This is a genomic window from Paraliobacillus ryukyuensis (genome assembly GCF_003315295.1).
GTDB lineage: Bacteria > Bacillota > Bacilli > Bacillales > Amphibacillaceae > Paraliobacillus > Paraliobacillus ryukyuensis.
The window spans coordinates 173015-603978 of sequence record NZ_QNRI01000002.1 but is presented as its reverse complement, the minus strand read 5'-3'; the positions used below and the strand labels follow the sequence as shown (position 1 = coordinate 603978).

Sequence of the window (430964 nt, the reverse complement as noted above, 5' to 3'; positions counted from 1 at the left end):
TTTGTCCGCTAGTTGCTTCAACGCGTCATGTCGGTCTTCTATCATTTCTTTTTCGTCTTCTATGTAACCAGTCTCAATTACCGCGTGAGGATCTGTATCAATTTCTTCTTGAAAATCACGGACATGTTTGGTTATGTTAGCTTCTAATTGACTGAACACTCCTTGGAATGCTGGCAATAAGTTTCGGTGCATTACCTCGAAATACGCTTTGGCATCGTCTGCTGCTTGGCCTTGGAAGGAATCCATCTGTTTGATTTGATCAATCGATGCTTTTACATCACCAATCTGTTCATCCAGCACCGCCACCAGCTGTTTTGTCTCTTGCTCGAAAGCAAGTATCTCCGCCATATCTACTTTGTAATTCGGCATGTGTCACCTCCAAAAATCTGATATGTCAAACACCTGTCTATAAATGGTAGTAATTACTAAATAGTTTACCCCAGTTTAACACCAACTTCAATTACTTAAATAGACAATAATTCCCATTAACTATAATAGTCCTGAATATATTTAACTAATCATACCAACAGTTTCCTCCTTATTTCCTAACATACAAACACGCAGCCTTATCTTGAATTTATATTCTAGAAATTGTATTTAATTTTATATGTAATGCTTATTTTCCTTAATAGCTCTTATTAGGAATTAAAAATGCTGATGATAATCTCATTATCATCAGCATTTTTAATTCCTAATTCCAACTAGATCAATTCATTCTAGATCGCAAATAAGCATCAATAAATGAATCAATTTCACCGTCCATGACAGCTTGGGTATTTCCTGTTTCCTTATTCGTTCGATGATCTTTTACCATGGAATACGGGTGGAACACGTAAGAACGAATTTGGCTACCCCATCCAATTTCTTTTTGTTCTCCTCGGATCTCGTCCAATTGCTCTTGTTGCTTTTGTATTTCTAATTGGTACAATTTAGATTTCAACATTTTCATTGCTTGTTCACGATTTTTTATTTGGGAACGTTCAGATTGACACGTTACTACTGTATTGGTTGGCAAGTGAGTGATACGAACAGCAGAATCCGTCGTATTCACGTGCTGGCCTCCCGCCCCACTTGAACGATACGTATCAATCTTTAAATCCTCCGTGTTTATATCTACATCAATGTCATCATCTAATTCTGGCATAACTTCACAAGAAACAAATGATGTGTGTCGACGACCAGATGAATCAAACGGTGAGATTCGGACTAAGCGGTGCACGCCTTTTTCGGCTTTTAAGTAACCGTAAGCGTTATGCCCTTTAATCATTAAAGTGACACTCTTCACCCCTGCTTCATCTCCAGGTAAGTAATCTAGTGTTTCTACTTTAAAATTCTTTGCTTCGGCCCAACGCGTATACATTCGTAACAACATGCTCGCCCAATCTTGTGACTCTGTTCCACCAGCACCAGGATGCAACTCTAGTATCACATTATTTTTATCATATGGTTCATTAAGTAAAATAAATAACTCGAATTGATTGAGTGCTTCCGTTAAAGATTGCACTTCAGGCTCCAGTTCTGCGCGGAGTTCTGAATCATTTTCTTCTTTGACCAATTCATAAGAAACTTCAAGGTTTTCTAATGTATCTTCGTGTTTATCAAAGGTATGAACTAGATCTTTCAAACCATTGACTTCACTAATCACCTTTTGTGCTGTGTCTTGATCATCCCAAAAAGTAGGGATGGCCATTTCTTCTTCTAATTCGGCGATTCTTCTACGCTTCTCTTCTAAGTCAAAGAGACCCCCTAAAGTCCGCTAATCGATTAGCCATTTTTTCTAATTCTTGTTTAATCTCTACTAATTCCATTTCACATTCACCTCTAGCTCATTTTCTACTGCTTAGAATAGACAAGACACTTCCGAAATTGGAAGTGTCTTTATCATTTTATCTTCCGTGACAATGTTTATATTTCTTTCCACTGCCACAAGGGCAAGGATCATTTCGTCCAACGTTGTCCGCACGTACAATTGGTTGTTTTTTCTTTTGTTTTTTACCATCATCACCTGATACTGCAGTTGCGTTTTTAGCTACTTCTTGACGCTGTAGGTTCTCACGCACTTGTGCTTTCATGATATATCTGGCTACTTCTTCGTTAATTGAATCGACCATAGCTTCAAACATGGAGAACCCTTCCATCTGATATTCACGTAATGGATCATTTTGGCCATACGCACGTAAATGAATTCCTTGACGAAGCTGATCCATCTGATCAATATGATCCATCCATTTCGTATCCACTGTACGAAGTAAGATAACCTTTTCGAATTCACGCATTTGTTCTAGCGTTAATTCTTGTTCTTTTTGATCATATTTTTCACGTACTTTTGCCATAATGAACTCAATCATTTCCTCAGGCTCTTTTTCTTTTAAATCAGATTCTACTAAATAGTTTTCTTCTACTAAATTAGCATGGACATACTCAATAATTGCTCCTGTATCCCATTTTTCAAGATCATCATCTTGTGTATGTGCTTGAACCGTTTGTTCTACCACCGTTTGAATCATTTGCTCGATGATTTCACGAAGATTATCTGATTCAATAACATCAAACCGTTGTTTATAGATAATTTCACGTTGTTGACGTAACACATCATCATAAGAAAGTACAGTTTTACGTGCATCAAAGTTATTCCCTTCCACACGTTTTTGGGCAGATTCTACTGCACGAGATACGATTTTACTTTCAATTGGCTGCGAATCATCCATTTTAAAACGGTCCATCATCGCACGCATATTGTCTGAACCAAAGCGACGCATTAATTCGTCTTCCATCGATAGATAAAATTGGGTGACACCGGGGTCCCCTTGACGACCAGAACGTCCACGAAGTTGGTTATCAATACGACGTGATTCGTGACGCTCTGTACCAATAACAGCTAGACCGCCTAACGCTTTGACACCTTCGCCAAGCTTAATATCTGTACCACGCCCAGCCATGTTCGTTGCAATCGTAACGGCGCCTGGCAGACCAGCGTTTTCAATAATTTCGGCTTCACGATAGTGGTTTTTCGCGTTTAAGACATTATGCTTCACGCCAGCTTTTTTCAACATTTTTGAGATTAACTCTGACGTTTCAACGGCCACCGTACCAACAAGTACTGGTTGACCTGCTTCATGTCGCTGCTTAATATCTTCAACTACTGCTTGAAATTTACCATTCATCGATTTAAAAATTAAATCTGCTTTATCCTCACGAACAATCGGACGATTGGTTGGAATAGCGATAACATCCATGTTATAAATATTACGAAATTCTTCTTCCTCTGTTTTAGCTGTACCAGTCATACCGGCTAACTTATCATACATACGGAAAAAGTTTTGGAACGTGATTGAAGCTAGCGTCATGCTCTCATTCTGGATTTGCAAGCCTTCTTTTGCTTCAATCGCTTGATGGAGCCCATCACTATATCTTCTACCCTTCATCAAACGTCCAGTAAATTGGTCAACAATAACGACTTGTCCTTCTTCAACGACATAATCGGTATCACGGTGCATGGATACATGTGCCTTTAATGCTTGATTGATATGGTGCGTTAATGTCACATGATTTAAATCAAATAGGTTCTCAATATTGAAAAAGCGTTCAGCTTTATTGATCCCTTCTTCAGTCAATTGAACCCCTTTTGTTTTTTCATCATACGTATAATCAGCTTCATTTTTCAGAGTTCGAACAAATGAATTTGCTTGCTGGTAAAGTGTAGCAGATTTTCTTGCTGAACCAGAGATAATTAAAGGTGTACGTGCTTCATCAATTAAAATCGAGTCTACCTCGTCAATAATCGCAAATGGAAGTGGTCGTTGTACCATTTGTTCTTTATACAACACCATATTATCACGCAAGTAATCAAATCCAAATTCATTATTCGTACCATACGTAATGTCTGCATAATAAGCAGCCCGCTTATCTTCTTTGGTTAGATCATTTTTATTTAAGCCCACTGTTAAACCTAAAAATTCATATAATTGTCCCATTTCTTCTGCATCACGACTTGCCAAGTATTCATTGACCGTAATAATGTGGACACCTTTTCCTGATAGTGCATTTAAATATGCAGGCATCGTGGAAGCTAAAGTTTTACCTTCCCCTGTCTTCATTTCGGCAATATTACCATCATGTAAGGCAACCGCACCTAATAATTGCACAGGATATGCACGCAAATTTAGTACACGTTTAGCTGCTTCACGCACGACAGCATAAGCTTCGACTAACAGGTCATCTAAGCTTTCGCCATCTTGAAAACGTTGTTTGAATTCTTCGGTTTTGGCTTTTAATGCCTCGTCAGATAACGTTTCTATATCACTTTCTAATGCTTCTATTTTATCAACGTTTTTTTGAAGATTGTTAATTTGGCGTTGATTCCCATCAAAAACTTTCTTTAATAATCCACGCATCCTATACGCTCCTTATTGATAAACTGCAACTTTCATCAAAGGGGGGTTATTCCAATCTCATGAATGAAAGTTAACTAAATTTAATGCTTTGTATTAGCTTAAAATTTAACATCTTACTACTAATTAATGTATAAACGTACTATAAATTTAATCATAACACTAGCATTTGGTAAAGACAAGAAGAGAAGCTTTCAATTGAACACAAGAAAAACGAAGACTCTATCCATTTTTTATGGGTAAAGTCTTCGTTTTTGAATCTTTAGACCTTTACTTCTTCAATTCTGTCAAAAAGGACGTAATAGCTTCTTGATTCCTTGAGGTAGCTGGAACAACAGCATAGGTATCCTGTAATTCGGGATAATCAGATAAGAAAGATAGTTGTTTTACATCGATACCATACAATTTTTCTGATTGTTCTTTGTATGCATCAATTTGATACAGTTGTAATTGATCACTTGCTACAATCTCGTCCCAAGGTAATAATAATTCTTCATCTATTAACTGTTTTATTAACGGCGCTTCGGTAATTAGTATGTCTACTTGACCGACCGATATACTTGACGCTAATTTTTTCAGCTGCTGATAACCATTCTCTATAACTTTTCCTCCACTGTGCTGAATGTTCTCTACATATACTGTGAGGTCTAGCGTATTAGTATTTTCTAAATCTTTGGTGACTTGTTCAACTGTTGCTAAATCAGCTTCACTAACCATCATAATTTCAAATGTCTTAGCATCTTTCGCTAGTAAACCATCAAACATAAACCAACCGAAAGCTACAAAACTGAGCAAACCTATAATCGGAAGTTTATAATACTCCCATACATAATCTACTCTTTCTTTCCATGTCATCGTATTGAGCAAATGCATTAATTTTTTCATCTTTTTATCTCCTTAACGAACATTAGAGAGATGTTTTTCCAAACGATAATCACAATATATTTTATAGATCAATTGTGAGTTGACGAATACCTTTATCTAGGGAGATGATTATACCATGACCACTTTGTGTGACACGACCAGCTGTAACAGCGTTAATCGTTTGATAACCCATCAACTCGATTTGGTATGGACCATTGGTCACGTCAGTTTTTATGTCCAATTGCTGATTTTGTCGGGAAATAACCATTGAACCTTTGTATACACCTTCAGCATCTACTATTCGCTGTTCAATCGTATTTCCGTCTGCTATGGAATAAACTCGGTAAGTAAGATGGTCAACATATTGATAAACTGGTTGTTGGTCGTTTACCCCTATTGGTAGAATCGTATTTTCTCGAACAAATAATGGCAAACTAAAATAATCATACTTTTGTTTGATCCAAGTACCGCCCTGTATTACGTCACCTGTTAACAGATGGGTCCATGTTCCATTTGGTAAATAAAATGATCCTAGACCTTCTTGGTTAAAAATCGGGGCAACCAAGATAGACGCACCTAGCATATATTGGTGATCTAATGCGTCACATAGTGGATCGTTCGGAAACTCCAGATGCATCGCTCGCATCAAAGGGATACCAGTTTCATTATTTTCCACTGCATGTGCATATAGGTACGGCATTAAGCGATTTTTTAATTTGGTAAACTGTTGGGCAACTTGTACAGCTTCTTCATCAAACATCCATGGCACACGATAGGAAGTACTACCATGAAAACGACTATGACTAGACAGTAGACCAAAAGCAGTCCATCGTTTAAATACATCCGGTGTGGCTGTATTCTCAAATCCACCAATATCATGACTCCAATAACCAAATCCAGACGTAGTTAAGGACAACCCACCACGTAAGCTTTCAGCCATTGCCTCATAAGTGGAATCACAATCGCCTCCCCAATGTACTGGGAACTGTTGACTACCTACGGTTGCTGACCGCGAAAATACAACGGCTTCCTTTTCACCTTTTACTTGATTAATTAAATCAAACACAACTTTATTGTATAAATAAGCATAATAGTTATGCATTTTTTGCGGATTTGAACCATCATAATAAACGACGTCAGTTGGAATACGTTCACCAAAGTCTGTTTTAAAAGAATCAACACCCATGTCCAATAATACTTTTAGCTTCGCTTGAAACCACGTAACTGCATCTGGATTGGTAAAGTCTACAATTCCCATGCCTGCTTGCCAACGATCCCATTGCCACACATTACCATTTGGTTTTTTTACTAAATAATCTTTGGCAGCTGCTTCATCAAACAGAATTGATTTTTGAGCAATGTACGGATTAATCCATACACAAATATGAAGTCCTTTTTCCTTTAACCGTGCTAGCATCCCTTCCGGATCAGGGAAATTCCGACGATCCCAAATAAAGTTACTCCATTCAAACTCCTTCATCCAAAAACAATCAAAATGGAAAACACTTAATGGAATTCCATGCTCCGCCATACCATCAACAAAATGATTAACTGTTTCTTCATTATAATCTGTGGTAAATGAAGTAGATAACCACAAACCAAACGACCAAGCAGGTGGCAAGGCGGGTCTTCCTGTCAATGCTGTGTAACGACGAATCACTTCTTTAGGGGCAGGTCCATGAATAAAATAGTAATCTAAATATTCTCCCTCCACACTATATTGCATGCGAGAAACCAGCTCCGATCCTAGTTCAAAACTTACTTTTTCTGGATGATTTACAAATACCCCATACCCCTTGTTACTTAAATAAAAAGGAATATTTTTATAGGATTGTTCTGAGCTTGTACCGCCATCTTCATTCCAACTATCAACCGATTGACCATTCTTCACAAATGGTGTGAATCGCTCGCCTAGCCCATACAATTGTTCTCCCACACTTAATTTAAGTTGCCCTCGCATAAATGTTTGTTCTCCTGGACCCTCTATCCAAGCTAGACCTTTATTATCTAATTCAGTTAGCAGTTTTCCATCACCATCTGTGAACATAACACCAAAATCGTTTTTATTAACAGTTACGTTTAAGTCCCCACTAGTAAATGAAAGCGTGCTATCCTTGGTGGAACAAGTTATGGGTTGGGCTTGATTGTTGATAGTGAAATGCGGAAACTTCTCTTTTCCCCCTTTAAAATGCCATGTTTGCACACGTATTATGCCTTCCATCGGTGCTGTTACTTTAATGGTCAAAAGTGGACCATCTAACGTATCGCCACGATGAGTAATGTATTTACAAGGCGCATACAACGTTATATTTTCATCTTCTGCTACTACTTCATGTACTATTTTAGGAAAATGAATGTCATACCCTTCCCTAACTAGCCAGTTTCCGTCTGTGAATTTCATCGTTTTCTCTCCCTCTTTACTTAGCTTAGAATGAGTACATCATGACCTTGGATTTCTGATTCCCCAGTATATTGTATCCCTGATAGCTGATCTATTAGTTCTCGTTCACCTAAATCAAATGTTGCGTTTCCAGCATTATGGTTGAGGATGAAAAATATTTTCTTCCCATCTTTTTCTCTAGCAATAATCTCCACACCTGTTTCCGCATTTGCTGCTACCTCAAGTGCAAGCTTTTTACGTAATGTATCCACAAAATCTAGCATGAAGGATTGATCAGGACTAGAAGCAATATAATATGCTTGACCTTTACCAAATTTATTTTTCGTTACCACAGGTATACCTTGATAAAAGTCATCGCCATACGTGGCTAACACTTCAGCAGTTTCCGAATGAATTAGATCAAATAGTAGATTGCAATTATAGTGCCCTTTCAATGAACCAAAAGTTTTATGAAACATGATTTCATTGTAATGAGTAGGCTCAAGGGCATCGATTTCTTCCGACCATATCCCCATCAAATCTCGAAATTCTCCTGGATATCCGCCGAGCGCCACTAAATCATTTTCATTAACAATCCCACTAAAAAATGTCGTGACGAACGTACCGCCATCTTTCACAAATTGCTTGAGTCGTTCAGCATGCCCTTGTTTCACCATGTACAGCACCGGGGCAATAACTAAATCATATTGACTTAAATCCTCATCTACACCGATCATATCAACAGGGATATTTTTTTGATAAAAAGCGTCATAATATTTATGGACTTCTTCTACATAATCAAGTGCCACTGAAGGACCACTGGAGAGTTGAATAGCCCATCGATTTTCCCAATCAAACACAATGGCTACCTTTGCTTGAATACGCGCATCAACGATTTGATCAGATAATGTATTTAACTCTTTACCAAGGTGAGCTGTTTCTTTAAATACACGAGTATGTTCATGCCCGACATGTTCAATAACCGCACCATGGTATTTTTCTGTTGCTCCTCTTGACCTGCGTAATTGAAAAAACATAACGGTATCCGCACCACGAGCCACCGCTTGATAACTCCATAAACGCATAACACCTGGACGTTTCAACGCATTAAATGGTTGCCAGTTTTGTTGGCTAGGTGTTTGTTCCATTAACATAAATGGCTCACCGCTTTTTAAACCACGCATTAAATCATGTGTCATTGCTGTTAAACTTACCGGTGTATTAATCGAAGGATAATTATCCCATGAAATGACATCCATTTCTTTTGCCCATTTAAAATAATCTAATTCTGGGTGAAGTCCCATTAAATTTGTTGTCACAGGTGTAGTTGAAGTGTATTTTTTAATTTGATCTCGTTCTAACTTATATGTTTCTAGTAAACTGTCTGATTGAAAACGCCTATAATCCAGTGACATCCCTTGAAAGTTGGTATTATTTCCATTTTCCCACTCTTCACTCAATCCACTAGGAACGACAATTTCATCCCAATCATAAAACGTATGGCCCCAAAAATTTGTATTCCATGCCTGATTAACTGCTTCGATTGTATGGTAACGATCTTTTAGCCAAACACGAAATTGCTTTTGACAGTTTTCACAATAACAATACCCACCATATTCATTAGAAACATGCCAAACCAAAATCGCTGGATGATTGTGATATCTTTCGGCAAGTTTATCTGCCATACGTGCAGCATATTTTTGATAGGTAAGACTATTAGGACAAGAATTGTGCCTACCGCCAAATGCTCGTTTTCTACCATTAAAGTCGACACGTCGAATATCTGGATATCGTTTTGCCATCCATGCCGGATGTGCTGCTGTACTCGTTGCTAAACAAATATAAATACCGTTTTGATACAAACGATCAATTGTCTGGTCGAGCCACGAAAAATCATACGTATTTTCGCTTGGTTGATTCAATGCCCAAGCAAACACATTGATTGTTGCTATATCAATTCCAGCTAATTTAAACATACGAATATCTTCCGACCAGGTTGCTTCATCCCACTGTTCTGGATTATAGTCACCGCCATACCATATTTTTGGTAGTGCTTTGTTCATCATAAATTCAATTCCTCCTTATTTGTATTTACGGGTTTTCCATAGCGACATACAAAGCCCCTAGTAACCCAGCATTATTATGATGTTTGCAAGGCTCAATTGGCACTTTTATCGCTTGCCACAAATCAATTTGATTTAAGTGTTGATGGATCGCTTCAAATAAGTCATCACGAATACTAATTGCTCCACCAATTAATAGTTTTTCTGGATTTAACGTAGAAATTAAATTAAATATGCCTGCACTGAGATGCTGATACCATTGATCAATTTCCTTTTGTAATTCGGTGTTGTCTTTGGTAGCTTGAAACACTTCTTCTCCTTCTACTATTGTTAATTGATCGATCCTCATTACTTCTTTGTAGCGTTGAATCAGTGCACTAGTTGATGCTATCTGATGCATATTTTGATAACCGTGTTCCAATCCATTGACAATCATCATACCGAATTCACCAGCGCGAAAACTGTGGCCACGGACCAGCTGATTATTAATAAAAATTCCACCTCCGATCCCTGTACCAACTGTCATACAAATAAAGTCATCACATGTGACTGCATTTCCATTTAGCTTTTCAGCTAATGCCGCACAATTCGCATCATTCTCTATCACTACCGGGAAATCAATGTTTTGTTCAATTAATGCTTTAATATTTTGTCCATCTAGTACTTCAATCGCTCCAGCATGATGAGCGAAACCCGTATACGGATCAATAAAACCTGGAAAACTAACCGCTACCATTTCAAAGGTATATGTTGCAGAAAGATCATTAATACATTGCACCATGTCACTAATAAATAGATCAGCATCATGTTTGTTCGTTGGGAAACTTGCTTGCATGGTAATCGTTCCGTTTGACTGCAACACACCATATTTCACATTGGTACCACCAACATCAAAGCATAAATAACTTTTTGACATCCGTTATCACAACTTTCTTCTATGTATCAAGCCTGCATCCACTGGTATTGAAGACAGGCTTAATACAACCATTTAGTTTGTTCCCCAAAGTTCTTTCTTATCCTTAACCATCTTTGTCATTGCTTGATTCGCCGTTTCAATATCCATATCTTTTAACTCGCTGAGCATCTTATCCCAAACCGAGTCAAATGAAGCAGGTTTTGCAAGAATAGCTTCGGTGATACGTTGTTGGATTAGGTCATCCGCTTTTTGTTGAATCACTTGCAAATCACTATCAGATGGAATAGTAAAGTTAGCAACTGAACCATGCTTGGATACACCTAACTCCTCAGTTGGAGGGAACCAATCAATCCAATTCTCCATGTCGTATTCAGCAAGTACTTCTTTTTCCGCACTGTTGAAGTTATCGATAATATCTTGTTCTGAATCTGGTGTAATGGATTGACCATTCGAATCAACCGCAGCGGTTCCCCATTGAGGGAATGGGTAAACGTAAAAGCCTACACCAGTTTCTTTTCCATAATCTGCATCGTTATTCATGCGTTGACGGTCCTCTTCTTTCATGACACGTTTACCGTCAACGATGTCATAATTAACACCTTCAATTCCCCAATTAGTTAAAATCTGTGCTTCTTCTGATGCCATCCAATCTAAAAATTCAAATGCTTTCTCTTGATGTTCACTTGTAGAAGAAATGGCTATTCCCCAACCACCAGCAAATCCATAATCTTTTAATCCCTTAGACTGGTAATCTTCAGTTAAGGTAACCGGAAGCGGTGCATAGGTTCTTTCTTCTTTTCCGTCTTGGACAAGTGCTTTATCTGCATCCGCTATATCCCAATCTTGATCGGCTACACTGAGTACACGACCAGAAGAGACTTTTGAAATATAGGTATCATAGGTATGGGTAAACGATTCAGGGTCTAAAAGTCCTTTATCATTCAATCCATTCAACCATTTAAAGTACTCTTTCAATTCTGGTAATAGAAACTTATACGTCGCTTCTCCAGTTTCATCATTAACAGCCCATTGACCATCATCTTCTAACCCAGCTGCAAAACCTGCTGGGTTACCAACTGTTATTAACCAGCGCCAATCACTGCCTAGTAAAGAAAGCGGAATTGTTTTTTGGCCATCAATTTCAGGATATTTTTCATAGTATTCCGTAATCGCTGCCTCAAAATCTTCTAATGTATTTATTTCTGGATAGCCTAACTCACGTAATACATCTAATTGAATTTGGAATGTTCCACTTGTTTCCCAATAAGCATTATTCACACCGTAGGTACCAACTGTATAAATACTCGGATCGTCTATTGAATTACGAAGTCGATCGAGTTGATCGCCATACATCGCCTTTAAGTTGTCCCCTTTTTCTTCAATCAAGTCGTCTAATTTAATTACACCACCAGCATCAATCAATTTTCCGATATCACCTTTTGCAAAAATTAAATCAGGATAGTCACCACTGGCGATCATTAATGGAATTGCTTCATCGTTACCTCCCACTGGATAATCCAATTCCAATTCAACGCCCGTTTCTTCTGTGATTTTCTGGGCGACAGGATCATTGAATTCTTTTTCTACACCATCGGAACTAAAAAATGTTAATGTTACTGGTTCATCTGATGATCCACTACTAGAATCGTCAGTTGTAGCGGTATCATCTTGACAAGCTGATAGAAGCAACACCCCAACCAGCAATAGTATTCCAAACCAAAAATGCTTTTTCACCATATTTCCCCTCCATTTAATAAGTGTTTTATATTAATTTGCATTAATACCAATACATTAACTTTTCACTGCACCTAATGTTAAACCGGTTACAAAATATTTTTGTAAAAATGGATAAACCAATAAAATTGGTACGGTTGCAATAATAGTAATAGCCATTTTAATTGATTGTGGACTTGTTTGACCCGCTACAATTTCGGCATTTCCTTGCGTAATATCACCAGAGGAAATATTTGCGTTATCTAAGATTTTCATTAATTCAAATTGTAAGGTTGTTAAGTTCTCATTTGCTCTCGCATATAAATACGTATCAAACCACATATTCCACTGACTAACAGCTAAGAACAGTGCAATTGTTGCAATAACTGGTAAACTAAGTGGAATTACAATTTTCCAAAAAATCGTGAAGTCATTCGCTCCATCCATTTTTGCGGATTCCATAAGTGCAATTGGAATGTTATCCATAAACGACCGAATGATGATGACATTAAATGCTGTAATCAACAACGGTAAGATGTACACCATAAAATTATTAATTAACCCAAGTTCTCGAATTAACATGTAATCTGGAATTAGACCGCCACTAATGAACATCGTTAATACAAGAATGAAACCTACTTGTCTGTTAAACACAAAATCGCGTCTTGTTAACGTATAAGCCAACATTGTACTTGCAATAATTCCTGTTATTGTGCCAACAACAGTGCGTAATATGGACATTAAAAATGCTTGTAAAAGTCGATCGTTGCTACCAAAGATTTCAATATAGTTAGCAAAGGTAAAATCTCTTGGCCAAATATGAATTCCACCGCGTGCTGTATCGATCGCATTGTTTAATGAAATTGCTAGAATGTTTAAAAACGGATAAAGTGTTAGTATCACTACGCCAATCATCACCAACAATAAGACAATATCAAATATCGTATATTTTTTTCTGTTCATGATGGTTCTCCCTTCCTTTTACTAAAATACACGGCCTTCACCAACTCGCTTAGCAAATCCATTGGCGATTAAAATTAAAACAATGCTAACGACAGATTTGAATATGCCAATCGCGGTACCAAAAGAATATCGAAACATCCCGATCCCATAATTTAGTGCGTATAAATCAATAACCAAGGCTTTGTCCGCAACAATATTGTTTCCTAAGAGCATCTGTTTTTCGAAGCCAATGTTAATTAGATTACCAATATTTAAGATAAGTAGTACAATAATGACTGGTCGAATACTAGGAAGTGTAATATGCCACATTTGACGCCATCGACTTGCTCCATCTACCTTAGCAGCTTCGTATAATTGTGGATCTACCCCAGCCATTGCAGCAAAATAGATGATGGCATTCCAACCAGTTTCTTTCCATACATCCGATACGGTAACGATACCCCAAAACATGTCAGGATTAGACATAAATCCAATGGGATTATCAATAATGCCCATTCCCATCAATAAGGTGTTGATGGGCCCTTCTTGCGATAGCATGGTAGTTACAATGTTTGCTACAATTACCCAAGAAACAAAATGGGGTAAATACGAGATAGTTTGGGTCATTTTTTTAAACCAGACAAATCGCATTTCATTTAATAAAAGTGCAAAGGTAATCGCAGACAAAGTCCCAAATACAATCCCCAAAATCCCCATACCAAGCGTATTCTCTAAAGCTCGGTAAAACATCGGTTCATGAAATAATTCTTTAAAATGATCCAAGAATACCCATTCTTGATTAAAAAAACCATTCTGTGGTTTATAATTTTGAAAAGCCATTACCCAACCCGCAATTGGAATATATTTAAAAACCAATAACCAGATCACGAATGGTAAAGCCATTAAGATGAGCGCTTTTTGACTTTTCACTCGTTTCCAAAAGCTTTTTTTCTTTAGTTTTCGGTTTGGTTTTTTATCCAAACCGATTGGTGCCCCACCTGCTGGTACAACGGGCTCTCCTTCACCTAAATGGATTTGTTTGCTCATTTTATCGCTCTCCTTATGGTTACGAAATAGCTTCTGTTCTTACTTTAATTATAATAGTAAACGCTTTCATAAAAAATAGCGGAATAGCGACATATAATCCTGTCAAAAGGAGAGATTTAAGACTAACTTGGTGTTGGTTTAGTGAAAAGTTGAAGAAACTATCCAAAAAACCTATTATTTGAGAGCTCGTAAAGCTGTAATCATTTGGTCTAGCTCGTCTTTTCTTACCACAAAATCACCAACACCATCAACATAAATAGCGTAATGCGCATCATTATAAGCGAATAGTTCAATCTTTACTTGTTTTTCCTGATGACCTGCAACTTGCACATCATATTGTATTGTTATTTTAGGTTCCCCTTTTACAGGTTCTTTAATTAATCCAGCAGCTTTTAAACCAGCAACGCGTTGATATGCCTCACGAAATGTTTTATCATTGATCGCATTATCGTTCATAACGAATTTAGAGGTCATCTCTCCCTCATTATTACGCCGGTGGGAAATATCTACTGTAAATGTTTCATCTGTTGTCTTCACCACCAATTGATTTAGCGTGTCGAGAGCAAGCATTTTAATATAGCCATCATGCATTTGTTTGGCAGGATAACTAAACAAATTTAGTAATTCTGTATTTATCGTAAAAACACTCGGTTTATCAGCTAATTTAGCATAGTAATTCCCCTCTGCGGCTGGATTACCAATTTTAATAGTTTCTGTTTTATTCCCTGCTTTAAAAGCGATAGTGAAATCAGTATCAGCTAAACCATATTTTTCTAGATCTGTTGGATTCTTTTCAATTAACGCCGTCATCTGTAACTGGTCGATCCCATATAATATAGCAGACATTTTGGTATACGCCGTTTGATAGTACCCTTGATATGGAGCATGAATAAACCAGCCTGTCACACTCGCCTTAGTTTCTTCTTCAGTAAAAGGAGGTTTCGCAGTCAATTCAATTGTTTCCGTACCATTGTTAATATTAATTTGTTCTATACGATCAGCAGCTAACGATAAAATGGCGTTTTCTAGATAACTTTGTGGATTATACGGAAACGTTTCCATTAATGAACGCTCAACGAGATAAATCGCTTGATTCGTTCGATCCTCTACATAATACTTTGTTTTATCTTTAGTCAGATCACCAATTGTTAATTCAAGTGCCTCTTTGCCAAGAGACTTAAGTTTCAACATGATTTTCGGGAAATCTAAACCTACATCTTTCTTTTCAACGTCTATAGGTTTTCCTTCTAATGCCGTAATTGCTTGTAAAGCTGTTGTAATTACTTCTTGGTCAACAGCGAATTCACTATCTGACGTCATCCATTTTTGTTGCTCTTTCTTCAAGGTAAATGATTGGCTCGTTTGGATCGTCATTTCGTCAATTTCATGATCATTGGTGATTAATTTAACAGTAGCAGCTTTCAATTCATGGGAAGGCGTTGTGTGATTCGTTAAAAAAAAATAGAAAACCAACCATTGTCATACCAATGAGAACTACTAAACTCGCTTTAATTAATTTGTTCATGGTTATCCCTCGCTAACTGGTTATCGTTATAAGATAGTTGTTGTTCCATTTGCCCAAAAGTAGTTTGTAAATTAAACATAATAAAAAAACAAGTCACACTTGTAATAAATAGCGTCGCAACACCTGGAAGCACGTAGAATATTACACCAAAAGCAGCCACTGTCGTTAAATTCAACAATGTCTTTTTAAAATAATGAAAATTGGCATAAAACGAAACAAAGAACAGATTTTTTAGTTTAACTTCAAACTTAGTCAAAATAGGAAATGCGTATAACATAATGAAGCCACTTACAATTAAAAAGATGAAAAACAAGGGTGCAAGAAAAGAGATAAATAGCTGTGCATAATAAATGTCTATAATTAAAATTAGAAAAATAGTAGCTTGGATCAGCCAGTATTTCATGGCTATTTTGAAGTTTTTTCGGTAATAGTACCAATAATCTTTGGTAGGTTGTGTGACTTTATCACGAACTAGTTTACCCATAACACCGAATAAAGCCGCGATCGCTGGCCCAAATGGTAGTAAAGCAACATAATACAGTAAGATATTTTGAATCGTAAAATCCGCTAAGAAGAAAACAATAATAAATAAACTGTTAGCTAGTAAAAAATAAAAATTCGTTGTTAGAAAGGCATAAATATAATTCACGATAGTATAAATTGGACGATCGATGATTGATTTACTCATTTTTCTATCCCCTCACAGCATTTTTGTGTGTTGAATGCATCATTTTCTTGAAGTTTATACTTTTTTTGGTATGTTTTCGGACTCATCCCAACATATTTCTTGAATTTTTTATAAAAGTAATCCATATTACTATAGCCAATGCGTTCAGATATCTCATATACTTTATATTCTTTCGTCTGTAACAGTTGTTTTGCCTGTTCAATTCGTACTTGATCTAAATAGGTATGAAAGTAATACCCTGTATGTTTCTTGAATTTTTTTCCTAAATACGAGCTATTATAATTAAATAAATTGGCTAATACTTTTAAATTAATTTCTTGATTATAATAGTGATGAATATAATGAATGATTTTATCCATATTGTTATCTGCATTAAGTAAGAACCCATCCATATGTTTCGCTATATGCCAAAGCTTTAATTCTATTCTCTCGATGATCGCTTGTAAATTACTTGATCGATAGATAGATTCAATCACTTCATTTTTATCCATAACAGTTACATCTGGATAGGCATGTTTGATCGCACGATTTAACTGAATGAAAAAATCTACTAATTCTGCTTGAATAACAGTTTGATCCATTGCTTGTGCTTGAAAATAACGAATAAGCGTCTTCCACTGTGATTGTAGTAATGCAATATCTTGAAATTCTAATGCTTTCAATATCGGTTCAATTAATGTGTCAATATCTAGCTCGATCCAACCTTTGTTTTCTAATTGTTTCTGTAAAATAAAAGTCTTGTTGCCATAAACAAAAGCAAGTTGTTGTAATTGCTCCATTTGATGAATTGCTTCAGGTAGTAAATCAAGCGCTTGAAAGTCATGTGATAAATAAACATTTGGTTGGTTTTTCAATTTAATAAAAAGCTTTTGTAAATAACGAATTATTTCATCTTCTTGAAAATCCATAAACAGAAAAAACCACCGATTAGAATCCGATAATAATTTAACATTTGGATTCGTTATTTCGTTAAAAAAAGATGGTGAAATAGCGTTGTTGGATAAATCGCGCTTTAACATCATGACCAATTGATAATTTGTATGGTTCCTAATATGTGCTGGTAAATCAGATGTTGCCTTTCCTATCATTTTACCTTCCAATAACATGTGCCACGTTTGTTCTTCTGATAACTGTTTATATTGCTTCAATTGGTGATTAATATTTCTCTCTTTTTCAAACGTTTGTTTAATACCGATTAATAAGTTGATTAACTCTTCTTCATCAATTGGTTTTAATAAATAAGATGTAATGCCTAACTTAATCAATTGTTGTGCATAGGAAAAACTTGAATAACCAGATAAAATAATAAATTTGGTTTGATACCCTTCTTGGATTGCTTGTTGAATCATTTCAATTCCAGATAATCCTGGCATACGAATATCGACTAAGGCTAGATCTGGCTGATGTGTGCGGATTTTTTGTAACCCATCGCGTCCATCTATCGCATCACAGCATATGGAAAAACCATATTCATTCCAATCAATAATATGCTTTAACCCTTCACGAATCATCGGTTCATTATCAATTAACAATACCTCATACATTTTGCACACTCCTTCTTAGGAATTAATCAAAGCTTTTGAGTAAGTTGTTCTGCTGGTAATTTGATAATAACTATTGTTCCTTGTGATACGTCGCTATATATCTGCATTCCATAACTTGCACCGTAATACAGTTGGATACGTTGATGCACATTTTTCACACCGATGCGTTTCCCTTCGTTCTTCTCATCTTCTTGTGATAGCCAATTGAGGACAGTTCTAAGTCTTTCTTTTGACATACCAACGCCATTGTCTGATACTTCAATTTGTAGTAACTGATCGCTAGTCGTGATGGAAACCTTAATTTCAGCTGTGCCTTCTTTCGGTTCGATCCCATGAATAATGGCATTTTCTACTATTGGTTGAAGGAGTAATGGAAAAATAAACAACCGATCCAACTCTACATCCGTATTGATTTGATAACGTAAATGATCACCAAAACGCAGGGATTGGATCTCCAAATACGTTCTAATTAATTCTACTTCTTCTTTAAGGGGGATCTGATGATTAGTACTTTTCAATGCAGTACGCATCATCTTGCTTAGTTTTTGAATAATGGCAGCTACTTCTCGATCTTTATTCATTATTGCTTTCATCCGAATCATTTCTAACGTGTTGTATAGAAAATGGGGATTAATTTGACTAGCAAGCATTTTAAAGTCTGATTCCTTTTGTTTTCTTCGCCAGCGCTCTTCTTTAATTTTGTGCACATAAACCTCTTCAATCAATTGTTGAATGCTTTGCGTAGTTTGATACAATTCATCATAAACTTCACCAATCTCATCTTTACCCACCATTTGTTTTCCGATATTAAACCTTCCTTTGGCGACTTTAAACATCGCTTGTTTTAACGTAACAATTCTTTTATTGAAGGAACGAATAAAGAATCGATAAGCAACAATAGAAACAATTAATGCCCCTAATGTGACAGCAAACCCTCGGATAAAGATCTGATTTGGTTTTTTCATTAATGTTTCAACTGGGACAATACTGGCAATTTGAATATGGTTATACAAGGCTTTCGTTGGTTTAAATTGATGAACAGTAACCTTTACTTCTTGCCCTTGATAGGTCTTATCGAGTACATAGTTTGATTGAACTACTTTAGGCATCCCATTCTCCCTTGTTAACTTGGAAGCTAGTTGACCAATAATTGCATCATTTTGATGATAGATTACTGTTTTATTGTCAATTGTGATAATCACATCGTGCAACTCTCCACTTGAGATTTCTTTTAATTTATCGGAAGAAACATAGATACAAAGTACACCTAAAAAGTTATTTTGATTATCATAAACCGCTCGAGTTAATGTCAAGGTTCGGTTATTTGTCCATTCTTCTTCTTTATAGATCCAAGCTATTTTTCCACGATTGTCCTGTGCTTGTAAATACCATGAACTTTCTGCTATTTCTTCATTAGCATGGATGAAATGAGAGTCTGTAATCATATCCTTAGTCATATAAAACTGAATATTATCGATTTCATCATAATAAGTTAAGTAATTATCAAAAACAGGATAACGGTTATAAGCATGGTAGACTTGTAGACTTGATTTGTATTCACTTTTTAGTAATGTGTACATATCACGATCTAAATAAATGGAATCAGAAATACTTGTCACGCGCGATAACATGGTATGGAGCCTTGTTTCAATTTTATCGATATTCGATTCCGCTTCATCTAATGCATTTTCTATAACTACTGTCCGAATCGCATAGTTTAAATATAAACCAGCCAATAGCACAGGAATAACTGTAGCAAGGAGATAGATAATTAACAGCTTATTCTTTATCTTTAAATTCAATAGAGTCAAACTTATTTTTTGGTAGAATGCACCCATGTCTCATATCTCCTCGTTTATAAAAAATAAAACGCTTACACAACATTCGTCTTTGCTTTACAATATTTTTCCATTCGATTCAATTACTTTTTTATACCAATAGAAACTCTTTTTCGGAATACGTGCTAATTGTTTTTCTGATTGATCGTCTCGATCAATGTAGACAAAGCCATAACGTTTTTTATAACCGTTTAACCAGCTTAATAAATCGGTAAATGACCAAGCACAATAACCAATGACATCTACACCATCTGTAATCGCTTGTTGAATTTCATGTATATGTGATTGTAAATAGTTTATACGATAATCATCTTCAATCGTGCCTTGATTGGTCTTTTCGTCCAATGCGCCTAGTCCGTTTTCGGTAATCAACATTGGTAAGTCATAGCGATTCTGAAGTCGGCGTAGTGCAATTCGTAGCCCAACAGGATCAATCTCCCATCCCCATTTTGTCTTTTCTAAATAAGGATTAGCTACGCTAGTGAACATTGTTTTTTCTGGATTTTGTGCCTGTTCATCTTTTGGTTGCATTAAATAGGGATCGGTTGCTTCAAATGATTTGTCTATAGTTGAAACATTAGTTGTCGAAGAAGTGTTAAAGTCATTCACTCGAACGGTACCACCATGGTAATAGTTCACCCCAAGAAAATCTGGTTTCACGGATTGTAACAATTCCATGTCACTTGGCTCGATGGTCGGCGCAATACCTAAGCGCTCTAAATGTCTAAATGTCACTTTTGGATATTTGCCATGCACATAGACATCTAACCACCAATGGTTCTGAAACTCTTCTCCATTTAAGGCAGCTAACACATTGTTTGGTTGACAATCATAGCTGTAAATTGGTCCGTAGCCAAAACTTGGTCCAATCTTTCCATTTGGAACAATGCTACGGAATTCCTTGATGGCAGTGGCATTCGCCAAATTAATCACATGATTTGCTTGAAACATCCGTTTCACATCTGCCACATTCGGTGGATGGGACTGCCAACGGTATCCCATTGCGGTAAAGACATTTTGTTCATTAAAGGTTACCCAATAAGTTACTTTATCTTTAAAGCGGTGAAATAGTACTTGGCAATATTGGGAGAAGTCCTCGATTGCTTGCCTAGATTCCCATCCTTGGTAGCTATCTTGTAATGACTTGGGAATATCCCAATGATATAGTGTTAACACTGGTTCAATCTGATTCGCCAACAAGGCATCGATCAAATCTTCATAAAATTGGAGTCCCTTTTCGTTTACTTTTCCACTTCCATCTGGAAATATCCTACTCCAAGCAACAGAAAAACGATAGGTCTTTAACCCCATCTCGGCCATTAAACGCACGTCTTCTTGATAGCGGTGATAATGGTCAACTGCTACATCTCCGTTTGTTCCTTGATATGTTTTCCCTGGGATTTTAGTGAATTCATCCCAAATGGAAGCTCCTTTACCATCTGTATTCCAACCTCCTTCAATCTGATAAGCAGCAGATGCTGCCCCCCATAAAAAACCAGGTGGAAATGAATCTAATTTATCATGATACATCGACGTTTCCACTCTCTCCTAGATTTACTTTTATCGTTACTACTTGATCTTTCTCCAATAACATGTTCGTATCGCTTAACAAACATATTGGCTTTGGTTCAAGTATGCTTGCTTGTGGATAAAGCGGAAATTGTAAGGCAAGTTTCTGTGTTACACCACTCTTAAGCGTTACTTCTACTGCACCTTGAACAAAGTCCCACGTTAAATCTTTTACTTGAATTTGATTTACTAAGCGCGTGCCTTTCAACGTTCCTTTAGCATATTGTTCAGGAAGAGAACCTAGTAGAAATAACGTCTTATGATGACAATCAACTAAAGATTCATGAATGACTTGCGGAAAAGCACCATTGCCATCTACATTAAAAACTTCATGACGATCATAATGACTCATCATTAATGATGGGTAGAAACAATCTTTTTCAACTAATAAAGTCAATATCTCGCTAATTAACTTCGGCATATGAAACTGTGTTGCACACAAAGCCGCATGCATTCGCCCATGTGTTGAAGTCGTGTCGCCTTCTTCATTCTTTAACCAAGCTTCTAACCTTTTATCAAACGCAGTGCGACTAGCTTGCCATAAGGTGGGATTTGTTTGCGACGTAAACTCTCTACTTTGAAAAATTGGATACAAATGAGAAAAATGACGGTGGTTATAATTTTCTGCCTTCTCAAGAGTTAGCCATTCTTTCAGTGCACCATCTTGATTAATTTGATAGTCTGGTAATTTTTTTAGCATCGTTTCCCATTTCACTATTTGATTGTTTGGATCTGGTAATCCCAATAACTGATAACTTTTTATTAAGTTACCTAACAATTCTTTTGCTACAGCTACATCTTGTGTTGCATTATCCGCACATCCATTTTCTGCTGAATAGGATGGACTAAATCGATAGGTTCCCTCATCGTCTTCTGTCAAAAAGTCTTCATAGAAAAGCGCTACTTGTTCGAGATACGGTACGGCTGTTTCACGTAAAAATGTTTTATCTCCCGTAAATGCATAATAATTATAAAACCAATGACCAAGCCACCCCGCGCCACACGTCCAAAAATGCAGTGGCCAGTCCTGATTCCAATGCACATGTTTGCCAGTGGTACTTGCGTGAGCTGGTAACATAATTCCTCTTGCCCCATAATATTTTTGTGCATTCTCTTTAAAATCAGGCAATAGTTCATGAATTAAGCGAAAAAATCCATGTAAACCTTCCATTAGATTGCTAGTTAAAGCAGAAGCAATGGATAATTGCACATTTGTATCAAAAGTAAAATCCCCACTCCAAGCAGGTTGAAATGTTCCCGTCCAGATTCCTTGTAAATTTGGTGTTAATTCTCCTGCACTGCAAAGATACATATAACGACCAGCATCATATATTTTTTCTAGTAAAACAGGTGACATTTGTTGTTGTTGCTTTGCTTCAGCTATTAAACTTTCCACACTACGGTAACGTTCTTGATCCGAAGTCATATCAAGTTGGACTCGATCAAACATCGCTTGATGGATTGTTTGATGTCTAGAAAATAATTGGACATAATTCATGGTCAACAATTTCGTTGGTAACGTATGATGTTCGGTTACATTTGGCTCAATTTGCAAGAGCATTAATACTTGATCGGTCTGTGTCACTTGCATACTATCTGAATCGGAATGTACAGTTGCCCCATTTGCTTTCACATGACAGGTTACTTGATAACCATTTGAACCATGCAAATAGGTATAACAAGCATACAAGGTATCATTTTCTATCGAAAGATTACGCCGCAACCCTTTCTCTTGAAAGGGTTCGATACTGATATTGCAATTTAAGACCGGCTGATCTGCTTGGAGCTGATAAACGATAATATTATCACTCTTGGAAACAAACGATTTACTCTGAAATTGGATGCCATCTTGTTGAAAATGAACCGTAATCTCACCTGTTTGGTAATTAATTGTTTTGTAGTAATGATGATAGTTTGTTATACCAGTAGCGATAGTAAGAAAAAATGCAGGATGATACGGATCACTCATCGTTAACCCTTGATATCCTTTTTGTTTGGCAAGTAGTTCGTACACTTCTAACGCGGCTGCATAGCCATCTTGTTTAATCAGCTCGCGTATACGTGGTAAATCCTCCGCCATATCTGGTAACGTAAAATCATTACCTTGAGGTAGATATAAGCGACAGTGATTGCCGATCAGCTTTTCTTTTGTTGGGTTACCAAATTGCATTAAGCCTTGGATACCATTCCCGGCAACATAGGCTTCTTCCCAACGAGTAGCGGGAGACTCATTCCAAACGCCTTTTCTTGGAACACGTTTCGTTTTCAACATCCTAATCTCCTCCTTCTACTAGTTGGACGGTTGTAACATGCACTGGGCCCTTAAAGACCAAATATAAATCGTGTACTGCTTTATCAGTTGGAATAGTCATGACTTGTGTTTTCCATTGCTGTGGGTAATCTACCTCAATGGTTTGACGGGTAACTGGTTTACCTCTACGTTGATCAAGAAAACACTGCACTTCTCCTCGTGCACCATCAGTTGTGACGCGATAATGCAGTTGCTGTGCTTCTTTAAACATGACATTTTTAAAGCAAATCCAACCTTCTTTTTGACTCATCACTGCATTTTCTTCGTGTTCTCCCTTTCCGATCTTCACATATGCATAATCATTATAATTTTCTGCTTTTGTTGGTTGTTCTAATGAACGCGGTGGTTGCTTATCGGTTGTTAAAATGATTGGTTCCGTAATTATATTGGTCGCTTGACTAGACGATCCAATATGAAAACAACAGCTTCCTGTATCTAAACGATAGGATTCTTGTGCCACATCATAATATTGAAGATTTGCTTTCTTAACTACTAGCCTAATGGTTTTCTGCTCATTAGGAGCTAAAGGTACTTTCTGGAACGCAACAAGTAGACGGTTTGGACGTTTCAATGTTGCTTGCAAAAATTGTGCATAGATTTGAATGACTTCTTGAAATGCCTGCTTGCTTTGGTTGGTTACGGTCACAGCAATAGTTAACTGATTATTGGTAACCTCCACTATATTCGCTTGTTGATAAGTAACCTTTCCGTAATGTAATCCATATCCAAAGGGATAGAGAATATTGTTTTCGGCAAACATGTATGTCCGATTTCCTTTAATAATGTCATAATCAAAGATTGATGGTAGCTCTTTTGCATGCTTATACCATGTCATGCTTAGTTTTCCAGATGGGGACACATCGCCAAACATCACACTACTTAATGCATTGCCCAATTCTTGTGAACCATGTGCGCTATAGAGAATTGCTGGAATATGCTCCTGTTCCCAATTAAGTGAAAATGGGTAACTTCCAATAACAACAACAATGGTACGTGGATTGGCTTGATGCACCGCTTGAATTAATTTTTGTTGATGAAGTGGTAACCCTAATCCTGGTCGATCTTCTGTTTCTCTACCATTAATCATCGGGTGGTTCCCAACACAGACGATCGCAACATCACTTGCTTTTGCTTGTTCTACTGCTTGCTCAATACCAGAATAAATGATAGTTTTTTCAAATGAATCTGCCTGCTTACCAGTTTGGATGGTTGCATCGTTTGCTACCTCGAGAGGTTCTTCCTGCCATGATGATAGGTGATATTGAGTTGGATCATTCAGATTAGAATGGAAGCCAATTTTTTCTCGAACAAACCAATCAAACACTTCTGCTTTTGTTGCTTGTAACTTCAGATCATCTTCAGGTAGTGTCAAATACTTATTATCAAGTGCGCTTTTTACTAAATGCCAATTCCAACCCCAATCCTCATCGATCCATTGAGCATCTTTATTGATTTTTTTTGCATTGACGTATACTTTTGAATTAGTTGCTCTTGTAACATATAGATTTGATTGTTGATGCTTCAACGCAATTGTGTCATGTCCTGAGACGTACTGTACATCTGCTGATGGCCCGCGATTTTTAATTCCTTGATAAGGGGTACATACATAAGGTGGGTGACCAGTATACCAATCACGAAATACACAATTTGCTGTAGGTCCTATAACTGCTATTTTTTTCAGTTTTTTTTCATTTAAAGGGAGTAGCTCTTCATGATTTTTCAGTAAAACGATTGATTCTTCCGTTACTTTCCTTGCCAAAGCAGCATGTTTTTCATTTGCTAATACATCTTTAGTGATCTTGGCATAAGGATGATGATTCGAATCTGCATCAAAATGTCCTAAGCGAAAACGAACTTTTAAGATATTGCGAATAGCTATGGTTAAATCAGCTTCCGAGATTAAGTTTTGATCTAATGCTTGCTGTGCAGTCTTTTCTACTTTATCCTTTTCATCAACAAAACAATCAACCCCTTTTTTCAATGCATCTGCTAACGACTCCGCATAGGTTGAATAGTAACCGTATTCTTCAACATTTAACGAAAGTGCACCTCCGTCACTGACAATAAAGCCATCCATTTTCCATTGATCGCGAACGACTTGTTGCAGTTCTTTTAGCTGCATTGCCGGAATACCATTCACACCATTGTAAGCTGTCATCATCGACAACGCATTTGCTTCTGTAAAAGCAGGTTCAAAAGCTTTTAAGTAATACTCATATCGATTTCGTGGATCAATGCTATTGGACATATGTCCACGACCGTGCTCATTGTTGTTACTAAAAAAGTGTTTTGGAGCAGGAACCATTTTGACGTAAAACGGATCATTCCCCTGCATACCTTTTATCAAAGCAGTCGATAATCTACCTGTTAAATAGGGATCTTCCCCGTAAGCCTCTTCTGTTCTACCCCAACGTGGATCCCGTTCCATATCAATCGTTGGCGCCCATAAAGTTAACCCTGTACGTTGCTGATATTTATCATAAAATCCCCTTGCTTCATCACCAATGACTGAACCAACTTCTTGTATAAGTGAAGGGTTCCAAGTACTCGACAATCCAATTGGTTGTGGAAAAACAGTCGTTTTTCCACCTTTCCGATCCACTACACCATGTGCAGCTTCTCCTCCTATCTCGTATGCTTTAATTCCAAGTCGTTGAATGGCACTTTGCGAAGTAGATAATAAAGAAATCTTTTCTTGTAATGTGAGCCGTTTGATTAGATCATCAACCCGCTCTGTTAAAGGTAGCGCTTGGTTTTGAAACGTATAATCCATTACTTCTCCCCCTTTTTGATACTGGAGATATCGCTTTTCTTCTATTAAATAGTAAACGCTTTCACTTTTAAAGATAATAAACAAGATACAAAATCATGTCAAAACTAGAGGTGGTTAGTTGCGAAAGCGGTGGTTCGCTATGGTTGCTTATCTAACAATTGTTACGGAGATTGTCGGCGTCGGTGTGGAAGTTTTTGCGTAGTACATTTATTAAATGGGAATTTCTTGTGATTAAAGATAACATATCTTTGTCACATTTCGATTAAATGGAGATTATAAAGCAGTGTATCCGTTTTTTATATAAAATCAACCACTAATTTATTGGACACACTGCCTTATAACCTACGATCGAAATGTCATTAATGATTGATTAAGTGGCGCAGTTTGGTGATAGACTTGCTTATATAACGAAAATAATTCGTGATAAGCTACTACATTTTCTGGGATAGGGTGGTAGGTTTCAGCCTCTTGTAAAAAGTGATTGGCACATGCGTTAAGTGAATCGAACCATCCTGATCCGTACGCCGCTAACATGGCAGCCCCCATTCCTGGTCCTTGTTCACTCGTTAATTTTACAATTGTGGCATTAAAAATATCCGCTTGCATCTGGAGCCAAACTTTATTGTTAGCACCACCACCAATCGCATAGATGCGGTCAATCTCTTTTCCGCTTGCTCTAAATATTTCAATTGATTCATTTAATGAAAAAGTAATACCTTCTAAAACCGACCGCGTAAAATCAGCTAATCGATGGGAGCTATCCATTCCGATAAAACTTCCTCGTATTGTTGCGTCTGCATGTGGCGTTCGCTCACCAACAATGTATGGTGTAAACAGTAAACCGTGTGATCCAACTGGAACAGATCCAACATCTTTCAATAAATCATCAAAATCTAATTCAGCTGCAAAAGTCTGTTTGAACCATTGCAGACTATACCCTGCTGCCAAAGTTACTCCCATTGTGTAATACGCATCTTGTTTACCATGATTAAAATAGTGTACTTTCCCTTGATAATTTTTTTCACCAGTTGGCTCATAAGACAAGACAACACCCGATGTACCAATACTGACGAACGTTTTTCCTTCCGAAAGAATTCCTGAACCAATCGCGCCACAGGCATTGTCTGCTCCGCCAGCAAATACATTTGTTGTACGATCAAGTCCAGTCGATTGAGCCACTTCTTCTGTAAGCATTCCTACATTATCCGCCGAATCGAGCAGTGGCGGACAAAGAGATAATGGAACCTCTACTGCATTTGCAATTTCTTCACTCCATGTCTGTTCAACAACGTTAAGTAAGCTGGTTCCGGCAGCATCAGAATAATCTATTCCAAGCTCGCCTGTTAACCGATACCGTAAATAGTCTTTCGGTAAAACAAAGGTAGTCGCTCGAGCAAAAATCGCTGGTTCATGCTCTTTAACCCAAAGGATTTTAGGTAAAGTAAATCCTTCTAGCGCTAAGTTTTTAGTAATAGCGATAAAACGCTCTTTTCCAACTTTTTCGTAAATTTCCTGACATTGTTTTGTTGTGCGGGTGTCGTTCCACAGTATCGCTGGACGTAACACGTGCTTCTCTTCATTTAACAGGACTAATCCGTGCATCTGTCCAGAAAAACTAATACCTTTAATTGTTGTCACATCTGCAGTAAAACGATTAGTTAGTACGGTTAAGGCATCCACAGTCTGCGTAACCCAGTCTTCTGGATTCTGTTCACTATACCCCGCTTGTGGACGCAGCAAGTCAAATGATCGAGATACCTCATCACAAACCTTGCCATCTTGATCTATCAATAAAACTTTAACTGCACTTGTTCCCAAATCGATACCAATCACATATTTCATCTGTTCTCCCCTCTCGAAAGAAGAAGCAGGGATAGCCCCCTGCTTGTATTATTTTGCTGCTGTCACTTGTAGTAAATATTGATTAATCGTTGCTTTAATGACTTCTAACCGTCCTGATTTGAGTTTGATGTCCTTTAAATCTAAAACATGCTCCTCTAATTGTTTAAAATTAGTTTTATCATTTACAATTGCTAAACCAATCCCTTTACTGAAAGTGCTATAACGATCTGTTAAAATCCGCTCAAATACTTGATCCTCCGCTATCTTCGCTGCAGCTTTGTATCCAATAGTAAAACTATCCATCCCTGCAATATGGGCATGGAACAAATCCACCGGTTCGAATGAGCCACGACGAACTTTGGCATCAAAGTTTAGACCACCTTTACCTAATCCACCGTTTTTAATAATTTCGTACATTGCTAGGGTAGTAGAATATAGGTCAGTTGGAAACTCATCGGTATCCCAGCCCAATAAAGGATCCCCTTGGTTCGCATCCACAGATCCCAATATGCCATTAATTCGTGCGTAGCGTAATTCATGCTCAAATGTATGTCCTGCTAAAGTTGCATGATTTGCTTCAATGTTTAATTTAAACTGGTCTTGTAAACCATAGTTTAATAGAAATGCATGCGCTGATTGGCTGTCAAAATCATATTGATGGGTAGTCGGTTCTTTTGGCTTTGGTTCAATTAAAAATTGTGCATCAAAATTAATTTCTTTAGCATAGTTTACAGCCATTTGGAAAAAGCGCGCTAAATTATCTTGTTCTAATTTTAGGTCTGTGTTTAACAGTGTTTCATAGCCTTCCCGACCACCCCAAAACACATAATTTTCTCCCCCCAACTCTTTTCCAATTTCTAAACCTTTTTTTACTTTTGCAGCTGCATATGCAAATACATCTGCATGACTGGAAGAAGCTGCGCCATGGACAAAACGGGGATGTGTGAAATTATTCGCAGTGTTCCAAAGCAATTGCACATCAGAATCTTTCATGTAATCTTTTATCATTGCTACAATATCATCTAAATTTTTATTCGTTTCTCTTAATGTAGCTCCTTCGGGTGCAATATCAACATCATGAAAACAAAAATACTTTACCCCTAATTTTTCAAAAAACTCAAAAGCCGCTTCTACTCGTGCTTTTGCTTGATCCATTCCTGTGAATTTGTCCCACGGTCTAATCGCTGTCCCCGCCCCAAACGGATCTGATAAATCTTGGGTAAATGTATGCCAATAGGCAACACCAAACCGAAGAAATTCCTCCATTGTTTTTCCATTGATTTTCTCTTTCGGATTGTAAAATTTAAATGCAAGTGGATTAGTCGATGTTGCTCCTTCATAACCAATTTTGTTAACGTTTTCAAAATACACCATTACACACACCCACCTTTATATTTTTGGCTAACTTTAGGTAAAGTATAGCAATACTAACTTAGTTTGTCTAGTCAATAAACAAAGTTTTTGGTAAACTATTATGTAGCATGCTACGATATAATCAAACGTGAAGAAAGTAGGAGAACACATGCATCAAACGTGGAATCAACATATTATAAAAAAAGAAAATAAAACCATTGTATTAGAAACGATTATTAATCGTACCCCCATTTCGCGCGCTGCAATAGCGCAACAAACTGGGTTAAATAAAAGTACCGTATCATCTTTAGTCCAGGAATTATTGGGTGAAAAAATCATTGAAGAATCAGGACCCGGTGAATCAAGTGGTGGACGTCGACCGGTTATGCTGTTATTTAACCAAAGTGCTGGTTTTTCAATCGCGATAGATTTAAGGGTACACGACATCCTAGGCGTGCTTACGGATTTAGAAGGAAACATCGTGCATGAGCAACGCGTTCTGATCGAGACAACCAATTTTAATCAAGTCATGAAGAGATTAATGGAAGTCATTGATACCTTAATTAAAGCTGCGCCAACTAGTCCCTATGGTATTGTCGGCATTGGAATCGGGGTGCCAGGTGTGATAAGTAACGAAGGAGAAATCTTACTTGCGCCCAATCTGGGGTGGAAGCGCATTGACCTCAAAGCACACATGGAACAGCACTACCATCTCCCAGTAGTCATTGAAAATGAAGCAAATGCTGGTGCGTATGGGGAAAAAGTATTTGGCTTTGAAGAAGCGGTGGACCACATGATTTATGCTAGTATTGGTGCTGGAATTGGAGTTGGATTAATTTTGGATAACAAGCTATACAAAGGTATGCAAGGTTTTTCTGGTGAATTAGGCCACATGACAATTGAAAAGGACGGGATCCCCTGCCGTTGTGGGAATAAAGGATGTTGGGAGCGCTACGCTTCTGAACAAGCATTAATAAAGCAAGCTTACGAAGCTAAACTTATTGACCAAAATACGAATGATCCGCTCCATGTTTTAATTGATTTAGCAAACAGCGGAGACGAAACAGCTATCGCTTTATTTAATACCATTGGTACCTATATCGGAATTGGCTTGACTAATTGTATCAATATTTTCAATCCACGTATGATTGTCATTGGAAATCAAATGGCCAAAGCCGAAAAATGGATTCGTCCAGCCATGGAACATATGATAGAAGAACATGCGATTGGTTTTCATCAAGAACAACTAAACGTGCAATTTTCAAGCTTAAATATGTATTCAACTGTGTATGGAATGTCAGCTTTTACAATGGAACAATTCTTGCAAGAAAGACCATTACTAGAATAAATTATAAAAAATAAACGAACTATAATTTGCATAGCACTTTTTAAATGCATTATAGTTCGTCATATTTGATATGGTTGTTGCGATCTTATAGTTAAACATGTTAGATGCTAGGCATTCTTTTTTGAACGCTTTGGTTCCGCTTGTTTTGGCTTCGTTGTCTTACGTTTTTTCGGCTTCGGTTTTGTTCCTTTCGCTCGATCAAGTGATGCTTCAAGTGCATCCATCAAATTAGTTACATTATCCGGCATTTGTTTGGAGGGTTGTTGTTGTACAGAGGTGATTTCCCCTTGATTTTTTTTCTCTTCAATTAAATCCAATAATACGGTGCGATAGTTATCTTTATAATTCTCTGGTTCAAACGCAACGGTTAATTGATCGATTAACATTTTTGCAGTATCCAATTCTTTTTTAGGAATTTCAATCGCTTCAGGTATATTTGGCACATCCGCTACATTTCTAACCTCATCAGGATAATGAATTGTCTCGACTACAAGCGTGTTTTCATATACCCGTATCACCGCTAGTTGCTCTTTGGAGCGAATCATCATTTTTGCTACCCCAATTTTATTAGAATCAGCTAATGCTTGCCTCAATAATGTATATGCTTTTCCCCCGCCATCATTTGGTGAAAGATAATAACTTTTTTCAAAATAGATTGGATCAATCTCTTCTAATTGAACAAAATCAACGATCTGTACCGATTTATCTGCATTTGCCTCTTGAATCTCTGCTAACTCTTCATCCGTGAGTACGACAAATTTATTGGTCGTGTATTCATATCCTTTCACAATGTCTTCATTTTTCACTTCCTTATTACATACAGGACATATCTTTTCATATTTGATCGGCGTTTGACACTCTTTGTGCAATTGCCTGAGTTTCACATCTTTATTTTCTGTTGCTGCATGTAATTTTACTGGAATATTGACCAGACCAAAACTGATTGTTCCTTTCCACATTGTGTGCATGTGCTGAACGCCTCCTTTCTCCATAGTTTGTGAGTTGTTGTATTTTTTATGAATGAATTATTGTGGAATAAACACTTCCTGATCGCTCATGCTAACCAAGAGGTGAATGGCATGAAATTAATGCAACCAATTTATGCGGAAACACTACCCGATGATAGTGATTGGTGTTATGAAATAAAATATGACGGGTTTCGAGCTATACTATTTTGGAGTGAAAAACAAATTACATTGACTAGCCGGAACGGAACAGACTTAACGAAGCAATTTCCGGAAATTATTGCTTGGTGTGAACAAAAACGAGACTTAATTGCTGTCGATTTACCTTTGCAGTTAGATGGAGAACTTGTGATTTTGAGTACAGATATTCAAGCTAATTTTTCATTATTACAACAACGCGGGCGGTTGCATGTAACAGATAGTATTAACCAGCGAACTATGCTTAGACCTGCACATTATCTGTGTTTCGATTTTCTCCGTGTTGCTGGCAAATCATTACATGAACTTCCCTATTTAGAACGAAAAAATAAGTTGGCTACTTTAATGAAAAAGTTGGATTTTGATGCAACACGCTGGATTAAGTGGCAAGAACGACTCGGATATGTCGACAGTTATCATGATGCCCACAAGTTATATGATTTGGTCCGCGCTGGTTTCGGGGAAGGAATTATTGCAAAACGACGTGACAGTCTTTACCAAGTCGGGAAACAACATCACGATTGGTTTAAAGTAAAAAATTGGCGAACCATTACCGGCATTATTACCTCCTATGACGGAAGTAATGGCTATTTTTCATTAGCTGTATATAAAAAGAATCAGCTAATGGCGATTGGAAAATGGAAACATGGATTAACAGGGGAACGATTAGCTACGATAGTACAATTCATCAAAGACAATGGACAAAAAAATGGGGACAGACTTGACATTTCACCTACCGTCTGTGTAGCAATCAACTGTTTAAGTGTGGACAATAATGACATACGTGAACCACGTTTTCAGGCGTTTCGATTCGATTTAGATCCTACTGCTTGTACTTATGAAAAAATGCAACACGATCTAGCTATGTTCCCAGACACCGTATCGATCACAAATGAAGAAAAAGTTTTTTGGCCAGCACAGAAGGTAACAAAAGGGGAACTACTTCGATACCTTCGTATTATTTCACCCTATATGCTTCCTTTTTTATCCGGTCGAGCACTGACCATTATTCGATGTCCAGATGGCATTGAGGGAGAAAGTTTTTTTCAAAAAAATGTACCAGATTATGCACCAACTTCCGTGGCAGGTCAAGATGGGAAAATGTTATGTGAGACAGTGGAAGGACTAATCTGGCTTGCTAATCACGGTGCAATCGAATATCACATCCCTTTTCAATATGTTTCCACTGCTGTGCCAAATGAAATCGTATTTGATCTCGATCCAGCAAGCCACGCAGATTTTTCAAAAGCCGTATTTGCTGCACAGTTATTGAAAACTATGTTTGATCAATTAAAGTTAGTATCTTTTGTCAAAACCTCCGGTAGTAAAGGCCTACAAGTACATATTCCAATTACGACCGGTGCGCTTACTTATGAAGAGACGGGTAAATTCACACAGATGATTGCCTTTTTGTTAGAAAAAAAACATCCTGATTTGTTTACCACAGAACGCTTGAAGAAAAATCGGAAAGGAAGATTATATATCGACTACGTGCAACATGGCCAAAACAAAACACTAATTGCGCCATATTCCCTACGCAAAACAGCCAATGCCAACGTCGCTTGTCCCCTATTTTGGGATGAATTAACTGCGAACATATCACCCGATTTATTTACCATCGACAATGTAGTCGAACGAGTGTTGAAGAAAGGTTGTCCTTTTCGCTCATATGATGAAGTAAGGGATGGCCAGCCAATTACTCAGATCAAGCAATTAATTGCAGATTATTTGTAATAATTATCCATAAATCGAACTATAGTTCGATTTATGGATAAACTTGTTAATGGTGTTGTTTACTTAAAGAGATTCAAGTAAACTAGACCTAACATATTATTTAAGAGATGAGGTTGATCAATGCACGTATTCCGTCCCGCTAGCAAATCTTCAAAATTACTTCAGTTGCAAGCGCTTCTTCCACGACTTCATGAAAAATCTCCAAATTTTGACCACTTACATGATCTATTAGGCAAAGAATTAGCAGGTTATTACGGTGAAACCAGTTTACAGTATTATTTTCAACTTCTCCATTTACCTACATCAATACTCTTGTATGGCTTACGATTGCCAGGAGAGCATAACGCATTTCAGATTGATGCCCTGCTTTTAACCCCAACTGTAATTTTCATTATAGAAGCCAAAAATATAAAAGGAATTGTAACTTTTAATGAGGCAGGTCAACTGATTCGAAGCTTGGATGGCATCAAAGAAACATACGCTCATCCTCTGTTGCAAGCGAATGAACAACGTTTGCATCTTAAGAAATTTCTCGTTAGTCATAATTTTAACGACATAGCTGTACATCCTATCGTTTGTTTTACCCACTCGAATGTAATCCTCGATTTTGAGCATCAACAGACAGACGTTCTCACCAGTGAACAATTACCTAATCGCATAAGAGAGTTAACCAATCAGTATAAAATGAAAAAACTTGATAGGAGGCAACTTCAAACTGTCGCCCGAGTTTTACAAACACATCACACTGATTTTCGTGGAAACGTTATTGAGAAATATAACATTCCAAAAAGGCACATCCGCAAAGGAGTTTGGTGTCCTTCCTGTAAAAGGGATATGATGCAGCGTTATAAACGAACTTGGATTTGTCCTTCTTGTGGCAGTAGGGATAGTTATGCGCATAGGCAGGCCCTCACAGAATATGGTTTGTTGTTTAAAACTTCAATTAAAAATAGTGAAGCCAGGGAATTTCTTGCGGTGGAGTCATCTAGTGTTGTTAAACGAATGCTGACTGGGATGGAACTTAATTATAGTGGAGAAAAATACAAACGAACTTACTATTTAAATGAATTACTAAAATAAAAATAATACTTGAGCGCCGATGATGACTGCTTGAGCGCCGATGATGACTGCTTGAGCGCCGATGATGACTGCTTGAGCGCCGATGATGACTGCTTGAGCGCCGATGATGACTGCTTGAGCGCCGATGATGACTGCTTGAGCGCCGATGATGACTGCTTGAGCGCCGATGATGACTGCTTGAGCGCCGATGATGACTGCTTGAGCGCGCGATCATCTCCAAAACCAGTCGATAATCGCATTTTTGGACAAAAAGGGGGAGCTCTCCACACCTTCTGATTACATAATTTTCCACTAATTCAATTAAAAAAGGATCCGCCAAAAGCGGAACCCCTCTACTCATTTTATTTTTTATTAACTTGGTTCGATTAAGCCGTATTTTCCGTCGCGGCGACGATATACTACATTGGTATCGCCCGATTCTGCGTTAGTGAATACGTAAAATGCATGTCCTAGCATATCCATTTGTAGGACTGCTTCTTCTGAATCCATTGGTTTTAAATTAAATCGTTTGGTACGAACAATCTCGATATCGTCACTCTCATCTTGTTGATTTTCAACGGTTGCTTCTTTTTCCATTTCCGCAAAAATGTGTTTTGGTGCCCCTTGTTGGCGCGTTTTGCGGTTCACTTTTGTTTTATATTTCCGAATTTGTCGTTCCAATTTATTTACTACTAAATCAATTGATGCATATAAATCTGTGTGTTGTTCTTCTGCACGAAGTAGTAAATTTGTCATTGGAATGGTAACTTCAATTTGTTGCTCATCATTATAGACACTTAAATTGACATTTACATCTGATGTTGGGGTAGTATCAAAATAACGTTCAAGCTTGCCAATCTTTTTCTCAATGTATTCCTTTATTGCCCCTGTGACCTCAACATTTTCACCTCTAATGTTATACTTCATATAAGTGTCCTCCTTTTTATATCTATACTTCTATATTACCACCTTTCCCTCCTGTGTAAACACAGAAAAATTTAAAAAAGCACGGTAGATTTTTTTACACGCTAAGAAAAACCTTGCTACACCAACCTTGATAAAGCGTTTTCAAATATTAAAAAATATTAATGCAATGTTAAGTAATTTACAATCGCAACGTGGTTTTATTCCACTCCCTTTTATTTAAACAAAAAAACCAAGCATCGGCTTGGTTTCCTTATTTCATTATACGGTTTGTTGTTCAGCTGCTAGGGAACGCTTCATGTATTTTTTCACTAAAGTAGCTGCTTTGACTTTGAGATATAAATCATCCGCAAGCTTCACTTGATAATCCCCTTCTCGAATAGCCGCTTTTAATTCCGTCACTGTACGAAAATCACGACCCACTTCATTCATAATCGCACCATACTGCAAGAATTGGTGCGTGTCACTGCCACCGACGATTGGAAGTCCGATTTCTTCTGCAAACTGGTTTAACCGCGCTTGATAATCTTCAATCCCATATGCATATAAATCTTTCCCATTCATATCAAAGGCATCTAAACGTTGCAATTGTTCTTTTGGCAAATGCGTGAGTGGTGTGCTTTCTCGAAATGGATGCGCACCGATTTTCAATAATTCGTAGTGCTCGGCTATGTCCATTAATTGCGCAAATGGAATAAAGTGCCTTTTTTCTGTATACGGTTCTAACGCTGCCCGAACTTCTAAAATAGCATTACGATCCCCGATTAATAGAATGTGACCAACTTCTTGCACATCGACTTCTATCCCAGGAAATACGCGTACACCATGTACAAAATAATAGCCATCTACATAGGTAAAATTCGCATCAATATAATCATAGATATCTAGAAAACGTCTCGTATTAAAATGTTCTGTCATCGCAATCGAAGCTAAACCGTTTTGTTTTGCCTCACGAATCATCTCTTCAAAATAGTCCGGCATAAAGTCCGATTTTTTTGAGATTTTCACGTGGCTGTGTAAATCAATTGTGATCATGTTGAATTTCCCCTTTTTATAATAAAATTTCCACTAAGCATACTGCCACCATGTAAACAACAGAAAAAGTTAAAAAATAAACATCTCTCTTTCTCAATTTCAAATGTGCCAGCTTTAATTTTTTTACTTGTGGGTGATTAAACCCGTAAAATGATCCCTTTGTTTCTAGTGCCTCTACTGTGGTTCTAGCGCGCTTGGTCATACTTAATAACAATGGATAAAAAGATAAAATCGCTATTTTACAAAAGTACACAATCGCCCGCCAGTACAAAAATCCACGTTTACTAGGTGCTTTACCGCGTAAACGAAAGGATAAAAATACATGGTGATACTCTTCCAATAAAGTCGGCAGCATGCGATACCCGTAGGCGATACTAAATGACACTTGACCAGGCACACCAATTTTTAATAAGCCATCACTTAACTTTTCTGGTGTCATCGAACAAAAGACCACGATACTTGCTAATGAAATGACCGATAATTTCAAGGTTAACGTTAAGAGCGGTAAAATGACAGCGGCATCGCCACCAAAGAATAAGGAGACAATTAATAAATATCCTCCCTGGCCTAACAGTCCCATACAAAGAATAAATACAATCAAAGGACTGACCTTTGCAAAATAGGTAAGCACGACCATAAAAGCAAACATACCAATCAAAATCGGCTCTTGGTGGATAAACCAAGGGGTAATCCCGAAAAACAAATACCAAATAAACAAGGTGCGAGGATCTAATTTTGCTAAAAGCGTATCCCCATTGCCATAAGCGGTATTCAATAGTTCTATTTTCATCTGTTCTACGGATAGCTTATCGGTAAATTTACGCGTATACTCCATGTTTGCTCCCCTCCTTATTCCAAGCTTCCACAAAAGCATCTACCGTAAATATGGGTGGATTTAGCCCTAAAGCGCGACTTAACTCTAAAATTTGTGGGGCTTTTAACCCTGCTCGTGCTAATAATGCTGCATTACCAAACACAGAATAACGATCGCCATCATGAATGACTTTTCCATTATGTACAACAACAATTCGATTCGCCCATTCAGCAACAAGTTGCATGTCATGTGTAGCAATAACAACTGCTTCCACCTGTTCTTTCAATTTTGTCATTAATGCGGAAATATGCTTTCTTGTCGCAATGTCTAAGTTGGCTGTTGGTTCATCCAACAACATCAGCTTTGGATTCATCGCCATTCCGATCGCAAGTGACGCACGTCGTTGTTGTCCCCCACTCATTAGCCGGCTGTCTCGCTCTTGCAAATCTACTAGATCAAATTGTTCTAACACTTGATCAACAATCGTTTCATAGTTTGGTACTTTTCGAGACTTTAAGAAAAACGAGATATCTTTGCGTACACTATCATCAATAAACATTTGTTCCGGATTTTGATACACATAAGTGACAAAATCCGCTAGTGTTTCTGGTGGGACTTCTTTTGTATTTGTGCCATTTACCAAGACGTTTCCTTGCCCAGGTTTAACTAATCCAGTTATTAGACGCATTAAGGAAGATTTCCCTGCTCCATTGTTACCGACAAGTGCGATGTGATCCCCTTCATAGACAGTAAGATCAATCCCCTTAAGCACTTGATTTCGCGACCGCGTAATCGTTTTATAAGAAAAATGGACATCTTCTAATTGCGCGATTGCTTTTTTTTCATGCTCTACTGGAATCATTTCCGTTTCAAGATTCAACCGAAAGCTTGCTTCTTGTTGATTAAAATAAGGAATTGCTTGTGCTAACGTGACGGGCAACTTGGCTTGTTCTGCTTGATTTAAACGGAAACCCGCTTGCGTTACTTGTGGTGGATAGATTTGGTGTTGCATCAGTTCATCCACTTTTTGTAAAGCTTCGACCACAGGTAATTGCCAGATCAATTTTCCTTGATCTAACATAATCACTTCACGACAAAACGACGCAATAAATTCGGTATGGTGTTCAATCACAATAATTGTTTTGCCATATTCCTCATGTAATTTTTTTAAAATATGATAAATTTCTTCCGCATGCTGGGGATCGAGCTGCGCCACTGGTTCATCAATAATTAAAATATCTGGATCAAGCGCTAACGCACCAGCCAAGGCAAGTAAGTGCTTCTGTCCACCACTAAGTTGCCAAATAAATTCATCAGCATAATCGGTTAAACCAACCAAAGATAAGGCACGTTCGCCACGTTCTCGGTAGTCTTCATAACCAAAATGAAGCGGTGCAAAGCAAGCATCTTCCAATACATGTGGACTAACCAGTTGGTTTTCAAAGTCTTGATAAACATAGCCAACATGTTCGGAAAGTTTCGCTACTTTTTCATCGGTAGTTACTAACCCATTCACAGTTACTTCCCCGCTAAAATCACCGACATAATAATGTGGAATCAATCCATTTAATAACTTACATAAAGTGGATTTCCCACTACCATTGCCACCAATAATAGCAGTAAAGGTGCCTTTTTCAATTGTAAGTGAAACATCACGAAGTACAGGATCTTCCGCACCAGGGTATTGGAAAGTTACCTGATCGAGCTTGATTTGTTCAATCATTTACGAAACCCTTTCTTGTTGCCCTTGATCATTTTTTCTTTTTCTCATCCAAATTACTGTGAATAAAGCAGTGATTGCTGCCACAGCAATGCTAACCCAAATAAAATTATCACCAAACATGGCAAGGAAATCTGCTTCCCATTCCCAGTTAAAACCACTTTCAGATAAATATTCAAAGAAGAATGCCGCAATTGCGAGCACGATTCCACCAGCAACAAGACGTGGTCCAACGATCGCTCCAATCGAATAAGACATCTTATTATCGCGCGGCTTCATGCCAAGTAATGGTTCGATTTTTCCATATAAACGTGGTACTAAATATAGTGTTGGAAGTAAGGCAAATAAAATACCAGAAAACAAAACATCATTTAAGAAAGAAAAACCTTCCACAGCCAACACACTTTCTGCAAGACCAGGTACAGCTTCAAATTCTTCAACCCCAACCCAGACTTTCATCATATCAACCATCGCACTAATCGCTTGATGAATAATAACCCCTGTCATTGCTGCAACACCAACTTGTCCCTTGCTTTTCGGATTACGAACAAGAATACCAGCGATATACATCGCTAAGGAAAATGCGATGAACTTTTCTAATTCACCAAATCCACCGAATTGACCCAGCATTAATTCACCAAAAATAATTTCACCAAGCGATGCGCCGATCGCAGCATACAATGGATGGAACAAGATACAAAGCGTTAAAGGAATAAAAGCAAAATATTCAATGGAAAGTTCAATGGGACCAAACTGAAATTCTGGCACCAATTCGGTTATCATATTCGACAACCCATACAAAGACATTGATAAGATAAAGACCATCATTTTTTGAGACTGTGTTAGTGTGTATCTTTCTTTGCGTATGGACATTCTTATTCCTCCTCTTAATTAAGTTACTTACAGTGTAACGATTGGATATTAACCTGTTATATTGCTACCGTTAAGAAGATGTAAATTTATTAACTTTTTTATCATTGTGTAAATTTTCTTTCATAATCGGTTTTGAGCTACTACGATATGCTATCCTTCTAACCAAGGAGGAGTTTCACGATGATTGAATTAAACTGGGAAACAACCCATCTGTCCCCTACACAAGTAAAAATCGCAAACTATTTACAAAAACATACCCAAAAAGCACTTGTTTCGACTGAAGCTGAAATCGCCAAATCCGTTAACGTTAGTATTGCTTCTGTTTCTCGATTTTGGCGGACAGTCGGTTACACCAATATCAAAGATTTCAAACACCAAGTCCATCAAGCAGTTGAGGTTTCGCCTGCAGGTAAAATGAAAGATTTAATTCAACAGGTTGAAAAGCAATCTTCCCTGCAATACCATACACTTGAAACAGCGGTACATCAGCTACACGAAACGATGGAGTATGTTTCCAATCAAGCATTTCAAAAAGCTGCCCAGTTCATCACGCAAGCACAAAAAATTTATATTTATTGCCCAGGTCCATCTGTTGGCCTAGCAGATCTACTAACCTATCGTTTACGTCGTTTTGGCTATGAGATTAGTGTGATCGAACAAGGTGGTAGTGAAAGCTTAGAAACGATCATGCATTTTAACAAACAAGATGTAATTATCCTATTTAGTTTTTCTCGCTTACTTCCTGAAGCTAGAGTGATTCTCGATTATGCCAAAGAAGTTCGCTATCGCACCATTATTATTACCGATCAGTTAATCACTGACTTTGCTAATAGAGCCGATGCTGTGCTATTTGCTAGCCGTGGGGAAGAATATGCCTTTCATTCGATGATTGCGCCAACCTTTTTAATAGAAAACTTAATTTTGTCGGTAGGATTGCGCCATAAAGAAGCAAATCTGAAGCGATTGGAGAAATTGAGTAAGTTAAGGGAATCTTATCATGGAGAATTACCGAGATAAGATCCTTTAGGGTTACACTTGGATCGGAAAAAATAGTAAATGACTATTCAATAGCTATGCTGTAGAATGTAATCAACAGATAACATTCGACCCCACACGCCAAATAATTTGCAATGAAAGGAGTAGAAAAATGGAAAATAAGGAAGTGAACATGATCCTTCAAGCAATTCGAGAGTTGTCTGATAAAGTTGACCAGAACCAGGCTTCGATTCAGCAACTAACTCAAAAAGTCGACCAGAACCACGCCGAATTAACTAAACGGATGGATCGAATGGAAGATAAGATGGACTTTATCCAACATAGAGTAGGAGAACATGATGAAGAGATTTATAAACTTAAACGAAAATTTTGGAACAGTTACTAATTTAACCAACACAAATACCCTTTCCACGAAGAATACCCTTACTACTTACTAATACAACAAGTATATAAACCATTTTTGGTTATATTTACCTATTATCATAAAAAAATACCTAATGACTACCCGTCATTAGGTACTTCTACGATTGTTTACCGGAAGACAATACCACCATCAGTAACAATCGTCTGTCCGGTGATATAATCTGCATCATCCGATGCTAAGAAGGAAACGAGATTAGCAACATCTTCTGGTTCTTGTGATCTGCCTAGTGAAATGCCATCAACGAATTCTTTGTATTTATCTCCTGGTTGTAAATCATCATAGTATTTCACCATTTCTTCATCAATACGATCCCACATTGCCGTTCCAGCTACACCAGGACAATAAGCATTAACACGAATATTGTTGCTAGCTAACTCTTTCGCTGCTACGTGGGTAAATGATTTAACCGCATGTTTGGTCGCAGAATAGGTGCCTAACATTTCAAAGGATTCATGTCCTGCAATACTGCACGCATTAATCACTTTTCCTTTCGTTCCTTGTTCGATAAATTGATTCGCTGCTGCTTGTGTACCAAAAACGACTCCGTGTACATTGACAGAGAATGCTTTATTTAATTGATCTGCATCAATTTCCATGAAAGGACTAACGACATCAATCCCAGCATTATTAACAAACACATCAAGCTGACCAAACTCTTTTACAGCTTGCTTGACAAGATTGAATTGATCCTCTCGTTTCGAAACATCGCCCTTAACCGCGATCGCTTTCAGTCCTTCGTTTTTGAATTCTTCTAAGGTAGCATTCACTGCTTCTTGATTAATATCATTTAACACAACATTAAAACCATCTTTCCCTAAGCGATGGGCAATCCCTTTTCCTAGTCCATTACCTGAACCTGTAACAACTGCTACTTTTGCCATGTTTATCTCTCCCTTTCCTTTATAATGGATTAATTTTTCTCATCATTGTTTTCCCGTTTTCAGTAAAAAAAAACGATTTTTTTCTAGATATCAGCAAAATTCATCAATTTCTCTAATAAAAATTATGGACTTTTGAAGGATAAACAGGTAAATAGAAAAATGGTATACTAGCAATGATTATTTTAAAAAGGAAGGATAGAAGTTATGGAAGAACAAAGTTATCATATTGAACAACAGCAAACAAGTAAAAAGGCAACAACCTCATTGGTTTTAGGGATTTTGGCATGTGTTATTCCGCTTGTCGGATTTATATTAGGAATTATTGCTGTTGTCTTTTCCAAAAAAGCAAACAATGAAATTACTAATCAAAAATTAGATGGACATGGGTTAGCAGTTGCTGGAATGGTCACTGGTATTGTAGGAATTGTGTTAAATGCACTTTATTTTATCTTTTTGATTATCGCAATAGTTACTGCTATTCTAGCACCAGCCCCTACTTACCCTGCATACTACTAAGTTATACCGATCCACCAGCTTTAAACTGGTGGATTACTTTTTTTCTATGATATTAGTATGCAGAACAATAATTTAATAAAGAAATACTTCAATTACTTGCTAAATTATTGTAAAATCAAATCAGCTGCCATTAGATATGTTATACTGTGTACTTTTTAAATAAAGGAGGTTAAACAAGAATGGAAGAACAAAATTATTATGCAACACCCCCACAAACGAGCGGGAAAGCAATAGCCTCTATGGTTTTAGGGATTTTATCTATCATCATCCCTTATCTTGGCTTTATTTTAGGAATTATCGCAATTGTATTCGCTAAAAAAGGAATGAATGAGACCGCAGAACAAAAGCAAGGTGGCCGTGGAATGGCAATTGCTGGTTTGACTACTGGGATTATTGGTACTGTGCTTTATGGTATTTTAGATGTATTTCTTATAATAGTAATATTTTTTACCGTTAGTACTCCCCCTACCATTTAATCATCTGCTACGCTCAAGCAAGAACAAAATTAAGAAAGGTTGTTGTGTATTAGATGGAAGAACAAAATTATTATGCAACACCCCCACAAGCGAGTGGGAAAGCAATCGCTGCGATGGTTTTGGGAATCTTATCAATCATTTTTATCTTTTTCCCGTTCCTAGGTTTCACTTTGGGGACCATTGGCATTATATTAGCAACTAAAGCATTTAAACAGATTAAGGACCAGAAATTAGGCGGACGTGGGTTGGCTATCGCTGGACTAATCACAGGTATCATTGGTACTTTCTTTACTGGCATTTTAACTGTAGTTATGATCCTTCCTATTTTCATTTTCAATAGTTAACAAACAAAAAGCTCCAACTACAAGTTTATTGTAGTAGAGCTTTTTGTTCTAACGTTGCAACTATACGCTATACCAAAGAAGGTTTAGCGCCGTTAGTCACACGCTCCAACGTTTGGAAGAATAACTCTTTTGTAAAATCGGGAAATAATTCATCCACAAAACATAACTCAGTGGTAGAAGCTTGCCACATCAAAAAGTTACTGATACGTTTCTCCCCACCAGTTCGTATCAATATATCAGGATCTGGTAGATTCTTGGTATACAAATAGTTGGCGAATAATTGTTCATCTAATTGTTCGATTGAAATTTTCTTTTCTTTGACATCTGCTATAATATGCGCCATCGCATGCACAATTTCACTTCGACTACTATAGTTCAGGGCAAAATTAACGATCAGACCCGTATTATTGGCTGTTTGCTTACTTGCTTTTATCACAACTTTTCTCGTTTCTTCGGGTAGATTATCGATATCACCAGAAATCACAATCTTGATATTTCGTTTCATAAACGCTGGCAGCTTTTGTTTAAAAAATTTAATCGGTAACTTCATTAAATAGTTTACTTCCTCTTTCGGACGCTTCCAATTCTCTGTTGAGAACGCATAAAGGGTTAAAATTTTAACTCCAATTTCTGCACTTGCGTCAATCAGCTCTTCCATCGTTTGCGAACCTGCGTAGTGCCCCTCACTACGGCTCCGACCGTGAAGTTTTCCCCATCTTCCATTCCCATCCATAATAATCGCAACATGTGTTGGAATTGTATTCATACGGCTCACTCACTTTCTTAGTCTAATTCTAATTCCTTCAGTCTATTGATCACCTGTTGTTTCTTAAAGTTAAATGATTGCCACGTCTCCAAATCAAGCTGCTCAATCGATTCTTTTCGATCCTTTAATACACTTTGTAATTCTGGATAATCTGGAGCAGTTTCATACAAGGTAATTAATCCATCAATTCCTGAATAAGATAATGCATTTAAATAATGAATGTCGATTTTCTCTGTTTGTTGATAACGTTCCAAATTATTTTCCACAATTATTTGCTCTGGATTGATGGCATTTAGAGCTGCATAGAAAATTAAACCAGCGATAAAATAGAAATGCACAACAGAAATACCATCTAACCACACACGTATTAACGTATAAGCAAAAATAACAATCAAGAACAGCATGAATGCATGGGCAAGAATACGATCCATGGTAAATCCATACGCATTTTCATACATACTTAACCTGATATATGCTGATATTAGCATCACACCACTTGCCATAATTAATAATGAATACATACTTTTCATAAAGTAACCACTGAACTGTTTTTTGATAGGAACAAATTTCAAACAGATTAACAACATCGACCAGTTAATGACCGTTACGACAACCAATTCAAAAAATCCCCTTCGCGCATACTCCGCATAAGTAAAATCTGCTTGAATTGCCTGCCCAAAGAAATACTTAAATTGAATAACGACAAATAAGACATAGATGCTGTTAAGCAACACGATAATAGTTCCAGCAATAACGCCATCCCAGCTAGCCTGTTGCTTCGTTTGCATGGTTTTACCCAGTGGAAGCACATAGCGCTTGCGCAACGTTTTGAAAGCGGAGAAGAATAAAATAGTGAGCAGAATAACAGCAACTGTTCGGAATAATCCTTCTAATACATTCAACCCGATGATAAATGAGGGAACTTCCATAACAATCGATTCAAAGTTAGCATCAGCGGACACCAAGAGAGAAAGAATCACTCCCAGTAATGGCACGCCTAATAATAGCCCTATCACAACTCGTTTTACAAGCTGGGTTGTTGCTTGATTCATTTGCCGAAATATCGTTCGCTTCAAAACAAATTTGATCCATCTTTTTCCATAGTTGAATGTCTGGGTAAACTTTTGCAGGACCTGATTCGCAAAAATAGCCGATAACCAATCAATATGATTCGGTGTCGTAATTAACACAATATGAAGAAACACCAATACTGGTATCACCAGACTATTTAATTGATAAAAAAGCGCATTATCATAAAACAAATACGAGGCAGCCAACACCCAGATCAACACCATAACTAGCAAGCCAATACGACGATGCGAAAAATGTACCCCCTGTTGTAAAAACAGCACCGCATAAAATGCTGCGATAAATAACACATAGGACACACCGATCACACCATGAAAGAAACTAAGTTCAGCTAGGAGACCAAGCCCTAAACATAAGATTAGAAACAAGTAACTTTTTTTCCGTTGGTTCATTTATTTCACCACCATTTCGTTATTCTATATACATAGTTTTTCTAGGTATATAAGTAAAAAAATACATTCTCAAGAGGACAAGATGTTAAATCGAGGTTTTTCTTCCCCAGCGATACCCCATCCAGCTAATCGGATACAAAAAGATAGTTAAGAAGATACAGACAACTATAAAAGAACCATTCAAAAGCGGCTGAAACCATTCATGCGGAATCCATTTAAATATGATTAAATACATTAAGATTAGGTTTGGGATAATCGCATATGTAAACGTTCTTCGAAGTATTTTCAATCCACCGCTACCAAATTGCTTGCCAATTTCATAACCAAGCAAACCCCAGAAGCCGATATACACAATGATAATAATCGAAGGCAGAGCAGTGAGCCACTTCCACACAACTTCCATCCACTCAAACTGATAGACATTATAAACAATCGTAAGCGTGATGCCAACAAGAAAAAGAAGAATATTTAAAACAACAAACAACAACTGCATCTTTTTGGGTGTCACTGTCGCCGCTTCTTTCCATATCGCAGCAATAGCTTCGGGCGTACCTAATTTCTGGACAATTTCTTGATAGTCCAACTCTCTCCCCTCTTCTTGTTGCATCTCATAAATATGGGAACGATATTCAGCGATAATTTGCTGCTTTTCCGCATGTTTTCCAAGTGCTTGATCAAGCGCCTGGAAAAAGCGTTGATCGCCTGTGGTCACGATTCACTTCTCCCAATTAAGTTGTTCATCACCTGAACATAACGATGCCATTCTTTCGTTTTGGTCTCCAATATATTCTTGCCTTCTGCCGTAATACAGTAATATTTTCGTGCTGGACCCTTTTCTTGATTTTTCCAATAAAAAGTAATGTACTCTTGTTTCTCTAACTTATGAAGTGCAGGATATAAAGTTCCTTCCTTTAGCTGCAGATGCGAATCACTACGGCGATCCATTTCCTTCACAAGTTCATAGCCATACATATCTCGCTCAAGTAATAACTGAAGCACAAGAAGCGATGTACTTCCTTTAACTAATTCACGATCAAACATATTATCACCTACCTAGATTTATTAGGTACTTATACTATATAGAATTTCGAGGTATATGTAAAGGGGATTCGGAAGAATTTATTTTAAAGAGTATATTAAGAAATTTAACAGCAATAGATGACTTATGATGGGCACCACAAAAATCTCTAATTATATAATTCATCTACGTAAATATACTCTTTAAATCTAGTTAATGGTCATACCTACCCTAAATTTATTTACAAGTAACAGACTTGAAATACATTTATCACTTGTAAAATGAAATATATAGAAATAATAAAAGCTTAAATTAAATCTATATGTTAAAGTGAGTAACTTTATTTTATAAAATATAAATTTATATACAAAAGTGGAAAAAATTTAAACATTTGGTAGAGTAATTTGCTATAATGATAGTGAGTTAAATTTTTACAAGGGAGAGATTATAATGAAAAAGTATTTTGTTTCACTGATTGTAGTTCTTGCACTTTCGCTATTAAGTTCTTTAAGTTCTGTTCATGCAAATGAGACAGCAGAATACTCCAAAGTAAAAGTTGAAGATTCTTTAGAAAAAAATACTATGCAAGATTTTGAAGTGCCAACGGATCGTATTAAGATGTCTCAAGGTACTAATCAGCCAATTTTAAAGAATAAACTTGGCATTAAACAACATAGAATGATAACTTCTAGCGTTACCTCACAAGCGACAAATGATTCTCCTAACACCCCAGCTATTATTGAAATAGGACAGGTATATACTGATAAGATAACGGAAGAGGGACAACAAAAATGGTATCGCTTTGAACATAATAACTCTGGTAAATTAACAGTGATTATGCAAACCGTTCAATCCGCTTCTGTTGATTATGATTTACATCTCTTTAAGTTAAATGAAGAAACCATGACTTTAGAAGAAGAGGTTATCTCAAGTTATGATTCTGAAAAAAATGAGCAATTGAGCAAAATCAGCGAAGGCGGTATCTATTATATTGCTGTTAATTCTGTGACTGGTTCAGAACCAAATCTTCCCTTTACCTTTTTAGTGCAACAATCTACTTCGTATGATCAAAAGGAGCCAGATGATAATATTTATCAAGCCCCAGCATATTTGAATCATATCTATCAAAGTCAAACAATAGATAACAGTTATGATCTAGACTGGTTCATCCTTCAAGTCGATCAAGAAAAGACACTTACTGTGAATTTGGACAACCCTTCATCTGCAGACTATCAGCTTGATATATTTGATCTTGAATTAAATGGTCTTGCTGGTCTTGAAGATAATGAAAAATATTCAATTAGTTTTCCTCCAGGAACATATTTATTAAGAGTTCAATCGACATCTCTGGATTACGATGCTAATCAATCCTATACGTTAGACATTAAGGAGCAGGCTGGAGAAGCTACCTCTGCTGAGATTTTAAACATTAATACAGATGGCAATGTAGAGGGATATATGAACTATGGATATGGGTATAAATGGCGAATTGATGGTTTTATGGAAGTCGAAGGTAAAGCTGTTGACGAAAATGGCACACCCGTACCAAACACAAATATTGAGGTTCGTATTATTACTGTACTTAATAATCGTGCCTACATTGAACCTGGTCTGACGGACAGGAATGGTAACTTTAAAATTAAAATTCCTAAAATTCAAGAGGCTGTAGGGAATTACAGTTACACAACATATTCAAGTTATCACTATTTCGATATTATACCGTTCGACATCATGTCTAATGGTAAGGTTTTAGATTCCAAAGAAAATTCACTTTACCATTTTGCCTATTCTACGTATAGGCCTCATTAATAGTAATAAATAGAAAAGTTCTTTACAATAGCGAAAGTAAAGAATGAATGTCATAAAGAAAATAAATTTATTAAGCCATGATCCGATCAGTTAATCTCTGGTGGAACATGGTTTTTTCTATTTCTAACATCGCTGTAATCACAGTTTATAAAATGGTATTAAAAAAACGTTAACTACAGAAAAAATGTAATTAACGCTTTCTAATTATTTCTTTTTATCAAGATAAGAACCATCAAAATGAGCAAGGGATTGATATGGATTAATATATTTTTGGTTTGAACTTTTTTGTTTTTTAACATTCTTCATATCGGATTTCAAATTGTTAAATAACAAGGTAAGGCGTTGCTGAATTTTTTGTTCTAATGGTATTAATTCAGCTCCAACTCTTTTCTCTTCATCAGTGTATGGTGGCTTTATTTGAGATAATAGTATTTCTCTTTTTTCCAGCGACTCCGTTACTTTTTGAATTGTTTGCTCGCGTTCCGTTAAGTTTTTACTAACACTTTTATCTAATAGAAAAAACAAATTTTTAGTCAGATCATACAATTGATTCATTCTTTCAGTCATTAGACACGAGCTCCATCACCATATTTTTGCTGACGAGTTTGTTTTAACACTTCTTTCCAAGTATCACGAAATTCTTGGACTAAACTATAAGCTTCCTTTAATTTTTCTGCATCATTTTTAATATTTGCTTCTATTAATGCTTGATTAATATAATCATATAAAGGTAACATTTGTTTACCAATTTCTGTTTGCTGATCTAAAGTTATCATTAACTCGTTAATAATATTTTGAGCCTTTTGGATATTTACATTTTTCCATTCAAAATTAGATTCATCTAATCCCTTTTTTGCTTGTTTTAAAAATTTTAAACATCCATTGTATAGCATAAGTGTCAATTCACCTGGAGAGGCTGTATTTACTGAATTATTTTTGTAAGCCTCATATGGTTGATAGGTCATCACTTAAGTAACACTCCTTTTTTCTTACATACCACCAAACTGTTGAGACAGGTACGCAGATTGTTGATTCATACGTTGTATCGCTTTCTCCATAGCCGTAAATTGTTTCCAATAACGATTTTCTGTATTACTAAGTTTGTCTTCAAAAGCATCTATTCTCTCTTGCATGTCGGCTAATTGTTTACCTAATGTGTACTGCTCTGCTGTCCAAGTCTTTTTCCCTGCTCGATTGTTAATCGTTTCCATGGTATTATCAACTGTTGTTTTTAAACGGTTGACAAGACCTTGATTGTTTTCATCTTTATTATAGAATAATTTATAAACTGCATCTGAATCTTCTTGTAGTGCCGAACGTAGTTTTTCTTCATCAATTACTAGCTTTCCATTATCGGCATACGAAGTAGAAGTTGTGATGCCAATTGCACTTAAATGATTGATGTCAGCATTTCCTGTATCAACAGTTTGATACCAGTCTTGACGCATGTCTGTTAATGCAGAGCTAAGCATTGAATCACTTCTAAGCATCCCGCTTTTTGCTTTTTCTTCCCAAAGCTCGATTTCACTTTCAGACATATCTTCTTTCTGCTGTGAAGTTAACGGTTTATAATCTCTATTTCGTTTTTCAGATACCTTGCCATTCACACTTTCAATTAATTCATTATATTTATTGACAAATTTAGTGATAGAATCTACCGCACTATCGATATCATTCGTTACTGAAATTCTTGCTTCACCACTTGTTACATCATTAAACGTTAAATTCAATCCGTTAACACTCGTCGTATTTGTTTTTGAAGTTAATTCAATACCACCATTGTACATGAATTTAGCGTCTTGTCCACCTGCTTCTTTTGTTGGATCCATATTTAATACATTAGTAAAGAAACCACTGCTATCTGCACTAAAATCAATTTCATTCCCACCAGTATTATACTCACCTGAATATTTTGTTTCCATCACAACTTTGTCAGTGGCAACGTCGTAAAAGGCATTAACGCCAGTTCCGTCAGACATCTTAGTTAAGACATCATTAAGGGAGTCCGTTGAAGAAATTTCAATTGTATGTTCTTCACCTGCTGGATCGTTTTTATATGTTTTAAACGTGAATGAATCTGGAACACTGCCACCTAATTGACCTTTAAGAGGTGCCAACGGATCAATTTTTGTTCCACCTGAGATACCAGTTTGACTAACATTTATAGCATTTTTCGCCAGCTGTGTTACTTCAATACTATATGAACCTGGTGAAACATTAGAAGAAGATGTTGCAGTGATTGCATCTGCTTGTGTTGATGTAGCAGTTTTCACCTTGTACGTACTCGCTCTATTCATTTTAGTGAACATATTTTCAAACTCAGAAAACTTCGTATTCACTTCACGATATGCATCACGCGTCCACTCCGTCCAAATTTGGTCTTGCTCCATCTTTTGAAGTGGCATACGCTCTGCTTTCATTAAATCTGCAACAATACTATCAATATCCATTCCTGATGCAAGTCCACCAATTCGCATAGAGTTACTATTAATTCCGTCTACCATTTAAATACACCATCCTTTAGATTTTTTCATCAACAATGAATCCCATGAACTCAGCCATAGCCGCATAAACATCCAATAGTTTTTTGGGAGGAATTTCTTTTATTAGTTCATCCGTATCAGAGTCAACAACTGTTACATAGTACTTATCAAGTTTATCATGTACTTTAAACTTAATAGAGGTATGCGTTGGCTCCAAAAATTCATTTAACGCTTCGACCATTCCTTCGACTTGTTTTTTATCTCTAAATTTAATATCATTACTTTGAATGATCGATGTGGTTGTTTCTTCCTCACTATTTTTAAAATTAACGTTTGATCTTTCGCTTGCAGATGTCGATAACTCGTTGTATTGTGTCTGTTGCAAAAGCTGGGATCCTGAAAGTATTTTCCCCACACCCATGACTTAAGACAACTCCCTTTGATTTTGTTACTATTTATATCGACTATAACTGGCTTTTGTTAAATTTTTATCTATTGATTTTTATAAAATGCTACTATAGACTCATTGTTGTGTTTATAACTTTATGTAAATAACAAGTATGAAGGAAAAAAGCATTACCACCAACATGTGATAATGCTTTACTTTCACTTAATAGAAGTTATGCTTTAACGTCGATAGAACCACCTAAATGTGGTTGCACAGATTGTTCCATCATTTTAATTAGTCCTTCACTAGCTACTTCTGATTGTTCCATTGCTTTATTGGTTACACTTAAGGAAACTTGTTGCTGTAAGCTAGCTTGACTCATTGCAGTGGATAAAGCTGCGATATCCATATTATCCCTCCTTTTAAGTTTAAATGTTTTTGCACATCCCATTATGTGTAATTATATTAGCTAAGTTATTTAAATTATAAATTAAATGAACAATGATCTGAATTACCAAGCACTCAATCCACCATCAACGATTAAATTTTGTCCGGTAACATACGATGAAGCATTGGAGGCTAAGTAAACAATAGCACCTACCATATCCTCAGCCTTTGCCATTCTACCTAGCGGTACACGGTTACTGTAATTTTTAATGAACTGTTCATTTTGTCCACTTTCAACCCCACCGGGAGTAATTGAATTTACACGAATTCCCTTATCAGCCCAATAAGTTGCTAAATATTTAGTTAACCCAATCACTCCTGCTTTTGCAGTAGAATAAATTGCTGGCGTATTAATTTGTCTTCCTAAATAATTCGAACCTTCGTAAATTCGATTATCAGGAGCCATAATTCCATAAATAGATGAAGTTTGTATTATTGATCCTCCCGTTGATTGTTGGGACATAACGTTGCCAACCTCTCGCGCTACTAAGAACATACTAGTAATATCGGTATTCATTATTTCATTCCACTGATCTAATGAATATTTTTCAAACTTTTCAAAAAAAGCATTTAAATCATTCGATTTTCCAGCAGCATTGTTATGTAGTATGTCAATTTTTTTAAATTTTTTTACTATTATATTTACCATGCTTTTTATTGAGTCTTCATCTGTAATATCTACTTTAATTGGATGTAAAGTAGTTTCATTCAACTGCTCATTTATTTTATTTGCTAAATCGGTTGCTCTTTTCAAATCTATATCTGCAACTATTACTGTTGCACCATTATAAGCTAATCCTTCTACCACAGCACTGCCTATAATACCTGCTCCTCCAGTTACAAGAGCAACTTCGCCTTTTAAACTGAATAAGTTTTTTAAATCCAAGTTTATCACTCCAAATTAATACAGTAACTTACAAAATTTCACTATATTCATTGATATATACTTCTCGATTTTCTACGCGGGATTTCTCACCTGCCATTAATATAATATTAGACAATACTATTTCTGACGAAGAAAAGTACATTTTATTATCTTGAACTAGTTCATTAAACCTCCACAGCATTCTTCTGAACATAGTAAAATTATCCTCAATTTCCACAGATTTATTCCATTTTTCAGTTAATACTTGAATACTAAAAGTCTTTGATGCATTTTTTCCCAAGACATTAATAGTCCATATTAAGTCATTCTGAAAACGTACTATATACATGTCGTGTTTGCCTTTTTTGAACTCTACGGAATATGGTGGGATTTTACAAAAACTAAGTATGGCATCAATCATATGTATTCCATATTTGTTCCAATCATTGAGTACAGATGTTTGAATTGTAATAATTTCGTTTAAATTATTAGTATCCGCTCTTAGACCATCTAGTTCTCTTGCATATCTCATACTAGAAGTTGAGAATAACAAATTATTTGTAAGATAAGGTCTAAAGAACTTAAGTTCGTCTAAACGCAATGTCAGTGGTTTATCAATAAAGACTTTTATCCCCTTTTCTAAGAATGGGGTAGCAATTGAAAGGTGGCTTTCGTAATCATCTCGTGCAATTATTACTGCATCCACTTTATCTAACATTTCCTCAAAATGATCCACAACATGATTAATATTACAAGATTTTGCAATTTGCTCACTTATTAGTTTATCTTGAGTCCACACGTGAGAGACCTTGCAATTTCTCAAACCAAATTCCGATATATCTCTAATTTTTAAATAATCATAAATAACAGACCATCCTGAATTTATTAATTCATCTTTGTTGTACCCATTAATAATAGAACTAAACGAATAGGGATGGCCATTTTCGTTTGAATAGCCTATTATACCAAAGTTTTTCACCAAATTCCCCATCCCCCATCAACACATATATTTTGTCCTGTCATATATGATGATGCATTAGTGCATAACAAAGCGACGACTCCTTTTAATTCATCAGGATAACCAATTCTATTCAATGGATTTTTGGAACCCAACCTTTCCATGAATTCATGATCTTGTTGTGTTTCTTTATGTGGAAATGCTCCAGGACTTATACAGTTAACACGAATTCCTTCCGGTGCTAAAAAACTAGCCAAATACTTTGTAAATTGAATCACACCAGCTTTTGCTGCACCATAACTAGGTGGATTAACGTAGTTATCATTATTATATAGTCTATAGTCAGGTGCTATATGCCCATACATAGAGGAGACATTTAATATTACTCCCTTATTCTTTTTTAAAAGCGGCTTTGCATGTTTAATCATTTTAAAAACTGAATTAAGACTCAAATTAATATCGTATTCCCAATCGTCATTACTTATTGATTCAAAGGAGTTTTTTTTACCTGACCAAGCATTATTTATTAAAATATCTAAACTATTGATATTATGAAATAAATTTTTAATCGAAGTATCATCTAATAAATCTAATTGAAGTGAATGTACTTCTATATCAGGAAATTTAATCTTAAGCTTTTCCCTTGCAGTCTCTACTTTATCTAGATTTCGACTTGCAATAATAATATTAGAGCCAAGTTCAGCTAAAACTTCACACATAGCCATACCTAAGTATCCAGCTCCTCCTGTTACTAAGGCAGTTTTACCATTTAGGTTTTGTAATTCATTTAATGAGTGACTCATGTTTATTCTCCTTTTATTTGAAATTTTTCCTCTACACCATTCTCTTCTAAGATAATTCTTGCCAATTTTAAATCATATTTATCGTCGACATCTATACTTCTATCTTTGGGCATTATAATAGCCCCACCTTCACCACCAAAAATTTCCATTTCGCTTTTTCTTATAAAGTCTATAGTAGTAGTATAAACTGCACCGTTTAACATGTATGCTTTAGGTAACTTTTGTCTGGGTAGCCAAGGATTTGCTTTGTCTATAAATGAGTTAGCAGTGGTTTGTTTTATTTCCCAAGCTCTCCAAGGGTTAAGACTTGCTTCAGTAAAAGTTGCTACTGAATCGTATTTGTATTCGTCTATTAATTCAATACAATTCTTTATATCATCTACATTACGCAATGGTGAAGTAGGTTCTAATAAGACAAAATAGTCAAACTCCTCTCCATTTTTTTGTAAAGTGTCTATAACATAATCAATAGTATCTTTTATCAATGAATCATCTCTGGAGAGTTCAGGCGGTCGATTTTGAATAAATACCCCTTTTTGACTAGCGACTTTACCAATTTCAGCATTATCGGTTGATACAACAATTTTGTCTATATAGCTTGTTTGTAACGCAGAATCTATGGTCCATTGTATAAGTGGTTTTCCACCAAAATCAATAATATTTTTTAGAGGTAATGATTTACTCCCCCCTCTGGCAGGGATAAGTGCTAGAACCTTTTTATTATTTATCAATTAGATCTCTCTCCTCAATTTAGCTGCAGTAAACTAACTTGGAATTTTTATAATTGCGTTGAGTTTTTAATAATAAAGTGTTAAAAATATAGTTAAGTTAAATAGATTTTGCCTTTTAAATGATCAAACACATATGTTAAATAAAATTATCGAAATAATCACTATTTGCTCTTTTTAAATCATCGTGTCTCCCAATATCTAACCAGTACTCTCTAAGTGGAAAAGCTGAAGTTTTCATATTATGCTTTATCAAATCTTGAAAGAGTGTAGGCATGTCATAAAACTCATTATATGGAATAAGATCTACTACTTTTGGATTTAACACGTATATTCCTGCATTGACAAATTCTTTATGTGTTGGCTTTTCTTGAATTTCGATTAGACGATCATCACTTGTCTTTATCACCCCAAACGGAATTTGAAATTCATATTCTCTTACACACATTGTAGCTGTAGCATCGTGTTCTTGATGAAATTTTAATAACTGTGCAAAGTTGACCGTTGTTAATAAATCGCCATTCATAACAAAAAAAGGTTCATTTATCTGTTCTTTAAGTAAAGATATTGCCCCTGCAGTACCTAAACGCCTTGTTTCGTCTAAATACTTAATATTAACACCTAGTTGCTTCCCATCTTGAAAGTACTCTTGAATAGCTTCGCTCTTATAATTGACAGATAGATAAATATCCGTAAACCCATATTTCTTAAAACCATCAATTATTGTATGCAAAATTGGTTTGTCTCCTACTTTAAGTAATGGTTTGGGAATCTCGTTGGTTAGAGGTCTTAACCTTGTTCCAAGGCCTCCTGCCATTAGTAATACTTTATTTGGTTTTTCAATGGCTCGATCTATTTCATCCCAAAAAAGTATATCAATCAATTCTCTTTTTGCATTAACCACTGGTAATTGTCTTACTTTATTTCTAATCAAAATATCTCTTTTGTTACTAATTTCCTCATCATCACTTACGTAAATAGGATTTTTGTTCATTATTTTTTGAACTTCATCCTCAATTCCAATCCCTTTTAATAAACCTCTCCTAACATCACCGTCTGTAACAGTTCCACATAAGACGCCCTTTTCTATAACTGCTGCAAATTGTGTTGCTTCTTTATCAATGACCTTCATGGTTTCCATTATTGAGCTTGACTTGTCAACTACTATATCTAACCAATTATTCATTGTCTCACTTCCTTTACTGGTATACCGTAGTAGTTTTTTCCATCTAAAGTGTTTTTATTTACAAAGGAATTTGCTCCAATGGTGTTTAGATTTCCTATCGTAATATTCTGTTTTACTGTGGAATTCGCACCAATAAAAGTCTGACAACCGACATTTACACCACCACATAAAACTGCTCCTGGAGCGACGTGACAATGGTTACTAATATGACATTCATGTTCTACAATTGTGCCCGTATTAATGATAGAGTTTTCACCAACAAAACTGAAAGGTTGTACAATTGCTCCAGCCATTATTTGAACTCCAACAGACAAATCAGCAAAGTCTGATACTTTAGCTGAAGGGTGAATGAGCGATAGAAAGTTATAGTCTTTCTCACTAAATTCGATATATTTTTTTGTTCTTAATACTAAATCCGAAGCTGAACCTATAGCGTTGACCAAGTAAATTTCTTGTGGTGAATAATTAATAATAACATCATCATTACCTAAATATTTGAATTGATAAACATTATCTTCATTGCGAGGGTTTGTAAAACCAAGTACATGATAATCATTTAAAATCAACAATTCTCCAATCGCCGTAGCATGACCACCATTCCCTAAAATAATTACTGGTTTTTGTTTCAAATCAAGTCATCCTTTTGGTAATCTTTTTGAGCCTGTGTTCCAATGTAATCCCAATAAAATTCAGGTGATATCCCGTCCCCTGGTCGCTTAACAACTAGATTTCCCTCTGTAAACAACTCACCTTTACTTATATTTCTATTTGCAATTAAACTTTTTCTAACCAAATTAATATTGTCTTTTTCACTAACAGTTAGTTTTTTCCCGAAGTTACCCTGTGCTTTTTCAACTTTACGTATTGCTTCAATCATTTCTTTTAATTGGATTGGTTCCAAAGAAGCCTTATGATCTGGACCTGGCATCGTTTTGTCTAATGTGAAGTGTTTTTCGATGACACAAGCCCCCATTGCTACGGCTGTAGCTGGTATTAACGTACTATCTGTGTGATCCGAGAAACCTACTGGTAAAGCTAATTCCTGTTGTAAAAATTTAATAGACTGTAAATTAACTTCTTCCAAGGGGGTTGGATAAGAAGTAGTACACTGCAATACTGTTACGTGTTGTTTTAATTTTTCTTTTGCGACACTTAATTGATAGAATTCCAACACATCACTTTTATTATTTATCTCTTTTCCAGCAAGGCCATAAGCTATGAACGCTAATGCCTTATGTATTTCATCAATTGTTGACATCCCAGTTGAAATAATTATTTGATCACTTTTTTTTGCTACTTCATATAAGTATGGATAATTATTTAAGTCACCAGAAGAGATCTTAATGGTGCTTAACTCTAGTTTATCTACTAAGAAATCCAAACTATCTCTATCAAATGGAGTTGATAAAAAATCTATTCCTTTCGTCTCACTAAAAGCATTCAATTCCATAAATTCATTGTCCGTTAATTCTAGTTGCTGCAGCATTTCTAATTGGGATTTTTTTTGACCAGTATTTTTCTGTTGGTATTTTGTTTGTTTAGCATTTACCGTTACCAGTGTTGATGCATGGAAAGTTTGAAATTTGATTGCGTCAGCTCCGCAATTAGATGCTGTTTCAATAAGTTTTTTTGCAATTTGTATATCTCCATTATGATTCACTCCAGCCTCTGCTATGATATACGTTTTTTCCATTTTAAACATCCTCACGTTTCAATAGTTACATCATAAAACTTTTTATTACTTTCTACTTTATCGATTTTTTTTAATTCATGGTATATCTTGGTTGACGCATTTCCACTTCCAAACAAAGAGTTTGTTTTTATTAATTTCTTTTGAAACTCTATTGTTATAGCTTTGCTTATTGCGTGAATGATATCATTTTTTTCACATTTACAATCTATAATAGATTTTGCTTTTTGTCTCCCTGTTTGTCTATCGCCAATATTGACAGTAGGCTTTTTAAAATAAGGAACTTCTATGATACCACTAGAAGAATTTCCAATTACTACATCTATTTTGGATAAAGTACTTAAATATTTTAATTGCCCTAGATTATCAAATATTTTCACTCTATCAACATTTTGTCTAGCGAACTCTAAGAATTTTTGATTAATAATTCTTCCACCGGCATCAGCATTAGCTTTAGTTATTATAGTCGTAGCGTATGGAAAGGCTTTTAGTGCTTCAATTAATTCATCAATCTGTTTTTCCGGGTTAATCGCATTATTAGTTTCTGGATGATAAGTAACCAGAAAAGATAGTGAATTAATTTTTAATTCCAGTTCCTTTTCTAGTTGTTGCTTTGATAATAAATTTACTTTTTTTATTTGATCAATACCAAGTGCTCCAACTAAAGTTACATTTTCTGGCATCTCTCCTAGTTGAATAACTCTTCTGCGATATTCTTCCGTCGCCACAAAATGATAATGTGCCATTTTTGTTATAGCATGTCTAATAGGATCATCAATCGCACCTTCTGTTATTTCTCCCCCATGTATATGAGCAATTGGAATACGTGCTACCATCGCAGCTTGTGCAGCAGCAAATATTTCATACCGATCACCTAAAACAACCAAAATATCTGGGTCTAAACGGTTTAAAGCATCCGCAAAACCTATCACACCTAATCCTATTGACTTACTAACCCCGACTGGTGTATCACTGGATAGAACCATTTCAACTTTTTCGTTTATCAAAAAGCCATCTTCTTCAATTTGTCTAAATGTAAGACCAAATTCAGGAGAAAGGTGCATCCCAGTTGCAATTAACTGCAATTCAATGTCATCATCCTCCTGTAACTCTTTTAACAACCAATAAAGTAGTCCATATTCCGCTCTTGTTCCAGTTACTACACATATTTTTTGTTTCATGTCTATTTACTCCCAAACATTACTAGGTAGATTTATTATTCTTTCATTAAGATCCTTAGATACACTTAAGTCCATTCTCGGACAGTTTTGATACATTACCAATTCATTAAGTGGCTTCCAAATTGGTCTTACTAGTATCTTTTCTTTATGCAATCTTTGAATAATTTCATTTCTTAAATTAATATCCGGATCATCCAATAAAATGGCATTTAACCAATAATTTGAATGGTTATGCTCTTTCTCAGTAAAAAATTCTATTCCTTCTATCGACTTAATAACTTTATTATATTGATACGCTAAGTTTCTTTTTTTTTCTAAAAACAGTGGTATTTGCTCTAATTGTGCACACCCCAATGCAGCATTTATATTCGGCATTCGATAATTAAATCCAATTTCATCATGAATATATTCCCACTGATGTGGTACCTTTGCCACAGTAGATAAATGTTTTGCTCTATCTGCTAATGTTTCATCATTCGTTAATACTGCGCCACCACCACCAGTAGTTATCACTTTGTTACCGTTAAAACTTAGGGCGGCGGTGTCCCCAAAAGAACCTACATGTTTTCCTTTGTAAAATGAACCTAGTCCTTCAGCAGCATCTTCTACTACTTTCAAGTCAAACTGTTTCGCTAATTCTAATAGTTCATCCATGTCAACCGGATGACCAAAGGTATGCATTGGTACAATAGTACTAATTCGATTGTTTGTATGTTTATTATAAAGCTGACCTTGTTTAACAAAAGTATTCGTTTCTAAATAAGCAAACAGCTTCTTAACATTTATCCCTAAAGTTTTTTGATCGCAATCTACAAAATGCGGTGTTGCTTGGCAATAAGTTACAGCATTCGCGGTGGCGACAAATGATAAAGAAGGAATTAAGACCTCATCCCCCGGCTGTACTCCAGTAACGATCAACGATAAATGAAGGGCAGCAGTACCATTTGTTACTGCTATAGCTCTTTTCACACCAGTATAAGCTGCTAATTCCTTCTCAAATTGATCAACATATTTTCCCACGGACGAAACCCACGTCGAATCAATGCAATCTTTCATATACTTCCATTCATTTCCTTGAAATTTAGGTGTGTGTAATGGATAAACTTCTTGATCTGTTGGCATAACACTTTTTATAGCATTGGTAATCTGATCTATCAATTGTTTGTTCATATATTATACCGACTTACTTTATATCTCTTTAAGTTATTTTTATTGGTAAACCATTCAGCCGTCTCAGCTAATCCTTTTTTAAATCCATCTATCCCACTAAATTCAGGATGCCAATTGAGTAATTTTTTCGCCTTTTCATTGTCTGCCCACAGTCTTTCTACTTCACTTTTCTCTGGTCGAATACGCTGATCATCTGTTTCAATAGTTACATTACTTCCCATAACTTTAGCAATTAGCTCAACCGTCTCTCCAATTGAAACCTCGTAGTTACTGCCGATGTTAATTACCTCACCAATTGCTTTATCACTTTCAAGTATAGATATAAAACCAGCTACCGTATCTTTGACATAATTGAAATCTCTGGTAGGATGGATGGCGCCTAATTTAATGGTTTCCTTACCACTAGCTATTTGTGTAATTATTGTTGGAATAACCGCTCTTGCAGATTGCCTTGGTCCATAAGTATTAAACGGGCGAATAATTGCAACTGGTGTATTAAATGATGAATAAAATGACATTGCCAGTTGATCTGCTCCAATTTTTGAAGCCGAATAAGGTGATTGACCTTGCAATGGATGACTCTCATCAATCGGGACATACCTGGCAGTACCATATACTTCACTTGTTGATGTATGAACAACTTTTTTAACGTTAAGTTCCTTGGCAGCTTGCAAGACATTTAAAGTACCTTTAACATTCGTGTCAATATACGTATCTGGTGAATGATAAGAATAAGGAATAGCTATTAGCGATGCTAAATGAAGGACGCCTTCGCAATCGTTCATCGCTGTTTTCACTCCATATGGATCTCGAATGTCTCCACTAAAAATTTCTACATGATCTAATAGTTCTTTAGGAGATTGATCCAACCACCCCCAAGTATTAAACGAATTATATTGTACAAAGGCTTTTACCTGATATCCCTGCTTTACTAACGCCTCTGTTAAATGCGAACCGATAAAACCATCAGCACCTGTTATCAATACCTTTTTCAAATTAATCACCATCCTTATTTAATGCTTCGATTAGTTCTTCTACGTATGGTTCTGTAAATGTTAGGTGATTTTCTATTTCAGTTAGATATTCTCCAAAATAGGTATCTATCTTTTCGACTTTATTCTTAATGTCTGTTTCAGCTTTTATTTTTTTAGATTGTTTCGCCAACTGTTCCGTTTGAAATCTAATCATAGGTCTAATTATAGTTGTATAATAGTTATTAACCCTTATTTTTTTAAATATTTTATCAAATTGAACTAATTTTTTTTCTATTGTTTGGAGTTGAATGGTTTCTTTACACGTGTTAATTAAACCCTGAACATCTCTTAATAATAATTTTAATTGATCTTTTGCCTTATATAAATTTAATGTCTTTTTATAAACTTCTTCTTTACTATAGTTATTATTCTGAGAGAGCCATTCTACTTCTATCGAATCTTTTTTTAAACAATCATGTATTACCTGTTCTAACGGTATAAACGGTGCACCATCTATTCTAGCACCACCTTTTGAGGTGTTATAAACTGTTACATTATTTGCAATAGCAATATAATGCTCAAAATGTTCTTTCATACGATTAAATCCATCATCAGTGAAAACTTCTTCTCCTTCCACATTCTCAATTTTAAGTAATTTTTTATTAATTGTTTCAGGTGCGTAACTTATTCCACTAGCGTACATTTTTTCTTTCTCATAGGCCAAATTCTGACCAACTAGGACAATTCTTTTAAACCCTAATTTAACTAGTAATTGAAAAGTAACAACTGCAATTGATGGTGCATCTACAACCAAATCTAAATCTTTACTCTCGCTTAATAGAATTGGGGCTACCGAGTCTTGGCTAGTGATCATATGAAGCATATTGCCAGGGTAGTTTTCCAACGTTTCATAACCCACTGTACTACCAAAAATTAAAGGAATGTCACTTATTCCTTTTTCTTTTATTTTCTCAAAAACAATTTTATTTTTTTCTGTGGGATCATAGGTACATGCTGCATCTGGATAAATACTATGTTCAATTAATGAATTAATTGCGGAACCAACTGAAAAGATGTACGCTTGTTTATTTTCTTTAATAAATCTTAGGTGTTCATACTCAGAATCTAAACTAGGTCCTGCAGATACTAGGATTGCGGTCTTCCCCTTAAAAAAATCTTTATCTATATCATTTAAAATGTTTGGTGTTTGCATTATTTTGGGTATATTTTTAATGGCATTAATCGTCCATCTTTTTTGGAAGGATAAATTAGTTGCCAAACGATGCTTTTCATTTTTTAATGATTTGGCGAGCGTTTCATATAAATGAAATAATTCATTACTATAATGCGTTTGGTAAAATGGATGTGCGTAAATTTGAATTTTAAGAGAGTAAACTGTTTTTAATTTATTTATTTCTTGTTCAAGATTATCTCTATGCATAAAGGATAATATATTTACACCAATCTGTTCCTCTAATGAAACAGTATCTAACATAGCAGCTAAAATATTCATATCTGGTTCATAAACAGTAAAAGAAACGTTAGGGTATTTATTTGTTAATGCTTTAAGATGATAGCCTAACCCAAAACCAAAGACAAGAATATGATCCTTCTCCTCGTCTAATTTGAAATCCTCTGTTATTCGAGTAGCTTCTGAATTGGGATCATATTTACTATGAATATAATTGTATTGAGAACCTACTTTTATTTTCATTGTAGGTATTCCTTTTTTTGAATTCTCCACAATAATTTTTTCTTTATTTACAGAGATGCTATTGCATTTCTCTAACAATTGCCTGTCGTTTCTTCGAAGATAATCTCTGTTTTCAATTCGCATTCTTTCGTTCTCCTTCCAAATCAATTGATTTGGTCAGTGCTTGTTTTAATGCTTCCAATCCAGGTACTATTTCATAATTTAGTATATCTGCAATCAATGTACTATCTTTTGCTTTGATACCGTCTTCTAACTGCGGAAGCTCATTTCGTATGGTAGTAATTGCAACTACGTATTCTTCCCAATTACTTGGTTTATGGTCTAGCTTATCAATCGAGTCAACTAATTGATTCACCCAATTCAAGGCTATTAGAATCTGCTCCATATTCGTCCATGCCATTTCCGTGCTACCTTGATAGAATAAATCAAAAGTCTTTCTAATTTCTGGTAAAGCTCTCTTCAAATAGGATTCTCCAGTATGATAGAGATCATTCAACAATTCATTTAAGGTTACAAATACTACCTCAAGGACTTCTAAGTTACTCAATCGTTCAATGATAACCTCTTCAAAATCTTCATAAATTTCTTCACCATCGAATTCCATGTGACTGAATTTTTTTTCTGTTTCATCTAAATGATTCTTTATGTGCATGAATATTTCACTAACAGATGTTAGTTGATTTTGCAGGTTTATTACCTTTTCATCGAGAATTAGCTTCATAATTAATTACCCCATTTTTATTTTCATCTTTCTTCTATTATATCGACAAATTTGTTGATAATTCAATGCTATTCAATTAGCAAAAACTTATGTAATTAATTTTTGAGTACTATATACTAGTTAGAATGATCCATGTTTAATTGATATAGGTATATTAACTAGTAATCGAAAAACAAAAAAGGCCATCTATAAATAGATGACCTTTTACTGTTATCAATTATTGTAATAATTGAAGTACACCTTGTGGTTGTTGGTTAGCTTGTGCCAACATAGATTGAGAAGCTTGTGTAAGAATATTATTCTTAGTGAAAGCCATCATTTCTTTCGCCATGTCTACGTCACGGATACGAGATTCCGCAGCTGTTAGGTTTTCTTGTGAAGCACCTAAGTTGTTAATAGTGTGCTCTAGACGATTTTGAGTTGCACCTAATTTAGAACGTTCAGCTGAAACTGAAGCAATTGCATCATCTACAAGTCCAAGAGCAGTATCAAATGCTGCACCTGAGTCACCAGCAAAGCTAGTTACATCAATAGCAGAGCCACCACTTGCATTTCCAACTGTTAATGCTTCAGCACTCATATCTTCGATGTTAATTGTTAATTGTTCACCTTGATTAGCACCGATTTGGAATGTTAATGAACCACTACCACCACTTGTAGCATATGTTCCATCCAATAATGTTTTACCGTTAAATGCTGTACGATCAGAAATACCATCGATTTCTTTTGTTAATTCATTAATTTCATCTTGAATTGCTTGTAAATCTTCACTCTCTTGAGTACCTTCGTTTCCAGCTTGTACAGTCAATTCACGCATACGTTGTAGGATTGCATGAGTTTCAGTTAAAGCACCTTCAGCTGTTTGAATTAAAGAAATACCATCTTGAGAGTTTTTAGAAGCCATTTCAAGACCACGGATTTGACCACGCATTTTTTCAGAGATTGCAAGACCTGCTGCGTCATCTCCTGCTTTGTTAATACGAAGACCTGAAGATAATTTTTCTAATGAACCTTGTACTGCACTGTTGTTACCTGTTAGTTGGCGGTGTGTGTTTAACGCCGCAATATTGTGATTAATTCTCACTTGTAATTCCTCCTTGAGTGTTTAATTATATTCCACATCCTTGTGGGTTAACCGAGTGAACTAAAGCGGCCGCTTTTTAGTTCAACCAGCTGTACATTAATAATATCGGTATAGTATTTAAAATGTTTAAGTATTTTTTAATCTTTTTTTAAAATTTTTAATAGATCATTTGAAACAGATGCTGCACGACTATTTTCTTCTTGAATAGCAAGGTAGATCTCTTTTCGATGAATTTCTATATGTTTAGGTGCCGAAATACCTAATTTGATTTGATCGCCATCGATATCAACAACTTTTATCTCAATATCTTCACCGATTTGAATCGTTTCATTTAACTTCCTTGTTAACACAAGCATTACTCTTCACTCCTTTGCTTCAAAGGCTGAAGTGGTGCTTTGATAAAATGATTCTTATCGTTTGTTACATATTGTTTTGCACAAAGATTTACTTGATTTATTACAAGAGGTGCTTGTAAATTAAGCGTGCTTTTTTCAAAAGGATCTTCTACTGAAACAATCGCCAATACTTTAACCTGCTCTGGTGATGTTATTTCCAAATTTTCTACTGTTTGATCATCTAAATCAAAAGCATAATCACTATAGACATGGTACGGATCAATTACTATAAAACCAAGATCTTTTGTTTTGATTGATTGCAACACTTGAAATAAGCTGTTTTCTTGTAAATCAAGTAAGATAAATTTATCCTCATCAGAAAATCCTGGAATCCCCTTAAAAAAATTGATAACTTCATCATTGGTTATCTCTATCTCTCCATGATATTTCGTTTGTATCTTCATAAACATTACCTCCCTTTAGATAAACATTTCATAGTTTATACCGTGAAATTTAAGGTTTTCAAAATCAATCTGTAAATCTGCCTCTTGCCGGATTCCAGTCTCTACTGCACCACGTTGATATTGGAAAACAGGTTTATTAGGTGTATGATTTATGATTGGTTGGTTAACTTGTACACTTATATCTATCTCTGCAGGACGATAGTCTGTTGAGACGGAAAATACAGATGGGATCCATCCTATATTAAAACTTTTTTGTTTTCGATGCCCGTTTTCAATAGCTTGGTTTGGGATCGGTTTACTATTGTTCTCAATTTTCATCAATTGCTCCCCTTGACGTGTTCTACGAGCAATCCCTTGCATGACCTTTTGATAGCCTTCTCTTGCAGCCTCTTCTTGTGCAACAATGGCACTTTTTAGCCCCATGTCATTCCATGCCTGCGTCTGATCTATCGTTAATTTAGATGGTGTCTTTTCGATTTGAACATCCGCTTTGGGTTGACTAATTTGTTGTGTTGCTTTTGGTTGTTGAATGCTTTGTTGGGCATTATTTGTCTGAATTGAGATAAGTGCTGGTTGTGAATTTATTCTTATTTGCGGTAAATCCATCAATCTAATCCTCCTTATCCTTCCGTAATAAAAAGGCTTGTCACATAATTGCGACAAGTCTTTTATGTTTATCTCAAGAAATCTAATAGAGTTGGTTGAATCACTCGAGAACCAGAACTAAGAGCTGCTCTATGAATACTCTCCTGGGTTGTCAGATTAATAATCACTTCTTCGATATCTGCATCCTCATTATCTGACATCATACTTTTGGCTGAAACCCTTTGATTGCTTAATCGGTCTTCAATTAATTCCACACGATTCATTTTAGCCCCTATATTTGCTCGTTCATTAATAACCTGTTCAGCATGTGACTCGATTACCCCGATATGAGCACTCAGTTGATCATCTGGAACACCAGAACGTAAAGCATTAGAAAATGACTCGATATCTTCAAATAGTTCTCGAGTGAAGACATCGTTCGGATTCGAGTTAACCTGTATCTTTGTTCCTTTTGATACCTCAATATATACATCATTCATGTCTGCAAGATTGTTTGTTACTTCAGCTAAATCTACATTTCCAGCACCATCAACTATGACAGGCGGAGTCATTTCTCCAGCTCGCTCGGTGCCTGTTGTTTTCGTTCCATTAAAAAGATATTTATTATTCACTTGCGTATTCGCTACTTCCACTAGTTGTGCTTTTAGTTGATCAATTTCTTCAGCAATATTAGTTCGTTGTCCTTCTTCATAAGTTCCATTACTTGCTTGGACAGCTAATTCTCTCATTCGTTGCAATACTTTATTTGCTTCACTTAGTGCAGCATCGGTATTATCCGTCCAATTATTCACTTCACTCATATTACGCTCAAATTGTTCAATGTCAGCTACTTGTGTACGGTAATTGACGCCTTTCATCGCCACGACAGGATCTTGTGATGGACGAGTGATTTTTTTGCCAGTCGAAAGTTGCTCCATGTATTTATCAAGATTACTATAACTATTACTCAAATTTCGAAGCATATTATTAGAAAGCATATTTTGCGTAACTCGCATTATTAATTACCTCCCTACTAATCCCATATTGTTAATAATTCGATCGAGCGTTTCATCTATTGTTGTCATACTCCGAGCTGCTGCGTTATATGCATGCTGAAATTTGATCATATTCGTCATTTCTTCATCAAGAGAAACAGCACTTACGGATTGTCGATTTTCTTCTACTTGTTGTCTAAGTGTCATTGCGTTTGTAACCATTCGATTTGCTTCTTGTGTCACTACACCCAGATCACCAATCATAGATTCATAAAAACCTCTAGTTGATTTGTCACCTAGTCCGCCAAGTTCTTCATCAAAAACATGAGATAAATCGACCGCGTTTCCGTTATCACCAGCATCGCCATTTTGACTGGCTGCGATTAGATTAGGATCGTCTATAATTGTTTGATTCACCGTAAGTGTTCCTGCAGGGGAAGTCGGGTCAAATTGAAAAAAATCAATTCCAGCATCACCATTCAAATCTGTACCGCCTTGATGAACTGTATTAAATGCAGTGGCAAATTCTTGTGCCATTGTATCGATATCACTAATGATCTGGTTGAAATAGCCTACTGTATCTCCTCCACCATCAACATATCCATTCATTTCGATTAAACCTTTCATCTCTCCTTGAGATTCAAAGTCATTGGCAGCTATATTTGTGATAGTTCCATCTTCTGAGTTCGTGAATTGAAGGTTATTCACGTTATTATCCCCATCATATTGTACTTCTAACAGGTTTACAGAACCGTCTTGTCCATTAACCAGTGTTACCGGTGTACCAGCATCTTTTAATGTTACTGTTGCAATCCCCTCTGCTATCGAACTAGGATTACCGTCACTGTCTTGATAACTAACATCTATATCTGCCATGGAAGATAACTCATCTAATAATCGGTCACGCTCATCATATAAATCATTTGGTACATGTCCATGTGGTTCTAGCCCTTTAATTTCTTTATTCACATCATTAATTTGCTTAATAACAGAATTCATATCTTTTTGCATGACATCTGTTTGATACTTTAGATCATCGCGAACTTTATTTAAAGACGTGTTTAAATAATTCAATGCATCTGCCACACCTAAACCTCGTTGGGCTACCACAGATCGTGCACCATCATCTTCTGGATTCGTCGCTAAGTCCTGCAATGAACCGTAGAATTGGTCCATAACCTTTGCTAGTCCTTCATCAGATGGTTCATTTAAGAGATCTTCCACTTGTTTAAGTGCATCCGCTCGCTGTTCGTAATAACCAAGCTTTCCGTTCTCTGCTCGGAACTGCTTGTCAATAAAGCGATCACGAATTCGTTGGATTGACCCTTCTTCTACTCCACTACCAATCTCAGATTTAACACCTTCCGTATAACGTGAAGTTGTTAATGTTGAAATCTGTTCAAAGTTAACACGCTGTCTGGTATACCCTTCTGTATTAGCATTTGAAATATTATGAGATGTCGTATATAGAGCAGTCTGTTGTGCACTTAATGCTCGTCTGGCAACTTCTAATCCATGAAATGTTGAAGTCATGCGTTTTCCTCCCTATGCCTTTGAATCAAAAACTGATCGCTTATTGGTTTGTTGTTGTTTCCCATAATTGAAATTTTCAATCGTTGGCGAAATCATATCTAATGACAATTGAACAAATTGTAACGATTGTTGTGTTAGTTGTTGGTTTAATGCTTCTTGTTGCTTTAATTCTAGCAAATGATTAGCTAATGCAGTTGTTAGCTCTTCTAACGTATTTTTCGTTTCTGTATCTTGCATATGTTTTAACATATCTGTTGCTGTCGCTTCTTCTGGATCTAAGCCTTGTGCTTTTGCCCAGTCTTTTGTGGCATCAATTCGAGCTTGTTCAACTTGATTAATAGCTTTTACATACTTTCTTTCTTGTTTCAGCAATGCTTGTAATCCGTCGATATCGCCTTTTTTCAGGACATCTGTTTTATCCTTTGAAATAGCTAACAAATTCTGATGAAGTTGTTGTAATTGTTTCAATGAATCAATTACATGCTCAATTGCCATGAACAATATTCCTCCTCTAAACCAATAGGGAGACCATGATATAGCCTCCCTTGACTGTTAGACTTACTTCCAAAATTGAAGTAGTTTCTCTGCTGTTTGTTTTGGTGCTATCTCGTATGTTCCATTTTCAACCGCTTGCTTAATTTCATTTACACGAGCTTCACGTTGAGGTTGTACTTTGTCACTCTCTTGCATTTTCATTGCTTGCTCGGAGATCTGAAGTTTATCTGACTGAACTCGTTTCGATGTATCTATCTCTGATTGCTTGTTCATTTGTTTTTGATAGGGGTTGAAATTAGTATGATTCGGTCCATAAATTTTCATTAACCATCACCCTCTTTCACTTAAATCTGCCAATTCACTGTTTTTTTATCTCTTTAACTATATCGTCACCCAAACAAAAAAGTTTAATTCTTTTTGTTTTGTCCTTTTACTGAGTAATATGTTTGTGTTCTGTCACGCTCCATTTGTTTATTACGTTCTTCCACTTGATCAATTTGGTCTTGATAGGCTAGTGCATCAGACAGCTCTTTCGAACACTCCTCACAAAGCTTACCTTCTTGTATATCTTTCCCGCATTTTTCACATGGATAACTTAAGTTTGGAAATTGTGACGCTCGCAATCGCTTTTCCCGAACAAATTTAATAATCAAATCTTCTTCGACACCAGTTGCTTCAGTAATTTCTGGTATGGTTGCTTCACGATTGACACGTTTTCGCATAAATTCATATACAATTTGAAATTTCTTTTCTTCTTCTTTTCGACATTCTGGACATACTTCATTTGCGGTAGTTCGTACAAATAATTTTCCACAGCTTTTGCAATTATCTAGTTGGCCCATAAGGACGCCCACCCTTTATCTAAATTATTATATCATATATATCGGTGGGATTTTCGAATTATAAATAGGCAGTTTGTAGGAAATTATTATCTAGCTAAGGTGAAAGTGAAAATATCGTGATGTCTCGCTTGATTTAATAGGCTAGCCGCATGATGTAATGTTGCGCCAGTCGTATAAACATCATCAACTAACAGGATAGTCGCTTGTGATTGTTCTGCTGCGACTAGCTGGAATGGATTGGGACTAGCGATACGTGCTTTTCTGGATTTTTTCGATTGCTTTTCGCCATGCCTGCGCGCTAGCAAATGTCTACTTGGAAAAGGTAGTAACTTTGCAATGGCTTCCGCTTGATTAAATGCTCGTTCGTGTAACCGTTCTCGGCTAAGCGGAATAGGAACAAGGATATAATTCTTCCTCAATTTTGCATAATGAACTGAGAACTGTTGCCGAATTTGTTCTTGGAATGCTTCGATTAGGCAATAGTCTCCCCGATATTTCCACTGTGCAATCATCGCTTGCATCGTTTCATTGTACGGATAAACCGAACGATTTTGCAAAAGACTTGCACGTTGTTGCTGCCATCGTTCACAATCGCGACATAACGAATTGGCATTTGTTACTGATTCACCCGGTCTGCCACAACTGGTACAAGCTATTTTCGAAATAGGTTGTAAGTTTGCTCGACATGTTGTGCAGAGTGGATCAGGTTTATCTGGAATGAAAAAGTTTTTCCATGTCACATTTGGTTCATTTGCTTTGTTACACCATAGACAATTAGTCAATTGTTCTCCCCCTTTGATTCATTTGTTGGATCATTCGTTTTGCTTCGAGCATTGCTTCTGTTTTACCATCATGTAAAAAAATCACTTCTCCGGTTGGATCATCTGGACTTCGACCTGCTCTTCCCGCCATTTGAATCAGTGCTGCTTGATCAAACACAGCATGTCCTGCATCAATAATTGCTACATCAACAGAAGGGAAAGTAACGCCTCTTTCTAAGATTGTCGTTGTTAGTAAAAGCGTAATTTGTTTGGCACGAAAGTGTTGAATTTTTTCTTCGCGATCGTTGTCATTGGCGTGAACCGCTTCAATCGTGTGGTTTGGAAGTTGTTTTTTTAATGAAGGTAGTAATTGGGTGGTTTGTGCAATCGTTGGAATGAACAGTAAAAGTTGTCTGGCTGGATGGGTTCGTTTCTGATACCAAGACCAAAAACCTTGTGGAAGTTGGTTCCTGGCTAATGCTTTGTGTAGTGTGAATGATAAAACGAGTTGTGGCTCTGGTAGTGGATGACCATGGAAACGCAGTGGGACAAAAACAGTTGGCAACGATTTGCTTTTGATTCGTCGTTGTAAGTCTTTTCGAGGTGTGGCTGTTAAATAGATGAAAGTTGCTTGTAGTTTGGCTGCTCTAGTGGTTACAAACGAAAGCTTTGGATCGGCATGATACGGAAACGCATCTATTTCATCGATGATAATCACATCAAACGCACGGGCATATCGCAGTAATTGATGCGTGGTTGCAATCACAAAAGGAGCTGGTGTTTGTTTGTCTTCAGATCCACCATACAATCCTGTAATCGTTGTCTGCGGAAAGGCTTTTTGGAGGCGAGGTAATAGTTCGCGGACAACATCGGCTCGAGGCGTTGCTAAACAAATGTGTTTTCCTTGAGCCAAGGCTTTCGTGATGCCTTGAAATAACATCTCCGTTTTTCCAGCGCCACATACTGCCCAACATAGTAATTCCGTGTTGCTTTGCTCCATTGCTTCTGTTATTCGCTGGGCTGCTTGTGCTTGTGCCGGTGTCAGTTTTCCATCCCAAGCACAAATCTGCTTTGGAATTGGAAACTCTGGTGGCGGACCTGTCCAACAATAGAGCGGTGTGCATTCCATTACGCGCCCCATTTGAATACAGTTTCTACAATAGAAGTGTGTCTTATTGCATCGCGCGCAAGGAATTTTTCCAAATAAAGAAGCATCTTGGTTACCGCACCTTCTACATTGTAGTGGTTTGGTTGTGATTGACGGAATCGTTTCGATGAGATTTTTTTCTAAAAGGGCGTTTAGTTGGTTAGCTTCAAGAGGAAGTTCTTCCCGAAGTAGTAATTTGCCGGCTAATTGCTTGGCTAGCGATTCGATGTTGGGATAATCTGTGTTGACTGACTCACCTTGTGGTAAATAGGAAAAATCAGTAGAAGGTCGCTTTTGACGAAGGTCTTTAAAATGGTTGAACAATAGACATATCACTCCTTTTAATCTCTATTTTACTCGTTCTCTAGTAATATTAATAGCACTTGTTTAATTGTTGGAACTAATTAAATGAAATTACCGTTTTATCGATTAAATCTCTTCGCTTTTTCCTTGCGTTTTTTGCTATATCCGCTTTTATCGTATAAATCCCGTCACTCTTTCCTTGCGTTTTGTTCCATATCCGCTTTTATCGATTAAATCTCTTCGTTGTCTCCTTGCCTTTTGTACCATATCTATTTTTATCGAATAAATCTCGTTCCTGTTTCCTTGCGTTTTGTACCATATCTGCTTTTATCGTATAAATCTCGTCACTCTTTCCTTGCCTTTTGTTCCATATCTGCTTTTATCGCATAAATCCCGTCACTGTCTCCTTGCGTTTTGTACCATATCTGCTTTTATCGCATAAATCCCGTCACTCTTTACTTGCGTTTTGTACCATATCTGCTTTTATCGTATAAATCTCGTCACTCTTTACTTGCCTTTTGTTCCATATCTGCTTTTATCGCATAAATCCCTTCGCTGTTTCCTTGCGTTTTTTGCTATATCCGCTTTTATCGTATAAATCTCGTCACTCTTTCCTTGCGTTTTGTACCATATCTGCTTTTATCGTATAAATCTCATACGTCACCGAATGCCATTTCTATAAAAAAACATCCACATGTGAGCGTTAGGTCTTACAACCTGTAGTTACACACGCGGATGTTAGATGGAAAGTGCTATTTAACAATTTCGTCTAACGTTTGGATGGATTTTTCAAACGTTGCTTAGTCTTGCACGATTTCATTCACTTTCAATTTGCTTTTCTATGTTTACTGATGTTTGTTCTTTAATTGAATATTTTTGAACTAGGCTTTTCGCACACAGAAATGGTCATGTTTTTTCCTTATGATGCACACTCGTGATGCTGTCTAAAAGATAAAACTCTATATAATTAAGATTTATTCTGAAAATTAAACCCAACTAACGCAATAATTGTATTGCGTTAGTTGGGTTTTTCGTTTCACTGTTATTTATAGGCTTCTTTTTTTATAAATGCGATATAATTAATTAATATAAACTATTATTTCAAATACCAAGCTAATCCAAGCGATCCTTCGCCAAGGTGAGTGCCAATAACTGCTCCAAAATAACTTATCGAAATCTCGACATTAGCATATTGTTTCTCAATATCGTTTTTCAACATTTTAGCATCTTCTGGTCGATTGGCATGAATAACGACTGCTTTCACTGGTTTTCCAGTGGCTGCGTCTTCATCAAATAAAGAGAGAATTCGTTTAATCGCTTTTTTCTGAGTGCGGATTTTTTCAAACGGTACAATTTTAGTATCAACAAAATGCAATAAAGGTTTAACTTGTAACATACTACCTAGAAGTGCTTGCGCGCCATTTAACCGCCCGCCACGGTGTAAGTGAGATAAATCGTCGACCATAAAATAAGCACGCATCGACTGTTTCATCTCATTTAATCGATTCATAATTGTCTCTGCATCTTTTCCGTCGTGTGCCATTTGAGCTGCTTCCAAGGCGTAAAAGCCTTGTGCCATACAACTGATTTCTGAATCAAATGCATATACATCAATGCCCTCAACCATATTTCCAGCAGTGATAACGGATTGATGGGTACCACTTATACCACTAGAAAGATGAATCGACACTACTGCATCATAATCGACTGCTAATTTTTCTAACGTTTCGGTGATATAGCCAATGGAAGGTTGTGAGGTCTTTGGTAATTCTTTTGCTTGTCTCACGAGAGGGTAGAACTGATCGGCTTGCAAGTCAACTTCTTCTTGATATGAAACATCATCAATGAAAACATTTAGTGGAAGCATTTCAATGTTCCATTGCTGTCGCAAGTGGGCAGGTATATATGCCGTACTATCTGTCATTACAGCTACTCTCATAATTATTATCTTACCTTTCTTTAACATCTTCTATCAATAAACATATAAAACTATCATAGCATATTCCAGATTATTTTACCTAAAAAGTTAAAAAGACTAGTGCAAAAAATAGAAGATAATAGTTATGACAACAGCTAATGAAAGAGGTCCCTAGTGTGCACAAGCTTTCCTAAAAAACTTATGCACACTGAACTTCTATGCTTATTGCACTTCCACCCATCCATTTCGAATAGCAGCTACAACTGCTTGGGTACGGTCATTGACATTCATTTTTTGTAAAATATTACTAACGTGGTTTTTGACCGTTTTTTCACTGATAAACAGAGATTCCGACACACCGCGATTACTTTTTCCATCAGCAAGTAATTGCAGTACTTCACACTCTCTGCGAGTTAACAGGTGTAGTGGTTTACGATATTCTATTGGACTAAGTTGCCCTGCTTGAGCCTCACTTAATCGACGGAATTCTTTTACTAGATTATGTGTGACTTTTGGATGAAGGTAGGATCCTCCTTCACTTACAATTTTAATTGCTTCAATTAAAGCATCTGAGTCCATCTCTTTTAATAAATAGCCTTGCGCTCCTGATTTTAATGCGTGCGTTACATAATTTTCATCATCGTGAATCGATAAAATAATTACCTTCACCTCTGGAAATTTATCAATCAGCTGTTTGGTAGCTTGTACACCATCGATATGTGGCATATTAATATCCATTAAGATGACATCCGGTTGATAATCTTCAACAATTTTCATTGCTTCATCGCCATCGTTACCTTCTGCGACTACTTTAAAATCTTCCTCAAATTCTAGTATTCTTCTAACGCCTTCCCGAAATAACATATGGTCATCGATCAATACGATATTTTTAGTCATATATGTTTCCTCCTGTGTTTTAGTAACTCCTATTATATCTGTCCTGCTTCTATCTATGATGTAGTTAAGTAGTTGTGTTTATAAATGAATAATAACAAATAATATTCAGCCAGACTTATATATCTAAACAAACTATAGGTCTATTATACATTATTTTTTGTTATTAGTAGTACAACAGATTATTCTAATAATGGTACTTGTATTTCAATTCTAGTCCCTTGTCCTACTTTCGAGTGAATATCGATACTTCCATTTAACATTTCCAGTCTTTCTTTCATACCAATTAATCCAAATGAATTCTCTTTTCGTTGCTTCACATCGAACCCTTTTCCATCATCTTTTATGATTACTAATATGGTGTTGCTTGATTTCTCTAGTTTCACATCAATTTTTGAGGCTTCTGCATGTTTAATCGCATTTTGTACCGCTTCTTGAATTAAGCGAAATAAGGCTACTTCATATTTTGCATCTAGTCGATCCCATAAAGATAACGGAGTGAATGTAATATTCATTTGATTGTATTCAGCCATGTTTTCTACATATTTTTTTATCGTAGGAACTAAACCAAGGTCATCTAATGCCATTGGTCGTAGATCATAAATAATTCGTCTGACTTCATAAAGGGAAGAGCGCACCATGGAGCGGACACTTTTCATTTCGATCAATGCTTCTTCACGACCACGTTGTTTAAAAGTTTTATCAATCAATTCGGATCGAAGCAAGATATTGGCTAGCATTTGCGCTGGTCCATCATGAATTTCTCTTGAAAGACGACGCCGCTCTTCTTCTTGCGCTTCAATTATTTTTAACCCAAATGCTTGTTTTTCATTTGCATCTTGAATTAGTTCCCCAATTTGACGGAAATCTTCATTAAGATAGTTCAATACAACAGAGACTTTACTGACTAAACTGCTCGCTTTCTCGATGGTCTTTTCCAATGATTTTAAGCGCCGTTCAATATCGTCTCGTTTTTGTCGTAATATTTTTTCTCTTTGATGTAACATTTTCAGTTCACTTTGTAACTTATGGGTTTGTTCATAAACTTCTTTAATTTGTTCTTCAGTAAATTTATTAAAATTATTACTAACTTCGGCAAGACGCTGTCTCGATAGTTTCTCTTTTACTTCTAACTGTTCGGAGCTCTCAATATTATCTGTTACTTCTTGTTTTAGATATTTTAATTGTTCGGAGAGGTTTTGATATTCTTCTCTTGCGCTTTCACTGATGGAATATATTTCGTCTTTACTATTTTCGACAGTATCGACCATTTCATTAATAATTTTATCTAAATTTTTATCTTCAAGCATAGATACCCCACCCATTAATACCATTCGATTTATTTATGTTATTTTTTGTCGGTTAATACAAAAAATATATTTTAAGAACTATCTAATCATAGCATATTTTCCTGACAATTGCCGTTTCTAACTGCAATCGATTATAATGAATCAATGACAGGAGGGTTACATATGTTAGATTCCTATTATACTGTACAACCGAGCGGAGAAGGGGAACAAATTATCCAGAAATCACGTTTTATCGGATACGCGCGCCGGGTAGAAACGGAGGATGAAGCACAAGCCTTTATTCAGGAAATAAAGAAAAAGCATCATGCTGCAACACATAATTGTTCTGCTTACCTCATCGGGGAACAGAATCATATACAAAAAGCAAACGATGATGGTGAACCAAGTGGAACGGCTGGTGTACCTATTTTAGAAGTATTAAAAAAAAGAAATATAAAAGATACCGCCGTTGTCGTGACAAGGTATTTTGGCGGAATCAAGCTTGGAGCTGGCGGATTAATTCGAGCTTATTCCAGTACAACGTCCATTGCTTTAGAAGCGACAGGAGTTGTTGAGCGAAGAAGAATGCAACAAATTAGTATTTCCGTTGATTACGGTCTACTTGGTAAAATTGAAAATGAATTACGCAATGCCAACTATATTATTAGTCATATTGATTATTTAGAAAACGTCACGTTTCATGTGCTTGTGGCCATGGAAAAAGTCGCTGAATTTCAAACTTGGATAGTCGATTTAACCAGTGATCAAGCACGAATCGTTTTACAAGCAACTGAATATATTGAAATACCAGTACAATCAAAGGAAAATAAGGACTAAGGACTGTATATCTTTGCTATTAGGATTCCATTATTTATGTTATTCTAGCTATATATTTTCGTTTGATACGGATATCGCTTTAATAAAGAAACTATACATTTCTACTATATTAACCCTTTGGAGGATTGGTATGAAAAAAATTGCTGTATTACTTATGCTCGTTGGTGTTGCCTTTCTAGCTGTTGGTGGGTATAAATTCTATAAAACGCAAGCTGCAGAAAAAGAGAGTTTAAAAGAAGCACATGCATTACTAGAAAAAAACGACGATAAACAAAAGATAGACCCAACAGCATTCAAACCAAAGACAAATGAAACGGTTGGTCTTTTAGAAATACCTAGTATTGATGCATCACTTGCGATTGTAGAAGGTACTGATCCAGATGATTTAGAAAAAGGGGTAGGGCACTATGCTGGATCTGCTTACCCTGCACAAAATGATCAAGTAGTTTTATCCGGTCATCGTGATACCGTATTTCGACGACTAGGTGATGTCAGCATTGGTGATACATTTACCATTAAACTTCCTCACGGTGATTTTGATTACGAAATGATAGATTCAAAAATTGTGGATGCAGATGATACCTCAATTATCAAATCAACTGCGCCAAATGAAGAATTAGTGATTACGACTTGTTATCCTTTTTCTTATGTAGGAAATGCACCGGAACGATATATTATCTATGCCCAACCAGTTAAATGATTTTAGTAGGAGGACGATAGTTTGAAACGCTTGATGATGATTGCTAGTATTTCTTTAGCATTTATTGGACTTGTTGCTTGTTCCAATGATGAAGAAACAGCAGAAGAAAGACTACAAACATATGTGAATAATTGGGAGAAAGAAAATTTTTCTGACATGTACCAAATGATTGCGAATCAAGAAGCATACGAGACGGAAGCGTTTGTCGATCGTTATGAAAAAATTTATAACGATGTCGAAGTAACAGATTTATCCGTTGATTTTCAAGTACCAGAAACAGAAGAAGATGAGCCACCAAGTACTTTTCCGCTTGAAGTGAGTATGAACACCATTGCCGGTCAAGTGCAGTTTGAACAAGACATTTCCTTAACTCAAACAGAGAACGAAGAAGGCGAAACAAACTGGTATGTCCAATGGGATCCTGGATTCATATTCCCTGCATTAGCAAATGGTGGAGATGTTGGGATTGAAACAACGTCCCCAACACGAGGCGAAATTTATGATCGAAATGAAAATGGGCTTGCCGTAAATGCCAAAATTTATTCCGTTGGGGTTCAGCCTTCCCTGTTTGAAAATGAAGAGGAAGAAAAACAGAAAATTGCTGACATGCTTGATATTGCAGTCGAATCGATTGATGAGGCGTTAGCTGCTGATTGGGTGGGCGAAAATACTTTTGTTCCGTTAAAAGATATTCCAACTACTGATGAGGCATTTATCGAAGAATTATTTGCGATACCTTCTGTAGTCAAGCAAGATAAAACCGGGCGTTCCTATCCGTATGGAAAAGCGACCGCTCATTTGGTCGGTTATATCGGTCAAATTACTGCCGAAGAACTTGAGGAAAAAGAAGATGCCAGCTATACACAAAACGATATGATTGGTAAGCGCGGCTTAGAGCAATTATTTGAAGCGCAACTAAAAGGTGAGCGTGGAGTTAAGATCGTTGCTGAAGATGAATCGGAGTCGGAAGCACAAGTTATTGCGGAAAAACCGGCTCAAGACGGTGAAAATATTACTGTTACGATTGACGCGAAATTACAACAAACCGTTTATAACAGTTTTGGAGAAGATGCTGGCACTGCATCTGTCCTTAATCCAAAAACAGGTGAAACTTTAGCATTGGTTTCTAGTCCTGCTTTTGATCCGAATGAACTGACATATGGTATCAGTCAATCCAAATGGAAAGAGCTACAAAATGATGAACAAAGTCCCTTAACCAATCGGTTTGCAGCTACCTTCTCCCCAGGTTCATCTATTAAACCGATTACAAGCGCAATTGGTTTATCAAATGGCACAATTAAGCCTGATGAAAGTATTGAAATTAATGGGTTAACATGGTCGAAAGATGGTTGGGGAAATTACGCGGTGCGGCGTGTCTCACCATCTTCTGGACCAGTCGATCTGACGGATGCACTCGTTCGGTCAGATAATATATACTTTGCTCAAAAAGCAGTCGAAATGGGTAGTAAAGCTTTGGTTAGCGGACTGCAAAACTTCGGATTTGGAGAAGACTTCCCTTACACCTATCCAATTGAAACAAGTACTATTTCGTCTTCAGGAACAATTGATGAAGAAATACTGCTAGCTGATTCTGGCTACGGACAAGGTCAAATGCAAGTTAGTTCGCTTCATTTAGCAACTGCTTATACCACCTTTTTGAATCAAGGTAACATCATGCAGCCAACGCTCAAGCTTGATGAAAAAGATAGTGTAGTGTGGAAAGAATCTCTCTTGTCAAGTGAGCATGCTGATTTGATGAAAGGCATACTTCGTCAAATTGTTACAGATGCTAATGGTACTGCAAATCAAGCGGATATTGATGCAGTTAACTTATCTGGTAAAACTGGTACCGCTGAATTAAAAGCCTCACAAGACGAAACCGGTGGCCAAGAAAATGGTTGGTTTGTCGCTTATCCGGATGACGAATCGATGTTGATATCCATGATGGTTGAACATGTGGAAGACAGAGGTGGCAGTCACTATACGGTGGAAAAAGTGGCCGATATTTTTAATCAGTTATATTAAAGGAAAGTGTCAGGTTTGATATCCTGACACTTTTTGTATTTATAGCGCAGTACGGGAAACGTTAAGTATGGTTTGCGGTCACTTACAAGTATACTCCGGGCACTCCGACGCCTCCCACGGTCACTTCGCCACAAAAACCACACACTTTCGCAGTAGAATGGCATTGTCAACCCTTATCAATATTAGCTATACTAGTACTTAGGGCAAAAAAATGTTACAACGAAGGTGACGAAATTGGAAAAAACACATAAGAAACTAATCGGTAGTCGAGTGATCAAAACAGGTCTCGCTGTTTTTCTTACCTCTTTTATCTGTCAATGGTTGGATTGGCCGGCGGTTTTTGCCGTCATTACAGCGATTGTAACAATTGAACCAACAGTCAATGACTCGATTAAAAAAGGAGTCATCCGTTTACCCGCTTCTGCAATCGGATCGGCATACGCAGTTCTTTTTATTTCGCTATTTGGTAATTCCCCACTGACTTATACAGCAGCAGCTTTTTTTACCATTATTACTTGTTTTCGACTAAATCTACATGTGGGGCTACTTGTAGCAACATTGACTTCTGTTGCGATGATTGAAGTTATTCATTCGCATTACATTATCGCTTTCTTTATCCGTTTAGGAACTACTTCGATTGGTTTGCTCGTATCAACAGCAGTCAATATGTTTGTATTGCCTCCAAATTATTCGAAGCGCATTTTAGCAAATATCGATTCTGTGATGCAAACCACTGGTGAAGAATTAAATGTAATTGCGAAAGATTTGCTTTTTGAAACAAAAGATTGTAAACAAAAAGCCCGATCAAAAGAAACGTTTGCAAACTTACGAAAAAAAATTGATATCACTGACAAATTATTAAAATTTCAACAAGCTGAGGCAAAGTATCATCGACTTTCCAAAACGAAAAAACAAGAATTGCAAGATGAATTAGATAAGCTCACGACATTACGCTTAATTCATTATCATATTGGTAATTTAATGAATACTCCTTTAGAAAGTATTACTTGGACAAAAAAACAATCGGATCATATTGTCTTAACCATGCAGGCATTAGCTGAAACGATGGAAAATCCAGATCAATTCCGTATGCAACAACATCGGACGCACATTAAAGAACTAATGAATCAATTTTGGCAGTCAAAAAAAGAGAATCAATTAATTGAACAACCAAATGGAGCGACGTTTTTTAATTCTGAAATCATCATTTTATATGAATTATTGTCTATTTATCATTTAGTAGAACAGTTGTTGCAAGACAAAACTTTTCGTTAACTAGTTAACGAAAAGTTCACCAACTTCTAGCTACATAAAAACGCCCCCAAAAGTTTGGGGGCGTAATCATTTACCGTAAGTACTCTATCCTTAAATCATTTTCTCAATTTCGGCTTCGTCGCGTAATGCTTGAATTCTTTCATTTAACTTTGTCTGTATCTGACTATTTTTTAATTGCGTTTTAATCGTCTCTTTTACATCTTCTAAAGCAGGTAATTTATCACTATTTCCCTGCTCCGTTAACGTATCATAATACGCTTGAACGTCTTCTTCTGTCACTTCAACATTACTAAATTCTTGTTGTACGTATGCGTCTTGTTCTAGTTGCATTGACACTTGTTCTCGAAAAGACTCCAATGTGTAATTTAGGTTGTCCAATTGCGTTTGGAATGCTTTTTCAGAATCAAATTGTGCTTTTGCCTCTTCAATATAAGCATCTACATCGGATGCAGTGACTTCAATTCCTTTAGCCGCTGCATCTTGAGAAAGTACCTTTTGACTAACTAATGCATTAAGTGCTTGTTCTTTTACCATTTCTTGATCTTTTACATCTTGGCCTTGTTCTTGTAATAAGGTTTTCGTTTGAGTATAAACCGTATTATAGTCATTACCAAGTAATTCTTCCCCATTAACGACTGCTACGACGGCATCTGATTCCATCTTCTCTTCATCGGAAATATCAACTTGCGTTTGATTGGCAGAATCACTTGTTGCTTTATCTGTTGATCCTTCTGATTCCCCTTCTTGATTATTACCGCAGGCTACTAAACCGACAGTTAATAATAATAGGAAAACGAAGCTAGTAATTTTTTTAAACATGTTGAAAAACACTCCAATTCAGTATTTGTCTCCTATTGAAACATTTTTTTCCTAACAGCGCAACCATATGGGCTACCTTAACCAAAATGCGCCATACAATAAAGCTGCTAAGATGACGAAGGCAGGATGGATTTTCCACCGTTCCATGAGCAAAAAACTAGCCAAGCCAATTCCAATCATTTGTATGCCACCAATATCACCATAAGAGGTTTGAAAAAATCCAAAAGCCATCACACCCAATAAAACAGCGATCGTTGGTCGAATGAGTATGGTCATGCGTTTTACTTTAGGCGAATCTTTATATCTCATTAATACACCGAGTAATACGATCATTAATAGTAAGGACGGCGCCACTGTAGCGAATATACTAACTGCTGCGCCAAGTACGCCAGCTTGTTGAAAACCAATAAAACCGGCCATTTTCGTTGCAATCGGACCTGGCAAGGCATTCGCCATTGCTAACATATCACTAAAATCGTTGACAGACATCCAGTGAAACCGGCCGACTACTTCATTTTCAACTAATGGAATCGAAGCAGGTCCGCCGCCATAACCAACAATACCGGGAATAAAAAAAGCGATGAATAATTGCCAATAGATACTCATGAGGACCGCTCCTGTTTATCGGGTTTTACAATAGCAAAGAGTAACAAGGCCGCAATAATGATTGCTGGATGCACACCAAAAAATTGCGTGAGTACAAGCGAAAAAGCTGTTAATAAAATCATCCATCGCCATCCTAATCCACTATATGCACGTTTTAGAAAGTTATAGGTTAATACCGCTAACATTACACCAACCACCGGAACGACTGCTTTTGTCATACCAGATACCCAAGCCTGATCACTAGCAGTTGCTAAGAACGTTAACAATACGATCATGAGACATATGGTAGGAACAATACTGGCAAGGACGGCATTGAGCATCCCCATGATACCTGCAACGCGATAGCCAATATACCCTGCCATTTTCGTTGCAATTGGTCCTGGTAACGCATTTGCTAAAGCCAGTATATTCCCAAATTCCTCCTGATCCATCCACCTATATTTCTCAACAACTTCTTTTTGCACAAGCGGGATGGAAGACGGACCGCCACCATAACCAAGCATACCTACACGAAGAAAAGCTAAAAATAAATGCCAATGTGTCATTCTATCTCCCCTATTACAAGAACATAATATATTTAATTTATAACATGCTTATTTTTTAATCTTTACAGTTGATACTATACATATAAACTTATAAACTGATTATACATTTTTCAGCAATACAATCCAAAAAAATAGAGTTTCCATGCTGGCGCCAGCAAGGAAACTCTATTTTAATTTATATCATGTTGTCAACTTAATTTAGGTAATACTCTAGTTTCTTTAATCATTGAAGATTTACAAAGTGGACAAGTCGGTTCCGTTTCAAAGGAATAATCTTCTCTCATCCAACCTGAACAATCATCATTCGTACAAGACCAAACCGAAGTTTCGATCTCTTCCACCGGTTCTTTCTTATTATTGTAGTAGGCCACAGGGTCATCCCCTTTCGTTATATTACTACTTATTATACCCTTCTTTTAACAAAAAAACAAAGTGCCAGTCCTTGCATCTCCCTAACTGAGGTATTTATTAAAGTAAAACAATGAACACCCTTCGATGTATAAGACGTCCAACCTTTCTTTTTGGTCACGTTATTGGTAAAATAATTTTATATTACTTTTTTTGGAGGAACATCAATGGAAAATCATCTCAATTACATGAAACAGGCTATTTCTTTAGCTGTCGATAACGTCCATCAACAGGGCGGCCCATTTGGAGCAATCATTGTCAATGCGAAGGGAGAAATTGTCGGTAAAGGACAAAATCGCGTAACAGACAAACACGACCCTACCGCACACGCCGAAGTGGAAGCAATTCGCCAAGCTTGTCAAGCATTAGGAACATTCCAATTAGATGATTGCATTTTATACACGAGTTGTGAACCTTGCCCCATGTGCTTAGGTGCGATTTATTGGGCTCGATTAAAAAAAGTCTATTATGCTGCTGATCAAGCTCTAGCTGCAACAGGTGGATTTGATGATGCTTTTATTTATCAAGAAATTAATAAACCCTATGAAGAAAGAAAAATCCCCTTCTATGAATTAGATGTAGCAGAAAAGAATGCACCATTTGAAACATGGAAATCAATAGATGCAAAGATCGAGTATTGATGGACTTCATGTAAAATCGACAAAAATAGGACTTTAGTCTGATTAAAGATTTGACTTAATGTTATACAATGTAATCGGTTACAATTTTGAGTTATAATTTCTTATCATCTCATATTTGATAAGGAAGTATTTACTGATTGTCCCCCTTTGCATCCATTTTAAAATGGGTGCATTTTTTTATTCTCTAAAAAATGGGTAAGATAGAAGATGAAGTGAGATTTATAACTCCATTAATCTTTAGTTTAACTTGAATTATAGGTTTTTGATGTGATAAACATGATGTAGAGGTGATTGTAGATGAAGTACAGAAAAATAGGTAATACAGCTTTGGATGTCTCTGCCATCGGGCTAGGAACATGGCAATTCGGTGGTGAATGGGGAAAAGATTTTAGTCAAAAAGACGTAGACGCCATTCTAGATGAGGCTGCTGCACAAGGTATTAACTTTCTGGATACCGCTGAATGTTATGGAGACCATTTATCTGAACAATTAATTGGAGACTATTTAAAACGGCATAACAGAGATAATTGGATTGTCGCAACTAAATTTGGTCATCATTTTCACGGGCCGTTTGAACGCACAAGACACTGGGATCCTGATGCTGTTTTAAAACAGCTAGATCAATCGTTAAAAGCGTTAAATACCGACTATATCGATCTATATCAAGCGCATTCTTGCACGGATGAAGAATTCAATAATGATGCTCTTTGGACCATGCTTGATAAACAAAAACAAGCTGGTAAAATACGCCACCTTGGCATCTCATTAAAAGCAAACAATGATGCCTATCAAGCTAAAAAAGCGTGTGAAGTTGGTGCCACTGCCCTTCAAGTCGTCTATAATCGCTTAGATCAAGCACCGGAAGAAGAAATCTTCCCTATAGCAGAAAAAGATCAGCTCGGGGTGCTAGCTAGAGTTCCTTTAGCAAGTGGTTACTTATCCGGAAAGTACAAGCCAGGTGCTACATTTGAAAGATCAGATGTACGTTCACGCCATGACAAAGAAGCCACAATGAAGAAATTAGCTTTAGTGGAACAAATAAAGCAATCAGAAGTGCCAGAAAATACTACAATGGCAACATGGGCGCTTGCATGGTGTTTACAACATCCCGCCGTTACCACGGTTATTCCTGGTTGTAAAAATCCAGAACAAGTTATCAGCAATGCCTCAGCAAGTGAATTGGCAATGGTATCCGACTCCCACCCACAACAGGTGAAAAAATAGCACCATAGTAGAAAGCGCAGCATGGAGAAGATCAACGCTGCGCTTTCTTAAATACTTATTTGTTTAACTTGGACCAATCAAACGGAATTGTACTATTTTTATTGGCATAACGTAATAATTCCGTTGCACTTGCAGTTTGTTTTTTTGCCCTATGCTGAGCACCATCTTCTATCCTTCTTCTAGCCACTTTACACCCTCCTTTTCGCTTTTAGCTTATGCAACATAAGAAAAAAGCATACAGCAACAAGATGTGGTGCATATGTAGAACACTAGAATAAATAAAAAATACCTGTATGCGCTTTATATTTAGCGTTTAAAAGCTAAATGATAAAAAACATACAGGCGATGTACTTGCGAAGGGATGCAGCTCGCTTGCTACACTTCTAAGTGTACAACAAAATGTAAACGTTATCAATACTGTTTTTATATTTTTTTCGTATCGTGAATGAATGTCATCATTCAATGTTTGATTATGATTTCAAACTAAATGTAATGTTCGTGGTTTAAGTGTAGCTGTAATTATAAAATTGATTCACTGTAAAAAAATTCACAACTATCCATCTTACTAATAACACTTTTGGCTGAAACTCTACCGTTCGTAACGTATATCCGGCATCAGAATAGCATATCTCTTTTATAATCACAAGAATTTTGGTAAACTATCTTACAATAAGATTATTTTATTCAGAAAAGGCTATTTTCAATCTGTTTCTAATATGATAGCGTTTATATTTAGGTGAAAATACAAACTTTTCTGTTATTTTGATCAAAAAAACATGTTATGATAGACACATGTCTTTCAAGTAAAAACACACATTAACACCTCACAGTTGGCGCTAACTGTTCCCGCAGGTAAAAGTTACTATTGTTTAAAAAAGGAAGAAACGAAAGGAAGTGAATGTATGGAAGTAAAAACAGATGAGAAAAGTACAATATCATTGCGACGTGATGTCGAATATTTGAACAAGATATTAGACAAAGTCTTGTATCATGAAGGTGGCGAAGAATTACTAGAGAAGGTAAACAAAATTCGGTCTTTGACAACTTCACTTCGAGATGCACAGGATCCAAGTATCTATATGCAAATCAAAGAAGAAATCGATCAGCTGCAACCCCCATTACGTGAGAATGTCATTCGCGCTTTTTCAGTCAATCTGCATTTGTTTAATATTGCAGAACAAAATTACCGTGTGCGACGTCGTCGTGAATATCAAGCACAAGATGATACCATCATTCAGCCTGGCTCCTTAGAAGATGGTGCGAAACGTTTATTTGAAAATAACGTTTCCCCAGAGCAAATTGGTGAATTGTTGGAGCAATTATCGTTAGAACTTGTTATCACAGCACACCCAACCGAAGCAACAAGAAGAACCATGCTTCGTATCCATCAACGCGTGGCTAGCTTATTAAAAGCTTGGGATCACTCCTATACACGTTATGCGAAAAAAGTGATTCAAGAGACAATTGAAAATGAAATTACAATATTATGGCAATCATCAGAAATACGTGAAAAGAAACCATCTGTTATGAAAGAAGTATCCAATGGTTTATATTTCTTTGATAAAGTTTTATTTGATGTACTCCCTCGCCTCCATCAAGACCTTGAAGATTTATTATATGAAAAATATAATCAACAATGGCATGTACCATCGTTTCTACGTTTTGGTTCATGGATTGGTGGCGACCGTGACGGTAACCCGAACGTTACAGCAAATACAACGCTTCAAACATTGAAAGAGCATCGCGCTCTTGTGCTCTCCAAATATAAAGACTCGTTAGATCGATTGAAAGAATTACTTAGTCAATCGACTAAGAAAGTAGCAGTTAGTGAAGAAATTGAAGATTCTATTCAACAAGAACGTAAAACCTTAAACTATAATGGTTGGCACAAAGAAGATGAAGTGTACCGAATTAAACTTGGTTTAATGTTAAGAAAATTAGAGTACACGGAACAGGAGCATGAGCTCGGCTATCAAAATGCAGAAGCATTGCTTAATGATTTATATATGATCCAAAACAGTTTAGAACAACATCATCCAAATAAAACACCAATTAAACTATTGCGTAAAGTCATTCGTCAAGTCAATGTGTTTGGTTTCCATCTAGCTACATTAGATATTCGAAACCACAGTGGCGAGCATGAAACTGCTTTAGCAGAAATATTACGAGACGTTAACATAGCACCTGATTATAAAGCACTTGATGAAGAAGGAAAATTAGATGTCTTGATTAAAGTGCTGGAAGATCCTCGGCCACTCATATCCATCTATGATGAGTTTTCTGCGGAGACTCAAGAAATGATCAATACCTTCCGTATGATCAAGGAAGTAAAAGATACCTTTGGTGAGCGAGCAATCGAAGTATACTTAATTAGTATGACAGCATCCGTTAGTGACTTGTTAGAAGTACTTGTTTTCGCAAAAGAAGTTGGACTTTATCGTGTGTATCCAGACGGGCATGTAAAAAGTAGATTGCATGTGGCACCATTACTAGAAACCATTGACGACTTGAAACATGGTCCTGATATGATTAAACATTTATTTAGTATTCCTTTATATCGGAGACACCTACAAGCTCGTGGCGATTTACAAGAAATTATGCTAGGCTACTCAGATAGTAGTAAAGATGGTGGAACCTTAACTGCTAATTGGGAATTATACCAAGCACAGGAAGAGATTCACTCGATCGCATCCTCTTTCAATGTGAAATTAAAATATTTCCATGGACGAGGAGGTTCATTAGGGCGTGGGGGTGGTCCACTCAATACCAGTCTACTATCTCAACCACCAATCACACTAGGCGATGGTGTGAAAATAACGGAGCAAGGCGAGGTGCTTTCTTCTCGCTATCTATTGACCGATATTGCTTATCGTAGTTTAGAACAAGCAACAACTACGATGATGACTGCCATAGCTGGATTAAATGATGCAACGAAACAAGTCGATATTCCATCGCAAACGGAAAGACAAGCAATGGGTAAAATCTCTGACTATGCTTTAGAGAAGTATCAATCATTAGTATTCCAAGATGATGGATTTTTAAAATACTTTAACCAAGCAACGCCATTAAATGAGCTAGGTGCTTTAAATATCGGTTCCCGTCCAATGAAACGTAAAGGTAGTGACCGTTTTGAAGATTTACGCGCAATTCCTTGGGTATTTGCTTGGACACAAAGTAGACAACTGTTACCAGCATGGTTTGCAGCAGGTACTGGCTTTTATAAATTTATTGAAGAAACTGGCGATTTAGCCTTACTTCAAGAACTCTATCAAAAATGGCCATTTTTCCAATCTACCATTAATAATTTACAAATGGCACTAACAAAAGCTGACTTAACAACTGCCAAAGAGTACACTAAAATGGTAGAAGATACTGCAATTCAAACGCGTATATATGATCAAATTGTAGAAGAATACAATTTAACAAAAGCAATGGTACTAAAAATTGCACAACAAGAGGAATTAATGGAACATAAACCGAATATTAAAGAATCTGTTCGACTACGTAATCCATTAGTAGACCCACTAAACCTGATTCAAGTCAATTTGATCTCGCAACTTCGCAAAGAAAATGAAAACGGTAGTGACCATGAAGTATTAAATAGTCTATTAACCGAAGTATTATTAACCATAAATGGTGTAGCCGCAGGGTTGCGTAATACCGGTTGATTAGTGAAAAGATCTCCATTATTATGGGGATCTTTTTTTCAATAAACCTCCCCTTTTTTATTCTACGTCTCAAAAACATACATAATCACTTAAAAATCTAATAACACTATCAATTTTACATTATTCGACAAAAAAACATTTTTTCCTATATTTACAATCTTTTTGATTCAAGATACACTAGTACTACACGTGTGAACTTGAATGTATAGGTGGTGAAAATTATCCAATTAATCCAAGAGCATCAAACATTGTATCAAACGAATAAGGAACATATAGATAGAAAACTAGAAGAGATAGAAAAGTTACGCTCACAAATGTATCAGTATTATCACAAAGAAGATAACCAACAAGAATTGATTCGGATTTCACAAGAGCTTGATAAACTACTTTATGAGTATATTGCTTCCACCCATAAACAAAAAAACTACTCAAATTAAGCCATCTCTTCTAAAGCATTCTCTTCAAACAATCCACCGATCAACTTTCATTAAAATTCAAATAAGCAAGTATAGTAGAAACGATGAGACGAGCATCTATCGCGCTTGCTAAAAATCAATTACATTTAACTTTTAAATAAAAATAGTTATAATCAAACGATCGGATTATGATAAATACCATCAATTGGATGTACTTTGTGGAGTGAAATAATTGGAAAGGCGTTATTATGTGCATTTGACATAATAACGCCTTTTTTTATTGCTACCAGTATGCAGCTTCTCACCTAATACTCCCTCGAAAAATATGATTATCCACCCCCTTCTATTTTTCAGCTTAATTAATAGTCCTATTCATAAAGTTAGAAACCATATTCATGCACCAGAATGATTAATTTTTAATCTTTTTGAATTTTAATGATTATTTTTGAAAGAAAATGATTGATTTTTGCAAACGTTTTTTATATAATGATGACAAGAGGTTGATACAATTAGATGCTTGCATTAAATGTAAGCGGTTGATTTACAATTAGCACTTCTCAAGATTTTATATTTTAGTATGAATCGCATCTTTTAACCTCATCCTATACAAAGGAAGAAACGGAGGGTTTCAACAATGAAAATTACAGATTTATTACGAGCTGACACGATTGAAGTAAATCTTCAATCAAATTCCAAAACAGCTGTTATCGACGAACTCGTTAACACGTTAGATCAAGCTGGAAGATTAGCGGATAAAGAAGCCTATAAACAAGCGATCTTAGAAAGAGAAGAACATACAACGACTGGTATTGGCGATGGTGTCGCAATTCCACATGCAAAGTCTAGTGCAGTAAAAACACCAGCCATTGCATTTGGTCGTTCCACAGAGGGCATTGACTATGAATCATTAGATGGTCAGCCAAGTCATTTATTCTTTATGATTGCAGCTTCTGAAGGTGCTAACAATGAACACTTGGAAACTTTATCACGATTATCTAGTATGTTAATTGATGAAAATTTCCGTCAAACACTATTAAATGCACCGTCAAAAGAAGATATTCTTGATGCAATTAACCAAAAAGAACAAGAGAAGCTTGCAGATGAAGAACCTACGCAGGATGATTCTACCGGTTCGAAAAAGAAAATACTAGCAGTTACAGCTTGTCCAACAGGGATTGCACACACTTTTATGGCGGCTGATGCCATTCGTGATAAAGCAAAAGAACTGGGCTATGATGTGAAAGTAGAAACACGTGGCTCTGGAGGAGCAAAAAACGTTCTAACAAGTGAAGACATTGCGCAAGCAGATGGCATTATTGTTGCAGCAGACACCAAAGTAGAAATGGATCGTTTCCAAGGAAAACCGGTGGTAGAAGTTCCTGTAACTGATGGTATTCGTCGTCCTCAAGAATTAATTGAACAAGTAGTAAGTGGAAATGTAGGTCCTTACAAAGGAACAGGCTCATCAAAATCCGATGACGCTGAAGAAAAAGGAAAGTCGACGCAAAACGCATTCTATAAACACTTAATGAACGGTGTATCGCACATGCTACCTTTCGTCGTAGGTGGCGGTATCTTAGTAGCTTTAGGATTCTTATTTGGAATTGAATCTCACATACCTGGTGAACCAGGTTACAACAAGTTTGCTGAAGCATTAAACACCATTGGTGGCGGCAGTGCATTAGGACTAATGATACCTGTTTTAGCAGGATTCATTGCGATGAGTATTGCCGATCGGCCAGGACTTGCGCCAGGTATGATTGGTGGGTTTATGGCAGCACAGGGTAACTCAGGGTTCCTCGGTGGACTAATTGCCGGATTTTTAGCCGGTTATATTGTAGTTCTACTTAAAAAAGCATTGGTTGTTGTTCCACAGTCCTTAGAAGGTATTAAGACGATACTACTTTATCCTGTTTTAAGTATTTTCTTCACAGGTATGATCATGTTCTTTGTAGTTGAAACACCTGTTGGTTGGTTTAACACCGCACTTGGTGATTGGTTACAAAGCATGGGTACGGCAAATGCGATTGTGCTTGGTTTAATTCTAGGCGGTATGATGGCAGTTGATATGGGTGGCCCAATCAATAAAGCCGCTTACACATTTGGACTCGCTATGATTGCTGACGGTGTTTATATGCCACATGCGGCAATTATGGCTGGTGGTATGGTTCCACCGCTAGGAATTGCCGTTGCAACCTTCTTGTTCAAGCGGAAATTCACTAAACAAGAACGTAGTGCAGGACCAACAAACCTTATAATGGGAGCTTCCTTCATTACAGAAGGTGCTATTCCATTTGCAGCTGCAGACCCTGGTCGTGTTATTCCAGCTGCGGTAGCCGGTTCTGCTGTAGCAGGTGCTCTATCCATGACTTTCCAAATTGGAACACAAGCACCACACGGAGGTCTCTTTGTACTCTTCCTAATGGAAGGTAATCCATTACTATACTTGATAGCAATTGCTGCAGGAACGATTGTTACGGCATTGTTACTGGGTATGTTGAAAAAAAATAAAGAATAATGAATAGAAAACAAACGACCTGTTTTGCTGATTGTGCAAAACAGGTCGTTTGTTTTATTTTTGGCTCTATACTAAATGTGGTGTTATCCCTTGATTTATCAAAGGTTCCACCGAAGCAAAAAAAACACAGTCAATCCCCTCTCTTTTGTTCCCCTAAAGCAGAGGTAATATGCGAGACTCCTGCGGGAACAGCATATGTTTTCGATCGGACGAGTAATCGCAGTCCCACGAGCCGAAGATCCACTTGGTTAAGCGGCTAGAAGTTAGACGAAAACCGTCACGTCCTGTGACAACGTCTAACTGACCCACGTCCTGTGTGCCCGACGCCGTGCCCGAGGGAAGCGAGTATATTTCCCCTGCGGTTCAGGTACAAGTATGATTAATAATGTAAGTGTAATAAAAGAGATGGTGGAGTGAAAATGACACCACCACATTTGACAGAGAACCTTATTTTTCAATCATATCATGGAATTTTTGAATTTCTTCGTCTGGAATAATCACATAACTAGCTCCATTAATCATTTGCGTGTGGCCATCTAACATATAAGTAGAAATGTTTTTTCGTGTGTTTCGATAATTTAAAAATAGGTTTTTCATATCATTAAATTTCATATTTGTTTCTACATTGGAGCCTAGTACATCTAATACATCACTTATTTTGGTAACCGATCCTACAGATGCACCTTTTTGAATAATTGCTTCAATAACTTTTCGCTGTCTTTTGGTACGACCAAAGTCTCCTTCTGGATCTTGCTTACGCATACGAACATAACCTAGTGCTTGAGCACCATTTAAGTCAATCTCACCTAATTCATAATCATAACCCTTTTTGTAATAACCAGAATCCGTCCACGCTATTTCATTGTCTACAGTGATGCCACCGACAGCATTAACGAGCTCTTCTAACCCTTGCATATTCACTTTGACATAATAGTCTAACTCAATGTCGAGAAAATTTTCTACTGTATTAACCGACATATCTGCGCCACCATAAGCATAGGCGTGATTAATCTTTTCTGTCGTCCCGTGACCGACTATCTCCGCTCTTGTATCTCTTGGAATACTCACTAACTGAACACTTTCATTAGAGGGGTTAATCGACGCAACGACTAATGCATCAGATCTTCCTGAATCATTTTTACGTTCATCTACACCTAAAAGTAATATATTTAACGGTTGTTGGTTTCTTACCTTTTCTTTTGTTACCTCAGTATCAATGCTATCAATTCCTTGATGAATCTCATTATTCACCGTTTGTCTAGCATCCATTAAAACGGAAACAGCAAATGCAACAATACCAAGAATTATGATACCAATTATGAGCAGCGTTATTTTTAATCCTTTTCTTTTTTTCTTCTTTCGCTTGGCCGTTCTTCTCTCTTCTACCATAAAAGCACCTCTTCCCTTCGACCTATTTTATCACTAACTTAGTATAATACAAACATTATTTACTTCTAATACAAAGTAGTGCGAGAAAATAATCCTGCTAAAATTTGACGATGAAACAAAGAAAAAGGTTTCACCATTATTCTACTTAACAAACTTTCTCAATTCAAATGATTAATGAATTTAGTAGTTGGGTATAGGTTAATCGGAGGTGAAACCATGGAAATTAATAAACAAGAAACGCACGCTTATGAATTAGATTTTCCTATTGGTAATCATGAAATTGTAATCTATCGTCGATATGAATTCTTTTATATTCTAAACGATGTGTTTATTGGGATTTTGTTTGTCGTTGGAAGTATCTTATTCTTGTGGGAAGCAACCACACTCACTGGAATATGGCTCTTCATTATTGGTAGTGCTTTGTTTCTCGTGCGTCCAACACTTCAATTCAGTAAAAAGATCCATCTAAAGCAAATAAATCAAAAAAAATCAGATTAATTCTCTAAAAATAATCAAATGTTTTGACATTCTTTTTCTATCCTGTTATTTTAACCGAGAATGTTGACAAAAATAATCGGAAAAGGTGGAAAAACATTGACAAAACAAAAGAAAAAATTTTCTTTCCGGATTTTAGATGGCATTGAATGGTTAGGCAATAAACTTCCTTCTCCATTTTTGTTATTTGCAATCTTGTCACTACTCGTTATTATTTTATCAGGTATTTTTGCAGGGGTAACGGTCGAAAATCCATCGACAGGAGAAACAACCAGTGTCACTAACTTGTTTAGCATCAGTGGACTCCAATACATATTTCAACATGCAGTAGACAACTTTGTTGGCTTTGCTCCATTGGGCGCTGTGCTTGTTACGATGCTAGGGATAGGTTTGGCTGAAAAAACAGGCTTAGTGAATGCCGCATTAAAAGCAACTGTTTTTTCTTTCCCGAAACGCCTGCTAACAGCTGCACTAGTCTTTGCAGGTATTATGTCCAGTATTGCTGTTAACGCTGGGTATGTGGTATTACCACCATTGGGTGCTGTCTTGTTCCTTGGATTAGGACGACACCCCCTTGCAGGATTAGCTGCTGCATTTGCTGGTGTATCTGGAGGTTTTGGAGCGAATTTATTTCTAACTTCCACCGATGCTATTTTACAGGAGTTAACAGCTGAAGCAGCTTCAACAATAGATCCTGCTTATGCGGAAACTATTGCCGTTTCAATGAACTGGTATTTCGCAGCATTTTCTGTTCTACTCATCACAGCGCTTGGCACTTGGGTAACAGATAAGATTGTTGAACCGCGTTTAGGTAAGTATCAAGGGGAAGCAGATGAATCAATTGACTATTTAACGGCTACCGAGAAAAAAGCCCTAAAATATGCCGGAATTAGTTTTCTCATTACACTTATTGTGATGGCCTACCTTTCAATTGGACCTTTGCGTGGGGATGGATCCTATTTAGATTCACCATTTTTTGCTTCGCTTGTATTTGTTATTTTTATTCTTTTCTTCATTCCAGGTCTTGTCTATGGGATTACAGTGAAGAAAATTACCAATGATAAAGATTTAACTTCGTTATTGGGCGATACAATGGCAAGTATGAGTGGATATATTGCGTTAGCCTTTACGGCAGGACAATTCATCGCTTACTTCCGTGAAACAAATCTAGGTACTATTATCGCTTATAAAGGTGCTGACTTTTTACAAAGTACCGGATTTGATGGTTTTGGTTTAATTCTTGTCTTTATTTTATTAACCATGCTCATTAATTTCTTTATTGGGAGTTCTTCTGCAAAGTGGACAATTTTAGCACCAGTGTTTGTACCCATTATGATGAACTTAGATTATTCACCTGAGTTTACTACGTTGGTTTACCGAATTGCTGATTCCGTGACCAATATGGTAACACCATTGTTACTCTATTTCCCTGTTATTGTTGCGTTTGCCCAACGCTACGAGAAGAAACTAGGAATTGGAACATTAATATCTATGATGATCCCTTATTCTATCGCCTTTTTAATCGGCTGGATTATTATCCTATTTATTTGGATGGCAATCGGAATTCCGGTTGGACCAGGTGCACCAATCATGTATCACCAATAAATTTAATGTAAAAAAGGAGCTGCCTTCGCGCAGCTTCTTTTCTTTTGCATTAAATAAGAGTAGTTTAAATTTTTCTGATTTGGACTTATCTCTAGTAACTGAGGTATTATTATGATAAAACTAAAGTATTCTACTATAAAATAGAAATGAGGTAGTTCTATTGTCCTGCAATCATTGTGCAATCACAGAACTAACAGTTGAACTGACTTTGAAGCAGCAGAATGCAGCTGAACTCGTTCAAATAATACACGACTTTTTAAGCAGACACGATATCCCTGTTCGTATCGAAAACAGCAATATATTTACCAATGAAAATGGTGCAACAAGTATTTATGATTTTAGTGTCGATCATATTCAAATAGACGACATTTTCTTTCGTATTCACGATGATGAATGGCGCCCATTATTAGAATTTAAAGAGGTAGTTGAAGCACAATGGATTGATAAAGTAATTCAAAAACGGCAAATTCATTGTCACTATCAACCTATTCTCAACGCAGATAAGAGCGTTTATGCTTATGAATTACTTGCTCGCTTTACAGATGAAGAAGGTTCGATTATTTACCCTAATGTTATTTTTGATGCCGCTAGAAAACGCGGACGATTATATGCTTTAGATCGTTTGTGTCGACTAACCGCTGTTCGCCATGCCATACACATCCCAAAAGGTATTAAAGCGTTTATAAATTTTATTCCTACTTCCATTTATTCTCCTGAATTTTGTTTACGCTCGACGACAGCACTCGCTGAGCACCTTGCGTTAGCAACAGAAAAACTGGTATTTGAAGTAGTAGAGACAGATAAAGTCGACGATGTAAATCATTTAAAAACCATCTTACATTATTATCAAGACCGTGGATTTAACTATGCTTTAGATGACGTTGGAACTGGACATAGCACTATTAATTTATTAGCAGACCTACAGCCTCATGTCATGAAATTAGATATGAAGTTCGTGCAAGGAGTCGCCCATAACAAGCAGCTACAAGTCGTAGCAGAACAATTTTTACAAAAAGCAAATGAAATTGGTTCGATTCCGCTGGCAGAAGGAATCGAAACGGAAGAAGATTTTGATTGGTTAAAACAAAGAGGGTATTAACTTTTTCAAGGCTATCTGTTTGGTAAACCTTCTCCTAACTTACTGTCCATATAGATGGATAGCCAGATCGACTTCTCTTTGATAATATCTTAAATGGTAATCAATATGACTAAGTAAGTTTTATCCTAATTCATCAGGGCTAATATAGGAGAATTTTTGTTGTTAATAGGTTTAGACCAAATCACTGGCCACTTTTGCAGAGAGTTCGTATTATATTGTGCTATTACACCCTACTACATCCAAGCCAACATAAACAGGTGCCTCTTGCTTTTCGCAAGAGGCACCTTTTTTGTTCTATTATTTTGTTAACTGATGGACGCGATCCATTATTTCTGTTTCTAAATTCAGTAATTTCTCTTTTGTTCCTGCAAATGTATCGCCGTTTACTGCAAAATAGAATTTGATCTTCGGTTCTGTACCTGAAGGACGTAAACAGAACCAAGAACCATCCGCTAATTTATATTTCAATACATTTGATTTAGGTAAAGTGATCGTTTCATGTTGATCGTTATCTACTAGAGTACGTTCACTTGATTGATAATCTTCTATCACAGCTACGTCTGATCCAATCACTACTTTTGGTGGATCGTTTCGAAAGGCTTTAAGTAGTGCTTGAATCTGTTCTGCACCATCTTTTCCTTTTAGCGTTAATGATTGTAGGGATTCAAAATAGTAGCCGTATTCTTCAAAAATCTCAAGGAGACCTTGGTATAACGTCTTGCCTTTTGTTTTATAGTAAGCTGCGACTTCTGCAATCATCATACAAGACTGTACTGCATCTTTATCTCTTACGAAGTCACCGATTAGATATCCATAGCTTTCTTCATAACCAAACAAGAAGCTATTTGCATCTGTTTCTTCATATTCTTTAATTTTTTCACCGATAAATTTAAAGCCAGTTAATGTATCTACTGTTTCTAATCCATGTTTACTAGCAATATCTCTTCCTATTTCAGAGGTAACAATCGTTTTTAATACGGTTGCATTATCTGCTAGTGTTCCTTGATTTTTCTTCTCGTTAATTAGGTAATTTAGTAAGAGCGCACCAACTTGGTTTCCAGTTAACACTTGATACTTACCGTCTTCATTTTTAACGGCAACACCCACGCGATCAGTGTCAGGATCTGTTCCTAATAAAATATCTGCATTTGTTTTTTCTCCTTGTTGCATCGCTAGCTCAAATGCAGCATGTTCTTCTGGATTTGGTGATTTAACGGTTGAGAAATTTGGATCTGGTAATTCTTGCTCTGGAACTACTTCCACGTGTTTAAAGCCCATATCTTTTAGGCCTTCGCGCACTGGCAAGTTACCAGTTCCGTGTAATGGTGTATAGACAATTTTAAAGTCATCTGCTATTTCTTTAATCATAGTTGGGTTAACAATAATTGTTTGCAATTGTTGATAATAGGCTTGATCCACTTTTTCACCAATGATTTGCAAGTTACCATTAGCCTTTAATTCTGCTTCGTCTGCTACTGGAATGGTTAATTCATTTTCAACTTCATTTACCTTTGCTACGATCTTCTCGGCTGGTCCAGGAGGAAGTTGACCTCCATCATGACCATATACTTTAAAACCGTTATATTCAGGTGGATTATGACTAGCTGTTATAACAACTCCACTATAAGCATGTAGATATCTTACAGCAAAAGAAAGCTCTGGTGTTGGTCGTAATGCATCAAATACGTATGTTTGTATTCCATGGTAACCAAGTGTCTTAGCTGCTTCCATCGCAAACAAAGGTGATTTATAGCGTGAATCATATGCGATGACGACCCCTCTAGATTTAGCAACTGTTCCTTGTTCTTCTATGTAGCGCGCCATTCCTTCAGCCGCTTTACGTACGGTATATATATTCATACGGTTTGAGCCAGGTCCTAACTCTCCACGCATACCACCTGTACCGAATTCTAACTCTTTATAAAAACTATCTTCTAATATTTTTTCATCCTCTGCTAAAGCTTCCAATTGATTACGAAGTTCTGTATCTAATTGATCAAATGTATTCCATTTCTGATAGACTTCTTTCCAACTCATATCTATTTCCTCCTATTTGATCTTTATTTGTCCTCAAATCCATTTGGATGTGTTTGATGCCAATTCCATGCATGTTGTACGATTGTTTCAAGGTCAACATATCGTGGTTCCCATCCCAATTCTGTTCGAGCTTTATCTGAGGAAGCTACCAATGTCGCCGGATCGCCAGCTCGACGGGGAGAAATTTTTGCAGGAATTGCATGTCCTGTTACTTTTCTGCAAGTATCAATAACTTGTTTTACCGAAAAGCCTTGTCCATTTCCAAGATTGTAAACAGCACTCTGTTGCGTTTGCTTTAATTTCTGCACAGCTAAATAATGTGCTTGAGCTAAGTCTACAACATGAATATAGTCTCTAACACAACTTCCATCCTCTGTTGGGTAATCATCGCCAAAGATAGAAACACTGCTACGCTGGTCAAGTGCAACCTGCAACACGATTGGAATTAGATGCGTCTCAGGCTCGTGATCTTCGCCAATCTTACTCTTTGGATCTGCTCCCGCTGCATTAAAGTAGCGTAAGCAAACTGATTTCAAACCATAAGCTTGATCACACCATTTTAACATTTTCTCAATCGCCAATTTTGTTTCACCATATGGATTTGTTGGTATCGTGGGATCATTCTCTACTATTGGAATTGAATTCGGCTCCCCATAAATTGCTGCTGTTGAAGAGAATACAATATGTTTCACATCATGTGCTACCATTTTTTTCACTAATGTATGGGTACCAATGACATTGTTTTCATAATACGTCAATGGATCTTTCACACTCTCACCGACTAATGAATCCGCAGCAAAATGGATAATAGCTGTTATAGCGTGCGTATCAAAAATTGTATCTAATAATATTTCATCTTTAAGTTCTCCTTGATAAAAGGGAACAGCAGCCATTGCTTTTCGATGACCTTTTTGCAAATTATCTAGAACAACGACATCTTGTCCTTGTTCTTTTAAAAAATGTACGGTATGGCTACCAATATAGCCAGCTCCACCTGTTACAAGGATGGTCATTCTGACACGTCCTTTCCCATCAAAACTTGTAATATATGTATATCGTCACTAAATAAACATTATATCAGAAATCGCTTTATCCGTCGCTTACGTTTTATAAAATATGTGTAAAATTATATTTCCTAATTAATCGATCAACCATAACTGGCATTCTTTCCTCTTTTGTTTTACAATTGAAAGAGATATGTTTAGAAAAAAGGAGCGAAGCTTGTGTCAATTAATAAGTTAGAAGAACTTAAAATATTTTCTCTTAGTTCAAACCCTGCTCTAGCAGAAAAAATAGCAAAACATACTGGTGTTTCGTTAGGAGATTGTTCCGTTAAAACCTTTAGTGATGGCGAAGTACAGATCAATATTGAAGAAAGTGTTCGTGGTTGTGATACATATGTGATTCAATCTACTTGTGATCCAGCAGATCAACATATTATGGAATTATTAATCATGTTAGATGCTTTAAAACGGGCTTCCGCCAAAACGATCAATGTTGTTATTCCTTATTATGGTTATGCGCGTCAAGATCGTAAAACAAATGCTCGTGAACCGATTACAGCAAAATTAATTGCTGATTTAATTGAAAAAGCAGGTGCTTCTCGTCTTCTAGCACTTGATATCCATGCTACACAAACACAAGGATTTTTTGATGTACCTGTGGACCCATTAGCTGGGATTCCAATATTAGCTTCTTATTTTCTAGAAAAACAATTAGAAAACGTTGTCGTCGTTGCCCCAGATCATGGTAGTGTGAAGCGTGCTCGACAGTTCGCTGATAGATTAGATACTCCAATTGCAATTCTGGATCGACGTGGCCCTAAAGATGTCGATACCTCTGAATTAAAAATTGTTGGAGATATCGATGGAAAAACAGCGATTCTGATTGATGATATTGTCGATACTGGTAGACGTGTAACAACTGGAGCTAAAGCACTCATCGATAATGGGGCAAAAGAGGTATACGCAACTGCTACCCATCCAGTTCTTTCTGGAATTGCGACACAGAAGATCAATGAATCTTCCATTAAAGAATTAGTGGTAACAGATACCATTCCAATTCCAGAAGAAAAATGGAGTGATAAGATCACACAACTTAGCGCAGCGGCCCTATTTAGTGATGCGATTCTGCGTGTATATCGCCAAGAATCAGTTAGTCCTTTATTTGAAGCGTAATTATTGAAGGGAAAACATAAAAAAACGAACGATGCATGATTCGGATAAATAGTCTATCGAATGGACATTTATTTTAAATCATCTATCGTTCGTTTTTTCATTATAATAATCCGATTAGCGACGGGATTAACAATTTCCCCCATACAATTGTAATCGTTGCAGCAAGAATCATTGCTAAAGTCGAGAAAGTTGTTGCTTCTTCTCCGTATTCCATCGCTTTATTCGTTCCAACACCGTGTGCACTCATGCCAAGCGCAAGTCCTTTGGCAATAGGAGTTTTTATCGCAAATCGCTTAATTACAGACGGCCCGATCATTCCCCCAACAATGCCGGTAATAATAACGAAAACAGTTGTTAGTGTAGGCAATCCCCCAATATCTTTGGATACCTCCATTGCGATTGGTGTCGTAATAGAACGAGGTAATACGCTAACAGAAAAGCTTCGATCTAAATGAAGTAGCATCGATAAACCAAAAGAGGAAAAAACAGCAATTAACGAACCTGACGTAATGCTAATTAAAATTAAACCAAGATATTTTTTTAGAACAGGTAGATGCTTGTAAATAGGAACCGCGAATGCAATCGTTGCTGGGCCCAACATATGGGTAAGCAATTTTGCGCCATCTAAATACGTATTGGCTGATAAATGTGTCGCGAATATGATGATGATAATGAGTACTGGTGTGAACAACAGTGGATGAAATAATGGAATTTTACTGTTTTTATTTAGTTGTTTAGCAAAGCGGTATAAAACATATGTCATGATTGTTACCAATACTATGATCATCCAACCTTCTCTCCTTTCTTTGTTACAATCCAATCAGCAATAAATGCCGTTAAGCTCATGACAATAAATGTGCTTATGCCAATAATAAAAACCATCTCAACACCTTGCCAACTTGCAATTTCATTATAATTTACAATACCGACTGCTGAAGGAACAAAAAATAACAGTAACTCAGCCATTAACCAGTTCGCACCTTGTTCTACCCATTCTAATTTAATTATTTTTAGTACGAGTGCTAAAAATAACAGAACTAAACCGATCATTGATGCAGGTAATGGAATGGAAAGTAACTGTTTTAACCCAATAGCTAATAATAAAAAAATATGAATCAGCAAAATTTGAATAATAATGGTACCTATTTTCATATAAAACACTCCTAACTCCAGCATGCCTTGTATTTAGCATATCGAAGTCAGGAGTATTCGTAAAATACATATATTTTATGTTATACATAACTAAAAGTTATAACTTCATTAGCGAATAAATTGAATAAAGGTGCGTCCTGCAAAAGACAAGTACTTATCTTTCTTTTTAATAACTGCTAGATTCCACGGGATATCAGGCGTTAAATCTATTGCTTTCACTGCACTGTTTTGCACACGTTCACAAATAGATTTGGGCAAAATAGTTATCCCTAAATTTGCTGCCACCATTGCCGACATGAGATCCCATTGGGAGCTTTTAAATAAAATTTTCGGCTCATATCCGACTTCTAAAAACTTGTTCCACATCATATCATGTAAAGCGAAGTCTTCATGGTAGAAAATAAATTCCTCTTGTTCTAACTCACTTAAATCTACTGTGCTTCGAGAGGCTAGTGGATGTTGATGATGTACCATTAATTGCATATTTTCTTCTACAATAGGATACGCATCGAATAAAGTATGATCAATTGGTAGTACTGTTACCGCTAAATCTAGTTCTCCCTCAGCTACACTTTTCACTACTTTGGCACCACCATACTCGGTAATTACTATGTTGATATTCGGGTATGTCTTATGAAATTCTGCTAGGATATGAGGAAAAAATAGACCACCAATAAGTGGCGGAAGACCGAAATGAATTTCTCCACGTTTTAATTCTGTTAGGTCATGTAAAATGGTCATCATATCCTCCATATCACGACTAATTTTTTTGGCGTATTCGAACACTACCATCCCTGCATCTGTTAATTCACTTGCTTTATTGGTACGCAATAATAAGGTCATACCAAGTTCTGTTTCAAGATTTTTAATCGTTTTACTTAGAGCAGGTTGCGACACATGTAATGCTTGTGCTGCCTTAGAAATACTTTGTTGTTTGGCCACTTCATAAAAATAATTTAATTGCCTTAATTCCATGGTTAACTCCTTTTTTCACCTCTACAAACAGGTAAAGTTATATTTGTAGCATAAAACTAGCAAACTTTTCGATATAATAATTATATAGTATTTTTAAGGAGCGATCAGTAATGACATTACGACAATTTTTACAAAGCCAATTAAAAGCAACCTATAATCAAAACACATGGTTCGTTTCACTAAAAAGTGCCCTTCATGGTTTATCAGAGAAAGAAGCGATGTGTAAGAAACAAAATCAACCGCATTCGATAACTGAAATTGTTCAGCATTTGATTTTTTATAATCAATTGGAATTAGACCAATTCAATCACAAAAAAACATATAGAGATTTACCCCGTACGGAGCAGACGTTTACCTATCATCACCAGGAAAGTTGGTTACAAAAAACGGTCATGCTTGATGCAATTTTTAACGCTTGGGATAAAGCAATAGCCGAGGCAAGTGAGGAAAAACTTAACAAATGGCAAGAAAATTTATCGTACCTCACCCTACATAATGCTTATCATATTGGACAAATAGTGCTAATTCGAAAAGAGATCGACGCATGGAATGACAAATATGGGGTGAATTATAATTTCTAAATGCAAAAAAGCAAGTGTACCTTTAAATGATATACTTGCTTTTTTCAATCAATCTATTATGATTGTAATTCTTTTTTTAATAGTTCAATACCTTCAGGGCTTAGAATAATTTTCCCATTAAAGAATGATTGATTATCGTCTCTTACCTCTCCAGTAATCATGCATGCATTTTGAGAGTTGTATTTTCGTAATACAATTCGATCGTTATCTGTAAAAATTTCTAATGGATCTTTATTTGCAATTTCTAAAGATCTACGTAACTCTTTTGGTAAAACGATCCTCCCTAAATGATCGGTTTTTCTAACAATGCCTGTGCTTTTCATAGTATGAATCCCCCTAGTTGAAATTTTTTCTATACAATACCATATTTAGGTTATTTTTAAAATGTGAAAACATGAGAATATTACTAGCTACCAAACAAATAATAAGGACTTTATAACTATGTAACATGATAATAAAATGGCGGAGGAGGTGGGATTCGAACCCACGCGACAGTTGCCCGTCCTAATGCATTTCGAGTGCATCCCCTTCAGCCGAACTTGGGTACTCCTCCAATAGAGAGAATAAATACGACAATAAATATTTTATAAGAAAACAAAAGAGCATGCAAGAATAATATGCTCAAAATTATTAAAAGAAAGAATCCTCCCTTAGAACATCTTACTAATGGGAGGATCAATAGCTTCTTTCAACCTTTATTTAAAATTATATTTCGTCACAATTGGTTCTCTAGCTTGCTTTTTATCATTTACGTATTCAAATAACGAAATCCCTAAAAAAGAGCCAGATATATTATAAACATGTTCATATCCCACATTGCCTAACGAAGCAACTGCATTATAACTACGTTGTCCAGAACGACAGTGCACGTATACCGGTTGATCGGTTGGTATTTCATCTAACCGTTCTCTAAATTCGCTTAATGGAATATTTTTTGCGTTCTTTACATGACCTGCTTCATACTCCTTTTTTTCTCTTACATCAATAATAAATGCATTACTTTCAACAAGTTCTCGGACCTCAGACACTTTTACTTGTTTTATTGCGCCATTTAATATATTCAACGCTACCAATGCCGCTTGATTAACAACATCTTTGGCTGTTCCGAAAATTGGAGAATAAACAAGCTCTAATTCTTTTAAATCTTCTACTGTACCATTCATCATAATCATGGTTGCAATAACATCGATTCGTTTATCGACATTACCTTTACCGATCGCTTGAGCACCTAAAATTCGTCCAGTTGGAATTTCAAATAGTAATTTAAAATGCACTACATTACTTTCTGGCATAATACCTACTTTATCAGTAGGAATAATATAAACAAAATCGTAATCAATATTTGCAGCTTTTGCCTGCTTCTCATTTATCCCAGTCGACGCAGCGTTTAAATCAAAGATTTTTATTCCAGAAGACCCGATCACCCCGGTATTACGATGTGGAATGTGATACATATGATCAGCTGCTGCTCTTGCTTGTCGTTGCGCTGGGCCTGCTAAAGCAAGACGAGTTTTTGCACCAGTTATTTTATGATGTACTTCAATCGCATCTCCGACAGCGTAGATAGCAGGGTCTGTGGTTCGATAATTATGGTCTACTTTGATACCACCTGTTTTCCCTATTGCTAAATCAGCTTCTTTTGCTAGGTTTGTTTCTGGACGCACACCAATTGCCATCACCACAGCATCCGCTGCTACTTTAGTTCCTGAAGCTAAGACAATTTGACTTTCTTCTACTTGGGTAATGCCATCATTTAAGACAAGGTTAATTCCTTTGTCAATCAGCTCTTTATGCAAAATCTGAACCATGTCAGAATCAAATGGAGCCATTACTTGATTTTGTGCCTCTACCAAAGAAATGTTTTTCCCAGCGTATGCCAAGTTCTCAGCCACTTCTAACCCGATAAAACCACCACCAATCACCGCAATGTTCTTAATATGTTGTTGCTGTACAAATTGATTTAGTTTGTCTATATCAACGACATTTCTTACGGTAAAAACATGTTGACTGTCCACACCTTTAAGTGGAGGAACAATTGGGCTCGCACCTGGAGAGAGTACTAAATAGTCATACCCTTCTTCATAAGTTTCTTCTGTTTGTACGTTTTTTACTGTGATTGTTTTTTTCGTACGATTAATGGTCATAACTTCACTATTTGTTCTTGCTTCTATATGATACCTTTTATCAAATTTCGCAGGATTCATTAATATTAATTTATTACTATCTTCAATTTCACCACTTAAGTGATATGGCAGAGCACAATTTGAAAAAGAGACATGGGGACCTTTTTCAAACATTATAATCTCTGCTTCTTCATCTAAGCGACGTACCCTTGCAGCAACCGAAGCACCACCAGCTACACCACCAACAATCAATATACGTTTACCCATTCCAAAACCTCCAGTATTACCTTTATTTATAAACCTATAATACCATTAGGGGTATATAATAACAACAAAACAACGTACATTATCATAAAATGTTCACAATTTCACTTGTTACATGAACATTTTATATGCTCCAATGATGGATGAGATTGTCAACATCATAATCTGTTAAAGTAGAAATATCTATAAGAATATTATCAATCTTTTTAGAACTGCTAGATAAAGGAGTTCTAATTAGTTTTCCGCCTTCCTTTACTGTGTTCACTTTGATTAGTATTTTCAATGAAACTACTCCTTTCTTAAAACCTTGCTGTTATAGCAAAAAGACGCTGTCATCCTAACACCAGCGCCTTGCGATCAATTATCATTCTTTACCATTTGTATCAATGACAGTTTGATACCTACCTCATGTATTAAGGTAGTCGTTACTTTCTCGCTTGATGAACTTTTAATTGCTTGCCTTTGATTGTTTTATTTTTCATTTCTTTTAGCACAAGCGGACCTTTTCCATTTAAAATATCAACATAGGAGTGACTATGTTCAATGGAAATAATACCAATATCATTAGCTGAAACTCCATTAATACTAGTAAGTGTCCCAACAAAATCGATCGCTCGAATTTTTTTCTTTTTTCCACCATTAAAATAAAGCTTCATTATTTGCTGATCCAGTTGATCATTTTTCACTTTTCTAGGTTTCGGTTTGGAGTTGATTGTTTGGGTAAAAGTTGTTTTATGCGCTTTAATTTCCAATTGAGCGGGAGCTTGGCCAATCGGTATTTCTTCGTTAATATACGTTTCTATCTGTTTCACGTACACGTCTTCCTGCTCCGTTACAAAAGTAATGGCTTTCCCAGTCTTTCCTGCTCGTCCCGTTCTACCAACTCGATGAACATACGTTTCTTTTTCCAGTGGCATATCATAATTAATAATCAACGGTATATCAGCTACATCTATTCCTCGCGCAGCAATATCGGTAGCAACCAAATAGCGAAACTCAGCTTGTTTAAATTGGCCCATTACGCTAAAACGATCTTCTTGCGTCATTCCTCCATGAAGTTTCTCGCATGGATAGTTCAATCGTTTTAGTTGTTTTGAAACGCGATCTACTTCTGCTTGAGTACGGCAAAAAACAATACTACTATCAGGATTCTCCGTTATTAACACTCCTTGTAATAAGTCAAATTTCTCATCAGGATCGATCGGAATGATAAACTGCTTAATATTAGTGGTTTGTTTATCCGCCTTTACTTTAATGGTTAACGGTTGCTTCATATATTTGTGACAAAGTTCTTCTAACTCCGATGAAATGGTTGCAGAAAACAAAGCTGTCACACGGTTTTTAGGGAATTTTTCGATGATCGCTTGCACCTGATCAATAAATCCCATATTGAGCATTTCATCCGCTTCATCAATAATTAAATAGTTGATTGCTTCTAAGGAGAGTGTACCTTTTTCTAAATGGTCCAACACCCTTCCTGGTGCGCCAACCACCAGATGATTCTTTTGTTTCAACGCTAATTTTTGCTTTTCAAACGATTGCTTGCCGATAAGAGTAATCGCTTTCACCCGTTTATATCTACCAATATGTTCCACATCTTGTTGTACTTGAGCCGCTAGCTCTCTTGTAGGTGTTAAAATTACTGCTTGGGGTTTATTCTCGTTCCAATCAATTTTTTCGCAAAGCGGGATACCATAGGCAGCAGTTTTTCCACTCCCTGTTTTTGATTGCACAACAAGGTCCTCGCCTCTTAATAAGTGGGGAATTACTTTCTGTTGTACATTTGTGGGCTTGGTGAAATGTAAGTTGTGTAAGGCATCTACAATCGTAGTGCTTAATCCGAACTGTTCAAATGATTGCTCCATGATCATTGCTCCAATCTGTCTTGTTGATTTTTTCTTTTTATATATGCTATCATGCACGGCTCTGTATGCTTGTATCTGTCCACAATGACTTACTTCTTATTATCAACCAGAAGATTTCTTTATACAAGAAAAAGGTTGATTCTATAGGAGAATCAACCGATAATAAACCAAACAACCTGTATATATAATTGCACAATAAAATAAAAAATTACCGCGAAGCCCCAATTAAAGCCAATCCCATTTTTCATAATACTTAAGCGGTTCGTTGTGCTTAAGATAATAACTGGCAGTACAACTGGAGAAAGCATTACCGAAATAACACTGCCAGATGTCATTGCGAGTACGACTAATTCAGGTGGAAATGGTAAGGCAACACTTTCTAGAATACCTGCTACCAGGACAATAACTGTAAGTGGTCCTAGTCCTAGAAACCCTAAGACAATAGCCATAAATGGAATGACTGCTAGAAAATTCATAAACGGTATCACATCGACAAGATAAAACAAACCATCTATCATGTATTCACCAACACCCGATTGCGTAACTGAATAAATTAAGATACCTGCTGCTAGTAATACGCTAAATTGTTGTGCTTTCTGTTGAATATGGACCGTGATGTATGTGTTTGTGTGCAATACCAACTGTTTTGACCGTTTTTTTGATAAGAAATAACCGATGGTCCACATCATAATAATCGGTGGAATAACAGCGAGTAAACGCAAACCTACCACAAAATGAATAAGCAGAATGGTACTGAACATGGAAACAAACAATGCAACAAACTCAGTCACTAACCTTTTTGCTTCATGTGGCTTCATACTATTGTGAAGTCTGGTATGCATTTCTTCTTGTATTCCAGCAGTAAAGTTCATTTGATATGTTTTTTCTTTTTGTACAAGGAAGAATAAAGCGAGTGCGATACCAAGCATAGAGATAAAGAAACCTTGTAAAATCGACCAGCCAAGTGATGCACCTAAATGATCGACTGCAAAAGCGAAACTTGGAATACTAACGACCCATAGCGTTGTTAAAGCAAATGACCGTAACAATGCGGTACCTTTAAAATATTCCCACGCCTCCCCAGTTTTGGATGGCAGAAAGTCATTCACAAATTGATACATCATCGGAATACAACCAAATAACAAGAAATAAGCAATGATCTGATTGATGAGCATCATTCCTGCGTAAAATTTCTTACTCGTATCAAACAATTGCTTGCCTACTTGTACAATCGCTTCAATGTAGGGCTCTTCTTGAAAAATCCAACTGATTGCCGGGACAATTAAGAGCAAAGTTATTAAATTAGACATTTCAATGGAACCTTCAATAATCATACTGACAAGGGAATGGCCTGTCATGACTTGAATAACAAATGCAATCAGAAATAAAAATAGCGGAACTGTTATCGTGCGCATGGATAACAGGAGGACGCCTGAAACAAATACGATTATTCCAGTTAAGCCAAGTAATGTTGATGCGGTAGTTAACTGGAATAATACATCAATATAGTGTAAAATTGCATAAATAATGATCGCTATGGTAAATAGTTTCGCTATACCTTTTCTGATCGAAACCATTAACGCTTGCTCGCTTGAAATACTTTATAGATAGCTGATAAATCTTCTCTGCCAAGCCCGTGTTGTTTTGCTAGACTATACAATTCTTTCGTAGAACTAGCAATTGGCAAAGAAGCACCACTATCATAAGCAGCCTCACTAACTAAATGTAAATCTTTGTACATATGTTCTAACGGAAAATGTTCACTGAAGTCCTCGTTTAACATTTTGTCTCGTTTCGCTTGCATAATAGGTGCAGTGGTTGGACTATTTAATAATGTATCCATTAAGGTTTGTTTATCTAATCCAATGGATTGACCAAATGCTAGTGCTTCGGAAAAAGCCGCCGTTGCCTGAGCTAACATTAAATTAATGACTAATTTCATTGCAGACCCTTTGCCATGGTTACCATGATGTTGAATATCTTTTCCCATAACTTCAAGCATCGGACGTACTTGTTCTAAATCCTCTTCCTTACCTCCGACAAGAAAAATTAGCTCTCCTTTTTGCGCTGGGATTTTTGATCCAGACACTGGTGCATCTAGAAATCGAACCGCTTGTGTAGAAGCCTGTTCAGCAAATCGTTCACTTGCTTTTGGACCAACCGTACTGCAATCGACCCACAATTTACCTTCAAATTCATTTATAAAGCCATCCTCTCCGAAAGCAAACGTTTCTACTACTTCTTCATTTGTTAGCATGGTAAAAATCACATCAACTTGTTTAGCAAGTTCCTTCGGTGTATCTGCCCATTGTGCACCTTTTTCTAATAAGTTGGTTGCTTTTGATTTGGTACGATTATGCACCACAACATCATACCCTTGCTCAATCAAATTTTCAGCCATATGATTTCCCATAATTCCTAAACCGATAAACCCGATCATGCGATTACCTCCCTATTTTTCACTACTATTATTATTCCATTAATTGCTCTATTTTTTCAATTGGTTTGATTGCTAACTCTAGGATGGTATGCTTACTCTTTCCTAAAAAAAGAGATAAGAGCCATCTTGTAATAAACTATTTTCATTTTATAACCATTCGCTATTCGCATTACTAAAGAAATGCGATTGACGATAATTGTAGATAATCTTTGAAAAATCAAACAGTTTTCCATTTCTAAGAAGGCTGTTTCTAACAGATGGTTATTTTTAATTAAAATTCCTGACTTCTATCATTTTCTGTTAAAATAAGGCCACACCAAGAATTATAATGAGAAGAGAACGGGTTGGAATATGTTGAAATTATTATTAACCTGAGTCAATTTCATAATTTATTTCTATTTAATAAAACGCGAACATTGCATCTTATTTTCTTTAATTTATATGTTTTTTTAATAAGTGAAGGAAGCAAATGGGGGAGACTCCTGAAGGAAAAGCATCAGCCGAAGATCCACTTTCGGAGATGAAGGAATGTTAGACTGAAACCGTCACGTCGTGTGACAACGTCTAACTGACCCACGTCTTGTGGGCCCGAGGCGATGCCTTCGGAAAGCGACCTCATTTGCTGACTGCACGGAGCTAATATGCTACATATAATTATATTATTCGTGTTTGTCAAACAAATAATGAAGGTTGTCATCCATTAGACGGTGAACCATTCACCATCTAACGGAGGATTTACTTGTTGCATCAAATCAAGATGCAATAAAACAAGCTGGATATAGTTTTCCAACTCTAATTGGCGTCACAAATCCAGATGATTATCAAGAAGGAATCACCCAGGGGAAAACCGACAACAACTTAGAAGGCAATATATGAACTGTGGTTCAATAGGAGGAAGAAAAATGACCAAAATGCCAAATAATTTTTTATGGGGCGGTGCTTTAGCCGCTCACCAATTTGAAGGAGGATGGAACCAAGCTGGTAAAGGGCCGAGTGTTGTTGATGTGATGACAGCAGGTGCTAACGGAGTGCCCAGAGAAATTACCGAAACGGTTGAACCGGATAAATTTCATCCAAATCATAAGGCAATCGATTTTTATCATCATTACAAAGATGATATTGCCATGTTTGCTGAGATGGGCTTAAAATGTCTACGAACGTCGATCGCTTGGAGCAGAATTTTTCCAACAGGCGTTGAAGAGGAGCCTAACGAAGCAGGACTGCAATTTTATGATAATGTATTTGATGAGTTGCTTAAACATGGCATTCAACCTGTAATCACATTATCACACTTTGAAATGCCCCTACATCTAGCTCGTGAATATGGTGGTTTTCGCAATCGAAAAGTAATTGATTTCTTTGTTAAATTTGCTGAGGTTTGTTTCAATCGCTACAAAGATAAAGTGAACTATTGGCTTACCTTTAATGAGATTAATAACAAAATGGATGTATATAACCCGATATTTTTATGGACTAATTCCGGAGTAGTCGTGCATGAAGGAGAAAATCCTCGTGAAGTGATGTTTCAAGCTGGTCACCATGAATTAGTTGCAAGTGCTTTAGCGGTAGCCAAAGGAAAAGCAATTAATGCCGATTTTCAAATCGGAGCGATGGTTTCCCACGTCCCAATCTATCCGTATTCCTCTAATCCTGAGGACGTCATGTTTGCAGAAGCAGAAATGCGTGAACGCTACTTCTTTCCTGATGTGCATGTACGTGGATACTATCCAAACTACGTTTTAAAAGAATTTGAACGAGAAGGATACCATATTGTTTTTGAAGACGGTGATAAGGAAATCTTACGCAATGGGAAAGTTGATTATCTCGGATTTAGTTACTACATGTCTACCACTGTAAAAAGTGATGCTCAAGAGAAAAACGACGGTACCGTTGTAAACGGGGGAATGGCTAAAAGTGTAGAGAATCCATACATTCAATCAACCGACTGGGGTTGGGCAATTGATCCAACTGGATTACGCTACACATTAAATCGACTATATGATCGTTATCAAATTCCTTTATTTATCGTCGAAAATGGTTTTGGCGCGATTGATACCGTTGAAGCAGATGGGTCTATCAATGATAATCATCGTATCGAGTATTTAGAGGCACACATGCAAGCTGTCAAAAAAGCTGTAAACTATGATGGCGTGGATGTGATTGGTTATACCCTTTGGGGGATAATTGACATCGTTTCCTTTACTACAGGAGAAATGAAAAAACGTTATGGTATGATCTACGTAGATCGCGATAATAAAGGAAACGGCACCATGAAACGATCAAAAAAGGATTCTTTCTTTTGGTACAAAAATATCATTGAAACAAATGGAAAAGAGTTATAACATTATTTAGGCAGAGGGGGTATTCTCCTCTGCTTTTTTGATTGATTAATAAAGAAATGGTAAGTTTTTTTTGCTATTTTTTTATCGAATACTAAGGAAAAATCAGCTATACTAGTACCATGTGCAAAAGGAGTTGAACATAGATGGAAGCAGAAGTAGAAGCAAGATTTAACCGCCTAGAAGATATACTTGGACAACTAATGAATATGTTTTCGGAGATGCGATTAGAACTTACGGATATGAAAGAGCAACAACGTATCTTAAGAGATGATCAAGTTGCTATGCGCGAAGATTTAACTAGTTTACGGCAGGAACAGACGCTCATGCGCGAGGATTTAACTAGTTTACGGCAGGAACAGACGCTCATGCGTGAAGATTTAACTAGCTTACGGCAAGAACAGACGCTCATGCGCGAGGATTTAACTAATTTACGGCAAGAACAAGCTGTTATACAGAATAATCAATCTACCATGCAAAAAGATCTCAACCAACTGAACAAAACCCAACAACACATACCACAAGAAAATGCAACAAGTCATCAAGAAATTATGAAAAAATTCGCCACTATTGATGCAGATCGTGATTTAATTTGGGAAAAATCGATCCGAAATGAGCGAGAAATCGCACAACTGAAACCTCACATATACCCACAAAACGGCTGATAAATTCTCAACATTCATGTGCCAAATTAGGTCATGAAGCACTAATCTGGCAACTACTTTATCATAATTCCTTACTTTTTTACCAGACAGATCTATTTTTGAACACAAAAAAGGCAGTGATTGCTCACTACCTATCTATTAAACAATTTGAAAGCTTACCCATGTTTCTAATGAATCTTTTGGTTCTACCATAATTAATTCTTCTTTTCGATTCAGTTCCCCTGTTGTGGCTGTCCACGGTTCAATACAAACAAACTCTTTATCTTGTTCAGTCCAAAGCACAGTATAACGAAAGTCAGTTGCGGTTTCAATACGTAAATCGATATCCTCATCGTATTGTGCTTCTAATTTTTGATGCTCTGTTTCAAGTACAACCGCTTCTTTTAAGCCTTCCAAATTAATCTCTTTATTGAATGATTTCTCTTGGTTATCATTATAGTCAAAATAAGTGTCCACTTCAGTATTTAAACTCAACACTTTCGATTTTGATTTAAAGTATGGATGTAAGCCAGGATAAATCGGCATTTTTTTACTATCTAAATTGCGATAGGATTGATGAATAAACAATTGATTTTGTTTTAGTGTGTACGTAAATACAACTTCAAAATCAAATGGAAAAGTTCCTTTTGTTCCGATACTGCTTTCAAACAGAATAGAGATCGAAGCTTTTTCATCATCACAATTCGTATCTATCACTTCCCAAGGATGGATACGAGCAAGTCCATGATTCGGCATTTCATACGATTTACCGTCCCAATTATATGTTTTATTCTCTAATTGTCCAGAGATAGGGAATAAAATTGGAATACCGCCCCGAATATTTTTCTTACGATCATAGAGTGTTTCTTTGTTTAGGTATAGATATTCTCTTCCATCTACCCCGTAACCAATAATAATACCACCACGTTCCGGACAGACAGTAATCCATGACGTGTCATCTTCATTGCTTAATTGATACATAGCAAACGACTGCTCTTCATATGTTTCAATTTTGTACATTATCGATAGCCCCTTAACCATAATAATGATTGATTATATATCTATAACTTCACACCTCTATCATTATACTAAAAAAGGACTAAGAAACATATGATAAATGTAACATTTGTGAAAATAGTTTTTTTATGTCGAATGTTGATATCTTATAAATCTTGATTCCAGCGTGTTTAGTATGATTTTTCTTATTTAAATCCTATCTGGAGATGATATTCTATTGTAATAGACGCTATTTTTTCGTACTTATTTGATATCTTCCTTCACCTATTTTAAACGTGTGATCTAATAGCTGTAATCCATGTAACTTAAACGCTAACTTCCTTAATTGATTAGTAGGGCCTTTTTTAAATAAAAATATTTTATCTCCTATTAGTAACTTTGCTTCATCAGTTGTTATGTTAAGAATGTCTATTCCAAAAATATCATGCCAATGTTCGACAACATCTCTTGGATTTTCTACTTCAAAGATTGCTTGATTTATAGCTATATTTCCAATGGGGTGCTTACCAATTGCACCTATATCTTGTAGTTGTTTTCTCCTTACGTCTTCTGCACATTTCCATTGGATTATAAATGGATAGGGTAATGCGTGAAAATCTCCAGGAATAGTCATCATATACCATTCGATTAAATTCCCTTGCGCATCTGTTCGTTTTCCATCCATTATCGGTGAGTGGCTTATGTTTTTGGCATCTAGTCGATTCGCAATCGCCTCGATATCATCTGTTCGTAATGCGACGCGGCTGAAGATTTCTCGTTCAGGTAGCAGCTTAACTGCATCTTTCACAACATCATTCGGATCTAAGATCGATCTCGCCAAATTTCGATCTTCAATACTTAAAAACTCGATATAACATAAATCAAAATAACTTAGGGCGTTGCAAGTTCCCCATTTTTTATGTGAACCTCCATGAAAGGCAATTAAGCCATTAGCAAGGAAAGTTTTCATCGCAGTGTTTAACTGTTTAACATAATGCACGGTATGATCCCATTCAAGTTTTGCCAATATATGATGCTCCTTTCTATTCTTTTCCCAATGCGGTTGTTCTGTCTATAGCTGCTAACACACTTCTTTGCAACCCTGCTGCAAAGTCAGAGTTGTTTAGCTCATATAAAGCATGTATACCAACACCACCTGCCGAATTATTAATATCTAGTAATTGTCGTGGATGTTTACCCGATGTTTTTAACATTTCTACTGCACCTGTCACATTTTCCAATGCGATATTCCATGCCTGATGTCGCGACAAACCCGCTAACACGCCTGCATCTGCTAATGATTCAATAAAGTAATAAACATAATTAGGCCCTGCCACACCAAATCCTGTAAAACTATCAATCAAAGATTCCACTACATACATGACTTTTCCAAAACCATGCAGCAAAAAATCAACCTGTTCTTTTTTTGCTTGAGCGTTTAATGCAACACCACTATAGCCTAGCCCAGTATCTGTTAAAGTATTTGGAATAACACGTACAATGGATCGATCTTTTCCTAATAAAGATTCAAACTTTTCTAGTGACACACCAGCAACAATCGATACTACCGTCGTTTCAGCTTTACTATAAGAACGTATTGCATTACTAATGGTAGCTAAATCGTCTTGTGGCCTAACCGCGATGACGATGATATCAGCATGAGATAACAGAGGAGCTTGTGAATCACTTGTTGTAACACCATACTTTTCAGTCAAATACGCATTTCGCTCTGCGATAACATCAGTCACAGTAATATCTCCTATGCTTACGGTACGATTGGCCAATATAGCACGAATAATTGCTTCACTCATTTGTCCGCCACCAATAAAATGAATTCGTTTTTTCATGGACAAACACCTCTTCGTTTTAAAATTTCTTTTCCATCAGATGGTGTTAATTGCTTTCCCATGCCTCTGGTAAAATAAAGCCATCAAACTTCCCTTCGGATAAAATATAATCTTCAAATGCTACTGATTCATAGGCTGCTTTTAGATCTTTTGCCCATTCTGTATCTTGATCCTCTGCTAAAACCGACACAATAATACGATGCTCCATTGGTGTATCCTCTACGGCCAAGCCATCACTTATTTTTTGACCTGAATTTGCAATATAATTCCCGTTTACCACGCCATAATCAACATCTTCTAATGAAGCGAGAATCTGTGCTGGATCTAAAATTTCAAATGAAATATCATAATCTCCTGCTGATACGCTATTGATATTAAAATCTGTTGTGCCTGCATCTTTCGCTACTTTAACCCAACCCAAATCCTCAAGAATTCGAACGGCTCGCTCCTGATTAACAGGGTCATTTGGCAAAGCGACGGTTGACCCGTCTTTTACTTCATCTAATGCTTCGTGGTTGACGGAACGAAGGCTTTGAGGAGCACCTGGTACATAATTCAGTCGTACCATGTCGATACCTAATTCGTCGTTAATACCTTCCATGTAAGCGGTACTTTGAAAAACACTCGCTTCAATGGCACCTTCAGCCATTGCCGGATTCACTTGCATATTTTGTGAAAATACTTTAATTTCAACATTGTATCCTTGTTCTTCTAATAACGGTAAGATACCATTCCGAAACTGTTCTTCATATGTTCCTACTCCAAAACCAATAATAATATCTTTTTTTTCATCACTTGCTTCTTTATCGCCACAAGCTGCTAAACTAAACATCGTTAAGACTAATAAAATCAATAACTTTTTCATTCGTTATCCCCCATTTTCACTCATAATACATTTTGTTTCATTATGAATAAACACTTTGTCGCAATGTATGCAGCGCATCTTCTGTAGCATCCACCGAAACAGCACAGTTAGGTGCTAGCAGCAAAGGTTGCTTTTTTATTTGTTGTAATGCTTCTTTTGCTTGCTGAGCAATTAACTCTTCCTGATTGCCAGCAAAGATATGATAATCGACACCGGCTACCTTTGTTTTGGTTAATGATACAGTAAGATCAGGGTTTCCCGCTGCTTTGGTATCCCAGCTAATTCCTTCGATAGGATAATCATCGAATCGTTCTGGATGGGCATTAGGCCCACAAGTATGCAAAATACGTTGTCCTTTTTCCATTGCATGTAAAACAATCAAATCATATGGTCGCGATAATTCATTAAACGTCGCTTCATCAAACAAGTCTGGATTTGCCGTCCCTGTGACAGCATAAAATACCCCGTCTACACCAATAGTTTCTAATTCCTGTACATACGCCGCCATGGTAAGCGCAATTTCATGAAGTGCCTGATGCACACTGGATCTATTTGAATAGATAAGCTTATCTATTGCTAAAGGTGTATCACTTCCATGCATCTTCTGATCAACGTAAGATGAATTTCCTGATAAAAACAGCAATATCGTGAGTGGTGAAAATAACGTTTGAACGATTGGTGTGCCTGGAAGACCGGTTCGAATCAATTTAACCGCTTTTAGTTGTTCTTGCAGCGGAGCAGATTCGGTTATAGCTACTTTGTTTATCAAACGCAGATCTTCTGACTTTTGCACAACCGCATGTGTCTGTCTCGGGAAGACCGAGGCGTAATCGGTAAAATCATAGCGATTACCAAAAGCCTCAGCCAAGTAGGTTGCTCTTGGGTTGACTTTTATCCAGTCCCAATTATATTTTTTCGCAAACATAATGGTTGCTTTTGCTAAGTCTTCTGCAGTTTGTTCGTATTCAAGAAAATGATGCCAGCAACTAACAATTGGTCGATCGGTAAATTCTCCTTGTAATAATGCTTGAAAACGATCATGTTTCGTCCATCCTGTCACTAGGTACTCCTCCCTATTTAATTCCTTCTAATCAAACGTGCTAACGCATTACCAATAGATTGAATGACTTGCACAAAAGTAATTAAGATGATAACAGTAGAAACCATTGCAAACGTATCAAAACGTTGATAACCATAAACAATTGCCAAATCACCGACACCACCCCCGCCTACGGTTCCAGCCATGGCTGTTGCCCCGATTAAGGAGATCGTTGCGGTCGTTAATGAGAGAATGAGTGAACCAAATGCTTCGGGTAAGACAAAATACCAAATAACTTGGAATGGGGTTGCTCCCATTGCTTCTGCAGCCTCAATAATTCCCGGATTTACTTCAAGTAATGAGTTTTCTACTAATCGGGCAATAAACGGAGAAATAAAAATAATTAATGGAACAATTGCAGCAGTAGTTCCGATAGATGTCCCAACAATTCCTCGTGTGAATGGGATAATAGCTACTAATAAAATAATGAATGGTACCGAGCGAACAATATTTATAATTGGGTTTAAAATGCCGTAAATCCATTTCATTTCAACTACACCACTTGGTCGAGTAACGACAATGAGTATCCCTAGTATCAAACCAATAATAGTCCCTACTAATAATGACATCCCAACCATATACAAAGTATCTATAATCGCTTGAATGAATTGACCGAAAGTAATACTTGTATCGAACATTAGATAGTAATCTCCTCTACATTAACTTGGTTTTCTACTAAAAATGACCAAGCTTGTTGTTTGTTACGTTCTTCTCCCTCGACTTGGATATACCATACTGCAAGAACGCTATCTTGAATCTCTGTCATATTGGTGAATACAACAGTCACTTGCAACTGGAAGGTATGAAAGAGATAATAAAAAATAGATTCCATCGTATGATCACCAATCATATCTAATCGATAAAGTTTCTGCTGTTGGTTCTTTTTTAACTTTGTCTTAATGCTAAACGGTAACTCGTTTTTAACTACTGTTTGCACAAAACCTTTGGTGGTAGGGTGTTTCGGCTTGCCAAAAACAGATACTACTGATCCTTTTTCAATAATATTTCCTTCCTCCATCACAGCTACTTTGTTACAAATCTGTTGTATTACGGCCATTTCATGTGTAATTAACAAGATTGTAATGCCATATTCTTCATTTACTTTTTTCAATAAATCCAAAATTGATTGTGTCGTTTGTGGGTCTAAAGCAGATGTCGCCTCATCACAGAGTAGAATTTTTGGTTTAGAAGCAAGTGCTCGAGCTATCCCCACTCGCTGCTTTTGTCCACCAGATAATTCACTTGGATAACTAGCTGCTTTATCAGCCAAACCAACAAACGCTAATAACTCTGTAACCCTTTCCTGTATAACTTGCTTATTTGTTTTTGCAAGGATTAGTGGCATGGCAACATTCTGAAAAATTGTTTTTGACTCTAGCAGATTAAATTGCTGAAAAATCATGCCAATTTCTTTTTTGATTTCTCTTAAGTTATGTGGATTTAATTCTGCTAAATGCTTGCCATCCACAGTGATTTCTCCACTTGTCGGACGTTCCAAATAATTCACCAATCGTACGAGTGTGCTTTTGCCTGCACCACTGTAGCCTATCACGCCAAAAATATCCCCTTTTTCTATCTGCAAATTGATTTTTTTTAGAGCTTCTGTGCTAATCTTTTTACGGTGATACGTTTTTGACACATCCCGCAACGTAATCATTAATTTCCCCCCCTTACTTATATTTTTCTTTTCTAATTCTTATGCTTTTAGTCGGAATAATATATATATATAATTTAAAATAATAATTTATTTCAGAAGACAAGGAATTTTCCTTATCCACATAAAAAAACCACGACTTAGATAGCCGTGGTTTTATGGAGAAGTACTAGTTATTCATTATTGATTTTTACATGCACTTTTTCAATGCGCTTCTCAGATACTTCTTCTACCGTGAACGTAACTTTTTTATAGGTGATCGACGGATTTTCCCCTGGATCAGGAATATAGCCAATTTTCCCAACAAGAAAGCCATTTAGTGTTTCATAATCTTCTACAGGAAGATCTAAGCTTAGTTGATATTCAATATCATACAGGTGGGTATAACCAGCAATGTAGTATTCATATGTTGATATTTTCGTTATCTCATGGTTTTCTTGATCAGACACACCATGCTCACTAGAAATTTCCCCGACAATCTCTTCGATAATATCTTCTATGGTAATTAATCCATCCGTGCCACCATACTCATCAACAATAATCGCGATATGGACATTATTTTTTTGCATATCTTTAAAGATAGCATCAATCCGTTGCGTCTCCATCACAAAGTAAGGCTTCCTTAAAATATCCCGTAGCTGGAAGGAATCATTCACTTTATTAATAAAGGAAATAAGATCTTTTGTGTGTAGGATCCCAATGATATGGTCGACATCACCTTCATAAACCGGAAAGCGCGTATATCTTTTTTCATTGACCACGTCGACTACTTCCGCTAAAGGTGTGTCAATGTCGATAGTCATCATATCTGTTCGATGCGTCATAATATCCGAAACTTCTTTATCATTAAATTCAAAGATGTTATTAATCATTAATTTTTCATCCGAACGAATCGTTCCTTTTTCTCCGCCAATATCGACCATCATACGTATTTCTTCTTCAGTTGCTTCTTCATTCTCTGCATTGGGATCAACACCGAACAAACGTACAAGTGTGTTGGTGGAAAAGTTTAAGAAAGAAACGACTGGTAAACTGATTTTGAATAATAATGTTAGTGGTTTTACCGCAATATTAGCAATTGCTTCAGCTTTTTGTAAGGCTAACTGTTTTGGAACTAGTTCACCTATCACTAAGGTAAAATAGGATAGTAATATCGTGATCACAATGACAGAAATTGTATTTAAAATGGCTTCGGAGATAGGAACACCCATATCATATAGCGCTGCCGCTAAAGGAGTAGCAAAGGTATCAGCAGCAAACGCACTAGCGAGAAAACCTGCTAATGTAATCCCAATTTGAATCGTAGCTAAAAAACGACCAGGCTCTTTGAGTAATTTATCAAGCATTATCGCTTTTTTATCCCCTCGCTCCGCCTCTCGTTTTACTTTATTATCATTTAAGGAAACTAATGCGATTTCTGATGCTGCAAAGAACGCATTTAATAAAATCAATACAATTAGAATAAGAACCGATACAACCAAATAAAACAACTCCCGTTAGATAAATTATATATATATATATTCTATTCCCTATTATCATACCTATTCTACATTCCATACTCAAATAATTTAAGCACAGCAGTAAATCTTTTTCACATGCATGTTACGTACGATGCACTAGGATTAAAGGATTTTTAGATGTTGTTGTGACTTCTTGCCGTGTTGTTGCAACTTTTCCGATGTTGTTGCAACTTCTTGCCGTGTTGTTGCAACTTTTCCCGATGTTGTTGCAACTTCTCGCATGTTGTTGCGACTTCTTGCCGTGTTGTTGCAACTTCTCGCATGTTGTTGCAACTTTCCCAATATTGTTGCTATCCCCCTCTTTAAACAGCAAAAAGCGAAACGACCAAATGTCGTTTCGCTTCATTCTAAGGATATTATTCGCCCCAAATTTCTTTCGCTGTCTCCACAATAAACTTTAACTTGTTCCACTGATCTTCTTCGGTTAATTTATTTCCGTGATGAGTGGAGGCAAAGCCGCATTGTGGGCTTAGGCATAATTGATTTAGCGGTACATATTTTGTTGCTTCTTCTACTTGTGCTTTAATTACTTCTTTCTCCTCTAGTTCGCCTATTTTTGAGGTAACAAGACCTAAGACAACACGCGCACCCCCTTCAGGAATTTGTCCGAGTGGTTTGAATCCCCCAGAGCGCTCATCATCATATTCTAAGAAAAAGCCATTCACTTTTTCTTTTGCGAATAAGGTTGGTGCAATTAGGTCATAGCTTCCTTCAAACGCCCAGTTTGATCGATAATTTCCCCGGCAAAGATGCGTCGTAACTACTAAATCTTCTGGCTTATCTGCTAATACGCCATTGACCACACGTAGTGCTAAATCAATTAAAAACTCACGACTGAATTCTCCATCTTCAAAAGAAATATCTGGCGAGGAAAGACTAGCAATATAAACGTCATCAAACTGTAAGTAGCGAACACCAGCGTCATAAAATGCTTGAACAGCATCTTGATACGCTTGAATGATATCATTGGCAAAGTCTTCAATGTCTGGATAGATTGATGTATCGCGAATTCCTGGATTAAACAATTGATTAGGACTCGGAATTGTTTGTTTGGCAACAGCGCGCCCATTGACAATGGCATTGAATTCTTTAAAATCTTTAATAAAGAGGTGATCAGGATCGAAAGAAATTTTGCCTATATTACGGACATTATAACGCTCGGTTTCTTCTCCATTAAATTGATACCCTACTTCTGGTACATACCCTTCTACCCCATTTAACAATTCCAAAAAGTCTGTGTGCCAAAAGCGACGACGAAACTCACCATCGGTAACGACATCTAGTCCCGCTTCAATCTGCTTATCAACAATTCGTGCGATTTCTTTCGTCTCAACTTCACGAAGTTCGACGTACGAAATGTTTCCTTCTTGAAAATCTTTTCTTGCTTGCAATAAGTTATCTGGACGTAATAAGCTCCCTACATGATCTGCTCGAAATGGCGCTACACTTGTTTTTGTTGTCAATATAATCTCATTCTTTCTTTTATTATTATTCTTCTAAATGATCTAAACATTGGTGAATATCTGCTATTAAGTCATTCGCGTCTTCAATTCCAACAGAGAAGCGTAACAATCGGTCATCAATTCCTCTGGCAACACGTTCTGTTTCTGGAATATCCGCATGTGTTTGCGTAGCTGGATAGGTAATAAAACTTTCCACCCCTCCTAAGCTCTCCGCAAATGTAATTAAGTTAAGCTGCTCTAAAAACGGCGCTACCCATTCTCCTTTTTGTAATCGAAAGGACAGCATTCCCCCTTTACCAGAATATAGTACATCTGCAATGCGTGGATCATTTCTTAGAAATGCCACCAGTTGCTGCGCATTACTTTGTTGTTGCTTCACGCGTAGAGCTAGTGTTTTTAAACCACGAATTGTTAGCCAAGCATCCATCGCAGAAAGGACTGCTCCTGAAGCATTATGATACTCTGCCAATAGTTTAGAGAGCTTTGAACCTTTCGTCACCACAAGTCCAGCTAGAACATCATTGTGACCACCAATATATTTGGTTGCGCTATGAATCACGATGTCTGCCCCTAGTTTTATGGGCTGTTGTAAAATGGGTGTTAAAAAGGTGTTGTCAACAATAAATAACAACTGATGTTTGTTAGCTAATGCCGCATACGAGGCAATATCAATTTCTTGCATCAATGGATTGGTTGGTGTTTCGATAAAAATTGCTTTCGTATGCGGCGTGATACAGTTTTCTACTTCCGCTATATCGGTAAAGCTTACATACGTGGTGCGAATGTCATAAGCATCTTGGTAATGTTTTAGTAACCGATATGTACCACCATATATATCATCAGGAACAACGATCTCGTCCCGTGATGAAAATAGGGAAAGAACTAATTGAATTGCCGCCATACCAGAACTACAAGCAAATCCTTGCTCGCCTGCTTCTAACGCAGCAATTCCCGCTTCTAAAATGGCTCTCGTCGGATTTTTGGTACGAGTATAATCATATCCAGTCGATTGACCGAGTCCTTTATGCTGGTATGCAGTGGAAAAATAAATTGGTGGATTCACTGCGCCCGTTACTGGATCACTATGATTGCCTAACTGGGCCAACTTTGTTTGTAATGTAAAATCTGTCATATCGATTTCACCTCTTCCCGTATTTTTATCTGTTCATGACTTCCCTTCACGATTTCTGGAAAAACAAAAAAGACCTTATTCGATAAGAAGAAGGTCTTTAACTTGAAAAGTCATTCTTCTTATCTACTAGAACACGTTATGTGTCTAATGGAATTAGCACCGGGCCTTTGATTAGGCTGGTTGCTGAGACATCGTAGGGCCATTCCCTCCGCCTCTCTTGATAAGAACATCGCATATGAATTTTTTGAATATTTTAACTTGTTGTTAGTCTAATACATCACGCATCATAATGCAACCCATTTTTTAAAAAAATTCATTTCAATGACTGAATCGAAATCCCAGCTTGTGTTAACTGGGTGTAAATCGTTTGAGCAAAATCAATTGCTTTCGCACCGTCTCCGTGAATACAAATCGTCTCTGGCTTCATCGTTATTTTTGATTGATCCGTACACGTTACGGTATGATTCTCGACCATTTCCAGCACTTGTTTCATCGCTTGATTAGTATCTGTAATTAAAGCGTTTTGCTCATTTCTTGGTGTTAATGATCCGTCCGTTTGGTAGGTACGATCGGCAAACACTTCGGTTGCAGTAGTCAATTGCCGTTGATGTGCAGCTTCTTGTAGCTCACTATTTGGTAGAACATAGATAACTAACGATGGAGCAACTCGAACAACCGCTTCTACAATTGCCTCTGCTAACTCGCGGTTTTTTCCCGCCATATTGTATAAAGCTCCGTGTGGTTTAACGTGATGGAGCCTTCCTCCTGCAGCATGAACGAAAGCGGATAGTGCCCCAATTTGATAGACAACTAACTGATACGCTTCTTTTGGCGTAATGGCAATTTCCCTACGACCAAAGCCAGCAAGATCAGGTAATCCTGGATGTGCACCGATATTCACTTGATGTTGCAACGCTAACTGAACGGTGCGCTCCATTACAGCTGGGTCCCCTGCATGAAAACCGCAAGCGATATTGGCTGAGGTGATATATGGCATGATGGCTTCATCATTTCCTTTGGTAAAGGTGCCAAAACTTTCTCCCATGTCACAGTTAATATCAATTCGTTTCACATTATCTCTCCTCCCGTTTCCAACGAATAGCAAGTTGCAGTTGCTCTTCTCGCTGGTTTTGGTTTAGTAATGCTTGTTCTGCTTCATTTAAGGAAACGAAGTGAAATCTCAAGAACATTCCGGGCTTTGCTTGCGCAATACGTGGGATATCTGCTGTAATAACCTCTGCAATTTTTGGATACCCTCCTGTTGTTTGTCTATCTTTCATTAAACAAATCGGTTTTCCGTTCGAAGGTACTTGAATTGTTCCTACGGACGTTGCTTCAGATAATAGTTGCTGGTCGCTTTTTAGTTGTAACGCTGCGCCTTGCAAACGATAACCCATTCGATCCGATTCATTAGTTATCTGATAGCGAAGAGAAGTGAACTGTTGCCTACTCGTTTCCGTGAACCAGTCAAATTGCTTGCCTTTTGTTACGCGAACAGTTATATTTTTTCTGTTTATACCATAGTCCCAGACTGGAACAGACCAATTGGCTTGTGAAAAATCCGCATTTGATTGTAACCGATGGATTAATTTCTGTTTTACTAGTAGCTGCTGGTTTGTTTCCTTACCAATGGGAAGCTGATCTGCTTTTCTTAGCGCTCGGCCTTTCCAACCGCCAAGTTTTGCCCGCAAATACGTCGACTTGCTTCCCATTACTCTATCCACCTCAAAACCTCCGGCAATTGCTAAATAAGCACGGCAACCATAATCGGCGTAACCACAGCGTAAAATTGATCCAGCTCGAACATAGACTGGTTTATGTTGATCGATCTTTTTACCAAAGATAGTTGGTTGTATAGAAGCACCGGTTATTGCAATGACAGCGTCTGATTCAAATTCGATGACAGGACCTGATAAAGTCATTTCAAGCGTCGCTTCGTTTGCTTGATTACCAACAATCCAATTCGCAGTTTTATGGGCGATAGCATCCATCGCGCCACAGGCAACAACACCGTCTTTTTGATAACCAAATCTACCTAAATCTTGCACAGTCGTTAAGAGACCTGCTTTTAATACATGAATCACTTTTCCGCCTCCCAACACTGATATTCTAACTCCGTAATCGGATAAAACTGCATTGAATCACCCGGTTGTACGAGAAAAGGACGATCGGATGCTGGATCAAATAAAGCTACAGGTGTACGTCCGAGCAATTGCCAACCACCAGGTGTTGCTAATGGGTAGACCCCCGTTTGATTACCGGCTATCCCTACCGAACCTGCTGAAATTTGTTTCCTTGGGACATCTTTTCTTGGCGTAGCTAATTGCTCTGATAAGCCGCCGAGGTATGGAAATCCTGGAGCAAAACCAATCATATGAACACGATAACTTGCACTTGTATGAATAGAGATGACTTCTTGCTCTGTTAAACCATGATAGTTTGCTACATAGCTAAGATCAGGACCATACATTCCTCCATAGCATACCGGCACAGCGATCGTTTGACCATCTGTTTCAGAAAAAACTTCAATTTGGTTGGTGATTTGTTGCAGCCTATCTACCACGTATGTATACACATTTCTATCATCTTGTTCCACCATTTTGATATAGAATATTTTCATTGGATCATAGAGAACAGTCACATTTATATACCCTGGGATGCATTCAACAATCCAAGATTCATGCGCCTGCTCTAAGACCTGAAGAAGTCCGACTACTTTATGAAATGTCTCGTCTGTTAACGCATCTCCGCAGGTAATGATTACCCCATGATCACCCATCGGTTCAAATCGTAGATCCATCGTGTTCCCTTCTTCCGTATAGTAATTAATTTTCCTATTATTCTAACATTATTACGTTAAGCTTGTCTTTTTAATAGTATTACGCTTTATCCTATTTCACCTATTTTACAAGGTGAAGCAAGATTTTTGGTAGATGAGTTGATTTTTAATATACTAATCTTAGAAAAAGGAATGGAGGGTTTTTAATGAAAGCAATTACCATTAACCGATATGGAGATAAAAATGTATTAGAAGAACAAGACGTCGCTTTTCCAGTGCCAACTCGTGACCAAGTAATCATTGAAGTATATGCAGCATCAGTCAACCCGATTGATTGGAATATCCGCAATGGCCTTTTTAAAGAAATGTTACGATTCTCTTTTCCAATTATACTAGGATGGGATGTGGCAGGGAAAATCGTCGAAGTCGGATCAGATGTAACCAATTTTCAAGTTGGAGATGCCGTGTTTGCCAAGCCAGCTCTCTCCCCTAATGGCAGTTACGCTACTTATACTGCAGTAAATAGCAACTATTTAGCAAAAATCCCTGAAAATTTATCATTTGAAGAAGCTGCCTCGATTCCATTGGCAGGACTTACTGCTTGGGAGAGCTTAGTAAAACTAACAAACTTACAAAAGGGCGAAAAAGTGCTTATCCATGCTGGAGCAGGTGGTGTAGGGAGTCTCGCTATTCAAATCGCCAAATCGATTGGTGCCTATGTCGTTACTACCGCTAGTCAAGCAAATGAGGAATACGTCAAAAACCTTGGCGCAGATCAAGTGATCGATTATCGAACAGAAGATTTTGAACAAGTTCTTCATGATATTGATGTCGTACTAGACACCATCGCTGGGGAAACATTAGAAAAAAGTTGTCGCGTAGTGAAGCCTGGTGGTCGTATTGTGTCCATTCTCGGAAATCCAGATCAAACACTCGCAGATGAATATAATATTAAGGTATCTGGCTATTGGGTATTTTCTAGCGGCTTCGGTGATGATTTAAAGCAAGTAGCCAAATTGCTTGCTAATGGTAAAGTTAAACCTCAAGTTGGACATGTCTTTGATTTCACAGAAGAAAATATTAGAAAAGCACATGAGTTGAGCGAAAGTCATCATGCGAAGGGCAAAATTGTATTGAAAATGAAATAATAAAAACGTTGCCTCACGATGATGACAGAGGCAACCTCTGTTAGGTAAGCCTGTTCGTTATTAGAAACGAGCAGGCTTTTTATGATAGGTCATTTGTAATTAATAATTACCTAGGTCGCTGACTGGTGTTTGAACGATGACAGGATACTTTGAAGGGTTAATCCATTTTAAGATAGATACCATATTTCCTTGTAATCCCCCTGGACACCCTAACGTATGATCGTTAGCGACATGGAAGAAAATTGTACTTCCCTCTTCCCTTATCAGGCATACGACTAATATTGTAAGTAACCACAGATCCATACGTATAAGCGGCTTTGACAAAAAATTAGTACACCATCTATTGCAACGATAAAAACTAAAGAAGAAGCTATTATAATAAATGATTGCTTTGACAAAAAATCACCTTTGCCCTATTCTATTGTCGTTAATTGTACCATCTAACGACAATAAAATGGTTTATAAATTTCCGAAAATATGGAATTAGTCTTATTAGAATTATAGAATAACCAATGTGTTTTGAGTTATGAACCGATGTGCTATCATTAAAGCAAAGCAATTATATGTTTTGTTTGTTAGAAGGAGGATGAACATGAAATTACAACGCCTTGTCTATAGTGTTCTCACCATTACTTTTTTTGTTTCAGTGGGGTTTTCTATCTACTTTTTTTCACAAGCAAGAGCAAGTAATGCCCGTATATTGGAAGCGGATACAAACAACTTACCAATTCCTCGCTATCATTTTGCCTTAATTGGAGAGGAATTAGAGCATGATTATTGGGAGTTAGTAGGCCAAGGTGCAAAAGATACCGAAGAAGAATATGAAATAGCGATTGAATATGAAGGTCCTAGACGATCCAATCCAGAAGAACAGAGGAAATTGCTTGATATGGCAATCAAATCAAAAGTTGATGGGATTATCGTTCAAGCTGTAAACAATTCCTTCCTTCCATTAATTAACAAAGCAGTAGATCAAGGGATTCCCGTTATCACTATTGATACTGATGCAGCAAAAAGTAAGCGTTTTACTTATATTGGAACAGATAATTATGAAGCGGGTCGGTTAGCAGGTGAAGAATTAATTGAACAAACAAACGGTTCAGCAACAGTCGGCATTGTAACTGGAAGTTTTGATAACGCGCATCACCAATTACGTGTACAGGGATTTCAAGATGTTATTGAACAAAAAAGTGATATCAGTATTGTTGCAATTGAAGAATCTTCTATTACTCAAGTGATTGCCGAAGAAAAAGCACAAAATATGTTAACCAAATACCCTGACATAAACGCTCTCTTTGGAACAAGTACACACGATGCAACTGGAATGACGGAAGCAGCAGAATCCTTAGGAAGAAGCAATGATTTATATATTATCGGATTTGATACATTAGAGGAAAATTTGCAACTACTTAAGCAGAATAAAGTTGATGCACTAATTGAACAGGAGCCTTATGCAATGGGGAATCGAAGCATCGATTTAATGATGGATATAATGGAGAATAAAGAAGTAAAAGATGTCTATCATACGGACACTTCAGTTGTAACAAAAGCAGATTTGAGTGTGATCAATGAATAAAATTCGCACAAAACTACTCGTTTATTTTGTTGCCATCTTAGTTTTAATGATTGCCTTATTTTTTATCCAGCATCAAAATTCACAGCGCATCATTGATTTACATAACCAAAGGTTAGATAAGTACTTTCTATTAAATGAAATCACACAACAAACCGATCAAACCTATCAGTCATTGCAAATTTATGTCAATGAAACAACTGAAGAAAACCATCAGTATTTTCAAGAAAATTACCAGGAATTCAAACGTTTACAACACAAGTTTGATTCAACTGCTACCCATTCCGTTGATAATCAGAACTATATGAATCTACTTTCTAGTTTTATAGATTTGATGAATAACACAACAGACGCGGTTGATGCAGAGAATATTGATCAATCTTCTCATTACTACAATGAAGCCGGAACAACCGCCTCCTATATCCATGAAAAAACACTGGAATTAATTAATAATGAGTTAACCGCCTATGAAAAAATTGTGTCACTAGAAAATCAACGTATGCAAAACATTCGAAATATGAGTACAGCTGTATTTTTATCTGTTATTTTACTGAGTATTTTATTTGCTTTGTGGTTCTCAAATGGCATCACTCGGACAATTAATAAACTTACCAATGCCGCAAAGGAAATAGCCACCGGAAACTACCAAATTAATGACATTTTTGTTTCAAGAAAAGATGAGCTTAGGTTGTTAACAGATACGTTTAATCAGATGAAATTTAATGTAGTTGAAGCTATTCGAGAAATGAAAGAAAAAGCACGGCTGAATCAACTTTTGAAAGAGATGGAATTGCAATCCTTACAGAATCAAATGAATCCGCACTTTCTGTTCAACACATTAAATACAATATCGAAAACAGCTTACATCGAAGGCGCGGAACAAACCAATGAATTGATTTCATCCACTTCTAAATTGCTTCGCTATAACATTGGTAATTTAGATAAAGAAACATACTTAAAAGATGAAGTAAATGTAGTTAATGAATATTTTTTTATTCAACAAACCCGATTTGGCGATCGTGTCTCATTTCGTCAATACATTGATCAACAATGTCTCTCTATCCCTATGCCACGATTAACGTTACAGCCCCTTGTGGAAAATGCCTTTATTCATGGGATTGAAAACATGGCGACATCAGGGGAAATTCGATTAAATATTTATCAAAAACAACAAACCATTATGATCGAGATTATTGATAATGGGAAGGGCATGTCACAAGAGAAGGTGAATCGATTGTTAGGCGATGGTCAATCAGCAGATGGAACCCAACAAAAAAGCGGGCACTCCACAGGAATTGGATTACGCAATGTGATCGATTATATTTGTTCGATAGTCGAAGCACCGTTGCGATTGAATCAAGAGTCGGAGTAGGTACAAAAATAACGATTCAATTACCGAGGTGAAAAAAATGATTAAAATTATGCTTGTCGATGATGAAGCAATCGAACGGAAAGGGCTGCAAATGCTTCTGAACAAGCACCGTCCAGATAGTGAGGTTGTAGCAGAAGCAGGAAATGGAAAAGAAGCAATAGATTTAGCAATGATGACAGAACCAGATCTGATTTTTATGGATATAAAGATGCCAGAATACGATGGAATATATGCAGCAGAACAAATTCTAACGTCACGTCCTAAAACAAAAATTATCATGGTTTCTGCTTATGACACGTTTGATTATGCCAAAAAAGCAATGAAATTTGGAGTAAAAGAATATTTACTAAAACCAAACAGTGTAGCTGAAGTTCTTACAGCTTATGACGCCATGGTCCAAGAGGTTGATCAAGAAAATATGTTACAAAGTTGCTTAAAACAAGCGAATGGATTAATCGAAATGGAATTCATCCTCACATTACTGTTAAATCATGTGCACGATTTTGACACTGAATCATGGTCAGAGTGGCTTCATGTTGATGATATGAAGGGTTTTGTCATCGTGCTTTTATTTCAGTCTGAACACCCAAGCGTTACCCATCAAGACAAACAGGGATGGTATGCGAGCTTAAAAAACGTTGTCGCTAAAACACCTTATCAAATCTTATTGGGACCGCTAACAGGTTTTCAAGTGCCTGCGTTTGTAAACTACGACGCCACTAATTTTAACATTTTTGCAAGATCAATCATACACCAGCTACAACGAGAATTGACTAATTTAAAAGTAAAAATCGGAGTCGGGAATGCCATTGATAACTTAGAACAATTCGCCACATCATATGAACACGCCATGCACGCACTGGAACAAGTGCAAGATAGTCAGGCGAACTATGCAGTTTATAATAATCAAGCAGCTACTACGAAAAAGACGCTTGTTCCTTTTGCCGAAGAAAAAAGAATACTTGAAGCGATCAAAAAAGGAGATGAAACTTCGATTGATCAATTATTTGATCGTTATTTTATGTCATTACAGCAAAATGCGAATTACCAGCTTTCTATAATCAAAAAAGCAATGACGAACTTTTTTGTTATTTTACATCGTGTCATCAATGAACTTGGACTTACGCTTGATACAGAGATGGAATTTTCTCAATTTAATACACCTTATCAAATAAAAGAGGCCGCTAAAGCTCATCTTTATTATGTAATGCAACAAATAAAAGATTGGCGTGATTCTGGCGTTCGAGGTTTGTTATTACAAGCAAAGGCTTATATGGAATCCAATTTCGAAAAAAATATCAGCCTTGAACAAGTTGCCACGGATATTGGACTTAGCTCCTATTACTTCAGCAAATTATTTAAAGAATATTTTGAGGTAACGTTTATTGACTATCTTACCCAAATGCGATTAGAGCGTGCCAAGGAATTACTCGTAAATACCAACTATTCGTTGAAAGAAATTGCTCTTTCTACTGGATATAAAGATCCAAATTATTTTAGTCGTGTTTTTAAAAAAGAAATCAATCAAACGCCTAGTGCCTATCGTAAGAATCATAAGTGAACACATGGAATACGTGCTGGATAACAAATAAATCTAGTATTTAGCAAAAAAATGAAGATGATAGCGCTACCAAAAAATTATGTAGATGATAAATTATAAGTAAGTCAAAAGAATTTTCTATGCGGCTCAACTTGATTCAATAATACTATCTACACATAATGGAGGGGTACTATGGAAAAGAAACATTCGTTTTGGTATGTCATCTTGATTGCTGCTGCTGCAGGAATGGGTGGTTTGCTTTATGGTTTTGATACCGCAGTTATATCCGGAGCTATTGGTTACCTACAAGAACTATATAATTTAAGTCCTGCCATGGAAGGTTGGGTCATTTCTTGTGTGATGATCGGTGGTGTTATCGGTGTCGCAGCATCAGGGTTTTTGAGTGATCGCTTCGGTAGAAAAAACATCTTAGTGATTGCAGCAATTTTCTTTATTATTTCTGCATTAGGATCCGCTTTTGCAGTTAGTGTAACGATGCTTGTTTTTGCACGAATTTTAGGTGGATTTGGTATTGGTTTTGCTTCGGCTTTATCCGTTACCTACATTAGTGAGTGTGCACCACCAGCTATTCGTGGACGCTTAGGTTCGATGTATCAATTGTTTACCATTATCGGTATTTGTGCGACGTTTTACATTAACTACGGTGTCGCAAATAGTGGTACCCATGCCTGGGGATTAGAGTTAGGTTGGCGCTGGATGCTTGGATATGGAACTATCCCAGGAATTATCTTCTTGTTCTTGTTATTTTTCATTCCTGAAAGTCCAAGATATTTATATCAAAAAGGACACGATCAAGAAGCATACAAAACTCTAAAACGAATCAATGGCGAAGAGATTGCTAAAAAAGAAGAAAAAGAAATTAAAACTTCAATTGAAATGGAGAAAAGTACTTCTGTTAAAGAATTAGTAAAACCAGGATTGAGAATGGCATTAGGAGTTGGAATATTTTTAGCGTTATTTAATCAAGTAATCGGAATGAATGCGGTAACATATTATGGACCTGATATTTTTCGAAGTATTGGTTTTGAAAATAACACAGAATTCTTAGCAACAAGTATCATTGGTAGTGTCCAAGTAGTCTTTACCATCGTAGGGATCTTTCTAATTGATAGTCTCGGCAGAAAGAAATTGATGGCGATTGGTTCAGCATTAATGGCAATATTTATGGGCTTGATTGGAAGCGTTTTTTTCTTCGACCCAGCTAATGCAGGGATATTATTAATTATCTTTATTGCTGGATTTACAGCTGCATTTTGCGTTTCAATGGGACCAATACCTTGGATTATGATTCCAGAAATTTTTCCAAATCACATTCGCGCAAAAGCGGTTGGAATTGCTACCATCTTTTTATGGGGCGCAAACTGGGCAATTGGACAGTTCACTCCGATACTAATCAATAACATGGGAAGTACCTTTACATTCTGGATGTTCGCGGTAATCAATGTGATCTGCTTTACCTTTGTTATGACGATTGTGCCAGAAACAAAAAACAAAACATTGGAGGAAATTGGACTACTTTGGAAAGAAAAAGGAAAAGATAAAATTACAACAAACCAACAACCAGTAAATGACTCGTTATAAACATTTTGAGTAGGCGATCGTAACCGCCTACTCTTTTTTTACTTTAAACTCAACACTATATTCGATGGTTTTTTCGATGCTACTTAAACAATTTCTTCAATAACTTAAACAGATCGAAGGTGGATTTTTGGTATACCTTATTGGAAGCATATTTTTTGGGATTCCTAATCCAGCCTTTTCCTTTAGGCATTTTTATACCCGTTCGATGTACCACTTGGCGTTTTAAACTTGTTTTAGCAGCAATTCGTTTCTTTAAGCTTGGTTTTCGCATACCAAGCTTCATGTATTGAACCTCCTATCTTTAGTTAGTGTTAGATTGCTTTTTCAGCTGCTAAAAGGATGCTTCCAGTAATTCCAGCATGATCAACTAAACCTGGTGTCACAATATATGAATCCAAATCTGGTATGGCAACGTAATCATTTAATAATGCTTGGAATGATTGACGGATAAGTGGCAGCAAATGCTGTTGTTTCATCACGCCGCCCCCTAAAATTAATTTTTCTGGACGTAGGATTAATGTGTACGTCATTAATGCTTGCGCAATATAATAAGCTTCTTGCTCCCAATATGGATCGTCTTTCGCTACCATGTTACCTTTTTTACCAAGTCGCTGCTCAATAGCCGGTCCTGCAGCGAGTCCTTCCAAGCAGTCGCCGTGATAAGGACAAGTACCTTCAAAAGTATCCGCTGAATGTCTACGTACAAGGATATGTCCCATTTCTGGATGACCAAATCCTTCAACAATTTTCTCATTTAAAATGGCGCCACCACCGATTCCAGTTCCAATCGTAAGGTAAAGACAAGATTTAGCTTGTTGCGCACTGCCACGGCGATATTCCCCGTAAGCAGCAGCATTTACATCCGTTGTCCAAGCAACAGGGATATTGTATTTATCCTTTATTGCACCTACGAAATTATAATTATTCCATCCTTTTTTAGGTGTAGACGTTATGTAGCCATACGTATCCGAATCAAGATTCACATCAATTGGCCCAAAAGAACCAACCCCGATCGCTTGCAGTTGATATTGATCAAAAAAAGCAAAAACCTTTGTCATTGTCACTTCTGGCACAGTAGTGGGAATACTAATTGCTTCAATAATTTCAAAATTTTCATCGCTTACAGCACAGACAAACTTTGTACCGCCAGCCTCAATACCACCATAATACATCACATCAAACCTCCGCTATATTGTTTTTGAAAACGTTATACATATAATGTATCACTCTATTAAAAAAAGATAAAATATTTTTTTATCTCGTTTTAATCATTTAATGATGTTTTGCTAGATTGCGTATCGAAGAAGAACAACCTGGCGCTGCGGTGGATGATCTTCGACTACTGAGCGCCGATGTTCAGCTTCTGAACGCCGATATTTGACGTGCTCATCGAGAAAACGGTCCGATGAGTACTTTTTTGTTTGCAAAAAGGTTGAGATTGCAAATCTAATCTAAGCAGTTCATAATATATAATAGAAAATGAGAGAAGAGGTGAGCACTGAAATGGCAGAAACGCACCGATTTACGAATGACGAGGAACTGGCTAATTCAATTACGCATGGTATCGGCATTCTTATTAGTATTGCCGCATTGGTTTTGTTAATTGTGTTTGCTTCATTACAAGGAAGTGCTTGGCACGTTGTTAGTTTCACATTATTCGGAGCGACGATGGTGCTGCTCTATACGTCATCAACTATTTTGCATAGTCTTCGTGATGGCAAAGCCAAAGATGTATTCGAAATTCTAGATCACTCGTCCATTTACTTTTTCATTGCCGGCACCTATACACCGTTTTTATTTGTTGTTGTGCAAGGTACTGCTGGTTGGACTTTATTTGGTATTGTCTGGGGACTTGCTATTGGTGGAACAATCTTCAAAATATTCTTCGTAAAAAAATTTCTATTTATCTCCACCATTCTTTACATTGTAATGGGTTGGTTAATTGTTTTTACATGGGGACCATTAACAGAAAAAATTGCGCCAAATGGAATCATACTACTTGTGATCGGAGGAATTTTGTATACCGTTGGTGCCATTTTTTATATGTGGCGATGGTTTAAATTCCATCACGCCTTATGGCACTTGTTTGTATTAGCAGGAACGATTCTCCACTTTTTCACGGTCATATTGTATGTGCTCCCAATAAATTAATGGACAAATCAAAGTGTAAACACTTGATTTGTCCATTTTTTCACTTATCAACTAACTTCCCTTTTTGTAAAACTCTCTCTTGGACATCAATAGCTAACGTTTCAGTTAATTGATCTAATTTTTTCAATTCTGCATCTGTTACTAAGGATAGAACCATGCCACCAGTTGATCCGACTCGACCGGTCCTTCCCGCTCGATGTAGATAACTGTCAGCTTCCCTTGGCACATCCATTTGGATTACGCTCGACAAACCTTTTACATCTAATCCACGAGCAGCTACATCTGTAGCTAACAACAGTTGTACCTCTCCTTTAGAGAATAAGCGAATGGCTCTTTCGCGTTGTTGTTTACCTACTTCTCCGTGCAAAGGTTCGACACTTATCCCCATATACGTTAACTTCTCTGCAGTGACATTTAAATCACCTATATTATCAAAAAACACAAGCATCTGTTCTTCTGAATGACGAGCCAAACTACGCAAAACATCAATTTTCTTCCGCTCTTCGCAACGGAGATATTCATAGGACACGTGAGGTGTGCCTGCTTCCTCTTGGTCGATTCGAATGACTTCGGGCTTATCCATAAAACGTTGCGATTCTTCTGCTAATGCTTCATCAATTGTAGCAGAAAACAGGAGTAACTGGCGTTCGTTTGGTGTGGCCTTGATAATACCGAATAAATCATTGCGGTGTTCTGGCACTAACAATTGATCCGCTTCATCTAAAACAATTCCATTCAATTCATGGACTTTAAACTTTTTTTGTTTAATTAGTTCTAGTACTCTTCCCGGTGTACCAACAACAATTTGTGGCTTTTTCTTTAGTTTTTCGATTTGGCGTTTGATATTCGCACCACCAATTAACATGATACTGTTAATGGCTGATCCAACCGTCCATTGTCTAACGACTTGATGAATCTGAGCTGCTAATTCCTGTGAAGATGCCAAAATTAGCACTTGCGCTTGTTTGATGGTAGGATCTATTTTCTCTAATAAAGGAATAAGATAGGCGACAGTTTTCCCACTACCAGTAGGTGATACCGCTACGATATCCCTGCCGTCATAGATAGCGTTAAATGTTTGTTCTTGAATCGGTAATGGTGCAGTAAACTGGGCAGATTTCCATGCTTCTTGTAAAAATGGCTGTAAATTATCAGTAAACATATTGCTCTCCTTTTTCATCATACATCTGACCTTACTTTCCAACTATATCATAAACCATAGCATTCGCGTATGTTATCTTGTTTATCCTACCGTTCCTGGTAGAAGTTTGATATTATTGATAAACTAATTACAATAAAAAATCTAGAAAGGAATTGATAATTGCATGGCGATTACTATTAGTGAAAAAAATATCCCTGAATTGCAACAGGCACTACAAGCAAGAGAAACTACTTCTGTTGAACTTGTAACGTCTTATTTAGAAAGGATTTATACATACGACCAAAGTGGACCTGTGCTGAATTCTATTAGACAAGTGAATCCTGATGCTTTACGAATAGCAGAATACTGTGATGAAAACCGTGGGAAAACCGAACAAAGCCCCCTTTACGGAATACCAATTGTGATCAAAAACAATATCAACACGGAAGAAAAAATGGCTACGACAGCTGGTTCGGTAGCTCTAAAAAATAACTATGCGCCCGAAGATGCCTTTCTTGTTAAGCAACTTCGCGCGGCTGGTGCTATCATTCTCGCCACCACAAATTTAACTGAGTTTGCCAACTTTATGGCTTATGATATGCCGAATGGATATAGTTCGCTTGGCGGTCAAGTATTGAATCCTTATGGACCTGGTCATTTCGATGTGGGTGGTTCAAGTGCTGGCACTGGGTCTGCTATTGCCGCAAATTTCGCCGCAGCTGGTATTGGTACGGAAACATCTGGCTCTATCCTCAGTCCAGCTAGCAGCAATTCGTTAGTAGGTATTAAGCCCACAGTTGGTCTTATTAGTCGAACTGGAATTATCCCTATCTCCCATAGCCAAGATACCGCTGGCCCAATGACCCGTTGTGTGGAAGATGCAGCTATATTACTAACTGCAATTGCTGTAAAAGACCCTGAAGATCCAGCAATGGAAAATTTCCCGGGGAATACGTCAAAAGATTACACAGTTCATTTACATAATCAAGCATTACATGGAGCTAGAATTGGTATCGATCGCGAAGCTTTTTCATCCCTTTCTGAAGCAGAACAACAGGTCATGGAGCAAGCAATTGTCGATATGACAGAGCAAGGTGCAATCATAATTGATTCAATCAACCTTGCGCAACCTGACTTAGATATGGTCGTGATGAAGCATGAATTCAAGCATGATTTAAACGCTTATTTAGCTAATGTATCGGCTGGCGTATCTGCCCATTCCTTAGCAGATATTATCCAGTATAATCAAGCACATAAACATATTGCTTTATTATATAACCAAGCATTACTTAGTGATTCAGAAGCAATGAGTGATGATCCGAATGATCCCGCTTATCTCAAGAGTAGGGAAGCAGACATTTACTACAGTCGTGAAGCAGGGATAGATAAAGTAATGAATGAACTTGCGTTAGATGCCATTTTATCTCCCAATAATTTTGGAGCAGGTCTACCTGCTAAAGCAGGCTATCCTTCTATCACGGTGTCTGCAGGTTATACGCCAGAAGGAAAACCAGTTGGGGTAACTTTCACCTCTTATGCTTATCAAGAACCAACTTTGATCGCGCTTGGTTACAGTTACGAACAAGCCACCTTACACCGCAAACAACCAAATCTTTCATAATGAAAAATAGTTGTTTGCGTCATGTATAAATTAAAGCATAGTCGAAATACTGTCTTTTCCTAACGTGGTATTTTAACTATGCTTCATTCTTATCAACTTAGTTAACTATTGATCATATTGTTGTCGCTTCATCACTCGTTTTATCTTTGGTTTAGCAAATCTTCCCCAATTCTTGACAGCACTTTCCGTAACACCTGCTGCTCTCGCAATCTGTTTGTTTGTCTGTTGGTGAAAAAATTTCCCTTCAAACCAAGTCATCTGATCCTTACTTAATGTTTGCTTAATTGCTTCTAATAAATAGGGATCAAATGGAAGTTCATTATTATAGCTTAACGACTCCGCTTGTACATAGTGCATGTATTGTTGTTGCTTTTCCTTCCGCTTATTTTCTTTTCGTATGATCGTAAAAAAAGCCTTTTGAATGAGGAAATACGCATAAGTTGAAAACTCCCCTTTGGTCGGATCATAGGATTGCTTCGCTCGCCATAATGCGATTACTCCTTCTTGATAAAAATCTTTCTCCCTATCTCGGATATGGTATTTATGCAACAGATGATAAATCATTGGTTCGAATTGTGCTACTAATTGTTCAAAATGCAAATCATCGTTATTCACCAGTTTGTCCTTTTGAGCAAGGTACCTTCTCGCTTTATTCCGTCGGTACTACAAGCATAAAAGACTTTGATTTGAATGGCAGATAGCGTATTTTTTATAAGTGCTGTCAAAATTGAAAAATATAGCGGTATTTGCCTTAATTTATACGTCAAAATTGAAGTTTATGAACAGTTTTGCTAAATTCGATAGAAATAAGCCAAGCCTATTACACCGTTATAAAATAAATAATGGTTCCTAAAATCAAAATCACTGCACTAACGAATAGTAATGCAATCACACGTGAGGTGTTTGCTGCCTTAATTTCTTTCCAATTCACTGGTTTAATGCCCGTCAGCCAAAACACCGCAATCGCAGATAGTAATATCGCATGGATATTTACAAGTAACAAAATTAGCGGTGTCACTGATTCACTCCATTCAGCAGCGCCTAACATCATGCCAAAACAAATAGCAGGCGGTAATAGGGCTACAGAAACCATTACGCCAACCAGTGCCTCTGATACACGTTTGACAAAAGACAACGCTCCTGCCACTCCCGCTGCTAATGCTAAAATGATATCCATTAACTCGATGTGTGTACGTGCTAGAAATTCATCACTATATATCGGTAAATCAAACAGCATGCCAAATGATATTGCAATAAAAATAGGAACAATGAGACCAAATACTGCTGTTGTTGCCGAACGTCGCATTAAGTTATAATCCCCTAACACAGCAGAAAAAGCTAATGCGGTAAACGGACCAATTAACGGCGCGATAACCATTGCCCCAATCACCACAGCTGCACTATTTTTAACAATTCCTGCTGTAGCAACAATGGCAGCTAATACCAACATCCAAGTGAAATTCGTAGTAATCTCACTAGACGAGTCAACTACTTGGTACAATTCGTGTCTACTAGCACGCAATGTTTCTGCCTGCTTTTCTTCTTCAGACACAGACTCCTCTTCTTCCCTTTCAATTCGAGGAACGTAAGTAGAAACATTATACAATAGAGCACGCATCCGTTGATGATAATTCGCTTCTTTCTCTAAGTAATCTAAAATTCGTTCCGCATCTTGTTTTTCAATCAAAAGCTTAAATACTCGCTCTTGATCTGACACCCGTGTTCGCCAATGCGATAAAATGGAAAACTCCTCGATTTTCTTTTCAAAATAATCTGTTTGCTCATTTGGTATGTATACTTCAATAAGTTGTAATTCCATACCCTTACTCCTTCCAACTATCTTCTATGACTAGAAAAGAGATAGGCCATTGACCTATCTCCTTTACCTGCTCCCTTGGAAATGAGGAGTACATTTTTTATTTTATCTCAATTTTATAAGTGGAAGAATCATGCGCATCATCTGACTTAGGCACTTGTAATGTCAACAAGCCATTGTCAAATTGACCTGTAATCTTTTGCTCGTCTACATCGCCAACATAAAAACTACGTTGAAATGAACCATAACTTCTTTCTCTTCGAACGTAATGATCTTGTTCATCTTTTTCTTCCACCGTATCTTCTTTTTTACCTTGAATTGTTAAATAACCATCTTTGTATTCTACTACGATGTCATCTTTTGAAAAACCTGGAGCCTCTGCTACCATTTCATAATGATCACGTTTATCTTTCACATCCACTTTTGGTGTTTCAAAACTAAAAGATGTGTCAAATAACGATGTTCCTTGATCATTTTTTAGAAAAGATGGTAGCCAGTCAAACATGTCATTTCTACGAGGAAATAAATTTGCCATAACTAACACCTCCACTAAAGATTATTTATTTCAGTATATTTTTTACCACGTTTTACGAAGTTTAAACACTAGGATTTAAAATTTTTTAATATTGACATAGAAAAAATATTACGATAAAACAAAGAAAAAGGATTACCAAATTATTGATTAGTGTCACCTTATCAAGGGAAAAGTTATTATAGATAATATGCAAGGAGGAGAAAAATGAGGATAGCTTTTATATCAGACATACACGGGAACGCAACTGCTTTAGAAGCTGTGTTAGCAGACATTAAGGAAAAACAAATTGATCAAATTGTTGTACTTGGTGATATCGCATATCGAGGTCCTGAACCCAAACATTCGATTAAACTGGTTCAAGATTTAGATGCAACAGTTATTAAAGGAAATGCTGACGAATGGATTGTACGTGGTGTCCAACAAGGCGAAGTTCCAGATCAGGCCCTTGAGCTAATGAATCAAGAAAGAGAGTGGGCTGTGTCACAACTCGATCAAGCAGAGATCGATTACTTATCGAACTTACCATCTGACTTATCATTCATAAAAGAAGGTGTCACGATTCACGGTTTTCATGCCACACCATCAAGTTTGTTTGATGTGGTTCTTCCAAGCGCATCCGATGCAGAAATAACTGATAAATTAACGAAAGATACAGAAGCTGATATTTATTTATATGGACACATCCATCAAGCCTATATCCGTCCTGTAGATGGAAAAACCATTGTTAATCTTGGTAGTGTCGGTCTTCCATTTGATGGTGTTACAAAAGCATCTTATGCAGCTATTGAGATCAACAAAAATACTGTTTCAGCATCCATTGAGCGTGTTGACTATGATATTGAGAAAACAATTCAAGCTTATAAAGATAATAATTATCCAAACATTGACATGATGGAACAAATCCTGCGAACAGGTAAAAATGGATAAATAGCAAAAAGCTTCGCAACTGAATATAAACGTTGCGAAGTTTTTTTGCGTTTGCCAATAAGGACTTAACTTATTTTTTTACATCTAATATCTCTATCGAGTCTTCTTTCCCCACAATGACTTTGGCTGCCATATCAATAAATAAACCTGATTCAACAACACCAGGTATATTATGAAGGGTATGACTTAATTCGGATGGATTTTCAATAACTCCCCCATCACAATCCAGAATATAATTTCCATTATCCGTCAGATAAACTTCTTCTTCCTTTCGAAGAGCAGGATGAAGTCCTAAATCGGCAATTTGTTTTTGGGTTCGTTCATAACCAAATGGAATGATCTCAATCGGCAATGGAAACGCACCTAATTTTTGCACTATTTTGGTATAATCCACAATAACAATAAATTCTTTAGCAGCAGATGCTACAATTTTCTCTCGAAGTAACGCGCCACCGCCACCTTTAATTAATTGAAAATTTTCATCAACTTCATCAGCACCATCAATGGCTACATCTAATGTCGTCACATGAGCAAAATCTGTTAAATGGATACCAACCTCTTTCGCCCATTCTGCCGTTTGATTAGAAGTCGGGACACCATAAAATATCTCGCCATTTTTTACACGTTCCCCAAGTGCTTGAATTAACCAATATGCAGTGGAGCCAAAGCCTAAACCAATGGTCATACCACTTTCAACAAACTGAGATGCTTCTTTTCCTACTTTACGCTTAATCATTTCTAAATCAGCCATTATAACGCCGCCCTCTTCCCATTATTATAACGTTTTCTTTATCAGTTAAAAATCCTCTTCTAGCAACAGACAGAGAGTTTACGGTTTATTTCTAAGGGTATCAAACTGTTTTGATACATTTACGCCTTCTTCCATTCCAGATTTATAAGCTGCACCATATAACTTCTTTAAAGCCATCATCATTTGACCTCGATTGGTATCCGTCAATTTCACCTGGTGTTCTTCCCAAACAACCTTTTCAATATCTACTAATACGTCTTTTATGTCCATGTCATATCTCCTCTAGCAATGTGTATAGTTATCCGTTTACATTTACTTTAATTATAAGATAAAACCACTATAAATCATAGAGTATGTTAAGATATTCATACTATTCTAATCCATTTTTATTTAAATTTGCAAAATAATAAGTAAAACATACTACTATTTGTTATAGATCTATAGGAAAAATCACATGATATAAATAGTTTAGCCTCATTATTCATAAAAATATTCGTCATTATTTACGGTAACAGAACAATATTAAACAAATTGTTGTAAAAACATGACTTGTTTTTACCATATAGTCGCAAATTCCGTTATGCTAAACCCTATATGAAAGCGGTAACAAATCAGGGGGGAGGTAGGTACTAGTAGTGTAGGCATGGAATACCTATTAAAACAAAGAGGAGTTAAAATGAAACAAATTTATGGTAACATAATAGTTACTAGTTTGTTACTTCTTGGGGTGATAATAATGATTTCTTTGTTTCCTACTACTAGTTTTGCAAAAGAAAAGGTTAATTATGATATTAATGCATACGTGAAAGAAATGCAGCCCGGATGGAATTTAGGAAACTCGTTTGATGCAGTAGATACCGATGAAACAGCTTGGGGAAACCCACCTGTCACACAATCCTTAATTAATAAAGTTGCTACCGAAGGATATAAGAGCATACGTATCCCTATTACTTTTGATCAGCGCATGGGAAGTGCACCTAATTATCAAATCAAACCGAATTTTCTGCAACGAGTAACAAACACTATTGATTGGGCTCTGGACGCTGATTTAAAAGTCATGATCAATGTTCATCACGACTCTTGGATTTGGTTAGAAAATGGTATGCTACAAGATCACGATGCTTCATTAGCGCGTTATGAAGCGATTTGGAGACAGCTAGCGAATCACTTTAAAAACTACTCCAGTAATTTAATGTTTGAAAGCATTAATGAACCCCGATTTTCCCATTCATCCGTTCAACAAAGCCAAGAATATCTCGATCAATTAAACAGCTCTTTTTACCACATTGTACGTGACAGTGGTGGAAACAACATGACACGTGCGCTCGTATTACCAACACTAGATACTGGGACAGAACAAGAAAAATTAAATGGGCTTTATCAGATGATACAAGAACTAAACGACCCCTATCTAATTTCTACCGTACACTATTACGGCTTTTGGCCATTTAGTGTAAATATTGCCGGCTATACAACATTTGAACAAGATACAAAAAATGATATTATTCAAACTTTTGATCGTGTACACCAGACATTTACTGCAAATGGCATCCCAGCGATCATTGGTGAATTTGGTTTACTAGGATTTGATACAAGTGTAGATGTTATTGAGCAAGGAGAAAAGCTCAAGTATTTTGAATACATGATGCACTATGCACAAGCGAAAAACCTTACCCATATGTTGTGGGATAATGGTCAGCACTTAGGAAGGGAATCGCTGCAATGGGGAGATCCACAATTAAGTAATATGATGAAAGCAAGTTGGGAAACAAGGTCTGCTACTGCCGAAGCTGATTTTATTTATCTTAAAAAAGATGAAAGCATACAGGATGAAAGCCTTGATCTATCTTTGAACGGAAATACATTTCAATCCCTAAGATACAATGATCAAGCGCTTCATGAAGGTACAGATTATACGATTACGAATGATAAACTTGTATTAAAGAAGCACTTACTAGAACAAATTGTTGCTTATGAAATAGGTTTACAAGGTGAAGTGACAGCTACATTTAATCAAGGCGCTAATTGGTATATTCAAATTATCCTGTATGACACACCAATACTTCAGCAAACACAAGGCACGATTAATAACTTTACTATACCAGTTATTTTTAACGGAAATAAATTAGCTACCATGGAAGCTGTCTATGCTTATGGAAGTCCTGCTGGCCCACAAAATTGGACAAGCTACAAGGAATTTGGCTATACCTTTACTCCATCTTATAACGAGAATAAAATTACGATTACCTCCAACTTTTTTAATGAGGTACATGATGGGGAAGTGCACCTAACCTTCCATTTTTGGAGTGGTGACCAAATAAAATACAAAATCTTAAAATCTGGCCAAACAGTTAGTGGATTTACAATGCTGTAAATTTTGCCCGACTTGTTTCCAATCTATTATTTTTAGCTTCTGATGAAAGTAGTTTCATCTCTGGCGCGCAATATCGTATTGATGGCGGTATGGCTGCTCAATAATAAATAAAAAATGCACCTCAATATATATTGAGGTGCATTTTTTATAGTTAAGCATATTGGCGTTTTAATAACCTTGGTGCCGTACCCAATAGTAAGACAAGTAAAATGGAACAAAAAACAAATGCTCCTACCATCGTGATCCCATTTGTGATAAAGGAATATAACACTACATTCATATCTTCAGGTGCATATTCTCCCCAAAAGATAAACCCTGCCACAAAATGCCAGAAATATCTTACCAAACTTCCTACCAAAGTTGCTACAACAACCCAGACTAAACCGCTTGTTTTACGATTTTCTTGAAAACTTTTCTTAATTAGCGGACGAAATAGTCCAGCAACTCCAACACTTGCAAAGGCTATAAAGTATTCAATAAATGCTTGAACTGGTGTTAGTATGTAGGCATCTCCAAGAAATATTTGCAACAGTCCCCATAGAAATCCAGCTGTGATACCAGCTCTCGCTCCCCTACGAAAAGCCAATATAAAAATTGGTACCATCGCGAATGAGATGGATATGGATGGCGAAATACGAATGGATGGGATAAGATCAAAGACAAACGCTAACGCTCCAAGAATTGAAACTTCCATTAATGCTACCAAACTTAGTTTCTTCACAAAAAATTCCCCCTTAAAAGTTTAGAAAACCTCAAGGGAGAACTGATATACACATTTGTATACCTACCTATCCACATCCCTACGCTAGCATTAACTAACAGGTTCAAAGGGTTAGAACAAAAGTTCAATCTCAGCTTTAACAGCTCCCCTTGCGGTTTCCAGTATTTGAATTTAATTCTAATTATAACACATTTTATTGTTATCTTGGGAAAATTAAAACAGTTTTTAATCTCTATCCTTTTTGAGGGGGTAAAAAAGCGCCTTCAATCATTGACAAATAATTGAAGATACTTTATATTATGCGTTCGCATCCGCATATCTTTTTTCTGTCTGCGATACTATAACCGCACAGGCCGCATCTCCTGTAATGTTAACTGCTGTTCGTGTCATGTCAAGAATACGATCAACCCCAATAATAAGGGCAATTCCTTCTACTGGTAAGGACACTTGATTAAGTACCATTGCTAACATAATCAATCCAACACCTGGAACACCAGCTGTACCAATACTAGCCAGCACAGCGGTCAGGACCACCATGACTAATTGAGAAAAGGATAGATCGGTCTGATATACTTGTGCAATAAAAATCGTTGCTACCCCTTGCATAATCGCGGTTCCATCCATATTAATCGTTGCTCCAAGTGGTTGAATAAAACTACTAATCGGCTTAGGTACGTGAAGCTTTTCTTGTGCCACTTTCATCGAGACAGGAAGTGTTGAACTACTACTGGATGTACTAAAGGCTACTGCCATAGCTGGCAAGAAAGCTTTAAAAAATTGGAATGGATTCTGCTTTCCAATTACGGCAACCGCCGTTCCATAGGTAAAAATCGCATGAATACTTAACACGAGTAAAATAACTAACATGTAAGAAAGCATCGCTTTTGCTCCATTCAATCCTAACGATCCCATTGCTGAAGCAAGTAGACCAAAGGCACCATATGGGGCAAATTTCATAATCACATTAACAAGGAAAAGCATCAGGTTATTTCCTTGCTCCAACACTCGGTAGACCGCTTCAACTTTTTCCCCTAAAATTGATAAAGCAAAGCCGATAAAGATCGAAAACGTAATAATTTGCAGCATATTACCTTCTACCATCGCCTGAATTGGATTGGTAGGAATAATACTAGTAAAGGTGTCAACCACAGATGGTGCCTCTTGTGCTTCATAGGAAGCACCAGATGTATCAATGCCTGCATTTCCAGGCTCAAATAAATAGGTGAACCCCATCGCAAGGGTAATCGCAATCGTTGTTGTTACAAGGAAAAACAATAGCGCTTTACCACCAATTCGACCTAATTTCTTTGGATCACCTAACGAAGCAGTACCTAATGTAATTGAGAAAAATACAATTGGAACAACAAGCATTTTGATTAGATTTAGAAAAATGGTTCCCAGCGGACTAAAAAAATACGTATCGACTGGCTCAAATAAAGCTGGTGTATAAAAATGCATTCCTAAGCCAATCACTGCACCTAGAATTAATGCAATAAATATCTTGATTGTTAAATTCATATTATTTTAACCTCCAAAAATCGAAATCAGTCTTCACTTTGTAAATAAACTCATTTTATTAAGTACCAAAATGATTTCTGAATATTTATTTATTTCTTGCTATTTTTTATTAAATGATAAATACTAGGATGTTGTCAATCAGTATAAATTGGTAGTGAATCTCTAGGGTGGCTATTCATCTAATTTTGAAGGGCGTTATTCTTTTATGCTTGAGCGCCGATCCTTCCCGCTTGAGCGCCGATCCTTCCCGCTTGAGCGGATCATCTCCAAAACCAGTCGATGATCCATTTTTACAAAATAAAGGCTTTCAGCACCTAGCATTTACAACATTTTTTCCATATTAACAAATTATAAAACAAGCTCTCTCTACAAAAAAGACACCCAATGGGTGCCTTTTGCCAAAGATGAAATATTATTTTTGTACATGCTCTTTTTCGTTTACTTCCGGTACGCCTGGTTTTTGGTCTCTCGTCCACGTACTCGTTGCTGGAATCTTGTCGTAATCCGCACGTTCACGGAATCGTTTGGCTACTTCACTTACTTCTTGCAGTAATCCTTCGTTTAATGTAGTCGGCTCTAACCCTTTTGATAGAAAGAGATCATTTTTTACATGTAATTCGTTTTCCGCTGCTTCTTTACGTGGGTTTGAGACATAAGCAATTTCGCCACCAGTAATTTCACTTACTAGCTTGGCCAAATCAACAACACGGTGTGTCTCCGTCATCTGATTAAAGATCATGACACGATCGTCTTTCGTTGGTGCATTTTCAATAGCTAATTGAATACAACGTACGGTATCTTGGATATGTATGAATGCCCGCGTCTGTCCACCTGTACCATGAACTGTTATTGGATAACCGACAGATGCTTGCATTAAAAAGCGATTTAATACAGTACCATAATCCCCATCGTAATCAAAGCGATTAAGTAAACGATCGTCTAAATTCGTTTCTTTCGTATTTGTACCCCAAACAATTCCTTGATGTAGATCAGTAATGCGAACACGATCATTTTTATTATAATATTGGAATAATAATTGATCTTGGGATTTAGTCATATGATAAACAGAGCCTGGATTGGTTGGATAAAGCATTTGCTGTTGAACGCGATCACCTTTTTCCGTTGTTACTTCTACATCCAAGTATCCTTCTGGAATCTTCATTCCTGCTGTACCATAACCATACACACCCATTGTACCTAAGTGAACCAAATGAATATCTAATTCAGATTCTACAATAGCGCATAACACATTATGTGTAGCGTTCATGTTATTGTTAACGGTATAGCGTTTATGTTTTGGTGATTTCATAGAATAAGGTGCAGAACGTTGCTCCGCAAAATGAACAATTACATCTGGTTGTTCTTGTTTAATCACTTGCAAAAGTTGGTCATATTCACTTGCAATATTAACATTATGGAAAGTAATTTCTTTTCCACTAATTTCTTTCCATGCGTGCAATCTAGTATGCATCGGTTGAATTGGTGTTAATGATTCAGCCTCTAATTCATTATCAATATTACGTCGGGAAAGATTATCGATAATAACGACATCATGACCGATTTGAGAAAGATGAAGACTTGTTGGCCAGCCACAAAAACCATCTCCCCCAAGCACAATAATTTTTTTCTTTGCTTTATCATTGGTTTGATTTACGCTCAATGTATGTACCACCTTTGATTTTATTTCTCTTATGTCAAGTTTGTCCCTATAACTAAAAGTATAAAGGTTATAACAGAATAAGAACAGGAATCTATCCAAAAAACAAATTTTTTTACGTGTAATATAGCCTAGATATTAAATTTTCAAACCATTCAAACCATTATTCGCCAAAACAATGATAATCTTCGCCAATTCTTTGGGAGGCTTATCCATTCCATTTTTTAACCATTCTTCAATTAAATGAATACTACCACTTACATAAAACAGACTAACGTACTTTGATAAACCCTCTTCTACTTGATTAGCCTTCACCAGATTCGTGACAGTATGATTTAGCGCAATATCCATTACTTTTTGTTGAAAATGGACGTCCCCTCGTTCACTTAGTAACACTTCACAAACTTCTTTGTTTCTAGCGACGTATTCCAGTAATTTTTCAGTCATCAATCGTTCTTCACCGACTTTATTATCTCCATAACCGGCTAACGTGTCGTTCATGTCTGTAATTATTTCTTCTTCAATTTGATGAAGTAAGTCATATTGACTGGAATAATGCGTATAAAATGTTGAGCGATTGATATCTGCTCGTTCACAGATTTCTTTAATGGTAATCGAACCAATTGCTTTTTCTTTTAATAATTCCATCAAGCTATCCTTCAATACCATACGGGTATATTTTTTTCGACGATCTAGTTTTTCATTCATTTTTTACATCCTTATTCAACATTTTGGGGTTATTGTGTTGGAAAACGCACGTTTCTAAATAAACTGTTTGTTGATTATCCAACACGATGTCATTATAATGGTATCCAGATATAGATGCAAGAGGGGGATGATGAAAATAAACCTTGTTACACAGCTAATCAAACATAAAAAGCCAATTGTACTCCTATTTTTTGCTTTAGCCATTATCGGAGCAATGGTACAGTCTCTCGTATCCGTAAACTATGATATGGTTGACTACTTACCTGACGATGCACCATCAGTTGAAGCATTGGACGTTATGGATGAAGCATTTGACGAATCCATTACCAATACCCGTGTCATGATTAATGACGTATCGATTCAAGAGGCACTTCAATATAAAGAAGACCTTTCAGCTATCGATGGGGTCTCTAATGTGATGTGGCTAGATGATTCGGTTGATTTAAAAACACCAATCGAATTGGTCGATGAAGATACAATAGAAACGTATTACAAAGACAACAGTGCACTGTTCTCCTTAACCATTCGCGAAGGTGATGAAGTGGCTGTTACTGACGAAATTTATGCACTTATTGGTGAGGACAACGCCATGGCTGGTGAAGCAGTAGATACTGCTGTTTCACAAAAAATGACAGGTTCTGAATCAATGAACGCTGCGCTTTTACTTGTACCAATTGTGATTATTATTTTGGTTCTCTCAACTACTTCATGGTTAGAGCCAGTCTTTTTCTTAACAGCTATTGGGGTTTCGATCTTAATTAATTTAGGTACGAATATTTTTCTTGGAGAAGTCTCCTTTGTAACACAATCGGTGAGTCCAATTCTTCAGCTAGCTGTATCGCTAGATTATGCGATTTTCCTATTACACAGCTTTCAAGATCACCGAAAAACTGCACCTAATATTGAAGAAGCGATGCGTCGTGCCATTAAACAATCGTTCCCAGCAATTGCTGCTAGTGCAGCAACGACCTTCTTTGGATTTATGGCCCTAACCTTAATGAACTTTCAAATTGGCGCGGATTTAGGCGTGAATTTAGTAAAAGGTATCCTACTAAGCTTTATTAGTGTCATTGTATTTTTACCAGCTTTAACGTTAATGTTCTATAAATGGATTGACCGTACACAACACCGTCCATTCATCCCACCATTTAGAAAAGTTGGTCAATTCGTAATGAAGTTTCGAATTCCTGCTATGTTACTTGTTTTAGTAATCATAGTACCTAGCTTTCTAGCACAAAGCAACACGAACTTCATCTATGGTTCAGGTGAACATCCGCCTGGTTCACGGGCAGGGCAAGACGCAACGGCAATCGAAGATACATTTGGTAAATCAACACCAGTCGTTGTACTTGTACCTAGAGGAGATATGGCGAAGGAAACCGAACTTAGCAATCAATTAAAAAATATGGATCACGTAACAAGTATCGTTTCCTATCCAAATACTGTCGGTTCTGTTATTCCATCTGATTATCTAGATGAATCAATGACAAATCAGTTTTATTCGAAAAACTACAGTCGGATGGTACTTTACACCGATACAGAAAACGAAGGTGACACTGCTTTTTCTTTAGTAGAATCCATTCGAGATACAGTGAATACTTATTATGAGGATGATAGTTATCTTCTAGGTCAAAGTGTAACACTATACGACATTAAAGATATTGTTACCCAAGATAATAAAATTGTTAATATGGTAACTTTGCTAGCAATTGCAGTAGTACTTTTGGTAACATTCCGATCGATTACGGTGCCGATTATTTTGCTCGTAACCATTCAAACTGCTGTGTGGGTCAATCTATCAGTTCCTTATTTTACGGAGGTGCCGTTAGTTTACGTTGGTTACCTAATTGTAAGTACAGTTCAGCTTGCGGCAACAGTAGACTATGCAATTTTGCTATCGGAAAATTATACAGAAAATCGTAAGGAAATGCCCGCATGGTCTGCAATTAAAAAGACACTGGACGAGAAGATTTTCTCTATATCCATTTCTGCCTCGATTTTATCGAGTGTAGGCTTTATCTTAGCTTGGACCTCTTCTAACCCAATTGTATCGTCTATTGGTTTACTACTTGGACGAGGTGCATTGCTAGCATTTATCCTAGTCGTGTTCTTCTTACCAGCGATGCTAGTAACTTTTGATAAAGTGATTCGAAAAACAACTTGGAAAGCAAACTTTTATAAGGAGAAGTGATGATGAGAATAAAAAAACTCTTTAGCGCAAGCTTAATTGTCATGCTAGTTTTTCCTTCTACGCTAGCATATGCAGCATCTAATGGAAAAGTCGCTTCCAAAGAAGAAGTGGTCTATTCCACGCTCAGTCCAGAGGGAACGTTAAAAGATATTTATGTCGTTAATGTACTTGATGTCACCAATGCTGGTGAAGTAACCGATCACGGTTCTTATTCCAGCGTGAAGAATTTGACGGATGTAGCACCAATCAAGCAGTCAAATAATACGATTTCTGTCGAAGCACCTGAAGGAGAATTTTATTATCAAGGAAATATGGACGATCAACAACTTCCATGGACAATTGATATCTCCTACCGATTAGATGGAAAACAAATCACTGCGGAAGAGTTAGCAGGAGCTTCTGGCCATCTGGAAATGAATATTAAAACAAATAATAACGATCATGTCGATAAAAGTTTTTACGAGAACTATCTACTACAAATATCATTAACAGCAGGATCGGATGTCTTTAAGCATATTCAAGCAGGAGATGCCACCGTTGCTAATGCTGGTGGTGATTATAATATTAGCTGGACTGTGATGCCCGAGAAGAAAGGTGACTACACATTAGAAGCAGATGTGACAGATTTTGAAATGTCAGGTTTAGAAATTTCTGCTCTACCGTCTTCCTTACCAATTGAATCACCAGATACAGAGGAGATCACGCAGGATTTTGAAAGTTTAACAGATGCTATTGCAGAAATTAATAATGGCGTTGGTGAATTAAGTAATGGAATAGCAGAATTGAACAACGGTGCAAGAGATTTAGATAATGGCTCGTCACAGTTTAATAATGGATTACAAGAAGCTAGTAATTCTTCTGCTGAATTGATAAATGGCTCAAAATCAATTGATCAAGCATTAGCACAGATTAGTAAAGAGGTTGCGAATAATTCCGATTCGGTTGATCTTAGTCAATTAAAAGAATTACAAAAAGGATTAGATGAACTGGCGAAAGGGTTAAAAGAAATTCCTAAGCAGTTAACTGAATTTAATAAACAATACACACAAGCTTACCAAGCACTTGATAGTGTAATGAAAAAATTACCAAAAGCAAATAAAGATCAGCAAAAAATGCAACAAGAGCTTCAACGTATGCAATCACTAGTGGCGTCTTATGCTGATGATGATCCAAATAAACAATTAGTAAGCAAACTGGTACAAACGTATCAAGCTGCACTTGAGGCAAGAGGAACTTATGATGAGGTGAAAGCTGCATTTGACGGGGTTAGTCCCACCTTAACTGGCGTTAGTGATTCCGTTACAAAAATAGCAAATAATGTATCGACCATGTCTAGTGAACTTGCAAAATCATTGGAATCAATGAATATTTCTGATTCGTTTAATGAATTAGCAAAAGGGTTGAGCCAGTTATCTTCTAGATATGGTGAATTTCATAGTGGATTAGTTCAGTATACAGATGGAGTTGCTCAACTTGCTTCATCGTATAGCGAGCTTAATAGTGGTATTGGTGAACTAGCCAATGGAACAGGCGAACTAGCATCAGGAGCAAATGAATTGCATGAAGGGACCGCCGAGTTAAAAGATTCTACTAGTGATCTACCAGAAGAGCTCCAAAATCAAATAGATCAGATGATTAATCAGTATGATAAGTCAGACTACGAACCTGTTTCATTTGTCTCTTCTGAAAATGAAAATGTGGAACGCGTGCAGTTTGTCATTCGTACGGATAGTATCGAAATAGCAGAACCTGAAGAAGAACAAATTTCTACTGTTGAAGAAGAGACGGAAAACAAAGGGTTTTGGCAAAAATTAATGGATTTGTTTTAATAAAAGACGAAAATTGCAGGTATGGGCACACATACCTGCAATTTTTTATTTACAGGGAAACGAATCTAGTCAATAATCTTGCGCCAAATCTGATAATTAAAAATCTCTTACAATGTTAAATTTTCACCATTAGACTGATATTCTGCTTGTTCTTCTTCATTTGGTTTAGAAACAACTAAGCTCGAAATCGCTATTATAACAAGTAGAATTAATGCAATATATGCTTTTTTATTGTAGCTAAATACCTCACATTATTGTGATATAATTCACAATAAATATTATGGTGACAGAAAAATCTAGCAATAAGCGTAGCCGAATTAAATCTAATATAAACGTAGTAATTAACTTAACAGCTTTAGATATTTATTTTTTGTCTCTGGGTGATAGGTAATAATCTTTCCATTATAAATAACACAAAACGTGCCATAAGGTATAGGTGATTGTTGCTGTGCTGACTCATAGTCATCGAGATGAATAATCTGAACATCAATCCCAAGCTCATCACCAGCTGCTTGGACGTTGTCGACTGCATCTTGGTTAAAAGGACATTGATCAGAAGTGAAAACGGTGACCCCTTCCTGATATTTTTCGGCAGTGTGTTTCCAATTAGATAATCGCGCCTCTACTTTCACACGTTGATCAAAATCCAATACCATTAGTTGAAACGCATCTATCTGGTCTACCATGTGAAATCCTTTTTTCTCAAAATACTGTTTGTTCGGCAACCAGCCTTTTTCGCTTGTTACAATAGCGACACCTCGAAGTCCTTGTGCCAACGCATCTTCAATACATAAATTGAGCAATGTACTTCCGTAGCCTTTTCCTTTATTTTTTCCAACTACCCAAAAACAATGGATGGCCATGTAATCTTTTGCATCAATAGCACGCCACGTGAATGCACCCGGTATGTATTCAATAAATCCTTTTTGCTTGCCATCTACTTGGACAATTTTCAACTTTAATCCATCGTTAAATCTAGCTTGTAACCACAAACGCTTGTTTTGGTGACCTGCATTCTTCGGCTTACTCCTCATGCAAAAAAAGCCGTACCTATCCAAATTCGTCGCATTCACATCAATGAATTCAGTCATCTTACTCCTCCCTCGTTATCAACGATCATTCACTTAGATTGCTTACTGAAAGCTGTAGGTCAATGTAAAGTTACCAATGGTGATAATCAACTGTGCGTACGAACGAAACGCAATACTGGCTAACGATCAATTGATAGCTAATCATTAAAACGTTCCTTAACGCTTATTTATGTTTTTTGTTAACACTGCGCTTATCAATATTTCCTATATTCATGATGGTTATTTTTGGTGAGCACAATACACCGATAAAAAAACCAATTAGTGCACTTAAGCCTATCTGTTTGGTTTTATCCGTCAAAACGACACCCCCCCATTCCAAGTTTTGTTTTTATCACTATTATACGTTACTACTAAATGTTTTTCCCTTATTTGTTGAGAATTTTAAGAAAAATGCTGGATTACTTTCTTAGTAAAAAATTTAAAGGATGCTTGATCACTCAAACATCCTTTAGAATTAAACCTTTTATTTTATTTACGAAATAATAACGTTTCAGCTGTGTCATCATCCGTAACTAAAACATCAATTAGATCGCCTTTAAGCGCTGCTCGAATTGCCTGTTCTTTTTCTTTGCCACTTGCCACTCCAATCACCAAATCAATTTGTTTTAAACTTTCTAAATCAATGTTGATGACGCGTTCATTCCATGGGTGGTTAACTGCTTGGCCGTTTTCATCAATGAAATTATAGCAAATATCTCCAACAATGCCTTGATAATCCACAAATTCGTTTTTATTATTCAAATATGATTTGACCATCGTAGAATGCTGGGGTGTACCACCAATTCCTACAAGTGCAATATTCGCATGATGTGCTGTATCAAAAACTGATTTGATCGTTGATTGATTACGAATAATATCTTTCGCCTCTTTTGAATCGACTAATACTGGTGCGTGGAGTAATTTGAAATGGGCACCTAGATTTTCTGCCAACCTGGCCACAATACTGTTGGAATGAATGTCTACTCGCTCATCTCCCATTCCAGCAACCAATGGTACAAATGATACGTCTGGATAATGTTTATTTACCTGCATTGCAACAGCCACTTGATTTAAGGTAGTACCAGATGATACCCCAATTGACTCGTTTCCATTCAGCATACGCAACAAGTAATTGCTAGCCGCTTCACCAAGTCGACTCTTAATCGAATCATTATCGGTACTCGAGACACAAACCACTTCTTTTAAGTTAAATTGTCTTTCGAGTTTTGCTTCTAATGCCATAAAGGGATGGATATCCTCATCATGAATAATAATTTGCACAATGCCTTGTTCTTTTGCTTTACTCAAGTATTTCGAAATCATCGGTCTACTAACACCAAACGAACGTGCAATGTCAGACTGTTTCACACCTTCTTCATAATACATATGGGCAATTTTTATCATTAATCGTTTATCCTCTAAGATAGACATCGCTCTCATCCATTTCACATCATCCTATTAATTAAATGTAATGACACTTCCTTCTTTAAAAGATGGTACACTACCAGATTCAATTAAAACAGCTCCAGGGAGTAGCCCTTCATCTGGCTCTGAAAAATAAATGGAAATGTGTCCTAAATCTTTCAAATTAGCATTTGCTTGCGAACCGACCGATCGCACAGTATAAGTCTGATCATCGACTTGGAATTGACCACCTTCTTGAATAGGTACATCTGATGTTTCTGATTGTTCGTGAATAACAGAAACTTCTCGAAGTTCATTCGGTGCAGCCGGTCCAAATAATATAACTAGATTCTCCTCTTTGAAACTCTCTACCAATGGTCCAATTTCTTTTACAGTTGATTTATACATGCCTTATTCTCCTTTCCCAAATTAATACATTCCAAAACTAGCAAAGTAAGCGATTACAACAGCAAGAACACCTGTTATTAAACGGCTGTATAAGACTGCAGGAACACCATATTGGACGGTTTCTGGTTCCGCTTCCCCAAGTGATAGTCCAACTGGAACAAAGTCTGCCCCAACCTGCCCATTAATAGCAAATAATGCCGGTAAAGCAAACTCAGGTGGTATGTTACCTGCTCCGATCTGGGTACCAATAAGGACACCAATTACTTGTGCAATAACTGCTCCTGGTCCAAGTATAGGTGATAGAAATGGCAAGGTACAAATGATAACTATGATCATTAATCCCCAGATCGAACTAGCTAAAGGTGATAGCGTATTTGCAATTAAATCACCAAGACCGGTATAATTGATAATCCCAATTAACATACTCACAAATGCCATAAAAGGAATGATGTTTTTGATTAACATATCAATTGAATCACGGCCGGCTTGATAGAATGTACCAGTTACCTGACCAATCCCTTTGGAAAAGCGAATTAAGAAGTTATCATTACTGCTTTTGTGTTCCTTTTTCACTTCTTCATATTCTTCTTTGAATTTTTCTTTGTCACTTGTATCAAATCTGGTCCCTGCATAATCTTCTGTTGTTGCTTCATCCTCTTCAGCATTCTGTTGCTGCTCGGACTGTTCTGATAGACTAACTTGTTTTGGTGTAACCCCTGAAACAAAATTCTCCTCGGTAATGTGTTTCGCTAATGGCCCTGAAGGTGAAGAAGATAGAACATCTACTGTAGGAATCCCCTTCATCGGATATAAACCAATTCTAGCTGTACCACCACAATCAATGACCACACACATCATTTCATCTTCTGGAACAGCGTTGTTAAACCCATCAACTACTTCTGTATTTGCTTCATCTGCAATTTTTTGTGCTACTGGGTGGATTCCTCCCCCTGTAATCGAGACTACTTTTACTTTTTTCCCTTTTGGTTCTAACAAGAGACCGCTTCCCCAACCTCCAGAACCTTTAGCTACAAATACGGAATTATATGCCATTTTCATTACCTCCCTTTTGTATACCTTTACATTCTTTTAGCTAAAATTTTTGTGAGCTGTTCTGTGATAACTCCGCGTAGGAACATAACAACGATACCTACTAAGAAAAACCGAATAGCTAACTCGGAAGTTGCATAACCTGCTTGCGTTAATCCATTTGCCACTCCTAGATATACAAATAACTCACCAGCGTTCGCATAAGGAAATAGTGATGTGACCGGATGTAAAAAGCTTACTAACGAATCAAAAAATGCTGGCTTTTGTTTTTCTTTGACAAATCGTCCAAACGTATACGCCATTGGATTCGTTAATAACAAGATGGACAAAATTGGCATAATCGTGTATCGAAAGATCATAAATTTCGATGTAGCTTGAATCGCTTTGGTAACTCTTTCTTCACCAATAAACTTAATCATTGCGTACGTAAACGTTAGTAAAACAACTAATGTCGGAACAATCCCTGTAAATAAATCCATGAATTGCTTACCACCAGCGTCAAATAAACCGATAAAGTGTTCACCTAACCATTCAATCCATTGCATGTCAACACACCCCTTTGTTTTAATTAATGTCCTGTTGCCATTCCATATTGGCTATAATAAAATGAATTGGACAGCTTCCTTTTTCCTTGGTATATGGTTTGCTCAAAAAAGGAAGCTGTTCAATTACAACATTCATGCAGCTACATACGTTAAGAAGTCTTTTGTTTGCTAGCAATTGATAGCATGGCATTTTCAGCTGCTTGATTTAGTGCTCTTGTTAACGTTGACTTTTTCTGCTTTTTATCCGATTGATACAATTCTTCTAGTAAATGGCCAACGTGTTTTTCCTTGTATCTTGCTTCATCTTTAAAAGGAGATAAACTGGTCATTCCTTTCATCACTTTGCATTCTTTAATGGTATAATCCTGATCTACCACAAGCATGACAATCGCTCCAGCGCCTAATTTTTTTCGTACTTGCGCAGCATAGAGGTAATAGCCATCTTTCCCCTTATACTGTTCCATCAAAGCATTAACTGACTTTCGATAATATCTAACTTGGATAAAAGTCAAAACAGACTGAATGACAAATAACAAACAAGCAATTAAAACCAACTCCATGCCATACACTCCCTGTACTAGCTTATTTTAATTTTCAGGCCTAGTTAAATGTTTGATCTTGTAATGCCCGAAGTTTCCACACAGTTGTGGTTGGATCAAGTTCTGTATTTTCATGCGTAAGGAAATCTCCTTCTTTTATATCTTGCTTTGCAACTACGTTTCCACTGATCAAACCAATCGGAATATGCTTTTGTTCTTTCATATCTTCATGCGTTTCAAGTATGCCTCGGACAGAATAACCACCAATGCCGTCAATTGCTTCCCCAGCTTTAATATCTTTCTTCGCTACTGCAACTGTCTCCGATACAGGTGCACCTAACGGGCGAATCGATGTATCATGCTCAAGAACCGCTTTGGCAATAGTGATTGGTGTTTCCAAACTTGCTAAGTGATACGGGCGGTACAAGGTATAGTGTGGCCCATGATTTTCGTCTACTTTTAATAGATAACGTAATTCTTCATCTACTGGCTCCATTTCACTTTTCACAATGACAAATACACCTGGTGCTAAACCATCTACATATTCCACTACACCCAAATTGTCTAATACGCCACCATTTTCCTTTGTATTAAGGATTTCATTCACATTATCTAAATTGGCTTTCCTGCCATGCATACCAACTTTATCTGGTTTTAAGCCAATAGCGTTACTTAACAAGTTCATCTCAGCCATTGTCTTTGTGCCATCTTGAAATGCCGCAAGCATATGCGCACTCATATTTTTTCGATTCGCTTCTTCCGCGCATGTATCTGGATTAGCAAGTGGTTTCAATGGATTGTTTTTACCTTTACCTGCAACTACCACTTCAAGTCCCATTGATTTAGCAAATTCATACAGTTCTACAATGGCAGCTGGTTCATCTCCTGCCGATCCCGTGTAAACCAGATTTGAACTTTGAAAAAATTGATTCATGATCGAGCCGATAGTTATATCCACTTCAACGTTTAGTAAGACAAGATGTTTCTTGGCTAGTAATGCTTCTAAAGAAATATTAGCGCCTACTTCTGGAACACCAGTTGCATCAACCACAACTTCAACATTTGGCGAGTTAATCACTTCTTTAAAATCATTCGAGATAACGGTTTCATTTTTTCGTTTTTCTTGTGATTGATAGTAGTTTTTGGCTCTGTCAGCATTTTCCTTATTTACATCACATATCCCTCCGACAACCATACCTGGAATTTGTGAGATTTGTGCTATTAGCCCAAAGCCCATCTGACCTGCTCCGATAACCCCAACTTTAATTGGAGTATGTTCTTTTTCTCGATCTAGTAGCTGTTGATAAATGGTCATTTCAATTACTCCCTTCGTCCCTTCAAAATTTCAATAAAGAAAGCGTTTACTTTTTTGTAGAAAAAAACGACGCCATTTTTTCCTACATAGCTTGTGATCAACTAGCTATTTCAGTTTCATAACATATGTTCTAATCTTAAAACAAAGTCATTTTATTTACATATGTTCTAAAATAAAACAAATGTCATGATTTGAGTTCATTATATATTCTGTTATTTCCACTGTCAACGGAACTAAATAAAATAATATTGTTATCTATTTCACAACCTTTAATGAGCGCAACTCACACAATAGATACAGAAGATTAACTTTTTTACTTTTGTTTTAATGTATTAACTTTGTAATGACATTAGATAGAATTTTTTAACCATTACTTGTTTAATCATACATAAAAATAGCTCCCCCTAGGGAGTGAGATTTTTTAAAATCTCACTCCCTAGGTAGGAGCATAGCACATGTACACGTCTTCCCGTTTTATTCTATTTCACTGATTAATTTACTTGCCGTTTGGTCATCAATAACTAAAACATTTACGTAGCCTTCCTTTAAAGCAGCCAAAACACTTTCTACTTTATGTGATCCTGCAACAATTCCAATTACTTCGTCGATCTTTTTAATATCTTCTAATGCCACACCGATATACTCTTTTTCCAATGAATGATGAATCGGTGTCCCATTTCGATCATAAAAACGAAATCCGATTTCTCCTACTACACCAGCTTCTTTTAATTGTTCAACATCTTGTTCTTGCAGATAGCCGACTGATTGTAAAGTAGAGTGTTGATACGGGGTTCCGAGACTAATTAATGCTGTATCAACTTGCTTTCCTTCTTCAATTACGTCATTAATATCCGACATTTGCATTAATCGATCTTTTAATTCTTTCGTCTCCACAATGGCTGGTGCATAAAGATAAGAACAAGTACCATTCATTTTTTTCGCTAATTCATACGCTAACTGATTAGCATGAATATCGGCTCTTTTTCGCCCCATTCCACCTTCCAGTGGTACTACTTGTATATCATCTTTTATTACATAGGGGAATTCTTTTACCAACTCCGCTAACGTATTTCCCCAGGAGATGCCAAGACTATTAATTGATTTTATTTTTTTAGATAGGTAGTGAGCACCCGCACGACCAACAGCATTCGTGACCCTTTCCAGATTAGGCGCAGGTGATGGTACCACTACTGCCTCCCTCAAATGAAAATGTTCTTCTAACTTTCTTTCTAAATTCACTGTATGTACATTTTCATTCTTAATATAGACTTCAACCATGCCTTGATCCTTCGCGCGATGAAGTAATTTCGATACAATTGGACGTGATATGCCAAACTTTTTCGCAATTTGTTCTTGAGTCCAATCTTCATAGTGATACAGCGTTGCAATCTTGACCAACTGTCTTTGTTCTTCCCAATTAACCAATTTGTCATTCCCTTTCCTATTCGCCGTTTGCCTTTAGTTTACAGGAGATAACATATTTTGAAAACAGTAAACCATTTACAAAGATAGCGAAATTAAGGTTAAGTCTAGATGAATAATATAGTTACCTTTGTATAAGAGCCCAGTATTTTTAATTGTAACTATCAGAAATAATTGTTATAATTAGGAATATTAAATTTTCAGAAATTAGCGAAGAATTAGTCAATGAGAGGACGTGTTCAGATGAGTAAAACCGGAATCAATTCAAATGATCTGTTAACATTCAATTTTCTATCTGATCCACAACTATCGCCTGATGGAAAGTCCGTTATTTTTGTGCGACGACATATTACGGATGAGAAAAAATATCGGTCAAAATTATACATACAAACACTAACTGATAAGCAAATGCATCCTTTCACACAAGGTGAAAGTAACGACACCAATCCTAGATGGTCTCCCAACGGAAAAACAATTGCCTTTGTATCCGATCGTTCAGGTAAAAATCAAATCTGGACAATCCCAGCCAAAGGTGGAGAAGCCAAGCAGATTACCTTTTTAAAAAATGGCGCAAGTAACCCTTTATGGTCACCAGATAGTCAGCAGGTACTTGTAACCACTTCGCTTGGAGAAGACGAAACACTAGATTCCGAGGATAAAAAGGAAGAAAAACAATTAGTAGATAAAGTCTATGAAACGGAAAAAGTAAATTATAAAGCAGACGGTGCTGGACTTTTACCAAAAAAACATGCTCACTTAGCGCTAATCAAAAAAGACGGTACCATTGTAAAACAAGTCACTGCAGGACCTTATGATCATAGTGCAGGTAACTTTTCACCAGATGGTAAACAAGTGCTTTGCTATGCTAATCAGTTTGATAATCCAGAAGATGCCTTTTTATCTGATGTATATATCATTGATTTGGACGCAGAGGAACAAACCAAAATAACAAATAGTGATGGACGATACAGTTCGCCCTTATTTTCTCCTGATGGCTCAAAAATTTCATTTCTTGGCCATGATCAAAGCTATAAAAATGCAACGTTAATTGAGGCATATGTCTATGATTTAGCAACAGGGGAAACGATGTGTGTAACGGAAAATTGGGACGTCGTTGCAGCCGACACTGCTATCAATGACATGGGTACAGGTGTACAACCTGCTGGTGCTGTATGGAATAGTGCTAGTTCTAGTTTATATCTGTTAGGAAGTACGCATGGAAAAACCCAACTTTATACTGCGAGCTTAGATAAAGAAATTACCTGCCTCTGTGGTGGTGACCGTCAGATTTATGCGTTTAGCCCCAGTGAAAATGCAGATGCTATTATTCTAGCAATCAGTGATCCAACGACACCAGGTGATTTATTTAGCTTTGACAAGAATACAAAAGAAGAACAAAGATTAACAGCTGCAAATGAAGATTGGCTTGCAGAAAAAACCATTAGCATACCGGAAACCTTTCATTTTCAAGCACATGACCAATCGACCATTCAAGGCTGGATTATGAAGCCAGTTGGTTTTAAAGATGGAGAAAAATATCCACTGGTCGTTGAAATTCACGGTGGCCCACATGCGATGTATAGCTATGGGTTTATGCATGAATTCCAAGTGTTAGCAGAAAAAGGATATGGTGTGCTTTATATTAATCCTCGAGGAAGCTTTGGTTACGGACAGAATTTTGTTAATGCAGTACGCGGTGCATATGGACAAGGAGATTATCAAGATATTCTTGATGCGGTAGATTATGCTCTGGAAACATATGTGTGGATTGATCATGAACGCATAGGTGTAACTGGTGGAAGCTATGGTGGTTTTATGACCAACTGGATTGTGACGCATACCAATCGTTTTAAAGCAGCTGTCACCCAACGATCCATTAGTAACTGGATCAGCTTTTACGGTGTAAGTGACATTGGTTATTTTTTCAATGACTGGCAATTAAAAGCGTCCTTACTAGACAATCCAGATAAACTATGGGAATTCTCGCCACTTCGCTATGTGAAACAAGTGGAAACACCGATCTTAATTTTGCATAGCGAAAATGATCTTCGCTGCCCAATTGAACAAGGTGAACAATTCTATGTGGCGATCAAACAACAAAAGAAAACAGCTAAGCTTGTGCGCTTCCCTGCCTCCGATCACAACTTATCAAGAAATGGCGATCCAAGCTTGCGAATTAAGCGATTGGATGAGATGACGGGTTGGTTTGCAGAATATCTATAATTTATAGGAGTTGTCTCGACGACTAAGTAGTTTCGTTTCGGTAGAGCAAAATAGCACACGCATTCACAGACCAAATCGTATATGAATTGAATTGGTCTGTTATTTTTTTCTTATATTAATGTTATTAGAAATAACGAATTAAATCGATTAAAACAATATGTAAATGAAAGTGTCATTGATGTTAAAGATGCAACAAACGATATATATTGGGACAAGCCAATGTTTTTAAGTGAACAAATTAGTAATTGGTTAATAAATCATTAACATGAACAGCGCTTACTGCACTAACGGTGCTTTAGTGGAACAAAAGTTGTCGATTAGGCAGTCCGTTGCTTATTTAAGTAACGGGCAGGTTAGCGTAAGCAGGAATTTCTTGAAAGACATAGAATTATTTCACTGGTATTGAGATAACCCGACATATTTGTGCATGAAATGTCGGATAAATGAACATCTTTTCTAGTAAATTTAATATGTGGAAGGAGAGGGATAATGGATTGGATAACTAGAATGAATAGCGCTTTGGATTACATTGAAAATAATCTTGAGGAAGATATAAATTATAAAAAAATTGCTCAAATAGCTCACAGTTCCGAGTATCATTTTTCAAGAATGTTTTCATCGATTTCAGGACTACCTCTATCTGAATATATCAGACGGAGACGCTTAACGCTTGCAGCATTTGATATTCAAAAAAGTGACATCCGAATTATAGACGTAGCCTTTAAGTATGGCTATGAGTCGGCTGATTCTTTTTCTCGCGCTTTTCAAAAGTTACATGGAATGAAACCTTCTGAAGCACGTAATCAAGGGGTACAGTTAAAAGCATTTCCAAGAATCTCCTTCCAAATTTCAATAAAAGGGGATACTGAAATGGAGTATCGGATTGAAAGTCTTGATTTTGATTTAAAAGTTATAGGAAAAGGGAAGGTCGTCAAAACAAGTAGAGCCTTTAAAACTATTCCCACGCTTTGGAGCAGTGCTAAAAAAGATGGCTTTATGCAACAATTGATTGATATGTCCTGGGAGAAACCAAAATGCTCTCTTGAAAGTCTTTTAGGCGTTTGCGGAAAAGAAGCAGCTATTATGGACGAAGAATTTACATACTTTATGGGGATAAGGTATGATGGAGAGGTACCAAGTGATATGGAAACGCTACTTATTACCCACCGTACCTGGGCTGTTTTTCCAGGCATAACGAATGCGTGGAAGCGATTATACAGAGAATGGGTTCCAACTTCTGGATATGAACTTGCTGATATTCCTTGTATTGAATGTTATTATCCACCAAAACACAAACCGAGAAACGAACTTTGGGTTCCAGTAATTACAAAATAATTGGATATCATAAAAAAGAATCATAGTATAGTAGTTTATAATGGTAAATTTAACTTATAATAAGGGGGAATTCATGTGAGTTTTTGGACTTGGGTAGCCATAGCTATTGCTTTAGTTAGTGGTATATTTGCAGCTAATTTAGGAAAGAAGAAGACCAAAAATTAACGGGATTAAAATAAAACTAAGATTTGTTTTGAAACGACATCCAATCAATGCTTCTTGTATTAACGGGTGGCTTTAGTGGAACAAAAAGTTTTTGATTAGGCAGCCAGTTGCTTATTTAAGTAACTGGCAAGTTAGTTGAATATCTATAACAGAGAGGTGAGAAAAATATCAAATAATACTAGTGAATATTTTGTTAAAAAAGTTGGATGTGGGGAATCAATAATTTTCCTTCCTGCTGGCGGTTTTTCAGGGAATGAAGGTTTAAATATAGCAGAACATTTGAAAGAAAAGTTTGAAACCCACCTCATTGATTTGCCAGGTTTGGGGAAAAGCAAGAGTATAGATGGTAAGGTAACATCTTTGACATTGGCAAATTGGGTAAAAAAATACTTAGACCAAGCGATATCATTCAACACAGTTTTAAGTGCAGCATAATTCCCGTGAATATCTGTGATAATTGCGATGTTGCTTGTTGTCTCCATAACATTCACCTACTCTGTTCGTATTCAATTAATTGCTAGCCTTACCGCTTTTGTGGTAAGATTTTTCATTATCAATTTAATAATATTCCCAAGCTAACATGAATTTCTAATCTTTTTTTAGAATGATAGAATCAAAGAATTTTTTATGTTTATTATCGTATCTTTAGCAAATTAATGAAATGTGCGCTAGCCCAGCATCCACAGCATTTAGTTGGCTTATATATACCAGAAACCTCACGTAATCCTCCCCACAATTTATATTATTATACCGGTTTATTTGATAAATCGCATACCCTTATTTCTACGAATTCTACTTTATATCGAGTTAACTATGAAATCTCACTTCACGATCACTTCGTTTTCTACTTTATATTGGTTTAACCATCAAATTGTGCTTCACGCCCACTACGTTTTCTACTTTATATTGGTTTAACCATCAAATCGTGCTTCACGCCCACTACGTTTTCTACTTTATATTGGTTTAACCATCAAATCGTACTTCACGTCCACTTCGTTTTCTGCTTTATATTGGTTTAACCATCAAATCGCGCTTCACGCTCACTACGTTTTCTGCTTTATATTGGTTTAACCTTCAAATCGCGCTTCACGTCCACTACGATTTCTGCTTTATATCAATCGATCGAACAAACCCTCCTCGATCGCTCTTATGATTTTTACATTATCTACTTTAACGCGTCACATCACATACTCAAAAGACTCATTCTTTCATCTTCGGATCTAACGCATCTCGCAATCCATCCCCGATTAAATTAAACCCTAGCACAGTTAACATAATGGCGATGCCAGGAAAAAATACGGTCCATGGTGCTTGTTGTAAATAGGTTCGCGAATCAGATAACATTCTGCCCCACTCTGGATCTGGTGCTTGAGCGCCCAGGCCAAGAAATCCTAGGGCAGCCGCTTCCAATATAGCTGTTGCGACACATAAGGTTGCTTGAACGATAATCGGTGCCATGCTATTGGGCAAGATATGATAGATAATGATTCGGCTGTTTTTCATGCCGATCGATCGAGCTGCTTCTACATAATCTTCTTCTTTCAGCCCTAATACCTTGGAGCGAACTATCCGACCAAATGTAGGGACGTTAATAATCGCGATTGCTAACAACGCATTTTGCAAAGAAGGGCCGAGCACTGCCACAATAGCAATGGCTAATAAGATACTAGGAAATGCTAGTAATATATCAAATCCTCTCGAGATAAGGGCATCGATCCATTTACCATAATAACCGGCTATCACACCTACTAGAGTTCCGACAATGACGGAACCGATGACAGCAACAAATCCTACAGTTAATGACAATCGCGCGCCATGTAAAATACGACTAAGAATATCGCGGCCAAAATCATCCGTTCCTAGCCAATATTGACTTGATGGAGGCAACAGTCTTTCACCAGTTTTTTGTTCATTGATTCCTTCTGGTGCAATCAGACCAGCAAATACTGCTAAAATAATAAAAGCTAAGATAATCCCTAAACCGATAACTGCTAACTTATTCTTTTTATAATTATGCCATAGTAATCGTAAGAAAGAAGTTTTTTTCTCTATTTCTATTGGATTAGCAGGCTGTAATGGACTGTGTTCTAATTTTGGCACAAAAATCCCTCCTTAGTGACCAGTTAATATTTAATTCTTGGATCAAATGCGGCATAAAGCAAGTCAACGATCAGATTGATTAAAACAAAGATGGTAGCAATCACTAATATGCCTGCTTGAATGACTGGATAATCCCGATATTGAATTGCTTCATAAATATAACGACCAATCCCTGGCCAACTAAAAATCGTTTCCGTTAAAATCGCTCCACCTAATAGTAAGCCTGTCTGCAAACCAATAACCGTTAAAATCGGAATAAAAGCATTTTTTAAGGCGTGTTTATAGACAATCACAAACATCTTCTGTCCTTTTGCTCGAGCAGTACGAATATAATCTGAACGTAGTACCTCTAACATACTTGAACGCGTCATTCGGGCAAAAATTGCCATAGGAATGGTTCCGAGTGCAATTCCTGGCAAGAATAAATGCTTGATCACTACGACAAATTGGTCAAAATCACCTTGGATTAGCGTATCAATCATATAAATATGGGTGATTGGTGTGATCGGATCTCTAACTGATTCTCTACCGATCGATGGTAGCCAGCCTAACTCTAACGAGAACGCCCATTGTTCCATTAGACCAAGCCAAAAAACCGGCATCGAGATTCCGATTAAAGCAATAATCATTGCCGTATAATCGAAAATGGAATTTTGGAACCAAGCACTTAAAATCCCAGCATTCACTCCAATCACTACTGCAATAATTAAGGCAACGAAAGCAAGCTCAATTGTTGCAGCTAAATACGGCCAAATATCTGCACTAATTGGAGAGCTCGTACGAATCGATGTCCCAAGATCTCCAGTAATTAAGCCTTTCATATAAGAAAAATATTGTATGTAAATTGGATTATTTAAGCCAAGCTGTTCTCGCAAATTTTCTACTGCTTGCTCAGAAGCTTTATCACCAAGGATCGTTTGCGCGGGGTCCCCTGGAATTGCTCGGATGATTAAAAAAACTAGAATCGACATACCAATTAGGACAGGAATAAGCGCGCCTAAACGTCGGAATGTATACTTCAGCACCAGTATTCACCTCTCAAACATTTCTTTGTAAAAAATAAACAGTAAAACGGGAAAGCGAACAAACACTTCCCCACATAAATGGACGATCAATTACTCTGAAAAAGTAACATCTGTAAAATCTTCAGAACCAGTAGGAGCAGGTGTATAGTTTTCCAGTGTGCTAGAACCAGCCATTAACGATTCATAATGCACTAATGGAACGACTGGTGCATCTTTATGAATCAGTACTTGTGCTTGTTTATATAAGTCAGCACGGGCGGCATCATCTGTTGCAGCTTGTGCTTCTAACAAAATCTTATCAACCGCTTCATTGGAATAGAAAGAATAGTTATTTCCGCTACCTGTACCTAGTAACGTGTATAGAAAGTTATCCGCATCTCCATTATCACCGATCCAGCCAATTAAAAATGTTGGCATTTCTCCATTTTTGGCTTTTTCTAAATAGGTCGACCAATCCAAGGTCTGAATATTGGCTATAATACCGACATCCGCTAAATTTTTCTGAATTGATTCAGCAATCTTAGCTGGGGCTGGCATATATGGTCTAGGGTTATCCATGGTCCATAAATCAACTTCTAGTTCACCTGCTTCATAACCAGCTTCCGCTAGCAATTCTTTCGCTTTTTCCACATCATAAGCATATGGCTCAATTTCATCGTTATAGCCATCAATAGTTGGTGGCAACATGTTTTTTGCTGGTTCTGCATTTCCTTCAAAGAAACCTTCAATCAGTGCCTCTTTATCGATCGCATGATTGACTGCTTGACGGACAAGGGGATCATCAAATGGTGCGGTTTCATTGTTCATCGGCATGTAGGCCACATTTAGTGGGGCACGAGAGAATACTTTTAGGTTCTCGTCCGATTCAATAATTGTTTGATCAGATGGATTCACCCCATCCATTAAATCAATTTCACCATTTTGTAATGCGGTTAGACGAGCGGAGTTATCTGGGATAACTTGAAAAATCACGCGATTTAAATATGGTTTACCGTCTTCCCAGTAATCTTCATTTTTAACGAGCGTAATTGTCTCATTTCTAGCCCAATCATCTAACTTAAATGGACCTGTTCCTACTGGATTTTCCGCTAAAGAATCAAATGCTTCTGGACTGGCAATCGCAAAAGGAGACATGGCTAAGTTCTTTAAGAATGGTGCAGATGGACGTTTTAACTGGAAAGTTACTTCTAAATCACTGGTCGCTTCCACACGCTCAATAATATTCGCCTCATCTTCGCCATAGCCACCAAACATTGAACCATAGTAAATAAAGTCTTCCGCACTCATCCATCGTTCAAAATTAGCTACGACCGCTTCTGCATTAAACGGGGTGCCATCTTGGAAGGTAACACCATCACGTAAAGTCAATACAAAGGTTTTTCCATCTTCAGACGCTTCCCATTCCGTAGCAAGTGCAGGCTGTAACTTCGTAGTCCCGTCTTCATAGTCAATTAGTGTATCATAAATTTGTTGGGTAACATAAAATGTTTCACCATCGGTTTCTGTTGCAGGATCTAATGAAGTAGAGTCAGCCCCTCTCCCAAAAACTAGCGTATCCTGTAATTCTGTCGCTTTTTCTGTTTCTCCTGGGTCTTGTGTTTCCCCTTCTCCCTCCGTTGACGAATCCTCTGAACACCCGACAATTAGTAGCATGAAAACCAACAATAATCCAAAACGAATAAATTGCTTTTTCATCTTTTTCCCCCTCCATTAATTAAATTGCCATATCTTCTTTATCGTTGTAGAGATGACATACAACGTAATGGCCGTTCGAGTTTTGCCTAGCTTGTGGTACTTTTGTTTTGCATTTTTCCATGACTAGTGGACATCTGGTATGAAAAGGACAACCAGTAGGTGGATTAGACGGACTAGGAATATCTCCTTTTAATTCCGTTTCTTCTTTCTCAAAGTCAGGAGCAGGTATTGGAACCGAAGATAATAATGCTTTGGTATATGGATGCTTCGGATGATCATATAAATCATCACGATTGGCTAATTCCACAATTCGCCCGAGATACATAACCGCCACACGATTACTAATATGACGAACCACGCTTAAGTCATGGGCAATAAATAGATAGGTTAACTCAAACTTTTTTTGTAAATCATCTAGTAAATTCAGTACTTGTGCTTGAACAGACACATCAAGTGCGGATACGGGTTCGTCGGCAATAATTAACTTTGGCCTTACTGCTAATGCTCGCGCAATCCCAATTCGTTGCCGCTGTCCCCCACTGAATTGATGGGGGTACCTTTTGGCGTAGTCACTACTCAAGCCAACGATTTCTAATAACTCTCGAACCCGTTCTTTTCTCTCAATTTTATTGCCCATTTTATGTACAATCATTGGTTCTTCAATGATCCGCTCAATCGTGTGTCTTGGATTTAATGAAGCATACGGGTCTTGAAAAATCATTTGTACATCTTTTCGCATCGCACGCATCTGCTTAATCGAAAGATCAACCAGATTTTTCCCTTGAAAAACAATCGATCCTTCCGTTGCGTCAATTAAGCGCATCAACATGCGACCGGTTGTTGACTTTCCGCACCCTGATTCCCCGACAATGCCAAGGGTCTCTCCTTTTTTCAACGTAAAAGATACGCCATCAACTGCTTTCACAACATGCTTATGGTTAAAATATTTTTTTAAATTTGTTACTTCTAATATAGTTTCTGTCATCTATTGCTTCCCCTCCTTACTTTTCGTGGTAGAGCCAGCACCTCACCTGTTGGGAGCCTTCAGTGGAGCAAAGCTTGGGCATTTCTTGTCCACAGGTTTCAAATGCATAGGCACATCTCGGTGCAAATACACAACCTGATTTAATTTGGCCTGGTTTTGGTACATTGCCTGGAATGGAATATAACTTGTCTTTTCGTTGTCTTAAATCTGGTACCGATTGAATTAACCCTTTGGTATAAGGATGCTTTGGATCATTGAATATTTCTTTCACGGTTGCTTCTTCGACTATTTTTCCTGCATACATCACAACCACACGATCACACATCTCTGCAACCACACCTAAATCATGCGTGATCAATATAATAGCCGTGTGCATTTCGCTATTTAATTGTTTCATCAAATTCAAGATTTGTTTTTGAATGGTGACATCCAATGCGGTAGTCGGTTCATCTGCAATGAGCACTTTCGGTTCGCAGATAAATGCCATCGCAATCATCACACGTTGCCGCATTCCACCAGATAATTGATGAGGATACTGGCTCATGAGTTCGTCAACCCGAGATAAACCTACTTTTTGAAGCATGTCCATCGCTTGCTCTTTTGCTTGTTTTCTTGATTTGTCAGTATGTATTCGAACCCCTTCGATTAATTGATCGCCAATTTTTATGACCGGATTTAAGGATGTCATTGGTTCTTGAAAAATCATCGCAATTTCATTTCCCCGAATCTTCTGCATTTGCTTTTCTGACGCCTCCGTTAAATCTTTCCCATCAAACAATATTTCGCCACCTGTGATTTTGCCTGGTGGAGAAGGAACTAATCCCATTACAGAAAGAGAAGTAACGCTTTTTCCACAACCAGATTCACCAACAATGCCCAGTACTTCCCCAGGATTCACATAAAAACTTACATCATCAACCGCTGGAACGGTTCCTTCATCCGTAATAAATTGCGTTTGTAATTCCTTTACATGTAAAAGATGACTGTTCACGATATCGCCCCCTCCCATCCATCTTCTGTTTTTTATAATAATAGAGAAATTTAATAGTTCTCCACTTTTTTCTGATTTATCTGATAATTATGCAGCTATTGAAAAAAATAGAAGGACATATAACAACTTAACCATAATTTTTCTTCTTTAAATATTTATGCAGTAAGAATAGTTGATTATTCAATTCATTTTAAAAGAATTAGAATAAACGCCTATCTTAGAACATAAAAAAACTACCTGTTTTTCAAGAACAGATAGCTTTGCTTTATAATTACACTTTCTAACGAATATCCAGATATCATTCATCTTTAACTGATGGTTGATCAGTTTTACAATTTACAAATAGAAGGTAGAATTAGTTACCATAAGACCTACTTCTTTGGATTTCCTCTATATCTTATTCAATCAAGAGATCACTTCTTGATACTTCACAGCTTTGTTTAACAATTTTGTCATCATGCTCGTCTTCTAATTAAACGATATCAATATGAACTAAGATTGCAGCACCGTTTTCAGAAATAATCCCTTCCCCATGCCCAGTTACGAGAATGGCAGCCATTCCACCATTAAGCGAGGGGCAACTTTTTCAACTAATGGTTAAATAGCAACATTACTACTTCTCATTGCAATAGAAGCATATACTTTGCAACTGATTTTGAACAAAGGTTTGATCTCTACTTATAATGAACTCTATTACTCACGTTTTTCATTTTCAGCCACTGTTTTCCTAGTAACTGCAGCATCTTATTGCTTACGTACTGCTTTTGATGATTCTGCGTGAAAACCAAAAATATACGTAAGTACAAAGCCAATAATTAACGAAGCTAAGACTCCAATTAGATAGAATTGCCATGGTGTATTAATTGGAATGGTAAGTATACTACTATTGATGTTGAAGGATAGTGACGTAATCTCAAATAATCCGTTAATAGCTCCACCTATTGCACCAGCAATAACTACGTAGGGGATCGTTCGTTTATAACGAAGTAAAATACCATATAAGATTGGCTCCATAACACCCAACAATCCTGGTACTGCTGTGGAAGCAGCTAACGATTTTAGTTCATTATTTTTTGTTTTCACAAATACACCAAATACAACACCAATTTGCGCAAAAGTTGCTGCTGCCCATAGTGGACCAATGGCATCCCCACCATTTGCTAAGTTTTCCAACATAATAGGAACGATCCACCAATGCAATCCTAGTAAAACAAGGAATGTCATCAACCCACCAACGACAGCACCAGCTAAAACATCATTTGCTTCCATTAAATAGTTAATTCCCGATGCAACTCCATTACCAAAGTAATCATCAAATGCTCCAAATACAATCACGGTAAAAGGTACAATGATCGCTAAAGATAACATAGGAATTAAGAATAATTGCAGGTTTTTATGAATTATTTTTTTCAAAAATCGCTCTAGTAATGCAAATACAGCAATGGCGATGAAAATCGGAAATACAGTCGATGAATAATCCATGGTTACAACCGGAATACCGATAAAAGAACTTCCATCTTCTAAATTTGTAAAATTCGGTTCTAATAACGCAGCCCCAATGGCACCACCAACATAACCATTTGCACCTAATTTTCGTGCACTCGTCACACCCAACATGACTGGTAAGAAATAAAATACTGCATTACCTGCTGCAGAAAGAATTGCGAATGTATCATTCATACCAGCTTCTTCCGTATTTAAAATATGTAAGGAAGCAAAAACAATAACAAGTGCTTTTAACATACCGGCTCCTACTAGTACTGGAACGAGTGGAGTGAAGCTTCCTGCAATAAATTCAAAGATGCGTTCAAAGATGTATAATCCAATATTTCTTTTGGATTTGCCATCTCCTTGTTCTGGAGAATTAGATCCATCAATATTAGCAATCTTTTTTATCTCTGCATATATTTCCGATACATGATTACCGACAGCTATGTAAAACTGCCCATCATCAACAACTACGCTACATATGCCGTCTTTTTTTTCTAACGTCTCTTTGTCAGCTTTCTCATGATCATGCAACGAAAATCGCAGTTTGGTTGCACAACAATACAAGTTATAAATATTCTCTTCCCCACCAACTAAGTCTATAATATCTTTCGCTAAGTCACGATTACTCACTTTATTCACTCCTTATTTATTTCAGCAGTTCTTAAACAAACGAAAAAACCTGAACGGAGACCTTCAAACGAAAAATATACTTTTCTCGCTTCGAACGCATCCATTCAGGTTTTGCCATGTGAAATTACAATTCCATTTCTCTACTTATTACAAGATAAATGTAAATCGCAAAGTAAAAAGAGCTTCATTTGTTAATCCCTTACTACAATGCAAACTGATAGGCTTCTGAGTATTTCTTTCCAGATTTAATTATCAAGTGAATCTTCCTCAAGAACAGATCACCTTGTAAAATCCGATAAGCACAATAATGTAAATGCGTTATAAATCAATTGTCTTTGATAAAACCCTCGGCAGTCTCAATACCATAATGCAATTCTATCATTTGGATAACATCAGGTACCTGCCCTATCCTTCATTTCATCATTTCCCTAGAGTTTTGCCCTAGTGAGCATTGGCAAACTACAAAGCGATGAAACAATCTCATTATCTGTCAGGCAAATGCAACTTTGCGCTTCAATGACCATTAACACACTTGTTTCATTCTCGATATTCTTCCTTATAAAACTATAAAGTTATCTATAACTTCCATAGTATATAAAAAACACCATATAAAAACCATCAATCAAATATACTAATTGTAAATAGTATTTTTTCCTCATATATTTCTATTTAGATAGCTTCTTCCTACTGTCACAACCTACAATAATTAACTCCTATCGTGCATCCATTAACGTTTTCAAGATGTAATCAAAATTCATACAACTACTAAGTATCTACAGAATGATAGACTTCTTCTCGAATCCATGTCACTTCAGCTTGATCTACTCCATAACGTAAGGAATTCGTTACGACTTGCTGATGTAACACTCCTAGTACAAATCTATCCTCTTTCCGAGCAAGATTTATTCCATATACCCTTTTATCACACAAATCTGCCCTCTTTTCGCACGAGATTTATTCTATATAGCCCTTTATCGCACAAATCTCCCCTCTTTTCGCACGAGATTTATTCTATATACTCCTTTATTGCATAAATCTCCACTCTTTCCATCCACGATTTCTTTAAAGAAATGCAATTTTAAAAATCCCCACTACCTAAATAGTGAGGAATCTATCATTTATTTATCAATTTTTACTTTACTATCAATCTGTTGCTCCACTGCAAGTTTACGTGAAACCTGTACTGTCCCCCAAAGCGTCGGGAGCATCAAGATCGACACTGGTACGGCGGTCACGACAATTGCATTTTGAATTGCACTGACACTGTTTTCACCAATCGCCAATAGTACAATCGACAACAAACCAAACATTAAAACCCAGAACACGCGAATCAGTCTGTTAGGTTCATCACTACCAGTTAGTGATACTGCCACGGTATACGATATAGAATCCACTGTTGTCGCAACAAAGATCAACGAGATGAATAAGAAGCCAATGGCTAAATAAAAGCCTAATGGAAGTTGATCCATAATTGCCATTACCGCTGCTGGTTTTCCACCACTATTTAATGGTTCAGAAATAGATCCAGGTGAATCTAGTTCAGCCTTAATTCCTGTCCCGCCAATAACGGAGAACCAAAAATTAGTAACCAATGGCGCGATAATGGACACAGCTACTACTAATTGTCTGATCGTCCGGCCTCGTGATATTCTCGCAATAAAAATTGCCATCATTGGTCCATACCCTAAGAACCAACCCCAGAAGAATACCGTCCAAGCACCTAACCATGCTTGATTACCTTGATATAAAGCCATTGTTAACATGTTTTGCAAATGAAATCCTTCTGCTGAAATAAAATGATTGATAATAAACATCGTCGGACCTAATATCAAGACACATCCTGCTAAAACAACCGTCAATCCTACGTTCACTTTACTTAAGAATTGAATTCCGCGGTCAATACCAGTAGCAACTGAGATCGCAGCAATCACGACTAGTACACTAACCACAATAATATTGGTAACTAGTGTGTTTGGGATATCAAATAGTACATGCATACCGTAACCTACTTGTAAACCTAGAAAACCAATTGGCCCCATCGTACCAGCAGCTACTGCCACAATGGAGATCACATCAGCAAGAATGCCGATAATACTTTTTTTATGAAATATTTTTTCTCCAAAAAGAGGATAGAGCATGCCTCTTGGTTTCATTGGATAGTCTTTATGATAGTGCACATACATTAACACGATGGTAGCTAATGTACCTAAAATCGACCAAGCTAAGAATCCCCAATGTAAGAAGCTCTGTGCTAACGCTGGATCCACGCCCGCTAAGGCCGAGGAGTTATCGTCAAAAAGAGGTGGGTTGGAGATAAAATGCATTAAGGGGCCTGAAGCTGCCCAGAATACACCACCGCTGGCAAGCAATGTACAAAGAATCATTGCAATCCAACGATAAGATCCGTGCTCCGGTTTGCGTAATTTTCCTAAACGGACCTTTCCATATTTTGAAATTGCTAAAACCATACCTATTACAAAATTAGCTAATAATAATAATTCCCAATACGAACCAAAAAATGTTGCTGAAAACTGGAAGGATTGATTAATCCAACCTTCTACCATACTTAAATCAATCATTGCCAATACAACAAATAGGACTAATAAACCTCCACTTATAAAAAGTACCGTCCGATCTGTTGTGTGATTTGGCGTCTTACTGTCATCTTTATCCAATGTTGTCCTCCTGATGTAGATAAGTAAGTTCCTGAGATAATAAAATTTTTATGAAATTGTAACGTTTATTAAGCATTCAAAAAAATGTCCACTATTCTAAAGCAAAATGAAACGATTGAAATATATAAATGTGTACTATCATAGTTAAACTATACTTATAAATTTTTTATACTTCTTCTTCTCCAAAAAGTATAGGAGATTATTATAAGATAGTGTATATGTATAGGTCAAGTGAGAAAGAAAACACCTTTTCATTCGATCAATTCTATCTTACACCATGAAAAAACCAATCAAGATACTATTTCCCGATTGGTTTTTCGTAATACAAATAGGTGATTCAGCATCATTTACATCCCTGTTTTAAAATCAATTCCGGATAAATCTGTTTCTTCTTCCTCTGTTTCTTCATCATTTATCGCTTCGTTTTCATCTTCCTTAGCTGCTGGTTTCCATACCGATAGAATAGTAGCTGTTATAACCGTACCGATTCCTAGACACATTAGGAAATAAAACGGATTAATCATCAAAGGAACAACTAGTAAACCACCATGAGGCACAGTACTACCAACACCCAGAGTCATCGAAAGTCCACCACCGACAGCTGATCCAAGGGAACAAGCTGTTACCACTCGTATGATATCTCTAGCAGCTATCGGGATAACACCTTCCGTAATCATACATATTCCCATTGGAACCGCCGCTTTCAAAGCTTCTCGCTCTATCTTCGTATATTTATATCTCGTAATCAAGAAAGAAAGTCCTATACCAAACGGAGGTACCATTGAACCAATAAACTTAACTGCTTGCGGACCATAAACACCATCAACTAGTAAGCCATCAGCAAAAAGTGACATAGTCTTATTGACGGGACCACCAAAATCAAAACTAGCCATTGCTCCTAGGATAGATCCCATCGCAAAACTAGAACCACCTTCCATTGACTCTAGCATATTTAATAAAAGATTTTGCAATGCAGAGATAGGTTGACCAATAATAGTTATCATCAACAAACCACTGATAACCGTGGCAAGAACAGGGATAATCATGACGGGCATGAGCCCAGCCATACTGTTTGGTACTTTTACATATTTTTTGATTAAAATTACTGTATAACCAACAAGAAAGCCACCAATAATCCCACCTATAAAACCGCTTTCAATTTCATTTGCTATATACCCTATCACAAGTCCAGGTGCTAAACCCGGTCGATCTGCGATTGATAACGCAATAGAGCCCGCAATTAAAGGAACAACTAATTGCATTCCCCATCCACCGATCTGATTTAGATAGTACGGAATCGTCCCTTCAGCTTCTGCAACATCTACGCCACCAAATATTTGTCCAAGTGCTATACAAATACCTGCCGCTACGATCAGAGGAATCATGTACGATATTCCTGTTAGTAAGTGTTTTTTTACAATGATGCCTATCTGTTTCATGATTAATGCTCCTTCCTCAATTAAGTTGTAGCATTCAATTCATCTTCAATTTTTTTCATAAGTGCTTTAGGTGACTTCATTGCAATATGCGTCGGGATTTGAATAACTTTCTTTTCTTTAAAACGATCGCGACCTGAAATGCTGATATCTGCTGCGATAATCACTGCATCCGCTTCTATTATTTCCTGATTTGTTAATTCATCTTCCGTTCCAATCGTTCCTTGTGTTTCTATTTTCACTTGATGTCCAGCTTCTTTTGCAGCATTCAACAGCTTTTCTTTAGCTAGATACGTATGAGCTACTCCAGCAGTACAAGCTGCGACTCCAATAATTTTCATTTTTCTTCCTCCTTTTCTGTCAAACGATTATCATGCTAGTTATCAGCTACCAAGACCCTAGTTACTGACTACCTTCCTGTAACGTTTCGATTACCTTTTTTGGACTATTTGCATGTTTTACCGTATCGCAAACATAATCATTTGCAAGTGAGCCAGCAATCTTAGCTAGTAATTTCAAATGCAGATTATTCTTGTCTTTATCACTTACTGCAAAAAGGATAAATGTACTAATTGGCTCATCATCTAATGTTTCCCACGCTACTGCCGTTTTGGTTCTGCCAATAGCTATGGCAGTTTGACGCACACTATCAGACTTCCCATGTGGTATCGCTATGCCATTACCGATTCCTGTAGCCCCTCCTTGTTCACGTTCATAAACATCTTGGATAAATTGCGCTTTAGATTCAACCATACCTTTTTGTACTAGTAAATCAACTAGCTGTGAAATGACTTCTTCTTTTGTTGTCGCATCCATTTCTAAATCGATTGTTTCTTCCGTCATTAATTCGGATAAATCAATCACTTCTGTTTCCATCTTTTAGCCTCCTCTCTTTCAATCCACTTATTTTGTTAGAGCTGAACCGAGTTCTCCTAATTTATAAAGTGAAGCTTTGTTAGTTGATCCGAAGAGATCCATCTTATATCGTAAAACTTCTTTTGCTGCTTCATTGGCTTTTGGAAATAATACATCGGGTTCAAAATCATCTGGATTTTTAGCTAATGTTTCACGTAATTGATTAAAGAATCCCCTTTTCATATCACTCGATAGATTGATCTTGGAAATCCCGTATTTGGTTGAATTTCGAATATCTTCATCAGGATTATCCGATCCACCATGTAGCACCAGCGGAATACTCACTTGACGATTGATCGCTTCTAAACGATCTAACTGAATTTCAGGTTTTAACGTTTTTGGATAAAAACCATGCGAAGTCCCAATTGCAACAGCTAACGTATCACAATTCGTTCTTTCAACGAACTCTTTCGCTTGTTCAGGATCGGTGTATAATATCTCTGCTGCTCCTCCTTCAGAGCTACCGATATTCTCCCCTATAGTTCCTAACTCTGCTTCAACTGAAACGCCAACTGAATGAGCAATTTTAACCGCTTCTTTAGTCAACTCGATATTCTCTTCAAAAGACAAATGAGAGCCGTCAATCATAACGGAAGTATATCCGTTTCGAATTGCTCGTAATGTACCTTCTATCGTTCCGCAATGATCTTGGTGAATTACTACTGGTACACTTGCCTTTTTCGCAGCTTCTCGAGCATAAGCGACAAAGGCATCTCCTACCAAATCTAGCTCATTTGGGTGGATTTGAATGATGGCAGGTGATTTTTTTTCTTCAGCCGTCTCAATAATCGCTCGTAATAACTCATTATTAGATACATTGTAAGAACCCACCGCAAATTTATTTTTATGTGCCACCGACAACATTTGATTCATTGTTAATAACATGTTCATTCCTCCATTTGTTTAATTTAAAATATCTATAAACTGGTCATAACTATCTGTGCGCATTAACTGTTGAATTTTAAATTCATTTCGCATTAGTTGATATATTTCGCGATAGATATATTCATATCTAAGTTCATCTTTCTCACTAAGAATAAGTAGAAAGACCAATCGGACCGTTCGTTCTCCCCAATTCAGCTTAGCATGATTAATTCCTATATAAATAGAGGACTGTTCTTCCTCTGATGAAAACAAAGGATGCGGTAACGCAATATCGTTTCCAATATCTGTTGAGGAAAGCGATTCACGATCCAGAATACTTTTGTGATACTGCTGTAGATTGAAATGCTCTACCATTTGTTCAAGAAAAGATTCTTTTGACGATTCATTTAAATAGATAAATTGATGTTCATCGACCCTATTTTGAATAATACCAAATGTGATATTTTGTTTAATACGCATCAAGTCGTCTGCATTTAAGAACGTATTCACCGTCATTGTATGTCGAAACTTCATTTCTAATGGAAATGTAGAAACCACTAGAGATACATTTTCGGGAATTTCATGAATTTCAGTTTTGGCATAGGTACCCATTATTTGAATATTAGGAAAGTTTTTCTCAATCTTTTGTTTGCGTAAAGTTACTGTAATATCCTGATATTCACTTACTAAGGCAACCTTGGTCGATAAATCATTCAATCTTTCCAAAGAAGCTTCAATATGCAATGCGATATAGCCGACTTCATTTTCTACCATTGGAACGGCAAATTTTTGACTAATTAATTTTGAAAAAACAATTGCCATCTGATAAGCCTGGATGTATTCCGACTTAATATAAGTCAAATACTTATTTGTTGTATAGATGTGATGCTTTAGTGGACAAATCACTCTTTTTAAATGATTCTCCAATCCATCTACCAGCTTCTGATCATTCAAGAAGTCATAGCCATATCTTTTTCCTAATGTGAATAAAGACTCTTTAACTTCAAAACCCATATCTTGAGCCATTGGTAAATTACTAGCATAAAGCGTTTGAAAAACATTCAACCCAATTAATTGTAAGGCCAAAAATTCAATTTCAGGTAATATTTCAGCTTCATTTGGACTCGATATTTTTTGGATTAATTTAGAAGCAAATACAAATTCTTTACTCGTTTTATTAATCGAACGAACTTGTATTTCATTTGATGGAATGGAAAAGTTAGGTATTCTTTGCTTTTGAATAAGTAGACTCACTAATAAAGAGGACCACTTCTCAGTTTCCATCCTCACTTCAAACTCTGCTATCACGGTGTCGAAATTATAGATAACGCTTTCAATTTCTTCCCGAGTAAAATAGCTACTAAATAAATAACTCAATTCATGCACTAATTCTTCTCTTGTACTGAATTCTTTTTTAACAAAACTAGCCAATAGCTGTCGTTTGTCAATTTCATTGCCGTTAAAACGAATGCCACAAAAAGCTTCTGTTTTCAATGATAAGGAAAGCTGTTGTCTGCCAATAGACTCTGAAATCTTAATTAAATCAGAACTAATTGTCTGTGCAGAAACAAATAATTGATCAGCAATATCTTGGTTGACTTTCCATTCTTGGCTTTTAATCAGTAACTGAATAATAAAAAATGCTCGTTGATTAAATTCAAAATAGACAGTTGAATTAAAATCTTGCATTTTTCCTTCAATACGATAACCCAATCGATTGTTTGAATAAATGTGCGCATCAACCAAATAGTGATTATTTAAATAACTAATATCGTTTCGAACTGTACGCGTACTTACACCTAATTGTTCGCTGAGTATCTTTCCGCTTATATGCTCTCCCCTTTCATTAGTGAATCGTATTAATTGGAGTAACTTGGCATGTCTGTCTTTCATTAACCTCGCCTCCTAAGTTCATTATAGGTTTACTTCCTACTCCTATGCTATAATAAGTGTTTTCCTTTCCAATAAGGAAAGCGCTCACATAAATATTTCGTTATTAATATATAAAGCCATCGTATCATATTGCAAGCACAATTTTCGTTAGATATCTATTAAATAACTTACATCCACAAATGAGTATAACTCGTAAGTTATCAGACCTTCACTTTTTATCTTTTTACCATTCCCTACGCTTATGTATAGGTTAAGTGAGCAATGCCACGACTTAAACTATTTCATCTACACTGGCAATATACAAATATATGGTCATAAATTATTGTAAATGTTTCCTTATATTAACAATATATAAACCCAAAACCTTTTGCATAAAAAACAAAAATGAATTTTTATGCAAAATGACATTGACGAAAACGATTCGTTTCCATTATTATTAATACCATTATAATTATTAGAAAATTAGCAATTTAGAGAAAGAAGGCGAAGGGATGCAAAACTTATTTGAAATATTAGATCAACTATACGAGGAAGCAGTAGAAATTCGGAGATATCTTCATCAATATCCGGAATTATCGTTTGAAGAAGTGGAAACACCAAAATATATTGCCAATTATCATAAACAATTGGGACATGACGTACGCACAGGTGTAGGAGGTAGAGGTGTGGTTGCCAAACTAACAGGCGCGAAACCTGGTCCAACAATTGCGTTACGTGCCGACTTTGATGCCCTACCAATCCAAGAACAAACCGATGTACCTTTTAAATCTAAAAATGATGGGGTCATGCATGCTTGTGGTCATGATGCCCATACCGCGACATTATTAATTTTAGCAAAAGCGCTCAACCAACTACAAGATGAGCTCAGTGGTACGGTTGTTTTTATCCACCAACATGCTGAAGAGTATCAACCTGGTGGCGCGATTGCCATGATTGAAGATGGATGTCTCAATGGGGTAGACGTCATCTTTGGTACCCATGTTTGGGCAACAGGCCCAGTAGGGAGTGTTGGTTATCGCAGTGGTCCAGTCATGGCAGCCGCTGACCGCTTCCACCTGACTGTAAAAGGAAAAGGAGGCCATGGTGCACAACCTCATCTTACCAAAGATGCCGTTGTTATTGGATCGCAAGTGGTTACTAATTTACAGCAAATTGTAAGTAGACGAGTGGACCCACTTGCATCAGCTGTCGTATCCGTCGGTAACTTTGTCGCTCAAAATGCATTTAACGTGATCGCAGACACGGTCCAAATTGATGGAACCGTCCGCACGTTTAAAGAATCCGTTCGTACCAAGGTAGAGCAAGAAATGAAACGCATTGTAGAGGGAACTTGTTTAGCGAGTGATGCGGACTATGATTTTAACTTTGTTCGAGGTTATCCAGCTGTTCACAATACCGAAAAAGAAACCAATTATGTAGCAGAACTGGCGAAAACTATTCCAGGCGTGGATGACGTTTATGAAATTGAACCACAAATGGGCGGAGAAGATTTTGCCTACTATTTAGAGCATGTGAAAGGAACATTTTTCTTCACAGGTGCACAACATCCCGATTGGGAAGAAACCTATCCACATCATCATCCGAAATTTGATATTGATGAACGCTGCATGTTGCATGCCAGTAAAGTATTGGGCAAAGCTGTTTTAAACTATAAATAAAAAATTATTAAGGGGGATACGTATGTCAGTTCATACAAATGTAGAAGGGGCCCCTAGCCCATCACCGAAAAAAAGAGGACTATTTAATCGATTTTTAGATTTCATTGAAAAGTATGGAAATAAATTACCGGATCCAATCATGTTATTTGTTGGTATCACGATTATCATTTTATTAGCTTCTGCTCTCTTTTCCACTTTAGGAACATCTGCAGTAAATCCGGCAACAAATGAAGAAATAGCAGTAGTTAACCTATTAAATGGTGCTGGTTTAATTAAAATCCTACAAAACCTAGTAACCAACTTTACAAGCTTTCCTCCGTTGGGATTAGTACTAGTGGTTATGCTTGGGGTTGGTTTAGCAGAATCCACTGGGTTAATCGCTGCTTTTATGAAGACAACCATTCTTAATGCACCGAAAAAATTAATCCTACCCGTCATTGTACTGGTTGCAATGGTGGGAAATGCAGCCGCAGACGCTGCGATGGTTGTTCTACCACCAATTGTAGCAATGATTTTTGTTGCACTTGGCAGACACCCTATTGCTGGGTTGGCAGCAGCTTATGCTTCTGTAGCTGGTGGATTTAGTGCCAATTTAATTTTAAGTATGCTCGATCCATTGGTGGCTGGTTTTACTCAAACAGGAGCACAAATCATCGATCCAGAGTATGTAGCAAACCCTGCGATGAACTATTATTTCCTTGTGATTTCATGCCTGATATTAGTACCTGTGGCTGTGTTTGTGACAACCAAGATTGTTGAACCACGCTTAGGACACTATGAAGGTGAAGAAATCGAAATGGAAAAAGTAACACCCTCTGAGAAAAAAGGATTACTATGGGCCGGAATTTCGTTAGCTGTATTAGCAATTGCTGTGGCGTTTCTTACCATTCCTAGCGGCGCTTTATTGCGACATCCAGAAACAGGATCATTAACAACTTCCCCATTCATGGATGGAATTGTTCCCTTAATGATGGTATTCTTCTTAGTACCGTCATTGTTTTATGGATTTGCTACAAAGACATTACAATCATCAAAAGACGTTGCCGATCATTTAGGACAAGCTATGGCTAGCATGGGGACTTACATTGTGATTGCCTTTGTTGCAGCACAGATGATTGCATTCTTTAATTGGAGTAACTTAGGTCCAGTAGTTGCAATCAAAGGGGCAGAATTCTTACAAAATATTGGGTTGACTGGTTTACCATTATTGCTTGGATTTGTCATTATTGCCGCACTGATCAACTTAGTTATCGCTTCTTCTTCAGCCAAGTGGGCAATCTTAGCCCCAGTATTTGTGCCAATGTTTATGTTGCTTGGTTATAGCCCAGCATTTACGCAAGCCGCTTATCGTGTTGGGGATTCCATTACGAATCCAATCACACCAATGCTTGCTTATTTCGCTATTGCATTAACCTTTGCCCAGAAATACGATAAAAAAATTGGGATTGGAACGTTTATGTCTTCCTTACTCCCGTACTCTATCGCATTCGCGATTGTCTGGATCATTTTATTCATTGTTTGGTACTTCTTCGGATTACCACTTGGCCCAGGCGAATATATTCATTTAAAACAATAAGATAAAGAAGCATCCCGTTCATGTAATGGGATGCTTTTTTGATGCATGGTCAATAAAATTAAAAATGATGTGAACAAGCAGATAACTTTACTTTTTATTTCATAGCGTAAATAATAATCTGGAGTGGGGTGAAATGATGAAATGTAAAATCAATAGAAATGCAGCAAAAGTACTGAAGCAATGGTTAAACAGTGACGGTGTGGAAGGTAAAATGGTTCGCGTCTACGTTACCGAACACCATGGGAATCATGCACACTACGATGTGATGCTCGATGAACCAACCGAACATGATGAAATTGTCCACACAGATAAAGACATTGATGTACTACTAGATAGTAGAGATGACTTTTTAGATGGTGTTTGGGTGCAGTATTTTTATATTCCAGAGGAAGGCTTTGTTATTTCAAATTCTTCTAAGGGCCATCCGCCACACCACTTACATCACTAAAAAAACTATTGGGAGACGTATCCCGATAGTTTTTTTGTTTTGTGAAAGGAATAGATTGCTATCTATGTTAACCAGCACATAAACTTTTCAGCTGTATTACTTTAACTTGCCTTCTTTAGTTACAAATAGTTGTACCGTGTGCTCCTTCATCCAACTCATTAGTGATCGCCAAATAGCGTTCGCCTTCTGTTCAATTGTTTACATCGGATAGTCAGATAATACTTCCTATCAATGTAAACCTCTGGAACGCCACCAGTATTATTGTTTTGTAATCCAAGTAATTCACCGATAAATTTGTAAAGGATCGAGTCACCTTCTGCGCTTGGTGAACAGTAACATTTCCTAATTCAAACCCAATCATTTCTTCAGGATCAGTCACTACACGATGTTCGTCATATTTGTATATATCATCTACTACGACTATATCTTTTTTTTTTAAAAAAACAGCACTTAAATTACAAAATTATCCATAAAACGAACTATAGTTCGTTCATCTTTTCAATTTCTTTTTGGAAAATCGGGAAGAGGGACTAAAAATGAACGATAAAAGCTTTCAACTTTTTTATGGTAACTATATACGCACACAACGTAACATAAATAATATTTTACAGGAAGAATTGGCTCACAAAATGGGAATTTCAAAAGATGCTTTAAGTAAAATCGAACGAGGTATCAATTTCCCAAGTTTCACTTCCAGTTTACTATTAGAAAAATTACTTCAACTTGATCACAACTACATCCTGAAGGAATATGAAAACTACTACATTGACCCAGATGAACCATTAGAGGAGTAGTAAATGGGACATATAAAACAGAACTATTCTAATACTATATGTAAACACTATATCGTCTCCAATAACACATTAGCAATCGTACCCGTACGTGCGATTAACTTTGATGCGATTGCTTATGAAAAAGAACGAACTATTCAAGTCCGCCAAACACCATTACAGATTATCAAAGCTAGTTGTATCCATCATGGCGCTACCTATGAAGGAAGGCGGCGAGCAAGTTGCCACCTTCTTGGTTTAGTACAAAAAGTACCGATAGTTATGAATGAAAGACCTTTGATTTATTCCTTCCCTAGTCAGTCAGCCCATAATTTTTCTGCTAGTTGGGTATTCGCAAAACATATCTTACATATTACAGCACATCCGAATAAAGCAATCCAACAAACGATCATAACTTTTCACAACAAGCAACAACTCTTCCTAAATGAATCAACGTATGCTCCGACAAATAAAGCTATGTACTTGTAAATTAAATTTTGCAAAGGAGCGTTTATTATGATCAATGAAGAATTAAGTTTATTTCTTGGTGAAGAGATTGCAGATCAAACTTATTATGAAGGTATGCTTATCCACCCCACTCAACAACAACATGGTATCGTGGTATTACGAAGAAATGATGATAATCAAACACTTGAACTCTACCAAATAAAACTCTATCCTCCATTGGAATATCGGATTGAACAACGTTTACTAACAAGAACTTTCCCTAGTGAAAAAAAAGTACAAATATTTCTTGAGACCTTCTCCCAACTTACTGGGAATGAATTTTGGCGCTTTATTGAGGCTTGTGAATCTAAAAAGTAAAAAATGGTTGGTTAAAAAAATTATAATATATAGAACAAAAACGTTTAGCAACTTGATTCAATTCAAGCTATTAAACGTTTTTTATTATTAAAATTCATATAAACCGAGAAGTACATCTAAATCTTGTAAAGTTGCTCCTACTGTAACATCGACACGTTTTCGATTCTTTATGGAGAAGCTACCACCACGATTGGGACAACAAAACCGCTGTACTAGTAAGACAACTTGTTCTTGTATAACGTTATCTTTTTCTTCAATCGTATCCAAATAAGACAATAACCCTTTACCTTTTATAATGAAAACACAAGCATTAAATAAATAGGACTTTACGACTGCTTTTGCTAGTGGATATCGTGTATATGGCAGTAGCGATTTTAATATACTTAATCACGACTAAATAAATCTCTCGAATAGACTTTTTCTGCTATATCTTTCATATCATCGGTCAAACGATTAGCAACAATGACATCCGATATTTGTTTAAATTCATCAAAATCTTTGATTACCCTAGAATTATAAAACTGATCCTCTTCTAAAACTGGCTCAAAGACAACGACTTCAATTCCCTTCGCTTTAATCCGTTTCATCACACCTTGGATTGCTGATTGTCTAAAGTTATCAGAGTTCGTTTTCATTGTTAAGCGATAAATTCCAACAATAGTAGGATGTCGTTCGATAATACTGTTCGCAACATGATCTTTTCGTGTCCGATTGGCATCAACAATAGCTTTCATGATATTATTTGGAACATCTTCATAGTTTGCTAGTAATTGTTTGGTATCTTTCGGCAGGCAATATCCACCATATCCAAAAGAAGGATTGTTATAGTGCGAACCGATGCGCGGATCTAATCCAACTCCTTCAATAATTTGCTTTGTATTTAATCCTCTTATTTCAGCATAGGAATCTAATTCATTGAAAAAGGCTACACGCATGGCTAGATACGTATTGGCAAATAATTTTATCGCTTCAGCTTCCGTTGAATTGGTATAAAGTACAGCAATATCTTCTTTAATTGCACCTTCTATTAATAGATTTCCAAAAGTCTTCGCTCGCTCGGATTGTTCTCCAACAATGATACGTGACGGATAAAGATTATCGTACAAAGCTTTTCCTTCTCGTAAAAACTCTGGAGAAAAAATAATATTATCCGTATCAAATTTTGCCCTTACTTCTTTTGTGTACCCCACAGGGACAGTCGACTTAATAATCATCACTGCTTCTGGGTTAATAGCTAATACATCGTTAATAACATCTTCTACAGTACTAGTATCGAAATAATTTTTATCCGGATCATAATTCGTAGGTGTAGAAATAATGACATACTCAGCATTACGATATGCTACTTGTTTATCAACCGTTGCATACAAGTCTAAATCCCTTGCTTCTAAATAAGATTGTATTTCTTCATCTAAAATTGGGGACTTCTTTTGATTAACCATCTCAACCTTTTTTGGTGAAATATCAAATGCAGTTACCTCATTATTTTGAGCTAACAAAACCGCATTGGACAAACCAACGTAACCTGTACCTGCCACTGTTATTTTCAACGTTTTCACCTCAAAATTAATATCCTTTTTTACAATTTATATTATAAAGATATATTGTTATTCTTGTATTAAGGAAATGTTAATTTTAAGTTTAGTTACATTAGAGATTGAGTTGTTAATCTTTAACTTTTCTATTGGTGCCGAAACTATCTCGAATACAGATAGAATAACAGCATTTTTAGTGTCTATTAAAAAAACAGGTTATGACGTAGCACCAGTATATTTATTATCAAAAATCATATAAAAACCGACCTATTGTTTTTCAAGAAACAGGTCGGTTAATACTACTATTTTATAAAATTAGTCTCACCATTTTTCACGAAAAGTAAAGTGGTGACAAGTGCACCATTACTCGTCTTTCATATAAGATCGGAAAAGTACGATAAATACACCTAATATTAAGCCTAAGACTATACTAATGGCTAGGTTTAGTATTTTGTTAGGGGAGATTGGTTGTGTTGGTACAAAAGGTTCTGCTATTACATCTGTACTCATTTCAGCAATATTCATTGTTTGCACACTACTAACTTCATCATATTGCTTTCGATAAAAATTGTATAAATCCGTCAAATCTTCAATTTCAGTATTAATTTTCTCATATTCCACTTGATCCGTCTTATTTAATTCTCTTAATTCATCTAAAATCTCTTCGTTAACATCCAAAATATATTTTCCCTCGGTTGTGCTTTGTTCCAATAAGACAAGGGCAGGTAATCCTTCTCCAGCTTGCATAGTATTAAACTCATCTACAACTGTAGTAATCTTTTCATTTTCTTCATTCATTTTTTGTTGATATTCTTCTGCTAAAACACCTAATCGCGACTCAATGTCTACGTTCATTTTTTCTCGAGCTTGATTGATAGTTTGATCTATAATTGCGGTAATTTCCTCTCGATCAGTTCCTTCCATTGAAACGGAGATATATGGTGATGTCTCCTCTGTAGGGAGTTCAATATTCAATTTTGATTGTAGACTTCCTACTGTTATATCTAAATCCTGTTCTTCAATAACTTGAGCTAAAACCTCTGAAGACGTCATCTTTGCTGCCAACATATTTGGTTTTGTTACTTCAGTCACTACGGGTTGTATATTTTCTGGCACAGACGAAACACTAGTCACACTAATTTGCGCAGTTCCTTTATAAACTGGATCTGCGATTAAAAAACTATAAATCGAAGTAAATAAAAGAATAATAATAGTTATAATTGCTATTAGCCATTTCCCATCCCACAATTTCTGTAAAATTTCTTTTATATTAATTTCTTCCTCCATACTTGTAAACACCCCTGATTAGCTATTAGTTAGAAAAATGGACATTATTGTCGAACGTTATGATTATATCAGTAATAGATTATTGTGTAAATACAGCAACAAGACATTATTAGGTAAAATGAACGTTTTAATTTGTAATTTCATACAATTTATAAGTGAGTATTAAGTAGAGAAAACTTATTTATTCAAGTTTAGACTACTTAATACAGACTTAATAAGTGAAAATTTAACTTTTCGAATGCAAAAATTGACTTTGCTTAACCCTAAGACAAAAGGAGAAAGAGCCTATTATATTATCAAATCATTAACTTGTTACATGTTCCGAACCTACATCTATTGATTATAATCTTTTTAATTGCTATCCACGCAAAAGACCTACTTCATTCTTCAACACTTCTAGCTAAACACTGAAGAAAACCCTATTGAAAAATTAAATTCCAGTGTACATCTTATTATAGTAGTTTTTATAATCACCTGAAACGATATTCTCCATCCACTCAATGTTTTCAAGGTACCACTTAATTGTTTCTTTTATTCCTTGTTCAAACGTAAATACTGGTTCCCATCCAAGTTCAGTTGTGATCTTTGTATTATCGATCGCATATCTTTTATCATGGCCTGGACGATCTTTCACAAATTTTATCAATTTCTCTGTTTTACCAAGCGTACTGATAATCAACTTAACAATTTCAATATTTGCTTTTTCGTTATTACCTCCAATGTTATAAACTTCTCCACTTCTACCTTTATGAAGAACTACATCCAATGCTGAGCAATGGTCAGAAACATGAAGCCAATCTCTTACTTGCATCCCATCACCGTATAACGGAAGGTCTTGATCTTTTAGACAGTTGTTAATCATTAGTGGGATTAACTTTTCAGGGAACTGATATGGTCCATAGTTATTGCTACATCTAGTAATATTCACAGGCATTGCAAATGTTTCATTATATGCTCTAACAATCATATCCGCACTTGCCTTAGACGCTGAATAAGGGCTATTTGGCATTAATGGCATTTTTTCTACAAACATGCCTGTCTCATCAAGCTCTCCATAAACTTCATCAGTAGAAACCTGAAGGAATTTAACCCCAGACTTATATTCTTTACAATATTTATCTTCAGGGTTTACTTTCCAATATTTTTTGGCTGTATCTAATAACACTTGAGTACCAATAATATTTGTGGTTAAGAACACCTCTGGTTCATCAATGCTTCTATCCACATGAGATTCTGCAGCAAAGTTTATGACAGAAGTGATATCATTGTTCTTAAAAATTTCATCAATCTTCTTTCTATTACGGATGTCAACTTTGATAAACTCATAATTTGGATTATCATCGATATCTTTGAGATTCTCTAGGTTTCCCGCGTATATAAGCGCATCAATATTGATAATTTTATAGTCTGGGTGCTTTTCAAGCATAAATTTCACAAAATTACTACCAATAAAACCTGCACCACCGGTTATTAAAATAGTTTTCAAGTCATTCACCTCTCATTTTTTATTACTTCAAAATACTTAAAATATATTTTCCGTATTCTGTTTTTTCATAAGCTTGTCCTAAGTTCATTAATTGATCATTTGTTATCCATTCATTACGATATGCTATTTCTTCTAAACAAGAAATATAGAGCCCTGTTCGTTTTTGAATAGTCTTTACAAAATCTGAGGCATCAGCAAGTCCATCATACGTGCCTGTATCTAACCATGCGAATCCGCGTCCAAGTAATTCAACTTTTAAGTTCGATTCTTCTAAATATACTCTATTCAAATCTGTTATTTCTATTTCACCTCTACTAGAAGGTTTTAGATTTTTAGCTTTTTCCACTACGGAATTATCGTAATAATATAACCCGGGAATTGCATAATGTGATTTTGGATTATCGGGTTTCTCCTCTAGAGAAATCACATTATTACCTTCATCAAATTCTACCACTCCAAATTCTTTTGGATTATTTACATAATAACCAAAGATTACAGCGCCCTGATTAATTGTTGCGGATTTAACTAATTTAGGTCCAAAACCTTGTCCATAGAATACATTATCACCCAAAATTAAACAAACACTATCATCACCAATAAATTCTTCCCCTACTATAAACGCATCCGCCAAACCTCTTGGATGCTCTTGAATCTTATAGTCAAACCGCATTCCAAACTCAGATCCGTCTCCTAATAATTTTTTATAAAAATCGATATACTCTGGGTTTGAAATTATAAGAACTTCCCTAATTTTTGATAGCATTAAAACGCTCAATGGGTAATAAATCATTGGTTTATCATATACAGGTAATAATTGTTTACTGATACCTTTAGTTATAGGATAAAGTCTTGTTCCACTTCCACCAGCTAGAATAATTCCCTTCATTATTTTCCACCTTTCCTGACTATATTCTTAACTTATCATCAACTCTTTTAATTTCATTGTCCAAAATTCTTAAAACCATTATAAGTAAAATTATATAAGTGACTGCATTTGATATTGAATACAATCCAATCGTTATATATGAATTGAACTCCATCATTTTTGAACTTAAGAAAACACCTACAACTAAACAAAGTCTTACAATATTTAGAACTAATCCAGCACGTTGTCGTTCGAATATCTCTAAAACTCTTCCAATAGGGGTTATAATAAAATGAAAGTATACCATAATTGATAACAATCGAGCATAGACCCCTGCTCCATACCAATCATCCCCAAACACAAAAGAAAAAACTAAGGGACCAAAAAATAATAATAATAATAAGGGTATCATTGCAACTATTGCAATTTTTCTCATTAACTTGATAGATAACTTTTTAATTTCTTTAGGATTTTCATTTCCTAAATAAGCTGATTCAGAATAAAAAACTTGAGAAATTGAATTTCCAATTAAACTTATAGGTAAATAAGTTATACTTTTTGCCAAACCGAAAAAACCAGTTACAGTGCTGTCAAATAATGAAGCCAGTAAAATTATAGGCAAATTATTACTTGCAGTATAAACATAATTACTAGGTGCAGAAAATAAAGGGAACTTCTTATACCTCTTTAATACATATTTTAGTGATTTGAAATTCACAGTATTAATAGCAGATCGATTCTTAAATAGTGGAAATGATAATGATGTAATTCCAGCACTTTGACCTGTTATCGTTCCAATAATTAATCCAATCGGTCCAATGTTCAGTATACCTAATCCAATTTTTATTAAATTGGAGGTGAAACTTTGGCTTATTTTCGTTCTAGTTATTACTCGGTAATTACGTTTTCTAAATCCCCATTGCAAAACAATATTATATAAACCCGCAAATATGACTCCTAATGGTATCAAATATTTGTAAGATGACAGAACCTCACTGTCTAATACCACCAAGAAAAAATCCCCAAAAAAATATAATAGAATTGTTATAAAGGCAACTACTGAAAATAATGAAATTAATGATAAAACAAGGAGATTTACTGCTTTATTATCATCTTCAGCTATTGGTATTGCCTTTTGATAATCTAAAGAAGCGGAGATCACAATTAATCCCAACACAGCGGTATATGCAGTTAGCACTCCATATTGTTCAGGAGGGTATATCCTGGTAATGATTGGAGAAAAAATAATTCCAAGTACTTGTGCAAATGCCGTACCCCCAGCAATTAGAAGAATATTTTTTCGGAATTTACTTTTTTTTATTTTCTTACTCAGTATTGATATTAGATTCAATATATTTTTCTCCTTAGCTTCATTTGACATAGAATCTAAAAATAGTATCAATAATATACTTAGTTTTCTCAGGTTCTAAACCATAATACATAGGTAATCTCACTAACCGTTCACTTTCTTTTGTAGTAAACTCATCTCTTCCATGGAAACGACCATATTTTAATCCAGCTTCTGAACTATGGAGAGGAACATAATGAAATGCTGCATTTATTCCTTCTTCCTTCAAGTAATTGATTAACGATGATCTATCTTCCAAATTTTCGCATTTAATATAAAACATATGCGCATTGTGCGTACAATAGTTTGGTATTACTGGTAATTCAATGAATTTATTGTCTTTTAGTTCTTTTAATCCTTCATAATACAAATTCCAAGTCTTTAGCCTATTATCGTTAATTAGTTTGGCTTCTTCAAGTTGAGCATACAAGTATGCTGCATTTAATTCACTTGGCAAATATGAACTACCTACGTCTACCCATGAGTATTTATCAACCTGTCCTCGTAGGAATTTGCTGCGATTTGTTCCCTTTTCACGAATTATCTCTGCTCGTTCAACATATTCTTTGTTACGAATTAATAATGCTCCACCTTCACCCATTGTATAGTTCTTCGTTTCATGAAAACTATAAGTACCAAAGTCTCCTATTGTCCCCAGAGCTCTTCCTTTATAAGTAGCCATCACTCCTTGTGCAGCATCTTCAATTACAAACAAATTATGTTTTTTAGCTATGTCCATTATTTTATCCATTTCACAAGCCACACCGGCATAATGAACTGGAATGATAGCTTTTGTTTTCTCAGTTATTGCATCTTCAATTAATTTCTCATCAATATTTAGGGTATCTGGTCTTATATCAACAAATACAATTGTTGCTCCTTTAGATACAAATGCATTTACTGTTGAAACAAATGTAAACGAAGGTGCTATTACTTCATCTCCTGGCTTTATCTTAGCTAAAATTGCTGCCAGTTCCAATGCATGGGTGCAAGAAGTAGTTAATAGAACTTTTAATACATCAAAATGTTCTTCCATCCAATTATTGCATTTCTTAGTGAACGGTCCATCTCCACAAAGCTTTTGGTTCGTTCTAATTACCTCTTGGATGTAGTCTTGCTCTCTTCCGATGTAAGGTGGTACATTAAAGTTTATCATTTTGCTCCTCTCCCCCTATTAAATAATACCAATTTTTTATTTCCTCTATATAGAAACCATTTTTAATATATGCGTTTATGGCTCTAATATTTTTTCCCTGAGTCGCAATACATATTTCTATACAATTGTTCTGTAAAGCATGGCTATTAATATAATTAAGAAGATATTGACTAATTTTTCTTCCTTGAAATTTAGAAAAAACTCCAATTAATCCAACTATCAACTTTTGATCAACAATTCTATATGTTATAAAACCAGCTAGTTCCTCCCCAATATAATAACCAAAACATCCGTCATCCAATTCTCCCTTAACACTTTTAAAAACCCATTTATAGTAAAATTGATTCACTTTATTTTTTCCAAAGATTAAAAACCTTGATACTTCACCATATAATTCAAAAAATTCATTCTTATATTTAGCAACCTCGTTAATATTTAGTGACCTTATCACATGATCTGCTAAAACACTCGAAGAATCCTGTACTTTTTTCACTAAGTTAATTTTATTTTCAATAAATCTAAAGCCTAGCGCTTCTAGCTGATTTATATAATCAACCTGCTCAACTGCTACTAACTCTTGAATGATAAAACATGAATTGTCTTGTGGAAATTTCATATTAATCTTATTATTCGATATACTAAAATCTCTTTTTATACCGTAGATATCGACTTCCCAGAATTTTGATTCCCATTCTAATTTTTTAATTTCAAGATTTCGCATTATCGAATATCTCCTTCAAAAATCGTATTCCAGTCTTGCATCAATTTTTTTTCGGAAAACTGAGTTGTAATTTTATTTATATTATTTCGCTTATCAGACATAGACATATGTATAAATATGTCGCCAAGCTCATCATTTGCACTATAAATCTTTAGATCATGATCTATACAAAACTGCCAAGTTGTGATTTCTTTTCTAAGATAAACTTTCTTTCCAAGACCTAGTAAGGTTATTATATTCCCTAACGCCTGCTGTCTGTTATGATTAAAAATTGCTACATCAATTTTCGCAAGTAAATTTCGATATTCATCAAAAGGTTGAAATTCGGTTACTGGTATAAATTTATCACCAAAAAATTTTTTTCCGTATTCTATAACTTGACTAGCATACTCTCTATTTCCATATGATAATGGACATATTAGCTCAATATCTAAATCATTGTATTTTTGCAATTTATCTAAAACTTCAAAGTGGTTATTACTAGGGTCTGCCGAGTTCCCTATTTGAATATACGTCTTGTTGGAATTAATCATTTCATTATTATAAGGAAATTTTTGATATAAATTACTTGGGTATAAACTTGAATAATAATATTCACCTTTTGTTCCATACCATTTTTTCGCTAGTTCATAATCACTCTTAACATGAGTTATTACTCCTCTTACGTTTTTGATTATCTTTTTTCTCATATTTTCATTTATATTCGACTTTATATTTCGATGTCGATAATTATGATAATACAGGTCAGCTCCCCATATCACCCAATAACATTTTTTTAATAACCAAGGTTGAAAAAAAAGAAGAAACATTAACCTTGGAGACATGAGTGAATGCAATATTATTTTATCTGAAGTATATAATCGCTTAACTATTCTAAAATAATTTCTTTTGTTAACGAGTTCAACATTATCAGCAAATTTCGTGTCTTTGTTCTTGTCTGTATATTTTTCTATCATAAAGTAGTGATCGTTATAATTAAAGTTCGCATTTATGAATGAAATAAACGGGTTATAAAACTTCTCATTTGTATTTTTAAAAATATGAAGTATATTCATAGTGAATTTCCTTTATTATTAAGCTTTATTTCTTTGCTTTTATTTGACAAACCTTTTAACTTATATCTTTCATATAAACCAATACCTACTCCCATTAACACCCAAGGAAATAATCCAATTCTAATTTCTCTAAAGAAAAAATATGCCACTGAAAATATCTGATAACCAAACAAGCCAACAAATGATGCAATTATCAATGTTAGAGTTGCTTTATCCTCTACTTTTTTACTTATCTTTTTATAGAAGTACATTAGAAGAAATGCTACTAATGTATAGTGAAATATAAATCCAACAAGACCATAGGTTACAAAAATATTTAAAGGTTCAATTTCAATACCATAGCTTATTAAACTTCTATTTATTATCGGTTTAGAAAGTCCGAAGAAATAATCTGCACTTTCCATCATAGAAAAGAAATACTGGGGCTGTGTGGTTGCTCTTGCACCTCCACCAGTTTCAAAAAGATTTAACCACCTATCATAGGCTAAAACAACATAAGGATTACCGGAATTATACAAGTAATACACTACTAGCGCTAATATAGAAATTAAGGTTAGCATATAAATTGTAGATTTTAATCCTTTTTTTTCATACTTTATATTCACCACATATAGAAGGAATATTGAAAAGATAGCTGCAAGCATACCAGCTCTTGCTTGACTTATAAAAATATTTATAACTGACATCATAATTAGTATTAAACTTAAGATATTGTATTTTTTATAATACTTCTTTACACAATAGCCAAATACAAGTGCGAAACTTGCAATACCCCCATTTCCTGTTGCATGTTGAGCAAATCCATGAATCCTTATTAAATGTAAGGGCCTATCAAGATTTTTTAATTGATCTATTCCATCTTTAAACGGATAGACATTAGTCAAAAATTCTCTACCAATCCAAGGTAACCATTGTAGTATCCCAATACTCATCCCCATAATCAAAACGATTAGAAAATAATTTATAAACTTATCTTTATCAATATATCCCTTATATGCAATAACAATAAATGAAACTAAAAAAACAAATCTAACTACATATTGTGTTATATCCGTTGGGAATACGAAGTATCCTAATTTATTAACGGTTGAATATAAAGTCGTTACTACAATTTGAAATAGAATCATAAACCAAATTACTAATAGTACCTTTACAATCCTAGGTATTTTCACCCGCCCGAACATTATCAACATTAATATACCAATTCCCAAGGGAGTCAATAAGTATATTACAGGGATCCCAAATCCAAAAAAATTCATAATTGGCAAAATCATCGTAGATAGAATGACGAACAATACTAAGTTATTCTTATTTATTTTCAACTGCATTATTAAATTTATCCTCTTCTATAATATTTTTATAAATATTATAATACTCATTAGAAATATTGTTCCAGCTGAACTTATTAACACTATTAGTGGAATTAAACGAAATAGAATCAAAATCTTTTACTTCAGCAATGATCTTATTTGAAATTTCGACTTCGTCAATGCAATTTACACTAAAACCCACTAGGCCTTCTTCAAATTGTCCATCAAACCCCTGACCTTTGGAATAAATAACAGGTAATCCTTGGCTCATAGCTTCAGCATAAACTAATCCAAAACTTTCGTGAATTGATGGCATTACAAAAATATCATTCTGACGATATATTTCCAGTAGTTCTTTTTTGGGTTTAGGTTCTATATAGTCAACATAATCCAGTTTTCTAATCTGATCATATATTGAAGGATCTTCTATTCGTCCAACAATAGTCAGTCTTACCTTAATTTCATTTTTCTGCAACTTCTCAACTGCCTTAGTAGTTGTTATGATATTTTTATTCTTATTTATCACACCTACATATAGTAGTTTTAAATCATTTTTATCTGGATTAGTCCGTTTTTCCATTTTATTAGCTATCCAAAAATCGTCTATACCATTTGGTATAATTGATGTCTTATTAATAATTAATTCTTTCATTTTCTCAGGGATATATTTTCCAATTACTTCATCTCTATAAGATTTAGATAAGAAAATTATACTATTTGCATTTTTCAAGATCTCAATCCCCATTCTTCTAAGATGTATCATTTTCTTAAAAAAGGTATTAACATCTGTATTCCGTACTGCTACAACATATGGGATGCCATACTTTTTTTTTAGTTTCATAGCAATATATCCATTAGAAAACAAAGAGTGGGCATGGATTAATGTGTAATTTTCAATATCATATTTTTTAATAATATCCTTTAAGATTTTAATGTGTTTTAGATGAAAAATGAACCTATCGTATTTTGAATGATTTGTGCTTATAGTTGTATATTCACCGAAACCTTCAATATTTTCTACCGAAGATGCTGTAGGTACAAAAACACTTATATCAAGCCCTTTTTTTTCTTGTTGATCGTATAAATTTTTATAAAATTTGCTTCCACTATAATATGAGTTAATATGAAGAACCTTCATGCCTTACACCTCATTTTATACATTATAATCTCCAATAACTATATCCTTTTTCTATAATCTCATTACGATTTAAAATGCTTTTAACATCAATAAGGACTTTTTCATTATCATCAAAATTTCCATACAAATTATCTATTTCATCCCAACTCATCTGCTTAAAGGCATCATGTGCAACTGCAAGCACAAGACAGTCAGTATCATGCACTTCTTTAATATCAATTAGATCAATATCATATACTTGTTTAGCTTCATCAGCGTCAGCCTCTGGATCGACTACTACTGGATCGATACCATATTCTTTAAGACTTGCTACGATATCTATTATTTTTGAATTCCTTGTGTCTGGAGTGTTTTCCTTAAAAGTTATTCCTAATATCACAACTTTTGCTTGTCTAACTACTTTATTTGCTAAGATAAGCTTCTTAATTATTGCATCCGCAACAAATTTACCCATACCATCATTAATTTTTCTGCCTGATAAAATAATTTGGCTGTGGTATCCCAACTTCTCTGCTTCATAAACAAAATAGTAAGGATCTACTCCAATACAGTGTCCACCAACTAGTCCTGGTGTGAATCCAAGAGCATTCCACTTTGTATTCATAGCCTCAACAACTTCATTTGTGTCAATACCCATGCGATCGAATACCATTGCTAGCTCATTCATAAAGGCAATATTTATATCACGTTGGCTATTTTCTACTACTTTAGCAGCTTCGGCAACCTTAATAGATCCTGCTCTATGAACACCAACTTCTATAACTAATTCATAAACCTTAGCTATTTCATCAAGACTTTCTTCATCCATACCTGATACAATCTTTATTATATTTTCAAGTCTATGCACTTTATCTCCTGGGTTAATTCTTTCTGGTGAGTATCCAATTTTAAAATCGACTCCACATTTTAGTCCTGATTCTTTTTCTAAAATTGGAACACAAATGTCTTCCGTTACTCCTGGATACACTGTTGATTCATAAACCACAATAGAACCTTTAGTCAAATTACGTCCTACAATTTCACTTGCACCTTCTACAGGAGAAAGATCGGGGGTTTTATCTGAATTAATTGGGGTAGGTACAGCTACAATATGAAATTTAGCTTCTTTTAATTTTGTCTCATCAGATGTGAAATCTACAGTAGTTCTCTTAATTTCAGCATCTCCAACTTCATTTGTTTGGTCTATTCCTGACTTATATAATTCAACTTTATTTTCATTAAGATCAAAACCAATGACGTCAATTTTTTTAGCAAAAGCCACAGCTATTGGCATACCAACATACCCTAATCCCACTACAGAAATTTTTTCTTCTTTGTTTATCAACTTGTCGTATAATTTCATGAAAAAATCCACTCCTTATTTATACATTTTCTATAATTTCAATGAGTTCATTAGTTAAATTTCCGAAGTCAAAATCTTGCGCTGCTATTCTTGCATTTTGTCCCATTAGCATAGCTTTTTTATCATCTTTACATGCTTTTAAAATTGTTTTCGCTATTTCTTCAGGACTTTGTTTAACAGCACTAACGCCACAATTATATTTTTCTAAAATGCTATAACCGGTTGTATAAGTTTGTATTATGCATCTACCTGCAGCCATGTATTCGAAAAATTTGTTTTGACTTTGTCCGTATTTATCAAGTGAGGTACTCGAGTTGTGCAAAATATTTGCATAAGATCTTGTTAAAATTGATGGAACTAACTTCTTCTCAACCCTACCTTTAAAAATCACATTATTTATGTTCTCTTTTTTACATCTATTCTCGAGATTTTCTTTTTCATCACCAGATCCATAAATTAAAAACCTTATCTGTTGATCTTTTTCTTGAACTAGTTTTGCTGCATCTAATAAAAGGCCTAAGTTATTTACTTTTCTAATAGAACCTGCATAAACTAAATTTTTGTGATTTTTATTTTCTAAGTCTAAGTCGTTAATCTTATTTTCTTCTGCATTCTTATCAAAAGAATCAATTATAACACCATTACTTATGTGTTTTACTTTATTTAAATCAACCTGTTTATCCCAACCTTGATCAGCGATATATTGACTACCACCTGCCCAAGTCATAACAATTGAATTTGTTTTCTTATAAATCCATTTCTCACCTTGATATAGCAACTTAGCAATCATACTATTTCTCTTTAATGAACCATAAGCTACTATACTTTCAGGCCATAAATCTCTCACTTCACAAATGCAAGGTACTCCTAACTTTTTCGCAACCTTAAGCCCCGCGACAAGCGTTAATGGGTGAACGCTTGAAGCAATAATGATATCAGGCTTACCATTTAACTTTGCATACGCTCTCGCAGTTTTAATAAGACCTTTATAAAAAGAAATCATATTCAAAATTCTTTTTTTTCCATTTCCTTTATACGTAGGTGTGTTAACAAAAACAAAAGGAATATTATTCAAAGAATCCATAGAATACATATCCCCTTGGGTATCAACATGATTATCTGAAAAGTGATTTGTCGATGCACAAAAAATCACAGGCTTGTATCCTTCTTTTATAAGATTTTCAGCAAACCAATAATGTCTTCCAGCTTGATCGAAAAACATATTTGTAGCATAGTGATTCCAAATCCAAACATTCTGTTTCATCTGTAAATTCTCCTAACTGGAACCCCAATATATGTCCCAGGCTCAGTAATATCATTAACCACCACTGCACCTGCACCTATTTTGCAACCACTGCATATCTTTACGTTATTGCTTACAACACTTCCTATTCCTAGCCAAGTTCCATTTCCTACTCTTACGTTTCCTGCAGTCCTTGATCCTGGGGAAATATGCGCGTAATCTTCAATTACATTATCATGATCTATACTAGAACTAGTATTAACAATGCAACCTTTTCCAATTTTTGTAGAGCTATTAATCACAACCCCTGCCATTACTGCAGTTCCAACTCCGATGTCTACATCAGTACCAATTACTACATTTGGATGAATTAAACTGATTACATTTAATCCTTCCTCCATTAGCTTCTCTTGAATTTTTTTTCGAACAGCTTTATTACCTATTCCAACAAAGAAATCAGCTTTATCTTTATGGGCAAAAGCATCACCAGTTTTACCGATAACTTGTAAACCCATACATGCCTTAACAGACTCATCATCATCGAGAAATACAATTCTTTTCCACTTATTCATTTTTATTGCTATGTCAGCAACAACCTTTCCGTGGCCGCTGGCACCAATAACAATCAGTTTGTCTTTCATGAACAGTACGTTCCTCTCTGAAGTAATGAAATTAAAGTTGCAGTAGTTTCAATATCTTAATTGTTAATTTCACTTCCTTTAAACTCCTCTATCGTAACTGATGTATCTGAATTGATACCTTCTTTAACAAATACTTTCTTTACAGTAACCAAGATAATCTTCCAATCACCAAGGAAACTCACATTATCTACGTACTCAACATCAAGATCAAATTTATCTTCCCAACTGATAGCATTACGTCCATTTATTTGAGCATGCCCAGAAAGACCAGGTCTTACTTCGTGTCTTCTCTTTTGATGTGCATTGTAAAGTTTTAAGTACTGAACTAGCAAAGGCCTCGGTCCAACAATACTCATATCACCTTTTAGAATATTGAACAGTTCCGGGAGTTCATCTAATGAAGTAGATCTAAGGATTCTTCCAAACTTAGTGAGTCTAATTGAATCCGAAAGCAGCTCTCCATTCTCATCTTTCTCATCTGTCATTGTTCTGAACTTATACATAGTAAATATCTTCTCATTAAGTCCAGGCCTTTTCTGCTTAAATAGTACCGGACTACCAAGCTTAAATCTAACAAGAATTGCAACAATTATAAGTACAGGGCTTAAAACGAAAATTGCCATAAAAGACAACATCAAATCCATTGACCTTTTGAGAAACCTACTATATATTCCTTTGTTCTGTGTAACTTCTTCTTTAGCATTACTCTGCATAAAATAGCACCCACTTCTCACCATAGTCCCTTTATAATTCCACAAATTCTCTCAAGATCGTCATCAGTCATCTTTGTATCAGATGGCAAGCACACACCGTTTTCAAACAATTCCTCACTCACACCTGAACCTATATAATCATATTCAGCAAAAAACGGTTGCATATGCATGGGCTTCCACACAGGCCTTGATTCAATGTTCTCTTTATCCAAAGTTTCCATCACATCAAGAGGTCTTACCTTACCTTTTAGTGTCATTACACTCAGCCAATAGTTAGGCTCATTCCATTCATTAATCGGCATGAAATCAACGCCCTCTAAATGTCCAAGCTCTTTCTTATAAAACTCAAAGATGTACTTCTTCTTAGCCACTCGCTGGCCTAGCACCTTGAGTTGTCCTCTACCAATTCCAGCAACGACATTACTCATTCGGTAATTATACCCTAATTCGCTATGTTGGTAGTGCCTTGCCACATCTCTAGATTGAGTAGACCAAAATCTAACTTTCTTGATCTTCTCTTCATTATCAGAAACTAGCATTCCTCCACCTGATGTAGTAATGATTTTGTTCCCATTAAACGAGAAAACCCCGAACTCACCGAAAGTTCCGGTATGTTTTCCTTTATAATAAGCACCTAAAGACTCAGCTGCATCTTCAATAACTGTTACGTTATACCTATTACAAATCTCCATAATCTTGCCCATATCAGCAGAAAGCCCATATAAATGTACAACTATCACAGCCTTCACCTTGTCACCATATTTCTTCAAGACCGTTTCTAATACTATAGGATCCATATTCCAGGTTTCGTAATCACTGTCGATAAAAACAGGAGTTGCGTTCTGATAAATGATAGGATTGGCTGTAGCAGAGAACGTTAATGTTGGACAGAGTACGATATCGCCTTGACCAACGCCAACATCTTTAAGAGCTAGATGGATTGCCCCAGTTCCAGAAGTCATAGCTGCAGCATGTTTTGAACCAACTTTAGCCGCTAGTTCTTTTTCAAACTCATTTACATTTGGCCCAAGTGGGGCTATCCAGTTAGTATCAAATGCTTCTTGTACATATTTCATTTCATAACCTTCATCACTCATGTGTGGTGAAGCTAACCATATCTTTTTGTTGTCTACCATTTTCCCATTATCCTTTCTTGTTTAAAGTCTATCTACTGGATAGAATGGCATTTGTGTTGTAGTAGCTTCTTAATCGCGTATATTTTTGTTTTCTATGAAACTATTTTTTAACATTTGACTTATATACACTTTAACCTATCATCATACTTACGTTGGTTCAGTTTCAAATACATAAAAGTTTGTAATTTCAATACCAGATCTCTCTCAAAATATTGATATTAAAGACTTTTCGCGGCGATCAACGGACTGATATTGTATGCGCAAATTAGTTCATCTTTATATTTAGTATCTTAAGAACATACTTAACCACAACATATATTCAATCAATCTTAATTCTTATTGAAAACGTCGTAAAACCTTATCCCTCAGAGTCTCTGGTTCTCAATATTAACAAAAGTATTAGAGGCTGAATAAATCGCCTCCGTATTCGGTCTTATATTATATTTTAATCAATACGTTGTTTTCTTACCTCACGTTCTAATAACAAAGATGTGACTCAAAATAAACCTAATATCAATTTATAATAATAAGGAGCATCACAAAAAAATTTATCTAAATAGAAAAATCCATTTTACAGAAGATAGCTTATATTCAAACTGATTCTTTAAAGACCTTTTGTGGCAACTAACAAATCTCTATCTGCATAAACAATAGCCATTAGCGCGTTTTTCAACTGTACATTATCATATTGTGAGAACTGCTCAATTAATTGATACACTCGATCGAAATCAACTTCAACCGTTCTTCCAACATAGATTTTCTCATAAACAGCATCTGGATGGATCTCATCTTCTCCAAGTAACTCTTCATACATTTTCTCACCCGGACGTATACCTGAAAATTCAATTGGAATATCTTCTTCTGTATAACCTGATAACTTAATTAAATTTTTTGCTAGGTCAACAATTTTCACTGGCTCTCCCATATCGAGCACAAAAATCTCTCCACCTTGTGCTAATGTTCCCGCTTGAATAACTAAACGAGATGCTTCTGGAATTGTCATAAAGTAACGAGTCATTTCTGGATGGGTGACAGTAACCGGTCCGCCTTTTTCAATTTGCTTTTTAAATAAAGGGATTACGCTACCACGACTTCCTAACACATTACCAAAACGAACAGCGACAAATTTCGTTTTACTATGTTTCGCCAAATTTTGCACAACCATCTCTGCTAACCGCTTAGTAGCACCCATTACATTAGTTGGATTAACTGCCTTATCCGTTGATACTAATACGAACCGATGAATGCCATAGTGATCAGCAGCTTCAGCGACATTTTTCGTCCCAATTACGTTGTTCTTAATTGCTTCGTGGGGATTGTGTTCCATCAATGGTACATGCTTGTGTGCAGCTGCATGGTAAATAATCATCGGTTTATATTGTGCTACAATGGAAAAAATACGGGCACGATCCTGAACATCTCCAATAATTGGAATAATTTCCGTAGATCCGTCCTTGAAATGTTGGCGTAATTCCATATCAATTGAGTAAATGCTAAATTCGCCATGTCCTACAAGTAAAATTTTATCTGGCGTAAATCGCATTAATTGTCGGCATATCTCTGCCCCAATGGAACCTCCAGCACCAGTAACCATAACGGTATTCCCTGTGATATATTCTGAAATCATAGTAATATCAAGTTGCACAGGCATTCGACCTAAAACATCCTCAACATCTACATTTCGGAGAGCACTGACGGACACACGGCCACTAGCGATATCCTCAATTTTTGGTAAGATCTGCACTTTAGCAACTGATTGATTACAAAGGTTAACCAATTCCGTTAATTCGCCATTACGGAGAGAAGGGATCGCAATAACAATATGTTCAATTTTTTGCTTTTCAACAATTTTAGGGATGTCCATTGTTTTCCCTAATACAGGGATATTATAAATCTGCATCTTATATTTAGTAAAATCATCGTCTACAAATGCTACTGGGTATAGATCATTGTGCTGCGCCTCATTTTTTAACTGTCGAGCAATCATCGCTCCAGCAGCTCCAGCACCTACGATTAATGTTCGCTTTTTATCATCTGCTTTTATGATAAATCGATCTCGGAAGACACGCCAAACAAACCTAGATCCTCCAATTAAAATGATCTGCATCATCCAAGTAACTGCCAAGGCACGACGATATACTGTAAAGTCATTAATGAGATACTGTATCAATGTCGTTGTAATCGTGCTAAACGTAATAGCTTTAACAATAGCAACGAGTTCGCCCACGCTAGCATACGCCCATACTTTATTATATAACTTATAAATAATGGCAAAAATATGATGGCAGAATAATAAAATCACGGAAGTCATAAGGATAATATCCATCGACCAAACAACGGAAGATGGATATACTACCCATGCAGCCACAATAATTGCTGCCATCACAATAATAGAATCTAATAAAATTAGTAATGTCATTCTTAGACGATAAGACATAGGATTACATCCTTCTTTCTTTAATTCGCAAATCAATTATTTTGATGTGGTTTTCATTTCTTCAACTAAGGACTGCAATAATTGCTTTACTTCTGAGCCAATTTCTTTATTCTGAAGTGCAAATTCTATCGTTGTTTGCACGAAACCTAATTTCTCGCCTACATCGTGGCGTCTACCTTCAAAGTCATAGGCATATACTTTTTGAATTTCATTTAACATTTGAATTGCATCTGTTAATTGAATTTCTCCACCCGCTCCCACTTGTTGACGATCTAAAAATCTGAAAATTTCTGGTGTGAACACATAACGTCCCATAATCGCCAAATTAGATGGAGCCGCTCCTTTTTTAGGCTTTTCCACGAAATTACTGACTTGATACCGACGACCTGCTTGTCCATTAGGATCGACTATACCATAGCGATGTGTTTCCTCTTGTGGAACTTGTTGTACACCAATCACAGAAGATTCTGTTTCCTCATATTGATTAATTAATTGCTTCAGGCATGGCACATCACTTTGTACAATATCATCGCCTAACAGTACAGCAAAGGGTTCATCTCCAATAAACTTACGCGCACACCAAACTGCATGCCCTAACCCTTTTGGTTCTTTTTGACGAATGTAGTGGATATCAGCTAGCTTTGTAGATTCTTCTACTTTACGAAGTAATTCGTTTTTTCCTTTTTCGCGTAAATTTTGTTCTAGCTCTGGGGCAAAATCAAAATGATCTTCAATTGCTCGTTTACCTTTACCTGTTACAATAATAATATCTTCAATGCCAGAAGCAACCGCTTCTTCAACAATATATTGAATTGTGGGTTTATCAACAATCGGCAACATTTCTTTTGGCATAGCCTTTGTTGCTGGTAAAAATCGCGTGCCAAGACCAGCCGCTGGTATAATCGCTTTACGTACCTTTTTCAATTTTTCTTCCTCCCTTTTCCTTCAATAACCACACTGAATATTCTATTTTCATCCTATCTCATTATTGAACTAAAATAAACCTAAAAATTTTTTCCTTTTTACTCTCACCGGTAGGTTCACAATAAGATTTTCATTACTCATCATATATTGTGCATTCTATATAACCATATACAATTCTCAAATATAACTTTTATCAATTACAAAACTTAACGCTATGTTTAAGAAGTACAATTTAACCATTAATGCTATCATTTCACTTAAGTAGACTGTATAAAATTAATTCTTATGATAATGACTATTGAGTTTATTAATCCATAGTAAATAGGCTGTTTATGAAAACCTTATGTTGAAGCGAATTGTTTTATTTAGTAATTTAACAAAGATATTATCAGGAGGTGGAACGTTTTTCTGGTGATACGTCTAAAGTACATTCTCTATATTTGCGGTAAACGGTCTGCTAAAATCTAAAAAGGATGGCTTTTTTCTAACTAGATTATATTTTCGAGTTGTGCATCATAATAACTGGTCATGAAGGTAGAATTTTTTCTTAACATTAACAAAAACATAATAATAAGGATGACTAGCATTCTTTCAAAACTAATTCATCCAAAAACATTATTCATATTATAGCAAGAATTGTCGAGATTTTAAACAGATTATAGGAGAATTGTTTGTAAAAAAATGAAGAATTATTATAACTATTGTCCTAGTTGTTATAAAGTTATTTTATTAATCACAGGAAAAATTAATTTAGTTAACTTACAAACTTAGTATTACTGAAGGAACATTTATTATTTTTCTATCCCATTTAATAAAGAATTTCTTTCAATTAGCAGATACTCAGATACACATTTTATATAACAAATGTCTTGAACCGGTCTAGTATAATTAGAAGAAAGATAATCAACGTTTTCTGAATCGAAAATGTATAATCTTTGATCATCTAAGTAAAATCGCCGTATACTAGAAAAAAGAAGATATTAATGGAGGTATTTTTTATGTCAGTACAAAATAACCGCAAACCAGATTTTTCAATTCATGATCAATTTATTAATCGTTGGTCACCTCGAGCATTTCTTGATAAAGAAATCTCGGAAGAACTATTATATAGTACATTGGAAGCTGCACGTTGGGCACCATCTAGTATGAATAGCCAGCCTTGGCGTTTTATTATTGCTCGAACGAAAGAAGATCGTGAGCGATTCCATTCGTTTATTTTGGACGGCAATCGTACATGGTGTGAGCAAGCACCTGTGTTAATTCTACTAATTTCAGAAAAAGCTGCTGGTGCGCATACATTTGATACCGGCACAGCTTTTGGCTTTTTGACATTACAAGCACTTGAGAATGGTCTAGCAACACATCCAATGGGAGGATTTGATAAGGAAAAAGCCCGCGAAGTTCTAGGTATTCCAAATGAATACGAATTGCACGCTGTTGTTGCACTTGGATATCAAGGGGATAAAACAACGTTAACCCCTACCTTACAGGACCGTGAAGCGCCATCTCCTCGTCGACCTTTAAAAGAGTCTATTTTTGAAGGAACATTTTCTATCGAGTAACCTAATAACTATCCTAACGACAATGACTTTCAGCTCTAAAATTACCAGATCAATTGAATATAAAGTAATATTTTTGTAATTTTTATTGATGTTTTGTCGTTTTTTGGTATACTTTAACATATTGGAAAAAATATATCTGGTTTACCGATAATGGCAAACTTATCGAAAGATGAGGACGCAAAGCTATGGATCTAAGGCAATCAATGAAAAGCGATGCTAAGATAGCCAAGCTACCGAAGTAACAACACTAAAAGGGTGAACCTATCGCTATAGCTATAGGTTCACCCTTTTTTTGTAACAGCATCTGGTAAACGAGGAGTTGTATGTATGTTAATTGATACCTTCATTGAAGATTCACTATCCCACCACCATTTTCAACCAATCATTGCAGTAGAGCACAATAAAAAAATCGGGTACGAGGTATTATTACGTTCTTCCGTTTTTCCAAATCCTGAATGTACATTTATTGAAGCGAAAAAAGCCAACAAGCTCCATGAATTGGACCGTAAGTCAATCACTAAAGCATTGGATACCTATCGTCACCTTTCTGCTAGTGAAGAAAACTTCAATTTATTTTTGAATGTATTTCCATCAACAATTGTTCGACCAGACTTTCAAGATTTTCTTCAGCAACGACTGGAAGAACACCAAATTCATCCAGAACAAATTGTTCTAGAGATTTCTGAATCTGAACTTGTAGAAGATACTGACGATCTAATTGATGTGAGTAACCAATTGAAACAAAAAGGATTTTCCATTGCTCTAGATGATGTTGGCAAAGGTTACGCGAACTTTGATATGATGATCAAATTGGATCTCGACTATATTAAATTAGATCGTCTTTTTTCTACTAAATTAGATCAGTCTACTAAGAAACAACAATTAATCCAATTTTTTCTCCAATATTGTAAAACAAATAATGTACAACTTATTTTAGAAGGGTTGGAAACAGAAGCAGAATTTGAAACCGCACGTGCATTAGGGATATCTTACGCTCAAGGTTTTTTCCTTGGAAGGCCTAAGCCAGTAACCCATTGGTTCGTATAAATTCGCTTTATGAAATTTTATTTTCAAAAAACTATTAAAAACCATGTATTTTTTGGTAGAATAAAAGAAAATGATAACAGAAAGAAGGTATACGAAGTGAAAAAGAAACTAGTAGCATTCACTACTGGTGCTGTCATTGCTTCTTGTTTAGCAGCCAATCCATCAAACGTAGATGCAGCGTCTTACACCGTAAAGTCTGGGGACTCTTTATGGTCTATTGCCCATAAACATCAAACTTCTATTGCTAGTTTAAAATCGCTTAATGATTTAAAAAATGATCTTATCTTTCCAAAACAAGTACTTCAATTAGATGGTTCATCTAGCAAAAAGACAAATGACAAGAAAGTGAACCAAAAAAAAGAAACCACTTCCTCTTCGTCAGCCAACCAAAAAACGTATACCGTGAAAGCTGGCGATTCTCTGAGTAAAATTGCTGTTGCGCATAATATCTCACTAACAGATCTTATGGAATGGAACAAACTAGACACAACATTGATCTACCCAAATGATGTGTTCATAGTGGCAAAGCCTGATTCTAATACAAACGCAACAAAAGAAAAAACTGCTAAAGAAACGAAAGATAAATCGAACCAGTCAGAGAAACGCGCTACGGCTACATATACCGTGAAGTCAGGAGATTCTCTGTGGAAAATTAGTAAGAAATATAGCATGTCCATTACCAAACTAAAGGATATCAACAATCTATCATCAGACCTTATCCGTGTTGGACAAGTCTTGTCAGTTAATAGTTCTGCTGTATCTGAACAAGAAAAAGCTCCTGCGCCTAAAACGAATGTGAATGAAAAACCGACAGAGAAAGACCAAGTTGATTATAATGTAGATAAACTGATTCAAACAGCTAAATCATTCATAGGGACTTCTTATGTATATGGTGGGGAAAATCCTGGTGAAGGTTTTGATTGCAGTGGCTTTATCTATCACGTCTATAATCAAGCAGGTAAAGATATCAACCGCTTATCTAGTAGTGGCTACTATAACCGTTCTTATTATGTGAACACACCCAAAGTTGGCGATCTCGTATTCTTTGAAAACACCTATAAGAAAGGTATTTCACATCTTGGGATTTATGCAGGCAATAATACCTTTATTCATGCCTCTTCCAGCGGAGTCAAACAAACTAGTTTAGATAATCGTTATTGGGCTAAACACTTTGATGGTTATAAACGTCTTTATTGATTTCGTTCATTATAAAAACTGGTATGATCGATGCTAATCGAAGCAACGATTGTACCAGTTTTTATTTAGGTTCATATTCCAATTAATACGATAAGTCTTTTCTTCTTGCTATCCCTCTTCTACTATATGCCTCCTTTCTTTCCTCCTTCTTCCATTCGCTAGAAAACCATACAAACTTCTATAAACTCCTTTATTTTTGTCCTTTAGTTGCCGATAATAACCAAGTCGCATTTGCGGTAAATACAACTAAAGGAAGGATGATGTGTTAATGAATCATTTTTGTAAGGAATGTGGACATGAATTAAAGTCAAAAGCAAATTTTTGTCCAGAATGTGGAACGTCTGTCCAACAAACAACGCAAGTACATAGGGATAATACTATCTCGAAAGAATCAGCGAAACAATCACTGGTCAGTCGAATTAAACGTTTGTCCAGAAAACAGAAAGTTATTGGTAGCAGCGTTATTGCTGCAATCATCTTACTTATCGTTACCTATCAAATCGGTGCAACACTAACTGATAAAGATCGTTTAATTAATCGTTTTGAGCAAGCATTAGCTGATCAAGATGCAAAAGCGATGGCAGATCTGCTTACTGCTGGAGATAAACGGTTAGAAATTACGGAAGAAAACCTTTCGGAATTTATGAAATACACGGAAGAAACGCCTTCTTCTCAACAGTATTTCACCGAAGATTTACGCGCACAAGCTTCGGTTTACGAATCAGGGAATACGCCAGAATCAAGTAGAGTGTTTTCACTTAAACAAGATGGGAAAACAGCACTTATTTATGATCATTATACAATTGAAGTGATGCCGTTTTATTTTGAAGTTCGTACAAATATGAAAGATGTACATCTCATGCTCAATAACGAAGCGTTAGCAGTGAGTGATGCGGAAGCATATACGAAAGAATTCGGTCCGTTCTTGCCAGGAAATTATCAAGTATCCGCTAGCTATGAAAATGATTATGCAGTTTTAGAAAACAATGTTCAACTGCAATTATTAGCACCTTATGATCAACATCAACAACTAGATTTATCCTTATATGGCGAATACGTATCTTTATCATCTGAATATGAAGACATTGCAACATCCACATCTTTTTTTGTTAATGATAAGGCGATTGACCTTTCAGAAGATAACCAATTTGGACCTGTTTCTGTCGATGGCTCGATAGCAGCACATAGTGTACTTACCTTCCCTTGGGGAGAAGCACAATCTCAAAAAACACCAATTGAGTCTAGTTATATGGATTTAGCTGTTCCTTCTCCGTTTTCTGAAGAGATACAAACAGAAATTGTTAATACGATTCATGGCTTTGCTGGCGAATATGTCGACGCAACAAAAGCAAGAGATGTATCCCTTTTTACAACTACAACTGATGCATACAACGAAGATGCTACATCTGAATATGACAATATGAATGATTGGGATAAACGATGGACCGGTTCATATGATAAAACCGTTGTCGATGTAGACAGTTTCTCGCTTTTCGAAGACGATGACACATTTGGTCTAGAAGTTGATGCACAACTACACTTTAGTGATGTGGCCTCTTATTATGCAGACGATGAAGATGTAGAAAAATCAGATGAAGTCGATGACCTATCAATTGAAATGTTGTATAACGAAGAAGATGGCGCTTGGTATGTCAATGATTATTACAGCTTATGGTCATTCGAGCCTGAAAATACAGTTGAACGTAAAGTTAAAACACAGTAATTTTTGACGAAGTGACCGCAAACTATTAAATTATCAAAGGAGCGATTTTATATGTATTGTTCACAATGTAATGCACCCTTGGAGACAGACGCAAAATTTTGTACGAATTGTGGTGCCAAAGTAACCGATGTTCAAACGAAGGCAACTGCTAGCAAGACGGAAGCAACAAATGATTATGTAGTGCAAGGAAAGACAATCGCTAAACAATATTGGAGCTTTATTCCAAATGCTTTAGCACATCCATTTACAACAAGTAAACAAGTTACGGAAAGAGATAAAATCAATGCTATCATTACAATCGTGCTTTTTTCACTATTTTTACCGTTGTACATATACAGTAGTGCACGTGTTGTGATGCATGGGTTTATGAGTCCTTCCTTTGCTGATATAGTAATTAAACCGTTCTTTATCTTAATTATTTTCTTCGCAGTGTTAATTGCAGTGAAATTTGGTGTAGCTAAATTAATGAAGGCAGATGTGAGTTTCATGTACGTCGTGACATCTTTCGGGTCACTAATGGTGTTACCAACGGCCATCGCACTCGCTACATGGGTATTTGCATTAATCGGTAGTATTACATTTAGTAGCATTTTAATGTTATTAGCAATTAGTTTAACTTCTATTGCAAGTATGGCAACGGTCTTCTCATTAAAAACAAAAGCACCTGCAACTAGTAAACTTGATGCCGTCTATGGCGTGGTAATTACCTATGTTGCTATGGGTATTATTCTTTTCATTATTGGTGACAGTCTACTAGGTAATTTACTAAGTGAATTTCAAAATAGTTTTTACGCTCCATTTTAATCTATTGTTAACGAAAGCTATCAAATAGGGAAATCCTATTTGATGGCTTTTTTTGTGTAATTAATTGCAGCATTAAAATTCTATTAAATATAAAAAAATAATAGATTATAGGCACTTGCTATATCAGTTTTTTAAACTTTTATGTCAAAGAACATGTGACATATACCACAGTATTTATCCGTTTCAACATGATAAACTTACATTCAAACACAATATATAGATTTTACATTTAATCAAAACCGCTATATATTGAATCAGGAGTGATTACATGGTACAAGCGCCTATTCATACAGAAAAACCAAAAAATGCTCTACTTGAAGCATTAGATCAAATAGTTGATTCTAGTAATCAAGATTTAATTCAAGAAAATGCTAATGTCGACGGTCAATCGCCGATGGGCCAGATGTCCAAGTTTGCTTCCGAAGCCGCGAAACATTATGCGAAACAATTTATGTTAAGTCCTGCAGTAACCGAGGCAATGGAAAACAATTTCATTCATCCACATGACCTTGATTTTATGCCAACGGGGACAACAACTTGTTGCCAAATCCCATTAGGTGAGATTTTAAAAAATGGCTTCAACACCGGGCATGGCTATATGCGTGAGCCAAATGACATTTTAAGTGCAATGGCATTAGCTTCGATCATTTTTCAATCAAATCAAAACATGCAACATGGCGGTCAAAGTTACCCAATGTTTGATGTTGATTTAGCACCTTACGTACATAAAACATTTGAAAAACATAACAAACGTATTGCGCGTTATACAACGAACTTAACGGATGAGGAAAGAGCAAAAGCTGCATGGCAAGAAACCGATCGTGATGTGTACCAAGCATGTGAAGCTTTTGTGCATAACTGCAATTCGATGCATTCACGTGGCGGTGGGCAGGTTCCTTTTGTTTCGGTTAATTATGGAACAGATACATCTAAAGAAGGTAGATTATTGATTAAGAATCTACTATTGGCAACCAAAGCTGGGTTAGGGAATGGGGAAACACCAATTTTTCCTATTCAAATTTTTAAAATGAAAAAAGGAATTAATTTTGAACCTGGTGAACCAAATCATGATCTCTATCAATTAGCATTAGAGACAACTGCTAAACGCCTCTTCCCGAATTTTAGCTTTATTGATGCGAGCTTTAATGCGCAGTATTACGATGGAACCCCTGCCTCAGAGGTTGCTTATATGGGTTGTCGTACACGAGTGATGCAAAATCGACATGGTGCGGAGAACAGTATCAAACGAGGAAATCTATCGTTTACTTCCATTAACCTTGTTAAAATCGCCTTAACTACCGGTGATGTAGGCACTTTTTTTGAACAACTTGATCATTACATTGATCTTGTGATTCAACAATTAATCGAAAGATATCAATTCCAAATCAAAAAGAAAGCAAAACATTTTTCTTTTTTATACAGTCAAGGCGTATGGAAAGATAGTGAGCAACTGACCGCTGAAGATACACTGGAAGACGCATTAAAGCAAGGCACATTAAGTATTGGCTTTATCGGTTTGGCTGAAGCATTAAAAGCTTTAATCGGGGTGCATCATGGAGAATCTAAGAATGCTTATCTCCTGGGCCAACGAATTGTTTGCCATATGCGTGATCGCGCAGATCAAGCCGCAGCTGAATACGATTTAAATTTTTCCCTTATTGCAACACCAGCGGAAGGATTATCAGGGAAATTTACGAAAATTGATCAACAAACCTTTGGAAAAATACCAGGTGTAACAGAACGAGATTATTATACCAACTCATTCCATATTCCTGTCTATTATCCAATCCGTGCGATCGATAAGATTGAAAGAGAAGGCGCATTTCATCACTTATGTAACGGTGGTCATATTTCGTATATCGAATGTGATGGGGATGTATCAAAAAATACGAAAGCACTCGATACATTGGTGAAAACAATGGCTGCAAATGATTTCGGCTATGGCTCAATTAATCATCCTGTCGACCGCTGCACGGATTGTGGCTACACTGGCATTATTGATCGAGCGTGTCCAAAATGTCACAATGCAGATGAAGCGAAGATAGAGCGTATTCGGCGGATTACCGGTTACCTCGTAGGCGACATGAAAAAATGGAATTCTGCCAAACGTGCAGAAGAAAGTCAACGGGTTAAACACCAAACCAGCTCTTCAAATGCAGATGCACAATTATCTCTATTTTCAGGAGACCGATCATGCGAGTAATGAATATTCTCCATGACTCTGTCGTTGATGGTGAAGGGTTACGTACAGTGATCTTTTTTGCCGGTTGTCCGCATTTCTGCAAAGGATGCCACAATCCTGCGAGTTGGAACATTCGAAACGGTACAGAAATGACGGTGGAAGAAGTCGTTAACGAAGCGGGAAGTAACCCCTTAACCGATATTACGCTATCTGGTGGAGAACCATTTTTCCAAGCAAAGGAAGTTGCACAAGTAGCGAAACGGTTAAAAGAAATAGGGAAACATATCTGGGCTTACACGGGGTTTACGTTGGAACAATTACAGCAATCTGATGACCCTTATCAACGCGAACTGCTTGGTTACTGTGATGTTTTGGTCGATGGTCCTTTCATTTTAGCTGAACGTGATTTGTCGCTAACATTTCGAGGCAGTAGAAATCAACGAGTGATTGATTTAACCCACATGGAAATAATGGTATAAGGCACATGATAGACAAACTACCTTGGTGAACATATATTTACCAAGGTAGTTTTCTATCTAGAAACATAATATGCTTAACACAAATCACATATTTTCCATTTCCTGCAAGATAATCATATTTTATTTTGAATTCGTTTGCAACTGTGCCAACATCTTAGCTATGCTTTGCTTCGACAGCTGTGGTGTTTTCCACGCTTGAATAGTTGTTTCGATTTGCTCATCTAGAACCACGTGTTTGTCTTTAAACTGTGCCTTGTCTAAGTTTAATGTCCCTGCTTTGGTAAACGTGACAATCTGATGGACATGCTTTTCATTTAACGAAATAACTTCTGCTAATGCTTTGGCTTTTTTCTTTGCCTGTATCAACGGGTTAGGAAACTTATTTTGCTGTTTGTTCCGTTTAACCAACCATTGTTCAGCAGCTACATCTCCTTCAATCACGCCCATTCGATGCTCCGGTTGGATAACAAAGATACCGTAAACTGAAAATACTAAACTATGAATTGTAATCTCCTGATTGGTTAGTTTTACATTTTTGAGCACATGATATGCATTGTTATTTTTATGCAACATTTCGAGCTTACGATTTAGATTAGCTAACTTCATTCGTTTTCTAAGTAAGTTATATCCGGCACTCACGCCAACAATAATGCCTAATACCAAAAAAACAAGTAATCCTTCCATTGCTATTTCCTCCTATCTCTATCTTCATACTATCATAATTAGCATTTAAAAAAGTGCTATTTTATTATACGTTTGCAAAGTAGTTGCATTTATGGTTAAATGTGTTATATTTTATAAAAATGTATTATATTTCTATTTTTTACAAATATGATATGTAGTGTGAAAAGGATGGTGAACATGTCTAGAAACTATGCACGTCTGCAATTTTCAGATTTTACACTGACAAAAGCTTCGCTACAAACATTAGATCCGTCTAATACGTTGCAACTAGATAAAGAAATAGCCTTACACAATATAAGTATGAAAGGGCTATGTTTTTCTACTAATCAACCTTTTGAAATCAATGATCAATTTCTCTTGCAACTTCGCCTATTTTCACCTAAAAATTATATTGTGGGCCAAGTAATATGGAAAAAGAAAACAGCAGTAGCTTATACGTACGGGATCTCCATTCTTGCTACCGACTTCGATTACTATCAATATATGAAATTCTACGATAATTATAGAAAAACACAACAGTAAGTCGCTGTGATGCGGCTTACTTTTTTTATCGCCATACAATTGTTTTTTGATGTTAGTATAGGGGTATACTATTTGAAAAAGTGAGGGTTAGCAACGTATGATACATATTATGGCAATTGATAGCCAACATCAATTCATTACTTTCGATTCGATCGAACAGCTTACTCAAAACGACTATCAATGGTGCTGGATCGATTTTGATCAACCAACTGATCAAGAAGTCACCCACTTAGAAAAAACATTACACTACCATCCATTAGCTATTGAAGATTGTTTGCAAACTCTACAACGAGCTAAACTCGATTATTATGATGATTTTAGTTTTTTTATCATGCACGCGATTCATCCTGAGACATTGGATCAGCTCGAGCACGATTTTTTTCTTAGCGAGCGTATGATTGTGACATTTCATTATAATAGATCACCCCAAATTAGCCACGTTTGGCAGCGTGTGATTCAGTTGTTATCAGCTGCGCAATTGGAAAAATGGGATCCTTACCGTGTCTTTTATGAAATTCTAGATAAGATTGTTGATCAATATTTTCCGATTGTCTATACAATTGAAGATGAACTGAACGAAGTCGAAGACAATCCAAATGAAGAAGCGATGCCTGTCTTACTGGATAATTTGTTTGATATTCGCCATCAGCTACTTCAATTACGCCATACAATCAACCCAGTACGTGATTTGTTTTATCGAATGTTGAATTCAAGTCATTTGAGTGGTATTCAAAGCCGACGCGCCTATTTCACAGATATTTATGATCACCTATTGAAACTTGCAGAAATGGTTGCTTCTAATCGTGAAATCGCCAATGATATTCGTGATAATTATCTCTCGTTAAACTCACACCAAACGAATGAAGTGATGAAAGTATTAACAATCATTACTTCTATCTTTGCGCCGCCTACGTTAATTGCAGGAATATATGGTATGAACTTTGCCTATATGCCTGCGTTACAAACAAAACTAGGTTATTTTGTTACACTAGGTGTGATGGTCGTTATTGCTGGGATGATGTTTGCTTGGTTTAAGCGTAAAGGTTGGTTTTAACTGAGGTATTATATCATTTGAGAACAATTTGCAATGATTATATAAATAAGCTCACCTTACGAAACGACGTGGTTAGGAAATGGAATTAACGTTCAATTATTTATTTAAGTAAGTCAATTTCATAATTCAATATTTGATTGACAAACACGAATGATATAATTATATGTAGTGTATTAGCTCCGTTCAGTCAGCAAATGGGGTCGCTTTCCGAAGCTTGGCCTCGGGCCCACAAGAGGTGAGTCAGTTAGACGTTGTCACACGACGTAATAGTTTTAGTCTAACATTCCTTTCTCAACAAAAGTAGCTCTTCGGTTTAGGGGACTGCGATTACTCGTCCCACCAAGACCATCTGCTATTCCTTAAGGATAAGGAAAGCTTCGGCAGCGAATCATCGCACGAAGAAAATAGCTTTTTATTTTCAAGGAGTCTAACCCCATTTGCTTCCTTCACTTTTTAAATAACGAATGAAGTGAATAGAATAATATGTAATGTCCGGATTTTATTAATTGGAAATGAATTATGAAATTGATTTAAGTTACATAGAAAAACACACGAAGCTTCTTATTCGTTAGTTTTTAAATTTATATTACGTTAGAACTTGTTTTTCAATGAGTCGTATTAATATGGGTTAGATAGAAACAAAATTTAAGTGTATATAATTTATTTTATAGTGTTTTTTTAAAAATATGTAAATTGTTATTCACATTAGTTTTTATCTATATTATAATTAAAAGGTTACTTAGAACTTTTTATCAAGTAAAACCATAGAGTCTGTCATAATATATTGGTTAATAGAAAATGTAGAATTTTTACGGAGGCGCTACTTAGAATGAAAAAGGAAAATAATATATCACGAATAAAGAAACGAAAGAAAAAACACAAAAAGAGATATCTTTTTATTTTAATACCGATATTGCTACTCGTAGGTGCAGGTGGAACATACGCTGCTGTAGTTTGGAATCATGCAAAGGAGATCGTTGCTGATTCCTATGAAGAAGATGGAAGAGCAAGTGGGTCTGAATTACGCGACAAAAAAGTTAATCCAACTGTGGATGATGTTTCCATATTATTTGTCGGAGTTGATCAAAGTAAAAAACGTAAAGCAAATAATGAAAGTAATGAACTTTCTGATGCTTTAATTCTTGCCACCTTAAACAAAGAAGAAAATAGTGTGAAAATGGTCTCGATTCCTCGTGACACCTATGTTTATATTCCAGAAGTTGGTTATAAAACTAAAATAAATCATGCGCATGCCTATGGTGGAATGAAAGCTACAATCGAAACAGTGGAAGGACTATTTGACATTCCAGTAGATTACTATGTAAAAATCAATTTTAATGCGTTTATTGATGTAGTTAATGAATTAGATGGAATAACTGTAGACGTTCCCTATGAAATGTATGAACAAGATTCCGAAGATAATGCTCGCGCGATTCATTTATTACCTGGTGAACAGAAATTGAATGGCGAAGAAGCCTTGGCTCTAGCACGTACAAGAAAACAAGATAATGACATTGAACGTGGAAAACGTCAACAAGAAATTATTAAAGCAATGGTTAATAAAGCAGTTTCATTTAATACGTTATTGAACATTTCAGATCTTATGACAGCTGTTGGTGATAATATGTCCACGAGTATGTCATTTAATGAGATTAAAAGCTTTGTTTCGTATGGAAGCAAAGGCAATTTGGAAATAGAAACATTAAGTTTAAAGGGATCTGACGTATGGGCAGACGCGTACTACTATCAATTAGATGAAACTGATTTATCAGAAAAACAAGAAATCTTAAAAGAACATCTTGGGTTAACGACTTATTCAAGTCAATTAGATACCGATGGTACCGATTTAAGCAGTACCACAGCAGGAAACAATAATACAAATAACATAAATTAAAAAAGCTGATGAACATAATTGACTGAACTAGTAATATGAGACAAGAAAAAGCACCTATGCTGCCTTTGCCCTGAATTGAACAGGGGAAAGGCAGTTTAATTTTGAAAACGGTCATATATAGTTGTAATAATACATGTACGATTCTATTTTTTCTAGTACAATAGAATTTGTAAGACGCATCTTTTGATGTGTGTAGAATTCTTCTGACTTTATGGTGGAGTGGAAGGATTCAATGACGGCATTATCAAAGCAATTGCCTTTGCGGGACATGCTTGTGATAATGCCTTTTTCTTCTGCTAAATCTTGAAAAGCATACGATGTATATTGCGCTCCTTGGTCACTGTGAAGCATCAGCCCTTTCGTTTCTCGCCCATTACAAGCTGCTTTCAATGCTTCTAATACGAGTTCTAACGCTTGGCTATGCCCCACTCGATACGCAACAACCCATAATGGTTGATAAATACATCATAGATTCTCCAAAAGGTAAATAAGTAATATCGGTTACCCACTTTTGGTTTGGTTGGTCTGTATTAAAATTCTGTTCAAGTAAATTAAGAACAATACACTTACTCTCTCTAGCCACTTTTGATTTTCTTTTTAGTTTTACTCAACATTGAATATTATATTTTTGCATGATACTTTGAACAGTATTTCTGTTCACGGTGATTTTATGGTCCTCTTTTAGAACCTTTTTAACCATTCGGTCTCCAATTCTGTAATTTAGAGATTTACAGATATCAATTATCTGTTGCTCTAAATCTGTTGTCCCCCACGACTTTAGAGTCCAACGATAATAAGTAGACCTAGGAACCCTAATACAATCACATAGCATTGATACCGCATAAACCCTTCAGTGACTTTACGAATTCTAAAACTACTTTTGGTACCAACTCCCTTCGATTTCCTGGTACTTTTTTAGGTTTTTGATCTCTAAATGTTTGATCTGTCTTTTTAATTGCTCTATTTCGCTTAGTTCTTCAGGACCTTTACCAAAAGAATATTGTTTACCTATTGGCTGTGACAATCGATGCTCGTCTCCTCCACGGTACCACTGCATCCATACCTTGATTTGAGTTACGTTACGGATCCCTAATTCATTCATAATCTATTTATTGGTGTACTTTTTAGACAACTTCATTTCAATGACTTTTCGTTTAAATTCTTCAGAATATACATTTTTCTTTCCCCCCATGAGAAAAGCACCTCCTAAAAGTCGTTAAATCTATATACGACTCAGGGGGTGCTTTTTCCTCTGTCTTATTTAGTTAGGTCTTTCCATAATTTGTTCATCAGCTTTTTAATAACGTTTAATGGCAACTCGAAACATAAAATGAAAGACTTTTAATATACGTTTCCAGCGAAATGGCTGTTGTAATAAACGATATAACCACTCTAAATTTAGTTTAATCCAACCTTTGGGTGCCCGTTTCACTTTACCAGCAATAACATCAAAACTTCCGCCAACACCCATAAACAGCCCTTTATTAAAAGATTCATAATGTTTCACGATCCATTGTTCTTGCCTTGGAGATCCTAAAGCAACGAATACCATATCAGCTTTCGATTGTTTAACATCATCAACGACTTGTTGATCATCTAAATCAAAGAAACCATGATGATAACCACTAATCACTAGATTCGGATGTAATTGCTTAATACGCTTAATAAACTCTTCTAGAACGAGTTCATCAGCACCTAAAAAGTAACATCCTAATTCTTCCTCTTCTGCATAACCGATTAAATGTGTCATTACCTCAAAACCTGGTATACGCTCTTCAATTGGTTGTCTCATAATCTTTGAAGCTAGTACTATACCAGATCCATCAGGAAGAATATAATCAGCTTGATTTACAATCGCTTTATAATTAGGTTGTTCATTAGCCAACATCACGATCTCAGGGTTTGCAGTAACAAAGAATTGTTTTTGTTGTTGTCTTAGTTTTGGATAAATAATTCCATTATATAATACTTCTCTGTCTATGTTTAAAAAAGAAATACCCATGATTTCTGCATGATTATATAACATGACTTTTCAACCTTTCTAATAATCTAGAAAATTTACGTTCAGTTTACATAAAAGATTTAAATTTATTATGACATGTAATGCAGCCGATCGCAATAGTTTCAAATAAAAACCTCGAGTGCTATAAAATGCAACCTATAGAGTAGACATTAATAAAAATCTATCTATAGGGTACTTTTATGTATAATTAAAAAAAATTAGTCAATGTGGAAGATATATGAGAAACAGATTATTTAATGGGAAAGTAAGAAAAGAAATGTCTAAAAACCGTTAGAAGGAACCTTCATAAATTCTGATCAAGGATTCCACTATACAAATCCAGTCTTTTAAAAAATGGTTAAGAAATATGGTTTAGGACAATCCATGTCAAGACGAGGAAACTGTTGGGATAACGCCCCACAAGAATCATTTTTTGGGCATTTCAAAGATGAAGCATATATTAAACCTTGTGAAACACTAGATGAGTTAAAGCGTGAAATTAAGAGTTATATGACTTATTACAACAATTACAGATATCAATGGAATCTAAAAAAGATGACCCCTGTACAATACAGGAATCACCTTTCCAGTGTAGCATAGTCTTTTTTTAAAAAGTCCTTTACAAAGGTTATAGATTACTATTTCGAGGTTTTCATTTAATAACTTATTTGTAAAATTTGAAATCTAACAAAAAGAACATCAAATAAATACGTCATGGTTTTCCAATGCTTCTTTCCGATAAGCTTCTTTTTCAACCTTAGACATTTTTTTAAAATTATCAATAAAAGCTTCATATTTAGGTAAGACTTCTTCCACATTACCAAATTCTTTAACCATCCCATATTCTAGCCACAAAATTTTTTCACAAAATTGTTTCATCTGTCCAATTGAGTGACTAACAAAAATCATCGTTTTTCCTTGCTCTTTAAATTCTTTCATTTTTGCTAAGCTCTTTTCTGCAAAGGCTTTATCGCCAACAGATAGTGCCTCATCAATAATTAAAATGTCAGGATCTACACTTACAGAAATAGCAAACCCCAACCGGGATTTCATTCCACTTGAATATGATTTAACAGGTTGATCAATAAATTGCTCTAATTCAGCAAATTCAATAATATCATCTTCCATTTCTTCAATTTGTTTTTTTGAAAAACCTAACATTAAACATTTCAATTCAATGTTTTGCCTACCAGTTAAATCATTTTTCAAACCAGAAGAGACAGCTATTAGAGCCGCTTGTCCATTAAGCTCTACTGTACCATTAGTCTCTGGAACAATTCCAGCTACAATATTTGATAAAGTAGATTTACCAGAACCGTTAATTCCAATAAAGCCAATAACATCTCCTTTTTCTGCTTGAAAACTCACATCGCGCAGTGCCCAAAATTCCTCACCATAGCTTTTAGGTGTAATTAAATCTAAAATTCGTTCTGATGACTTTTTGTATAGTTTATATTTTTTCGAAATATTTCTTGCGATAATGGATTTATTCATATTACCCCTTCTTTTTAAGTGAAATCTATAAAGTGTCTCCGGAATTTAATATGAAGAACCGAAGCTAATATAAATATCAATAATGTTATACCCCAAAAGTACAGTGTGTATTTCCAGTTGATAATCATGTACCAATCCAGTCCAAAAAAGCTGGACCTATACCCTTCTATCAAATAATATAATGGATTAGCTTTCATTATAAATTGAATATTATCTGGTAAAGCATTTAAATTCCACAATATCGGCGAAAGATACAACACCATTCGCAACGTTGCTTGTAAAAACATCTGAATATCTCGAACAATCGTAGATAATGTAGACATTAATAATGATAGTGAAAAGGTAAATGCTAATAAGGCTATTGTAAAATAAATAAATTGAATATAATAAACATTAATTAGAAACCCGGTAAATTGCATAATTATTATGGTAATCAATAGCATAATTAAATGAACATAATACCTAGAAAATACAATGAAGTTTGGTATAATACTCATTGGAAAATTCATTTTTGATAACATTTTTATTCTCGTATAGATTGATTTTGAGCCCTGTATAATTGACTGATAGAAAAACAACCAAATGATCATTCCACATAGCATCCAATTAATAAATGGAACATCTAGTCCATTTGCTATTGGCATATTCGACCTTTCTCTTATTCCAAAACCAAATACAAACCAATAAATACCGATTTGGAATAATGGATTGATTACTTCCCACGCCATACCCAAATAATTATTGCTGTTATTGTTCTTTAATTCATACATGGAGAGTCTTCTTACTAAGTAAAAATATTTAAACTGTTCCTTTAACACTTTCCAAGCTGATTTCATACAAATATCCTTCCTAGTTTACACTTTCTATAAATACTTTTAAAATTATACTAGGTATTTTTTAAAATGACAACAATACTTATTGTTTAGTTATAGATATAATGTTACTTATTTGTAACCTTAACAAATGAAAAATATGCTACTATTTGATAGTATTCAATATATATATATATATTAAAAAGGAGTAATTGATTATTATGAAAACACCTGTTTTTGTATTTGATTCTTTAAATTTAGTTAGAGGTGGTCTGACTAAAGCTGTTATTACCAGAGCAAATATGCTAACCAATGAGTTTGATGAAGTGATTTTTCTAACATTAAGGTTTCAATCCAATTTTCACGAGATTGTTAATAAACTATATGACAGTGGACAATTAAATAAAAAAATTAAGGTTTTTAATTTATTTGACGATGTCATGACAAATAAATTATTACCAGACAGAAGAATAAAAAAAAGAAAACCGGTCTACCAAGTTCAAGAAAAAGGGTTTGATATCTTTAAAGATAAGAGAGATGTTCCTCCCTCCTATCGTTATTATAAAAATGGATTATACATTAAATATAAACGTTTTAATAACAAAAACAAACTTGTATTTATAGACTATATGACCGAAGGACGAAATAGATACAGACGAGAAGAATTTGACTTATATGGAAACCTTGTAGTAGCAAGACACATGGACACCAGAACAAATAAACCCAGCCTTGAACGATACTTGGATGCTAAAGGAAAATGTTATTTAAGTGTCTGGATAGATTCTGAAGGAAACCCATACCGAACATTATTACTTAATAATAAACAGAACAAAGAATTTAAAAGTTTTTTTAATTTTAAAGCTGATTGGATAAATAAAAAGATGGAAGATATAACTAACCCTGTTTTGATCTCCGATTCAAGAAAAACGGATGAATTAGTAACCAGCATTGAAGGTAAAAAAATAGCTGTTTTACATAATAATCATTACAAGAAACCTTATGATGGCAGTAATGGTTTCAAAGAAACATGGGATTACTTTTTAAACAATATTAATCTATTTAACCAAGTAGTGTTTCTAACTGATGAACAAAGAGAAGACATAAAAAAAGAAATTGGTGAAAAAAGTAATTATATTGTAATACCACATGCAGCTGCACCTGTGTCAAATTATAATACCAATTATGATCCTTTATTAGCCGTTTCTGTCGCTAGATACACTGGACAAAAAAGATTAAATGAAGCAATCAAAGCTTTTAGTTATGTTGTGAAAGAACTTCCTAATGCAGAATATCACATCTATGGATTTGGAGAACAAAAAAATTCTCTGCAAAAACTTATAGGAGAGTTAGGTCTAGAGGATAATGTTAAATTGAAAGGGTTCACTACTAATCCTACTGAGGTATACCAAAAGGCTTGTTGTTCTATCTTGACCTCTGCATATGAAGGATTTGGAATGGTAATAACTGAAAGTCTAGCTGCTGGAACACCTGTCGTTAGTTTCGATGTCAAATACGGACCGAAGGATATTATTAGAGATGGCGTAGATGGTTTTGTCATATCACAAAGAAATAAAGAAATAATGGCAGATAAAATTATTGAATTAATGACAAATCAATCATTAAGGCAGCAGTTAGCTAAAAATTCAAAAGATGTTTTAGAACGCTTTAGCTCTAGCGACTACTCAAAGCACTGGGTTAATATAATTAAAACAGTATAAAATTGGTTATCACTTACAACAAAACTCTTTATTTTCATCCAATCTTCATATTTTGGGGATTGGATACATCTAATTGCGTTGACAAAGGGGTCAAATAAATTGAATGAACTAAAACATAGCATAAAATTAAATTTTTTTCCTTTATTCTATTTAGTACTCTGTTCTCTTCTTCTTTTGAACGTGTTTGAAATAACAGAACCGAAATGGATAAACCATATAGGCGAGCATACTGTTCGCTTATCATTAGTGTTTTTTGCAATTTTTTTTGTTTTTTACTATATATTACAAAGAAGATATACAAAAAATTTAACAAAGCTTTATAGTGGAATTGCAACCTTTTTTATTATTCAACTACTAAGCTCCTATATACATAATACCTATTTTAGCATAGATAATTTGTTTGGACTGTTTGCTATGCTTAGTTTTATTGTTTTAATGGCGCATAGTACATGGAAAACAAAGTATTATAAGTTATTCGGTTATGTGTTTTCTATTTTCATTCTATATATAGCTGCCTATTGGTTGATTTTCAATCCTGTTACAGATGGATTTAGTGCAATTTTCATTAATCCAAATGGTCTGGCAATTATTCTTTTTTGTATGTTCTTTTTTCAGTTACTATCGTTCTTTTATGCCAGTTTAGGTGAGCGCTTTTATTTTGGTGGAATATCAATCTTAAATATATTTTTAATATACTCTACTAGTTCTAGAAATGTATATCTAGCCCTAGCTATTGTATTGTTTAGTTTTATATTATTATCAATATCAAAAAAAATGTTTTCACTCTTATTTTATTTAGCAATTGGTTTTAATGTTGTATTCACTATTTGTTATACTCTACTTGTGAATACACGTGTAGGCGATTATCTAAACACTATTTCAATAAAACTTTTCAACAAAAACTTCTTTAGTGGGCGAAGTGAAATTTGGTTTGATCTTTGGTCTCCAATAATGGACAAACCCTTTTTTGGTCATGGTATCGGTGTTGATGCTCGAGACTTCACTATGAAAACAGCCCATAACCAATATATGCAAACATTATTGGAATCCGGGATAATTGGATTAATTGCTTTCTTTTTTATATTGTTTATTTTATGGAAATTATTACTAAAAAATTTACATAGTTTTGAGGCCAAGCTCTCTGCATGTTTTTTTATCGCCACATTAATTTATGCTAACTTTGAACTTACTTTATTTCAAAATAATTATGCTATCGGGATACTACAGTGGTTACTGATGACTCTTGGTATTTCAATCACAGACAAAGAGTATACAAATAGTAACTTGACGCGATTAAAATGAAGATAGTCTTTAATAATCAAGTATGGGACATATATAAATGAAATGATTAAAAGGGTGGTTTATAATGAAATTAGATAATACCTTGGATAAACCTTTAATAAGAAGCATAATAATACACAACAATGAACTAAAGTGTTTTGGGAGCTACCATAAAGTTGTTGACGTTGCTGTATTAAAACACAGAAAAACAGAAAAATATTTCTCTTTAAAATTAAATTGGAAAGATAATAATAATTGGGAACTATCCATTGACTTTAACCTAATAGATTTAAACAATGGAACGTGGGATTTGTATATGAAAGAACCAAATCACAATGAAAGAATTCATTTACAGACTGACGCACTTGACAATAGCGAATATACACTTTTTTCCACTCGAAATGAGATAACAAGAAAAATAGAAATGTACAAAACAATTTATGGAAATGCTTCTTTAAAAGTAGTAAGTCCCAAAATCCATATTAACGATTATTCATTGGATTTCACATCTGAATCAACAATCTTATTTAACAGCATAGTAGAATTCCCTTCTGAAATTAATATGGATGGTTTTATGAATCATCTATTACTAATAAGAAATAAAGATAATAAAGCAATTGATTGTCCAGTTAACTTGATTGAAACTAATCCCGATAGAAATGAGTATTCTCTATCTTTCTCATTTGATTATAAAAATTTAGTGGAATTTTATAAGAAAACAGGAAGTAAAAAATTCAGTGTCTATCTATTATTTGAAATTAATAATCAAAAATACATAGTCCGATTGTCTACTTCTGATAAATCATTGAAGCAGCTCAGTAGTTACGAACATACATCAAATGGTTTAAAGATAATGTTTCTATACTCTACCATTAAAGACAATTTAGCTATTAATTTGGAAGGTGTGTCTGTCAGTAAAAACATTTCTTTTTATTCATTAAATCATAAAGGTTTAACACTGCATGGGGTATGTAACCTTGATAATATTCCGTTGCAAAACAAACATTTTCTACAACGTTTTCTAATAATAAAAGAACGAGATACTCTGAATGAACTTGAATATGATTTAGGATCTGAAGAGAGTTTTGAGATTACTGTTCCTCTTAAAGAGCTATATAATCTAACTAATAACAGGGAATGCGTTTTAGATATATATGTGCAATTCTCTTATAATGATCATCTTATAAGAAAGAGAATTGGTTGTGAGGAATTTAATTATTCTAAAGATGGAATAATTGATAAAGTTAATTATAAAAAAATGTCAGGGGTAACTTCTTACTATTTAACGTTTACACCTAGAGGGTATCTTAAAATTTTAAAAGCTTCTCACTCTTGGTTAGCTTACCTTTACATGATGTATGGGCAGTATTTAGATTATTATTTTTCCCAAAAAAATATTTGGCTAATTGGAGAAAGAGGAAACACTGCTCAAGACACAGGTTTTCATTTCTTTAACTATTGTAGAGAGCACTATCCAAATAGCCCTATTTATTATGTGATTGATAAAAATTCCAGAGACTTTAAAAATTTAATGTATATGGATAACGTAATTATTAAAGGTAGTTATCAGCATTATAGACTTGCGGCAAAAGCAAATGTTTTTATAGGCTCTCATGATATCGATTATATACTACCGGACAAAGGTATTAATTTCTATTCTTATAAAAAAAGAAACAAAGTATTTTTGCAACACGGGGTTTTAGGTAGAAAAAATGTAGAGTATCATAAAAAATACTATGAGTATCCTTTCAATCTATTCCTAGTAAGCTCTAAATACGAAAAAGATATGGTTCAACAGACATTAGGCTATTCTAAGAAAGAAGTTGCAGTGACTGGTTTATCTCGATTTGATCATCTAAAAATGCAGCATTCTAAAAAACAAACATCTATTATTGTGATACCTACTTGGCGAGATTGGCTAGGTAATGATGATGATTTTAAAAAATCCAATTATTTTAACAAGTATTACGAACTATTAACGAACAACGAATTAAATACTATCATACAAAGAAACAACATAAAACTATATTTCTATCCTCATTATCGGATGCAAGCAATGATTCACCATTTTAAGGACATAGATAATGAAAATATCTCTATTGTAGAACTTGGGCAACGAAATGTACAAGATCTATTAATAGAATCGGACCTAATGATTACAGATTATTCGTCTGTTTCTTTTGACTTTAATTATATGTCGAAGCCAGTTATATTCTATCATTTCGATAGAAATAAGTTTTTCTCTAAAGGTATACTTCGTCCAATCGAGGAAACTTTTTTAGGAGATATTTGTGTAACTCCAGAACAAATTGTAGATAATGTTAAATACTATATTCAATATAATTTTAAAGAGAAGCAAAACTATGTAGATAAGAAACACTTAATCTTTGATCATGTTGATACAAATAACGCCAAACGGATATTTGATGAAATAAATCGGCTATAACAAGTAAATTTGTTATAGCCGATTCTTAACTTTTAGTAATTTGTTCAAAAACTCGTTTTGATGCTTTTCCATCCTCCAAATAACAAAACTCGTTTAAAAAGTTTTCCATCTTATCTTGATAACTAAACTGATCGTTTTCTATATCTTTTATTTGCTCAATTAGTTCTTCAGTAGTTTTAACTAACGGACCTGGAGCCGCTTTCTCAAAATCTAAGTAAAATCCCCTTAAATTATCTCGATAGCTTTCTATATCATATACAAAAAAGAGCATTGGTCGTTGTAAATTTGCAAAATCAAAAAAGACAGATGAGTAATCAGTAATTAGTATATCAGAAATGATGTATAAATCACGTATATCATCATATTTCGAATAATCATAAACAAACGACTCGAAGCCATTCGTATCTATACTTTCGGCTACTAAATAATGCATGCGTAATAATATCACATATTGATCTCCAAACTCCTGATATAATTGTTTTAAATTTAATTCTAGATTAAATTTATACTTACCCTTTGCATAATAGTTATTATCTCTCCATGTAGGCGCATAAAGAATGACTTTCTTATCTAATGGTATCCTAAGTGTTTTTTTTAATATCCTAATTGACTTTTCATTATTATGTTGGTATAAATAATCATTTCTTGGATAACCGGATTCTATAATTTTTTTCTTAAATTGAAAAGCACGTTTAAAAATCGTAGTAGAATATTGGTTGGGGGAGATCAAGTAATCCCATTTATTAGCTTCATATAAAAAATTTAATTTATATTTCTCTGTATTCGTACCTGGCATATGGACTTCCTTCATATCTGCAGCAAGTTTTTTTAACGGAGTTCCATGCCACGTCTGAACATATTTCGTATGTTTTGGCTTAGGTATCCACAGAGGTAACCGACTATTAACAATCCAGTACTGTGCTCTTGGCATTATTAACAACCACTTAATTGAAAAACGAGCCAAGACATTTAATTGATAGCCTTCTATTTTTTTTAGATTTCTAGCATCAATGCTCCAGTACAATTTGTAATTTTCATGATAATTATTTTTTATCATAAACTCGTAAATTGCTCTTGGATTATCACTGTACTGTTTTCCAAGGAAGCTTTCAAAAATAATTACATTTTTTTTAACTGGAAGCGTACCTATTAAAGAGAATAATAAATAATAAAGCTTCGTTACCCATTTCCGTTTCAGTATTTTCATTATTATTTTCTTTAATAGTTGCATGCTTTCCCCTCCATTTAGCTATGAAACACTTGTTTCACTACATTCTCTGACGCACTTCCATTATCCCACTGACAGAATTTATTATAAAACGCTTCATACTTTTCCTGATATTCTTTGTTTAGTTCCTCTATATTATTAATAGCACTTATCACCGATTTAGTCGTCTTTAACAAAGGACCAGGTACTTCTTTTTCAATGTCAAAATAAAGACCACGAATTGTATCGCGATATTTTTCTAAATCATAGGTGTAAAATAGGATTGGTCTACGCAAATGCGCATAATCAAAGAATACAGAAGAATAGTCTGTAATCAAAATATCTGAAACTAAATATAATTCAGCTATATCATCGTGTCTAGACCTATCATATGCAAAATTCTCATATCCTGAAATATCAATTTGATTAGCGATATGATAATGTGTACGGAGAATTACAATGTAATCATCTTTTAATGACTCTTTCATTTTATCCAATTCTAATTTCAGTGTGAATTTATATTTACCACGCTCAAAAAATTCATCATCCCGCCAAGTTGGAGCATATAGAATTATTTTTTTATTTGTAGGTAAATCTAACTTTGCTTTTAAATCATTAATTTTTTCTTTATCATTATGAGTATATAAAATATCGTTTCTAGGATATCCAAACTCTAACATTGTTTTATCATATTTAAATGCTCTTCTGAATATTTCAGATGAATATTTGTTCGGTGATATTAAGTAATCCCATCTTCTAGTTTGAATATAAAAATCTTTTTTAACGTTTGGATTGGCTGAGTAAATATCTTTCAAATCAAATACTAATGTTTTTAAAGGGGTACCGTGCCAAGTTTGCAAATAAACATTTCCTTCCCTTTTCCCAAGAGATTTAGGCATACGGGTATTAGAAACCCAATATTTTGCTTTAGCTAGATAGTAATAATAAGCCAAACTAAATCTTTTTACTTGCTTAGCGTTCCCTGGTATGTTTTTACCAGTTTCGTTAAATACCCAAACATATTTATAATCCATATGGTTATTTAGCATATATTCATATATATATTTTGGATTATCGGAATAATTCTTGCCTAAAAAACTTTCAAACACAACTAATTTATCATTCATTTTAGATTTCACAAAAAAGGATCGATATAATTGTAAGAATAGTGACTTCTTGCTTTTGGTTGCTTTTCTAATATTACGAAGTCGATGATGTTGTCTATTAATACGTTTAAATTTATTTATATTATTCTCTATAATTGGTTTAATCTCTCTTTTAAGCACAGCACTTTTTTTAGAAAGAAAGTTTGAATCTATTTCTTTCATTGCATTAGAAAGAATATAAAATGATATGTCTATATTGTCCTCATTCTTGAAATGAACTGTGATTGTTTTTCGATAGTAATTTAACAACTGTTGATCCAAATAAGTTGAAACATATGGAATATCAGAATACTTATCCTTTGCTTCCATATAGACTTTTGTTAAATTTTTAATTTTATCTGTCCTACTCCTTTGAATTAATGAAGGATTTGTAATAGGATCATTTCTTTTCCTTTTAAAGTAAACGCTTTGCTTGACATATGGAATTTCTTCAATAAGTGCTAAAATATCTGCAATAAACTTTATATCAGAAAATATTTCTACTTGTTCAGGGAAAGCTAGATTATTACTTCTTATAAAGTTCATACTAATCAAACGATTTAATATTGATTTATTTTTAAAGAGATTCTTTCTTTTCTTTTTATAGAGCTTCATGTCAATTTCTTGTGTTTCATTGTGAATTATCTCTTCGCTAAGACCAGTATTTACTAATTTTCCAGAAATAATATCATGATCTCCGATATTGTCCATCAGAAGTTGAAGTGTATCTTTACCAATATAGTCGTCACTGTCAACAAAGTATACATAGTCACCTTCTGCTTGTGATACTCCATAATTCCTTGCCGCACCTACACCCAGTGAACTATTAAAATCAAAAGAGTGAATACGCTTATCTTTTTCAACAAAAACATCTATTATCTCTTTACTTCTATCCGTCGACCCGTTATTAATTACCAATATATCTAAATTATTGTAAGTTTGATTTATTAATGAATTTAAACAATCTTCCAGAAATTCTTCTGTGTTATAAACTGGTACAATTACCGATACCTTTTTCAATATTTTTCCCACCTTATTCATTGTTAATTCGATAATAAATTATATCATGTGCTTTAATTGTTTACAAAATACTTTTTAACTCCCCACTTAAAACATAAATATATTACATTTGTAAAGATACTGCAAAGAACATAAGAGGTTCGAACGTAAATAATGAAAAAACTCAAACAACTTAGTTTGTTCGTATTTGCAAAATTGTTGCTCTTCCAACAAGTGCCTTATAAGGTTTCAGCTGTAATAGATAAAATAAGTACAGAGACTCCTGAATCTATGATCCTATTTGCCATAAGTGGAGAACAAACAACTCCTCTCTATGACGATAAGCAAGAAAATGTACTTGTTAATGTACCAGATGATTCTGCGGTAACATTAGTTGACTCGTTTGACAAAAACTCGACAATGACACATGTTACATACACTGATGAACAGGCTATCAAGGATATGTAGCCACTGCTCAATTATATTCGCTAGAAGCAGCAGATGCTTATCGTCAAGAACGAGAAACAAACACTAGTGAAGAGCCGTCTACCCCTTTACAGTCATTAGATACGCCAACGAAAGAAGCAACTTCGTCAGATGAAGAAACTACTGATGACAGTCAGAAAAAATCCCCTTCTCCTGAAGAACTAGAAATTACCAGTAGTGTAGTAGAACAAAAAATGGTAACTGGTGTCGCTTTAAAAGATACTACTTCAATTTATGCCAGTCAGTCCACAACATCTGAGGTAATCAAGTCTTACAGCAAAGGAGCTATTCTTTTATATAAGACGTTAAATGCTGATTGGTATGAAGCGTTGGTTTATATTAATGGAAAAGCAACTACTGGTTACATTCACAAAACCGATGTCGAAAATACCCAAGATGACCAAGTATTACTAAAAGGGATCGGAAAGAAAGAGCCAACTCACGTGTACGCAAAAGCCTCCAAACATTCTAAAACATTAAAATCTTATAATGAAGGGGATGTTTTATATTATAAAAGTTTTACAAGTAACTGGTACGAAGCATTTGTTTATCTTAATAAAAAAGCAACAACTGGATATATTCACAAAGATAGTGTGTTAAATGACGACGCTAAACAAAAATCTTTAACAGGATCCGCTTTAAACGCAACAACTTATGTTTATCAAGACCTTTCTAAAAATGCAAAAAGCTTAAAGGTTATTCGTAAGTTTATTCTTTTGGTTCCACATTAATTTTTAAAACGTACACAGACAATTGGTTTGAAGCAACAGTATACGTTATATGGTACAGCAAAGACAGGATATATTCATAAAAGTGACGTTAGTGACAAAAAACTAAAAGCGCAGGCAATCGTAAACCCTAAACAAACTTATACGTATACCGAAATGATCCAGAATATTAATAAATTAAAAGAAACTTATCCAGGTTTAATCTCGACAGTTGGATATTCAGTTGAAAGAAGAAGGATACCCTTTGTTTAAATAGGATTCGGTGATACGAAAATTACGATTAATGCTTCCTATCATGCCAGAGAGTGGTTGACTAGCAATCTAGTAATGTATCAAATTGATCAATATAGCCAAGCATTTATTAATCAATCAAGTATCGATGGGTATAATATACAAGATTTACTATCAAAAGTATCTATTTATTATGTACCTATGGTAAATCCAGATGGTGTTACCCTAAACCAACTAGGAGCAGGTGGCTTTAGCAACAAAAATGAACTGATAAAAATGAACAATGGTAGTTCAGACTTTAGTGCATGGAAAGCAAATGCTCGAGGTCTCAACTTAAACCGTCAATATCCTTCTGGTTGGAGAACAATCAATAACAATGTAAGAAGTCCAAGTTACGCCTTTTACAAAGGTGTTCGCCCATTCTCTAAATCAGAGACTAAAGCATTATATGATTTTACGTTAAGTCATGATTTCAAAACATATGTAGCTTATCATTCTTCAGGGGAAATTTATATTGGGCGTATAACTCTGGTACAAAACGCAACACCAATCGTAAAATCGCTAATTTAATTCATAATAAAACTGGTTACAGTCTTGTTTTCCCTTCCAGTAACCCTCTTAGTGGGGTGGACATACTTACTGGGTCATTGATGCTCTAAATAAACCTGGTTTCACTCCAGAAATTCACCTCATGTTGGTGAAAGACCTATACCAATCAGTAACTTTAACCGCATCTAGAGTCAAAACAATTTTATTGGATTACTATTAGCGGAAAAAGCCTATAAAAATAGAAATAATAGATAGCTGATTAATTGACCCTATTTCAAAAGTAGGGTCTTTTTTTCATAAATTTGAAAAATAGTTTTATATAAGCTTAACTTTTTTGTTGTTTTTTGAGATAATACATTCTAGGAAACTATCAAATTTTGTTGAAAAGGAGGGAACACTTAGCTTTCATGCGATCATATACATGATAGTTTTTAATCTCTTTCAAATTAAAATGGCAAAGAGAATAGTATGAAACCCAATTTTAGTGTGGAGGCTTGGACGTAAATAATGAAAACACTTAAACAACTTAGTTTGCTCGTAATTGCGATATTGTTACTCTTTCAACAAGTACCTTATACAGTTTCGGCTGCAACAGATGAAACAAGTACAGAGACGCCTGAATCTATGACCCTATTTGCCGTAAGTGGAGAACAAACAACTCCTCTCTATGATGACAAGCAAGAAAATGTACTTGTTAATGTGCCAGATGATTCTGTAGTAACATTAGTTGACTCGTTTGACAAAAACACGGCAATGACACATGTTACGTACACTGATGAAGAAGCTGTAAAAAGCTATCAAGGATATGTAGCTACCGATCAATTATATTCGCTAGAAGCAGCAGATGATTATCGTCAAGAGCGTGGAGCAACTTCCTCAGATGCAGAAACTACTGATGATAGTCAGGAAACAACTTCTTCTACTGAAGAACCACAAGCTGCAACCTTTTCTATGACTACAAGTAGCGTAGTAGAACAAAAAACGGTAACTGGTGTTGCTTTAAAAGACCCCACACCAATTTATGCCAGTCAATCCACTGGCTCTAAGGTAATCAAGTCTTATAGCAAAGGATCTATTCTTTTATATAAAACGTTAAATGCTGATTGGTATGAAGCAATTGTATACGTTAATGGTTCATCTACAACAGGATTTATTCACAGAAATGATGTAGACACAGCTACAGATAATCCCAAAACATTGACAGGGTATGGGGCGAAGGAACCAACACGCATATATGCCGAGCCTTCTACAAGCTCGAATACACTAAAATCCTATGATAAAGGGACATTCCTTTACTATAAAACCTTTACTTCCGATTGGTATGAAGCATTGGTTTATGTTAATGGCCAAGCAATAACTGGCTATATTCACAAAAGCGATGTCGAACAACCAGTAGAAAATCCAGAAACGTTAACAGGCTATGGGTTGAAGTCACCAACACACATATATGCCGAACCTTCTACTAGTTCGCATACGTTAAAATCCTATGAAAAAGGAAAACTCCTTTACTACAAAACTTTTATTTCTGATTGGTATGAAGCACTGGTTTATATTAATGGCCAAGCAACAACTGGTTATATTCACAAAAGTGATGTCGAACAGCCAGTTGAAAATCAAGAAACATTACAAGGAATTGGGACAAGGAGCTCCACTAAGATTTTTTCGAAAACATCAAGAAATTCCGATATTTTAAAATCGTATAGTGAGGGATCAATTCTTTACTATAAAACCTTTATTTCCGATTGGTATGAAGCGTTGGTTTATGTTAATGGAAAAGCAACTAATGGCTATATTCATAAACGTGACGTCGAAAATTTACTAGATAAGCAAGAATCCTTACAAGGGATTGGCTCTAAAAGTCCAACCAAGATTTATTCGAAAGCTTCTACTAGCTCAAGCTCGCTAAAGTCCTATGACCAAGGCTCTGTGCTTTATTATAAGACTTTTTCATCGAATTGGTACGAAGCCCTAGTATACATTAATGGCAAAGCAACAACAGGCTATATCTACAAAGATGACGTGGAAAATTTACTAGATAAACAACAATCTTTAAAAGGGATTGGCACTAAGCGTCCAACCAAAGTTTATTCGAAAGCTTCTACTAACTCAAGCTCGCTAAAGTCCTATGACCAAGGCTCTGTGCTTTATTACAAAACCTTTTCTGCGGATTGGTATGAAGCGATTGTCTATATCAACGGCAAAGCAACCAATGGCTATATTCATAAAAATGACGTAGAGAATATTACCGACACACCGGAAAGCCTACAAGGTGTTGCGTTAAAAAGCCCAACAAATATATACACCAAAGCTTCAACAAGCTCTAAGATACTAAAGAATTATAACGAAGGAAAAGTGCTACAGTACAAGACCTTTACTTCCGGTTGGTATGAAGCTTTAGTCTACATCAATGGTAAAGCAACAACTGGTTATATAAAGAATGGTGATGTTTCTGAAAGTGTCTATGACATCACAAGGTACAATATTTCTCTTGATAAAGCTTTAGACATACAAATGAGTGCTATGCCTAAAACAACATACAGTACCATGTATGTGCATAAAAATGCTTTGAAAAAAGTTGATGGTCGTTGGAGAGTTGATGGAACTAATTGGAATGTGCGTAGTGGTCCAGGTACAAGCTATGACGTGATTGGAAAAATCGATGAACGCTACGTTAATGACAGGATTACTGTATATGGTACTGAAGGTAATTGGTACAAATTCAACACTTGGATTATCGCTACAGAATCTGCAACTGAGCGATATTTAGATCCAAACAACTTTGAAGATATTAGTTCAACAGAATACTTCCAATTCTTAAAACTATCACAAACTGCTGGACTTAATGCAAAGGAAGTGAATGAAAATATTCTTAAAGGAAATGGAATATTAGCTGGCAAGGCTTCTTCTTTCATTAAAGCCGGACAAGACTATGATATCAATGAAATTTACTTGATTTCACATGCTATGCTTGAAACTGGTAATGGAACCTCTGGTTTAGCAAATGGCGATAAATACAATGGTACGATCGTCTATAATATGTATGGCATTGGAGCTGCCGATGGAGCTTCCTCACCTTATCAAGCAGGTCTTAAATTTGCTTATGAGCAAGGATGGACTTCGCCAGAAAAAGCAATTGTTGGTGGAGCCAAATTTATTGCTGACAGATATATTAACGCTGGGCAAGATACGCTATATAAAATGCGTTGGAACCCAGATGCCATGGATAATTATGGTTATGCTTCTCATCAATATGCCACGGATATTGGCTGGGCAGTAAAACAAACTAGTAGAATTGAAAAATTCTATAATATGTTAGAAAAATATTCGTTAGTATACGATATTCCTTTTTATAAATAAAGCTTTTTTGACTGCTGATTTAACTCAGCAGTCTTTTTTACTATTCTTTCCTCCCTCTCCTTAATTTATACTTGTAACTTTTTAAAAAAACAGCTAAAATGTATAAATAGGTGATGTTAACGTCTTGTAAATTATTTGTTAATCCTACGTAAATATTATTTGTTAAACTATTTGCTAGATATAAAAGTCTAATATACAAAAATATAATAGACATTCATTTGGGGAGGAAAACATAATGAAAAAAGTAATCACTTACGGTACATTCGATTTACTTCATAATGGACATATAAATTTATTACGTCGTGCTAAAGAATTGGGTGATCATTTAACAGTAGCCATTTCTTCAGATGAATTTAATGCAATTAAAGGAAAACAATCATACCATAGCTATGAAAATCGTAAAATGATTTTAGAAGCTATTCGCTACGTGGATGAAGTAATTCCTGAGCATGAATGGGAACAAAAAATAAATGATGTAGTGAACCATAATATTGATGTATTTGTTATGGGAGATGACTGGGAAGGTAAATTCGATTTCTTAAATGATTATTGTGAAGTTATCTATCTGCCAAGAACAGTGGGTATTTCGACTACAAAAATTAAAAATGATATGAAAAAGATAAACAATGCTTAGAGAAATTGCTATAAGCGTTTTCCTTTTCTTTTTCAGGATGATCTTTTCAATCTTTAAGTTCTTGCCACAGCAAAAAAAAACGGTTTTTGTTAGCTCTTTTGGTGACAATATTTATCATGTAGCTCAGGCAACTAATAAACTTTCTGATCATCAACTAATCGTACTGAAAGATAAACGGTGTCGAATGGATTTTTCTACTATAGATAATGTAAAGACACTCTCATTTCAATTAACTCATTTGGTAGATTATGTACGATCGATCTACCACCTTGCCACTTCCAAAGTGATTTTCATTGATAATTACTTTGGATTTTTATCTGTTACAAAGTTTAACGAAAATGTGCAATGTATTCAGCTTTGGCATGCAGCAGGGGCAATTAAACAATTTGGCTTAATGGATCCTTCGAATGCAACAAGAACACCAAGAGCAAATAAACGATTTCAGCAAGTCTATGATCGATTTTCTTACGTGGTGGTTGGTTCGGAAAAAATGAGTAGGATTTTTCGTCAAAGTTTTAATCTATCTGAAAGTCAAATATTACGGACAGGTATTCCACGAACTGACTTTTTCTTTGATAAACAAGCATTACAACAGGCACAATATCATATCAGGAAACTCTTTCCAATGATAGATGGAAAGAAGGTAATTTTATACGCACCTACTTTTCGAAATAACGAATTATCTAATATAAATTTACAATTAGATATAACAAAGTTGCGGGCTGAACTAGGTGAGGAATATATATTGCTATTACGTCTTCATCCAGCAATCGTAGGAACCTATGAAAATATTTATTCTGATTTTGTGATTGACGTTTCTAACTATGAAAATATCAATCATTTATTAGTTTTAGCAGATCTACTAATTACAGATTATTCTTCGGTTCCTTTTGAATTTTCATTACTTGAAAAACCAATGATCTTTTTCACTTATGATTTAGAGGAATATACGAAGAAACAGGGTTTTTGGGAAGAGTATACAACCAATTTGCCGGGCCCAATCGCCTTGTCAACAGAGGATATCATTTCGATCATTAAATCAAATCAATTCGATTTAAATTTAATTAAAGAATATACGAAACAATGGAATCAATATTCACGAGGCAATTCAAGTGAAAATATTGTTCATTATATATATGATGCACAACCCGTAAAACAAGCAAAAGCTTATAACTAAAAGAAACCTTTTCCAAAGCAACAACGCTTGGAAAAGGTTTCTTTATTTTTTCCGATCTAATAACTTTAACAATGGTCGATAATTTTCGCTAATCAATCCAGTTATTTCAACTACAACCTCAATCAAAATTAACATAGCAAATAAGGTTATGGTTGAACCCCACATCGTTGACTTAGTAAAAATAATCGCAGCTAAACTGAATAACGCACTCATACTGTAAATTAATATAACCGTTTGTCGATGACCAAATCCAAGTTTCAATAAACAATGGTGTAGGTGTAATTTATCTGGCGCATAGAATGGTTTTTTATTCACTACACGTCTGACAATGGCGAAAAAGGTATCTAATAAAGGTACACCCAAAATGGTTATCGGTACAATTAATGAGAATAATGTCGCATTTTTAAATCCAAGAATGGATAGTACCCCGATCATATATCCCAAAAATAAAGAACCTGTATCACCCATAAAGATTTTTGCTGGATGAAAATTATAGAATAAAAACCCTACAGTACTACCTAGTAACATAAATCCTATAAAAGCAACAAATGTATCTCCTAAAGAAACTGCTAAGCCTGAAATGGTAAGCAGTGCAATTGAAGAGACACCCGCTGCTAGTCCATCTAAACCATCAACAAAGTTAATGGCATTTGATACTCCCACAATCCATATAATCGTAATCGGAATGCTAAAGTAACCAAAATGCAACGTATCACCAAAAGGTAAGTTAATAAAGGTTACTTGAGCTCCTCCTAAAACAACAATTGTTGCAGCTATGAATTGAACGAAAAATTTCACTTTTGCTGATAGGTTATACAAATCATCTAGGAAACCAGTAGCCGTTATTAAAAATGCACCAATAAAGATTGGCCAAAAATATGGGCTATCCGGATTAAAAATAAGGAAACCTACCATAAAACTTATAAATATCGCTAAACCACCTAAGCGTGGCATTAGTTTTGAATGTATTTTTCGTTGATTGGGTTGATCAACCGCACCTATGCGTATGGCTAATTTCTTTACAAAGGGTGTTAAAACAATTGCTAAAATAAAGCAGATGAGTAGTGCTAAGTACTTCATTAATTTCTTCCTCCCAATCCCTTCAAATCAAAAATAATCAAAATAATTTTATTAAGGGTAAGAAACCTCCAATAACTAGGTTTCATTTTAATTTTGTATATACTAATGACTCTTGCTACTATAGCATATTTTATCAAAAAAATCATTTGTTTTTTCCTGTGACTATAATTAAAAGTTATTTCGATTTATTTTTAGCTTTGACGTTTATCCATGTTTCATACATTCCAATTACTTATGTTGTATAAAGCTATCCAAGATGGAAAATAATTTATTTTTTCCTGATTGAAATGGCTTCGGTTGAAACGTTCTACTTTCTTGTATAACACGGTCCAAACGTTCTGTCTCGTGCCAAACCAGAATATGATTTTTTTGTTCAAATACTTCAGCTAATTGTAGTTGATGATCATCATTATGTTCTCCATATTTTTTTAATCGTGGAGCAGCTATTACTATTTTCCCCTTTTTTAGTCCAGTAAGTACAGATCCTGTTCCAGCATGAGTAATAATAAGATCCGCTTGGTTATAATATTGATCCATTTGATCATATGTCAGAAACTTATGCATTTGCATGTGATTACTGTGATGTTTCGTGTGCCCAATTTGGGCCACCACCTGCTCAGTAATTGTACCTGCCTCAACTAACTGATCAACTGCTTTCAGTAAACGGGTGAACGGTAATTCATGTGTCCCCAAAACAACAAAAATCAATAGATAGACCCCCCGTAAATTGCTTTAGGATAGATTTCTTTCATGGACTCCCATTGCACGATGAATAAATCTGATATGGGATAAACGAGCCTCCCCGAGAGCGTAGGACTAGTTGATTTTGCAAAGCTTTCAATGAATATTACTTTTTTTCTGAATAATTTAGCAATATAACACATAGGCACTGCTGTGTGAGCTCCAGTAGTGATTACCACATCTGGACGGTATCGCAAGAATATACATAGTGACTTCATCGTGTTATAAGAAAATTTAAAAATATATCGAAACGGGTAATTTCGTGCACCATACAATAGTAATGAAACTGGATATTTATTCTTTAACTCTTTGGTGATTGCAGACTTTTCAGTAACGATATGATATTTATAATTCTTAAACATCGTTTCTAACTGTAATAATTGTGTTAAATGGCCACCTATAGAAGAAATAAGAAGTAGTTTTTTCTGTTTCATCCATTCTCGCTCCTATCTGCGATAAATTGTAATAAGTGAATCAATTAACCTCTCTTGATCATTCTCCTGTGCTCGCTTGTCTCCGTAATGGATTAGCATCTGGCTAACGTCTGGGTCTGTCAAAACGTTGGTCATTGCATCTCGAAGTGGCTCAATTTGTTTCGGTGCAACTGTCATTCCTGCATTATCTGCTAATAAGGTTTGTAGGCCTCCGACCGCTGTTCCAACTACTGGTGTATGACATGCCATTGCTTCTAATGCTACTAACCCAAAACCTTCGATATAAGAAGGTAAAACAAAAAGATCTGCAGCTGTCATCCATGTCGCAATTTCATTTTGTTGTTTTGGTTCATGAAACGTAACCCCTTTAATCTTATCTTGTTCAATTGACTGTACTAAGACTTCGTAGAATGCTGGATCTTTTTTTGGGCCGATAAGGCGCAATTCCAAATTTTTTTGTGTAGCTTGCATTTGATGAAAAGCAGCAATTAATTCGCTTAAGCCCTTTGCTTCGATTATATTTCCAACAAATAATATGATCTTATTGGTTGCATGGAGCTGCAGTTCTTTTCTTGCTTGTTCTTTCGGTTTCGGATGAAACACCGTTCGATCTACTCCCATATTCAGCAAGTGTACTTTTTCTTGTTTGATTTGAAACTCCTCTAACACAGCCTGTTTTAATCCTGCTCCAACAACAATCACTTCATCTGCTTGTTCTAAAACACGTTTTGTTTGTTTGTAAATCCATGGATGGAGACGTGCCATCTTGTCAATGTCCCCTCCATGTGCTGTAACGATTAGCTTCGCTTTAAACCAGCGTTTAAACCAAAGACCAATCCAGCCACTTGGAAATAAATAATGGGCATGCACAATTTGATAGCTTCTTCCTTGTTTCAAGAATTTACCGACTGCTTGCAATAATAGCTTGCTATATTTCCTAATAACGTTAACCTTCCCCATTCTAGGGTCTTTTATGGCTAATACATCTACTGGAAACCCTCGATTTCTAACCTGTTCCACTTGATTTTTAATGAAAACTCCAAAGACAGTATGCCGCTTGGTTGGATACATTGTACTAATGACCAACATTTTCTCTTCGATAGATCTCATGATCACCCACCTTTCTTTGATTGATATTTGGATGAGACAAAGTGTACAAATACCCCATTGCTAGTGCTAAATAAATGCTAACTGCAGGAGAAGATAGTACATGTCCTGCAACTAAGGCAGCACCAAATCCGATCCCGATACAAACCGTGATCATAACAACTGGTATCGTTAGTACCCTTTTTTTCTCTTGAAGTACATATGTTATTAGCTTCACTACAAAATATAAAATAGGGATATGTAAAATTAGAAAACCAATAATACCAAATCCAAAAAACCAGTCAATAAAATCCATTTCAATCAACTTTGGTTGTGCAGTATAATTACCTCCATAACCCATTCCTAACCATTTTTGTGCTAATGGAGCATCTTCATACTGTTCTATTGTTTCTGCTAGGAATTCACTTCTACCGCTTAATACACGATTAAATCCAGCTTCCGTTTCTTCTGTTACCTGGTTATCTGCTTCAGTCGATTGCGAACTAGATGACCCTAAGGTAAGATGAAGGTTTTGGCCGATTGGTGAAAATGGTAACCAAATAAGGCAGGCTATTAATAAAATTCCCGATATACTACTAGAAAGGACCTTCTGTTTTTGAAAAAAAGAACTTACGAGACCTACAACTAGGAAGATTAATGCTGCGCCAAAGCTCACCTTTGTTCCAATCGTCATCATTGCCCACGTAAGTATAGCTAGTAATAGACCTAAAAGAAGTTTCCGTTGGATGTTTTTTTGTCTAAAAACGTACAATAATGTCAACCCAAACCCGATTGCCATAATGGCACTTAGTTCATTTGCAGAAAAAAACCAACCTGAATGTCCCGCTTTCGCTAACATGTCATACGATCTTTTCCCGGTATTTGTTAGTTCGGCAAGTACCATGACAAGACTAATGATTGTCATGCTAATTGTTACATTTCTTAAAAGTAAGTTTTGCCAATTCCTTTGCCGACTCAATGAATAAATAACACTAAGATAAACCATAAATAACTCGATGAAAAAAATACTTTTTACAATATGGGTTAGCTCAATTGTTAAAGAAACTGGTTGTTTAAACAGATAGCTCACAAAAAAATGACATCCTATATAGATAAATAAAACAATATGGTATATTATCGTTGCAGATTGAATCCGTTCGTTTGGGTGAAAGGATAAATAAACAACACCAAGAGCAATTGCTAGAATACGTACTAATTCAGAAATCGGCCAATTTAAGAAAGCGAATAAATCGAGTACTGGTTGTATAACAATGAATAAGATGAAAATAGATTCCAACTGTTGTATCGTTTTTGAATGAAATGACCTCATGATTCTTCCTCCAACATACTACGATTATGATCTTGTTTTTTTCGATACTTTAATAAAAAATAAAATAATTGTATTTTCAGTATGTACGAACATAGCGCATATATAACAATCCCGACAAAAATGGCGAAAATAAGATACAAACTGTTTGTAAAGAAGGCGCGAATTTCCCCAACTAGCACTATAGCTCCCGCCATTATCAATACTGCTAAAATCATCTTTCCTATTTCTATTATTGAAGGTTTTGTGAAAATACCCCCTACTTGTTTAGATAAGATTCCATAGCAGCAAATCGCATAGCATAAACCAACTACCGAAGAGGCAAGTGGGATACCGATATATCCTATCCAGCTTGTAAAGAGCCAGTTACATAACAAATTCAGCAAAATGGATCCTAGTCCAATCATCATGAGCATATGTCCTTTTTTTAAGGTATATAAGCCATTGTTCACTATCACCGCTAGACTAAAAAATAGTACAGATCCTGCATAATAATAAGCAACCACAGCTGTTCCATTCGTTGCTTCAGCTGTAAATGCACCTCTTTCAAATAACAAACGAATAATCGATGGCATGAGAACCATCATACCAACGATAGCCGGAAAAATAACATAACTAATAACCATTAACCCTTGTTCCAAATGATTATTGAACTGGACCATTTTCTTTTTTGCATAGCTTTTTGCTAATAAAGGGAAAGTAATTGTTCCGATTGTGACAGCAAAAATAGCTTGCGGAAAGTGGACAAGATTTTTTGCATAATTAACGTAGGTAACTACACCTTCTTTAAAATAACTAGCGAATATATTGTCTACAGCTAAATTAACTTGACCTACCATTACCGTAATGGCAACAGGGATAAAGATAACAAAAAACGCTCTTACCTCTTTCCAATTTACTTTGGTTGCTAGCTGAAACATTTGATGCCGATACACGAGGATTATTTTAAATAATAGCGATACGATCGTGCCAATAAGATAACCAATTGCTAAAGCGTATGGCCCAATTTCAGATGCTAATAAAATTGCTGCACTAATCATGGTCCCTAACACAATTATCTGTGAAATCACAGAAAATATATACTTAGATTCAGCATCTAAGTACGCTTCAAAGACCGCATTTAATCCGACAAACATAATACACCCCATAAAAATCATTGTCGTATGAATTGCAAGTGTCATTGCAGCCCCTTGAAAGTTAGGATAAATAATCGGAATGACTACAGGTGAAAATAATATACCAATGAATGCTAAAACTAAGCTAATCATCCCGGTCGCTTTCCACAATTGATTAAACAGTATAGTTTCCCCCCCTTTTTCTTTTGCTTCTACATAACTTGGTACAAATGCATTTTTCATTCCTGTAGTTAAAAAAAGAAAGATCATATTTGGGATAATAAATGCAGCTAAATAGGCATCTGCTTGATACGTATCGCCAAAATAGTATGCAACTACCATGTCTCGAAGCAATCCAGAAATTTTCAACAATAAGGTAAATAAAATAAACAAAACACTAGTCCAAGCAATCTTTTTGTTCTTAAAAATAGCCCGTCATCTCCTATCTCTATCTAAGGTAACTATAACAAGAAATCAAACCTAAAAGTTGGCTATTCTTTAATCTTTACACACTCTTTAGCTTAGATTTACAATTCAGTTAATTAAGTTTAAAGCCGAAGCTGGTCTATAACGTATAAAAAAACGCATCGTCTATTAGGGATTAGACGATGCTTGACATGAATTAATTCGCAACTAACGTTTGTAACTGTTGGCGTGTTTGATTGGTAATTGCCTCCGGTCCACCAAAATACACATAATTCGGGGTCACCTTCCGTGTTTCTAACCAAGTGGTTACTGAATTGGGCACAGCATCCCGTTTCGTTAATATAATTGGAGCTTGATATTGACTTGCCAAAGCTGCTCCCGATAAGGCATCTACAGTCATATCTCCTCTTGCAAACATAATCGTTTGCAATGACTTGGGATAAAATTGTTTTGCAACAGCTACACTTGTCTCAAATCTATCTTCTCCAGAAATACGATCAACTATACTTACTTGTTGCTCTAATGTTTGTTCTATTTGTGGCGAAATTACATCTGGTCCACCAACAATGGTTACTTTATTTATACCGTTTTCTTTAATAAATGTTTTTACTTGATCTTGCAATCTATCTTTTTTTGTCAAGAGAATCGGGATTGATTGCTTGCTAGCATATGGTGCAATAGATAATGCGTCTGGTGAAGACGCATCACCAGTTGTCAGAAATATTTCTTGGGTTGGGACTTGCTTGATCATATAACTAGCAATTTCATAAGCCGTATCATATCTTGTTTCTCCTGATAACCGTACGATTGAAGCATCTACTAACTGTGTAATTTCTCGCTCTACTTGAGCAGAAACGGCTTCTGCTCCACCCATAATATATATCGTATAGGAAGAGTTCGTATAATGACGGGGTTGTAATCGAACTAACTCTGTTTTAATTTCTGCTGGAAGCTCGGTTTGCTTCGTCAGTAATAGTGGTGCACGATTGTATCCTGCAATCACACTACCCGTTAACGCATCAATAGGTTGATCACCTCGTCCAATGATCACACTTTTTTGATTATTCCAATGCCAACCATAATTCGAAATACTTGCACTTGTTTCATATCTTCGTTCCCCTTCTAAAGCAGTAACTATTTGTTTGGCTTCATTTAGATAACTGGCTGCTACATAACCGGATATACCGTTTGCTGTGACAGGATACCAGGCAAAGTGAGAAATATTTTTATTCAAATAGGATGGGCTTCCTGTAATACGCAATTGATCTCCTTTTTGAAAGGAACCAATCGCTGGACCTGATGGACTTAAACGAACAACTAATTGACTTGCTGTGACATAAACTGACTGGTTTACTTCAAATGCATGTGTTGTGCTAGTCAAGCTAGTAGGTATCTGGATATGGTCTTCCTCAAATGAAAGAATTCCTGACTGATTTGGCGTTAATTGATGCGTTGGAAAAGGAATAATCGATTCTACTAATCCATAGTTTTTGATATGCTGATAAATTCTTTCTTGATAAGCGGTCACTGGATTGTTTAATGGATTGTTTATACTTGATAATCCATTATAAGCCATAATAGCGAAATACCAGTTTTCTAGTTTTGTCCTATCTTGTTCGTTAATCGTTGGAATTAAACCTGCATTAGCATAATTCCATTTTTGCTTAAGAATCTTAATCCCTTCTTGAATGTTATATCGAATATCGGTTGATAATTTTTCAATCTCTGTGGCTTTTTCTGTCTCATTTTCCATAAACCGATAATCAGAGACTTGCATAATCCCAATGCCAATACAGTCATAGCCTAATTTCACATTTGTTCCATCCCAATTTGTACACTTATTTGTGTAGTGGTTAACAGGGGTTTGACCAGGTAGCCAATACTGTTGCCAGCCACTTTCTTGAAAAGCAATAGCCTTCAGAATCTCCGGGGGAACACCTTGTTTTAACGCTTCTTCTGTTAATATTGCACTAATCGTTTGATAACTAGGGTTGGTATATTTTTCATCTACTGAAGTCGAAGCCATTAATCTTATTGTCGATAGAGGGCTATTGTCACTATACTGTTTAATCGATTCAATGCCTTCATTTACTTGGCCATTTTCAATCGTAAAATGTATATCTACTATGTTTGTTGGTTCGGTATTTATATCATTTTCATCAAAGGTTGGATAAGAGATAGCGATATCGGTACCGTCAATTTGAATCGTTCCATGTTGATAAGCTTCGGAAACAAATATTTCTTCCATATGTCCTTCTTTTATATGCAATACACCGAAGTATAACTCTTGGGCAGATCCAAGTACGCGGTACTCTATTACGAGATACTGTTCGTCATTTTCGGTAATGGTTTGCATCCCATTCACCTTTGTTAACACCAATTCCTTATTAAAAAGTACTCGATCGTTTTGTGTAATACTTAGCATTGATTTCAATTGACCATTATTCACTTCTACTTCCAATTCTGGTTCAACAGGTAAAACTTGTTGATCATCATGAAATTCATATTTAATTTCCTCAGCTTCTGTTTGTATTGTACCTATTCCCAAAAAGAAAGTAATGAACAATAGACAGATGTGTAGATATAATTTCTTTATCATCTTCTTCCCCCATGATTTAAATTTGGGCGATATGCCTATACTAAAACTAGATTTCAACAAAATCGCTCATATTTTTAGCTTACAAGGTATAAATAGAAAGTCAATATACAGATATTACCTTTTACAAAAGGGGGAAGTACTTGTTAATTCAAAGCCTTGCAACCTAAAACATTATCCAGACAACTAGTACTTTTTTTACATAAAAATAACAATAAAAACACAATTCACTTTTTTGTAAAATAATTCTTAAAAAACTGTAAATATCCATATTCTTTTATTAATCTTCGTTACAATAAACTGGAACTTTATTTTTGGAGGATACCGTATGCAAATTGCTATTTTAATTCCTTGTTATAATGAAGCACAGACGATTGGACAAGTGATCGATGCCTTTAAACAAGAGTTACCGAAGGCCAGGATCTACGTGTATGATAACAACTCAAAGGATAATACTGCTACTATCGCTAGACAACATGGTGCTATTGTTCATCAAGAAAGACGTCAAGGTAAAGGTTATGTTATCCGTTCGATGTTTCGCGATATTGATGCGGATTGCTACGTCATGGTAGATGGAGATCATACGTATCCTGCTACTTATGTTCATCAATTGATCGCACCTATTCAAAAGAAAGAAGCATGTATGGTGATTGGGGATCGATTATCAAATGGTTCTTACCATCAAGAGAATAAACGGCGATTTCACCGGTTTGGAAATGCAATCGTAAAAAACTGTATTAATTTATTATACAAAAGTGATGTAAAAGACATTATGACTGGTTATAGAGCATTTAATAAATTGTTTGTCAAATCGATTCCAGTAATGAGTCCGGGTTTTGAAATTGAAACGGAAATGACCCTCCATGCGTTAGATAAACGCTTTCCTATTACAGAGGTTCCTATTGATTATCAAGATCGCCCGAATGGTAGTGAATCGAAATTACATACGATTCAAGATGGTTTTAAAGTGTTATCTAAAATTTTTATGTTGTTTAAAGAATATCGTCCCTTTTTATTCTTTGGAATTTTTTCGATCCTTTTTTTCATGACTGGATTAGCTATCGGTCTACCCGTAATTAGTGAATTCTTTCAAACTGGTTTTATCACAAAAATACCTTCTGCGATATTAGCAACAGGGCTAATGATCTTATCTATGCTTGCGTTTGCTAGCGGTTTAATCTTAGATACAGTAATAGCTTCGCATAAGAAAAATTATGAATTAGAACTTAATCGGATTATTCAAGATTGCGAGCGTGATCTATCGTGAAAGGTATTCCTTTTTTACTACTTATTATCGCAAGTGCCTTTAGTACCGTAAGCCTAATCTCTATTCGTCAGTCTTTTACACATACACATGTCTTTGTCATTGTGTTAACAATGCTTGCGTTTATGCTAATCTATCACTATTTGTTTCGTAGTATTCGGAGGAATTCTACATTATTTGTTCCGTTACTACGGCGACCTACCTTTGTTTCTTTTGTCATTGTTCTTTCTTTACTGCTATTGCTTAGTTTAAAAAGTTCTTTAACACACTTATTGGACAATCATTGGTTAATCGGTTTATTTATCATAATCGGTAGTTACGTAACCATTGGTATTTTATTGGCATCCGTGTTACTCGTTCTTTATTCCCAATCCATTACTGTCCGTTATCAACCTATACCAAAATATTATCTATTTTATTATGCTATTCCCTGCGTACTCGTTTGGTCTGTCTTTTTGGTCGCATTTTTCCCAGGTGCTATGACACCAGATTCACTTTCTCATTGGCGTCAAATCCATACATTAGAATTTAGCAATTGGCATCCTGTACTATATACGTGGTTTATGCTTGCCTTAACGAGCATATGGCATTCACCGGCAATTGTTGTCATAGGTCAGAGTACACTGCTGGCGTTGATTTTTGGGTATGGAATGTACAGCTTGAATTGCTATGGAATTTATAAAAAATGGACATGGGCTTTGACCTTGCTGTTTGCACTTTCTCCGATTAATACTGGCTTTGTATTAATGATTTGGAAAGACGTGCTTTATAGTGCTTCACTGTTTTTATTAACCATTATCTTGATCCATATCGTGTTATCTAAAGGGAAATGGTTACAGCATAAACGTCATCTTAGTTTGCTCTTAATTACGCTGTTAAGCGTGATTTTCATTCGAAATAATGGTTTGCCAATCATATTATTATTGCTTATCTTGTTATTACTACAATATCGTTCATTTACAAAACATATCTTGATTACTTCTGGTATTCTCTTCATTATTTATTTTAGTCTAACAGGTCCTATTTTTCGTTATTTGAATGTGACCCCTGCTAACCCGAATGAGGCATTAGCAATACCAACACAACAAATTGCGCGTGTCATTTATGAAGAGGCAGCCATGACCGAAGAACAACTTACGTATTTTGATCAAATTTTGCCTATTGAACAGTGGAAAGCCTATTACAATCCTTATCGAACCGATCCAATTAAATTTGCTCATGATTATAACGGAGAAATGATTTTTAGCGATAATAGAGCATATCTCAACTATTGGTTCGAGGTTGTACTTGAGCATCCCTCCATTGCGATGGAGGCGTTTTTAGCTCAAACATCATTAGTTTGGCAAATTAATCAGCCTGAGAATGGCTATACCGACATTTTCACAACAACAATCTATCAGCCAAATGATTATGATCTAGTATCACATTCAATAAGTCCTTGGTTACAGACACAATTTTCAAGGTGGTATAACTTTAGTCAGACGTATATGAAAGAATGGATATGGCGACCAGCCATTTACACCTTTGCAATTATTTTATTCACTTTCATTAGTGTCTTGAAGCTCGGAAAGCAGATGATCATTGTTGCATTACCTAGCCTACTCAACACAGCCACAATTTTTGCAGGCTTACCTGCGCAAGACTTTCGATATTTATATGCTAATACGTTAGTTATCTTTGTTCTGATTGGTTTGGCCTTGCTAAAGAAGGTGCAGCATGAATAAACTCCTTCACTCCTTAGTAAAAAACAAAGTCGGAATTATATTGATGGCTGCTGCATCATTGTGTACCGCTTTAGGCCAACTAAGTTGGAAATTGTCAGATGGCATGCTAGATCTAGTGTTGTGGATTGGTTTTTTTCTTTATTTTTCTGGGGCATTGTTTATGCTGATTGCTTTTCGATTCGGTGACCTATCTATTCTTCATCCACTACTCAGCCTTGGCTATGTTTTTGCCATTTTTTTTGGATGGTTTTTGTTACAGGAGCAGGTGGATTCGTCTCGGCTAATCGGAACGCTGATTATTATTACAGGCGCTATTTTGATTGGTGGTGGCGACGATTAGCTGGTTACCGTTCATTTTATTATTTACCTTGTTAGGAGCAATTGGAGCATTCTTTTTTAAGCGAGCTTCTAGCCATGGATTACACTGGAGTCGTCATTTGGTATTGTCACTTTTATTTGGTGGGATTTGTTATGGATCGGGTGCATTGTTAAATATTTATGTGTTAAAAAAGGTGGATTATACAGTCGTATTTCCACTAACCTCTATTACATATATTTGGACATTCTTGATTGCAGCCCTTTTTTTGAAGGAACCGATGACGTTACGCAAACTAGTAGGTGTTGTCTGTATCATATTAGGAACTATCTTGATTATTTAGCATTAGGTTATAAAGTGGTTATCAACGACCGGACAACGACGCTCTGTTCGCATAAAAAAACTGCACCGCCAAGGGTGCAGTTTTTTTATTGAACTGCTTTTATCTTACTTATTCCGCTTTCTTAAATAATCCTTTAATTTTTTCCGACAAGTCATCAAAATACGTATAGATTACTGGAATAAGCAATAACGTAAAAATACTAGAAACAGTTAAACCAAAGATAACGGTTATCGCCATTGGTTGCTGCATTTCAGCACCTTCTCCAATACCTAATCCTAATGGAACCATAGCTAAAATCGTTGTTAATGTGGTCATTAAGATTGGTCGCATTCTACTTGTTCCCGCTTCTAAAATCGCTTCATATCGGCTCATGCCACGTTCACGTAAGATATTGATGTAATCAACTAATACAATCGCGTTGTTTACTACAATACCGGCAAGCATGATAATCCCGATAAATGCCGTAATACTTAGTGGTGTATTCGTGATAAATAGACCACCGAAAATTCCCACTACCGTCGCTGGCATGGAGAACATAATAATGAACGGGAATAAGAAATTTTCAAATTGTACTGCCATCACAGCATAAACAAGGAAGATTGATAAAACTAAAGCTAGACCTAAATCAGAGAATGCTTCGACCATATCTTCTGCTTGCCCACCAATACTAGTCGTATAGCCTTCTGGCAAGGTCATACTATCTAATTTTTCTTCAATAGCTGTCTGTACACTACCAAGATCGTTCCCGACAACATCAGAGGTAATGTTGACTTGTTGTTGTTGGTTCTGGCGTGTCAACGTTGCAGGTGCTTGTTCTTGTTTAAAAGTTGCAATCGTTTCTAACGGCACGCTTGTTCCTTGTTGGTTTTGAATCATTAATGTCTTCAAGTCACTAATCGTATCTTTCTTATTATCTGGATACGTTAGACGTACATCAATATCGTCTCCATTTTCACGATATTGCATAACAGTCTGACCCGTAAAATGCGTCTGGACTTGTGACGTTACTTCTGATTCGGTTAAACCATATTGTGCAGCAACATCTTTATCTACTTGAATATTTAGCTGTGGTGTAGTCTCTTCCACCGATGTTGTTGGGTTATAGACACCATCCACATCACTAATTTCGGTAACCACTTGATCTGCCAGTTCACGAAGTACGTCGCTTTCGGGTCCATTTAATTGAATCTGGATTGGATCACCCGTACTTATTGCTGCACCTACTGCACTTACGGTAATTTCCGCACCTGGGATGGATTGTACATCTTGATCAATGGCCTGCATTACTTCTTCGGTTGTTTGTTCACGTTCAGAAGGATCGACTAATTGAATGGTGTAGCTTGCTTGATTTGAGCTTCCACCACCAGTGATACCTGCGGCTGCATCACCACTATTAATAGTCACATAATTGACTTCAATCACGCCATCATAAGCTTGTAACTTTTCGTTTACTTGTTGCGAAATTTCCGTTGTTTTTTCTGCTGTTGTTCCTACTGGCGTTTCGACTGATACTTCTAACTGTCCTTGATCTCCCTGTGGAATAAATTCTGTTCCAATGAACGGGATAAGCGCTAAACTTCCAATAATAATCACAAGACTAGTAAAAATCGTTGTTTTTCTAAATCGTAGTACTTTTTTCAAGACACCTTTATAGCTGTTGTTAAAACGATGTAAGAAGCGATCAAACCAATATCGACGTCCATTATCGCTCATTGCATTGGACAATAATTTAGAAGACAACATTGGAATTAAGGTAATCGCCACTATTAATGAAGCGATTAGCGCAAACGCAACAGTTAAGGCTAATGGTGTAAACAATTCTGATGCGATTCCCTCAACAAAGACGATTGGTAAAAATACAACTAGGGTTGTCGTTGTTGACGCAATAACTGCTGGAGCTAATTCTGAAGCCCCTTGCTTGGCTGCTTCTTTCATGGAGTACCCTTGTTGTCGATAGGCGACGATATTTTCCAAAATAACAATGGAGCTATCCACCATCATACCGAGTCCAAGTGCTAAACCACCCATCGTTAGAACGTTTAACGTCTCTCTGGTAAAGTAAATTAGTGTGAATGTAGCGATAATGGCAATTGGAATCGAAAGACCAACAACCAAAGTTGCACGAATACTTTTTAAAAATAGTAGGAGGATAAGTAATGCAAACAATCCACCGAATAACATATTTTGAATAACAGAAGAAATCGACTGTTTAATAAAGTCTGATGTATCGACCACCACTTGTAAGTTCACATTATCTGGTAGAGATTGATTTAAATCTTCCATACTGTCCATAATATTGTTGGATACATCTACTGTATTTCCATCTGATTGTTTCATGATCGATAAAACAACAGCCTGTTCGCCGTTTACTAGCGTTGTACCAGCATCACTAAACGTATCATTTACAGTTGCAATGTCTTCTACTTTTACAGTTGCCCCTTGAGATGTTTGTAAAAGTGTCTCACGAATATCTTCCACAGAGGTGTATGTGCCATCAATCCGGATATTAAGGTTTTTATCTCCTTTAGCTACACTACCTGCTGATGCCGATTGATTTACTTGGCTTAGTGTCTGCATAATCTGTTGTGTACTTAAACCGTATTCTGTTAATTTGGCTTGATCCAGTTCAAGCTCAATCACACGATCTTGACCACCTTGTACAGAAACAGAGGCTACACCGCCTTCACGTTCAAACTGAGGGACGACTTGATCTTCTGCAATACTTTGTAGTTCTGTTAAATTATCACCAGAAAGACCGACCCACATAATTGGCATTTGATTTGGGTTAAACCTTAGAACACTCGGGTCACCAGCACTTTCTGGAAGCATCCCTTTTACTTGGTCAACACTTTCCCTTACTTCAAGAAGTGCATTATCAAGATTAGTTCCCATGTTAAATTGCATTAAGACTAAAGCGGATCCAGATTGTGATTGGGTCTGGATCGTCTCTACCCCTTCAATTGAACTTAAGGCAGATTCAATTGGTTTGCTAACTTGTTTCTCTACTTCTTCAGGAGCTGCATCAGGATAATTAACTGCAACGACAGCAACCGGTAAATCAATTTCTGGAAGTAGATCGATTGCTAAATTTCGTACAGAGATAACACCGAGTGCAATGATTGCTAACACAATCATAATCACTCCAACTGGACGTTTGACGGATTGATCTACTAGCTTCACGATGCATTATCCTCCCCATCACTTATACTTATTTTAGCTCCATCTGACAATGTGAGTTGACCACTTGTTACAACTTGATCACCTTCAGATAGTTCTCCTTCAATAGCTGTTTTGTTTGTTTGTGACTCAGTAACTGTTATCTCTAATTTTGTAACGTTATCTTCATTAACAACATAGACATACGATGCATCATCTTCGTCTACGATAGCAGTGGTTGGGACAATCAACGTATCCTCTACCGTATTTTCCGGAACCACCACTTCTGCAACGGTTCCAGGTTGCCACTGATTATCTTCATTATCTAGGGTTAATTCAATTGGATAAAGACCAGTATCATTCGGTAATGTACCTATATAATCAACAGTTGCAGTCGTTTCATCTTCTGCGTCAGAGAAATGGACGTCCACTTCTGCATCTTCTTCAAACAAACGTAAATTGTTTGCCGTAACGGTTAGTTCTACTGTTAATTCTGATAGGTCTGCAATGACTGCAATTGCATTTTCTGTTGAAACCATGTCACCTTCTTTTGCTGATAAGCTAGTGATTTCCCCATCATTTGAAGCGGTGATTGTCATTGATCTGCCTGTTTCTGCACCAATGATCGTTAATAAATCATCATCTTCTTTTACATGTTCCCCATTTTCAACGTCCAGACTATCCAATTCACCTGCCATCGGAGCCATCACTGGTGTTGTTTGAACTGGGCTGGTACGTCCATAAAATGATTTATCAATGGTAATATCTCCTTGTGTAACCTCATCTACTTCGACTGTTGTTACACTTTTTTGTGTTTCTTCTTCTGTAGCAGAGTCATCCTCCGTACATGCTGCTAATAACAGTAGCAAAGCAACGAGCAATAAACTTAATTTCTTCATATTTGATCCCCTCTCATTTATTTAAACTCCTAGTTCAGTTGCGATATCAGAACTTAGCTTTTGTAATTCTGGAATACGTTTTAATTGTAATAATATCCCTTGCAACACCACATTATTTGCTTCTGGTTTGTTGCTTTCTTCATTTATCATCTCAGCCGCTTCTTTCAGCTGTTTTTTTTCTTGCTCTGGTAGTTGGAGCAAATCTATCGTAGCAATGGTACGTTCGATAAGTTTTTTAATAACTCGAACATTTTGCGATTGATTTATCGTTGCAAATGTTAATTGATCATAACTAATTTGAGGCTCTACATTGTTGTGCATCATACTACGAAAGGTATCATCTAATCGATCGACAATAAATCGGGCTAGAGAAGTATTATCTACTTGCAGATCGTGCATCACAATTGCTTTACAATATCCATGCAACGCACCGTCTAATTGAATGGATGCATCAACAATATAAGGTGCAATTTGTTCTCCGTATATTTCCGTTAACGCAGTCTTGGACCACTCAAAGGAACGTTGGAGTAGTTTCATAGCGAGATCATTCATATGCTGTCCAATATGTATATTATCTTGTAAGTGCATAACCATGTATTCTTTGTGATTGGTAATTAAGTCTAACATCATTTGCATTTGCTCAACGAGTTTTTGTTTTGCATCAATATTTTTTTGTTGAATCGTTTTGAATTTATCCATCACAAGTGATGTATAGTAATCAAATAATTCTACAATTAACTCTTCTTTGGAAGCAAAATATAAATAAAATGTACCCTTGGAAACATCACTTTTGTTAGCAATTTCTTGAATTGATGTCGCATGAAATCCTTTCTCTGCAAATAACTTCATACTCTCTTCAATCATTCGTTGCTTTTTTTGATTCAACATTCTCACCTACCTTTCGATTATCGTACGCATGAAAAAGACGAAGCGTTTCATTAATTTTTAATAAATGACCGGTCAGTCATTTCGAATTATACTATATCACATATTACTTTTGATCACCAATAAATAGCTTTTCCACTTTTCTCATGGATTAACACTACTATTTTGAAAAATAAAAAAAGAATCCTGATGTTGGACTCTTTACAAAAGGATAACTTAAGGTGACAGATGTATATCATACGTCACCTTAAACTATCCTATTTAAGTAAGGCTTACTTGTGATGAAAAAGTAGACTTTATTCTTCTTTGTTTTCTTGATCGCCTTCCATGGTATCTTCGTTTCCTGTATCGTCACCTTGGTCGGTATCTTGATTCATATCTTTTTCTGCCTCATCTTGATTTTGCTGTTCTTCATTCATGTTTTGTTCCTGTTTGTCTTCTTCTTGCATATCTGTCTGGTCTTGTTGATCTTCTTCCATCATGTCTTCAGTTTCTTCTTGGACATTATCCATTTCTTCTTCCATTTCTTCTGCTGGCGTTTCGTCTTCAGCAGGTTCTTCCTCGTCTTGCGCACATCCAAAGAGTAGACTCATTGCAAATATAGGAACAAACCATTTGCCCATTTTTTCTTTCATAAAAAATCCTCCTTCATTCTATTCCATTTCAAACGTAGTTTTCCCAAAGTTTGCGAAATAATTCCACCAAATAGAATAGAAAAAGGAGATTTTTATAAATTTTTATTTAATGGCAAACATAATTTCTGCTTCACATGCAAGTTCTCCATCAACCGTAGCTGTGGCTTTTCCTTTTCCAACTGGGCCTTTTAAGCGCGTGATTTCCACTTCTAAACGTAATTGGTCACCTGGTTTTACTTGACGTTTAAATCGACATTTATCAATCCCAGCTAAGAAACCAATTTTGCCCTTATTTTCTTCTTTATTAAGGATTGCGACAGCTCCTGTTTGAGCTAACGCTTCTACTATAAGTACACCTGGCATTACTGGATAATCGGGAAAATGTCCTTGAAAAAAAGGTTCATTAATGGTGACATTTTTCTTCCCTACCACACGTTTTTCACCATCTAACTCTGTAATTTCATCAACTAGTAAAAAGGGATAACGATGTGGGATGGTATCTTTAATTTGTTGAATATCTAACATATTCTACACTCCTGTCTTTTGCATTGATTATTTTTATTAAAGTTACACAAATTTCATAATTGAATAGTTGATTAAAAACACGAACGATATTTCAGAATAAATGTAGCGCGCCTACTCCGTTCAGTCAGCAAATGGGGTCGCTTTCCGAAGGCTTGAAAGACATGGGTCAGTTAAACGTTGTCACACGACGTGACGGTTTTTGTCTAAGCTTCCTTCTTCAACAAAAGTGGCTCTTCGGTTGATGTGTTTCCTTCAGGATAAGGAACGCTTCGGCAGCGAATCATCGCACGAAGAAAATAGCTTTTTATTTTCAAGGAGTCTCCCCATTTGCTTTCTTCACTTATTTGTAAAAAACATTTTAAAGTTTGTGTTTTATAAGTGTGAATGCAATGATGAAATTGATACAAGTTAAGTGTTTAATGCGAAAAAAAGTCAACCATTATAAAAATGATTAACTTTCTCCATTAACAATGTCTATAATATGTTGCCACGTCTTTAACTCTAATACGTCCATTGGTTGACCATCACCAAGAATGCTATAACCAACAACCAAACCAATGATTAACGCCAATAAAGCAAGCAAGAGTACAACAATTATGCGAAGCCAAATCGGAAATACCCTTCGAATTGGTTTCTTGTGTTGTTTTTTTTCTTCTTTCAGCTTTTTCCTGCTAGCTTTTTTTTGTTCTTTTGTCATTTTTTCTTGCTGTTGTTTCGTTATATTATTTTGCTTTGTTTCATTTGATTGTGTGGATTGCATGTCTTGGTAACTCCTTATTTGCCTATTTCATTCAAGTGACTTAACGCAATTGGTTAACTAGCCCTCTCATTTGATCATGCATTGAAATCGTTCTAGCATTCAATTGATAAGCACGCTGCGTTTCTAACATACTCGTCATTTGACCGGCTAAATTCACATTTGAGCTTTCTAAAGAACCTGATTTCAAAGCAATATCCCCAGCAGCAACATCTTGAATAATGTCACCTTCATTATAAGCAGCATCCGTAATATCAGGTAAACGAAATTGGTTCTTTCCTGCTGACTCAAGGAATTGTGGTCGCACAGCTTCGACTATATCCAATTGGCCTTCGATAGCAGTTTGTCCATTTCTTGTTACTTGAATTGCTCCGCTATCAGTAATTGAAATGTCTTCCATGCCTTCTGCTAGCCTTATTGGCCCATCTTCACCAATAATTGGAAAACCATCACTGTTTGTTAGCATTAATTGACCATTTTCCATCGGGTTGAGGTACAATGCACCATCACGTGTGAAGCGGCGCTCGGTTACGCCGTTTTCGGTAACATCGACTTGGAATAAATGATTATCTTCTAATAGCGCAACATCTAATCCGCGACCGGTTTGTTTTAATGATCCCATTGATAAATCAACTTTTGTCTGACTAACTTTTGCACCGGAACCTAACCGAATACCATCTGGTGTTACACGACCAACTGCATTTGCTTCCTCATCACTTAGATTATTAATTTGTTGAAATAATAACGAAGAAAAAGATGCAGACCGTGACTTGTAACCTGTTGTATCTAAGTTAGCCATGTTATGACCAACCACATCTAATTTATTTTGCAATTCTCGCATGGTTACTGCAGCTTGCACAGCCATTCGATTCATTACTTACACATCCTTTTTAGTTCGTAGTATTATGTTAAACGAGCAATTTGGTTTACCGCTTTATCCATGCTTTGATCGTATGCTTGTAACACTTTTTGATTCGTTTCAAATAGTCGATACGCTTGCATCATATCTGTCATCGTTTGGACTGTATCTACATTTGAAGTCTCAACATACTTTTGCTGTATGTTAAACGTAACAGCAGCATTTTCACGAGCGTTTTCCAACGCTTGCCCATCTTCACCTAAAGCAAACAATCCTTGTCCCTCTTTTACTAAATCATTCGTGTTGGCACTATATGCCACACCGACAGGAATTGCTTGTGCACCTACTTGTAAAATACCATCATTGTTAACGGTAAAAGTTTGCCCATCTGTTTCGATTGGATTACCAGCTTGATCTAGTACATAAAATCCTTCGCCTGTAGTAAGAAATCCATCACCATTAACTGTGAAATTCCCATTTCTCGTATAACGCACGTCACCAGCATCGTTTTGAACAGTGAAAAATAGTCCACCTGTCTCATCTGGCAGTGTTCCATTAACTAACGCCATATCAGTCGTTAATCCCGTTTCTCTTAAGGAACCTTGCTTAAAGTCAGGTATCGTTTCTTGGACATAGACACCTGTATTAATGGAACCAATTTGCCGTTGTTGCGGTACATTAAAACTACCAGTTGCTGTGTTAATTTCTTGTTTCCCCATGCGTTGGATCAAAAGTTCTGGAAATGCTCTTACAGTTGCTTGATCTTGTTTGTATCCTGGTGTTTGTGCATTAGCAATATTATTAGACAAAGTATCTTGCCTGCGTTGTTGCGCCATCATTCCACTTGCCGCTGTATAAAATCCTCTAAGCACGATGGTTGCTCCCTTCTATTACAACAATGTTGATGTGATATGTTCTTTACGTTGTCTATTAAACAAAAAATGCGAGGAATATGTATAACAATCGTAATTCCTACAATTTTTGCAATAAAGACGTGGTTTTTTGTATAACCGTTTTAAACGATACTTCTTTTTTCTATTTTATCAATATTCTCTAGCATAATGCCAGTACCTTTTGCTACACAATGCATAGGTTCTTCTGCCAAAAATACCGGAACTTTCAATTCTTCTGACAATAATTGGTCAATACCGTGTATTAATGCGCCTCCACCAGTTAGAATGACGCCACGATCAATGATATCAGCAGATAACTCTGGTGGTGTTTGTTCTAATACTGTTTTGGCAGCTTGAACAATTAATCCTACTGATTCACGCAAGGCTTCTTCAATTTCAGCAGAATGAATGGTTATCGTGCGAGGCAGACCCGTTACCATATCACGGCCGCGAATATCAATTGACTCTTCACGAGCGCCTTTAAATACAGTTGCAACGTGCACTTTGATATCCTCTGCTGTGCGTTCTCCAATTAATAATTTGTATTTACGTTTTACAAAGTTTAGAATTTCAACATCGAATTTGTCACCAGCCATTTTAATGGATTGCGCTGTAACAATGTCACCCATAGACAATACTGCAACATCTGTTGTTCCCCCACCAATATCAACTACCATATTTCCGCTTGGTTGAAAAATGTCCATACCTGCGCCAATAGCTGCTACTTTAGGCTCTTCTTCTAAGTAAACTTTTTTGCCACCTGACTTTTCTGCTGCTTCTTTAATTGCCTTTTGCTCTACTTTGGTAATATTTGTTGGACAACAAATTAACATGCGTGGCTTGGAAAAGAAACCTCGCACATTGATTTTGTTAATGAAATATTTCAGCATAGCTTCGGTTACATCAAAATCAGCAATAACTCCGTCTTTTAATGGTCGAATTGCTTCAATATTTCCAGGAGTTCTCCCTACCATTTTTCTGGCTGCGTCCCCTACTTCTAGTACACGTCCATTTGTTCGATCCATCGCAACAACAGATGGTTCATCTAGTACAATACCTTTTCCTTTAACATGTATTAATACATTTGCTGTTCCAAGGTCAATCCCTATATCCCTAGAAAACATACTTTAGATCCTCCCTAATTCATCATCAAATCCTGAATTTTTCCGTAAATATGCATATTACTTCTAATTATATATATTATCACAAATTTGGAAGTTGCGTTAACTATTTTTTAATGTTAGTGACCATTTTATTTATGAATATTGAATTAAAGTGTTTTTACTAACCATTTTAATAGTTGTTCACAAAGGAAGGACCTACTATGTATGTCATGTTTTTAACAGCTGTTCTACTTCTTGCTTGGTTACTTTATATTTCATTTTTGTCGCTTCACCACCTCGTAGATGTCGAATGGCTTTATGATGATCTAGGATTTCTTTTACTTCCACAGCCAATTCAGGATTAATCGTTGGCAACCGTTCAGTAAGATCTTTATGCACGGTGCTTTTTGAGACACCAAATTCTTTCGCAATCACTCGAACGGTTTTCTTCGTTTCCAACGTATATTTTGCAATTCGAAGCGCTCGTTCTCTAATATAATCATGCACGTCACTAGCCTCCTGTTGTCTGTCCAAGGTGTTACGAGACATGAGCATGAATGTTATAAAGTAAAATGGAAAAATCGAACGATGAAAGCTAGTCTAATCAATAAAGAACGTATGGTGTCAAACCTTAGACTTCTTGATTGGGTTTGTATCAGTTTATTAGGGGGACAAGTTGAATATGAACAAAATTACAGAAAACGAAGAATGTTACTTTAAGATAAAAAAAAAGAAGCCCTTATAATAAGGGCTAAACAAAGCTTAGGGTCCACTACCGTGGCCAGGATCATTCATCATAATACTTACTTTTGGTGTGCTCTGATCTTTATTCTCTAAAGAAGTTTGATCTACTGCAGATACAATTGATGTTGAAGTTAATATAACTAGAGTTAGAAATATACCAATGATTTTTTTCCTCAACATTTACCCTCCTCATTAATTTATATTAACTGAGAATTATTTAATACCGTTAACGGAAGGCGAGCAAAAAAGTAATCACTCCGTTTTTCTATAAAATCATTATAGGAGCTAAGTAAGTATTTTCGATCTTGATAAGCTCGTCCTAAATAATATTTCGTAAATGGTGTCACCTCAGTTAATTGTGATAATAACTGTTGAGCCTGTTTAAAATTGTTTCGAGCTAAGTGCAGATGGGCTTGCTCACTAATATCATCTGTCTCTACCTGATCTAGTCGATTAAAGTGTGCACAAATAAATGGATAATTTTGATTTTCAATCATATGAAGTAATTGGTGTTGTTGATAATGTCTAGCTATTTCTCTTGCTTCTATCAAATGATGCAAACTTGATTCAAAATCATCAAAAATATAAGTTAAACTTAAATTAATGTGAATGTTAGCTTTTCTATTCTGTATGTTGACTTTGTTTAGTATTCGAAAACCATACTTTCTAGCGAGCACAACCTCATTTCGCTTCCAGTAAAATAAAAATAATAATTCATCTAAAAATAAATTATAGATAGACACAAGTAGAGGATTATTGACTTGATTAATTATAGACACCAAATCTTCTAGTAAATTCCCAATTTTACCATACATAAATGTATTAAAGTAGAGACTTATTACTTTTATGCCTATTATAGCTTTTAATTCAGGCTCATCATCTTGTAAACGAAGAAGTTTAGCCAGTATCATATGGTGGGGACTTCGAGCAAAAGTTTCATCTAGGATTAATTCAAAAACAGTTACCCATTTTTGATTTGTTTGATCTTGAGTTGCTTTATTTTTTTCAACGAGTACTCCCAAATCTAAATAAAACCCACACTGATACAGAAAGACCATACCAATTCGCATGTCTTCTAGATTCGAAGTCATTAAACAAAAATCTTTTGCTAGTTCAAGTGCTACTTTTTCATCATAATTCACTCTAAGCAAATCTACAAATTCATGTAACCGTAAATGTTGATAGTCCTCCACATTTAGTTTGGGGAAAGAGTTATCACGAATCAAGATATTCCCCTCCTTCCAAAACTATCTATTAAATATATTATTACATATTTTTCTTTTTTTTCAAGAGTTTTTTACTACTTAATCTGCTTTTTTACTATAAATAGTACAAAAGTAATTGTTGAATTAGTAGATTATACTAGAAAAAGAGCACCCACTTGCTTGGGCACTCTTTCTCGGTTTACGTATTAGTTGTCGCTCTAGAAGATTCACGATCTTTAGTTGAAGCATCTTGGTCGCTAGTTTCTTCTGAATTTGAAGTCTGATCATCCGCTTTTTCTGACGGTACTGTAGATGAGTTATCCGTTTGTGTTGACGAGGTGTCTTCTGTTGTTGCTTCGTCATCTGTACTCACTTTTTCATCCTGCTCGTCAGTCACTTTAATATCAGCAACCGACTGGTTAATAAACTTCTCTGGATCAACCGCCTGATCATCTTTGCGAATTTCAAAATGAACATGGATACCACTTGCTTGACTGAATGTGTTCTCACCAGCTAAACCTAATTCTTCTCCTTGGGTAACTTCATCGCCTGCTTTTACTTGTACATCATCCAAGCTTGCATAATGAGTTGTTATTCCATTCTCATGTTTCATTTCAACTACATTACCTAGCATTGGATCTTCTCTAACGTCTGTTACCTCTCCGCTTAATGAAGCCACAACTGGGAATGTTTTATCTGTTGTTGAAGCAATATCTATACCTTTGCTTTGATAATATTTATTGTCGTATAGAACGAGTGCTTGTTCTTGCTCTTCTGCTGAATTATTGTAATCATAGAATTTAGTTGCGATCTCCGTTTGTGCTTCTTCTGTTACAGGTAGTTTAAGAACTTCGGCTTGATTTACGACTGGATCTGAGTCTTGGTCAAAATCTGCTAAGTTGTCACGAGCATTATCTACTTGTGGTCCAGTATCATCTGTTGCTTCAGGAATTTGGTTATTTAGATTTTGATACCATAAAACCCCAGCTAGCATTAGTGCTGCAACGGATAGATAAACAGCAGGGAAAAACCATTTCTTTTCGAAGATACGTTTCCATTTTGGTTTTGAAACGTTACGATTATCTTCTTTCATTTTCACATCACCTCAGCAACCATTCTGATCAAAAGAGGTGAGTTATATACATTCAAAGTGAAAAAATTTATTATTATATGTTATTTTTCATTAATTATTTACGAACGACTAATTTTGGTGTGGTATCTTCAATAGAAGCTACCTTTGTCCCTTGGTAATAATAACTGATGATCTCTTGATAACTTTTTCCTTCTTTCGCCATTCCGTTTGCTCCATATTGACTCATACCAACGCCATGACCGTAACCTTTGGTTGTAAAAATAAGATAATCATTTTTAGCAGTTACTTCGAAATCTGTAGATCGTAGTTCTAGTTTCTCTCGAAGATCTCTACCTGTAAAAGTTTTGCCACCTATTTCAATTGTTTTGACACGATTGCTTTCGGTTTTTGTTACCGGCAGGGTAGCATTTGTGTTTGAAATAGTCACACCTAGTGCCTTTTCCACTTCTTTTAAGGTAATTGTTTTCTGATCTAAAAATTTTGGAGAATCTTCATCCCATGGGCTTGCGACACTTTTTAAATAAGGTAAGGAGTTTTCCCAATAATCTTCAGCATTTTCCGTGTACCCATTACTGGTAGAGAAAAAAGCAGGTGTAATTGGTTGCCCATCATAAGTGATGATTTCTCCGACCGTTTTTGCAACAGCCTGTTTAATTTTTTTTATTTTCCATTGATAATCATTCCCCCACGCCTGCTTTAGCTCTTGTTCATCTTTATATACTTGGTGTTGTACAGTATCTGTTACCTGTTGTTCCTCACCAGCATGAGCTAAATAGTTAACGATATACGTTCTTGCTGCTAGTGCTTGCGCTTTTAATGCTTCTAATTCAAAATCAGCAGGCATTTCCGAAGCTACTACTCTTGTCACATAGTCTTCTAAAGGGACGGTTTCGTTCTGATTGGATGATGTTCGTAAAACTTCTACCGAAAACGCAGAGTCCTTCTCACTTAACGTTGGTGTCGACACTGCTCGTTGCTCTGGTTGGTCAACAGATACTTTTTTTTCTGATGTTTGTAGCGTTTTCGGAGCTACAATAAGTGTAGGTATGACCAAAATCAGTATTAGTAATAGAGAAAACCCCATAAGACTCCCTTTTTTCCAGTTTGCTGTTTGTTTTCTTTTACGGTAAGGATGCATACCGTTCCTCCTTTGCATAAATACAAATAATCTCTACTAAATACTTTATACAAGAGCTCAGAATAGTAGAACGAAAAATATTTTTCTTATGCTTGGAGAAAAGCCATGCTATAGTTTTTATGCATTTGTTTGTGAGATAAACACCAATTGTATAGTGCTGGACGTAAAAAAGAATGCCTTTGTGAACAAAGGCATTCTTTTTTCATAGTGCGGATAATCTTTGATTTTCTATTGTGTCTAGCATTGCTTCGTCTGCATCATCTACACGTTCAATGTCCGCGCCTAATCGTGCAAGTTTTCCAGCGATATCTACATAACCACGATCAATATGATTTAACGCTGTGACTCTAGTATAACCTTCAGCATTTAGACCTGCTAGAATAAGAGCAGCACCTGCGCGTAAATCAGTCGCTGCCACCTCTGCGCCTTGCAAGGTTATTGGGCCTTCAACAATAACACTGCGACCCTCAATTTTAACTTTTGCATTCATTCTACGAAATTCTTCGACATGCATAAATCGATTTTCAAAGACTGTTTCCGTAATCACGCTAGTTCCAACAGCATTTAGCATTAATGCCATCATTTGTGACTGCATATCTGTTGGAAAACCTGGATGCGGTAACGTTTTTAAATCCGTTGGTTTTAATTGTTCTGGGCCAATAACACGAAGCCCATCTTCTTCTTCAAAAAATTGCACACCCATTTCTTCCATTTTTGAGATCAGTGAACGCATATGTTCACTCTCTGCTCCCTTAATTAACACATTTCCACCAGTTATTGCTGCAGCTACCATAAAAGTCCCTGCTTCAATTCGGTCTGGAATAATAGTATGCTCCACACCGTGTAATTGCGGAGCTCCATCAATTTTGATCATTTCTGTGCCTGCACCAATTACTTTCGCACCCATCTTGTTTAAGAAATTTGCTAAGTCAACTATTTCTGGTTCTTTTGCTGCATTCTCAATGACTGTTCTTCCTTCTGCTAATGCGGCTGCCATCATAATATTTTCAGTAGCCCCTACACTAGGAACATCTAAATAAATTTTTGCCCCTTTCAGACGTCCTTCCGAAAATACTTCGACATAACCATTTCCTACATGAACTTTTGCACCCATTGCTTCGAAACCTTTTAAGTGAAGATCAATTGGTCTCGAACCAATTGCACAACCACCAGGCATTGCTACTTTTGCATGACCAAAACGAGACAGCATTGGCCCCAAAACTAACACCGATGCACGCATTTTTCGAACATATTCAAATGGAGCTTCCGTAATTAATGGTTTTACTGCATTAACAGTTATCGTATTGTCTTGAAATTGAACAGATGCATTCATGTTGTGTAGTACTTCTTTCATGGTAACTACATCAGCTAAAGCTGGAACATCATGAAGTACGCTTCTTCCCTTACTTGCCATTATGCTTGCTGCGATAACAGGTAGCACTGCATTTTTTGCACCTTCTACTTTGACTGTGCCTTGCAACTTCCTGCCACCGCTGACGATGATTTTTTCCAAGGTCCATTCTCCTCTAAAGTCCAGTTTCTATATTATTAATATTCAGTCGTTAGGATAGGTGTTCCTATTGTGATCATTGTTTTTTCTTTATCCACTTGACGAGCGGCTAATTGAATATTCATTTGCTCATTTTCCATTGGAATAGATGTATCCCACTTTTTTGTGTAACCAGAAAGCACAGTAAAATCCGATTCTCGTAATTTATGTACTTGTTGAACATTCAAAAAACCTTGTAATCTGTTTAAAAAATAAACACTATTTATTTTATCATCAAGTACTGTCGAAGCACAAGTAAATTTTGTCACTTTATCCGTAAAAATATCTTTTAATAATGCATGCACATTGCTCTCTTCAACCCACTTATCTAATGACGTATCGCCTGTTAATGTGTAGATCACATCTGCTTTAGAACTATTTTTACCCACCACAATAATAATAGATTCGCTTTGGCTTGAAGAATGCTGAGGGTTCCATTTTAATTTTTTTGCTTGATTCGTATATTCTACTTCCATTTCTCTATCAGGAAATAATTGTTTAATAGATTTTATGGTGGAAGTTAATTTCTCAACCTCTACTTGCTCCCGCAATTGTAATTGCCACTGCTGTATAGTATGGTTATTGGCTTGAAACGCTTTTTCTAAATCTTTTAATTCTGCCAAAACTTGATGATGTGCGCTTAATGTTTCTAGATGAAATGTTACAGACGATAATAAAATAAAAGTTATAATGATTACTTTTTGTTTCATAAAAAAATCCCCCTTTGTTTTTATCACCAGTATGCTCGTTTTCTACATGTGATATACAAAGAGAGATTCGTCAAATTCCTACATAATCATCCAATTAAAAAAGATTAGTGATTTGCTGTGACCACCTAAAGAAGTCTAAAACAAAGTTACTCACTGTCGTTCCTATTGCAATAGTAACAAAAATGATCAGCACTTTTGCTTCGAAAGTTCGCATCTTCTTAAATATAGGATCAAGGCGTAGCGATTGAATGACTTGCCAAGTTATAATAATAAAAATAAGATGTGAAATCATGCTTATTAAGGCTTGTTGTCCTATTTCGAGCATGGGATGATCCTCCTTGCGTTTCTATTTGCTATTTCCCGGGAAATAACGACATCAAACGTAATAACCAAAAAACCTTGATTTCAACATTTTACGTTTGATTTCTCCAATTATTCTCTAAGAAAAAAGACTTTAATACCATTACAGCACTAAAGTCTTTTAAGCATTACCATTTTATCATACATGTCTAGTAATTTCTTTAACGTTTTTCAACTATATCAAGTCGATTTAATGCACGTTTGAGTGCATATTCTGCCCTTCTGAAATCAATATCATCTTGTTTAGCTTTTAGACGTCTTTCGGCACGCTCTTTTGCTTTGCGTGCACGCTGAACATCAATATCGCTTGGTGATTCAGCTGATTGCGCCAAAATAGTTACTTGATTATTACTTACTTCGATAAACCCGCCACTAATCGCTACTCGAATTGTTTCGTTATTACGCTTCAAACGCACAGCACTAATAACTAACGGCGCAACCACAGGGATGTGGTTTGGCAAGATACCTAGTTCACCACTTTGCGCTTTACAGCTTACCATTTCATATGAATCTTCCAGAATAGGGCCATCAGGAGTGACAACACTCACCGTTAATGTTTTCAACGTAACCCCTCCTTGGGCCAAAATCAAACATTTCTAATGGCCATTGCCATTGTAAATAGATATTCTTGTTAAATTAAGCCAACTGTTTTGCTTTTTCAACAACTTCTTCAATCGTCCCTACTAATCGGAACGCGTCTTCTGGAAGATCATCGTATTTACCATCTAAAATTTCACGGAAACCGCGCACTGTTTCTTTTACAGGTACATAAGAACCTGGTTGGTCTGTAAATTGCTCAGCCACGTGGAAATTTTGTGATAGGAAGAACTGAATACGACGGGCACGTGCTACAGTTAATTTATCCTCATCAGAAAGTTCATCCATACCTAAAATAGCGATAATATCTTGTAATTCTTTATAACGTTGTAATGTTTGTTGAACATCACGTGCTACATTATAATGTTCTTCCCCAACTACTTCAGGGTCAAGTGCACGTGAAGTAGATGCTAATGGATCCACCGCTGGGTAAATCCCTTGCTCTGATAACTTACGGTCTAAGTTTGTTGTCGCATCCAAGTGCGCAAATGTTGTTGCTGGTGCTGGATCCGTATAGTCATCGGCTGGTACATAAATCGCTTGAATAGATGTAACGGAACCTTTGTCTGTTGATGTAATACGTTCTTGCAATTGACCCATTTCGGTTGCTAATGTTGGTTGATACCCAACGGCTGAAGGCATACGCCCTAGTAAGGCAGATACCTCTGAACCTGCTTGGGTAAAACGGAAAATGTTATCAATAAACAATAACACGTCTTGCCCTTCTTCATCACGGAAATATTCCGCCATGGTTAGTCCAGTCAATGCGACACGCATACGCGCACCTGGTGGCTCATTCATTTGTCCGAACACCATAGCTGTTTTGGTGATAACGCCAGAGTCTTTCATTTCATAATAGAGGTCATTTCCTTCACGCGTACGTTCACCTACACCCGCAAATACAGAAATACCACCATGTTCTTGAGCGATGTTATTAATCAATTCTTGGATAAGTACGGTTTTACCAACACCCGCACCACCAAACAAACCGATTTTACCACCTTTAATATAAGGTGCTAATAAGTCAACTACTTTGATCCCTGTTTCTAGAATTTCTGTTTCTGTTGCTAGATGCTCAAAGTTTGGTGATTCACGATGAATTGGATCACGACGAATATCCTGTGGTAATTTTTCATCTAAATCGATTTCTTCACCTAACACATTAAACACGCGTCCTAATGTTTCATCACCAACCGGAACAGAGATTGCTGCACCTGTATCTTCTACTGTTGCTCCACGTCTAATACCTTCTGTAGATGACATGGCAATGGTTCTAACTGTGTTATCACCTAAGTGTAATGCTACTTCAAGGGTAAATACGGTATCACTTGTATCATCTGGATAAACTAACAACGCATTGTATACTTCTGGAAGGCGATCGTCATCGAATTTAACATCGACAACAGGTCCCATAATTTGTGTTACTCGCCCTTTACTCATCTCATTTCCCTCCTAACATGCTTTTTCTGCTACTCTTGTGCTGCTGCTCCACTAACAATTTCAGTGATTTCTTGTGTGATTTCAGCTTGTCGCGCACGATTATATTGCAACGATAGATCATCAATAAGTTCGTTTGCATTATCAGTTGCATTTTGCATGGCAGTCATACGTGACGCATGCTCACTTGCTTTACTATCCAATAATGCACCATAGATTAAACTTTCGGCGTACTGTGGTAGTAACGTGTGTAATATTTCGGTTTCATTCGGTTCAAATTCATACATACTCTCCAGTTTTTGTTCACCTGGTTGATTAATCTCTGTTAAAGGAAGTAATTTTGTTGAAACAACTTCTTGTGAAATCGCACTAACAAAGTGATTATACACGATATTTAACTCGTCAATTTCTTCATCAATGAACAGTTGAACAGCTTCAGAAGTTAAATCTTGAATATCTGAAAAAGATGGTTGATCCGATAAACCAATAATTTCATTCATAATCGGAATATTACGTTGTCTAAAAAAGTCACGGCCAATTCTACCAATCACGATCACCGTGTATTCATCTGATGATTGGTGATTTTCTTGAATGGTACGGTAAACTTTTCGTAGTATCCCACTGTTAAATGGACCTGCTAGACCACGATCTGATGTAATCACGAAATAAGCTGTTTTCTTTACTTCGCGATGTGTCAGCATAGGATGCGCATTTTCATCCGCTCTACCCGCAATATGGTGCACCATTTCTTGTATTTTTTTACTATATGGTACAAACGAAGTAGCATTATCCTGTGCTTTATTTAATTTGGAAGCAGATACCATTTGCATTGCATTCGTAATTTGTTTTGTTTTCTTCGTAGACGTAATTCTAGTTTGAATGTCTCTTAATGACGCCACAACAAGTCAGCCCCCTTTCCAATAAGGTTCTGGGTCTATTTCAGCAAAAATTTACTTTAAGCTATTGTGAAACTACAAATTGTTGTTTGAAATTCTCAATCGCTTGATTCATTTGTTCTGATTCAGCAAGCTTACCAGTTTCACGGATTTTAGCTAGTATATCTGTATGATTTGCATCTAAGTAATCAAATAGTTCAGCTTCAAAACGAGTAATATCTTCCACTGCAACATCGTCTAAATAACCATTAACAAGCGAATAAATAATCATTACTTGTTTTTCAACGACAATCGGCTTATGCAAACCTTGCTTTAATACTTCAACCGTACGAGCACCTCGGTTCAATTTCGCTTGGGTTGCTTTATCTAAATCAGAACCAAATTGCGCAAATGACTCTAATTCACGATAAGAAGCTAAATCTAAACGCAACGTACCAGCGACTTTTCTCATTGCTTTGATTTGTGCAGATCCACCTACACGGGAAACCGACAGCCCAGGATTGATCGCTGGTCGAACCCCTGAGAAGAAGAGGTCTGATTGTAAGAAAATTTGTCCGTCTGTGATCGAAATTACGTTTGTTGGAATGTATGCAGAAATGTCACCTGCTTGTGTTTCAACAAATGGTAGCGCAGTTAAAGAACCGCCACCTTTCGCATCACTTAATTTCGCTGCACGTTCTAGTAAACGGGAGTGTAAATAGAATACATCCCCTGGGAATGCTTCACGGCCTGGTGGTCGTTTAAGTAACAAGGAAAGTTCACGATAAGCTGTTGCTTGTTTACTCAAGTCATCATAAACCACAAGCACGTGTTTGCCGTTATACATAAACTCTTCACCCATCGATACACCAGCATAAGGAGCTAAGTATTGAAGTGGTGCAGGTTCTGATGCACCAGCACTAACGACAATCGTATAATCTAGCGCGCCATAACGACGGAAAACTTCTGTTGTTGCACGAACAGTTGAATCTTTTTGTCCAATAGCAACATAAATACAGATCATATCTTGATCTTTTTGATTTAAGATGGTATCAACCGCAACGGTTGTTTTACCTGTTTGACGGTCACCAATAATTAACTCACGTTGACCACGACCAATTGGAACTAGTGCGTCAATCGCCTTAATCCCTGTTTGAAGTGGTTCATCAACTGATTTACGATCCATTACACCAGGTGCTGCCGCTTCAATCGGACGTGTTTTCGTTGTTTCCGCTGGACCTTTCCCATCAATCGGTTGACCAAGTGGGTTAACCACGCGGCCTAATAACTCTTCCCCTACAGGTACTTCCATGATTCGTCCGGTACGTTTTACTTGATCTCCTTCACGGATATCCGTATATGGACCTAAAATAACAATACCAACGTTTGTTTCTTCTAAGTTCTGAGCTAAGCCCATCACACCATTAGAAAATTCAACAAGCTCTCCAGACATTACATTATCAAGCCCGTGCGCACGTGCGATACCATCACCAATCTCAATAACTGTACCAACATCACTGACTTCGATGTCTGCTTGATAATTTTCAATTTGCTGTTTGATCAGCGCACTGATTTCTTCAGCTTTAATGCTCATGTCAACTCACCCCTATCTTCCTTCTATTAATTAATAGCTACGATATTCTTTTCGATCCGCTCTAATTTACCTAAGACAGAGCCATCATAGACGGTGTTACCAATTTGTAACTTCACACCACCAATAAGATCTGGATCAATCTTATTTGTTATCTGTAATTTAGCAATATGTAATTTCTCTTGAAATACATTCGCTAGTTGCTGTTGTTCTTCTTCTGATAAAGCACGAACGGAATAGACAATTGCTTGTTTAATTCCCTTTGCTTCATTGGCTAGGTGAACAAACGCATCTACCAATTCAACAACAATCGATTCATGATGATGATCAATTAACAACTTTAATGTATTTGTTACTTCAACAGAAAAATCACGAAATGCATGATCAATTAGTTGTTTCTTATCCACTTTATCAAAAGCTGGATTCGACAAAAAAAGGATTAATTCTTGATTTTGTTGAAAAACTTCTTTCACAATTAATAGTTCAGATTCCATCGATTCTATTAATTGTTTTTCTCCCGCTAATTCAAAAAGAGCTTCTGCGTATCGTTTGGATATCATTGCATTACTCATTACTCTTCACCTAACTGTTTCATATAGTCAGAAATTAATCGTTCTTGATCTTCCGTATTAATTTCTTTTTCAATTACTTTCGTTGCAATTTGAACGGACAGACTTGCAACCTGATCTTGCAACGCTTGAATTGCTTGTTCTTTTTCTTGCTTAATATCTGCTTGTGCTTGTTGTTTAATATCATTTGCTGCTTTTCGCGCAGCTTCAATTATTGTTTCTTCTTGTTTGGCACCTGCTTTTCTTGCTTCTTCAATAATTGATTGTGCTTCTTGACGCGTTTGCATCAATTTTTCGTTTGCTTCTTTAGAAGCTTTTTCTGCCTCTAATCTATTTTTTTCAGCAACATCCAATTCATTTGCAATATAGTTCTCACGTTCTTCCATTTTGTTCATTAATGGACCCCATGCGAACCTTTTTAATAGAAGCAATAGTAGGGCAAAACTTAAAAGCGAGAAAATAATCGTTCCTATTTCTAAGTCACCGACACCACCAGCTCCAACAACCATAAAGCTATTTACTCCTTGCACGACATTCACTCCTTTCAACCACTTTTCCTAACAATGAACAACATGGTATACCAACAATCATTGATATACTGTAAAGGACTTGGCTCATCGCCAAGTCCCATGGTGAAAGCCTTTATTTGAAACTTTATAACATTTTCATGTTACATATATAATGGCGAAGATGATACGAATCAGCACACTTCGCCATTTTGTTTACTTTTTTGCTATATTACATAACCATAAACGCGATAACTACAGCGAAAATCGGAATCGCCTCTACTAATGCAATACCAATTAACATAACTGTTTGTAATGGACCTCTTAATTCTGGTTGACGTGAAATCCCCTCAACTGTACCTCGAACAATAAGACCATTCCCAATACTTGCACCTAATGCTGCTAGACCTACTGCTAGCGCTGCTGCTAATGCTTCCATGAAAAATATCCTCCTTTAAAATATGTAAAAATTTTTATTTTCTACATTGTATTTTAATGGTCAACTGTCACTTTATGAGACATATAAACCATTGTTAACATCGTAAAGATAAATGCTTGAATTCCACCTACAAAAAGACTAAAACCTTGCCAAGCCATCATTGGAACGATTGCCACAACAGTTACAACGCCTAATGAGGACAACGCCATTTTTGTAATTAATGAAAGTAAAATCTCCCCTGCGAAGATATTCCCAAACAAACGAAAACCCAATGTCATCGTATTGGTAAACTCTTCAATGATTTTAAAAGGGATCATAAATGCTTGTGGTTGGGCAAACTGTTTCCCGTAATGTTTCACACCCCTTAATTTGATACCATAAAAGTTAGACAATAGAATAATAAGGGCTGCTAGAGATAACGTAACACCTGCATCTGATGTTGGTGATTTCCACCATAATTCATGACCAAAAACCCCCAGTGTAATGACACCTAGAATGTTAGCTACAAACAAATATGTGATCAGCGTTAAACCAAGTGGTAAAAACATCTTACCTGTGCGCCAATCCATCGCATCATTGATAATACCTTTTACAAAGTCAATTAGCCATTCCATAAAGTTCTGGAATCCAGTCGGTTTCATTTGTAAATTCCGACTTGCTACAACTCCGAGAATAAACACAATGACACAAGTAATAAAAATCATTAGTACGGTAGATTGATTATAATCCAACCAGGAAATACCTAAAAAATCATGGGTTATCGGTGCTTCATGATCCATGTTTCTCACCTCTTTTCCTTCATATTCAGTCTTCTGGTATCAACTATAAAATCTATGATCATGACAACATACATTGTCAATAATCCAAAAATTACACCAAACACATCAAAGTATGCTGGTAATTCAAGGGCTATTAGCACGCCTAATACAGCTGATGCGAACCGAGAAAAGGTTCCTAAACCAAACATTTTCTCACCATGCTGAATTGCATCACCAAACTTTTGCACTTTGCGATGCATAAGCCACAAGTTATAAAAACTAAAAACGGTACCAAGGGTCAACCCTGTAAAAAAAGTATGGTAACGTGTGAGGATAGCTGCTACTACTAACAGTGAAAGGTAGTATAGCATCCACTTTTTTTGTCTAGCTGACAAAGCATCATAATCAGAAAGTGACAAATGCACGTTCCTCCCTAAGTAAATGATTGAATGAGTGTTACTTTCAATGAAATAAACCTTTGATAGTCATTGAAACAGATTCAAAAATCTTTAATAACACAACACAATAATAATTTCAGTGATAAAAATCACATGAAAACCTTATCATTCATCAAATTTTAGCTTACATTAGGGGAGGTTCCCTGTCAAATCATTTTCTGCTTTCAGCTGATAAGCCAGCTAATATCGTAGTACAGACGCTACTATCAATAAAACGTCTATTTTTTATTATAAGGGATAAATCATAAAAAGGTAAGCAACAAATTTGTGAAGTTTTCTTCAAACTTGCAAAATTTTTGTATACATGTCCATCATATCAGCTCCATTCGATTCACTCAATCACAACTGCGCTTTGTTCATGAAATGCTTCTTTTTGCTCAGTTTCAATTAAAATATCTGCTATATATTTTCCTTTCGGAGGTAATTTGTCTGATGCAATCGTTTGTTCCATTATCCCTTTTAATTGATTGGTTTGGTCAACAATGGTTTTCACAAAAACCATCGTATCAGGATCGTATAAATCAATCTTTACTCTGTTCGCATCATCTGGGACATATAGTTGACAGATATAATTTTTCTTATCGAAAGGTTTCATCACTACGTCTAATCCCATTGCTTTTGGATAATCAGCTTGTTGATTAACAAACAAATACGGTATATGAAAACGATCCGTCTGACTAGAAAGTGTTAACCAACCTTCATGAATCCCTTGGTTTAACTGATTAGAGTCAATAGCTATTTCAATTGGAACGGTAACTTTTTCTCCGGGATCTACAGTGAATGTTTTAGGCAAATACCAACGCAATCCTTGTTGTTGTTTCGGTAAATCAAAACGAAAGGTGTTTGGTTTTGCTGAAATATTTTCAACTTCTACATTTGCAGTTACCGTGTGCTTCCCTTTAGCTATTTTTCCAAATGACAATAGGGGATGGTATAACAAAGTGTCTGTATTAATCGCTTCAGATAGCTGGATGCGTCCCATTCCCTGCTCAATAGGGGCATACAACAGCTCGTTATGCTGAAGCGGTTTCGCTTGTGTTAACAGCGCTGCTTTTAGTTTTGCGGGTGTCCAATCAGGATGCGCTTGTTTTATTAATGCTAGGGCACCTGCAATATGAGGGGCTGCCATACTTGTTCCTTGTAAAGCTTGATAGCTATTGCTTGGTACGGTACTTAGTATATTAGCTCCAGGTGCCACAATTTCAGGTTTAATCGCCCAATTAGCAGTTACTGGGCCTCTGGAGCTAAAAGCAGTTATTTGATCTTGCGTTTGTTTATACGTCGTATCTATCCAGTAAGTTTGGTTCTTTTCAATTTGTTTCTTTAGCCAATCTCCTGCGGATTTGGATACGGATACAGCCGGAATGTTACTTGATGCCTCCAATCCTGCTTGAAATGCACCTTTTTCATTATTATAAATAATCACACCAACAGCTCCAGCCTTTTCTGCTTGCTTCACTTTCTCTGTAAAAGTAAGCTTACCACGTTCCATTAATACTAATTTTCCCTTTGCATCGGAAAGATCTTTCGCTCCAATGCCTCCATCAATTAGTTGATAATCACGTTGAAAATCCCAAGCAGGACTTCCGATCATGGAATTTATCGGTATCTCTTTCCGAGCAAAACGATCTGACAAGTAAGCATCTGTGACTATTGGGGTAGAGGCTCCAACTGCTATTGCTTTGGTTGCCGTAGCAGGGGACCCTACAGTCCAATTAGCAGGTCCTGCATTTCCATTTGCAATAACAACGCTAACGCCTTTTTCCACTGCTCGGTTCACCGCTACACTCGTTGGCCAATCTGGACCATTGACTGTATTTCCTAATGACATATTCACAATGTCCATTCCATCGTTAACAGCTTTTTCTAATGCAGCAATTACTTGAACTGAAGTTCCTCCACCCCCAGGCCCCAATGCTCGATAACTATACAACGATGCCTCAGGCGCCATTCCTTTCATCTTTCCATTTGCAGCAATAATTCCTGCTACATGTGTACCATGAATCGTTGGTTCACCTTGTTCTGCCGTTGTTTCCATCGGATCATCATCATAATCGACCAAGTCAAATCCTCCACGGTAATTCTTGTTAAGATCAGGGTGATGATAGTCTATTCCTGTGTCAATCACCCCCACCTTCACACCTTTACCAGTATAATTGGAACGAATTTGAGGTGATACTAAAAACGGCACACTTTCATTTATTGGTTCCTCTGCTTGTGTTTGATACGTTTGGACGGCATATGTATTTTTGATGAAATTCTCATTTTCTAATCGATTAAATTGTCGGTTTTTTGCTTGGAGAGCGAGTCCTTTAAATAAGGTGTGATAAACCTCAATTACTTTAATGGTAGGATAGTATGTTTCAATGTAGTTTTTTTGTTGATATGGATCACCATTCACTTCAATAATTAATTGTTGTTCATCATCATTAATGGTTGCGTGGATAACTTCAGGAAGAGCGATAGCGATAGATACAATAAGAAGTGATAGAAAGCAAAAACGTTGCATATGTATTTCTCCTCAATTTTTCTTCTAGTATGGAGAAAAGAAAATATTTCTATGCAGTTACATTTAAAAATAGGCTTTTAATAAAAGGAAAAACCTTGACCATCGTCAAGATTCCTCCTTTTATTTGTTAAAATAATCTATTATTGCATCTCCAATACGTCGGCTTGCTTGTCCATCCCCATACGGATTTGTTGCACGCGCCATTTGTTGGTGCGCTTCATTATCACTTAATAAGTGATCAGCTAATTGAAAGATATCTTCTTCCTGGGTACCAGCTAATTTTAATGTTCCTGCTTCAATGCCTTCTGGACGTTCTGTTGTATTTCGTAAAACAAGTACGGGTACTCCTAAAGACGGGGCTTCTTCTTGAACACCTCCAGAGTCTGTTAGAATTAAGTGGGAACGAGCTGCAAAATTATGAAAATCAACTACACTTAACGGAGCAATCAAATCAATGCGTTCATGATCGCCTAGAATTTGTTGTGCCGCTTTTTGTACAACTGGATTCAAATGAACTGGATACACAACGTGGATATCCTCGTGTTTATCTACTAATCGTTTGATTGCTTGAAACATTTGTTGCATATTGTTCCCTAGATTTTCCCGACGATGTGCAGTCATTAATACTAATCGTTTACCAGAAAATTTATCTAACACATCACTGCTATACGTATTATTCACTGTTGTTTTCAAGGCGTCTATTGCAGTATTACCAGTAACAAAAATAGTCTCCGATGGTTTATTTTCGGCCAGTAAATTTTGCTTTGCTTTATTCGTTGGCGCAAAGTGAAGGTTAGCCAGTGTACTTGTAAGTTGTCGATTCATTTCTTCCGGATATGGAGAATATTTATCCCAAGTACGCAATCCAGCTTCCACATGACCAACTGCAATTTGATTATAATAAGCTGCAAGTGAGGCTGCTAAAGTGGTCGTTGTGTCTCCATGAACAAGGACCATATCAGGTGCATTGTTTTTCATAACAATGTCCAGTCCTTCTAGTGCTCTAGTTGTAATTTGGGCTAGCGTTTGTCGTTGTTTCATAATATTCAGGTCAATATCTGGTGTAATACCAAAAACATCTAATACTTGATCCAACATTTCACGATGTTGCGCTGTTACAGTAACCATTGATTCGAATGTTTCCGATCTTTTCTTTAATTCATGCACAAGTGGTGCCATTTTTATGGCTTCTGGTCTTGTTCCAAAAATGGACATAACTTTTATTCTTTTTGACACTTCACTCACTCCGTTTTCTCCCAATGGCATCTTTTTAATTAGTTATTTTATACATTGATAATATTTTGAAAAAGCGCTACATAGCGTAGCGCTTCAAGAGAATAATTATTTTGTTCCAAACAAACGGTCACCTGCATCACCTAGACCAGGGACGATATAACCTTTTTCGTTTAGTTTTTCATCTAGGGCGCCAAGATAGATATCGACATCTGGATGTTCTTTTTTAATTAAATCTACCCCTTCTGGCGCAGCAATTAGGCACATTAATTTAATATTTGTTGCGCCTCGTTTTTTCAATGATGCAATTGCATCATTTGCTGAACCACCAGTAGCAAGCATCGGATCAATTACAATTAATTCACGTTCTTCGATATCAGAAGGGAGCTTAATATAATATTCGACTGGTTGTAATGTTTCCGGATCACGATATAAACCGACATGTCCAACTTTTGCGGCTGGTATTAAGCGTAAAACACCGTCTACCATGCCTAAGCCTGCACGTAAAATAGGTACTAAACCGATTTTTTTTCCGCTCAACGTCTTCGTTACTGCTGTAGTAACTGGTGTTTCAATTGTTTTCTCTTCTACAGGTAAATCACGCGTAATTTCAAACGCCATTAATCCTGCTACTTCATCTACTAATTCACGGAATTCTTTCGTCCCCGTATCTTTTTTTCTTATATACGTTAGCTTGTGCTGAATGAGTGGATGGTCTAATACAAATACATTACCCAATTCCGATCACTCCTTATCGTTTTTTTTACATCTTTTAAGAGTGTACTGAAAAATAAAGCTTGTTTCAAGCAAAGATTTAGTGATTCAAGATTTTTTTATAAAGGTCACACTTTTAGAATGGTCATCTTTATACATTGCCCTAATTAAATGAAGTAATTTTGTCGTTTCAAACAAAATCCCCTGCAATGTAACTAAACAAGCATATGTCGTTGCTATATTACCATTGATAGAGTGGAAATCTATCAGCCAAAGCTTTCACACGCGTTTTTGCTTCGGCTAATTTATTTTCATCTTGGTGATGCTTTAATGTTTCCCCAATAATAGCAGCTACTTCATCTACTTCGTCAAATGAGAATCCACGTGTCGTAATTGCAGCTGTACCAATACGTACCCCACTTGTAACAAACGGACTTTCTGGATCAAATGGGATCGTATTTTTGTTCGTTGTAATACCTATCTCATCAAGTGCTTGTTCTGCTTCTTTCCCCGTTAATGCCAAATCACGTACATCTAATAACAATAAGTGATTGTCTGTTCCGCCAGAGACCAAACGGATACCTGCTTGATTCAATCCTTCAGCAAATCGTTTCGCATTGGCTACAATTTGTTTCGCATAATCGGTAAAATCAGGTGCTAAAGCTTCTTTAAAAGCCACTGCTTTAGCAGCAATCACATGCATTAAAGGGCCACCTTGGATACCAGGGAATATCGATTTATCAATTTGCTTGGCAAATTCTTCTTTACACAAAATCATGCCACCACGAGGGCCACGTAATGTTTTGTGGGTTGTGGTAGTTACGAAATGCGCATGCGGCACTGGATCTGGATGTAAACCTGCAGCTACCAATCCAGCAATATGCGCCATATCCACCATGAGATAAGCACCAACTTCATCGGCAATTTGACGGAAACGTTCAAAATCGATCGTGCGTGGATAGGCACTTGCACCAGCAACAATAAGCTTTGGTTGTACGTCTTTTGCTTTTGCTAAAACAGCATCATAGTCAATTTGTTCAGTCTTTTGATCAACACCATATGCCTCAAAGTTATATAATGTACCGCTAAAATTGACTGGACTTCCATGGGTAAGGTGTCCACCGTGGTTTAAATCCATCCCTAAAACCGTGTCCCCGGGATTCAAAATCGAGAAATAAACAGCCATATTTGCTTGCGCACCAGAATGCGGCTGCACATTCGCATGTTCTGCTCCAAACAATTGCTTTGCTCGATCTCTTGCTAAATTTTCAACAATATCAACATATTCGCAACCACCATAATACCTGCGCGCCGGATACCCTTCTGCATATTTATTCGTTAGTACAGATCCTTGTGCCTCCATAACCGCTTCTGAAACAAAGTTTTCAGAAGCAATTAACTCAATCTTATCGTGTTGACGAGCCCTTTCTTGTTCCATTGCTTCAAAAAGTTCTAAATCATTTGCTTTCACATGCTTCATTTCATAATCCCCCTTAAATAATAGAATTGTGGCATTGCATCTATGTATAACAAATCGCTTAAAAAAAACGATTTGTTGTTCCTATTTTATTATCTGAATCAATTTCATCATTTACTGTTTGATTAAAAAACAAGTCTTAATCTAATACGCACGAACAAATCACTCATATATAGCGCGAGCGCCACCAATTAATTTTGGCCTTGTATAAGCAGCATTCACACGTGCTTGCCCTAAAAATCGTTGGTTAAATCGCAAAGGTACTGCGACGGGTTTTACATGCATACCAATCATGGTTTCGCCAATATCAATGCCGGCATGCGCTTGAATATGCTCTACCAATACGGGATCGTCCATGTGATGAAACGCATACGTTGCCATTGATCCACCTGCGTGTTTGACTGGTACCACGTGAACAGGGTCATATCCCTTGCGCTCTGCAACCGTCCGATCGATTACTAAAGCACGATTTAAGTGTTCACAACATTGAAAAGCTAACTCGATCCCCGTTTTTTCTTGTAGTTTCTGCATATACTTAAAAATAGAATGTGCCACTTCTTCACTTCCAGAGGTACCAATCGTTGCACCGGATACCTCACTCGTAGAACACCCAACAACAAAAAGCTCTCCTTTACGCAAATAATCTGTGGCCATCCATTCTGCTAATAATGCCTCAAGTTGTTTTTCTAATGACATAATTCCATCCACTTCCTTATTGAAAATATATATGTCGTTTTCACCAACTAGCTTTGACAACAATATCATTATTTCTACTATCAGATTACTCGTTCGTACGCTTGTTCACTTTATCAATTAACTTATCCACATACACTTCCATTTCTTTAAGTGTTGCGAGATAAGTTGCATGATCTGCTCCAAATGGGTCTTCAATATCATAGTTTGGTAGTTCTCTTTCTAATCGATCAATTTCATCTTGTTCTTCTCGTAAAAATGCACGCATTTGCTGCTCAGTTAATGGGTGGTTTTTTTCGTGCTGAACGGTTAACCGCTTCTCTTCTAATCGCCGATAGGCTTTGGTGAGCTGTTCCCACGTCGATTTACCATCTAATAGTACATACTCTTTTAACGTGTAGGCCTTATCAAACAATTGCGGATAAGTAGAAATTAAAGTTTCTTTATGACGCATCGTCATGGTTAATATTAAATCCGCCCAGTCTACCAATGCTTCGGTGACTTGTTTCGATTGATGGGGATGAGAGATATCAACAGATTCTAATGCTTGCTTTGTTCCTTGAGATGCTGGTAACCCATCTACCGTAAACAATCCGGCTGACTTCACCTTTATATTTGTTTTTTGCTGTAGCAGCGCTTCTGCCATTGGACTTCGACAGGTATTACCGGTACAAACAAATAATACATTCATGCTTGGTTAGCTCCTTCATAAATTCTTTAATCAAACTATATCATATATACCAAGCAGAATCATACTGTTTCTCTTCTAATTAGGAATTTGTTCCAATAAAAAAACGCCAAAAGGATGTTTGACGATGAAAGGAATGCGCTTATAATTAACTAACTTGGAGGAAAAATAATTTTAGAAAATCACTTATGTCCGATAATGAAGAAGGAGAACTTAACCAAAAATAAAATGAAGTCCGAACCCACATAGAATAGAGCCTCCACACACCTCGCTGTAAATGCCTAATAAACCTCTGGCACGTTTTCCTAATAGTAGGCCTGTCCAAGTGAAAACAGTACTTGTCAATCCAAATAAAAAGGTAGTTACGACTATTCTAACCCCAGACATACCTAAGCTAAGTCCAACAGAAAAACTGTCCACACTTACACTAAAAGCAAATAGAAAAAGTCCTAGTCCAATCGGTTTCATGGGCTGTTTCCGTTCCGCTTGAAATAACTGCAAAATCATATGCATTCCCAATCCAAATAATAACAGACCTGCTCCCAGGGTAGCTGCCCCTTCTAATTTAGAAGAGATAAATCTTCCCATTAGCATTCCAACAAAAGGCATAGCAATATGAAAAAACCCTACTGTTAGACCAATAAAAAAAATTCGCTTTAATCGTAGTAACTGTAACCCCATTCCTAAACCAACAGAGAAAGCATCCATACTAAGCGCCACAGCCATAATAAACAATGATAATGTTTCATTATAATCCATCATCTTCCCTCCACCTATCGGACATGCTAATCTACTATATGTGCCAACAGGTAGAGATATGATGCAGAATTACCAAAGTAAATCTCGATTTTTATGATTCCTTTTAGGTTTGTTTATGTTAGTGTTTTCTAAAACTACTGCGCTTTGCATTAGCAACTTGATTTAGTTGTTGCTGAAGCTGCTTTCTCTAATCGATTCATAACGGCTTGGCCAATACCTTCTTTTGGAAAAGTCTCACTAAGAATAATATCGATCTCTTCTGCTTTAAAAGAACGAAGTGTGTCGTATAAGTGAACAGCAATAGTAGTTAAATCTTCTAAAGAGCCGCAGCTTTTTGGATTAGCTACATGTAGCTTGGCTAGTAATTCTTCACTTGCCATTACACCAACCTTTAGTCCTTCTTTACTTAAGCGATTAATTTCCGTTTGAAAGAATGCTTCGTCGCCTTCTACTAACCAAAGGGGGACGTCTGGTTCATAATGATTATATTTCATTCCTGGTGCTTTTGGTTTCTCCACTTGCTTTTCCATCGTTGAACCAATTGTTAGCACACCAGTAATTTTTTCAATTTCTTCTTGGGTAATGCCACCTGGTCGTAAAATAACCGGAATATTTCCTGTACAGTCAACCACCGTTGATTCAACGCCAACACCTGTTAGACCACCGTCAACAATCCCAGCAATTTTCCCATACAAATCATGATACACATGGATAGCGCTTGTCGGGCTTGGCTTTCCAGATGTATTCGCACTTGGGGCTGCAATTGGAAGGTTCGCTGCTCGCAACAATTCACGGGCAATAGGATGATCCGGTACGCGAATACCTATTGTATCTAAACCAGCAGTCACATTACGGGCAAGCTTATCATTACTTCGTAAAATAAGCGTGATTGGCCCAGGCATGAAAGCATCCATTAATTTTTGAGCTATAGGGGGGACTTGCTTCACATAATCAGCAATTTGATTCACATCAGCTACATGAACGATAAGTGGATTATCAGCAGGTCTTCCTTTTGCTTCAAATATTTTTGCTACTGCCCCTTCTTTGGTCGCATCTGCTCCCAATCCATAAACTGTTTCGGTAGGAAAAGCAATCAATTCTTGTTCTTTCCATAAAGCAGCGGCTTGCTGAATTGCTTGTTCACTTTCTTGATCTAATGTTCTAATTGTCCAATAGCTTGTCTGTCTCTCCATCCGTAATCCTTCCTTTTATCATGTAAACTTCTTCGTTTGTGTAATGTTACTGTTCTTAAAAATAATAGAAACACGTTATCAACAATTTTACCACAAGTTATCAACAACTTATCTACATATGCACAAACGCTTACGTTCCTTGCATCCTCTTACTTTACATGTTTTACCCAGTAATAATATTATTTACACTAGATTTACATTATACACAAGTTACCAACAGGGGTTATCCACAGTTGTTAATAAACTTTATTGTTATTCACAGCTAAACTCCACCATCTTCCGTTAGATTGTTGATAAGTAAATGGTTCTTCACTAATTTCAAATTGCAATTGTTGCACTAGTTGATTCAAGGTATCTTGTTCACTATACACGTATAGATGGTCAAAGTTTTTCTTTTTTACTAATTGAATACAGATTTCTATTATTGCTAAAACATATACCGGAGCTAATTTATCCTTTATGTATAAATGCTTGAGTTGCACACTTCGCTCACCTATCGGCAGTAATACAAAAAACGCTTGAAGCTTATCACTTTTAATAAAATAGCCATACACTTGTATCAAATCTTCCGTTACGTTCGCTGGATATTGGTGATTGAAAAAATCAAGCCAATTCTCTACTGGTAGATCACTTGCTTTTAAACAGTCCATTTCATCATCTCCTCATAGAAATCTATCTTTCTAGTATTTCTATGATAGATGTGTAGTTTTATACCTCATCTAAACCATTCTAGGAAAAAAAACTTTACTTCAACCTCTTCTTCTTCTTCTTCTGGTTGTGGATTTTTCTCTTCTGCAGCGACAGTAGTCCCATTAGAAAAGTCTAAAAAGCATAACGGCGGAAACAAGACGCACCACCAGTTTGCTCCTTCTCCTTTTCCTAACGTAATTAAAATAGCTTCGTATTCACCAGCTGGATAAACATTGTTCCCATAAACTTTTGCAGGAAATTGAACATCATCATCATAGTCGACTTGATAGTTGGTTGTCACGTTTTCATCGAGAAGCGTTTGTTCCACGATATCTCGGATAATCGGTAACCGCTTTTGGATGATTTGTCTTGCTGCCTCAATCGATTCTAATTCTTCTACCCATTTATTAATTTCTTGGTTCACACGATCTCTAACGATCCGCTTAACCACCTGATCCGCTTCATCGTCACTATTAGCCAAAATGCGCAAACGGATGGCTTCATCTGGGATCACTTGATATTCACTCGCTTCTGCTCTCTGATTGGTCCACCATTGATTTCCTATCATAAATAAAACGATAAATAACGTAATAAATAAAACACTATTTTTTTTCAATTTACTCGCTCCTCACTGTAAGCTATACAAACAGTATGGGCAAGCTGTTTTTCTTTTAAACTACGAATCTAATATTTTTTATACTTTAAACATTCATTACGTTTGAATGAAACTGTTAGTTAATCGAGGCAAAAACCATTCGATCCTTGGCGTTGATATCTTGGCAAATCTCCACATGACTTTTAGGAAACTGAAGTTGAATAATACGCTTAACCGCTTCTCCTTGTTGAGCACCAATTTCAAAGGCCAGTAATCCCCTTGCGGCTAACACTTTTGTTGCTTGTTTAACAATTTGTTGATAAGCATACAACCCATTTGATTCCGCAAATAATGCTAGTGAAGGATCGAAGTTTTTTACCGTATCAGCTAACGTAAATTCCTCCTCCCAGGGGATATAGGGTGGATTAGAAATAATCACATCCGCTGTTCTACCCGCATCAACCCAACTCGTTAGAAAATCACTCTGTTCAAAAGAGAGGTTCGCTTGCAGTGTGTCAGCATTTCGTTTTGCAATGGTTAGGGCTGGCTGAGAAATATCCACAGCATGCATGTCTAACGATGGTAGTTCAAGTTTCATTGTTATACCGATAATGCCACTACCTGTACCAACATCTACTACTGTCAACGGGGCTTGGTTGCCTGTTAGTCTCTCTAATGTTCCTAATACCAACTCTTCTGTTTCAGGACGTGGAATCAGTACATTTTTATCCACATAAAAATCTCGTCCATAAAATGTCTCATAGCCCGTTAGATGTTGCACAGGCACACCTGTATCTGCATGTGCCTTAAGATCCTGTTGATAAGCGATTAGTGATGCTGCTGGCATAATGTCTCGCAAACGCATCAATAACTGTGATTTATTAATCTGCAGATGGTGGAGTAGTAAGATCTCTGCAACTTTTGGTTCCCGATTATGCTTTTCTAAAAAAAGAGAAGCCCATTGAAGGACTTCATGTACGTTCTGCTGTCTCATATTATTCACCAATTTGTTCCATTTTATTGGTCTGCTCTTCCATCAATAAAGCATCAATGATCTCATCAAGCTTACCTTCTAAAATTTGATCTAACTTTTGAATGGTTAAACCAATCCGGTGATCGGTCACACGGTTTTGTGGAAAGTTATAGGTTCGAATTCGTTCCGAACGGTCACCAGATCCAACCGCTGATTTTCTTTCTTGATCATATTCTGCTTGTGCTTCTTGTTGAAACTTATCATAGATTCTAGCTCGCAAGATTTTCATTGCTTTTTCTTTATTCTTAATTTGTGATTTCTCATCTTGCATAGAAACGACAATACCAGTTGGTTCATGCGTTAAACGCACCGCAGACATAGTTGTATTTACACTTTGACCTCCTGGACCACTAGAGGCAAATGTATCTACACGAATATCTTTTTCATGAATATCCACTTCGACATCCTCTGTTTCAGGAAGTGCAACAACCGTAGCAGTAGAGGTATGAATTCTTCCGCCTGATTCTGTTTCAGGAACACGTTGGACACGGTGAGCTCCATTCTCATATTTCAATTTTGAATAAGCACCGCTACCATTAATCATAAAAATAATCTCTTTGTAGCCACCAACACCAGTTGAGTTGGATTCCATTACATCCATCTTCCAACCTTGTGCTTCTGCATAACGGGAATACATACGGTAAAGGTCACCAGCAAATAGTGCTGCCTCATCGCCACCAGCTGCGCCTCTAATTTCCATAATAACGTTTTTCTCATCATTTGGATCTTTTGGTAATAGCAATATTTTGAGTTTTTCTTCTAACTCAGGAATTTGAGGCTCTAACTCATCAATTTCAGCTTTAACCATTTCGCGCATCTCATCATCTAATTTATCTTCTAGCATTGCCTTGGCATCTTCTAATTGACTAGAGATGTCTTTATATTCTCGATACACTTGAATTATATCTGTTAAGTCTGCTTGTTCTTTAGAATACTCTCGTAGTTTTTTTGTATCACTGATAACGTCAGGATCACTTAATAATTCATTTAATTTGTCATAACGAGCTTCTAATGATTGTAATTTATCAAGCACGTTGTTCACCTCTTTTTCTTTTACACACACAGTCCATCCTATATCATACAATACTCTTTATTATAATATAGTACGGATTGTCAGTCAAAATCACTTTTGTTTTAGTTATCAATAAAGGGGCTGGGACCAAACTAATTTTTAACTACAGTATACGAATGATTGAGGAGAGCTTAACCATCAAACCTGAAAATACACTCGCGTTCTACGGGCACACAGGACGGGACGGTTTTCGTCTAACTTCTAACCGCTTTACAAAGTGGATCTTCGACTCGTGGGACTGCGATTACTCGTCCCATCGAAAATATACGCTGTTCCCGCTAGAGTCTCATATATTTCCAGTTACTTAGTTATGTTTTCTAACTAAAAACGAACGATGATAAAATAGGTTATCATCGTTCATTTATCAGGGATCTTCATTCACTTTTGTCCCAACTTCTTGGTTATTTTCTCGTATTTGATTTAGCCGTGTTATGAATCGCTGGTCTTGGTTTGTTAGGAACTTCATGGTGATGGCGACAACGTGGTTCATAAGATTCAGAAGCACCGACTAAAATAACTGGATCATCGTACGATGCTGGTTGCCCATCAATTAATCGCTGGGTTCTACTAGCCGGTGATCCGCAGATAGGGCAAATGGCATTTAATTTAGAAACAGATTCACTTAAAGACATAAGTTTCGGCATTGGACCAAAAGGTTCACCACGAAAATCTGTATCAAGACCCGCTACGATTACCCGATGTCCATGATTAGCAAGTTCATCAACAATTTCTACAATTTTATCGTCAAAAAATTGTACTTCATCTATTCCAACAACATCTATATCTTTATCCATTTGTTCAATGATATCGTCAGCACATGCAACTGGTCTAGCTAAAATGGTATTGCCGTTATGAGAAACAACCGATTCTTCCGCATAACGATTATCAATCGCCGGTTTAAAAACACGTACCGTTAGTTTTCCATAAGTTGCCCTTCTCACACGTCGAATTAATTCTTCAGATTTACCCGAAAACATACTCCCGCAAATGACCTCTACCCAACCACTTTGTTTCATTACATACACGTTGTAGCCTCCCCTTTCCTATGTAAAACAAGCTGCTGATTTTAATGCTCTTTTTACATCATTCGCTAATTTATTCAGCATCTCCTTGCATCTATAGCCTTATCTTTTTGACAAACATTGCTTATCCCAAGACGAATGCGATCAGTTACCAATCCTTAGTTATATATTCCCGCAAACTAAAGATTACTCAACATGACCGTTTTTATCATTTTAAATAAATCCATAAGTAGCGTGTTAAGCTCTTGCTCTCATCACATTATAACTAATTAAGCTACGTTAAGAAATTTTTATGAAAACAACAAAAAATAAAACAGGCTTGTACCCATTGGCCTGTTTTATTTTTTCTATTATACCGTTAAGATGAGCCATTCCTCAAAGAGAAATGGCCCTCTACATTAACTAATCCTACGATTAGCTAAGGTTATATTTTTTCTTAAAGCGATCTACACGGCCACCAACTTTGTCGGCTTTTTGCTTACCAGTATAGAACGGGTGAGAATCTGAACTAATTTCTACACGGATTAATGGGTATGTGTTACCATCTTCCCATTCAATTGTCTCCTCAGAAGACTTTGTAGATCCGGTAAGAAATTTGTAATCAGAACTTGTGTCAAGAAATACAACTTTTTTGTATTCCGGGTGAATTCCTTGTTTCATATCTTTCCACTCCTTTTGCCCTGAATCCTTTGGAAACAGAGTTATTCACACTTGTTGTGTGCTATGCATTTTATGTCATATAGAAAGATTATAACAGTGCGCAAGTCTGTTTGCAAGAGCAAGATTTGCTTTCTATTATTTAACTTTATACAACTATCAGGGATTAAAATAACCATATATAAAATAAGCGCATGGAAGCGAATTATGTTCTTTTCATGGTTCCTTTACGTTTTGCTTCTTCTTCCAATTGTTGAAAAAACTCTTCATTATTCTTCGTTGATTTCAATTTGCGCAAGAATCGATCTAAGAAATCTGGAGAATCTTGCATTGATTTGCGAACAGCCCACACAATATCCAATTGTGATTTCGGTAGAAGCAATTCTTCTTTTCTTGTACTTGAACGCAAAATATCGATTGCAGGAAAAATACGTCGTTGTGCTAATGAACGATCAAGATGCAACTCCATATTACCTGTACCTTTAAATTCTTCATAGATGACATCGTCCATACGAGAACCAGTTTCTACTAAAGCTGTTGCTAAAATAGTGAAGCTTCCACCTTCTTCAATGTTTCTAGCTGCACCAAAGAAACGTTTAGGACGATGAAATGCCGCTGGATCTATACCGCCAGATAATGTGCGGCCGCTTGGAGGGATCACTAAGTTATATGCACGTGCTAAACGGGTAATACTATCCATTAACACGACCACATCCTTTTTATGCTCCACTAAACGCATTGCACGCTCTAATACAAGCTCAGAAACTTTAATATGGTTTTCTGGTACTTCATCAAATGTCGAGCTAACAACATCCACATCCGGGTGTACCGAACGCTCAATATCGGTTACCTCTTCTGGTCGCTCATCTACCAATAAAATAATAAGCTTAACTTCCGGATGGTTAGTCGTAATACTATTAGCAATTTGCGTTAGTAGCATTGTTTTTCCTGCTTTTGGTGGCGCTACAATCAATCCACGTTGCCCATAACCTACTGGTGTAATAAGATCCATGATACGAGTCGAAATGTTTTTCGCACCCGTTTCTAGATTCATTAAGCGGTCTGGGTATAGAGGCGTTAGCGCAGGAAAATGAACACGTTCTTTTGCCATTTCAGGGTTTTCCCCATTTACTGCATCAACATGTAGTAATCCATAATATCGTTCGTTCTCTTTTGGTGGACGAACTTTTCCAGAAACTTTGTCCCCATTACGTAAATCAAATCTACGAATTTGAGAAGCGGAAATATAAATATCTTCGGCACTTGGAGAATAATTAATTGGGCGTAGAAAACCAAACCCTTCAGAAGGAATAATTTCTAAGATACCATCCATAAATAGGTAACCACTTTTTTCAGCTTGTGCTTTTAAAATGGCAAATATTAATTCTTTTTTTGTTAGTTTTGCATAATACGATACCTTATACTCTCTAGCTTTCGCATAAAGATCTTTTAATGTCATTGTCTCTAATTGAGAAATGGTTACTTCGGACACAAAATCACCACACCTATATTTTTTTGTAAATAACTTGTTGTTCATTTATTTAGCTTTGTTCATATCTATAAAGTTACAATATCTTTCGTCATCAATGGTTATTTTTTGGATACTTCTTGCATTGGAAGTTATTGAAATATGTGCATGTGGTTGGTTTTCTTTGAAGTTGAAATGTTCACATGACATGATTCTACCAAGAAGCGATGTGAAGGAATAGATTTAAAATAGATAGACTAGAAGTTTTACTTTTCTTACATTATCTTTCCCAATAACGGTAATCATTAAACCTCTTTTATCGTAACGCGTTCTTACGCATTATTCAACTATATTTTTCAAAAACTGCCGATAAGCTTGTGAAAAGAGGAGTTACCATATGGCAACCCCAAATTTTCTTATAGACTAACTTAAAGTGTATTTTTATGAATTTTGAAATTGTTCCAATTCATTTTCTGTCATTTCTTCTCGCCAAATAACAGCTCCTAAGTTAGATAACTTCTCCGTAAGTTGTTCATAGCCGCGATCGATATGATCCACACCTGTAATTTCAGTTACACCATCAGCCATTAAGCCCGCAACAATCAATGCAGCCCCAGCACGAAGGTCGCTTGCTTTCACTTTTGCTCCCTCCAATTGCGCAGCACCAGACACAATGGCAGAACTTCCTTCTACTTTAATTTTTGCATTCATTCTTCGTAATTCATCGATATGTTTAAACCTTGCTTGGTAAATCGTGTCTGTTACAACGCCAGTACCATTTGCTTTTGTTAATAACGAGGTAAAGGGTTGTTGTAAATCGGTAGGGAAACCAGGGTGCACAAGTGTTTTTATATCTACTGATTCTAATTGTTTACTAGGGGTAATTAGTAATTGCTCTTCCCCTTCTTCAATTCCCACACCCATTTCTCTAAGTTTAGCTAATAAAGGTTCCAAATGTTGCGGAATGACATTATCAATGAGCACCTTCTCTCCTTGGGCCGCAGCCATAATAACATAAGTACCTGCTTCAATACGGTCTGGAATAATTGTATGCATACAGCCAGTTAATTCTTCAACGCCTTCAATTCGAATAACATCGGTACCTGCACCTTTAATTTTTGCTCCCATACTAGTTAGTAATGTCGCTACATCAATAATTTCCGGCTCACGTGCAGCATTTTCGATAATTGTCTTTCCTTTTGCTTTCACTGCAGCTAACATAATATTTATTGTTGCCCCAACACTAACCACATCAAGATAAATGCGTGCTCCTCTTAATTCATCAGCCCGTAAATAAATAGCACCTTGTTCATTTGTTACTTTCGCTCCTAGTGCTTCAAATCCTTTGATATGTTGATCAATCGGTCTTGGCCCAATATGACACCCTCCTGGCAATCCAATAACCGCTTGTTTAAATCTGCCGAGCATTGCTCCCATGAAATAATAGGATGCACGTAACTTTTTGACTTTCCCATTCGGAAGAGGCATCGGCGTCATATGCGTCGGATCGATATGTACAGTTTGTCCATTCCATTTGACTTCTCCGCCAATTTCTTCTAACAAATCACCTAAGACACCTACATCTGAAATTTTAGGGAGACCTTCAATAATTACTTTCGAGTCTGCTAAAATCGCTGCAGGTAATAATGCAACTGCACTGTTTTTCGCCCCACCGATTCTAACTTTTCCGTTTAATGGCGTTCCACCCTGTACCATTAGCTTTTGCATATCATATTCCTCACTTTATTGATTGTTTACCTCAAATGTTGTATTTAATTCTTACATTAAGAATAGAACTGCTTACTAATTACATCATTTTATAGTTTACACAAATTTACCAAAAACATGCATACATGTTATATGATTAATTATACAAATTTTTTTCCGATGTTTCTACCTTGACATGTTTTATTTATGAAAGAGAGGGAAATAAAGTTTTGAGAGGTTATACTAAATATGGTAGAGCCACTCCGTTTAGGAATGGCTCTCTTTATGATACTTATTTTGCTTGGTTAGATGAACCGAATTCGCGCATTTTTCCAATAACTGTTTCTTTAATTGCGTCACGTCCAGGTCCTAAGTATTTACGTGGATCGTATTGATCAGGTTGTTCAGCTAATACTTCACGAACGCGTTTCGCTTGTGAAATTTGGTTCTCTGTATTCACATTAATTTTTGAAGTTGCGTAGGAGATCGCACGTTTAATATCAGCAGTTGGGATACCAGTTCCACCATGTAGTACTAGTGGAAGTCCAGTAGCTTTACCTATTTCTTCCATCTCTTTGAAACCTAAGTTTGGCTCGCCTTTGTAAGGTCCGTGTACGGAACCTAGCGCTGGAGCAAGACAATCAATTCCTGTACGCTCTACAAGTTCTTGACATTCTTTTGCGTCTGCATAGATAATGCTTCCAGAAACGTCATCTTCTTGACCACCTACAGTCCCTAATTCAGCTTCAACAGATACACCGTGGAAATGTGCAAGCTCTACTACTTTTGAAGTAGTTGCAACATTTTCTTCAAATGGATCGTGAGAAGCATCAATCATAACAGAAGTAAATCCTGCATGAATTGCTTTTGCACATTGTTCAAAGCTTGAACCGTGATCTAAGTGAATAGCAACTGGTACAGTCGTACCGTATGCTTCCATTAAAGATTTAACCATTGCTACTACGACGTTATAACCACCCATATAGCGTGCTGCGCCTTCAGAAACCCCAAGGATTACTGGAGATTTTTCTTCTTCAGCAGCTTGAAGGATTGCTTGTGTATATTCCAAGTTATTTAGGTTAAACTGCCCAACCGCATAGCCGCCTTTTTTCGCATCTTCTAGCATCTGTTTCATTGATTCTAATGCCATGAATGTTCCTCCTTAAATTAGATAAAATACTATTCCTATAGCCAGTCAAATGTATTTGTTGATTGGATACAGTATAAGAATACCAACTTCAACAAAAAGGTGCAACAAATCTTATAATTTGAAAGCGATTTCCGAATTTTTTTTTGAATAAATTATGAAGGCAATTCTTTTAACTGCCAAATAAAAGTGCAATTCAACTAATCACTTGTTAATAACTCATTGATATCTTGCTTCACTTGTGCTATATTAAACGGTTTTGCTAGAATTTTTTTGACGGATTCAAATTGGTGTGTATGTTCTTCCACTTCTTCGGCTGCTCCACTCATGATAATAGTAGGGATGAACATCTCTTCAGCTTCTATTTGTTCAATTAATTCAGCTCCATTCATGATATCCATCCAGAAATCAATGACGAGTAAATCAGGTGGGGTTTGCTTCTTCATAAAATGTAAGGCCTGCAAACCATTTTCAAAGCTATGTACTACATGACCTTCACTTTTGATAATTTCTTCAAGTAATAAACGAATCCCTAATTGATCATCTACAACCAAAACTGATTTCACCATAAACTATCACCTCTTTTCCTTTTTAAAATTGGTTACTCTATACAAAAAAGAGCTTTAATATTCCATTTTGTAACTCTATATTAGGACCGATATATTATAAAGTTCTATGAATTTTATACATTTTCCTGCAAGTTCGATAAATAACTATATATTCTGAGTCAATTTCATAATTCAATATTTGTTTGACAAACACGTATAATATAATTATATGTACCATATCAGCTCCATTCACTCAGCAAATAAGGTCGCTTTCCGAAGGCCTCACCTCGGGCCCACAAGACGTGACGGTTTTAGTCAGCGAATCATCGCACGAAGAAAATAGTTTTTTTATTTTCGTGGAGTCTCTCCATTTGCTTCCTCCACTTTTTAAATAACGTATAAATTAAAGAAAATAAGATGCAATATTTGTGTTTTATTAAATAGAAATAAGTTATGAAATTGACTCATTCTGATAAAGAATAAACGCGCTAATTCATACGCTCATAAACACAGAAAACCCCTAATAGTCTACTATTTGTAATACTCTCACATGAAAAATATTCTCAAGTATTTCATTTTCCAAACAAAAAAGACGGAAAAAATTCCGCCTTTTCATTAAACTTATCGTTCTTTAACAGCTGCACCAATAAAACCATGGAAAAGTCGTTGTGGATTTGTTGGGCGTGACTTGAATTCCGGATGAAACTGCGATGCAATAAACCATGGATGATCTTCTAATTCAATTGTTTCAATCAATTTTCCATCCGGGCTAGTTCCAGAGAAAATAAATCCTGCTGCTTCCATTTGATCTCTAAATTGATTATTAAATTCAAAACGATGACGGTGACGCTCATATACGATATCTTCATCTTGGTAAGCAGCACGTGTTTTCGTTCCTTCTTTTAAGCGACATGGATAAACACCTAATCGAAGTGTACCACCCATATCAGAGATGTCTTTTTGTTCTGGAAGTAAATCAATAATTGGATATGGTGTCTCTGGATCAATCTCAGCAGAGTGTGCACCAGCTAGTCCAACCACATTTCTAGCAAATTCAACAGTCGCTAATTGCATCCCTAAACAAATGCCTAAGAAAGGTATTTTTAATTCTCTTGCATGACGAATTGCTTCAATCTTACCTTCTATCCCACGATCACCAAAACCACCAGGTACTAGAATGCCATCTACACCACTTAATAATTCCCTTACATTATCTTTTGTTACTTCTTCAGCATTCACCCATTGCACACAAATTTCTGCATCAAAATCATATCCAGCATGTTTTAGTGCTTCTACAACAGAAATATAAGCATCTGGAAGTTCCACGTATTTTCCGACCAATCCAATAGTGACCGTTTTAGTCAAATGTTTTACTTTTTCCGCTAAATCGATCCACTCCATCATATCTGCTGGTGGACATGCTAAACCAAAATGCTCACACGTGATTTGGTCTAATTGTTGCGCTTGTAGGGCAAGGGGTACATGATACAGCGTCTCTGCATCGGTTGACTCGATAACATTTCGTTCATTAATATCACAAAATAAAGCAATTTTTTCTTTCATTTCTTGACTGATACCCATTTCTGTACGCAACACAATTACATCTGGTTGTATTCCTAACGAACGTAATTCCTTTACACTATGCTGGGTTGGTTTTGTTTTTAATTCACCAGCTGCTTTGATATAAGGAACTAACGTCGTATGAATATACATCACGTTTTCTTTACCGATATCACTTTTGATTTGTCGAATTGCTTCTAAAAATGGTAATGATTCAATGTCACCAACTGTACCACCAATTTCCGTGATCACCACATCGGCATTAGTTTGTTTACCCGATTGAAATACTTTATCTTTGATTTCGTTCGTAATATGCGGGATAACTTGAACCGTACCGCCAAGGTAATCGCCACGGCGTTCTTTTTTAATAACAGTAGAATAAATTTTTCCTGTCGTCACGTTACTGTATTTATTTAAATTAATATCAATAAAACGCTCATAGTGCCCCAAATCCAGATCCGTTTCCGCACCATCTTCCGTTACAAACACTTCACCATGTTGATAGGGACTCATGGTTCCTGGGTCTACGTTAATATAGGGATCAAATTTTTGAATCGTCACATTTAATCCTCTATTCTTTAGCAAGCGGCCTAATGAAGCTGCGATAATTCCTTTTCCAATCGATGACACAACGCCACCCGTTACAAAAATATATTTTGTCACTTTTCATCCCTCTTCCTTTTTATAATGTGGTATGGATTAGTCCTTTTCATACTTATCCTTTTTAACCTCTTTTTGTAAAAACGTAATAAATGGGTAAAGCCATGTGTTAGCAAGCAAGGTATAACCCATTTACTTATCACTAATTAAAGATCGCCTAAACAAAAAAATAAAAAACGTCCCCCTACGCATAGGGGGACGTTTATTCTAATATAAATTAAATAATAGAGCCCAAATAAGATTTTACCCATTACACATTTGAAAGTCAAGTGTTAATTTGAGCTTAAACAGGACTGGCATAGTTCCTTATTTGTTTTCCTCTTCTGAATCATCATCTTCCTCATCGTAATCTTGATCGTCTTCATCGTCTTCATAATCATCATCAAGACTTTCATCGTCAAAGTCATCGAAGTCTTGATCAAAATCTTCATCTTCAGCAGATTCACTGCTTGAACTATCAAACGTGTCGTCTTCATCATCAAAATTAGATTGATCGAAGTCCAATTCTTCTTCGGTAATATCATTATCTGTATCTGTATATTTCTCTTCTTTTTTCGCTTTTTTAGTAGTCGTTTTTTTCTTTTTCTTCTTTTTCTTTTGAACGCCTGTTACTTCTTCTTCGATTTGTTCCACTGGGTACCAGTCACGCAAACCCCAAAGTCCTGACCCAACACTTAGAAAACGTCCATCAGTATTTAAATCTGTGTAGAATTGCGCAAGATTTTCTGCTTGCTCTACATCATTAAACTGTTTCAATTCAACTACCTTTTGATATATATCTTGATAGGTGATTGCTTTTTTCTCTTCGTGTAGTATCATACTAGCGATATCAATCATTGAAAGTTCCTGTAATTCTTCGCGGCTTAAATTATCCAAGCTCACCGTCAAAGCACTCCCTCTATTGTTTATTTATCTAGGATTATGTATGAAGTTATTCACCTTATACATGAACAAATTTCGTTACTCCAATACATTATATGGGTACAAAAACTAAATTGCAATATCTGCACCTTGCAAAGTGGGATTATGCTTGAATAAAATGAACTAGCTCTGACACCTTTTGTTCAGATAGATCACCTGAATTATCGAAAATACGGATACTCGATTCAGGTATATCCCAATTAATCGTTGGAACAAAATTCACGCGTGTTTCATAACTATCCCAGTTTTCTAATTTCCACGTGTCGCGAATTGTCCCACGCTCTTCTATTCGCTCCCTTTGCGTTTTAATATCTTCAAGTGTAACAGCGATGACTTTAACATCTACTTCTTGCTTTGTTTTTCCACTTTGATTTAATACATTTTCTATCCATTGTGGATTTTTTAATTCAGCAGTAAAAGGGGAAATCATAAATACATTTTGACCTGCTGCTAAGTTTTCCATACAAATATCTGTCGTTGTATCATATTCTAGATCACGTAAATTATCTTTATAGAACGCAGAATCTCGATCATTTTTATCCAGACCTTCTTTTTCTAAAAACCGTTCAACAAACCTTCCACCAACTGTATCACGGTCTAAAAATGCACATGGTATTTGTTTAGCAATTTCTTTCGCAACTGTGGTCTTTCCTGTTCCGGCTACGCCTACAAAAAACACTAACCTTTGCATGTTTGCCACCTCTCCCATTTTTCATCTTATTTATAATGGTAACGCATTCGCACGTAAAAATCATGCCTTTTATAATTTTTAGCTTCTCGGGAAAACTAGAGAAGATACATTGTAAAGGAGCATTACTATGCGGATAGGCATTCTACTTACTTTAATTATTTTAGCATTAGGGATATGGCTTGATTTTAAAATCGGAGATAAAATGATGCGTAAACAGGCGCCTGTTTTCTCTGCAAATACCAGTTCATTACGTGAATGGCAATTAATCACCGAAGGCAACGTGTTTTATGATGTGCTATTTGAGGATATTCTGCACGCAAAGCGTTCGATCAAGATCTCTTTTTTTATTATTGAGAATGATTCCGTTAGCCAGAAATTTTTTAACCTTTTACAAGAAAAAGCAATGGCTGGGATTCAGGTATATTTATTAATGGATTGGATTGGCTGTTTTAAAGTAAAAAGAAAATATATCAAGCAGTTAAAACAAACTGGTGTGCTTGTGAAAAAAGCTAATCCCCCGAAACTTCCTTTTTTCTTTTACCGTTTAAATCAGCGCAATCATCGTAAAGTTACGGTAATCGACGATGAGATCACGTACTTTGGTGGCTTTAATATTGGGAAAGAATATCTTGGGAATGATCACAAATTAGGACACTGGCGTGACTATCATCTGCGAATGCAGGATGATACATGCACAGATGCAATTAACCAAACCTTTAATTACGATTGGGATCACACCCAACAACCAAAGCCCAAGTCACAAAGTGAACATCGAATCGCTTGTACATTAACAATAACAGAAGCAGGCCAATTGGAAGAAAACGTGATCGAGTGGATCAATCAAGCGAGTAATTCCATCACGATCGCTTCTCCTTATTTTATCCCAACAAAACGAATTTTTTCTTCGTTAATGACCGCTTTACGCCGTGGCGTAGGCTTGACTATTTTGGTACCAAAAAAAGCCGATCACCCTTTCGTAAAAGGAGCGGCTTTGCCATTTTTCAAGAAACTAATCCAACAAGGTGCATCCATTTATTATTATAGAAATGGATTTTATCATACTAAAGTATTGCTGATTGACGAAACATGGTGTGATATTGGAACAGCCAACTTTGATCAACGTAGCTTTCTATATAATCAAGAAATTAATCTTGTCACTGAACAAGATGACCTGCTCGCTTCGATTAAACATTCCCTTGCCATGGATAAAGCCGATAGTTCTTTACTAACAGAGCAAAGTCTAAAAAAAATACCTTTACCAACCAAAATCTCAAGTGTATTTAGTCGAATGATCAGGCCTTTTTTGTAACAGTTACATTAGCGATACATCATCCAAAAGCCAATTTCTTCAAAACCAAGTCGTCGATACAGTTTACCCGCATTCGGATTATCATAGAAGATACACAATTGTTTTCCTTCCGTAATTAAATCGGAGCAAAGCCTTGTTAAACAAACAGTAGCTAATCCCTTTTGTTGATGTTCCACGGCGGTAGCAACTGCAACAACCATAGCTGAGGTGCTATTTTCTGCTGTTGTCGATGCAGAAGAGATGATAGCACCTTTTTCTTCGATATAATAACCTCTTGTCACACCTTTTTTCAGGTTCCTGCGCTTATTTTCAGCATTGTATTGTAGCGCATCAAACTCAGGAATTGATGTTATAAAATCACCTAACCGCTCCACATCATCCAACGTGATTTGTTTTACTATACTCGTATCTACTGATGGTAAAGCAGCGGTTGAGGTACATTTTGCGTAATACATTTCTCGTTTCTTTTCATATGTAATCGTTAAGTATGGTTCAAGAGCAACAGTAACCTCCTTTAGACCAGAAAGCATCGGCTCATTTTGGTCTTCGTTAATAATTTGCGCAAAACCTTTCGCATCAAAATTCGTAAGTGAAAATGGGAGATAATTTTTTTCGTATTTTAATAACACTGCTCGCAGATTCTGATTGTCATCGAAGTCTCCCCACACAGTTTGAAATTCTTCTTCGTACCCAAATGCTTCTAGATCGCCGATAATAAACAAATTTTCAGCTGGTTTTTGTTGAATTAACGCTTGTACCTGCTGATCATCTTGGCTTGTTAATTTTCGAATCATCCTTACTCCCCCATTTCAAAAATTCCATTGTCAGAAATTTAATATTAAGAAGTAGTGTAACACCTCCAGTCCAAAGTGGAAAGAGCCTTTTTTTAAAAAAAGTGGAATTCTGCTTTTTTATATCAAGTCCATTTTCCCTCTGGTTTTGAATCGGCTTGATAAGCTTTTCTACATCTAAGATAATCTATCATAAGCTTTAAACTGGAAAGAATAGTGGAGAGGCCTCGAAAATAAAGTGCAATTTTTATGTAGGGGAATAATCGTATGCCTATCAGCTACAGACCTATTAAGTGGAGAGCTTTATCATTTTGGAAAGCTTATTTGCTGAATAAATGGAGAGGAAAGCTATCATATTTAGCGGCTAAAAAATGAAAAATCCCACATTTCAAAAGGGAGAGTTTATTATTATATAGAATATTTATTAGACATATAACTTTTCAGTTCATATAAAGTATGACAATGGTAAAAAGAACGGATCTGCTACTGTCACAGGGAGAGCTCATATGAATGAAGAAAATAATAAAATTGCGCGAACATAGAATACTTTGAAAATGATCTGTTAGAAACCATCTATTAACTATTCTATGTAGGATGTATATTGCTAATAGAAGGGAGTGTAAAACGATAAACGTCGCACACTCCCTTGTTTATTATTAGTTTTACATACTTTCCGGTGCAGAAACACCGATTAAACGTAATCCATTTACCAATGTGTAGCGAACGGCTTGCATTAAAGCGAGACGTGCTTTTGTTCGTTCAGGATGATCAGCATCTAATACTTTTTCCGCATTATAAAAACTATGCAGATTAGCCGCTAAATCAAATACATATTGCGTAACACGGTGCGGGGTACGGTTCGTTGCTGCATCTGCTACGACTTGTGGAAATGCACCAAGTTGTTTTAATAGGTCTTCTTCTTTTTCAGAAGTTAATAAGCTTCCATTTATATTTTCATCAAAACTAAATCCTTTTTCTTCTGCTTGTTTCAGCATGGTGCAAATACGCGCATGGGCATACTGCACATAATAGACAGGGTTATCATTGGATTCTGATTTCGCTAGATCCATATCAAAATCTAAGTGAGAGTCACTGGAGCGCATGACGAAGAAGTAACGCATCGCATCCACACCTACTTCTTCCATTAGCTCTCTTAAAGTAACTGCTTTCCCTGTACGTTTACTCATCTTCACTTTTTCGCCATTCTCGAATAAATTGACCATTTGAATGATTTCCACTTCTAATGTATCCGCATCATAACCTAAAGCTTGAATAGCGGCACGCATTCTTGGAATATAGCCATGGTGATCAGCGCCCCAAATATTAATTAAGGTCTCAAAACCACGATCCAATTTGTTTTTGTGATAGGCTACATCTGGTGTTAAATAAGTATACGATCCGTCATTTTTAATTAGCACACGATCTTTATCATCGCCGAAATCAGTTGTACGGAACCATGTCGCCCCATCCTGATTATAGGTGAAGCCTTTTTCATTTAATACGTTTAGAGCTGGTTGAATTTTACCATCTTCATATAGAGAAGTTTCAGAGAACCAATTATTAAAAGTGACGCCAAATTGTTCTAAGTCCGCAGCTAATTTTTTCAATTCATATTTTAAGCCATATGAACGGAAGAAATCTAGACGCTCTTGCTCTGATTTATTTGCCCATTCATCTCTGTATTTATCCGCTAAATCTTTTCCAATGGTAATGATATCTTTACCATGATAACCGTCTTCTGGCATTGACCAATCCTTGCCTAATGCTTGCATGTAACGAGCTTCTACAGAGACAGCAAGGTTATTGATCTGGTTACCAGCATCATTAATGTAATACTCACGCTCCACGTCATAGCCAGCTGCATCTAAAATATTACATAGCGAGTCACCAACGGATGCGCCACGGGCATGTCCTAAATGCAAATCACCTGTTGGATTGGCAGAAACAAATTCCACTTGAATTTTATGATTGTTTCCAGTATTGGATTTACCGTAGTCAGCTTGTTTATGTAAGATCTCTGGAATTAAGTCAGTTAAATAACTATTATCCATAAAAAAGTTAATAAAGCCAGGACCTGCGATTTCTACATTTAAAACGGATGCTTTTTGTTGATCCAATTTGGCTATGATATCGTCAGCGATTTGACGCGGTGCTTTTTTCGCAATGCGAGCAAGCTGCATCGCGATATTCGTTGCATAATCACCGTGTGATTTCTCTTTTGGTTTTTCTAATTCAATCGCAGGTAATTCTGCTTCTGTTGCTAATTCCGCTTGTAGAATCGCTTGCTTTATCTCACTTTTTAATGTTGCTTGAATTTCTTGCACACTGTTCATTGTGGGGCCTCCTTGAATTGTAATGTTAATCGATGTCTGCGATTACCTTCTCCATTTAATTTCGTGGTATAGCTTATAAACAGTTTCCCATCTTGACGGGAAGTTAGTTCTTGATACGTAATCTGATCGGTATGTGTTTCCATATGTATCGTACCGTGAGCATGTCGATAAACATTTTCCGTACGTTGCTTCTTTTTAAATTGTTGGTGCATGTCTACTGCACCTGTGCGTTTAATACTTACTTTATCTTCTGAAATCGTAATCAGCGAATCGATCGTCTCTTCGTCTTCTCGATGTTCGATGAATTTTAGTACTGCAATATTTCCTTTTTGGAGAAAAGTTCCTGGCTCTTCTATAACTGTCACAGCTTTTTCGCCTAGTTCTCTAATTTCTGTTACTAATCGTATCGAAACAGGAAGTTGGTTTCCGTTCATCGTCTATCCCCTTTTTCATTACATAACTTTTAGTATAGAAATGAATGTGCGTAAACACAAGCGATTATGTCGATTTTTTATCATTTTGTTGTAAAAGTTTATCACAAAAACGTGATAAAGAAAAATGCGCTTCTACTTTATTAAGCAAAAGCGCAAAAATCATTCTTTATTTTACCCAACCTAATAACATTTCACGGACAAATTTACTAGCAGCAATGGTAGTTTGTTCAGTTGGATCGTAGTTTGGTGCAACTTCTACCAAGTCTGCCCCAACTACATTTATATCCGAATTGGCAATTAATTGAATGGCTTCTAATAATTCTTTTGAACTAATACCTCCAGCTTCAGCAGTACCTGTTCCTGGAGCAAAGGCAGGATCTAAGACATCAATATCGGTGGTTACATAAACCGACTGTCCGGCTAACGAAGGTAAAACTTCTGCCAAGGGTTTGGCTACTTCATATCGTGCCATGTACATTCCACTATCTTTCGCATACTGGAACTCTTCACGCATACCAGATCGAATCCCAAACGAGTAGACATTTTCTGGGCCAATTAATTCGCATGCTTTTCGAATTGGGGTAGAATGAGATAGTTTTTCTCCCTCATATTCTTCTCTTAAGTCAGCATGCGCATCGATATGAATAATTTTAAGATCAGGATATTTTTCATACATGGCTTGAAAAATTGGCCATGAAACGAGATGTTCGCCACCTAGCCCTAAAGGAAATTTTTCTTGTTCTAATAAACGTTTAACGTATGAATAGATTTCTTCAATGCTTCGTTGCGGATTCCCGAATGGTAACGGCATATCACCAGCATCAAAGTAAGCCACTTCTTCCATATGCTTGTCCATATATGGGCTATATTCTTCTAAACCAATAGAAGCTTCTCGAATTCGATTTGGTCCAAAGCGTGAACCAGGGCGGAAGCTAACGGTCCAATCCATTGGCATGCCATAAATCACTGCTTTTGATTCTTCAAATGTCGGTCGTGACATAATAAATACTTTTCCAGAGTAAGCTTCATCAAAGCGCATCTCTATTCCCCCTTATTTCGTTAAATCTTTAACAAACTTTGGTAACGCAAAACAAGCTTGGTGAATCTCTTCTGTGTAATACTTGGTATCTATCTCGTGAAAACGATCTTGTTTCACCTCTAGAGGATGATGTGTTTTACTTCCCATTGTAAATGTCCATAGTCCACTTGGATAGGTAGGAATATTTGCCGTGTACAATTTAGTAATCGGGAAAATTTCTTTTACATCTTGGTACACTTGTTGAATAAGATCTGCTTTAAACCATGGATTATCTGTTTGGGCAACAAATACCCCATCCGTTTTTAACGCTTTTGAAATTCCTGCATAGAAACCTTTAGAAAACAACTGTACAGCTGGCCCTACCGGTTCGGTTGAATCTACTAAAATAATGTCATACGCATCTTCACTTTCAGCAATATGCATGAAACCATCTGTCACTTTTACTTCCACACGAGGATCTTCTAATTTTCCAGCAATTTCAGGCAAGTACTGCTTAGAATATTCAATTACTTTTCCATCTATTTCTACTAATACTGCTTTTTGGACCGATGGGTGTTTTAAAATTTCTCGAATTACACCGCCATCTCCTCCACCAACAACAAGGACATTTTGGGGATTGGGATGGGTAAATAGTGGTACATGGCTAATCATTTCATGGTAGACAAACTCATCTTTTTGCGTCGTCATTACCATACCGTCTAAGACTAGCATGTTTCCCCATTCGTTTGTTTCTATCATATCTAAATCTTGAAAATCTGTTTTCTCTGTATGCAAGGTACGTTTTATTTTAGCTGTAATACCAAAATCTTTTGTTTGTTTTTCCGTAAACCATAAATCCATCTTGATTGTCTCCTTTATCTATCAGATCTATTTAATCGCTAACAAGCGACTTTTTTTGTGTGAAACAAATTAATTTTAGAGAATATAGCAAAAAAAGCAATACTTTTTCATGTTTTTTCTAAAAAACTTTCTATTCCCGTTAGGTTTAATTATCGACAATTCTTGCCATAATGATACTACGATTACAGCTAGATCTAAAGGGGTACACGTGAATGAAACGAATGAGACGTTGGATTCGCCTGATTAAACATAAGCCGTTACGCTTTTTTTTATATGGTTTTTTATTACTATTCTCCGGAATTGTTGGTAGCATCATTACCATTTACTGCTACGCTTTAATACTAGGGCCGCCAGATTTGGATGTGGCAGCAAACACCACCTACTACAGTGCTGATGGAACAAAAATCGGTCAAGAGCAAGGGGTGGAAACAAGAGAGTGGGTCGAGTTAGATGCCATTAACCCTGATGTTATTGACACGACAGTCCAAGTAGAAGATAAACGATTTTACCATCATCATGGTTTTGATAGTAAACGAATTCTTGCAGCTGGCCTAAAGAACATTCAATCCGTTTCTTTAGAAGAAGGCGCTAGTACCATTACCCAACAATATGCTCGAAATCTTTTTCTAACCCATGAAAAAACATGGCGTAGAAAACTAAAAGAAGCTTTCTATGCCCTTCGTTTAGAGTTATTTTACGATAAAGACACGATTTTAGAGGGATATTTGAATACCATTTATTATGGGCATGGCATATACGGGGTTGAAGCAGCAAGTCAGTTTTATTTTCAAAAAGCAAATACGGACTTAAGTCTTGCAGAAGCTTCCTTATTAGTCGGCATTCCTAATCGACCGAATGATTACTCCCCTATCCTTCATTTGGATCAGGCCAAGCAACGACAAGAGAACATTCTTGATTTACTTTATAAACAAGGAGAAATTTCAGAAACTGCACATTTCTTAGCGACTCATGAACATCTTGAAATAAGGGAATCTAGTAATAAAGATGAACATAACTTGGCACCTTATTATCAAGATGTGGTCATGGAAGAATTAAAAGAGATCCTCCAAATGAAGGAGCAAAATATTCGTACTGCAGGTTTTCATGTAACTACTACCCTTGATATAGCTGCCCAAAATCAGTTGGAAAAAGCGAAAAATGAGCATTTACCCGACGATACTGACATGCAAGTTGGGGCTATTGCAATGAATCCGGTCAATGGAGCGATTGAAGCTTTAATAGGTGGTGCTGATTATCAGAAAAGTCAATTTAACCGCGCGACACAAGCAAAACGGATGGCTGGGTCTACTTTCAAGCCATTTTTATATTATGCTGCTTTAAGCAACGGATATACAGCCACTACTACTTTGCGTAGTCAGCCAACTACTTTTATACTGGATGATGGTTCTAGCTATCAGCCTAGTAATTTCAATGGATATTACGCGGATAAGGAGATAACCCTAGCACAAGCATTAGCAGTAAGTGATAATATTTATGCTGTGAAGACCAATTTATTTCTTACACCTGCACGACTTGTGAAGTCTGCCAAAAAATTCGGCATAACAAGTGAGATGAAAGCCGTACCTTCGTTAGCATTAGGAACAGCATCTGTTAGTGTAAGAGAAATGGTTTCTGCCTATAGCATGCTCGCTAATGGCGGGAAAGAGGTAGCGTCATATACTGTAGAAAAAATTGAAACAGCAGATGGCGAAGTAATCTATCAACACAAAAAACCAACCCTAAAACAGGAGCTTGATCCACAGGCTACATTTATTTTAACGCAGTTAATGACCGGGATGTTTGACAGTAATTTAAATGGCTACATGCATGTAACAGGGGAGTCAATTGCTCCTACGTTGCATCACACATATGCTGGAAAATCTGGTACAACTGCATCCGACAGTTGGATGATTGGATTTAGTACAGATTTAGTAACAGGCGTTTGGACTGGCTATGATGATAATCAAGCATTAACCAAAACAAAAGATAAACATGCCGCTAAAGAAATCTGGGCAAGTATGATGGAAGCCATTCATTCGAATAAAGAACCGAGTAATTTTATTGCTCCTTCTGGGATTATTGCTGCTTATGTTGATCCCATTAGCGGTGGGTTGGCCACACCTTACTGTGATACCAGTCGCTTGATGTATTTTGTAAAAGGAACAGAGCCTAGAACATATTGCTCACGTCATCGAACGCAGGAGTAAACTATGTTTGGTTGGTTTTCTTGGATAGGAAAACATATATTGTAAGGTTAGTAGTTGAAAAGACGGTGAAATCATATGACTCTAGCTGCAGATTTAGTCGTATGAGTTCACTTAGGACGAAATCGAGTAATCATGTAGTCTAGATTTGCTCTTACCGATCAATTTAAGAGCACATTCCTTCTACTGGCACAGGAGATTTCGTCTTATAATCACGTTTTAGCACAAATCGCTTCTACTGGCACAGGAGATTTTATCTTATAATCACGTTTTAGTATAAATCACTTCTACTGGCGCAAGAGATTTCATCTTGTAATCACGTTTTAGCATAAATCACTTCTACTGGCACAGGAGATTTCGTCTTATAATCACGTTTTAGTATAAATCACTTCTACTGGCACAGGAGATTTCGTCTTATAATCACGTCTTAGCACAAATCGCTTATACTGGCACAGGAGATTTCGTCTTATAATCACGTCTTAGCACAAATCGCTTATACTGGTGCAGGAGATTTCGTCTTATAACACCATTTAGAACATAGCTTAACCTAAAACAAACAGGTTGACTTTACTATAAGCCAACCTGTTTCATTCACTTGCTATTCACTTGCTGGTAATGCTTGATGTAATTCTTCTGGTGCATTTCGCCACATTTCTGGATTGAATTCGCGTAAGAAATCACCCAACAATTGCTTGGAGAAGTCATCCATGTGATCGACAATAACATGACCTTTCATGGATTTCTCCATATGGGTTACATGCTCTGGCATTGATTTGTATGCCCGTTTAATCGATCGATCTACTCGAATTTCACTACCTGCAACCCCGTGGTAATAAGGGCCTTGCTCTCCGCGTTCTACTGTTACCCAGACAATCCAGTACAATTTACCATTAGGTACTTCTTCTTTATGAGGTAAGAATTTCACTCGACGCTCAACTTCACTACGTGCATGCATCGCGCCCATATCGACAAACGCTCGTTCTTCATTTGGGTCAACAATAATAGGTGATATATTTTCTAAACTGATTGATCCAACGCCATAGCCCCCATGGCCATCTGTTGCATCATCTTTCATTATCGTAAAAGCGTTATTTTTCTTTTTTTCTGACATGATTTATACCTCCCAAACCTCAAACCTTCTATTAAATGTATTGTAGCATAATCATATAATGGTTTCATCTTATGAAAATTTGGTAGAACATGCTTGTTATGTATCGTATAATGAAGAAAAAAGGAGTGGTCTTACAGTGCCATATGTAACGGTTAAGATGCTAGAAGGTAGAACAGAAGAACAAAAACAAGCTTTAGTTGAAAAAGTAACAGATGCGGTTGTGGAAACAACTGGTGCAACAAAAGAAAAAGTCGTTGTCTTCATTGAAGATATGCCTAAAAACCATTATGCAGTTGGTGGCAAGCGCTTGAGTGATCAATAGAAAGGCTATTCCAATTTGTAATCGATTGAAGTAATCTTTCCTATTACAACAAATATATATTTAATAACATAATAGCTTTTTATTTGTTTCAAAACATACTAAAAAAGGAAGCTAGGACAAAAGTGAATGAAGATCCCTGATAGAACGATGGATAACCTATTTTATCCATCGTTCGTTTATAGTTGGAAAACATAACTAAGTAACTGGAAATATACAAGACTCTAGCGAGAACAGTGCATGTTTTCGATGGGGCGAGTAATCGCAGTCCCACGAGCCGAAGATCCCCTTTGTAAAGCGGCTAGAAGTTAGACGAAAACCGTCACGTCCTGTGACAACATCTAACTGACCCACGTCCTGTGTGCCAGAGGCCTTGCCCGCAGAATGTGAGTGTATTTCCAGTTGCGATGGTTAAGTTCTCATCAGTCATTCGTGTACTGTAATTAAAAACTAGCTTTGTACCAGGCTCTTCCTTTAGTGAAGTTGCTTCATTTCCTCTATGAATTGCCACGCTTGCTGCAAATCCTCAGCTGTATAATTTGAGCTTTTCTTTACAACCTGTACTTTCTCTTCAATTTCTGAGTTTGATAAATGATCAAAAAATAACATGGTGGATACTAATTCAAGAAATCGTGAACTCTTCTCTTTCATCTGTTGTATCTTCTCTTCAAAAGGCGGCAGCTCCACCATCGATTGATTAAGAAAGTCTTGGCCATTATCTGTCACAGTATATCGATACTGATAATAATTGCTTTTTTTCTCTTTTTGTTCTGCGATAAAACCTAGATTACATAATTCTTCAATGCGTACGGTAAGTTCTGCCGAATACGGTCCATAAAAATGAAATTCATATTTTTCTTCAAATGGTACATCACATTTTTTTAATATATATATCATTTTTTGTAATTTTTTTCGTCCAACAATCTCGCCAGAACTCATAAAAAATTTCATTAGCTTCGCATGATTCGCTAACATATTAAAACAGCCCCTATTCCAAACATACTAGTCGTGTGTTTTAGTCTCTCTCTTCTACAAAAATGACAATATGACATTACTATATAGCTTTTTATGATAAACCTAATATAGCTTTAATTTCGCTTTTTTCAGGTTGGTCATCTGGTAAAGCTTCTATGAAATCCATTGGAAAATATAGCTTATGATCCGTCCGTTTTTTACCTGAGATGGATTCAACAATATCTGATTGTCTAGATAATTCTTTTAGTTCTTGATTTGGCATTAATAGATGAATTGGTAAACGTTCCCCTTCTTCACCAGGACGATAGAAATCATAAGGTAGATCAGATGATGAATCATCAACCAAGTAATATTGTGGATTTATACCTACCTTTTGAAATAGTTGGTATAGATCCATCCACTCTTTCATCTGTGCATTTGGGTTAAACTCTACATATTTGAACAATCTCCGATTAATAAACCGAACACATAAATCACTTAAAATAGGATCTGTTTCATCGATCCACATTTGAAAATAGTAAAGTACAATTGATTCATCTAACTTGAGGTAATCCTCTACTGCATTTTTTTCTGAGAAGAAGGATATAAAATGTGTCGGTTTTAAGGAAAATTGATAGCCAGTTTCATAGAGTTCTTTTGCACGATGGAGAATCTTGGTCAAAATTACTTCCGCGCTGCGGCTAACTGGATGAAAGTAAACTTGCCAATACATTTGATATCTACTCATAATATAATCTTCTACTGCATGCATTCCTGATTGTTTGATGACAACTTGATCTTCCAAAGGTCGCATCACACGTAGAATACGTTCCATATCAAAATGCCCATAGCTAACGCCAGTGAAGTATGCATCACGTTGTAAGTAGTCCATTCGATCAGCATCAATCTGACTCGAAATTAAACTTACAACGAGCTTATCCTCATACGTTTTATTAATTACGTCAGCTACTTTTTGTGGGAAATCTTCTTCTACACGGCGTAAAATATAATTAATCTCCGTGTCTCCTAGCACAATTTGACGAGTAAATGCCTCATGGTCTAGTTTAAATACTTTTTCAAACGTATGTGAAAATGGTCCATGACCTAAATCATGAAGTAAAGCAGCACAAAGACAGAGCAATCTTTGATCCTTATTCCAATGGGGACGCCCATCGAAATTAAATAAAATTCGTCGGACAATCTCGTACACGCCTAACGAATGATTAAATCTACTATGTTCAGCGCCGTGGAACGTTAAAAATGACGTACCAAGTTGCTTAATTCGTCGTAACCGTTGAAATTCAGCAGTCCCAATCAAATCCCAGATTACACGATCTTTCACGTGAATGTAGCGGTGTACAGGGTCTTTAAATACTTTTTCTTCATCTAACTGTTCGTCTTTGTACATGCTTAAATCCTTTCTACCGACATTTTCCTCTGCATAATTTATCTATTCATTATATAATAGTTTTGGATAATCTAAAAGAGAAGAAAGTCATTTCTCTAGATTTAAATCTATTGCTATTTCAGAACAACAAAGGAGTTAACATACATGTCTGAATGGAAAAGTTTTTTTAATCATCAGCAGATCCGTTTGATTGATCATAGTAATCCAACCATGCACGCCTCAGCAATGGATGATTTTGCAATAGATGATGCACTTGCTTTATCTGTTAGCAATCAGTCTTCCCCACCTGTTATTCGGTTTTGGGTACATGATAAAACTGTTGTACTTGGTATACCTGATGCAAGAATCCCTTATAAAAACGAAGCAATCACTTATCTCAAACAACAAGAATATCAGCCCGTTGTTCGTAACTCTGGTGGCTTGGCAGTTGTACTAGATAAAGGGGTCTTGAATTTTTCAATCTTACTGCCTGGCGGTAACAAACTAGGAATTCATGAAGGATATGAAGTAATGGTTTCCCTCATACGTGGAATTTTAAAACAAGAAACGGATGAGATAGAGGCGTATGAAGTCATAGGCTCTTATTGCCCTGGAGAGTATGATTTAAGTATTAATGGAAAAAAATTTGCTGGTATCTCCCAACGGCGTGTCCGTGATGGTGTTGCTGTCCAAATTTATATCTCCATTGAGGGAAGCGGTCAAGAACGAGCTGAATTAATTCAACAGTTTTATCAAACAGGGGTGAGAGGAGAAGAAACTAAGTTCCACTATCCAACGATACAACCAGATACCATGCGTTCGTTGAGCCAACTATTGAATACAGAGCTGACTGTCAGTGAATTTAAACAAATGGTAACAGATTTTCTAACGACAGAAAAAATTGATTGGATCATTTCAGAGCTATCGAATGAAGAAAAACAAACCTTTGATAAACGCAAGCAACAAATGGTCGATCGCAATCAAAAAGCGCTTGGAGACTTATTTTAAACTTTTAAGCCCGTCAGAGAGAGATGCTCGGTAATCCCGCTACAGAAGCAGAGGGCGTAACATCAAAAGACTTGTGAAGACAATAGAGAATTTTCTAAGTTTTCAAGTCTTAAGTGACGCTATAAAAACAGATGGGAAAAAGTTGTGTATACCACATAATTATCTTTTTATCACTTGTAAAGAGTTCTACACTCTTTACAACGTGATGCATAGTCAAGTAGGAAGGCGAAGGTCTGCTTATCCTCGGTTCGAATCCGATCGCCACCTCCAACTTACATCAATAACAATGTTACTTAATGCTACTTAATTTTCATAAATTGGCCCCAATTAATAAACCCATTCCTATAATTAGAAATAACAGCTATACAACTTCCGTCAAATTACATACCAAATGGTATTATCTTTCGTTAGTTCTGTAAAGAATCCCTAATAAACACATGATTTCAAAAAACATACAGGAACAAGGCGATGGTTGCAAAAACAGTGTTGTTAGAAGATTTAGAGGAAGAAATTTCGGAGTCAGAGTAGGAAGATCATTTACATCTTTATAAAAACACTTACTCATTTTTATAAAGATGTTTATCCACACGATAAAAGGCTAATGCCTCATGATCTACTGCATACCCCAACCCAGGTTCTTGCGGTAATTGAATCATTCCACGCTCTAATGTTACTTCGGGTTGGATAATATCACGATGCCAATAATGTGAGGAACTTGCTGTATCTGCAGGTAAGCTGAATTGTGGCAAGGTAGCAATCGCTAAGCTGTGCGCACGACCGACTCCCGCTTCTAGCATGCCGCCACACCACAATGGGATGTCATGAGCAACTGCTAAATCGTGTATTTGTTTTACGGCAGAGAACCCTCCTACTCGACTTAATTTCACGTTGACAATTTGACAGCTTCCTAAAGCAATTGCGGTTTTCATATCACTAACCGTATGGATACTTTCGTCCAAGCAAAGTGGAGTTTCAAGCATTGACTGAAGTATGGCATGATCGACAAAATCATTTTGTGGAAACGGCTGCTCAATCATAAGTAATTTGAACTGATCCAGCGCAAGTAATCGATCTTTGTCTTTCCATGAGTAACTGCCATTTGCATCAATCATTAGTGGCAAAGTAGGATAAACTTTTCTTACTTTTTCTAGCGTATCGATTTCCTCGCCTTTTCTTACTTTTAGTTTCACCCGCTTGTAACCAGCTGCTATTTTTTCTTCAATGGTATCCAGTAACGCTTGATCCGTTTCTTTCAATCCGATACTAACACCAACAGGAACGGTCTCTTGCGTGCCACCAATTAATTGATAAAGCGGCTGTTGCTGTTTTTTGGCATATAAATCCCATACCGCTTGTTCCAAAGCTGCTTTTGCCATATGATTGCGGCGAATCGTTTGAAATTGTTCATTTAATTCCTCTGGATGTTGGATGTTAGCTTGAAATAATGTTGGAATTAAGTAATTTTCTAAAGCTATTTTGGTAGTAGCTGTTGTTTCTTCTGTATACCAAGGCGTGGGAAAAGCCTCGGTTTCGCCGTACCCACGAACACCATCTTGATCAATCACTTCTACAATATAAAAATCTTTCTTTGCGACTTTCCCATGTACGGTAACAAAGGGATATTTATAATCCATCCATAGATGGTGGAGGATAACTTGAACAATCTTACGCATATCTATCCTACTTTCTTTATAGCTTCGTATGCTTATATTCGCATACTTTAAAAAACAGAGTTATCTTTCATAAGATAACTCTGCTTACATGCGTTTATTAATTACAATGACTGCGCAGCTGTAATGATCGCTAATTTGTACACATCATCACTGTTACAACCACGTGATAAATCATTCACAGGTTTATTAAGCCCTTGTAGAATCGGACCCACTGCATCAAAGTTACCTAAACGCTGTGCAATCTTATAACCAATATTACCTGCTTCTAATCCAGGGAATACAAACACATTTGCGTCCCCTTTGATTTCAGCATTTGGTGCTTTTTTCTCTGCTACACTTGGAACAAATGCAGCATCAAATTGGAATTCACCGTCTAACGCTAAATCCGGGCGTTGTTCTTTTGCAATTTTAACGGCTGCTGCTACTTTTTCTGTCTCGTCAGATTTCGCTGAACCTTTTGTTGAGAAGCTAAGCATCGCTACGCGTGGATCAATATCAAATAATTGCGCAGTGTCTGCACTTGCAAGCGCAATCTCAGCAAGATCTTGACTATCCGGAGCGATGTTAATAGCACAATCTGCGAAAACGTATTTTTCATTTTCACGAACCATGATAAATACACCAGAAGTTTTCTTAATACCTGGTTGAGTTTTAATAATTTGTAATGCAGGTCGTACCGTGTCTGCTGTAGAATGTGCTGCACCACTCACTAAACCATCTGCTTTATCCATATAGACAAGCATCGTACCGAAGTAATTTTCATCTAGTAGGATTTTTCGTGCATCTTCTTCTGTAGCTTTACCTTTACGACGTTCAACAAAACTGATAACCATTTCCTCAAATTCTGCATAGTTTGTAGGGTCAATAACCTCAACTTGATCAAGTGAAAGCTTTAATTCTTTTGCTTTCTGTTCTAGTTTTTCTCTTGTTCCAACTAATACAGGTTCGATTAAACCATCAGCTGCTAGTTGGCTAGCTGCTGTTAGAATTCGTTCATCATATCCTTCTGGGAACACGATTCTTCTACTATTCCCCGATAATCTACCTTTTAACGTATCAAATAAATTACTCATTTTTTCAACCTCCAAAATCATTTCTGTTATATATAATACGCCTTTTTGTGTATGAATAAAAGTAGTAGCTTTCACTTTTTTTAAACTGTTCAATAAAATTTTAATAAAGTGTTTTTTTTAGCTGCTTCTAACCACGCTTTGCTTAGACCTATACACTTACAGCTGCTCCTTTATTTTTTGTCTAAATCATGACAATTTCCAATAGGAGTTCCTGATAACTTTATGACAATCCCTTTCCCAGCAGTATCTTTAGTACTATTTAACTTTTTCGTACTTAATCGTTCCACATGTTTACTATACCCGTTTTATGTTATATTAAAAACGAGACGAAATAGTAGATAAAATTGTTATATAAATAAGGAGCGATTGTTGTGGCACAAGCAGTAGAAACAATGGACGGTTGGTATTGTCTACACGACTTAAGAAAAATAGACTGGGTGGCATGGAAACAAGCTTCTCCAGCAAAAAAAGAAGAAGCGATTGCTGAGTTTCAGGCTATGCTTACCGATTGGGAAGCGATCGATGAAGCCAAAACTGGCAGTCATGCTGTATATACGACTTTAGGACATAAAGCTGACCTACTTCTTATGATTCTTCGCCCGACGATGAAAGAACTACAGGAAGTAGAATTAGCATTTAATAAATCTGCATTAGCAGGCTTCACAAAGCAAACATACTCCTATGTTTCCATCGTTGAATTGTCAAAATACATGGCAAAAGAAGGAGAAAAACCAGAAGAAAACCCTGGTACACAAGCACGCCTACGTCCGCGTTTACCAAAATGGGATCACATTTGTTTTTACCCAATGGATAAGCGACGTCAAGGCAATGACAATTGGTATACCTTACCGATGGAAGATCGCCGACGTTTAATGTACGAACACGGCATGACTGGTAGAAAATATGCAGGCAAGATCCGTCAGATTATTACCGGTTCCATGGGCTTTGATGATTGGGAATGGAGCGTTACCTTATTTGCTAAAGATGCACTAGATATCAAAAAATTAGTCTATGAAATGCGCTTTGATGAAGTAAGTGCACGTTACGGGGAATTTGGTTCCTTTTACGTCGGTAATATCCTTCCTCAAGAAGAAGTTCCAACATTTTTGCAAATATAATATTTTTGTGAAAGGTCCCGCTATAAGCGGGGCTTTTTTGTGTTTATTAACACGAAACATTAGTTATTGAGCTTAACCATTTGTTTCATTCAACTGAAAATTAGGGGAAATTATTTGAAACAAGTAGGAATTATGTTCATTTTTCTTTCACTCCTGCATAGGTATATGTAGTGGAAAGTGTGCTAAAAAGAAAGGTCTCTATGGTTTTTAGACTTGATGGAACTTGCCAGCACAATGGTTTAACCAGTGGAATTCTGGAAGGCATAAATCACACTGTTTTTTTTGCACCGTTAGTATCGGAATGTCCGCACATATAAGAGAGGAGTGTTACATGTTCATGAGTGAAGAAAAGAAACAACGTCAACAAACGCCGGGAATGTATCAGCCACAAATGCAAAGTGGAGGTTATTCTCCAATGATGTATCAACCAGGTTATACGCAACAACAACCAGTTTATTACCCATCTTATGGCTATCCGCCATTCCAAAGCCCGACACAAAATCAACCAAGCAGCAGTCAAGTACCTGGTATGTTGCCAATAGAAGAATCTTATATTGAAAACATTCTTCGTTTAAACAAAGGAAAAGTTGCCACAATTTATATGACTTTTGAAAATAACGATCGTTGGAATGCTAAAATTTTTAAAGGTATTATTGAAGCAGCTGGGAGAGATCATATCATTATTAGCGACCCTGAAACAAATAAACGTTACTTATTATTGACGATTTATCTAGACTACATCACATTTGATGGGGAAATCGAATACGATTATCCAAGAACTCGTACTTATGCACGGTAAGTAAGGTCAGAACAAACGACTGGGACAAAAGAGTAACTGAACAGGAAAAATCCGAACATTAACGTGGGCAAATATAACGCTTCGGTAAGATACTTCGCTTTCTGCGGGCACAGCATCAGCTAACTGTGTGAAGAAAAGCACTTCACCCAGTGGATCTTCGGCTCGTACTTTTCCCGCAGGAGTCTACGTATTTTGCCTACGCTTCGTTCACATTGTTCGGATTTTGGTTCTGCTAATTTTGTTTTATCCTAGTCTCTTTTTTGCTACATTATGTTACTACGTGGCCACTTTAAGAGCCACATAACCAAGCAATACCCAGCCTACTAAAAAGGCTACCCCACCAATCGGAGTGATCATTGCAAAGGTTTTGATGGATGTTGTTGCATAAATATATAAACTTCCTGAAAAAATAATGATTCCCGCTAAGAAAAACCATCCTGCTATTGAAATGCTAGTCAATTGATATTTTGCTAATAAAATAGCCACAACCAATAGACCAACGGTATGAAACATTTGATACTGGACTGCCTTTTCCCATGTGCTCATTGCTTTTTCTGTCAGTTTTGCTTCTAAACCGTGGGCACCAAAAGCACCAAAAGCAACCGCTAGAAAGCCATTGATGGCACCTAACAATAAGAATAGTTTCATCTGTTATTCACCCTTTCTATTCATTAAAACTAAAAATCAAAAATGGAGTCACCATTTGCATCGTCATCGTCTAGTTTTTTGGCCGGCAACGTGGTATTATTTGAGGTATTGGGTAAATCACCCATCATTTTGCGTAACTCTAGTTCATTGGGTGAACCTTGTTTTGGTACAGAAAAATTAGTATTAGTGGCTTTTATATTTTCATCTTTTGTATCTAATAGTAAATCACATAATAACCGAATAGCATTTGCGTGTGATTTAACTTCGGACGTTTCATGACTTTTTCCTATAGCAGCCTGTGCTTCTTGTAGAATTTTTTGTAGTACTTGCTCATTGCTAATCAAAGCTAATCCCCCTTTGTTACTGATTTTTATATTTCACGTTGTTTTTTTCCATGCATACCCTCCACCATTTTACATGATATCAGTCATAAAAAACAAATGACTAATAAGCTAACTCACTTTCAATCGGTTGCCTATCACTGGTTTTAGCCGTTATCATAGTTAGAAAAGGAAGTGAGTTAAATGAAACAACAAATCAAACAAGTGCTTGAGCACATTGGTGACACTACTTCAATTATTGCCGTTCGTCCTGTAAGTGGCGGTGATATTAACCAAGCCTATCACGTCCAAACAGAAAAGAAACAATATTTTCTTAAACAGAACGAGCACGCTTCTAGTCATTTTTTCCGTTTTGAAGCAAAGGGTCTACAATTAATTGAAGAAACAAATACCATCGCTGTACCGCACGTACATTTCTATAATCAACCCGACCAAGGAGATACTGGCATACTTGTGATGGATTGGGTAGAAGGCAAAAAGAATGACCAGACAATCACTGACTTAGGACAAAATATTGCAGCAATGCACCAACACACCCATCAACAATTTGGCTTTGATCAAGATGGCTTTATTGGAACACTCGACCAACCAAATCAGTTCACATCAGATTGGGTAACGTATTATCGAGAATTCCGATTAAAACCATTATTTAAAAAAACACTTATTCACCATCGACTGCCGAAAGATCGTGAACAACGATTAGAAAAATTAATCGATCAATTGGACAACTTGTTACCGGCTTATCCAAAAGCTTCCCTTCTACACGGCGATCTTTGGGGTGGCAATTGGGTTACTGGCGCGAACGGAAAGCCTTATGTCATTGATCCGGCTGTTTTTTATGGGGATCATTTATTTGAGTTAGCATTCACCGAAGTATTTGGTGGTTTTTCACAAGCTTTTTATGATGCTTATCAAGAAGTATTTGAAATAGAATCTTATTATGAAGATATTAAACCAATCTATCAGCTCTATTATTTACTTGTCCATCTACTATTATTTGGTGAAGGATATGGCGCTTCGGTTGATCATATCCTAACTAGATATACTTGAAACCATTTCGTTCATCCAACCGTAGAGAGTAGTAATCTAAACAATGGAGGCGAACAAAGTAGTGATTACTTTTTTTCTTGTCTTAGGTATTATTGGGGTGGCTCTTTCTGCGGTATTTTTAGGCGTTACTTCCAGTTCAAGTCGGGGTGATTATTATTCTGAAACAAATGCGCACCATAATTTCCGTACCAAAGTTGCCTTATATGCTGGAGCAATTGGTATCATCGGATTTGGAGCTGCTGGATTACTATATTATGTTTTTTGAGAATGACTTGGAATCTAAAACGCTAGACGCTACTACAATAGTTCTATCTATTAAGAAATATTCTTCCCGTGCCAAACTACATTAAAATGCTGAAGGAAAGCGCATCAAAACTGTTCCTCAGCATTTTTTTAGTGTAAATAAATACGTTTCTTTCGTCTTCTTTCATAGTGCCATTGTTTAATCTGCGTAACCTTACCTTCGATCAGAGGCTGAAAAGGAACGCAAATCATTTTACTAGAAAGCAACAACACAATTAACAACGCTAACAGCACTAATCCCATTACATCGACTAAATTATCAATTTTAAACCACCCAGCTTCTCGGAAAAATTGAATGAAAACGCCATGTAATAAATAGACATACAGCGTTTGTTTACCACGTGCTGTCCAGTTATATGTTTTCCGGGGAATCCAAGCTAGTATACAGCAAGTTAACAACAGGGCAAGCAAATAAACACCGAATCGAATCACACCACCCCAAATTGGCTGACCCATTTCTTGATAGGAAAAAGAACCTAGTAACCAGTCAATCGATTGGGTTGGAGATATGCTTAGTAAAACAATGACAGTGCTCACTATGATTAGACTACTCCATTTAAAAACAGGTTGCGTTAATTGGAGTAAATGCTGTTTCGATAACCAATAACCAAGTACAAAAAATGGAAAAAAGACAAAGGTTCTAGATAAACTAAAAGCATGGCCAACATCATTTATATAACCAATCCCCAGCCCAATTACTAAAGCAGTCGTTATACTGATAATTGGTGGCACTTGTTTAAACAAGATTAATAATACATGCCAACAAAATAGACTAAGCAAAAACCATAGCGCCCAGTGGGGCTCATACCAGGTTGTTTCCCACCCTGGATCTCCAATTAAGTAATAATAGCCCGAATATAATAATTGAAACAACAGGTAAGGAATAATTAATTTTCGAAACATTTGCCAAATATATCCCACTTTCCCAATTCCTTTTGCGAAAAATCCACTCAGCAAAATGAAAGCTGGCATATGAAAAAGGTAGATAAAATGATAAAGTACATCAATACCTTTCGCATCTGTAAATGGCTGGATCAAATGACCAAATACAACCAAAAAAATAAGTACAAACTTGGCATTATCAAAAAAGGCTTCTCGCCTCATGTTGCTCACTCCTAAAATATTAACCATAATGTCTAAAAATTTCATTACTTCTATCTATACCCATTCTAATAGAAAAACTGCCGTTTATGCTGACAATTAATGTTATTGTAAATCGATTGTTACGTCAATGTAAATAAGCATCATTATATGCAATATAATAAGACAATTGATGTCAAATCGCGCTTTTTTCGCATAAAAAAATACCACCTTCCTAAGTCTATTGCTTAAATAAGGTAGTATTCCTAACTAATGCTTTTATCAAATTGTATTATAAATCAAATGAAATTGCCCAGTTACCATTTCGGAATATAGCCTCTTTCTCGCCATCTTTTGTAATCCCATCTATGTTCATATCTGCAGAACCAATCATGAAGTCTTCATGAATTAAGCTATTATTTACTCCATGCTTATCCATGTCCTCTAGTGTCATGCTTGCTCCCTTTTTGATCGTAGTTGGGTATGCTTTTCCAAGTGCTAAATGACAAGAAGCATTTTCATCAAACAGAGTATTGAAAAAGATCAAACCAGATTGTGAAATGGGAGATTGGTGCGGTACTAATGCTACTTCTCCTAAACGTTTCGCTCCGTCACTGTCGGTTTCTAATAAGTGTTTTAATGCTTCTTCTCCAGTTTCTGCCGAGAACTCAACTACTTTCCCATCTTTAAATGTTAAAGAAAATTGATCAATAATATTACCACCGTAGCTAAGTGGTTTAGTACTTTTTACCGTTCCGTTCACCCCATATTTATGAGGCATCGTAAAGACTTCTTCTGTCGGAATATTAGCATTAAATTCCACTCCACTTTCTGAAGGTCCGGAACCGCCATCCCAAATATGACCTTCTGGTAATTCAATCGTTAAATCCGTTCCTTCTGCTTGATAGATCAGTTGTTTATATTGTTTACGATTTAAATAATCCTTTGCTTGTCTTAAGACTGCATTATGTTCTTGCCAGGCTTTAATTGGATCTGCTTGATCCGCTCGCGTAATAAACAAGATTTGCTCCCACAACTTTTCTTGTGCTTCTGTAACAGGAAGTTCAGGGAAAATTTTTCTTGCCCACGCTTCTGTCGGATAGCCAACAATAGACCAAGTGACACGATCATTCATGACATAGTCTCGGTATTCTGTTAAAGCTTGTGCATTTGCTTTATTAGCAGCACTAATTCGATCTGCTTCAATGCCCTGCAATAAATTTGGATCTGGACCATAAACTGTCAATAGGGAGTAACCATCTTGAACCATTTCTAGCAATCCATCTGCTCTCCATTTTGGAAACTGTTTTAGTACTTCCATTGGCGCATACTTCATTTTTAAGTATGTTAAATCCCCATCATTCCATTCAATATGTACATTTTTCGCACCTTTTTCATAGGCTTTTGCTACGAGCAAGCGAACAAAATCAATTGCTTCTATTGGTGCATTAATGATCAGACCTTGCCCAGACTGAAGGTTAACTCCAGTTACTAAGGCTAACTCAGCATACTTATCCATTGCTAATTGGTTAGGCATCTTTATTCCCCCTTAAATTCTTAATTTCTTTTATTATTTCATATTTTTTTACTAATTAATAGCAGTTTTAAATCATATTTATTAGGGTATTACTTGATGTATTATTTAATTTTTTAAAAGGAGGGGTCACGTGAAGTATCTTTTACGATACCGCAAGATTGTTTGGGTATTTCTTGTTTTATTAATTTTCACTGGTATTTTTACATATATTCAATTACCTAAACGAGATATTCCCGAAATCAGTCAAAACATTGCTTCCATCTCTACTGTCTATCCTGGTGCAACACCCAGTACAATCGAGCAAACCGTTACCAACCCATTAGAATCTGCATTAGATGATATCAATGGCATTAGTGAGATATCATCTGCTTCCACAACAGGGTTTGCTACCCTCACGTTGTCATTGGAAAGCGATATTGATGCCGCTAGTGTTTATAGCAACATTCGACAAACCGTCGCTGAAGAAGCAAAAGGTTTTCCTGATGAAGTCCAAACGCCTAGTGTTTCCACTGATCTCGTTAAATCAAATGTAGCAACGTATCATTTATTAGCTGATGATCAAGCAACATTGTACAATCTACGTGATCAATTAAATCAATGGGAACAAGAACTCACTTCAATTGCAGGAGTGGAGAGCCTGCTAATTAAAGGGTTGCCAGACCAAGAACTCAAGGTTTCAATCAACCCAGAAGAACTGAAAATTAATCGCATCCAACCTAATCAAGTTCTTACTGCATTAAATAACGCAATATCACCGAAAGCGCTTGGATCCCAAAAAGAAGATGGTACGCAATATCAATTGAGCATAAGAGATTACGAGAACATCGATGATCTACAAAATATCTATATCACGACAAATCCATCGACAGGAGAAGCGGTTTATCTAAGCGATGTTGCATCTATCAATCGTGTCAATCAAGCTCCTTCAGATATTATTCAATATGAAGGACAACATGCAATCTCAATCACCCTCCAGGCTAGCGAAGGTGTGAATATTGAACAAGTGCAACAAAACATCACGGACAAAATTGATACATTGTCTGCTGCGTTACCAACAAATGTCTCGGTGGATCAATTCTACACACAAAGCACAGTAATTAACGAGGTATACTCAAGCCTAATTACATCGTTTGTGATTTCATTAATTGCCGTTTTAATCATTATGTTACTTGGATTACCTTTTTCATCTGCTCTTTTGGTGGCCATTGCCATTCCACTATCGATTATTATCGGACTGATTCCTTTGCCATATGCTGGCGTGGATTTAAATCAGATTTCAATTATTGGGATTATTGTCGCCATTGGTATCCTTGTCGATGATGCCATTGTGGTAAACGATAATATTCAACGTCGATTCCAATTAGGCGAATCAGCGTTAAAAGGAACCATTAATGGTGTTCGTGAAGTTGGCGTTTCTATCGTCACTTCTACATTAATGATTGTATTCAGTTTTTTTCCACTGACATTTTTGTCGGGAAGTAATGGTGATTTTATTCGCGCATTACCTTTAGCACTAATCTGTACGGTAGTAGCTTCAACGATTCTTGCGCTAACATTAATTCCGACTATTCAATATACGAAACAGAAAAACACAGATAGAAATAAACAAAGTTCCAGCAAAAAAACAGGTATTCTTGGCAACTTATTTAATAAGCTAGAAAAATTTTATGCCGATTCCATTATCCCAGCTACGTTGAAAAAACCATGGTTGACTGTTATTTCAGGTATTGTCCTTTGTCTTTTATTACTACTGTTAGTGTTCAAAGTTCCTTTTGAATTTTTCCCTGCGGCTGATCGTGCTGAAGTAACGATATCCGCTCGGTTAGCATCTGGAACAACCATCGAAGATACACAGCAGAAGCTTCAAGAAATGGAAAAATATTTACTAGAGAAAACCGATACCATTACAGAAACCGTAACCTATACTGGAGATGGGCTCCCTGGTATTTTTAGTTCTTCGATGACACGAACAGGAGATAACACGGGGCAATTAGTTGTTCGAGTAAATCGAGACGCAACTAGCGCTTCGGATTTCATTGATGAATGGGAATCGCCTTTACGAGAAGCATTTCCTGATGCTGAAATCTTTTTGGAAACGATTGTATCAGGCCCACCACCTTCACCAAGTGTGGAAGTGAAAGTCCAAGGTCCTGACATTGACCGGCTTGTTACGATTGCTGATGATTTAAAAACGCAATTAGCGGATCTGGATAGCGCAAAAATCGTAACATCCAATACGAGTAAAGAACAAAATTATATTACTTACCATTTGGATCGAGAATTATTGGCTGAGGAAGGTGTTGACCCAAATCAAATCATCCAAAGCCTACAATTAGCAAATATCGGCGCTCCATTGGGGACATTTGATAATGGTACAGAACGCCTTCCGCTTCAATTAATATTAGATGAAGGAGACAATCAGGGAATTGATTTATCCGCATTAACGTTAGCCATTCCAAACGAAAATGGTCCGCCTGAAACGATTAGCTACGACTCCTTTATTACGAAAGAAACGAGTAAACAAATTGGCGCTATCCCTCACTATAATGGAGAGCGAACAATTACCATTGAAGGATACGAACAAGACGGCGAAGGAGAAGCATTTTCAGAAGAGGCAAATACGATTATTTCATCAATAGAAAGTGATTTACCTGATGGTTATCAAATCATTGAAGAAGGGGCAAGTTCTGCTGAAAGTGAATTCTTCATTGAGGTAGCTAAATTATTTTTAATCGTATTATTTCTTATTTATTTAACGATTGCGATTCAATTTAATTCATTACTAACACCATTATTAATCACAAGCACCGTATTATTAGCAATTACAGGTGCTATTGTGGGATTATTCGTTTCGGGTGAACCATTAAGCTTCTTAGCTGTACTTGGTATTGTTTCACTATCTGGAATTGTTGTACGAAATTCAATTTTATTAATTGAATTTATCGAACAGAACCGAAACCGCTATGACACATTGTTGCAAGCTATTAAAGAAGCAGGGCGAGCTCGCGTTCGTCCAATAATATTAACAACTCTAACATCCATTGCAGCGTTGGTTCCAATTATTTTTACAGGAGATGTATTATTCCGACCATTAGCCATTTCTATTGTATATGGATTGTTGTTTTCTACTATTTTAACCTTGGTTCTTTTACCAGCAATTTATGCGACGATGAAACGTATGAGTAAATAATTTTAGCCTGTTAAATTTGATTGTTAATAATTTGATTTACAGAAACTTGAGTTCTTTTCTGGATTTAACTGCTTAAAAATTGGTAGATGACAGACCGTGCAAGCAATTGATATTTTTAGGCATTCAAAATTAATTCCAACAGCAATGACCGACTACGTGACAAGAACTAGATGACCGATCGTAGATATATTACTTTACTGAGAGAAAACAACTGCATGACATCAACCTACCCGTTTTCATCACATAAGATGTAATCAAAGGATAGTTTTCTCTCTTGATTCACAAAATGAAATTAGCGACATAAAAGTAAACGTATTAACATATGTCAAATAATTTGTTGCGTATTTGGATAAAATTCACCTTATAATCAAGTATTCTACGAATAATCTTTAAGTAATAAAATAGTAATAGATATGGACGAGAAAATTAAATTTTTCTCGTCTGTTTTTTTTCTTGAATAACCACTTTTCGTATGGAGATGGGAGATGGGAATACCCTATGACAATGTCATGGCCGAAGTTGCATCCAAAACATTCAAAACAGAGTTTGTCAAAGAGGCTGATTTTATTTATCAAAAAGCACTTGACCTTGTACTTTTTGATTATGTTTACTGGTTCAATAACATTCGAATTCATGGATCATTCGATTATGTAACACCGACTGAATACAAGTTAATAAACCTTTAATATCTGTTTGATTTAGTGTTGACATACCAATGTTCAACATAAAAAAGAATGAGAGGTATAACTAAATTTCAGTTAATAAAAAATTTCTAAAATATGTTACTATTAGTTGTGGTTTTAATTACTACTAATAGATTTTTCAACTAGATTAATACCATACATCTGAAGTAAACCATGGTGATACTTCTATTTACTACCTTGATGGACACATCCACACGAAAGTACTTCCTCACCTTCTCTTTGCATCTCATCTACTGAATGTTCTGTCATAGTTTGTCTTCCTCCCTCAGGACAAGCTCCAAACACCTTTCATTCCAAGTATATAATACCATTTATAAAATTTTATTTATAAATAAATTGTGTTATGGTAATATAATCCATATAGATATGAGTGAATTTTGTGAAATATTTCAAGTAAAGTATCGACTAATTAATGTCCTTAAAAATTTTTGGGGGAAAAGCGAATGCATATAAATAAAATAACAGATTGGTTTTATCTATATAATAAAGAAAAAGGAAGATAGGTGATGTTATGAAAAAGTTTACTTTTGGTATTTTGGGTCTTGGAGTACTATTATTACTCCTTATTTTAGTTAACCCACTAATGAATGGGGATAGAAACAACTCTGACAAAGTAATTGATGAGAATAATATGAAAACAATCCAGACTTATCTAGAATACGAATTCACAGGACCTAATGAAAAACTAAGCACCATTTTTGATAAAGGTTTAAATTCACCAGAACTACAAGTATATATAGAAAAAAACTATAAGCCACTAATTAGTAATATAGAACAAATGGTTAGTAACAATTATGTAACAACCTTTATGAATTTTGCACACGAATATGGGTATCAATTAAATCCGGTAAATATTGATATACAAAAACAAGAAAATACTCAAAATAACGCCTACAATTACGAGGTCAAAGTAGAATATAGTAAAGAGGGTCAAACAAACACAGCTACCATTACAGGAATCATTAACCTTCATGAAAGTGGCAAGATTTCACTAATTCGAAAAATGAATGACGGTGGTTTATTAGAGGATATGAGAAATTAGTAAAGAGAAAAAGCAGGTCTAAGTCAAATGTTCGGAGAGCGTTGCTCACTCTCCGTTTATGCAAGTCGTATATTGACTTGTTTTAATTAATGACGCAGTAACACTTTCAAGCAAAAGTGCTCAAACCGCTGTAATCCAAAAACATTTCGTATAATTAAATTACTTTGATTTGGTTATGAATGCCTTCCATAAAACCATTAAGTAGTTAATAAGCAAAACTATTTAGGGTCTCTTGTTGCCAATTTTTGAAAGGGATTGATGGTCCTTTCAAATTTCTTAATGCATAAAACTGGTATAGCTATTCTTTCGTTTCTTGTAAAATGAGAAGATGTCCTTTTATAAAAAATGTCTCTGTCAAATGTGGTGGTGTCATTTTCACTCCATCATCTCTTTTATCACAATTACATTATTCATCATACTTGTACCTGAACCGCAGGGGAAATATACTCGCTTTCCTCGGGCACACAGGACGTGGGTCAGTTAGACGTTGTCACAGGACGTGACGGTTTTCGTCTAACTTCTAGCCGCTTAACCAAGTGGATCTTCGGCTCGTGGGACTGCGATTACTCGTCCCATCGAAAACATTTGCTGTTCCCGTAGGAGTCTCGCATATTTCCTCTGCTAAGGTACTTTTATAATAAGACGTTTCTTATCTCTTGACGCCCCAGTATCTTCTTTTTCAATCGCTCAAAACGCTTAATGCCATAAGATATGCATTTCATCACTTTTATTGTTTTGTTCACCCCCTCAATATATCCACTATTAAAGAGAGGGGTTGCGTGTATTTTTTTTCTTCGAGGGAAGCTTTGAGAAATCACGGGATACCACCACATTTAGTATAGAGCCTAAAAAATTATGAGAACCGCAACAAATACTTTAAAGCCATGAAAAAGTCCATTCGTAAGCGAACGAATGGACTTTTTTTACGCATTGCATTATAAACTTGCTTCTTTCTCCACAGCTGTTGGATCGTTGTAACGTTTAATGTTTAGTTTTTTCATCACTTTAGATGTTAACGTTCCGGTAACCATTGCATCGTTTACATTAAGTGCTGTACGTCCCATATCAATTAAAGGCTCTACTGAAATCAGCAACCCTGCTAATGCTACCGGTAAGTTCATGGATGATAATACGATCAAGGCAGCAAAAGTTGCGCCCCCACCTACACCAGCCACGCCAAATGAGCTGATACCAATAATTAAGACAAGTTGAATAATAAAGCCAGGTGTTAAAGGATCAATTCCTTGCGAAGGAGCAATCATCACAGCTAACATCGCTGGATAAATACCTGCACAACCATTTTGACCAATCGTTGCACCAAATGATGCCGACATATTCGCAATTCCTTCATGCACACCCAAACTATTACGTTGCGTTTGAATATTTAATGGAATCGTTCCCGCACTAGAACGTGATGTGAAAGCAAACCCTAAAACAGGCAGTACTTTTTTCACAAACGTCATTGGATTTAAACCAAACAACGAAATTAATAATAAATGAATAACAAACATAGCAAGTAATGCTACGTAAGACGCACCAACAAATTTACCTAATTCTAAGATTCCAGCAACATCCGTCGTTGCAACTGTGTTAGCCATTAAGCCTAGTATACCGTATGGTGTTAGACGTAGAATTAACGTAACCATGCGCATGACAACAGCGTAAATTGCATTAACACCATTAATAAAACGGGTTGCTTCTTCTGGTTTCTTACGACGAACACCCAATACCGCCACACCGATAAACACGGAGAAGATAACGACCGCAATTGTAGAAGTAGCACGTTGACCAGTCATATCTAGGAATGGATTTGATGGGATGAAACTTAAGATTTTTTCCGGGGTGGATAAATCTTTCACTTCACCTAGACGTTCTTCTAGCGCTAAACCTCGATCTTGTTCAGCCTGCCCCATTTCAATTTGATCTGCATTTAAATCGAAAATTGATGCACTTGTAATCCCAACTAAAGCAGCGATCATTGCTGTTCCAACTAGGAATGCTAAGATCCAAGCCGACATTTTACCTAAATCCGCTGATTTTTCAAGATTAATAATCGATTGAATAATTGATACCATGACAAGCGGAATAACAATCATCATTAGAAGTGATACATAACCTCTACCAGCAATGTTATACCAATCTGTTGTTACATTAACAACCTCTGAATCTGCTGCATATGCGATTTGTAAAAACGCTCCCAGCACAATCCCTAATCCTAAACCAGTGAATACACGCTTCGTAAACGAAACATGTTTTTTCTGCATATAAAATAATAGTCCGATAATTGCTAACATAATGACAATGTTTAACAATATAAAAAATGTGTCCATTTTCCTACCTCCCTGTATCAGTATCATTGTTATCGAATATTAGAAACTTCACAAAAAGCATCTAATTCCGATGAGTTTACTAAACTATAGTAAAAGAACCGAATAGTCATGTCAAGTAATAAACAATAGAAGTTATTAATGATCAACTACAGCATGTTACATGATATGCCTATAACTATTTCTTGCGCCAAGCTATTGCTTAGAAATTTTTGGTTCAAGACCTAATGTCACGTTACCTTGAATCGCTTTGGAAATCATACATGTTTTCTCTGCTTTTTCCACTAACTCATGGACTAGTTTTAATTGTGCTTCCGTTGCCTCACGTTTTAACTTCACAGTTGGAAAATGTGTAATCTGTTTATAAGTAAAAACTCCATTCGTGACGTCAACATCTCCTGTTGATTCTAGCTCCATATGTGCTAAAGGTAATTCTGCACGTTCAATCATTGCCGCTAATGTGATTACATAACACGTAGCTGCAGCACCTAATAACATTTCGTCTGGATTTGTTCCAATACCTGGGCCATCCATTTCTGGGGGGATGGATATTTTCGTTTGTAAGTTTTCTAATTGAATGTTGCCTACATTATTACGTCCACCAGGCCAATCTGCTTTTAAATGAAATTGATGTAATGCCATTTGAATCTTCCTTTCGCTTCGTTTTCACTCACTATTGTACTTTGTGTTTCTCATTAAACAAAGCGCAATGCTTATTATCGAAAAAGTTTGCCTTCCTATCTAAAGTTACTTCCATTCATCATTTTATGCGTGCGTATTAAAAACCTCAAAAGTTATCTGGAGTGATAACTTTTGAGGTTTAATAACCAAAACCAATTATTCATTTTCTACTTCTTTTTTATTAGAAGAGAACCATCCAATAACAGCAATTGCTACAAGGACGATATAAAATGTTAATTTCCAACCAAGTGAATGCGCAAAGTCATGTGAAAGAACATGAATGGCGTCATGGGCTAATACCGAAATGACTAGTTTTACGCCAACCCAACCTACGATTACAAAAGCTGCTACTTCTAGACCAGGTCGTTGATGTAGTAAACGAACAAATACATTCGCTGCAAAGCGCATGATAATTATTCCTATCATACCTCCTGTAAACACAACAATGAATTGCGCGGCATCTAAACTACCAATCGCAGGAAGATTCGTTTCTGGTAACGCAACTGCTAAGGCAACAGCAGCTAATATAGAATCCACCGCAAAAGCTAAATCGGCGAACTCTACTTTAACAACGGTAGCCCAAAAGCCACTTCCATTTTTCTTCTTCGACTCTTCCGTTACTGCTTCATCTGGTTTCTTCTTAAATTTATCATACAAATTCTTCCCAGCAATAAATAATAAATAGACAGCACCAAGTGCTTGCACCTGCCATACATCTACTAAAAATGAAATAACAAATAACGAGGCAAAACGTAAAACAAATGCACCTGCTAATCCATAAAATAATGCCTTTTTCCGTTTTTCATCTGGTAAGTGTTTTACCATGATGGCGAGTACTAACGCATTATCTGCAGCTAGAATTCCCTCTAAACCTACGAGAACGATTAGTACCCAACCATATTCTATTAATAATTGCATATCCATATCCTTCTACTCCCACCTATATTTTCGTTACTAGTATAGACAAAAAGATAGACCTTTACCACTACGTAGTGGTAAAGGTCTTGCCTCCAACGTTTGTTGCTTATTATGCCGGAGATTAATGCTTGTAATCTCGGAATGACGACATAATAATAGTAGCTACTCCCCTTTATACTATAAGTAATAATAGGAGGAAAACGGAAACTTGTCAACGGAATAAAATTTATTAAAATAGCAATACTAGAATAATAAATCAATGCTATTACCTAGTGTTATATGCTATTCTGTATCTATACATATAATATATTTGGAGAGGTGGAACATAACTTGTTTGAAAAGAAGAGCTTTCGAATACTAATTACGACTATATTAGTATTCTTATTAATCTATCTAATCTATATAACAAACTTTATATTTGCGCCAGTAGGGGCTTATCTAACAGCGATTGCTGTACCTATTATAGGAGCCGGGTTTATTTTCTACATTACGAATCCAATTGTAAATCTATTAGAAAAGTATAAAGTTCCGCGAGTTATCGGAGTTATTATTGTATTTCTATTAATTATAGCACTTATTGTGTTCGGAGTTTATGTAGTTGCCCCTGTTGTACAGCAACAATTTAATAAACTTGCTAATAATTTGCCTAATATGGTTGATAGTGCAGAAGACCTTATTAATTTATGGCAAAATAGACAAAGCTATATACCAGATCAATTAAATGAAACTATCAAAAGACTTACCGATAACTTAAATACATATGTAGAAAATATTACAAGTGTCCTATTTGATGCGATTGGTCAGATTTTTAGTTTTGTTTTTTCCTTTTTCTTAATTCCATTTTTCTTATTCTTTATGTTGAAAGATGGGGAGAAGTTTGTTCCTTTTATTACGCAGTTTTTAAATGAGAGCAAATCAAAAAGTGTAAAAAAACTAGCAGAAAGTATTAATCATACCTTAGCTTCTTTTATTCAAGGACAGTTTATTGTTAGTGTATGTGTAGGAGTTATGCTGTACATTGGTTACATTATTATTGATTTGAATTATTCACTAACATTAGCTCTTTTCGCAGTTGTGATGAATTTTATTCCATTTGTCGGTCCATTTCTTTCAGCTGTTCCCGCTGTATTAGTAGGTCTATTTGAAGATCCAATCCTAGGTGTATGGGCCGCTGTGGTAATGATTATTGCCCAACAAATAGAAAGTAATTTTATCTCACCAAATGTAATGGGGAAAGTGTTGCAAATTCACCCTTTAACTGTCATCACACTTATTCTAGCAGCAGGAGGAATTGCTGGTTTCCTAGGTTTATTATTTATCATACCAGCCTATGCTGTTGTAAAAACCATCATTTCTCATTTCTACGAGGAGTGGCGAAATAGTCAAAAGGAAAGTTAATCACTCCATATTAGCTCCCAGTATCGATTGGACAGGTACTATTTGTCCAATCGATACTGTTTTTTTTACTATTTTTAAGTATATTGCAGTATATACAACTATGAAGGAACATTTTTCTGCTTCCCAGTTATAATTTATTCTCACCCAATTCCATGCCTTTATATCAGAATTCAAACACAAATATGCAAGTTGTTATATTTCCTTTCTTTCTGTACCATTAATGGATATAATTGTTTGTTTTTTGTGGATTTCCTGCATGATTGCAGATGAAGCATATAAACATAAATAAGGAGGCTTTTTAGTTGAAAAAAATAGTAATAACGTTGCTTTTAGCAATAACATTTGTTGTACTTACCGCTTGTGGGTCTTCGGATGAAGCAAGTGGATCACTAGAAAAACTAAAAGAAGAAGGAACCGTAACCGTGGGGTTCTCTAATGAGGCACCCTATGCATATGAAGAAGATGGTGAGCTAAAAGGGGCTGCTGTTGATATAGCAGAGGCTGTTTTTGCAGAATTAGGTATTGATAATGTCGAAGGACGCTTAACCGATTGGAGTGAGTTGATCCCAAGTGTTCAAGCTGGACAACTTGATGCCATTACTGCTGGTATGGCTATTAAGCCTGATCGTGCAGAAAAAGTACTCTTTGCTGAACCAGATATGCAATATGGTGAAGGTCTAATTGTAGAGTCTGGTAATCCACTAGATTTACACAGCTATAAAGATATTGCGGCAAATCCAGATGTAACTGTCGTAGTTATGGAAGGTGCTACCGAAGTTGATTTCTTAAAACAAATGGGTGTTAGTGAAGATCAAATAGAAACCGCACCTGATATTCCTGCCACACTATCTGCAGTGGAATCTGGTCGAGCAGATGCTACTACAGGAACTGAGATGACAGTTAAAATGGCAGTAGAATCAGCTAACAGTGATGCGCTTGAATTCGTAGACGATTTTGAACAACCAGATGTTGAAGGTGTACCAAGTTATGGAGCTACCGCATTTAGTCTTGAAAATAAAGAATTACGCGATGCTTTTAATGAAGCATTAGCTAAGCTTAAGAAAGATGGAACAGTTGATAAGTTATTAGAGGAAAATGGATTTAGCGCTGAAAACAACTCGGTTCCAGTAGATTCTATTACAACCGAGGAAATCATCAATGGTGAAGGATAAGTGTAAAATCTAATATTTCTTTATCACGTTTCTAGCCCTCCATTTTTTTGGAGGGCTGTATTTACTTCTTAGAAATTTTAAGAATAAGCAAATTTAGTAAAGGAGTATTCATAAATGGATTATGTCATAGAATTTATTCCACAAATCGCAAGAGGGCTTAATATAACGATTTCTGTATTAATCGCCTCTGCCCTATTTGCTTATATTATGGCTTTTTTTTCAGGCTTATGTAGACTATCTAATAACGTAATTGTGCGTAAATTCACTGGTTTCTACGTTGAAATTTTCCGAGGTACATCCCTAATCGTTCAATTGTTTTGGTTATATTATGCCATTCCTATGTTGTTCGGAATTCAGTTAGGATCTAATTGGTGGGTTGGTGTTTTTGCTATTGGACTGAACTATGGGGCTTATTTATCAGAAGTTGTGCGAACATCGATTTTGTCTGTTGCTCAAGGACAGTATGAAGCAGCTACGGCTTTAAACATGTCACGATTTCAACGTATGCGTATCGTAATTTTCCCACAAGCAGTACGCATGATGTTACCTGAATTCGGTAATTATACCATTCAAATTTTAAAAGGGACATCTCTTGTATCCCTAATCGCAATGAGCGATATTTTATATTATGGCGATATTTTAAGAGGTTCCTATCAACAACAAACACCAATCATTTATGGCATTGTGTTAGTACTATACTTTATCTTGGCATTGCCACTTATTTGGCTAACGAAAAAAGGTGAAAAAATTGCTAAGAAAGGAGTGGCTAGTTAATGGATTTTACGTATTGGAGTTGGGATACGTTCCTTGAAGCATTACCATTTGTACTCCAGGGTTTAGGTATTACGATTGGTTTAACCTTCTCATGCTTTGTATTTGCTCTTGTTTTTGGATTCGTCTGGACATTTTTACAACGTATACAAAATAAGTATATCAAAGCGGTTGTTACGTTCATCATGGAATTCATTCGGTCTACACCACCGCTTGTTCAATTATTCTTTATCTATTATGCTCTTCCAGTCTTACCTGTGATTGGTGTCACCTTGCATCCGTTCGTTTGTGCGGTTATCGGACTTGGTGTACATTTCAGTACTTACATCGGGGAAATCTATCGGTCTGGTATCGAAAGTGTAGACAAAGGACAATGGGAAGCTGCGACAGCACTAAACTATTCAACCAAAGATAAATGGTTACGCATTATATTACCGCAAGCCTTTCCGCCTACTATACCAATGCTAGGAAACTATTTTATTATTATGTTTAAAGAAGTTCCACTTGCATCTACAATCAGCGTAGGTGGAATTCTGTTTATGGCAAGAACTTTTGGATCAGAGCATTGGGCTTATTTAGAACCAATTACGATTGTTGGTATATTGTTCTTATTATTAAGCTATCCATCCGCTTTACTGATTAAAAAGTTAGAAAAGAAAATTAATCATCGGTTTAATACCAGTGTAATGACAAAAAATACAAATGCATAATAATTAGATAAAGAAGGAGGACGCTAATCATGTCTGAACCAATTGTACAGTTTAAAAATGTGCATAAATCATTTGGTGATGTCGAAGTATTAAAAGGAATCGATCTAGATATATCTCCCTCTGAGAAAGTCGCTATTATTGGTCCTAGTGGATCGGGTAAAACAACAATAATCCGTATGCTAATGACCTTAGAAAAAATTACTTCTGGTGACATTATCGTAGATGGGCAAAACTTATGGAAAATGGAGAAGAATGGTTCAATGGTGGAAGCAAACCAAAAACATCTAAGATCTATTCGCGGTGATATCGGTATGGTTTTTCAACATTTTAACTTATTTCCTCATATGACGATTCTAGAAAACTGTATGACTGCACCGATCCATGTTAAAAAAGAGGAGAAAACAGAAGTACGCAAACGTTCTATTCAAATGTTAGAACGCGTTGGCTTGGGCGATAAACTGGATAATTATCCGAATCAATTATCTGGTGGCCAAAAACAGCGGGTAGCGATGGCACGCGCGCTTGTTATGCGCCCTAAAGTCATGCTTTTTGATGAGGTTACCTCAGCACTTGATCCTGAATTAGTTGGTGAAGTACTAGAAGTAATTCGAGACATAGCTAAAAATGATGATATGGCGATGATTCTAGTCACCCATGAAATGGATTTTGCTTTGGATATAGCCGACAAAGTAGTATTTTTGGATGAAGGTGTGATTGCCGAAAGTGGCAGTGCTTCTCAAGTTATTGAACATTCTCAAAATGAACGTTTACAGAGTTTCCTTAGTCGGTTCAGAAATTAACTACTATAGAAATATGATTCAAAAGCTATTACCTAACTTAGGCACTATTGGTAATGGCTTTTTACTATTTCTCATACACAACAAATTAGCTTCTACTTTTTATAAACTGACTACGATTTGATATTAGTAAGTAACTTGAAATTTGACTAACCATGTATTAGGGCGATAGATTAATTTAAATTCGTATCTATATTTCTGTTTTTCCCAATCTGCATGACAAAAAAAGAGGATCTATGCTTTACACATAGAATCCCCTTTACTTAATAATATCTACTACCTATTTCGATGTAGATGAAGCATAACTATTTATTGTTCACGTTGTTCTATAATTCTTTCTTTAATTTTATTAAACTCTTTACTAGGCGGTGTTAAACTAATAATGGTATCACCATTTACCGGTTTTATCGAAGCATCATCTGTAAAGAATTTTAATGCCCCCGTTTCTGCTTTCATCGTTAATATTCGTACTGTCTCTGGTTCACAGTTAGCTAAGAAATCATCAAATGTGTATTTTGTTGTCAGCGTTGTTTTTCTAAATGTATAGCCAAGATCTATTTTTCTAGTTAGGTCATCAAATCCAATATCATCGCTGAAAAGCACTCTACCGCCAATTGTATGGTCAACATCTTCTAGTTGATCTCCACTATTTCGTTGAATTGGAAGACGATAAACATCTTTCCTTCCAAATTCAGGAACGAATGTGGAGGATACAAGCGCGTTATAGGCATCATATTCTGTAGCAGCAATAAGGTAGTCATATGGTGTCATATCAATGGAGTATTCTGTTTGCTCAGATAAAATCTCGCCATAATGAAAAGGTATCCCCGCTTGGCGAACCTTATACAAGCGTTGCCAAGAGGCATCTGTAATTAAAACAGGAATATCTAATTGTTGCAGGGTCTTTGCCAATGACACCGAAAAACCGTTACTACCCGCTATTAACACACCCGGTTTTCCTTCTGAAGATAAGCCTAATTTCTTCGCTAACCAACCGATTGAAAATCCATGCGCACATACCGTGAAAAAGACTAGTGCAAAGGTGACTGATGTGACAAGTTCAGCACCTGCGTAATCATTTTGAGCTAATACAGAAGCAAAATAGGAAGCTACTGTTAGAGCGACAATGCCTCGAGGTGCTATCCAACCAATTAATATCTTCTCTTGTATTTTTAATCCTGTTCCTATGGTAGATAAAAAGATTACTAATGGACGAACAAGAAATAGCATAAGCAATACATAGCCAATAATCTCTATGCTAAATACTTGCATCAATGTTTCTTTAGTAAGTGATGCGGTCAGCATAATAAATATAGCTGAGACAAGTAAGATCGATATATCTTCTTTAAAATGTCGCATCTGTCTTATTGAGCCAATTCCCATATTTGCTAACACCATCCCCATGGAAGTTACAGCAAGTAAACCTGTTTCATGGGCAATTTCATCTGCAATGGTAAAACAAGCAATGACTGCAATTAAGACAGCTGATGATTTCAAATATTCAGGTACACGTCCAACCTCGAAGGAGAAACCGATTAATTTTCCAAATATCCAACCTAGTAATACAGCAACTATTGAGGCAAAAATAAAATATAGTAGAGAATGAATAGTTGAGGTCTCACCTGTCAGAAAGACAATAATTTCAAATGCAAAAACTGCTAGCAATGCTCCGAATGGATCAACAATAATGCCTTCCCATTTAAGTATTTTTGCAGGACGAGGTTTTAACTTTGATTGCCGTAATAGTGGTAGAATGACGGTCGGACCAGTAACGATAAAAATGGCACTAATCACTAACGACACGGCCCAAGAAAGGTTAGCAACATAATGCGCTGCAAACGAACCTAACAACCAGCTTAAAAATGCTCCCCACGTTACAATTCGAAACACGGGCTTACCTATCCCTTTGATTTCTTTTACATTTAGATTTAAACTACCTTCGAATAGGATGATTGCTACGGCAATTGAAATGAACGGTCGATATAGTTCGCCAAAATCTTGCTCCGGATTAATTAATCCTAAAATAGGACCAGATAATAAACCAACAATAGACATGACTACAATCGCGGGCAAACGATAACGCCAAGCTATCCATTGAGATCCAATTCCAAATAAACCAATTATCATAAATTCTACTAAGAAAGAATCGATCATCTATAGCTCCCCCTTCTCTCTATCTATATAAAATAACATACATAGAAAGGACAAAGTATATACCGCTAGTTTACTGTTAGTTAGAAGCCTTGTAAAACAGAAAGACTTATTTTTATCAAATTCACTTGATACTTTTGCTAATGCGTTAATTTACGTTATGATAGTTAAAGATTTGTTATTTTCTCAAAGGAATGATTATTATGCTAGATCAAGCAAGGAATATATTAAAAAATTATTATGGTTTTGATACGTTTCGACCTGGCCAGGAGTCCATTATTTCACATGTATTACAACAAGAAAACACGCTTGGCATTATGCCCACTGGTGGCGGTAAATCGATTTGTTATCAAATTCCTGGTCTACTATTAGAGGGTACTGCCATTATTGTTTCCCCATTAATCTCACTCATGAAGGACCAAGTGGATTCATTAGAGACTTTAGGTATACATGCTACATATATCAATAGTTCCCTGTCTACACAAGAACAGCAAGAACGGTTAGCGTTGTTACGGGCAGAAAAGTATCAGTTTGTCTATGTTGCTCCTGAACGTTTTGAACATCATACATTTCTATCTACAATAAAACAGATCAACATTTCTTTTCTAGCTTTTGATGAAGCACATTGTATTTCGCAATGGGGGCATGATTTTCGACCAAGTTATCGATCGATTGTGTCGACTATAGCAAATGTAACAACTATCCCTTTTGTTATGGGACTAACTGCAACTGCAACAAGTGAAGTAATCCAAGATATCCAAACATTACTTGGCGTTTCAGATGAAGCAGTCGTAAATACTGGATTTGCACGAGAAAATCTTGCTTTCCATGTCGTGAAAGGACAAGATAAACAAACGTTTATTACTAATTATCTAACTGAACACAAAAATGAGTCTGGTATTATTTATGCGCAAACCAGAAAACAAGTAGACGCGATAAGCTCAAAGTTAAAGCAAAAGGGGTATTCTGTTGCAAGTTACCACGCCGGACTAAGTGAACAACAACGACAGTTGGAACAAAATCGCTTTATTCAAGAAGAAGCAACTGTAATGGTGGCTACCAATGCTTTTGGGATGGGTATTGATAAATCCAATGTTCGTTACGTCCTTCACTATGCGCTACCAATGAATATTGAATCCTATTACCAAGAAGCAGGTCGTGCAGGTCGTGATGGGGAACCAAGCAATTGCATCTTGCTTTTTTCCGGACAAGATATTCAGCTGCAAAAGTTTTTAATTGAACAATCATTGATGAACGAAACCAAAAAAACAAACGAATACAAAAAGCTCCAGTCGATGATTAATTACTGCCATACGGATACTTGCTTACAGCAATATATGCTTCATTATTTTCACGATTATTCCTTGCAAGAAGGATGTGGAAAATGCAGTAATTGCCAGCGTCAAGGTGAGCGAATTGATCGAACAAGAGAAGCACAAATGGTATTATCCTGTGTAAAACGAATGGGTGAGCGATTCGGAGCAGGACTTACCGCAAAAGTGTTAAAAGGATCAAAGGATAAGAAAATTAAACAGTTTCAATTTGAAGAACTGTCTACCTATGGCCTATTTTCAAATGCTACCGAAAAAGCAATCACAAACTTTATCCATTATTTAGTGGCAGAAGGTTATTTAGCAACAGGGGATCAGCGTTATCCAACCTTACAATTAACAAAAGAAGCGGAAGCTGTTTTAAAAGGACAAAAACAGATATGGATGCAACAAACTACTGTACAACAACAGGACACTAGTAATTATGATACTGGATTGTTTGAGACATTACGCATACTTCGCAAGAAAATGGCAGATGAGGAACAAGTGCCACCTTATATATTATTTTCTGATGTTGCCTTAAAAGAAATGAGTACGTATTTTCCAAAAACAAAAGAAGAAATGCTACAGATTAAGGGCGTAGGAGACAAAAAATATCAGCAATATGGCGATGCATTTATAAATAAGATTATGGAATGGCTATCGATTCATTCCAATGAAAAAGAGAAAAAAACTAGTCATTTTATTAGCTATGAAATGGATCAAGCCGGGTACTCTTTTGATGAAATTGCCACAATCAGAGAAATAAAGGAACAAACCGTGGTCAATCATCTATTCCAATGTTATCAAGAGGGGTATCCGCTTGAATGGTCGCGTTTCTTTTCAGAATCAGAAGAAACCGAAGTATTAGAAGCTCATGCTAATTTGGATGCTCCCAAATTAAAATTATTAAAAGAACAACTAGGTGAGAAATATAGTTATGAAAAAATACGAGGTGTACTGATAAAAAATAAACTGCTAACTTGATTTTATCAGCGTTTATCGCTAGCAAAGCTAGCGATAAACGCTTGTTTACATTAAAATGCCCAAGCACCTTTACGGAACACGGCTTCTGTTGTTCCATCGGCAAGTACGCCATCGATATCTAACGCAGCTGATCCGATCATAAAGTCAACGTGGGTAAGGCTGTCATTTACACCATGTTTGTCTAATTCTTCATCACTCATATCAGATCCGCCTTCTATATTGGTTGGATATGCTTTTCCAAGCGCAATATGACAAGAAGCATTTTCATCATAAAGCGTATTATAAAAGATTAATCCTGATTGTGAGATAGGTGAAGCATGTGGCACTAAAGCAAGTTCTCCTAAGCGACTTGAACCTTCATCTGTTTCTAATAAATGTTTCAGTGTCTCATAGCCTTGCTCTGCTTGATAATCAACCACTTTACCATCTTTAAAAGTTAGACTAAAATTATTGATCATGTTACCACCATAAATTAATGGCTTCGTGCTAGCCACTGTACCATTTACCGCATATTTATGTGGCATGGTAAAAACCTCTTCTGTCGGCATATTTGGATTAAATGGATAATCTCCAGGTGTCTTAGCTGAACCACCTTTCCAAACATGTCCTTCTGGTAAATCAAAACGAATATCTGTACCAGGTGCTTTAAAAATAAGTGCTTGATATTGTTTTTTATTCAAACGTTCACGAGCATCTTTAAGATTCTGATTATGTTCTTCCCAAGCTGCTACTGGATCTTCTTGATCCACACGAACAATTTTGAAAATCTGTTCCCATAGTGCTTCTTTTGCTTCTTCTTTTGATTTGTCTGGAAAGATTTTTTGTGACCAATCACCTGTTGGAATTGAGATAATCGACCATGCAATACGATCGTTCATTGTATATTGACGGAAAGCTTTCATCGCTTCTCCTGCGGCTTTTTGTGCTTTCGCAACTTTAGCCGGATCAACATCTTTTAATAAATCGGGATTTGTAGAGCGAATCGATAACAAGGCAGCTCCATCTTTTGCATAATATAAGTTTTTCTCTACTTGCCATTCTGGAATTGTTGTTAATACTTCTTCAGGTGCATTTTGATACTTTAATAAAGTAAGTTCATCATCTTGCCAGTTAACAAGGACATCTTTTGCTCCTAATTCATACGCTTTACGTACGACAATACGTGTAAAATCTGCTCCTTCAATGGATGAATTAATCATTAATGCTTGGCCTTTTTGCAAGTTTACACCTGTACGAAGCGCCAATTCTGCATATTTTTCTTTCATTTGTTGATCTGCCATTATTCTTCCCTCCAAATATTTTATGTTACCTATTATTCCATATTTATTTCGATTAGTGAAATACTTCTGATTTAATACTAAGATTATTGTTCCATTTCTTCAACTAATATAGATAAGTGTTCCCAACGGTCCAGCTTTGCTTCTAGTGTTTCTTCTAATTCGGTTTGCTTTTCATATAATGATTGCGCTTTTTCTACATCACTTCCAGCTACTACGATTTCGTCCTGCACTTCACTAATCTGTTCTTCAATTGCTGCAATTTCACTCTCTATATTTTCCCAATCTTGTTGATCTTTATAGGATAGTTTCTTTCTTTTCGATTTAGAGCGTTGACTAGTGGTTTTTGTAGTCTGTACTGTTTCCTTCTTCTGATTTTGTTCAACCATCTCCATGTATTCGCTATAATTCCCATAGAAACGATTGACTTTACCTGGCGCATCAAAGGCAAGTAGTTGGGATACGACACGATCCAAAAAATAACGATCGTGTGACACCGTGATAACCACGCCTGGGAAGTTATCCAGATAATCTTCTAATACCCCTAAAGTCTGTACGTCTAAATCATTGGTTGGTTCGTCCAATAAGAGAACATTCGGTTCTTGCATAAGTACATTTAGTAAAAATAATCTTCTTCGCTCCCCACCGGATAATCGACGAATATACGTCCATTGTTGTGGTCGTGGGAATAAAAAGCGCTCTAACATTTGCTCTGCTGTGATCGTTTCTCCCCCATTGGTATGAATTACTTCAGCAGTTTCTCTAATATAATCGATAATACGTAAGTTTTCATCCATTTCTCGGTGATCTTGTGTGTAATAACCTAGCTTCACTGTACTCCCAATTTCAATATTACCACTATCAGGCTTCACCCGGTTTGCAATCATTTGCAGTAACGTCGTTTTACCACTGCCATTCGCACCTATAATACCTAATCGATCTTTCGGCTTCACTAATAAATCAAAGTTATCGACGTAGGCCACACCATTATATGCTTTAGTAATGTGACTTAATTCTAATACTTTCTTTCCAAGCCGCTGACTACCAGCTTGAAAATCCAATGATTCTTCTTTCGTATCAAACGTTTTCTCTTTCATTTCTTCAACACGGTCAATTCGTGCTTTTTGTTTCGTTGAACGTGCTTTGGCGCCTCGTTTAAGCCATGCTAATTCTCTTTTTAATGTATTTGCATGCTTTTGCTCATTTTGCCTCTCAAGCTCTTCTCGCTCCGCTTTTTTTTCTAAAAACGTTTCATAATTCCCTGTGTAGCGATACAGATTTCCTTTATCAAGTTCCATAATCCGATTGGTGACACGATTTAAAAAGTACCGATCATGCGTAATAAGCATAATGGAGCCATGATATTGACTTAAGTATGCTTCTAACCATTCAATAGATGCATTATCTAAGTGGTTGGTCGGTTCATCTAATAACAATAAATCCGCTGGTTGAATTAGCGCTTTTGCTAGCGCCACGCGTTTTTTTTGACCACCAGATAATTGATAAACAGATTGATTAAATTCAGTTATCCCTAGTTTTGTTAGAATCATTTTGGCAGTTGTATTTGCATCCCATGCACCCAATTGATCCATTTGGGCTTGCAGATCTATTAACCGATTTTGTAATGTGCTATTTTCTGGTTGGTCTTCTAACTCCATTAATAATTGTTCATATTTTCGCATTAAGACCATTGTTTCAGCTTCACCAGCAAACACTTCTTCCAATACCGTACGTGTCTCATCTAGATCTGGTTCTTGCTGTAAATACGTTATTCGAAAGTTTTTTGCATGGTGGAGCTGTCCTTGATCGGCTCCTTCTATTCCTGCAATCACCTTCATTAAGGTTGACTTGCCTGTACCATTCACACCAATCAATCCGATGCGCTCTTTTGTTTCAATAGAAAAAGAGATATGATCGAATAATTGTTTATCTCCATAGGTTTTAACTAATTGATCGACTGCTAGTATTTCCATTTCATTCACCTTTCATTTTCACGAACATTGTCCTATTTCAGTATAGTATACCATTATCTACAATTAAAGAAGCTGAATCATTTTAAATAGGTGCTGTGACGAAGAATAATATGTATTCCTTGTCTTTCACATTCGTTCTTTTTATGGTATATTTTCTTTAATTACTTTTTGTAACTAAGTTTATGTAAGTAACCTCCAAGTAGGAAAGGCTTTGCCTTTTTTAGCGATATTTGCACATAATAGAACTAGGAGTGTGAGAGATATGGAACAATTATGTCCTCGATTTGAAAAAGCAATGCAACTATTTGGCAAGCGCTGGGTTGGCTTGATTTTATATGAACTATTGAACGATGCGAAACGTTTTTCAGAAATAGAAGCTGCTTTACCTATTAGCGGTAGATTACTTTCTGAACGTTTAAAGATGCTTGAACAAGAAGGTATGGTTGAAAGAAAGGTATATTCTGAATTCCCTGTCCGAATTGAGTATGTTCTTACAGAAAAAGGGGCAGCTTTACAACCTGCTATCCAAAATATTAGACAGTGGTCAGAGCATTGGATTACCCAAGAAGAAGTAGATGAAACGATTGCTAACAAAGAATAATAAAGAGAGCGGGACAAAGCTAATTTTTAACTACAGTACACGAATGATTGAGGAGAGCTTAACCATCGCAACTGGAAATACACTCGCGTTCTGCGGGCACGGGCACACAGGACGTGGGTCAGTTAGACGTTGTCACAGGACGTGACGGTTTTCGTCTAACTTCTAACCGCTTTACAAAGTGGATCTTCGGCTCGTGGGGACTGCGATTACTCGCCCCATCGAAAACATATGCTGTTCCCGCTAGAGTCTCGTATATTTCCAGTTACTTAGTTATGTTTTCTAACTAAAACGAACGATGGATAAAATAGGTTATCCACCGTTCGTTTATCAGGGATCTTCATTCACTTTTGTCCCAGCCTCTTTCCAAAACGACTTGTTTCATTCCAAGGAAAAGAAGTGCCAAATGTATTAGCCATTTCTTTGGAATCTTTTCTTCTTTCTTTACGCCTCATCGCTCGCTTTTCTGCCTCACGATGTAACCATTTTTCTTCTTCTGACTCAGGATAGACACCTGGTACTAGTGTCGGCTTATTATCCTTATCAATTGCAACCATCGTAACAAATGCAGTTGCACACACCTTTCGTTCTGCTGTCAGCAAATTTTCTGTAACAGCTTTAACAAAAACTTCCATTGATGTTTTGTGGGCATACGTCACAAATGACTCCAAACAAATAGTGTCTCCTTCTTTGACTGGATATAAGAAATCAACCGAATCAATGGAAGCAGTTACGACAAGCTCTCTTGCATGGCGTGTGGCACTAATTGCAGCAACATCATCAATATGCGCCATTAATTGGCCACCAAACAGTGTCCCATGTCCATTTGTATCAGAAGGTAGCACATGCGAATTTTTCACAGTTAAAGAAGCTACAGATGGTTTGGATTTCATTTTTTATTCCTCATTTCATTAGTCTTAAAGAATAGGTGATATCAAACGAGATATAGACTCCTTAAATCGAATCCATAATGAACGCTTAATATACGCTTCAAGTGTCAATGGTGATGCATTACGAATATCTTGGTGATATGCATAGACCAATCTATTTGCAACTTTTTCGCTATATAAGAATGCATTCACTTCAAAGTTCAATCTGAAACTCCGAACATCTATATTTGCAGTGCCTACGGATGCAATCTCCCCGTCTACAACAATGGTTTTAGCATGTAGAAAACCATTGTTATATATGTATACTTTCGCCCCTGCTTTTAACAGTTCTCCGATATAGGAATAGGTTGCCCAATAGACAAATGGATGATCTGGTTTGTTTGGAATCATAATTCGAACATCCACACCAGATAAAACCGCAATGCGCAAGGCATCCGCTAAACTATCATCTGGAATAAAATATGGTGTTTGAATATAAATAAACTCTTTAGCTTCCATAATCATCTTAATGTAGCCATTTTTTATTTGTTCCCATTCCGAGTCCGGGCCACTAGATACAATCTGAATGCCAACATTTCCTTTAGGATCGGCTTGATAATATCTATCTTCATAGACAATATCATTCCGAGATGCCTGATTCCAATCAAGAATGTATCTTGTTTGCATATTACGAACTGATTCACCGACAATTCGCAAATGCGTATCACGCCAATAACCGAATTTTTTACTTTGACCTAAGTATTCATCACCAATATTAAACCCACCAATATACCCTATTTTACCATCAATAATTGCTAATTTCCTATGATTACGGTAATTAATTTTTAGATTAACCTTAGGGATTAACGGTGGAAAAAATGATTCCACCTCTACGCCAGCGTCTTTTAACCTGTTAATATATTTTCGTTTCAGTCTTCTAGACCCCATATCATCATATAAAAAACGAACTTTAACTCCTTCACGCGCTTTCCTAATCAATGTATCTGCAATTCGTTGTCCTAATGCGTCATTTCGAACAATATAATAAATGAGGTGAATGTGATCTTTTGCCTGTTCCAAATCCGCAATGAGTGCATCAAACTTTTTTTTGCCATCAGTGAAAATCTCTACTTCATTGCCCTGGGTGAGAATGGCATCATCGTTTCTTAGATGTAAATAAAAGAGATCTTGATATTTTTGTAATGATTTAGGAATCGGAAAATTCCCTTGTTCTAATAGTTCTAATTGAATTTGAACTGCTTTTTGCACGCCTAACCTACTTTTATTATCCCAAATAAATAGCTTTTTTCCACTTAATTTGCGACCAAAAATTAAATATATGATAAAACCCGCTACAGGAATAAACAACAAGACCATTAACCAGGCCCATGTTGAAGTGGCACTTTTCCGTTCTAAAAAGACAATAGCAAATGCTAGAAATATATTGAAAATTAAACTAAACCAAAGGATAATTGTTGTTATACCCAAAGTGTTCTCCCTCCCATCCCCTCATATGATTATACCATTTACACAAGATTATGTTGACTATTTCACTGTGAAAACTTAATTACTGAAATAACAACACATGGGTAATGTGATCATATATAAATCATTGTTGCACGATTATTTATTGAATTATTCCTTTGACAAGGGTAAACTTATGATGCGTTAGGAGGGATAATATGCCGTACAAAGAAAAACAAATTGGAATCCTCTCGGCAGCTGGGGCTTATCTACTTTGGGGTGTCTTACCGATTTATTGGAAGAGCATTAACATGGTGCCGCCTGTCACTGTTTTAGCTCATCGAGTTGTTTGGTCATTTGTTTTTATGCTTATCTTACTACTGATCTTAAACAAATGGCAGTCATTTATCCAAGAGTGTAAAGCCATTTTGTCAAATAAAAAGAAATGGATCGGACTTATTTTTGCTTCCCTTGTGATTAGTGTAAACTGGCTACTCTTCATTTGGGCTGTCAATAGTGACCATGTCATTCAAGCAAGTTTAGGATACTACATTAACCCACTAATAAGTATTTTACTAGGCATTGTTGTACTAAAAGAGCGGTTGAATAAATGGGAGATTTTCTCCGTAGGCTTAGCAGCTTGTGGCGTGTTGTATTTGACCTTTTATTACGGTGTGTTCCCATGGGTCTCTATTATTCTTGCTATTAGCTTTGGCATTTATGGTTTATTAAAGAAAATCGTAGCTATTTCTTCACTATACGGATTAACTTTAGAAACTTTAATCGTTTTTCCTATTGCACTTATTTACTTATGTGTAACTCCAACAGATTCTAGTTCATTCGTCACAATGTGGGACTCGGAGACAACAGCGATTATATTAGTAGGATCTGGTCTAGTTACCGCCGTTCCATTATTGCTGTTTGCTGAGGGAGCAAAAAAGATTTCTTTATCAATGATTGGATTTCTCCAGTATATTGCGCCAACCTTGATGCTACTCCTTGGTGTGTTTGTATATGATGAAGTATTTACATCTGCACATACCGTTGCTTTTCTTTTTATTTGGATAGCACTAGCAATCTATACGAGTTCACGTATGATAGCTTTTTCGTAACATTAGAGTCTTTCAATAAAAGGATGTGTGGGGTGGGAGTAACCCCTTGAGGCTTGCTCCCTGTTACATTTGCTTCAATAACTCTACTACTTTGCTAATTATTTAGTCTATCGAAAGATAATCATTTGGTTTTGATTTTTTAGGTCCACGCAATTCTAAAACACCGTTACGATAAGATGCTTTGGTTGATTTTTTTTCAACTGCATAAGGAAGCTGCACGATTCGCTCTGCATGTTGGTATTTACGTTCTCGATGATAATAAGCCTTATTATCGTTTACTTTTGTCGTTTCCTCGTCATGATCTACGTTAATTTTTAAGCGATCACCTATTACATCTACATGAATATTTTCTTTTTTTACTCCTGGTAAATCAACTTGTGCTACCCATTCTTTATCTGTTTCAAAAATATCTACATGTAAACGTGTTGGAAAGACACTCTGTTGAAAAAAAGAGTCAATTGAATCTAGAATATTGTTTTTGGGACGATTATAAAAGATATCATCCATTTTCCGAATGAAATCTTGACCAACTTCTATTAATTCTGATTTTTTATCTTTTTCTACCATACACTTTTTCTCCTTCCATAAATTTCTTCACAATTACTATATGCTGAAAAGCCTAATTTGATTATGTTGTTATACACCTTGATCACTTGATTAACAATTTTTAAGTAATTTTTACAAATAAAATAGACAGACTTTTCAAATAAATGCTTGACGTCATGTTTTCTTTCACTTATAATCCTAACTAATCATACATATCTCTTATCAAGAGCGGCAGAGGGAATAGGCCCTGTGAAGCCCGGCAACCAGCAAGTTTCTTGAAAAGGTGCCAAATCCTACAGGTAACATACCTGATAGATAAGGGGAGGAACGTGCATACGCACCCTCTTCTGTCGGAAGAGGGTTTTTTATTTCTCCTTTTTCACCCTTATAAGAGTGTGGTTATTAAATTCTGGGAGGCTATTAAAATGACAAACCATTTCCAAACCCAAGGTACAGCAACTACTCTATTACACGGTGGACAACAAGCAGATCCGACTACAGGTGCACGTGCAGTGCCAATTTATCAAACAACATCTTATGTGTTTCGAGATACAGAACACGCACAAAACTTGTTCGGTCTAGCTGAGCCTGGCAACATTTATTCTCGTATTATGAACCCGACTGTAGATGCGTTTGAAAAGCGCATGGCATTGTTGGAAGATGGACTCGCAGCTGTTGCGACTGCTTCAGGCGCATCAGCCATTACACTTACTATCTTAAACTTGGCCCAAGCTGGTGATGAGATAATCGCTGATAGTAACCTGTATGGCGGAACCTATAATCTCTTTTCTACTACTCTTCCAAAGTATGGTATCACTGTTAAATTTGTAGATGGAACAGATCCTAAGCAGGTTGAAGCAGCAATTACTGATAAGACAAAAGCTATTTATGGGGAAATCATTACCAACCCATCTTTAAATGTCTTTGATATTGAAACAATCGCTTCTATTGCCCATACACATACCATTCCATTAATTATTGACAATACCTTTGCTAGCCCATATGGTTGCAAACCAATTACATGGGGCGCTGACATTGTTGTACATTCTGCGACGAAATGGATCGGTGGTCATGGCACAGCAATTGGTGGAGTGGTTGTTGATGGTGGCAGATTCAATTGGAATCAAGCTAAGTTTCCTGGCTTTACAAAACCAGATACTAGTTACAATGGTATTCGTTTCGGTAGTGATGTCGGACCTGCTGCGTTTGCAACGAAATTACGTGTACAATTACTTAGAGATATTGGCCCTGCGTTAAGTCCGCAACATGCTTTTTACTTTTTACAAGGTTTAGAAACATTGAATCTACGTTTGGATAAACACGCTGAAAATGCAAACAAAGTAGCTGCTTATTTAGAAAATCATCCGCAAGTAGAATGGGTTAGTTATCCTGGTTTAGCATCGCATCCCTCCCATCAATTGGCAGAAAAATATCTTGTTAATACCTATGGATCCATTATTACCTTTGGTATAAAGGGCGGACGCGAGGCTGGTAGAAACGTGATTGACAACATTAAACTTTGGTCTCATGTAGCCAACGTTGGGGATGCAAAATCATTGATTATTCACCCTGCTTCTACGACCCATCAACAGTTAAGTGCTGAAGAGTTACAAACAAGTGGTGTAACAGAGGAATTGATACGGCTTTCGATTGGGTTAGAAGCTACCGAAGATATCTTACAAGACTTGGATCAAGCAATAGCTACCGCAACGAATACCGCACCTACTCTTACGCTAACAGAAGAAGAAGTTATTCGTTGGGCTTTTCATTCCCCAATTGCAAGAGAAGCTGACGAAGCCCGCTTTAAAAACATTGTGGTTGCCGGTACCATTGAAGATGATGAAGCATTAGTTAAATTACAACAGCTGGGCTATACGCTTACAACACTTGCAACAAACACTGAACCAATTGACGTCTTATATGTTCCTAAAGCTGGTACATTGGATCATATTCCAGCTAACACAAAAATCATATGGTTTCGAGAAGCAGCAACCGTAACCAACGATCAAGCTTTTGTTATTGAGAATCGTTCCCCCTTCGAGGAAGCAGATCGTATTCGCAGAACTCCTAATAGCTAACAGTGCTTACACAAACTATTAATCCTTATCCGGACAATTGATTATAATTGTTCGGATTTTTTATGTGAAAAGCTTTATCCGCTACTCTCTTGCTAAAAGTAAACAGGAAAACCAATTAAATTTATTGCTAAAAGCTATTTATCTGCCATATAATGAAGTAACCAAATGATTAAAGCAACAACACATAATTTGGTGAATACTAAATATTAAGATTGCTTTAACATTGATTTTATAATAGGTGTGATACAGCATGAAAAGGAAAAAACGTTGGATATTATTCGTAATTGTTGCAGTTACAATAGCTATAATAATTGGTTTATTGATATTATTTCAATCTGATAAATCGAATGAAACGGCTGATATTGAACCAGAACAAAATATTGAAGAAGTCATTCAACAAGTGCAAGAAAAAGATGAAGAAGTGGAAGCAAAAGAAGAAAATAATATTTCATCCGGTCTTAAAAATGCGGTTGAAAATACCCTTGGTCTTTTTGTCCATAACAATTACAATATTGTTGCTATCGGTGATTCACTTACCCAGGGGGTTGGTGATACAACAAACAGTGGTGGCTATGTCGGTGTACTTGAAAAAGAGCTATCCGATGCAGAACACGACGTGGTTATTGATAATTACGGTAAACGAGGGAATCGGTCCGATCAGTTACTAAAACGACTAGAAGATGAGAACATCAGATCTTCTCTTGAAGAAGCTGACATGATCTTACTTACAATCGGAGCTAATGATATTATGAAAGTAGTGAAAGATAACTTCATGGATCTACAAGCAGAACCTTTTAAACAAGAACGCGTATCTTATCAAACTCGCCTACAAGAAATTTTTGATACGATGTTGGAACTGAGCCCTGATGCGAACATCTATTTAATTGGATTCTATAATCCATTCGAAGGTTATTTCGAAAATATTGACGAATTAGATCAAATCGTTATAAATTGGAATCAAACAGCTCAATCACTAACAGAAACTAATGAACAATTACATTATATTCCTACAAGGGATTTATTTCAGCTAGAAGATATAGATTTGTTAGCTGATGATAATTTTCATCCAAATCCAACAGGTTACACGTTAATGGGAGAACGCATCCTTACCCATATTCGCCCTCAAATTGAAGCAGCCTTGGCCGAGAGTGAAAGTGAAGGAGAAAATCAAGAAGAAGATACATCTCAGCAATGATGGTAATTTGTAATCAGAAAGGTGTTTTAGCAAACTGATGTCCCAGCAAAAGCAAGCTATATGGAAGCGTCTATTTATTGTTTTATTAAGTATAAATGCATTTGTACTTATTGCACTTTTTATTCTAATTTTCTCTCCTCCTCCTGAGCATTCAATTAATCCAAAGCAGAATGCTACAGAAGAGCTTTCAGGTGCAAAATTTACGGTGCGATCAAGTAAAGATAATTTAAGTCAACTGGTAAATGGTTATTTAGATAAAGTTTTACATGACTCAAAGGGAAAGTATACTGTTACATTTGAGCAAGATGTCCAATTTGAAGGTTCTGTGGAAGCATTTAATAAAGATATTCCATTTACTATTCGAATGAAACCAATTGTTCAAGAAAATGGTGACATTGTTTTACAACAAGAAGAAATGTCACTAGGGTTGTTACTATTGCCGAAAAACAAAATTCTTGAATATGTGGATAAGCAAGCCGATCTACCTGAGTGGATTCAGATTGATCCAAAAAATGAACAAATTTACGTGAGAGTTACACAGATGGAATTAGAAAGTAATTTTCATGTACAAATTCAGCAATTTGATTTAGCTAATGATCGCTTGTCGTTTCAAATTCAAGTACCCACTGAAACATTAGGATTATAATATAACCAATGTTGATGGCTATGTGATGAATGATTTTTTCTTCGCATAGCCACCTTTTTTATCTTCTATTCTACCGATACACCAACATCCCCTACATCACTTTTTAATTGCAATAAAGGGCCGTCTGCTCCAATCTCTAGATAAACATTATCATCATCACTCGCCTCTCTACTTTGTGGAATGCCCGTCGTCTCCACTTCACCCACATCACTGGCCAAGTCCATCTTAAATTGATTAGGCAATACTGGCAGTTCCACATCAATTTCACCCACATTCGTATAAATAAGGACATCGTTATTCCAAGTATCTAGTGAAATGTCGGTGTCTCCTACATCACTGGTGATCTCCCAACTACCTAAACCATTTTCAATATCTATATCACCATCATCTGCTTCTATTGTTACTTGAGACGTTTTTGTGTTTTCTATCTGAATATCCCCTACATCACTTGTTATATTAACTGACTGAAAATCACCATAAAGGATATTCAGTTCAGCAACATCTGAAGATAGCATTAATTTTTTGAACATTTTATCCGGTAGTTGAATCACTAAATCAAGCTTGTTAAATGATAAAGAAGGCAAGATAGAAAAATTAAACCACTGCGCACCAGTTTGGTTTAATTGGATAATGACCGTTCCTGCTTCTTCATACACTTCGTACTTCATTTGTTTTTGAGTCCGTTCGCTAACTTTGCCTACTAAATGTACATGTATCGAGGAATCAGCACTTTGTTCAATTGTCGTATCTGCGACATTGACTGCTACATCCAGCGCCTCAATATTCGAAGCATCAAACGTTTTATTTTCCGTTATCTTCTCATAATCCCCAATTGCAAATAGATCCTCTCTAAAAAAGACTATTCCAATGATTCCGATAATACATGCGATAAAAGCAATTCCTGCAATTTTTTTCAAATCGTTTACCCCCTAATGAGATTTACATTCCATTTTAAATAAGCTTTCAAAGCAACAAACAACGCTTTGGTCACATAAATCATACCAATCCCAAGTAAGACACCTAAACTAGTAATTGTAAGAATGACAAAAAACTCTGGAATTATATTGATCGTTCTATAGAAAAAGGAAATAATCCAAGCAATTGGTGCTAGTGAGAAACCTAATGCTACTCCCCATCCCGAAAGCCATATACCGAAGACAGCTGCAGCTGGAGCCAAGACTATGACAACATTAAAAATAATTAGTATAAATGCTAATAACAGGGAATGAATAGGGTGATTAGATTTTTTTGGAAGTTGCTTCGGAGTTGATTGTTTACTATCTTTTTGTGTGAATTGATATGCTGTTAATCTTTCTTCGGCAATCCTTCGAGGCGTTCCTAATTCCAAGATAAGTGACTGTTCATCTTTTCCTTCTATTTCAGCAATCTTAAAATGATCTTCATAATCTTGTAAAATGGCTGTTCGCTCCTCATTTGGTAATTCTCTTAAATGATAGGTCAATTCACGCATAAATGTACGCTTATCCAACTATATTTCCTCCTCTACTAATTTATGTTGATAAGCATAAATGGCAGCTTGTGTTCGATCTTGTACTTCCAGTTTACTTAAAATATTACTCACATGAACTTTGGCTGTTTTTAGTGCAATGAATAGTTGATCGGCAATTTCTTGATTCGTTTTACCCTGAGCTATTAATAGCAAAATTTCTCTTTCTCTGTCAGTCAATGTTTCATGAAGCACTGTTTGGTGCTTCGTACGCATCCGTGTTAATACTTTAGTAGTCACTTCCGCTTCAAATACGGATTCTCCTTGATATGTGCTACGAATGGCTTTGGCAATCTCACTTGCTTTTGACGTTTTTAATATATAGCTAGTAGCGCCAGCTTCTAATGCTGGGTAAACTTTATCATCGTCAATAAAACTCGTAACCATTAAGATTTTTGCTTGTGGCCACACGGACATGATTTCTTTAGTTGCTTGAATACCATCCATTCCTTTCATGACAATATCCATTAAAATCACATCTGGCCGCAAGTCTAATGCGAGTTCAACTGCTTTCTTTCCGTTATCCGCTTCCGCAATCACATCAATATCCGTCTGCGTAGCTAAATATGCACTAACACCAATACGCACCATTTCATGGTCATCAACAAATAATACTTTAATCACCTTCATCACCTTCTGCTTCCATAATAGGCACTCTTACTTCCAGTCTAGTTCCTTTGTTCGGAACGCTAACTACTTTTAGTTTGGCCCCAATTTCTGCTGCACGCTCTGACATATTATGCAGCCCATATGAGCTTGATTGCTTCTCTGTCACGTCAAAACCAACCCCATCATCCATCACTCGTAAAATTACTGCATATTCTCGTTTTACAAGTAGAATATCAATGGAAGTAGCTTTGGCATGGCGCAATGTATTCGACACAGATTCTTGCAAAATTCGAAATAAATGATCTTCTACCCCTGAACCTAAGGTGACATCATCTACTTTCCAGTCCATATTAATTGGAACCTTTTGTTTTAATTCTTGCAATAATTGCTCCATTCCTTGTTTTAACGAATTATCGTTTAAGGCAATTGGTCGAAGATGTAATAACAATGCTCGCATTTCTAATTGTGCTTGTTGAATCATCGTTTCCACTTGTTTTAATGGTTTTTTTGTCTGATTTTGATCAGATATCATCATTTCATTAATTGCTGAGACAAGCATCGAAGCAGCAAATAATTCTTGACTAACTGAATCGTGTAATTCTCGCGCTAAACGGTTTCGCTCTTGGGCAATCACTTCTTCCATCTTTTCTTGTTGGTTCTCGATGCGTTCACTGATAAGTCTTTGTGTGCGCTTGGTTTGCTCCTGAATGAAACCTTGAACCTGACCGATACGTTGGATAACATGATCGACATCATCAAGTGGACCATCATACCTTATCGTTTTGTCTGTCTTTGGCACATCTAAATTAAATAATCCTTTTTCAATCGCTTCTAATTGATTTTGTCCGAAAACTCCAATCATAAAGCCAACCGTCGCTCCAAATATTAAACTAATTAATAAAACAATTAGAACAAATGGGATATTCCAAAATGTGCTTTCCCATAATTGCAACCAATCTTGAAGCGGAAACGTTAAGAAAAATAAAGTAGCTAACAACACTGTTAACACTAATGAAAAAAACATGCCCATAATAATAGATCGACTAATTAACGTCCTCATTCTCTAGTCACCTCAATTTTTCCTGCAATCATTGAGGTAACAATTTTTACTTTTTGATTAGCCGATTGGTAGCCGTCTGTTTGCAAATGAATGACTCGATTCGTTACTTGATCATCTCGATGGCCTAATACATCGATTGAACCCAAAAATACCGAATGATGCACACTTACTTCCACGTCAAATGGAATAACGATTCGAACGGTTCCAAATAGATGACGGACAACAATTAATGGTTCTCCTTTTGGTAAGACTGTGTAGGTTAAATCTATCGTGCTCTCGCCAACTAATGTTTGGATATTAATATCATCCCATTCGTAAGGTTCGGCTTGTGTTTTTTGTTTTCCAAACCATTTGTTTGTAAACAATATTTTTTTCTCCGTAACTGTGTCATTTGATGGAAACTGTGGATGATGGACGAATGATGCTTGCTTGCTTTGATGCCAGTGTAAAAGTAGCAGAACAATAGATAGGAATAGAAGCAATTTAAACGTCATTGTGCCTAACAGCGTAATACCAAAACCTATTATGCCAACCCAAAAAAATATCCGACCAACTGGACGATAATAATGCTGACGGGCTAGATAAACAATAATTAACCAAACGATCAACCATATAAATGCTCCAGTATGAATAAAGACGGCTTCAAAACAAAAGAAAATAATAATGCCTAATAGGACATAATCAATAATATTCATATTTTTAAAATTAAACATGGGCTTCCCTCAATTTCTATCGATACACATTCTTTGTTGAGCGGATACCAGCATCATGTACTGGTATCCTTCTCGTTTAGTTATAGCGTACCATGAACTCATTTAGAAGTAGAAACCTTTTTTTCAAGTTCTGCAAATCTTGCATCTAATGTATGCAGACGATACTTTGTTGTCACTTGTTGCTCGAGACGTTCAATATAATTTTCTACATCTTGAAATTTCGATTCACTCTTATCAAGTAGTTCTGTATGAAGGACATTATTCATCCCTTTATGCACACGAGCAATGTTTTCTCTTCCTCTTAGCTCTAGTCTTTTTACATATAAATCTTTTAACTTTTGTTTCATTTGCACATACTTTGTTTCTATTTGACTAAGCTGGTTTTTATTTTCATCTGCCATTTCACTTAATTGATTAACTCTGGTTTGGTAGTGCTGCAACTCTTCTATTGCTTCTTGCACCAACTCTTCTTCATTCATTTCTTCAGCTAACGTTGCTTGGCGTTTACGCTTCTCTACCATAGCATTTGCCAATTGCAACTCCTTCTGATACTCCTGTTGAATAGTATATTGTTTTTCAATTAACTGTTTCAGGCGTTTCACCTCTTCTTCACAATTACGTATATACTGATTCAAATGCGTCATTGGATGTTTTTGTTCTTTTTGATCTAACAATTCGTGAAAGTCAGCTACAACCGTAGCTTTTAATCGTGTAAATAAATTTGCCATGTATATCGTCTCCTTTATAATTTTCTTTATCTACTACTTATTACTCCATTACCCATTCATCTTCTTGTGTCTTGGTTTTATCTTGTTTCCAACTTTTATAGATGTAGTACAGCATCACAAATGCAAGTGCCCCAACAAAGGCTGCCGTATTTGATAGTGCAATTACTAGGGCAGTGATTCCTACCAAGGCCCAACCAACTTTACCGCCTGTCGAGTCAGATAAAATAAATTTTTTCAAGGCATAGTAAGCAATGGCAATACTAATTCCTAATAAAATCAATGGTCCTAATGTTGCTAGCAACACAATAGAAGCTATTACCCCCACGAACAGAAATAGGAATGTTTTCATGTCCGATCCCCTCCTTCCTTGCATTTATACTAACCTTTCTTTTTGGTCTTCATAACGTGCTTAAGCTATATTTTAAGATAAGACTTGAGGCTTAGTAGTAAGTAAAAGGGTACAAAAAAAGCCTCCTTTCCATCCATAAGAAGGCTTTACTAGTATTGGACGTTCTTTCGTGCTTTTAAATAGCTGTCTATTTCCCTTTACCGCTACTTTATTTTACCTAATCTTCATCGATACAGGATATAAGTAAGGTTGTTGAGGTTCTGTTATGGTATGACCATCTGTTATTTTAATTGCTGGAAGGATATTTCCTTGATAGTTTTCCAAATAGATTGCACCTGTTACTTCCATCCAGGTATCTTCTACAAATTTCTCCGCACCTTCTAAGTTGGCCAAAAAGCCAACAATACTGGCATCAGCCACACAATGGGTAATGACAAAACGTCCCAAAACAAATTGATTAGTGGAAAAACCTTCTTCACGATAAACAAATCCAGTCAACTTGATTTCTTTACCTGCATAAAGCTCAGGATTATTATGAATAGCTTGATAGTACGCAGTGTACATTTGTTCATTCAATTCAACGGATGGTAAGTTAGGTAACTGGTCCATCAATGAATCATACTGCTGTTTATTCATCTTATTTGAATAAAGATCGGGATCTGGCGGATTTGGATCGCTAACAATAGTTGAATTTTTTTGGCTTTGTTGTTGCAGCGCTTGTGCTTGTCCTGCCCCACTACTTTCTAATGAAACCATCATACCTTTTTTCTGAGCAATGGAAGCATCGAGTGTAGAAAAAGGCATGATAATACCAATAAACAAAGGTAAAATAATTAGAAAATAAGATATAAAGCCCTTAAATCCTGAAGCTTCATGATGGTGTTGGTGGTTGTAGTGATGACTATTCGGCACAAAAATCTGGTATAATTGCGCAACAAACAAAATAAGAAATAAAATCCCCGCTATTTTGCTAAGTGTTACATATGCTGGATTTATCAGTTTAAACACATCGCCAGAGCGGTGTAATTGGATAAGAAAAACGGCAAAAACGAATAAAATCACAGCCCTAAAAACTTGCTGTAGTCTCATTTACATGCTCCCCCCTTTACGCTAACGTTTGGATAATAATCATACCGCCATAAACCACAACTGTAATAACGATTAACAGCACGAATACAAATCTAGCCTTAAATACACTGAGCATCATCATGGTATTCTTTAAATCAAGCATCGGTCCATAAATCAAGAAAGATAGAATTGCTGCTGGTGGAAAAAGATGCTGAAACGATACACCAATAAATGCATCTGCTTCCGAGCAAAGTGATAACAAATAAGCTAGCGCCATCATAACCGCCGTAGAGGAAGCTGTCCCTTCCCCTAACTCTATGAGTACTTCTGCAGACAAAAATGTTTGGACAAAAGCAGCTATTAATGCCCCAACAATTAAAAATTTTCCTATATCAAAAAATTCATCAATAGCGTGCATTACTGTATCTTTTAGTTTATGCATCAATGAATGATGCCCATGGCCATCATGATGTTCTTGACCGAAATGGTCTGGAATTTTTAAATGATTGGATCGAAAAAAGCAACTAACGATGAATGCAATCATTAATGCTAGAACAAATCCAATAATCATTCGACTAATAGCCATATTTAAATTGTTACCAAAGGCCATATACGTGGAAAGGATAACCATCGGATTGATTAATGGACCAGTTAGCATAAAGCCAATTCCTGCATAGATCGGAACGCCTTTCCCTAATAGTCTTCTGACAATTGGAACAATCCCACATTCACAAGCGGGAAAACATGCTCCGATGAAACAACTTGAGACAATTGCTAAATATCTATTCTTTGGTAGCCATCTTTTAACATGGCTCTCAGTAACAAAAATCTGGATAATTCCTGCAATGAACACACCAATAAGTACAAAGGGTAATGCTTCAATTAAGATACTAATAAAGATGGTATTCATTTGTAGGATGGCAGCTGGTACCTCAATGATAGATAAGATTGTTCCACCTGAATACAGCATATATAGGGTGAATCCTAGAAAAAGGACAAGAAAGCTATTATAAAGTAATGTATTGGTTCGAATAATTTTTGTTACCCCCTGACGAATTTAATAGATGTACTAGATAGATAACGCTTATCTAACACTATCTATTTATACGTGCATAGATAACAAATAGAACGCTAAAAAAAAGATGCAATTCCAAGAGGACTCTCGAAATTGCATCTTTTTGAAATTATTTTTTTAATTTTTTTAATGCTTCAGCCAATGCTGGATTCGTGAAAGATTCATCTTGTTGTTTCATATATTTATTAACATCTCGTTTGGTTGCTTTATTCTTGCCTTGTTTCTCTTTACGTTTTTGAAACGTAGATAATTTTTCACGATACCCGCAGACACAGGTGAATGTTTGTGCTTCTCCTTCGCCACGCATTTCCATTTTTTTATGGCAATTTGGACACCGAGCATTAGTCTTACGAGCAATGTGTTTTTTCTCGCCACAAGAACGATCTTGGCAAACGAGCATACGTCCTTTTTTCCCGTTGACTTCTAACATTAATTTTCCACAGGTTGGACATTTGGTTCCTGTAATATTGTCATGCTTGTAGTTTTCTTTACTTTGCTTTATCTCCTGCACGACTGTGTTAGCATAATCTTTCATTTCTTTAATAAATTGATTTTTGTTTAATTTACCATTGGCAATTGCGGTTAGCTTTTGTTCCCATTCAGCCGTTAGTAATGGAGACTGTAACTCTTCGGGTACGAGATTTAATAGTTGACGCCCTTTTGATGTGGTATATAAATATTTCCCTTTGGACTCGATATAGTGTGTAGCGAATAGTTTTTCAATAATATCCGCGCGAGTCGCTACTGTACCTAATCCACCGGTCTGATGCATAGTTTTTACTAATTGCTTGTTTTCTTGGTTCATATATTTCACAGGGTTTTCCATTGCTTGCAATAAAGTACCTTCTGTAAAACGTTCTGGTGGTTTTGTTTGTCCACTTGTAATCTTACACTTCAAGTCGGTTAAACGATCCCCCTCTTGAAGGGTTGGAAGTTTTTGTTCGTCTTGATCTTCTCGGTCATCTTGATACTTATTTTGGTAGACTTCTTTCCAACCAAGTTGTTTTACTTTTTTTCCTTTAGCAGTCAAACGCTCTTCCCCAACAGAGACTTCGATCGCTGTTTGATCATAAATGTAAGGTGGTGATAGTACAGCTAAAAAGCGTTTGACTACTAGATCATAGATTTTTCGTTCTTTGTCGTCTAATTCAGATAAAGCAACGGATTGTTCTGTAGGAATAATCGCGTGGTGATCAGATACTTTTTTATCATCCACAAAAGATTTATTTGCTTTTATTCCATTTTTTAATACACTATTTGCCGCTTTCGCATATTGATGTACCCCACAAGCGTTGACCCTGTCTTTTAACGTGGATACAATATCCGATGATAGAAATCTCGAATCTGTTCGCGGATAAGTTAATACCTTATGTTGTTCATATAACTTTTGCATGATTGATAAAGTTTGTTTACCAGAAAAACCGAACGCTTTATTCGCTTCTTGCTGTAAACTAGTTAAATCATACAGCGATGGTGCAGAAGATCGTTTTTCTTTGCGATTGACTTGAGTAATTATTGCTTGTTTATTCGCTAATTGTTTCATCAGTTTTTCTGCTTTATCTTTTGTAAACAAGCGTGTCTCATTGTTGGCGTTTCGCCATGTTAATTTAAAACCTTTATTCGTCTGTGCTTCAATCCCATAAAAGTCCGTTGGTTTGAAACGTTTAATTTCTTGTTCACGTCTTGCAATCATCGCGAGCGTTGGAGTTTGCACACGTCCACTAGATAACTGTGCATTAAATTTCGTTGTTAATGCCCTAGTAGCGTTAAGGCCGACATACCAATCTGCTTCCGCACGAGCAACTGCTGAAGCATAAAGATTTTCGTAGTCCTTGCCTGGTTTTAGTTGGGAAAATCCATCACGAATCGCTTTATCTGTAACAGAAGATATCCACAATCGTTTGACTGTCTTATTGACACGTGCTTTTGCTAATATCCATCTAGCAACTAGTTCTCCTTCACGTCCAGCATCAGTGGCAATAACGACTTCATTTACATCTTTACGTTGAATCTGGGCTTTAACGGTTTGAAATTGCTTATTTGTTTTTTTCATCACAACCAATTTCAATTGCGATGGAAGCATTGGTAACTCTTCTAGCTTCCATGTTTTATATTTTGCATCATATGCTTCTGGATCAGCTAATGTAACTAAATGTCCGAGCGCCCATGTGACAATATATTTAGCCCCTTCAAAATAGCCATTCGCTTTCTTATTACATTGTAAAACCCTTGCGATATCTCGACCGACAGAAGGCTTTTCTGCTAATACAACTGTTTTACTCATTTATTCTTATCCTTTCCATCCCTCTTGCTTCTCTTTACTTTATCATATTAATTGATTTTCTAGAAATGATAACGTCGTTTCTAAGTATTTATAGCATTCAGCTAAATAATTTCATGAAACTGCCCTATTTTCACACACTATGAATATTTATACTAAATGTACAGACGCTTGAGGAGGATTTGTAATGCGAATACTATACATAAGCTTGTTTTTGTTTGTTTTTATTGGGTGCAGCAGCGAGCATATTACTGAATCAGAACCTTCCTATTCTTTTAAACAACCGAACGACCCTTCGCTTGTATCTGAAAGCGACGCAACTTTTTATATCACAACAGATTGGCATTACTTAGCCAAAGATTTAAATGACAATGGTGAAGCGTTTCAAACCTATCTCACCACTGGTGATGGTAAACAATTAAAAGAGATGGGGACCTTATTAGATACCTTTGCATTTGAAGTCCAAGAAAAACGACCAAGTGTTGTTATCATTAGTGGTGATCTAACGAATAATGGAGCAAAGCAAAGTCATCAAGCGATAGCTGAGCGATTGCAACAAATGGAGGCAGACGGTACAAAAGTCTATGTCATCCCTGGAAACCATGATATCGCTAACCCGTGGGCACGAAAATTCAGGAACACCGAACAAGTAAAAGTCCACTCAATTACCGCTAATGAATTTTCTACTATATATCAGAACTTTGGCTACAAGGAAGCAATAGCTAAAGATCCCAAATCACTCAGCTATTTAGTGACACCAACAAAAGACGTCTGGTTGTTGATGCTTGATACAACTCATTATCAAAACAATGAAGAACAAGGCAATCCAGAAGTTAGTGGCTCTTTATCCTCAGAAACATTAAAGTGGATCGAAGCTTGTTTTACATTTGCTGAAAAGCATCATGCCAAACTCATTCCTGTGATGCATCATAACCTAGCTGAGCATAATCCGCTACTACACGAAGGGTACACACTCAATAATAGCGCAGAAGTTGCTGAACTATTACAGAAATATCACACACCGTTTGTTTTTAGTGGACACATTCATGCACAGGACATTCATCAAACAAAGGGCATATATGATATTGCTTCCAATGCATTATCGATCTATCCACATCAATATGGTGTGCTTTCCTATAATGGTATGGACAGTGATTTTTCTTATCAAACAAAACAATTAGATGTTGCCACATGGGCTAAAAATGCAGGAGTAACAGATAAAAATCTTTTGGAGTTTGATCAGTTTTCCGAAAAGTACTTTGCTGATCATTCTGCTAAAATGGTACAAAACTTATCCATACCTGATTCAGATAAAGCAATGTTAGCCAAACAAATAGCACGATTGAATCAGCGTTTCTTCTCAGGAACAGAGTATTTAAACCAAGAGGATATATTATTGGATCCTTCATTTGAAAAATTACTCGATAAAACAGAGGGGACATTTTTACATCGTTACATGGAAAGTATTTTATACGACAATAATTCGAATGATAATGAGTTACATATCAAGCAAAATAAGTGAAGCTTTTCAATCCCACTTATCGTACAATATAGATAACGATGAAAGGAGACGATGTCGATGAATAATCATGAGATTGATTTCGAAATTCATGGCGACGATATGCAATTTGTTGAAGTTGAGCTCGATCCTAATGAAACGGTTATAGCAGAGGCTGGAAGTTTAATGATGATGGATGATGAGATTAAAATGGAAACCATATTCGGTGACGGTTCTTCTTCCAAAAGCTCCGGTATTATGGGAAAGTTGATGGGTGCAGGCAAGCGAGTGTTAACGGGGGAAAGTTTGTTTATGACGGCTTTTACCAACGAAGGAATTGGGAAAAAACATGTTTCATTTGCTTCTCCGTATCCAGGGAAAATCATCCCATTGGACTTAAGTGAAATTGATGGCAAATTAATATGTCAAAAAGATGCCTTTTTAGCAGCTGCAAAAGGCGTCTCGGTCGGTATTGAATTTCAGAAAAAGATTGGTACTGGTTTCTTTGGCGGTGAAGGATTTATCATGCAAAAATTAGAAGGAGATGGCATGTCCTTCATTCATGCTGGTGGAACGATTTATCAACGAGACTTAACACCAGGTGAAACCATTCGTGTGGATACTGGTTGTTTAGTAGCAATGACCGGTAATGTAGATTATCAAATTGAATACATCGGCGGGATAAAAACAGCATTATTTGGTGGAGAAGGATTATTTTTTGCTACGTTACAAGGCCCTGGAACCGTTTGGGTACAATCGTTACCATTCAGTCGCCTAGCGAGTCGCGTTTTCTCAGCAATGCCAGAAAGAGGCGGTTCTAAAGGTGAAGGTAGTATAGCTGGCGGTTTATTTGATATCTTAGGTGGCGATCGTAAATAAACAGAAATAGCATATTTTTTAAAAAACCAAATAGAAGAATTAGTTAATTATAAAAAGCTAAAAAATGAGGAGAAGGTTTTGTGCCTTCTCCTGAATTTTATTATGCTATTAAATGATTAGTTTGCACGTAGTTCCTATTTAAATACTTTCACTCTTTCTTCTAATGATTGATACTCCTTCTCACCAGCTGGAGATTCAGGATTACCAAAAGGCATTTGCGCACGTAATTTCCAGCTTGAAGGTATTCCCCACTTCTGTTTTACTTGATCATCAATTAACGGATTATAATGCTGTAAGGAAGCCCCTAATCCTTCTAATTCTAAAGACGTCCAAACCACATATTGTAACATACCAGATGCTTGTTCGGACCAAATTGGGAAGTTATCTTTATAGAGTTCCATCTTTTCTTGTAAACCAGCAACAACTTCTTGGTCTTCGAAAAAAAGTACAGTTCCATATCCGCTTGCAAAACTATTAATCCGCTCCTCTGTGGCCGCAAAATTATCTAAAGGAACAATTTCACGTAATGTTTCCTTTGTCATACTCCACAGTTCTTCATGATTTTCATCAAACAATAAAACGATACGTCCACTTGTTGCGTTAAAAGCGTATGGTGTATATTTTACTGCTTGCTTAACCACATCTTCTACACGGGAAACGGGCACTACCTTCTCTTTGCCAATAGCATAAATTGAACGTCGATTTTTAATAGCCTCATAAAAATCTTTTGTCATATTACATTCCTCCGATATGATCGTTTATTTCATCATCACTAACTATCTTTCCCAATAAAGACTATATTAAAAATCCATGTCGGGTAAAATGAATAAAACAGTTGCGTTCACTGGAACATCAAGTTTTATAAATTATCTTTTATTTGTATACTGGTTATTGCTCGGAAAGCATTCTGATAGAGTTGCGATGCTATTTTATATTTTCTGTTTTCATAATAATAATCACCTAGCATATTCATATATTGCGCATATTCTTTATATAACTCTTTTTGTTCTAAGAAAGGTAATATTTCTTTTTCTAATAATTCTTCAAAAGTTCTATCATAGCCATAAATTAAGTAGTAATACGTTTTTATTTCAAAAACAACCAGCATTGGTGGTCGCTTCATTTTTTGGATTAGATTTTCTGCTTTTTCATACCAGCTTTTAGCTTGCTCTAAATCTCTTTTTTCGATATACACTTTAATAAAACCTAGAATTGTTCTAAGTTGTTCTTCTTTCCCATTTTCTTGTGCTACTTGATAACTATAGTGAAAATAATCTAGTGCCTTCGTAGGTTGTCCACTTTTTTGATAAAGCTCTCCTAGGTGACGATTACCCATCGCAATCACTGCGGCATCGTTATTTTCATCAATAATAGACATAGCTAATTCCAGACTATGTTCCGCTTGTTTCACTTCATTCATTCGTTTATAAGCGATACCCTTGATCACTTGGCTACAAGCACACCTTTTGAGTTGATACGTATTACGGAAATACGTTAAGGCTTTTTCAATATAAATCATGGTGTGATAAGTAAAATACAAGGAAGTAGACACTTTAGCAATGTAATAATACAGATCATGCAACTCTTGTTGGTAGTGGGCAATCTCTTGATCAATTAGTTGTTCTGCCCGCTTAAATTGACCGTATGCTTTCATATAAGATGAATCAACCATATAATAGAAACAGCCCGAAAACTTATACCAGTAGTACTTCTCTACATGGCGAAAACGATCTACATATTGCTTTAAAAAATCAAATATCTTTGTTGCCTCTTCGTAGTCTTCCAGTAATATATTGTATTGCAAACGATGTAATTCAGAAATCCAATGTAAGTCAGCATCGATAATCTTTTCGATATCATGGTGTAATATATCAAATGTGGCCAATGCTTTATCCGTTTCTTCAAATAAGATTTCCTTGTACCATCGCTTACAAAGATCAATAACAATATTGTCTTTCATGCGGAAGGGGGTAATGTTTAATTTGTCACACAATTTATTAATTACCTGTCTATTCGCTTCTGCAGTGCCGTGTTCTATTTTAGATAAATAAGAAACCGATACAATATCTGTTGCTAATTCTTCCTGTGTCATGTTAGCTTGTATACGGTAGTATTTGATTTTTTCCCCTATTCCAGTCGTCACGTTATTCCACTCCCCTCAGCATATCTTACGATGTTTTTTATAAGATCACTATACTATATAGTATAACGGATAAGTAAACCTTTCCGTTCCTATTTTTAATAAAATTTAATAAATTTTTTAAATTATAATGTGTTTTAAGTGATTCATTTTCTGACGTTAGGAAAAAGCTTTAATTGACTTACAGTTCGTTATCGCTTAAGCTAACCTTGATTATCAATTTATTGGAGGAATCATAAATCTATGTTACAAGCTACAAATGTTAGTTTACGTTTTGGTGATAAAAAGTTATTTGAAGATGTTAATATTAAATTCAATCCAGGTAATTGTTATGGATTAATTGGTGCCAATGGTGCTGGTAAATCAACTTTTTTAAAAGTATTATCCGGAGAAATAGAACCTCAAACAGGGCACATAGCTTTAGGTAAAGGGGAACGATTAGCTGTGTTAAAGCAGGATCACTTTGCTTATGAAGAATATCCTGTTCTTCAAACTGTGGTCATGGGACACACACGATTATATGAAATTATGCAAGAAAAAGATGCTATCTATATGAAAAGTGATTTTTCTGAAGAAGATGGAATGCGCGCAGCCGAATTAGAAGGTGAATTCGCTGAAATGAATGGTTGGGAAGCAGAATCCGATGCTGCTGTCTTACTTAAAGGATTAGGAATTGACGAATCACTTCACAACAAAAAAATGGGGGATCTTGGTGGTTCTGAAAAAGTGAAAGTCCTCCTAGCACAAGCTCTATTTGGCGCACCTGATATCCTACTTCTAGATGAGCCTACCAACCACTTAGACATTCAAGCTATTCAATGGTTAGAAGAATTCTTAATAAACTTTGAAAACACGGTTATTGTTGTTTCTCACGATCGACACTTTCTAAATAAAGTCTGTACACACATTGCTGATGTTGATTATGGAAAAATTGAATTATATGTCGGTAACTATGATTTCTGGTATGAGTCAAGTCAATTAGCACTAAAAATGGCGCAAGATGCGAACAAGAAAAAAGAAGAAAAAATGAAAGACTTGCAAAACTTTATCGCTCGCTTCAGTGCGAACGCATCAAAATCTAAGCAAGCAACTTCTCGTAAGAAGATGCTAGATAGTATTACGCTAGATGATATCAAACCTTCATCCAGACGTTATCCTTACGTTGCCTTTACACCGGGTCGTGAAATAGGAAATGATTTACTACGTGTAGAGGGCATTTCTAAAACAATTGATGGCGTAAAAGTGTTAGACAATGTAAGTTTCACGTTAAATCCTGATGATAAAGTAGCGTTTGTTGGTCGTAATGAACTAGCTAAAACAACGTTATTACAAATATTAATGGGAGAAATAGAAGCTGATGAAGGAACTTACGCTTGGGGAGTAACAACATCACAATCTTATTTCCCTAAAGATAATAGTGCGTTCTTTGATGGCAACGATATGTCCTTAGTGGAATGGCTACGTCAGTATTCTCCAGAAGATCAAACAGAGACATTCTTGCGCGGTTTCTTAGGACGTATGCTGTTCTCTGGTGAAGAAGCACTGAAAAAAGCAAATGTATTGTCTGGTGGGGAAAAAGTTCGTTGTATGTTATCTAAAATGATGTTAAGTCAAGCAAATGTACTGGTTTTAGATGAGCCAACGAACCACCTTGACCTAGAGTCCATTACATCATTGAATAATGGTTTAATTAATTTTAAAGGTTCGATTCTCTTTACATCTCACGATCAGCAGTTTATTAATAGTATCGCTAATCGTCTGATTGAAATCACTCCTAAAGGAATTATTGATAAAGAAATTAGCTATGATGAATATGTAGCCGATCAAAAACTACAAAAAGAAATCGCTGAAATGTATGCATAAAACGAATCAAGGTAGCTGTTAAATGGCGCTACCTTGATTTTTTGTCTATTTTGTGAAATGTTTAACAATCTTATTGTGATTTATTACACATAAAGGTATACTATGTATATAAATTGATATGCATAGTTTTTATAATTTGAGAAACAATGAAAATAAATGGAGGATGATAATGATGAAAGTAGCTGTTATAGGTTGTACACACGCAGGGACTGCAGCAATTACAAATGTATTAAATTTATACCCAGAGGCTGAAATAGATGTTTTTGAAAAAAATGATAATGTATCATTCCTATCTTGTGGGATTGCTTTATATGTTGGCGGTGTCGTAGAAGATGCAAGCGGCTTGTTCTATGCATCTGTTGACCAGTTTGAAAAACAAGGCGTACGCATGCATATGAAACATGAAGTAACCGAGTGTAATGTAACAGATAAAACATTAGAAGCAAAAGACTTACAAACTGGTGATGTGCAAACATATGCTTACGATAAATTAATTGTAACTTCTGGTTCTTGGCCAGTTACACCACCTATTCCAGGATCAAACTTAAATAATGTTGTACTTTGTAAGAACTATGATCACGCGAAAGAAATTATTCGACGTTCCGAATCAGCGAAGAAAGTTGTTGTCGTCGGTGCAGGATATATCGGTGTGGAACTAGTTGAGGCATTTGAAGAGAACGGTAAAGACGTCACATTAATTGATGCGGAAGATCGTATCTTAAGTCGTTACTTAGATGAGAAATTTACGAATCCTGTTGAAAAATCATTTGAAGACAAAGGTGTAACTTTAGCACTTGGTCAAACTGTGTCTTCTTTCACAGGTGGAAATACAGTAGAAAAAGTTATTACAGATCAAGGCGAGTTCGACGCAGATTTAGTTGTAATGTGTATTGGTTTTAGACCTAACACTGGTCTTATTCGTGACCAACTTCACACACTGGATAACGGGGCTATTGTAGTTAATCCTTATATGCAAACAAGCGTAGAAGATGTTTATGCTGCTGGTGATTGTTGTGCGGTTAGCTACAATCCAACAAAAGAACCAAGCTATATCCCATTAGCAACGAACGCTGTACGCATGGGAACATTAGTGGCACATAACCTAGTGACACCAAAACTTGCTTACCCTGGTACACAAGGAACATCAGGTTTAAAAATCTATAATCACCATATTGCATCAACCGGCTTAACAGAGACTGCTGCAGCTGAAGCTGAACTAAACGTTCGTAGTTCTTATATTGAAGATACGTATCGCCCAGACTTCATGCCTGAAAATGATGTAGTAAAAATGAAATTAGTTTATGAAGTAGAAAGTCATCGCATTGTTGGTGCACAATTAATTGCAGATGCAGACTTCACCCAAACAATTAATACAGTTAGTGTTGCCATTGCAAACGATATGACAATTGAACAACTTGCATTAACCGATTTCTTCTTCCAACCACATTTTAATAAGCCTGTAAACTTCTTAAATCAAGTGGCGATGGAAGCAATGGGACAAGAAACAAAAAAATCAGTAAAAGCTTAATTTAGAAACTCAAATAATCCCCACCTGATTATAAAAGGTGGGGATTTCCTGTGATTTTAGCCATCATAAGATGAACTATACTGTTCTTTCCTCTGATTTTTCGGATAAGAATAAGACGGTTTTTTGTTTTCTCGATTTAAAAAGGCTTCATACTTATGATTCCATGCTTTTAATGCAATGAAATATAAAATGGATGTAACTACTGCGAGAATTAAGGTCACTGGCCAAAAGAAGTTCGATACGATTCCATTTTCAAAAGCTAACCCAACAGGAGAAAAGACTACATATAACTCTACAATACAAGCTATTAATAAAATCGATACTGGGATGGTGTGTTTCCATGGTATTAGTCGCTGACTAGAAGTTGTATTCATTGATATATTTGATGATTGTGTTGGTTTTACTTTACGCATGACTAACATAAAGGCAACTTCAATTGCCAACAAAATACCATAAACATGGATGTAATTGATCCCTAAATCAACATTAAAAATCTGTTCACTACCCCAAACCATATAATAGTACGCAAAAACGTGAAAAATAATGACTATTTTCGCTCCAATAGCTGGCATTTTCTTTGACATAAGCCCAAGTATAACAATTACCAGAATTGGTATATTAAAGAATCCGGTAAATTGACGAATGAGATTCCACAAGCCGTTAGGGGCGTACATTAAGAATGGCGCAACAACTAGTGACACTAATGCAATAAAAACACCAAATAATTTACTAATTTTGATTAACGCTTGATCACTAGCATTTGGTGCAAACATCGGTCGATAAATGTCTAATACAAATAGCGTAGCAACGCTATTTAACAATGAATTAAATGAACTTAATACCGCTCCTAGTAAAACTGCTAGGAAGAAGCCCATTAAACTCACAGGAAGTAAATTACTAATTAAGGTTGGATAACTCAAATCTCCATTGCTTATACTGTCACCATACAAATGATACGCAATAATTCCTGGAATCATCATGAATATTGGGACTAATAGTTTTAGAAATCCAGTAAAAAGTGCCCCTTTTTGTCCTTCTTTTAAGTTTTTGGCACCAAGTGTACGTTGGATGACGTATTGATTTAATGCCCAATAAAATAAATTGGCAAATATAATCCCTGTAAAGATAGAGAAAAATGGCACATTGTCCTTTGAGTCACCAATTGCATTTAGCTTCTCTGGGTCTGTTAATGCAATTTGTTTCATACCATCAATCATGTTTCCATTTCCCAATGAAATAAAACCTAAGATTGGTACTAAAAACCCAATGATTAATAGGCCAATACCGTTTATCGTGTCAGAAACAGCGACGGCACGTAAACCACCAAAGATTGCATAAATAGCTCCAATAATTCCTACTAACCAGATGACTAGCCAAAGAGATTGTGTATAGGTGATATCTAATAGATTTGGTACATCAAATAATTGTAAAACAGCGACTCCTCCTGAATACAACATCGAAGGAATCGTTACGCACATATACCCTAATAAAAACAGTACTACGGTTAATCGACGGACATTTTCGTCGTAACGATCGCTCAAGAATTCAGGAATCGTTGAAATACCTATGCCTAAAAATTTTGGTAATAAAAAAATCGCCATGATGATAGCAGCAATTCCAGCTGTTACTTCCCAAGCCATTCCTGACATATTATTCGTGAATGCTTGACCATTAAGGCCAATCAATTGCTCTGCCGATAAATTAGTTAATATTAGCGATCCCGCTATAAAAACACCGGTTAATCCTCTACCAGCCAAAAAATACTCTCTAGTACTATTCAATTTGCCTTTCGTTAATCGATAAGAGATATATGCTACTAATAGCATAAAAAAGGCACATGTTAACAAAATATACAAAATACTACTCATTTGTAGATCATCCCCTTTATTCTTTTTTAAGAAATATGTTCCCAAGAGATGCTAAAGCAAAACATAGTTCAAAGGGAATGACTAAGTTGAAAAGTTAATAGTAGCATATGGTTTACAGTGTCTAATTGAAGTTATACAGCACGTAAAACTTATGCGTCTTGTTCCTTCACTTCTTTTAATAACTGTTTACGTGATCCTTTCTTCATTAATGTATATTCTTTATTAATGTAAGCTTTGTATTTGTGATGCCACACTTTTAAAGAGATTAAATAAAGAATAGCAGTTGTAGCAACTAGAATTACGGTAATTGGCCAAAACAAATTAGATACCATACCATCTTCAAATGCCAGACCAATTGATGAGAAAATCAGGTATGTTTCAATGATGCAAGCTACTAATAAAATAGATACTGGAATCGTATGTTTCCAAGGCACTAACTTTTCTGTTGAATAGACATTATGTTGAAAAACTTTTGACTCAGTTAAGGGTTTTATTTTGCGCATAAGTAGCATAAACCCAACTTCAATAGCTAATAAAATCCCGTAGACATGAATATAACTGATACCTATTTCAACATCAAATAACTGCCTGCTTCCCCAAATCATAAAATAGTAAGCTATAACATGAAAAACAATTACTACTTTTGCCGCAATTGCTGGTACTTTTTTCGACAGAAGTCCCATCATTACAATTACCAGAATTGGTATATTGAAAAAACCAGTAAATTTCCGAATCAGGTTCCAAAGTCCATCCGGTGCGTACATTAAGAAAGGAGCTACCACAAACGAAACTAGCGCAATAAAAATACCAAATAGTTTACTAATTTTTATTAGCTTCTGATCATTGGCATCCGGGGCAAACATCGGCTTATAAATATCTAATACAAATAGTGTTGCAACACTATTTAACAGAGAATTAAACGAACTCAATACCGCGCCTAGTAAAACAGCCAAAAAGAATCCTAATAAACTAACTGGAAGCAAATTGCTTATTAACGTTGGATAACTTAAATCGCCATCACTAATCTGACCCCCATATAAATGAAACGCAATTACACCTGGAAGTAACATAAATATCGGTACTAACAATTTTAGAAAACCGGTGAACAGTACCCCTTTTTGCCCTTCTTTCAAATTTTGCGCACCGAGGGTTCGTTGAATGACATATTGATTAAGTGCCCAATAAAATAAGTTAGCAAATAGAATACCTGTAAAGATGGAAAAGAAAGGAATATTGTCTTCAGAAGACCCAATTGCATTTAATTTTTCTGGATTAGTCAAGGCAATTTCTTTCATTCCATCAAGCATATTTCCATTACCCAATGTAATAAACCCAATGATTGGGACTAAAAAACCAATAATAACCAGACCAATCCCATTGATTGTATCTGATATGGCAACAGCTCGTAAACCACCGAAGATTGCATAAATCGCACCAATAATGCCTACGAGCCAAATAATTAGCCAAAGAGAGTGGATATAGGAGAGATTTAAGAGGTTGGGTACATCAAACAATTGTAATACAGCGACCCCGCCTGAGTAGAGCATGGATGGAATGGTGACACACATGTAACCTAATAAGAATAATAATACAGTCATACGCCTAACATTCTCGTCATAGCGATTGCTGAGGAATTCAGGAATTGTAGAAATACCAATCCCTAAAAATCGAGGTAACAAAAAGATTGCCATCACAATAGCTGCTAAACCAGCCGTCACTTCCCAAGCCATCCCTGACATATTATTCGTGAACGCTTGACCATTTAGTCCGATTAATTGTTCAGCAGATAAATTTGTTAGCAACAACGAACCTGCAATAAAAACACCAGATAATCCTCTTCCAGCTAAAAAATACTCATTAGCATCTGCCAATTTACCCTTTGTCAGTCGATAAGATATCAACGCAACCAACAACATGAAAAAGGCACATGATAACAAAATATACAAAATACTGTCCATGTGTAGATCATCTCCATTTTTTAGAATATAGTTTACAGCAAGTATATACCCTAAAAATTAGAAATAAAACAGAATTGTCAGAAAATTAAATTTTTGAGAATGTTAATTAGCCGTGTATCAAAAGTTGTCCGTAAAATGGTTTTCTATTTTAAAGCAAAAGATCGCTCAGATAGCGATCCTTTTGCCATTAAGCCGTTATAACTGTCCTACAAACGAGATAAACCCAGCTAAATTTACAACGGAGCTAGTTTCTAATTCGTGTTTAAAGCCATATGGACTGATTCTTTTGCGTGGATAGAGGTAGTATCAAATAATGGTACGATAGAGTCGTCAGGTTTAACCAATAATTCAATTTCTGTACAACCTAAAATAATTCCTTCAGCACCACTATCAACTAATTTTTGAATGACTTGTTTGAAATATTCCCTTGATTCTTGTTGAATATAACCTAAACATAGTTCGTCAAATATAACGTTATTCACTTTTTCTCGCTTATCTTCATCTGGTACTATCACTTGAATTCCTGCAGATTCTATCCTTGATTTATAAAAATCTTGCTCCATCGTATATTTTGTCCCCAGTAACCCAACTGTTTTCACATTGGTACGTTGGATTTGTTTTACTGTTGCATCAGCTATATGTAAAACAGGAATAGAAATCTTAGCTTCAATATCTTCATTGACCTTATGCATCGTATTTGTACAAATGATGATGAAGTCTGCACCTGCTTTTTCTACAGAAGCAGCTGCTTCCCCTAATACGTGACCAGCGTTTTCCCAATCACCTTCTTTTTGATAGCGCTCAATTTCATCAAAATCAACGCTATACAACAAACATTTTGCTGAATGTAATCCTCCTAAACGTTTTTTTACCTCTTCATTAATGATCCGGTAATACGTTACTGTCGATTCCCAACTCATTCCACCAATAAGACCAATCGTTTTCATTCGTTTCTCCCCTTACCAAAGCTTTTAACTACCTATGATATTTGTTTTATTTACTATTATTTTTGTTTTGCTGATTAAATTCATTGTTTAGCCATTCTAAGAATATTTGATAATCTTGTTCTACTTGACGTTTATAAAATCTAGACCATAAGACCAACTCGTGAATAAAAGCCTCTTTATTATCCGAAATGGTGTAATGAATCTCATCTTCACTATGATAGTCCATTAAATCGTTATCAATATCTTGATCTGCTCTAGCGTGAATCTTAGCAGCAATTTTACCCATGATTTTAACAGATTGTTTGATTGGCTTAACGTCATCTAAGTGTTTTGGAGAAATATCCTTATCATAGGCACAGCGCTCACGAACATAATACGCTCGATTATCAATCGTTAAATAGCCTAAATAGCCATCTGCTTTATGATGCATCGCTTTTTGTGTTGCAACTACTCGTTTGCCTTGATGATCATACTGCTCCCAAAAACGCTCTCGGTAAGGGACAAAATATGCTGGAATTGGGGCACGCGCTTCTTTCATTTCCAAGATTATATCATCTTCTTGCTCATCATCTGCTGTCCCTTCAATTAAGATAAAATAACGCTTCAATCCAGTAGAAGCAACACCTGCTCCTGTTTTTTTCACGATATCTTTAATCTGATAATGAGCTTCTCCTTTAAAATGCTTCTCATCAATGGACGCGATATATTGTGACCAATTTTCCATAATGTGGTTATAATCAGTTTGTGAAACACTTCTAAGATTTTCTTTGTTACGATCAAACACACGCTGCCCCTTCTCATTGAGAACCGTTTGTTTATGCAATTCATGCGTTGCCTTGCGTTCTTCTAATTTGGTTAACAATTTCTTAACAGGTCCTTTCGCTTCATCGACGGTAATGATCAAGTCTTTCGGATCCGCTTCGCGTTTGGCAAACTTTTTGATCTTTTTTCGATACGATTTTAAAAAAGCAACAACGAGTTCATCTCGATCATCTTCATCATTAATTCCTTGCTGCTCAGCCAAGAGCCGGATACTCACTACCATCCGTAATAGATCATATAAATACGAACCAATGTATCCTTCATCAAAATCATCCACATCAAAAACTAGGTTACCTGCTTCATCTTGAAAACTACTGAAATTATCAAAATGCATATCTCCCATAATCCAAGTCCGTCGGTTCTCATCGGTATGAAAACTAAACGGGATTTTTGTAACATCATAATAGTATAAATAAGCTGTACCACGATAAAAGCTATAAGGATTTTGCTTCATCTTCCGATATTTTTTCTTACGGTCTGTCTTCGATAGCTGCATCACTTCCCCATCAAGCTGATCTAAAATGGTTTGAAGTGACTGTTTACGTAACAACAGATTCGTTTCTTGTACTTTTGATTTGATGTCATGTAACAATGTATCACTCCTACTTTTCTTTAAAACTCACCCTTATTTTAGCGTACTCATGCTTCACCCGTATATTCAAGCGTTACTGGCTCCACTTTATTCATCGTTGCTTGATATAACACGATACTACCTACTGGAGGATCTGGTGTGTTTTGGTCATAATAAAAATCTTCTGCTAATCCAATTGTCCATTTTGCTTCATTATTTTCCGTAAGCACAAGCGTCAATGTACCAAACTGTTTGGCTTGCTCCCATTCAAATGAAGTAGTTTGATCACCATGCGTAATCAATACCCCGTCCATAGATGCTGTTACGGTAGTATCATCATTTTTCCAAGTACCGCGTATCTGCGTTGACACATACGTGTAGGCAACACTATCACCGCGTGCCCCATATGTCCCAACAAATTGCTGGACACCGTTTGTTTCACTTTGAGAGGTAAATACTGCAATGTCATTTGTAATCCATTTAATATTCCCTTTTCCCTTTATTTGATAAGATAAATCTTCTTTTGGTTTACCTAATAACCGGTAATAACTACGATAATAGGTTGCATCGGAAGCGCCATTTTGTTTAATTGAAAAAACATGATTAAAATCAGGCGAGATACTTGTTACGTCTTTAATTCCTTGAAGTTGAATAAATTGAAAAATAATAAAAAACGCTGCAATACTTCCTATTAAGATATTTAGTCGCTTTTTAAAAGTTAGTAAAAGTGCCACCGTTAATGCTACCGTAACGATTATATTAAATAAATAAAATAGCCGATCATCAATGTACTCGGCTTGGTAACGAGCTTGTACAACTAGACATGCTAGTTGCAAACCCCAAAAAACGAATGCAATTGCAAAAGAAAATATTCGTAAAACATTAGTCCATGTTTTGCTCATTATCTGGTTCCACCTCCTCAACAAACTCCCATGTTAGTCCATTATCTTTAGAAATGAATTTTGCTTGTATATTACCATAATCACCATTTGGTCCTTGTTCCATGATTAGGGCAAGATGGTCTTCTTCTTGATAAGGAACATTGGGAGTGACAAAGACCCCATCATACTTTGAAGGCATTTCAAAAGTCGCTTTTTGCCAAGTAGCTCCTCCGTCATTCGTCACATGCATCTCAGGTTCTGCTGGATTGATGGTTCCGTAAGCCATAACACCTATTTGTTCAGTAACGAAACCTCCATTAGCCACCAAACGTGTCGTGTTAGGCATATTGGTTTCACGCCATGATTGCCCTTGATCATTCGTTATATAAATACTTGCTCCTTCAGACGACATCGTTCTCCCGTAACTTATAACTGCATACCAAAAATCATCGGATAAAAATGCTATTTTACGATAACGAATCGGTGGAACTTGATCTGTAATTAAGCTTTCTTGCCAGTTTGAATCTTTATCTGTTGAATAAATTAATTGCACGCCATTATTCCAATATAAAAAAGCCGCATATTGTTCATTTAGGATAAAGCTATTCGCAATTAATTCTTGTTGATTCCCGTTGTATTCACCACTGAATAAGTTTGATTTATCAACTGGTACAACCACCCAATCCTGACCATTATTATATGTGATTTGTAATTTATCTTGTTGCAAACTGTAAGCTATCTCATCAGTAACAGGTGTACCTTGTAATGTTTCTTCTGGAACCTTCTCGGGCGCAGTTCGTGTATTAGAAGATAAAGATAACGCTTGCTCAGGTGTGAGAGCAGGTTCTTTCTTTTGATAATAAATCGTCATAAATATCATACTTAGTAAAAGGAGTGTACTTAAAACTAGCAGTCCTTTTTTCATTTGCTCACCCCACTTTTCCATTAGCACTTTCCTTTATGTTTTTTGACATTTTTATATTTGTCACTCCATATCCTACTTTGCTATATAGCTTTTGTGCGATTTGATTGTGGCCAAACACGTGCAACCCTATAGTCTCTAACCCAATTTCTCTACCAACATTCTCTATTTCTCTCATTGCGTGTTCCCCATAATACTTTCCTCGATGCCCTTTCCAAATATTTATGTCATAGATAAAGCCTTTAAGATCAGATTGTTTACCGAGCCATATCATTCCCACATCATTTCTGTCTTTATTACGGATAGTAAAAAGGTAGTGATTGATTGTATTTTCACCTTCAGGTAGCAGTGTATTAAACGCTTCGGTTGCTTTACTAAGTGCTTCATGCGCTTCCCACTTTCCCGCTTTAATATGTTCTTCTGCATAGTTCGGTATGGTGTAATCAAGGTACTGCTTAAATTCACTAGCATTCATTTTTTCTAATATAATCACTTGATTTCCTCCTTTTGAACTTCAGTTAAACCAAATTGAATAGTGTTTAGTAATATTTTAACACAAAGTTCCAATTTTCTTTTTAACCAAAATAAAAAGATCACTAACGATCTTTTCTGGATATGTAACTCGTTTATTAAGTTGACATTGTCTGACGATTGTTAGTCCCAAGACACAAGCATAGTAACTTATTTACACATTGATAAGCAGATCAAATGATTGCGTCATTTGATCTGCTAACGATTTATTATTCGAATTCAACTTAATTTTGCAGCTGCAACTAATGCACGGATCTGTTCGTATTCTTCTTGATGTAGTAAATCGACAATTCGACTACCTACCACGACACCATCACAATGCGTGGTCAATTGTTTCACATGTTCGGCTGTGGATACACCAAACCCCGCTAAGACAGGTACTGCACATTGTTCTTTTAGTGCTTTCAGATGCTGATCAAGGTCCGTTTTAAATGTTGCTCTCGCTCCAGTTGTCCCCGTTACTGTTACTGCATAAAGAAATCCTTCTGTTCGTTTCGTAATCTCACTAATTCTCTCTGGCGTACTTGTTAACGCCGCTAAACGGATCAGGGCAATAGCATGGTTGGAGAGCTGATTCGTAAGTAATCCCTCTTCTTCCAATGGCAAATCTGGAATAATTAAGCCGTCTATTCCAGCATGACTGCATTGTTCAACAAATATATCTATTCCCATTGCATAGATTGGATTAATATACGTCATGACAACAATGGGAATATCTCGACTATTTTTTGTTTGCTGTAAGGTAGACAACACACCTGCTAGCGTCACTCCGTTTTTCATTGCGCGTATTCCTGCCGCTTGAATCGTCGGGCCGTCTGCTACTGGATCGGAAAATGGAATACCAACTTCAATTGCTGTAGCACCACAAGATGCCAAGAACTCAATTTGCTTATTTAACTGTTCTAGTCCACCATCTCCTGCCATAATATACGGAACAAACGCTTTATCCCCATTGGTTAACACACGCTCAAATGCTTGATCTAACTTCGCTTTAGGCATCTTCATTTCCCTCCAATGCTTCTTTTACTGCTTCCACATCCTTATCCCCTCTACCTGATAAACAGATAACTAATGTTTGATTACTGGTCATCTCTTTGGCTAATTTGCTTGTATAAGCAACGGCGTGTGCACTTTCTAATGCAGGAATGATCCCTTCTGTTTTCGATAACAACTGTAATCCCTCTAACGCTTCCTTATCAGTAATGGACTCGTATTGTACGCGACCAATTTCTTTGAAATGACTATGTTCTGGCCCGACACCAGGATAATCTAACCCTGCAGAAATCGAATGCGCTTCTTGAATTTGTCCTGCTTCGTCTTGCAGTAAATAGGTCATGGTCCCATGCAAGATACCATGATGCCCATCTGTTAAAGTCGCTGCATGTTTTCCAGTTTCAAGTCCTGAGCCCCCGGCTTCTACCCCATATAACTTCACTTCTTGATCATTTACAAATGGATAAAACATTCCCATTGCATTACTACCACCGCCAATACAAGCCACGACAGCATCCGGCAGTTTATTTTCTACCTCCATAATTTGGCGCTTGGTTTCTTCTCCAATGACACTTTGAAAATCGCGCACCATTTGCGGGAATGGATGGGGGCCAACTACAGAGCCGATAATGTAATGGGTGTCTTCCACATGACTAACCCAATAACGTAACGCTTCATTGACCGCATCTTTCAGTGTTCCGCTACCTTGATCCACACTTTCTACTTTTGCACCGAGTAATTCCATCCGAAATACATTTAACTTCTGCCGACGTATATCTTCTTTCCCCATAAAAATAACACACTCTAATCCAAGTAAGGCACAGACAGTTGCTGTTGCTACGCCGTGTTGGCCTGCACCTGTTTCTGCTACGACTTTTTTCTTCCCCATTCGAAGGGTTAAAAGTGCTTGCCCGATTGCGTTATTAATCTTGTGCGCGCCAGTATGGTTTAGATCTTCCCGTTTCAAATAAATTTTTGGTCCTTCTAGTTCTTTGGAGAGTCGTTCTGCGTAATACAAGGGTGTTTCTCTACCGACATATTGTTTTAAGTAATAATCTAATTCGTCAACAAATGAAGGATCTTGCATCGCTTCATGGTATGCTTCTTCTAATTCCAATACTGCAGGCATTAATGTTTCTGGAACGAAACGGCCACCAAATGATCCAAAATGACCGGTTGCATTCGGCTGATTATATTTTTCCATTGTACCTCACCTTTCCTTTTTTGCTTCGGTTATAAAAGCTTTTATTTTATTCGGATCTTTTACTCCATCCGTTTCCACACCACTTGATACATCTACACCAGTTGGTTGAACTTCCTTAATCGCTAATTGGATATTGTCTGGTCGCAAACCACCCGCTAATAAAAATTGACTCGATAGGTTTGGCGCATCTTTCACTAGCGACCAATCAAAAGGCTCTCCATTTCCACCGCGATATTTTCCTGCAGGGCTATCTAACAGAAAGTAGGCAACATCGTAGGCATCTAATTTACGTAAATCTTCTTTTTGTTGAATTTGAAATGCTTTAATTACTTGAACTGAAACTGCTGCACAATATGCTGGCGATTCATCGCCGTGCAATTGCACATAATCTAAGCCTACTGTTTTGGAAATAGATTGAACAACATCCAATGATTCGTTGACAAATACCCCTACCTTTTTGACATGTTTCGGTATTTCCCGGGAAATTTTTTCGGCTTGCGCAACACCTATTTCCCGTTTACTATTGGCAAATACAAATCCGATCAAATCCGCTCCTGCTTCAATGGCTTGATTAGCAACTTCAATAGATGTGATACCACATATTTTTACTAACATACATTTGCCTCCTACAGTTTTACTCGAAGCTGTTCAAATGTTTTGTCAAGGGTTGGCGAACGCATCATGGTTTCTCCTACCAGAATACCTTTTACCCCCGCTCGCTTTACTCTCTCGACATCCTCGCGGGTTCTCATACCGCTCTCACTTATTACTAACGTATGACTTGTGTCGATTTGCGCTGCCAATTGTTCTGTTATGGCTAAATCTACTTGAAAGGTTTTTAAATCTCGATTATTAATGCCAATGATCGAAGCACCGATTGTTTGTGCAATTGCTAATTCAGCTTGATTATGCACTTCGAACAATACTTCTAGTCCTTTATTTGTTGCATAATCAAACAAGATTTGCAATCGCTCTGGCGATAAGGCTGCTGCAATTAGCAAAACCACATCCGCTCCAGCATCACGAGCGCGATCAATTTGAATCTCATCAATAATAAAATCTTTATTAAGGATTGGAATAGCGACTTGCTTTTTTACTGCTATTAAGTCTTCCATTGATCCTTTAAAAAAAGGTTCATCGGTCAGGACAGAAATTGCTCCAGCACCGTACTTTTGATAATCAAGCGCTTGGCTACTAGGAATTACATCCGGATTAATCATTCCTTTGGATGGCGATGCCCGCTTGATTTCTGCAATAATATTCATATAATCACTAGTCATGAATGTCTGATAAAGTGAGCGATTATAAGGAAGTTTATTTGTTTTGATAGAATCATAGCTTTTTTTAAGCTTTGCTACTTCTTTCGCTTTTTCTTCTAATATTTCTTCTAATATTGTCATCTTCACTTCTCCCTTGCCAATTGATTACTATAAGCAATTAAGTGCTCCAATTTTTGCTTCGCTTTACCAGAATCAATGCTCACTTTAGCCAGTTCAATTCCTTCATTGATGCTATTCGCTTTTCCATGTGCATAAATACCAATCCCTGCATTTAATAGGACTGTATCTCGGTGAACACCGGTTTTTCCATCTAACACGTCATGAAGAATTTCTGCATTTTTTCTTGCATCTCCACCAACAATCAAATCATTTGAATATTCCGACATTCCAACGTCTGCTGGTCGAAGGATTACGTGTCTGCGCTCGCCATTTTCCAGAATAACAAGATGATTTTCTCCAGCTAATGATGCCTCATCCATATATCCTGCACCATTTAACACCACGGCACGCTTACGTCCTAATTGGTTTAAGACTTGCGCCATATGGTCAAGCATATCTCGACGATAAATTCCTAGCAACTGTGTTGTTAGCGGGACAGGATTGGTTAGTGGTCCAATTAAATTAAAGAGGGTTGGAATTTTTAATGCTTTACGAACTTGCATAACCCGCTTTAAAGCTGGATGCACATATGGTGCAAATAAGAAAGCAATCCCATTTTCTTTTAAGATATATTGCATTTGCTCAACAGTCATCTCTAACGAAACACCTAGTTCTTCTAATACGTCTGCGCTACCAGTTTTACTTGAAATACTTCGATTCCCATGCTTAGCAACGGCAATCCCAGCACCAGCTAAAACAAAAGCAGCTGTCGTACTTATATTAAAGCTTTTCGAACCATCTCCCCCTGTTCCACAATTATCAATGATATCCGGAATCATCTCTGGCAGTGTAAACGATTTTTCACGAATCACATGAACCATTCCCGTAATCTCATCTACTGTCTCTCCTTTAACTCTTAACCCCGTTAAAAACGCGCCAATCTCAATATCAGAAGTCATCTCTAAAAACATTTTTCTTGCTGCTTCTTCCATTTCTAACATTGTTAGATCTTGCTTTTTGGTTATTTTCTCAAGATAAGCTTTCATATGATCGCTCCTTTTTAATTGCTTGAAAAAAATTGTTTAATAATTGTTTGCCAGTTGTTGTACCCACTGATTCAGGGTGGAACTGCATGCCATAGATTGGGAGATAATTATGTTTTACTGCCATGATTGCGTTATCGTCCATCGAGGTAGCTGTTACCTGTAATTCATTTGGTAACGTGTCTGGTTTAATCACAAGTGAATGATAGCGCATGACTTCTAATGGTTGTTCTAAATATTGAAAAATTTCATCTTGTTTATGTTGTAATTTTGAAGTTTTTCCATGCTTAATTTGTTTTGCACGACCAATGGTAGCGCCATAAGCTTCACCAATTGCTTGATGTCCCAAACAAATGCCTAGTATCGGGAATGTTGTTTCTAGTTGTTTAACAACCTCGATACAAATCCCTGCTTCTTTTGGTGTACCTGGTCCTGGTGATAGAATGATTGCTTCTGGGTGAAGTGTGACTATCTCATCTATGGTAATTTGATCATTCCGAACTACCTTTACTTCTTTTCCTAATTCTGAAATGTACTGATATAAGTTATACGTAAAAGAATCATAGTTGTCGATTAATAAGATCATGTTACTTTACCTCCAATAATGATTTAGCTTTATTTACTGTTTCTTGATATTCACTTACAGGATCAGAATCGTGGACAATTCCTGCTCCCGCTTGTACATATGCTTGATTGTCTTTAATAATCATCGTTCGAATGGCTAAAGCAAAATCAATATTACCGTCCATGTTAATGTAACCAATCGCTCCTGCATAAACTCCACGTTTTTTTTGCTCTAGTTCGTTAATGATCTGCATGGCTCGTATCTTTGGTGCGCCAGAAACAGTTCCAGCCGGCAGGGTAGCAATCAATGCTTCTAACCCTGTACATGTATCCGTTAATTTCCCCTGTACTTCTGAGACAATATGCATAACGTGCTGAAATCGCTCTACGATCATGTATTTCGGTATGGTAATACTGCCTACCTGGCATACTCTCCCTAAATCATTGCGACTTAGATCTACCAACATCTTATGTTCCGCTCGTTCTTTTTCATCCGCTAACAATTGTTTTTCTAACGCTTGATCTTCTACATCCGTTTCCCCCCGTGGTCGGGTACCTGCAATTGGGTTAGTTATCACTTGTCTTCCGTTTGTTTTAATTAAGCTTTCCGGAGAAGCTCCAAGTACAATGTAACTGTCAAAATCAATAAAGAACATGTAAGGTGATGGATTAGCTATCCGTAATCGGCGATAAAAGGTAAATGGGTCAGCATCAAATGTAGCTTTCATACGTTGGGATAATACAACTTGAAAAATATCACCTTTAACAATGGATTGCTTTGCTTTTTCTACCATCTCAATAAATGTTGTCTGATCAATTAAAGCATTAAACGATACATTACTATCTACTATTGGTTCGCCTCCAGCAGGTGTGGTAATAGATTGTTCGATCTTTGCTATGGAAGCCAAAAGATCTTCTTCTGTTTGGTTTCCAGCTAAATTCAGCGCAATGATTGTGACGGTTTGTTGCTTATGATCAAAAACAATCACCTCTTGATAAAACATTAAGTGAACATCTGGCATAGACAGATCATCATCTAATTGAGGTCCAATATCTTCATATTGACGGATCATATCATAGCCAATATAACCAATCGCTCCGCCATAGAAAGCAAACGGTAAATCCAATGATTGATTTGGTATATGTGCTTTTACTACTTCGAGTGGATTTTTTTGATGTGTTTCGATCAACTGTCCATCTAGATCATAAACATTCGTGTTCGTTTGATCGCCGACAATCTCTTTAAATGGATTGGATCCAATGAAAGAATATCTCCCCTTTTTCCCATGACCACTTGAACTTTCTAATAAAAATTTCTTCTTTCCTTCAATCTGGTTAAAAACAGTTACAGGGGTCAAGGTATCCCCATTAAGCTGTTTTTGTTTGACATTTATTCGATTCATGGTTAATTACACTCCTTTTGTTGGATTAAAAAATATAAAAAAGACCCTATATGAACGTTCAACAATGTTCATATAGGGGACGGTTTTTGACCGCGGTGCCACCTCTATTGAAAAGTAATTCCTGTTTACTTTTCCTCTCAAAATCTGCTAACGCTGATTAGACGACTTTTCCTACTTACGCATTCAGAAAAGCACTCCGAAGTCCATTCAACTTATGCTACATATCGGTTTCCAGCTCCCCGACTCTCTGTTATGATTACATAAGTTTACTACTCTTCATCTTAGATTTTAATTATTTTCAAAAAATAAAAAAGGTTCCCCCATCCGAATAAGGACGAGGAAACCCGTGGTACCACCTTAGTTAGCTTTACAAGCTCACTTACATACTATCGGAGCACTCACTGCTCGAATAGCTGTCTCAGATAACGATGAGACTTAATCGTCAAAGCCTACTACCTTAAGAGGGTTCAGTTTGAAAGCTCAGAAGTCCATTCACTTAATACTTTATACTAGTTCCCACCAAGCACTAGCTCTCTTTGATAAAGTAAAATAAGCTACTCCTCTTCATCGACGCTTATTACCGTTTGATTGTTGTTAATAATCATAGTATGCTTTCACTTAAATGTCAACCTGTATGAAACAAAATTTGTAATACTTTCCACGCATTTAGATAACGATTAATCGATTACAACAAATAACTAAAATTCATGAATTTCTTCTTCAATTTTTTCACCGAGATGTCTGCCCGGTTGATCCGGATAGCAGGTAATACGATCTCCTGGGGTTAGATTCACAAGTGGCTTTGCTTCCCCTTCAGCTGTCAATAGGTGCACACTATCAGCTTCTTGTAACGTAGCAGATATCTCTTGATTTGTGCCTTCTACTCGGCAAACAATTCGTAAAAAGGGACGCTTCTCCACTTTCACTCTTCCCACTGAAACTTTACGCCAATCAGTTCCATTCCAAACAGGCAATTCTAACCCTGGTTTCATTTCGGATAGATACGTTGTCTTTCCATCACCTAAATAAACGTATTGATGTAGTGCTCCTCCATTAATTCGAAATGCTCTTGGTGGATATGTCTCTGTTGTACGATTTTCTGATAAAACGAGGACATAACCGTTTCCTGTATTTCCCACTAATATACCTTCTTCAGCTTTTAATTCATCAATCAGATCTAGGCATACTCTTGTCCCCATACCTACTGCCGTTACCGACACGACTTCCGCAATTTCCATTTTTTCCATTTCCATACTCCCTTGTATGTAAAAATATTTCCTTTTTTATTATTTTTTTATAGCCAATCATTATCTACATGATATAAAATATAAGCTAGATTGACAAACAGGAGGATTAAAAATGAGAAAGGGTCTAGTTGCATTATTTCTTATTTTAATTATAGGAATTGGTAGTTTTGGATGGCTTCAGCATAAAAGTATGGATGGTATTGAGGTAAAAGAACATTCAACATTAACCGTAGATTCTTAATTTAAATAGTATCTCGGTAAAAATAACCTGTCATAAATATACTGTAAAAAATCAACCTACCGTTATAGTAAAAACCGGAAACGCCTGACGCGTTTCCGGTTTTTTATTCACTTAATATGGTGACGTTAACTGTTCTTACTCCCCATTCATAAGCTTCTTTTTTCGTTGGTACATGAAGATCAATTTTATTTCCATTGATTGCACCGCCAGTATCTCCAGCAACGGCTTCTCCATACCCTTCTACATAAACTCTTGTACCAAGCGGAATAACATCAGGGTCGACAGCAATAACTTTTTTATTGCGATCGTTATTTAAATTAATTCCTGTAGCTGTTATTCCCGAACAACCACTACAATCAGCTGTATAAGCTGTGGCTGTCATCGTTAGCGTTTCCTGCTCATTACTTGATGTTGATGTAGCGGTCTCCTTTGTCTGGTGGCTTGTTTCTTCTGTTTTTGCTTGATCAGTGGTCTTAGTAACGTTGACTGATTTTTTCTCAGTTTCTTCAGACACCGAGTTACCTTGTTTGATAACTAACTCTTGATCTACTAGGATCAAATCTGATGTTAACTCATTCCATCCTATTAGATCATCTAGTCTTACTTGATAGTCATGAGCAATTTCACTCAATGTATCGCCCGCTTTTACGGTATATACAATCTCTTTATCTATTTGTAATGACTGTCCTGGAAAAATGATATCTTCTGTTAAGCTATTGGATTTTTTCAAATCGTCAACATTGATTTCATTTTCGCGGGCAATTTCCCAAAGTGAATCTCCCTTTTCGACTTGGTACTCTTTTGCAGATGCCTGGGTTGTAGCAATACAAGCAATTAGTATACCTGCAATGATAGCTACAATCTTTTTAATCATCTGTTTTCCCTCCTTCAAAATGTGACAAGGATTATCCTAACATATAGGCAGAACTGTTTGGTTACAACGTAATTAATAGTTGTTTTCAATGTTTACAGTTTAGCCTTTTGCTTGTCATATTCGTCATTTTGGGGCAATCTAGCAATATTTTATACATGAAATTGAAATCTTTCTGAATTTTTTTCTTTTTCTTTCGTTTTTATTTTTGGATTTCCCTACTTTTAGGCTGCCATTTTCCTACTCTGATAACGAAAAAAAGTTAGTTAGGATTCTATTATCCTAGCTAACTTTTTCTAGTTTTTTGATCTATTTATGCAATAGGTAACCGTACTAAATGTAAAACAACATCTAATGCGTACTATTTTTTCACACGCCAATTATTGTCACACGTCGCCTCAATTGTCTTATGTTTTAGTATATAATCTGCAATTAATTCCGTCATATCTGTAGGAATGTCTTTGACAATCTCTTTCTCTTGGAACATAGCAAAATTTCCACCACCAGATGCTCGATAATTATTCATTACGACATGAAAGGTTGCTGCTAGATCCATAGGTTTTCCTTCAAACAATAATTCTGATACACGTTCTCCCACAGGATTGGAGATGGTTAACTCATATGTGATGCCTTCCCACATATCATAATTATAGTGTTGTGGTTTAGGTTCCATGTAGGCCGGATTAACTGTAATTTCACCACTATCATCTATGATAAAATAGCTAGCAGATTGCTCTAAGGCTGCTTTGATATCTGCACCAGTTAGTTCTAATACTTTTAATGTATTCGGAAATACATAATTCGAAACAATGTCGCGCATGGTTACTTGTTTCGGAAAACCTGGTGATGTATTGTTAAATAAAGCTGTATTTGAAATAGGGGCACCAGACACTTCCATTTGAACCCGATTAATAAATTCAATAAACGGATGATCTTCTAGACGTACTTGAAGCGGGTCTATTATTGTCATATCGCCTTTGATTTCTCCAATAGGGGTATCTAACCAGCTTTGCGTATCTCTTTCTAATTCCTCTACTAATTCAAGTATCTCGGCGTCTGCTTTCATCGTTTCTGGTATCTCGATTGTTTTAGGGATAGCTGATTTCACTTCCCATTTCCCCGTTTCATTTTTTTCTAAATTTAGTGTGATTTCCCCTAAACGTTGGCCCATATTACTCGGTTGGACAACCGCAGCCCCATTTAAGTGCGTCGCTATATCTCGATGTTGATGCCCTGTGATAAAGACATCCATTCCTTCTACCTCTTGGCTTATTTCATAGCCTTGATTTTCTCCTGTCAATGGTTCTGTTGGTTCTCCACTGTGTAAATCACGTTCAAACCCGCCATGATACGCAACAACACAGACATCTGGTTGTTCTTCTTTACGTACTTTTTTCACCCAATACTTTGTTGTTTCTAATGTATCAGCAAAGTTTAATCCCTTAATATGGGATGGTTCTTCCCAATTTGGTATGTAATGCGTCGTGACGCCAATGACAGCAATTCGAACACCATCTATCTCTGAAATGATATACGGTTGACCAAATGCTGGTTGATTCGTTTCCGAAGATAAAATGGAAGCAGAAAGCCAAGGAAAGTTTGATTCAGCTATAACTTGTTTTAAATAATCCAAGCCATAATTGAATTCATGATTACCAAATACTGCGGCTTGATATCCTAACTTATTAGCTACTTTTATCATTGGATTTTTTTGTTCTCTGGCAAACTTGGCATGATAAAAAGTAAATGGACTTCCTTGAATCATATCCCCATTGTCCAGTAAAACAACAGGTGTTTTTTTACGCTTTTCCTTAATCAAGGTGGCAAGCTTAGCTAATCCCAACTTACGATCTTGGTGGTCACTATAATTTGTCGGATAAATATAGCCATGTACATCACTTGTCGCTAAAATTGTTAGTTGTTTTGATTCCATCGCTGTTCCTCCTTAAGCTGGATTTCATTATCTATTGTACCGAAGATGAAAGGATTGGAGAAATAATTCTATTAATATTATAATAAATTTAACAAATATAAAGGAGTAAACCAATGTTTACTAGTGAGCAAATTGCAACGTTTTCTGAGCTAGAATTCAGTTTATACAACTATATTATCAATCATTTAGACAAAGTTATCTACATGCGCATTAGGGACTTAGCCAATGAGACACATGTATCCACGACAACGATATTACGTTTTTGTAAAAAGCTTGAATGTGACGGTTTCTCTGAATTCAAAATAAAATTAAAAATGTATTTAGAACAACAAGCTGGAAAGCCAGAATTAAGTGATGGGGAAAGTGCGGTGCACGAGTTTTTTGAACGAACATTAACCCAACATTACCAACAAAAAGTAGTTGAAATCGCTAAAGTAATTGCAAAAGCAAAGCATGTCGTATTTATTGGCGTGGGAAGCTCTGGTATTTTAGCAGAATACGGTTCTCGCTACTTTTCGGGATTAAAGAAATTTGCCCTCTATATTAAAGACCCTTTTTTACCAATTCATGCGCAATACTTAGAGAATAGTATTACAATTGTGCTATCTGTTTCTGGTGAATCAGGAGGAACACTGTCGCAAGTAAATCAATTTAAACAAGAAGGCAGTGTCATTGTGAGTATTACTAATCGAGCAGATAGTTCGATCGCTAAGATTTCTGATTATAACTTGTCTTATTACGTTAGTCAGGAATTTTTGGGCAAGACCAATGTAACAACACAAATTCCTGTCATCTATTTACTCGAGCGATTAGCAAAAACGACTTACCAAGAGATGCATACATAATGACCTATTAGCACAAAGTGTTTGCACCTCCACAATGGTTTCATAAACAACAACTAACCACCTGTAGTTAGCTATTTTAGCCTAGTTTCATTATTTTATTGAAAAAACTATTAATTTACATTATTTTTACTGAGAATTCACACTCCATTAGTAATCCATTGATACAATGGACTTGTTCCAGGAAAGCATTTACTATCTATTAGCTTTCTCACAAAGTAATAGCCCCTTTTAAGATGCTCACCGAGTAGGGAGCATCTTTTTTTTACTAATTATTGATCTCTGTAATTCGACTTTGAACATCCGCTCTAGGACGAGCTTTCGGTACTTTTGCTGGATAACCTAGTTGCATCATGCCGACAATCTTTTCCCCCAATTTAGCTCCAACTATTTCACGAAATTCCGGCGTTATTGTCAGTGCACCCGTTTTCCAAATCATCCCGAGTCCTTTTTCCCAAGCTAACAAGCTAACATTTTGTACGAGACAACTTGTTGCAGCGTAATCTTCTTCTCTCAGTTTCTGATTCGGATTTTCTTCCATAATCACCATTAAAAACATCGGAACAGCCATCATTTTCTGATAAGCTATTTCTCCGTTTTTTTGCTTTTCTTCTGCCGTAGCACCTTTTGCAGCATTACGTTTATTCAACTGAGCAATTTTCTCCTTGCCTTTGTCATATACAAGTACAAATCGCCATGGTTGTGTCATTTTATGATTGGGTACCCATTTTGCTTTTTCTAACAGGCCTTTTACTAAATTCACATCCACTTCTTTATCTTGGTATAATTGGATGGATCGTCGCCCTTTGATAATTTCTTCTAAAGTCATCTCCCATATCCCCCTTAAATAATTGAGAATCATTTTCATTTAAGTATACCATAGTCAAAACGATTTTCAAAAAGCAACCTTTTCTTTTCACGACGAATAGATTAGTGCGGTAGAGCCATGTAAAAGCCGCTTTCGTAACAAGTTACGAAAGCGGCTTATTAGTTATTCAGTCTTTTTTTGCTTTTCTACAAAATATAAACGAATACTAATTAATAATAGTAATGTACCCAATAGTAACCAATTAAAAGTTGTAGTTGCTGTATTAGGTAACTCCTTATCAGCTGATGTACTTTGATCCTTACTTGTGGAATCTGGATCTGCCGTATTATTATCACTATGATTGTCATTACCATTTGTTTGATCATTTCCGACTGTTGCATTCTTATCAGATGGTTGATCTGAATTAGGTGTATCTGCACTAGCAGTTTCAAATGCAGCAAACGTACTAAAGTGATCTGTCGTCGCAACTAGTATACCATTTTCATAGTTACCACCGATTAATTCCCATTCTTTTGTATTTGAATTATAGTAATAAAGTTTCACATTATCTGGGTTATCAATTTTATTTTTATCGATTTTGAATGCTAATGTAATCGATTGATCAAACTCATGCAGCTCTTCGCCGCTTGATATGATGGTAAAGTCAAAAATTTCGCTAATGGCATTTGAACCATTCACTTCTGCATCATTTACTTTAGTAATTTTAACAGAGGTTGCTCCGTCTCCAAAATCCCCAGCAGGAATAGATAGCGTAGTAGTTTTTGTTGCTATTTTTACTGTGGCATGCTTCGCTTTTAATTGGGCAATCTGATCTTGCGTAAATACGGTAGCTAATTCCGTATTTTCTTCTGCTTGGATAGTAATTACACCGTTATCCGCTAATTTTTCAATATCTTGGTCTGTAACTGTTGCCGTACCTTTTTTTACTGTAGGGTTAACTGTTACCATTTTTTCTTGCTTCACTTGCTCTTGATCATCATCATTGTTTTCGTTATTACCCTCATTACCACCATTATCGTTATCAGCATCTTCATCGTCTAGGACTGTAGATATTCTACCTTCTGATGTGTAATCTAACGGATTTGCTTCACTTGTATCTAAGGAAACAATATAGTTCTCAAGGGCCTCAACATCTACTGGTCCTTGTTCTTTCTCACTGTCAATAGAAGCAAAACCATCTTGACTCGCCAGGTAGTTATTTGTCGTAATCGAATATGTTTCCTCTAAATCAATTGCTTCACCATTTCCCATTTCCATGGAAACTACTTTTTGCTCTACTTCATCATATTGATAATGGAAACCAGCGATGCTATAGTCTGAACCATATTCATCAATTTGGGCATTTAAAATAGCTTGTAATTGTTGTCCGGTAATATCCATCTTAACTAACTTATTACCATGTGTTAGAATCTGTCCTAACTCAGAGGTTGTAATCTCACCTTCTAATAGAGAAGATCCGATACCACCACCATTGGTTACGGCAAAATCACTCTTCATTTCATACTTCATACTGTCTGTAATTAAGTTTCCTAAGCCATGGTCTTTCCCGTTGGTATACCTTCCTGTTAGATTTCTAGCATTATACCCAATTACTTCACCATTTGTGTCAACATCAGGAATTTCATCTGTTTTCGCAATGCGTCCCTCTGATCCAATTTCTAATGGATTGGCTTCTGTAGTGTTTAAATGCTTCATGTAATCCACTGCTGCGTCTACATCAATCGGGCCCATTTTTTCATTTGTCCCTCGTTCACTAATTGGGCCATCTTGTGTTCCAATATAGTTATTTACTGCTAAGACATATGTTTCGTCCGGATCAATTGGTGAACCATCTTCAAATGTCACATCTACTACATGTTTATAGTCGTAATTATATGTGTAATGTAATCCTGATACACTATAATCGGATCCATAGCTTGATAGATTATCATTTAAGATCGGTACTAAATCTTCCCCTTTAATTTCTACAGACATTACATTATTAGCAAATGGAAGAATATTAAATACTTCGCCCCATGTGATTGGTCCAACATCTAAGGTATCTCGTATACCACCGCCATTGTGCATGGCAAAGTCAGCATCCATCGCCCATTTCATACCATCAGTAATAAGGTTTCCTAAGCCATGATCGCCATCATTGGTATACGTGCCTTCTAACTTCTGCGCACTATAGCCAATTTCTTCGTTTATGATTGGTTCTACTTCTTTTAAATAGCGATCAAGAATACCTTTTACTGCCGGAGCAGGTTGATAATCAGCTTGGTTTACAAACACAATTTCTGCTTCTGTATCGACAATATCTTTTGTTTCTGGATCTATTGTTAGATCGACATCAGCAAACGCTTTGCCGTATTCTGAAGCTTGAATGATCGCTTTACCATCCACCATCGCATTTACTTCTTGATGATTATGAGCTGCAAAAATCACATCAATCGCGTCATTTGCATTTTTTGCTAGGTTCGCAGCAGGTCCGGTGGCAGTTTCGCCGGATTGAGTCGCTGACATGTGTGATAACACAACAATTGATTCGACCCCTTGTTCTTGCAATTCCACTGCTGCATCGTTTACAGCTTTCGTTTCATCTGTAAATGCAACATTTTCAAGTGAAGCAGGCATCACCATATCCATGGTTTCTTGTGTATTGACACCAATAAAACCAATTTCAACGCCATTTACTTCTTCTATTACATATGGTGGTAGAAAAGTTTCACCCGTATTTTCTTGCACACAGTTGGCACATATCATATCAAAATTCATACCCGTATAGCCATTTGTACCTTTTCCTTCTGGATAATCGCCACCATTAATCATTCGTTTCAATTCATCAAGACCTTCGTCGTATTCATGGTTACCTAAAGTACCTACATCAAAGCCCATTTCATTCATAATTTCAACAGTTGGTTCATCTTGTAACAGTGCGGAAACTGGAGAACTACCGCCAATCATATCACCGGCATGAATAAGCAATGTGTTTTTATTTGTTTGTTCGCGTTGTTTAATTGCTGCTGCAGTATAATCCATACGACCATATGTTGCTGTTTCTCCATCACGCTCTAATTCATAGGATTGATCAATTTTTCCATGTAAATCATTCATGCTTAATAATTGTACATCTAATAAGTCATCAGAGGTGTTATTTTCTTCTTCAACCGCTTGATAACCTTGTGCTTCTGCTTCTTCTTGTGAAGCAAAGAAAATACGTTTATCCACCGGAACGTCTTCCCAATCGGTAGGTTTTACATATTCTTTTGTATCAGAATTACCAACATAGCGATGGAAATCCCCACCTTCTGTTATTGCACGGTATTCAAAAGGTAACTCTACTAATGGGTTTTCTTCACTCCAAATCCCTTTGCCGTTATCTTTTGCGTCACGAACAGCTGCTTGATAAGTATTATATGTTTTCTGGTCGCCAATTGGCCAGATGAAATAGGAAGTTGCATAACCTTCTCGGACCATCTCTAAGTTTGTATTTACGTCATCTTTATTAATTACTTCTGCAAGTAGGCGTCCATAGGTATCTGTTGGTTCTTCCCCAATTTTTAATGTTACTTTATCGCCTTTTTGTAAAAGTGACTGCAAGTGTTCTTTCGCCGCTTCGCCATGCTCTTTTTGATTTGCTTCGTCAACACCATTTGCACCTGCTACACTTGTTTCAGGTGTATCGATATTTAAGAATCGGACGCGATCCGCTCCCATGACAGGTGTTTCTAGACGAATCGTATCTCCATCCGATACATATTTAACAGTAGATGTGTACTCTCCTTCTGCAGTTGGTGCGTCAGGTTGTTCACCAGCTAATTGAATATCACTTGCACCTCTTGGGAAAAGTTGATAGCTATCATATTGCCCTACTATCGCAGTGATATCATACCATTTACCTTCTTCTAATGAAGCAATTGCTTCTGTACCTTCCATCACTCGTAAGGTTGTACTATTATAATCTGCATCAATAAATGATACATTATAGCCATTACCTGAGGGACTCTCTGGAATATTAGAAATATAGCCTCTAACCGTTGCTAGTTGACCTTCATATTGTTCTCCAGTAAATGCTTGTAAATCTTCAATACTTAGGGTTACTGGTTCTGGTAATGCAGCATCTTCTTCTATAATCTCAATAGAAGTTGGCACAATTTCTTTTAATCCATGGTACTCGGTTAGTTCACCAAGAACGGTCACTTTATTACCTTTTGATAAGTTGGGAAAATCACCTTGCTTTCCAGCATAAAGATTAATACCAGCTGTTTCATCTTGAATGTATGTTGTGTATTTCCCTAACACATCAGCGTTTGCTAGTACTACCCCTTCTAGCCTAACGGTTTCACCATTGGTTGAATCTCTAGCATCTTTAATTGTAATTGAGTCTGATGGTTCTGTCGGTTCTTCAGGATCTTCTGAAACCTCTTCACCATGTGAACCTAAGTAAGCAAATGTATCTTTTGCATGGCTATTCCACTCATTGAGTGTAAATATTGTATTACCAGTTGTAATCGCATCTTTTCTAACGAATGTCTTGTCTTTACCAAAGTCACTATCATCACCGATGGTTCCCATAATATCAATAATCGCATCGCCATGTTTTAAGACGACCACATCATCACCATTAAAATTAGCAACACCAGAGGTTATATCTGTTTGCTCTAATATGGTTGCATTTGCTTGACTATTTGCAAGTACATATACAGCACCATTTTCAAGAGTACCTGTCAATGATTCAATCGAATGAACTTCTTTATTCCCATTAGTATATAATTCAATGGTATATTCGGATAAATCAATAGGCTCTCCAGTACCATTGTAAAGTTCTATTGCTTTGTTGTAAGAAGATCCTTCAATATATTCTGAAAAAAACAAGTCCGTTGCTACGCTTTCTTTAGTTTCAGCTGCGTGAACAGCCTGTCCATTGTATGTAAAAAACGGACCACAAATAAGTATGATAGATATGCTTATTGCTAAAAACTTCTCAAATAGTTGCATTATTTTCCTCCTTTAGAATGTTTAATTTACTTCCATTTTAATTGTTTAATATATAGATTAAATAATTTATTTGTTAATTTTTGTTAAGATAATGTTATTTTTACTTTACTAATTTTTAAACAAACTGTTTTCTATCTTTGCATTGCTCTAATTCAGTAACTGTGCTAACATCAACTTAATAAATTAAATTAATTAAGTTGATTAGGAGGATGGCAAATGGAATATGCATATTTAAAAAACGCGTTTCAAACCATTTTTAGTAGGTATGAATCACCAAGGATTTTTTTTGCACCTGGCAGAATTAATTTAATTGGTGAGCACACAGATTACAATGGTGGCTATGTGTTCCCAGCTTCCATCTCTTTCGGTACTTATGCTGTTGCATTAAAACGTAATGACCGTAAAATTCGTTTGTATTCTTTGAATTTTAAAGAAAGCGGTATCATTGAAGTTGATTTAGATGCGTTAACTTATAACAAAGCACACCAATGGGCGAATTACCCTAAAGGAATGGTTAAAGAAATCTTAGCAATTACACCAAATATAATAACAGGTTTTGATGTTTTGTATTATGGCAACATCCCTAACGGTGCTGGTTTATCCTCTTCGGCATCGATTGAAATGGTTACTGGTGTTTTGTTGGATAAATTATATGAACTTAGTCTTGATCGCATCCAGTTGATCAAAATAAGCCAATACGTGGAAAATACGTATATTGGTGTTAATAGTGGTATCATGGATCAATTTGCAATTGGTATGGGGAAAAGAAATCACGCTATCCTCCTTGATTGTAATACCTTGGAATATACCTATGCTCCTTTGTCGCTTAATCACTATGACATTGTCATTATGAATACCAATAAACGCCGAGAATTAGCTGATTCAAAATACAACGAAAGACGATCTGAGTGTGAACGCGCACGAAGTGATTTGCAAATAGCCTTAAATATAAAACATTTAGGAGATTTGTCTATTGACCGCTTTGAAGCAAATAAACATCTGATCAAAAACGAAAAAGATCAAAAACGTGCCAAGCATGCTGTCTACGAAAATGCTCGAACCAAGCAGGCACTAGAAGCCTTACAGGCGAATGACTTACACTTATTTGGTCAATTGATAAATCAATCACATCTTTCCCTACAACATGATTATGAAGTCACTGGTATTGAACTGGATACGATCGTATCCGCAGCATGGGAAGAACCAGGGGTTTTAGGTGCACGAATGACTGGTGCAGGATTTGGTGGTTGTGCCATCGCTCTTGTTCCTAGCGATCAGGTGGAAGCATTCAAAACAAATGTAAATACAACATACACTGAAAAAATTGGATATGATGCATCGTTTTATGTTGCTGCGATTGGTGACGGAGCAAAAGAACTAAAGACTGAAGGAGTGTTGTAAATGCGTGTACTAGTACTTGGAGGAGCAGGTTATATTGGTTCACACGCCGTGTATCAATTAATCGATGATGGGCATGAAGCGATAGTCGTAGACAATCTAGTTACAGGACACAGCAATGCTGTACCTCCAGAAGCAACCTTTTATGTAGGTGATATTCGTGACCGTGCATTCTTAAATACCGTCTTTACTAACGAAACAATTGATGCCGTATTACATTTTGCAGCTAGCTCATTAGTCGGTGAATCAATGGAACAACCATTAACCTATTTCGATAATAATGTTTTTGGTACGCAGATGCTACTACAAGTCATGCAACAACATGGCGTTAACAAGATTGTTTTTTCTTCTACAGCAGCAACGTACGGAGAACCAAGTTCTATTCCAATTACAGAAGACATGGCAACAAATCCTGAAAGCACGTATGGAGAAACTAAGCGCATGATGGAGAATATGATGAAGTGGTGTGATCGTGCTTTTGGTCTACGATACGTGTCATTGCGTTATTTTAATGTTGCCGGTGCTAGAAAAACTGGAGAAATTGGAGAAGATCACCAACCTGAAACACACTTAATCCCTTTGATCTTACAAGTTCCACTGAACCAACGGGATGAGATTACTATTTTCGGTAACGACTACCCTACTCTAGATGGAACCTGCATTCGTGACTATCTTCATGTTGAAGATCTTATTGATGCACATATGCTTGCACTAACTTACCTAACTGAAGATGGCGAAAGTGATATATTTAATTTAGGCAGTGGTCATGGCTTTTCCGTTAAAGAAATTATTGATACTGCAAGACAGGTTACCCAACATCCTATACCTGCTGTAGTTGGAGACAGACGCAATGGTGATCCTAGTAAACTAGTAGCTTCATCAGAAAAAGCAAGGACAAAGCTGGGATGGAATCCAAAACGAAACAATATCCACCAAATTATTCAAGATGCTTGGAATTGGCATCACCATCATCCAACTGGTTACCGAAAGGACGTGTAAATGTTGTCTGAAGATGTTTTTCAAACCATCGATCAGTTAATTGAGAAAAGTATTGCTAATAAATTAATGACAAGACTAGATCAGCGGTATGTTCGCAATCAGATTTTGGGCTTATTAAAGCTAGATAGTTTTGACGAAACAAATTATCAATCAAGTAATGAAACTGTTCCAGCATTATTAGATACACTAGTCACTTACGCTGTAGATAAAAACATCATTGACAATATATTAAGTGACAAAGAGATTTTACGTGCACAAATAATGAATTGTTTTTTATCTAACCCCACAGAAATCAACCAAACATTTTACCAAAAATATCAAGTCCATCCTCAAGCTGCGACTGATTACTTTTATAAGCTTAGTAAAAGCAGCAATTATATTCAAACCGATCGTATTGCCAAAAATATACACTATAAAGTGGCTAGTCCTTATGGAGACTTAGATATTACTATTAACCTTTCAAAACCTGAAAAAGATCTTGAACAATTAAAAAAAGAACGTGAAATGAAACAAACTATACAATATCCGCAATGTGTGCTTTGTGCAGAAAATGAAGGATATATTGGACATATTGGTCATCCCGCTCGGTCCAATCATCGGATTATTGAAGTACCACTTGATGAAGAGATTTGGTTTTTACAATACTCTCCTTATGTTTATTACAACGAGCATTGTATCCTTTTATCTAGTGAACATCGCCCAATGAAAATTAATCGAGCTACTTTTGAACGTCTTACTGGATTTGTAGAAAAGTTTCCTCACTATTTTATGGGTTCAAATGCTGATATACCTATCGTAGGAGGTAGTATTCTAGCTCATGATCACTATCAAGGCGGGCACTATGCATTTGCAATGACAAAAGCAAAGGAAAAATATCCATTCCCATTAGCAACGTTCCCTACTGTGAGCGCATCGATAGTAAATTGGCCGCTATCTGTGCTTCGTCTTCGCAGTCAAAGCAAAAAAGATATAATCGACGCTGCCACATTCATACTCGGTAAATGGCGAAATTATAATGATCCGAGTGTCGAAATCATCGCTTATTCGGCTGAAACCAATCATAATACGATCACACCGATTGCTAGAATCCGGGGGCAGCAATTTGAACTTGATTTAATATTGCGCAATAACCGTACTACTTCTACTTATCCTTATGGTATCTTTCATCCACATGAAGATGTACATCATATAAAAAAAGAAAATATTGGTTTGATTGAAGCGATGGGATTAGCTGTATTACCTCCGAGGTTGAAAAAAGAATTAGGCGAAATTCGAGCACATTTATCAAATCCTAAGTCACCGGTTGCTAGTTATCACCAATCCTGGGTTAGTCAAATAAAAGCCCAGCATAGCGATATTAACGAACAAAACGTGGAACAGATCATCTCGCAAGAATTAGGTAAAAAATTCGTTCGAGTCTTGGAGGATTCGGGCGTGTTTAAGTCGAATCTTGAAGGTAACGAAGCTTTTAAACGCTTTATTCGAACATTAAACGAATAGTTTGAGGAGGATATTTCTCATGGAAATACAAGAAAAAGAGATTTCAGTAGCTACACAGAAATGGACAGAATACACGCTGATTAATGATCAAGGTATGTCTGTTAGTTGTTTAAACTATGGAGGAATTATTACATCTATTTATACACCCGATAAGAATGATAATTTTGAAAACGTTATCTTAAGCTATGCCAATTATGAAGATTATTTAGAGAATCCTAATTTCTTCGGGGCTCTTATCGGTCGAGTAGCTGGGCGTATCGATCAGGCAACGTTTACGTTAGATGGAAAAACATATTCCCTACCTAAAAATGAAGGCAATAACCATTTACATGGTGGGACCGCTGGTTTTCATCAAGTGATTTGGCAAACGACACCTTTTCAAACAAATAAAGCCGTCGGAGTTAGATTAGTTCATGTTTCTCCTGATGGTGATGGCGGATATCCAGGAAACATTAAAATGACAGTAACCTATACACTAACAAATGATAATGATTTCACCATTACGTATAAAGCTACGACAGATCAAAATACGATTTTGACCACAACTAATCATGCTTATTTTAATTTAAGTGGGAGTTTAAAAAGAGATATTCTGAACCATGAAGTGATGTTGCATGCTAATGAATTTGTAGAACTTGACCATGAATTAATTCCAACTGGTAAAATCTTACCTGTCGATGACACTGTGTTTGATTTCCGTAAGGCCCACCCAATCATTGATGGTGTGCACTCTGTTGATCAACAAAACTTGGTAGCATCAAACGGATATGATCATTACTTTATCTTTAACCAATCGGAACAACCAAATGCAGTCGTAACTGATCCAGAAAGCGGCCGACAAGTTATTGTTACTACTGATCAACCAGGGATGGTAATGTATACATCGAATGGTTTAGATGACAGTTTACAACTAAGAGAGCGCTCTTCCGCAAAATATCTAGGCGTTTGCTTGGAGACACAAGCATCACCAGCGTCGTTGGAATATGAAGGATTTCCAAGTATTCGATTGAATAAAGATAAAACATACCATAAAACAACTACTTTCTCATTTAGAAGAAGCTAATTCTTTTTTCATTTACGTACAATACATTAAACAAAACGATCCGAACAGTTCTATTGATTGTTCGGATCATTTTGTTTCCACTGTTACACCATTATTTTAAAAACCGGACATGAGTTTAATTTTAATTGGCTACTTCTCCCTTTTGTTCAAATACCTGTGCTAGAATTAGTGCAATTGCTCCTAGCGCTGTAGCTTGTTCACCAAGATTAGATACTACTATTTCTGTTTGTTTCGCTTGGTTAGTTAATGCTCGCTTTGAAATGGTATCCTTGATCGGCTCCAAGATAAATTCACTTGCGCGCGAAACACCACCACCAAGGATAATCTTAGAAGGATTAATGAGATGGATTAGGTTTGTTAGACCAATACCAATATATTCTCCGGTTTCGTGTAATAGTTTTATTGCAAAATTATCACCTTCTAAAGCAGCTTGATACACGTCTTGTCCGGAAATGCTATTTGCTTTGGCTTGAAGTACGGAATGTTCTATATTAGGCAACTGCTCTTGCGCTCTTGCACCAATTGCAGGACCAGATACAATGGTTTGGAGACACCCCTGATTTCCACACGTGCAAGCTTTGCCATGGACATCAATAGTCATATGACCTAACTCACCAGCAATGCTTGTAGCGCCATGATACCGTTGACCATTAATTGTCCAACCAGCACCTACACCATTACCAAGATTGACAGCAACCATACTAGGTGTATTTTTTCCTTGTCCAAACCAGACTTCCCCTAACGCCATCGATCGCACGTCATTTTCTACCTTGACATCTACTTGAAAGAAGTCTTCTAACGTCGCTTGTATAGGGATGTCATAGAGATTTAAATTCGGTGCATAGACAGAGCTCCCAGTTATAACATCTACCACCCCATGCATTGCTACACCGATACCAATGATTTTATCTTGTTGTTGATGATGCGGTTGAATAACTCCCTGTATACTACTTACTAACTTATTGATAAAACCTTCATTTGTATTGGTTTGTTCTAATTCTATTCGATTTTGTTCGATTATTTGACCTGATAAATCGGTTAGTATGGCTTCGATTTCTTTGGAGCCAGCATCCACCCCAATGATATAAAAATTCTGATAATGAATTTCTAACATGGTTGGACGTCGTCCGCCTTGTGATGCACCTTGGGTACTTTCGATAATAATTCCTTGTTCCATTAATTCCTTTACAATACTGCCGACTGTAGGTGGGGTTAAATTTGTTTCTTTCGCAATCTGAGCACGAGAAATTGGACCATCGTTTAAGATTTTATTCATAATAATTGTTTTATTCAATGATTTCATCCATTGAAAACTGCCTGTTTGCATGTCAACCCCCACCTACTCTATTGGACTAGTATTAGTATAACATTAATCATTTTATAATTTATATTTAATTAGAATAAGCCGTCAATGGATTTATGTATGTTTTAAACATAAAATTCTATAAATTACCATTTGTTTTTTATAAAACGTTCGTTTAAATAATGATAAACCCCGTCTTCATCACATGTATAAGTAGTAACTTCATTCGTCATATCCTGAATTTCCCTATCTGCATTTTTCATTGCAACTGTCTGACCAGCTAATTGAAACATTGGGACATCATTGTAACTATCACCCATGACTAATATATCAGCTGGATCAATCGCTAGTTGGTTTAAAATAGCTTTGATTCCTGTTGCTTTATTTACATTAGCAACCATAATCTCTACATTATGGGCAGATGATGCTGATGTTGTAAAATTGATTGAGCGTTTTAATTCATCCAATGTTTCCTTCCAATTATCAATGTGCGCCGTTTGCTTGCTAAAACAATAAAATTTGGAGTAATGCTGTGCTGGCAGTATCTCACACCATTCAATATTCCCGTTCATCGCTTCTTTGCGTTCTACCCACTCATTTATGCCAACACTAGCGGGTTTTGGGCCTTCTGTTTCAGCAGCTAATATGGAATAATCTTGTTGTAAAGCAATTCGAGATCCTTCCGTTGGAAATAGTTCATAATAAACTTGTTTTTCCTGTGCTTTTTCGATAACAAGTTCAACTAATTGTTTTGGTAAATAGTGTTGTTCTAATTTTTTCTCCCCAAAGTAGGTAGTCATTCCATTTGAACTAACGATACCATCCACTTCAAACCCTTGTGGTGCTAGTTGAAAAATCTCTCCGCTTGAACGCCCAGTGGCAATGAACACTGGTATTCCTTTATTTCGTATAGTTGCAATGATTTCTTTGGTTTTAATTGTAATTTGATTGGCATGGTTTAATATGGTCCCATCCATGTCCAAAAAAATGGCTTTTGGATTGTTTAGTTGTTCCATTCCCCTACCCCCTCTGTTGTTTTAAAAGACAACGCTAGTATAGCATTGACACACCCTGCAACACTAACATAATTAAATTTTAGTCGCGTTTTGTATTTAATGGTTCTAGTCTTGCTTCGATGGATGCACGTTGGTCTTCAAGGAATGGAGGTAAGGCCAACGCCTCTCCCAATTTTTCAACTGATTCATCTGTGGCAAAACCAGGTCCATCAGTTGCTAATTCATAAAGAATACCATTTGGTTCTCTAAAATAAAGGGATTTAAAATAATAACGGTCAACGATGCCTGAATTCGGCATTCTAGCACTACGGACAATATCTCTCCAAGCTAAAAGTTCCACCTCATCAGCAACTCGAAACGCAACATGGTGAACACTACCTCGACCTGGCTTTTCTCTTGATAGATCCGTCCTCTCCTCAATATGTACTTCAGTACCCGTTCCACCTTGACCAGTTTCATACACATCTACATTTGGTTGGCCTGCTATATACGGTTCATAACTACCTTTATAACGAAAATTCATGACCTCTGTTAACACACGTTCGGTTTGCGTTTTATCTGGAACAGTTAATTTTACTGGACCTAATCCGGTAATTCCATATTGCGTCGGAACAGGACTTCTATCCCATGGAATACCTGCTTGGACCCCTTGATTGTTTTGATCGGAAATTAGCATGAGACGTTGGTCTTCTGGGTCTTGAAAGAACAGTACTTTCCGACCAAGTTGTTCTGTAATCGGTTGATAGAGTACATTATTTTCTGAAAAGCGGTTTTCCCAATAACGAAGTGCTTCATCACTTGGTACACGTAACGCTGTTAAGGAAATACTGTTATTACCTTGATAGGTGTGTCCAGCTCGATCGATTTCAAAAAAAGTTAGATCTGTACCAGGTCGTCCAATTTCATCAGCGTAAAATAAGTGATACATACTAGGGTCATCTTGATTAACTGATTTTTTCACTAATCGCAACCCTAATATATCTGTATAAAAGTGATAATTTTGTTTTGCGATCGCAGTTATTGCTGATACATGATGAATTCCTTTAAGCTCCATGATTATACCTCCGTTGATGTAAGTTATTTTCTTATTATACATGTTTTTTATCTCGAATTAAAAATAAATAGTTGATTTAACGTACAATAGGGCGTTGCCAATCTGATTTTAAATCATTTACTACTTTTTGTTGACTTGCGAAGATCTTTTCCGGTAACGCTTCTAATGAGAAGAAATTTGCATCTAAAGATTCTTCATTTTGCTTTACTAACTCCCCACTATATTCATGACAGGTAAACCAATGTTGCACAAGTTCGACTTGGTCTCCATTAGCTAAGGTCTTTTTATTCCCCATTCCAGAGTAAACGCTAAGTAACGATAATTCTCCCAGTTGAAGTCCCGTTTCTTCATACACTTCTCGTCGAGCTGTATCTTCGATTGATTCTCCTAATTCCATGTATCCGCCAGGAAATCCCCATGTTTGATTATCTGCACGTAAATGCATTAATACATGACCATTTTTATTAAAAACCACGACGCCACTAACAACCATAATCAAGGGCTGATGCCCAACCATAGAACGCACATAACTAATGTAATCCATTACTTATTCCTCCCTACGTATGCTTAAACAACTTCTACACGCTTTCACATTTTTATTTTACCATTTTAAGCCACAAGAATAAGCAAACAACTTATTTGTACTTATTTATTTACCATTTGCGAATACAATGTATAAAGATAAATCAGTAATTACATTGGAGCGTGCCGTCCTATGATACAATCAGTTCTATTTGCATTTGGTTTAACACTTATTGCAGGACTAGCTACTGGAATAGGAAGCCTACTTGCTTTTTTCAGTTCAACAACAAACACAAAATTCTTATCGTTTGTCTTGGGGCTTTCAGCTGGTGTTATGATTTATATATCCTTAATTGAAATTATTGTACAAGCTAGAGTACCTTTAATTCAATTTGCTGGTCCATTAGCAGGTAATTATTTGACACTTGCAGGCTTTTTCGGGGGAATGGTTTTCATTGCACTAATCGATAATTTTATCCCTAAACAAGGTAACCCTCATGAATTAAAAAAAGTAGAAGACATGCAGCAGGCCACACCAAAAGACCCAATACTACTTAAAGTTGGATCATTCACTGCTTTTGCCATTGCGATTCACAATTTCCCTGAAGGTATTGCTACTTTTACGTCCGCATTAGAAGATCCAAAATTAGGTATAGCCATCACTGTAGCCATCGCTATTCACAACATCCCTGAAGGTATTGCCGTTGCCGTACCTATTTATTTTGCGACAGGTAGTAGGAAAAAGGCCTTTAACTTATCTTTTTTATCTGGATTATCAGAACCTGCCGGAGCTCTCGTCGCTTTTTTATTTTTAACACCTTTTTTAAATGACGTTTTATTCGGTATTATGTTTGCAGCTGTTGCGGGGATTATGGTATTTATTTCTTTAGATGAATTATTGCCTGCAGCTAAACAATATGACGAAACACATATACCCATCTATGGATTAATAATTGGAATGATTATCATGGCAATTAGTTTAATTATGTTTGAGCACTGATTTTTTAAGTAAAAATGAATAGTAAGGTTGCAAAAAAAGCGTTTCATAAAGAAACACTTTTTTATTGTTACTGTGTTGCATGTATTTTGTAATGTTTAAAGTATTGTTTAGGTACTTGTTGAATATACGGACTCAATTCACCTAGTGATAAGACAAATAGATCATGCATTGCTCTTGTACAAGCCGTATATAACAGATTTCGTTCTAATTCTGTCTGATATCTTGTCTTAGAAGCATTATAAAGAAGCACCGCATCAAACTCAATTCCTTTTGCTAGATATGTTGGTATCACTAATACCCCTTTATGAAACGTATGTGTCGTTGGATCAAGCAGTGTTACATCCATGTACTGTTTTAAATAGTGATAAACCTCTTCACTTTCTCGCAATGTCTTACAAATAATCGCAATTGTTTCGTGTCCTTTTGCTTTGTAATGTTCAATCGTGTGTAATAATCGATCTTCAGCAGCACCCAAGTCATCGACTTCCATTACTTCTGGAAGTGAACCATCTCGATTAAATGCTTCAATTTGATCACCTTCTGGCATCCATGACCTTGTAAATTCTACGATCGGTTTAGTTGAACGATAGCTTCTAGTTAATGTAATTTTTTCGAAATTTTTGTGATTTTGATCAGCTAATACATTTTCCTCTTCTAACGCATGAACATAAATTGCTTGATTAATGTCACCTAATAATGTCATCCGACTAGCTGGAAATACTTTTCGCAAATAAGCAAATTGGAATGGTGTATAATCTTGTGCTTCATCAATAATTACATGCTTCATTGTTCGATTCACTCGGAAGCCTTTCATACTTTTTTCAAAGTATAAATATGGTACTGCATCTTCCCATGTTAGCGCATTTGCTTGGATTTTTTCTCTTGTTTCCGAACAAATTTGTTGCCATAATTGCTGATCAATAGCCTCTGCTTTATACCATTGGTAGTTAAATAATTGTAAATAGGTTTGTTTTACGTCGATAAAATAAAGACGTTGAATTTTTTTTCTTAACGGTTTTAACGTATTTTTGATAACCTTTTTACGTAGTAATGCTTCTTCTCTAGCATAATCCATAAAGGTATCTTCAGAAAAAGGTGTTTCTTCCTGTAATTGTTGGTGTACTTCCAAATAATCCGCTTTATCTAGTAGCTCGGACTCTTCTAATACCCAATCTTCATTTACTTCCGTTTTCTCTAATTCATCTAATTGTTCCATTAACCAATGCTTCATTTTTTCCATGCGAACAGGTATGGATAAACTAGATGGTAGCGCGTAAAAGAAATTCCACATTTGTTTCTTGGAAACAACTAGTTTGCTACGAAAGCGAATATTACGAAATTGAATACCGCCTACTTGTAAATCTTGTAAAAACTGATCAATTAAATTTTTGAATGCTATGCTCGCTTTATAGCGCATGGCTGTAATACGGGCTGGTGGTTGTTCTTTATTTGCACTTAAATAGTATTCCATTTGTTCAAATGGTGATTCCACCGCAAATTGATAACCTAAATAGGTGTCGACATATCGATAAAACGTTGTTTGCTTCATATTATCTTCGCCCAATTCTGGTAATACAGTGGAAACATAACTGTTGAAGAGTGGATTGGGTGAAAATAAAATCATATTATCCGAAGATAGTTCTTCGCGATAGCGATAAAGTAAATAAGCCACACGTTGCAAAGCAGCAGATGTTTTTCCACTACCTGCCACCCCTTGGACCACTAAAAATTTGCTACGTTCATTACGAATAATTTGATTTTGCTCACGCTGAATGGTAGCAACAATACTCTTCATTGTGGTTGAAGCATTGCCACCTAACATCGATTGTAATAAGTGGTCCCCTATTGTTAGACCAGTATCAAACATTCCTTTAAACTGACCTTGCCTTATAATATATTGTCGCTTCAGCGTAATTTCACCGCTTATCTCTTGATCCACTGCTTCGTATTTAGCTAATCCAGGCGGATAATCATAATACATACTTGAGATAGGCGCTCGCCAATCATAAATAAGGAAATCCTCGTCTCGTTCATCCATCAAAGAAGCAATCCCGATATATATTGGTTGTGTTGTCGCTTCTCCATCTTCTTTAAAATCAATTCTTCCGAAATACGGGGAATGATTTAAGCGTTCTAATGTATCTACTTCTTTTGATAATTGACCGTGGCTACGTTCACGCTCAGATAAAAATTCTGCTTGTTGCTTTAAGCTTGCTTGTGTCTCAATGACATCATCCATCTCATCTAAGTTTACCGTCACATCATCCCAGAAATTTTTTCGTATATCGATTACACGATCTTTTAACGTTTTGACATGTATTCTAATTTTATCTAATTTATGGTTGATTAGGTTTTTCACTCTATCTAAGCGCTTTTCTTCTCTTTCCCAATCTTTGTCGCCGTGTTCCACGTTCTCACCCCTATTTTATTCCTAACACATCTTAATCTATTTTAACACTTTCGAGAGCAATTCACATCGTATCCTAATTTCTATCTTGCCACATATCCACGGTTATTAGCAATTTTTTGTTATACATAAATTGGAGATTGTAAATTCACCTTAAACAATTCCTTTTGATTTGAGTTATTATACAATATTCGTATTTTCAACGTTTTTCCACTTTTTACGGCCGCTTTATATATGATTTTTCTACATATGAATCGCAAATTCCGAACATTATCACTTTTCAAAACTGAAATATTTAAAAAAACGTTAATTTTTTATTAAAAAAATGTAAAATATCTAGTATAATTTATATAATTCCTGCATAATGGGACTGTAATCAAAATTGATTAGGGGGATATAAGAAATGAAAAAAATATTTGCTAGCATTTTTGTCGCAGTAATGGCTGTTTCAGTTTTAGCGGCATGTGGCTCTAGTAACGGTAGCGAGGGAAATCCAGATAAATTAGTGATCGGATTTGTTCCATCTCAAGACTCTGAAACAATTGCAGATACTGTTCAACCACTTGCTGATAAACTTGGTGAAGAAATAGGCAAAGAAGTTGAAGGTCGAGTAATGACTAACTACACTGCTTTAGTTGAAGCAATGGGTACGAACGAAGTACAAATTGGTTTCATTCCTGCTTTTGGTTATGTTTTAGCAAACCAAGAACATGGTGTCGAAGTAATTCTTAAGTCTGAACGTTACGGTAGCGGTACATACAAAGCACAATATCTTGTTCAAGCTGATTCTGGTATCAAAAGCCTTGCTGACTTAGAAGGTAAAACTTGGGCGTACGGCGATCCTACGTCTACTAGCGGATACTTATTCCCTGCAGCACAAATCGCTAATAAATTCGATGTGAGTGATCCGGAAACTGAATTCTTTGGTGATTCTGTTCAAACAGGTGGTCATGACAACTCTGCAATAGCTGTTTACAATGGTGAAGCAGACGTAGCGACTACATTTGATGATGTTCGTTCTGATTTAAAGGAAGAATATCCAGATATCATGGACAAACTTAAAGTTTTACAATACACAGATGAAATCCCTAATGATACAATCTCTGTTACAAAAGAATTAGACGATGAATTACAACAAAAAATTAAAGATACATTCCTAAGCTTTAATAATGATGAGGAAATGATCAAAATCATGAATGAAGTATACAATTGGGATGCGATCATCGAAGCTGAGGATAGCGAATATGATGTGGTTCGTGAAACATATGAAATGTTCAGTGATGACATTTCCATCGATGATATGTAATTTAACGTACAATTAAATATGCTGTTGTTCTACAGGAGAGAACTAAGATTCTCTCCTGTTTTCCAATGTTACATACAAATTCTAAATAGAAAATGGCGAGGTTTTAATTATGATAGAATTTAAAAATCTTTCTCTTACCTATCCTAACGGTACGCAGGGGCTTAAAAATATTAACATTAAAATTAACAAAGGGGAATTTGTCGTTATTGTTGGCTTGTCTGGAGCAGGTAAATCTACTTTTATTCGAAGTATTAACCGATTAGTAACACCTACAGCCGGCGAGTTACATGTAGAAGGCGAAGACATACTCCAATATAAAGGAAGAGATTTGCGGGAATTACGTAAAAAAATAGGCATGATCTTCCAAAGTTATAATTTAGTCCATCGTTCAACCGTACTTAAAAATGTCATCGCAGGTCGTCTCGGTTATACAAGTACATTAAGAAGTATTTTTAATATGTATCCGACAGAAGATATAGAACTAGCTTACGAAAATTTAAAACGTGTAAATATTGAAAATAAATTGTATAGTCGAGCGGATGAATTAAGTGGTGGGCAACAACAGCGTGTTAGTATTGCACGCGTGCTAACCCAACAACCAAATGTTATTCTTGCCGATGAACCAGTAGCAAGTCTTGATCCACCTACTTCCCATCAAGTAATGACTTATTTGAAGCAAATTAATCGTGAAGATAACATTACAACCATTGTTAACCTTCACTTTATCGATATGGCGATGGAATATGCTGATCGTATCATTGGTATGCGAGATGGTGAAGTTGTTTATGATGGCCCAGCCTCAAAGGTGAACGAAGGCACATTTGAAGAAATCTATGGTCGCTCCATTCGTGAAGAGGATATGCGAGGAGGCAAGGAAGATGTCGAATCCTAATGAAAAATATGTTCCTAAAAGCTTATATCCTACGAAAACAAAGCTAACCATTACACTCGCCCTGGTTGGGATTATTGGTTTTTATCTGATTAGTTCCATCCAAACTGAATCATTTATCGTAAACTTTTTCTTAAAGATTGGTAATGTTACAGAATTAGTTGGAAGGTTTTTTCCACCAGACTGGAGTTATGCGCAACAAGTTTGGAGTAAATTGTTTGAAACTATCCATATGGCGATTATATCCAGTACTATAGCGACGTTAATTAGCATCCCTTTCTGCCTATTAACAGCTAGAAATATTACGACGAATAAATATTTATATAATACCATGCGATTTATCTTAAACATTATTCGTACAGTTCCAGATATTGTACTTGCTGTGGTATTTGTCGGGCTATTTGGAATTGGTGTATTTTCTGGTATTATCGCTCTTATTATCTTTGCTATCGGTATATTAGTGAAATTAATGAGTGAAACAATTGAATCGATAGATATGAATCCATCTGAGGCGATAAAAGCTTCTGGTGGTAATACATTGCAAATTATCTGGTATGCTGTGGTTCCACAAGTATTACCGCAATTCATTTCATTTGGTTTGTACGTATTTGAAGTAAACATTCGCGCTTCCGTAGTGTTAGGATTAGTTGGGGCTGGTGGTGTCGGCCAGCTCATTAACACGCAAATTAACTTCTTGAATTATCCTGCTGTTATGACCATTGTAATTATTATTTTTGTTGTTGTGGTAATCATCGATTACATTAGTAGTAAATTAAGGGAGGGGCTTGTATAATGAAAGCGAATATCCCCGCCAAACCAAAAAATAATCTTAAATTAGTAAAGCGTCTGATAAGCGTAATCGCCATCATCGCTATCTATGTGTGGACATTTGCTAGTGTGAATATTGAATGGTCCAAAATCTTTAGTATGCGCACCATTGAAAACTTTGACCGAATTATTCCACGCTTTTTTGATCCTGCTTTCCAAGAAACTGGTTCTATTATGCTGAAAATGATTGAAACTGTTTTTATCGCATATACTGGCTCACTAGCAGCTGCTATTATTGCTATTCCTTTAGCATTTTTATGTGCATCCAATATTGTTAAAAGTCGCATTGTAAATCAAATTGGTATGTGGATTCTTGGAGCAGTGCGAGCGTTTCCTGAAGTACTATTAGCAATTATATTCGTAGCTGCTGTTGGTCCAAATCCATTTGCTGGTGTACTAGCTATCTCAGTTGGATCTACTGGAATGCTTGGGAAACTATATTCCGAAGTAATTGAATCAATTGATATGAAAATAATCGAATCATTGGAGTCTAGCGGAGCGAATAAACTACAAATTCTATTTTATGGTATTTTCCCACAAGTTCTACCTGAATTCCTATCTTATGCGATTTATCGATTTGAAATCGATGTTCGCGCTTCTTCTGTTTTAGGTGTTGTTGGTGCGGGTGGTATTGGTACACTAATCACTTTCGCTTACTTAAACCGTAATTGGGAAGAAGTTGGTATGATTTTACTTGTTATCATTGTCGTAGTTACGATCATTGATCAAATTTCTAGCTTTATCCGAAAAAGACTTGTTTAAGTTACTATTGAAAACCAATGGCGCTGATGGGTAGCCATTGGTTTTTTTCTTGGTTCATTTTTTTGCAAAACACTTTAAAAATAAGAATTATTGAGCTATGATATATATTTAGTGAACCGAAATATACGCACACCGAAAGAAGTGTTTTGAATGAATCAAGATAATAGTTCCATTAATCAAAATCTGTTTATTATGTGGATAACTAACTTTTTTATTGCTGGTAGTATCACAATGGTATTACCTTTTCTATCGCTTTACATCGAAACGTTAGGAGATTTCTCCGATTCCTTTGTACAAAATTGGTCTGGATTAACATTTGGAGTAACTTATGTTGCTGCTTTTATTTTTTCTCCTATTTGGGGGAAAATTGGTGATCGCTATGGACGAAAAAACATTCTAGTTATCTTAGCTTTTGGTTTAGGAATCAGCATACTTCTAATGGGGTTTGTTACGTCTGTCTGGCAATTATTTTTCTTACGACTATTTATGGGGATTTTTACCGGATTTATTTCCATGTCGCAAGCATTAATCTCTACGCAGACACCGAAAAAGATTGCTGGCAAAGTGTTAGGAACACTCCAAACAGGTAGTGTTACTGGAACATTAATGGGGCCATTATTCGGAGGAATAATCGCTGATACCATCGGATATGCTACTAGTTTTCGCTGGTTATCCATTATACTAGTTATTTCAAGTGTTTTAGTGCTGATAGGGGTCAAAGAGAAAGCGACCCTTGTTGAAGCTGGGCAACCTTCAAGCTTTACAAGTAAAGAAGTGCTTGCACATATTATCCGACATCCTATGTTAGTAATGGTAATGCTCGTATCGATATTTATTCAAATTGCTAACTTCAGTATCCAACCTATTCTCTCTCTATATGTTAGTGATTTACACGGTCAAGAAAATATTGCCTTATTCTCCGGCATTACTTTTTCCGCTGCTGGTTTAGGAAATTTATTAATGGCGAGGAATTGGGGAAAAATTGCTGATCGTGTTGGCTATATAAAAATATTAACTATCCTATTATTTTGTGCAGCTATTTTTTATTTCCCAGGTGGATTTGTCTCAAATATATGGCAGCTTGTGGTACTACGATTTTTGTTAGGCTTAACCATTGGCGGTATTATCCCTGTCCGGGTAGCGTATATTAGACAAGAAGCACCAATCGCTATGCAAGGTGAAGTATTGGGATATAACACAAGTTTACGCTTCTTCGGTAATGTAATCGGACCAATCTTAGGTGGATATTTAGCAGGTGGATTTGGATACAGCTCGGTGTTCATTGTCACAAGCCTACTGCTGTTTTTCTGCGGGTTAGCATTATACTTAGCAAGACAACAGCGGTTCCAACTTACCAAAAAATATTCTAGCTAACATTAAAAACACGTGCAGGTCTAGGGATTAGCACGTGTTTTTGTTTATTCTTTTCTATTAATAAATGCTTTTTCTTCTGCTTCGACTTGTTGGTGCGACATTTGATGAATGTAATTCTGATAATCTTTATCGGTTAATTGTTGTTGAGGGGTTGAATCTCCAAAAGGATTGAGATTTTCAGCTTCACTATTTTCAAACTTCTCTTCAGATAATTCGGTCACTTGTTGCGTTTCTTCACTATCACCTTGCTCGGTCTGCTCTTCATCTTTTACCTGAGATTGGTTACTATCAACCGCCGTAAAATCTTGATATAAAATAACCCCAAAGTAACTCATTATGCCAATTAAGACGACGGATAGAATAATTACTATATATCGAAAAATTTTCATTTTTCATCACCCCCAACTAGCCGGCGAAAGAGACTATTCTGAAGCAAAGATATTTTTCAAACCATCGATGAGACGAACAAAAAAGTTCTTAACTCCTTCCCAAAAACCCGGGTCACTTGTTACATCTGATATTTTATTTTTTATATCACTTGCAATATCCTCTAATTGGCTTGTCACATTATCAAAGTCAATATTAATATTACGCATTTTATCAAACAGATTAATTAATGCATCTATGTCTTCTTGACTAAGATTAATGTTCAACCGATCAATTTGCTCTTGCACAATTTGTTCCACTTCTTCTTTTGAAACTGGATCTTGTTCTGCAATTTTTTGCTTTATTTCCGTTAATAATTCACTAACTTTCTGTTGGTCTACCCCTTCTTCTGTAGCAAGATCAGTAGCTATTTCTAATTCTTCATTGGCAACTTCCATTCGATCTTGATTCAAAGATTCACCATCGACGTTAAATGCTTTATAAATGCCTGTTAATGCAGAGTGACCACTAACTTTCACAGGAGAAGCAACATCTACCTCAGCATTTTCAACCCCTGCTGTCAACAACGCATTCGCATACATTTCCTTCGTTACTTCGGTTATATTTTCATCATTGACAATGTTAATAACTAAACCGAATCCATCATTTTTTTTCGTAATTTTGGCGGAAGAATACATGTTTGAACTCGGATCGCCACCAATATAGTTAGCTAAGTCCTCACCGGTAACCGTATATTCCGTAATAGAATTGACATCAGTAACATCTAATAATTCTCTTACTTGCTCTTTTTGAGCTTCTGATAACGCATCACCATAAACTACTCGCGGAAGACCGTTTTTTTCATTAATACTTCCCTCATTATCCCCGGTGCTAGCGAAGACTTGAGAAGAAAAGCCTAAAACAGCAATAATAATCGCGACAACAAGTAATTGGATTCTTTTCATTATATGTTCTTTCTCCTTTTTTACTAATTCTATCAAAATTCACTATGTGAGATTAAATTATACCACATAACTCTATTGTTACTATATTATGTTAGGGAAATTGCTATTATGAATTACTCTTTTTATAAATTTTGTCATCTTTATCTTCACTCTATACCCAAGGCTAATTAATCATAATCACCTATTATTACATAATAATAAAGCAACCAAAACACCCCTTGTGCAAGTTGGTTTTAGTTGCATCATCTTCATAGCTATCTTTTAGCAATAACATCCATTTCAACAGCTACCCCTTTAGGCAAGCTACTTACTTCCACTGTTGCTCGCGCAGGGAAAGGTTCTGTTAAGAATTTTGCATATGCTTCATTTATTTTAGCGAAGTCATCCATATTCGTAATGTAAATCGTAAATTTTGCTACATGCTCAAAAGTTAATCCCGCTTCACGTAAAATTGCGTCAAGATTGTGCATCACTTGATTGGTTTGTGTTTCGATATCTCCTTCAACAACTTCCATTGTTTTGGGATTTAACGGTATTTGGCCTGATACCAAGACGAGATCTCCAAGATCAATTGCTTGTGAATATGGACCAATTGCTTGTGGTGCTTCCTTTGTTTGAATCGCTTTTCTTGTCATTCCCTTTCCTCCTCAAGTTACATTAAGTACTAAAATTTTAACATATAAGCTATTTTTAGTAGAATAAAAATATAGAAAAAATTACTATTGAAAGGATGGAAGGAAAGTGGAAAAGACATTTAGCGTACGAACAAATAGCCATGATCAAATGATTGACATTACGTCAGGATTAAGCAGTTGGTTGCGTGAAAACCAATTAACAAATGGAATCGTCATCGTATCATCGATGCATACTACAGCCGGCATAACTGTTAATGAAAATGCGGATCCAGATGTAAAAACAGACTTTTTGCGTCGTTTAGATGAAGTTTATCCATGGAATCATCCGAAAGATTTGCATATGGAAGGAAATACTGCGGCTCACTTAAAGACAAGTACAGTAGGACACGCTCAGACGTTAATTTTGTCAGACGGTAAGCTAATATTAGGCACATGGCAAGGGGTTTATTTCTGTGAGTTTGATGGTCCACGCAATCGAAAATATCATGTGAAGGTAATTGCTGATTAGGTAAAATAAGAAGGATAGCCTACTAAGCTATCCTTCTATTTAAATATTTTTACGAAAACCCGGAATGTAAACCACATCCATGCCAATCCTAGTAAACCAAAGGTGAAAAATAGTAATAAAACTGGATAATCTAAAGAAAAATATGTGATAGAAAACAATAATAGTATTAGGATTATCGTAATATGTATTTTTGTGATACCAAGAATTAATGCGTTTTTGAGTTGCTGAAAAACGGAAGCATAATTATGAGCAGTTAAAGGAAAGGACCAAATAACAATGCATAAGTATAAAAATAACACAAAATAAAATAAAAATGGTATTACGAAAGGAAACTCACCTTGCGCTTGTTGAATGATAATAAAATTAAAATATAGCAATATACCAGCAATCACTAATATCAACCCAAGGGTATTGGCATATTTAAACTCTTGTTTATAAATTTGTTTAAAAGTTGACCAAATCTTCACATCTGTATTCCCTTTTAACCAACTTCTCACTACCCCCAACGTCGCTATCGTAGCAGGAAAGATACCTAGAATCCCTAATCCAACAAAAGAAAAAAATATCCATAATAAATTAACAAATGCCAATTTAGTTATCCATCGAAAAACTAAGTCTAATGTTGTTGTTATGCTTTTCCCATTCATTGCTTAACCAATCCTTTTTCCGTTTATGTTATTTTACCATAAAAAAACCATAGTCTTGTGAAAACTATGGTTTTTCCATACATGTTCTTACTTATCCTTTGACTCCCCCTGAAGTTAAACCAGCCACAAAGTAACGTTGGAAAAAAATGAATAACAAGACGATCGGGATAATAGTTAACACTGATCCCGCTATTAACACATCATAGTTATTACCATAAGGAGTTAATAGTGTAGCTAAACCGATTGGTAGAGTAAACATGTCATTCGAACGCAATACTAATAATGGCCATAAGAAGTTATTCCAACTTGTTAGCCCTTGTAAAATGGCCATTGCAGCCAAAGAAGGTCCCATCAAAGGAAACATTATTTTGAAGAAAATACCGTATTCTGTACTTCCATCAATTCTAGCTGCGTCCATTAATTCTTTGGGTAAACCTAACGCATATTGTCTAAAAAAGAAAACAGCAATTGGAGCTACAATTAAAGGAAGTACAACTGCAAAGTATGTATCAACTAACTGCGTCGCCACCATTACTTTATAAAGCGGTAGCATTAAAATTTCAAAAGGGATCATCAAAATTAATAATACTAACACAAAGAAAAGGTTTCGACCTTTGAAATCATACAATGCTAATGCATAGCCGACCATGGATGAAAAGAATAAGGAAAGTGCAATGGTAAGTCCTGAAACAATTAAACTATTACCATACCAGCTCCAGTAAGAAGGTGCTTGTTGAAAAATATACATGTAATTATCTAAATTCAATGTACTAAAATCGATAGCAAAGGTGATACCATCTCGCATTAGATCTGCTGATGGACGAAAAGATGAAATCAGTAATCCGATAATAGGAAACAAAAAGACTAATGCTATTAATGAAAAGCCAATATTCCCTACTAGTTTTAGTCCAATATTGTTTTTTTCTTTTTTCATTATTCTTCACCTCTTTTAAAGGTACCTGTTGCTATTAGATAAATAATACTAATAACAAAGATAATTAACATTAAAACAACTCCGATTGCAGAGCCGAATCCCATATCGTTTTGACCAATACCTTGTTGGTAGATATAACCTACAACTGTTAAACCAATGTTTCCTGGTGAACTTGTTTCCCAAAAAACAAAACTTTCTTCAAACATTCTAAATCCATTTATAATCGTAATCGTACTTACAAAAACGATGATTGGTTTTAGTTGGGGAATCGTAATATAACGCATTTTTTGAAAAGCACTAGCTCCATCAATATCTGCTGCCTCATATAATTCATCTGATATGCTTTGCAGTTGCGCTAAGAAATAAAGTACGTTAACTCCAATCCAACGCCATGAAGCTAGAATAACCATCAATAGCATTGCAGACCAACCGTGATAACGCCAATCGACTGATTCAAATCCTAATAGATTGACAATTTGGTTTGCCACAGATGAATCAGTCTCACTAAACATTAAACGAAAAATCATACCACCGACAATAGTTGATGTTAAAGCAGGGATAAAAATCGACGCTCTAAACAACGTTTTAAATTTAACAAATTTTGAGTCTAGTAGAATCGCCAATAACATTGGTACAATCGTTAATATTAAAACCGTTAGTATGACATAAGTACTTGTATTTAATAGTGCTTTATAAAAAGTAGGATTAAATACACGTTCATAGTTTTGAAATGCTATAAAATTAACTTGACCAGGAAGAATACTTTGAAAACTCATAATGATCCCATGAATAGCTGGATATAACGTTAACACTAAAAAAGAGATCAAAAATGGAAATACAAAAATATAAGGTACTACATTTTTTGAATTTAGAAATTTAAAGAACTTATTCGGTTTTTTCTGTAAGTTTACATTCGAGTTTGTTTCTTGCACTGGAGACGGCACTGAATTACCCCCTTTGATCTAATTTTTAATTAGGAGACAGTTACAATGAACCGCCTCCTAACTCATTCTATAATAACGCCTACAATCACTCTTTCATTTGACTTTTAACAGCTTCTGCTCCCTGTTCTAGTGCCTCTTGCGGTGTTTGTGCATTACTTCGAATGGTTTGCTGTGCTATATTCGTATTATACTCATTTATTACATCTGGCGTATATTGAGTAAAATTTAATTCATTAATATCTTCTCTTACATCAAGAAGCGTATCGAAAATACCATTTCCAAAGAACTGATAATATTTGTTATCTTCTTGCACAGCTTCACTTTCCCAAGTATCCCAACGCGGTGGATCAAAACCTAGTACTGTCCAAAGTTTAATATTTCCTTCTTCACTAAGTTTCGCATATGCTAAAAACTCTTTAGCTAAGTCAACATTTTCAGATTGTTTTGTCACTACTGTACCTGTTCCACCCATACCGGCAGATCGCTTACCGCCTTCTTCCCAAGCTGGCATTGGACGAATCGCGATTTTGCCTTCTAAATCAGGCATATTATCTGTGAATCTTCCCATATACCAAAGTGGCGCTAAAATAGATGCAGCACCCCCTTCAGAGAAATAACCATAGAACTCTTCCGATTGGTTCATCCCACCAGGGGTTACTTCAGCAATCTTGTCTTTATAAACAACGTCTTGCAAGAATTGTAATGTATCAATGTTTGTTTGATTATCTAGAATTAGTTCCCCATCTTCATTAAATACATCTGAATCTTGTTGAGAAATCATTGGCCAGAAATCCATTAACCAATCTTCTGTCCCTACATTCCACATCATGGAATCAGTATTTTCCACTACTTGTTTACCAGCTGCTACAAAATCATCCCAAGTTTGAATCGAATCAATGTCTACACCAGCTTCATCCATAATTTCTGTATTGTAATACATTACTGTAGCTCCTACGTGAGTAGGTAGACCGTAATAATTACCATCTTTGGCATAGTTTTCAAACCTAGAAGTCACGGCATTGTCTAATATCGGTTCTACGTATTCATTCATCGGTTCTAACGGAATATCACCTTGTAAAAAATTAGGGAATTGACCGATTTCAATGTCTGCTATATCAGGCCCGCCTTGACCAGATTGAACAGCTAATAACAGGTTATTATGCATTTGTTCTAATGGATAAGTTTCTGCTGTTAATGTAATAGGGCGATCCGTATTTTCTTCATTCCATCGTTCTGCAGCATCGCGATAAAAATCAATGTGCTGTCCTGCAAATGTCCAAAGCGTTAATTCTGTCGCCCCTTCGATATCTTCACCGATTACTTCTATTTCCTCCGCCTCACCAGAAGCACCATCTTCTCCGCCTCCACAGGCAACCAATGCGATCGCTACCAGTGCAAATAGAAAAACAAGCAAACTTTTTTTCATGTTCTTTACCCCCACTCCATTTTATAAAGCGCTTTCAATTAAATCAAAAAAACAAGGGATAGTTCCCAACCATCATGCATGATAGCTATATGCTAACTCGTAGGTTATTAACTAAATTTAATAACCTCTTTAAATAAAAGATTATCACTACAGAGCCTAGTTGTCAATAACTATATTTATATATTTATAAAATTTATACGTATATGTATTTCGGTTCACATAGTAGAGCATATTAGATAGCTTGTTTATATACTGGTTACCAGTGTTTTTCTTAACAACGTGGTATTTTGAATATACATTTTACAAAACACAAAATCACAAATCTATCTTGTACGTATATTTAAAATAACTCCTTGACTTTTGACATTCTAAGACTATTTTAATTCATTCTTCAGATTTTCAACTATTTTAAGCAAATCATCATGTATAATACAATCAAATATATCATCATAGGGAGTCGCCTCTCTATTCAATAAGGCCATTGGTATATTGGACTGGAAGGCGATAGAAGGTAATAAATTAAATGGGGAAACCAATAGTGAAGTACCCATTACCATAACATAATCACTAGTTCTTATTGCTTGTTCCGCCCTCTCATGCTGTGTTATCGGGTCCCCAAAGAGCACAATATCTGGCTTTAAGATATCTCCACAACCGACCTGATTACAAGTGGGAATTGACTGCTTAAGAATATGCGTTAGGGAATAAGTTGCACCACAAGATGGACATGTAGCTGTATTTAAGTTGCCGTGATATTCTATAATCGCTTGATTACCAGCCCTTTCGTGTAACCCATCCACATTTTGCGTGATAATCGTAATGTTTTTACCCTCCCTTTCTAACGCTTGTAGAAAACGATGGACAAGGTTAGGTTCATAGTCTTTCAACAATTTCACCCGAAAAATTTGTTTATATTTGTGCCAGAAGTCTTCTGGATTAGCAAAAAAGTATGATCGTGAAATATAGTATTCTCTTGATTCATCTTCTGCCCACAATCCATTTGTTGATCGAAAATCAGGGATGCCGCTAGCAGTTGAAACTCCCGCTCCAGTAAGAATGGTTATGTTTTGGGATGTTGCAATTTTTTCAGTTATCTTCTCTATTACAGTCATTTACACAAACCTCCTCTTCGGACAATTTTACCACATCCTTAAACCTTATCTCCAAGTAATTCTTATCGAGAGCTTTGTTTAACATGATCTTTAGTCTTTTAATTAAAAATAGCTCCGATCATCTTAAAATGGATGAACGAAGCTTTCTACTACCTAATCAAAATTATGTTAAGAAGCTTTGTTTTTGTTAATAATGTCGAACGCTACTGCACTTAATAATACTAAACCTTTCACTGCTTGTTGCCAATCTATTCCTACTCCCATTAAAGACATTCCATTGTTTAATATCCCCATGATTAAAGCACCAATAACTGCACCAGCTACCGTTCCTACCCCACCAGACAGGGAGGCGCCACCAATGACAGCAGCCGCGATTGCATCCAATTCAAATAATTCACCCGCTTGTGGAGTGGCCGCATTTAATCTTCCAGCAAAGACTAACCCGGCTAACGCCGCGAGCACACCCATGTTCACAAAAACCCAGAAGGTCACTTTTCTTGTTTTTATACCCGAGAGCTGGGCCGCGCTTTTGTTACCACCTACCGCATAAATATGACGTCCATTAACTGTTTTATTCATGAAGAAAGAATAGCCTATAATTAAAGCAAGCAAGATTAATAGGACATACGGAATTCCAGCATAAATAGCAAGAATGTATGTGAAAATAAATATAATCGCAGAGATAACAATATTTTTCACCATAAACGTAGTAAAAGTAGTTTGGTTTAGATTATATTTACTCTCATTTTTTCTCAGTCTACACTCATTAAGTATATATAGCACAATAGCTGCAATACCAATAATCATTGTTAGCAAGTGGACATTTCCATTTGAAAAGTAATCAGGTAAAAAATCTGAACTTATCGTTCGAAATCCATCTGGAAAAGGTGCTAATGTTTTACCACCTAAAACAATTAGCGTCAAGCCGCGAAACAACAACATGCCAGCTAATGTCACAATAAAGGCTGGTACATTTACATAAGCTACCCAGAAGCCATGCCAAGCACCAATAATTGCTCCTACTAAGAGGGAAAGCGCAATGGCTACTAGCACTGGTATATTATAATTAATCATTAGCATGGCTGATATTGCTCCGATAAAGGCAGCCACAGAGCCAACCGATAAATCGATTTCTCCAGTAATAATGACAAGCGCCATACCAATCCCTAAGATAATAATATAACTATTTTGCATAATGATATTAGTAACGTTTAATGGCGTAAGCAAGATACCGCTTGTTATTATTTGAAATAATAAAGCGATTCCTACTAAAGCAATGATCATTCCAAACTTTCTAATATTTTGATTAATTATAAGTTTTATTTGATTCATACATGCGCCCTCCTATTATCAGTCATTGAAGCCATTAGTGTTTCTTGATTGGCATCTTCTTTTAAAAATTCGCCTGTAATCAAACCATCCGATAGAGTATAGATCCGGTCACATATCCCGAGTAGTTCGGGGAGTTCAGATGAAACCATCAAAATACTTTTACCATGATTGGCAAGATCATTAATAATTTTGTAAATTTCATTTTTAGCCCCAACATCAATACCGCGTGTTGGTTCATCTAATATTAATATTTCAGGTTCGGTAAACATCCATTTGCCAAGTACTACTTTTTGTTGATTTCCACCACTTAAATTAACAACTTGTTGATCAATACTTGGCATTTTAATGTTTAATTGTTCTTTATACCTTTGCGCTACTTCTACTTCTTCATAAGGATTTACTACTAACTTATTAGAAATTCCTTTCAAATTTGCCAGCGTTATATTCTTTTTCACACTATCTTGCAGAATAAGACCGTATTCTTTTCTATCTTCCGAAACGTATGCAAATCCATGATGAATGGCGTCTCCTACATTATTCACTGTGATTTCTTTACCGTTTTTTGAAATTTTTCCTGTGATTCGCTTACCATAAGATTTACCAAAGATACTCATAACTAACTCCGTTCTTCCTGCTCCCATTAAACCAGCAATACCAACAATTTCACCTGCCCGCAAATGCAAGTTAGCACCATTAATGATCTTTTTGTCAGGCAGTTGCGGATGATAAACTGTCCAATCTTTTATCTCTATTACTTTTTCACCTATGATAGGTTTTCTAATTGGATAGAGGTTTTTCAAGTCCCTCCCTACCATACTTTTAATGATTCGCTCCTCATTTATGAGTGTTTGTTGCAATGATAAGGTCTCTATCGTCTGACCATCTCGCAAAATGGTCACATTATCCGCAATCTTTAATACTTCTTTTAGTTTATGAGAAATTAAAATTGAAGTAATTCCTTGCTCTCTAAATGTATTTAGTAGTTTTAATAAATTCTCACTCTCTGTTTCATTTAACGCTGCTGTCGGTTCATCTAAAATAAGTAGTTTTACATCTTTCGATAGTGCCTTAGCAATCTCTACTAATTGTTGTTGTCCCACACCTACGTCTTTAACCAGATCATTAACAGATGCTTTCATACCAACAGCTTCTATTAATTTTTCTGTAGCTTTTTTGGTTTTTGCCCAATCAATAATTCCTTTTGTTGCTTGTTCATTGCCTAGATAAACATTCTCTGCTATCGATAATTCAGGTACCAAAGCTAATTCTTGATGAATGATAACGATACCTAACGCTTCACTATCATTAATATCTTTGAACGAACATTTATTGCTATCAAAGTAAATATCCCCAGTATAAGTGCCTATCGGATGCACGCCACTCAGCACTTTCATTAATGTAGATTTTCCAGCACCGTTTTCTCCAACTAATGCATGAATTTCTCCTTTGCCAACTTGTAAATTCACATTATCTAGTGCTTTAACTCCGGGAAATTCTTTTGTAATATTCTTCATTTCTAACACAAATTGATTCATTACGATCACACCTTTTTTGTGAAAAATTATAGATAGATGATTTAGCTAAAGCTAAATCATCTATACTAGTTATTTTCCTGTTATTGAAGATCTTCCTCGGTATAATACCCTGATTCAATCAGCACTTTCTCATAATTATTGATATCGACGGAAACTGGATCCACTAGGTAAGCAGGTACAATTTTATTACCATTATCATAAGTCTCTGTATCATTTACTTCTGGTTCTTTATCGTTTAGAATTGCTTCGGCCATAGAAGCTGCTTTCTCCGCTAGTTTTCTTGTATCTTTAAAAATGGTTTGGGTTTGCTCTCCTGCTATGATTGATTTAATGGATGATGTCTGGGCATCTTGACCAGTAATAATTGGTAATGGTTTTTCTTCCGTTCCATACCCAACCGCTTTTAATGAAGAGATAACACCTATGCTAATTCCATCAAATGGAGAAAGAACAGCGTCTATGTTTTTATCTGAATAGTGAGCACTTAATAAATTGTCCATTCTTTCCTGGGCTTCTGCTCCATCCCACCTTAATGTGGCACCTTGTTGGAAACCAGTTTGACCACTTTGAACTACTAATTCTCCATTGTCTATATATGGTTGCAGAACGGACATTGCTCCATCCCAAAAAAAGTATGCATTATTATCATCAGGCGATCCCGCAAAAAGTTCAATATTGAACGGTCCTTCCCCATCTTTTAAATTCAATTTTTCTTCTAAATACTGTGCTTGCAAGACGCCAACTTGGAAGTTATCAAATGTTGCATAATAACTGACATGATCACTATTCATAATTAATCTGTCATATGCGATAACAGGAATTTCTTGACGTTCTGCTTGTTCCAGCACCTCGGTAAGAGCAGATCCATCGATAGAACCGATAATTAAAATATCTACTCCTTTTGTAATCATGTTTTCAATTTGTGAAACTTGATTTTCAACGACATCTTCAGCAAACTGCAAATCGGTTGCATAGCCTAACGCTTCCAATTGCTCCGCCATATTTTCCCCATCTTTAACCCATCTCTCCCAAGACTTCGTCGGCATTGAGATACCAACAGTTTGCTGATCGCCACCTCCAGATGAACTACATGCAACCATTAAAAAAACCATGCATCCTACTGTAAATAAGAAAAAAAATTTTTTACTATTCACGATCCTTTTCCCCTCCCCTAAACTAATTTAAGATATCAACAAGACTTTAAATTGATAACGCTTTCTATTAAATTATATTTATAAAAATTAATACTATTACGCAATTTTTAATTTTTAATTAACCACTTTTAATTATTTGTCCGTATAATTAATTACAAAAATGTTCATAGCAATCTTGGAATGAAAATGCAGAAAAACCGATGACGTTTTGTCATCGGTTTTCACTTATCCGTATATTTTTAACATTTTTATAATATTTCTCGCAATTTATTAAATGAATTTTAAAAGCAGATAATGGATTTAATCTCGCCTTTTAAACCTTTCTAGTATGATAGTATTTTGAGATTTTTTCTATCAATATAGAAGGATTATTACCGAAAAAATCTGAACTTGATCATATATTTTTCATCACTTTATCTTCAAAGTAGAAACAGCCATTTTTGGTAAGGTCACAGTGATCAATCCTTGGTCAAGGGTTACATTATTCAATTTTTTCGGTGTAATTTTATCTGGATTTTCGAATGTGTTATGATCACGCATGTTTTCTGAAGTAATGACTTCGGCACTGGCGGCAGATGCATTCATACCTCGAACATCTATTGTAAGTGTTACATCCTCATTTTTATCTAAATTACAAAGACTAATATTGACTTCGCCTGTTGCTGTTTTTGAAGCAGAAGCACTCACTTGTGGATATTCTTTACCATCTACTTCTAACATCTTTGTATCTATATCTAAATAAATTCGTTCCGCATCTTGATGTACCTTATACATGTGGAATACATGATACGTTGGGGTACGAAGCATTTTATCTGCCTCTGTTAACACCATTGCCTGAATTACATTCACCATTTGCGCAATATTGGCCATTTGAACACGATCGTTATGATTATGGAAAATATTCAAGGTAAGACCTGCGATTAAAGCATCACGAATAGTGTTTTGTTGATATAAGAAACCTGGGTTTGTACCTGGTTCTACATCATACCAGCCACCCCACTCATCAACAATTAATGCAACACGTTTTTCAGGATCATACTTATCCATGATAGTGGAATGGCGTTCGATTAATTCTTCCATATAATAAGCTTTTTGCATGGAAATTTCCCATTCTTTTTCACTAAAGTTCACAGCAGATCCTTTATTTTCAAAACCCCCTGGATGTACGTAATAATGTAAGCTTAGCCCATCCATAAATGGTGTTGCTTCACGCATTAATACTTCAGTCCAATTATAATCATCTACATTTGGCCCACCTGCAATTTTATAGATCTTATTATCTCCATAATCACGTACATAGGTTTGGAAGCGGCGATAAAGATCAGCGTAATATTGTGGACGCATGTTACCGCCACATCCCCAGTTTTCATTGCCTACTCCAAAATAAGTTAATTTCCATGGTTCTTTGCGACCATTTTCTTGACGCCAATTAGCCATTGGAGATTCCCCATCAAAAGTCATATATTCAACCCACTCCGACATCTCTTGAACCGTTCCACTTCCAACATTTCCATTAATATACGGCTCTGTCTCTAACAGATCACAAAGCATCATAAATTCGTGCGTACCAAAGTGATTGTTTTCTACAACACCACCCCAATGTGTGTTCACCATGCGTTTGCGATTTTCACGAGGACCAATCCCATCTTTCCAATGATATTCATCAGCAAAACAACCACCTGGCCAACGTAATACAGGAATATCTAATTCTTTTAGTGCCCCCAATACATCATTACGAATACCATTTGTATTTGGTATAGCGGAGTCTTCACCAACCCACAGCCCCTCATAAATACAGCGACCAAGGTGTTCCGAGAATTGCCCATAAATGTTTTTATTAATTATTCCTTTTGATACATCCGTGTTTACAACTATTTTCATTATCTGCACACACCTCTCTATAAATTTATTTCTGCTATTTCTTGACATATTGGGGATGGTCTATCCTATGGTTTACGTCTTACTTATTTAGTCAATTTATTACCTTTTATTCAAGCGAATCATATTCCAAGAAAGTTTAGGAAGTATAGTTGTAACATTTCCATTTTGTACATAAGATTCTCCGTTGTAATGTGGTTTTATTTGTTCTTTCTTTAGACTATTTGTTGCTTTTACATTATCCTTTTCAAGGACAACATGTTCAACCACGTTATATCCTTCAAACGAGCGGATATCAATATCTACTTGTAAAGGCATTTCCAAGTGACGGTTCGTAGCAAAAATGACTACTTCATTCTTTACTTCGTTATACACAACAGACGTATCCAAGTAAGGAACGTCGGTGAAATCTTTACTATCGTATTTTGGTGAATGCACAACTGGACTTAATGCTATACCTCTACCATAAACAGATGTATAATAATATGGATAGAAGATGGTTTGTTTGAAAATACCGCCGCCAGTTTCGGTCATGATTGGCGCAATGACATTTACCAACTGTGCCATACAAGCCATTTTTACGCGATCTGCGTGTTTTAACATCGTATTTAACATGCTTCCAACTAAAATGGCATCTTCAAATGTGTAAACATCTTCTAGCTGTGGTGGTGCGATCGTCCACGGCTCTATTTCCTTATCCTGTTCACGTGAATGAAACCAAACATTCCACTCATCAAAGCTTAAGTTAATCGTTTTTTTACTACGTTTTTTGGCTTTCATATAATCACAAGTAGCAATAACCGTTTGAATAAAGTTATCCATATCTAGCGATTTAGCAATAAAGTTAGCCGTATCATGGCTACGATTGCCGTAGTATTGATGTAAGGAAATATAATCCGCAAATTCATAAGTGTGTTCTAACGTCTTTGCTTCCCACTCCGGGAATGTTGGCATATTAGAATTAGAGCTACCGCAACTTACCAATTCGATGGTGGGGTCTACTAGCCGCATCGCTTTTGCCGTTTCTGCAGCTAATCGTCCATATTCATCCGCTGTTTTGTGACCGACCTGCCATGGACCATCCATTTCGTTTCCTAAACACCATGTTTTAATATTGTAAGGTAATTCAGAGCCATGTGATCTTCTTAAATCACTCCAGTATGTACCTCCCGGATGATTCATATATTCGATTAAGTTCCTTGCAGCATCAATACCTCTCGTTCCTAAATTAACAGCCATCATAACATCGGTGTTGACTTTTTTAGCCCAATCCATAAATTCATTTGTGCCAATTTCATTAGTTTCTGTTACACGCCAGGCTAGCTCCAGGCGACGGGGACGATCTTGTTTTGGGCCAACTCCGTCTTCCCAATTGTAAGCAGAAACCATATTACCACCAGGGTATCTTACAATTGGTACCTGTAGTTCTTTTACAAGTTTTATTACATCTTCCCTAAACCCTTGTTCATCAGCTGTTTCATGGTCGGGCTCATAGATCCCTCCATATACAGCTCGACCCAAATGTTCAATAAATGAACCATAAATTCGCTTATCAACTTCTGCAATTTTGAAGTCCTTATCGACAGTCATTTTCGCCTTCACTACTTCATTCGCCACGTTTTACATTCCTCCTCTAATTTAAGCGCTTACAAATAGCGCAAAAAAATAAAAATCCTATTGTTGAAATTAAATTTGTACGTACATCTAGATTATAAAATAAATGTACTGTTGTCAATAATTATGTTGTATTTATAAAAACTGTGATGCTTTTTTAATGCGGAGTTTTCCTTTCAACACCGTTAAAGTACGACAGCATGATTATTGAACCGCAGAGGAAATAGACTCACTTTTCGCGAGGCTGGGACAAAAGTGAATGAAGAACCCTGATAAACGAACGATGGATAACTTATTTTATTCATCGTTCGTTTTAGTTAGAAAACATAACTAAGTAACTGGAAATATACGAGACTCTAGCTGGAACAGCGTATGTTTTCGATGGGACGAGTAATCGCAGTCCCACGAGCCGAAGATCCACTTTGTAAAGCGGCTAGAAGTTAGACGAAAACCGTCACGTCCTGTGTGCCCGAGGCCGTGCCCGTAGAACGCAAGTGTATTTCCAGTTGCGATGGTTAAGTTCTTATCAATCATTCGTATACTGTAGTTAAAAATTAGTTTTGTCCCAGCTCCATTTTCTAATGACAAGATTAACATTGATCGTTTTCCTCTCGTTCAACTCGTTTCAAGACCGATGAGTAAACACTTTCTAAAAGCTTAAGCTATTTTAGGAGGTGAACATACATTAATTTCATTGACTACTAAGATACACCAACATCATTTGACATAGAACAAAAAAAATAATCCAAAAAGAGGTGTTCTCATTTTGGATTATTTTAAGTTCTTTGTTGAATTTCTTATTATAAGTTCTGGTTCAAATACAATCGAATGATTCGATTCCGGCCTTTTCTTCGAGTGACCATTAGAGGATTTAACTAATTCTAAGATAACTTCTGCTGCCTTTTCACCCATTTTGCTTTTCGGGTGTTCAACGCTGGTCAATTTTACTTCCGAAACTTCTGTTAAAAAGGAATT

At 36.2% G+C, this 430964-nt stretch carries 383 protein-coding genes, 1 tRNA gene, 4 pseudogenes, 4 riboswitches and 2 other annotated features (1 of these 394 cut by a window edge); of the genes and pseudogenes, 108 read left to right on the top strand and 280 right to left on the bottom strand.

Annotated elements, in window-relative coordinates:
* The 19 genes from DES48_RS06070 to xylA all read right to left on the bottom strand — a co-directional run.
* Positions 1-369, bottom strand: a 369-nt coding sequence (locus DES48_RS06070; RefSeq protein ID WP_147232385.1) for a T7SS effector LXG polymorphic toxin, incomplete at its 3' end; no start/stop codon positions are given.
* Positions 370-706: 337 nt separating this feature from the next.
* A protein-coding gene (prfB, locus tag DES48_RS06065; RefSeq protein WP_113867701.1) for a peptide chain release factor 2 occupies positions 707-1808 on the bottom strand; the annotation gives its coding sequence in 2 pieces (ribosomal slippage) (positions 707-1735 and positions 1737-1808; 1101 coding nt in all).
* Positions 1809-1886: 78 nt separating this feature from the next.
* Positions 1887-4394, bottom strand: a complete 2508-nt coding sequence (gene secA, locus DES48_RS06060; protein WP_113867699.1) for a preprotein translocase subunit SecA — start codon at positions 4392-4394, stop codon at positions 1887-1889.
* A 267-nt stretch (positions 4395-4661) separates the two neighbouring features.
* Positions 4662-5276, bottom strand: a complete 615-nt coding sequence (locus tag DES48_RS06055) for a hypothetical protein (protein ID WP_113867697.1) — start codon at positions 5274-5276, stop codon at positions 4662-4664.
* A 61-nt stretch (positions 5277-5337) separates the two neighbouring features.
* Positions 5338-7656, bottom strand: a complete 2319-nt coding sequence (gene yicI / locus DES48_RS06050) for an alpha-xylosidase (protein WP_113867695.1) — start codon at positions 7654-7656, stop codon at positions 5338-5340.
* A 20-nt stretch (positions 7657-7676) separates the two neighbouring features.
* Positions 7677-9701: a beta-galactosidase gene (locus tag DES48_RS06045; RefSeq protein ID WP_113867693.1), complete on the bottom strand. Its 2025-nt coding sequence runs from the start codon at positions 9699-9701 to the stop codon at positions 7677-7679.
* A gap of 25 nt (positions 9702-9726) precedes the next feature.
* On the bottom strand, positions 9727-10614 hold the full coding sequence (locus tag DES48_RS06040) for an ROK family protein (protein ID WP_113867691.1): 888 nt from the start codon (positions 10612-10614) through the stop codon (positions 9727-9729).
* A gap of 72 nt (positions 10615-10686) precedes the next feature.
* A complete protein-coding gene (locus DES48_RS06035) occupies positions 10687-12351 on the bottom strand; it encodes an ABC transporter substrate-binding protein (RefSeq protein ID WP_113867689.1) in 1665 nt (554 codons plus the stop codon).
* A 54-nt stretch (positions 12352-12405) separates the two neighbouring features.
* On the bottom strand, positions 12406-13290 hold the full coding sequence (locus DES48_RS06030) for a carbohydrate ABC transporter permease (RefSeq protein ID WP_079710811.1): 885 nt from the start codon (positions 13288-13290) through the stop codon (positions 12406-12408).
* A gap of 21 nt (positions 13291-13311) precedes the next feature.
* Positions 13312-14172: an ABC transporter permease gene (locus tag DES48_RS06025; protein ID WP_245911318.1), complete on the bottom strand. Its 861-nt coding sequence runs from the start codon at positions 14170-14172 to the stop codon at positions 13312-13314.
* 318 nt (positions 14173-14490) lie between these two features.
* On the bottom strand, positions 14491-15789 hold the full coding sequence (locus DES48_RS06020) for a DUF4340 domain-containing protein (protein WP_113867685.1): 1299 nt from the start codon (positions 15787-15789) through the stop codon (positions 14491-14493).
* A gap of 35 nt (positions 15790-15824) precedes the next feature.
* Complete coding sequence (locus DES48_RS06015; RefSeq protein ID WP_113867683.1) at positions 15825-16529, bottom strand: YesL family protein; 705 nt, start codon at positions 16527-16529, stop codon at positions 15825-15827.
* Positions 16526-18073: a response regulator gene (locus tag DES48_RS06010; RefSeq protein ID WP_113867681.1), complete on the bottom strand. Its 1548-nt coding sequence runs from the start codon at positions 18071-18073 to the stop codon at positions 16526-16528. The genes DES48_RS06015 and DES48_RS06010 overlap by 4 nt, the downstream gene beginning before the upstream one ends.
* A 26-nt stretch (positions 18074-18099) precedes the next feature.
* The gene (locus DES48_RS06005; RefSeq protein WP_113867679.1) at positions 18100-19911 is read right to left on the bottom strand and encodes a cache domain-containing sensor histidine kinase; all 1812 of its coding nucleotides are present in this window, start codon (positions 19909-19911) and stop codon (positions 18100-18102) included.
* Between the two features lie 57 nt (positions 19912-19968).
* Positions 19969-21441 carry a glycoside hydrolase family 1 protein gene (locus DES48_RS06000; protein ID WP_113867677.1) on the bottom strand — a complete coding sequence of 491 codons (1473 nt, stop codon included), beginning with the start codon at positions 21439-21441 and terminating at the stop codon, positions 19969-19971.
* On the bottom strand, positions 21431-23752 hold the full coding sequence (locus DES48_RS05995) for a glycosyl hydrolase family 95 catalytic domain-containing protein (RefSeq protein WP_113867675.1): 2322 nt from the start codon (positions 23750-23752) through the stop codon (positions 21431-21433). Before DES48_RS05995 ends, DES48_RS06000 begins: the two co-directional genes overlap by 11 nt.
* Before the next feature lies 1 nt (position 23753).
* Positions 23754-26564, bottom strand: coding sequence for a glycoside hydrolase family 3 protein (locus tag DES48_RS05990; protein WP_113867673.1), 2811 nt, complete (start codon positions 26562-26564; stop codon positions 23754-23756).
* A gap of 342 nt (positions 26565-26906) precedes the next feature.
* The gene (gene xylB, locus DES48_RS05985; RefSeq protein WP_113867671.1) at positions 26907-28406 is read right to left on the bottom strand and encodes a xylulokinase; all 1500 of its coding nucleotides are present in this window, start codon (positions 28404-28406) and stop codon (positions 26907-26909) included.
* 48 nt (positions 28407-28454) lie between these two features.
* A complete protein-coding gene (gene xylA, locus DES48_RS05980) occupies positions 28455-29780 on the bottom strand; it encodes a xylose isomerase (protein ID WP_113867669.1) in 1326 nt (441 codons plus the stop codon).
* A 148-nt stretch (positions 29781-29928) separates the two neighbouring features.
* Between xylA and DES48_RS05975 the strand changes: the two genes are divergently transcribed.
* Positions 29929-31107: an ROK family transcriptional regulator gene (locus tag DES48_RS05975; protein ID WP_113867667.1), complete on the top strand. Its 1179-nt coding sequence runs from the start codon at positions 29929-29931 to the stop codon at positions 31105-31107.
* A 107-nt stretch (positions 31108-31214) separates the two neighbouring features.
* Here the strand turns inward: DES48_RS05975 and ku are convergent, their stop codons facing one another.
* Positions 31215-32075, bottom strand: a complete 861-nt coding sequence (ku, locus tag DES48_RS05970; protein ID WP_113867665.1) for a non-homologous end joining protein Ku — start codon at positions 32073-32075, stop codon at positions 31215-31217.
* A 111-nt stretch (positions 32076-32186) separates the two neighbouring features.
* On the opposite strand from ku, the gene DES48_RS05965 reads away from it, so the two are divergent.
* The gene (locus tag DES48_RS05965; protein ID WP_170126174.1) at positions 32187-34004 is read left to right on the top strand and encodes a DNA ligase D; all 1818 of its coding nucleotides are present in this window, start codon (positions 32187-32189) and stop codon (positions 34002-34004) included.
* Positions 34005-34124: 120 nt separating this feature from the next.
* Entirely contained in the window at positions 34125-35084 is a 960-nt protein-coding gene (locus DES48_RS05960; RefSeq protein ID WP_113867661.1) for a nuclease-related domain-containing protein, read from the top strand.
* Positions 35085-35435: 351 nt separating this feature from the next.
* Here the strand turns inward: DES48_RS05960 and hpf are convergent, their stop codons facing one another.
* From hpf to DES48_RS05935, 5 genes are all read right to left on the bottom strand, one after another.
* Complete coding sequence (gene hpf, locus DES48_RS05955; protein ID WP_079710796.1) at positions 35436-35990, bottom strand: ribosome hibernation-promoting factor, HPF/YfiA family; 555 nt, start codon at positions 35988-35990, stop codon at positions 35436-35438.
* Between the two features lie 258 nt (positions 35991-36248).
* Positions 36249-37022 (bottom strand): PHP domain-containing protein, encoded by a 774-nt coding sequence (locus tag DES48_RS05950; RefSeq protein ID WP_342769930.1) that lies wholly within the window; start codon positions 37020-37022, stop codon positions 36249-36251.
* Between the two features lie 16 nt (positions 37023-37038).
* Entirely contained in the window at positions 37039-37857 is an 819-nt protein-coding gene (locus tag DES48_RS05945; protein ID WP_113867659.1) for an energy-coupling factor transporter transmembrane component T family protein, read from the bottom strand.
* The gene (locus DES48_RS05940; RefSeq protein ID WP_113867657.1) at positions 37841-39559 is read right to left on the bottom strand and encodes an ABC transporter ATP-binding protein; all 1719 of its coding nucleotides are present in this window, start codon (positions 39557-39559) and stop codon (positions 37841-37843) included. The genes DES48_RS05945 and DES48_RS05940 overlap by 17 nt, the downstream gene beginning before the upstream one ends.
* Positions 39560-40429, bottom strand: coding sequence for a DUF8171 family membrane protein (locus DES48_RS05935; RefSeq protein WP_113867655.1), 870 nt, complete (start codon positions 40427-40429; stop codon positions 39560-39562). It lies immediately after the preceding gene.
* A 180-nt stretch (positions 40430-40609) separates the two neighbouring features.
* Here DES48_RS05935 and DES48_RS05930 point away from each other — a divergent pair, with 180 nt between their 5' ends.
* Both DES48_RS05930 and DES48_RS05925 read left to right on the top strand, forming a co-directional pair.
* Positions 40610-41446, top strand: a complete 837-nt coding sequence (locus DES48_RS05930; RefSeq protein WP_113867653.1) for a MurR/RpiR family transcriptional regulator — start codon at positions 40610-40612, stop codon at positions 41444-41446.
* 130 nt (positions 41447-41576) lie between these two features.
* Positions 41577-41810, top strand: coding sequence for a hypothetical protein (locus DES48_RS05925; protein WP_113867651.1), 234 nt, complete (start codon positions 41577-41579; stop codon positions 41808-41810).
* 146 nt (positions 41811-41956) lie between these two features.
* On the opposite strand, the gene DES48_RS05920 is transcribed toward DES48_RS05925, so the two are convergent.
* Positions 41957-42730: an acetoin reductase gene (locus DES48_RS05920; RefSeq protein WP_079710790.1), complete on the bottom strand. Its 774-nt coding sequence runs from the start codon at positions 42728-42730 to the stop codon at positions 41957-41959.
* Between the two features lie 204 nt (positions 42731-42934).
* On the opposite strand from DES48_RS05920, the gene DES48_RS05915 reads away from it, so the two are divergent.
* From DES48_RS05915 to DES48_RS05905, 3 genes are all read left to right on the top strand, one after another.
* On the top strand, positions 42935-43246 hold the full coding sequence (locus DES48_RS05915; protein ID WP_113867649.1) for a DUF4190 domain-containing protein: 312 nt from the start codon (positions 42935-42937) through the stop codon (positions 43244-43246).
* 179 nt (positions 43247-43425) lie between these two features.
* The gene (locus DES48_RS05910; protein WP_113867647.1) at positions 43426-43722 is read left to right on the top strand and encodes a DUF4190 domain-containing protein; all 297 of its coding nucleotides are present in this window, start codon (positions 43426-43428) and stop codon (positions 43720-43722) included.
* Between the two features lie 53 nt (positions 43723-43775).
* Positions 43776-44066: a DUF4190 domain-containing protein gene (locus DES48_RS05905; RefSeq protein ID WP_113867645.1), complete on the top strand. Its 291-nt coding sequence runs from the start codon at positions 43776-43778 to the stop codon at positions 44064-44066.
* Positions 44067-44133: 67 nt separating this feature from the next.
* On the opposite strand, the gene DES48_RS05900 is transcribed toward DES48_RS05905, so the two are convergent.
* The 4 genes from DES48_RS05900 to DES48_RS05885 form a co-directional block, all read right to left on the bottom strand.
* Positions 44134-44832, bottom strand: coding sequence for an undecaprenyl pyrophosphate synthase (locus tag DES48_RS05900; RefSeq protein WP_113867643.1), 699 nt, complete (start codon positions 44830-44832; stop codon positions 44134-44136).
* 17 nt (positions 44833-44849) lie between these two features.
* Entirely contained in the window at positions 44850-46313 is a 1464-nt protein-coding gene (locus DES48_RS05895; RefSeq protein ID WP_113867641.1) for a DUF4153 domain-containing protein, read from the bottom strand.
* An 85-nt stretch (positions 46314-46398) separates the two neighbouring features.
* Complete coding sequence (locus DES48_RS05890) at positions 46399-47025, bottom strand: HAAS signaling domain-containing protein (RefSeq protein ID WP_113867639.1); 627 nt, start codon at positions 47023-47025, stop codon at positions 46399-46401.
* Positions 47022-47354, bottom strand: coding sequence for a PadR family transcriptional regulator (locus tag DES48_RS05885; RefSeq protein WP_113867637.1), 333 nt, complete (start codon positions 47352-47354; stop codon positions 47022-47024). The genes DES48_RS05890 and DES48_RS05885 overlap by 4 nt, the downstream gene beginning before the upstream one ends.
* Before the next feature lie 427 nt (positions 47355-47781).
* Here DES48_RS05885 and DES48_RS05880 point away from each other — a divergent pair, with 427 nt between their 5' ends.
* Positions 47782-49140 (top strand): peptidase, encoded by a 1359-nt coding sequence (locus DES48_RS05880; protein ID WP_113867635.1) that lies wholly within the window; start codon positions 47782-47784, stop codon positions 49138-49140.
* A 204-nt stretch (positions 49141-49344) separates the two neighbouring features.
* Here the strand turns inward: DES48_RS05880 and fliT are convergent, their stop codons facing one another.
* The 31 genes from fliT to DES48_RS05725 form a co-directional block, all read right to left on the bottom strand.
* Positions 49345-49707, bottom strand: coding sequence for a flagellar protein FliT (fliT, locus tag DES48_RS05875; RefSeq protein ID WP_113867633.1), 363 nt, complete (start codon positions 49705-49707; stop codon positions 49345-49347).
* A complete protein-coding gene (gene fliS / locus DES48_RS05870; protein ID WP_079711014.1) occupies positions 49707-50105 on the bottom strand; it encodes a flagellar export chaperone FliS in 399 nt (132 codons plus the stop codon). Before fliS ends, fliT begins: the two co-directional genes overlap by 1 nt.
* 24 nt (positions 50106-50129) lie before the next feature.
* On the bottom strand, positions 50130-51644 hold the full coding sequence (locus DES48_RS05865; protein ID WP_245911309.1) for a flagellar hook-associated protein 2: 1515 nt from the start codon (positions 51642-51644) through the stop codon (positions 50130-50132).
* 16 nt (positions 51645-51660) lie between these two features.
* Positions 51661-52008 (bottom strand): flagellar protein FlaG, encoded by a 348-nt coding sequence (gene flaG, locus DES48_RS05860; protein WP_245911308.1) that lies wholly within the window; start codon positions 52006-52008, stop codon positions 51661-51663.
* A 235-nt stretch (positions 52009-52243) separates the two neighbouring features.
* On the bottom strand, positions 52244-52420 hold the full coding sequence (locus tag DES48_RS05855) for a YjfB family protein (RefSeq protein WP_079710779.1): 177 nt from the start codon (positions 52418-52420) through the stop codon (positions 52244-52246).
* A 102-nt stretch (positions 52421-52522) separates the two neighbouring features.
* Positions 52523-53353 (bottom strand): SDR family oxidoreductase, encoded by an 831-nt coding sequence (locus DES48_RS05850; RefSeq protein ID WP_245911307.1) that lies wholly within the window; start codon positions 53351-53353, stop codon positions 52523-52525.
* 19 nt (positions 53354-53372) lie between these two features.
* The gene (locus DES48_RS05845; protein ID WP_170126173.1) at positions 53373-54302 is read right to left on the bottom strand and encodes a Gfo/Idh/MocA family oxidoreductase; all 930 of its coding nucleotides are present in this window, start codon (positions 54300-54302) and stop codon (positions 53373-53375) included.
* Complete coding sequence (locus DES48_RS05840; protein WP_113867627.1) at positions 54299-55084, bottom strand: SDR family oxidoreductase; 786 nt, start codon at positions 55082-55084, stop codon at positions 54299-54301. Before DES48_RS05840 ends, DES48_RS05845 begins: the two co-directional genes overlap by 4 nt.
* 2 nt (positions 55085-55086) lie before the next feature.
* A complete protein-coding gene (locus DES48_RS05835) occupies positions 55087-55815 on the bottom strand; it encodes an acylneuraminate cytidylyltransferase family protein (protein ID WP_113867625.1) in 729 nt (242 codons plus the stop codon).
* 136 nt (positions 55816-55951) lie between these two features.
* Positions 55952-56998, bottom strand: coding sequence for a nucleotidyltransferase family protein (locus tag DES48_RS05830; protein WP_113867623.1), 1047 nt, complete (start codon positions 56996-56998; stop codon positions 55952-55954).
* Entirely contained in the window at positions 56995-57627 is a 633-nt protein-coding gene (locus DES48_RS05825; protein WP_113867622.1) for an acetyltransferase, read from the bottom strand. The genes DES48_RS05830 and DES48_RS05825 overlap by 4 nt, the downstream gene beginning before the upstream one ends.
* A complete protein-coding gene (neuB, locus tag DES48_RS05820; RefSeq protein WP_113867620.1) occupies positions 57624-58691 on the bottom strand; it encodes an N-acetylneuraminate synthase in 1068 nt (355 codons plus the stop codon). Before neuB ends, DES48_RS05825 begins: the two co-directional genes overlap by 4 nt.
* Positions 58692-58702: 11 nt before the next feature.
* Positions 58703-59869 (bottom strand): UDP-N-acetylglucosamine 2-epimerase, encoded by a 1167-nt coding sequence (gene neuC / locus DES48_RS05815; protein WP_113867618.1) that lies wholly within the window; start codon positions 59867-59869, stop codon positions 58703-58705.
* A gap of 6 nt (positions 59870-59875) precedes the next feature.
* Positions 59876-61039: a LegC family aminotransferase gene (locus DES48_RS05810; protein ID WP_113867616.1), complete on the bottom strand. Its 1164-nt coding sequence runs from the start codon at positions 61037-61039 to the stop codon at positions 59876-59878.
* Positions 61036-62046 (bottom strand): NAD-dependent 4,6-dehydratase LegB, encoded by a 1011-nt coding sequence (locus DES48_RS05805; protein WP_113867614.1) that lies wholly within the window; start codon positions 62044-62046, stop codon positions 61036-61038. The genes DES48_RS05810 and DES48_RS05805 overlap by 4 nt, the downstream gene beginning before the upstream one ends.
* Positions 62036-63850: a motility associated factor glycosyltransferase family protein gene (locus tag DES48_RS05800; protein ID WP_113867612.1), complete on the bottom strand. Its 1815-nt coding sequence runs from the start codon at positions 63848-63850 to the stop codon at positions 62036-62038. The genes DES48_RS05805 and DES48_RS05800 overlap by 11 nt, the downstream gene beginning before the upstream one ends.
* Entirely contained in the window at positions 63840-64448 is a 609-nt protein-coding gene (locus DES48_RS05795) for a hypothetical protein (RefSeq protein ID WP_113867610.1), read from the bottom strand. Before DES48_RS05795 ends, DES48_RS05800 begins: the two co-directional genes overlap by 11 nt.
* A 217-nt stretch (positions 64449-64665) precedes the next feature.
* Positions 64666-65532: a flagellin Hag gene (hag, locus tag DES48_RS05790; protein ID WP_113867608.1), complete on the bottom strand. Its 867-nt coding sequence runs from the start codon at positions 65530-65532 to the stop codon at positions 64666-64668.
* Between the two features lie 137 nt (positions 65533-65669).
* Positions 65670-65888, bottom strand: coding sequence for a carbon storage regulator CsrA (csrA, locus tag DES48_RS05785; RefSeq protein ID WP_079710766.1), 219 nt, complete (start codon positions 65886-65888; stop codon positions 65670-65672).
* Positions 65888-66331 (bottom strand): flagellar assembly protein FliW, encoded by a 444-nt coding sequence (fliW, locus tag DES48_RS05780; protein WP_113867606.1) that lies wholly within the window; start codon positions 66329-66331, stop codon positions 65888-65890. Before fliW ends, csrA begins: the two co-directional genes overlap by 1 nt.
* A 15-nt stretch (positions 66332-66346) precedes the next feature.
* On the bottom strand, positions 66347-66937 hold the full coding sequence (locus DES48_RS05775) for a DUF6470 family protein (protein WP_113867604.1): 591 nt from the start codon (positions 66935-66937) through the stop codon (positions 66347-66349).
* A 68-nt stretch (positions 66938-67005) separates the two neighbouring features.
* On the bottom strand, positions 67006-67932 hold the full coding sequence (gene flgL, locus DES48_RS05770) for a flagellar hook-associated protein FlgL (protein ID WP_113867602.1): 927 nt from the start codon (positions 67930-67932) through the stop codon (positions 67006-67008).
* 6 nt (positions 67933-67938) lie between these two features.
* Complete coding sequence (gene flgK / locus DES48_RS05765; RefSeq protein ID WP_113867600.1) at positions 67939-69444, bottom strand: flagellar hook-associated protein FlgK; 1506 nt, start codon at positions 69442-69444, stop codon at positions 67939-67941.
* Positions 69445-69456: 12 nt separating this feature from the next.
* Positions 69457-69939: a flagellar protein FlgN gene (locus DES48_RS05760; protein WP_113867598.1), complete on the bottom strand. Its 483-nt coding sequence runs from the start codon at positions 69937-69939 to the stop codon at positions 69457-69459.
* Positions 69940-70002: 63 nt separating this feature from the next.
* On the bottom strand, positions 70003-70263 hold the full coding sequence (gene flgM / locus DES48_RS05755) for a flagellar biosynthesis anti-sigma factor FlgM (RefSeq protein WP_113867596.1): 261 nt from the start codon (positions 70261-70263) through the stop codon (positions 70003-70005).
* Positions 70264-70346: 83 nt separating this feature from the next.
* A complete protein-coding gene (locus DES48_RS05750) occupies positions 70347-70781 on the bottom strand; it encodes a TIGR03826 family flagellar region protein (protein ID WP_079710759.1) in 435 nt (144 codons plus the stop codon).
* Positions 70782-70867: 86 nt separating this feature from the next.
* Positions 70868-71563, bottom strand: a complete 696-nt coding sequence (locus tag DES48_RS05745) for a ComFC family protein (RefSeq protein WP_113867594.1) — start codon at positions 71561-71563, stop codon at positions 70868-70870.
* On the bottom strand, positions 71556-73013 hold the full coding sequence (locus DES48_RS05740; RefSeq protein WP_342769929.1) for an ATP-dependent helicase ComFA: 1458 nt from the start codon (positions 73011-73013) through the stop codon (positions 71556-71558). Before DES48_RS05740 ends, DES48_RS05745 begins: the two co-directional genes overlap by 8 nt.
* Before the next feature lie 1075 nt (positions 73014-74088).
* Complete coding sequence (locus DES48_RS05735) at positions 74089-74931, bottom strand: DegV family protein (RefSeq protein WP_079710757.1); 843 nt, start codon at positions 74929-74931, stop codon at positions 74089-74091.
* A gap of 201 nt (positions 74932-75132) precedes the next feature.
* Positions 75133-75807: a response regulator gene (locus DES48_RS05730; protein ID WP_113867592.1), complete on the bottom strand. Its 675-nt coding sequence runs from the start codon at positions 75805-75807 to the stop codon at positions 75133-75135.
* Between the two features lie 179 nt (positions 75808-75986).
* A complete protein-coding gene (locus DES48_RS05725; protein WP_113867588.1) occupies positions 75987-77114 on the bottom strand; it encodes a sensor histidine kinase in 1128 nt (375 codons plus the stop codon).
* 162 nt (positions 77115-77276) lie between these two features.
* On the opposite strand from DES48_RS05725, the gene DES48_RS05720 reads away from it, so the two are divergent.
* The 4 genes from DES48_RS05720 to DES48_RS05705 all read left to right on the top strand — a co-directional run bounded on the left by DES48_RS05720 (position 77277) and on the right by DES48_RS05705 (position 81930).
* Complete coding sequence (locus DES48_RS05720; RefSeq protein WP_113867586.1) at positions 77277-77930, top strand: YigZ family protein; 654 nt, start codon at positions 77277-77279, stop codon at positions 77928-77930.
* 130 nt (positions 77931-78060) lie between these two features.
* Positions 78061-78630: a class D sortase gene (locus DES48_RS05715; protein WP_113867584.1), complete on the top strand. Its 570-nt coding sequence runs from the start codon at positions 78061-78063 to the stop codon at positions 78628-78630.
* Positions 78631-78651: 21 nt separating this feature from the next.
* A complete protein-coding gene (locus DES48_RS05710) occupies positions 78652-80655 on the top strand; it encodes a penicillin-binding transpeptidase domain-containing protein (protein WP_211318471.1) in 2004 nt (667 codons plus the stop codon).
* Positions 80656-80889: 234 nt separating this feature from the next.
* Positions 80890-81930, top strand: coding sequence for an aromatic acid exporter family protein (locus DES48_RS05705; RefSeq protein ID WP_079710750.1), 1041 nt, complete (start codon positions 80890-80892; stop codon positions 81928-81930).
* A 90-nt stretch (positions 81931-82020) separates the two neighbouring features.
* On the opposite strand, the gene DES48_RS05700 is transcribed toward DES48_RS05705, so the two are convergent.
* The 4 genes from DES48_RS05700 to DES48_RS05685 form a co-directional block, all read right to left on the bottom strand.
* Positions 82021-82749: a SurA N-terminal domain-containing protein gene (locus tag DES48_RS05700; protein WP_113867582.1), complete on the bottom strand. Its 729-nt coding sequence runs from the start codon at positions 82747-82749 to the stop codon at positions 82021-82023.
* A gap of 72 nt (positions 82750-82821) precedes the next feature.
* Positions 82822-83355 (bottom strand): chromate transporter, encoded by a 534-nt coding sequence (locus DES48_RS05695; RefSeq protein WP_113867580.1) that lies wholly within the window; start codon positions 83353-83355, stop codon positions 82822-82824.
* Positions 83352-83900 (bottom strand): chromate transporter, encoded by a 549-nt coding sequence (locus tag DES48_RS05690; protein ID WP_113867578.1) that lies wholly within the window; start codon positions 83898-83900, stop codon positions 83352-83354. Before DES48_RS05690 ends, DES48_RS05695 begins: the two co-directional genes overlap by 4 nt.
* A gap of 188 nt (positions 83901-84088) precedes the next feature.
* Positions 84089-84271: a cold-shock protein gene (locus tag DES48_RS05685; RefSeq protein ID WP_079710744.1), complete on the bottom strand. Its 183-nt coding sequence runs from the start codon at positions 84269-84271 to the stop codon at positions 84089-84091.
* 204 nt (positions 84272-84475) lie between these two features.
* Here DES48_RS05685 and DES48_RS05680 point away from each other — a divergent pair, with 204 nt between their 5' ends.
* Both DES48_RS05680 and DES48_RS05675 read left to right on the top strand, forming a co-directional pair.
* Positions 84476-84949 (top strand): nucleoside deaminase, encoded by a 474-nt coding sequence (locus tag DES48_RS05680; protein ID WP_079710742.1) that lies wholly within the window; start codon positions 84476-84478, stop codon positions 84947-84949.
* Positions 84950-85246: 297 nt separating this feature from the next.
* Positions 85247-86173, top strand: coding sequence for an aldo/keto reductase (locus DES48_RS05675; RefSeq protein ID WP_113867576.1), 927 nt, complete (start codon positions 85247-85249; stop codon positions 86171-86173).
* A 55-nt stretch (positions 86174-86228) separates the two neighbouring features.
* Here DES48_RS05675 and DES48_RS16360 read toward each other — a convergent pair whose 3' ends face one another.
* A complete protein-coding gene (locus DES48_RS16360) occupies positions 86229-86360 on the bottom strand; it encodes a hypothetical protein (RefSeq protein WP_256860604.1) in 132 nt (43 codons plus the stop codon).
* 715 nt (positions 86361-87075) lie between these two features.
* On the opposite strand from DES48_RS16360, the gene ppc reads away from it, so the two are divergent.
* From ppc to DES48_RS05660, 3 genes are all read left to right on the top strand, one after another.
* Complete coding sequence (gene ppc, locus DES48_RS05670; protein WP_113867574.1) at positions 87076-89841, top strand: phosphoenolpyruvate carboxylase; 2766 nt, start codon at positions 87076-87078, stop codon at positions 89839-89841.
* A 212-nt stretch (positions 89842-90053) separates the two neighbouring features.
* Positions 90054-90278 carry an aspartyl-phosphate phosphatase Spo0E family protein gene (locus DES48_RS05665; protein ID WP_245911306.1) on the top strand — a complete coding sequence of 75 codons (225 nt, stop codon included), beginning with the start codon at positions 90054-90056 and terminating at the stop codon, positions 90276-90278.
* A 613-nt stretch (positions 90279-90891) separates the two neighbouring features.
* Positions 90892-92775 (top strand): PTS fructose transporter subunit IIABC, encoded by a 1884-nt coding sequence (locus DES48_RS05660; protein ID WP_113867572.1) that lies wholly within the window; start codon positions 90892-90894, stop codon positions 92773-92775.
* Positions 92776-93222: 447 nt separating this feature from the next.
* Here the strand turns inward: DES48_RS05660 and DES48_RS05655 are convergent, their stop codons facing one another.
* Entirely contained in the window at positions 93223-94164 is a 942-nt protein-coding gene (locus DES48_RS05655; RefSeq protein ID WP_113867570.1) for an LCP family glycopolymer transferase, read from the bottom strand.
* Between the two features lie 216 nt (positions 94165-94380).
* On the opposite strand from DES48_RS05655, the gene DES48_RS05650 reads away from it, so the two are divergent.
* The 3 genes from DES48_RS05650 to DES48_RS05640 all read left to right on the top strand — a co-directional run bounded on the left by DES48_RS05650 (position 94381) and on the right by DES48_RS05640 (position 97363).
* Positions 94381-94662, top strand: coding sequence for a YrhK family protein (locus DES48_RS05650; protein WP_079710735.1), 282 nt, complete (start codon positions 94381-94383; stop codon positions 94660-94662).
* Positions 94663-94758: 96 nt separating this feature from the next.
* On the top strand, positions 94759-96264 hold the full coding sequence (locus DES48_RS05645) for an AbgT family transporter (protein ID WP_425451860.1): 1506 nt from the start codon (positions 94759-94761) through the stop codon (positions 96262-96264).
* A 160-nt stretch (positions 96265-96424) separates the two neighbouring features.
* Positions 96425-97363 (top strand): EAL domain-containing protein, encoded by a 939-nt coding sequence (locus tag DES48_RS05640; RefSeq protein ID WP_113867566.1) that lies wholly within the window; start codon positions 96425-96427, stop codon positions 97361-97363.
* Positions 97364-97660: 297 nt separating this feature from the next.
* On the opposite strand, the gene DES48_RS05635 is transcribed toward DES48_RS05640, so the two are convergent.
* The gene (locus DES48_RS05635; protein ID WP_113867564.1) at positions 97661-99400 is read right to left on the bottom strand and encodes a phospho-sugar mutase; all 1740 of its coding nucleotides are present in this window, start codon (positions 99398-99400) and stop codon (positions 97661-97663) included.
* A gap of 23 nt (positions 99401-99423) precedes the next feature.
* A complete protein-coding gene (gene galE / locus DES48_RS05630; protein ID WP_113867562.1) occupies positions 99424-100413 on the bottom strand; it encodes a UDP-glucose 4-epimerase GalE in 990 nt (329 codons plus the stop codon).
* Between the two features lie 210 nt (positions 100414-100623).
* Between galE (DES48_RS05630) and DES48_RS05625 the strand changes: the two genes are divergently transcribed.
* Entirely contained in the window at positions 100624-101577 is a 954-nt protein-coding gene (locus tag DES48_RS05625) for a ribose-phosphate diphosphokinase (protein WP_079710729.1), read from the top strand.
* Between the two features lie 100 nt (positions 101578-101677).
* Here the strand turns inward: DES48_RS05625 and DES48_RS05620 are convergent, their stop codons facing one another.
* The 3 genes from DES48_RS05620 to DES48_RS05610 form a co-directional block, all read right to left on the bottom strand.
* Positions 101678-102364 (bottom strand): LrgB family protein, encoded by a 687-nt coding sequence (locus DES48_RS05620; RefSeq protein ID WP_079710728.1) that lies wholly within the window; start codon positions 102362-102364, stop codon positions 101678-101680.
* Positions 102361-102729, bottom strand: coding sequence for a CidA/LrgA family protein (locus DES48_RS05615; protein WP_079710727.1), 369 nt, complete (start codon positions 102727-102729; stop codon positions 102361-102363). Before DES48_RS05615 ends, DES48_RS05620 begins: the two co-directional genes overlap by 4 nt.
* A 108-nt stretch (positions 102730-102837) precedes the next feature.
* On the bottom strand, positions 102838-103704 hold the full coding sequence (locus DES48_RS05610) for a LysR family transcriptional regulator (protein WP_113867560.1): 867 nt from the start codon (positions 103702-103704) through the stop codon (positions 102838-102840).
* Positions 103705-103814: 110 nt separating this feature from the next.
* Here DES48_RS05610 and DES48_RS05605 point away from each other — a divergent pair, with 110 nt between their 5' ends.
* Positions 103815-104285: a DUF664 domain-containing protein gene (locus DES48_RS05605; RefSeq protein WP_113867559.1), complete on the top strand. Its 471-nt coding sequence runs from the start codon at positions 103815-103817 to the stop codon at positions 104283-104285.
* A gap of 56 nt (positions 104286-104341) precedes the next feature.
* Here the strand turns inward: DES48_RS05605 and DES48_RS05600 are convergent, their stop codons facing one another.
* The 6 genes from DES48_RS05600 to DES48_RS05575 all read right to left on the bottom strand — a co-directional run bounded on the left by DES48_RS05600 (position 104342) and on the right by DES48_RS05575 (position 110977).
* Complete coding sequence (locus DES48_RS05600) at positions 104342-104608, bottom strand: AbrB/MazE/SpoVT family DNA-binding domain-containing protein (RefSeq protein WP_079710724.1); 267 nt, start codon at positions 104606-104608, stop codon at positions 104342-104344.
* A 137-nt stretch (positions 104609-104745) separates the two neighbouring features.
* A tRNA-Ser gene (locus tag DES48_RS05595) sits at positions 104746-104838 on the bottom strand.
* A 142-nt stretch (positions 104839-104980) separates the two neighbouring features.
* Positions 104981-106675, bottom strand: coding sequence for an FAD-dependent oxidoreductase (locus tag DES48_RS05590; RefSeq protein ID WP_113867557.1), 1695 nt, complete (start codon positions 106673-106675; stop codon positions 104981-104983).
* A 422-nt stretch (positions 106676-107097) separates the two neighbouring features.
* Positions 107098-108540 carry a DEAD/DEAH box helicase gene (locus DES48_RS05585; RefSeq protein ID WP_113867754.1) on the bottom strand — a complete coding sequence of 481 codons (1443 nt, stop codon included), beginning with the start codon at positions 108538-108540 and terminating at the stop codon, positions 107098-107100.
* A gap of 149 nt (positions 108541-108689) precedes the next feature.
* Positions 108690-110114, bottom strand: a complete 1425-nt coding sequence (locus DES48_RS05580; protein ID WP_113867555.1) for a hypothetical protein — start codon at positions 110112-110114, stop codon at positions 108690-108692.
* Positions 110114-110977: an NAD(P)-dependent oxidoreductase gene (locus DES48_RS05575; protein ID WP_113867553.1), complete on the bottom strand. Its 864-nt coding sequence runs from the start codon at positions 110975-110977 to the stop codon at positions 110114-110116. Before DES48_RS05575 ends, DES48_RS05580 begins: the two co-directional genes overlap by 1 nt.
* A gap of 902 nt (positions 110978-111879) precedes the next feature.
* Between DES48_RS05575 and bglA the strand changes: the two genes are divergently transcribed.
* Together bglA and DES48_RS05565 are read left to right on the top strand one after the other, a co-directional pair.
* A complete protein-coding gene (bglA, locus tag DES48_RS05570) occupies positions 111880-113319 on the top strand; it encodes a 6-phospho-beta-glucosidase BglA (RefSeq protein ID WP_113867551.1) in 1440 nt (479 codons plus the stop codon).
* Between the two features lie 143 nt (positions 113320-113462).
* Positions 113463-113981, top strand: coding sequence for a hypothetical protein (locus DES48_RS05565; RefSeq protein ID WP_113867549.1), 519 nt, complete (start codon positions 113463-113465; stop codon positions 113979-113981).
* 138 nt (positions 113982-114119) lie between these two features.
* On the opposite strand, the gene DES48_RS05560 is transcribed toward DES48_RS05565, so the two are convergent.
* The 14 genes from DES48_RS05560 to pxpB all read right to left on the bottom strand — a co-directional run bounded on the left by DES48_RS05560 (position 114120) and on the right by pxpB (position 127336).
* Positions 114120-114980, bottom strand: a complete 861-nt coding sequence (locus DES48_RS05560; RefSeq protein WP_113867548.1) for an aldose epimerase family protein — start codon at positions 114978-114980, stop codon at positions 114120-114122.
* A 226-nt stretch (positions 114981-115206) separates the two neighbouring features.
* On the bottom strand, positions 115207-115983 hold the full coding sequence (locus tag DES48_RS05555) for a VOC family protein (RefSeq protein WP_113867546.1): 777 nt from the start codon (positions 115981-115983) through the stop codon (positions 115207-115209).
* 16 nt (positions 115984-115999) lie between these two features.
* Positions 116000-116803: a pyrroline-5-carboxylate reductase family protein gene (locus DES48_RS05550; protein WP_113867544.1), complete on the bottom strand. Its 804-nt coding sequence runs from the start codon at positions 116801-116803 to the stop codon at positions 116000-116002.
* A 46-nt stretch (positions 116804-116849) separates the two neighbouring features.
* Positions 116850-117668 (bottom strand): MetQ/NlpA family ABC transporter substrate-binding protein, encoded by an 819-nt coding sequence (locus tag DES48_RS05545; RefSeq protein WP_113867542.1) that lies wholly within the window; start codon positions 117666-117668, stop codon positions 116850-116852.
* Positions 117669-117708: 40 nt separating this feature from the next.
* On the bottom strand, positions 117709-118728 hold the full coding sequence (locus tag DES48_RS05540; protein WP_113867540.1) for a uroporphyrinogen decarboxylase family protein: 1020 nt from the start codon (positions 118726-118728) through the stop codon (positions 117709-117711).
* A 17-nt stretch (positions 118729-118745) separates the two neighbouring features.
* Positions 118746-119405, bottom strand: coding sequence for a methionine ABC transporter permease (locus DES48_RS05535; protein ID WP_113867538.1), 660 nt, complete (start codon positions 119403-119405; stop codon positions 118746-118748).
* Positions 119405-120424: a methionine ABC transporter ATP-binding protein gene (locus DES48_RS05530; protein WP_113867536.1), complete on the bottom strand. Its 1020-nt coding sequence runs from the start codon at positions 120422-120424 to the stop codon at positions 119405-119407. Before DES48_RS05530 ends, DES48_RS05535 begins: the two co-directional genes overlap by 1 nt.
* A 170-nt stretch (positions 120425-120594) precedes the next feature.
* On the bottom strand, positions 120595-121902 hold the full coding sequence (locus tag DES48_RS05525; protein WP_113867534.1) for a hemolysin family protein: 1308 nt from the start codon (positions 121900-121902) through the stop codon (positions 120595-120597).
* 141 nt (positions 121903-122043) lie between these two features.
* Positions 122044-122223 (bottom strand): hypothetical protein, encoded by a 180-nt coding sequence (locus tag DES48_RS05520; protein ID WP_113867532.1) that lies wholly within the window; start codon positions 122221-122223, stop codon positions 122044-122046.
* Positions 122224-122297: 74 nt separating this feature from the next.
* Complete coding sequence (locus tag DES48_RS05515; protein WP_113867530.1) at positions 122298-123404, bottom strand: 5-methyltetrahydropteroyltriglutamate--homocysteine S-methyltransferase; 1107 nt, start codon at positions 123402-123404, stop codon at positions 122298-122300.
* Between the two features lie 25 nt (positions 123405-123429).
* Positions 123430-124536, bottom strand: a complete 1107-nt coding sequence (locus DES48_RS05510; protein ID WP_113867529.1) for a methionine biosynthesis PLP-dependent protein — start codon at positions 124534-124536, stop codon at positions 123430-123432.
* Positions 124537-124652: 116 nt separating this feature from the next.
* Positions 124653-124763: riboswitch (SAM riboswitch) on the bottom strand.
* Between the two features lie 86 nt (positions 124764-124849).
* On the bottom strand, positions 124850-125608 hold the full coding sequence (locus DES48_RS05505; protein ID WP_113867527.1) for a LamB/YcsF family protein: 759 nt from the start codon (positions 125606-125608) through the stop codon (positions 124850-124852).
* 1 nt (position 125609) lies between these two features.
* Positions 125610-126620, bottom strand: coding sequence for a 5-oxoprolinase subunit C family protein (locus DES48_RS05500; RefSeq protein WP_245911305.1), 1011 nt, complete (start codon positions 126618-126620; stop codon positions 125610-125612).
* Positions 126617-127336, bottom strand: a complete 720-nt coding sequence (gene pxpB, locus DES48_RS05495; RefSeq protein ID WP_113867522.1) for a 5-oxoprolinase subunit PxpB — start codon at positions 127334-127336, stop codon at positions 126617-126619. Before pxpB ends, DES48_RS05500 begins: the two co-directional genes overlap by 4 nt.
* 185 nt (positions 127337-127521) lie before the next feature.
* On the opposite strand from pxpB, the gene DES48_RS05490 reads away from it, so the two are divergent.
* On the top strand, positions 127522-128463 hold the full coding sequence (locus DES48_RS05490; RefSeq protein WP_113867520.1) for an NADP-dependent oxidoreductase: 942 nt from the start codon (positions 127522-127524) through the stop codon (positions 128461-128463).
* Between the two features lie 99 nt (positions 128464-128562).
* Here the strand turns inward: DES48_RS05490 and DES48_RS15780 are convergent, their stop codons facing one another.
* Positions 128563-128787, bottom strand: a complete 225-nt coding sequence (locus DES48_RS15780) for a hypothetical protein (protein ID WP_147232384.1) — start codon at positions 128785-128787, stop codon at positions 128563-128565.
* A 268-nt stretch (positions 128788-129055) separates the two neighbouring features.
* On the opposite strand from DES48_RS15780, the gene DES48_RS05485 reads away from it, so the two are divergent.
* The 4 genes from DES48_RS05485 (at position 129056) to DES48_RS05470 (ending at position 134550) form a co-directional block, all read left to right on the top strand.
* The gene (locus tag DES48_RS05485) at positions 129056-130039 is read left to right on the top strand and encodes a sugar-binding protein (protein ID WP_113867518.1); all 984 of its coding nucleotides are present in this window, start codon (positions 129056-129058) and stop codon (positions 130037-130039) included.
* Positions 130032-131408 (top strand): sensor histidine kinase, encoded by a 1377-nt coding sequence (locus DES48_RS05480; RefSeq protein ID WP_245911304.1) that lies wholly within the window; start codon positions 130032-130034, stop codon positions 131406-131408. The genes DES48_RS05485 and DES48_RS05480 overlap by 8 nt, the downstream gene beginning before the upstream one ends.
* A gap of 37 nt (positions 131409-131445) precedes the next feature.
* Entirely contained in the window at positions 131446-132969 is a 1524-nt protein-coding gene (locus DES48_RS05475) for a response regulator (protein ID WP_113867517.1), read from the top strand.
* A gap of 171 nt (positions 132970-133140) precedes the next feature.
* Complete coding sequence (locus tag DES48_RS05470) at positions 133141-134550, top strand: sugar porter family MFS transporter (RefSeq protein WP_113867515.1); 1410 nt, start codon at positions 133141-133143, stop codon at positions 134548-134550.
* A 79-nt stretch (positions 134551-134629) separates the two neighbouring features.
* On the opposite strand, the gene DES48_RS05465 is transcribed toward DES48_RS05470, so the two are convergent.
* Positions 134630-134833, bottom strand: coding sequence for a hypothetical protein (locus tag DES48_RS05465; protein ID WP_113867513.1), 204 nt, complete (start codon positions 134831-134833; stop codon positions 134630-134632).
* A gap of 28 nt (positions 134834-134861) precedes the next feature.
* A complete protein-coding gene (locus DES48_RS05460) occupies positions 134862-135722 on the bottom strand; it encodes an ROK family protein (RefSeq protein WP_113867511.1) in 861 nt (286 codons plus the stop codon).
* 331 nt (positions 135723-136053) lie between these two features.
* On the opposite strand from DES48_RS05460, the gene trhA reads away from it, so the two are divergent.
* Positions 136054-136701 carry a PAQR family membrane homeostasis protein TrhA gene (gene trhA / locus DES48_RS05455; RefSeq protein ID WP_113867509.1) on the top strand — a complete coding sequence of 216 codons (648 nt, stop codon included), beginning with the start codon at positions 136054-136056 and terminating at the stop codon, positions 136699-136701.
* A gap of 40 nt (positions 136702-136741) precedes the next feature.
* On the opposite strand, the gene DES48_RS05450 is transcribed toward trhA, so the two are convergent.
* The gene (locus tag DES48_RS05450; RefSeq protein ID WP_245911303.1) at positions 136742-137863 is read right to left on the bottom strand and encodes a DEAD/DEAH box helicase; all 1122 of its coding nucleotides are present in this window, start codon (positions 137861-137863) and stop codon (positions 136742-136744) included.
* A gap of 163 nt (positions 137864-138026) precedes the next feature.
* Here DES48_RS05450 and DES48_RS05445 point away from each other — a divergent pair, with 163 nt between their 5' ends.
* Positions 138027-139463 (top strand): amidase family protein, encoded by a 1437-nt coding sequence (locus DES48_RS05445; protein WP_113867505.1) that lies wholly within the window; start codon positions 138027-138029, stop codon positions 139461-139463.
* Between the two features lie 105 nt (positions 139464-139568).
* On the opposite strand, the gene DES48_RS05440 is transcribed toward DES48_RS05445, so the two are convergent.
* The 3 genes from DES48_RS05440 to DES48_RS05430 form a co-directional block, all read right to left on the bottom strand.
* The gene (locus DES48_RS05440; RefSeq protein WP_079710690.1) at positions 139569-140078 is read right to left on the bottom strand and encodes a sigma-70 family RNA polymerase sigma factor; all 510 of its coding nucleotides are present in this window, start codon (positions 140076-140078) and stop codon (positions 139569-139571) included.
* 205 nt (positions 140079-140283) lie between these two features.
* Entirely contained in the window at positions 140284-141282 is a 999-nt protein-coding gene (locus DES48_RS05435) for a TIGR00341 family protein (protein WP_113867503.1), read from the bottom strand.
* A 97-nt stretch (positions 141283-141379) separates the two neighbouring features.
* Positions 141380-141814, bottom strand: a complete 435-nt coding sequence (locus DES48_RS05430) for an Hsp20/alpha crystallin family protein (RefSeq protein ID WP_113867501.1) — start codon at positions 141812-141814, stop codon at positions 141380-141382.
* Positions 141815-142018: 204 nt separating this feature from the next.
* On the opposite strand from DES48_RS05430, the gene DES48_RS05425 reads away from it, so the two are divergent.
* Entirely contained in the window at positions 142019-142741 is a 723-nt protein-coding gene (locus tag DES48_RS05425; RefSeq protein ID WP_113867498.1) for a metallophosphoesterase family protein, read from the top strand.
* 70 nt (positions 142742-142811) lie between these two features.
* On the opposite strand, the gene rpiA is transcribed toward DES48_RS05425, so the two are convergent.
* Positions 142812-143492, bottom strand: coding sequence for a ribose-5-phosphate isomerase RpiA (rpiA, locus tag DES48_RS05420; protein WP_113867496.1), 681 nt, complete (start codon positions 143490-143492; stop codon positions 142812-142814).
* Between the two features lie 78 nt (positions 143493-143570).
* Entirely contained in the window at positions 143571-143762 is a 192-nt protein-coding gene (locus DES48_RS05415; RefSeq protein WP_079710685.1) for a hypothetical protein, read from the bottom strand.
* A gap of 406 nt (positions 143763-144168) precedes the next feature.
* Here DES48_RS05415 and DES48_RS05410 point away from each other — a divergent pair, with 406 nt between their 5' ends.
* The gene (locus tag DES48_RS05410) at positions 144169-145866 is read left to right on the top strand and encodes a cellulase family glycosylhydrolase (RefSeq protein WP_113867752.1); all 1698 of its coding nucleotides are present in this window, start codon (positions 144169-144171) and stop codon (positions 145864-145866) included.
* Between the two features lie 151 nt (positions 145867-146017).
* Here DES48_RS05410 and thiT read toward each other — a convergent pair whose 3' ends face one another.
* From thiT to DES48_RS05390, 4 genes are all read right to left on the bottom strand, one after another.
* Positions 146018-146587, bottom strand: coding sequence for an energy-coupled thiamine transporter ThiT (gene thiT, locus DES48_RS05405; protein ID WP_113867494.1), 570 nt, complete (start codon positions 146585-146587; stop codon positions 146018-146020).
* A 59-nt stretch (positions 146588-146646) separates the two neighbouring features.
* Positions 146647-146747: riboswitch (TPP riboswitch) on the bottom strand.
* A 137-nt stretch (positions 146748-146884) separates the two neighbouring features.
* Complete coding sequence (locus DES48_RS05400) at positions 146885-148105, bottom strand: dicarboxylate/amino acid:cation symporter (protein ID WP_113867492.1); 1221 nt, start codon at positions 148103-148105, stop codon at positions 146885-146887.
* A 412-nt stretch (positions 148106-148517) separates the two neighbouring features.
* Entirely contained in the window at positions 148518-149765 is a 1248-nt protein-coding gene (locus DES48_RS05395) for an NAD-dependent epimerase/dehydratase family protein (RefSeq protein WP_113867490.1), read from the bottom strand.
* 135 nt (positions 149766-149900) lie between these two features.
* Positions 149901-150470: a TetR/AcrR family transcriptional regulator gene (locus tag DES48_RS05390; protein WP_079710679.1), complete on the bottom strand. Its 570-nt coding sequence runs from the start codon at positions 150468-150470 to the stop codon at positions 149901-149903.
* Positions 150471-150600: 130 nt separating this feature from the next.
* On the opposite strand from DES48_RS05390, the gene DES48_RS05385 reads away from it, so the two are divergent.
* Both DES48_RS05385 and DES48_RS05380 read left to right on the top strand, forming a co-directional pair.
* Positions 150601-152661: an efflux RND transporter permease subunit gene (locus DES48_RS05385; RefSeq protein ID WP_113867488.1), complete on the top strand. Its 2061-nt coding sequence runs from the start codon at positions 150601-150603 to the stop codon at positions 152659-152661.
* A gap of 2 nt (positions 152662-152663) precedes the next feature.
* A complete protein-coding gene (locus DES48_RS05380; RefSeq protein WP_245911302.1) occupies positions 152664-154490 on the top strand; it encodes a YhgE/Pip domain-containing protein in 1827 nt (608 codons plus the stop codon).
* Positions 154491-154831: 341 nt separating this feature from the next.
* Here the strand turns inward: DES48_RS05380 and DES48_RS05375 are convergent, their stop codons facing one another.
* The 9 genes from DES48_RS05375 to DES48_RS05340 all read right to left on the bottom strand — a co-directional run bounded on the left by DES48_RS05375 (position 154832) and on the right by DES48_RS05340 (position 162246).
* Entirely contained in the window at positions 154832-155581 is a 750-nt protein-coding gene (locus DES48_RS05375) for a GNAT family N-acetyltransferase (RefSeq protein ID WP_113867484.1), read from the bottom strand.
* Between the two features lie 163 nt (positions 155582-155744).
* Positions 155745-155879, bottom strand: a complete 135-nt coding sequence (locus tag DES48_RS16355) for a hypothetical protein (protein ID WP_281269223.1) — start codon at positions 155877-155879, stop codon at positions 155745-155747.
* Positions 155880-156049: 170 nt separating this feature from the next.
* Positions 156050-156991, bottom strand: coding sequence for a sugar-binding transcriptional regulator (locus DES48_RS05370; RefSeq protein ID WP_113867750.1), 942 nt, complete (start codon positions 156989-156991; stop codon positions 156050-156052).
* A 27-nt stretch (positions 156992-157018) separates the two neighbouring features.
* Entirely contained in the window at positions 157019-157372 is a 354-nt protein-coding gene (locus DES48_RS05365; protein WP_113867482.1) for a PTS glucitol/sorbitol transporter subunit IIA, read from the bottom strand.
* A 21-nt stretch (positions 157373-157393) separates the two neighbouring features.
* The gene (srlE, locus tag DES48_RS05360; protein ID WP_113867480.1) at positions 157394-158425 is read right to left on the bottom strand and encodes a PTS glucitol/sorbitol transporter subunit IIB; all 1032 of its coding nucleotides are present in this window, start codon (positions 158423-158425) and stop codon (positions 157394-157396) included.
* Positions 158426-158451: 26 nt separating this feature from the next.
* Positions 158452-158967, bottom strand: coding sequence for a PTS glucitol/sorbitol transporter subunit IIC (gene srlA / locus DES48_RS05355; protein WP_113867478.1), 516 nt, complete (start codon positions 158965-158967; stop codon positions 158452-158454).
* Between the two features lie 149 nt (positions 158968-159116).
* Positions 159117-159527, bottom strand: a complete 411-nt coding sequence (locus tag DES48_RS05350) for a transcriptional regulator GutM (protein ID WP_113867476.1) — start codon at positions 159525-159527, stop codon at positions 159117-159119.
* Positions 159528-159567: 40 nt separating this feature from the next.
* Entirely contained in the window at positions 159568-160821 is a 1254-nt protein-coding gene (locus DES48_RS05345; RefSeq protein WP_113867474.1) for an NAD(P)H-dependent oxidoreductase, read from the bottom strand.
* Positions 160822-161295: 474 nt separating this feature from the next.
* Positions 161296-162246 (bottom strand): sugar-binding transcriptional regulator, encoded by a 951-nt coding sequence (locus DES48_RS05340; RefSeq protein ID WP_113867472.1) that lies wholly within the window; start codon positions 162244-162246, stop codon positions 161296-161298.
* Between the two features lie 240 nt (positions 162247-162486).
* Here DES48_RS05340 and DES48_RS05335 point away from each other — a divergent pair, with 240 nt between their 5' ends.
* The 3 genes from DES48_RS05335 to DES48_RS15775 all read left to right on the top strand — a co-directional run bounded on the left by DES48_RS05335 (position 162487) and on the right by DES48_RS15775 (position 166401).
* Entirely contained in the window at positions 162487-164466 is a 1980-nt protein-coding gene (locus DES48_RS05335) for a S9 family peptidase (RefSeq protein ID WP_170126172.1), read from the top strand.
* Between the two features lie 489 nt (positions 164467-164955).
* The gene (locus DES48_RS05330) at positions 164956-165801 is read left to right on the top strand and encodes an AraC family transcriptional regulator (RefSeq protein WP_113867467.1); all 846 of its coding nucleotides are present in this window, start codon (positions 164956-164958) and stop codon (positions 165799-165801) included.
* Positions 165802-166101: 300 nt separating this feature from the next.
* A complete protein-coding gene (locus tag DES48_RS15775; RefSeq protein ID WP_147232383.1) occupies positions 166102-166401 on the top strand; it encodes an alpha/beta fold hydrolase in 300 nt (99 codons plus the stop codon).
* Between the two features lie 765 nt (positions 166402-167166).
* Here the strand turns inward: DES48_RS15775 and DES48_RS05320 are convergent.
* The 13 genes from DES48_RS05320 to DES48_RS05265 form a co-directional block, all read right to left on the bottom strand.
* Complete coding sequence (locus tag DES48_RS05320; protein WP_245911317.1) at positions 167167-168024, bottom strand: ABC transporter permease; 858 nt, start codon at positions 168022-168024, stop codon at positions 167167-167169.
* Positions 168025-168089: 65 nt separating this feature from the next.
* Positions 168090-169091 (bottom strand): ABC transporter permease, encoded by a 1002-nt coding sequence (locus DES48_RS05315; RefSeq protein ID WP_113867461.1) that lies wholly within the window; start codon positions 169089-169091, stop codon positions 168090-168092.
* Between the two features lie 90 nt (positions 169092-169181).
* The gene (locus DES48_RS05310) at positions 169182-170786 is read right to left on the bottom strand and encodes an ABC transporter substrate-binding protein (RefSeq protein ID WP_113867460.1); all 1605 of its coding nucleotides are present in this window, start codon (positions 170784-170786) and stop codon (positions 169182-169184) included.
* A 19-nt stretch (positions 170787-170805) separates the two neighbouring features.
* Positions 170806-171771, bottom strand: a complete 966-nt coding sequence (locus DES48_RS05305) for an ABC transporter ATP-binding protein (RefSeq protein ID WP_113867458.1) — start codon at positions 171769-171771, stop codon at positions 170806-170808.
* 16 nt (positions 171772-171787) lie between these two features.
* Positions 171788-172780: an ABC transporter ATP-binding protein gene (locus DES48_RS05300; protein WP_170126171.1), complete on the bottom strand. Its 993-nt coding sequence runs from the start codon at positions 172778-172780 to the stop codon at positions 171788-171790.
* A gap of 726 nt (positions 172781-173506) precedes the next feature.
* Positions 173507-174883, bottom strand: a complete 1377-nt coding sequence (locus DES48_RS05295) for a PTS transporter subunit EIIC (protein WP_170126170.1) — start codon at positions 174881-174883, stop codon at positions 173507-173509.
* Between the two features lie 765 nt (positions 174884-175648).
* The gene (locus DES48_RS15880; RefSeq protein WP_170126169.1) at positions 175649-175813 is read right to left on the bottom strand and encodes a hypothetical protein; all 165 of its coding nucleotides are present in this window, start codon (positions 175811-175813) and stop codon (positions 175649-175651) included.
* 188 nt (positions 175814-176001) lie between these two features.
* Positions 176002-177558 carry a BCCT family transporter gene (locus DES48_RS05290; RefSeq protein WP_113867454.1) on the bottom strand — a complete coding sequence of 519 codons (1557 nt, stop codon included), beginning with the start codon at positions 177556-177558 and terminating at the stop codon, positions 176002-176004.
* A 347-nt stretch (positions 177559-177905) separates the two neighbouring features.
* A complete protein-coding gene (locus tag DES48_RS05285) occupies positions 177906-179000 on the bottom strand; it encodes a PTS fructose transporter subunit IIC (RefSeq protein WP_245911315.1) in 1095 nt (364 codons plus the stop codon).
* Positions 179001-179017: 17 nt separating this feature from the next.
* Positions 179018-179335 carry a PTS fructose transporter subunit IIB gene (locus tag DES48_RS05280; protein WP_113867451.1) on the bottom strand — a complete coding sequence of 106 codons (318 nt, stop codon included), beginning with the start codon at positions 179333-179335 and terminating at the stop codon, positions 179018-179020.
* 61 nt (positions 179336-179396) lie between these two features.
* Positions 179397-179870 (bottom strand): PTS sugar transporter subunit IIA, encoded by a 474-nt coding sequence (locus DES48_RS05275; RefSeq protein ID WP_245911301.1) that lies wholly within the window; start codon positions 179868-179870, stop codon positions 179397-179399.
* 27 nt (positions 179871-179897) lie between these two features.
* Complete coding sequence (locus DES48_RS05270; RefSeq protein ID WP_113867449.1) at positions 179898-180794, bottom strand: ketose-bisphosphate aldolase; 897 nt, start codon at positions 180792-180794, stop codon at positions 179898-179900.
* Positions 180795-180812: 18 nt separating this feature from the next.
* On the bottom strand, positions 180813-182666 hold the full coding sequence (locus tag DES48_RS05265; RefSeq protein WP_113867447.1) for a BglG family transcription antiterminator: 1854 nt from the start codon (positions 182664-182666) through the stop codon (positions 180813-180815).
* A 491-nt stretch (positions 182667-183157) separates the two neighbouring features.
* Here DES48_RS05265 and DES48_RS05260 point away from each other — a divergent pair, with 491 nt between their 5' ends.
* The 6 genes from DES48_RS05260 (at position 183158) to DES48_RS05235 (ending at position 187943) form a co-directional block, all read left to right on the top strand.
* Positions 183158-184324 carry a M20 family metallopeptidase gene (locus DES48_RS05260; protein WP_113867446.1) on the top strand — a complete coding sequence of 389 codons (1167 nt, stop codon included), beginning with the start codon at positions 183158-183160 and terminating at the stop codon, positions 184322-184324.
* 22 nt (positions 184325-184346) lie between these two features.
* A complete protein-coding gene (locus DES48_RS05255) occupies positions 184347-185900 on the top strand; it encodes an AbgT family transporter (protein ID WP_113867444.1) in 1554 nt (517 codons plus the stop codon).
* A 136-nt stretch (positions 185901-186036) separates the two neighbouring features.
* A complete protein-coding gene (locus DES48_RS05250; RefSeq protein WP_113867744.1) occupies positions 186037-186348 on the top strand; it encodes an iron-sulfur cluster assembly accessory protein in 312 nt (103 codons plus the stop codon).
* 536 nt (positions 186349-186884) lie between these two features.
* Positions 186885-187142: a helix-turn-helix domain-containing protein gene (locus DES48_RS05245; protein ID WP_113867442.1), complete on the top strand. Its 258-nt coding sequence runs from the start codon at positions 186885-186887 to the stop codon at positions 187140-187142.
* Between the two features lie 3 nt (positions 187143-187145).
* Complete coding sequence (locus tag DES48_RS05240) at positions 187146-187607, top strand: competence protein ComK (protein WP_113867440.1); 462 nt, start codon at positions 187146-187148, stop codon at positions 187605-187607.
* A gap of 27 nt (positions 187608-187634) precedes the next feature.
* Positions 187635-187943 (top strand): hypothetical protein, encoded by a 309-nt coding sequence (locus DES48_RS05235; RefSeq protein ID WP_113867438.1) that lies wholly within the window; start codon positions 187635-187637, stop codon positions 187941-187943.
* An 87-nt stretch (positions 187944-188030) separates the two neighbouring features.
* Here DES48_RS05235 and DES48_RS05230 read toward each other — a convergent pair whose 3' ends face one another.
* From DES48_RS05230 to galU, 18 genes are all read right to left on the bottom strand, one after another.
* Positions 188031-188219: a hypothetical protein gene (locus DES48_RS05230; RefSeq protein ID WP_147232382.1), complete on the bottom strand. Its 189-nt coding sequence runs from the start codon at positions 188217-188219 to the stop codon at positions 188031-188033.
* Positions 188220-188326: 107 nt separating this feature from the next.
* The gene (locus DES48_RS05225; RefSeq protein WP_113867434.1) at positions 188327-189493 is read right to left on the bottom strand and encodes a nucleotide sugar dehydrogenase; all 1167 of its coding nucleotides are present in this window, start codon (positions 189491-189493) and stop codon (positions 188327-188329) included.
* Between the two features lie 348 nt (positions 189494-189841).
* Positions 189842-190765, bottom strand: a complete 924-nt coding sequence (locus DES48_RS05220; protein WP_113867432.1) for a Wzz/FepE/Etk N-terminal domain-containing protein — start codon at positions 190763-190765, stop codon at positions 189842-189844.
* Between the two features lie 430 nt (positions 190766-191195).
* Positions 191196-192251 (bottom strand): dTDP-glucose 4,6-dehydratase, encoded by a 1056-nt coding sequence (gene rfbB, locus DES48_RS05215; RefSeq protein WP_113867430.1) that lies wholly within the window; start codon positions 192249-192251, stop codon positions 191196-191198.
* 22 nt (positions 192252-192273) lie between these two features.
* Entirely contained in the window at positions 192274-193137 is an 864-nt protein-coding gene (rfbA, locus tag DES48_RS05210; RefSeq protein ID WP_113867428.1) for a glucose-1-phosphate thymidylyltransferase RfbA, read from the bottom strand.
* 19 nt (positions 193138-193156) lie between these two features.
* Positions 193157-194467, bottom strand: a complete 1311-nt coding sequence (locus DES48_RS05205; RefSeq protein WP_170126168.1) for a lipopolysaccharide biosynthesis protein — start codon at positions 194465-194467, stop codon at positions 193157-193159.
* A 19-nt stretch (positions 194468-194486) separates the two neighbouring features.
* Positions 194487-195620 carry a dTDP-4-amino-4,6-dideoxygalactose transaminase gene (rffA, locus tag DES48_RS05200; RefSeq protein ID WP_113867424.1) on the bottom strand — a complete coding sequence of 378 codons (1134 nt, stop codon included), beginning with the start codon at positions 195618-195620 and terminating at the stop codon, positions 194487-194489.
* Positions 195607-196341 (bottom strand): GNAT family N-acetyltransferase, encoded by a 735-nt coding sequence (locus tag DES48_RS05195; RefSeq protein WP_113867422.1) that lies wholly within the window; start codon positions 196339-196341, stop codon positions 195607-195609. Before DES48_RS05195 ends, rffA begins: the two co-directional genes overlap by 14 nt.
* Positions 196341-197396 carry a TDP-N-acetylfucosamine:lipid II N-acetylfucosaminyltransferase family protein gene (locus DES48_RS05190; protein WP_113867420.1) on the bottom strand — a complete coding sequence of 352 codons (1056 nt, stop codon included), beginning with the start codon at positions 197394-197396 and terminating at the stop codon, positions 196341-196343. The genes DES48_RS05195 and DES48_RS05190 overlap by 1 nt, the downstream gene beginning before the upstream one ends.
* On the bottom strand, positions 197393-198724 hold the full coding sequence (locus DES48_RS05185) for a hypothetical protein (RefSeq protein WP_113867418.1): 1332 nt from the start codon (positions 198722-198724) through the stop codon (positions 197393-197395). Before DES48_RS05185 ends, DES48_RS05190 begins: the two co-directional genes overlap by 4 nt.
* Positions 198705-199844 carry a glycosyltransferase family 4 protein gene (locus DES48_RS05180; RefSeq protein WP_113867416.1) on the bottom strand — a complete coding sequence of 380 codons (1140 nt, stop codon included), beginning with the start codon at positions 199842-199844 and terminating at the stop codon, positions 198705-198707. The genes DES48_RS05185 and DES48_RS05180 overlap by 20 nt, the downstream gene beginning before the upstream one ends.
* 22 nt (positions 199845-199866) lie before the next feature.
* Complete coding sequence (locus DES48_RS05175) at positions 199867-201186, bottom strand: nucleotide sugar dehydrogenase (RefSeq protein ID WP_113867414.1); 1320 nt, start codon at positions 201184-201186, stop codon at positions 199867-199869.
* A 19-nt stretch (positions 201187-201205) separates the two neighbouring features.
* Positions 201206-202450 carry a glycosyltransferase family 4 protein gene (locus tag DES48_RS05170; RefSeq protein WP_113867412.1) on the bottom strand — a complete coding sequence of 415 codons (1245 nt, stop codon included), beginning with the start codon at positions 202448-202450 and terminating at the stop codon, positions 201206-201208.
* The gene (locus DES48_RS05165) at positions 202447-203070 is read right to left on the bottom strand and encodes an acetyltransferase (RefSeq protein ID WP_113867410.1); all 624 of its coding nucleotides are present in this window, start codon (positions 203068-203070) and stop codon (positions 202447-202449) included. The genes DES48_RS05170 and DES48_RS05165 overlap by 4 nt, the downstream gene beginning before the upstream one ends.
* A gap of 56 nt (positions 203071-203126) precedes the next feature.
* Entirely contained in the window at positions 203127-203783 is a 657-nt protein-coding gene (locus tag DES48_RS05160) for a sugar transferase (protein ID WP_113867408.1), read from the bottom strand.
* A gap of 17 nt (positions 203784-203800) precedes the next feature.
* Entirely contained in the window at positions 203801-204919 is a 1119-nt protein-coding gene (locus DES48_RS05155) for a DegT/DnrJ/EryC1/StrS family aminotransferase (protein WP_113867406.1), read from the bottom strand.
* Positions 204920-205523: 604 nt separating this feature from the next.
* Positions 205524-207356 (bottom strand): polysaccharide biosynthesis protein, encoded by a 1833-nt coding sequence (locus DES48_RS05150; RefSeq protein ID WP_113867404.1) that lies wholly within the window; start codon positions 207354-207356, stop codon positions 205524-205526.
* A gap of 36 nt (positions 207357-207392) precedes the next feature.
* Positions 207393-208280: a UTP--glucose-1-phosphate uridylyltransferase GalU gene (gene galU, locus DES48_RS05145; RefSeq protein WP_113867402.1), complete on the bottom strand. Its 888-nt coding sequence runs from the start codon at positions 208278-208280 to the stop codon at positions 207393-207395.
* Between the two features lie 998 nt (positions 208281-209278).
* Here galU and DES48_RS05140 point away from each other — a divergent pair.
* From DES48_RS05140 to nrdG, 7 genes are all read left to right on the top strand, one after another.
* Entirely contained in the window at positions 209279-209842 is a 564-nt protein-coding gene (locus tag DES48_RS05140) for a nitroreductase family protein (protein ID WP_245911300.1), read from the top strand.
* A gap of 142 nt (positions 209843-209984) precedes the next feature.
* Positions 209985-210080, top strand: a riboswitch (cyclic di-GMP riboswitch).
* Positions 210081-210169: 89 nt separating this feature from the next.
* Positions 210170-210889 carry an EAL domain-containing protein gene (locus tag DES48_RS05135; protein WP_113867398.1) on the top strand — a complete coding sequence of 240 codons (720 nt, stop codon included), beginning with the start codon at positions 210170-210172 and terminating at the stop codon, positions 210887-210889.
* Between the two features lie 96 nt (positions 210890-210985).
* A complete protein-coding gene (locus tag DES48_RS05130; protein ID WP_245911299.1) occupies positions 210986-212086 on the top strand; it encodes a C40 family peptidase in 1101 nt (366 codons plus the stop codon).
* Positions 212087-212354: 268 nt separating this feature from the next.
* Positions 212355-213809 (top strand): zinc ribbon domain-containing protein, encoded by a 1455-nt coding sequence (locus DES48_RS05125; protein WP_113867394.1) that lies wholly within the window; start codon positions 212355-212357, stop codon positions 213807-213809.
* 51 nt (positions 213810-213860) lie between these two features.
* A complete protein-coding gene (locus tag DES48_RS05120; RefSeq protein WP_113867392.1) occupies positions 213861-214613 on the top strand; it encodes a zinc ribbon domain-containing protein in 753 nt (250 codons plus the stop codon).
* Positions 214614-214881: 268 nt separating this feature from the next.
* Positions 214882-216816 carry an anaerobic ribonucleoside triphosphate reductase gene (locus DES48_RS05115; protein ID WP_113867390.1) on the top strand — a complete coding sequence of 645 codons (1935 nt, stop codon included), beginning with the start codon at positions 214882-214884 and terminating at the stop codon, positions 216814-216816.
* Positions 216807-217274 carry an anaerobic ribonucleoside-triphosphate reductase activating protein gene (gene nrdG, locus DES48_RS05110; RefSeq protein WP_113867388.1) on the top strand — a complete coding sequence of 156 codons (468 nt, stop codon included), beginning with the start codon at positions 216807-216809 and terminating at the stop codon, positions 217272-217274. The genes DES48_RS05115 and nrdG overlap by 10 nt, the downstream gene beginning before the upstream one ends.
* 120 nt (positions 217275-217394) lie before the next feature.
* Here nrdG and DES48_RS05105 read toward each other — a convergent pair whose 3' ends face one another.
* Positions 217395-217958: a nuclease-related domain-containing protein gene (locus tag DES48_RS05105; RefSeq protein WP_113867386.1), complete on the bottom strand. Its 564-nt coding sequence runs from the start codon at positions 217956-217958 to the stop codon at positions 217395-217397.
* A 177-nt stretch (positions 217959-218135) separates the two neighbouring features.
* On the opposite strand from DES48_RS05105, the gene DES48_RS05100 reads away from it, so the two are divergent.
* The 3 genes from DES48_RS05100 (at position 218136) to DES48_RS05090 (ending at position 221428) form a co-directional block, all read left to right on the top strand.
* The gene (locus DES48_RS05100) at positions 218136-218480 is read left to right on the top strand and encodes a PilZ domain-containing protein (protein WP_170126167.1); all 345 of its coding nucleotides are present in this window, start codon (positions 218136-218138) and stop codon (positions 218478-218480) included.
* Between the two features lie 97 nt (positions 218481-218577).
* Positions 218578-219534: a magnesium/cobalt transporter CorA gene (gene corA / locus DES48_RS05095; protein ID WP_113867384.1), complete on the top strand. Its 957-nt coding sequence runs from the start codon at positions 218578-218580 to the stop codon at positions 219532-219534.
* An 829-nt stretch (positions 219535-220363) separates the two neighbouring features.
* Positions 220364-221428, top strand: a complete 1065-nt coding sequence (locus DES48_RS05090) for an LCP family protein (RefSeq protein WP_113867383.1) — start codon at positions 220364-220366, stop codon at positions 221426-221428.
* Positions 221429-221539: 111 nt separating this feature from the next.
* On the opposite strand, the pseudogene DES48_RS05085 reads toward DES48_RS05090, so the two are convergent.
* Together DES48_RS05085 and DES48_RS05080 are read right to left on the bottom strand one after the other, a co-directional pair.
* Positions 221540-222620 (bottom strand): annotated as a pseudogene (locus DES48_RS05085) (IS3 family transposase).
* A gap of 105 nt (positions 222621-222725) precedes the next feature.
* Entirely contained in the window at positions 222726-223454 is a 729-nt protein-coding gene (locus DES48_RS05080) for a WecB/TagA/CpsF family glycosyltransferase (protein ID WP_113867382.1), read from the bottom strand.
* Positions 223455-223733: 279 nt separating this feature from the next.
* Here DES48_RS05080 and DES48_RS05075 point away from each other — a divergent pair.
* Positions 223734-224030 (top strand): annotated as a pseudogene (locus DES48_RS05075) (IS3 family transposase); the annotation flags it as partial.
* 99 nt (positions 224031-224129) lie between these two features.
* On the opposite strand, the gene tagH reads toward DES48_RS05075, so the two are convergent.
* Both tagH and DES48_RS05065 read right to left on the bottom strand, forming a co-directional pair.
* A complete protein-coding gene (gene tagH, locus DES48_RS05070) occupies positions 224130-224924 on the bottom strand; it encodes a teichoic acids export ABC transporter ATP-binding subunit TagH (RefSeq protein WP_113867381.1) in 795 nt (264 codons plus the stop codon).
* A 14-nt stretch (positions 224925-224938) separates the two neighbouring features.
* Positions 224939-225760: an ABC transporter permease gene (locus DES48_RS05065; RefSeq protein WP_113867380.1), complete on the bottom strand. Its 822-nt coding sequence runs from the start codon at positions 225758-225760 to the stop codon at positions 224939-224941.
* Between the two features lie 197 nt (positions 225761-225957).
* On the opposite strand from DES48_RS05065, the gene DES48_RS05060 reads away from it, so the two are divergent.
* From DES48_RS05060 to DES48_RS05050, 3 genes are all read left to right on the top strand, one after another.
* Positions 225958-227454 carry a glycosyltransferase gene (locus DES48_RS05060; RefSeq protein WP_113867379.1) on the top strand — a complete coding sequence of 499 codons (1497 nt, stop codon included), beginning with the start codon at positions 225958-225960 and terminating at the stop codon, positions 227452-227454.
* A 99-nt stretch (positions 227455-227553) separates the two neighbouring features.
* A complete protein-coding gene (locus DES48_RS05055) occupies positions 227554-228756 on the top strand; it encodes an O-antigen ligase family protein (protein WP_113867378.1) in 1203 nt (400 codons plus the stop codon).
* A gap of 64 nt (positions 228757-228820) precedes the next feature.
* Positions 228821-231181, top strand: coding sequence for a CDP-glycerol glycerophosphotransferase family protein (locus DES48_RS05050; protein WP_113867377.1), 2361 nt, complete (start codon positions 228821-228823; stop codon positions 231179-231181).
* 25 nt (positions 231182-231206) lie between these two features.
* On the opposite strand, the pseudogene DES48_RS05045 reads toward DES48_RS05050, so the two are convergent.
* Positions 231207-232400: pseudogene (locus tag DES48_RS05045) on the bottom strand (CDP-glycerol glycerophosphotransferase family protein); the annotation flags it as partial.
* Between the two features lie 26 nt (positions 232401-232426).
* Positions 232427-234553: a bifunctional glycosyltransferase/CDP-glycerol:glycerophosphate glycerophosphotransferase gene (locus tag DES48_RS05040; RefSeq protein ID WP_245911298.1), complete on the bottom strand. Its 2127-nt coding sequence runs from the start codon at positions 234551-234553 to the stop codon at positions 232427-232429.
* Between the two features lie 153 nt (positions 234554-234706).
* On the opposite strand from DES48_RS05040, the gene DES48_RS05035 reads away from it, so the two are divergent.
* From DES48_RS05035 to DES48_RS05010, 6 genes are all read left to right on the top strand, one after another.
* On the top strand, positions 234707-235000 hold the full coding sequence (locus tag DES48_RS05035; protein ID WP_113867373.1) for a hypothetical protein: 294 nt from the start codon (positions 234707-234709) through the stop codon (positions 234998-235000).
* A 212-nt stretch (positions 235001-235212) separates the two neighbouring features.
* Positions 235213-235749: an SH3 domain-containing protein gene (locus DES48_RS05030; protein ID WP_113867371.1), complete on the top strand. Its 537-nt coding sequence runs from the start codon at positions 235213-235215 to the stop codon at positions 235747-235749.
* 249 nt (positions 235750-235998) lie between these two features.
* Positions 235999-236547 carry a M14 family zinc carboxypeptidase gene (locus DES48_RS05025; protein ID WP_113867369.1) on the top strand — a complete coding sequence of 183 codons (549 nt, stop codon included), beginning with the start codon at positions 235999-236001 and terminating at the stop codon, positions 236545-236547.
* Between the two features lie 486 nt (positions 236548-237033).
* A complete protein-coding gene (locus DES48_RS05020; RefSeq protein ID WP_113867367.1) occupies positions 237034-239883 on the top strand; it encodes an SH3 domain-containing protein in 2850 nt (949 codons plus the stop codon).
* Positions 239884-240118: 235 nt separating this feature from the next.
* The gene (tagD, locus tag DES48_RS05015; RefSeq protein WP_113867365.1) at positions 240119-240517 is read left to right on the top strand and encodes a glycerol-3-phosphate cytidylyltransferase; all 399 of its coding nucleotides are present in this window, start codon (positions 240119-240121) and stop codon (positions 240515-240517) included.
* 61 nt (positions 240518-240578) lie between these two features.
* On the top strand, positions 240579-241694 hold the full coding sequence (locus tag DES48_RS05010; protein WP_245911297.1) for a CDP-glycerol glycerophosphotransferase family protein: 1116 nt from the start codon (positions 240579-240581) through the stop codon (positions 241692-241694).
* Positions 241695-241736: 42 nt separating this feature from the next.
* Here the strand turns inward: DES48_RS05010 and DES48_RS05005 are convergent, their stop codons facing one another.
* From DES48_RS05005 to DES48_RS04975, 7 genes are all read right to left on the bottom strand, one after another.
* The gene (locus tag DES48_RS05005; RefSeq protein ID WP_113867361.1) at positions 241737-242774 is read right to left on the bottom strand and encodes a glycosyltransferase family 4 protein; all 1038 of its coding nucleotides are present in this window, start codon (positions 242772-242774) and stop codon (positions 241737-241739) included.
* Between the two features lie 228 nt (positions 242775-243002).
* Positions 243003-243482: a PssE/Cps14G family polysaccharide biosynthesis glycosyltransferase gene (gene pssE / locus DES48_RS05000; protein WP_113867359.1), complete on the bottom strand. Its 480-nt coding sequence runs from the start codon at positions 243480-243482 to the stop codon at positions 243003-243005.
* On the bottom strand, positions 243479-243949 hold the full coding sequence (gene pssD, locus DES48_RS04995; RefSeq protein ID WP_113867356.1) for a PssD/Cps14F family polysaccharide biosynthesis glycosyltransferase: 471 nt from the start codon (positions 243947-243949) through the stop codon (positions 243479-243481). The genes pssE and pssD overlap by 4 nt, the downstream gene beginning before the upstream one ends.
* A 12-nt stretch (positions 243950-243961) precedes the next feature.
* The gene (locus DES48_RS04990; RefSeq protein WP_245911296.1) at positions 243962-245059 is read right to left on the bottom strand and encodes a glycosyltransferase; all 1098 of its coding nucleotides are present in this window, start codon (positions 245057-245059) and stop codon (positions 243962-243964) included.
* A complete protein-coding gene (locus tag DES48_RS04985) occupies positions 245025-246365 on the bottom strand; it encodes an O-antigen ligase family protein (RefSeq protein ID WP_113867354.1) in 1341 nt (446 codons plus the stop codon). The genes DES48_RS04990 and DES48_RS04985 overlap by 35 nt, the downstream gene beginning before the upstream one ends.
* On the bottom strand, positions 246362-247870 hold the full coding sequence (gene murJ / locus DES48_RS04980) for a murein biosynthesis integral membrane protein MurJ (protein ID WP_281269222.1): 1509 nt from the start codon (positions 247868-247870) through the stop codon (positions 246362-246364). Before murJ ends, DES48_RS04985 begins: the two co-directional genes overlap by 4 nt.
* A 229-nt stretch (positions 247871-248099) precedes the next feature.
* The gene (locus DES48_RS04975) at positions 248100-250502 is read right to left on the bottom strand and encodes a cell wall-binding repeat-containing protein (protein WP_113867350.1); all 2403 of its coding nucleotides are present in this window, start codon (positions 250500-250502) and stop codon (positions 248100-248102) included.
* A 325-nt stretch (positions 250503-250827) separates the two neighbouring features.
* Here DES48_RS04975 and DES48_RS04970 point away from each other — a divergent pair, with 325 nt between their 5' ends.
* The 4 genes from DES48_RS04970 to DES48_RS04955 are packed head-to-tail and all read left to right on the top strand — an operon-like array spanning position 250828 to position 254146.
* A complete protein-coding gene (locus tag DES48_RS04970; RefSeq protein WP_113867348.1) occupies positions 250828-251766 on the top strand; it encodes a glycosyltransferase family 2 protein in 939 nt (312 codons plus the stop codon).
* The gene (locus tag DES48_RS04965; RefSeq protein WP_113867346.1) at positions 251763-253487 is read left to right on the top strand and encodes a DUF6020 family protein; all 1725 of its coding nucleotides are present in this window, start codon (positions 251763-251765) and stop codon (positions 253485-253487) included. The genes DES48_RS04970 and DES48_RS04965 overlap by 4 nt, the downstream gene beginning before the upstream one ends.
* Positions 253480-253827, top strand: a complete 348-nt coding sequence (locus DES48_RS04960) for an EamA family transporter (RefSeq protein ID WP_113867344.1) — start codon at positions 253480-253482, stop codon at positions 253825-253827. Before DES48_RS04965 ends, DES48_RS04960 begins: the two co-directional genes overlap by 8 nt.
* The gene (locus tag DES48_RS04955; protein WP_245911313.1) at positions 253811-254146 is read left to right on the top strand and encodes an EamA family transporter; all 336 of its coding nucleotides are present in this window, start codon (positions 253811-253813) and stop codon (positions 254144-254146) included. The genes DES48_RS04960 and DES48_RS04955 overlap by 17 nt, the downstream gene beginning before the upstream one ends.
* A 108-nt stretch (positions 254147-254254) precedes the next feature.
* On the opposite strand, the gene DES48_RS04950 is transcribed toward DES48_RS04955, so the two are convergent.
* The 47 genes from DES48_RS04950 to DES48_RS04725 all read right to left on the bottom strand — a co-directional run bounded on the left by DES48_RS04950 (position 254255) and on the right by DES48_RS04725 (position 300924).
* A complete protein-coding gene (locus DES48_RS04950) occupies positions 254255-257326 on the bottom strand; it encodes an efflux RND transporter permease subunit (RefSeq protein WP_113867340.1) in 3072 nt (1023 codons plus the stop codon).
* Positions 257323-258201: an efflux RND transporter periplasmic adaptor subunit gene (locus DES48_RS04945; RefSeq protein WP_113867337.1), complete on the bottom strand. Its 879-nt coding sequence runs from the start codon at positions 258199-258201 to the stop codon at positions 257323-257325. The genes DES48_RS04950 and DES48_RS04945 overlap by 4 nt, the downstream gene beginning before the upstream one ends.
* 21 nt (positions 258202-258222) lie before the next feature.
* Positions 258223-259089 (bottom strand): TetR/AcrR family transcriptional regulator, encoded by an 867-nt coding sequence (locus DES48_RS04940; RefSeq protein ID WP_113867335.1) that lies wholly within the window; start codon positions 259087-259089, stop codon positions 258223-258225.
* A gap of 293 nt (positions 259090-259382) precedes the next feature.
* Entirely contained in the window at positions 259383-259721 is a 339-nt protein-coding gene (locus tag DES48_RS04935; protein WP_113867333.1) for a hypothetical protein, read from the bottom strand.
* Positions 259722-259823: 102 nt separating this feature from the next.
* Positions 259824-260246, bottom strand: a complete 423-nt coding sequence (gene fabZ / locus DES48_RS04930; protein WP_113867331.1) for a 3-hydroxyacyl-ACP dehydratase FabZ — start codon at positions 260244-260246, stop codon at positions 259824-259826.
* A 451-nt stretch (positions 260247-260697) separates the two neighbouring features.
* Complete coding sequence (locus tag DES48_RS04925) at positions 260698-261006, bottom strand: DNA-directed RNA polymerase subunit beta (RefSeq protein WP_113867329.1); 309 nt, start codon at positions 261004-261006, stop codon at positions 260698-260700.
* Positions 261007-261046: 40 nt separating this feature from the next.
* Complete coding sequence (locus DES48_RS04920; protein WP_079710604.1) at positions 261047-261877, bottom strand: flagellar hook-basal body protein; 831 nt, start codon at positions 261875-261877, stop codon at positions 261047-261049.
* A 29-nt stretch (positions 261878-261906) separates the two neighbouring features.
* Positions 261907-262734: a flagellar hook-basal body protein gene (locus DES48_RS04915; RefSeq protein ID WP_079710603.1), complete on the bottom strand. Its 828-nt coding sequence runs from the start codon at positions 262732-262734 to the stop codon at positions 261907-261909.
* Between the two features lie 143 nt (positions 262735-262877).
* Positions 262878-263879, bottom strand: a complete 1002-nt coding sequence (gene mreB / locus DES48_RS04910) for a rod shape-determining protein (protein ID WP_079710602.1) — start codon at positions 263877-263879, stop codon at positions 262878-262880.
* Between the two features lie 207 nt (positions 263880-264086).
* Positions 264087-264365: a sporulation transcriptional regulator SpoIIID gene (gene spoIIID / locus DES48_RS04905; RefSeq protein ID WP_079710601.1), complete on the bottom strand. Its 279-nt coding sequence runs from the start codon at positions 264363-264365 to the stop codon at positions 264087-264089.
* A 255-nt stretch (positions 264366-264620) separates the two neighbouring features.
* Positions 264621-264779: a hypothetical protein gene (locus DES48_RS15875; protein ID WP_170126165.1), complete on the bottom strand. Its 159-nt coding sequence runs from the start codon at positions 264777-264779 to the stop codon at positions 264621-264623.
* A gap of 20 nt (positions 264780-264799) precedes the next feature.
* Positions 264800-265828 (bottom strand): AimR family lysis-lysogeny pheromone receptor, encoded by a 1029-nt coding sequence (locus DES48_RS04900; protein ID WP_113867327.1) that lies wholly within the window; start codon positions 265826-265828, stop codon positions 264800-264802.
* 178 nt (positions 265829-266006) lie between these two features.
* Positions 266007-266900, bottom strand: a complete 894-nt coding sequence (gene spoIIQ, locus DES48_RS04895) for a stage II sporulation protein SpoIIQ (protein ID WP_113867325.1) — start codon at positions 266898-266900, stop codon at positions 266007-266009.
* A 94-nt stretch (positions 266901-266994) separates the two neighbouring features.
* On the bottom strand, positions 266995-268038 hold the full coding sequence (gene spoIID, locus DES48_RS04890; protein ID WP_113867323.1) for a stage II sporulation protein D: 1044 nt from the start codon (positions 268036-268038) through the stop codon (positions 266995-266997).
* Positions 268039-268240: 202 nt separating this feature from the next.
* Positions 268241-269551: a UDP-N-acetylglucosamine 1-carboxyvinyltransferase gene (murA, locus tag DES48_RS04885; protein WP_113867321.1), complete on the bottom strand. Its 1311-nt coding sequence runs from the start codon at positions 269549-269551 to the stop codon at positions 268241-268243.
* A 35-nt stretch (positions 269552-269586) separates the two neighbouring features.
* The gene (locus DES48_RS04880) at positions 269587-270297 is read right to left on the bottom strand and encodes a YwmB family TATA-box binding protein (protein WP_113867319.1); all 711 of its coding nucleotides are present in this window, start codon (positions 270295-270297) and stop codon (positions 269587-269589) included.
* 94 nt (positions 270298-270391) lie between these two features.
* Positions 270392-270622: a DUF1146 family protein gene (locus tag DES48_RS04875; RefSeq protein ID WP_079710595.1), complete on the bottom strand. Its 231-nt coding sequence runs from the start codon at positions 270620-270622 to the stop codon at positions 270392-270394.
* A 196-nt stretch (positions 270623-270818) separates the two neighbouring features.
* The gene (locus DES48_RS04870) at positions 270819-271220 is read right to left on the bottom strand and encodes a F0F1 ATP synthase subunit epsilon (protein WP_079710594.1); all 402 of its coding nucleotides are present in this window, start codon (positions 271218-271220) and stop codon (positions 270819-270821) included.
* 73 nt (positions 271221-271293) lie between these two features.
* The gene (gene atpD, locus DES48_RS04865) at positions 271294-272694 is read right to left on the bottom strand and encodes a F0F1 ATP synthase subunit beta (protein ID WP_113867317.1); all 1401 of its coding nucleotides are present in this window, start codon (positions 272692-272694) and stop codon (positions 271294-271296) included.
* A 29-nt stretch (positions 272695-272723) separates the two neighbouring features.
* Positions 272724-273590 carry an ATP synthase F1 subunit gamma gene (atpG, locus tag DES48_RS04860; protein ID WP_079710592.1) on the bottom strand — a complete coding sequence of 289 codons (867 nt, stop codon included), beginning with the start codon at positions 273588-273590 and terminating at the stop codon, positions 272724-272726.
* Between the two features lie 61 nt (positions 273591-273651).
* A complete protein-coding gene (gene atpA, locus DES48_RS04855) occupies positions 273652-275160 on the bottom strand; it encodes a F0F1 ATP synthase subunit alpha (RefSeq protein ID WP_079710591.1) in 1509 nt (502 codons plus the stop codon).
* A 26-nt stretch (positions 275161-275186) separates the two neighbouring features.
* Positions 275187-275729, bottom strand: coding sequence for a F0F1 ATP synthase subunit delta (locus tag DES48_RS04850; protein ID WP_079710590.1), 543 nt, complete (start codon positions 275727-275729; stop codon positions 275187-275189).
* Positions 275729-276235 (bottom strand): F0F1 ATP synthase subunit B, encoded by a 507-nt coding sequence (atpF, locus tag DES48_RS04845; RefSeq protein ID WP_113867740.1) that lies wholly within the window; start codon positions 276233-276235, stop codon positions 275729-275731. The genes DES48_RS04850 and atpF overlap by 1 nt, the downstream gene beginning before the upstream one ends.
* Positions 276236-276464: 229 nt before the next feature.
* Positions 276465-276671 (bottom strand): F0F1 ATP synthase subunit C, encoded by a 207-nt coding sequence (gene atpE, locus DES48_RS04840; protein WP_079710589.1) that lies wholly within the window; start codon positions 276669-276671, stop codon positions 276465-276467.
* Between the two features lie 53 nt (positions 276672-276724).
* Complete coding sequence (gene atpB / locus DES48_RS04835) at positions 276725-277450, bottom strand: F0F1 ATP synthase subunit A (RefSeq protein ID WP_079710588.1); 726 nt, start codon at positions 277448-277450, stop codon at positions 276725-276727.
* A gap of 5 nt (positions 277451-277455) precedes the next feature.
* Complete coding sequence (locus DES48_RS04830; RefSeq protein ID WP_245911294.1) at positions 277456-277848, bottom strand: ATP synthase subunit I; 393 nt, start codon at positions 277846-277848, stop codon at positions 277456-277458.
* Positions 277849-278218: 370 nt separating this feature from the next.
* Positions 278219-280396: a S8 family serine peptidase gene (locus DES48_RS04825; protein WP_113867315.1), complete on the bottom strand. Its 2178-nt coding sequence runs from the start codon at positions 280394-280396 to the stop codon at positions 278219-278221.
* A 120-nt stretch (positions 280397-280516) separates the two neighbouring features.
* Positions 280517-281632: a non-hydrolyzing UDP-N-acetylglucosamine 2-epimerase gene (gene wecB / locus DES48_RS04820; RefSeq protein ID WP_113867738.1), complete on the bottom strand. Its 1116-nt coding sequence runs from the start codon at positions 281630-281632 to the stop codon at positions 280517-280519.
* A gap of 105 nt (positions 281633-281737) precedes the next feature.
* Positions 281738-282367: a uracil phosphoribosyltransferase gene (gene upp / locus DES48_RS04815; RefSeq protein ID WP_079710586.1), complete on the bottom strand. Its 630-nt coding sequence runs from the start codon at positions 282365-282367 to the stop codon at positions 281738-281740.
* Positions 282368-282584: 217 nt separating this feature from the next.
* Positions 282585-283823, bottom strand: coding sequence for a serine hydroxymethyltransferase (locus DES48_RS04810; RefSeq protein WP_113867313.1), 1239 nt, complete (start codon positions 283821-283823; stop codon positions 282585-282587).
* Between the two features lie 159 nt (positions 283824-283982).
* Positions 283983-284516 (bottom strand): TIGR01440 family protein, encoded by a 534-nt coding sequence (locus tag DES48_RS04805; protein WP_113867311.1) that lies wholly within the window; start codon positions 284514-284516, stop codon positions 283983-283985.
* An 85-nt stretch (positions 284517-284601) separates the two neighbouring features.
* Positions 284602-285204, bottom strand: coding sequence for a low molecular weight protein arginine phosphatase (locus DES48_RS04800; protein ID WP_113867309.1), 603 nt, complete (start codon positions 285202-285204; stop codon positions 284602-284604).
* 210 nt (positions 285205-285414) lie between these two features.
* Entirely contained in the window at positions 285415-285960 is a 546-nt protein-coding gene (locus tag DES48_RS04795) for a manganese efflux pump MntP (RefSeq protein ID WP_170126175.1), read from the bottom strand.
* Between the two features lie 149 nt (positions 285961-286109).
* On the bottom strand, positions 286110-287153 hold the full coding sequence (locus DES48_RS04790; RefSeq protein ID WP_113867305.1) for an L-threonylcarbamoyladenylate synthase: 1044 nt from the start codon (positions 287151-287153) through the stop codon (positions 286110-286112).
* A gap of 236 nt (positions 287154-287389) precedes the next feature.
* Entirely contained in the window at positions 287390-287803 is a 414-nt protein-coding gene (locus DES48_RS04785) for a hypothetical protein (RefSeq protein ID WP_113867303.1), read from the bottom strand.
* Between the two features lie 65 nt (positions 287804-287868).
* Positions 287869-288411, bottom strand: a complete 543-nt coding sequence (gene spoIIR, locus DES48_RS04780; protein WP_113867736.1) for a stage II sporulation protein R — start codon at positions 288409-288411, stop codon at positions 287869-287871.
* A gap of 163 nt (positions 288412-288574) precedes the next feature.
* Positions 288575-289432, bottom strand: a complete 858-nt coding sequence (gene prmC, locus DES48_RS04775; RefSeq protein ID WP_113867301.1) for a peptide chain release factor N(5)-glutamine methyltransferase — start codon at positions 289430-289432, stop codon at positions 288575-288577.
* Between the two features lies 1 nt (position 289433).
* A complete protein-coding gene (prfA, locus tag DES48_RS04770; RefSeq protein ID WP_079710578.1) occupies positions 289434-290504 on the bottom strand; it encodes a peptide chain release factor 1 in 1071 nt (356 codons plus the stop codon).
* 440 nt (positions 290505-290944) lie between these two features.
* Positions 290945-291568: a thymidine kinase gene (locus DES48_RS04765; RefSeq protein ID WP_079710577.1), complete on the bottom strand. Its 624-nt coding sequence runs from the start codon at positions 291566-291568 to the stop codon at positions 290945-290947.
* 411 nt (positions 291569-291979) lie between these two features.
* On the bottom strand, positions 291980-292225 hold the full coding sequence (locus tag DES48_RS04760) for a type B 50S ribosomal protein L31 (protein ID WP_079710576.1): 246 nt from the start codon (positions 292223-292225) through the stop codon (positions 291980-291982).
* A 202-nt stretch (positions 292226-292427) separates the two neighbouring features.
* A complete protein-coding gene (rho, locus tag DES48_RS04755) occupies positions 292428-293714 on the bottom strand; it encodes a transcription termination factor Rho (RefSeq protein ID WP_113867299.1) in 1287 nt (428 codons plus the stop codon).
* A 417-nt stretch (positions 293715-294131) separates the two neighbouring features.
* On the bottom strand, positions 294132-295418 hold the full coding sequence (locus DES48_RS04750; RefSeq protein WP_079710574.1) for a UDP-N-acetylglucosamine 1-carboxyvinyltransferase: 1287 nt from the start codon (positions 295416-295418) through the stop codon (positions 294132-294134).
* A 271-nt stretch (positions 295419-295689) separates the two neighbouring features.
* Complete coding sequence (locus tag DES48_RS04745) at positions 295690-296547, bottom strand: class II fructose-bisphosphate aldolase (RefSeq protein ID WP_079710573.1); 858 nt, start codon at positions 296545-296547, stop codon at positions 295690-295692.
* 197 nt (positions 296548-296744) lie between these two features.
* On the bottom strand, positions 296745-297113 hold the full coding sequence (locus DES48_RS04740; protein ID WP_113867297.1) for a response regulator: 369 nt from the start codon (positions 297111-297113) through the stop codon (positions 296745-296747).
* Between the two features lie 600 nt (positions 297114-297713).
* Positions 297714-299315, bottom strand: a complete 1602-nt coding sequence (locus tag DES48_RS04735; RefSeq protein WP_079710571.1) for a CTP synthase — start codon at positions 299313-299315, stop codon at positions 297714-297716.
* Between the two features lie 303 nt (positions 299316-299618).
* On the bottom strand, positions 299619-300194 hold the full coding sequence (gene rpoE / locus DES48_RS04730) for a DNA-directed RNA polymerase subunit delta (RefSeq protein ID WP_113867295.1): 576 nt from the start codon (positions 300192-300194) through the stop codon (positions 299619-299621).
* A gap of 142 nt (positions 300195-300336) precedes the next feature.
* A complete protein-coding gene (locus tag DES48_RS04725) occupies positions 300337-300924 on the bottom strand; it encodes a P-loop nucleotide/nucleoside kinase family protein (RefSeq protein WP_079710569.1) in 588 nt (195 codons plus the stop codon).
* Positions 300925-301051: 127 nt separating this feature from the next.
* Between DES48_RS04725 and DES48_RS04720 the strand changes: the two genes are divergently transcribed.
* Positions 301052-302233 (top strand): phospholipase D-like domain-containing protein, encoded by a 1182-nt coding sequence (locus tag DES48_RS04720; RefSeq protein WP_113867293.1) that lies wholly within the window; start codon positions 301052-301054, stop codon positions 302231-302233.
* An 8-nt stretch (positions 302234-302241) separates the two neighbouring features.
* Here the strand turns inward: DES48_RS04720 and DES48_RS04715 are convergent, their stop codons facing one another.
* The 5 genes from DES48_RS04715 to speE form a co-directional block, all read right to left on the bottom strand.
* The gene (locus tag DES48_RS04715) at positions 302242-303027 is read right to left on the bottom strand and encodes a GNAT family N-acetyltransferase (RefSeq protein WP_113867291.1); all 786 of its coding nucleotides are present in this window, start codon (positions 303025-303027) and stop codon (positions 302242-302244) included.
* A gap of 659 nt (positions 303028-303686) precedes the next feature.
* Complete coding sequence (gene argS, locus DES48_RS04710; protein WP_113867289.1) at positions 303687-305357, bottom strand: arginine--tRNA ligase; 1671 nt, start codon at positions 305355-305357, stop codon at positions 303687-303689.
* Positions 305354-305791, bottom strand: a complete 438-nt coding sequence (locus DES48_RS04705) for a YwiB family protein (RefSeq protein ID WP_079710565.1) — start codon at positions 305789-305791, stop codon at positions 305354-305356. The genes argS and DES48_RS04705 overlap by 4 nt, the downstream gene beginning before the upstream one ends.
* Positions 305792-305957: 166 nt before the next feature.
* Positions 305958-306830: an agmatinase gene (speB, locus tag DES48_RS04700; RefSeq protein WP_113867287.1), complete on the bottom strand. Its 873-nt coding sequence runs from the start codon at positions 306828-306830 to the stop codon at positions 305958-305960.
* A 12-nt stretch (positions 306831-306842) separates the two neighbouring features.
* Entirely contained in the window at positions 306843-307670 is an 828-nt protein-coding gene (speE, locus tag DES48_RS04695; RefSeq protein ID WP_113867285.1) for a polyamine aminopropyltransferase, read from the bottom strand.
* 212 nt (positions 307671-307882) lie between these two features.
* On the opposite strand from speE, the gene DES48_RS04690 reads away from it, so the two are divergent.
* Complete coding sequence (locus DES48_RS04690; protein ID WP_245911293.1) at positions 307883-309877, top strand: transglycosylase domain-containing protein; 1995 nt, start codon at positions 307883-307885, stop codon at positions 309875-309877.
* A 595-nt stretch (positions 309878-310472) separates the two neighbouring features.
* Here the strand turns inward: DES48_RS04690 and DES48_RS04685 are convergent.
* Positions 310473-310985, bottom strand: a complete 513-nt coding sequence (locus tag DES48_RS04685) for a YwhD family protein (RefSeq protein WP_113867283.1) — start codon at positions 310983-310985, stop codon at positions 310473-310475.
* A gap of 136 nt (positions 310986-311121) precedes the next feature.
* Between DES48_RS04685 and DES48_RS04680 the strand changes: the two genes are divergently transcribed.
* Positions 311122-311307 (top strand): 2-hydroxymuconate tautomerase, encoded by a 186-nt coding sequence (locus DES48_RS04680; protein ID WP_245911292.1) that lies wholly within the window; start codon positions 311122-311124, stop codon positions 311305-311307.
* A gap of 471 nt (positions 311308-311778) precedes the next feature.
* Here the strand turns inward: DES48_RS04680 and DES48_RS04675 are convergent, their stop codons facing one another.
* Both DES48_RS04675 and DES48_RS04670 read right to left on the bottom strand, forming a co-directional pair.
* Positions 311779-312279: a YwgA family protein gene (locus DES48_RS04675; protein WP_113867281.1), complete on the bottom strand. Its 501-nt coding sequence runs from the start codon at positions 312277-312279 to the stop codon at positions 311779-311781.
* Between the two features lie 91 nt (positions 312280-312370).
* Complete coding sequence (locus DES48_RS04670; protein WP_113867279.1) at positions 312371-313666, bottom strand: HD domain-containing protein; 1296 nt, start codon at positions 313664-313666, stop codon at positions 312371-312373.
* A 144-nt stretch (positions 313667-313810) separates the two neighbouring features.
* On the opposite strand from DES48_RS04670, the gene DES48_RS04665 reads away from it, so the two are divergent.
* A complete protein-coding gene (locus tag DES48_RS04665) occupies positions 313811-314653 on the top strand; it encodes a lipoate--protein ligase family protein (protein ID WP_079710558.1) in 843 nt (280 codons plus the stop codon).
* Between the two features lie 557 nt (positions 314654-315210).
* On the opposite strand, the gene menC is transcribed toward DES48_RS04665, so the two are convergent.
* Positions 315211-316326 (bottom strand): o-succinylbenzoate synthase, encoded by a 1116-nt coding sequence (gene menC / locus DES48_RS04660; protein ID WP_113867277.1) that lies wholly within the window; start codon positions 316324-316326, stop codon positions 315211-315213.
* 101 nt (positions 316327-316427) lie between these two features.
* A complete protein-coding gene (gene pta, locus DES48_RS04655) occupies positions 316428-317399 on the bottom strand; it encodes a phosphate acetyltransferase (protein ID WP_113867275.1) in 972 nt (323 codons plus the stop codon).
* Positions 317400-317770: 371 nt separating this feature from the next.
* Between pta and hemQ the strand changes: the two genes are divergently transcribed.
* A complete protein-coding gene (gene hemQ, locus DES48_RS04650) occupies positions 317771-318517 on the top strand; it encodes a hydrogen peroxide-dependent heme synthase (protein WP_113867273.1) in 747 nt (248 codons plus the stop codon).
* 337 nt (positions 318518-318854) lie between these two features.
* Positions 318855-319316: a spore coat protein GerQ gene (gene gerQ, locus DES48_RS04645; RefSeq protein WP_079711003.1), complete on the top strand. Its 462-nt coding sequence runs from the start codon at positions 318855-318857 to the stop codon at positions 319314-319316.
* 276 nt (positions 319317-319592) lie between these two features.
* Here the strand turns inward: gerQ and DES48_RS04640 are convergent, their stop codons facing one another.
* Positions 319593-319964 carry a DUF423 domain-containing protein gene (locus tag DES48_RS04640; RefSeq protein ID WP_079710554.1) on the bottom strand — a complete coding sequence of 124 codons (372 nt, stop codon included), beginning with the start codon at positions 319962-319964 and terminating at the stop codon, positions 319593-319595.
* 29 nt (positions 319965-319993) lie between these two features.
* Complete coding sequence (locus DES48_RS04635) at positions 319994-320308, bottom strand: YwdI family protein (RefSeq protein ID WP_113867269.1); 315 nt, start codon at positions 320306-320308, stop codon at positions 319994-319996.
* A 180-nt stretch (positions 320309-320488) separates the two neighbouring features.
* Between DES48_RS04635 and DES48_RS04630 the strand changes: the two genes are divergently transcribed.
* Together DES48_RS04630 and DES48_RS04625 are read left to right on the top strand one after the other, a co-directional pair.
* Positions 320489-321355 (top strand): fructosamine kinase family protein, encoded by an 867-nt coding sequence (locus DES48_RS04630; protein WP_113867267.1) that lies wholly within the window; start codon positions 320489-320491, stop codon positions 321353-321355.
* A 61-nt stretch (positions 321356-321416) separates the two neighbouring features.
* Positions 321417-321620, top strand: coding sequence for a hypothetical protein (locus tag DES48_RS04625; RefSeq protein WP_079710551.1), 204 nt, complete (start codon positions 321417-321419; stop codon positions 321618-321620).
* A 128-nt stretch (positions 321621-321748) separates the two neighbouring features.
* Here the strand turns inward: DES48_RS04625 and DES48_RS04620 are convergent, their stop codons facing one another.
* Both DES48_RS04620 and DES48_RS04615 read right to left on the bottom strand, forming a co-directional pair.
* Positions 321749-322762 (bottom strand): acyltransferase family protein, encoded by a 1014-nt coding sequence (locus DES48_RS04620; protein ID WP_113867265.1) that lies wholly within the window; start codon positions 322760-322762, stop codon positions 321749-321751.
* Positions 322763-323030: 268 nt separating this feature from the next.
* The gene (locus DES48_RS04615; RefSeq protein ID WP_113867263.1) at positions 323031-324275 is read right to left on the bottom strand and encodes an aminopeptidase; all 1245 of its coding nucleotides are present in this window, start codon (positions 324273-324275) and stop codon (positions 323031-323033) included.
* Between the two features lie 130 nt (positions 324276-324405).
* On the opposite strand from DES48_RS04615, the gene DES48_RS04610 reads away from it, so the two are divergent.
* The 3 genes from DES48_RS04610 (at position 324406) to DES48_RS04600 (ending at position 329211) form a co-directional block, all read left to right on the top strand.
* The gene (locus tag DES48_RS04610) at positions 324406-327465 is read left to right on the top strand and encodes an efflux RND transporter permease subunit (RefSeq protein ID WP_113867261.1); all 3060 of its coding nucleotides are present in this window, start codon (positions 324406-324408) and stop codon (positions 327463-327465) included.
* A 485-nt stretch (positions 327466-327950) separates the two neighbouring features.
* Positions 327951-328151, top strand: coding sequence for an IS3 family transposase (locus DES48_RS04605; RefSeq protein WP_113867259.1), 201 nt, complete (start codon positions 327951-327953; stop codon positions 328149-328151).
* A gap of 529 nt (positions 328152-328680) precedes the next feature.
* Positions 328681-329211, top strand: coding sequence for a hypothetical protein (locus tag DES48_RS04600; RefSeq protein ID WP_113867257.1), 531 nt, complete (start codon positions 328681-328683; stop codon positions 329209-329211).
* A gap of 632 nt (positions 329212-329843) precedes the next feature.
* Here DES48_RS04600 and DES48_RS16350 read toward each other — a convergent pair.
* The 4 genes and pseudogenes from DES48_RS16350 to DES48_RS04580 form a co-directional block, all read right to left on the bottom strand.
* A pseudogene (locus DES48_RS16350) lies at positions 329844-329978 on the bottom strand (transposase); the annotation flags it as partial.
* A 168-nt stretch (positions 329979-330146) separates the two neighbouring features.
* Positions 330147-331541 (bottom strand): L-cystine transporter, encoded by a 1395-nt coding sequence (locus tag DES48_RS04590; protein ID WP_113867255.1) that lies wholly within the window; start codon positions 331539-331541, stop codon positions 330147-330149.
* A gap of 192 nt (positions 331542-331733) precedes the next feature.
* On the bottom strand, positions 331734-332180 hold the full coding sequence (locus tag DES48_RS04585; RefSeq protein WP_079710543.1) for an OsmC family protein: 447 nt from the start codon (positions 332178-332180) through the stop codon (positions 331734-331736).
* Positions 332181-332375: 195 nt separating this feature from the next.
* Entirely contained in the window at positions 332376-333143 is a 768-nt protein-coding gene (locus DES48_RS04580; protein ID WP_113867253.1) for a TerC family protein, read from the bottom strand.
* 324 nt (positions 333144-333467) lie between these two features.
* Between DES48_RS04580 and DES48_RS04575 the strand changes: the two genes are divergently transcribed.
* From DES48_RS04575 to ehuA, 5 genes are all read left to right on the top strand, one after another.
* Positions 333468-334535: an AI-2E family transporter gene (locus DES48_RS04575; protein ID WP_113867251.1), complete on the top strand. Its 1068-nt coding sequence runs from the start codon at positions 333468-333470 to the stop codon at positions 334533-334535.
* A 302-nt stretch (positions 334536-334837) separates the two neighbouring features.
* Positions 334838-335707: an ectoine/hydroxyectoine ABC transporter substrate-binding protein EhuB gene (gene ehuB / locus DES48_RS04570; RefSeq protein WP_113867249.1), complete on the top strand. Its 870-nt coding sequence runs from the start codon at positions 334838-334840 to the stop codon at positions 335705-335707.
* A gap of 114 nt (positions 335708-335821) precedes the next feature.
* Positions 335822-336481, top strand: coding sequence for an amino acid ABC transporter permease (locus DES48_RS04565; RefSeq protein ID WP_079710539.1), 660 nt, complete (start codon positions 335822-335824; stop codon positions 336479-336481).
* Entirely contained in the window at positions 336481-337188 is a 708-nt protein-coding gene (ehuD, locus tag DES48_RS04560; RefSeq protein ID WP_079710538.1) for an ectoine/hydroxyectoine ABC transporter permease subunit EhuD, read from the top strand. The genes DES48_RS04565 and ehuD overlap by 1 nt, the downstream gene beginning before the upstream one ends.
* Positions 337189-337217: 29 nt before the next feature.
* Complete coding sequence (ehuA, locus tag DES48_RS04555) at positions 337218-337988, top strand: ectoine/hydroxyectoine ABC transporter ATP-binding protein EhuA (protein ID WP_079710537.1); 771 nt, start codon at positions 337218-337220, stop codon at positions 337986-337988.
* A 306-nt stretch (positions 337989-338294) separates the two neighbouring features.
* Here ehuA and DES48_RS04550 read toward each other — a convergent pair whose 3' ends face one another.
* Positions 338295-340139: a cation:proton antiporter gene (locus DES48_RS04550; protein WP_113867247.1), complete on the bottom strand. Its 1845-nt coding sequence runs from the start codon at positions 340137-340139 to the stop codon at positions 338295-338297.
* Between the two features lie 200 nt (positions 340140-340339).
* On the opposite strand from DES48_RS04550, the gene recQ reads away from it, so the two are divergent.
* Complete coding sequence (recQ, locus tag DES48_RS04545) at positions 340340-342433, top strand: DNA helicase RecQ (protein WP_113867245.1); 2094 nt, start codon at positions 340340-340342, stop codon at positions 342431-342433.
* Positions 342434-342483: 50 nt separating this feature from the next.
* Here the strand turns inward: recQ and DES48_RS04540 are convergent, their stop codons facing one another.
* Positions 342484-343713, bottom strand: coding sequence for an aminopeptidase (locus DES48_RS04540; protein WP_079710534.1), 1230 nt, complete (start codon positions 343711-343713; stop codon positions 342484-342486).
* Positions 343714-343796: 83 nt separating this feature from the next.
* Entirely contained in the window at positions 343797-345683 is a 1887-nt protein-coding gene (locus DES48_RS04535; RefSeq protein WP_113867243.1) for an ABC-F family ATP-binding cassette domain-containing protein, read from the bottom strand.
* Positions 345684-345945: 262 nt separating this feature from the next.
* Here DES48_RS04535 and DES48_RS04530 point away from each other — a divergent pair, with 262 nt between their 5' ends.
* Complete coding sequence (locus tag DES48_RS04530) at positions 345946-346284, top strand: winged helix-turn-helix transcriptional regulator (RefSeq protein ID WP_113867240.1); 339 nt, start codon at positions 345946-345948, stop codon at positions 346282-346284.
* A 341-nt stretch (positions 346285-346625) separates the two neighbouring features.
* Here DES48_RS04530 and DES48_RS04525 read toward each other — a convergent pair whose 3' ends face one another.
* Together DES48_RS04525 and cls are read right to left on the bottom strand one after the other, a co-directional pair.
* The gene (locus DES48_RS04525; RefSeq protein WP_079710531.1) at positions 346626-347174 is read right to left on the bottom strand and encodes an acyl-CoA thioesterase; all 549 of its coding nucleotides are present in this window, start codon (positions 347172-347174) and stop codon (positions 346626-346628) included.
* 24 nt (positions 347175-347198) lie between these two features.
* Positions 347199-348638, bottom strand: a complete 1440-nt coding sequence (gene cls / locus DES48_RS04520; RefSeq protein ID WP_079710530.1) for a cardiolipin synthase — start codon at positions 348636-348638, stop codon at positions 347199-347201.
* 194 nt (positions 348639-348832) lie between these two features.
* On the opposite strand from cls, the gene rarD reads away from it, so the two are divergent.
* Positions 348833-349726 (top strand): EamA family transporter RarD, encoded by an 894-nt coding sequence (rarD, locus tag DES48_RS04515; RefSeq protein ID WP_113867238.1) that lies wholly within the window; start codon positions 348833-348835, stop codon positions 349724-349726.
* 102 nt (positions 349727-349828) lie between these two features.
* Here rarD and DES48_RS04510 read toward each other — a convergent pair whose 3' ends face one another.
* Positions 349829-350293, bottom strand: coding sequence for an Hsp20/alpha crystallin family protein (locus DES48_RS04510; RefSeq protein WP_113867235.1), 465 nt, complete (start codon positions 350291-350293; stop codon positions 349829-349831).
* Between the two features lie 195 nt (positions 350294-350488).
* Positions 350489-350594, top strand: a riboswitch (SAM riboswitch).
* A 103-nt stretch (positions 350595-350697) separates the two neighbouring features.
* On the opposite strand from DES48_RS04510, the gene DES48_RS04505 reads away from it, so the two are divergent.
* The 3 genes from DES48_RS04505 (at position 350698) to DES48_RS04495 (ending at position 354191) form a co-directional block, all read left to right on the top strand.
* A complete protein-coding gene (locus DES48_RS04505; protein WP_113867231.1) occupies positions 350698-352350 on the top strand; it encodes an O-acetylhomoserine aminocarboxypropyltransferase/cysteine synthase family protein in 1653 nt (550 codons plus the stop codon).
* A gap of 250 nt (positions 352351-352600) precedes the next feature.
* The gene (locus DES48_RS04500; RefSeq protein WP_079710526.1) at positions 352601-353545 is read left to right on the top strand and encodes an SGNH/GDSL hydrolase family protein; all 945 of its coding nucleotides are present in this window, start codon (positions 352601-352603) and stop codon (positions 353543-353545) included.
* A gap of 37 nt (positions 353546-353582) precedes the next feature.
* Positions 353583-354191: a YpmS family protein gene (locus tag DES48_RS04495; protein ID WP_113867226.1), complete on the top strand. Its 609-nt coding sequence runs from the start codon at positions 353583-353585 to the stop codon at positions 354189-354191.
* Positions 354192-354256: 65 nt separating this feature from the next.
* Here DES48_RS04495 and DES48_RS04490 read toward each other — a convergent pair whose 3' ends face one another.
* The 10 genes from DES48_RS04490 to DES48_RS04445 all read right to left on the bottom strand — a co-directional run bounded on the left by DES48_RS04490 (position 354257) and on the right by DES48_RS04445 (position 363584).
* Positions 354257-355108 (bottom strand): DUF4097 family beta strand repeat-containing protein, encoded by an 852-nt coding sequence (locus DES48_RS04490; protein WP_113867222.1) that lies wholly within the window; start codon positions 355106-355108, stop codon positions 354257-354259.
* 5 nt (positions 355109-355113) lie between these two features.
* Positions 355114-355680, bottom strand: coding sequence for a DUF1700 domain-containing protein (locus DES48_RS04485; RefSeq protein ID WP_113867218.1), 567 nt, complete (start codon positions 355678-355680; stop codon positions 355114-355116).
* The gene (locus tag DES48_RS04480; protein WP_113867214.1) at positions 355681-356322 is read right to left on the bottom strand and encodes a response regulator transcription factor; all 642 of its coding nucleotides are present in this window, start codon (positions 356320-356322) and stop codon (positions 355681-355683) included.
* Complete coding sequence (locus tag DES48_RS04475) at positions 356315-357367, bottom strand: sensor histidine kinase (protein WP_113867210.1); 1053 nt, start codon at positions 357365-357367, stop codon at positions 356315-356317. The genes DES48_RS04480 and DES48_RS04475 overlap by 8 nt, the downstream gene beginning before the upstream one ends.
* Positions 357364-358080 carry a cell wall-active antibiotics response protein LiaF gene (gene liaF / locus DES48_RS04470; RefSeq protein ID WP_113867206.1) on the bottom strand — a complete coding sequence of 239 codons (717 nt, stop codon included), beginning with the start codon at positions 358078-358080 and terminating at the stop codon, positions 357364-357366. The genes DES48_RS04475 and liaF overlap by 4 nt, the downstream gene beginning before the upstream one ends.
* Positions 358081-358178: 98 nt before the next feature.
* On the bottom strand, positions 358179-358808 hold the full coding sequence (locus tag DES48_RS04465) for a PspA/IM30 family protein (protein ID WP_113867204.1): 630 nt from the start codon (positions 358806-358808) through the stop codon (positions 358179-358181).
* Between the two features lie 40 nt (positions 358809-358848).
* Positions 358849-359157 (bottom strand): lmo0954 family membrane protein, encoded by a 309-nt coding sequence (locus DES48_RS04460; RefSeq protein ID WP_113867202.1) that lies wholly within the window; start codon positions 359155-359157, stop codon positions 358849-358851.
* 213 nt (positions 359158-359370) lie between these two features.
* Positions 359371-360246: a TIGR03943 family putative permease subunit gene (locus tag DES48_RS04455; protein ID WP_113867200.1), complete on the bottom strand. Its 876-nt coding sequence runs from the start codon at positions 360244-360246 to the stop codon at positions 359371-359373.
* A 16-nt stretch (positions 360247-360262) separates the two neighbouring features.
* Positions 360263-361195 (bottom strand): permease, encoded by a 933-nt coding sequence (locus DES48_RS04450; protein WP_425451855.1) that lies wholly within the window; start codon positions 361193-361195, stop codon positions 360263-360265.
* A 214-nt stretch (positions 361196-361409) separates the two neighbouring features.
* Complete coding sequence (locus DES48_RS04445) at positions 361410-363584, bottom strand: DNA topoisomerase III (protein ID WP_113867191.1); 2175 nt, start codon at positions 363582-363584, stop codon at positions 361410-361412.
* 184 nt (positions 363585-363768) lie between these two features.
* Here DES48_RS04445 and DES48_RS04440 point away from each other — a divergent pair, with 184 nt between their 5' ends.
* A complete protein-coding gene (locus DES48_RS04440) occupies positions 363769-365103 on the top strand; it encodes a metallophosphoesterase (RefSeq protein ID WP_113867187.1) in 1335 nt (444 codons plus the stop codon).
* 57 nt (positions 365104-365160) lie between these two features.
* A complete protein-coding gene (locus DES48_RS04435; RefSeq protein ID WP_079710514.1) occupies positions 365161-365958 on the top strand; it encodes a TIGR00266 family protein in 798 nt (265 codons plus the stop codon).
* A 134-nt stretch (positions 365959-366092) separates the two neighbouring features.
* Here DES48_RS04435 and DES48_RS04430 read toward each other — a convergent pair whose 3' ends face one another.
* On the bottom strand, positions 366093-366692 hold the full coding sequence (locus tag DES48_RS04430) for a nitroreductase family protein (protein WP_113867184.1): 600 nt from the start codon (positions 366690-366692) through the stop codon (positions 366093-366095).
* 125 nt (positions 366693-366817) lie between these two features.
* Positions 366818-368101: a helix-turn-helix domain-containing protein gene (locus DES48_RS04425; protein WP_113867180.1), complete on the bottom strand. Its 1284-nt coding sequence runs from the start codon at positions 368099-368101 to the stop codon at positions 366818-366820.
* A gap of 240 nt (positions 368102-368341) precedes the next feature.
* Here DES48_RS04425 and DES48_RS04420 point away from each other — a divergent pair, with 240 nt between their 5' ends.
* Together DES48_RS04420 and DES48_RS04415 are read left to right on the top strand one after the other, a co-directional pair.
* Entirely contained in the window at positions 368342-369961 is a 1620-nt protein-coding gene (locus DES48_RS04420; RefSeq protein WP_079710511.1) for an ABC-F family ATP-binding cassette domain-containing protein, read from the top strand.
* A gap of 172 nt (positions 369962-370133) precedes the next feature.
* On the top strand, positions 370134-371489 hold the full coding sequence (locus DES48_RS04415) for an FAD-dependent oxidoreductase (RefSeq protein WP_113867730.1): 1356 nt from the start codon (positions 370134-370136) through the stop codon (positions 371487-371489).
* Positions 371490-371545: 56 nt separating this feature from the next.
* On the opposite strand, the gene DES48_RS04410 is transcribed toward DES48_RS04415, so the two are convergent.
* The 15 genes from DES48_RS04410 to DES48_RS04340 form a co-directional block, all read right to left on the bottom strand.
* On the bottom strand, positions 371546-373357 hold the full coding sequence (locus tag DES48_RS04410; protein ID WP_113867177.1) for a solute:sodium symporter family transporter: 1812 nt from the start codon (positions 373355-373357) through the stop codon (positions 371546-371548).
* A 149-nt stretch (positions 373358-373506) separates the two neighbouring features.
* Positions 373507-375315, bottom strand: a complete 1809-nt coding sequence (locus DES48_RS04405) for a solute:sodium symporter family transporter (RefSeq protein ID WP_113867174.1) — start codon at positions 375313-375315, stop codon at positions 373507-373509.
* Positions 375316-375566: 251 nt separating this feature from the next.
* Positions 375567-376262 (bottom strand): aspartate/glutamate racemase family protein, encoded by a 696-nt coding sequence (locus tag DES48_RS04400; RefSeq protein WP_113867172.1) that lies wholly within the window; start codon positions 376260-376262, stop codon positions 375567-375569.
* Between the two features lie 46 nt (positions 376263-376308).
* Complete coding sequence (locus DES48_RS04395) at positions 376309-377676, bottom strand: DUF2252 domain-containing protein (RefSeq protein WP_245911291.1); 1368 nt, start codon at positions 377674-377676, stop codon at positions 376309-376311.
* Positions 377677-377723: 47 nt separating this feature from the next.
* Positions 377724-378557 (bottom strand): hypothetical protein, encoded by an 834-nt coding sequence (locus DES48_RS04390; RefSeq protein ID WP_113867170.1) that lies wholly within the window; start codon positions 378555-378557, stop codon positions 377724-377726.
* Positions 378538-379482: a WD40/YVTN/BNR-like repeat-containing protein gene (locus DES48_RS04385; RefSeq protein ID WP_245911290.1), complete on the bottom strand. Its 945-nt coding sequence runs from the start codon at positions 379480-379482 to the stop codon at positions 378538-378540. Before DES48_RS04385 ends, DES48_RS04390 begins: the two co-directional genes overlap by 20 nt.
* A complete protein-coding gene (locus DES48_RS04380) occupies positions 379466-379951 on the bottom strand; it encodes a GNAT family N-acetyltransferase (RefSeq protein ID WP_245911289.1) in 486 nt (161 codons plus the stop codon). The genes DES48_RS04385 and DES48_RS04380 overlap by 17 nt, the downstream gene beginning before the upstream one ends.
* A gap of 257 nt (positions 379952-380208) precedes the next feature.
* On the bottom strand, positions 380209-380988 hold the full coding sequence (trpA, locus tag DES48_RS04375) for a tryptophan synthase subunit alpha (RefSeq protein WP_113867169.1): 780 nt from the start codon (positions 380986-380988) through the stop codon (positions 380209-380211).
* Entirely contained in the window at positions 380981-382186 is a 1206-nt protein-coding gene (gene trpB / locus DES48_RS04370; RefSeq protein WP_113867167.1) for a tryptophan synthase subunit beta, read from the bottom strand. Before trpB ends, trpA begins: the two co-directional genes overlap by 8 nt.
* Before the next feature lie 6 nt (positions 382187-382192).
* The gene (locus DES48_RS04365; RefSeq protein WP_113867164.1) at positions 382193-382801 is read right to left on the bottom strand and encodes a phosphoribosylanthranilate isomerase; all 609 of its coding nucleotides are present in this window, start codon (positions 382799-382801) and stop codon (positions 382193-382195) included.
* 11 nt (positions 382802-382812) lie between these two features.
* Positions 382813-383586: an indole-3-glycerol phosphate synthase TrpC gene (gene trpC, locus DES48_RS04360; protein WP_113867162.1), complete on the bottom strand. Its 774-nt coding sequence runs from the start codon at positions 383584-383586 to the stop codon at positions 382813-382815.
* 2 nt (positions 383587-383588) lie between these two features.
* Positions 383589-384611 (bottom strand): anthranilate phosphoribosyltransferase, encoded by a 1023-nt coding sequence (trpD, locus tag DES48_RS04355; RefSeq protein WP_113867160.1) that lies wholly within the window; start codon positions 384609-384611, stop codon positions 383589-383591.
* Positions 384595-385194 carry an anthranilate synthase component II gene (locus DES48_RS04350; protein WP_113867158.1) on the bottom strand — a complete coding sequence of 200 codons (600 nt, stop codon included), beginning with the start codon at positions 385192-385194 and terminating at the stop codon, positions 384595-384597. The genes trpD and DES48_RS04350 overlap by 17 nt, the downstream gene beginning before the upstream one ends.
* Before the next feature lies 1 nt (position 385195).
* The gene (gene trpE, locus DES48_RS04345) at positions 385196-386575 is read right to left on the bottom strand and encodes an anthranilate synthase component I (RefSeq protein WP_113867156.1); all 1380 of its coding nucleotides are present in this window, start codon (positions 386573-386575) and stop codon (positions 385196-385198) included.
* 72 nt (positions 386576-386647) lie between these two features.
* Positions 386648-386867: a binding site (T-box leader), on the bottom strand.
* 35 nt (positions 386868-386902) lie between these two features.
* Positions 386903-387155 (bottom strand) — a binding site (T-box leader).
* Positions 387156-387273: 118 nt separating this feature from the next.
* On the bottom strand, positions 387274-387822 hold the full coding sequence (locus tag DES48_RS04340; protein WP_113867155.1) for a 3-dehydroquinate synthase II domain-containing protein: 549 nt from the start codon (positions 387820-387822) through the stop codon (positions 387274-387276).
* 112 nt (positions 387823-387934) lie between these two features.
* Between DES48_RS04340 and DES48_RS16345 the strand changes: the two genes are divergently transcribed.
* A complete protein-coding gene (locus DES48_RS16345; protein ID WP_256860597.1) occupies positions 387935-388063 on the top strand; it encodes a hypothetical protein in 129 nt (42 codons plus the stop codon).
* Positions 388064-388166: 103 nt separating this feature from the next.
* On the opposite strand, the gene DES48_RS04335 is transcribed toward DES48_RS16345, so the two are convergent.
* Together DES48_RS04335 and DES48_RS04330 are read right to left on the bottom strand one after the other, a co-directional pair.
* Positions 388167-388937, bottom strand: coding sequence for a 3D domain-containing protein (locus DES48_RS04335; RefSeq protein ID WP_113867153.1), 771 nt, complete (start codon positions 388935-388937; stop codon positions 388167-388169).
* Between the two features lie 358 nt (positions 388938-389295).
* Positions 389296-390867, bottom strand: coding sequence for a bifunctional metallophosphatase/5'-nucleotidase (locus tag DES48_RS04330; RefSeq protein ID WP_079710496.1), 1572 nt, complete (start codon positions 390865-390867; stop codon positions 389296-389298).
* 113 nt (positions 390868-390980) lie between these two features.
* Between DES48_RS04330 and DES48_RS04325 the strand changes: the two genes are divergently transcribed.
* Positions 390981-391712: a MurR/RpiR family transcriptional regulator gene (locus tag DES48_RS04325; protein WP_113867151.1), complete on the top strand. Its 732-nt coding sequence runs from the start codon at positions 390981-390983 to the stop codon at positions 391710-391712.
* Between the two features lie 265 nt (positions 391713-391977).
* Here the strand turns inward: DES48_RS04325 and DES48_RS04320 are convergent, their stop codons facing one another.
* On the bottom strand, positions 391978-392538 hold the full coding sequence (locus DES48_RS04320; protein WP_113867149.1) for a nitroreductase family protein: 561 nt from the start codon (positions 392536-392538) through the stop codon (positions 391978-391980).
* A gap of 162 nt (positions 392539-392700) precedes the next feature.
* Positions 392701-397518, bottom strand: a complete 4818-nt coding sequence (locus DES48_RS04315; protein WP_113867147.1) for a 5'-nucleotidase C-terminal domain-containing protein — start codon at positions 397516-397518, stop codon at positions 392701-392703.
* A 216-nt stretch (positions 397519-397734) separates the two neighbouring features.
* Here DES48_RS04315 and DES48_RS04310 point away from each other — a divergent pair, with 216 nt between their 5' ends.
* Genes DES48_RS04310 through DES48_RS04295 form a run of 4 tightly spaced genes read left to right on the top strand, consistent with a single transcriptional unit; the run spans position 397735 to position 402478 of the window.
* A complete protein-coding gene (locus DES48_RS04310) occupies positions 397735-398919 on the top strand; it encodes a galactokinase (RefSeq protein ID WP_113867145.1) in 1185 nt (394 codons plus the stop codon).
* Complete coding sequence (gene galE / locus DES48_RS04305) at positions 398920-399915, top strand: UDP-glucose 4-epimerase GalE (RefSeq protein WP_113867143.1); 996 nt, start codon at positions 398920-398922, stop codon at positions 399913-399915.
* Positions 399916-401415, top strand: coding sequence for a UDP-glucose--hexose-1-phosphate uridylyltransferase (gene galT, locus DES48_RS04300; RefSeq protein ID WP_113867141.1), 1500 nt, complete (start codon positions 399916-399918; stop codon positions 401413-401415).
* Positions 401416-401434: 19 nt separating this feature from the next.
* A complete protein-coding gene (locus tag DES48_RS04295) occupies positions 401435-402478 on the top strand; it encodes an aldose epimerase family protein (RefSeq protein WP_113867139.1) in 1044 nt (347 codons plus the stop codon).
* A gap of 121 nt (positions 402479-402599) precedes the next feature.
* Here DES48_RS04295 and DES48_RS04290 read toward each other — a convergent pair whose 3' ends face one another.
* The 4 genes from DES48_RS04290 to DES48_RS04275 form a co-directional block, all read right to left on the bottom strand.
* Positions 402600-403805 (bottom strand): ROK family transcriptional regulator, encoded by a 1206-nt coding sequence (locus DES48_RS04290; RefSeq protein WP_113867137.1) that lies wholly within the window; start codon positions 403803-403805, stop codon positions 402600-402602.
* A gap of 122 nt (positions 403806-403927) precedes the next feature.
* Positions 403928-404797: an HAD family hydrolase gene (locus DES48_RS04285; protein WP_113867135.1), complete on the bottom strand. Its 870-nt coding sequence runs from the start codon at positions 404795-404797 to the stop codon at positions 403928-403930.
* A gap of 79 nt (positions 404798-404876) precedes the next feature.
* Positions 404877-405851 carry a ring-cleaving dioxygenase gene (locus tag DES48_RS04280; protein WP_079710487.1) on the bottom strand — a complete coding sequence of 325 codons (975 nt, stop codon included), beginning with the start codon at positions 405849-405851 and terminating at the stop codon, positions 404877-404879.
* 76 nt (positions 405852-405927) lie between these two features.
* On the bottom strand, positions 405928-406395 hold the full coding sequence (locus DES48_RS04275) for an NUDIX hydrolase (protein WP_113867133.1): 468 nt from the start codon (positions 406393-406395) through the stop codon (positions 405928-405930).
* Positions 406396-406566: 171 nt separating this feature from the next.
* Between DES48_RS04275 and zupT the strand changes: the two genes are divergently transcribed.
* On the top strand, positions 406567-407373 hold the full coding sequence (zupT, locus tag DES48_RS04270; RefSeq protein WP_079710485.1) for a zinc transporter ZupT: 807 nt from the start codon (positions 406567-406569) through the stop codon (positions 407371-407373).
* 67 nt (positions 407374-407440) lie between these two features.
* On the opposite strand, the gene helD is transcribed toward zupT, so the two are convergent.
* Positions 407441-409783 (bottom strand): RNA polymerase recycling motor HelD, encoded by a 2343-nt coding sequence (helD, locus tag DES48_RS04265; protein ID WP_113867131.1) that lies wholly within the window; start codon positions 409781-409783, stop codon positions 407441-407443.
* 400 nt (positions 409784-410183) lie between these two features.
* Here helD and DES48_RS04260 point away from each other — a divergent pair, with 400 nt between their 5' ends.
* From DES48_RS04260 to DES48_RS04240, 5 genes are all read left to right on the top strand, one after another.
* Entirely contained in the window at positions 410184-411086 is a 903-nt protein-coding gene (locus DES48_RS04260) for a phosphate/phosphite/phosphonate ABC transporter substrate-binding protein (RefSeq protein WP_113867129.1), read from the top strand.
* A gap of 109 nt (positions 411087-411195) precedes the next feature.
* Positions 411196-411978 (top strand): phosphonate ABC transporter ATP-binding protein, encoded by a 783-nt coding sequence (phnC, locus tag DES48_RS04255; RefSeq protein ID WP_079710482.1) that lies wholly within the window; start codon positions 411196-411198, stop codon positions 411976-411978.
* Positions 411965-412768: a phosphonate ABC transporter, permease protein PhnE gene (phnE, locus tag DES48_RS04250; RefSeq protein WP_113867127.1), complete on the top strand. Its 804-nt coding sequence runs from the start codon at positions 411965-411967 to the stop codon at positions 412766-412768. The genes phnC and phnE (DES48_RS04250) overlap by 14 nt, the downstream gene beginning before the upstream one ends.
* Positions 412768-413565, top strand: a complete 798-nt coding sequence (phnE, locus tag DES48_RS04245) for a phosphonate ABC transporter, permease protein PhnE (RefSeq protein WP_113867125.1) — start codon at positions 412768-412770, stop codon at positions 413563-413565. The genes phnE (DES48_RS04250) and phnE (DES48_RS04245) overlap by 1 nt, the downstream gene beginning before the upstream one ends.
* 150 nt (positions 413566-413715) lie before the next feature.
* Entirely contained in the window at positions 413716-414939 is a 1224-nt protein-coding gene (locus DES48_RS04240) for an MFS transporter (RefSeq protein ID WP_211318469.1), read from the top strand.
* A 44-nt stretch (positions 414940-414983) separates the two neighbouring features.
* Here the strand turns inward: DES48_RS04240 and DES48_RS04235 are convergent, their stop codons facing one another.
* The 3 genes from DES48_RS04235 to DES48_RS04225 form a co-directional block, all read right to left on the bottom strand.
* Positions 414984-415328, bottom strand: a complete 345-nt coding sequence (locus DES48_RS04235; RefSeq protein ID WP_113867123.1) for a hypothetical protein — start codon at positions 415326-415328, stop codon at positions 414984-414986.
* A 33-nt stretch (positions 415329-415361) separates the two neighbouring features.
* Positions 415362-416270: a DUF1002 domain-containing protein gene (locus DES48_RS04230; RefSeq protein ID WP_079710478.1), complete on the bottom strand. Its 909-nt coding sequence runs from the start codon at positions 416268-416270 to the stop codon at positions 415362-415364.
* A 254-nt stretch (positions 416271-416524) separates the two neighbouring features.
* Positions 416525-416905, bottom strand: a complete 381-nt coding sequence (locus DES48_RS04225) for a RidA family protein (protein ID WP_113867121.1) — start codon at positions 416903-416905, stop codon at positions 416525-416527.
* Positions 416906-417011: 106 nt separating this feature from the next.
* On the opposite strand from DES48_RS04225, the gene DES48_RS04220 reads away from it, so the two are divergent.
* On the top strand, positions 417012-417413 hold the full coding sequence (locus DES48_RS04220) for a secondary thiamine-phosphate synthase enzyme YjbQ (RefSeq protein WP_113867119.1): 402 nt from the start codon (positions 417012-417014) through the stop codon (positions 417411-417413).
* Positions 417414-417448: 35 nt separating this feature from the next.
* On the opposite strand, the gene DES48_RS04215 is transcribed toward DES48_RS04220, so the two are convergent.
* The 11 genes from DES48_RS04215 to DES48_RS04165 all read right to left on the bottom strand — a co-directional run.
* The gene (locus DES48_RS04215; protein WP_113867117.1) at positions 417449-418060 is read right to left on the bottom strand and encodes a YesL family protein; all 612 of its coding nucleotides are present in this window, start codon (positions 418058-418060) and stop codon (positions 417449-417451) included.
* A gap of 91 nt (positions 418061-418151) precedes the next feature.
* Positions 418152-418994, bottom strand: coding sequence for a carbohydrate ABC transporter permease (locus DES48_RS04210; RefSeq protein ID WP_113867115.1), 843 nt, complete (start codon positions 418992-418994; stop codon positions 418152-418154).
* Entirely contained in the window at positions 418994-419938 is a 945-nt protein-coding gene (locus DES48_RS04205; protein ID WP_113867113.1) for a carbohydrate ABC transporter permease, read from the bottom strand. Before DES48_RS04205 ends, DES48_RS04210 begins: the two co-directional genes overlap by 1 nt.
* A gap of 85 nt (positions 419939-420023) precedes the next feature.
* A complete protein-coding gene (locus DES48_RS04200; RefSeq protein WP_113867111.1) occupies positions 420024-421364 on the bottom strand; it encodes an ABC transporter substrate-binding protein in 1341 nt (446 codons plus the stop codon).
* A 374-nt stretch (positions 421365-421738) separates the two neighbouring features.
* On the bottom strand, positions 421739-422476 hold the full coding sequence (locus DES48_RS04195; protein WP_113867109.1) for an NAD-dependent protein deacylase: 738 nt from the start codon (positions 422474-422476) through the stop codon (positions 421739-421741).
* Between the two features lie 168 nt (positions 422477-422644).
* Positions 422645-423808 (bottom strand): multiple monosaccharide ABC transporter permease, encoded by a 1164-nt coding sequence (gene mmsB / locus DES48_RS04190; RefSeq protein WP_113867107.1) that lies wholly within the window; start codon positions 423806-423808, stop codon positions 422645-422647.
* Positions 423805-425343 carry a multiple monosaccharide ABC transporter ATP-binding protein gene (mmsA, locus tag DES48_RS04185; RefSeq protein ID WP_113867106.1) on the bottom strand — a complete coding sequence of 513 codons (1539 nt, stop codon included), beginning with the start codon at positions 425341-425343 and terminating at the stop codon, positions 423805-423807. Before mmsA ends, mmsB begins: the two co-directional genes overlap by 4 nt.
* Positions 425344-425423: 80 nt before the next feature.
* Positions 425424-426455, bottom strand: coding sequence for a multiple monosaccharide ABC transporter substrate-binding protein (gene chvE / locus DES48_RS04180; RefSeq protein WP_113867720.1), 1032 nt, complete (start codon positions 426453-426455; stop codon positions 425424-425426).
* A 450-nt stretch (positions 426456-426905) separates the two neighbouring features.
* Entirely contained in the window at positions 426906-428378 is a 1473-nt protein-coding gene (locus DES48_RS04175; protein WP_113867104.1) for an alpha-N-arabinofuranosidase, read from the bottom strand.
* A 99-nt stretch (positions 428379-428477) separates the two neighbouring features.
* Entirely contained in the window at positions 428478-429965 is a 1488-nt protein-coding gene (gene arfA, locus DES48_RS04170; RefSeq protein WP_113867718.1) for an arabinosylfuranosidase ArfA, read from the bottom strand.
* A gap of 795 nt (positions 429966-430760) precedes the next feature.
* On the bottom strand, positions 430761-430964 hold the 3' portion of the coding sequence (locus tag DES48_RS04165) for a GntR family transcriptional regulator (RefSeq protein WP_113867102.1). Its footprint extends 912 nt past the window's final position; 204 of the gene's 1116 nt are visible here — the last part of the coding sequence; its start codon lies beyond the right edge, outside the window — the gene reads right to left on this strand; the stop codon is at positions 430761-430763.

Bases quoted from the DNA above. Each gene is read 5' to 3' on its own strand.
- secA (WP_113867699.1), bottom strand. From the start codon at position 4,394: ATGCGTGGATTATTAAAGAAAGTTTTTGATGGGAATCAACGCCAAATT.
- DES48_RS06055 (WP_113867697.1), bottom strand. From the start codon at position 5,276: ATGAAAAAATTAATGCATTTGCTCAATACGATGACATGGAAAGAAAGA.
- yicI (WP_113867695.1), bottom strand. From the start codon at position 7,656: ATGAAATTCACAGACGGAAACTGGCTAGTTAGGGAAGGGTATGACATT.
- DES48_RS06045 (WP_113867693.1), bottom strand. From the start codon at position 9,701: ATGATGAACAAAGCACTACCAAAAATATGGTATGGCGGTGACTATAAT.
- DES48_RS06040 (WP_113867691.1), bottom strand. From the start codon at position 10,614: ATGTCAAAAAGTTATTTATGCTTTGATGTTGGTGGTACCAATGTGAAA.
- DES48_RS06035 (WP_113867689.1), bottom strand. From the start codon at position 12,351: ATGGTGAAAAAGCATTTTTGGTTTGGAATACTATTGCTGGTTGGGGTG.
- DES48_RS06030 (WP_079710811.1), bottom strand. From the start codon at position 13,290: ATGAACAGAAAAAAATATACGATATTTGATATTGTCTTATTGTTGGTG.
- DES48_RS06025 (WP_245911318.1), bottom strand. From the start codon at position 14,172: ATGGCTTTACCATTCGTGATCTGGTTATTGGTTTTTAAATATATTCCA.
- DES48_RS06015 (WP_113867683.1), bottom strand. From the start codon at position 16,529: ATGAGTAAATCAATCATCGATCGTCCAATTTATACTATCGTGAATTAT.
- DES48_RS06010 (WP_113867681.1), bottom strand. From the start codon at position 18,073: ATGTATGAGGTATTGTTAATTGATAATGAACCGATGATTCGTGAAGGG.
- DES48_RS06005 (WP_113867679.1), bottom strand. From the start codon at position 19,911: ATGGGTGCATTCTACCAAAAAATAAGTTTGACTCTATTGAATTTAAAG.
- DES48_RS06000 (WP_113867677.1), bottom strand. From the start codon at position 21,441: ATGTATCATGATAAATTAGATTCATTTCCACCTGGTTTTTTATGGGGG.
- DES48_RS05995 (WP_113867675.1), bottom strand. From the start codon at position 23,752: ATGTTGAAAACGAAACGTGTTCCAAGAAAAGGCGTTTGGAATGAGTCT.
- DES48_RS05990 (WP_113867673.1), bottom strand. From the start codon at position 26,564: ATGGATTATACGTTTCAAAACCAAGCGCTACCTTTAACAGAGCGGGTT.
- xylB (WP_113867671.1), bottom strand. From the start codon at position 28,406: ATGAAATATGTGATTGGTATCGATTTGGGAACAAGTGCAGTTAAAGTT.
- xylA (WP_113867669.1), bottom strand. From the start codon at position 29,780: ATGGTGTATTTTGAAAACGTTAACAAAATTGGTTATGAAGGAGCAACA.
- DES48_RS05975 (WP_113867667.1), top strand. From the start codon at position 29,929: ATGCATCAAACGTGGAATCAACATATTATAAAAAAAGAAAATAAAACC.
- ku (WP_113867665.1), bottom strand. From the start codon at position 32,075: ATGCACACAATGTGGAAAGGAACAATCAGTTTTGGTCTGGTCAATATT.
- DES48_RS05965 (WP_170126174.1), top strand. From the start codon at position 32,187: ATGAAATTAATGCAACCAATTTATGCGGAAACACTACCCGATGATAGT.
- DES48_RS05960 (WP_113867661.1), top strand. From the start codon at position 34,125: ATGCACGTATTCCGTCCCGCTAGCAAATCTTCAAAATTACTTCAGTTG.
- hpf (WP_079710796.1), bottom strand. From the start codon at position 35,990: ATGAAGTATAACATTAGAGGTGAAAATGTTGAGGTCACAGGGGCAATA.
- DES48_RS05950 (WP_342769930.1), bottom strand. From the start codon at position 37,022: ATGATCACAATTGATTTACACAGCCACGTGAAAATCTCAAAAAAATCG.
- DES48_RS05945 (WP_113867659.1), bottom strand. From the start codon at position 37,857: ATGGAGTATACGCGTAAATTTACCGATAAGCTATCCGTAGAACAGATG.
- DES48_RS05940 (WP_113867657.1), bottom strand. From the start codon at position 39,559: ATGATTGAACAAATCAAGCTCGATCAGGTAACTTTCCAATACCCTGGT.
- DES48_RS05935 (WP_113867655.1), bottom strand. From the start codon at position 40,429: ATGTCCATACGCAAAGAAAGATACACACTAACACAGTCTCAAAAAATG.
- DES48_RS05930 (WP_113867653.1), top strand. From the start codon at position 40,610: ATGATTGAATTAAACTGGGAAACAACCCATCTGTCCCCTACACAAGTA.
- DES48_RS05925 (WP_113867651.1), top strand. From the start codon at position 41,577: ATGGAAAATAAGGAAGTGAACATGATCCTTCAAGCAATTCGAGAGTTG.
- DES48_RS05920 (WP_079710790.1), bottom strand. From the start codon at position 42,730: ATGGCAAAAGTAGCAGTTGTTACAGGTTCAGGTAATGGACTAGGAAAA.
- DES48_RS05915 (WP_113867649.1), top strand. From the start codon at position 42,935: ATGGAAGAACAAAGTTATCATATTGAACAACAGCAAACAAGTAAAAAG.
- DES48_RS05910 (WP_113867647.1), top strand. From the start codon at position 43,426: ATGGAAGAACAAAATTATTATGCAACACCCCCACAAACGAGCGGGAAA.
- DES48_RS05905 (WP_113867645.1), top strand. From the start codon at position 43,776: ATGGAAGAACAAAATTATTATGCAACACCCCCACAAGCGAGTGGGAAA.
- DES48_RS05900 (WP_113867643.1), bottom strand. From the start codon at position 44,832: ATGAATACAATTCCAACACATGTTGCGATTATTATGGATGGGAATGGA.
- DES48_RS05895 (WP_113867641.1), bottom strand. From the start codon at position 46,313: ATGAACCAACGGAAAAAAAGTTACTTGTTTCTAATCTTATGTTTAGGG.
- DES48_RS05885 (WP_113867637.1), bottom strand. From the start codon at position 47,354: ATGTTTGATCGTGAATTAGTTAAAGGAAGTACATCGCTTCTTGTGCTT.
- DES48_RS05880 (WP_113867635.1), top strand. From the start codon at position 47,782: ATGAAAAAGTATTTTGTTTCACTGATTGTAGTTCTTGCACTTTCGCTA.
- fliT (WP_113867633.1), bottom strand. From the start codon at position 49,707: ATGACTGAAAGAATGAATCAATTGTATGATCTGACTAAAAATTTGTTT.
- fliS (WP_079711014.1), bottom strand. From the start codon at position 50,105: ATGACCTATCAACCATATGAGGCTTACAAAAATAATTCAGTAAATACA.
- DES48_RS05865 (WP_245911309.1), bottom strand. From the start codon at position 51,644: ATGGTAGACGGAATTAATAGTAACTCTATGCGAATTGGTGGACTTGCA.
- DES48_RS05855 (WP_079710779.1), bottom strand. From the start codon at position 52,420: ATGGATATCGCAGCTTTATCCACTGCAATGAGTCAAGCTAGCTTACAG.
- DES48_RS05840 (WP_113867627.1), bottom strand. From the start codon at position 55,084: ATGAGTCACTCATTAAATGAATTACAAAACCTAAATGGTAAAACTGCC.
- DES48_RS05830 (WP_113867623.1), bottom strand. From the start codon at position 56,998: ATGAATAATTGGTTAGATATAGTAGTTGACAAGTCAAGCTCAATAATG.
- neuB (WP_113867620.1), bottom strand. From the start codon at position 58,691: ATGGAAAAAACGTATATCATAGCAGAGGCTGGAGTGAATCATAATGGA.
- neuC (WP_113867618.1), bottom strand. From the start codon at position 59,869: ATGAAACAAAAAATATGTGTAGTAACTGGAACAAGAGCGGAATATGGA.
- DES48_RS05810 (WP_113867616.1), bottom strand. From the start codon at position 61,039: ATGAACAAACAATTGATAGATCAGATTACCAATGCTATAAAAAGTGTT.
- DES48_RS05805 (WP_113867614.1), bottom strand. From the start codon at position 62,046: ATGGTGATTAATTTGAAAAAGGTATTGATAACAGGTGCTGATGGTTTT.
- DES48_RS05800 (WP_113867612.1), bottom strand. From the start codon at position 63,850: ATGCGAATTGAAAACAGAGATTATCTTCGAAGAAACGACAGGCAATTG.
- DES48_RS05795 (WP_113867610.1), bottom strand. From the start codon at position 64,448: ATGAAGCTAATTCTCGATGAAAAGGTAATAAACCTGCAAAATCAACTA.
- csrA (WP_079710766.1), bottom strand. From the start codon at position 65,888: ATGCTTGTGTTAACAAGGAAGTTAAATGAAACGATTCAAATCGGTGAA.
- fliW (WP_113867606.1), bottom strand. From the start codon at position 66,331: ATGAAGATACAAACGAAATATCATGGAGAGATAGAGATAACCAATGAT.
- DES48_RS05775 (WP_113867604.1), bottom strand. From the start codon at position 66,937: ATGGATTTACCGCAAATAAGAATAAATTCACAACCAGCACTTATCTCA.
- flgL (WP_113867602.1), bottom strand. From the start codon at position 67,932: ATGCGAGTTACGCAAAATATGCTTTCTAATAATATGCTTCGAAATTTG.
- flgK (WP_113867600.1), bottom strand. From the start codon at position 69,444: ATGACTTCAACATTTCATGGATTAGAAGTTGCCAGACGAGCATTAAGT.
- DES48_RS05760 (WP_113867598.1), bottom strand. From the start codon at position 69,939: ATGGCAATTGAGCATGTAATTGATTCATTGAAACAATTACAACAACTT.
- flgM (WP_113867596.1), bottom strand. From the start codon at position 70,263: ATGAAAATTTATGGACCGAATCATACTAATTTCAACCCCTATCAAAAA.
- DES48_RS05750 (WP_079710759.1), bottom strand. From the start codon at position 70,781: ATGGGCCAACTAGATAATTGCAAAAGCTGTGGAAAATTATTTGTACGA.
- DES48_RS05735 (WP_079710757.1), bottom strand. From the start codon at position 74,931: ATGAGAGTAGCTGTAATGACAGATAGTACGGCATATATACCTGCCCAC.
- DES48_RS05730 (WP_113867592.1), bottom strand. From the start codon at position 75,807: ATGACTAAAAATATCGTATTGATCGATGACCATATGTTATTTCGGGAA.
- DES48_RS05725 (WP_113867588.1), bottom strand. From the start codon at position 77,114: ATGCTTGAAGATAAAAATTTAGATAAAATTATTAATGAAATGGTCGAT.
- DES48_RS05720 (WP_113867586.1), top strand. From the start codon at position 77,277: ATGTTAGATTCCTATTATACTGTACAACCGAGCGGAGAAGGGGAACAA.
- DES48_RS05715 (WP_113867584.1), top strand. From the start codon at position 78,061: ATGAAAAAAATTGCTGTATTACTTATGCTCGTTGGTGTTGCCTTTCTA.
- DES48_RS05700 (WP_113867582.1), bottom strand. From the start codon at position 82,749: ATGTTTAAAAAAATTACTAGCTTCGTTTTCCTATTATTATTAACTGTC.
- DES48_RS05695 (WP_113867580.1), bottom strand. From the start codon at position 83,355: ATGAGTATCTATTGGCAATTATTCATCGCTTTTTTTATTCCCGGTATT.
- DES48_RS05690 (WP_113867578.1), bottom strand. From the start codon at position 83,900: ATGACACATTGGCATTTATTTTTAGCTTTTCTTCGTGTAGGTATGCTT.
- DES48_RS05680 (WP_079710742.1), top strand. From the start codon at position 84,476: ATGGAAAATCATCTCAATTACATGAAACAGGCTATTTCTTTAGCTGTC.
- DES48_RS05675 (WP_113867576.1), top strand. From the start codon at position 85,247: ATGAAGTACAGAAAAATAGGTAATACAGCTTTGGATGTCTCTGCCATC.
- ppc (WP_113867574.1), top strand. From the start codon at position 87,076: ATGGAAGTAAAAACAGATGAGAAAAGTACAATATCATTGCGACGTGAT.
- DES48_RS05660 (WP_113867572.1), top strand. From the start codon at position 90,892: ATGAAAATTACAGATTTATTACGAGCTGACACGATTGAAGTAAATCTT.
- DES48_RS05655 (WP_113867570.1), bottom strand. From the start codon at position 94,164: ATGGTAGAAGAGAGAAGAACGGCCAAGCGAAAGAAGAAAAAAAGAAAA.
- DES48_RS05650 (WP_079710735.1), top strand. From the start codon at position 94,381: ATGGAAATTAATAAACAAGAAACGCACGCTTATGAATTAGATTTTCCT.
- DES48_RS05635 (WP_113867564.1), bottom strand. From the start codon at position 99,400: ATGAGTTGGAAAGAAGTCTATCAGAAATGGAATACATTTGATCAATTA.
- galE (WP_113867562.1), bottom strand. From the start codon at position 100,413: ATGACCATCCTTGTAACAGGTGGAGCTGGCTATATTGGTAGCCATACC.
- DES48_RS05620 (WP_079710728.1), bottom strand. From the start codon at position 102,364: ATGATCATAGTATTGGTAACAATCATGACATATGTTTTATACCGCTTT.
- DES48_RS05615 (WP_079710727.1), bottom strand. From the start codon at position 102,729: ATGAAAATAGGTACCATTATTATTCAAATTTTGCTGATTCATATTTTT.
- DES48_RS05610 (WP_113867560.1), bottom strand. From the start codon at position 103,704: ATGGAATTAAGGCAATTAAATTATTTTTATGAAGTGGCCAAACAACAA.
- DES48_RS05605 (WP_113867559.1), top strand. From the start codon at position 103,815: ATGACATTACGACAATTTTTACAAAGCCAATTAAAAGCAACCTATAAT.
- DES48_RS05600 (WP_079710724.1), bottom strand. From the start codon at position 104,608: ATGAAAAGCACAGGCATTGTTAGAAAAACCGATCATTTAGGGAGGATC.
- DES48_RS05590 (WP_113867557.1), bottom strand. From the start codon at position 106,675: ATGGGTAAACGTATATTGATTGTTGGTGGTGTAGCTGGTGGTGCTTCG.
- DES48_RS05580 (WP_113867555.1), bottom strand. From the start codon at position 110,114: ATGGTTTCGATCAGAAAAGGTATAGCGAAACTATTTACCATAGCGATC.
- DES48_RS05575 (WP_113867553.1), bottom strand. From the start codon at position 110,977: ATGATCGGGTTTATCGGTTTAGGAATTATGGGAAATCATATGGCTGAA.
- bglA (WP_113867551.1), top strand. From the start codon at position 111,880: ATGACCAAAATGCCAAATAATTTTTTATGGGGCGGTGCTTTAGCCGCT.
- DES48_RS05565 (WP_113867549.1), top strand. From the start codon at position 113,463: ATGGAAGCAGAAGTAGAAGCAAGATTTAACCGCCTAGAAGATATACTT.
- DES48_RS05560 (WP_113867548.1), bottom strand. From the start codon at position 114,980: ATGTACAAAATTGAAACATATGAAGAGCAGTCGTTTGCTATGTATCAA.
- DES48_RS05550 (WP_113867544.1), bottom strand. From the start codon at position 116,803: ATGAAAAAACGAATTCATTTTATTGGTGGCGGACAAATGAGTGAAGCA.
- DES48_RS05545 (WP_113867542.1), bottom strand. From the start codon at position 117,668: ATGAAAAAGTTATTGATTTTATTAGTCTTAACGATGTTTAGTTTAGCA.
- DES48_RS05535 (WP_113867538.1), bottom strand. From the start codon at position 119,405: ATGTTCGATACAAGTATTACTTTCGGTCAATTCATTCAAGCGATTATA.
- DES48_RS05530 (WP_113867536.1), bottom strand. From the start codon at position 120,424: ATGATTACGTTGCGGGATGTGTCAAAAACGTATCACCGTAAAAAGATT.
- DES48_RS05510 (WP_113867529.1), bottom strand. From the start codon at position 124,536: ATGACAGATTTTACATTACAAACAAAGTTGGCCCAGTTAGGCAATCAT.
- pxpB (WP_113867522.1), bottom strand. From the start codon at position 127,336: ATGGATCTACGATTTGAACCGATGGGTGATCATGGGGTAATCATTACC.
- DES48_RS05490 (WP_113867520.1), top strand. From the start codon at position 127,522: ATGAAAGCAATTACCATTAACCGATATGGAGATAAAAATGTATTAGAA.
- DES48_RS05485 (WP_113867518.1), top strand. From the start codon at position 129,056: ATGAAATTACAACGCCTTGTCTATAGTGTTCTCACCATTACTTTTTTT.
- DES48_RS05480 (WP_245911304.1), top strand. From the start codon at position 130,032: ATGAATAAAATTCGCACAAAACTACTCGTTTATTTTGTTGCCATCTTA.
- DES48_RS05475 (WP_113867517.1), top strand. From the start codon at position 131,446: ATGATTAAAATTATGCTTGTCGATGATGAAGCAATCGAACGGAAAGGG.
- DES48_RS05470 (WP_113867515.1), top strand. From the start codon at position 133,141: ATGGAAAAGAAACATTCGTTTTGGTATGTCATCTTGATTGCTGCTGCT.
- DES48_RS05465 (WP_113867513.1), bottom strand. From the start codon at position 134,833: ATGAAGCTTGGTATGCGAAAACCAAGCTTAAAGAAACGAATTGCTGCT.
- DES48_RS05460 (WP_113867511.1), bottom strand. From the start codon at position 135,722: ATGTATTATGGTGGTATTGAGGCTGGCGGTACAAAGTTTGTCTGTGCT.
- trhA (WP_113867509.1), top strand. From the start codon at position 136,054: ATGGCAGAAACGCACCGATTTACGAATGACGAGGAACTGGCTAATTCA.
- DES48_RS05450 (WP_245911303.1), bottom strand. From the start codon at position 137,863: ATGTTTACTGATAATTTACAGCCATTTTTACAAGAAGCATGGAAATCT.
- DES48_RS05445 (WP_113867505.1), top strand. From the start codon at position 138,027: ATGGCGATTACTATTAGTGAAAAAAATATCCCTGAATTGCAACAGGCA.
- DES48_RS05435 (WP_113867503.1), bottom strand. From the start codon at position 141,282: ATGGAATTACAACTTATTGAAGTATACATACCAAATGAGCAAACAGAT.
- DES48_RS05430 (WP_113867501.1), bottom strand. From the start codon at position 141,814: ATGGCAAATTTATTTCCTCGTAGAAATGACATGTTTGACTGGCTACCA.
- DES48_RS05425 (WP_113867498.1), top strand. From the start codon at position 142,019: ATGAGGATAGCTTTTATATCAGACATACACGGGAACGCAACTGCTTTA.
- rpiA (WP_113867496.1), bottom strand. From the start codon at position 143,492: ATGGCTGATTTAGAAATGATTAAGCGTAAAGTAGGAAAAGAAGCATCT.
- DES48_RS05415 (WP_079710685.1), bottom strand. From the start codon at position 143,762: ATGGACATAAAAGACGTATTAGTAGATATTGAAAAGGTTGTTTGGGAA.
- DES48_RS05410 (WP_113867752.1), top strand. From the start codon at position 144,169: ATGAAACAAATTTATGGTAACATAATAGTTACTAGTTTGTTACTTCTT.
- DES48_RS05400 (WP_113867492.1), bottom strand. From the start codon at position 148,105: ATGAATTTAACAATCAAGATATTTATTGCATTAATTCTAGGTGCAGTG.
- DES48_RS05390 (WP_079710679.1), bottom strand. From the start codon at position 150,470: ATGAATGAAAAACTAGATCGTCGAAAAAAATATACCCGTATGGTATTG.
- DES48_RS05385 (WP_113867488.1), top strand. From the start codon at position 150,601: ATGAAAATAAACCTTGTTACACAGCTAATCAAACATAAAAAGCCAATT.
- DES48_RS05380 (WP_245911302.1), top strand. From the start codon at position 152,664: ATGAGAATAAAAAAACTCTTTAGCGCAAGCTTAATTGTCATGCTAGTT.
- DES48_RS05375 (WP_113867484.1), bottom strand. From the start codon at position 155,581: ATGACTGAATTCATTGATGTGAATGCGACGAATTTGGATAGGTACGGC.
- DES48_RS05370 (WP_113867750.1), bottom strand. From the start codon at position 156,991: ATGTCTATCTTAGAGGATAAACGATTAATGATAAAAATTGCCCATATG.
- DES48_RS05365 (WP_113867482.1), bottom strand. From the start codon at position 157,372: ATGTATAAATCAACTGTAAAAGAAATTGGACCATTGGTAGAGAGTTTC.
- srlE (WP_113867480.1), bottom strand. From the start codon at position 158,425: ATGGCATATAATTCCGTATTTGTAGCTAAAGGTTCTGGAGGTTGGGGA.
- srlA (WP_113867478.1), bottom strand. From the start codon at position 158,967: ATGCAATGGATTGAATGGTTAGGTGAACACTTTATCGGTTTATTTGAC.
- DES48_RS05350 (WP_113867476.1), bottom strand. From the start codon at position 159,527: ATGGAGTTGGTTTTAATTGCTTGTTTGTTATTTGTCATTCAGTCTGTT.
- DES48_RS05345 (WP_113867474.1), bottom strand. From the start codon at position 160,821: ATGACCATTTATCAACAGCTACTAGATCGAGAAAAAGAACATACTCCA.
- DES48_RS05335 (WP_170126172.1), top strand. From the start codon at position 162,487: ATGAGTAAAACCGGAATCAATTCAAATGATCTGTTAACATTCAATTTT.
- DES48_RS05330 (WP_113867467.1), top strand. From the start codon at position 164,956: ATGGATTGGATAACTAGAATGAATAGCGCTTTGGATTACATTGAAAAT.
- DES48_RS05310 (WP_113867460.1), bottom strand. From the start codon at position 170,786: ATGAAAAAGCAATTTATTCGTTTTGGATTATTGTTGGTTTTCATGCTA.
- DES48_RS05305 (WP_113867458.1), bottom strand. From the start codon at position 171,771: ATGACAGAAACTATATTAGAAGTAACAAATTTAAAAAAATATTTTAAC.
- DES48_RS05300 (WP_170126171.1), bottom strand. From the start codon at position 172,780: ATGGGAGGGGGCGATATCGTGAACAGTCATCTTTTACATGTAAAGGAA.
- DES48_RS05280 (WP_113867451.1), bottom strand. From the start codon at position 179,335: ATGAAAATTATTGGAGTCGCAGCTTGTACTGCTGGAGTAGCTCATACG.
- DES48_RS05275 (WP_245911301.1), bottom strand. From the start codon at position 179,870: ATGGAAACAGAAGTGATTGATTTATCCGAATTAATGACGGAAGAAACA.
- DES48_RS05270 (WP_113867449.1), bottom strand. From the start codon at position 180,794: ATGTTATTAACAATGAATCAAATGTTGTCGGTGGCACATAAAAATAAA.
- DES48_RS05265 (WP_113867447.1), bottom strand. From the start codon at position 182,666: ATGAAAGACAGACATGCCAAGTTACTCCAATTAATACGATTCACTAAT.
- DES48_RS05260 (WP_113867446.1), top strand. From the start codon at position 183,158: ATGCAAAACTTATTTGAAATATTAGATCAACTATACGAGGAAGCAGTA.
- DES48_RS05255 (WP_113867444.1), top strand. From the start codon at position 184,347: ATGTCAGTTCATACAAATGTAGAAGGGGCCCCTAGCCCATCACCGAAA.
- DES48_RS05250 (WP_113867744.1), top strand. From the start codon at position 186,037: ATGAAATGTAAAATCAATAGAAATGCAGCAAAAGTACTGAAGCAATGG.
- DES48_RS05245 (WP_113867442.1), top strand. From the start codon at position 186,885: ATGAACGATAAAAGCTTTCAACTTTTTTATGGTAACTATATACGCACA.
- DES48_RS05240 (WP_113867440.1), top strand. From the start codon at position 187,146: ATGGGACATATAAAACAGAACTATTCTAATACTATATGTAAACACTAT.
- DES48_RS05235 (WP_113867438.1), top strand. From the start codon at position 187,635: ATGATCAATGAAGAATTAAGTTTATTTCTTGGTGAAGAGATTGCAGAT.
- DES48_RS05220 (WP_113867432.1), bottom strand. From the start codon at position 190,765: ATGGAGGAAGAAATTAATATAAAAGAAATTTTACAGAAATTGTGGGAT.
- rfbA (WP_113867428.1), bottom strand. From the start codon at position 193,137: ATGAAGGGAATTATTCTAGCTGGTGGAAGTGGAACAAGACTTTATCCT.
- rffA (WP_113867424.1), bottom strand. From the start codon at position 195,620: ATGATAAACTTTAATGTACCACCTTACATCGGAAGAGAGCAAGACTAC.
- DES48_RS05195 (WP_113867422.1), bottom strand. From the start codon at position 196,341: ATGCGAAATCTTGAAATTAAAAAATTAGAATGGGAATCAAAATTCTGG.
- DES48_RS05190 (WP_113867420.1), bottom strand. From the start codon at position 197,396: ATGAATATACTTCATATTTTTAAAAATACAAATGAGAAGTTTTATAAC.
- DES48_RS05185 (WP_113867418.1), bottom strand. From the start codon at position 198,724: ATGCAGTTGAAAATAAATAAGAATAACTTAGTATTGTTCGTCATTCTA.
- DES48_RS05180 (WP_113867416.1), bottom strand. From the start codon at position 199,844: ATGAAGGTTCTTCATATTAACTCATATTATAGTGGAAGCAAATTTTAT.
- DES48_RS05175 (WP_113867414.1), bottom strand. From the start codon at position 201,186: ATGAAATTATACGACAAGTTGATAAACAAAGAAGAAAAAATTTCTGTA.
- DES48_RS05170 (WP_113867412.1), bottom strand. From the start codon at position 202,450: ATGAAACAGAATGTTTGGATTTGGAATCACTATGCTACAAATATGTTT.
- DES48_RS05165 (WP_113867410.1), bottom strand. From the start codon at position 203,070: ATGAAAGACAAACTGATTGTTATTGGTGCCAGCGGCCACGGAAAGGTT.
- DES48_RS05160 (WP_113867408.1), bottom strand. From the start codon at position 203,783: ATGCAGAGTAATGCTAAAGAAGAAGTTACACAGAACAAAGGAATATAT.
- DES48_RS05155 (WP_113867406.1), bottom strand. From the start codon at position 204,919: ATGGTAGACAACAAAAAGATATGGTTAGCTTCACCACACATGAGTGAT.
- DES48_RS05150 (WP_113867404.1), bottom strand. From the start codon at position 207,356: ATGTCTTATCGTCTAAGAATGACATTACTAATTTTATTAGATTCTATT.
- DES48_RS05140 (WP_245911300.1), top strand. From the start codon at position 209,279: ATGTCAGTACAAAATAACCGCAAACCAGATTTTTCAATTCATGATCAA.
- DES48_RS05135 (WP_113867398.1), top strand. From the start codon at position 210,170: ATGTTAATTGATACCTTCATTGAAGATTCACTATCCCACCACCATTTT.
- DES48_RS05125 (WP_113867394.1), top strand. From the start codon at position 212,355: ATGAATCATTTTTGTAAGGAATGTGGACATGAATTAAAGTCAAAAGCA.
- DES48_RS05120 (WP_113867392.1), top strand. From the start codon at position 213,861: ATGTATTGTTCACAATGTAATGCACCCTTGGAGACAGACGCAAAATTT.
- DES48_RS05115 (WP_113867390.1), top strand. From the start codon at position 214,882: ATGGTACAAGCGCCTATTCATACAGAAAAACCAAAAAATGCTCTACTT.
- nrdG (WP_113867388.1), top strand. From the start codon at position 216,807: ATGCGAGTAATGAATATTCTCCATGACTCTGTCGTTGATGGTGAAGGG.
- DES48_RS05105 (WP_113867386.1), bottom strand. From the start codon at position 217,958: ATGGAAGGATTACTTGTTTTTTTGGTATTAGGCATTATTGTTGGCGTG.
- DES48_RS05100 (WP_170126167.1), top strand. From the start codon at position 218,136: ATGTCTAGAAACTATGCACGTCTGCAATTTTCAGATTTTACACTGACA.
- corA (WP_113867384.1), top strand. From the start codon at position 218,578: ATGATACATATTATGGCAATTGATAGCCAACATCAATTCATTACTTTC.
- DES48_RS05090 (WP_113867383.1), top strand. From the start codon at position 220,364: ATGAAAAAGGAAAATAATATATCACGAATAAAGAAACGAAAGAAAAAA.
- DES48_RS05080 (WP_113867382.1), bottom strand. From the start codon at position 223,454: ATGTTATATAATCATGCAGAAATCATGGGTATTTCTTTTTTAAACATA.
- tagH (WP_113867381.1), bottom strand. From the start codon at position 224,924: ATGAATAAATCCATTATCGCAAGAAATATTTCGAAAAAATATAAACTA.
- DES48_RS05065 (WP_113867380.1), bottom strand. From the start codon at position 225,760: ATGAAATCAGCTTGGAAAGTGTTAAAGGAACAGTTTAAATATTTTTAC.
- DES48_RS05060 (WP_113867379.1), top strand. From the start codon at position 225,958: ATGAAAACACCTGTTTTTGTATTTGATTCTTTAAATTTAGTTAGAGGT.
- DES48_RS05050 (WP_113867377.1), top strand. From the start codon at position 228,821: ATGAAATTAGATAATACCTTGGATAAACCTTTAATAAGAAGCATAATA.
- DES48_RS05035 (WP_113867373.1), top strand. From the start codon at position 234,707: ATGAAAAAACTCAAACAACTTAGTTTGTTCGTATTTGCAAAATTGTTG.
- DES48_RS05030 (WP_113867371.1), top strand. From the start codon at position 235,213: ATGGTAACTGGTGTCGCTTTAAAAGATACTACTTCAATTTATGCCAGT.
- DES48_RS05020 (WP_113867367.1), top strand. From the start codon at position 237,034: ATGAAAACACTTAAACAACTTAGTTTGCTCGTAATTGCGATATTGTTA.
- tagD (WP_113867365.1), top strand. From the start codon at position 240,119: ATGAAAAAAGTAATCACTTACGGTACATTCGATTTACTTCATAATGGA.
- DES48_RS05005 (WP_113867361.1), bottom strand. From the start codon at position 242,774: ATGAAGTACTTAGCACTACTCATCTGCTTTATTTTAGCAATTGTTTTA.
- pssD (WP_113867356.1), bottom strand. From the start codon at position 243,949: ATGAAACAGAAAAAACTACTTCTTATTTCTTCTATAGGTGGCCATTTA.
- DES48_RS04990 (WP_245911296.1), bottom strand. From the start codon at position 245,059: ATGAGATCTATCGAAGAGAAAATGTTGGTCATTAGTACAATGTATCCA.
- DES48_RS04985 (WP_113867354.1), bottom strand. From the start codon at position 246,365: ATGAGGTCATTTCATTCAAAAACGATACAACAGTTGGAATCTATTTTC.
- DES48_RS04975 (WP_113867350.1), bottom strand. From the start codon at position 250,502: ATGATAAAGAAATTATATCTACACATCTGTCTATTGTTCATTACTTTC.
- DES48_RS04970 (WP_113867348.1), top strand. From the start codon at position 250,828: ATGCAAATTGCTATTTTAATTCCTTGTTATAATGAAGCACAGACGATT.
- DES48_RS04960 (WP_113867344.1), top strand. From the start codon at position 253,480: ATGAATAAACTCCTTCACTCCTTAGTAAAAAACAAAGTCGGAATTATA.
- DES48_RS04945 (WP_113867337.1), bottom strand. From the start codon at position 258,201: ATGAAGAAATTAAGTTTATTGCTCGTTGCTTTGCTACTGTTATTAGCA.
- DES48_RS04940 (WP_113867335.1), bottom strand. From the start codon at position 259,089: ATGTTGAATCAAAAAAAGCAACGAATGATTGAAGAGAGTATGAAGTTA.
- DES48_RS04935 (WP_113867333.1), bottom strand. From the start codon at position 259,721: ATGAAAGAAAAAATGGGCAAATGGTTTGTTCCTATATTTGCAATGAGT.
- fabZ (WP_113867331.1), bottom strand. From the start codon at position 260,246: ATGTTAGATATTCAACAAATTAAAGATACCATCCCACATCGTTATCCC.
- DES48_RS04925 (WP_113867329.1), bottom strand. From the start codon at position 261,006: ATGCAATCCACACAATCAAATGAAACAAAGCAAAATAATATAACGAAA.
- DES48_RS04920 (WP_079710604.1), bottom strand. From the start codon at position 261,877: ATGAATCGAATGGCTGTGCAAGCTGCAGTAACCATGCGAGAATTGCAA.
- mreB (WP_079710602.1), bottom strand. From the start codon at position 263,879: ATGTTTTCTAGGGATATAGGGATTGACCTTGGAACAGCAAATGTATTA.
- spoIIQ (WP_113867325.1), bottom strand. From the start codon at position 266,900: ATGAAAGAAGATAATCGTAACGTTTCAAAACCAAAATGGAAACGTATC.
- spoIID (WP_113867323.1), bottom strand. From the start codon at position 268,038: ATGCATCCTTACCGTAAAAGAAAACAAACAGCAAACTGGAAAAAAGGG.
- DES48_RS04880 (WP_113867319.1), bottom strand. From the start codon at position 270,297: ATGAAACAAAAAGTAATCATTATAACTTTTATTTTATTATCGTCTGTA.
- DES48_RS04875 (WP_079710595.1), bottom strand. From the start codon at position 270,622: ATGCTCGAAATAGGACAACAAGCCTTAATAAGCATGATTTCACATCTT.
- atpD (WP_113867317.1), bottom strand. From the start codon at position 272,694: ATGAGTAAAGGGCGAGTAACACAAATTATGGGACCTGTTGTCGATGTT.
- atpA (WP_079710591.1), bottom strand. From the start codon at position 275,160: ATGAGCATTAAAGCTGAAGAAATCAGTGCGCTGATCAAACAGCAAATT.
- DES48_RS04850 (WP_079710590.1), bottom strand. From the start codon at position 275,729: ATGAGTAATGCAATGATATCCAAACGATACGCAGAAGCTCTTTTTGAA.
- atpF (WP_113867740.1), bottom strand. From the start codon at position 276,235: ATGGTTGTTGGAGCTGGTGGTGTCGGTGACTTAGAAATAGGAACGATT.
- atpE (WP_079710589.1), bottom strand. From the start codon at position 276,671: ATGGAAGCATTAGCAGCAGCGCTAGCAGTAGGTCTAGCAGCATTAGGT.
- atpB (WP_079710588.1), bottom strand. From the start codon at position 277,450: ATGGATCATGAAGCACCGATAACCCATGATTTTTTAGGTATTTCCTGG.
- DES48_RS04825 (WP_113867315.1), bottom strand. From the start codon at position 280,396: ATGCAACGTTTTTGCTTTCTATCACTTCTTATTGTATCTATCGCTATC.
- DES48_RS04810 (WP_113867313.1), bottom strand. From the start codon at position 283,823: ATGAAGCATGTGAAAGCAAATGATTTAGAACTTTTTGAAGCAATGGAA.
- DES48_RS04805 (WP_113867311.1), bottom strand. From the start codon at position 284,516: ATGTCATTAGAAAAACAACTTGAGGCATTATTAGCAGAATGGATGGCC.
- DES48_RS04800 (WP_113867309.1), bottom strand. From the start codon at position 285,204: ATGAATGTATTATTTGTTTGTACCGGTAATACCTGTCGAAGTCCAATG.
- DES48_RS04795 (WP_170126175.1), bottom strand. From the start codon at position 285,960: ATGGATTATAATGAAACATTATCATTGTTTATTATGGCTGTGGCGCTT.
- DES48_RS04790 (WP_113867305.1), bottom strand. From the start codon at position 287,153: ATGGAGAGACAGACAAGCTATTGGACAATTAGAACATTAGATCAAGAA.
- DES48_RS04785 (WP_113867303.1), bottom strand. From the start codon at position 287,803: ATGGACTGTTTAAAAGCAAGTGATCTACCAGTAGAGAATTGGCTTGAT.
- spoIIR (WP_113867736.1), bottom strand. From the start codon at position 288,411: ATGATAGGAAATCAATGGTGGACCAATCAGAGAGCAGAAGCGAGTGAA.
- prmC (WP_113867301.1), bottom strand. From the start codon at position 289,432: ATGAGACAGCAGAACGTACATGAAGTCCTTCAATGGGCTTCTCTTTTT.
- DES48_RS04760 (WP_079710576.1), bottom strand. From the start codon at position 292,225: ATGAAACAAGGAATTCACCCGGAATACAAAAAAGTTGTATTTCTTGAC.
- DES48_RS04750 (WP_079710574.1), bottom strand. From the start codon at position 295,418: ATGCAAAAGCTAATGGTACAGGGTGGAACGCCATTAAACGGAAAAGTT.
- DES48_RS04745 (WP_079710573.1), bottom strand. From the start codon at position 296,547: ATGGCATTAGAATCAATGAAACAGATGCTAGAAGATGCGAAAAAAGGC.
- DES48_RS04740 (WP_113867297.1), bottom strand. From the start codon at position 297,113: ATGGTGAAATCAGTTTTGGTTGTAGATGATCAATTAGGGATTCGTTTA.
- DES48_RS04725 (WP_079710569.1), bottom strand. From the start codon at position 300,924: ATGCAAAGGTTAGTGTTTTTTGTAGGCGTAGCCGGAACAGGAAAGACC.
- DES48_RS04720 (WP_113867293.1), top strand. From the start codon at position 301,052: ATGCGGATAGGCATTCTACTTACTTTAATTATTTTAGCATTAGGGATA.
- DES48_RS04715 (WP_113867291.1), bottom strand. From the start codon at position 303,027: ATGATTCGAAAATTAACAAGCCAAGATGATCAGCAGGTACAAGCGTTA.
- argS (WP_113867289.1), bottom strand. From the start codon at position 305,357: ATGAACAGTGTGCAAGAAATTCAAGCAACATTAAAAAGTGAGATAAAG.
- DES48_RS04705 (WP_079710565.1), bottom strand. From the start codon at position 305,791: ATGAACGGAAACCAACTTCCTGTTTCGATACGATTAGTAACAGAAATT.
- speB (WP_113867287.1), bottom strand. From the start codon at position 306,830: ATGCGCTTTGATGAAGCTTACTCTGGAAAAGTATTTATTATGTCACGA.
- speE (WP_113867285.1), bottom strand. From the start codon at position 307,670: ATGGATTTATGGTTTACGGAAAAACAAACAAAAGATTTTGGTATTACA.
- DES48_RS04690 (WP_245911293.1), top strand. From the start codon at position 307,883: ATGAAACGAATGAGACGTTGGATTCGCCTGATTAAACATAAGCCGTTA.
- DES48_RS04685 (WP_113867283.1), bottom strand. From the start codon at position 310,985: ATGTCAGAAAAAAAGAAAAATAACGCTTTTACGATAATGAAAGATGAT.
- DES48_RS04675 (WP_113867281.1), bottom strand. From the start codon at position 312,279: ATGTTAGCGAATCATGCGAAGCTAATGAAATTTTTTATGAGTTCTGGC.
- DES48_RS04670 (WP_113867279.1), bottom strand. From the start codon at position 313,666: ATGTACAAAGACGAACAGTTAGATGAAGAAAAAGTATTTAAAGACCCT.
- DES48_RS04665 (WP_079710558.1), top strand. From the start codon at position 313,811: ATGTCTGAATGGAAAAGTTTTTTTAATCATCAGCAGATCCGTTTGATT.
- menC (WP_113867277.1), bottom strand. From the start codon at position 316,326: ATGCGTAAGATTGTTCAAGTTATCCTCCACCATCTATGGATGGATTAT.
- pta (WP_113867275.1), bottom strand. From the start codon at position 317,399: ATGAGTAATTTATTTGATACGTTAAAAGGTAGATTATCGGGGAATAGT.
- gerQ (WP_079711003.1), top strand. From the start codon at position 318,855: ATGAGTGAAGAAAAGAAACAACGTCAACAAACGCCGGGAATGTATCAG.
- DES48_RS04640 (WP_079710554.1), bottom strand. From the start codon at position 319,964: ATGAAACTATTCTTATTGTTAGGTGCCATCAATGGCTTTCTAGCGGTT.
- DES48_RS04630 (WP_113867267.1), top strand. From the start codon at position 320,489: ATGAAACAACAAATCAAACAAGTGCTTGAGCACATTGGTGACACTACT.
- DES48_RS04620 (WP_113867265.1), bottom strand. From the start codon at position 322,762: ATGAGGCGAGAAGCCTTTTTTGATAATGCCAAGTTTGTACTTATTTTT.
- DES48_RS04615 (WP_113867263.1), bottom strand. From the start codon at position 324,275: ATGCCTAACCAATTAGCAATGGATAAGTATGCTGAGTTAGCCTTAGTA.
- DES48_RS04605 (WP_113867259.1), top strand. From the start codon at position 327,951: ATGGGAATACCCTATGACAATGTCATGGCCGAAGTTGCATCCAAAACA.
- DES48_RS04600 (WP_113867257.1), top strand. From the start codon at position 328,681: ATGAAAAAGTTTACTTTTGGTATTTTGGGTCTTGGAGTACTATTATTA.
- DES48_RS04590 (WP_113867255.1), bottom strand. From the start codon at position 331,541: ATGGACACATTTTTTATATTGTTAAACATTGTCATTATGTTAGCAATT.
- DES48_RS04585 (WP_079710543.1), bottom strand. From the start codon at position 332,180: ATGGCATTACATCAATTTCATTTAAAAGCAGATTGGCCTGGTGGACGT.
- DES48_RS04580 (WP_113867253.1), bottom strand. From the start codon at position 333,143: ATGGATATGCAATTATTAATAGAATATGGTTGGGTACTAATCGTTCTC.
- DES48_RS04565 (WP_079710539.1), top strand. From the start codon at position 335,822: ATGGATTATGTCATAGAATTTATTCCACAAATCGCAAGAGGGCTTAAT.
- ehuD (WP_079710538.1), top strand. From the start codon at position 336,481: ATGGATTTTACGTATTGGAGTTGGGATACGTTCCTTGAAGCATTACCA.
- ehuA (WP_079710537.1), top strand. From the start codon at position 337,218: ATGTCTGAACCAATTGTACAGTTTAAAAATGTGCATAAATCATTTGGT.
- DES48_RS04550 (WP_113867247.1), bottom strand. From the start codon at position 340,139: ATGATCGATTCTTTCTTAGTAGAATTTATGATAATTGGTTTATTTGGA.
- recQ (WP_113867245.1), top strand. From the start codon at position 340,340: ATGCTAGATCAAGCAAGGAATATATTAAAAAATTATTATGGTTTTGAT.
- DES48_RS04540 (WP_079710534.1), bottom strand. From the start codon at position 343,713: ATGGCAGATCAACAAATGAAAGAAAAATATGCAGAATTGGCGCTTCGT.
- DES48_RS04535 (WP_113867243.1), bottom strand. From the start codon at position 345,683: ATGGAAATACTAGCAGTCGATCAATTAGTTAAAACCTATGGAGATAAA.
- DES48_RS04530 (WP_113867240.1), top strand. From the start codon at position 345,946: ATGGAACAATTATGTCCTCGATTTGAAAAAGCAATGCAACTATTTGGC.
- DES48_RS04525 (WP_079710531.1), bottom strand. From the start codon at position 347,174: ATGAAATCCAAACCATCTGTAGCTTCTTTAACTGTGAAAAATTCGCAT.
- rarD (WP_113867238.1), top strand. From the start codon at position 348,833: ATGCCGTACAAAGAAAAACAAATTGGAATCCTCTCGGCAGCTGGGGCT.
- DES48_RS04510 (WP_113867235.1), bottom strand. From the start codon at position 350,293: ATGGTAGAAAAAGATAAAAAATCAGAATTAATAGAAGTTGGTCAAGAT.
- DES48_RS04505 (WP_113867231.1), top strand. From the start codon at position 350,698: ATGACAAACCATTTCCAAACCCAAGGTACAGCAACTACTCTATTACAC.
- DES48_RS04500 (WP_079710526.1), top strand. From the start codon at position 352,601: ATGAAAAGGAAAAAACGTTGGATATTATTCGTAATTGTTGCAGTTACA.
- DES48_RS04495 (WP_113867226.1), top strand. From the start codon at position 353,583: ATGTCCCAGCAAAAGCAAGCTATATGGAAGCGTCTATTTATTGTTTTA.
- DES48_RS04475 (WP_113867210.1), bottom strand. From the start codon at position 357,367: ATGAGGACGTTAATTAGTCGATCTATTATTATGGGCATGTTTTTTTCA.
- liaF (WP_113867206.1), bottom strand. From the start codon at position 358,080: ATGTTTAATTTTAAAAATATGAATATTATTGATTATGTCCTATTAGGC.
- DES48_RS04465 (WP_113867204.1), bottom strand. From the start codon at position 358,808: ATGGCAAATTTATTTACACGATTAAAAGCTACGGTTGTAGCTGACTTT.
- DES48_RS04460 (WP_113867202.1), bottom strand. From the start codon at position 359,157: ATGAAAACATTCCTATTTCTGTTCGTGGGGGTAATAGCTTCTATTGTG.
- DES48_RS04455 (WP_113867200.1), bottom strand. From the start codon at position 360,246: ATGAGACTACAGCAAGTTTTTAGGGCTGTGATTTTATTCGTTTTTGCC.
- DES48_RS04450 (WP_425451855.1), bottom strand. From the start codon at position 361,195: ATGCTGTATTCAGGTGGAACAATCTTATCTATCATTGAGGTACCAGCT.
- DES48_RS04445 (WP_113867191.1), bottom strand. From the start codon at position 363,584: ATGAGTAAAACAGTTGTATTAGCAGAAAAGCCTTCTGTCGGTCGAGAT.
- DES48_RS04440 (WP_113867187.1), top strand. From the start codon at position 363,769: ATGCGAATACTATACATAAGCTTGTTTTTGTTTGTTTTTATTGGGTGC.
- DES48_RS04435 (WP_079710514.1), top strand. From the start codon at position 365,161: ATGAATAATCATGAGATTGATTTCGAAATTCATGGCGACGATATGCAA.
- DES48_RS04430 (WP_113867184.1), bottom strand. From the start codon at position 366,692: ATGACAAAAGATTTTTATGAGGCTATTAAAAATCGACGTTCAATTTAT.
- DES48_RS04420 (WP_079710511.1), top strand. From the start codon at position 368,342: ATGTTACAAGCTACAAATGTTAGTTTACGTTTTGGTGATAAAAAGTTA.
- DES48_RS04415 (WP_113867730.1), top strand. From the start codon at position 370,134: ATGAAAGTAGCTGTTATAGGTTGTACACACGCAGGGACTGCAGCAATT.
- DES48_RS04410 (WP_113867177.1), bottom strand. From the start codon at position 373,357: ATGAGTAGTATTTTGTATATTTTGTTAACATGTGCCTTTTTTATGCTA.
- DES48_RS04405 (WP_113867174.1), bottom strand. From the start codon at position 375,315: ATGGACAGTATTTTGTATATTTTGTTATCATGTGCCTTTTTCATGTTG.
- DES48_RS04400 (WP_113867172.1), bottom strand. From the start codon at position 376,262: ATGAAAACGATTGGTCTTATTGGTGGAATGAGTTGGGAATCGACAGTA.
- DES48_RS04390 (WP_113867170.1), bottom strand. From the start codon at position 378,557: ATGAGCAAAACATGGACTAATGTTTTACGAATATTTTCTTTTGCAATT.
- DES48_RS04385 (WP_245911290.1), bottom strand. From the start codon at position 379,482: ATGGAAAAGTGGGGTGAGCAAATGAAAAAAGGACTGCTAGTTTTAAGT.
- trpA (WP_113867169.1), bottom strand. From the start codon at position 380,988: ATGCCTAAAGCGAAGTTAGATCAAGCATTTGAGCGTGTGTTAACCAAT.
- trpB (WP_113867167.1), bottom strand. From the start codon at position 382,186: ATGGAAAAATATAATCAGCCGAATGCAACCGGTCATTTTGGATCATTT.
- DES48_RS04365 (WP_113867164.1), bottom strand. From the start codon at position 382,801: ATGTTAGTAAAAATATGTGGTATCACATCTATTGAAGTTGCTAATCAA.
- trpC (WP_113867162.1), bottom strand. From the start codon at position 383,586: ATGACAATATTAGAAGAAATATTAGAAGAAAAAGCGAAAGAAGTAGCA.
- trpD (WP_113867160.1), bottom strand. From the start codon at position 384,611: ATGAAAGCTTATCTTGAGAAAATAACCAAAAAGCAAGATCTAACAATG.
- DES48_RS04350 (WP_113867158.1), bottom strand. From the start codon at position 385,194: ATGATCTTATTAATCGACAACTATGATTCTTTTACGTATAACTTATAT.
- trpE (WP_113867156.1), bottom strand. From the start codon at position 386,575: ATGAATCGAATAAATGTCAAACAAAAACAGCTTAATGGGGATACCTTG.
- DES48_RS04340 (WP_113867155.1), bottom strand. From the start codon at position 387,822: ATGGAAAAAATGGAAATTGCGGAAGTCGTGTCGGTAACGGCAGTAGGT.
- DES48_RS16345 (WP_256860597.1), top strand. From the start codon at position 387,935: ATGAGAAAGGGTCTAGTTGCATTATTTCTTATTTTAATTATAGGAATT.
- DES48_RS04335 (WP_113867153.1), bottom strand. From the start codon at position 388,937: ATGATTAAAAAGATTGTAGCTATCATTGCAGGTATACTAATTGCTTGT.
- DES48_RS04330 (WP_079710496.1), bottom strand. From the start codon at position 390,867: ATGGAATCAAAACAACTAACAATTTTAGCGACAAGTGATGTACATGGC.
- DES48_RS04325 (WP_113867151.1), top strand. From the start codon at position 390,981: ATGTTTACTAGTGAGCAAATTGCAACGTTTTCTGAGCTAGAATTCAGT.
- DES48_RS04320 (WP_113867149.1), bottom strand. From the start codon at position 392,538: ATGACTTTAGAAGAAATTATCAAAGGGCGACGATCCATCCAATTATAC.
- DES48_RS04315 (WP_113867147.1), bottom strand. From the start codon at position 397,518: ATGCAACTATTTGAGAAGTTTTTAGCAATAAGCATATCTATCATACTT.
- DES48_RS04310 (WP_113867145.1), top strand. From the start codon at position 397,735: ATGGAATATGCATATTTAAAAAACGCGTTTCAAACCATTTTTAGTAGG.
- galE (WP_113867143.1), top strand. From the start codon at position 398,920: ATGCGTGTACTAGTACTTGGAGGAGCAGGTTATATTGGTTCACACGCC.
- galT (WP_113867141.1), top strand. From the start codon at position 399,916: ATGTTGTCTGAAGATGTTTTTCAAACCATCGATCAGTTAATTGAGAAA.
- DES48_RS04295 (WP_113867139.1), top strand. From the start codon at position 401,435: ATGGAAATACAAGAAAAAGAGATTTCAGTAGCTACACAGAAATGGACA.
- DES48_RS04290 (WP_113867137.1), bottom strand. From the start codon at position 403,805: ATGCAAACAGGCAGTTTTCAATGGATGAAATCATTGAATAAAACAATT.
- DES48_RS04285 (WP_113867135.1), bottom strand. From the start codon at position 404,797: ATGGAACAACTAAACAATCCAAAAGCCATTTTTTTGGACATGGATGGG.
- DES48_RS04280 (WP_079710487.1), bottom strand. From the start codon at position 405,851: ATGGAGCTTAAAGGAATTCATCATGTATCAGCAATAACTGCGATCGCA.
- DES48_RS04275 (WP_113867133.1), bottom strand. From the start codon at position 406,395: ATGGATTACATTAGTTATGTGCGTTCTATGGTTGGGCATCAGCCCTTG.
- zupT (WP_079710485.1), top strand. From the start codon at position 406,567: ATGATACAATCAGTTCTATTTGCATTTGGTTTAACACTTATTGCAGGA.
- DES48_RS04260 (WP_113867129.1), top strand. From the start codon at position 410,184: ATGAAAAAAATATTTGCTAGCATTTTTGTCGCAGTAATGGCTGTTTCA.
- phnC (WP_079710482.1), top strand. From the start codon at position 411,196: ATGATAGAATTTAAAAATCTTTCTCTTACCTATCCTAACGGTACGCAG.
- phnE (WP_113867127.1), top strand. From the start codon at position 411,965: ATGTCGAATCCTAATGAAAAATATGTTCCTAAAAGCTTATATCCTACG.
- phnE (WP_113867125.1), top strand. From the start codon at position 412,768: ATGAAAGCGAATATCCCCGCCAAACCAAAAAATAATCTTAAATTAGTA.
- DES48_RS04240 (WP_211318469.1), top strand. From the start codon at position 413,716: ATGAATCAAGATAATAGTTCCATTAATCAAAATCTGTTTATTATGTGG.
- DES48_RS04235 (WP_113867123.1), bottom strand. From the start codon at position 415,328: ATGAAAATTTTTCGATATATAGTAATTATTCTATCCGTCGTCTTAATT.
- DES48_RS04230 (WP_079710478.1), bottom strand. From the start codon at position 416,270: ATGAAAAGAATCCAATTACTTGTTGTCGCGATTATTATTGCTGTTTTA.
- DES48_RS04225 (WP_113867121.1), bottom strand. From the start codon at position 416,905: ATGACAAGAAAAGCGATTCAAACAAAGGAAGCACCACAAGCAATTGGT.
- DES48_RS04215 (WP_113867117.1), bottom strand. From the start codon at position 418,060: ATGAATGGGAAAAGCATAACAACAACATTAGACTTAGTTTTTCGATGG.
- DES48_RS04210 (WP_113867115.1), bottom strand. From the start codon at position 418,994: ATGAAAAAAGAAAAAAACAATATTGGACTAAAACTAGTAGGGAATATT.
- DES48_RS04200 (WP_113867111.1), bottom strand. From the start codon at position 421,364: ATGAAAAAAAGTTTGCTTGTTTTTCTATTTGCACTGGTAGCGATCGCA.
- DES48_RS04195 (WP_113867109.1), bottom strand. From the start codon at position 422,476: ATGACTGTAATAGAGAAGATAACTGAAAAAATTGCAACATCCCAAAAC.
- mmsB (WP_113867107.1), bottom strand. From the start codon at position 423,808: ATGAATCAAATAAAACTTATAATTAATCAAAATATTAGAAAGTTTGGA.
- mmsA (WP_113867106.1), bottom strand. From the start codon at position 425,343: ATGAATCAATTTGTGTTAGAAATGAAGAATATTACAAAAGAATTTCCC.
- chvE (WP_113867720.1), bottom strand. From the start codon at position 426,455: ATGGTTTTTTTAATGGTTGCATGTAGTTCATCTGGAGGTGGCGATCAG.
- DES48_RS04175 (WP_113867104.1), bottom strand. From the start codon at position 428,378: ATGAAAATAGTTGTAAACACGGATGTATCAAAAGGAATAATTAATAAA.
- arfA (WP_113867718.1), bottom strand. From the start codon at position 429,965: ATGACTGTCGATAAGGACTTCAAAATTGCAGAAGTTGATAAGCGAATT.